The 461,373-nt window shown below is 69.1% G+C and carries 383 protein-coding genes, 2 tRNA genes and 36 pseudogenes (2 of these 421 only partly in view); 212 read left to right on the top strand and 209 right to left on the bottom strand.

What is annotated here, in order from left to right; all coding sequences use genetic code 11:
* Positions 1-96, top strand: a pseudogene (locus OG798_RS04820) (CHAD domain-containing protein) (its annotated part extends 209 nt beyond the left edge of the window); the annotation flags it as partial.
* A 1,281-nt stretch (positions 97-1,377) separates the two neighbouring features.
* Positions 1,378-1,713, top strand: coding sequence for a MerR family transcriptional regulator (locus OG798_RS04815; protein ID WP_328756378.1), 336 nt, complete (start codon positions 1,378-1,380; stop codon positions 1,711-1,713).
* 159 nt (positions 1,714-1,872) lie between these two features.
* Here the strand turns inward: OG798_RS04815 and OG798_RS04810 are convergent, their stop codons facing one another.
* The 3 genes from OG798_RS04810 to OG798_RS04800 all read right to left on the bottom strand — a co-directional run bounded on the left by OG798_RS04810 (position 1,873) and on the right by OG798_RS04800 (position 3,357).
* A complete protein-coding gene (locus OG798_RS04810; RefSeq protein ID WP_121417606.1) occupies positions 1,873-2,307 on the bottom strand; it encodes a DUF2267 domain-containing protein in 435 nt (144 codons plus the stop codon).
* Between the two features lie 112 nt (positions 2,308-2,419).
* Positions 2,420-2,815 carry a DUF2267 domain-containing protein gene (locus tag OG798_RS04805; protein WP_095858369.1) on the bottom strand — a complete coding sequence of 132 codons (396 nt, stop codon included), beginning with the start codon at positions 2,813-2,815 and terminating at the stop codon, positions 2,420-2,422.
* 107 nt (positions 2,816-2,922) lie between these two features.
* Entirely contained in the window at positions 2,923-3,357 is a 435-nt protein-coding gene (locus OG798_RS04800) for an Hsp20/alpha crystallin family protein (RefSeq protein ID WP_095851767.1), read from the bottom strand.
* Between the two features lie 127 nt (positions 3,358-3,484).
* Here OG798_RS04800 and OG798_RS04795 point away from each other — a divergent pair, with 127 nt between their 5' ends.
* The 3 genes from OG798_RS04795 to OG798_RS04785 all read left to right on the top strand — a co-directional run bounded on the left by OG798_RS04795 (position 3,485) and on the right by OG798_RS04785 (position 8,451).
* Complete coding sequence (locus tag OG798_RS04795) at positions 3,485-4,135, top strand: type III effector protein (RefSeq protein WP_328756376.1); 651 nt, start codon at positions 3,485-3,487, stop codon at positions 4,133-4,135.
* A 1,095-nt stretch (positions 4,136-5,230) separates the two neighbouring features.
* Positions 5,231-5,527: a hypothetical protein gene (locus OG798_RS04790; RefSeq protein ID WP_097227036.1), complete on the top strand. Its 297-nt coding sequence runs from the start codon at positions 5,231-5,233 to the stop codon at positions 5,525-5,527.
* Positions 5,528-5,787: 260 nt separating this feature from the next.
* On the top strand, positions 5,788-8,451 hold the full coding sequence (locus OG798_RS04785) for a glycosyl hydrolase (protein WP_267060491.1): 2,664 nt from the start codon (positions 5,788-5,790) through the stop codon (positions 8,449-8,451).
* A 51-nt stretch (positions 8,452-8,502) separates the two neighbouring features.
* On the opposite strand, the gene OG798_RS04780 is transcribed toward OG798_RS04785, so the two are convergent.
* Positions 8,503-8,775, bottom strand: coding sequence for an acetyl-CoA synthetase (locus tag OG798_RS04780; protein ID WP_257039574.1), 273 nt, complete (start codon positions 8,773-8,775; stop codon positions 8,503-8,505).
* Positions 8,776-9,220: 445 nt separating this feature from the next.
* Entirely contained in the window at positions 9,221-9,346 is a 126-nt protein-coding gene (locus OG798_RS04775) for a hypothetical protein (protein ID WP_257017441.1), read from the bottom strand.
* Here OG798_RS04775 and OG798_RS04770 point away from each other — a divergent pair.
* Both OG798_RS04770 and OG798_RS04765 read left to right on the top strand, forming a co-directional pair.
* Positions 9,329-9,901, top strand: a pseudogene (locus OG798_RS04770) (carbohydrate ABC transporter permease); the annotation flags it as partial. The gene OG798_RS04775 and the pseudogene OG798_RS04770 overlap by 18 nt on opposite strands.
* Positions 9,902-10,106: 205 nt before the next feature.
* A pseudogene (locus tag OG798_RS04765) lies at positions 10,107-10,824 on the top strand (glycoside hydrolase family 12 protein).
* A 125-nt stretch (positions 10,825-10,949) separates the two neighbouring features.
* Here the strand turns inward: OG798_RS04765 and OG798_RS04760 are convergent.
* The 5 genes from OG798_RS04760 to OG798_RS04740 all read right to left on the bottom strand — a co-directional run bounded on the left by OG798_RS04760 (position 10,950) and on the right by OG798_RS04740 (position 19,874).
* Positions 10,950-11,918 carry an expansin EXLX1 family cellulose-binding protein gene (locus tag OG798_RS04760; protein ID WP_095856895.1) on the bottom strand — a complete coding sequence of 323 codons (969 nt, stop codon included), beginning with the start codon at positions 11,916-11,918 and terminating at the stop codon, positions 10,950-10,952.
* Positions 11,919-12,101: 183 nt separating this feature from the next.
* Positions 12,102-13,868 (bottom strand): cellulase family glycosylhydrolase, encoded by a 1,767-nt coding sequence (locus OG798_RS04755; RefSeq protein WP_267060489.1) that lies wholly within the window; start codon positions 13,866-13,868, stop codon positions 12,102-12,104.
* A gap of 272 nt (positions 13,869-14,140) precedes the next feature.
* Complete coding sequence (locus tag OG798_RS04750) at positions 14,141-15,652, bottom strand: glycoside hydrolase family 43 protein (protein ID WP_328756374.1); 1,512 nt, start codon at positions 15,650-15,652, stop codon at positions 14,141-14,143.
* A gap of 53 nt (positions 15,653-15,705) precedes the next feature.
* The gene (locus OG798_RS04745; RefSeq protein ID WP_328756373.1) at positions 15,706-17,832 is read right to left on the bottom strand and encodes an alpha-galactosidase; all 2,127 of its coding nucleotides are present in this window, start codon (positions 17,830-17,832) and stop codon (positions 15,706-15,708) included.
* Positions 17,833-17,888: 56 nt separating this feature from the next.
* Positions 17,889-19,874 (bottom strand): beta-galactosidase, encoded by a 1,986-nt coding sequence (locus tag OG798_RS04740; RefSeq protein ID WP_328756372.1) that lies wholly within the window; start codon positions 19,872-19,874, stop codon positions 17,889-17,891.
* Between the two features lie 358 nt (positions 19,875-20,232).
* On the opposite strand from OG798_RS04740, the pseudogene OG798_RS04735 reads away from it, so the two are divergent.
* Positions 20,233-21,297, top strand: a pseudogene (locus tag OG798_RS04735) (non-reducing end alpha-L-arabinofuranosidase family hydrolase); the annotation flags it as partial.
* Positions 21,298-21,553: 256 nt separating this feature from the next.
* Here the strand turns inward: OG798_RS04735 and OG798_RS04730 are convergent.
* Positions 21,554-22,755, bottom strand: a pseudogene (locus OG798_RS04730) (IS110 family transposase).
* A gap of 332 nt (positions 22,756-23,087) precedes the next feature.
* Between OG798_RS04730 and OG798_RS04725 the strand changes: the two are divergent.
* A complete protein-coding gene (locus tag OG798_RS04725; RefSeq protein ID WP_267060484.1) occupies positions 23,088-23,339 on the top strand; it encodes a hypothetical protein in 252 nt (83 codons plus the stop codon).
* A 10-nt stretch (positions 23,340-23,349) separates the two neighbouring features.
* On the opposite strand, the gene OG798_RS04720 is transcribed toward OG798_RS04725, so the two are convergent.
* Together OG798_RS04720 and OG798_RS04715 are read right to left on the bottom strand one after the other, a co-directional pair.
* A complete protein-coding gene (locus OG798_RS04720; protein ID WP_443053708.1) occupies positions 23,350-24,900 on the bottom strand; it encodes an RICIN domain-containing protein in 1,551 nt (516 codons plus the stop codon).
* A 268-nt stretch (positions 24,901-25,168) separates the two neighbouring features.
* Entirely contained in the window at positions 25,169-27,400 is a 2,232-nt protein-coding gene (locus OG798_RS04715; protein ID WP_328756370.1) for an alpha-L-fucosidase, read from the bottom strand.
* Between the two features lie 423 nt (positions 27,401-27,823).
* Between OG798_RS04715 and OG798_RS04710 the strand changes: the two genes are divergently transcribed.
* The 12 genes from OG798_RS04710 to OG798_RS04655 all read left to right on the top strand — a co-directional run bounded on the left by OG798_RS04710 (position 27,824) and on the right by OG798_RS04655 (position 39,585).
* Positions 27,824-28,888: a sugar ABC transporter substrate-binding protein gene (locus OG798_RS04710; protein WP_121417613.1), complete on the top strand. Its 1,065-nt coding sequence runs from the start codon at positions 27,824-27,826 to the stop codon at positions 28,886-28,888.
* Between the two features lie 109 nt (positions 28,889-28,997).
* Positions 28,998-30,560, top strand: coding sequence for a sugar ABC transporter ATP-binding protein (locus OG798_RS04705; RefSeq protein ID WP_328756369.1), 1,563 nt, complete (start codon positions 28,998-29,000; stop codon positions 30,558-30,560).
* Entirely contained in the window at positions 30,553-31,596 is a 1,044-nt protein-coding gene (locus tag OG798_RS04700; protein WP_121417615.1) for an ABC transporter permease, read from the top strand. Before OG798_RS04705 ends, OG798_RS04700 begins: the two co-directional genes overlap by 8 nt.
* A 95-nt stretch (positions 31,597-31,691) precedes the next feature.
* Complete coding sequence (locus OG798_RS04695) at positions 31,692-33,017, top strand: L-fuconate dehydratase (protein WP_328756368.1); 1,326 nt, start codon at positions 31,692-31,694, stop codon at positions 33,015-33,017.
* On the top strand, positions 33,010-33,912 hold the full coding sequence (locus OG798_RS04690; RefSeq protein ID WP_328756367.1) for an amidohydrolase family protein: 903 nt from the start codon (positions 33,010-33,012) through the stop codon (positions 33,910-33,912). Before OG798_RS04695 ends, OG798_RS04690 begins: the two co-directional genes overlap by 8 nt.
* A complete protein-coding gene (locus OG798_RS04685) occupies positions 33,903-34,340 on the top strand; it encodes an RbsD/FucU domain-containing protein (protein WP_121417618.1) in 438 nt (145 codons plus the stop codon). Before OG798_RS04690 ends, OG798_RS04685 begins: the two co-directional genes overlap by 10 nt.
* On the top strand, positions 34,337-35,380 hold the full coding sequence (locus OG798_RS04680) for a zinc-dependent alcohol dehydrogenase (RefSeq protein WP_267060480.1): 1,044 nt from the start codon (positions 34,337-34,339) through the stop codon (positions 35,378-35,380). Before OG798_RS04685 ends, OG798_RS04680 begins: the two co-directional genes overlap by 4 nt.
* Positions 35,377-36,138: an SDR family oxidoreductase gene (locus OG798_RS04675; protein WP_267060479.1), complete on the top strand. Its 762-nt coding sequence runs from the start codon at positions 35,377-35,379 to the stop codon at positions 36,136-36,138. The genes OG798_RS04680 and OG798_RS04675 overlap by 4 nt, the downstream gene beginning before the upstream one ends.
* On the top strand, positions 36,135-36,788 hold the full coding sequence (locus tag OG798_RS04670; protein ID WP_121417621.1) for a bifunctional 4-hydroxy-2-oxoglutarate aldolase/2-dehydro-3-deoxy-phosphogluconate aldolase: 654 nt from the start codon (positions 36,135-36,137) through the stop codon (positions 36,786-36,788). The genes OG798_RS04675 and OG798_RS04670 overlap by 4 nt, the downstream gene beginning before the upstream one ends.
* Positions 36,785-37,822, top strand: coding sequence for a sugar kinase (locus OG798_RS04665; RefSeq protein ID WP_121417622.1), 1,038 nt, complete (start codon positions 36,785-36,787; stop codon positions 37,820-37,822). Before OG798_RS04670 ends, OG798_RS04665 begins: the two co-directional genes overlap by 4 nt.
* Before the next feature lie 36 nt (positions 37,823-37,858).
* Positions 37,859-38,872 (top strand): aldo/keto reductase, encoded by a 1,014-nt coding sequence (locus OG798_RS04660; protein WP_121417623.1) that lies wholly within the window; start codon positions 37,859-37,861, stop codon positions 38,870-38,872.
* Positions 38,863-39,585, top strand: a complete 723-nt coding sequence (locus OG798_RS04655; RefSeq protein ID WP_095856913.1) for a FadR/GntR family transcriptional regulator — start codon at positions 38,863-38,865, stop codon at positions 39,583-39,585. Before OG798_RS04660 ends, OG798_RS04655 begins: the two co-directional genes overlap by 10 nt.
* A gap of 209 nt (positions 39,586-39,794) precedes the next feature.
* Here OG798_RS04655 and OG798_RS56425 read toward each other — a convergent pair whose 3' ends face one another.
* The 8 genes and pseudogenes from OG798_RS56425 to OG798_RS04620 all read right to left on the bottom strand — a co-directional run bounded on the left by OG798_RS56425 (position 39,795) and on the right by OG798_RS04620 (position 46,796).
* Positions 39,795-39,917 carry a hypothetical protein gene (locus tag OG798_RS56425; protein ID WP_443054239.1) on the bottom strand — a complete coding sequence of 41 codons (123 nt, stop codon included), beginning with the start codon at positions 39,915-39,917 and terminating at the stop codon, positions 39,795-39,797.
* Positions 39,918-40,057: 140 nt separating this feature from the next.
* Positions 40,058-40,258 (bottom strand): annotated as a pseudogene (locus tag OG798_RS56420) (alcohol dehydrogenase catalytic domain-containing protein); the annotation flags it as partial.
* Positions 40,255-41,157 (bottom strand): amidohydrolase family protein, encoded by a 903-nt coding sequence (locus tag OG798_RS04645; RefSeq protein WP_095856924.1) that lies wholly within the window; start codon positions 41,155-41,157, stop codon positions 40,255-40,257. The gene OG798_RS04645 and the pseudogene OG798_RS56420, both read right to left, overlap by 4 nt.
* Positions 41,154-41,498 carry an L-rhamnose mutarotase gene (locus OG798_RS04640; RefSeq protein WP_095856925.1) on the bottom strand — a complete coding sequence of 115 codons (345 nt, stop codon included), beginning with the start codon at positions 41,496-41,498 and terminating at the stop codon, positions 41,154-41,156. Before OG798_RS04640 ends, OG798_RS04645 begins: the two co-directional genes overlap by 4 nt.
* Positions 41,498-43,480 carry a hypothetical protein gene (locus tag OG798_RS04635; protein ID WP_267060476.1) on the bottom strand — a complete coding sequence of 661 codons (1,983 nt, stop codon included), beginning with the start codon at positions 43,478-43,480 and terminating at the stop codon, positions 41,498-41,500. Before OG798_RS04635 ends, OG798_RS04640 begins: the two co-directional genes overlap by 1 nt.
* Positions 43,481-43,562: 82 nt before the next feature.
* Positions 43,563-44,465, bottom strand: coding sequence for a carbohydrate ABC transporter permease (locus tag OG798_RS04630; RefSeq protein WP_095856927.1), 903 nt, complete (start codon positions 44,463-44,465; stop codon positions 43,563-43,565).
* A 55-nt stretch (positions 44,466-44,520) separates the two neighbouring features.
* On the bottom strand, positions 44,521-45,435 hold the full coding sequence (locus OG798_RS04625; protein WP_095856928.1) for a carbohydrate ABC transporter permease: 915 nt from the start codon (positions 45,433-45,435) through the stop codon (positions 44,521-44,523).
* A complete protein-coding gene (locus tag OG798_RS04620) occupies positions 45,432-46,796 on the bottom strand; it encodes an ABC transporter substrate-binding protein (protein ID WP_328756363.1) in 1,365 nt (454 codons plus the stop codon). The genes OG798_RS04625 and OG798_RS04620 overlap by 4 nt, the downstream gene beginning before the upstream one ends.
* Before the next feature lie 371 nt (positions 46,797-47,167).
* On the opposite strand from OG798_RS04620, the gene OG798_RS04615 reads away from it, so the two are divergent.
* Positions 47,168-47,965, top strand: a complete 798-nt coding sequence (locus OG798_RS04615; RefSeq protein WP_328756362.1) for a FadR/GntR family transcriptional regulator — start codon at positions 47,168-47,170, stop codon at positions 47,963-47,965.
* Between the two features lie 39 nt (positions 47,966-48,004).
* Here OG798_RS04615 and OG798_RS04610 read toward each other — a convergent pair whose 3' ends face one another.
* The 3 genes from OG798_RS04610 to OG798_RS04600 all read right to left on the bottom strand — a co-directional run bounded on the left by OG798_RS04610 (position 48,005) and on the right by OG798_RS04600 (position 52,792).
* Positions 48,005-48,970: a glycoside hydrolase family 6 protein gene (locus OG798_RS04610; protein ID WP_328756361.1), complete on the bottom strand. Its 966-nt coding sequence runs from the start codon at positions 48,968-48,970 to the stop codon at positions 48,005-48,007.
* Positions 48,971-49,067: 97 nt separating this feature from the next.
* On the bottom strand, positions 49,068-51,125 hold the full coding sequence (locus OG798_RS04605; RefSeq protein WP_121417633.1) for a non-reducing end alpha-L-arabinofuranosidase family hydrolase: 2,058 nt from the start codon (positions 51,123-51,125) through the stop codon (positions 49,068-49,070).
* Positions 51,126-51,178: 53 nt separating this feature from the next.
* Complete coding sequence (locus OG798_RS04600) at positions 51,179-52,792, bottom strand: glycoside hydrolase family 43 protein (protein WP_183127590.1); 1,614 nt, start codon at positions 52,790-52,792, stop codon at positions 51,179-51,181.
* 491 nt (positions 52,793-53,283) lie between these two features.
* Between OG798_RS04600 and OG798_RS04595 the strand changes: the two genes are divergently transcribed.
* A complete protein-coding gene (locus tag OG798_RS04595) occupies positions 53,284-54,930 on the top strand; it encodes a glycoside hydrolase family 27 protein (RefSeq protein WP_328756360.1) in 1,647 nt (548 codons plus the stop codon).
* A gap of 53 nt (positions 54,931-54,983) precedes the next feature.
* Here the strand turns inward: OG798_RS04595 and OG798_RS04590 are convergent, their stop codons facing one another.
* The gene (locus OG798_RS04590) at positions 54,984-56,168 is read right to left on the bottom strand and encodes a PucR family transcriptional regulator (RefSeq protein WP_328756359.1); all 1,185 of its coding nucleotides are present in this window, start codon (positions 56,166-56,168) and stop codon (positions 54,984-54,986) included.
* A gap of 149 nt (positions 56,169-56,317) precedes the next feature.
* Between OG798_RS04590 and OG798_RS04585 the strand changes: the two genes are divergently transcribed.
* Positions 56,318-57,805 (top strand): long-chain-fatty-acid--CoA ligase, encoded by a 1,488-nt coding sequence (locus tag OG798_RS04585; RefSeq protein WP_121417641.1) that lies wholly within the window; start codon positions 56,318-56,320, stop codon positions 57,803-57,805.
* 323 nt (positions 57,806-58,128) lie between these two features.
* Positions 58,129-58,245, top strand: a pseudogene (locus OG798_RS56415) (aldehyde dehydrogenase family protein); the annotation flags it as partial.
* Between the two features lie 401 nt (positions 58,246-58,646).
* Here the strand turns inward: OG798_RS56415 and OG798_RS04575 are convergent.
* Together OG798_RS04575 and OG798_RS04570 are read right to left on the bottom strand one after the other, a co-directional pair.
* A complete protein-coding gene (locus OG798_RS04575; protein ID WP_328756358.1) occupies positions 58,647-60,062 on the bottom strand; it encodes a non-reducing end alpha-L-arabinofuranosidase family hydrolase in 1,416 nt (471 codons plus the stop codon).
* 554 nt (positions 60,063-60,616) lie between these two features.
* Positions 60,617-62,316, bottom strand: a pseudogene (locus OG798_RS04570) (glycoside hydrolase family 6 protein).
* 776 nt (positions 62,317-63,092) lie between these two features.
* Between OG798_RS04570 and OG798_RS04565 the strand changes: the two are divergent.
* The 8 genes from OG798_RS04565 (at position 63,093) to OG798_RS04530 (ending at position 74,189) form a co-directional block, all read left to right on the top strand.
* Positions 63,093-64,217 carry a GH12 family glycosyl hydrolase domain-containing protein gene (locus OG798_RS04565; RefSeq protein WP_121417644.1) on the top strand — a complete coding sequence of 375 codons (1,125 nt, stop codon included), beginning with the start codon at positions 63,093-63,095 and terminating at the stop codon, positions 64,215-64,217.
* 344 nt (positions 64,218-64,561) lie between these two features.
* Positions 64,562-65,584 carry a LacI family DNA-binding transcriptional regulator gene (locus OG798_RS04560; protein WP_328756357.1) on the top strand — a complete coding sequence of 341 codons (1,023 nt, stop codon included), beginning with the start codon at positions 64,562-64,564 and terminating at the stop codon, positions 65,582-65,584.
* A gap of 598 nt (positions 65,585-66,182) precedes the next feature.
* Positions 66,183-67,205, top strand: a complete 1,023-nt coding sequence (locus OG798_RS04555) for a LacI family DNA-binding transcriptional regulator (RefSeq protein ID WP_121417648.1) — start codon at positions 66,183-66,185, stop codon at positions 67,203-67,205.
* Between the two features lie 184 nt (positions 67,206-67,389).
* Positions 67,390-68,637: a sugar ABC transporter substrate-binding protein gene (locus tag OG798_RS04550; RefSeq protein ID WP_267060466.1), complete on the top strand. Its 1,248-nt coding sequence runs from the start codon at positions 67,390-67,392 to the stop codon at positions 68,635-68,637.
* Between the two features lie 10 nt (positions 68,638-68,647).
* A complete protein-coding gene (locus tag OG798_RS04545) occupies positions 68,648-69,631 on the top strand; it encodes a carbohydrate ABC transporter permease (protein WP_328756355.1) in 984 nt (327 codons plus the stop codon).
* Positions 69,628-70,452, top strand: coding sequence for a carbohydrate ABC transporter permease (locus OG798_RS04540; protein ID WP_121417651.1), 825 nt, complete (start codon positions 69,628-69,630; stop codon positions 70,450-70,452). Before OG798_RS04545 ends, OG798_RS04540 begins: the two co-directional genes overlap by 4 nt.
* Positions 70,453-70,530: 78 nt before the next feature.
* Complete coding sequence (locus OG798_RS04535; RefSeq protein ID WP_267060464.1) at positions 70,531-72,267, top strand: amylo-alpha-1,6-glucosidase; 1,737 nt, start codon at positions 70,531-70,533, stop codon at positions 72,265-72,267.
* A gap of 71 nt (positions 72,268-72,338) precedes the next feature.
* Positions 72,339-74,189: an RICIN domain-containing protein gene (locus tag OG798_RS04530; RefSeq protein ID WP_328756354.1), complete on the top strand. Its 1,851-nt coding sequence runs from the start codon at positions 72,339-72,341 to the stop codon at positions 74,187-74,189.
* A gap of 120 nt (positions 74,190-74,309) precedes the next feature.
* Here the strand turns inward: OG798_RS04530 and OG798_RS04525 are convergent, their stop codons facing one another.
* A complete protein-coding gene (locus OG798_RS04525; protein ID WP_121417657.1) occupies positions 74,310-75,353 on the bottom strand; it encodes a LacI family DNA-binding transcriptional regulator in 1,044 nt (347 codons plus the stop codon).
* Between the two features lie 337 nt (positions 75,354-75,690).
* Positions 75,691-75,921: pseudogene (locus OG798_RS56410) on the bottom strand (poly(ethylene terephthalate) hydrolase family protein); the annotation flags it as partial.
* 1,114 nt (positions 75,922-77,035) lie between these two features.
* On the opposite strand from OG798_RS56410, the gene OG798_RS04520 reads away from it, so the two are divergent.
* From OG798_RS04520 to OG798_RS04460, 13 genes and pseudogenes are all read left to right on the top strand, one after another.
* A complete protein-coding gene (locus OG798_RS04520) occupies positions 77,036-78,451 on the top strand; it encodes an arabinofuranosidase catalytic domain-containing protein (RefSeq protein WP_267060462.1) in 1,416 nt (471 codons plus the stop codon).
* Positions 78,452-78,561: 110 nt separating this feature from the next.
* On the top strand, positions 78,562-81,009 hold the full coding sequence (locus OG798_RS04515; protein WP_121417661.1) for an RICIN domain-containing protein: 2,448 nt from the start codon (positions 78,562-78,564) through the stop codon (positions 81,007-81,009).
* 47 nt (positions 81,010-81,056) lie between these two features.
* Positions 81,057-82,191: pseudogene (locus tag OG798_RS04510) on the top strand (ricin-type beta-trefoil lectin domain protein).
* Between the two features lie 75 nt (positions 82,192-82,266).
* Positions 82,267-83,739, top strand: a pseudogene (locus OG798_RS04505) (endo-1,4-beta-xylanase); the annotation flags it as partial.
* Between the two features lie 423 nt (positions 83,740-84,162).
* Entirely contained in the window at positions 84,163-85,590 is a 1,428-nt protein-coding gene (locus OG798_RS04500) for an arabinofuranosidase catalytic domain-containing protein (protein WP_328756351.1), read from the top strand.
* A 42-nt stretch (positions 85,591-85,632) separates the two neighbouring features.
* On the top strand, positions 85,633-87,315 hold the full coding sequence (locus OG798_RS04495; protein WP_328756350.1) for a glycoside hydrolase family 27 protein: 1,683 nt from the start codon (positions 85,633-85,635) through the stop codon (positions 87,313-87,315).
* Between the two features lie 71 nt (positions 87,316-87,386).
* On the top strand, positions 87,387-88,874 hold the full coding sequence (locus OG798_RS04490; protein WP_183127819.1) for a lectin: 1,488 nt from the start codon (positions 87,387-87,389) through the stop codon (positions 88,872-88,874).
* Positions 88,875-88,898: 24 nt separating this feature from the next.
* Positions 88,899-90,731 carry an RICIN domain-containing protein gene (locus OG798_RS04485; protein ID WP_267060457.1) on the top strand — a complete coding sequence of 611 codons (1,833 nt, stop codon included), beginning with the start codon at positions 88,899-88,901 and terminating at the stop codon, positions 90,729-90,731.
* A gap of 33 nt (positions 90,732-90,764) precedes the next feature.
* The gene (locus tag OG798_RS04480; protein WP_328756347.1) at positions 90,765-93,173 is read left to right on the top strand and encodes a ricin-type beta-trefoil lectin domain protein; all 2,409 of its coding nucleotides are present in this window, start codon (positions 90,765-90,767) and stop codon (positions 93,171-93,173) included.
* Between the two features lie 50 nt (positions 93,174-93,223).
* On the top strand, positions 93,224-95,206 hold the full coding sequence (locus OG798_RS04475) for an alpha-L-fucosidase (protein WP_267060455.1): 1,983 nt from the start codon (positions 93,224-93,226) through the stop codon (positions 95,204-95,206).
* 102 nt (positions 95,207-95,308) lie between these two features.
* Positions 95,309-96,642: pseudogene (locus OG798_RS04470) on the top strand (ricin-type beta-trefoil lectin domain protein).
* Positions 96,643-96,962: 320 nt separating this feature from the next.
* Positions 96,963-97,259: a hypothetical protein gene (locus OG798_RS04465; RefSeq protein ID WP_328756345.1), complete on the top strand. Its 297-nt coding sequence runs from the start codon at positions 96,963-96,965 to the stop codon at positions 97,257-97,259.
* Positions 97,260-97,395: 136 nt separating this feature from the next.
* Positions 97,396-97,917, top strand: coding sequence for an MFS transporter (locus OG798_RS04460; protein WP_328756344.1), 522 nt, complete (start codon positions 97,396-97,398; stop codon positions 97,915-97,917).
* A 414-nt stretch (positions 97,918-98,331) separates the two neighbouring features.
* Here the strand turns inward: OG798_RS04460 and OG798_RS04455 are convergent, their stop codons facing one another.
* Positions 98,332-98,643, bottom strand: coding sequence for a hypothetical protein (locus OG798_RS04455; protein WP_328756343.1), 312 nt, complete (start codon positions 98,641-98,643; stop codon positions 98,332-98,334).
* 204 nt (positions 98,644-98,847) lie between these two features.
* Between OG798_RS04455 and OG798_RS04450 the strand changes: the two genes are divergently transcribed.
* The 3 genes from OG798_RS04450 to OG798_RS04440 all read left to right on the top strand — a co-directional run bounded on the left by OG798_RS04450 (position 98,848) and on the right by OG798_RS04440 (position 103,044).
* A complete protein-coding gene (locus OG798_RS04450) occupies positions 98,848-99,303 on the top strand; it encodes a DUF6884 domain-containing protein (protein ID WP_328756342.1) in 456 nt (151 codons plus the stop codon).
* 327 nt (positions 99,304-99,630) lie between these two features.
* Positions 99,631-101,139, top strand: coding sequence for a CoA-acylating methylmalonate-semialdehyde dehydrogenase (locus OG798_RS04445; protein ID WP_328756341.1), 1,509 nt, complete (start codon positions 99,631-99,633; stop codon positions 101,137-101,139).
* 900 nt (positions 101,140-102,039) lie between these two features.
* Complete coding sequence (locus OG798_RS04440) at positions 102,040-103,044, top strand: GlxA family transcriptional regulator (protein ID WP_179436726.1); 1,005 nt, start codon at positions 102,040-102,042, stop codon at positions 103,042-103,044.
* Positions 103,045-103,116: 72 nt separating this feature from the next.
* Here the strand turns inward: OG798_RS04440 and OG798_RS04435 are convergent, their stop codons facing one another.
* Complete coding sequence (locus OG798_RS04435) at positions 103,117-103,425, bottom strand: nuclear transport factor 2 family protein (protein WP_220789029.1); 309 nt, start codon at positions 103,423-103,425, stop codon at positions 103,117-103,119.
* 203 nt (positions 103,426-103,628) lie between these two features.
* Between OG798_RS04435 and OG798_RS04430 the strand changes: the two genes are divergently transcribed.
* Together OG798_RS04430 and OG798_RS04425 are read left to right on the top strand one after the other, a co-directional pair.
* Positions 103,629-104,351, top strand: coding sequence for a DNA-3-methyladenine glycosylase (locus OG798_RS04430; RefSeq protein ID WP_267060451.1), 723 nt, complete (start codon positions 103,629-103,631; stop codon positions 104,349-104,351).
* 289 nt (positions 104,352-104,640) lie between these two features.
* A complete protein-coding gene (locus OG798_RS04425) occupies positions 104,641-106,101 on the top strand; it encodes an MFS transporter (RefSeq protein ID WP_183127595.1) in 1,461 nt (486 codons plus the stop codon).
* A gap of 99 nt (positions 106,102-106,200) precedes the next feature.
* Here OG798_RS04425 and OG798_RS04420 read toward each other — a convergent pair whose 3' ends face one another.
* From OG798_RS04420 to OG798_RS04405, 4 genes are read right to left on the bottom strand one after another with little or no spacing between them, the layout of a single operon-like run.
* A complete protein-coding gene (locus OG798_RS04420; RefSeq protein ID WP_183127852.1) occupies positions 106,201-106,410 on the bottom strand; it encodes a hypothetical protein in 210 nt (69 codons plus the stop codon).
* Positions 106,411-106,420: 10 nt separating this feature from the next.
* Positions 106,421-106,711, bottom strand: coding sequence for a hypothetical protein (locus OG798_RS04415; protein ID WP_328756338.1), 291 nt, complete (start codon positions 106,709-106,711; stop codon positions 106,421-106,423).
* Positions 106,712-106,754: 43 nt separating this feature from the next.
* Positions 106,755-107,672 (bottom strand): IS3 family transposase, encoded by a 918-nt coding sequence (locus OG798_RS04410; RefSeq protein ID WP_328756337.1) that lies wholly within the window; start codon positions 107,670-107,672, stop codon positions 106,755-106,757.
* On the bottom strand, positions 107,669-107,977 hold the full coding sequence (locus OG798_RS04405; RefSeq protein ID WP_328756336.1) for a transposase: 309 nt from the start codon (positions 107,975-107,977) through the stop codon (positions 107,669-107,671). Before OG798_RS04405 ends, OG798_RS04410 begins: the two co-directional genes overlap by 4 nt.
* Positions 107,978-108,348: 371 nt before the next feature.
* Here OG798_RS04405 and OG798_RS04400 point away from each other — a divergent pair, with 371 nt between their 5' ends.
* The gene (locus tag OG798_RS04400) at positions 108,349-109,554 is read left to right on the top strand and encodes an IS110 family transposase (RefSeq protein WP_328759982.1); all 1,206 of its coding nucleotides are present in this window, start codon (positions 108,349-108,351) and stop codon (positions 109,552-109,554) included.
* A gap of 112 nt (positions 109,555-109,666) precedes the next feature.
* Positions 109,667-109,954: a hypothetical protein gene (locus OG798_RS04395; protein ID WP_121417680.1), complete on the top strand. Its 288-nt coding sequence runs from the start codon at positions 109,667-109,669 to the stop codon at positions 109,952-109,954.
* Positions 109,955-110,112: 158 nt separating this feature from the next.
* Here OG798_RS04395 and OG798_RS04390 read toward each other — a convergent pair whose 3' ends face one another.
* Together OG798_RS04390 and OG798_RS04385 are read right to left on the bottom strand one after the other, a co-directional pair.
* Positions 110,113-110,415, bottom strand: a complete 303-nt coding sequence (locus tag OG798_RS04390; protein ID WP_121417681.1) for a muconolactone Delta-isomerase family protein — start codon at positions 110,413-110,415, stop codon at positions 110,113-110,115.
* Positions 110,416-110,455: 40 nt separating this feature from the next.
* Positions 110,456-111,334 (bottom strand): ABC transporter substrate-binding protein, encoded by an 879-nt coding sequence (locus OG798_RS04385; RefSeq protein WP_121417683.1) that lies wholly within the window; start codon positions 111,332-111,334, stop codon positions 110,456-110,458.
* Between the two features lie 641 nt (positions 111,335-111,975).
* On the opposite strand from OG798_RS04385, the gene OG798_RS04380 reads away from it, so the two are divergent.
* The 13 genes from OG798_RS04380 to cofC all read left to right on the top strand — a co-directional run bounded on the left by OG798_RS04380 (position 111,976) and on the right by cofC (position 126,184).
* Positions 111,976-113,214, top strand: coding sequence for a CaiB/BaiF CoA transferase family protein (locus OG798_RS04380; protein WP_121417685.1), 1,239 nt, complete (start codon positions 111,976-111,978; stop codon positions 113,212-113,214).
* 28 nt (positions 113,215-113,242) lie between these two features.
* Positions 113,243-114,130 carry a TIGR03619 family F420-dependent LLM class oxidoreductase gene (locus tag OG798_RS04375; RefSeq protein ID WP_095856956.1) on the top strand — a complete coding sequence of 296 codons (888 nt, stop codon included), beginning with the start codon at positions 113,243-113,245 and terminating at the stop codon, positions 114,128-114,130.
* 24 nt (positions 114,131-114,154) lie between these two features.
* Positions 114,155-115,603, top strand: a complete 1,449-nt coding sequence (locus tag OG798_RS04370) for an aldehyde dehydrogenase family protein (RefSeq protein WP_328756333.1) — start codon at positions 114,155-114,157, stop codon at positions 115,601-115,603.
* Entirely contained in the window at positions 115,585-117,207 is a 1,623-nt protein-coding gene (locus OG798_RS04365) for an AMP-binding protein (RefSeq protein ID WP_328756332.1), read from the top strand. The genes OG798_RS04370 and OG798_RS04365 overlap by 19 nt, the downstream gene beginning before the upstream one ends.
* Positions 117,208-117,304: 97 nt before the next feature.
* The gene (locus OG798_RS04360; protein WP_328756331.1) at positions 117,305-117,775 is read left to right on the top strand and encodes a VOC family protein; all 471 of its coding nucleotides are present in this window, start codon (positions 117,305-117,307) and stop codon (positions 117,773-117,775) included.
* 27 nt (positions 117,776-117,802) lie between these two features.
* On the top strand, positions 117,803-118,609 hold the full coding sequence (locus tag OG798_RS04355; protein ID WP_220788946.1) for an IclR family transcriptional regulator: 807 nt from the start codon (positions 117,803-117,805) through the stop codon (positions 118,607-118,609).
* A gap of 89 nt (positions 118,610-118,698) precedes the next feature.
* Entirely contained in the window at positions 118,699-119,367 is a 669-nt protein-coding gene (npdG, locus tag OG798_RS04350; RefSeq protein WP_328756329.1) for an NADPH-dependent F420 reductase, read from the top strand.
* Positions 119,364-119,687: an NIPSNAP family protein gene (locus OG798_RS04345; protein ID WP_121417694.1), complete on the top strand. Its 324-nt coding sequence runs from the start codon at positions 119,364-119,366 to the stop codon at positions 119,685-119,687. The genes npdG and OG798_RS04345 overlap by 4 nt, the downstream gene beginning before the upstream one ends.
* A gap of 127 nt (positions 119,688-119,814) precedes the next feature.
* Positions 119,815-120,879: an LLM class flavin-dependent oxidoreductase gene (locus tag OG798_RS04340; protein ID WP_220788947.1), complete on the top strand. Its 1,065-nt coding sequence runs from the start codon at positions 119,815-119,817 to the stop codon at positions 120,877-120,879.
* Positions 120,876-121,529: an enoyl-CoA hydratase/isomerase family protein gene (locus OG798_RS04335; protein ID WP_121417695.1), complete on the top strand. Its 654-nt coding sequence runs from the start codon at positions 120,876-120,878 to the stop codon at positions 121,527-121,529. Before OG798_RS04340 ends, OG798_RS04335 begins: the two co-directional genes overlap by 4 nt.
* Before the next feature lie 76 nt (positions 121,530-121,605).
* Complete coding sequence (locus OG798_RS04330) at positions 121,606-122,760, top strand: acyl-CoA dehydrogenase family protein (protein ID WP_121417697.1); 1,155 nt, start codon at positions 121,606-121,608, stop codon at positions 122,758-122,760.
* A gap of 2 nt (positions 122,761-122,762) precedes the next feature.
* Entirely contained in the window at positions 122,763-125,363 is a 2,601-nt protein-coding gene (locus OG798_RS04325) for a bifunctional FO biosynthesis protein CofGH (RefSeq protein ID WP_328756327.1), read from the top strand.
* A complete protein-coding gene (gene cofC, locus OG798_RS04320; RefSeq protein ID WP_328756326.1) occupies positions 125,360-126,184 on the top strand; it encodes a 2-phospho-L-lactate guanylyltransferase in 825 nt (274 codons plus the stop codon). The genes OG798_RS04325 and cofC overlap by 4 nt, the downstream gene beginning before the upstream one ends.
* Before the next feature lie 73 nt (positions 126,185-126,257).
* On the opposite strand, the gene OG798_RS04315 is transcribed toward cofC, so the two are convergent.
* The 3 genes from OG798_RS04315 to OG798_RS04305 all read right to left on the bottom strand — a co-directional run bounded on the left by OG798_RS04315 (position 126,258) and on the right by OG798_RS04305 (position 129,044).
* A complete protein-coding gene (locus OG798_RS04315) occupies positions 126,258-126,716 on the bottom strand; it encodes a MaoC family dehydratase (RefSeq protein ID WP_121417701.1) in 459 nt (152 codons plus the stop codon).
* An 84-nt stretch (positions 126,717-126,800) separates the two neighbouring features.
* Positions 126,801-128,024, bottom strand: a complete 1,224-nt coding sequence (locus OG798_RS04310; protein WP_328756324.1) for an acetyl-CoA C-acetyltransferase — start codon at positions 128,022-128,024, stop codon at positions 126,801-126,803.
* A gap of 117 nt (positions 128,025-128,141) precedes the next feature.
* Positions 128,142-129,044: a LysR family transcriptional regulator gene (locus tag OG798_RS04305; RefSeq protein WP_121418689.1), complete on the bottom strand. Its 903-nt coding sequence runs from the start codon at positions 129,042-129,044 to the stop codon at positions 128,142-128,144.
* A 475-nt stretch (positions 129,045-129,519) separates the two neighbouring features.
* Here OG798_RS04305 and OG798_RS04300 point away from each other — a divergent pair, with 475 nt between their 5' ends.
* From OG798_RS04300 to OG798_RS04265, 9 genes and pseudogenes are all read left to right on the top strand, one after another.
* Entirely contained in the window at positions 129,520-131,061 is a 1,542-nt protein-coding gene (locus tag OG798_RS04300) for a 3-hydroxyacyl-CoA dehydrogenase (protein ID WP_121417705.1), read from the top strand.
* A 101-nt stretch (positions 131,062-131,162) separates the two neighbouring features.
* The gene (locus OG798_RS04295) at positions 131,163-131,948 is read left to right on the top strand and encodes an electron transfer flavoprotein subunit beta/FixA family protein (protein WP_121417707.1); all 786 of its coding nucleotides are present in this window, start codon (positions 131,163-131,165) and stop codon (positions 131,946-131,948) included.
* Between the two features lie 58 nt (positions 131,949-132,006).
* Positions 132,007-132,969 carry an electron transfer flavoprotein subunit alpha/FixB family protein gene (locus tag OG798_RS04290; RefSeq protein ID WP_121417709.1) on the top strand — a complete coding sequence of 321 codons (963 nt, stop codon included), beginning with the start codon at positions 132,007-132,009 and terminating at the stop codon, positions 132,967-132,969.
* Between the two features lie 320 nt (positions 132,970-133,289).
* Positions 133,290-135,917: a hypothetical protein gene (locus OG798_RS04285; RefSeq protein ID WP_328756320.1), complete on the top strand. Its 2,628-nt coding sequence runs from the start codon at positions 133,290-133,292 to the stop codon at positions 135,915-135,917.
* Between the two features lie 228 nt (positions 135,918-136,145).
* Positions 136,146-137,360 carry an IS110 family transposase gene (locus OG798_RS04280; RefSeq protein WP_328756319.1) on the top strand — a complete coding sequence of 405 codons (1,215 nt, stop codon included), beginning with the start codon at positions 136,146-136,148 and terminating at the stop codon, positions 137,358-137,360.
* Between the two features lie 184 nt (positions 137,361-137,544).
* Positions 137,545-138,819, top strand: a complete 1,275-nt coding sequence (locus OG798_RS04275) for an SGNH/GDSL hydrolase family protein (RefSeq protein ID WP_328756317.1) — start codon at positions 137,545-137,547, stop codon at positions 138,817-138,819.
* A 146-nt stretch (positions 138,820-138,965) separates the two neighbouring features.
* Positions 138,966-139,412: pseudogene (locus OG798_RS56405) on the top strand (reverse transcriptase domain-containing protein); the annotation flags it as partial.
* 34 nt (positions 139,413-139,446) lie between these two features.
* Positions 139,447-139,933: pseudogene (locus OG798_RS04270) on the top strand (phytoene desaturase family protein); the annotation flags it as partial.
* A 478-nt stretch (positions 139,934-140,411) separates the two neighbouring features.
* Positions 140,412-141,191, top strand: coding sequence for a PucR family transcriptional regulator (locus OG798_RS04265; protein WP_183127600.1), 780 nt, complete (start codon positions 140,412-140,414; stop codon positions 141,189-141,191).
* Between the two features lie 69 nt (positions 141,192-141,260).
* On the opposite strand, the gene OG798_RS04260 is transcribed toward OG798_RS04265, so the two are convergent.
* The 4 genes from OG798_RS04260 to OG798_RS04245 are packed head-to-tail and all read right to left on the bottom strand — an operon-like array spanning position 141,261 to position 145,193.
* The gene (locus OG798_RS04260) at positions 141,261-142,382 is read right to left on the bottom strand and encodes an ABC transporter ATP-binding protein (RefSeq protein WP_328756315.1); all 1,122 of its coding nucleotides are present in this window, start codon (positions 142,380-142,382) and stop codon (positions 141,261-141,263) included.
* 3 nt (positions 142,383-142,385) lie between these two features.
* Complete coding sequence (locus OG798_RS04255; protein WP_121417722.1) at positions 142,386-143,216, bottom strand: ABC transporter permease; 831 nt, start codon at positions 143,214-143,216, stop codon at positions 142,386-142,388.
* On the bottom strand, positions 143,203-144,084 hold the full coding sequence (locus OG798_RS04250; RefSeq protein ID WP_328756313.1) for an ABC transporter permease: 882 nt from the start codon (positions 144,082-144,084) through the stop codon (positions 143,203-143,205). The genes OG798_RS04255 and OG798_RS04250 overlap by 14 nt, the downstream gene beginning before the upstream one ends.
* On the bottom strand, positions 144,084-145,193 hold the full coding sequence (locus OG798_RS04245; protein WP_183127602.1) for an extracellular solute-binding protein: 1,110 nt from the start codon (positions 145,191-145,193) through the stop codon (positions 144,084-144,086). Before OG798_RS04245 ends, OG798_RS04250 begins: the two co-directional genes overlap by 1 nt.
* A 575-nt stretch (positions 145,194-145,768) precedes the next feature.
* Between OG798_RS04245 and OG798_RS04240 the strand changes: the two genes are divergently transcribed.
* The 3 genes and pseudogenes from OG798_RS04240 to OG798_RS04230 form a co-directional block, all read left to right on the top strand.
* Positions 145,769-147,214 carry a gamma-aminobutyraldehyde dehydrogenase gene (locus tag OG798_RS04240; RefSeq protein WP_413253505.1) on the top strand — a complete coding sequence of 482 codons (1,446 nt, stop codon included), beginning with the start codon at positions 145,769-145,771 and terminating at the stop codon, positions 147,212-147,214.
* Between the two features lie 127 nt (positions 147,215-147,341).
* A complete protein-coding gene (locus tag OG798_RS04235; protein ID WP_328756312.1) occupies positions 147,342-147,653 on the top strand; it encodes a hypothetical protein in 312 nt (103 codons plus the stop codon).
* 210 nt (positions 147,654-147,863) lie between these two features.
* Positions 147,864-149,053, top strand: a pseudogene (locus OG798_RS04230) (ATP-binding SpoIIE family protein phosphatase); the annotation flags it as partial.
* 319 nt (positions 149,054-149,372) lie between these two features.
* On the opposite strand, the gene OG798_RS04225 reads toward OG798_RS04230, so the two are convergent.
* The 9 genes from OG798_RS04225 to OG798_RS04185 all read right to left on the bottom strand — a co-directional run bounded on the left by OG798_RS04225 (position 149,373) and on the right by OG798_RS04185 (position 163,210).
* The gene (locus tag OG798_RS04225) at positions 149,373-150,989 is read right to left on the bottom strand and encodes a sodium/solute symporter (protein ID WP_328756311.1); all 1,617 of its coding nucleotides are present in this window, start codon (positions 150,987-150,989) and stop codon (positions 149,373-149,375) included.
* On the bottom strand, positions 150,986-151,441 hold the full coding sequence (locus tag OG798_RS04220; protein ID WP_121417730.1) for a DUF485 domain-containing protein: 456 nt from the start codon (positions 151,439-151,441) through the stop codon (positions 150,986-150,988). The genes OG798_RS04225 and OG798_RS04220 overlap by 4 nt, the downstream gene beginning before the upstream one ends.
* 910 nt (positions 151,442-152,351) lie before the next feature.
* A complete protein-coding gene (locus OG798_RS04215) occupies positions 152,352-153,413 on the bottom strand; it encodes a threonine aldolase family protein (RefSeq protein ID WP_267060431.1) in 1,062 nt (353 codons plus the stop codon).
* A gap of 17 nt (positions 153,414-153,430) precedes the next feature.
* Positions 153,431-154,006 (bottom strand): helix-turn-helix domain-containing protein, encoded by a 576-nt coding sequence (locus tag OG798_RS04210; RefSeq protein ID WP_121417731.1) that lies wholly within the window; start codon positions 154,004-154,006, stop codon positions 153,431-153,433.
* Between the two features lie 260 nt (positions 154,007-154,266).
* Entirely contained in the window at positions 154,267-157,251 is a 2,985-nt protein-coding gene (locus tag OG798_RS04205) for a glycoside hydrolase family 2 TIM barrel-domain containing protein (protein ID WP_267060429.1), read from the bottom strand.
* 47 nt (positions 157,252-157,298) lie between these two features.
* On the bottom strand, positions 157,299-160,040 hold the full coding sequence (locus tag OG798_RS04200; RefSeq protein ID WP_267063733.1) for a glycoside hydrolase family 38 C-terminal domain-containing protein: 2,742 nt from the start codon (positions 160,038-160,040) through the stop codon (positions 157,299-157,301).
* A gap of 41 nt (positions 160,041-160,081) precedes the next feature.
* A complete protein-coding gene (locus tag OG798_RS04195; RefSeq protein ID WP_328759981.1) occupies positions 160,082-160,888 on the bottom strand; it encodes a carbohydrate ABC transporter permease in 807 nt (268 codons plus the stop codon).
* A gap of 47 nt (positions 160,889-160,935) precedes the next feature.
* The gene (locus tag OG798_RS04190; RefSeq protein ID WP_097227061.1) at positions 160,936-161,868 is read right to left on the bottom strand and encodes a carbohydrate ABC transporter permease; all 933 of its coding nucleotides are present in this window, start codon (positions 161,866-161,868) and stop codon (positions 160,936-160,938) included.
* A gap of 7 nt (positions 161,869-161,875) precedes the next feature.
* The gene (locus OG798_RS04185; RefSeq protein WP_267060428.1) at positions 161,876-163,210 is read right to left on the bottom strand and encodes an ABC transporter substrate-binding protein; all 1,335 of its coding nucleotides are present in this window, start codon (positions 163,208-163,210) and stop codon (positions 161,876-161,878) included.
* Positions 163,211-163,600: 390 nt separating this feature from the next.
* On the opposite strand from OG798_RS04185, the gene OG798_RS04180 reads away from it, so the two are divergent.
* Positions 163,601-164,602: a LacI family DNA-binding transcriptional regulator gene (locus OG798_RS04180; RefSeq protein WP_121417736.1), complete on the top strand. Its 1,002-nt coding sequence runs from the start codon at positions 163,601-163,603 to the stop codon at positions 164,600-164,602.
* A 189-nt stretch (positions 164,603-164,791) separates the two neighbouring features.
* Here OG798_RS04180 and OG798_RS04175 read toward each other — a convergent pair whose 3' ends face one another.
* Positions 164,792-165,250 carry a PPOX class F420-dependent oxidoreductase gene (locus OG798_RS04175; RefSeq protein ID WP_267060427.1) on the bottom strand — a complete coding sequence of 153 codons (459 nt, stop codon included), beginning with the start codon at positions 165,248-165,250 and terminating at the stop codon, positions 164,792-164,794.
* Between the two features lie 457 nt (positions 165,251-165,707).
* Here OG798_RS04175 and OG798_RS04170 point away from each other — a divergent pair, with 457 nt between their 5' ends.
* Together OG798_RS04170 and OG798_RS04165 are read left to right on the top strand one after the other, a co-directional pair.
* The gene (locus tag OG798_RS04170) at positions 165,708-166,955 is read left to right on the top strand and encodes an RNA-guided endonuclease InsQ/TnpB family protein (RefSeq protein ID WP_328756306.1); all 1,248 of its coding nucleotides are present in this window, start codon (positions 165,708-165,710) and stop codon (positions 166,953-166,955) included.
* Positions 166,956-166,997: 42 nt separating this feature from the next.
* Positions 166,998-167,123, top strand: a complete 126-nt coding sequence (locus OG798_RS04165) for a hypothetical protein (RefSeq protein ID WP_267060425.1) — start codon at positions 166,998-167,000, stop codon at positions 167,121-167,123.
* 75 nt (positions 167,124-167,198) lie between these two features.
* Here OG798_RS04165 and OG798_RS04160 read toward each other — a convergent pair whose 3' ends face one another.
* The 4 genes from OG798_RS04160 to OG798_RS04145 all read right to left on the bottom strand — a co-directional run bounded on the left by OG798_RS04160 (position 167,199) and on the right by OG798_RS04145 (position 171,741).
* The gene (locus OG798_RS04160) at positions 167,199-168,056 is read right to left on the bottom strand and encodes an SCO2400 family protein (RefSeq protein ID WP_328756305.1); all 858 of its coding nucleotides are present in this window, start codon (positions 168,054-168,056) and stop codon (positions 167,199-167,201) included.
* Between the two features lie 219 nt (positions 168,057-168,275).
* A complete protein-coding gene (locus OG798_RS04155; RefSeq protein ID WP_328756304.1) occupies positions 168,276-169,715 on the bottom strand; it encodes a gamma-aminobutyraldehyde dehydrogenase in 1,440 nt (479 codons plus the stop codon).
* 15 nt (positions 169,716-169,730) lie between these two features.
* The gene (locus OG798_RS04150; RefSeq protein ID WP_121417744.1) at positions 169,731-170,132 is read right to left on the bottom strand and encodes a nuclear transport factor 2 family protein; all 402 of its coding nucleotides are present in this window, start codon (positions 170,130-170,132) and stop codon (positions 169,731-169,733) included.
* 73 nt (positions 170,133-170,205) lie between these two features.
* The gene (locus OG798_RS04145; protein ID WP_121417746.1) at positions 170,206-171,741 is read right to left on the bottom strand and encodes a purine-cytosine permease family protein; all 1,536 of its coding nucleotides are present in this window, start codon (positions 171,739-171,741) and stop codon (positions 170,206-170,208) included.
* Positions 171,742-171,844: 103 nt separating this feature from the next.
* On the opposite strand from OG798_RS04145, the gene OG798_RS04140 reads away from it, so the two are divergent.
* Complete coding sequence (locus OG798_RS04140; RefSeq protein ID WP_095857002.1) at positions 171,845-173,296, top strand: PucR family transcriptional regulator; 1,452 nt, start codon at positions 171,845-171,847, stop codon at positions 173,294-173,296.
* Here OG798_RS04140 and OG798_RS04135 read toward each other — a convergent pair.
* Positions 173,286-174,641: an MFS transporter gene (locus OG798_RS04135; RefSeq protein WP_121418691.1), complete on the bottom strand. Its 1,356-nt coding sequence runs from the start codon at positions 174,639-174,641 to the stop codon at positions 173,286-173,288. The two genes, OG798_RS04140 and OG798_RS04135, sit on opposite strands and share 11 nt — an antisense overlap.
* Positions 174,642-174,696: 55 nt before the next feature.
* Here OG798_RS04135 and OG798_RS04130 point away from each other — a divergent pair, with 55 nt between their 5' ends.
* A complete protein-coding gene (locus OG798_RS04130) occupies positions 174,697-175,458 on the top strand; it encodes a helix-turn-helix transcriptional regulator (protein WP_121417748.1) in 762 nt (253 codons plus the stop codon).
* Positions 175,459-175,770: 312 nt separating this feature from the next.
* On the opposite strand, the gene OG798_RS04125 is transcribed toward OG798_RS04130, so the two are convergent.
* The 4 genes from OG798_RS04125 to OG798_RS04110 all read right to left on the bottom strand — a co-directional run bounded on the left by OG798_RS04125 (position 175,771) and on the right by OG798_RS04110 (position 177,847).
* Entirely contained in the window at positions 175,771-176,139 is a 369-nt protein-coding gene (locus OG798_RS04125; protein WP_328756298.1) for an HdeD family acid-resistance protein, read from the bottom strand.
* Entirely contained in the window at positions 176,094-176,240 is a 147-nt protein-coding gene (locus OG798_RS04120; protein ID WP_328759980.1) for a hypothetical protein, read from the bottom strand. Before OG798_RS04120 ends, OG798_RS04125 begins: the two co-directional genes overlap by 46 nt.
* Positions 176,241-176,410: 170 nt before the next feature.
* Positions 176,411-176,815 (bottom strand): STAS domain-containing protein, encoded by a 405-nt coding sequence (locus tag OG798_RS04115; protein ID WP_179436731.1) that lies wholly within the window; start codon positions 176,813-176,815, stop codon positions 176,411-176,413.
* Positions 176,816-177,148: 333 nt separating this feature from the next.
* Complete coding sequence (locus OG798_RS04110) at positions 177,149-177,847, bottom strand: 3-hydroxyacyl-CoA dehydrogenase NAD-binding domain-containing protein (RefSeq protein WP_147474260.1); 699 nt, start codon at positions 177,845-177,847, stop codon at positions 177,149-177,151.
* Here OG798_RS04110 and OG798_RS04105 point away from each other — a divergent pair.
* Both OG798_RS04105 and OG798_RS04100 read left to right on the top strand, forming a co-directional pair.
* On the top strand, positions 177,788-178,276 hold the full coding sequence (locus OG798_RS04105) for a helix-turn-helix transcriptional regulator (protein ID WP_267060421.1): 489 nt from the start codon (positions 177,788-177,790) through the stop codon (positions 178,274-178,276). The two genes, OG798_RS04110 and OG798_RS04105, sit on opposite strands and share 60 nt — an antisense overlap.
* A gap of 75 nt (positions 178,277-178,351) precedes the next feature.
* Positions 178,352-179,629 (top strand): IS701 family transposase, encoded by a 1,278-nt coding sequence (locus OG798_RS04100; RefSeq protein WP_328756293.1) that lies wholly within the window; start codon positions 178,352-178,354, stop codon positions 179,627-179,629.
* A 99-nt stretch (positions 179,630-179,728) separates the two neighbouring features.
* Here OG798_RS04100 and OG798_RS04095 read toward each other — a convergent pair whose 3' ends face one another.
* Positions 179,729-180,850, bottom strand: coding sequence for an IS630 family transposase (locus OG798_RS04095; RefSeq protein ID WP_438948367.1), 1,122 nt, complete (start codon positions 180,848-180,850; stop codon positions 179,729-179,731).
* Positions 180,851-181,177: 327 nt separating this feature from the next.
* Here OG798_RS04095 and OG798_RS56400 point away from each other — a divergent pair, with 327 nt between their 5' ends.
* Positions 181,178-182,458 (top strand): PucR family transcriptional regulator, encoded by a 1,281-nt coding sequence (locus tag OG798_RS56400; RefSeq protein WP_443053706.1) that lies wholly within the window; start codon positions 181,178-181,180, stop codon positions 182,456-182,458.
* A 540-nt stretch (positions 182,459-182,998) separates the two neighbouring features.
* Here OG798_RS56400 and OG798_RS04080 read toward each other — a convergent pair.
* Positions 182,999-183,577: a TetR/AcrR family transcriptional regulator gene (locus OG798_RS04080; protein WP_095857021.1), complete on the bottom strand. Its 579-nt coding sequence runs from the start codon at positions 183,575-183,577 to the stop codon at positions 182,999-183,001.
* A gap of 85 nt (positions 183,578-183,662) precedes the next feature.
* Here OG798_RS04080 and OG798_RS04075 point away from each other — a divergent pair, with 85 nt between their 5' ends.
* Positions 183,663-184,544, top strand: a complete 882-nt coding sequence (locus tag OG798_RS04075; RefSeq protein WP_328756291.1) for an SDR family oxidoreductase — start codon at positions 183,663-183,665, stop codon at positions 184,542-184,544.
* A 171-nt stretch (positions 184,545-184,715) separates the two neighbouring features.
* On the opposite strand, the gene OG798_RS04070 is transcribed toward OG798_RS04075, so the two are convergent.
* The 7 genes from OG798_RS04070 to OG798_RS04035 all read right to left on the bottom strand — a co-directional run bounded on the left by OG798_RS04070 (position 184,716) and on the right by OG798_RS04035 (position 191,396).
* The gene (locus OG798_RS04070; protein WP_121417760.1) at positions 184,716-185,714 is read right to left on the bottom strand and encodes an NAD(P)H-dependent flavin oxidoreductase; all 999 of its coding nucleotides are present in this window, start codon (positions 185,712-185,714) and stop codon (positions 184,716-184,718) included.
* A 252-nt stretch (positions 185,715-185,966) separates the two neighbouring features.
* A complete protein-coding gene (locus tag OG798_RS04060) occupies positions 185,967-186,377 on the bottom strand; it encodes a hypothetical protein (RefSeq protein ID WP_328760224.1) in 411 nt (136 codons plus the stop codon).
* A gap of 312 nt (positions 186,378-186,689) precedes the next feature.
* Positions 186,690-187,454 carry a hypothetical protein gene (locus OG798_RS04055; RefSeq protein WP_328756289.1) on the bottom strand — a complete coding sequence of 255 codons (765 nt, stop codon included), beginning with the start codon at positions 187,452-187,454 and terminating at the stop codon, positions 186,690-186,692.
* A gap of 166 nt (positions 187,455-187,620) precedes the next feature.
* Positions 187,621-188,412, bottom strand: a complete 792-nt coding sequence (locus OG798_RS04050) for a MerR family transcriptional regulator (protein WP_328756287.1) — start codon at positions 188,410-188,412, stop codon at positions 187,621-187,623.
* A 15-nt stretch (positions 188,413-188,427) separates the two neighbouring features.
* Positions 188,428-189,189 carry an ABC transporter permease gene (locus tag OG798_RS04045; protein WP_267060416.1) on the bottom strand — a complete coding sequence of 254 codons (762 nt, stop codon included), beginning with the start codon at positions 189,187-189,189 and terminating at the stop codon, positions 188,428-188,430.
* Positions 189,190-189,198: 9 nt separating this feature from the next.
* Positions 189,199-189,996, bottom strand: a complete 798-nt coding sequence (locus OG798_RS04040) for an ABC transporter ATP-binding protein (RefSeq protein ID WP_095857028.1) — start codon at positions 189,994-189,996, stop codon at positions 189,199-189,201.
* Positions 189,997-190,472: 476 nt separating this feature from the next.
* The gene (locus OG798_RS04035) at positions 190,473-191,396 is read right to left on the bottom strand and encodes an SDR family NAD(P)-dependent oxidoreductase (protein WP_328756283.1); all 924 of its coding nucleotides are present in this window, start codon (positions 191,394-191,396) and stop codon (positions 190,473-190,475) included.
* A gap of 133 nt (positions 191,397-191,529) precedes the next feature.
* Between OG798_RS04035 and OG798_RS04030 the strand changes: the two genes are divergently transcribed.
* Positions 191,530-192,417 (top strand): helix-turn-helix transcriptional regulator, encoded by an 888-nt coding sequence (locus OG798_RS04030; protein ID WP_328756281.1) that lies wholly within the window; start codon positions 191,530-191,532, stop codon positions 192,415-192,417.
* A 135-nt stretch (positions 192,418-192,552) separates the two neighbouring features.
* On the opposite strand, the gene msrA is transcribed toward OG798_RS04030, so the two are convergent.
* Entirely contained in the window at positions 192,553-193,065 is a 513-nt protein-coding gene (gene msrA, locus OG798_RS04025) for a peptide-methionine (S)-S-oxide reductase MsrA (protein ID WP_075029982.1), read from the bottom strand.
* A gap of 354 nt (positions 193,066-193,419) precedes the next feature.
* Here msrA and OG798_RS04020 point away from each other — a divergent pair, with 354 nt between their 5' ends.
* The 12 genes from OG798_RS04020 (at position 193,420) to OG798_RS03965 (ending at position 207,077) form a co-directional block, all read left to right on the top strand.
* The gene (locus OG798_RS04020) at positions 193,420-195,531 is read left to right on the top strand and encodes a glycoside hydrolase family 27 protein (RefSeq protein WP_121417768.1); all 2,112 of its coding nucleotides are present in this window, start codon (positions 193,420-193,422) and stop codon (positions 195,529-195,531) included.
* Between the two features lie 186 nt (positions 195,532-195,717).
* Positions 195,718-197,010 (top strand): ABC transporter substrate-binding protein, encoded by a 1,293-nt coding sequence (locus OG798_RS04015; protein ID WP_267060413.1) that lies wholly within the window; start codon positions 195,718-195,720, stop codon positions 197,008-197,010.
* A gap of 2 nt (positions 197,011-197,012) precedes the next feature.
* Positions 197,013-197,912 (top strand): carbohydrate ABC transporter permease, encoded by a 900-nt coding sequence (locus OG798_RS04010; protein ID WP_095857033.1) that lies wholly within the window; start codon positions 197,013-197,015, stop codon positions 197,910-197,912.
* Positions 197,909-198,832 (top strand): carbohydrate ABC transporter permease, encoded by a 924-nt coding sequence (locus OG798_RS04005; RefSeq protein ID WP_261687960.1) that lies wholly within the window; start codon positions 197,909-197,911, stop codon positions 198,830-198,832. Before OG798_RS04010 ends, OG798_RS04005 begins: the two co-directional genes overlap by 4 nt.
* Positions 198,829-200,940, top strand: a complete 2,112-nt coding sequence (locus OG798_RS04000; protein ID WP_328756277.1) for an alpha-galactosidase — start codon at positions 198,829-198,831, stop codon at positions 200,938-200,940. The genes OG798_RS04005 and OG798_RS04000 overlap by 4 nt, the downstream gene beginning before the upstream one ends.
* A gap of 76 nt (positions 200,941-201,016) precedes the next feature.
* A complete protein-coding gene (locus OG798_RS03995) occupies positions 201,017-201,775 on the top strand; it encodes an SDR family NAD(P)-dependent oxidoreductase (protein ID WP_328756275.1) in 759 nt (252 codons plus the stop codon).
* Between the two features lie 49 nt (positions 201,776-201,824).
* Positions 201,825-202,586, top strand: a complete 762-nt coding sequence (locus tag OG798_RS03990; RefSeq protein WP_095857036.1) for a FadR/GntR family transcriptional regulator — start codon at positions 201,825-201,827, stop codon at positions 202,584-202,586.
* The gene (gene dgoD / locus OG798_RS03985) at positions 202,583-203,728 is read left to right on the top strand and encodes a galactonate dehydratase (protein ID WP_267060410.1); all 1,146 of its coding nucleotides are present in this window, start codon (positions 202,583-202,585) and stop codon (positions 203,726-203,728) included. The genes OG798_RS03990 and dgoD overlap by 4 nt, the downstream gene beginning before the upstream one ends.
* Positions 203,722-204,519, top strand: coding sequence for a hypothetical protein (locus OG798_RS03980; protein ID WP_328756274.1), 798 nt, complete (start codon positions 203,722-203,724; stop codon positions 204,517-204,519). The genes dgoD and OG798_RS03980 overlap by 7 nt, the downstream gene beginning before the upstream one ends.
* A gap of 26 nt (positions 204,520-204,545) precedes the next feature.
* Positions 204,546-205,181: a bifunctional 4-hydroxy-2-oxoglutarate aldolase/2-dehydro-3-deoxy-phosphogluconate aldolase gene (locus OG798_RS03975; protein WP_121417778.1), complete on the top strand. Its 636-nt coding sequence runs from the start codon at positions 204,546-204,548 to the stop codon at positions 205,179-205,181.
* Positions 205,178-206,083 carry an SMP-30/gluconolactonase/LRE family protein gene (locus tag OG798_RS03970; protein WP_328756273.1) on the top strand — a complete coding sequence of 302 codons (906 nt, stop codon included), beginning with the start codon at positions 205,178-205,180 and terminating at the stop codon, positions 206,081-206,083. Before OG798_RS03975 ends, OG798_RS03970 begins: the two co-directional genes overlap by 4 nt.
* Positions 206,084-206,093: 10 nt before the next feature.
* The gene (locus OG798_RS03965) at positions 206,094-207,077 is read left to right on the top strand and encodes a sugar kinase (protein ID WP_328756271.1); all 984 of its coding nucleotides are present in this window, start codon (positions 206,094-206,096) and stop codon (positions 207,075-207,077) included.
* A gap of 42 nt (positions 207,078-207,119) precedes the next feature.
* Here the strand turns inward: OG798_RS03965 and OG798_RS03960 are convergent, their stop codons facing one another.
* From OG798_RS03960 to OG798_RS03940, 5 genes are all read right to left on the bottom strand, one after another.
* Positions 207,120-207,530 (bottom strand): hypothetical protein, encoded by a 411-nt coding sequence (locus tag OG798_RS03960; protein ID WP_328756270.1) that lies wholly within the window; start codon positions 207,528-207,530, stop codon positions 207,120-207,122.
* 3 nt (positions 207,531-207,533) lie between these two features.
* A complete protein-coding gene (locus tag OG798_RS03955; protein ID WP_328756269.1) occupies positions 207,534-208,376 on the bottom strand; it encodes a low temperature requirement protein A in 843 nt (280 codons plus the stop codon).
* A 17-nt stretch (positions 208,377-208,393) separates the two neighbouring features.
* On the bottom strand, positions 208,394-209,350 hold the full coding sequence (locus OG798_RS03950; protein ID WP_267060405.1) for an SDR family NAD(P)-dependent oxidoreductase: 957 nt from the start codon (positions 209,348-209,350) through the stop codon (positions 208,394-208,396).
* Between the two features lie 76 nt (positions 209,351-209,426).
* On the bottom strand, positions 209,427-210,320 hold the full coding sequence (locus OG798_RS03945) for an MBL fold metallo-hydrolase (protein WP_267060404.1): 894 nt from the start codon (positions 210,318-210,320) through the stop codon (positions 209,427-209,429).
* Between the two features lie 95 nt (positions 210,321-210,415).
* A complete protein-coding gene (locus tag OG798_RS03940) occupies positions 210,416-211,399 on the bottom strand; it encodes an aldo/keto reductase (RefSeq protein WP_267060403.1) in 984 nt (327 codons plus the stop codon).
* A gap of 99 nt (positions 211,400-211,498) precedes the next feature.
* Between OG798_RS03940 and OG798_RS03935 the strand changes: the two genes are divergently transcribed.
* Complete coding sequence (locus OG798_RS03935) at positions 211,499-212,086, top strand: TetR/AcrR family transcriptional regulator (RefSeq protein WP_261687972.1); 588 nt, start codon at positions 211,499-211,501, stop codon at positions 212,084-212,086.
* Positions 212,087-212,346: 260 nt separating this feature from the next.
* Here the strand turns inward: OG798_RS03935 and OG798_RS03930 are convergent, their stop codons facing one another.
* The 5 genes from OG798_RS03930 to OG798_RS03910 form a co-directional block, all read right to left on the bottom strand.
* The gene (locus OG798_RS03930; RefSeq protein ID WP_328756267.1) at positions 212,347-213,126 is read right to left on the bottom strand and encodes an AMP-binding protein; all 780 of its coding nucleotides are present in this window, start codon (positions 213,124-213,126) and stop codon (positions 212,347-212,349) included.
* Positions 213,123-213,842 (bottom strand): AMP-binding protein, encoded by a 720-nt coding sequence (locus OG798_RS03925; protein ID WP_328756266.1) that lies wholly within the window; start codon positions 213,840-213,842, stop codon positions 213,123-213,125. Before OG798_RS03925 ends, OG798_RS03930 begins: the two co-directional genes overlap by 4 nt.
* Positions 213,843-214,077: 235 nt before the next feature.
* Positions 214,078-214,857 carry a crotonase/enoyl-CoA hydratase family protein gene (locus tag OG798_RS03920; protein WP_267060401.1) on the bottom strand — a complete coding sequence of 260 codons (780 nt, stop codon included), beginning with the start codon at positions 214,855-214,857 and terminating at the stop codon, positions 214,078-214,080.
* Positions 214,858-214,899: 42 nt separating this feature from the next.
* Entirely contained in the window at positions 214,900-216,105 is a 1,206-nt protein-coding gene (locus OG798_RS03915; protein ID WP_328756263.1) for a CaiB/BaiF CoA transferase family protein, read from the bottom strand.
* Between the two features lie 82 nt (positions 216,106-216,187).
* A complete protein-coding gene (locus OG798_RS03910) occupies positions 216,188-217,477 on the bottom strand; it encodes an acyl-CoA dehydrogenase family protein (RefSeq protein ID WP_328756262.1) in 1,290 nt (429 codons plus the stop codon).
* A 561-nt stretch (positions 217,478-218,038) separates the two neighbouring features.
* Between OG798_RS03910 and OG798_RS03905 the strand changes: the two are divergent.
* Positions 218,039-218,305: pseudogene (locus tag OG798_RS03905) on the top strand (aldo/keto reductase); the annotation flags it as partial.
* A 96-nt stretch (positions 218,306-218,401) separates the two neighbouring features.
* Here OG798_RS03905 and OG798_RS03900 read toward each other — a convergent pair.
* Complete coding sequence (locus OG798_RS03900; RefSeq protein WP_261687981.1) at positions 218,402-218,953, bottom strand: TetR/AcrR family transcriptional regulator; 552 nt, start codon at positions 218,951-218,953, stop codon at positions 218,402-218,404.
* 212 nt (positions 218,954-219,165) lie between these two features.
* Positions 219,166-221,964 carry a SpoIIE family protein phosphatase gene (locus tag OG798_RS03895; RefSeq protein WP_328756261.1) on the bottom strand — a complete coding sequence of 933 codons (2,799 nt, stop codon included), beginning with the start codon at positions 221,962-221,964 and terminating at the stop codon, positions 219,166-219,168.
* A gap of 339 nt (positions 221,965-222,303) precedes the next feature.
* On the opposite strand from OG798_RS03895, the gene OG798_RS03890 reads away from it, so the two are divergent.
* Complete coding sequence (locus OG798_RS03890) at positions 222,304-222,702, top strand: winged helix-turn-helix transcriptional regulator (RefSeq protein ID WP_328756260.1); 399 nt, start codon at positions 222,304-222,306, stop codon at positions 222,700-222,702.
* A 483-nt stretch (positions 222,703-223,185) separates the two neighbouring features.
* On the opposite strand, the pseudogene OG798_RS03885 reads toward OG798_RS03890, so the two are convergent.
* A pseudogene (locus tag OG798_RS03885) lies at positions 223,186-223,614 on the bottom strand (nitroreductase family deazaflavin-dependent oxidoreductase); the annotation flags it as partial.
* Between the two features lie 120 nt (positions 223,615-223,734).
* Positions 223,735-224,349 (bottom strand): flavodoxin family protein, encoded by a 615-nt coding sequence (locus tag OG798_RS03880; protein ID WP_267060395.1) that lies wholly within the window; start codon positions 224,347-224,349, stop codon positions 223,735-223,737.
* 283 nt (positions 224,350-224,632) lie between these two features.
* Here OG798_RS03880 and OG798_RS03875 point away from each other — a divergent pair, with 283 nt between their 5' ends.
* The 4 genes from OG798_RS03875 to OG798_RS03860 all read left to right on the top strand — a co-directional run bounded on the left by OG798_RS03875 (position 224,633) and on the right by OG798_RS03860 (position 227,863).
* The gene (locus OG798_RS03875) at positions 224,633-225,256 is read left to right on the top strand and encodes a TetR/AcrR family transcriptional regulator (protein WP_121417803.1); all 624 of its coding nucleotides are present in this window, start codon (positions 224,633-224,635) and stop codon (positions 225,254-225,256) included.
* 538 nt (positions 225,257-225,794) lie between these two features.
* Positions 225,795-226,496, top strand: a complete 702-nt coding sequence (locus OG798_RS03870; protein ID WP_121417805.1) for an SDR family oxidoreductase — start codon at positions 225,795-225,797, stop codon at positions 226,494-226,496.
* Positions 226,497-226,550: 54 nt separating this feature from the next.
* Positions 226,551-226,703, top strand: coding sequence for a hypothetical protein (locus OG798_RS03865; protein WP_267060394.1), 153 nt, complete (start codon positions 226,551-226,553; stop codon positions 226,701-226,703).
* Positions 226,704-226,798: 95 nt separating this feature from the next.
* Positions 226,799-227,863, top strand: a complete 1,065-nt coding sequence (locus OG798_RS03860; RefSeq protein ID WP_328759978.1) for a patatin-like phospholipase family protein — start codon at positions 226,799-226,801, stop codon at positions 227,861-227,863.
* An 84-nt stretch (positions 227,864-227,947) separates the two neighbouring features.
* Here OG798_RS03860 and lpdA read toward each other — a convergent pair whose 3' ends face one another.
* The 8 genes from lpdA to OG798_RS03820 all read right to left on the bottom strand — a co-directional run bounded on the left by lpdA (position 227,948) and on the right by OG798_RS03820 (position 237,129).
* The gene (gene lpdA / locus OG798_RS03855) at positions 227,948-229,345 is read right to left on the bottom strand and encodes a dihydrolipoyl dehydrogenase (protein WP_121417807.1); all 1,398 of its coding nucleotides are present in this window, start codon (positions 229,343-229,345) and stop codon (positions 227,948-227,950) included.
* A 51-nt stretch (positions 229,346-229,396) separates the two neighbouring features.
* Positions 229,397-230,095, bottom strand: coding sequence for an SDR family oxidoreductase (locus tag OG798_RS03850; protein ID WP_121417809.1), 699 nt, complete (start codon positions 230,093-230,095; stop codon positions 229,397-229,399).
* Between the two features lie 535 nt (positions 230,096-230,630).
* Positions 230,631-231,572, bottom strand: a complete 942-nt coding sequence (locus tag OG798_RS03845; RefSeq protein WP_095857058.1) for a D-2-hydroxyacid dehydrogenase family protein — start codon at positions 231,570-231,572, stop codon at positions 230,631-230,633.
* Positions 231,573-231,972: 400 nt separating this feature from the next.
* The gene (locus tag OG798_RS03840) at positions 231,973-233,172 is read right to left on the bottom strand and encodes a hypothetical protein (RefSeq protein ID WP_328756259.1); all 1,200 of its coding nucleotides are present in this window, start codon (positions 233,170-233,172) and stop codon (positions 231,973-231,975) included.
* Positions 233,173-233,433: 261 nt separating this feature from the next.
* Positions 233,434-234,222 carry an enoyl-CoA hydratase/isomerase family protein gene (locus tag OG798_RS03835; protein ID WP_267060390.1) on the bottom strand — a complete coding sequence of 263 codons (789 nt, stop codon included), beginning with the start codon at positions 234,220-234,222 and terminating at the stop codon, positions 233,434-233,436.
* A gap of 32 nt (positions 234,223-234,254) precedes the next feature.
* Positions 234,255-235,148: an alpha/beta hydrolase gene (locus tag OG798_RS03830; protein WP_267060389.1), complete on the bottom strand. Its 894-nt coding sequence runs from the start codon at positions 235,146-235,148 to the stop codon at positions 234,255-234,257.
* A gap of 59 nt (positions 235,149-235,207) precedes the next feature.
* Complete coding sequence (locus OG798_RS03825; RefSeq protein WP_328756258.1) at positions 235,208-236,392, bottom strand: alpha/beta fold hydrolase; 1,185 nt, start codon at positions 236,390-236,392, stop codon at positions 235,208-235,210.
* 8 nt (positions 236,393-236,400) lie between these two features.
* On the bottom strand, positions 236,401-237,129 hold the full coding sequence (locus tag OG798_RS03820; RefSeq protein ID WP_121417817.1) for a flavin reductase family protein: 729 nt from the start codon (positions 237,127-237,129) through the stop codon (positions 236,401-236,403).
* A 432-nt stretch (positions 237,130-237,561) separates the two neighbouring features.
* Between OG798_RS03820 and OG798_RS03815 the strand changes: the two genes are divergently transcribed.
* Complete coding sequence (locus OG798_RS03815; protein ID WP_323138789.1) at positions 237,562-237,960, top strand: maleylpyruvate isomerase N-terminal domain-containing protein; 399 nt, start codon at positions 237,562-237,564, stop codon at positions 237,958-237,960.
* Positions 237,961-238,367: 407 nt separating this feature from the next.
* Here the strand turns inward: OG798_RS03815 and OG798_RS03810 are convergent, their stop codons facing one another.
* Both OG798_RS03810 and OG798_RS03805 read right to left on the bottom strand, forming a co-directional pair.
* Complete coding sequence (locus OG798_RS03810; protein WP_328756257.1) at positions 238,368-238,880, bottom strand: hypothetical protein; 513 nt, start codon at positions 238,878-238,880, stop codon at positions 238,368-238,370.
* A 266-nt stretch (positions 238,881-239,146) separates the two neighbouring features.
* Positions 239,147-240,004 (bottom strand): MBL fold metallo-hydrolase, encoded by an 858-nt coding sequence (locus OG798_RS03805; protein ID WP_328756256.1) that lies wholly within the window; start codon positions 240,002-240,004, stop codon positions 239,147-239,149.
* A gap of 263 nt (positions 240,005-240,267) precedes the next feature.
* Between OG798_RS03805 and OG798_RS03800 the strand changes: the two genes are divergently transcribed.
* Both OG798_RS03800 and OG798_RS03795 read left to right on the top strand, forming a co-directional pair.
* A complete protein-coding gene (locus tag OG798_RS03800) occupies positions 240,268-241,116 on the top strand; it encodes an MBL fold metallo-hydrolase (RefSeq protein ID WP_267060385.1) in 849 nt (282 codons plus the stop codon).
* Between the two features lie 152 nt (positions 241,117-241,268).
* Positions 241,269-241,874, top strand: a complete 606-nt coding sequence (locus OG798_RS03795; RefSeq protein WP_267060384.1) for a CGNR zinc finger domain-containing protein — start codon at positions 241,269-241,271, stop codon at positions 241,872-241,874.
* An 84-nt stretch (positions 241,875-241,958) separates the two neighbouring features.
* On the opposite strand, the gene OG798_RS03790 is transcribed toward OG798_RS03795, so the two are convergent.
* Positions 241,959-242,612 (bottom strand): hypothetical protein, encoded by a 654-nt coding sequence (locus OG798_RS03790; RefSeq protein WP_328756255.1) that lies wholly within the window; start codon positions 242,610-242,612, stop codon positions 241,959-241,961.
* A gap of 479 nt (positions 242,613-243,091) precedes the next feature.
* On the opposite strand from OG798_RS03790, the gene OG798_RS03785 reads away from it, so the two are divergent.
* On the top strand, positions 243,092-244,198 hold the full coding sequence (locus OG798_RS03785) for an alkene reductase (RefSeq protein WP_328756254.1): 1,107 nt from the start codon (positions 243,092-243,094) through the stop codon (positions 244,196-244,198).
* Here the strand turns inward: OG798_RS03785 and OG798_RS03780 are convergent.
* The 7 genes from OG798_RS03780 to OG798_RS03750 all read right to left on the bottom strand — a co-directional run bounded on the left by OG798_RS03780 (position 244,184) and on the right by OG798_RS03750 (position 250,547).
* Positions 244,184-244,405, bottom strand: coding sequence for a hypothetical protein (locus OG798_RS03780; protein WP_328756253.1), 222 nt, complete (start codon positions 244,403-244,405; stop codon positions 244,184-244,186). The two genes, OG798_RS03785 and OG798_RS03780, sit on opposite strands and share 15 nt — an antisense overlap.
* Before the next feature lie 107 nt (positions 244,406-244,512).
* Complete coding sequence (locus OG798_RS03775; protein WP_095858384.1) at positions 244,513-244,920, bottom strand: ester cyclase; 408 nt, start codon at positions 244,918-244,920, stop codon at positions 244,513-244,515.
* Between the two features lie 116 nt (positions 244,921-245,036).
* Complete coding sequence (locus tag OG798_RS03770; protein ID WP_328756252.1) at positions 245,037-245,906, bottom strand: carbohydrate ABC transporter permease; 870 nt, start codon at positions 245,904-245,906, stop codon at positions 245,037-245,039.
* Entirely contained in the window at positions 245,903-246,877 is a 975-nt protein-coding gene (locus OG798_RS03765) for a carbohydrate ABC transporter permease (RefSeq protein ID WP_328756251.1), read from the bottom strand. The genes OG798_RS03770 and OG798_RS03765 overlap by 4 nt, the downstream gene beginning before the upstream one ends.
* Positions 246,871-248,220, bottom strand: a complete 1,350-nt coding sequence (locus OG798_RS03760; protein ID WP_328756250.1) for an ABC transporter substrate-binding protein — start codon at positions 248,218-248,220, stop codon at positions 246,871-246,873. Before OG798_RS03760 ends, OG798_RS03765 begins: the two co-directional genes overlap by 7 nt.
* Complete coding sequence (locus OG798_RS03755) at positions 248,217-249,215, bottom strand: GNAT family N-acetyltransferase (RefSeq protein ID WP_328756249.1); 999 nt, start codon at positions 249,213-249,215, stop codon at positions 248,217-248,219. The genes OG798_RS03760 and OG798_RS03755 overlap by 4 nt, the downstream gene beginning before the upstream one ends.
* A gap of 135 nt (positions 249,216-249,350) precedes the next feature.
* On the bottom strand, positions 249,351-250,547 hold the full coding sequence (locus tag OG798_RS03750) for an exo-beta-N-acetylmuramidase NamZ family protein (RefSeq protein WP_328756248.1): 1,197 nt from the start codon (positions 250,545-250,547) through the stop codon (positions 249,351-249,353).
* A 609-nt stretch (positions 250,548-251,156) separates the two neighbouring features.
* Here OG798_RS03750 and OG798_RS03745 point away from each other — a divergent pair.
* The 4 genes and pseudogenes from OG798_RS03745 to OG798_RS56395 form a co-directional block, all read left to right on the top strand.
* Positions 251,157-252,101, top strand: a complete 945-nt coding sequence (locus OG798_RS03745) for a LysR family transcriptional regulator (protein ID WP_267060379.1) — start codon at positions 251,157-251,159, stop codon at positions 252,099-252,101.
* Between the two features lie 103 nt (positions 252,102-252,204).
* Positions 252,205-252,939, top strand: coding sequence for a YoaK family protein (locus OG798_RS03740; RefSeq protein ID WP_328756246.1), 735 nt, complete (start codon positions 252,205-252,207; stop codon positions 252,937-252,939).
* Between the two features lie 34 nt (positions 252,940-252,973).
* On the top strand, positions 252,974-253,195 hold the full coding sequence (locus OG798_RS03735) for a hypothetical protein (RefSeq protein ID WP_328756245.1): 222 nt from the start codon (positions 252,974-252,976) through the stop codon (positions 253,193-253,195).
* Positions 253,137-253,285 (top strand): annotated as a pseudogene (locus tag OG798_RS56395) (IS630 family transposase); the annotation flags it as partial. The gene OG798_RS03735 and the pseudogene OG798_RS56395, both read left to right, overlap by 59 nt.
* Positions 253,286-253,477: 192 nt before the next feature.
* Here OG798_RS56395 and OG798_RS03730 read toward each other — a convergent pair.
* Positions 253,478-256,852, bottom strand: coding sequence for a GH92 family glycosyl hydrolase (locus OG798_RS03730; RefSeq protein WP_328756244.1), 3,375 nt, complete (start codon positions 256,850-256,852; stop codon positions 253,478-253,480).
* Between the two features lie 1,125 nt (positions 256,853-257,977).
* Between OG798_RS03730 and OG798_RS03725 the strand changes: the two genes are divergently transcribed.
* Positions 257,978-259,087 (top strand): LLM class flavin-dependent oxidoreductase, encoded by a 1,110-nt coding sequence (locus tag OG798_RS03725; protein WP_267060376.1) that lies wholly within the window; start codon positions 257,978-257,980, stop codon positions 259,085-259,087.
* Positions 259,084-260,484, top strand: a complete 1,401-nt coding sequence (locus OG798_RS03720; protein ID WP_267060375.1) for an NtaA/DmoA family FMN-dependent monooxygenase — start codon at positions 259,084-259,086, stop codon at positions 260,482-260,484. Before OG798_RS03725 ends, OG798_RS03720 begins: the two co-directional genes overlap by 4 nt.
* A gap of 127 nt (positions 260,485-260,611) precedes the next feature.
* Here the strand turns inward: OG798_RS03720 and OG798_RS03715 are convergent, their stop codons facing one another.
* Genes OG798_RS03715 through OG798_RS03705 form a run of 3 tightly spaced genes read right to left on the bottom strand, consistent with a single transcriptional unit; the run spans position 260,612 to position 264,247 of the window.
* On the bottom strand, positions 260,612-261,646 hold the full coding sequence (locus OG798_RS03715; protein ID WP_121417832.1) for a DMT family transporter: 1,035 nt from the start codon (positions 261,644-261,646) through the stop codon (positions 260,612-260,614).
* Positions 261,633-263,210, bottom strand: coding sequence for a class I adenylate-forming enzyme family protein (locus OG798_RS03710; protein ID WP_121418697.1), 1,578 nt, complete (start codon positions 263,208-263,210; stop codon positions 261,633-261,635). The genes OG798_RS03715 and OG798_RS03710 overlap by 14 nt, the downstream gene beginning before the upstream one ends.
* Positions 263,207-264,247, bottom strand: coding sequence for an FkbO/Hyg5 family chorismatase (locus tag OG798_RS03705; RefSeq protein ID WP_328756243.1), 1,041 nt, complete (start codon positions 264,245-264,247; stop codon positions 263,207-263,209). Before OG798_RS03705 ends, OG798_RS03710 begins: the two co-directional genes overlap by 4 nt.
* A gap of 207 nt (positions 264,248-264,454) precedes the next feature.
* On the opposite strand from OG798_RS03705, the gene OG798_RS03700 reads away from it, so the two are divergent.
* Positions 264,455-265,483 (top strand): LuxR family transcriptional regulator, encoded by a 1,029-nt coding sequence (locus OG798_RS03700; protein ID WP_179857223.1) that lies wholly within the window; start codon positions 264,455-264,457, stop codon positions 265,481-265,483.
* Between the two features lie 69 nt (positions 265,484-265,552).
* Here OG798_RS03700 and OG798_RS03695 read toward each other — a convergent pair whose 3' ends face one another.
* Positions 265,553-266,377: a DUF1684 domain-containing protein gene (locus OG798_RS03695; RefSeq protein WP_267060373.1), complete on the bottom strand. Its 825-nt coding sequence runs from the start codon at positions 266,375-266,377 to the stop codon at positions 265,553-265,555.
* 293 nt (positions 266,378-266,670) lie between these two features.
* Here OG798_RS03695 and OG798_RS03690 point away from each other — a divergent pair, with 293 nt between their 5' ends.
* Both OG798_RS03690 and OG798_RS03685 read left to right on the top strand, forming a co-directional pair.
* Entirely contained in the window at positions 266,671-266,793 is a 123-nt protein-coding gene (locus OG798_RS03690; protein ID WP_328756242.1) for a hypothetical protein, read from the top strand.
* A gap of 189 nt (positions 266,794-266,982) precedes the next feature.
* On the top strand, positions 266,983-267,342 hold the full coding sequence (locus OG798_RS03685) for a hypothetical protein (protein WP_328756240.1): 360 nt from the start codon (positions 266,983-266,985) through the stop codon (positions 267,340-267,342).
* Here the strand turns inward: OG798_RS03685 and OG798_RS03680 are convergent.
* The 5 genes from OG798_RS03680 to OG798_RS03660 all read right to left on the bottom strand — a co-directional run bounded on the left by OG798_RS03680 (position 267,339) and on the right by OG798_RS03660 (position 272,053).
* The gene (locus OG798_RS03680; protein ID WP_267060371.1) at positions 267,339-268,421 is read right to left on the bottom strand and encodes a phosphotransferase enzyme family protein; all 1,083 of its coding nucleotides are present in this window, start codon (positions 268,419-268,421) and stop codon (positions 267,339-267,341) included. The genes OG798_RS03685 and OG798_RS03680 overlap by 4 nt on opposite strands.
* Entirely contained in the window at positions 268,418-269,188 is a 771-nt protein-coding gene (locus tag OG798_RS03675) for an ABC transporter ATP-binding protein (protein WP_267060370.1), read from the bottom strand. The genes OG798_RS03680 and OG798_RS03675 overlap by 4 nt, the downstream gene beginning before the upstream one ends.
* Positions 269,185-269,958, bottom strand: a complete 774-nt coding sequence (locus OG798_RS03670; RefSeq protein WP_121417840.1) for an ABC transporter permease — start codon at positions 269,956-269,958, stop codon at positions 269,185-269,187. Before OG798_RS03670 ends, OG798_RS03675 begins: the two co-directional genes overlap by 4 nt.
* Positions 269,955-270,992 (bottom strand): ABC transporter substrate-binding protein, encoded by a 1,038-nt coding sequence (locus tag OG798_RS03665; protein ID WP_267060369.1) that lies wholly within the window; start codon positions 270,990-270,992, stop codon positions 269,955-269,957. The genes OG798_RS03670 and OG798_RS03665 overlap by 4 nt, the downstream gene beginning before the upstream one ends.
* A gap of 128 nt (positions 270,993-271,120) precedes the next feature.
* The gene (locus OG798_RS03660) at positions 271,121-272,053 is read right to left on the bottom strand and encodes an ABC transporter substrate-binding protein (RefSeq protein ID WP_328756238.1); all 933 of its coding nucleotides are present in this window, start codon (positions 272,051-272,053) and stop codon (positions 271,121-271,123) included.
* Between the two features lie 450 nt (positions 272,054-272,503).
* Between OG798_RS03660 and OG798_RS03655 the strand changes: the two genes are divergently transcribed.
* A complete protein-coding gene (locus OG798_RS03655) occupies positions 272,504-273,448 on the top strand; it encodes a sulfurtransferase (RefSeq protein ID WP_328756237.1) in 945 nt (314 codons plus the stop codon).
* 35 nt (positions 273,449-273,483) lie between these two features.
* Here the strand turns inward: OG798_RS03655 and metX are convergent, their stop codons facing one another.
* The 6 genes and pseudogenes from metX to OG798_RS03625 form a co-directional block, all read right to left on the bottom strand.
* Positions 273,484-274,635 carry a homoserine O-acetyltransferase MetX gene (metX, locus tag OG798_RS03650; protein ID WP_328759977.1) on the bottom strand — a complete coding sequence of 384 codons (1,152 nt, stop codon included), beginning with the start codon at positions 274,633-274,635 and terminating at the stop codon, positions 273,484-273,486.
* Positions 274,632-275,993, bottom strand: a complete 1,362-nt coding sequence (locus tag OG798_RS03645) for a bifunctional o-acetylhomoserine/o-acetylserine sulfhydrylase (RefSeq protein ID WP_328756236.1) — start codon at positions 275,991-275,993, stop codon at positions 274,632-274,634. The genes metX and OG798_RS03645 overlap by 4 nt, the downstream gene beginning before the upstream one ends.
* Positions 275,994-276,546: 553 nt before the next feature.
* Positions 276,547-278,175: a S53 family peptidase gene (locus OG798_RS03640; RefSeq protein ID WP_328756235.1), complete on the bottom strand. Its 1,629-nt coding sequence runs from the start codon at positions 278,173-278,175 to the stop codon at positions 276,547-276,549.
* Between the two features lie 139 nt (positions 278,176-278,314).
* A complete protein-coding gene (locus tag OG798_RS03635) occupies positions 278,315-281,209 on the bottom strand; it encodes an AAA family ATPase (protein WP_328756234.1) in 2,895 nt (964 codons plus the stop codon).
* A gap of 353 nt (positions 281,210-281,562) precedes the next feature.
* Positions 281,563-282,003: a hypothetical protein gene (locus OG798_RS03630; RefSeq protein WP_097227126.1), complete on the bottom strand. Its 441-nt coding sequence runs from the start codon at positions 282,001-282,003 to the stop codon at positions 281,563-281,565.
* Positions 282,004-282,221: 218 nt separating this feature from the next.
* A pseudogene (locus tag OG798_RS03625) lies at positions 282,222-282,405 on the bottom strand (DNA-binding response regulator); the annotation flags it as partial.
* A gap of 523 nt (positions 282,406-282,928) precedes the next feature.
* Here OG798_RS03625 and OG798_RS03620 point away from each other — a divergent pair.
* The gene (locus tag OG798_RS03620) at positions 282,929-284,053 is read left to right on the top strand and encodes a PP2C family protein-serine/threonine phosphatase (protein ID WP_328756233.1); all 1,125 of its coding nucleotides are present in this window, start codon (positions 282,929-282,931) and stop codon (positions 284,051-284,053) included.
* 446 nt (positions 284,054-284,499) lie between these two features.
* Positions 284,500-285,366, top strand: coding sequence for an NAD-dependent epimerase/dehydratase family protein (locus OG798_RS03615; protein ID WP_267060364.1), 867 nt, complete (start codon positions 284,500-284,502; stop codon positions 285,364-285,366).
* Between the two features lie 515 nt (positions 285,367-285,881).
* Here the strand turns inward: OG798_RS03615 and OG798_RS03610 are convergent.
* The 4 genes from OG798_RS03610 to OG798_RS03595 form a co-directional block, all read right to left on the bottom strand.
* A complete protein-coding gene (locus tag OG798_RS03610) occupies positions 285,882-286,901 on the bottom strand; it encodes an NADPH:quinone reductase (protein WP_121417858.1) in 1,020 nt (339 codons plus the stop codon).
* 114 nt (positions 286,902-287,015) lie between these two features.
* On the bottom strand, positions 287,016-287,909 hold the full coding sequence (locus OG798_RS03605; RefSeq protein ID WP_267060361.1) for an aldo/keto reductase: 894 nt from the start codon (positions 287,907-287,909) through the stop codon (positions 287,016-287,018).
* Positions 287,906-288,463, bottom strand: a complete 558-nt coding sequence (locus tag OG798_RS03600) for a TetR/AcrR family transcriptional regulator (RefSeq protein WP_328756231.1) — start codon at positions 288,461-288,463, stop codon at positions 287,906-287,908. The genes OG798_RS03605 and OG798_RS03600 overlap by 4 nt, the downstream gene beginning before the upstream one ends.
* 176 nt (positions 288,464-288,639) lie before the next feature.
* The gene (locus OG798_RS03595) at positions 288,640-289,188 is read right to left on the bottom strand and encodes an RBBP9/YdeN family alpha/beta hydrolase (protein ID WP_328756229.1); all 549 of its coding nucleotides are present in this window, start codon (positions 289,186-289,188) and stop codon (positions 288,640-288,642) included.
* Between the two features lie 123 nt (positions 289,189-289,311).
* Here OG798_RS03595 and OG798_RS03590 point away from each other — a divergent pair, with 123 nt between their 5' ends.
* Both OG798_RS03590 and OG798_RS03585 read left to right on the top strand, forming a co-directional pair.
* On the top strand, positions 289,312-289,767 hold the full coding sequence (locus tag OG798_RS03590) for an Lrp/AsnC family transcriptional regulator (RefSeq protein ID WP_095858391.1): 456 nt from the start codon (positions 289,312-289,314) through the stop codon (positions 289,765-289,767).
* Between the two features lie 175 nt (positions 289,768-289,942).
* Positions 289,943-290,575: a TetR/AcrR family transcriptional regulator gene (locus OG798_RS03585; protein ID WP_328756228.1), complete on the top strand. Its 633-nt coding sequence runs from the start codon at positions 289,943-289,945 to the stop codon at positions 290,573-290,575.
* Positions 290,576-291,167: 592 nt separating this feature from the next.
* On the opposite strand, the gene OG798_RS03580 is transcribed toward OG798_RS03585, so the two are convergent.
* Positions 291,168-292,451, bottom strand: coding sequence for a phosphatase PAP2 family protein (locus OG798_RS03580; protein WP_328756227.1), 1,284 nt, complete (start codon positions 292,449-292,451; stop codon positions 291,168-291,170).
* Positions 292,452-292,935: 484 nt separating this feature from the next.
* Positions 292,936-293,157, bottom strand: a complete 222-nt coding sequence (locus tag OG798_RS03575) for a hypothetical protein (RefSeq protein ID WP_373559032.1) — start codon at positions 293,155-293,157, stop codon at positions 292,936-292,938.
* Positions 293,158-293,335: 178 nt separating this feature from the next.
* Here OG798_RS03575 and OG798_RS03570 point away from each other — a divergent pair, with 178 nt between their 5' ends.
* The 5 genes from OG798_RS03570 to OG798_RS03550 all read left to right on the top strand — a co-directional run bounded on the left by OG798_RS03570 (position 293,336) and on the right by OG798_RS03550 (position 298,080).
* Positions 293,336-293,584 carry a hypothetical protein gene (locus tag OG798_RS03570; RefSeq protein WP_328756226.1) on the top strand — a complete coding sequence of 83 codons (249 nt, stop codon included), beginning with the start codon at positions 293,336-293,338 and terminating at the stop codon, positions 293,582-293,584.
* Positions 293,584-295,836, top strand: a complete 2,253-nt coding sequence (locus OG798_RS03565; RefSeq protein ID WP_328756225.1) for a heavy metal translocating P-type ATPase — start codon at positions 293,584-293,586, stop codon at positions 295,834-295,836. The genes OG798_RS03570 and OG798_RS03565 overlap by 1 nt, the downstream gene beginning before the upstream one ends.
* Entirely contained in the window at positions 295,836-296,357 is a 522-nt protein-coding gene (locus OG798_RS03560) for a copper chaperone PCu(A)C (RefSeq protein ID WP_095857103.1), read from the top strand. Before OG798_RS03565 ends, OG798_RS03560 begins: the two co-directional genes overlap by 1 nt.
* Before the next feature lie 150 nt (positions 296,358-296,507).
* A complete protein-coding gene (locus OG798_RS03555; RefSeq protein ID WP_328756224.1) occupies positions 296,508-297,209 on the top strand; it encodes a hypothetical protein in 702 nt (233 codons plus the stop codon).
* Positions 297,210-297,426: 217 nt separating this feature from the next.
* Positions 297,427-298,080 carry a sigma-70 family RNA polymerase sigma factor gene (locus OG798_RS03550; protein ID WP_328756223.1) on the top strand — a complete coding sequence of 218 codons (654 nt, stop codon included), beginning with the start codon at positions 297,427-297,429 and terminating at the stop codon, positions 298,078-298,080.
* Between the two features lie 80 nt (positions 298,081-298,160).
* Here the strand turns inward: OG798_RS03550 and OG798_RS03545 are convergent, their stop codons facing one another.
* Positions 298,161-298,682: a copper chaperone PCu(A)C gene (locus OG798_RS03545; protein ID WP_328756222.1), complete on the bottom strand. Its 522-nt coding sequence runs from the start codon at positions 298,680-298,682 to the stop codon at positions 298,161-298,163.
* 152 nt (positions 298,683-298,834) lie between these two features.
* Between OG798_RS03545 and OG798_RS03540 the strand changes: the two genes are divergently transcribed.
* The 13 genes from OG798_RS03540 to OG798_RS03480 all read left to right on the top strand — a co-directional run bounded on the left by OG798_RS03540 (position 298,835) and on the right by OG798_RS03480 (position 314,283).
* Complete coding sequence (locus OG798_RS03540; RefSeq protein WP_328756221.1) at positions 298,835-299,164, top strand: hypothetical protein; 330 nt, start codon at positions 298,835-298,837, stop codon at positions 299,162-299,164.
* 433 nt (positions 299,165-299,597) lie between these two features.
* Positions 299,598-300,350, top strand: coding sequence for an aspartyl/asparaginyl beta-hydroxylase domain-containing protein (locus tag OG798_RS03535; RefSeq protein ID WP_121417875.1), 753 nt, complete (start codon positions 299,598-299,600; stop codon positions 300,348-300,350).
* A 267-nt stretch (positions 300,351-300,617) separates the two neighbouring features.
* Positions 300,618-302,027 carry an MFS transporter gene (locus OG798_RS03530; protein ID WP_220789023.1) on the top strand — a complete coding sequence of 470 codons (1,410 nt, stop codon included), beginning with the start codon at positions 300,618-300,620 and terminating at the stop codon, positions 302,025-302,027.
* 82 nt (positions 302,028-302,109) lie between these two features.
* Positions 302,110-303,258, top strand: coding sequence for a beta-ketoacyl-ACP synthase III (locus OG798_RS03525; protein WP_328756219.1), 1,149 nt, complete (start codon positions 302,110-302,112; stop codon positions 303,256-303,258).
* A complete protein-coding gene (locus tag OG798_RS03520) occupies positions 303,255-303,494 on the top strand; it encodes an acyl carrier protein (RefSeq protein WP_097227141.1) in 240 nt (79 codons plus the stop codon). Before OG798_RS03525 ends, OG798_RS03520 begins: the two co-directional genes overlap by 4 nt.
* A 43-nt stretch (positions 303,495-303,537) precedes the next feature.
* Complete coding sequence (gene scoE / locus OG798_RS03515; protein WP_328756218.1) at positions 303,538-304,428, top strand: (3R)-3-[(carboxymethyl)amino]fatty acid oxygenase/decarboxylase; 891 nt, start codon at positions 303,538-303,540, stop codon at positions 304,426-304,428.
* A complete protein-coding gene (gene scoD, locus OG798_RS03510; protein WP_328756216.1) occupies positions 304,425-304,952 on the top strand; it encodes a (2E)-enoyl-ACP glycyltransferase in 528 nt (175 codons plus the stop codon). The genes scoE and scoD overlap by 4 nt, the downstream gene beginning before the upstream one ends.
* Positions 304,953-305,001: 49 nt before the next feature.
* Complete coding sequence (locus OG798_RS03505; protein WP_267060343.1) at positions 305,002-306,564, top strand: fatty acid--CoA ligase; 1,563 nt, start codon at positions 305,002-305,004, stop codon at positions 306,562-306,564.
* A 32-nt stretch (positions 306,565-306,596) separates the two neighbouring features.
* Positions 306,597-306,854: a phosphopantetheine-binding protein gene (locus OG798_RS03500; protein WP_267060342.1), complete on the top strand. Its 258-nt coding sequence runs from the start codon at positions 306,597-306,599 to the stop codon at positions 306,852-306,854.
* Positions 306,841-311,208 (top strand): amino acid adenylation domain-containing protein, encoded by a 4,368-nt coding sequence (locus OG798_RS03495; RefSeq protein ID WP_443053703.1) that lies wholly within the window; start codon positions 306,841-306,843, stop codon positions 311,206-311,208. The genes OG798_RS03500 and OG798_RS03495 overlap by 14 nt, the downstream gene beginning before the upstream one ends.
* Positions 311,209-311,298: 90 nt before the next feature.
* Positions 311,299-312,342, top strand: a complete 1,044-nt coding sequence (locus tag OG798_RS03490; RefSeq protein ID WP_097227147.1) for an ABC transporter substrate-binding protein — start codon at positions 311,299-311,301, stop codon at positions 312,340-312,342.
* A 98-nt stretch (positions 312,343-312,440) separates the two neighbouring features.
* Positions 312,441-313,415, top strand: coding sequence for a FecCD family ABC transporter permease (locus OG798_RS03485; RefSeq protein WP_121418699.1), 975 nt, complete (start codon positions 312,441-312,443; stop codon positions 313,413-313,415).
* Between the two features lie 55 nt (positions 313,416-313,470).
* Entirely contained in the window at positions 313,471-314,283 is an 813-nt protein-coding gene (locus OG798_RS03480) for an ABC transporter ATP-binding protein (protein WP_095857116.1), read from the top strand.
* Between the two features lie 7 nt (positions 314,284-314,290).
* Here OG798_RS03480 and OG798_RS03475 read toward each other — a convergent pair whose 3' ends face one another.
* Together OG798_RS03475 and OG798_RS03470 are read right to left on the bottom strand one after the other, a co-directional pair.
* Positions 314,291-314,887 carry a DJ-1/PfpI family protein gene (locus OG798_RS03475; protein ID WP_328756215.1) on the bottom strand — a complete coding sequence of 199 codons (597 nt, stop codon included), beginning with the start codon at positions 314,885-314,887 and terminating at the stop codon, positions 314,291-314,293.
* Positions 314,888-314,902: 15 nt separating this feature from the next.
* Positions 314,903-315,121, bottom strand: a complete 219-nt coding sequence (locus OG798_RS03470; protein WP_328756214.1) for a hypothetical protein — start codon at positions 315,119-315,121, stop codon at positions 314,903-314,905.
* Positions 315,122-315,537: 416 nt separating this feature from the next.
* Here OG798_RS03470 and OG798_RS03465 point away from each other — a divergent pair, with 416 nt between their 5' ends.
* Both OG798_RS03465 and OG798_RS03460 read left to right on the top strand, forming a co-directional pair.
* Positions 315,538-316,896, top strand: a complete 1,359-nt coding sequence (locus tag OG798_RS03465) for a lactate racemase domain-containing protein (protein WP_443053702.1) — start codon at positions 315,538-315,540, stop codon at positions 316,894-316,896.
* Positions 316,897-316,988: 92 nt separating this feature from the next.
* Complete coding sequence (locus OG798_RS03460; protein WP_328756212.1) at positions 316,989-317,594, top strand: lysophospholipid acyltransferase family protein; 606 nt, start codon at positions 316,989-316,991, stop codon at positions 317,592-317,594.
* A 274-nt stretch (positions 317,595-317,868) separates the two neighbouring features.
* Here OG798_RS03460 and OG798_RS03455 read toward each other — a convergent pair whose 3' ends face one another.
* The 9 genes and pseudogenes from OG798_RS03455 to OG798_RS03415 all read right to left on the bottom strand — a co-directional run bounded on the left by OG798_RS03455 (position 317,869) and on the right by OG798_RS03415 (position 323,698).
* On the bottom strand, positions 317,869-318,234 hold the full coding sequence (locus OG798_RS03455; protein ID WP_121417892.1) for an STAS domain-containing protein: 366 nt from the start codon (positions 318,232-318,234) through the stop codon (positions 317,869-317,871).
* Complete coding sequence (locus OG798_RS03450) at positions 318,231-319,484, bottom strand: SpoIIE family protein phosphatase (RefSeq protein ID WP_121417894.1); 1,254 nt, start codon at positions 319,482-319,484, stop codon at positions 318,231-318,233. The genes OG798_RS03455 and OG798_RS03450 overlap by 4 nt, the downstream gene beginning before the upstream one ends.
* Positions 319,481-320,290, bottom strand: coding sequence for an alpha/beta fold hydrolase (locus OG798_RS03445; RefSeq protein WP_328756211.1), 810 nt, complete (start codon positions 320,288-320,290; stop codon positions 319,481-319,483). Before OG798_RS03445 ends, OG798_RS03450 begins: the two co-directional genes overlap by 4 nt.
* A 211-nt stretch (positions 320,291-320,501) precedes the next feature.
* A pseudogene (locus tag OG798_RS03440) lies at positions 320,502-321,119 on the bottom strand (thiamine pyrophosphate-dependent enzyme); the annotation flags it as partial.
* 35 nt (positions 321,120-321,154) lie between these two features.
* Positions 321,155-321,772: an alkaline shock response membrane anchor protein AmaP gene (locus OG798_RS03435; protein ID WP_121417898.1), complete on the bottom strand. Its 618-nt coding sequence runs from the start codon at positions 321,770-321,772 to the stop codon at positions 321,155-321,157.
* Positions 321,773-321,799: 27 nt separating this feature from the next.
* Entirely contained in the window at positions 321,800-322,441 is a 642-nt protein-coding gene (locus OG798_RS03430) for a DUF6286 domain-containing protein (RefSeq protein WP_257039591.1), read from the bottom strand.
* 112 nt (positions 322,442-322,553) lie between these two features.
* The gene (locus tag OG798_RS03425; protein ID WP_328756210.1) at positions 322,554-322,967 is read right to left on the bottom strand and encodes an Asp23/Gls24 family envelope stress response protein; all 414 of its coding nucleotides are present in this window, start codon (positions 322,965-322,967) and stop codon (positions 322,554-322,556) included.
* Positions 322,964-323,155 (bottom strand): hypothetical protein, encoded by a 192-nt coding sequence (locus OG798_RS03420; protein ID WP_328756208.1) that lies wholly within the window; start codon positions 323,153-323,155, stop codon positions 322,964-322,966. Before OG798_RS03420 ends, OG798_RS03425 begins: the two co-directional genes overlap by 4 nt.
* Positions 323,156-323,215: 60 nt before the next feature.
* A complete protein-coding gene (locus OG798_RS03415; RefSeq protein ID WP_095851845.1) occupies positions 323,216-323,698 on the bottom strand; it encodes an Asp23/Gls24 family envelope stress response protein in 483 nt (160 codons plus the stop codon).
* Positions 323,699-323,854: 156 nt separating this feature from the next.
* On the opposite strand from OG798_RS03415, the gene OG798_RS03410 reads away from it, so the two are divergent.
* From OG798_RS03410 to OG798_RS03395, 4 genes are all read left to right on the top strand, one after another.
* The gene (locus OG798_RS03410) at positions 323,855-324,451 is read left to right on the top strand and encodes an RNA polymerase sigma factor (protein ID WP_267060333.1); all 597 of its coding nucleotides are present in this window, start codon (positions 323,855-323,857) and stop codon (positions 324,449-324,451) included.
* Positions 324,442-325,113, top strand: a complete 672-nt coding sequence (locus OG798_RS03405) for a hypothetical protein (protein WP_121417902.1) — start codon at positions 324,442-324,444, stop codon at positions 325,111-325,113. Before OG798_RS03410 ends, OG798_RS03405 begins: the two co-directional genes overlap by 10 nt.
* Positions 325,113-325,490, top strand: a complete 378-nt coding sequence (locus OG798_RS03400; protein WP_267060331.1) for a hypothetical protein — start codon at positions 325,113-325,115, stop codon at positions 325,488-325,490. Before OG798_RS03405 ends, OG798_RS03400 begins: the two co-directional genes overlap by 1 nt.
* A gap of 136 nt (positions 325,491-325,626) precedes the next feature.
* On the top strand, positions 325,627-327,165 hold the full coding sequence (locus OG798_RS03395) for a CYTH and CHAD domain-containing protein (protein WP_095857126.1): 1,539 nt from the start codon (positions 325,627-325,629) through the stop codon (positions 327,163-327,165).
* Positions 327,166-327,848: 683 nt separating this feature from the next.
* Here the strand turns inward: OG798_RS03395 and OG798_RS03390 are convergent.
* Positions 327,849-328,460 carry a serine hydrolase gene (locus OG798_RS03390; protein ID WP_095857127.1) on the bottom strand — a complete coding sequence of 204 codons (612 nt, stop codon included), beginning with the start codon at positions 328,458-328,460 and terminating at the stop codon, positions 327,849-327,851.
* A gap of 341 nt (positions 328,461-328,801) precedes the next feature.
* Between OG798_RS03390 and OG798_RS03385 the strand changes: the two genes are divergently transcribed.
* The 3 genes from OG798_RS03385 (at position 328,802) to OG798_RS03375 (ending at position 330,704) form a co-directional block, all read left to right on the top strand.
* Positions 328,802-329,062, top strand: a complete 261-nt coding sequence (locus OG798_RS03385; RefSeq protein ID WP_267060329.1) for a hypothetical protein — start codon at positions 328,802-328,804, stop codon at positions 329,060-329,062.
* A gap of 341 nt (positions 329,063-329,403) precedes the next feature.
* Positions 329,404-329,577, top strand: a complete 174-nt coding sequence (locus OG798_RS03380) for a CsbD family protein (protein WP_095857130.1) — start codon at positions 329,404-329,406, stop codon at positions 329,575-329,577.
* Between the two features lie 323 nt (positions 329,578-329,900).
* On the top strand, positions 329,901-330,704 hold the full coding sequence (locus OG798_RS03375; protein WP_121417907.1) for a VOC family protein: 804 nt from the start codon (positions 329,901-329,903) through the stop codon (positions 330,702-330,704).
* Between the two features lie 260 nt (positions 330,705-330,964).
* On the opposite strand, the gene OG798_RS03370 is transcribed toward OG798_RS03375, so the two are convergent.
* Positions 330,965-331,936, bottom strand: a complete 972-nt coding sequence (locus tag OG798_RS03370; RefSeq protein ID WP_328756205.1) for a ScbA/BarX family gamma-butyrolactone biosynthesis protein — start codon at positions 331,934-331,936, stop codon at positions 330,965-330,967.
* 1,056 nt (positions 331,937-332,992) lie between these two features.
* Between OG798_RS03370 and OG798_RS03365 the strand changes: the two genes are divergently transcribed.
* Positions 332,993-334,321, top strand: a complete 1,329-nt coding sequence (locus OG798_RS03365; protein WP_121418700.1) for a cytochrome P450 family protein — start codon at positions 332,993-332,995, stop codon at positions 334,319-334,321.
* Between the two features lie 229 nt (positions 334,322-334,550).
* Positions 334,551-334,698: pseudogene (locus OG798_RS56390) on the top strand (IS630 family transposase); the annotation flags it as partial.
* Positions 334,699-334,784: 86 nt separating this feature from the next.
* Here OG798_RS56390 and OG798_RS03355 read toward each other — a convergent pair.
* A complete protein-coding gene (locus tag OG798_RS03355; protein WP_121417911.1) occupies positions 334,785-335,522 on the bottom strand; it encodes a MerR family transcriptional regulator in 738 nt (245 codons plus the stop codon).
* A gap of 47 nt (positions 335,523-335,569) precedes the next feature.
* Between OG798_RS03355 and OG798_RS03350 the strand changes: the two genes are divergently transcribed.
* Together OG798_RS03350 and OG798_RS03345 are read left to right on the top strand one after the other, a co-directional pair.
* On the top strand, positions 335,570-336,052 hold the full coding sequence (locus tag OG798_RS03350; RefSeq protein WP_328759974.1) for a DUF6194 family protein: 483 nt from the start codon (positions 335,570-335,572) through the stop codon (positions 336,050-336,052).
* Positions 336,036-336,259, top strand: a pseudogene (locus OG798_RS03345) (transposase); the annotation flags it as partial. The gene OG798_RS03350 and the pseudogene OG798_RS03345, both read left to right, overlap by 17 nt.
* A gap of 13 nt (positions 336,260-336,272) precedes the next feature.
* Here the strand turns inward: OG798_RS03345 and OG798_RS03340 are convergent.
* The 3 genes and pseudogenes from OG798_RS03340 to OG798_RS03330 all read right to left on the bottom strand — a co-directional run.
* Positions 336,273-337,166 (bottom strand): annotated as a pseudogene (locus OG798_RS03340) (alpha/beta fold hydrolase); the annotation flags it as partial.
* Between the two features lie 85 nt (positions 337,167-337,251).
* Positions 337,252-338,023 (bottom strand): annotated as a pseudogene (locus tag OG798_RS03335) (RNA polymerase sigma factor).
* Between the two features lie 125 nt (positions 338,024-338,148).
* On the bottom strand, positions 338,149-338,904 hold the full coding sequence (locus OG798_RS03330; protein WP_328756204.1) for an aldo/keto reductase: 756 nt from the start codon (positions 338,902-338,904) through the stop codon (positions 338,149-338,151).
* A gap of 77 nt (positions 338,905-338,981) precedes the next feature.
* Here OG798_RS03330 and OG798_RS03320 point away from each other — a divergent pair, with 77 nt between their 5' ends.
* The 4 genes from OG798_RS03320 (at position 338,982) to OG798_RS03305 (ending at position 342,206) form a co-directional block, all read left to right on the top strand.
* On the top strand, positions 338,982-339,587 hold the full coding sequence (locus OG798_RS03320; protein WP_443053701.1) for a TetR/AcrR family transcriptional regulator: 606 nt from the start codon (positions 338,982-338,984) through the stop codon (positions 339,585-339,587).
* Positions 339,588-339,611: 24 nt separating this feature from the next.
* On the top strand, positions 339,612-340,238 hold the full coding sequence (locus OG798_RS03315) for an IS607 family transposase (RefSeq protein WP_267059632.1): 627 nt from the start codon (positions 339,612-339,614) through the stop codon (positions 340,236-340,238).
* Between the two features lie 71 nt (positions 340,239-340,309).
* Complete coding sequence (locus OG798_RS03310) at positions 340,310-341,350, top strand: hypothetical protein (protein WP_328756201.1); 1,041 nt, start codon at positions 340,310-340,312, stop codon at positions 341,348-341,350.
* 70 nt (positions 341,351-341,420) lie between these two features.
* The gene (locus OG798_RS03305; protein ID WP_328756200.1) at positions 341,421-342,206 is read left to right on the top strand and encodes a zinc ribbon domain-containing protein; all 786 of its coding nucleotides are present in this window, start codon (positions 341,421-341,423) and stop codon (positions 342,204-342,206) included.
* A gap of 270 nt (positions 342,207-342,476) precedes the next feature.
* Here the strand turns inward: OG798_RS03305 and OG798_RS03300 are convergent, their stop codons facing one another.
* Both OG798_RS03300 and OG798_RS03295 read right to left on the bottom strand, forming a co-directional pair.
* Complete coding sequence (locus OG798_RS03300) at positions 342,477-343,022, bottom strand: AAA family ATPase (RefSeq protein WP_328756199.1); 546 nt, start codon at positions 343,020-343,022, stop codon at positions 342,477-342,479.
* Positions 343,023-343,642: 620 nt separating this feature from the next.
* Positions 343,643-344,578 (bottom strand): LysR family transcriptional regulator, encoded by a 936-nt coding sequence (locus OG798_RS03295; RefSeq protein ID WP_095857142.1) that lies wholly within the window; start codon positions 344,576-344,578, stop codon positions 343,643-343,645.
* A 133-nt stretch (positions 344,579-344,711) separates the two neighbouring features.
* On the opposite strand from OG798_RS03295, the gene OG798_RS03290 reads away from it, so the two are divergent.
* Positions 344,712-345,986, top strand: coding sequence for an MFS transporter (locus OG798_RS03290; RefSeq protein WP_267060321.1), 1,275 nt, complete (start codon positions 344,712-344,714; stop codon positions 345,984-345,986).
* A 104-nt stretch (positions 345,987-346,090) separates the two neighbouring features.
* Here OG798_RS03290 and OG798_RS03285 read toward each other — a convergent pair whose 3' ends face one another.
* The gene (locus OG798_RS03285; RefSeq protein ID WP_328756198.1) at positions 346,091-346,708 is read right to left on the bottom strand and encodes a TetR/AcrR family transcriptional regulator; all 618 of its coding nucleotides are present in this window, start codon (positions 346,706-346,708) and stop codon (positions 346,091-346,093) included.
* A gap of 173 nt (positions 346,709-346,881) precedes the next feature.
* Between OG798_RS03285 and OG798_RS03280 the strand changes: the two genes are divergently transcribed.
* The 3 genes from OG798_RS03280 (at position 346,882) to OG798_RS03270 (ending at position 350,972) form a co-directional block, all read left to right on the top strand.
* Positions 346,882-348,030 carry an FAD-dependent oxidoreductase gene (locus OG798_RS03280; protein WP_097227167.1) on the top strand — a complete coding sequence of 383 codons (1,149 nt, stop codon included), beginning with the start codon at positions 346,882-346,884 and terminating at the stop codon, positions 348,028-348,030.
* A 477-nt stretch (positions 348,031-348,507) separates the two neighbouring features.
* Positions 348,508-349,734: an acyl-CoA dehydrogenase family protein gene (locus tag OG798_RS03275; protein ID WP_095857145.1), complete on the top strand. Its 1,227-nt coding sequence runs from the start codon at positions 348,508-348,510 to the stop codon at positions 349,732-349,734.
* 5 nt (positions 349,735-349,739) lie between these two features.
* Positions 349,740-350,972 carry a CaiB/BaiF CoA transferase family protein gene (locus tag OG798_RS03270; RefSeq protein ID WP_121418701.1) on the top strand — a complete coding sequence of 411 codons (1,233 nt, stop codon included), beginning with the start codon at positions 349,740-349,742 and terminating at the stop codon, positions 350,970-350,972.
* Positions 350,973-350,989: 17 nt separating this feature from the next.
* Here the strand turns inward: OG798_RS03270 and OG798_RS03265 are convergent, their stop codons facing one another.
* The gene (locus tag OG798_RS03265) at positions 350,990-351,127 is read right to left on the bottom strand and encodes a hypothetical protein (protein ID WP_183127619.1); all 138 of its coding nucleotides are present in this window, start codon (positions 351,125-351,127) and stop codon (positions 350,990-350,992) included.
* Between the two features lie 336 nt (positions 351,128-351,463).
* On the opposite strand from OG798_RS03265, the gene OG798_RS03260 reads away from it, so the two are divergent.
* Together OG798_RS03260 and OG798_RS03255 are read left to right on the top strand one after the other, a co-directional pair.
* Entirely contained in the window at positions 351,464-352,453 is a 990-nt protein-coding gene (locus OG798_RS03260; protein ID WP_328756196.1) for a 3-hydroxyacyl-CoA dehydrogenase NAD-binding domain-containing protein, read from the top strand.
* Entirely contained in the window at positions 352,450-353,355 is a 906-nt protein-coding gene (locus OG798_RS03255) for a YncE family protein (RefSeq protein ID WP_328756195.1), read from the top strand. Before OG798_RS03260 ends, OG798_RS03255 begins: the two co-directional genes overlap by 4 nt.
* A 211-nt stretch (positions 353,356-353,566) precedes the next feature.
* Here the strand turns inward: OG798_RS03255 and OG798_RS03250 are convergent, their stop codons facing one another.
* Complete coding sequence (locus tag OG798_RS03250; RefSeq protein WP_097227171.1) at positions 353,567-354,019, bottom strand: iron chaperone; 453 nt, start codon at positions 354,017-354,019, stop codon at positions 353,567-353,569.
* A gap of 180 nt (positions 354,020-354,199) precedes the next feature.
* Here OG798_RS03250 and OG798_RS03245 point away from each other — a divergent pair, with 180 nt between their 5' ends.
* Entirely contained in the window at positions 354,200-354,808 is a 609-nt protein-coding gene (locus tag OG798_RS03245) for a TetR/AcrR family transcriptional regulator (protein ID WP_121417928.1), read from the top strand.
* Positions 354,801-354,931: pseudogene (locus OG798_RS56385) on the top strand (transposase); the annotation flags it as partial. The gene OG798_RS03245 and the pseudogene OG798_RS56385, both read left to right, overlap by 8 nt.
* 163 nt (positions 354,932-355,094) lie before the next feature.
* Here the strand turns inward: OG798_RS56385 and OG798_RS03240 are convergent.
* A complete protein-coding gene (locus OG798_RS03240) occupies positions 355,095-355,877 on the bottom strand; it encodes a class I SAM-dependent methyltransferase (protein ID WP_267060315.1) in 783 nt (260 codons plus the stop codon).
* Between the two features lie 43 nt (positions 355,878-355,920).
* Positions 355,921-357,043 (bottom strand): annotated as a pseudogene (locus OG798_RS03235) (IS630 family transposase).
* 92 nt (positions 357,044-357,135) lie between these two features.
* On the opposite strand from OG798_RS03235, the gene OG798_RS03230 reads away from it, so the two are divergent.
* The 5 genes from OG798_RS03230 to OG798_RS03210 all read left to right on the top strand — a co-directional run bounded on the left by OG798_RS03230 (position 357,136) and on the right by OG798_RS03210 (position 360,662).
* Positions 357,136-357,279 carry a hypothetical protein gene (locus OG798_RS03230; RefSeq protein WP_328756193.1) on the top strand — a complete coding sequence of 48 codons (144 nt, stop codon included), beginning with the start codon at positions 357,136-357,138 and terminating at the stop codon, positions 357,277-357,279.
* 105 nt (positions 357,280-357,384) lie between these two features.
* Complete coding sequence (lexA, locus tag OG798_RS03225; protein ID WP_443053700.1) at positions 357,385-358,095, top strand: transcriptional repressor LexA; 711 nt, start codon at positions 357,385-357,387, stop codon at positions 358,093-358,095.
* Positions 358,096-358,187: 92 nt separating this feature from the next.
* Positions 358,188-358,403: a hypothetical protein gene (locus tag OG798_RS03220; protein ID WP_328756190.1), complete on the top strand. Its 216-nt coding sequence runs from the start codon at positions 358,188-358,190 to the stop codon at positions 358,401-358,403.
* An 8-nt stretch (positions 358,404-358,411) separates the two neighbouring features.
* Complete coding sequence (locus OG798_RS03215; RefSeq protein ID WP_328756188.1) at positions 358,412-358,570, top strand: hypothetical protein; 159 nt, start codon at positions 358,412-358,414, stop codon at positions 358,568-358,570.
* 388 nt (positions 358,571-358,958) lie between these two features.
* Positions 358,959-360,662 carry a 3'-5' exonuclease gene (locus OG798_RS03210; RefSeq protein ID WP_328756187.1) on the top strand — a complete coding sequence of 568 codons (1,704 nt, stop codon included), beginning with the start codon at positions 358,959-358,961 and terminating at the stop codon, positions 360,660-360,662.
* 337 nt (positions 360,663-360,999) lie between these two features.
* Here the strand turns inward: OG798_RS03210 and OG798_RS03205 are convergent, their stop codons facing one another.
* Both OG798_RS03205 and OG798_RS03200 read right to left on the bottom strand, forming a co-directional pair.
* The gene (locus tag OG798_RS03205) at positions 361,000-361,944 is read right to left on the bottom strand and encodes a DNA polymerase Y family protein (RefSeq protein ID WP_328756186.1); all 945 of its coding nucleotides are present in this window, start codon (positions 361,942-361,944) and stop codon (positions 361,000-361,002) included.
* A 523-nt stretch (positions 361,945-362,467) separates the two neighbouring features.
* Positions 362,468-362,905 carry a winged helix-turn-helix transcriptional regulator gene (locus OG798_RS03200; protein ID WP_328756185.1) on the bottom strand — a complete coding sequence of 146 codons (438 nt, stop codon included), beginning with the start codon at positions 362,903-362,905 and terminating at the stop codon, positions 362,468-362,470.
* Between the two features lie 259 nt (positions 362,906-363,164).
* Here OG798_RS03200 and OG798_RS03195 point away from each other — a divergent pair, with 259 nt between their 5' ends.
* Positions 363,165-364,145: a nitrilase-related carbon-nitrogen hydrolase gene (locus OG798_RS03195; RefSeq protein WP_328756184.1), complete on the top strand. Its 981-nt coding sequence runs from the start codon at positions 363,165-363,167 to the stop codon at positions 364,143-364,145.
* Between the two features lie 154 nt (positions 364,146-364,299).
* Here OG798_RS03195 and OG798_RS03190 read toward each other — a convergent pair whose 3' ends face one another.
* Positions 364,300-365,178 (bottom strand): PIG-L deacetylase family protein, encoded by an 879-nt coding sequence (locus OG798_RS03190; RefSeq protein ID WP_328756183.1) that lies wholly within the window; start codon positions 365,176-365,178, stop codon positions 364,300-364,302.
* 317 nt (positions 365,179-365,495) lie between these two features.
* Between OG798_RS03190 and OG798_RS03185 the strand changes: the two genes are divergently transcribed.
* A complete protein-coding gene (locus tag OG798_RS03185) occupies positions 365,496-366,950 on the top strand; it encodes an MFS transporter (protein ID WP_328756181.1) in 1,455 nt (484 codons plus the stop codon).
* Between the two features lie 104 nt (positions 366,951-367,054).
* Here OG798_RS03185 and OG798_RS03180 read toward each other — a convergent pair whose 3' ends face one another.
* Positions 367,055-367,471, bottom strand: a complete 417-nt coding sequence (locus OG798_RS03180; protein WP_328756180.1) for a VOC family protein — start codon at positions 367,469-367,471, stop codon at positions 367,055-367,057.
* A 186-nt stretch (positions 367,472-367,657) separates the two neighbouring features.
* Between OG798_RS03180 and OG798_RS03175 the strand changes: the two genes are divergently transcribed.
* A complete protein-coding gene (locus OG798_RS03175) occupies positions 367,658-368,116 on the top strand; it encodes a winged helix-turn-helix transcriptional regulator (RefSeq protein ID WP_328756179.1) in 459 nt (152 codons plus the stop codon).
* A gap of 110 nt (positions 368,117-368,226) precedes the next feature.
* Here the strand turns inward: OG798_RS03175 and OG798_RS03170 are convergent, their stop codons facing one another.
* The 6 genes from OG798_RS03170 to OG798_RS03145 all read right to left on the bottom strand — a co-directional run bounded on the left by OG798_RS03170 (position 368,227) and on the right by OG798_RS03145 (position 372,857).
* Positions 368,227-368,637, bottom strand: a complete 411-nt coding sequence (locus OG798_RS03170; RefSeq protein ID WP_328756178.1) for a hypothetical protein — start codon at positions 368,635-368,637, stop codon at positions 368,227-368,229.
* Between the two features lie 115 nt (positions 368,638-368,752).
* The gene (locus OG798_RS03165) at positions 368,753-369,574 is read right to left on the bottom strand and encodes an alpha/beta fold hydrolase (protein ID WP_328756176.1); all 822 of its coding nucleotides are present in this window, start codon (positions 369,572-369,574) and stop codon (positions 368,753-368,755) included.
* A gap of 129 nt (positions 369,575-369,703) precedes the next feature.
* Positions 369,704-370,504 carry an alpha/beta hydrolase gene (locus tag OG798_RS03160; RefSeq protein ID WP_328756175.1) on the bottom strand — a complete coding sequence of 267 codons (801 nt, stop codon included), beginning with the start codon at positions 370,502-370,504 and terminating at the stop codon, positions 369,704-369,706.
* A gap of 80 nt (positions 370,505-370,584) precedes the next feature.
* Positions 370,585-371,640, bottom strand: a complete 1,056-nt coding sequence (locus tag OG798_RS03155) for an MBL fold metallo-hydrolase (protein WP_328756174.1) — start codon at positions 371,638-371,640, stop codon at positions 370,585-370,587.
* Positions 371,641-371,709: 69 nt separating this feature from the next.
* Entirely contained in the window at positions 371,710-372,240 is a 531-nt protein-coding gene (locus tag OG798_RS03150; protein ID WP_328756173.1) for a carbonic anhydrase, read from the bottom strand.
* 101 nt (positions 372,241-372,341) lie between these two features.
* Positions 372,342-372,857, bottom strand: a complete 516-nt coding sequence (locus OG798_RS03145) for a carbonic anhydrase (RefSeq protein ID WP_328756171.1) — start codon at positions 372,855-372,857, stop codon at positions 372,342-372,344.
* Positions 372,858-372,917: 60 nt separating this feature from the next.
* On the opposite strand from OG798_RS03145, the gene OG798_RS03140 reads away from it, so the two are divergent.
* Positions 372,918-373,379: a winged helix-turn-helix transcriptional regulator gene (locus OG798_RS03140; RefSeq protein WP_328756170.1), complete on the top strand. Its 462-nt coding sequence runs from the start codon at positions 372,918-372,920 to the stop codon at positions 373,377-373,379.
* 510 nt (positions 373,380-373,889) lie between these two features.
* On the opposite strand, the gene OG798_RS03135 is transcribed toward OG798_RS03140, so the two are convergent.
* The 6 genes from OG798_RS03135 to OG798_RS03110 all read right to left on the bottom strand — a co-directional run bounded on the left by OG798_RS03135 (position 373,890) and on the right by OG798_RS03110 (position 379,599).
* Positions 373,890-374,795 carry an NmrA family NAD(P)-binding protein gene (locus OG798_RS03135; RefSeq protein WP_328756169.1) on the bottom strand — a complete coding sequence of 302 codons (906 nt, stop codon included), beginning with the start codon at positions 374,793-374,795 and terminating at the stop codon, positions 373,890-373,892.
* Positions 374,796-375,026: 231 nt separating this feature from the next.
* Positions 375,027-375,887, bottom strand: a complete 861-nt coding sequence (locus OG798_RS03130) for an alpha/beta fold hydrolase (RefSeq protein WP_328756168.1) — start codon at positions 375,885-375,887, stop codon at positions 375,027-375,029.
* A 419-nt stretch (positions 375,888-376,306) separates the two neighbouring features.
* Complete coding sequence (locus OG798_RS03125; RefSeq protein ID WP_328756167.1) at positions 376,307-377,323, bottom strand: helix-turn-helix domain-containing protein; 1,017 nt, start codon at positions 377,321-377,323, stop codon at positions 376,307-376,309.
* 720 nt (positions 377,324-378,043) lie between these two features.
* Complete coding sequence (locus OG798_RS03120; RefSeq protein WP_121418125.1) at positions 378,044-379,135, bottom strand: integrase core domain-containing protein; 1,092 nt, start codon at positions 379,133-379,135, stop codon at positions 378,044-378,046.
* Positions 379,136-379,167: 32 nt separating this feature from the next.
* The gene (locus tag OG798_RS03115) at positions 379,168-379,329 is read right to left on the bottom strand and encodes a hypothetical protein (RefSeq protein ID WP_328756166.1); all 162 of its coding nucleotides are present in this window, start codon (positions 379,327-379,329) and stop codon (positions 379,168-379,170) included.
* A 45-nt stretch (positions 379,330-379,374) separates the two neighbouring features.
* The gene (locus OG798_RS03110) at positions 379,375-379,599 is read right to left on the bottom strand and encodes a hypothetical protein (protein WP_328756164.1); all 225 of its coding nucleotides are present in this window, start codon (positions 379,597-379,599) and stop codon (positions 379,375-379,377) included.
* Between the two features lie 344 nt (positions 379,600-379,943).
* On the opposite strand from OG798_RS03110, the gene ku reads away from it, so the two are divergent.
* Positions 379,944-380,861 (top strand): non-homologous end joining protein Ku, encoded by a 918-nt coding sequence (gene ku, locus OG798_RS03105; protein ID WP_328756162.1) that lies wholly within the window; start codon positions 379,944-379,946, stop codon positions 380,859-380,861.
* A gap of 9 nt (positions 380,862-380,870) precedes the next feature.
* Here the strand turns inward: ku and OG798_RS03100 are convergent, their stop codons facing one another.
* A complete protein-coding gene (locus OG798_RS03100; RefSeq protein ID WP_266639931.1) occupies positions 380,871-381,089 on the bottom strand; it encodes a hypothetical protein in 219 nt (72 codons plus the stop codon).
* A 759-nt stretch (positions 381,090-381,848) separates the two neighbouring features.
* Between OG798_RS03100 and OG798_RS03090 the strand changes: the two genes are divergently transcribed.
* Positions 381,849-383,810 carry a SpoIIE family protein phosphatase gene (locus OG798_RS03090; RefSeq protein WP_328756161.1) on the top strand — a complete coding sequence of 654 codons (1,962 nt, stop codon included), beginning with the start codon at positions 381,849-381,851 and terminating at the stop codon, positions 383,808-383,810.
* A gap of 216 nt (positions 383,811-384,026) precedes the next feature.
* Here OG798_RS03090 and OG798_RS03085 read toward each other — a convergent pair.
* Positions 384,027-384,456: pseudogene (locus OG798_RS03085) on the bottom strand (hypothetical protein); the annotation flags it as partial.
* On the opposite strand from OG798_RS03085, the gene OG798_RS03080 reads away from it, so the two are divergent.
* Positions 384,362-384,700: a hypothetical protein gene (locus tag OG798_RS03080; protein ID WP_328760223.1), complete on the top strand. Its 339-nt coding sequence runs from the start codon at positions 384,362-384,364 to the stop codon at positions 384,698-384,700. The pseudogene OG798_RS03085 and the gene OG798_RS03080 overlap by 95 nt on opposite strands.
* A 460-nt stretch (positions 384,701-385,160) precedes the next feature.
* Here OG798_RS03080 and OG798_RS03075 read toward each other — a convergent pair whose 3' ends face one another.
* From OG798_RS03075 to OG798_RS03055, 5 genes and pseudogenes are all read right to left on the bottom strand, one after another.
* On the bottom strand, positions 385,161-385,451 hold the full coding sequence (locus tag OG798_RS03075) for a hypothetical protein (RefSeq protein ID WP_328756160.1): 291 nt from the start codon (positions 385,449-385,451) through the stop codon (positions 385,161-385,163).
* 155 nt (positions 385,452-385,606) lie between these two features.
* Complete coding sequence (locus OG798_RS03070) at positions 385,607-385,714, bottom strand: DUF6207 family protein (protein WP_328756159.1); 108 nt, start codon at positions 385,712-385,714, stop codon at positions 385,607-385,609.
* A 50-nt stretch (positions 385,715-385,764) separates the two neighbouring features.
* Positions 385,765-385,824, bottom strand: a pseudogene (locus tag OG798_RS03065) (DUF6207 family protein); the annotation flags it as partial.
* Between the two features lie 70 nt (positions 385,825-385,894).
* Positions 385,895-386,098, bottom strand: coding sequence for a hypothetical protein (locus OG798_RS03060; RefSeq protein ID WP_328756157.1), 204 nt, complete (start codon positions 386,096-386,098; stop codon positions 385,895-385,897).
* A gap of 30 nt (positions 386,099-386,128) precedes the next feature.
* On the bottom strand, positions 386,129-386,467 hold the full coding sequence (locus OG798_RS03055) for a DUF6233 domain-containing protein (protein WP_328756156.1): 339 nt from the start codon (positions 386,465-386,467) through the stop codon (positions 386,129-386,131).
* 91 nt (positions 386,468-386,558) lie between these two features.
* Between OG798_RS03055 and OG798_RS03050 the strand changes: the two genes are divergently transcribed.
* Positions 386,559-387,566 (top strand): DNA polymerase Y family protein, encoded by a 1,008-nt coding sequence (locus OG798_RS03050; protein WP_328756154.1) that lies wholly within the window; start codon positions 386,559-386,561, stop codon positions 387,564-387,566.
* Between the two features lie 65 nt (positions 387,567-387,631).
* Positions 387,632-388,036 carry a hypothetical protein gene (locus tag OG798_RS03045; protein ID WP_328756153.1) on the top strand — a complete coding sequence of 135 codons (405 nt, stop codon included), beginning with the start codon at positions 387,632-387,634 and terminating at the stop codon, positions 388,034-388,036.
* 54 nt (positions 388,037-388,090) lie between these two features.
* On the opposite strand, the gene OG798_RS03040 is transcribed toward OG798_RS03045, so the two are convergent.
* Together OG798_RS03040 and OG798_RS03035 are read right to left on the bottom strand one after the other, a co-directional pair.
* Positions 388,091-388,300, bottom strand: coding sequence for a DUF6207 family protein (locus OG798_RS03040; protein WP_328756152.1), 210 nt, complete (start codon positions 388,298-388,300; stop codon positions 388,091-388,093).
* A 1,233-nt stretch (positions 388,301-389,533) separates the two neighbouring features.
* Positions 389,534-391,258 (bottom strand): hypothetical protein, encoded by a 1,725-nt coding sequence (locus tag OG798_RS03035; RefSeq protein WP_328756151.1) that lies wholly within the window; start codon positions 391,256-391,258, stop codon positions 389,534-389,536.
* 425 nt (positions 391,259-391,683) lie between these two features.
* Here OG798_RS03035 and OG798_RS03030 point away from each other — a divergent pair, with 425 nt between their 5' ends.
* From OG798_RS03030 to OG798_RS03020, 4 genes and pseudogenes are all read left to right on the top strand, one after another.
* Positions 391,684-392,628: a C40 family peptidase gene (locus OG798_RS03030; RefSeq protein ID WP_328756150.1), complete on the top strand. Its 945-nt coding sequence runs from the start codon at positions 391,684-391,686 to the stop codon at positions 392,626-392,628.
* Positions 392,519-392,989 (top strand): annotated as a pseudogene (locus OG798_RS56380) (helix-turn-helix domain-containing protein); the annotation flags it as partial. The gene OG798_RS03030 and the pseudogene OG798_RS56380, both read left to right, overlap by 110 nt.
* 543 nt (positions 392,990-393,532) lie before the next feature.
* Positions 393,533-393,985 carry an RICIN domain-containing protein gene (locus OG798_RS03025; RefSeq protein WP_328756149.1) on the top strand — a complete coding sequence of 151 codons (453 nt, stop codon included), beginning with the start codon at positions 393,533-393,535 and terminating at the stop codon, positions 393,983-393,985.
* Between the two features lie 223 nt (positions 393,986-394,208).
* Positions 394,209-394,553, top strand: coding sequence for a hypothetical protein (locus OG798_RS03020; RefSeq protein WP_328756147.1), 345 nt, complete (start codon positions 394,209-394,211; stop codon positions 394,551-394,553).
* A gap of 9 nt (positions 394,554-394,562) precedes the next feature.
* Here OG798_RS03020 and OG798_RS03015 read toward each other — a convergent pair whose 3' ends face one another.
* Together OG798_RS03015 and pknB are read right to left on the bottom strand one after the other, a co-directional pair.
* Positions 394,563-395,108, bottom strand: a complete 546-nt coding sequence (locus tag OG798_RS03015) for a hypothetical protein (RefSeq protein ID WP_328756146.1) — start codon at positions 395,106-395,108, stop codon at positions 394,563-394,565.
* A gap of 129 nt (positions 395,109-395,237) precedes the next feature.
* A pseudogene (pknB, locus tag OG798_RS03010) lies at positions 395,238-396,314 on the bottom strand (Stk1 family PASTA domain-containing Ser/Thr kinase); the annotation flags it as partial.
* Between the two features lie 352 nt (positions 396,315-396,666).
* On the opposite strand from pknB, the gene OG798_RS03005 reads away from it, so the two are divergent.
* Complete coding sequence (locus OG798_RS03005; protein WP_121413732.1) at positions 396,667-397,002, top strand: hypothetical protein; 336 nt, start codon at positions 396,667-396,669, stop codon at positions 397,000-397,002.
* A 13-nt stretch (positions 397,003-397,015) separates the two neighbouring features.
* On the opposite strand, the pseudogene OG798_RS03000 reads toward OG798_RS03005, so the two are convergent.
* Positions 397,016-397,216: pseudogene (locus OG798_RS03000) on the bottom strand (aminotransferase class III-fold pyridoxal phosphate-dependent enzyme); the annotation flags it as partial.
* Between the two features lie 747 nt (positions 397,217-397,963).
* Here OG798_RS03000 and OG798_RS02995 point away from each other — a divergent pair.
* A complete protein-coding gene (locus OG798_RS02995; protein WP_121413731.1) occupies positions 397,964-399,595 on the top strand; it encodes a peptide ABC transporter substrate-binding protein in 1,632 nt (543 codons plus the stop codon).
* Between the two features lie 150 nt (positions 399,596-399,745).
* Here the strand turns inward: OG798_RS02995 and OG798_RS02990 are convergent, their stop codons facing one another.
* From OG798_RS02990 to OG798_RS02975, 4 genes are all read right to left on the bottom strand, one after another.
* Positions 399,746-400,573 (bottom strand): HARBI1 family protein, encoded by an 828-nt coding sequence (locus OG798_RS02990; RefSeq protein ID WP_328756145.1) that lies wholly within the window; start codon positions 400,571-400,573, stop codon positions 399,746-399,748.
* Between the two features lie 207 nt (positions 400,574-400,780).
* Positions 400,781-401,002 carry a hypothetical protein gene (locus tag OG798_RS02985; protein WP_147474115.1) on the bottom strand — a complete coding sequence of 74 codons (222 nt, stop codon included), beginning with the start codon at positions 401,000-401,002 and terminating at the stop codon, positions 400,781-400,783.
* Positions 401,003-401,474: 472 nt separating this feature from the next.
* A complete protein-coding gene (locus tag OG798_RS02980) occupies positions 401,475-403,178 on the bottom strand; it encodes a serine/threonine-protein kinase (protein WP_328756143.1) in 1,704 nt (567 codons plus the stop codon).
* 13 nt (positions 403,179-403,191) lie between these two features.
* Complete coding sequence (locus tag OG798_RS02975) at positions 403,192-404,889, bottom strand: zinc ribbon domain-containing protein (RefSeq protein WP_328756142.1); 1,698 nt, start codon at positions 404,887-404,889, stop codon at positions 403,192-403,194.
* Between the two features lie 233 nt (positions 404,890-405,122).
* Here OG798_RS02975 and OG798_RS02970 point away from each other — a divergent pair.
* Positions 405,123-405,620 (top strand): annotated as a pseudogene (locus OG798_RS02970) (tyrosine-type recombinase/integrase); the annotation flags it as partial.
* 475 nt (positions 405,621-406,095) lie between these two features.
* Here the strand turns inward: OG798_RS02970 and OG798_RS02965 are convergent.
* On the bottom strand, positions 406,096-406,437 hold the full coding sequence (locus tag OG798_RS02965) for a hypothetical protein (protein ID WP_328756141.1): 342 nt from the start codon (positions 406,435-406,437) through the stop codon (positions 406,096-406,098).
* A gap of 1,851 nt (positions 406,438-408,288) precedes the next feature.
* On the opposite strand from OG798_RS02965, the gene OG798_RS02960 reads away from it, so the two are divergent.
* The 6 genes and pseudogenes from OG798_RS02960 to OG798_RS02935 all read left to right on the top strand — a co-directional run bounded on the left by OG798_RS02960 (position 408,289) and on the right by OG798_RS02935 (position 413,805).
* Positions 408,289-408,630: a YrdB family protein gene (locus OG798_RS02960; RefSeq protein ID WP_328756140.1), complete on the top strand. Its 342-nt coding sequence runs from the start codon at positions 408,289-408,291 to the stop codon at positions 408,628-408,630.
* Between the two features lie 67 nt (positions 408,631-408,697).
* Positions 408,698-408,994, top strand: a pseudogene (locus OG798_RS02955) (IS982 family transposase); the annotation flags it as partial.
* The gene (locus OG798_RS02950) at positions 408,963-410,249 is read left to right on the top strand and encodes a replication-relaxation family protein (RefSeq protein ID WP_328756139.1); all 1,287 of its coding nucleotides are present in this window, start codon (positions 408,963-408,965) and stop codon (positions 410,247-410,249) included. The pseudogene OG798_RS02955 and the gene OG798_RS02950, both read left to right, overlap by 32 nt.
* A 686-nt stretch (positions 410,250-410,935) precedes the next feature.
* Entirely contained in the window at positions 410,936-411,784 is an 849-nt protein-coding gene (locus OG798_RS02945) for a helix-turn-helix domain-containing protein (RefSeq protein ID WP_120986756.1), read from the top strand.
* Between the two features lie 99 nt (positions 411,785-411,883).
* Complete coding sequence (locus OG798_RS02940; RefSeq protein ID WP_183126946.1) at positions 411,884-412,777, top strand: alpha/beta hydrolase; 894 nt, start codon at positions 411,884-411,886, stop codon at positions 412,775-412,777.
* The gene (locus tag OG798_RS02935; RefSeq protein ID WP_328756138.1) at positions 412,777-413,805 is read left to right on the top strand and encodes an aldo/keto reductase; all 1,029 of its coding nucleotides are present in this window, start codon (positions 412,777-412,779) and stop codon (positions 413,803-413,805) included. Before OG798_RS02940 ends, OG798_RS02935 begins: the two co-directional genes overlap by 1 nt.
* 23 nt (positions 413,806-413,828) lie before the next feature.
* Here OG798_RS02935 and OG798_RS02930 read toward each other — a convergent pair whose 3' ends face one another.
* Entirely contained in the window at positions 413,829-414,719 is an 891-nt protein-coding gene (locus OG798_RS02930) for an RNA polymerase sigma-70 factor (RefSeq protein WP_095850778.1), read from the bottom strand.
* A gap of 46 nt (positions 414,720-414,765) precedes the next feature.
* Positions 414,766-415,707, bottom strand: a complete 942-nt coding sequence (locus tag OG798_RS02925; protein WP_095850777.1) for an NAD-dependent epimerase/dehydratase family protein — start codon at positions 415,705-415,707, stop codon at positions 414,766-414,768.
* A 228-nt stretch (positions 415,708-415,935) separates the two neighbouring features.
* On the opposite strand from OG798_RS02925, the gene OG798_RS02920 reads away from it, so the two are divergent.
* Complete coding sequence (locus tag OG798_RS02920) at positions 415,936-416,469, top strand: pentapeptide repeat-containing protein (protein ID WP_120986762.1); 534 nt, start codon at positions 415,936-415,938, stop codon at positions 416,467-416,469.
* Positions 416,470-416,585: 116 nt separating this feature from the next.
* On the opposite strand, the gene OG798_RS02915 is transcribed toward OG798_RS02920, so the two are convergent.
* The 4 genes from OG798_RS02915 to OG798_RS02900 form a co-directional block, all read right to left on the bottom strand.
* Positions 416,586-417,467: an NmrA/HSCARG family protein gene (locus OG798_RS02915; RefSeq protein ID WP_095850775.1), complete on the bottom strand. Its 882-nt coding sequence runs from the start codon at positions 417,465-417,467 to the stop codon at positions 416,586-416,588.
* Positions 417,468-417,684: 217 nt separating this feature from the next.
* On the bottom strand, positions 417,685-419,301 hold the full coding sequence (locus tag OG798_RS02910) for an IS1182 family transposase (RefSeq protein WP_328756136.1): 1,617 nt from the start codon (positions 419,299-419,301) through the stop codon (positions 417,685-417,687).
* Positions 419,302-419,706: 405 nt separating this feature from the next.
* Positions 419,707-420,099: a hypothetical protein gene (locus OG798_RS02905; RefSeq protein ID WP_328756135.1), complete on the bottom strand. Its 393-nt coding sequence runs from the start codon at positions 420,097-420,099 to the stop codon at positions 419,707-419,709.
* Positions 420,100-420,108: 9 nt separating this feature from the next.
* Positions 420,109-421,077, bottom strand: coding sequence for a helix-turn-helix domain-containing protein (locus tag OG798_RS02900; RefSeq protein ID WP_121413721.1), 969 nt, complete (start codon positions 421,075-421,077; stop codon positions 420,109-420,111).
* A gap of 246 nt (positions 421,078-421,323) precedes the next feature.
* Here OG798_RS02900 and OG798_RS02895 point away from each other — a divergent pair, with 246 nt between their 5' ends.
* Entirely contained in the window at positions 421,324-425,073 is a 3,750-nt protein-coding gene (locus OG798_RS02895; RefSeq protein ID WP_328756134.1) for a S8 family serine peptidase, read from the top strand.
* A gap of 259 nt (positions 425,074-425,332) precedes the next feature.
* Here OG798_RS02895 and OG798_RS02890 read toward each other — a convergent pair whose 3' ends face one another.
* Complete coding sequence (locus tag OG798_RS02890) at positions 425,333-425,605, bottom strand: hypothetical protein (RefSeq protein WP_328756132.1); 273 nt, start codon at positions 425,603-425,605, stop codon at positions 425,333-425,335.
* Between the two features lie 126 nt (positions 425,606-425,731).
* Between OG798_RS02890 and OG798_RS02885 the strand changes: the two genes are divergently transcribed.
* Complete coding sequence (locus tag OG798_RS02885) at positions 425,732-426,568, top strand: carbamoyltransferase C-terminal domain-containing protein (RefSeq protein ID WP_328759973.1); 837 nt, start codon at positions 425,732-425,734, stop codon at positions 426,566-426,568.
* Positions 426,569-426,713: 145 nt separating this feature from the next.
* Entirely contained in the window at positions 426,714-427,721 is a 1,008-nt protein-coding gene (locus tag OG798_RS02880) for an ATP-dependent DNA ligase (RefSeq protein WP_328756131.1), read from the top strand.
* A gap of 35 nt (positions 427,722-427,756) precedes the next feature.
* Here the strand turns inward: OG798_RS02880 and OG798_RS02875 are convergent, their stop codons facing one another.
* From OG798_RS02875 to OG798_RS02860, 4 genes are all read right to left on the bottom strand, one after another.
* The gene (locus tag OG798_RS02875; protein WP_328756130.1) at positions 427,757-427,981 is read right to left on the bottom strand and encodes a LexA family protein; all 225 of its coding nucleotides are present in this window, start codon (positions 427,979-427,981) and stop codon (positions 427,757-427,759) included.
* On the bottom strand, positions 427,978-428,208 hold the full coding sequence (locus OG798_RS02870) for a hypothetical protein (RefSeq protein ID WP_121413687.1): 231 nt from the start codon (positions 428,206-428,208) through the stop codon (positions 427,978-427,980). Before OG798_RS02870 ends, OG798_RS02875 begins: the two co-directional genes overlap by 4 nt.
* A gap of 1,140 nt (positions 428,209-429,348) precedes the next feature.
* Entirely contained in the window at positions 429,349-431,136 is a 1,788-nt protein-coding gene (locus OG798_RS02865) for a S8 family serine peptidase (RefSeq protein WP_328756129.1), read from the bottom strand.
* A gap of 66 nt (positions 431,137-431,202) precedes the next feature.
* Positions 431,203-431,685, bottom strand: coding sequence for a hypothetical protein (locus OG798_RS02860; protein WP_121413685.1), 483 nt, complete (start codon positions 431,683-431,685; stop codon positions 431,203-431,205).
* 331 nt (positions 431,686-432,016) lie between these two features.
* Between OG798_RS02860 and OG798_RS02855 the strand changes: the two genes are divergently transcribed.
* Positions 432,017-432,091: transfer RNA gene (locus OG798_RS02855), tRNA-Gln, on the top strand.
* Here OG798_RS02855 and OG798_RS02850 read toward each other — a convergent pair.
* Positions 432,059-432,325, bottom strand: a complete 267-nt coding sequence (locus OG798_RS02850) for a hypothetical protein (RefSeq protein ID WP_267059749.1) — start codon at positions 432,323-432,325, stop codon at positions 432,059-432,061. The genes OG798_RS02855 and OG798_RS02850 overlap by 33 nt on opposite strands.
* A gap of 32 nt (positions 432,326-432,357) precedes the next feature.
* Between OG798_RS02850 and OG798_RS02845 the strand changes: the two genes are divergently transcribed.
* Positions 432,358-433,131: an ATP-dependent DNA ligase gene (locus OG798_RS02845; protein ID WP_328756126.1), complete on the top strand. Its 774-nt coding sequence runs from the start codon at positions 432,358-432,360 to the stop codon at positions 433,129-433,131.
* Between the two features lie 484 nt (positions 433,132-433,615).
* Complete coding sequence (locus OG798_RS02840) at positions 433,616-434,899, top strand: ISL3 family transposase (protein ID WP_443053698.1); 1,284 nt, start codon at positions 433,616-433,618, stop codon at positions 434,897-434,899.
* 131 nt (positions 434,900-435,030) lie between these two features.
* On the opposite strand, the gene ltrA is transcribed toward OG798_RS02840, so the two are convergent.
* Positions 435,031-436,425, bottom strand: a complete 1,395-nt coding sequence (ltrA, locus tag OG798_RS02835; protein ID WP_328756122.1) for a group II intron reverse transcriptase/maturase — start codon at positions 436,423-436,425, stop codon at positions 435,031-435,033.
* A 681-nt stretch (positions 436,426-437,106) separates the two neighbouring features.
* Positions 437,107-437,379: a hypothetical protein gene (locus OG798_RS02830; protein ID WP_328756120.1), complete on the bottom strand. Its 273-nt coding sequence runs from the start codon at positions 437,377-437,379 to the stop codon at positions 437,107-437,109.
* Between the two features lie 93 nt (positions 437,380-437,472).
* Here OG798_RS02830 and OG798_RS02825 point away from each other — a divergent pair, with 93 nt between their 5' ends.
* The 3 genes from OG798_RS02825 (at position 437,473) to OG798_RS02815 (ending at position 442,655) form a co-directional block, all read left to right on the top strand.
* The gene (locus tag OG798_RS02825; RefSeq protein WP_328756118.1) at positions 437,473-437,700 is read left to right on the top strand and encodes a hypothetical protein; all 228 of its coding nucleotides are present in this window, start codon (positions 437,473-437,475) and stop codon (positions 437,698-437,700) included.
* A gap of 439 nt (positions 437,701-438,139) precedes the next feature.
* On the top strand, positions 438,140-438,469 hold the full coding sequence (locus OG798_RS02820; RefSeq protein WP_328756116.1) for a CU044_2847 family protein: 330 nt from the start codon (positions 438,140-438,142) through the stop codon (positions 438,467-438,469).
* Between the two features lie 112 nt (positions 438,470-438,581).
* Positions 438,582-442,655 (top strand): nSTAND1 domain-containing NTPase, encoded by a 4,074-nt coding sequence (locus OG798_RS02815; protein ID WP_328756114.1) that lies wholly within the window; start codon positions 438,582-438,584, stop codon positions 442,653-442,655.
* A 124-nt stretch (positions 442,656-442,779) separates the two neighbouring features.
* Here OG798_RS02815 and OG798_RS02810 read toward each other — a convergent pair.
* From OG798_RS02810 to OG798_RS02800, 3 genes and pseudogenes are all read right to left on the bottom strand, one after another.
* Positions 442,780-442,857, bottom strand: a tRNA-Arg gene (locus tag OG798_RS02810).
* Positions 442,858-442,900: 43 nt separating this feature from the next.
* Positions 442,901-443,366 (bottom strand): annotated as a pseudogene (locus tag OG798_RS02805) (transposase family protein); the annotation flags it as partial.
* A 166-nt stretch (positions 443,367-443,532) separates the two neighbouring features.
* Complete coding sequence (locus tag OG798_RS02800) at positions 443,533-444,429, bottom strand: hypothetical protein (protein ID WP_328756112.1); 897 nt, start codon at positions 444,427-444,429, stop codon at positions 443,533-443,535.
* A 296-nt stretch (positions 444,430-444,725) separates the two neighbouring features.
* Between OG798_RS02800 and OG798_RS02795 the strand changes: the two genes are divergently transcribed.
* Together OG798_RS02795 and OG798_RS02790 are read left to right on the top strand one after the other, a co-directional pair.
* Positions 444,726-444,992, top strand: coding sequence for a hypothetical protein (locus OG798_RS02795; RefSeq protein ID WP_097227174.1), 267 nt, complete (start codon positions 444,726-444,728; stop codon positions 444,990-444,992).
* Positions 444,993-445,554: 562 nt separating this feature from the next.
* Complete coding sequence (locus tag OG798_RS02790) at positions 445,555-447,000, top strand: carboxypeptidase regulatory-like domain-containing protein (RefSeq protein ID WP_328756110.1); 1,446 nt, start codon at positions 445,555-445,557, stop codon at positions 446,998-447,000.
* A gap of 24 nt (positions 447,001-447,024) precedes the next feature.
* Here OG798_RS02790 and OG798_RS02785 read toward each other — a convergent pair whose 3' ends face one another.
* Complete coding sequence (locus tag OG798_RS02785; protein ID WP_121417931.1) at positions 447,025-447,480, bottom strand: DUF6884 domain-containing protein; 456 nt, start codon at positions 447,478-447,480, stop codon at positions 447,025-447,027.
* Positions 447,481-447,888: 408 nt separating this feature from the next.
* Here OG798_RS02785 and OG798_RS02780 point away from each other — a divergent pair, with 408 nt between their 5' ends.
* Complete coding sequence (locus OG798_RS02780; protein ID WP_443053697.1) at positions 447,889-450,660, top strand: multifunctional oxoglutarate decarboxylase/oxoglutarate dehydrogenase thiamine pyrophosphate-binding subunit/dihydrolipoyllysine-residue succinyltransferase subunit; 2,772 nt, start codon at positions 447,889-447,891, stop codon at positions 450,658-450,660.
* A 172-nt stretch (positions 450,661-450,832) separates the two neighbouring features.
* Here the strand turns inward: OG798_RS02780 and OG798_RS02775 are convergent, their stop codons facing one another.
* Positions 450,833-451,627, bottom strand: a complete 795-nt coding sequence (locus tag OG798_RS02775) for an SDR family NAD(P)-dependent oxidoreductase (RefSeq protein WP_121417935.1) — start codon at positions 451,625-451,627, stop codon at positions 450,833-450,835.
* Between the two features lie 455 nt (positions 451,628-452,082).
* On the opposite strand from OG798_RS02775, the gene OG798_RS02770 reads away from it, so the two are divergent.
* Positions 452,083-452,853: an oxidoreductase gene (locus OG798_RS02770; protein WP_267060310.1), complete on the top strand. Its 771-nt coding sequence runs from the start codon at positions 452,083-452,085 to the stop codon at positions 452,851-452,853.
* Between the two features lie 69 nt (positions 452,854-452,922).
* On the opposite strand, the gene OG798_RS02765 is transcribed toward OG798_RS02770, so the two are convergent.
* Entirely contained in the window at positions 452,923-453,819 is an 897-nt protein-coding gene (locus OG798_RS02765; RefSeq protein WP_121417939.1) for a LysR family transcriptional regulator, read from the bottom strand.
* A gap of 158 nt (positions 453,820-453,977) precedes the next feature.
* On the opposite strand from OG798_RS02765, the gene OG798_RS02760 reads away from it, so the two are divergent.
* A complete protein-coding gene (locus OG798_RS02760; protein WP_328756107.1) occupies positions 453,978-454,526 on the top strand; it encodes a hypothetical protein in 549 nt (182 codons plus the stop codon).
* A gap of 504 nt (positions 454,527-455,030) precedes the next feature.
* On the opposite strand, the gene OG798_RS02755 is transcribed toward OG798_RS02760, so the two are convergent.
* The 4 genes and pseudogenes from OG798_RS02755 to OG798_RS02740 all read right to left on the bottom strand — a co-directional run.
* Positions 455,031-456,044 (bottom strand): hypothetical protein, encoded by a 1,014-nt coding sequence (locus OG798_RS02755; protein ID WP_328756105.1) that lies wholly within the window; start codon positions 456,042-456,044, stop codon positions 455,031-455,033.
* Complete coding sequence (locus OG798_RS02750) at positions 456,041-456,475, bottom strand: hypothetical protein (RefSeq protein ID WP_183127625.1); 435 nt, start codon at positions 456,473-456,475, stop codon at positions 456,041-456,043. The genes OG798_RS02755 and OG798_RS02750 overlap by 4 nt, the downstream gene beginning before the upstream one ends.
* A 715-nt stretch (positions 456,476-457,190) precedes the next feature.
* On the bottom strand, positions 457,191-457,349 hold the full coding sequence (locus OG798_RS02745) for a helix-turn-helix domain-containing protein (protein WP_323138787.1): 159 nt from the start codon (positions 457,347-457,349) through the stop codon (positions 457,191-457,193).
* Between the two features lie 2,176 nt (positions 457,350-459,525).
* A pseudogene (locus OG798_RS02740) lies at positions 459,526-459,900 on the bottom strand (ATP-binding protein); the annotation flags it as partial.
* A gap of 204 nt (positions 459,901-460,104) precedes the next feature.
* Between OG798_RS02740 and OG798_RS02735 the strand changes: the two are divergent.
* Positions 460,105-460,973 (top strand): annotated as a pseudogene (locus tag OG798_RS02735) (alpha/beta fold hydrolase).
* Positions 460,970-461,373, top strand: partial view of an SDR family oxidoreductase gene (locus OG798_RS02730; RefSeq protein WP_328756102.1) — the 5' portion only. 316 nt of this gene lie beyond the right edge of the window; the window shows 404 of its 720 coding nt (coding positions 1-404); its start codon is at positions 460,970-460,972; its stop codon lies off the right edge, out of view. Before OG798_RS02735 ends, OG798_RS02730 begins: the two are co-directional and overlap by 4 nt.

Below are 461,373 nucleotides of genomic sequence, written 5' to 3'. Positions count from 1 at the left end.
CAGGAGCAAGCCGTGGCCAAAGTGCGCGAACGGGAACTGTCGGCCGCGTGGGCCGATGCATCGAAACCCGGGCTGCGCAAGGCGCTCGTTCACTGAGAGGTCGTTGACTTCCCGTTTGGCGGGCCGTGAGTGATCGGCGTCGAGGGCTGCGTACCGCCGGCCGCTGCCGTTCACCGGGCGGTCGGCGTAGAGGAGGGGCCCGGCTTTGCCCAACGTGCGCCTCGCCCTGGACAGCGTTGAGGAGATCCCGCCGACCCTCGGCCGCCTCGGCGAAGGTATCGAGCGCAACCTTCGTACGCGTGTTCAGGCGAACCAGTACGCCTCCTGGAACAGCGCAGCGTCCGGTAAGGCGCCGCGGGCTACGTCCGGATGCGCGGGGTGTGGCTGCGGGCGATGCTTGCCGAATGACCGAGCGTTCCGTGATCGTTTGCCTGCCCACCAAGGGGGGCGCCAAGTGCGCGTGGACGGGCAGCCCGTGGGGGCGGCCTGCAGTCTGAGTGGTTTGGCCGAGATCATGCGGCGGGCGGGCGGGCGGGCTGGGCTGGGCTGGTATGGATGAGATCGATGTGGCGGACTCGCCGGTCATCGAGTGGCACGGCGGCGGCCCTGAGGTGTGGTGACGGCGCGCTTGAATCTCCAGCGCCAGTTTGCGCCGAGGGCAGTGTTCCGTGAGATCGCCCCCCGGTCATAGGGGCGTCCGTGAGAGACGCGAAAGCCCCGCCGTCTCACGCCGGCCTCGGGGCAAGCTACGGCCGCCGCTCGTGTCCTGGTGTATCGGTTGTCCTGCTTTGCGGTGCCAGGCGGTATGCCCCCTGCTCCCCGCTCCCATGCGTCCCGGTACACCTTTTCGGCATGCCTGGACGGCAGAAGACCATCATTGCGGCATGCAGAAAATCTGTCATGGCGGGAGTAGACATTCAGGATCACGGAGGTTAATGTCTTGTCCGTAGCCAGGAAGTCAGGAAGGCGCGGCAGACACGAAACTGCGGCGCACCAGCAGGTATTGGCACGGCAGTAGAGCGGCGGGGCCGGCGGATTCTCGGGGTCCTCTCGCTGGCTGCCGGGCTGGGCGGCTCACAGGGGCCGCCAGCAGTACGTAGGTGCAAGGAGATGGATCAGGAAGAGGAGAAGGAGGCAGACGCCATCAGGATCGCCCGGGCAAGGCCGTAGTCGGCCCGGGTACCGCAGGCCCCGGAACGGAAGGTGGTCCCACGGTCACGCATACGCGATCCCCGCACGCATCCCCCTCTCCCGGGAGAGCGAGCGGAAACAGAAGGCCGGCACCGCAGTAGGCCGGCAGATGGTGTTCAAATCCCTCGGGGCCCTGGTGCCGTACGGCACCAGGGCCCCCGATGCGTTCCCACGACAGAGGTGCGAATGACCGCAGAAAACTCTCTGCGTCGTCTCGATGACGACGACTACCCCGCCTACACCATGGGCCGGGCCGCCGAAATGCTCGGCACCACACCCGCCTTCCTGCGGGCGCTCGGTGAAGCCCGCCTGATCACGCCCCTGCGCTCGGAGGGCGGCCACCGCCGCTACTCCCGCTACCAGTTGAAGATCGCCGCTCGCGCTCGCGAACTCGTCGACCAGGGCACTCCGGTCGAGGCTGCCTGCCGCATTGTCATCCTCGAAGACCAGCTCGAAGAGGCCCGGCGCATCAACGAAGAACACCGGGCCGCTGTCGAACCGCGCCGCACGGCGGACGCCTGACCCGCAGGCCATGGCAGCTGGCGGCAGGATTTCCCCATGACTTCACACGGCTGTTGGCGCCCGCACAGGGCTCCGGCGGCGATATCGCCGGAGCCCTTCCGCCGTAAGCCACGTCCTCAGCCACGGCTGCTGTCCTCGCTTGTTTCCCACCCGGAACGGTCAGGCGGCCTGGGTGAGTTCGGCGCGGCCGAACAGGAGCGCGTATCCGGACGGGAGCTGGGCGAGGATGCGATCCAGGAGACCGGGGCCGGCCAGGCGGCCGACGACGGCGAGGACGGCTCCAGTGTCCCAGCGCGCGACCGCGGGGGTGGCACCCATGCGGGTGGCCAGGTCCTTGACGAAGCCCCAGCCGGTGAGCGGTTGAAGGTCGGGGATTTGGCTGGTGAACACGAGGGCGGCCTCGGAGGGGAGGCAGGCGGCGAGGTCGACGCGTTCGTCGCCGGAGAGCTGACGGCCCAGGGCCCCCAGCACGGCACGCGTGACGTCCTCGGCCCGCTCCCGGGTCGGATAAGCGCCTTCGTATCGGACTCTTTCCAGCATCTGCTGAAACGTCATGCCGGGTCGGGCAGTCGCAGGTTCCCGCAGCGGAAGCATCGGGAGTGATTTCCTTTCTCGGGCAAGGGCGTTGTCGCCTGTGGGAAGGGCCGGCCGGGGTGAGTGCCGGCCGGCCCTGCTGAATTGATGAGCGGGTCACGCGTTCCTGGGCTCAGGCGTGCTCGGGACGGCCGAAGAGGAGGTCGTAGCCCGGGGGGAGCTGGAGCAGGATGCGGCGGGTGAGTTCCTCGCCCGCCGCATCGGCGGTCACGCTCAGTACGGCGCTGACGTCCCAGGCCGCGGTCTGTTCGGTGGCTCCCTCGATCCACGCCGCGGTGGCCCGCAGGAACCGCTCCGGCGGGAGGGGCTCGGTGGCCTGCAGCGGGTTGAGAAGAACCAGGGCGAAGGTCTCCGGGAGCCGGGCGGCCAGCTCGGCGCGGACCTCACCCACCAGATGCGCGCCCAGCAGGGCCAGAACGGTACGCGCGGCCCGTTCGGCTTCCTGGGGGGTGGTGTACTCGCCGCGTTCCTGCACGTGGTCGAGGAATGCTTCCCATCGCATGGCCACCACTGCCCCCTTCACGTCGTTGTGTGATGGACGTAGGGCGGAGGACGGGACCAGAGGGGGGATCGATGCCCGTCCTCCGCCGTCGGCGCGGCCGGGGAACTGGCTCCTCAGCCGCCGATCTGCTTGTGCTCGGACTCCCCGCCGATCGCGATCTTGCGGGGCTTGGCGCGCTCGGCGATCGGGATCCGCAGGGTCAGCACCCCCGCTTCGTAGCCGGCCGTGATGCGCTCGGTGTCCAGGGTGTCGGCCAGCACCAGCTGGCGGGAGAAGACACCCAGGGGCCGCTCGGAGAGCTCCATCTGTACGTCGTCGGTCTTCACGACCGGGCGGCGCTCGGCCTTGACGGTGAGCATGTTCCGTTCGACATCGATGTCGATCGCGTCCTTCGCGACACCGGGCAGGTCGAGGGCGATCACGTACTCCTCGCCCTCACGGTAGGCGTCCATCGGCATCGCCGAGGGCCTGGACCAGGTACCGGTCACACCCGTCAGCTGCTGGGCAAGCCGGTCGAGTTCGCGGAACGGGTCGGTGCGCATCAACATCGCGAATACACCTCCACAGGTCTGGCAGGAACTGCCAATGCGCTTCGTCTGACACCGTTGTAACATGTCATCCAAACGATGACAAGTAAGGTGTCGTCCAAAGGGTGACAATGCCGAGAGGATCTCCGTGAACGCCTCCCCCGAGCCCCGCGACCCCACCTCGTTCTTCGCTGCCGCGGCAGCGCTGAACACGATCAACGAAGCCGTCCGCACCGCCCAGACCCCCCAGAGCGGAGCGCACCCACAGGACGGACAAGCCAGTGCGGACCAGGCCCTGGCCGCACTCCTCCTGCTGCGTGAACTGCGCGACCAACTCGCAGGATGGGAACCTGGACTGATCGAGGCAGCCCGGGCAGCAGGCTCCAGCTGGGCGGACCTCGCCCACCCGCTCGGCGTCGCCAGCCGCCAGGCCGCCGAACGCCGCTACCTGCGCGTACGCCCCGGAACACCCGGCACCACCGGCGAACAGCGCGTACAAGCCACCCGCAACCGCCGGGCCGCCGACCGCACCATCACCACCTGGGCCCGGACCAACGCCGCCGAACTACGCCAACTCGCCGGCCAGATCACCGCGCTCACGGACCTCCCCTCCCAGGCCCGCACACCTCTGGCCCGGCTCGCCGACGCCCTCGCCGACAACGACGCCGCCCAGCTCATCGCCCCACTCGCCGACACCCGCACACACCTCAAGGCCACGCACCCCGACCTCGCAGCCCGCATCGCCACCATCACCCACCACACCGACCAACTCCGCCAGACCGGCGACGCCCACCGCTGAACAGCGGACGGTGATTTCGCTGCGCGATCAGCGGCTGCCTCTGATTCGCGGACTGCCGCCAGAAGTCTGTAGCCCCGGAGGGACCAGTATCGGCGGCGGTCAAGGCTTGGGTGGCGCCTCTACTGAGCAACTCCGGCACCCAATCAATCCATAAAGGTTTGAACAACAACTTCCTGGCGTATGGGTGGGCTGCTCGGATGCCCGTGTGTGCGAGCCATGCCGCAACTGGAGAAGCGCGCGAGGCAGGCGCACGCATCCGGAACCGGCGGTCAGACCGAGCCCCAACGGCTGGCATATCGTCATACGTCAGAGGACGGCATACTCGTTGACCGCGCCGGCGGCCAAGGGTCCCGTCCGGCCGGATCGGACTCAAGCGCATGACGTCCGACCACGCGTGCATCACCGGCATCAAGAACCAGGCCCCGCGGATGGGAAACGCTGCGCGGAACACGGAGGCTGCCGTGGCCAGGGGGATGAGCGCGGCTGCCAGCCCGGGGTGACAGGGTGACGGCGGTCGCGAAAGCCGCGACGGCGGCCGCGTGCCCGGTCGGCAACGCCCGGGTGGCGGGTCGGGGTAAAAGCCGTTGCCCGGAGGCCGACTTGGCGGCGATGCCGACGGCGCAGGCCAGGGCGAGTGAGCTGGTGGCGCGCAGGGCGCACGGCGTGCTCCACGGTTGCTGGACAGGCCCATGACGGCCCGCCGGTCAGCCACGGCAGCTGGGTGTGGGAGGAGGCGGCGCGCGAGGGCGGCCGTGCATCGAGTGCGCGGGGGTGTCTCATGCCCGACTGCGTACCCGCGGCGATACCGATCACGCGGCCGCCGGCCTACACGAACTGGTCAACGGCGCCTGCCGTGTTGCCTGTTGGCCATCCCGTTTCAGACGTGACCGCCCAGGGGACGCGCGGGCGGCGAACGTGGAGGTGGGTCCCAGGCAGCCCGCTTTCAAACAAGCTCTGTGCCACACAACCGCGGCTGTCCCGAGGCGTTTCGGACCGGAGGCACACCCGCGGGAGCAGTTGTCGCTGCTCTCTTGTGTGCTGCGGTCTGCCGGCTCCGACGGTGAGTGACGCCACGCACGCGGCGAAGCCCACCGTATGGTGAAGATCTCCGACGCTCGGGTGCGCGAACTGCGCGAGAGGTACTGGAGCATGCCCATGAAGCAGCGGCCGTCCGCCGTGTCGCTAGCCGCACGACTGGGCACCGACTCCAAGACCGTGTGGAACTGGCTGCAACGGAAAGTCGCGGCTTTCGGCGGGTGGCCCCACCAGCGACTCTGTGGAGAACAGGCGGCCGCCCACGACCGCTACCGCAACCACCCCGCCGACGCCCATGTCCGCGAGTTGCACCGATGCGTCGTCCAGCCCCTCGACGGCAGCCCAGGCCCTCGGTAAGCAGGTAACCGACTCCCCGTTGCGCGATCTCCGGCAGCATCGCGCTGGCCCTCGCCGGTGTGCTGCCGGCTGTCGCCCGCTCGCGGACCGCGGCCCTCTGACCCGAAGTTTCCGATGGAGGCGCGATGAGCCGGTCGGCTTTTGGTCATGTGCGGTGACAGGTTCTGGTCAAAGACTTGTCCAAATGCCGGACACCCCCCGCCACCGGTGATCGGGTCGTCCCCGACGGCTGTATCCCGTGCCCGTTTTGGGAGGACCTGGTGTCAGCACCAACCCGTAAGAGACGATGGCTCACGATCTGCGCCATCACCGCATCCGCCGCACTCGTCGCGATACCCGCCGGCGCCGCGTCCGGCCCGGACGGCACGCCCTTCGGTGCCCGCACACTCGCCCAACTCGCCGCCGAACGTGCCCAGTCGGTGGGCGCCATCACTCCAAAGGCCAAGGCGGAGGACGACGGCGGCGGCGGTGACGATGGCAACGAGGCCGATGAGATAGCCGAGGGTGCGGACCAGTACGCCGAAGCCCGCACCTCGCCCGGCATCGTCGCGCCGGGCGCGTACGGCGCCGCCTGGCAGAGTCTGACCGACCTGCGCAGCACCGGCGGCAGTTGGCGGAACGTCACGGACCTGCCGTACAACTCCGACGATGCGCGTTACCGCGACTACGACTCCAACTCCAGCGGCGGCTCGGGCAACGTCACCGGCCGGATGGCGGCGATGGCCGCCGCCGACGACGGATACGTGTACGCGGGCAGTGCGGGCGGCGGGGTGTGGCGCTCGCACACCGGAGGCGGCCGCTGGCAGCCCATCAGCGACAAGCTGTCCTCGCAGTCCACCGGCGCGCTCGCACTCGACGACGGCGGGCGGCTGTGGCTGGGCACCGGTGAGGCGACGACCAACGCGGACGCCTACCTTGGCAGCGGCGTCTACGTGCTGTCCGACCCGCACCACGGCACGTTTTCCGCGCGCAGCCGGGTAGGCGGTGACGAGCTGGAGTCCACCACCATCCACGAGCTGCGCTTCGGTGGCGGCAGGGTGTGGGCGGCGACGAGCGAGGGCGTGTGGAGCCACTCCACCAAGAAGCTCAGCGGCGCCTGGAAGCTGGAGTTCGCGCCCAACCCCGACTACCTGCCAGGCGGTTCACTGGCGAGCGACGCCTCGGCCGCGTACAAGAATATCGCCAACGACATCGCGATCGATCCGAAGGACCCCTCCAAGGTGGTTCTCGCGGTCGGCTGGCGCAGCGGTGACGACTACAACGGCTTCTACACCAAGGTGAACGGCACCTGGACGCGGATCACCAGCGGCCTGGGCGACCTGCCGGCCGACGCGGACAACGTCGGCAACGTCACCTTCGCCCGGTCCGCCGACGGCTCCCGCTACTACGCCATCGACCAGTCCCCGGAGCAGCTGAACACCAACCCGGACAGCGGTCTGGAGGGAATTTACGTCTCCAAGTCCGGTTCCCCGACCGGTCCTTGGACACAGATCGCGGACTACAAGGGACTGGCCGCCGACGGCTCGGCGCTGACCTCCAGCGGTTACATGCCCGGCGTGCAGGCTTGGTACAACCAGTTCCTGACCGTCGACCCGGCGAACGCGGAACACGTCTACGCCGGCCTCGAAGAGGTCTACGAGACCAAGGACGGCGGTAGTAACTGGTCGACCGTCGGCCCGTACTGGAACTTCGGGTTCTCCTGCTGGAGCATCGACCCGGCCAAGCAGACGGGCGACTGCAACCAGACCACCCACTCAGACCAGCACGGCGTCGCGATCGGCAGCTACCACGGCAAGAGCTTCGTGTACGTCGGCAACGACGGCGGCGCCTACAAGCGCCCGGTCAACGGCTCCCAGGACGCCTCCGGCCACGCCACCGACTGGACCTCACTCAACGACGGCACGATCGACACCCTGCAGTACTACTCGGTGGGCGTCGGCAAGGACCTGACCCACGGCGGCGTCTCCGTCACCGGGGGCCTGCAGGACAACGGCCAGTCCGTCCTGCGCAGCAACGACACGGTGATGGGCTCCAACTTCGGCGGCGACGGCGGCGACACCCTCACCGACCCCGCCAACGGCTGCAACATCGCCGAGGAGTACGTCTACCTCGCCATCCAGATCACCCAGAACTGCGCCGTCAACGACGGCTCCTGGACCACCGACTCCAGCAAGATCACCTCGTACAACGTCGCCCCGGCCGACAACGCCACCAGTGAGGCCCGCTTCATCGCCCCGCTCGCCGCCGACGCGAAGAACAGCTCGACCTGGATCGCCGGCGGCCGGCACGTCTGGGTCCAGACCCACGGCTACGCCATCCGCAGCGGCTCCGAGTGGACCAGCGTCTACGACCTCGGCGCCGGCCGTACCGCGACCGCAGTCGCGGCCTCGGGCGGCAAGGTGTACGCGGCCTGGTGCGGACCCTGCAACAACCAGGGCTTCGCCCGCGGCATCTCCGTCGGCAACGCGGACGGCACCGGCTGGCACGACATCACCCTCCCGGCCACCGGCGCGGACGGCGCCGTGCCCAACCGCTACCTCAGCGGCTTCGCCATCGACCCCAAGAACGCCGACCACGTCTTCCTCGCGGTCAACGGCTTCTCCCGGCACTGGACCGAGGGTCCGGGTGCGGGCGTCGGCCACGTCTTCGAGTCCAAGGACGGCGGCACCACCTGGAAGGACGTCTCGAAGAACCTCCCCGACGTACCGACCAACTCCGCGGTCGTCACGCCGAACGGCGGCCTCGCCGTCGCCACCGACCTCGGCGTCGTCTACCGGGCCCCGGGCCGTACGACGTGGCAGCGCGTCGGCAACCTCCCGGCTGTCGCCGTGCTTCAGCTGAAGCTGAGCCCCGACGGCAAGATGCTGTACGCGGCCACCCATGGCCGCGGCATCTACAGCATCAAGGTTCGTGACTGCGGCTGACGCGTATGAATGGCCGACAGTGATGGGAGGGGTGATCCCGGCCTTCGGGGGTCACCCCTCCGTCGTGTACGGCACCACAGTCACGTGGAGCGTGAAGGCGACGCGTGGCGCGCCCGCCACGTCCGGTGCCTTCGCCAGCGCGGTGACGTCGGACGTACCGCTCCGGGTGCCTGCGCACCGCAGCGAGGCGTGGGCGGTGCCGCCCGTGTCCAGCTGCCATCCGGACGCGAGGACGAAGACGGGCGCGGAACTCTGCACGGCCGTCCACCGCTTGTCGTCGGTGCGAGGCCGCAGGATGAGGGACACCACCGTCCCGGGCCGCACGCACAACCCCTGTGTGACCGCGTCACCGGGGCTGACGGTGACCTCCGCGCGCCCGGCGGCGCAGCTGGCCGCCGAAGGGGAGGGCGTGGTGGCCGACGCTGACGGGCTCGGTTCGCTCGGGCTGGCGGGTCTGATTGAGGAGGGCACCGTGGACCGGGGCGCTGAGGGAGGCGTCGGAGTATTGGTCGGCGGCCCTGCCGGACGGCTCCCGGACGGCACTCCCACGGATCGGCCGTCCGCCGAAGAGCTGCAGGCCGCCAGGACGAACACCCCGGCGACCATCCATGCCTTGGCCCACCATCGCATGCCAGAACCTCCCGGGCCTCTCGTATGGATACCAGCATGCCCCGTCGGCGCCGATCGGATCGCCTGCAGGGCTTCGTGGACGAACCGGTGCGCCCTGGGGTGTGCCGAGGCGCTCCATAGGGGGCTGCATCCGCAGAGGTCAGCGGCGGGTCGGCAGCGGCCCGGACCCTACGGACCCGCGAGGTGCGGACACGGTGGCGCCGCCGTGAGTGGTGGAGGCGAGGCTGCCACCGGTGACGGCGACGGTCCGGGGAGTCTGGGTCATCGGGTCTTCCTGATGACGATGATGGCGACCATGTTCTTCGGGGCCGGGCTCATCCCGACGTACCTTCTGGTGCAGTCGCTGGGCCTCACCGACACCTATCTGTCGCTGATCCTGCCGAGCGCGGTCAGCGTCTTCAACATCCTCGTCCTGCGGGCCTTCTTCATGGGCATCTCACCCGAACTCACCGAGTCCGCCCGCATCGACGGTGCCAGCGACCTGCGCATCCTGCTGACCATCATCATGCCGCTCTCGCGCGCGGTGCTGGCCGTCATCTCGCTGTTCTACGCGGTCGGTTACTGGAGTGCCTGGTTCAACGCCTCCATCTACCTCACCGACCAGCAGATGATGCCGCTGCAGAACGTGCTCATCCAGCTTGTGCAGAAGAACACCGAGGCGCCGACCGGCCTCCAGCAGGCGGTCCGCACCGGCCAACTCTCCTCACTGGGGCTGCAGATGGCCGTCATGGTCCTCGCGCTGATCCCCGTCGCGGTCGCCTCCCCCTTCGTCCAGCGGCACTTCAAGAAGGGCATGCTCACCGGGGCCATCAAGGGCTGAAAGCCCTTGGTCCGAGTCCCGCCGCAGTGCCTTCCGCAGTATGTCCGCGGCTCCGCCCGAGTGATGGCGCCCACGTGGCGGAGCCGCAGTCAGGACTTCTTCCGGCGACGCGCAGCCGATCGATTTCGTCGCCGGAGAGGACCACGTCCTCAGTCAGGAGCGTGGTAGCACCCCCACAATTCCCCCCACCCGTGGAAGGGACACCATGGTAAAGAGCGCGATACGCAAGGTCAGCATGGCGGTGCTGGCGCCGGCGATGGCTCTCGGAGCCACCGTCGGCCTCGCCTCCGCCCCTGCCTCCGCCGCCGTCTGGAGCACCTGCGACCAGTACGGCAGCACGAACCTGAACGGCTACACGCTCTACAACAACATCTGGGGCTCCGGCGCCGGCAGCCAGTGCATGTGGGCCAACTCCGGGACCGGCTGGGGTGTCTGGGCCAACCACCCCAACACCGGCGGCATCAAGTCCTACGCCAAATCAACGAAGTCGATCAACAAGTCGATCGACTCCCTCGGCTGGCTCACCAGCAACTACGACGTCAGCGTCCCGTCGTCCGGCGCGTACAACACGTCGTACGACATCTGGGGACAACCACCACCAGTACGAGATCATGCTCTGGGTCAACTACAACGGATCCGTCGGCCCGATCGGCGCCTACCAGGCCAACGTCACGCTCGGCGGCCACAACTGGAACGTCTACAAGGGCACCAACGGGTCGAACCAGGTGTTCTCGTTCCTGCGGACGTCCGACTCCAACTCCGGCACCGTGGACGTCAAGCCGGTCCTCAACTGGATCGCGTACACCAAGGGCTGGATGCCCGGCAGCGAGGTCATCGGTGACGTGCAGTTCGGCTATGAGATCACCTCGTCGTCCGGCGGACTCAACTTCAACACCAACAACCTGACCGTCAGTGGCGGCTGACCCGACATCAGTGACACCGGGCCCGAGGTCGGTCCGCGTCCCTTCTCAGGCGCGGTCGACCTCGGCCCTCAGTGCGTTGCAGTCCGCGAAGTGGCTTCGACGTCGGCCTTGGGCGGACGGTGGGGTCAGTGCCGGGCGAACTGGACCTGGGTGGGTTGCACGACGTTCGGCCGCACCGCGATTCCGTTGATGGTCAACCGTTCGCCGTAGATGTCGGTGAGTCTGATCGCGCTGCCGCACCCGCTGCCGTCCGCGGCGATGAAGTAGTTGTAGGAGGTGCGGGGCAGTTGCCGCCAGCCGCCTGAGGTGCGGACCTCCAGCCTGGCGACTGGGTTGCGGTGGCCGATCGCCTGGATGCCGCACCAGTAGCGGCTGGAGCCGGTCTTGTACCGGATGGAGATCTTGTTGGAGATGCTGGGGCTCACCAGGCTCCAGGTGATGGGGATCCGGCCGACCTTGAGGTCGGCCAGTTTGGCGAATGCCTGTTGGCTGAGGTCGAGTTGCCCGGGTGCGCAGGGCAGGGGGCATTCGTTGGTGATGCGTACCGTGATGGATCTGCCGTTGGCCGCGCGCACGAGCACGTACGCGCCGCACGCCCTGGACGTCTCGTAGTCGGTGGTGTTCATGGCCGCGATCATGAGGTCGGGGCTGGGGCCGAACAGGCAGGCGCCGTTTCCGTCCGCGGCCTCGTAGGCGGTGGCGACGCCCCGGTAGGTGGTGTGCGGCTGAAGCCGTCCTGCCTGCGCAGTTGTGGTAGCGGGCTTTCGCTTGGGCTCCGGGGTGTCAGTGGGTGACGGTCGCGGCGACGTGGTGGTCGCGGCACCCTTCGGGGTGGGGGAGCCTGTCGGGCTGGGCGAGCCGGTGGGGCTCGCCGTCGCGGCCGGGGTGGCCCTCTCGCCGCCGACGGCGGTGGCTTTCACCTGGGTGGTGGCGAGGGGCGTGGCTGCGGCAGGCCCTGCGTCGACGTTGCGATCGGGGAGCAACGCCATGACCAGGTAGGCGACAACGCCCGCGGCGATCAGCGCCGATGTGCCGGCCAGCATGAGCCTGCGTCTTTGTCTGCGCTGCCGCGCGGCCTGCCTCGATGTGTTCATTTCCAGTCCGTTCGCAAGATCGAGCCGATGGTGCACTACTGAGTGACCACCGGAAGCGCAAAGGTTGCCAACGATTTCTCACAGGAAGTGGCCCACGCGCGAGCGGGGATATGCCGCGGCGCCGCAGAGACGTCAGAGCCCCGGTTGCCCGGGAGGTGGGCAACCAGGGCGAGGGCCGGTCGGTCAGGATTCCTTGACAGCCGTACCGGTGACTGAGTCTCCGGTCTTCGTGACCTTGTACTTCACCTTGGCGCCGCTGTGGAAGTGGAAGGTCAGCGTCGCCGGTTCGCCGTCACGCAGTGCCTTCAGGAATTCGGGGGTCAGGATGATCGTGCCGTTCGGGTAGTCCGGCGAGAAGGCCACGTTGAACTCCTGGTACGGAGTCCAGCTGGTCTGGCCGGCGTTGCTGCCGTCGGCGTACGTGGCCTCCATGGTCGCCAGCAGGTCACCCTGGTACTTCGTGGGAATGGTGAACGAATCGGGTGTGCCCGTGGCGTTCGACAGCACCGGAGTGTCGTAGGTGACCACGTCGATCTGCCAGGGCAGGCCGCGGGAGAACCGGGCCTGGAGCGTCGCGTTGACCCCGTAGTCCCGCTCGCCGGTCAGCCGGGTCAGCGCCCGCGCCGTGAGGGTGAGGCGATCGTCGAAGACGGTGTAGTCCTGGCCCTCGACAAGTTTGGTGTCGCCGTGCCACAGACTCTGGAACGTGGTGCCGTTCCGGTTCAGTGTGAGCGACTGGGCTGTGAGCCGGCTCGACTTCGCCACGAAGACCTTGTCGAAGGAGGCGGTTCCCGAGCGGGTGGTCCAGCTCGACTTGATCCAGGCGAAGAGAGCGGGGTCACGCCACTTCAGGGTGTCCCGGTTCAGGTAGGCGAAGCCGGGGTCCCACAGGGCGGTGGTGACACCGGCGACGCGTGCCGCGTGTCCGACGTGCTCGTAGTACTTAAGCGCCTCGCCCCGCTCGATGCGGGAGGGGTGGTTGTCGTCGGGATATGCGAGCAGGCCGTACTCGCCGAGGTAGACGGGGATGCCCCTGTCGACGAAGGTGTCGTGCATGCGGGCGAAGGCGTCGGTCAGGTCGTTCTGGGCGGCGGCGTCGTACCGGGTGCCGCCCGCGACGTTCACGCTGAACGGGTAATAGCTGTAGTAGTGCACGGTGGCGACCAGGTTGCGGTCGTGCAGCGCGCTGATCGTCGTGTACAGGTCGTCCATGAGGTCCTGTGAGGGGGTGCCGCCCTGTGTGGTCAGGACGAGCAGTCGGCCCTTGTTCGCGCCGCCCGAAGAGCGGACGATCTCGTGGAACGAGGTGTTCAGCTCGTTCATGAACTGGGTCTTCTGCGCCGCCGTGGCGTTGTCGAAGCCGGGTTCGTTGATGCTCTCGAAGAGCAGGGTGCGCGGCTCGTCGCGGAACGTCGCGGAGATCTGGGTCCACAGGGCGTCGTAGCGGGCGAGCACGTTGTCGTGGTCGGTGGAGATCTTCGAGACCCACTGCCATGAGTCGTGGTGGACGTTGAGCACGACGTAGAGGTTCTCGGCCTGTGCCCAGTCGACCACCTGCTTGACGCGGCTCAGGTACGCGGCGTCGACGGTGTAGGGCGGGGTGGTGGACTGGTGTGCGCTCCAGGTCACCGGGATGCGGACGCTGCGGAAGCCCTGCGCCCGGAGGGTTTTGAACAGCTCCCTGGTGGCCTTGGGGTTGCCCCAGGACGTCTCGTCCGGAATCGCGTCCAGGGTGTTGCCCAGGTTCCAGCTGGGCTGCATCGCGGCGACGGCGTCCATGGCGCGGGCCGGAACTTTGACCGTGGCGCGTGCCTGCTGTGCCGTGCCGCCGGTCGCGGCGAGCGCGGTGCTGCCGGACAGTCCCAGGATGACGAGCAGCGCCATGAGCAGGCCGGCCAGGCGTCCGGGGCCGCGGCTGTGGTGGTGTGCGGGTTGCCGTATGTCCTTCATGTGCCATGCCTTTCGGTCGGTCGTACGGGTGATCCGATCCGTGGTCGGGCAGCGGCAGGCGCCACCGTCGGCCGCGCCTGCCGCTGCAGGTCCATGGGGTGATGTGTGTCGTGCCGTTCTCGGGGTTCAGGGCCGGACCACCGAGCCGGCCGGGGAGGACGGGTCAGCCGGCCCTCGTCGCCACATGGCGGAGCGGTCCTGTGTCCCTGTCAGCAGAGGGAGGCAGAGGGAGGCAGAGGGAGGCAGAGGGAAGCAGAGGGAGGGGGCCTGGTTCAGCCGTCGAGTGGCTCGTAGGCGAACCAGTCGAAGTGGACGATGCCCGCCGCGGTGTACATGCCGATGACCCGACCGGTGAAGCCGCCGGCGACCTCGGTCGACAGGTAGCGGCCGTCGAGGGTCGCGAGCTCGGTGAACGTGCCGTCGGGCTGCTCGACGCCGAGGGAGACGACGTCGGGTCCCGTGCACGGCCCGTGCGGAGACGGCGGCTGCGTGATCGTGACGGCGAGGACCACTGGCCCGGCGGGCACGGACCGTGCGGCCACGACCGTGCGCAGGGAGCCGATACGCGCGACCACCCGCACCCGCGTGCCGGACACCTCGATTTCGTAGTGGTGCCGCTCGTCGAGCCGCACGGCGAGGCCGCCGCCTCCCTCCGTGGCATCGACCAAAGTGCGTGCCCGGCACGACCTGTGCTGCTGGCGCCGGCCGGTGAACACCACGTCGGGCTCGTCCATGGAGCCGCCCCGCGCGCGGAGCGTCAGCCATCCGGGGCGCTTCTTGGTGGTGCAGTGTTCGGCGGGCCGGTCCCGCAGAGAGATCCAGGACGGCCGCAGTTTGGCGAGCTCGAAGTCGTCCCGGTGCTCCTCGACAGGGCTGGGGGAGAGCGGCCACGGGAGCTCGGGCAGGTCCAAGGCGACCTCGCCGACCACCGGCCAGTCGTCCACCCAGGTCACGGGGGCCAGGAAGGTCTCCCGGCCGAGCACATGCCAGCCCGGTGTGCCGCCGCCCGGTCGGACGCCGAGGAACACCATCCACCAGGAGCCGTCGGGGCCTTGGACCAGGTCGGCGTGCCCGGTGTTCTGGACGGGGTGGTCGGTGCCGCGGTGAGTGAGGATCGGGTTGGCCGGGCACGGCTCGAACGGGCCGGCGGGCGTACGGCCGCGGGCGATCGACACGGCGTGGCCGCGCTCGGTGCCGCCCTCGGCGATGAGCAGGTACCAGTAGTCGCCGATCCGGTACAGGTGCGGCGCCTCCGGGGCCTTGGCGCCGGGCCCGCCGGACCAGAGCCTGTGCGGTGTTCCGTACGTCTGCCCGGTGGACGGGTCGAGACGGACCTGCGAGACCCCGGCGACCGTGCACCAGCAGGTGCCGTCCTCGTCCCAGACCAGGTCGGGATCGATGCCGGGGACACCCGGCGCCCAGATGGGGTCCGACCACGGTCCGGCGGGGTCGGTGGCCGTGACGATCAGGTTGCCGCCGCCCTCGCTGCAGTTGGTGACGATCAGCCAGAAGCGGCCGTCGTGGTGGCGCAGGGTGGGGGCGTAGATCCCGCCGGAGGACCACGCGTCCGACAGACGCAGCTGCGCCGGCCGGTCCAGGGCGTTGCCGATCTGCGTCCAGTGCACCAGGTCACGGCTGTGGAAGAGGGGCACCCCAGGGAAGTACTCGAAGCTGGAGCAGGCCAGGTAGTAGTCGTCGCCGACGCGGCAGACGCTGGGGTCGGGGTGGAAGCCGGGGATCACGGGGTTGGTCAATCGTCCGTCCGGCTGGTGCAGAGGGGGCACCCGATGGGTCCTCTCGTCGATTCGTGATGCGGGCGTGGGGTGGTTCAGGGAGCTCAGGGGGCCGTGGCGGTGATGCGGAGCAGGACGGCGGACGGCGCGGTGGGCAGGGTCAGGCTCAGCTCGGCGGTGTCGGGCGTCCAGGCGGAAACGGCCCGACTGACCGAGGGGTAGAGCAGATCGACACGGGCGGCGGTGTCCCGCAGGTGGCGCAGGTGCAGCGTCGCCGTGATGTCGGTTCCGGGTCGGCGCCAGACGGTGAGGTAGGTGGTGGCCGGGGTGCGCAGGGCAAGGGCGATCCAGGGGTCGTCCCAGGCGGGAAGGCCCAGGGGCCAGGACGGCACGGCCCCCGGCAGGTCGGCGCGGATGGCCTTGTACGCCGCTACCGCCTCGTGGACCAGGGCGCGGGCCTCCGGCTCGAGTTCGGGAATGCGGCCGGAGAGATGGATCCGGCCGAGGAGCGCGTTGGCCATGGTGAAGGCCACCTCGTCGAGGGTGTTTTCGGGCTGGGGGTACGCCCAGACGGCACCCTGTTCGGGGGTGACGGCGGTGGGCGCGGAAGCCGCGATGGGCGCGTAGAGGTGGAGGTTCTGCTGATCGCTCGTGGACTGCAGCTGCATCCGGGACAGCAGGGCGTGGTCCCAGCGCATGCCGCCGGAGGAGCAGTTCTCCACCACCAGGTGCGGATAGCGGTTCAGGATGCCGTCGAGCCAGGCGAGGTGCGCCCGGTTGTGGCCGAGCAGGCCGGCGCCCGGGGTCTCGCCGGGGCGGGCGCTGGTCCCGGAGCCGGGGTCGATGTTGTGGTCGAGTTTGAGGTAGCCGACGCCCCACTCGCCGACCAGGCGGTCCACGACCTGGTCCAGGTGGGTACGGGCGGCCGGGTGGCGCAGGTCCAGGTGGTGCCGGCCGGCCTCCGTGACGCGGGCGCCGTCGCGGCGGAAGAACGCCTCGTCGGGCAGGGACTTGGCCATGGGGCTGCATACGCCGATCACCTCCGGCTCCAGCCACAGGCCGGGAACCATGCCGCGCTGCCGGATACGGTCCAGCACCTCGTGGATCCCGCGCTCCCCGGGAAACCGGGAGGCGGCGGGTTCCCAGGCGCCGACGCTGTCCCACCAGCCGCCGACGTCGCCGTCGTACCAGCCGGCGTCGATCACGAAGTACTCCGCGCCCGCGTCGGCCGCCGCGTCGATGAGCGGCAGCAGCTTCTCGGTCGTGGGGTCGCCCATCAGGCAGTTCATGTAGTCGTTGAAAATGACGGGCAGGCGTTGGTGGTCGGCATGCGGGCGGCGCTGGGCGCGGCGGTAGCGGGTCAGCGCGGCGAACGCCTCGTCCGGGCCGCCGTCGTCGCTGAAGGACAGGGCGGCGGGTACGGTGCCGAAGACGGCGCCGGGTTCAAGGGGGTGCCGCCAGCCGTGGTGAGTGTCGGTGGGTCCGAACAGCGCCGCGTAGGCCGCCTTGTCCCGCTCGCCGCACTCCCAACGCCAGCCCCCGCCGTTGTGCTCGATCTGCCACACCCAGGTGCGGCCGGTACGCCGGTCCGTCAGGCCGCCCATGGGGAGGCGTCCGCAACTGGACCAGGTGCCCTGTCCGTTCACGGCGAAGCCGGCCCGGCCGTTCGCGTGGCTCACGCGTCCGCTGTGGGCCGGTGTGGTCAGGCGCATCGGCTGCCGCTGCCAGCGGCACTCGGCGAGCCAGTCGTTCTCCGCCCACAGCAGATCCGCGGCGTCGATGGCCGCCGGGTCCTTCGGGGTGAGGCAGCCCACCGCGAACGAGCTGACCGACTCCAGGTGCAGCGTGGTCCGCCCAACGTTCCGCAGGGTCACCTCGCTGCGGAGCACGGGGATGCCGTTCGGTGACCGGTAGGTCACCTCCGCGACCAGCCCGGTCTCCGGATCGTGGAGGTGCACGGTCAGCGTGTGCCAGTCGCCGTCGCGGGTCGCGCGGTGGGTCCGGTGGCGCAGCCGTCCGCCGAGATCGGTGCCCACGAGGAGGTCGCCCGACCAGCCGCGGCCGTGACCCGCGGCCGTCACCTCCACCAGGGGCAGGGACGCACCGGGGATTGTCTGCGCTTCGCCGGGCAGTCCGAGGTGCGTGAGGCGCGGGCTGCCGTCGTCATCGAGCACGATCTCGAGGTGAAGGGCCTCGTGCCCCCAGTGGAAGGCCTCTTGTTCCTTGGTCATGTCGGCAGTTCCTTGGTCATGTCGGCAGTTCCTTGGTCATGTCGGCCCTTTCGAGGTCAGTGCCCGCGCAGTACCGCGCAACCGCCGGGCGGCAGTTCGGACACCGTGCCGCCGGTGAGCAGGTCGTGGGCGGGCTCGGGCAGCGACACGGGTTCGGCGCTGTGATTGATCAGGAAGCGCCAGTGGCGGCCGTCAGGGGCGTGCCGGGTGACGGCCTCGACCCGCGGGGGCAGGCCCGGCAGCTCGGGGCCCACTCCGGCCTCGTCGAGCAACCGGGCGACCAGGGCGCCGTAGTCGGCGTCGTCGAGGTAGGTCGAGAGGTACCAGCCCTGCCCGGTGCCGAAGCGGTGACGGGTCAGCGCCGGGCTGCCGGTGAGCATCCCGTGGGTGTAGGTGGCGAGCGTCTCGGCGCCCTCGGTGCGCAGGGACTCGCTCCAGGCGGTGCCCTGTGTGCCGTCCGACAGGGTGATCCGCTCGCTGCGCCGCAGTGGCCGGTACTCCTCGACGCGGATGCCCAGCGCCTCGCGCAGGGGAGCGGCCGGGTAGCCGCCGAGATGGGCGTGGAGGCGCTCGTCGACGTAGCCGCTCGCGTGCTGGACGAGGAGTGTCCCGCCGTCGGCGACGTATCGGCGCAGCTTCTCGGCCACCGCGTCGGAGAGGAGGAAAAGGGCCGGTGCGACGACGAGCGGGTAGTGGCTCAACTCGTGTTCGGGGTGGGCGAAGTCGACCGTGACACCGGCGTCCCACAGTGCGCGGTGCGCCCGGCCGAGTGCCGCGTGGTAGTCGAGTTCCGTGGAGGGCAGGCCGTCCACGCCGAGTGCCCACCAGGCGTCCGGGTCGTGCAGTACGGCCACCTGCGCGGGGACCGTCGAGCCCGCCAGCTCGGCGAGCCGGGCGACGGCCTCCCCGGTCTGCGTGACCTCGCGGAAGATCCGGCTGTCGGGCCCGGCGTGCGGCACCAATGCCGAGTGCCAGGTCTCGGCGCCGGCCCGGGACTGCCGCCACTGGAAGAAGAGGGCCCCTTCTGAACCGCGCGCGATGTGACCCAAGGTGTGGCGCAGGATGTCACCGGGGTCCTTGGCGAGGACCCGGTCGCCGTCGTAGACGGTGTTGGTGCCCTGCTCCATCAGCAGCCAGGGACGGCCGCCGCCCAGCGATCGGGCGCGATCCGCGTGGAAGGCGACGTCGGCGGCGGCGCCCAGGCCGGGCGAGGTGGGGTACTGGTCGGAGGTGACCACGTCGAGTTCCCGGGCGAGGCCCCACAGATCGAGGTTCTGGTACGAGGGCAGCATCAGGTTGGTCGTCACCGGCCGGTCGCTGTGCGCGCGGATCGCGTCGCGCTGCTCGCGGTAGGCGGCGATGACCTCGTCGGCCCAGAAGCGGTGGAAGTCCAGATGCTGGCCGGGGTTCTTGTGCCAGTTCGTCGCACGCGGCGGCAGTACCTGTTCCCAGGAGGTGTAGCGCTGGCTCCAGAAGGCCGTTCCCCAGGCCTCGTTGAGGGCGTCGAGCGAGCCGTGGCGGGCGCGCAGCCACACCCGGAAGGCGGCAGCCGTGTGGTCGCAGTAGCAGAGGGTGGCGTACTCGTTGTGCACGTGCCACAGCGCGAGGGCGGGATGGTCTCCGTAGCGTTCGGCGAGCGCCCCGGCGATCCGACGGGCCGCGCTCCGGTAGGCGGGTGCGGTGAGGCAGTACGTGTCCCGGCTGCCGTGGACGAGTCGGATGTCGTCGGGCCCGACTGTCAATGCGTCCGGGCGAGCCAGGGTGAACCAGGGCGGTGGGGAGGCGGTGGGGGTGGCCAGGTCGACGGCCACACCGTTCGCGTGCAGGCGTTCGATGTGGGCGTCGAGCCAGGCGAAGTCGTAGCGTCCCTCCTCCGGTTCGAGCAGGGCCCACGAGAAGACACCCACCGTGGCCAGGTTGACCCTGGCCGTACGCATCAGCTCGTCGTCCTCCTTCCAGACCGGCTCGTCCCACTGCTCGGGGTTGTAGTCCCCGCCGAAGGCCAGGCCGCCCAGGCGGTCGGTGATGCTGCGAGTCGTCATGACGGTTCCTCGGGTACGGAGAGTCGAGTCGTGCTCTGTCGGGCCGTCAGGGCCGGTGACAGCAGTACTTGTTCGTTCTCGGGCCGCTCGCCTCGCGGGGAGGGGGCGGGGTGGGGGACGGCCGTAAGGTGGGGGGCGTTGTCGAAGCGCTTCACTTCCAGGCGAAGTTAACGGACATGTTTCGTGCGAAACAAGAGTCTCCACCGCAAGACGGTCCTCCTCTCCTGGTCCACTGACAGCCCATCAGGGAGAATGCCATCGTCGAAGCGCTTCGACAACCACGCTTCAGAGTCGATTCCGCATTCGATTCCGAGGGGTGGGCGCGGAGCATCGCCGGCCTGCTCGAACGGCTGATGTGCGACAGTGGCGCGTGAACTCCGACGGCACGATCGTCGGCGTGGAGTCCGGGCTGTGCCTGGACGTTACGGGCGCCGGTACGGCCAACGGCACGGCGGTGGAGATCTGGACCTGCAACGGCGGCAGCAACCAGAAGTGGACCGGTCTGTCCGGGACGCCGGGCGGCTCGTGTGCTCTTCCATCGACGTAGCGGTGATCGTCCACGGGTGTGCTGGCGCAGCCCGCGAACGGGTGGGTCTCGCTAAAGGACTTCTCCACCGTGGTGTACAAGGGCAAGCACCTGGTCTACGCGTCGAACGTGTCGGGATCGGGGTACGGCTCGATGGCGTTCAGTCCCTTCACGAACTGGTCGGACATGGGTTCGGCCGGCCAGACCGGTATGAACCAGGGCACGGTGGCGCCCACGCTGTTCTACTTCGCACCCAAGAACGTCTGGGTGCTGGCGTCCCAGTGGGGTGCGTGGCCCTTCTTCTGCCGCACGTCGAGCGACCCCACCAATCCCAACGGCTGGTCCTCACCGCAGGCGCTGTTCACCGGCAGCATCCCCTCAGGCGGCCCGATCGACCCGACCGTGATCGCCGACGACCAGAACATGTACCTGTTCTTCGCCGGTGACAACGGCAAGATCTACCGTGCGAGCATGCCGATCGGGAACTTCCCGGGCAACTTCGGCTCGTCGTACACGACGATCATGAGCGACTCGACGAACAACCTGTTCGAGGCGCCGCAGGTCTACAAGGTCAAGGACCAGGACCAGTACCTCGTGATCGTTGAGGCGATAGGTGCGAATGGGCGCTGCTTCCGCTCGTTCACGGCCTCCAGCCTGAGCGGTTCGTGGACTCCGCAGGCCGCCAGTGAAAGCAACCCCTTCGCGGGCAAGGCCAACAGCGGTGCCAACTGGACCAACGACATCAGCCACGGTGACTTGGTCCGCAACAACCCCGACCAGACCATGACCATCGACCCCTGCAACCTGCAGTTCCTCTACCAGGGCAAGTCCCCCACCGCGGGCGGACCCTACGACCAACTGCCCTGGCGGCCGGGTGTCCTGACCCTGCAACGCTGACCTGCTCACCGTCTCAAGGAACCCCAGCCGCGCGTCGGCTGGGGTTCCTTCGCTGTTACGGCGAGGCCCGCCGGCGAATGTCGCCGAGTGGCTTTGAACAGGATCGAATTCATGGACGAGGCGGCGTAGCCGTCGCAGGGTTGGCGCGACGACGGCAGGTCGCGCCCCGTCATCGACCAGGTCGTCGACCTCGGCTCGCAGGGGTGGCGGCCGACGGGGGTCGGCCGCGGACTGAAGGAGAATCTCAATGATCGTGTCAAGCCGCCTGCGTGACCGGCGGGGCGGAGGTGAACAGTCTCTTGTCACGCAGCAACGCCCACAGAACGTCGACCCGGCGCCGGGCGAGCGCGAGCAGGGCCTGGATATGCAACAGTCCTTCGGCGCGCTTCTTGAGGTAGTAGTCCCGGGAGGGGCCGGGTCGCATCATGGCGGACTGCGCGGACATGTAGAACAGCCAACGCAGGCGCCGGTTGTAGCGTTTGGGCCGGTGATAGTTGCCGGTGCGGCGGCCGGAGTCGCGGGGCACCGGCGCCAGGCCGGCGTGCGAGGCCAGGCGCCCGGCGTCGCGGTAGCCGGACAGGTCACCGACGATGGCAACGAACTCGGCACCCAGGATCGGGCCCATGCCGGGCATGGACTCGATGATCTCAGCGCGGTCGTCGGCGCGGAAGGTCTCGCGGATCTCCCGGTCGTTGTCCTTGATCCGCTCGTCCAGGGCCAGGAGCTGGTGGGCCAGGTCGCGCACCAGCTTGGCCGCCCGGGCCTCCCCGGGCAGGGCAGTGCTCTGGGACTGGGCAGCCTCGACGGCCTTGACCGCAACGGCGTCGGCGCCGCGGACCTTGCGGCGTTCCAGCCAGGTGGTCAACCGCTTGGCGCCGGTCCGGTGCAGAGCAGCCGGGGTCTGATACTCCGTCAGCATGACCACCGGGCCCTTGGCCGCGGAGTAGTCGAAGGCCCGCTCCAGCGCGGGGCAGATGCCGACCAGCAGGTCACGCAGCCGGTTGATCAGCCGGACCCGGTCGGCGATCAGGTCGCGCCGGTAACCGGTGCGCAACTGGAGCGCGGAGACCAGTTCTGGAGGAGTCTCAATCGGAGCGAAGTCCCGGCGCATGCGGGCCTGGTCGGCGATGACCAGGGCGTCTTTGGCATCAGTCTTGCCCTCACCGCGGTAGGCGCCGGTCATCCGGTTGACGGTGCGGCCGGGCACGTAGACGACCCGCTGCCCGTGCGCGATGAGCAAGGCCAACAGCAGGGCGGAGGCCCGGCCGGAGATGTCCACCGCCCACGCCACCTCGTCGGCCTTCTCCCGGGCCGTGTCGATCAGCGTAAGGATCTGGGCCTCGTCGTTGATCACCTTCGTCGAGAACAGCGTCTCACCGTCGGCGTTCACGCCACCGCCCAGTGATGCCCCTTGCCGGCGTCAATGCCGACCCATATCCGCGCGTGAGGCGTGCTCAAGCCCGTCGCTCCGTTCCACCGTGACCAGCACTTCCGTGGCCCGGGGAACACTCCGCCGACAGGTCCTTAACCAGCGATGACCGCAGTTCTCAATCAGTGGTCGGAGCATCCCGGAGGACCGGGCGGCCATTCTCCTGGAGCCATCAACAGCAAACACATCATCAGCCACACCCGGTCCTCCCGGACCGCCCAACATTCTTAAGGACCATCATGTGCAGGATCACGCGGGGCGCCGCCGCGCTCGCCATCGCCGCGGCTGCTCTGACGGCGGTCGGTACCGGCTCGGCACACGCGAATGACAGGCCCGTGTACGGCTGTCCGGGCGGGGCGGTGTGTATCTACCCCGAGGGTGCGGACATCCGTACGAGCACGCCGAGGGACATCTTCTACAGTACGGTGCCCACAATCTGAGCGACCAGTTCGGCGACCACTATGTGCTCAACAACCAGTACGGCAGCGGCAACGCCACCGCCCCATTGTGCAACGGCTACAACGGCGATGACTGCGTGACCGTCATCGAGCTCAACGAGTTCGGCGTCTTCAACCTGACGCCGATCAACTCGGTCGTAATGAACCGGCCGTAGCCGCCTGCCGTCACCAGCCTGTCGGCAGACCGGCGATGAACGAGGTGAGCCGGTCGGCGATGAGTCGGTCGTCGTGGGCCGAGTAGTGCCAGTCGCAGCCGAGGAAGTCCAGGCCCGAGTCGTCGAGAAACCAGTAGCGGACCCGGCTGTCGCCGCCGTCGTTGCGCGCCTTGACGACCTGCTGGACATGGTCGGCGTACTGGCCGGCGCCTACCGCCACGATGGTCGTGTCGGCCCCGTAGCGCGTGCGCAGCTTCTGGACGAAGTCGCCGTAGGCGCTGCGGTAGGCGGCCGCGAGGCTGTCGGGCGTCCACGGCTCACCGGGGTTGATAGCGGTCGAGAAGTCGTTGGTGCCGAGGTTGACCACCACGACCCGGGGGCGCCAGGTGCCCGGGTTCTGCCAGACGTCGCCGGACACGTTCAGCAGGGCACTGTCGTAGAAGGTCCGGTACGTGACGTCCCGTGAGCCTCCGTTGTAGTTGCGCACCATGCCGAGGCCCGAGTAGCCGTTGATCTGGTAGTCGGCGTTCAGTTGCCGGGCGGTTAGGGCGCCGTAGCTCACATCGGAGTTGGTGTTCCGTTTGACCTGGTCCCAGGTGCAGGTGCGTGAGGTCGAGAGGTTGCCGTAGCCCACCGTGAGGGAGTCGCCGATGAACTCGATCTGGCGGTTGCGGGCGGCCGGTTTGCTCAGTACGGCACCGCCGGGCGCGGCGACGAAGCCTCCGAACGTGCTGGTGTCCCCCGGGGTGTCGTTGCGCTTGACGAGCCGGACGGTGTGCGTGCTGTTCGACAGGCCGTTGATCCAGTGCGTGGTGTCGCCGGGCGTGACGAGTGTGGCGACGGTGGTTCCATCGACCTGGACGTCGTAGTCGGCGGCCGAGTCGTTGAGCACGATGCCCACGCCGGTGCCGCTGACGCGGCCCTCGAAGTACACACCAGGCCAGCTGTACTGCACGGTGTCTCCGGCGTCCTTGACCCGCCCCGCGGTGTGCACCTGCGTCGGCACTCCTGTCGCGCGGACCAGTTGCCACTGCTGGTTGGCGCCGCCCCAGTCGGTGTACTGCACGACCTTGGCGCCGTCCGCGGTGGAGGCGTTCTCGACCTCGACGGCCTTGCCGCTGTTGCGGTTGATCAGCCGGACGTAACCGTCCGGGGAATCGGCCAGCCGGAACTGCTGGTTGGTGCCGCCCGCGTCACTCCACTGCGCGATGTCCGCGTGGTCGGCGGTGGAGTAGTTGAGCACGTCCAGCACCTTGAGGGAGTGCTGCGCCTTGAGCCGGTAGTAGCTGCCGCCCGAGTCGACGAACCGGAACTGCTGGTTGGCGCTGTCGGTACGGGTCCACTGCGTGAGACCCGCCCCGTCGGCGGTGCTTGCGCCGACCACGTCGAGCACCTTGCCGCTGCCCCGGTTGACCAGCACGTATGACGCGCTCGTATCCACGGTGGCCGCCCGCGCAGTCCCGGCGGCGCCAAGCCCGGTCAGCAGCGCCGCCAGTAAGGCGGTCACCGTGGTCAGCACTGCCGTACGCTTCCCACGTCCCCACCACGACCCGTATGTCATATGCGTGTCATCTCGCTGCATTTGTGTCCCTGTCGCTGAGTGTGGCCGTCCGTCCCCCGGGACACGCGCCCAGTCGCGTGGAGGCACGCTTTGGCATCCCGGACGCAACAGGACCGCTCCGCCGCCCTACACGGGAACAGTGCTGCGCCTGCTGAGTCCCCCCAGCCTTCGGAGCTGACGTCGGGGGCGTCGAGGCGGCAGCGACACGGTCGTCCGGCTCGCACGGCACGGATTGCGCTGCCACGTCCGCGGCAGCGCGCTCCGCCGGCTACAGCGCGGTGAAGGTCCACTGCAGGTTGGTGCTGCTGCCGTAGGTCCACTGCTTGGTGATGGAACCCGAGTCGACGTTGCCGCCGCCGTCGAGGGCCAGGCCGGTGGTGCGGTTGGCGATCGAATAGTGGTCGCCACCGCGGTGAGTGATGGTCCACTGCTGGTTGGTGCCACCGTTCCAGGCGGCCTGTCTGGCGGCGGAGCCATCGGTGGTGGCGCCCCAGCCGTCGGCGACCATGCCGTTTGTGCGGTTGACCAGCTTGTAGTAGCCGCCTCCGACCTCCACCGCCTGCCACTGCAGGTTGGAACTGCCGTTCCAGGTCCACTGCTTGAGGTCGGACCCGGAAGCGACGTTGCCGCCACTGTCCAGGGCCAGGCCGTCGGTGACGTTGGTGATCCGGAAGAACGTGGCCGGGTTGAACTGGACCCTCAGCGAGGTGATCTGGTCGTTGTTGCCAGTGACCCGCAGGTCGGGGTTCTCAGCCGTGAACGTCCAGGAAGTGCCGGTGAAGTCGTCCCCGGAGTAGCCGATCACCTGGTAGCCACGGGCCGGCCGGAGGGAGGAGAGGGTGCGCACGCCCAGCCCGGCCGCGGTCAGCTCGGCCGACGTGTAGTCGCCGACGGCGAGGACGGCGGAGTCGCCGGTGTAGTCGACGTCTGCGAAGGCGACGGCGCCGGCGAGTGGCCGCAGGCCCGGGATCGGGCCGGAGAAGTTGAGCTTCAGGACGTAGGCGCCGGCACTGTACGGCGCCGAGGAGGGCAGGGTGACCGTGAGGCCGGAGGAGTTCTGGGCCGGTGTGGGCAGATCGATGTAGGTGCCGGCTGTGTTCCCGAGGAGCTTCACCGAGGTCAGCGAGGAGAGGTTGATCCGGTCCGAGTTGAGGGTCTTGATCGTCAGGGAGCTGCCGGGCCAGCCCAGGACGGCGGCATACAGGACGTTGCCGGCCTTGTTGCGGGTGAAACGGATGTCCTCGGGCGTACCGGCATGCGGAGTGGTGAACGCACCGCCGCCCATCTTCGTCGGGCCCTCGCCGTACGTCGTCCACGCGCGGGTGGAGTACACGGACTCGCCGAAACGCTTCAGATGGTCCCCGATACCGAGCAGGATGTCCTTCTGCGCCTGCGGGATGGTGCCGTCGGCCATCGGGGCGATGTTCAGCAGCACGTTGCCGTTCTTGCTGACCCGGTCGAGGAACGAGTGCAGCATCTGCGGGATGCTGTAGTAGCCGATGCCCTGGGTGTAGCACCAGCTGGAGCTGGAGATGCTGTCGTCGGTCAGCCAGTACGGGGTGGTGAGATCGGCCGGACCACCGCGCTCGTAGTCGAAGACCTCACCCTTGCCGTGCATGCCGTCCTTGTAGGTGGCGACGACCTCACGGCCCCAGCTGTTCGCCTGGTTGTAGTAGTACGCCAGGAAGTTCAGCCGTTGCGTCTCGTCGACGGCGTCAAGCTTGAAGTCCTGCCAGAGGACGTCGGGTTGGGCGCGGTCGACGACCTCCTTGAGCTTGTCGTACCAGAGCTGGTTCTCCGCGGTCGAGCCCAGTTGCCCGTAGAGCTTCTTGAGGCTGGGGTCCGTCTGGGCGGGGACGTATTCGTAGAAGCCGTTGAAGTGGTACGCGTGGTGCATGGCCACCAGCAGCTTGAGGCCCTTGGCGCGGATAGCCGTGGAGAAGAGCCGCAACAGGTCGAGCCCCGGGCCCTTCTTCACCGAGTTCCACTCGTTGACCTGGCTGTCCCACATGGAGAACCCGTCGTGGTGCTCGGCGACCGGGCCGGCGAACCTGGCGCCGGCGTCGACGAACAGCTGCACCCACTCGTCGGGGTCGAACTTCCCGCCCGCCGATTTCAGCTTGGGCGCGAACTTCACGAAGTTGCCCGCCAGGTCCTGCGCCCCGTTGATGAAGTTGTGGTACGGCCATGCCGATGGCTGGCCGTAGGTGGCGATGTGGTGCTGATTGGCGTTGCCGCCCGCCTGGTACATGTTCCGCGGGTACCACTCGCTCTCGTAGGCGGGGACGCTGAAAACGCCCCAGTGGAAGTAGATCCCGAACTTCGCGTCCTGGAACCACTCCGGGGCCGGCGGGTGCTGATCGACCGAGTTCCAGTCGGGCGTGTAGGTGCTGGGCGCCGCCTCGGCGACACCGGCACTGAACGCACCTCCGGCAACGGCCGCCGTGGCCACGCAGGTTGCGGCGGCCAGGAAGTGGCGTCTGTTGATCGAGCTCGACATGGGCACATCCCTGATGCGGAAGGGGACAGAGGGAATGCAGGACCAAGCATGAAGGTCGGCCATTCCGCCATGGGATGTCAACCAGTATGCAGGGATGAAAGTCACCAAGACTTCAGGCGAGTTGCCTGATTTATCTTGATATGAACTGGATTCCACTCACGCAAACATGCCATGTCTTGTGGGTGCTTCACGGTCAGTGCGCGCCGTCGGGTGGCGGCGATTGATGGGATGGATACTCCTGTGCGGGCACGCCTCACCCTCGCAGGTGACTCCGCGAGCTGATATTTCCCCATGACTTCGTACAGAGGACTGGACAGGCTCCCGGGACGCCTCTATAAACATCCCATCTCTACTGCGCGGCGATACACGGATGTCGTCGAGGCGAAACATCTCCCGCTACGGGACCGGCGCGAGGAAGCACCGATGAGACTCAGAACCGCCCTCTGTTCCGCCGTCTCCACCCTGTCCGCACTGGCCTTGCTCAGTGCGTGCGACAGCGGTTCCAGCACGTCGGCGTCGGCGGGTGACACGCCGCTGGTCGGCGTCGACTACCCGCGCTCCGACACCGACTTCTGGAACTCCTACATCAAGTACACGCCGGAATACGGCAAGCAGCTCGGCCTCTCGCTCAAGACCACCAACTCGCAGAACGACGTCGCCAAACTCACCGCCAACGCGCAGACGTTCATCAGCCAGGGCGTCAAGGGCATCGCGATGGCTCCGCAGGACACCGCCGCCATCGCGCCCACCCTGGCGCAGTTGGAGTCGAAGAAGATCCCGGTCGTCACCGTGGACACCCGCCCCGACACCGGCAAGGTGTTCATGGTCGTGCGCGCCGACAACCGCGCCTATGGCGAGAAGGCCTGCCAGTACCTCGGCACCAAGCTCGGCGGCAAGGGCAAGGTCGTGATGCTGGAAGGCGGTCTCGACTCCATCAACGGCCGTGACCGCACGGAGGCGTTCAACGCCTGCATGAAGAAGAACTACCCCGGCATCAAGGTGTTCGGCGAGGCCACCAACTGGGACGGCGCGGTCGCCGCACAGAAGCTGCAGACCGACCTGACCGCCAACCCGGGCATCAAGGGCATCTACATGGAGTCCAGTTTCGCCCTGTCCGGCACGCTCCAAGTCCTCAAGCAGAAGAGCCTGTTGGTCGACCCGAAGGACAAGAAGCACGTCTTCGTCGTCTCCAACGACGGCATCCCCGAAGAGCTGAAGTCCATCGCCGCCGGGAAGATCGACGCCACGGTCTCCCAGCCCGCCGACCTCTACGCCAAGTACGCCCTGTACTACCTCAAGGCCGCGATCGACGGGAAGACCTTCAAGCCCGGCAAGACCGACCACGACAGCACCATCATCCAGGTCCGCGACGGCGTCCTCGAGGACCAGCTCTCCGCCCCGCTCGTCACCGTCGACGGCGCCACCTACGGCGGCGTGCCCAGCGTCAAGAGCGACGACAAGGCGCTGTGGGGCAACAACCTCGGCTGATCCCTCCTCCGCAACGCGACGGCTCACCGGAGCGACGGCTCACGAGAACAACGGCTCAACAGAACAACGGCTTTACAGAGCAACGGCTCACGAGGACAAGGCGGTTGAGATGAGCGACGGGGAGCGAGCAGACACCCCCGCGCCCGCCCCGGCGGACGACGGACGGGTCTCCTCCGACCCGCCCGTCGTCGAGGCGACGGGCATAGTCAAACGATTCGGTCCGACGGTGGCCCTCAACGGCGCCCGGATCACCATCAGGCCCGGCGAGACCCACGCGCTCGTCGGCCGCAACGGAGCCGGCAAGTCGACCCTGGTGTCGGTCCTCACCGGCCTCCAGGCCCCCGACGAGGGGGCGGTCACCTTCGGCGGCGAGCCCGCCCCCCGCCCCGCCGACCGGGACGCCTGGCGGCGGCGCGTGGCCTGTGTCTACCAGAAGTCCACGATCATCCCCACGCTGACCGTCGCCGAGAACCTCTTCCTGCACCGGCACGACCACGGACGCAGTCGGCTCATCAGCTGGCAGGCCACCCGTCGCCGCGCCCGGGAACTGCTGGCGACCTGGTCGGTGGACGTCGACCCCAACGTCCCCGCGAGTGAACTGAACGTCGAACAGCGGCAGTTCGTCGAGATCGCCCGCGCGCTGTCCTTCGGCGCTCGGTTCATCATCCTTGACGAGCCGACGGCCCAGCTCGACGGAGCTGCCATCAACCGGCTCTTCGACCGTATCCGCGACCTGCAACGCCAGGGCGTGACGTTCCTGTTCATCAGTCACCATCTTCAGGAGGTCTACGAGATCTGCGACATGGTGACGGTCTTCCGCGACGCCCGGCACATCATCACGGCGCCGGTGGCGGAACTCCCTCGCGCCGATCTGGTCGCCGCGATGACCGGTGAGGCGGCGGCCGACCGGCAAGGTGAACGGGCGAGCACCTTCACTCCCGGCGCCACGGCCGCACTGAGCGTCCGTGCTCTGCGGGGCGATGCGTACGACGAGGTCAGCTTCCAGGTCGGGGCCGGCGAGATCGTCGGCCTCGCAGGCGCCGCCGGCAGCGGGCGCACCGAGGTCGCCGAGACCGTCGTAGGGCTGCGGGCGGCAGCGGCGGGCGAGGTGGAGATCACCGGGAGGCGGCCCCGGCCGGGCAGTGTGCCTGCGGCGCTCGCGGCCGGCGCCGGGTTCGTCCCGCAGGACCGGCACCACCAGGGCTTCGTTCCCGACATGTCGATCGCGGACAACGCCACACTGTCCGTGCCGAAGCGCCTCGGCTCGAACGGGTTCCTGAGCCACGGCCGCAGGGACCGGCTCGCCGAGGGCATGATCGAGAAACTGGCGATCAAGACTCCCGGGCCCGACCTGCCCGTCTCCGCCCTGTCCGGAGGCAACCAGCAGAAGGTCGTCATGGCCCGCGCCCTGGCCGACGACCCCCGACTGCTCGTGCTCATCAACCCGACCGCGGGCGTGGACGTGCGCTCCAAGGAGTTCCTCCTCGGCAAGGTCGAGGAGACCGCGCAGACCGGCACCGGAGTGCTCATCGCCTCCGACGAACTCGACGACCTGCGCATGTGTGACCGGGTCCTGGTGATGTTCCAGGGCCGTGTGACCTCAGAGATCGCCCGCGGCTGGCACGACCACGACCTCGTGGCCGCGATGGAAGGAGTGGCCCTCAATGCCTGAAACCGTCCTCGCGGACGCCCCCGCCCCAGCGGAACCGGGACCGCAGACGAAGCGGATCGCGCTGCTCGGCGGCCGGATACCCCTGGCCCGGCTGCGCGACCTCGCGCTCGTCCCGGCGATCGTGGTCATCGCGATCGTCGGCCAGATCGTCAACCCGGTCTTCCTGCAGACCGACAACCTCATCAACGTCCTGCAGACGATGTCCGAGATGGCGCTGCTGGTCCTCGCCCAGGCGATGATTCTGATCGTCAAGAAGATGGACCTGTCCCTCGAGTCAACCATGGGCCTCGCGCCCGGTGTCGCGGCCTGGCTGGTGGTGCCGACCGGCGCGGGACACGGCCTCGGGCTGCTGCCCGGCGCCTGGTCGATTCCCGTCACGCTCGCCGTGGGCGCACTGGTCGGCGTGATCAACTCCCTGCTGATCATCCGCTTCGGCCTCAACGGCTTCATCGTCACCCTCGGCATGCTGATCGTGCTGCGCGGCGTCCTCACGGGCATCTCCGGCGGCCAGACCTTCTTCCAGCTGCCCGAGTCGATGCTCTACCTGGGCACCACCGAATGGTTCGGGATGCCGGCCTCCATCTGGATCTGCCTGGTGCTGTTCGCCGTCGCGATCGTCGTGCTCGGCTGGACCAGTTTCGGCCGCTCGCTGTACGCCATCGGCGGCAACGTCGACGCCGCGAAGGCGGCCGGCATCCGCACCGACCGGGTGCTGTGGATCGTCATCGTCGCCGGCAGCGTCCTCGCCGCACTCGCCGGTCTGCTGCTCTCCGGACGCCTGGCCTCCGTCGCCTCCGCGCAGGGCAACGGCTACATCTTCACCGTCTTCGCCGCCGCCGTCATCGGCGGGATCAGCCTCAACGGCGGCAAGGGCACCATGTTCGGGGCGTTCTGCGGCATCCTGCTGCTCTTCATGATCCAGAACGTGCTCACCCTGGGCGGTGTCCCCGCGCAGTGGATCGGCGCCCTCAACGGTCTGATCATCCTGGTCGCCCTCGCCATCTCGCGCATCACCGGCGGCAAGGTCCAGGAGTGACCCGCGCGGCCGTCGCCGCCGGGCCTCCCACAACCGCCTCATTCTTCCGTCGCAGCGCGGCCGTGTGCCCCGCTTGCTCCTCAGGAGTTGCCGCAATGTCCTCCGCCGTGCCCGCATCCGCCCGCATCGCCGCCCTGGACGTCCTCGACGTACGTTTCCCGACGTCCGAGCACCTGGACGGGTCGGACGCGATGAACCCCGAACCCGACTACTCCGCCGCCTATGTCGTCCTGCGCACCGACTCCACCGACGGACTGGAGGGCCACGCCCTCGCCTTCACCACCGGACGCGGCAACGACGTTCAGGCCGCCGCCATCGCGGCCCTCGCCCCGCACGTGGTCGGCCTGTCCGTCGAGGAGGTCTGCTCCGACCTCGGCGCCTTCTCCCGCTCCCTGGTCCACGATCCCCAACTGCGCTGGCTGGGTCCGGAGAAGGGCGCCATCCACATGGCGACCGGCGCGGTCGTCAACGCTGCCTGGGACCTGGCCGCCAAACGCGCGGGCAAGCCTGTGTGGCGGTTCCTCGGCGAGATGTCGCCGGAGGAGCTGGTCGCCCAGGTCGACTTCCGCTGGCTCAGCGACGCCCTCACCCCCGAGGAGGCGCTGGACATCCTGCGCCGCGCCGAACCCGGCCGCGAACAGCGCATCGGCGACCTGCTCGACCGGGGTTACCCCGCCTACACCACCACCCCCGGCTGGCTCGGCTACTCCGACGAGAAACTGGCCCGCCTGGCCCGCGAGGCGGTCGCCGACGGCTTCACCCAGATCAAGCTGAAGGTCGGCGCGGACCTGGAGGACGACGTACGCCGCATGCGCACCGCCCGCGAAACGGTCGGCGCGGACATCCGCATCGCCGTCGACGCGAACCAGAGATGGGACATCCAGCCCGCCATCGACTGGATGCGCGCCCTGGCCCCCTACCAGCCCTACTGGATCGAGGAACCGACCTCACCCGACGACATCCTCGGCCACGCCACCGTGCGCCAGGCCGTCGCCCCCATCAAGGTCGCCACCGGCGAGCACATCGCCAACCGGGTCGTCTTCAAGCAACTCCTCCAGGCCGGCGCGGTGGACATCGTGCAGATCGACTCCGCACGGGTCGGCGGAGTCAACGAGAACATCGCGATCCTGCTGCTCGCCGCCAAGTTCGGCATCCCCGTCTGCCCGCACGCCGGCGGCGTCGGCCTGTGCGAGATGGTCCAGCACCTGTCGATGTTCGACTACGTCGCCGTCTCCGGCACCACCGAGGACCGTGTCATCGAGTACGTCGATCACCTGCACGAGCACTTCATCGACCCGGTGCGCATTGTCGACGGCCACTACCTGGCCCCGACGCTGCCGGGGCTGAGCGCGCAGATGCACTCCGAATCCGTCAAGGAGTACACCTATCCCGACGGCCCCGTCTGGACCGCCCGTGTCTGACGGCCAGGCTCTCGTCGACGCCCACCACCACGTCTGGGACCTGGACGTTCGGCCGCAGCCCTGGCTGGACGAACCCGGCCACGAGCCGATCCGCCGCAGTTTCGGCTCGCACACCCTGCGCTCGGCCGCGACCCTGCCGATCGCCGGACGGCGGCTGACGAGCACGGTGGTCGTCCAGTGCGTCACGTCCGTGCCCGAGACCCGCGACCTCCTCGCCCTGGCCGACAACGACCCGCTGATCGGCGCGGTTGTCGGCTGGGCGGACCTGACATCCCCCGCGATCGGCGACGTCCTCGACGACCTGCGGACAGCGTCCGGCGGCCGGTACCTGAGGACCGTACGCCACATCGTGCAGGGGGAGTCGGAGCCGCAATGGCTCCAACGACCGGACGTCGAGCGTGGGTTGCGAGCGGTCGAAGAACGCGGGCTCGGATACGACGTGCTGATCCGCAGCCACCAGTTCCCGCAGGCGATCTGTCTCGCGGAGCGGTTCCCGGAGCTGCCGCTCGTCCTGGACCATGCGGGCAAGCCGCCCCTCGCACGGCGAGAACTGAGCGACTGGGCACGGCAGATACGGGCCCTGGCCGGGCATGCCCAGGTCCGTTGCAAGGTGTCGGGCCTGGTCACAGAGGCCGACCACGAGAAGTGGACCGTCGACGACATCCGCCCGGTGTGGGACGTCCTGCTCTCCGCCTTCGGCCCCAACCGGCTGATGTTCGGCTCCGACTGGCCGGTCTGCGTCCTCGCCGGCGGCTGGAACCGCTGGGCCGCCGCCGTCGAGGAACTCCTGGACGGCTGCTCCCGCCCCGAGATCCACGCGGTCCTGGCCGGCACCGCCACGTCCTTCTACCACCTGACCCCTGCCCCGACGAAGGAGGGGACACCGTGCTCCTGACGGAACTGCTGCACCCCGGCATCCTCGAAGCCCTGGCCGGAGCAGGCCACGGCGCCCGCGTACTCCTGGCCGACGGCCACTACCCCGCGAGCACGGCCACCGGCGACCGCGCCAGGACCGTGCATCTCAACCTGGCTCCCGGTCTGCTCGACGTCACCACGGTGCTCGACGTCCTGCTGCGCGCCCTGCCCGTCGAGGTAGCCCACGTGATGGTGCCGCCCGAGGGCGAACCGGAGCCGCCGGCCATCGCCGAGTACCGCGCGAAGCTGGCACCGGTCCCGGTCGACACACTCGGCCGCTTCGAGTTCTACGACGCCGCCCGCTCGCCCGACCTGGCGCTGGCGATCGTTACCGCCGACACCCGTACCTACGCCAACCTGCTGCTGACCATTGGTGTCCGCGCTGAAGGGACCCTGACGACACGATGACTCTTGCCGTCCGTTACGTTTCCGCCCGCACGCTGGACACGGCTCCCGCCGAACCCTCCTCTCCCGGTCCGGGTGAGGTGGAGCTGGCTCCCGCCTTTGTCGGTATCTGCGGCACCGATCTGCACATCTTCCACGGCGACATGGACGCCCGGGTCGCCGCGCCCGCCGTCCTGGGGCACGAGATGTCCGGCCGCGTCGTTCGCGTCGGTCCGGGTGTGGAAGGCTGGCAGCCCGGTGACGCGGTCACGGTGATGCCGCTGCGCTGGGACGACACCTGCCCGGCCTGCCGTGCGGGCCATCAGCACATCTGCCAGCACCTGGACTTCATCGGCATCGACTCCCCAGGTGCGATGCAGCAGCGCTGGACGGTGCCCGCCTCGACGTTGATCCGGCTGCCGGAGTCGCTCGCCCTGGACCGGGCCGCGCTCGTCGAGCCGACGGCGGTGGCCGTGCACGATGTGGGCCGGGCGAAGGTCGTCGAGGGCGAGAAGGTCGTGGTGGTCGGTGGCGGGCCGGTCGGCATCCTGATCGCGTTGGTCGCGAGGGCCGCGGGCGCCGAGGTCCGGGTGGTGGAGCTGAGCGCGCACCGTCGGCTGCTGGCCGAGGAGTTGAGGTTGACGGCGTGGAACCCGGCCGACGAGGACGTGCCGGATCTGGTGCGGCAGTGGACCGGCGACGCGGGCGCGGACGTCGCCTTCGAGGTGTCCGGCGCGGCGGCCGGCGTGGACACGGCAGTGGACGTCCTCGGGGTGCGAGGCCGGTTGTGCCTCGTCGCCATCCACCCCCGCCCCCGCGAGGTGAACCTGCACCGCTTCTTCTGGCGCGAACTCAGTCTCATCGGTGCCCGGTTGTACGACCGCGGCGACTTCGAGGAGGCGGTGGCCCTGGTGGCGGACGGCACGATCCCGGCCGAGCGGCTGATCAGCAAGGTCGTCCCGCTCGCGCAGGCGCCCGCCGCGTTCGAGGCCTTGGAGGGCGGCGGTGACGTGATGAAGATCCTCGTGGACTGCACCGACGACGCCCAGGGAGTGGCCGTATGACCTCCTTCGACCTCACCGGCAAGCTCGCCGTCGTCACCGGGGCTCGGCGCGGCATCGGCCGGGCCATGGCCCGGGCGCTGGCCGAGGCCGGCGCCGACATCATCGGCGTCAGTGCCGGTATGGAGGCATCCGGCAGCGCGGTGGAGAAGGACGTCCTCGCTGCCGGGCGCACGTTCGAGGCGATCCGTACCGACTTCGCCGACCCCGAAGCCGTCCGGGCTCTGGGGGTGGACCTGGCCGGACGGGAGCGGCCGGTGGACATCCTGGTCAACAACGCGGGCACCATCCGCCGCGCCCCGGCCGTCGAACACACGGATGCGGACTGGGCGTTGGTGCTCCAGGTCAACCTGAGTGCGCAGTTCGCACTGAGCCGGGCGGTCGGCGGGTCGATGGTGGCCCGCGGCCAGGGGAAGGTCATCTTCACGGCGTCGCTGCTCAGTTTCCAGGGCGGCATCACCGTCCCCGGCTACACCGCCGCCAAGCACGGCATCGCCGGACTGACCAAGGCGCTGGCCAACGAATGGGCCCCGCACGGCGTCAACGTCAACGCCCTCGCGCCCGGCTACATCGCCACCGACAACACCCAGGCCCTCCAGGACGACCCGGCCCGCAGCCAAGCCATCCTGGATCGCATCCCCGCCGGACGCTGGGGCAACCCCGACGACCTCGCCGGCGCCACCGTCTTCCTCGCCTCCGACGCCGCCGCCTACCTCCACGGCATCACCCTGCCCATCGACGGCGGATGGCTCGGCCGATGACCACCGCCACCGACCTGGCCTCCGTGCTGGCGGGGGCCCGTCTCCTGCCCGTGCTGACCGTGCCCTCCACGGGCATGGCCCGCCCCCTGACCGACGCCCTCACCGCGGGTGGTGCCCGGTGCGCCGAGGTCACCTTCCGTACGCCGGGCGCCGAGCGAGTGCTCAAGGAGATGGCCGCCCACGGTGGGCTGGCCGTCGGTGCCGGCACGGTGATCACGCCCAGGCAGGCGGAGCGGGCCGTGGAGGCCGGGGCCCGCTTCGTGGTCTCGCCCGGTTTCGACGAGGAGGTCGTCGCGAAGTGCCGGGAACTCGGGGTGCCCATGGTGCCCGGCGTCGCCACCGCCACCGAGCTGATGCGCGCCCTGCGCGGCGGCCTCGACACCGTCAAGCTCTTCCCCGCCGAGCCGCTCGGCGGCCTACGGATGCTGCGCGCGCTCACGGCCCCCTTCCCCGGGATGCGCTTCGTACCGACCGGCGGGATCGACGCTTCCCGCATGGCCGCCTACCTCGCCGACCCGGCGGTCCTCGCCGTCGGCGGCAGCTGGATGGCCACCGCGATTCACCTGGAGCGCGGCGACTACGAGTCCATCCGCCGACTGACCGCCGAGGCCCTCGAGGCCGTTGAGGCCGTCGAGAGGAGCATGACGTGATCGACGTGGTGGCGCTCGGCGAGGTGATGCTGCGCTTCGATCCGGGCGAGGGCCGGATCCGGACCGCCCGCTCCTTCCAGGTGTGGGAGGGCGGCGGTGAGTACAACGTCGTCCGCGGACTGCGACGCTGCTTCGGCCTGCGGGCGGCGGTCGTGACCGCTTTGGCCGACAACGCGGTGGGCCGGCTCGTCGAGGATCTGATCCTCCAGGGCGGCGTCGGCACCTCGATGATCCGCTGGGTCCCCGACGACGGCATCGGCCGTACCGCCCGCAACGGGCTGAACTTCGTCGAACGCGGCTACGGCATCCGCGGCGCAACGGGCGTCAGCGACCGCGCGCACACTGCCGTGTCCCAGCTGCGCAAGGGGGACGTCGACTGGGACAACGTGTTCTCGGGCGGAGCGCGCTGGTTCCACACCGGCGGCATCTTCGCCGGCCTGTCCGACAGCACGCTGGATGTCGCGGACGAGGCCATGGCCGCGGCGCGCCGCCATGGGGTCACGGTCTCCTACGACCCCAACTACCGTCCCAGCCTCTGGGCCGGCCGGGGCGGCGCCGACGCCGCCCACGAGGCCGACCTGCGGCTCGCTCGGCAGGCCGACGTAGTGGTGGGAGCCCTGGGTCTGGCCGGCACGCATCCGGGGCAGGTGCGCATCGGGGCCGACGAGGCTGCGGACGCGCTCGCCGAGGTGGCCGGCCTGCTGCCCGAGGTGAGAGTACTGGCGACGACGCTGCGCGAGGTCCCCTCGGCCGGGGTCAACGACTGGTCCTCGGCCGGCTGGTCCGCCGAAACAGGCTTCGTCACCGGCCCCCGGATGCCCGGGCTGCAGGTTCTGGACCGCATCGGCTCCGGCGACGCCTTCGCCGCCGGCCTGATCCACGGACTGCTCGGCGACACCGGCCTGGAGCGCGCCCTGGCCTACGGCACCGCCCACGGCGCCCTCGTGATGACCACGCCCGGCGATGTCTCCATGGCCTCGCTCGCCGAGGTCGAGGCGCTCATCGCGGGCGGGTCGGCCCACGTCAGACGCTGACCGGCGTCCTCATCGCACGTAACCCAGGAGCACGACTTGCACCAGCGGAAGATCCAGAACACGTCCGTCTCCCTCACCGGGCTCGGCTTCGGGGCGTCTGTGATCGGCAACCTCTACCGCGTCACCCCCGTCGACGACGCGACAGCCGCTGTCGATGCGGCGTGGGATGCCGGGATTCGGTACTTCGATACCGCCCCGCATTACGGTCTCGGTCTGTCCGAGCGTCGTCTGGGCGTCGCCCTACGAGATCGCCCGCGTGCCGAGTACGTCATCTCCTCCAAGGTGGGCAGGCTGCTGGTGCCCAACGAGGAACCGCGCGGCGTCGACACCGAGGGCTTCGTCGTACGGGACGACCTGCGCCGGCAGTGGGACTTCAGCCGGGACGGCATGCTCCGCTCCATCGAGGACACGCTGAAGCGCACCGGTCTGGACCGGCTGGACATCGTCTACCTGCACGATCCGGACGCCCACTGGCGGCAGGCGGCCGAGGAGGCCATGCCCACGCTCGCGGAGTTGCGCGGCCAGGGTGTGATCGGCGCGATCGGCGCCGGCATGAACCAGTCGGCGATGCTCGCCCGCTTCCTGCGCGAGACCGCCGCCGACGTGGTCATGCTCGCCGGCCGCTACACCCTCCTCGACCAGTCCGCACTGGACGACGTCCTTCCCGCAGCGTACGAACTCGGCAAGAGCGTCGTCGCGGTGGGTGTCTTCAACTCGGGCCTGCTCTCCGGCGACCGGCCCACCGAGGGCATGAGGTACGACTACCAGGACGCCCCGCCGGCCCTGGTGAGCCGGGCTCGGGCGATCGCCGAGGTCTGTGCAGGCCACGGGACCACTCTGCCCGCCGCCGCGATCGCCTTCCCGTACACGCATCCCAGTATCATCAACGTCACCCTCGGCATGCGGACTGCGGAACAGGTCGGACGAAACGTGGAACTCCATGATCAGCAAGTCCCGGACGGCCTCTGGAACGATCTCCGCGCCCAGGGGCTGATCAGGTCGGACGTGCTCACGGGGCACGGTGGGGGGAGGGATGAGCGGTGTCTCTAACGGACAAGGCTATTGAGGAGATCCGTGAGCTGATCCGGTCCGGTGCCCTGCCTCCGGGCTCGAAGCTTCCACCGGAGCCGGACCTGGCCGCCCAGCTGGGACTGTCCCGCAACCTCGCCCGCGAAGCGGTCAAGGCGCTGGCCGTCGCGCGGGTCCTGGAGGTCCGGCGGGGCGACGGCACGTATGTGACCAGCCTCCAGCCGAGCCTGCTGCTGGAGGGGCTCGGCGGCGCGGTGGAACTGCTGCAGGGCGACTCGGTCGCCCTGCAGGACCTCATGGAGGTACGGCGGCTCCTCGAACCGATCGCCACGGCTCTTGCCGCCACCCGGATCTCCGACGCTCAACTGGCCGAAGTGAAGCGGCACTTGGACGCCATGCGCGAGGCCCGCGACGACGTCGGACAGCTCAACGCCCACGACGCCGCCTTCCACCGCGCGGTCGTCTCGGCCACGGGCAACGAGACCCTCCTCACCCTCCTGGAAGGGATCTCCGGCCGCACCCTGCGCGCCCGTATCTGGCGCGGTCTGGTCGACGACAAGGCCGCGGGCCGCACTCTCGCCGAGCACGAGGCGATCTTCAACGCGCTGTCCACCCGTGACTCCGCCCTCAGCCAGGCCGCCGCACTGCTGCACGTGAGCAACACCGAGCAGTGGCTGAGGGAACACCTGCGCTCCGGCGAACCCCTCCCCTTCGGAACGACAGCGCGAAAGTGACGGGCGGGCTGCTCGTCCACGGCGGAGGCGAGCGCCCCGCTTTCCAGGACGCGGCAGGCGTCCGGTGCCGGGTCATGGTCTGCCAGAAGAACCGGGCGGCGTCCCGTAGGCTGTGGTCGCCGCCGACCTCGCCGAGTGCGGAGCATGGCTTCGTGCGTGTCGTCGTCCATCCCCGCCGTCACCTGGTCCCACCAGTCGGCCAGCCGTCGTCAGGCGGTCAGCGCCAGGTCGGAACGGGAGTGCCGGTGGGCGTCCAGCAGGTCGGCGGAGAGCTTGTGCAGGTTGTACCACGGCACCCAGGCACCACCGAGCTCGAGCGCGCCCCGCTCCACCTGGCCCCCCGACGTAGCCTGCGCCCAGTGCGTCCTGGCTCTCGACGACGCCCTGAACCGCATGTTCGACCATGGCTCTTGGCCGAGGGTCGTCCGTCACCGCGCTCATGAGGGCGGCGCCCGACAGTGCGTGCCGACGGAACGCGGCCGGACATCTCGTGGCCCAGAACGGCCGGCGCGGCGACCCGGGCATCCATGTCGCCGTGGAAGATGTGCAGATCGGTACCGCAGATCCCCACGTAGGCGGGCACCAGCAACACCTCCCCGGGACCGGGCTCGGAGAACTCGACCGGAGCCGTCTCCAGCGTTCGGGCGGTCATGCATCGAACAGCAAGCGTCATCGTGATCCCAAGTCCCGTTCAGTACGAGTGAGGCGGTAGAAGGTGGTCGCGGTGCCCGCGAGAATCGCCGAGGTCTCGTCGGCGGAACATCCGTCGAGCAGTTCGTCCACCGTGGCAGCCCAGCGGTTCCAGCCTCCCGCGAGATTCGCCACCGGCCAGTCCGAGCCGAACATCAGGCGGTCGGGGCCGAAGGCGGAGAGCAGGACGTCCCACGCCGGGCGGATGTCGTCGACGGTCCACCTCTCGTGGTCCGCCTCGGTGATCAGCCCCGACACCTTGCACACCACCTGCGGGTGTGCGGCCAGCAGGCGCAACTGGCGTTCCCAGTCGGCGAGTTCGCCGTCGGCGATCGACGGCTTGCCGGCGTGGTCGAGCACCTGGGGCAGGTCCGGGAACCGCTCGGCCAGCCGGGTCGCCTGGTCGAGCTGGTGGCTGCGGACGAGCACGTCGTAGCAGAGCCCGCGGTCCCGGGCTGCCGTTAACCCGCGTTCGACATCTGGGCGTTGCAGCCATTCCGGATCCGTCTCGCCCTGCACGAGGTGACGCAGGGACCGCAGATAGGTACCGCCCGGCCCGGCGAGCAATCGGTCGAGCAGGTCGCCGATCCCCGGGGACGTCAGGTCCGCCCAGCCGACCACGGCCCCGATCAGCGGCTCCCGCTCCGCGAGGGCGAGGAGGTCCTCCGTCTCGGGCACGTCCGGCACGCACTGCACGGCCACCGTGCTGTGCAGACGGCGACCCGCGATGGGCCGGGTGGCGGTGGCACGCAGGTCGTCGGGGGAGAAGGTGCGGCGGATCGTCGCCAGCGCAGGATCGTCGAGCCAGGGTTGCGGACGCTCGGCGAGGTCCCACAGATGGTGGTGGGCGTCGATGAGAACGGGGGCGGTGATGGCGTTCATGACAGGGGCCGAGCGGGCGGGCTCAGGTGCCAGATCTCGGGGAGTTCCGTCCACTGGCGTGAATCGCCCCGGTGGGGCAAGGGCTCCTGGCAGGGATCGGTGAGTTTCCACCAGTCCTGGGTCACGGGGTCGGCTTCGAGTGCCGCCATGTCGGCCTCGAAGTCGTCGCCGTGGTACTCGAAGTAGGCGAACAGGACGTCACCGTGGAGGAAGATGCTGTAGTTGCGGATGTGTGCCCGGTGCAGGGCGGCTTCGACTCCGGGCCAGACGGCGGAGTGGAGTTCGAGGTACTCCGCGCGGCGTTCGGGCCGCAGCCCGATGGTCTGGGCGATGCGCTTCATCACACACGCTCCTGGGAGGTGAAGGGTGTCCGGTAGCTGGGTGTGTTGGCGCGCAGCCGCAGGCGCAGAGTGAGCTTGACGCGGCTGGAGGCCGGCAGCCGGACCGTCAAGAAGGCGCTGTCGCAGACCTGCTCCGACTCGGTGACGACGGGCTCGGTGTGGCCGTAGTCGTACATGTCCCCGATCCACGTGTCGTCCGCGCAGGTCGTGTACCGGACGGCGGTGATGGTGTGCTCGGCGAAGGCGCCGGCCTGCACGGTCACCGTGCGCGTGGACTCGGGGGAGAGGTTGACGAGTTCGACTGTGGTCGCCTCGGGGTCGATGGAGGTAACCAGGGCGGCCACGTCCGGCGGCAGGCCGGCTCGGCGGGCCTCGGCGTCGTGGTAGCGCAGCCGGGCCTGCTGAAGGCCACCGTTGTAGAGCACCTGGGGGCCGCCCCAGGTCAGCTGGACGAGGGCTTCGGTGACGACGGGGTTGGACTGCTGCCACACGTGGATGTCGGCCTCGGGCACGTCCAGGTCGCGGTAGCGCTCGATGCGCCGCAGACGGTGGCGGACCTGGGCCTGGGCGGTGGCGAGGATCCGCTCGGGGTAGTCGGGGTCGTCGCCGGCGAGGAAGGCGAACCATGCCTTCTCGTGCCCGGATTCCTCCTTGGCGCGGAACGGCCGGACGGTGCGCCAGTCGATGCCGTCGGCCTCTCGCAGCCCCTCCAGCCGGGCGCGGTCGGCCTCGGAGGCCGTGTGGTGCCACAGGGCTACCGGGACCGGCGGCGTGGCCGGGTTGTAGTCGAACCAGCCGGCATCCTTGTGCCGGAAGGGGAGGTGAAGAGTGGGTGTGTGGATGTCGGGGCCGAGTTCGACCGCCCACTTGGAGGGGAGACTGGAGTCCGCTTCGGTGTGGGGCATCACCTTGCCGCGGCCGATGAGGGTGTCCAGTGAGGTGGCGACCATGGAGAGGTAATCGTCGTCCCCGGTGACCGTGGCCGCTGCCAGCGCCGCCACACAGGCCGCGTGGCCCACGCTGTGCCAGCCGTGCGGCCAGGACCAGCCGTAGTGGCCGCCGTACCAGCGGCCTTCCAGCAGGCTGCCGACGACGCCGTCCGGGCCGACGTTGTCCGGGATGAGACCGCCGTTCGCCTCGGTGCGCTCCCGCCACGCGCCGACATACTCGACGATCCAGTCGCGGTAGCGGTCCTCGCCGGACAGGATCCAGGCGTTCAGGACCAGCCCGGCCGCGGCGAGGTTGACCGCGGTGTCTCCGACGCCCGTCCGGTCCCGCATCTGTGCGCCGAGGCGCGGGTCCGCGGAGAGCGGGTGGGGGCCGTCGGCGGCCTCGGGGATCCAGTCGAGCGGGAAGCCGTACATCTGCGCTTCCTTCTCCAGCCAGGGATAGACGTCACCGTCGAACAGGCCCGTGCGGTCGGGGTCGCTGCCGTTGTGCGCGCGGTTGATGACGCGATGCTCGGGGTCGTAGTTGCCCTTCGCCGGGTCGACGTACAACTCGGCGAAGCGCAAGGCGCGTTCGGACCAGCGGTCGGGGGCGGCCATGCTGAGGAAGTAGAGCAGGAGCAGGCTCTCGCCCTGGTGGAACCAGTCGTAGCCGCGCTCGAACTCGTCGCGAAGCATGCCCAGTTCGGTGAGCTGCAGGGTCACGCCTTCCCAGTGCTTCTCACTGGCGGGCAGCAGATCGTCGGCACCGCCGAGGAGATACAGCTGGGGCCAGTTGAAGAACACCTCGTAGAAGTCGTCCACACCGTCACGGGTGGTCAGCGGGCCGGAGTAGTTCAGCCGTCCGTCCGGACTGGTGAAGTCGTGGGCGAAGCGCCGCCAGGCGTGGTCGAGGAGGTCGAACAGGGACCGCTGGGTCACGGCCCAGCCGGGCGGTTCGAGCAGCGGCACCCCCGCCTCGATCTGGGGTGGCGCGACCGGGTGGTCGCTGGGGGTGTCCTCGGCCGTGGTGCGGTCGGCAGAGCTGAAGGGCATGGGAGATCTCCGTTCGGGCGGGCGGCGGGACGGCGCGCGCCGGGGACGACGGCCGGGACGGGCCGCTATTCCTTCGTGGCGCCTATTCCTTGGTGGCGCCGGCGAGCATCCCGCTGACCAGGAAGCGCTGGGCGAAGAGGAAGACGATCAGCACGGGCATGATGGCCACGAGCGTCGCCAGAGCCAGCTGCGGCCGTTCGATCGCGAGGTTGCCGACGGCCGGATTGAAGGACGGCACGTTGCTGAGCAGGGATCCGACGCCCACCTGGATGGGCATCTGGTCGCTCTCGGGGAGCATGACGTACGGCAGGAAGTAGTTGGTCCAGTTGGCGACGAAGCTGAAGAAGCCCACGAGCGCGATGACCGGGGTCGCCAGCGGCAGCGCGATGTGCCAGAAGACGCGGACCTCCGAGCAGCCGTCCATCCGTGCCGCCGCCAGCAGGTCCTTCGGTACGGCGGTGGTGAAGTAGATGTACGTCAGGTACACACCGAACGGGTAGAAGGAGTACGGCAGGATGATCGACCACATCGTGCCGATCAGGTGCACGGCGTTGATCTCCAGGAACAACGGCACCACCAGGGTGGCGTTCGGCATGAGCATCACGACCAGCGTCGCGATCAGCAGGGTGTGCCGGCCCCGGAACTCCGTCATGGCCAGGGCGTATCCCGCGGGAATGGCGACGCCGAGAGTGATGACCAGCGAGATCACCGCGTAGAGGGCGGAGTTGCCGAGCCACTGCATGACGGCGTTGTCCTGGAACGCCGTGAGCGCGTCCCAGTTGGCCTTCAGCGCATGGAAGGAGCCGAAGGACAAGGGATTGTCGTGGACCAGTTGCTGGTCGGTCTTGGTCGCCGCGAGGACGAGCCACAGCACCGGCAGCACGAAGAAGGCGAGGAACCCGGCCAGTACGGATCCGGTCAGCAGCCGGGAGGCCAGGCGCCGTACGGGCCGGCGGTGCGACGGCTGGTGGTGAGATCGACTCATGAGGGGTGCTTCCCGTTCCGAGCTCGCCGCGGCGGCGACTCGACTGACAGGGGTACTAGTCGGCATCGAAGAACCCCGACCGTGCGACGAAGACGGCGGCGGCCGACACACTGACGACCAGGAGCTCCACCGAGACCGCGGCGGCGCCGTTGATGTTGTTCATCTGGAAGGCGAAGTCGTAGGTCAACTGGTTGAGCGAGTAGTCGCGTCCGGCCACGCCCACACTGGCGAGGGACAGCAACTGCGGCTCCACGAACAACTGGGCGCCGCCTGCGAAGGCCAGGATCACCATGTACACGATCCACTTGCGGAGCATCGGGATCTGCACGTGCCAGGCGGTCTGCCAGGCGCCGGCGCCATCGATGCGCGCGGCTTCCATCACATCCGTGGGGATGTTGTTGAGCGCGCCGTACATGACGACGATCCAGCCTCCCGCGCCGGTCCAGAACGCGATGATCGTGAACAGCAGGGGCAGGTTGCCGGGCGCGATCACCTCGCCGAAGGTGTGGAACCCCAGCGTGCCCAGCAGCGAACTGACCGGGCTCACCGTCGGGTCGAGCATGAACAGCCACACCAGCACACTGGCGGCGCCGGCGAGCGCCCCCGGGATGTAGTAGAAGAAACGCAGGGCCTTGCTGGCGGAACCCGAGGCCAGGCGGTGCAGCAGCAGCGCCAGGGCCACCACGAATACCACCAGGGACAGAAGCCAGAAAGCGAGGTAGACGGCGACATGGCTCACGGCGTCCATGAAGCGGAAGTCCCGCGCCGTGGTCACGAAGTTGGAGAAGCCGGTGACTTTGCCCCCGGCGTCGGTGAAGGCGAAGTAGATCGCGTAAGCGGTCGGAAGGACGCCGAAGGCGACCAGGAGGACCACGTAGGCGGCGACGAAGGCCATACCGGCCCGGCTCTGCCGGGCGGCGCCGCGACGGCGCCGGTTGGCAGAGCCGGCCGGAGAGTGGGTGAGGGTCACTGGGAGACCTTGTATCCGTTGGACTTGGCGTACTTGACGATGGAGTCCTGCCAGGCCGGCAGCAGCGAGACGACGCTCTTGCCCTGGGTCAGGCCGGGCTTGACGGTGGCGGCCCAGATCGCCTCCTGGCTGAACTGGCCCGAGCCCCAGCCGTTCCAGACCTGGGAGGAGGCATCCTTGAGGGCGCTGAGGTCGCTGGCGAAGTATCCGGAGGCGCCCTGTCCCTTCAGCCACGTCTCGGCCGTCGGCGTGTACGCGGGGAAGCCCGGCGCCTTCTCCCCCTGGTAGGCGTTGTCGGTGGTGACCCACTTCAGGAAGTCAGTGGCTGCCTTGATGTGCGCGGAGTGCTTGGACAGCAGCCAGGTACCGCCGCCGACGTTGCCGGTGGACGGGGAGGTCTCCCCCTGCCACTGAGGGATGGGTGCGACCGCGATCTGCTTGGCCGGCGTCTTGAAGGTGCCCTCGAACAGCGCGCCGCCGTACCAGGCCGGACCCGGCATGAGCAGGACCTTGTCGGCCTTGTTCTTGCCGAAGTCGGTGCTGAAGACCCCGCTGATGGACATGGACTTGTTCTTGATCAGCACGTCCATGAGTTTGGCCATCTTGGTGCAGGCCTCGCTGGTGGTGTTCACCGACACAGCCTTCGGGCCGGTGATGTGGTTGGCGCCGCACTTGCTCGCCCACAGGTAGATCTCGGGGGTGAAGGAGTCGCCGGCGTCACCCACGAGATAGCCCGGGTGCTCCTTGGCCACCTTCTCGCCGAGCTTCTGGTACTCCTCCCACGTCGTCGGTACCGAGTAGCCGAACTTCTTCAGCAGCGGCGCGTTGTACCAGAGCACCGCCTGGGAGAGGTCGTTGCGCAGACAGTAGAGGGTGCCGTTCACGGTGCAGACGTCGTTGGCCCCGCTCGCGAACTTGCCCAGGGAGGCCGAGAGGATCAGGCCCTTGTTGAGCGGAGCGGCGAAGCCCGCGTCGACCGCCCAGGCCGCCTCGTTGTTCTGGGAGCTGAACACGACGTCCGGCCAGCCCTTGCCGGTGCGGTTGAACAGCTGGACCTTGGTCTGGAGGTAGTTCGAGCCGTTGGCGTCGCCGTCGTAGGTGACGATGTCCAGCTTCGCGTCCGGGTGCCGCTTCTGGTACAACTTCGCGGCCTCCACACGGGTCGCGTCCACCCAGACGGTCAACGCACCGTCCTTCTGCGACACCTGGGCGAAGCCGTCCTTGGTCGTCGTACTCGTGGCGCCGCCGCCTCCACAGGCGGTCAGGGCCAGCGCTGCGGTTGCCGCGCAGCCGGCCAGCAACGCCGCGCGCCGCTTGCTGGACGCACTCTCCCGGCCGGACGAAGGCTTGTTGACGGTCATGTGCGACTCCACTGGTTTCACAGGCGCCCCGAGCAGATGGGCAGGTGGCGCGTGGATGGGTCGACGCCGGGCCGAACCGGTCGGGCGCCTGGGACCACGACGGCCGTTCCGCTAGCCGTCGCGGAAGAAATTAGCCGCCCTAACGAGGGATACGTCAAGGGTTTGTGCACGCTTCTTCCTGGCGAATTGCGTGTGATGGGGTGTCGCGGAACAAGGAATGTTCAGTCTGTGATGATTTGCGCCGTTAGGATTCTGCTCCATGATGTGGATCTACTTGCTTGATGAGTACGACTCATTGATGCTTGAGATAAGATGAGCACGGCTCCACAGCGATCAGCCGCTCCAGTTGAGTCAGCCAGGAGGCAGGACAGATGAACGACACGCCCGCGGCCCAGCCGGCCCTGCCGACGCAGGCGCCTCCCGTTGCGGTGGCATCGGTGAACGACGCGGACGAGCGGCGTGACTACCGGCCCGGCTACGAGGTCGTGGCGGAGCGGATTCTCGAGTTCATCGCCGAGGCCCGTCTGGTGGCAGGTGATCGGCTGCCCACGGAGAACGATCTGGCGCAGAGGCTGAACACCAGCAGGGCGGTGGTGCGGGAGGCCGTGAAGATCCTCTCGGCCCTCGGCCGGGTCCGGGCGCACAAGGGGCGCGGACTGTTCGTCGCGGACGACGAGGGCATGCTCATCACCAGCCGCTGGGGCGGCTTCTTCCGCCCCGTCGACCTCGATCACGTGCTCATGCTGTTCGAGTTCCGCAGGGTTCAGGAGACGGCCGCGAGCAGTCTGGCCGCCACCCGTGCCACGCCCGCGGAGCTGCGGACCATCGAGGTGGCCATGCAGCAGTGTCGGCACGGGTTCGTCAATGGTCAGGTCGAAGTGTTCAACGAGGCGGACGAGGACTTCCATATGAGCGTTGCCGGCGCCTCGCACAACAACTTCCTCGTCAGCGCCGTGCGTGACGCGCGCCGACTGCAGCGGCAGTCCAGCGCGATAGGGATCCACGACACGCTCGGTGAAGGAACCGAGGCCGCGGTCGTGGAGCACGAGGCGATCTACCGGGCCATTCGCGACGGCCGGCCCGAAGAGGCGGCCGAGGCCACGGCGGCACACCTCGACCGGACCCTCGAGGACTACCGGCGGGAGATCCAACGACGCCTGTTCGGATAGACGTGGAAGTGCTCCGACCTGACCCGGCGGTGGCTCGGTTCAGTAGCCGTAGATCATCTTGTAGGCGACCTCGGGGAGGAACTGTCCGGCCGAGGAGCCGGTGCCGACGCCGCAGTTGCCGTCGGACTCACCAGGGACCTTGATCCACAGGAGCATCTCGGCGCCACCGCCCAGCCGGGTGGGGGTGCCGATCCGGCGGCCCGAGGGGTTGCACCACTGGCCGTTGGAGCCGTTGCCGTTGCGACTGGTGTCCACCACGAACGGCTTGGTGTAGCCGTACCGGGCCCTGAGTTCACTGTTGATGGCGTTGCCGTACGCGGTGTTCTCGGCCGTGGTCAGATAGTTGGAGACGTTGAGCGAGAAGCCGTGGGCCTGTCGGAGGCCTGCTTCGTGGAGGCGCCGGGCCATGGTCGGCGCGCTCGTCCAGGCAGGGTTGCCGGCGTCGAGATAGACCCAGGTGTTGGGAGCCTGGCGGTTGAACTCGGCGAGCGCGCCGCTGAGCATGCCCTCGCGTTCGTCGATCTGGGCCTGGGTCATGCAGCCGTAGTCCCCGAGGGAGTCCGGTTCGAGGACGACGACGGCCGGGCGGCCCGCGATCCCGCCCGCGAACTGGGCGATCCAGTTCGCGTAGGCGGACGGCGAAGAGGCTCCGCCCGCGGAGTGCCCGCCGCAGTAGTCGCGGTTGTAGATGTTGTAGGCGACGAGGACGGGCAGCTTGTCCCAGTAGTCGGCGGCGCCCACGTACGCGCCGGTGGCGGTGCCGATGGTGCCGCTCCAGGAGCCGAACCAGCGGGCCGTCGGGGTGTTGGCGATGGAGGCGTTGATCGCGGGCGCCCGGCCGTCACCATGGTTGGCGGCGACCCACCGCTTCGCGCTGGAGTCGGGGTCCACGTAGAACCCGTTGGTCATGGTCGTCGGGTCCGCCGCGTGGGCGGACGTTGCGGTGGCGAGCGCCAGCGGCAGCGAGGAGAGCGCTGCTACCAGGGCGAGCAGTCTGCGGCGCATGACGGTACCTCGGCTTTCTGACAGGGATGCGTCCGATGGTCGGCGGCGAGCGCGGGGGAGCGCTCCCACCGGAAGCGCTCCCCCACGGATCGGTCCGTCAGCAGGTCGAGTTGGTCTGGGTCAGGAGGCCGAGCCGCCACGGGAGGAGGTTGTAGTCGCCACCCGCGTTGGGATTCACGCCCTGATAGAGGTACTGGAGCCGGCAGGAGGGGATGGTGAGTGTCTGGTCGTAGCCTGCGCGGATCATCTCGCCGTGGCTGATGTCCCGGGTCCAGGAGCCCGCGGGGAAGCTGACGTTGTTCGCCCGCGAGAAGGGATTGCTCTCGGATGCGGCGAGCTGCGTCCAGGAGCCTGCGAGGCCGGCAGAGGTCCAGGAACGGAAATAGCGCCGCCCGTCGGACCCGATGGCCTCGACGAGGAGCAGGTACTGGTTGCTGCCCTGCACCTTGTACACGTTGCTCGCTTCGAACAACGCGTTCTTGGAGTCCTGCAGTGCGATGACCGTGTTCGTGAACCCGCTCGGGAACTGGCCGACGGTCGTCTGCGAGCGGTACAGGTGCCCGTTGTCGTCGGAGGAGAACAGGTAGCAGTTGGCGCTGTCGCAGATCACCCACATGTCGACCCAGTAGCCGTTTCCGATGTTCCGCCGGATGATGTCGGGCATCGACGAGTAGAAGTTGCGCGGTGCGCTCCACCCGTTGGGGTTGCTGATGTCGGGGTTGGTCGAGTACGAGGCGTTACCGGTCTGGTAGACGAGGTACCACAGGCGTTGCGGCGCGTTGTAGAAGACCTGCGGCGCGGCCCGGTAACCGGATCCGATGGCGGTGCGGTCCAGGTAGTGGTGTGTGGCCGAACCCGCCTGGGACCAGTCGCTGAAGTTCAGGTACACCAGGTTGTAGCCGGAGGAGCTCGCGGTACTGGCGAACACGTGGTACTTGCCGTTGTAGTAGACGACCGTCGGGTCCTTGATGCCGGCGATGTTGTGGGCCGAGTCCGGCTTCGGCGCGATCAGCGGGCCGCTGGAGCTCCACGAGTACCTGCTGGGCAGGGCGGCGGCAGACTGGGCCGAGCGAACTGCCATGGTCTGTACGGTGGTTGATCGGCTCGCGGCGGTGGGGGTGCCGCCCAGCGCGGTCAGCGCCGCGTTGTACGCCGGCTTCTTGTTGCCGTTGCGGTCGAACAACAGCGGGTTCTCGCCGCTGCGCCAGGAGTCGCTGTCGCGGATGCCCCAGACCGTGATGCCGGTGCAGCGCGGGACGTTCATGCACGCCCTGACCGTGTTCGCGTACGTGGTCGGCGACGCCTGCGCGATGTCCAGTTCGGTGATCTGGACGTCCACGCCGAGGGCGGCGAAACTCGAGAGCGTCGTCTGGAAGCTGCCGGGGGGACCACCAGCGCCGAAGTGGGCCTGGAGGCCGACGCAGTCGATGGGCACACCGCGCGCCTTGAAGTCGCGCACCATGCGGTAGACGCCCTGGGTCTTGGCGGCGTTCCAGTCGTCGATGCTGTAGTCGTTGTAGCAGAGCTTGGCCGCCGGGTCGGCCGACCTTGCCGTGCGGAAGGCCTGTTCGATGAAGCCGTCGCCCAGCAGGTTCTGGAACACCGAGGAGCGGTGCTGGCCGCTGCCGCCGTCGGCGAAGGCCTCGTTGACCACGTCCCAGGCGTAGATCTTGCCCTTGTAGTGGTTCGCCACGGTGGTGATGTGGTTGTTCATCACGGATCGCAACGTGTTCGCGTCCCTGATCGAGCTGACCCAGCCGGGCAGTTGGGAGTGCCACACCAGGGTGTGCCCACGCATGCGCTGACCGTGGGACGTCGCGCGGTTGACGATCTGGTCGCCGGGGCCGAAGTTGAACGAGCCGCGGGACGGCTCGGTCGTGTCCCACTTCATCTCGTTCTCGGGTGTGACCATGTTGAACTCGCGGTCCAGGATGCCGGTGTACGTACGGTCGCCGAGCCGGCCCGCGGCCACGGCGGTCCCGAAGTACCGTCCGGACTGGGCCGCCTGGGCGCCCAGGGTGGAGGCCCGAACGGTGTCGGGAGCGCCGGGCGCGTCCGGCGCGCCCGACGCGGTCCCGGGTGTCACCAGGACGGTCGCGGCCAGCAGGCCCAGGACCGAGGCTCGGCGACAGCCGAGCCGTTTCAGCGGGTTCATGGATCTCCTCGTGGGGTGGGTGGGGGGTTGCGTGGTGCGATCGGTGGACCTCTTCAGGGCGTGGTCAGCTCGAACCGTGCGATGCGCACCGAGCCGCCGAACGCCTGCGTGGCGTGGTTGAAGAGGGCGAAGCGGTAGCCCATGAAGAACCGCCAGTCGTTGCCCAGGGAGAAGACGGGCCCGAGGCGGGTGAAAGTGGTGCCGTCGGTGCTGTAGGAGAAGGTGCCGGGGCGTCCGGAGCCGGGGCGGATGTCCGCGCTCGCGCGCAGCCAGATGCGGCTGCCGGAGAGCGGCGCGCTCGCGGCCTCGGTGCCGGCGCCGGTCGTGTTCCAGTTGCCGTCCATGGTCAGCCCGTTGACCATCACCACCCGCGTCGTACCGCCGTCGCGCTTGAGGCCGATCCAGGCGGAGGAATCACGCAGCAGCGCGAGTCCGGCGCGGTCGCCGTCGCGCATGGCGGAGTGGTCGAGCTCGACCGTGGCGGTGGAAGTGGGCCCCTGGATGCGGTGGGTGAGGGTGTTGCGGGCCCAGTAGAGGTCGTTGGTGACGGTCGCGGTCCGGAGGGTCAGGCCGTTGTTCACCGACCACTTGGTGTTGTCCGGGTTGTGGTTCCACTCCCATCTCGGCTTGAGGGCTGTGCCGTCGAAGGTGTCGACGCCGGTCATGGGGGTGACCTGACGGGGTGGAGTGGGCACGACCGGGCTGGGATACGAGGTGCCCCATGCGCCGTTGACGAGTTGCACGACGGGCCAGCCGTCCGGGGTCCAGGTGACCGGTGCGAGGGCGGGCATCCGGCCGCCAGGGTAGGCGTCGACGAAGGCCATGTAGTACCAGGCGCCGCTCTGCGTCTGCACCAGCCCGCCCTGGTGCGGGACGCCACCGCCGGGGATCGGCCCGCGCAGATCGAGGAGGACCTGCCGCATCGTGTACGGGCCGAAGGGGCCGCCCGATGACTTGAGGATGTACTGGCCGTTGGCGGGGCGGGTCAGGAAGATGTAGTACTGCCCGTTGATCTTGTAGAAGCGGGAGCCTTCGAGGGTGCCGACACTCGACGGTGTGGTGAACACCTGCTGCGTGCGCACCTGGTTGCGGCCGTCGGGCGAGAGCTGGGCCACGCTGATGGTGGTGTTGCCGTACGCCACGTACAGGGTGTCGTCGGTGTCGACGAGCAGCCCCGCGTCGTAGTACGGCGTACCGATCGTCGTGAGCCTGCTCCACGGTCCCTCGGCGGCGGTGGCGGTGTAGACGAACGTCCGGGCGAAGTCGATCTGACCGAGCCAGTAGAAGGTCCTGTTGCTCGGGCGGTAGGCCAGCGACGACGCCCAGATGCCCCGGACGTAGCCGCGGGCGCCATTGAGGTCGTACTTGGCGTCGAAGTCGAGGACGGGTACCGAGTGACCGGCGATCTCCCAGTTCACCAGGTCGTACGAGCGCAGGACGGGTGCGCCCGGCGAGTAGTGCATCGTCGAGGCCGAGGCGTAGAAGGTGCTGCCGACGCGGATGACGTCGATGTCCGCGAAGTCCTGCCAGATCACCGGGTTCGTGAAGGCCGCCGCGGTCGCGAGGGCCGACCCTTGGGCGGAGGCGGTGCCGGGGGCCGCTGTCGGAAGAAGCGCGGCGCCGACGGCGAGGCCGGTGGCTGCGGTCAGCGCGCGGCGACGGGACATTGCTTGATGAGTCCATGACATCTGCACGTGTGGCGTTCTCCTTCTGTGGCCCAGCCGTTGACGGTTGGAGTTGTCCGGAGGTGCCCTGCTGGATCGCGCGGAGCGGCTGCTCCGTATACGAGATGTCGAACCTGGATCGACTTGTCGAGCATTCTGGATGATAGGAGGCCGGTGAATCCCGTCAATACCTCGCGCATGAATCGCCGTCAGCTTCGAAACATTCGAAGATGTTTGATCCCATGTCGCCGTAGGTCGGTCGCCCGGATGATGTGGATGCATCACCTTCCATGACCACCGCATGGCCGGATCTTCAAGCCAGTGTGGTGATGGGTGTTGACATGTTCAGTGACCTCCCTAGTATCCCTGAGGTCCTAGTTTCCGAACGGCTCACGAAATTGCGAACAACCCATCTCGCTTCTATCCAGTGTCATGGACGTGACATCGATCTACGTGTCACCCGCCTGTGGCACCCTTCCGCGAAGGAGCCCTTGGTGCCCAGACGATCAGGCGGACGACTGTTCCGCCTCCTCGCGACCATCGTGCTGACGGTCACCGCGTCCGTGACGGCCTCCGCTCACTCCACCGCCTCGGCCGCGCCCGGCAGTCCGGCGCTCACCCCACCGTTGGGCTGGAACAGCTGGAACAGTTTCGGGTGCGGGGTCACCGAGGCTCAGGTTCGCCAAGCCGCCGACGCGATGGTGTCCTCCGGAATGCGGGACGCCGGGTACCGGTATGTGGTGGTGGACGACTGCTGGTTCGACCCGCAGCGCGACGCGGCCGGCAACCTGCGGGCCAATCCGACCAAGTTCCCCGCCGGGATGAAGGCGCTCGGGGATTACATCCACAGCAAGGGCCTGAAGTTCGGCATCTACCAGGTGCCGGGCGAACGCACCTGCGCACAGACCAGCGGCGGCTATCCCGGGTCGACGGGCAGCAGGGGGCACGAGACCCAGGACGCTGCCACGTTCGCCTCGTGGGGCGTCGACTACCTCAAGTACGACTGGTGTTCCTCCAGCGGCACTCGTGACGAGCAGGTCGCGCGGTTCACGCTCATGCGCGACGCTCTGCGTGCCACCGGGCGGCCGATCGTCTACAGCATCAACCCCAACAGCTTCCACGCCATCACAGGTTCCACCTACAACTGGGGCGAGGTCGCCGACCTCTGGCGGACGACCGAGGACCTGCTCGACATCTGGCAGAACGGCAACACCAACAGCTACCCGATGGGCGTGGGCAACGTCCTGGACGTCACCGCGCCGCTGGCAGCGCAGTCGGGCCCGGGACACTGGAACGACCCCGACATGCTGGTGGTCGGCCGTCCCGGTCTGTCACTGACCGAGTCCCGCTCCCACTTCGCGCTGTGGGCGCTGCTGAGCGCACCGCTCATGGCGGGCAACGACATCCGCACCATGTCCCCGGACGTGAGCGCGATCCTGCGCAACCCGCGTCTGCTGGCGGTGAACCAGGACTCGCTGGGCGCGGGCGGGCGCAGGGTGCGCGACGACGGCAGCACCGAGGTGTTCGCCAAGCCCCTGTCCGACGGCTCGGTCGCGGTCGGCCTGTTCAACCGGGGAGGCGATACGGCGACGGTCACTACCACGGCCGCGCAAGTCGGCCTGTCCGGTGGGCCGTTCACCCTCACCGACCTGTGGACCGGCGGCACGTCCAGCACGTCCGGGCAGATCTCGGCGAGCGTCCCCGCGCACGGCGTGGCCGTGTTCCGGGTGAGCGGGGGCAGTCCGCTCACCGCCACCACCTCGCGGCTGCGCGGCACCGGGTCCGGCCGCTGCGTGGACGTGGACAACGCCTCCACCGCGGCCGGGGCGACGGTACTGCTCTGGGACTGCCACACGGCCGCCAATCAGCTGTGGACCACATGGGCCGGCGGCGAGATCCGTGTCTTCGGAGACAAGTGCCTGGACGCCTCCGACCAGGGCACCGCCAACGGCACCCGGGTCATCACCTGGTCCTGCAACGGCCAGGACAACCAGAAGTGGACCGTCGGCTCCGACGGGTCGATCCGCAACGTCCACGCCGGGTTGTGCCTCGACGCCAACGGGGCCGGCACAGCGAACGGAACCCCGCTGGTCCTGTGGACGTGCAACGGCCAGGCCGGCCAGAAGTGGACCCGCGCGTGAGCACGAAGCGGGCACTGTGACACCTCGGACGCCGGCAGAAGTGCGCAGTCGAGTTACTGAATGACGTCACTGGATGAAGGGCCCGCACGGCGGACCGTCAGGAGCGCCGCGCGGATGTCCGCCGCCGCGCGTGGATCGGACAGGGAGCGGTCCGTCAGTTCCTCGACACGACGCAGCCGGTAGCGGACGGTGTTGGGGTGGACGAAGAGGCTCCGCGCCGCGTCCGTGGCGGAGCCCGCGGCGGCGTACCAGTGCTCGAGGGTCTCCAGGAGGCGGGCACGTTCCGCGGCCGGGAGGTCCAGGAGGGGCTGGAGGACGACCTCCACGAGGTGCGCCGCCTCGGCCGGGGCGGCGGCGACGACCATGGCCAGCGGGTTGTCGTCGAACCGCGCGACGCCGGGGCCGGTGCCCTTCAGGCCGGCCAGAGCCAGACGGGCGAAGCGCAGAGCCTGGGGGGTGTCCCGCAGCGAGCGAAAGCACGGGCTGACACCGACGCGGGCGCCCGCGCGGCGCAGGATGCTCAGACAGGTGCTCTCTGCCGTCGCCGTGGGCAGGGCGGCCAGACCGATCTGTTGGTCGGGCAACAGCCGCCAGGCGAAGGGGACCTGGGCCTGACGCAGCGCTGCCTCCGTCCCCGCCAGCGGCTCCTCGCCAGGAGCGTCGGCCGCCGCCGCGGCGACCACATAGGGTCCGCGGTCGGGCAGCCCCAGCTCGCGGGCGGCCTCCCACAGCGTGCGGTCGGCGATGACGCCGGTGAACAGCGCCTCCACCAGCGCCGAGCGGCGCGCCTGACGCCGCGAGGTCAGCTCGGCGGCCGTCTCCCGGTAGGCCGCCGCAACCGCCTCCGCGTAGCGGCCGAACAGGGCCCAGATCTCCGCGGACTGGGACACCAGTTGGGCGTCGGTGACCTCGGGACGATTACGTGCCTCGGCGAGGATGTCCGTCCACAGGAGCTCGAAGCCGATCCGGTACGCGTGCAGGGTGTCCGCCAGCGGCACGCCCTGCTCGGCGCGGAGGCGGCCGGTCTCCCGGGCCGGGCTCGGGTCCTGCGCGCCCGCGCGGCCGAGCTGGACCAGCAGCAGGTCCGCGTTGGCGGTGCACGAACGGCGCAGCGAGTCGAAGGGGATCAGCGACTCGTCCTTGTAGGCATCGACGTCCGAGCGGATGCGCTGCGCCATCCGCTCACCCAGTTCCGGCAGCCTCGCCCGAAGCGCCGAGACCACCCCTGAGAGGTTCATTCCCGCAGCGTAACGCCCCCGTTTTGTCCCCGGGAACAATCCGGGAAGCCAGACGCTGTCGTGGCGCATATAGGCCGTCGCCATCGACGTCTGCACGATGTCGTCAGTGTGAACAGCGGATTTCGACGGCGACATTCGTGGAGGCGGTCATGGCCAATCTGGCTCAGTTCCTGGTGGAGACGGCACGGCGGCAGCCGCAACGCCCCGCGCTGCGACTGGGGGGCCAGGTCGTCAGCTACGCGGAGCTCGACGAGCGCACCGCCCGTGCCGCCGCGCTGCTGCGAGCCGAGGGTGTACGACCGGGGGACCGGGTCGCTCTGATGCTGCCCAACGTTCCCGAGTTCGTCGTCCTGTACTACGGCGTGCTGCGCGCCGGAGCGGTCGTCGTACCGATGAACCCGCTGCTGAAGACCCGGGAGACCGAGTACCACCTGCGCGACTCGGGCGCCAAGACCCTCTTCGAGTGGCACCAGGCGCCGGGCGAGGGCGCGCAGGGCGCGGCCGCCGCCGGAGTGCGGCACACGGCCGTCGAGCCCGCCGCCTTCGCGGGCCTACTGGCCGGTCACGAGCCTCTGCCGGAGGTGAGCGAGCCGGACGGCGAGGACGTGGCCGTGCTGCTGTACACCTCCGGCACCACCGGCCGCCCCAAGGGCGCCACCCTCACCCACACCGGACTGCGGCACAACACGGAGGTCAACGCGGTCCATGTACAGCGGATGACGGCGGACGACGTGGTAGTGGGCTGCCTGCCGCTGTTCCACATCTTCGGCCAGATCTGCACGATGAGCGTGACCGTCCGCGCCGGCGCCTCGCTCACCCTGATCCCGCGCTTCGACCCGCAGACCGTCCTCGACGCCATCGCCCGCGACCGGGCGACGATCTTCGAGGGCGTACCGACCATGTACGCGGCAGTGCTCCAGCACCCCTCGGAGGCCGACGTGTCCACGCTGCGGATGTGCGTCTCCGGCGGAGCCTCGCTGCCGGTGGAGATCCTGCACGGCTTCGAGCGTCGCTTCGGCTGCACGGTGCTGGAGGGCTTCGGCATGTCCGAGACCAGTCCGGTGGTCACCTTCAACCACCCCGACCGGCCGCGCAAGGCCGGGTCCATCGGCACCCCGATCAAGGACGTGGAGGTGCGGCTCCTCGACGACATGGGTCAGGACGTGGCTCCAGGCGAGATCGGCGAACTGGCCGTGCGCGGGCCGAACGTGATGAAGGGGTACTGGAATCGCCCGGAAGAGACGGTGGCCACCATCCCGGACGGCTGGCTGCGCAGCGGCGACCTCGCGCGCCAGGACGAGGACGGCTACCTGTACATCGTCGACCGCAAGAAGGACATGATCATCCGCGGTGGCTACAACGTCTACCCGCGCGAGATCGAGGAGGTGCTCCACGAGCACCCGGCCGTCGCACTGGCCGCGGTGGTGGGCGTGGCCGACGCACACCTGGGCGAGGAGATCGCGGCCGCGGTGGTATTGCGCCCGAAGGCGCAGGCCACGCCCGACGAGCTCCGGCAGTTCGTCAAGGAGCGGGTGGCGGCGTACAAGTACCCGCGCGAGGTGTGGCTCGTGGACACGCTGCCGACTGGCCCCAGCGGCAAGATCCTCAAAAGGGAGATCGGCACTCCGACGAAGTGAGGCCGATGTGGTCGGCTCAGCCGGGAATCGACGAGTAGCAATGCCGACGCGTCCCCGGGTTCTCGACGGCGCCCCGGCCGACGACCGGCGACGACACCAGGCAACTGGGCAGAGCGGCTACGGTTGCTCGGGCGCCACTGCCCTCTCCTGACCCATGCCCGGAACCGTCTGGTGCCGCCCTTCACGCGGCTGCAACGGGCCTGCCAGTCACTCGTGGCCAGGTACCCGTCACCACCGCCCGCACCGAGTTCGACCCCCTGGGTGTCGCCCTGGTCATCTCGGCGTGGAACTACCAGATCAATCGTGCCCGTCGCGGGCGCGCTGGCAACGGCACGGTCGGCCGCATCGTGATGACCGCCGCTGCGAAGAGCCTCACCCCCGTCGTCCTCGAACTCAGCGGCAAGTCACCGGTGTTCGTCGATCGAGACGCCAACATCGAGGGGGACTACGGCGGGCCGGTGCGATCCGGCACGAACGTGGAGGTGGCCGGGCGGGGCCTGGTGCTTGCCCCGACTCTCTTCTCCCGTGCCGCCAATACGCTGATCGAGCCCGGCACTTCCCCGCTGTTGATCCATCCGGCCCGCGGCCGCGCCACCATGGCGGAAAACCTCGACCCGCCACCCGCCACCCGCCACCCCCCCACCCGGCGCTGCGACGTCTGCTCGGCGCCCCCGGATCCGACCGGCAGGGCGGGGTCCCTACCCAGGAACCCCAACCGGCGTGCGGCTGGGGTTCCTTGAGGGGGTGAGTGTCGGTCGGCAGGGGGAGTTGCCGACGCTGTGAACCGCTCGTCTACGCGCCGGTAAAGTGCACCAGAGCGGTATCATCGTGGATCGGCAGGTCAGCGTTGCAGGGTCAGGACACCCGGCCGCCAGGGCAGTTGGTCGTAGGGGCCGCTTGAGCCGGGGGCCAGGCCCTGGTAGAGGAACTGCAGATTGCAGGGGTCGATGGTCATGGTCTGGTCGGGGTTGTTGCGGACCAGGTCGCCGTGGCTGATGTCGTTGGTCCAGGTGGCGCCGCTGTTGGCCTTGCCCGCGAAGGGGTTGCTTTCGCTGGCGGCCTGCGGGGTCCAGGAACCGTTCAGGCTGGTGGCGGTGAACGAGCGGAAGTAGCGCTGCTCATTCGCACCTCGAGCCTCGACGATCATGAGGTACTGGCTCTGGTCCTTGACCTTGTAGACCTGCGGCGCCTCGAACAGGTTTTTCACCGTGTCGCTCATGATCGTCGTGTACGACGAGCCGAAGTTGCCCGGGAAGTTCCCGATCGGCATGCTCGCCCGGTAGATGCTGCCGTTGTCACCGGCGAAGAACAGGTACATGTTCTGGCCGTCGGCGATCAGGGTCTGGTCGATCGGGGCGGCGCCCGGGATGCTGCCGGTGAACAGTGTCTGCGGCGCGGACCAGCCGTTGGGATCGGTGGGGTCGCTCGACGTGCGGTAGCTGAAGGGCGATGCGCCCCATTGGTAGGCCAGTACCCAGATGTTCTTGGGTGCGAAGTAGAACAGCGTGGGCGCCACCGTGCCCTGGCTCATCCCGTTCTGGCCGGCCGACGCCATGTCCGACCAGTTGGTGAATGGGGTGAACGCCATCGAGCCGTACGACGATCCCGACACGTTCGAGGCGTAGACCAGGTGCTTGCCGTTGTACACCACGTTGGTGAAATCCTTCAGCGAGACCCACCCGTTCGCCGGCTGCGCCAGCGCACCCGTCGAGGACCACCGGTACGTCGATGGAAGAGCACACGAGCCGCCCGGCGTCCCGGACAGGCCGGTCCACTTCTGGTTGCTGCCGCCGTTGCAGGTCCAGATCTCCACCGCCGTGCCGTTGGCTGTATTGGCGCCCGTGACATCCAGGCACAGCCCGGACTCCACGCCGACGATCGTGCCGTCGGAGTTCACGCGCCACTGCTGGTTCGCACCGCCGGTACAGGTCCAGATCTGCACCCGGGTACCGGCCGTGGTGGCGTGGCCCGGAACGTCCAGGCACTTGTTGCCGTACACGGTGAGCTGGTTGCTGTCCGTCAGCGTCCACTGCTGGTTGGTCCCGCCCGAGCAGTCCCAGATCTGCAGGTAGGTGCCGTCGGTCTGGCTGGCGTTCGGCACATCGAGGCACCGGCCGGAAGCGACCCCGCGCACGGCGCCGCTGGTGGCCGCCTGAGCCGGGCCCGCGACGAGCATCGCCGCCACCACGACCAGGACCGCGACCGCAGCGGTGAGCACCGCAGACAGATGCCTGGGGCTGAAACGTCGTCTGCGCATGGAGTCCTCGTAATCCTTGAGCAAGCGGTTCCGGTCGGCCCCGTCAGAGGCTGTCCGGACTGACGATGTGGTGCGGTTGGCGGCCGCCGACGCGCGACGGCGGGAGTGGCGCTGATGGGGCCATGACATATGCATCGTGAGGCGTGCTCCTTGCGGCTCGGCCGTAGCGGTGGTGCGGCTCGGGGGTGCTCTGCGGTGCGAGTGGAGCGGCTCTGACGGTTCGTTATGTCGAACAAGGATCGAAGTGTCGAGCAGCCTGGATGATAGGGATCCAGTGGGCAGCGTCAATACTTCTCGCATGATTCGCGAGCGATGCCGAAACATTCGCGGGGATCTCTTGATGAAAGCCGCAGGTCAGGACGGTCAAACAGCCGGGCTGTTCGGATGGCGAGGCCGTGGCGGAGCGGGACGGGCTGGTGGCCCGGTCCCCGCCCCGCGTGAGGATCGAAATGAGAGACCGTCTTCACACCGAAGCCCTCAAGTTCGGTGAAGTGACGGACCGTCCGGGCCGTGACGCTCGGATCGCTGCGATCTGACCACGGTCTCGGCGACGGTTACGGCAGCGGCGGGTAGGCGTTCTGCATGAGCTGCTGGAACTGGGCGGAGAACCAGTGTCCGGCCAGCGGCGCGTTCGGCAGGGCGCCGGTGGGGCTGTTGCCGTTGCGGGGGTTGCCGCCGTAGGTGGGGTCGCACATGCGGTCGAAGCCCTTGCCCTCGTCGTTGGGGACGGCGGAGCTGGAGCCGTCGGACTCGCCCGGAGGCTTGACCCACACGTAGGCGTCGATGCCGGCGGCTGGGGCCGCGGTGGGCCGCTCACCGAGCCCGGCGCCGCTCCGGTTGCACCAGTTGCCGGTGTGGATGCGCCGGTCGACGCGGCTGCCGTTGACGTAGTCGTCGACGGAGGTCATCGGGCCGGGGCCGGTGGGTCGCGCGGAGCCGCCCCAGCCGTTGCGGGAGGTGTCGATCAACATGCCGAGGCCGGAGTCGAACCCGGCCGCGACCAACTTGTCCCGCAGTCCGAGCGCGAACGACTGCTCGTCCACGTACTGGTTCCAGTCCACCCACTTCGACTGCCGGACGGTCTGACCGTTGACGCTGTCGGTGACCTTGAAGGTCGGCTCCTTGGCGGCGCCGTAGTTGGCGGTGTTGACGATGAACCCGGCCACGTCGTTCACGCTCGCGCCGTTGGACGTGGCGACCTTGGCGAACTCCTGCACGGACGCGCCGAGGTTGGTGTCCCAGCCGAGCCAGCCGTGGTGGCCGGCGTCGATGTAGTTGTAGACGTTCGGGACGGCGCCGAGCTTGTCCAGGGCGTAGGAGACGCCCTTCTCGTAGTTGCCGTTGCTCTTCATGGTCACGCAGACGTCGGTGGTGGTGTCGGTGCCACCGCCGTTGGTGACCAGGTTGGGCAGTGAGTCGGGCTCGATGACGGTGGCGATCCGCAGGCCCGCGTACTTCGGGTCGGAGAAGATCGAGGCGATCGGGTCGATGTACTGGGACTTGTACTTGGCGAGGTCGTTCGGGCCGAGTTCGCCGTTGGAGGCGAGGGCGGAGCAGTCGCGGCCGGGCAGGTCGTAGATGACGAACTGCACGACCAGGTCGCCGGAACCCTTCTGCTTCAGTGCCTCGTCCAGGTGGGCGCGCAGGCCCATGCCGCCGTTCACGCCGTTGATCGCGGCGATCCGGTCCAGCCAGATGGCGGTGGACTGGTTGGCGATCCGGCTGCCGCCCGGCTCGGCGGCGGCCAGGGCCGACCACGCGGGGTTCACATACGCCTTGGCCCCGACATGGGGGTTGGCGACACGGCCGTCGGTCCCGCCCCCGCCTCCACCGCCGTCGTCGACGTTGCAGGTGACACCGTCGAGCGTGAAGGTCGCGGGCACGGCGTTGGTGCCGCTGTAGGAGCCGTTGAAGCCGAAGCTGACCGAACCGCCGGTCCCAGAGCGCTGTTGTAGGTCTCGTTGGTGGCGGTGACCGCGGCACCGCCCTGGGTGATCTTCGCGCTCCAGCCGCTGGTGATCTGCTGGTTGCCGGCGTACGACCACTTCAGTGACCAACCGGATTTGGCAGCCGCGTTGTTGGTGATCGTGACGGCGGCGGTGAAGCCGGTGTCCCACTGGTTCTGCACCTTGTAGTCCACGGTGCAGGGGACCGAGGCGGTGGCGGCGCCCGCCGGTGCCGAGAGGAGCGCAGTCCCCGAGGTTCCGGCGACCAGTGCCAGTGCGGCGACAAGTGACGTTCTGGTGCGACTCATGTGTGCGGGTTCCTTCTCCTTTGGGGGTGATCACGGGTTGAGGGCGCGCAAGTGATCGCGCAGGGCGATGCCGTACGCGGTGGGCGTGCCGTCGTGATCGGAGAGCAGGGACAGCCGGATGGGCGGCTCCCGGCCTTCAACGGAACTTGTGCGGTGGCAGGGCGAGGCTTGAGCCTCAACTCCCGTCGGCCATGAGGGCGTTCTTCGCGCCGATGCCCCGAACGGCGTTCACAAGATCCTGTAGGCCGGTGACGGCCAAAAGTGCTGAACACGGGGGGTGTCGCATGAGCGGCTCCTCGCAGTTTGGCGCGCCGTGACGGACGCGTCGACTGATGGAATCGCTCCCACTGGTGCGAGGGAGGCTAGCGCCAACCGGCTTGGTTTCCCAGGGGCGTTGCTCAACTTTCTTCAACTGGTTTAGTTCAAACAATTCAACTTCTCAACGTCTTGACGGCGCCCGTACTCGTCCTCACTATGGGAGCGCTCCCACTGGTTCAAGGCTTGTTGCTCCCCCCGCGTTCTCCGAGCCGCAAAGAGGGACCAGCACGGATTGACTCCCGCTCAGTCAGCGGCAGTTCAGTGCAGCGTCGAAGATCGAGAGCTGTCTCGCGGGCGCCGCCGCGCCCTCGTTCACGCATCCCCGGCTCTGGGCGAGGTCCAGGTCATTGTCAGGGGCATGATCGTAGTTCGGCTCCTGCGCAACATGAAAATTGGGAGCGCTCCCAATGAGTGGGACGCGCTCACCGCTCCCCTCACATCCCTCGCGGAGGATCCGCATGCAGAAGTCAAAGCACAGGCGCAGGGCGCAAGCCCTGTTGGGCACACTGCTCGCCTCACTCGTCACGCTGGCGGCGCTTCTCACCGCCGCGCCGCCGTCGCATGCCGACACGACGATCTGCGAGGAGTTCGGCTCGACCACGATCCAGGGCCGTTACGTCGTCCAGAACAACCGCTGGAACACCAGCGCCACTCAGTGCGTCACGGCCACGAGCTCCGGTTTCAGGATCGCCCAGGCCGACGGCTCGGTCCCGACGAACGGTGCCCCGAAGTCCTACCCGTCCGTGTTCAACGGCTGCCACTACACCAACTGCTCACCCGGCACCAACCTCCCGGCCCGGCTCGGCTCCATCACGAGCGCGCCCACGAGCATCTCCTACAGCTATGTGAGCGGTGCGATCTACGACGCCGCGTACGACATCTGGCTGGACCCGACGCCCCGCACCGACGGCGTGAACCGCACCGAGATCATGATCTGGTTCAACCGGGTGGGGTCCGTGCAGCCGGTGGGCTCGCAGGTCGGCACTGCCACCGTGGCCGGCCGCCAGTGGCAGGTGTGGTCCGGCAACAACGGCACCAACGACGTGCTGTCCTTCGTCGCGCCGTCGGCGATCGACAGCTGGAACCTCGACGTGATGGACTTCGCCCGGCAGGCAATCTCCCGGGGACTGGCGCAGGACAGCTGGTACCTGACGAGTATTCAGGCGGGCTTCGAGCCCTGGCAGAACGGCGCGGGACTGGCGGTCACCTCGTTCTCCTCGACCGTCAACGTCGGCGGCGGCACCCCCGGCGATCCAGGTGGCTCATCGGCGTGCAAGGTGGCCTACGGCACGAATGTGTGGCAGGGGGGCTTCACCGCGAACGTCACCGTGACCAACACGGGTTCGTCCCCCGTCGACGGCTGGAAGCTCGCGTTCACGCTGCCCGCCGGGCAGCGGATCGCGAGTGCGTGGAACGCCGGCATCTCTCCCTCGTCGGGAGCGGTGACGGCCGGCGCCATGGCGTACAACGCGTCCATCGCACCCGGCGGCCAGGTTTCCTTCGGATTCCAAGGCACCTACGACGGCACCTTCACCAAGCCGTCCGGCTTCAGCCTGAACGGCACGTCCTGCACCATCGCGTGAGGGATTCGGCACGGCCTGTCTGACCCGAGCCGCATCCCGGCCGCTCGACCGCCGACCGTGCGCCGGACAGGGACGCATCCGTCGGCCCCGGGCCCACTCGCCTGATTCCCATGCTCAGACGGGTGGGCCCGGCTCTGCTCCACAGCCTGCTCTCCATGGGCCGCCCGAACGAGCTTGCGTCACAGGCGATGTCGAGCCCCGGATTTTCCGCACCGATCATCAGCACGCCGAGGCGCCCGATCTGAACTTCCTTTGCACCGGGCAGAGTTGATCGCGCGCCGAAGTCGTGTGTCCGGTTCCCTGGGCCCATAAGATCGGTGATCTCGTGGGTGGGGGAGGTGGTCATGGGCAGGCGACGCCCCGGTGTGCCGACGCTGGAGGAGGTGGCCGCCCACGCCGGGGTGGGCCGGGGCACGGTCTCCCGAGTCATCAACAACGAAACCGGCGTGAAGGAGTCGACGCGCCAGGCCGTGCGGCGAGCCATCGAGGAACTGGGGTACGTACCCAATCTTGCCGCCCGGTCCCTGGCCGGCAGCAGGGCCGACGCGGTGGCCCTGGTCCTGACGGAGCCGGACTGGAGGCTGTTCGCAGAGCCGTTCTTTTCGGAGATCGTCGGCTGGCTCGGAGACGCGCTGGCGGACACCGGGATGCAACTGCTGCTGACCCTGGTCCGCTCGGAGACCGAACGGCAGCGCTTCCTGGAGTACGCACGCGGCGGCCGGGTCGACGGAGCCCTGCTGATGTCCGTGCACGCGGACGATCCGTTGCCGGACATGCTCGCCGAGGCGCGGTTGCCGACCGTGCTGATGGGGCGCCGCTCGAGTGACGAGTACGTCAGTTACGTGGACGCGGACAACCTTGGCGGAGCCCGCAGCGCCGTGTCCCACCTGCTGAAACAGGGCCGCAGAGCGATCGCCACCATCACCGGGCCGCTCGACATGTACGTCGCCCAGTGCCGGCTGCGCGGCTATCAGGATGCCCTGGCTCTGGCCGGTCTGAAGAGCGGAAGGACGTGGGTCGCCGAGGGGGACTTAACGGAGGAGAGCGGACGCCGTGCCATGGCGGAACTCCTCGAACGGCACCCGGAGATCGACGGCGTCCTCGCCGCGTCGGACACCACGGCGGCGGGGGCTCTGCACACCCTGCGCGCGGCGGGACGGCGGGTGCCCGAGGACGTCGCGGTGATCGGCTTCGACGACTTTCCGCTGGCTCAGCGCACCGAGCCGCGCCTGACCACGGTGCGCCAGCCGCTGGAGGAGATGGGGCGCGCCATGATCAGACTCCTGCTGGAGGAGATGGAGGAGCAGTCCGTGGCCTGGCGCCACGTCATCCTCCGCACGGAACTGGTCGTCCGCGAATCGTCCTGACGGCCGTCCATGCCCACCGGGGGACCCGAGACAACCGTGATCGGGTCCACTCCGTCATCTCGCCGCTGCCTTGTTTGACGAGCCTGAAGGCGCTCAGGTCCGCGGTGAAGGGCCGGTCGTAGACCTCCAGGCTGCGGATGGAGGCCCACACGACGGAGGGCGGCTGGGGAGCGTGACCCGCACATCCCGATCGGCTTGAAGCGTCGCCGAGCTGTCTGTCGCGCCCTGCCGTGCTCCAGTGGAAACGCCCAGCTTCTGACACCTCCCCAGCCTCGGGTGTGCGCTGCCCATCGGACGGGCCGAATCAAGCACGGCGTCGTCTCACGGTTGCCGGAAGGACCACTTCATCGAACCGGTTCGATAAGGTAGCACCGGGCAGGCGAACCGGCAATGCCTCCTGCGCAAGGTTCTCCCGGGTCTTTTTCCGGACGGGAAAAGACGGTCAAAGCCGTTGACAGGCCTGGTGGCAGTCCCTACTTTCACTTCACGCGAACCGGTTCGACAACCGGCCCTCGTTCCTCGTCCGTCTCGCCCCCCGTATGAACGGTGAGTGCTCTCCTCTCGCGGAGAGTCGAATCGGTTCGAGCTAGGAGTTGCTGTGAACATCGGTGAGATCGCCCGCCGGGCCGGTGTCTCGCGCAGCACCGTGTCCTACGCGCTGAGCGGCAAGCGCCCGGTGTCGGACGACACCCGCCGGAAGATCCAGGAGGTCATCGACGAGCTGGGCTACCGGCCCAATGCCAGCGCCCGCGCCCTGGCCAACGGCCGAACCAGCACCATCGGCCTGGTCTTCCCGCCGGCCGGCAACCACTACACCGGGATGCAGCTGGACTTCATCGGCAGCGTGGTGGAGGCCGCGGCGGCCTACGACTACGACGTGCTGCTGTCTCCGAGCGGTGTGGACAGCGACCGTTCGTTCCAGCGGATGCTGGGGGAGCGGCGGGTCGACGGGGCGATCCTCATGGAGATCAGGCTGGAGGACGACCGGGTCGATCACCTGGCCGCCCTGGGCTTTCCCTCGGTCGCCATCGGACGTACCGCTCATCCGGAGGGCGACTGGTGGGTGGGCCTGGACCACACCGCGCTGGCGGCGGCGTGCGTCCACCACCTGGCGGACCTCGGCCACCGCCGGGTCGCCTTCGTCAACCGGCCCGAGCAGCTGCGGCAGGCCGGGTACGAGTCCGCGCACCGGGGTCTGGACGGCTTCACGAAAGCCGCCGCCGAGCGGGGGCTGACGGTGCGGACGTACTGCTGCGGGGACGACGCGGCCTCGGGCGCGGCCTGTCTGCAACAGATCCTGCACGACGACCCGGACACCACCGCCCTCGTCACCCTGAACGAGGCCGCTCTGGGCGGCCTGTACCGCGGCCTCGCCCAGGCCGGCCGCCATGTGCCGCGCGACTTCTCCGTCACCGGGGTCGTCGCCGGCCGCTGGGCCGAGACGGTGACTCCGCAGCTCACCGCGGCCGACGTACCGGCGGAGGAGATGGGCCGGCGCGCCGTCGACCTGCTGGTGGAGCGGCTCGACCATCCCGACGCCCCGCCCCGGCATCATCTGCTCGCGCCGCCGATCTCGCTGCGGGCCAGCACCGGGCCCGCCGGAACCGGTACGTCGCCCTGACCGCACCCGCCCGAACCTCCTCACACCACGTAGACCTCCTCACGTCACGCAAGCCCTCACACCTCACGTGGACGTCCACACTTCACCGGGTACGGGAACGCCCGACCGTGCCGTTCGCCGTGCCGTCTCTCCTCATCACCCCGTGCCTCGGCACCCGCATGCCCAAAACAAAGGAACCCTCGCCATGAACACCTCCTCCAGACAGCGCCGTCTGACCGCCGCGGCCGTGACCGCGCTCGCCGTGGCCGTCACCGCCACCGCCTGCTCCTCCGGTTCGGGCAGTACAGACACCAAGGGCGCCGGCGGCGGCACGTACACGATCTGGGACCCCTACCCGCAGTTCGACAAGACCTCGGACTGGGCGAAGCTGCTGGACCAGTGCGGCACCAAGGCCGGCGTGAAGGTCAAGCGGACCGCCTTCGACACCAGCGACCTGGGCAACAAGACGCTGCTGGCGGCGCAGCAGGGCAACTCGCCGGACGTCCTCATCGTCGACAACCCGGTGGTGTCGACCCTGGCCGAGGCGGGCGTGCTCACCACGACCGACGACAACAAACTGGACACCTCGAAGGCCGACCCCAACCTGCTCGCGGCCGGCCAGTCGGGCGGCAAGACCTACGGCACGCCCATCGGCGCCAACACCCTCGCCCTCTACTACAACAAGAAGGTCCTGAAGCAGGCCGGGGTCGACATCACCTCGGTCAAGGACTGGAAGTCGCTGACGGCGGCACTGGAGAAGGTCAAGAAGGCGGGCAAGAACGGCATCACCTTCTCGGCGATCGGCACGGAGGAGGGCAGCTTCCAGTTCCTGCCCTGGTTCTGGGGATCGGGCGCCAAGCTGACCGAACTGGACTCCGCCCAGGCCGTGTCCGCGCTGACCCTGTGGAAGGACTGGCTGAAGAGCGGCTACGCCCCCAACTCGGTGCTCAACAACACCCAGACCACCAGCTGGCAGGAGTTCGCCACCGGCGACTACGCGTTCAGCGAGAACGGCACCTGGCAGCTGGGCAACGCCAAGAAGGCCGGCCTCGACTACGGGGTGCTGCCCATTCCCGGCGCCGACGGAGGCAACGCCTCGGCCCCGACCGGCGGCGAGTTCATGACCATCCCGGTCCAGCAGGACACCGGCCGCTACGCCACCTCCCAGAAGCTGGCGACCTGTCTGACCAGCACCGACAACCTCAACGACACCGACACCACCCTGTCCTACGTGGCCCCCACCAGTGAGGTCCAGGACAAGCAGGTGGCCGCGAACGCCGAGCTGAAGCCGTGGGTAGCGGCGGTCAAGGCGGCCAAGGGCCGCACCAGTGACGACCTGGGCACCAAGTACCCCAAGATCTCCGAGCAGATGTGGAAGGCCGTCCAGTCCGCCCTGAGCGGTTCCAAGTCGCCCAAGGACGCGCTTTCCTCGGCTCAGACCGCGGCCAAGTGACGTGAGCCCGATGAAGCAGACGACCCATCCGCCGGACCACGGGCCCGCGGACGTCCGGAACGGGGCGGCCACCGCCGCCCCGCCCCCGGCCCGCCGCAGGAAACGCCGTCGGCCCACCTCCACGCAGTGGGCCGCCTGGGGATTCCTCGCCCCGGTGACCCTCTACCTCGCCCTCTTCTACGCCTATCCGCTCTACCGCAACCTCGACCTGAGCCTGCGCAACTACACCGTCCGCTCCTTCGTCCAGGGCAACGCCCCGTTCACCGGCCTGGACAACTACCGGAAGGTCTTCGACGACCCGACCTTCCCCCCGGCCCTGCTGCACACCGCGGTGTTCACCGCCGTATGTCTGGTTTTCCAGTACGCCATCGGGCTGGCCCTCGCGGTCTTCTTCCACCAGCACTTCCGGCTCTCGGCGACCCTGCGAGCCCTGTTCCTCGTACCGTGGCTGCTGCCGCTGATCGTCTCCGCCTCCACCTGGTCGTGGATGCTCAACACCGACTCCGGCGTCGTCAACGCCGCCCTGCACGCCGTCGGCATCGACTCCGTGAACTGGCTGACCTCGCCGACCTGGTCGCTGACCTCGTTGATCATCGCGAACATCTGGATCGGCGTCCCGTTCAACCTGGTCGTGCTCTACAGCGGCCTGCAGTCCATCCCCACCGGCCTGTACGAGGCCGCCGCCCTTGACGGGGCGGGCGCCTGGCGCCGCTTCTGGAGCATCACCTTCCCGCTGCTGCGCCCGGTGTCCGCGATCACCCTGCTCCTGGGGCTGGTCTACACACTCAAGGTCTTCGACATCATCTGGATCATGACCAAGGGCGGCCCGGCCGACTCCTCCACCACCTTCGCCACCTGGTCCTACCAGCTCGGCTTCGGCAACCTCCTGCCGGCCTTCGGCCCCGGCGCCGCCGTCGGCAACCTGCTCGTCGTCGCGGCACTCGTCTTCGGTCTGGTGTACCTGAGAGTCCAGCGAAAGCAGGCGCTGTCATGAACCGACGCATCAGCCGCACATGGTGGAAGACGGCCATCGGTCTGCTGCTGACGGCAGCCATGCTCTTCCCGGTCTACTGGATGATCAACGTGTCCTTCACCCGCGACCAGGACATGCGCAAGAGCCCGCCGGACCTGATTCCCCTGCACGGCACCCTGGAGGGCTACCGTGCAGTGCTGGACCAGCAATTGCCCTACCTCGGCACCAGTCTCGTCATCGGTCTGGGCACGGTCGTACTGACGGTTGCCCTGGCCGCACCAGCGGGCTACGCCCTGGCCAAACTCCGCCCACGCGGCGGCGGAGTGCTCAGCTTCCTCTTCCTGGTCGCCCAGATGATCCCCGGCATCATCATGGCGATGGGCTTCTACGCCATCTACCTCAGCCTCGGCCTGCTCCAGTCGGTGCCCGGCCTGATCGTCGCGGATTCCACGCTGGCCGTGCCGTTCGCCGTGCTGATCTTCACCGCGTTCATGTCCGGAATCCCCGGCGAACTGCTCCAGGCCGCGAAGACGGACGGCGCCGGGCCCGTGCGTACCTTCTGGTCGATCGTGCTGCCGATGAGCCGCAACTCCATCGTCACGGTGTCGCTGTTCGCGTTCCTGTGGTCCTGGTCCGACTTCGTCTTCGCCAGCACCCTCGCCAACGGCGGCGCGCACGAGCCGATCACCCTCGGCATCTACCACTACATCGGCAACAACAACCAACAGTGGAACGCCATCATGGCCACCGCCGTCGTCGCCTCGCTGCCCGCCGCGGTGATCCTCGTCCTCGCCCAGCGCTACGTCGCCGCAGGCGTGACCGCCGGAGCCGTCAAGGACTGAGCCGTCCCAACCCGCCACAACGACCCACCAGTTGTCGGTCGTCTGCTGCCCCCTGCTTCAGAAACGAGTCACGCCACCATGACCGCCGCCCCGTCCGGCCCGGCCTTCTCCGTCCACGACATCCCCTTCAGCACCTACGGGTCCTGGTTCGACATCTCGCCCGTGGTGGCGGAGAAGACGTACGCCGAGGACCTCCACCTCGTCTCGCACCAGAACGGCATGCACGCAGTCCTGAGCCTGATCCCTGTGGACCCGGCCACCGGCGACCGGGCCGCCACCCGTGTGGAGGCGAAACCTGGCCTGCTCAGTTGGATCGGCGAGAGCGGGCACGTCGACCTCGCCTACGAGTCCCCGGACACCGTGCGCCTGCGGGGGAGCAGCCTGGGCGTCGGTGTCCTCGCCGCCGCGCACGCTCTGACCCCGTTCAGCGGCACGTACTTCTTCCACGACCCGGCGGCGGACGCGCACGTGTTCACGTCGTACGAGACCGGACGCCGTTACCGCGTCACCGTGCTGTCCGGCACCATCGCCGACACGGCCGGAGCCCAGGTCCTGGGCAGCGGCGACCGCGGTCTCACCGTGACCGCGCAGGCGGGCGGAGCCTGGGAGATAGCGATCGAGGAACTCGACACCTCCCGCGCGCCGTACGCGTCCTCGGCGACCTTCGACGACGTCGCGAGGTCTGCACAGGGCGCGTTCGCGGACTTCGCCGACGCGGTGGCCCCCTGGCGCTCGTCCGACACCCCTGCCGCCGAACTCGCCGCCTACGTCCTCTGGTCGGCGACCGTACGGCCGACGGGCCTGGTCACCCGGCCCGCCGTGCTGATGTCCAAGCACTGGATGGACAAGGTCTGGAGCTGGGACCACTGCTTCAACGCCCTTGCCCTGGCGCCGGGTTGCCCCGAACTCGCCATGGACCAGTACCATCTGCCCTTCGACCACCAGGACGAAAGCGGCGCCCTGCCCGACTCGGTCACCCACTCCGAGGTCCTCTACAACTTCGTCAAGCCGCCCATCCACGGCTGGGTCCTCGGCCAGCTGCGCCGCCGACTGCCGACATCTCTCGACCAGACCGAACTGGCCGAGGCGTACGACCGTTTGGAGGGTTGGACCACCTTCTGGCTCACTGCTCGACGAGCCCCTGGCTCCGAACTGCCCTACTACCAGCACGGCAACGACAGCGGCTGGGACAACGCCACCACCTTCGACCCCGAGCGGGTGGTCGTCACGGCCGACCTGGCCGCCTTCCTCGTCCTCCAACTGCGCGAACTCGCCGCTCTGGCAGAGGAGTTGGGAAAGACGGACGCGACGCGCCGGTGGGCGGCCGCAGCAGAGGAGACCCAGAGGGCGCTGCTCGACCAGCTCTGGACCGGCGAACGGTTCGTCGCCCGAGGAGCCGCCACCGGGGACACGTGGAGCAGCGCCAGCCTTCTCGACCTGATGCCCATCGTGCTGGGCGAGCACCTGCCCGGTGAGATCAGCAGCGTGCTGGCCGACCACATCAAGGCCCATCTCACCCCGTACGGCCTGGCCACCGAACTGACCACCTCGCCGCACTACCTCGCCGACGGCTACTGGCGCGGCCCGATCTGGGCCCCCGCCACCGTGCTGGTCGAGGACGGCCTGCGCCGCGCCGGCCACCACCGATTGGCCGACGACGTCAGCGCCCGTTTCCGCGCCCTGTGCGAAACCCACGGGTTCGCCGAGAACTTCGACGCCCTCACCGGAACGGGCCTGCGCGACCGCGCCTACACCTGGACCGCCAGCAGCTACCTCCTGCTGGCCGAAGCCCACGCCCACCGAGAGAGCCGCTGAGCGGGACTCCCCCAAGCCCCGGGACCGATCGGGCCCCGGTCACCTTCAGCTCTCCCCCCATAGGAGCGACAATGACGTTACCCACCACATTTCCCAGACCAACAACCCGCACCGGACGACGAGCGGTCTCGACCGTCGCCGTCCTGCTGGCCGCCCTGGCCGCGAACCTGGTGCCCGCCGCCCCGTCCCAGGCCGCCGACACCACCGTCGCCGTCGACTTCTCCGCCGCCGGGGGCGCCCCCACGTACCACGCCTCGGGCACCCTTTACGGGATGACCGAGGACGGCTCGCTGCCCCAGGACCACTTCTACAAGGACATCAAGTGGAAGTTGGAGCGGGCCGGCGGCGCCCAGCTGGACAGCCCGGGAGGCTGGGTCGCCGGCAAGTACGACCGCCGGTGGAACTCCACCCTGGCCCAGTACAAGCGCACCAAGACGCTGGGCGGCACCTTCGTCATCCTGCCGCACGACATCTGGGGCGCCGACGGCACCACCGCCCCTACCTTCCCCGGTGACAACGGCGACTGGTCCCGCTTCGGCGCCTTCTACGACCGTCTGCTCTCCGACGTGAAGGCGGCCGGCATGACCGACATCGAGTGGGACATCTGGAACGAGCCCGACTGCCCCGGGTTCTGGGGTTCTGGCATGCCCCAGTACCTGGAGATGTGGAAGCGCGCTTACCAGAAGATCCGGGCCGCCATCCCCGGCGCCGTCGTCGTCGGTGCGAGCACCTGCGGCCACCCCACGGTGGACAACGGCTGGTGGACCACGTACCTCGACTACGTGAAGGCGAACAACGTCGAGCCGAACATCTACAGCTGGCACGACCTCCCCGGAGACCCGGTCGCCCACAGCAACTCCCTCAAGTCCCTGCTGTCGGCCCGGTCGATGACGACGAGCCGTCCCTTCCAGGTCAACGAGTACGCCGCCAACACCGAGCAGAACCCCGGCCGCGGCGGCTGGTACATCTCCCGTCTGGAGCGCGCCGGAGCGGACGGCCTGCGCGCCAACTGGGCGTGGGGAGCCAACCTGCACGACTTCGAGGCGAACCTGCTCACCAAGACCGGCAGTCAGTATCTGCCGCTGGGCGAGTGGTTCCTGTACCGGTACTACGGCTCTCAGACCGGAAACATCGTGAACCTCACGCCCGGTACAAACACCGACGGGGTGGCGACGAAGGACAACTCCGCGCGCAACGCGAAGATCCTGCTGGGCAGCAACGGCAACACCGGCAACGTCACCGTCAGCCTCAACCGCCTCGACACCACGTCGGTGGTGGAGAACAGCCGGGTGCGCGCGATAGTCCAGCGCATACCGAACAACGGCGGTGGCGCGGTGACGGGTCCGGTGACGGTCTCCGACCAGACCCTGACGGTGAGCAACAACTCGGCTTCGGTGAGCGTGCCGTGGACGGACGCCGCCGACGGCTACACCGTCACGCTGCTGCCACCGTCCAACACGACCGTGTCCACGGTCGCCGTCAGCGGGAACAGCGGCCAGTGCCTGGACGACACCAACCTCAGCAACGCCGACTCCACGCAGTACCAGCAGTACTACTGCGAGGGCGGCTACCAGCAGATGCTGGACTTCAAGCCGGTCGCCGGCCGGGCGAACACCTACAGCGTGGTCAACGAGTACAGCGGTAAGTGCCTGGACATCTCGGGCGCTTCCACGGCCGACGGCGCCGCCGTCATCCAGTACACCTGCAGTGGTGCCACCAACCAGCAGTTCACGCTCAACCCGGTCACGGCACTGGGCAGCAGCAAGGACTACCAGCTGGTCGCCGTCCACAGCGGCAAGTGTGTCGACGTCAGCAACATCTCCACCGCTCCCGGTGCCCGGATCCACCAGTGGACCTGTGACCCCGCGAGCGACCTGAGCACCAAGAAGAACCAGATCTGGCGCCTCCTCGGCAAGGACTGACAGCCGGCACCTCCGGAATGTCCCCTGGGTCGCGCGGCCGTCCGGTAGCACTGCTGGACGGTCGCGTGTCTCGCCGCATGCCGCGGGCGGTCCCTGATGCGGCTGCCGTACCCCCTCGGCTCAGCGCGCCGCGCCGTTGACCCGCGTCTGCCGGCCGGTGGGAGCGGCAGCTGTGCTGGAGCGCAGCGAGATCGAGGGTGCCAGCAGGATGTGCCGAGGCGGGGTGTGCGGCGCGGCGACGCGTTCCACGAGCAGGGAAACGGCCTTCTCGCCCATCTCCAGTGCGGGTACGTCCGCCGCAGTGAGCGGCGGACGGAAGTCCTCGGCCCAGGTCTTGGCCGCCACTCCGGTGATGGAGAAGTCGTACGGCACTTCGAGACCGGAGTCCGCCAGTGCCCGCTGGATGCCGGGCAGGGCGGCCTCGTTGATGGTGGTGACAGCGGTGAGGTCCGGATGACTGTGCAGAAGCTCCGTGATGCACTCCTGGCCGGAACGGGCGTCGTCCCCACACGGCACTTCGATGCCGTCGATGCCGCGTTCCGCCAGGGCCTTCTCGAAACCCTCCCTGGCCCTGCGGGCGGGGCCGTAACCCGCCGCGATGAGGTCCGGGGACCGGGTGACCAGAGCCACCCGGCGGTGCCCCAGATCGGCGAGGTGCCGCACGCTGTGCTGGATCAGGCCGGCGTAGTCGACGTCGATCCAGGACATCTGCTGGTCGCCGGCCGTGTGCCCGATGCCGACGAAGGGCAGCCCGGCGTCCTGCAGGCGACCGACACGAGGGTCGTCCAGACGGATCTCCATGAGAATCACACCGTCCACGCGGCTCTCCGAGACCAACCGCTCGAAGGAACGGTCGTGATCCCCGCCGGAAGGGGACAGCAGCACGTCCAGGTCCACCCGGGCGGCGGCGTCGACCACGCTGGCGACGAAGTCCAGTTGCATGTGCGTGAGCCGGTTGCCGGCGGGCGGGATGACCAGACCGATCGTCCGGGTCCGCCCCTCCTTGAGGGCCCTCGCGGCTGCGTTGGGCCGATAACCCAACTCGTCGATCACGTCCTGGATACGCCTGCGGGTGCCGGCCGCGACGGGTCGCTTGCCGCTGAGCGCGTACGACACCGTGCTCCGTGACACGCCCGCGCGCCGTGCGATCTCCCCGATGTTCATGCAGCTCCCAAGAACTCACCCACAGGCCGCAAGAGTACCTCGCGCGAAATGTTTCGCTCCTGGGGCAGGGGCTGTTCACGGACCCGCCCGGCGGCGCCGAAGTGGGCGGATTCGGGGGAGGGCAGGGCACCGGCGGAAGCGCCCCGGGGCTGCCGTCGGCGGTGGCGGCGCCGGTCACGTCCAGACACTTGCCCGCATCCACCGCACGCAGCGCACCCGCGTCCCCGGGCGGTGTCGTGGTCGGTGGTACGTACGGGAACTTGCCGTGATAGATCGAGATGCCGACGGGATCGGCCAGGGTCGGGCAGAGGAACTGGGTGTAGTAGACCTGGTCGGCTCCGGCGATCTGGAGGAAGGCGCTCTGCGTGGCCGCCGGCATGGAGACGTCCAGGCTGTCGAGGTGGGAGGGTGTGACCACGGTGTCGTTCTGTCCGCCGATGACCATGGTGGGTACCCGGTCGGTCGTCGGGTTCTGTGAGGGGGAGTAGGGCGCGAGGGCGATGGCGGCTTTCAGTGACGGCCGTCGTTCGGAGGCGCTGATGACGCCGCCGCCCATCGAGTGGCCGATGACCGCGAGCGAGCATCGAAGCGATCAGCCCGGCGATGGCCACGATCACGGCGCCGACCGTCCTGCCGGGCCGCGACCGTCCTGCCGGGCTGTGCCCGTAAGCCGGGCCGCGTCCGGCCGGGCGAAGAGCCCTCGGACCCTCGCCGTGGCAGTGCGCCTGCCGGCATCGGTAACCTCCTTGTGGATCTTCATGGTTGTGAGGCTGTCGGGGCTGATGGATCGGGAGTACGACCGATCGCTCCTGGTGGCGGCACTGGCTTCGGCGACCGGGAGGGAGGCGTGCGCGCCGTGGGCGGGCCTCGGGCGGACGCAGGATGCCCGAGTGCCATGAGTCCGCGGGTATCGGCGTCGGGCTGCCGGGAACCGTCACGCGTTCCGCTTCTCACGTACTACCGAGAGGCAAGGAGCGAATCGATTCCGTGCAAGCGCTTCGACGAGAAGGTACGGCTGGCGGAGTGCGGGGTCAATAATGTGCGCTAGGCGAATGCGGTGCCGCCGCCCGGATCGAAGCCGCACAGCTTCGGCCAGTGTCTGCGACCTGGCCGCTCGTCCCCTGGGTTTCGCGGCTACGTACCTGTTCAATGGAAGGATGTGAGGTCATCCCGGTGATCCGGGCTGGACCGTAGGGCACACATGAGCGACGGGCCGCTCTTGCGCATCGGGAGGTCGTGCCGCCACCTGACTGCCACCGTGTCGGACCCGCTCGGGCGCGCCGATCCGTTCCGATCCGTAGGAATCAGCCATCGAATCGATTCCGCGACAAGGTTCGGAGCAGGAGACTCCGCCCCCTTGACAGCCCTGTGGGATCGGGAGCACCGTCTCCCCCCGAAACCTCTCTGCAATCCCACGGCAAAAGCGGCACGCAAGCGCTTCCGGATCACTAGCGCCACCCACACACCCCGACTGGGGTCAGCCGGCACGGTAGGGAGACGAGATGGGAACCACACGTGCGAGACGCCGCTCGCTCTCAAGGCGCGGTGGCGTCCCGTGGTTGCTCGCCGCGGTACGGCGGCGTGGCCGGCCGGAACATGTGCCGGACCGGGAACGCGTCCGACCGACGGCGCACTTGTCCCGTTCCGGGCCGAAAAGGTTCGCCCGGGCAGGGGCCGCGGCCGTGCTCGTCGCCGGTGCGCTGGTCGGCGCCACGGCCACGGCCGGCACAGCGCGGGCCGCCACGTCCGGGCCGTGCGACCTCTACGCGGCAGGCGGTACGCCCTGCGTGGCGGCGCACAGCACGACCCGAGCCCTGTACGCCTCGTACAACGGGCCGCTCTACCAGGTCCGGCGGGCCTCGGACAACGCCACCCGGGACATCGGCCTGCTGGGCGCGGGCGGGTATGCCGACGCCGCCGCGCAGGACTCGTTCTGCTCGGGGACGACCTGCCTGATCACGATCATCTACGACCAGTCGGGCCGCAGCAACAACCTCACCCAGGCGCCCGGGGGCGGTGCCGCGGGAGGCCCCGACAACCTCGCGAACGCGATCGCCGCGCCCACCATGGTGGGTGGTCACAAGGCCTACGGCGTCTTCGTGGCGCCCGGCACGGGGTACCGCAACAACCACACCAACGGCATCGCGACCGGGGACAACCCCGAGGGCATGTACGCGATCTTCGACGGCACGCACTACAACGGCGGCTGCTGCTTCGACTACGGCAACGCCGAGACGGACAGCAACGACGACGGCAACGGCACCATGGAGGCCATCTACTTCGGCAACATCAAGGTCTGGGGCTACGGCAGCGGCAACGGCCCGTGGATCATGGCCGACCTGGAGAACGGTCTGTTCTCCGGCGTGAACCAGCGCTACAACGCGAACGACCCGACCATCAACTACCGGTATACGACCGCCATCATCAAGGGCGGCCCGAACCACTGGGGGATCCGTGGCGGTAACGCGCAGTCCGGCGGACTGTCCACCTTCTACGACGGGCCTCGCCCCAACGTCTCGGGCTACAACCCGATGCGGAAGCAGGGTGCCATCATCCTGGGCATCGGCGGCGACAACAGCAAGGGCGCCCAAGGCACCTTCTACGAAGGCGTGATGACCTCCGGTTACCCCTCGGACGCCACCGAGAACGCGGTCCAGGCCAACATCACGGCGGCCGGATACAGCAACTCCTCCGGCGGGACGAGCACCGGAGCGCTGCACGCGGTGGGCGCGGGCAAGTGCCTGGACGTGCCGAACTCGTCCACCACGGCCGGCACCCAGCTGCAGATCTGGGACTGCAGCGGCGGCGCCAACCAGACCTGGACGCGCACGTCCTCCAACCAGTTGACCGTCTACAGCGGCGGCAGCCACATGTGCCTGGACGCGTACAACAACCAGACCTCCACCGGTACCAAGGTGGTGACCTGGCCGTGCAACGGCGGCGCCAACCAGCAGTGGCAGACGAACTCCGACGGCACCGTCACCGGAACGCAGTCCGGGCTCTGCCTCGATGTCACCGGAGCCTCCACGGCCAACGGCGCCCTTGCCGAACTCTGGCCGTGCAACGGCGGATCGAACCAGCAATGGCGTCTCGGCTGACCTGAACCTCTCCAGCCCGTGGCCGGCGCACCGTCGGCCACGGGCGCACTCGCCACCGTGGACAGCCGCGTGGCATCCCCGGGCACACGCGTCGCCACAGGAGGATGACGATGTCCAGAGCAAGAGCGTTCCGCGGCCTCTGGGCCGTTGCCTTGAGTCTGCTCGCTCTGCTCGCCGGGAGCGTGGCGACGGCCGGGGGAGCGATCGCCGTACCGGCCGATCCTCGAGCGGCGTCGTCCGCCCTGTACGTGGCACCGGGCGCGGCCCCCGGCGGGGACGGCACCGCCCAGCAGCCGTTCGCCACCCTCGACCAGGCGCGGCAGCCCGCGCACCAGCTCTCGGCCGACGGGGACGTCGTGGTCTACCTGGCCGGTGGCACCTACCGGTTGTCCAAGCCGCTGACCTTCGGCTCCGGCGACGGCGGCCAGAACGGTCACACCATCAGCTACCAGGCGATGTCCGGGCAGCAGCCGGTGGTCACCGGCGCCCAGCAGGTGACCGGCTGGCAGGTGCAGGATCAGTCGAACAACATCTGGTCGGCCCACGTCGGCAGCGGCGTGAACACGCGTCAGCTGTACGTGAACGGCAAGGAGGTGCCGCGGGCGGCGATCCAGGTGCCCCGGTCCGGTTTCACCTTCACGCAGACCGGCCTGACCATCACCGACTCCTCTCTCAACTACCTGGCCGGTCTGTCGGACCAGAACCACATGGAAGTCGAGAGCCTCAATTCCTTCACCGACCGCTACGCGCCGGTCCAGTCGATCAGCGGCAGCACCATCACCATGCAGCAGCCCGCGTGGAACAACAACTCCTGGGGCTACGACACCATCAACGCGCCGTTCGCCGACGGGACGATGTACCTGGAGAACAACTACGCGTTCCTGAAGCAGGCAGGACAGTGGTACCTCAACGCGTCCACCGGCGATCTGTACTACCGGGCCCAGCAATGGCAGAACCCGAGCAGCCTCGACATCGAACTACCGCGGCTGCAGAGCCTGTTGGGCATCAGTGGCAGCTACGGCTCACCGGCGACCGGTCTGCGATTCTCCGGGATCCGGTTCACCGGAACCTCCTGGCTCGGCCCGAGCGGATCCGACGGCTACGCGGACCAGCAGAGCGGCGCGTACATCACCGGCGCCTACGCGATGCCCGCCAACTGGCTGAGCACCTGCAAGTCGGGGTGTCCGCAGTTCGAGGCCGCCCGTAACCACTGGGCGCAGATGCCCGCGGCCGTTCAGGTCTCCGCCGCCACCGACATCACGTTCTCCGGCGACACGTTCTCCGAACTCGGCCAGGCCGGACTGGGCGTGGGGAACGACGGCGTCGCCACGGCCTCCGGCACCGGACTAGGCGCCGACGGCGTCACCGTCACCGGCAACACGTTCACCGACATCGCTGGCAGCGGCATCCAGGTCGGCGGGATCCAGCCGGACGCGCACCACCCGAGCAACCCGCAGATGACCAACCAGAACATCCTCATCAGCGACAACCGGGTCAGCGGAGTGGGCACCGACTACAAAGAGACCGCAGCCATCCTGTCCACCTACGTCACCAAGGCGACGATCACCCACAACCAGTGCGACCATCTCCCCTACGACGGGATCGACATCGGCTGGGGCTGGGGCATCAACGACCCGGGCGGCAGCCAGGACTACGTCAACCGGGGAACGTACAACTACCAGCCCGTGTACAGCACTCCCACGACGCTGAAGAACAACACCGTCTCCCACAACCTGGTCTTCGACACCAAGAACGCGATGTTCGACGGCGGCAGCATCTACAACCTGTCCGCCAACCCGGGCTCGGTGATCTCCGAGAACTACATGTACGAAAACAACCGCACCACCGCGCTGTATCTCGACGAGGGCTCCCGCTACCTGACCGTGTCGAACAACGTGGTGCAGGACGCCGGCAACTGGGCGCTCACCAACGCCAACGCGAACAACCACACCGACGACAGCACCTTCTCCGGCAACTGGTACAACGGCGGCAACACGTACGTGGCCACCGGTCCGCCGCACAACAACGTCCTCACCGGCAACGTCCAGGTCAGCGGCACCAACTGGCCGACGGGCGCGAAGCAGGTCATCCAGCAGGCAGGCGTCCAGTCCTCGGGCGGTGGCGGTTTCCCCACCGGCTACCACCGGCTGGTGATCGGCAGCGACAGCCTGTGCCTGGACGTGTACGACAACTCCGGCAGCGCCGGCGCCGTGATCGACCAGTGGACCTGTAACGGGCAGAGCAACCAGCAGTTCCAGTTCGTACCGGCCTCGGGCGGTTACGGACAGCTGCAGGTGCAGAACTCCGGGCAGGTCGTGGCGGTTTTGGGCGGCTCCACGGCCGCCGGCACGCCCGACATAGTGCAGCAGGCCCCCGGCGCGGCGTCCAGCGCTCTGTGGCTGCCGATCCAGCAGTCCGACGGCTCCTACTCGTTCCAGAACCAGAACAGCGGCCTGTGCCTGGACGTCTACGCCGGCGGCAGCAACCTCGGCCAGCAGCTCGACCAGTGGCCCTGCAAGAACAGCCCCGGCACCAACCAGGACTTCACACCCCGCTGACCGGTCCGGTCACCCCACCCACTGTCCCGCACCAGTGAGGAACACTGATGAAGAAGTACTCAGCGGCCCTGGCCGCAGCGCTGACGGCCGCGCTGGGTGTGGCGGCCGCCGCGTTACCCGCGGCGGCCGCCGCCGGCACCGGCACCGAGGCGCCGTCGTCCGCCGCCGCACCCGCCGCATTGCGGGTGATGCCGCTGGGGGACTCGATCACCTGGGGCGTCGGCAGCCCGTCCGGGAACAGCTACCGGGACTTCCTGGGCAGTCAGTTGGCGGCCGAGGGGCATACCGTGGACTTCGTCGGCTCGGGCCGCAACGGCACCATGTCCGACCCGGACAACGAAGGCCACTCCGGCTGGCGGATCGACCAGATAGCGGGCATCGCGGACTCCATGCTGGCCCGCTACCGGCCGAACGTGGTCACCCTGGAGATCGGCACGAACGATCTGAACGGCAACTACCAGATTCCGACCGCTCCCGACCGGCTCCGCGCGCTCGTCGACCAGATCACCCGCGACGCCCCCGACCCGACCGTCCTCGTCGGCACCGTGATCGTCTCGACGAGCGGCACCGAGGAGGCCAACCGGCCCGCGTTCAACGCCAAGCTCCCCGGAATCGTCCAGGACGAGCAGAACGCCGGCAAGCATGTGCGCCTGGTGGACATGAGCGCGCTGACCAGCGCGGACCTGTCCGACTCCTTGCACCCCAACGACAGCGGCTTCCGCAAGATGGCGGACGCCTTCAACGCCGGGGTCCAGGCCGCGGACGCGGCGGGCTGGATCAAGCCGCCGGTCTCCGTGGGCGGAGAGGTGCGCTCGGCAATCGCGGGGAAGTGCCTGGACGTCAACGGCGGCAGCAGCGCCAACGGGACCGCCGTGCAGATCTGGTCCTGCAACGGAGCCGACGCGCAGCAGTGGTCCGCGCTCCGACGGCACCCTGCGGGCGCTCGGCAAGTGCCTCGACGCCACCGGCCGAGGCACCGCCAACGGCACCAAGATCGAGATCTGGGACTGCAACGGCGGCACCAACCAGCAATGGCAGGCGTACAACGGCGGCTACCGCAACCCGGTCTCCGGCCGCTGCCTCGACGACCCGGGCGCGTCCACCGCCGACGGAACCCAACTGGTCCTGTGGGACTGCAGCGGCGGCGTCAACCAGCAGTGGACCGCTCTGCCGGTGTCCTGAGCCGCGTGACCCGGCATCACCGCGGCACCGTCCCGTGACCGGCCCCCCACCCCCATCCGAGGAGAATGATCCTTCATGTCCTGGCTCAACGAGGAGCCCCGTCTCCGCAAGGCCCTGGCCTTGGCCACCGGTCTGACAGCCGGCACGCTACTGGCCCTGATCGGGCCGGCGAGCCCCGCCGCGCACGCGGCTTCCGGCACGCTGGGCGCGGCCGCGGCCGACAGCGGCCGCTATTTCGGCACCGCCGTGGCCGCCGGGAAGCTCGGTGACTCGACGTATTCCACGATTCTCGACCGGGAATTCAACATGATCACCCCGGAGAACGAGATGAAGTGGGACACCACCGAACCGTCCCGCGGCAACTTCAACTTCGGCTCCGGCGACCAGATCGTCAACCACGCCACCGCGCACGGGCAGCGGATGCGCGGCCACACCCTGGTCTGGCACTCCCAACTGCCCGGCTGGGTCGGCTCGATCACCGACGCGAACACCCTGCGATCCGTGATGAATGACCACATCACCACCGAGATGAACCACTTCAAGGGCAAGATCTACGCCTGGGACGTGGTCAACGAGGCCTTCGCCGACGGCGGCAGCGGCCAGCACCGCTCCTCGGTGTTCCAGAACGTGCTCGGCAACGGCTTCATCGAGGAGGCCTTCCGCACCGCCCGGGCCACCGACTCCTCGGCCAAGCTCTGCTACAACGACTACAACATCGAGAACTGGACCGACGCCAAGACGCAGGGTGTCTACAACATGGTGCGCGACTTCAAGGCGCGCGGTGTGCCCATCGACTGCGTCGGTTTCCAGTCCCACTTCGGCACCGGCGGCCCGCCGGCCAGCTTCCAGACCACCCTGTCGAACTTCGCCGCGCTCGGGGTCGACGTACAGATCACCGAGCTGGACATCGCGCAGGCGTCGCCGACCGCGTACGCGAACACGGTGAAGGCGTGCATGGACGTGCCCCGCTGCAACGGCATGACCGTGTGGGGGATCAGGGACACCGACTCGTGGCGGTCGGGCGATAACCCGCTGCTGTTCAGCGGCAACGGCAGCAAGAAGCCGGCCTACGACGCGGTGCTGACCGCGCTCGGTGGCGGAACGGGGAACCCAGGAGGAGGCATCGTCTCGGGCCAGGTGTACGCGCTGAGCGATGTCGCCGCCGGGCGGGTGCTGGACGTACCGAGCGGGCAGACGGCGAACGGCACGCCGTTGCAGGTCTGGGACGCCAACGGTACGGCCGCGAACCAGCAGTGGCGGGCGAATCAGAACAGCGACGGCTCGTACACGCTGACGAACACCGGCAGTGGGCGGGTTCTGGACGAGCCCGGTGGCCAGACCGGCAATGGCACGCGGATGACCATCTGGGATGCCAATGGCGGTGCGAACCAGCACTGGCGGGCGAGCCAGAACGGCGACGGTTCGTACACCCTGATCAACGTCGCCTCCGGCCGGGCGCTGGAGATTCCCGGCGGGCAGACGACCAACGGGACCCCCGTCCAGATCTGGGACTCCACCGGCGGCGCCAACCAGCACTGGAACTTCAGGTGAGGTGATCCGGCGCGAAGCGCGCGCTCCTGCCCGCGATCCGTTTCTGGGTACCGCGAACCCACCCCGCGTCCGGCACGGCGGACGTTGCCGGACGTGGGTTCCGGCATGCCCTCATGGCGATCTGACCAGGCAAAACATGGGATGGATTGAGTTCTGATTCGGTGAGACGCATCCATTGACACTGTGTCAGGGGTGTGGGATCACTATGGAACATGGGATGTCTGAGTGTTCTCTGTGAGTACGTTCGGACCCGCTGACGGGAGCGGTCGACGGACCGCCCCGGCTGGTTCCCTCGGACAGACACGGCGCTCTCTGCCACTTTCCCCCACGTATTCGAGGAACAGAATGCAGCCCTCATCCGCTTCGCCCCGGAGACCCGCTCATGGACCACGCTTATCAGCAACCGCTGCCGCATGCGTGATGGCACTGCTGACCGTCCTGCTGGCGTCCGCGCCGACTTGGTCGGCGCCGGCGTCCGCGACAGCCCTGGTGAGCTCGGCGTCAGGGCGGTGCCTGGACGTCAAGGGCAACGTCGACACATCGGGCACGGTGCTGGAGATCTGGGACTGCAACAACCAGGTCAACCAGGCGTTCGAGTTCACGTCGGCGGGTGAGCTCAGGACGATGAACGGCACCCGGTGCGTGGACGCCTACGACAACCGGACGGCTCCCGGAGCCCCGGTGGTCATCCGACCGTGCGACGGGCGGGCGACCCAGGTGTGGCGGCAGAACTCCGACGGGTCCGTCACCGGTGCCGCCTCCGGGTTCTGCCTGGACGTGAGCGGGGCGGGCACGGCCAACGGCACCGCGGTCATCCTGTGGACCTGCAACGGCCAGAGCAACCAGAAGTGGACCGCGTCGACACCTCCGACCCCGCCCGGCGGGTCGGGCCCGTGCGACATCTACGCCGCGGGCGGTACGCCGTGCGTGGCCGCGCACAGCACCGTGCGGGCGCTCTACGGTTCGTACAACGGCTCCCTCTATCAGGTCAGGCGCGCCTCGGACAACGCCACCAGGGACATCGGCGTCCTGGCGTCGGGCGGTTTCGCCGACGCCGCGGCGCAGGACGAGTTCTGCGCGGGCACCTCGTGCGTGATCACGGTCGTCCGCGACCAGTCCGGACACGGCAACGACCTGTGGTACCAAGGCTCGGCCCAGGTCCCGGGATCGAGTCAGAGCAGTCCCGCGAAGGCGACCTCCGAAGCGCTGACCGCGGGGGGTACCAAGGCCTACTCGCTGTACATCAACCCCGGGAACAGCTACTGGCGCGACGGCCACCTGACCGGCGTGCCGACCGGGGCCGCGCCCGAAGGGGCGTACATGGTGACCAGCGGCACCCACGTCAACGGCGGCTGCTGCTTCGACTACGGCAACAGCGAGACGACCCGGAAGGCCGACGCCGCCGGGGCGATGGACGCGATCAACTTCGGCACCCAGTGCTGGTTCGGTGGCTGCTCGGGCAGCGGCCCCTGGATGCAGGCCGATCTCGAATGGGGCCTGTACCCCGGCGGCAGCCAGTCCTGGAACCCCAACCAGCGGGCGTTCACGAGCAAGTTCGTCACCGCGATGCTGAAGAACGACGGCACGACGAGGTTCGCCCTCAAGGGCGCCAACGCCCAGTCCGGAGGCCTGACCACCCTGTGGGACGGCGGGCTTCCCGGCGGATACAGCCCCATGAAGAAGCAAGGGGCCATCGTCCTGGGCAGCGGCGGCGACTGCTGCAAGCCCGACGGCGGCGCCAACCTGAGCGCCGGCACCTTCTACGAGGGAGCCATGGTCGCCGGCTACCCCTCCGACGCGACCGACAACGCGGTGCAGGCCAACATCACCGCCGCCGGCTACCGCTGAACTCCCCTCAGCTCCCTAACTCAGCCCAGGAGTCGATGACTTATGCCCACGACCACTGCGAGAGCCAGGGGTGTTCGGCCGCTGCCCAAGCTGCTGTCCCTGCGCAGAACCCTGGCGTTCACTTTCTCGGCCGTGTTGCTCGCCGCAGCCGCCTCCCTCCTCTCCCTCGGAACGGCGCAGCCCGCCACCGCACTCTCCGTCCCAAGGGCGCAGCCCGCCGCCGCACTCGGCAACGGGCTCGCGCTGACCCCGCAGATGGGCTTCAACGACTGGAACGCGTACGGCTGCAATGTCTCCGAGTCGCTGATCAAGTCCACCGCGCAGGCGATGCACACCAACGGCATGCAGGCGGCGGGCTATTCGTACGTCAACATCGACGACTGCTGGATGACCCACAACCGCGACTCGGGCGGCCGTCTGGTGCCGGACCCGGCCAAGTTCCCCGACGGCATCAAGGGCACCGCGGACTTCGTGCACTCGCTGGGGCTCAAGCTGGGGATCTACGAGGACGCGGGCACCGCGACCTGCGCCGGGTATCCGGGCAGCCTGGGGCACGAGACCACGGACGCGCAGTCGTTCGCGTCGTGGGGTGTGGACTACCTGAAGTACGACAACTGCAACAACACAGGTGCGCCCGCGCGGTCCCGGTACACCGCCATGCGTGACGCCCTCGCGGCCACCGGCCGGCCGATCCTCTACAGCCTGTGCAACTGGGGCCAGGACAACGTGTGGACCTGGGGCGCGGACGTGGGCAACAGCTGGCGCACCACCGGCGACATCAGCCCGAGCTTCTCCAGCATGCTGTCGATCTTCCACAGCAACGTGGGACTGGCCTCCTACGCCGGCCCCGGCCACTGGAACGACCCGGACATGCTGGAGGTCGGCAACGGCTCCATGACGGCCACGGAGAGCCGCAGCGAGTTCAGTCTCTGGGCGGAGATGGCCGCCCCGCTGATCGCGGGCACCAACATCCCCTCTGTCAGTGCGGACACCCTGTCCACCCTCACCAACTCCCGGGTGATCGCGGTCGACCAGGACCCCCTGGGGAAGCAGGGCACCATGGTCTCGTCCTCGGGCGGCCAAGATGTCCTCGCCAAGCCGCTGGCCAACGGAGACGTGTCGGTGGCTCTGTTCAACGAGACCGGATCGACCGCGACCATCTCCACCACGGCGGCGGCGATCGGCAAGACGGGCGCGTCCTCGTACACCCTGACCGACTTGTGGACCGGGGCGGCTTCGACCACCTCGGGCACGATCAGCGCCTCGGTGCCCGCACACGGCACGGTGATGTACCGGGTCGCGGGCGGCAGTAGCGGCGGAGGCTCCACCGTGACCGGCGCGCTGCACGCGGTCGGTGCGGACAAATGCCTGGACGTACCGAACTCGAGCACGACCGCCGGTACCCAGGTGGAGATCTGGAGTTGCAACGGAGGGGCCAACCAGACCTGGACGCACTCCACTTCCGACCAGCTCACCGTCTACTCCGGCAGCAGCCAGATGTGTCTGGACGCCTACAACAACCAGACCACCGCCGGGACGAAGGTGGTCGTCTGGCCGTGCAACGGCCAGAGCAACCAGCAGTGGGAGCTCAACTCCAACGGAACGGTCACCGGCGTCCAGTCCGGTCTGTGCCTGGACGTCACAGGCGGTGCCACCGCCGACGGAACCCTCGCCGAGCTGTGGACCTGCAACGGCAGCAACAACCAGCAGTGGGCGTTGAGATGAAGCCCTCGCGCTCCGCAGAGGAGGCCACCACCGTGCGCCGACCAACCCGCGGCCGCAGGCAGTTCGCGGCCATGCTCCTGTTCGCCCTGGCGATGGCCCTCGCCGTCTTCGGGGGACCGGCACTCGCCGCCCCCGCACCGGTCGGCCCGACGGCCACGGCCCACGCGGTGCACACCTCGACGGCCGACGCGTCGTCGCTGCCCTGCGACATCTACGCCGCGGGCAGCACACCATGTGTCACGGCACACGCCACCACCAGGGCGCTCTTCGCCTCGTACAACGGGCCGCTCTACCAGATCCAGCGCGCCTCCGACCGCACTTATCGCGACATCGGCGTGCTCAGCGCGGGCGGCTACGCCGACGCCGCGTCCCAGGTGTCGTTCTGCGCGGGCACATCGTGCACGATCACGAAGATCTACGACCAGACCGCGATGCACAACGACCTGCCGATCTCCTGGGGTGGTTACTGGAAGGGCCCGGGACCGAACGGCTCCGACGTCGGCGCGGACGCCATGGCGCTGCCGGTGACCGCGGGCGGTCATCAGGTCTTCGGGGTCAAGGTCAACCAGGGTGTCGGCTACCGGCACGACAACGCGAAAGGCGTCCCCACCGGATCCCAGCCCTCGGGCATCTACATGGTGACGTCGTCGAACTACACGAACCAGTGGTGCTGCTTCGACTACGGCCTCGGTGAGAACACCCACACCGACACCGGTAACGCCACCATGAACGCGATCTACTGGGGCAACGCCTGCTGGTTCGGCGGCTGCACCGGCACCGGCCCATGGGTCGAGGCCGACCTCGAGAACGGCATGTTCCACACCAACACCGGCTCCAACAAAGACCCCAACAACCCTGGAGTGCACTACCCGTTCGTCAGCGCATGGGAGAAGAACGACGGGACCACCAAGTTCGCCCTCAAATACGGCAACGGCGCGAGCGGCGGGTTGACCACGACCTTCTCCGGCCCCTTGCCGAACGGCTACTCACCGATGAAGGTCGACAGCTCGGTCCTGCTCGGCACCGGGGGAGACAACAGTGTCTCGGGCACCGGCGAGTTCTTCGAGGGCGCGATCACAGCGGGCTACCCCTCCGACGCCACCGAGAACGCGGTGCAGGCCGCCATCACCGCCGCGGGCTACGCCACGGGCGGCGGCAGTGGCACGACCGGCGCCCTGCACGCGGTGGGCGCTAGCAAGTGCCTGGACGTGCCGAACTCGTCCACCACGGCCGGCACCCAGCTGCAGATCTGGAGCTGCAGCGGCGGCGCCAACCAGACCTGGACGCATACGTCGTCGGGCGAACTCACCGTCTACAGCGGCGGCAGCCGACTGTGCCTGGACGCCTCCAACCGGGACACAAGCCCCGGCACCAAGGTCATCACCTGGCCCTGCAACGGCCAGACCAACCAGCAGTGGAACGTCAACGCGGGCGGCACCGTCACCAGCGCCCAGTCCGGCCTGTGCCTGGACGTCACGGGCGCCGCAACCGCGGACGGCACCTCCGTGGAGCTGTGGACCTGCAACGGAGGCTCCAACCAGAAGTGGTCGCTGAGCTGACCCCGTGACGCACAGGAGGACCGAATGAGGACGAGAGCGAGGCCCGGCCGTCTGATGGTGGCAGTCGGCATCGTCTTGGTGTTCGTGCTGCACCTGCTCACGACGGCCGAGAGCCGGGCCGCCGCGGGCGTGACACTGAGCGTGCACCTGGCGTCGACGCGGGGCCCGTCGACCGGCGTGGGCGAGGGGTTCCTCTACGGCTTCACGGCGGACGGCAGCCAGCCGGCCGACCAGTTCATCAAGACGCTGGGGATCAACGCGTTCCGCGGCGGCGGCTGGTTCTCCGGCGGCTGGATCAAGGACGGCTACCAGAACGGCTCGGCCACCAAGGCGGACCTCGACTCGATCGTCGCGCAGGCGAAACGGTTGACCCAGGCGCCCTACCACGCGCAGTACCAGGTACTGGTCAGCGACATCTACGGGGCGAACGGCGGCCAGCCGTCGAACACCAAGTACCCCTGCGACAACGGCGACTGCTCCAACTGGATCGCCTTCATCGACGCCACGGTGGGGGCACTGCAGGCCTCGGGGTCGACCTTCGCGTACGACATCTGGAACGAGCCGGACATCTCCTACTTCTGGACCCGCGGGGTGAACAGCGCCCAGTACTTCCAGATGTGGGACACCGCCTACCGGGAGATCCGGCGCCTCGCCCCCTCGGCGCAGATCGTCGGGCCCTCCTTCGCCTTCACCCCGCAGGGCAGAGCGGATCAGTGGAAGACCTGGCTCGCACATGTGAAGGCGGCCGGGACGGTACCGGACATGATCACCAACCACGACGAGGGAGACGGGGACGACCCGGTCACCGTCGCGCAGTCGCTCAACGGCAGCCTGGACGCGGCGGGCATCAGCAGACGACCGCTCTCGGCGAACGAGTACCAGCCCGCCGACCGGCAGACGGCCGGGGTGACCGCCTGGTACCTGGCGCGGTTCGCGCAGTCCGGGTACACCAACGCGATGCGCGGCAACTGGGTGTGCTGCATCACCCCCAATCTGACCGGAGTTCTGACCCAGAGCGGGGGCAGCTGGCAGCCGACCGGCAACTGGTGGGCGCTTCGGGACTACGCCGACATGACCGGAACCCTCGTGGACACCTCCGGCCAGGTCGGCTCGACGGCGATCTCGGCCTCGGAGGACTCCTCCAACAAGCGCGCGGTGGCGATCATCGGCGACTCGAACGGGTACACCGGCGCCGCCTCCGTGACCTTCGACGGGCTGTCGTCAGTGCCCTGGCTGGCGAACGCCGACAGCGCGCACCTCACCGTGCACCGCATCGCCGACCAGGCACCGCTGGGCGCTCCCCAGGTCGTGTACGACCAGAACGTGAGCACCTTGGGCGGCTCGGTCACCGTGCCGTTCACGTTCCAGAGCGCGCACGATGCGTTCGCCGTCTACCTGACACCGGCCGCGTCCAGTGGCGGCGGCTTCCCCGACGGCTACCACCAACTCGTTGCCGCGCACGACAACTTGTGCCTGGACGTGTACGGGAATTCCGGCAGCGCGGGCGCCAAGATCGACCAGTGGAGCTGCAACGGGCAGAGCAACCAGCAGTTCCAGTTCGTACCCGCCTCGGGCGGCTACGGCGAGTTGCGAGCCCAGAGCTCCGGTCAGGACGTGGCGGTTTCGGGCGGCTCCACGGCCGCCGGTACGCCCGACATCGTCCAGCAGGCCGTGGACACAGCGCCCGCCGCTCTGTGGCTGCCGATCCGACAGTCCGACGGCTCCTACGAGTTCCAGAACCAGAACAGCGGTCTGTGCCTGGACGTTTATGGCGCCGGCAGCACTCCGGGTCAGCAACTGGACCAGTGGCCGTGCAAGAACGCGCCCGGCACCAACCAGGACTTCGCCCTGCGCTGACCACAACTCCTCGACCTCTGAAAGGAACCCATCGTGTCAGCATTCAGCCGGTTGTTCCGGCGCCTACGCGCCTCGACGGCCGTGCTCACGGGCCTCGTCCTGGCCGCGGGCGGGATCGTGGGCACGACCGCCGAGCCGGCCCATGCCGCCACCTCGATCACGATCAACGGCACGTCCGGCGGCCGGACCTTCGACGGCGTCGGCGCGATCAGCGGCGGGGGCGGCAACAGCAGACTGCTGATCGACTACCCGGAGCCGCAGCGCGGCCAGGTCCTGGACTACCTGTTCCGGCCCGGCTACGGCGCCTCCCTGCAGATCCTCAAGGCCGAGATCGGCGGTGACACCAACTCCACCTCCGGCGCCGAGCCGAGTCACCAGCACACCCGGTCCGACTTGAACTGCGACCGTGGCTACGAATGGTGGCTGATGGAGCAGGCCAAGGCGCGCAACCCGGACATCAAGCTGTACGGGCTCGCCTGGGGAGCGCCTGGCTGGATCGGCGGAGGCAACTTCTGGTCCACCGACATGATCAACTACCTACTCTCGTGGCTGGGCTGCGCCAAGCAGCACGGGCTGAGCATCGACTACCTCGGCGGGTGGAACGAGCGAGGCTACAACATCGCCTGGTACGAGCAACTGCGCAGCGCGCTCAACGCCAACGGCTACGGCAAGGTCGAGATCGTCGCGGCCGAATCGGACTGGGCCGTGGCGAACGACGTCAACTCCAACTCGGCGTTCGCCGCCTCGGTGAGCGTCATCGGTACGCACTATCCCTGCGGCTACCGGTCCTCCCAGTCCAACTGCGCGGTGCCGTCGGCCGCCACCTCGTCCGGCAAGAGGCTGTGGGCGAGCGAGAACGGCTCGGACGACTACAACGCGGGAGCGCCGGCCGTGGCCCGCGGCATCAACCGCGGATACATCGACGGCCGGATGACCGCGTACCTCAACTGGCCGGTGGTCGCCTCCATCACGCCGAACCTGCCCTACCCCACCATGGGTCTCGCCCTGGCCTCGCAGCCGTGGTCCGGGTCCTACTCGATCGGCAAGAACGCCTGGGTGATGGCGCAGACCAGCCAGTTCACCGCACCGGGGTGGCACTACCTCGACTCCTCCAGCGGCTACATCGGCGGCAACCGCAACAACGGGAGCTACGTCTCGCTGAAGTCCACGAACAACTCCGACTACTCCACGGTCATCGAGACGATGGACGCCGGCAGCGCTCAGACGCTGAACTTCAACATCACCGGAGGGCTGTCCACCGGAGCCGTCCACGTCTGGTCGACCGACGTCAACTCCAACAAGCAGGCCGACTACCTTGTGCACGCCACCGACGTCACCCCCTCCGGCAGCAGCTTCAGCGTGACCGTACAGCCGGGCCGCGTGTACACCCTGACCACCACGACCGGCCAGGGCAACGGAACCGCCACCGGCCCCGCCCCGGGCGCGATGAGCCTGCCGTACAGCGATTCCTTCGACGGCTACGCCACCGGCACCGAGGCGAAGTACCTCATGGACTGGCAGGGCGCCTTCGAGGAGGTGGGCTGCGGCGGCGGCCGTAGCGGCAAGTGCGTGCGCCAGATGAGCCCGCAGAAGCCGATCACCTGGGACGCGCTGTCCGATCCGCACGCCTTGCTCGGTGACGTGAGCTGGAGCAACTACACCGTCTCGTCCGACGTGCTGCTCGAACAGCCGGGATACGCTGAGGTGATCGGCCGCGCGAACGCGCAGGACTACAGCAGCACCGGCGGGCTGAACGCCTACCAGCTGCGAGTGAGCGACACCGGGGCCTGGTCGATCCTGAACTCCAACACCAACGGCAGCGTCTCCACGCTGGCCCATGACACCGTCACGGCGCTGGGCACCAACCGGTGGCACACCCTGGCCCTCACCTTCTCCGGCAACACCGTCACCGCCGTCATCGACGGCTCCACGGTCGGTTCCGTGAACGACTTCAGCTGGGCCGGCGGCCAGGTCGGCTACGCGACCAGCCAGAGCGAGACGGCGCAGTTCGACAACCTGTCCATCACCCCCGGCAGCGGCGGACCCGGTGGCGGCACGACCGCCACGATCGTCGGGGCCGGTTCGGGCCGGTGCGTGGACGTGCCGAACCAGTCGCAGACGGCCGGCACCCAGGTGCAGCTGTGGGACTGCAACGGCGGCGCCAACCAGCAGTGGACGAACACCACGGCCGGTGAGCTGCGCGTCTACGGCGGCGACTGCCTGGACGCCTCGGGCCAGGGCACCAGCCCCGGAACCAAGGTGGACATCTGGACCTGCAACGGCGGCAGCAACCAGAAGTGGACGATCAAGGCCGACGGCACGATCACCGGTGTCCAGTCCGGCCTGTGCCTGGACGCCACCGGCTCGGGAACAGCCAACGGCACCTTGCTGCAGCTGTGGACCTGCAACGGCGGCAGCAACCAGAAGTGGACGCGCAACTGATCCCTCGGACGGCTGAGATCCGCCCCGTCAATGACCTTGAGAGGCTCCGCATGACCTCCTCCCCCTTCCCGCTCAGCCGGCGCCGACTGCTGGCGGCGGCCGGCGCGACGACGGCCGTCGGCCTGCTGCGGTTCGCCCCCGAGGCCGCCGCCACCGGCGGCCCCGGAAGCTACACCGCGAGCTGGTCCTCCGTGGACCAGCACCCCCCGGCCCCGGCCTGGTTCCAGGACGCCAAGTTCGGCATCTACTACCACTGGGGCGTCTTCAGCGTTCCCGCGTTCGGGAACGAGTGGTACCCGCGCAACATGTACATCGGCGGCTCGGCCGAGAACAACCACCACAAGGCCACCTACGGCGACCCCTCGGTGTGGCCGTACAACAACTTCATCGACGGTGCCCGCGACAAGGCCGGCAACTACGTGCAGTTCGCTCCCAAACTGGCCTCCCAGGGCGGCAACTGGGACCCGAACGCCTGGGCGCAGCTGTTCAAGGCCGCAGGCGCCAAGTTCGCCGGGCCGGTCGCCGAGCACCACGACGGCTTCTCCATGTGGAACAGCCGCTCCAGCCCGTGGAACTCGGTCCAGCGCGGCCCCAGACTCGACCTTGTGGGGCTGCACGCGCAGGCCATCCGCGGGCAGGGGCTGAAGTTCATGGCTTCCCTGCACCACGCCTACCACTTCAACGGCTTCTACGACCATGTGCCGAACCAGTCGGACCCGACGCTCCGCGTCCTGTTCGGCCAGCAGGGCGCGGCGGCGGAGAACAAGCTCTGGTACGACAAGCTGGTCGAGGTCATCGCCGGCTACCAGCCCGACCTGGTCTGGCAGGACTTCGACCTGGGCCTGGTGCAGGAGTCCTACCGGCTCGAGTTCCTCGCGCACTACTACAACCAGGCCGTCGCCTGGAACAAGGACGTGGTGGCGACTTACAAGGACGGCCTCAACAACAAGGGGGAGGTCTTCGACTTCGAGCGCGGCGGCCCGGGAGGGCTGCTCACCCCCTACTGGCTGACCGACGACAGTATCTCCTCCTCCAGTTGGTGCTACACGGTGGGCATCGGCTACTACTCGACGCAGGCGCTGGTCCACTCGCTGATCGACCGGGTCAGCAAGGGCGGCAACATGCTGCTGAACATCGCTCCGATGGCCGACGGCACCATCCCCTCCGGGCAGCAGTCCATCCTGCTCGCCATGGGCGACTGGCTCGGCCGCTTCGGAGAGGCGGTCTACGCCACCCGCTCCTGGGCCAGTTACGGCGAGGGCCCCACCAAGATGGGTGGAGGCTCGTTCAGCGGACCGGTGGCCGGCAAACCGCAGGACATCCGGTTCACCCGCAGCCGGGACAACAAGGTCCTCTACGCCACCGCGCTGGGCTGGCAGGGCGGAACCATGACCATCACGACGCTGAACTCGAACCAGATCAACCTCAGCAGCCTGACAGGCGCCAAACTGCTGAACAACACCGCCGGCACCTACATCGACCTGCCCGCACCGACCCAGGACGCTTCCGGCCTGCACCTCACCATGCCCTCGTCCAACCCGCCGTTCAACGCCCTGGCGTACACGGTCAAGCTCACGTTCTCCGGTGAGATCCCCGTCCTGGGCGCGCCGGGCGGCTCCACAACCTGGGTCGAGATCGCCAATGTGACCAGCGGACTGCTGCTCGACAGCGGGGGCAACGTCGCCTCCGGCTCCAACCTCAAGCAGTGGAACTCCGACGGGAGCACCAACCTGCAGTGGCAGCTGATCGACGTCGGCAACGGCTACTACCGCATCATGAACCGCACCAACGGCATGGCCGCCGACAGTTGGGGCAACTCCGCCAACGGCGCTCCCGCCCGCCAGGAGGCGTGGAACGGCGGCAACAACCAGCAGTGGTCGCTCAACAGCCTCGGCGGCAACCGCTACCAGATCGTCAATCGGGGCACCGGCACATCCCTTGACGGCAGCGGCAGCACCACGGTCGGCTCCACCACGGTGATGTGGACACCGAACTCCAGCACCAACAACGAATGGACCATCACTGCCGTCTGAACCACCCCAGCCTCGTTCGTCGCGGTGTCACCGCCGCACGCAGTACCCGTCCCAATCGACCGGCGCTCCCTGCCCATCCCCCGACTACGGAAGAAGGAATGCATGAAACGCAAACCGCTCTTAGTGTCCATCGTGGCCGCGGTACTTCTCGTACTCACAGCTGCGGGCACCTCGTTCAGCAGCGGCCTCGGCCCGCCCACGTCGGCCACGACCACCGGCGCCCTCAGTCCGACCGCCGGCTGCGGCAAGGCGCCCACGCTGACGAGTGGCACACACACGATTCAGAGCGGCGGCCAGACGCGCAGTTACATACTGCGGGTCCCCGCCGGCTACGACAGCAACCACCCCTACCGGCTGATCTTCGGCTTCCATTGGCGAGGCGGCACGGCCAACGACGTCGACTCGGGCGGAACGGACGGGTACAACTGGTCCTACTACGGTCTGCGGCGCCTGGCGGACAATGCGAACAACAGCACGATCTTCGTCGCCCCCCAGGGCAACGGCAACGGCTGGGCCAACCCCGGCGGCCAAGATGTGGCCTTCGTCGACGCCATGGTCAGCCAGCTCGAATCAGGTCTGTGCGTCGACACCACCCAGTTGTTCTCCGCCGGCTTCAGCTACGGCGGCGCGATGTCATACGCCCTCGCCTGCTCACGAGCGACCGTCTTCCGTGCGGTCGCGGTCTACTCCGGCGCGAACCTCAGCGGGTGCAACGGCGGCACACAGCCCATCGCCTACATGGGTCTGCACGGCCTGAGGGACAACGTGCTGCCCATCTCATCGGGACGGGAACTGCGCGACACGTTCGTGCGGGCGAACGGCTGCACCCCGCAGAACCCGCCCGAGCCGGCCAACGGAAGCCTGACACACATCACCACCACCTACTCCGGATGCAGGTCCGGATACCCCGTCGTCTGGGCCGCCTTCGACGGAGCGGGTCACGATCCCGGTCCCATCGACGGCTCCACCGGTGACGGCTGGCGCACCTGGACGTCGGCAGCGGTGTGGCAGTTCTTCACACAGTTCGGCTCGAATTCGCCACCGCCGTCCGGCAACCAGGAGATCGTCGGCCAGCAGGCGGGGCGCTGCCTGGACATCAACAACTTCACCACGGCCAACGGCACGCAAGCACAACTGTGGGACTGCAACGGCGGTTCCAACCAACGTGGACCTACACCGCCGGAAAGCAGCTGGTCGTCTACGGCAACAAGTGCCTGGGCGTCGGCCAGACAGCGGGCAACGGCACCCCGGCGGCGATCTGAGACTACAGCGGGCAGGCAGATCAGCAATGGAACGTCAATCCCGACGGCACGATCAAAGCAGCACAGTCGGGGCTCTGCCTCGACGCCAGCGGCCAGGGGACCGCCAACGGGACGAGAGTTCAGCTATGGAGTTGCACGGGCGGTGCGAACCAGCACTGGAGCCTGCAGAACTGACACACCGGGGCCAGGCCCGCACGGCACCGTGCGGGCCTGACCCCGCAGACCTCGACGCACGCCAACCCGGAACCGCGCAGGCTCCGCTACCCCGAACGCCCGGGCCCGCAGGCGACGTTCGCCGAACAGGTCGACGGACTGACCTTCCGGCACGGGCCGCTACGCGCCGCCCGGGCGCCCAGCGCGGCGTGCGCTTTCCGTACGGCGGACGGGTTCGTGGCCCTTTCTGGGGCGGGCCGCCCGGTCGGCTGCCGGTGACTCACTTCTGGAGGCCGCCCGATCAGCGACGCGGGACTGCCCTTGGTGCGCCGAGAAGTCCGATGGCCCATTCGTGGCTGGCGAGCACCACGCAGGGCACCATGGTCGGCGACTACATCTCTACATCCTTCTCCGGCGGCACGACCCATCCCGTATTCGCAGTGGCCTCGGCCCCCAGCGGGTCGGTCTTCAACGAGGCGATGTATACGTCGACTTCGGGTCTCACCGCAGCCGCCCGTACCGCGGCCGTCACCACCGCCACGGCACGTGACAACGGCTTCTCGGTCCGCCTGGCCGCGATCGCCTACGCGCAGTGGCTGGCCAACGGCGGTGTCGAGGGGGCGAGGGCAGCCTCCTGACCGACAGCCGCTGATCGCAACAGCCGCCCCGGCAGTCGCCGGGGCGGTCACAGCATGGCTCATTCGGGCCGGAGGGCCAAAAGCGGGGCATGGCCAGCGCAACCCACCTCCGGGTCCTGCAGCCCCTCATTCAGGAGTGGGCACCTCGCGCTCGGTGCCGTTCTGTGTGAGCACCGTCGCCGAGCTTCGCGCCGTCCAGGCGACGGTGTCCCTGCCCCAGCCGTATTGGCGCATCCTCGCCGTGCTGATGGTCTTCAACCTGGTCAACTTCCCCGACGCACTGCTCCTGCTGCGCGCCCACGAGCTGGGCTTGTCCACGGCCGGGGTCGTCGGCGTGTATGCGGTCTACAACCTCGCCTACGCCGCCCTGTCCTACCCCGCCGGAGCCCTGTCCGACCGGCTGTCACGTCCGCTCGTATTCGCGGCGGGTCTGGTCTTCTTCGCTGTCGGCTACCTCGGCCTCGGCCTGATTCACGCGCCGTGGCTGGTCTTCCTGGTCCTACCTTTGTACGTTTGGATTCGCCACCTGCACCGAGGGGGTCGGCAAAGCCTGGATCTCCACCCTCGTTCCCGACCGCCAGCAGGGCACGGCCCAGGGCCTCTACCAGGGCGCCACCGGCGCCTGCCTGGGGCGCCGACGGGTACGTACCGCCTATAGTGTCCGGCGCCGCAGCCCTCGCCCTGGCCGCCGCCCTGCCCGTCCTGGGCCGCTTCTGGCAAGCAAACGGATGAACCACAACTAGCAGACGATACTTGACGTGTCCTTGACCGCTTCCCTCAACGTCCCTAATGAGGTGCAGAGTTAGGCTCCCCAGGCGACTCGTGTCCCGGCGACACCGGGACCGTCGATGCGCCAGCACAGCCCAAGGCGGAACGTAGTTTGGGGAGTTGGGGGATCGCTATGCGCACACGCGCCAGAGCGTCTCTCGTGGCCACTGCGGCTGCGTTCCTGCTCGTCGCCACCGTGGGCAGCAGTTCCTCCGCGGCAAGCAGCAGCCAGCCGGTTGGCCTGGTCTCGCCCGGTGACCCGTACGCCCGCCTGTGACATCAGCCGGGACGGGACCGGCACCAACTACTTGTCCGGGGAGGACGAGCCTATGTCACCGCCTCCCCGTGATACCCGCGCGTAGACCGCGCCGTCGGGGCCGGTGCTCACCAACCGTCCGACGTGGGCAGGCAGGTGCTCCTCGTAGTTCTGTCTCTCCGGCTTCTTCACCAAGAACGGCAGCGGGGTCTCGGTGAAGTGCCGCCCGTCGAGGGAGTAGGTGGCGGTCAGGCCCCGGGCGCTGCCGTTGGACCAGCGGTCCTGCTGGAAGATGCCGACCGCGGTGCTCGCACTGCGCGCCTGGCGGGCTGAACTACCAGCGTGCGTCCGCCGCCGCACAGCCAAGGCGCAGGGTCACGTCGTGTCCTGATCCGAGGGCTTCAAGTCCACTCGGCCGAGATCGCTGCTGTGCGAAGCCTCACTCCGCCCCCTCTCATGGGCCGCCCGACAGCCGCCCGTGCGCTGGCACCTTGTACCCGGCCTGGTCGCCGCTGTCACCGCGACCACACGCAACACCACCCACAAACAGTCAGGAGAGCAGCCATGACCGCATACGAGCATGCCGACTGTCTCGGACCGGAACTCGTTGTCATCCCCTGTGGCAGCCGCACACTGGGATGGCCCGCGCGAGCGGCAGACATGTACCTCGGCTCTTACCACCGTGCGTGCCGCAGGGCAGCCGAAACGCTCCAGACCGAGCGTCTGCTCATCCTCTCGACGCGCTACGGCCTCCCGGACCTCGACGACGTCATCGAGCCGTACGACACACCCCATGGCACGGCCGGTTCGACAACAGCCCGGCTTCTCCTGGAACAGGCAACCGAGCGAAACGTCGTACAACTCGACCCCGTCGTCGCCCTCGGTGACGCGCGGCATACGGCCCTGGTCCACACGGTCTGGCCGCACGCCCGCACGCCGCTGGCCGGGACGCGCGGCATGGGCGAGCAAATGGCCTGCCTTGCAGCGATACGCGAAGGGCAAGCTCGGCACCGAGGGTGATGCCCTGTGCGCAGAGGCGGAGGAGATTCGGCCCTGAGCGGCCCTTTGAGTACCGATCAACGGGCACAGCGATGCGCCTCAGCCGTAGAAGCCGGCCCCGCCCCAGGCCATTTTCGAACGCGTGGCGAACACGGGCAGGCGAGTGAACCACGCCACAACTGTACGGGACCTGAGTGAGGCACTTCGGGCCGGGAGGCTCCGCAGCGCCTGCACGTGCAAATCGGCTCGGTAGCTTCGATGTCAGCAGCCCTACTCACACGGGCGTGGTGGGGCGTCCGAACAAGAACCGCGGGGCCCGCCGCCGTCATCCTTAAAGGAGTTCCGCCGATGAAGACCGTCACCCACTGGATCAGTGGCAAGCCGTTCGGAGACGCTTCAGGCGCCTCCGGCACCTGGGGCCCCGTCACCGACCCCGCGACCGGGGAGGTCACCGCGCAGGTTGCGATGGCCGGCGCCGACGAGGTCGACGCTGCGGTCGCCGCGGCGAAGCAGGCGTACGCCACCTGGTCCACGTCCTCGCTCGCGCACCGGATCGCGATCCTCTTCCGCTACCGCGAGCTGCTGAACGCGCGCCGCGACGACTTCGCCGCGCTGATCACCGCCGAGCAGGGCAAGACCCACGCGGACGCGCTGGGCGAGGTGGCCCGGGGCCTAGAGATCGTCGAACTGGCCTGCGGGCTCGGCACGGCACTCAAGGGCGAGACGTCCACGGGGGTGTCGAGCCAGATCGACGTCGCGTCGATCCGCCAACCGCTCGGTGTGATCGTCGGCATCTCGCCGTTCAACTTCCCCGCGATGATCAGCATGTGGATGTTTCCCATGGCGATCGCCTGCGGGAACACCTTCGTCCACAAGCCGAGCAGCAAGGCCCCGTCCGCGTCCATGCTCCTCGCGGAACTCGCGGCCGAAGCCGGCGTGCCCGACGGTGTGCTCAACATCCTGCACGGTGACGAGGTCGCGGTGAACGCGCTCCTCGACCACCCGGACGTGGCGGCCGTTTCGTTCGTGGGCTCCACGCCTGTCGCCCGCCACGTGTACACCAGGGCGTCCGCCAGCGGCAAGCGTGTCCAGGCCCTCGGCGAAGCGAAGAACCACATGCTGGTCCTGCCCGACGCCGACCTCGACGCGGCGGCCGACGCCGCCATGACCGCAGCCTACGGCTCCGCAGGTCAGCGCTGCATGGCAGTCTCCGTGGTAGTCGCGGTCGGCTCGGCGGGCGACGCGCTGGTGTCCCGGATCGCCGAGCGGGCCACAAAAATCAAGATCGGCCCGGGCAACGACCCCACGTCCGACATGGGCCCACTCATCACCAAGGCGCACCGCGACGAGGTCGCGGACTATGTCGCGGGTGCGGCCGCCCAGGGAGCCGACGTGATACTCGACGGCAGGGGCTTCACCGTCGAGGGTCTGGAGAACGGGCACTGGATGGGCATCTCGCTCCTCGACAAGGTCAGCACAGACTCGGACGCCTACCGGAACGAGATCTTCGGTCCCGTCCTGTGCGTGCTGCGTGCAGAAACCTACGAGGAGGCCATGGCCATCATCAACGGCTCCCCCTACGGCAACGCCAGCGCCATCTTCACCCGCGACGGCGGCGCGGCCCGCCGGTTTCAGCTGGAGGTCGAAACCGGCATGGTCGGCGTGAACGTGCCGATGCCCGTGCCGGTGGGCTACCACTCCTTCGGCGGCTGGAAGGACTCGGCCTTCGGCGACCACCGCATGTACGGCAGCGAAGCCACGCACTTCTACACGCGCGGCAAGGTCATCACGAGCCGCTGGCCGGACCCGGCCGAGACGCCGGCTGGCCCGGACCTGGGCTTCCCCGCGTCCCACTGACCGCCGCAGGCCCGCACGCGCTGGTCGCGCCGGGTGGCTGCGCCTTCGGTCCTGCCCGACCATGTAGTCAGCCGGGCTACGACCAAGATTCGGATCATTCCCGGACCACCCGGCGCAACCGGGCATCTCAAAGGCGGAGCCGTGTGCCTGCGTGGAGATCACCGTCGTGGACCCGCTGTGGGTCAAGCCGATCCCCCGTGAATAGTCCGAGCTCTCCGCCGACCACGCCTTGGTCGTCACGGTCCAGGACGCCCTGCGCACCGGAGGAGGGCACCGGGGTGGCCCAGGGCCCTACAGGAGGCCCGCATCGCCACCCCGGGTACGTGCCCTGGGCATGGGTATCGGTCGTCGATGGGCCTGTCGGGCAAGAGCATGCGTCCAGCCTTGATGAACCACAGCGAGCCCGCACTGGTGGATACGCCCACTCGGCGGGCGGCAGCTGTCCCTTTCAGGCCACCTCTACGCAGCTCGAAGTACTCCTTCGGCACCGCCGGCGGCAGTCTGTTGGCTCCACCTCGAGGCATAGGTCCGACTCCTCTCGGGTGTCGCAACCACCGATGGAAACCGCCCTGTGTCGAAGCACCGCTCCTGCCACAGAACAGCATGCGCCATGACGCCCTCGCATCAGGACATCGACCACTGAGCAGACCCGTGAGGCGTGCCGGCCGGATGCTGATGTCCTCATCCGAGCGTGTCATGGCCGCATATGTGGCCATGACGCCACTGCAGGCAACCGCTGAAAGCGGGTGAGGCGCCGAAACTTGACGCCTCGACCCATACAAAGGAACGCAGCATCATCCCGCGGCGACGCGGACGACGCTCAGCACGGGCGCGGGCGGCGTCCCTGGGCGGATGATGGTGTCCTCCACTGTGGGTCCCAGTCCATTCGGGAGGCGCACGATGAAGGACAGCTCGACAGGCAGGAAGCCGCTGGTGGTGACCGTGCTGGTCTTCCCGGCCGTCCGGCTGCTCGACGTCACGGGTCCGATCGAGGTGTTCTCGACGGCCAACGAGTTCGGTGGCCGGTACCGCGTGCACACGGTCTCCCCGGACGGCGCCGACGTGGTCACCGCATCCGGCACCGGACTGCGCGTCGACCTGGCGGCCGCGCAGGTGCGCGGGGCCAGCGATGTGGTCGTCATCCCCGGCGGCCCGGAGTGGCCGTCTCTCATCAAGGACGACGCCCTGCTGGACGCCATAAGGGAGCTCGACGCACGCAGTTGCCGCACCGCGTCCGTCTGCACCGGGGCGTTCCTCCTCGCCGCGGCCGGCCTGCTCGACGGACGCAAGGCGACCACGCACTGGCGCTTCGCCGACCAGCTGGCTCTGCGCTACCCGCGGGTGACCGTGGAGATGGACGCCCTGTTCGTGCGCGACGGCCACATCATGACCTCGGCCGGCGTCAGCTCGGGCATCGACCTCTCGCTCGCCCTGGTCGAAGAGCACCTCGGCGCCGATGTCGCCCGCGCCGTGGCCAAGGACATGGTCGTGTTCATGCAGCGGCCGGGCGGCCAGTCTCAGTTCAGTGTCCGTACTCACACCCCGCACGCGAGACAGGAGATGCTGCGCCGGATCCTGGACGCGGTCGCCGAGGACCCGTCCGCCCCCCACACCCTGGCCGCCATGGCACGCCGTGCGGGTGTGAGCCCCCGCCACATGACGCGCCTGTTCCACGACGAGATGACCATGACCCCGGCCCGCTATGTCGAGCAGGTCCGCATGGAAGCCGCCCAGGCGATGCTGGAGGAAAGCGACAACCCCATGGCCACGGTGGCCCGGCGCACCGGCTTCGGGTCACCGGAGTCGCTGCGCCGCGCCTTCACGCGCAACCTGGGCATCACGCCGGGGGCCTACCGGGCACGCTTCCGTACGACGCACACCGCGGGCGACGGCAAACGCGCCTGATGCCCTGGAGGTGTCCGGCGAACACAGGAAATCGCCGGAATCCGACAGCCCGGCCTTGCCGGACGAGACCGATCAGGCCTCCTCGATGGTCCGCCCCGGCGTCGGCTCCGCGAGCGCGGCCCGCCACGCGGGCGTGCCGAAAAGAGCGGCGAAGTACTGCGTCTCGTGCACGACCTGATGGCCGACGAATCCCATGACAGTCACCGTGTACGAAGGCGCACCGTCGTAGATGGTGACGCATTCGCTCACCCATACATGCGCGTGGCCGGTGATGCGCAGGGTGAAGTGCCGGTCGGCCGGGTGCCCGCCGCGTTGCGCCGCGATCGTCTCGCGGCCCCGGAAACGGTCACCCGACTGCGGATGGTCCAGCATCGCGTCCACAGCGTAGATCGCATGCTCGGCCTCGAAGTCACCTCGCTCCGAGGCCTGTTCCCTCTTCCAACGGCATGGCGGGCATCTGGCTCGAAAGTCCGTATCCGAGCGCTCCACGGCAGCTTCTATGGCCATGGAGTGACGCAAGGAGTGCGCTGGGACTGTGAGGTCGCGGGATCCGGCGACCCAGAATCTCGACAGGAGGCAGCGGCTTGACAGAGAACATGACGGCCCCGGGCGGGACCGATCACGAGCAGTTGCGAGCGTTCGATGGGCCAGGGGCGGCGTCGGCAGGGCGGCCCGCCTTGCGCGAGCACTTCTTCGACCGGCCCGCCCTTGAAGTGGCTCCCGAACTCCTGGGGGCTCTCGTGGTCTCGCGCTCGCAGCGCGGCGTGACGGCGGTGCGTATCACCGAGGTCGAGGCGTACGAGGGGCCGGACGATCCGGCCTCGCACGCGTTCCGGGGCCCGAACCGGACCAATCGAGCGGAGTTCGGTGCCCCGGGGACGTTCTATGTGTACCGGACGCACGCAGTGCATCGGTGCCTGAACGCCGTCTGCGGACCGGGGCGGCGTCCCGCTTCGGTGCTGCTCCGCGCCGGCACCGTCGTGGAGGGAGCAGACGTCGCGCAAGAACGCCGGGGGCCTGGGGTGCGGGCGCGCGATCTGGCGCGCGGCCCGGCCAACCTCGCTCGGGCGTTGGGCATCGCCGATCTGCATCGTGACGGACAGTCAGCATGCGACGCAGCGGCGGAGTTGTTCCTCGCGGAACCCGCCGGGGGCGTCTCGTCCGCGCGGGTCGGTCGAGGGCCGCGGACGGGGGTGGGCGGTCCTGCTGCTTTGTACCCCTGGCGCTTCTGGATGCTGGGCGAGTCGAGCGTCAGCGCCTATCGGGCGCACCCGGGGTCCCGCCAACGGAGTCGGGCGAAGGGCTGACCCTCCCGCCGGCCTGGGACATCACGAGTGCCGGCGCCCCTCCCCGGAGGCGGCGGCACCCGGAGGTGCTTCAGCCTCGCTCCGGTACCGGCGCCGGAGTCTGCGACGAACCCGCAGCGAAGACCGAATGTGCGCCTTCGCTGTCCTTATCCGCGGCCACGCATACCTGGCGCCTGCGAGTTGAAAACCTCAGGAAATGTCCGTGGGGCCGGGCCCGCTTGCTGCCTCTCCTCCTGAGACGGCGTCCGCGGGGACGGCGGCGGCCCGACCGTATAGAAGGCGATCAGTGATGACTCCGATCAGTCCCACTCCCGAACCGGATCCGCGCAGGTGGCGCGCGCTCGGGATCATCTGCCTCGTGCAGGTGATGCTGCTCCTCGATGTGACCGTGGTCAATGTCGCGCTTCCCCCCATCCAGCACGATCTCGGCTTCACGACCACGGGCCTGGCATGGGTCGTCAACGGCTACACCGTCACCTACGGTGGGCTGCTGATGCTTGGCGGACGCCTGGGTGATCTGCTCGGCCGCAGACGCCTCTTTCTGACCGGCTTGGCGATCTTCGCGCTGGCGTCGGCGAGCGCGGGAGTGGCCCAGCAAGCCGGTGTATTGATCGCCGGCCGCTTCGTACAGGGCGTCGGTGCGGCACTCGTCAGCCCGGCAGCCCTGTCCCTGGTGACGCTGCTGTTCACACAGCGGCAGGAAAGGGCACGGGCCATGGCCATCTGGAGCGGCCTGGCCGGAGTTGGGGTAGCCCTGGGAGTCGTGCTCTCGGGCATCCTGACCACCATCGCCTCCTGGCGTTGGATATTCTTCATCAATCTGCCCATCGCCGCGTTCGCGTTTTTCGCCACTTTCAAGCTCGTCTCCGAAAGCCGGGCCACCAAGCGCGGTCGGCCTGACGTCCTCGGCGCCGTCATGGTCACCCTCGGTCTGCTCCTGGTCGTGTTCGGCCTCCTGGAGAAGGACAGTCACGTATGGTTCTCGTTCCCCGTCCTGGGTTGCGTCGTGATCGGTGTGCTCTGCCTGATCGGCTTCGTGCTGGTGGAGGCTCACGTAGCCCAGCCCCTGGTACCCCTCGCATTCCTGCGCTCACGTAACCGGAGCATCGCCAACATCGTGCGCATCTGCTACTACGTCGGGTTCGCCACCCTTTTCTTCTCACTGAGCCTGTATGTCCAGCACATACTGCACTTCTCCGCGCTGGCGACCGGATTCGCCTTCGTACCGTTCGGGTTGGTCATTCTCTTCAGCGCCACCGTGATGGCACCACGCCTCCTTCCCCGGTTCGGCCTGCGGGCCCTGAACGGAGGAGGGCTTGCAGTCACCACGGTCGGCTACGTCCTCCTTGCCGGCCTCAGCAGCCACGGCACCTATGTGGCCGACGTACTGCCCGGACTGATCCTCGTGCCGCTGGGAGGCGGCCTCGTCCTCGTCGGATCCACTGTCGCCGGAGTGGACGGCGCCACCGGTGAGGACGCGGGCATCGCCACCAGCATGAACAATGCGTCCATGCAGATCGGCAGCGCCATCGGCCTGGCAGCCCTGGTCTCACTGGGCACCGGCCACGCCGCCGCGCTGCGGCGTGCGGGCGCCGACCAGGTGACCGCCGCCGCGCACGGTTACGCCTTCAGCTTCACCATCGCCGCCAGCCTGACGGCCTTCGGTGCGTTCCTCGGCTTCGCCGGAATCCACCCGACTCCGGCCGAGACTCCGACGGCGAGGACCAACGCCAAGGAGCGCGTGGTCTGATGTGCCGCCGACGGCGAAAGCGAGCGTCTGCGGCCGCGGCGGGCCTGGCGCCAATGGTGCTGCCGCTGCGTGTCAATCCCTTCGCAGCGTGGAGACGGTCTATGCGGCCAGTCCCTCGGCGAGGGTGGCTCGGTAGTCACGTTCGTAGTCGATCGGGCTCTTGATCCCGCACACGCTGTGTAGCCGTCTGGCGTTGTAGAAGTCGGTGATCCAAGTGGCGATCTTGATGCGGGCCTCGGTGCGGGTCCGGAAGGCATGCCGGTGGGCGTACTCCACCGGTCGATGACCGTCGCTATAAGTACAGCTCAACACCGTTGCGTTAGCGCCTTGAGCGGTTACTGAGGCCGTGTTCGAAGAACGTGGTGGTGGTGCTGACGGTGTAGTTCTGGCTGGTCGCGGGGTGCTGTCCGGCGTTCGGACCGTATTTGCTGGGGGGGGGCTTGCGTGTGCGGACCTTGACACGGTGCCGCCTGCGGGCCGGGTGCAGGGCGTCGAGGACAGCCCGGCCGATGACGCCGACGAGGTCGGCGGGCCCGGACGGGGGCAGGGTGCCGGTCGCCGTGATGATGCTGTCGGTGGCAGTGGTGTGCTCGTCCAGATGCGGCAACAACACCTGGAATTTTGAGGTTCCCCCGGTGTGCGGGAGGTGCTGATCAGCTGGTCAGGGCGGGTTGACGGGGTTTCAGGCTCGTTCGTTCGGCCGTTGCCTGGTCGGCGTAGTGCTTCTCCTCGAACTCGATCGGGCTGAGGTAGCCGAGCCGCTTCTGGATGCGCCGGGAGTTATAGAAGCCGTCGATGTACTCGAACAGAGCGAGATTCGCCTCGGCGCGGGTGGCGAAGACGCGGCCGCGGATGCACTCCGTCTTGATGATCATCCACAGGTTCTCCGCGAGAGCGTTGTCGTAGCTGTCCCCGACCGAGCCCATGGATGCTTCAACTCCCGCTCGTAGCAGTCGGGTTGTGAGCTTCACGGATGTGTATTGACAGCCGTGATCCGCATGGTGGATCAGCTTGCCCGGTTCGACTTCCCGGCTCGCGAGAGCGTACTCGAGGGTGGTCAGGACCAGGTCGGCGTCCGCGCGGGCGGAGGTCTCCCAGGCGACCACCCGGCGGGAGAACGCGTCCCGGATCGCCGAGAGCCACAAGGGCCCCTCACTGGTGGTGATCATGGTGAGGTCGGTGACCCCCAGCCGGTTCGGCGCGGGTGCAGTGAAGTCCCGCTCGACCAGGTCCGGGGCGAGTGTGGCCTTGGGATCGCGGCGCGTGAAGCCGCCCCGGCGTGGGCTGATCCCCGCGATCTCGGCCTCGCGCATCAACCGCTCGACCCGCTTGCGGCCCACGTGGACGCCCTCGCGCTTGAGCAGGGCGTGCACGCGCGGCGAGCCGTAGATCCCGCCCGAGTCGGCGTGGATCTCCTTGATCTGCTCGGTGAGTTCCACGTCGCGGCGCCGGCGTTCGCACGGCTCGCGCTCGGCACGACGCCAGCGGTAGTACGTCGAGGAGGCGATGGAGAGTTCCCGGAGTACGCACTCGACTCCCAGGTGCGGGTGCTCGTCAACGAGCGCCGTCACCTGGGCCGGGTCGGGTCGAGCTGCGCCGCGAAAAAAGCCGAGGCCGTCCGCAGGACCTCGTTGGCCCGCTTGAGCTGGACGTTCTCCTTGCGCAGCGCGGCGAGCTCGGCGCGCTCGTCGGTGGTCAGCCGGTCGTCGCGCTCGTCGGAGTCCGCCTCGGCCTGGCGGATCCAGCCGCGCAGAGCCTCCGGATGCACGCCGAGGTCGACCGCGAGCTTCTTGATCTGCGGCTTTGGATCGGCGGTGCGGTACATCCGTACCGCACGCTCACGCAACTCCAGCGAGTACTTTCTGGGGGCAGCCATGGTCGATGTTCCTCTCATGAGTCCCATCTGACCCCCTGTCAACTCACTCCGCATCTCGGGGGAAGCTCATTTCGCAGCCAGGACGGCCTCCATCCCCTCCGGTCTCCCCATACCAGAACCTTAAGAATCAGCAGTGGTTCGGGAGGACCAGGCACGGCTGATACCAGACTGCTGGACAATGGCGACGGTCCGGGAGGACTGGGCATGGCTGATGCCAGGCTGTCGTTGTTATGGCTTTCGTTGAATGGCCACCTGGTCCTCCGGGACGCTCTGTGTTGCTGATTGAGATCTGCGGTCATCGCTGGTTAAGGGCCTGCTGCGGAGTGTTCTACGGACCAAAAGGCTGGTCGGCAAGGAACGGAGCCGTAGCAATGAACACCCGGCACGAACACTTATGGGTCGGCATCGACGTCGGCAAGGGGCACCACTGGGCCGTAGCGATCAACTCTGCCGGTGAGGCCGTCTTCTCCCGGAAGATCCCCAACGACGAGACAGAGATTCTCAAACTCATCGCCACCGCCTGCGAAGTCGCAGACCAGGTGAAGTGGGCCGTTGACCTGCGGGGAAAGACCGCGACGCTGCTGCTGGTTCTGCTTGCCGCACACGGCCAGCACATCACCTACGTCCCGGGCCGGAGTGTGAGCCGGGGCGCTGAGGGCTACCGCGGCGAGGGCAAGACCGACGCGAAGGACGCCCTGATCATCGCGGACATGGCCCGCGTCCGCTGGGACTTCACCGCCATCAGGATCCCGCCCGAACAGATTTGCACCCTCCGCCTGTTGACCGCCCACCGGCGCGACCTGATCGCGGACCGCGTGCGGCTGGTCAACCGGATGCGTGACCTGCTGTGCGGCATCAGTCCCGCCCTGGAGAAAGCCTTTGACTACGCCCGTTCCAGGGGCGCAGTCATCTTGCTGACGCACTACCAGACACCGGCTGCTCTCCGCCGCACCGGCCTCAAGCGCCTGGCCAGCTGGCTTCAGCGACGGAAGGTCCGCAGTGCCCAGCGGCTGGCGGAGAAGGCCGTGGAGGCAGCTGAACAGCAGCACACCGCCCTGCCGGGTGAGGCCCGCGCCGCAGTCCTCCTGGGAGAACTGGCCCACCAGCTGCTCGCACTCGACGAGCGGATCGCGGCCAATGACAAAGAGATTCGGGACTTGTTCCGCACAGACGACCGCGCGGAGATCATCGAGTCGCTACCCGGCATGGGCCCCATCCTCGGCGCCGAGTTCGTTGCCATCACCGGAGACCTCTCGTCCTATCGTGACGCCGGCCGCCTGGCCGCGCACGCTGGCCTGGCCCCGGTCCCACGCGACTCAGGCCGCCGGACCGGCAACCTGCACAGGCCCAAACGCTACGACCGCCGCCTGCGCTGGGTCTTCTACCTCTCCGCTCAGAGCGCCATGATGTATCCCGGCTCGTCCAGGGACTTCTACCTGCGCAAACGGGCCGAGGGCCTGCGCCACGTCCAAGCTGTCCTCGCTCTCGCCCGACGCCGCGTCGACGTGCTCTGGGCGATGCTCCGCGACCACCGCCCCTACGTACCCGCCTTACCGTCCGCCTCAGCAAGCGGCTGACTCCACCGCGTCCTACGGGGCTTGACAGGTCATTGAGATTCAACGAGTCCCGCAGCTGGAAGCCACGACTTGTTCTCCGGCAAGCCCTAAGCAGGCAGACTTCGAAACGCTCATGGCGTCGGCAGCCGATGCGCTGGCGGTGCGTGGCGCTCAGGTCGTCGTGCAGATGGTCCAACGACGAGGTGTCTCGGACGGCGGGGTCCGGAGGATGGGGCTGCCTTACTCCTCGCGGACGCTGCTGAGCCATGGAAAGGTCCGCGAGGTGGCTCAGGCCTGCGACCAGGCCGACGCTGACACGGTGGTCTTCGTACCCACCTTGACCGAGCGACAACAGCGCACGCTGACAACCATGCTTGGCCGCCCGGCTGTGAGTCTTTCCGACATCCTCGCTGCCGACTGACCCCTGCTCTGAATGGGCTTGTGAAGCAGGCCAGCCGCTGACCGTACCTGGCGGCAGGCGGCACTGGGAACCCCGGCCTCCCTCCGTGGGCACGCACTGCCCCGCACACCCGCCGACCGCTCCGACCGCAGTCGGGCAGGTGCACGGAGGAAGAAGAGTCAGACGGTGGTGTCCGCCTTGCCGGGGTCGCTCGGGTGCGACTCAAGAGGGGTGACGACGGACGTCATCCAGGACCACAGCGGCAAGGTGCTCAGGATCCTGTCACGCAACTCGGCCACGTCGTTGGCCCGCCACAGGGCGATGCTGCGCATCTCACCCACCGGACGCCAGATCCGGACCAGGTGGCCGGAGGCGATCAACTCGACGGCCCGGGCGGCCTCCGCAGCGCGACGGCGGTCGACTTCGGCCGCCTCGGTTCCGTCGGGAATGTTGGTGGTGACCTCGATCAAAAACTCTTTCACAAGCCAGCCTTTCTCTGATGCTGCGAAAAGACACCGCGGCCTAAGCCGTGGTGGGTCGGGTGCGATAGAAATCGGCCGCGGTGAACGTGGCGGGCACGCCCAGTTCGGCGGCGACCGCTTTGACGGCCGTCTCGGCGGTGGCGAGGTCCGTCTGACCGTCGATGCCGAACGACGGGGCGATGAACCTCTCGTAGTGCGCCCGGACTTCCTCTTCCGTGTGTCCGTTGAGGAAGGCCTGGAGATACCTGACCGTGGTGTCGGGCTCGTCCCGGATCACCCGTAGCGCGCGCCGGTGGGCCAGCACGACGGCCTGGACCGCGGGGTCCTCCGGATCGGTGTAGGTCGGGTCGACGGCCACACCGACGGTCGGGATCTGGAAGAGGTCACCGGCGAAGGCCAGCACCCGCCAGCCGTTCTCGGCGGCCACGGCTTCGGGCACCAGGGTGTCGCCCACCACCGCGGCGTCGATCGTGCCCTCGCGAAGCCTGCGCAGGTCCATGCCGTAGTCGCCGGGTGCACGGACGATGGTCTCGACATCGCGGTCCGGGTCCAGTCCGGCCTGGCGCAGCATGATGCGGGTGAAGCAGCCGGGCCCGGTGTGGTGCGGATGCACGGCCAGACGCTTCCCGGCCAGGTCGGCCAGCGAGTCCAGGCCGGGCCGGGCGAGGAACCAGAACTGGGGCTGCTGGGTGTTCACATTGAGCGCGACCCATGGGATGCCGCCGACCAGCCGGGACAGCAGTGTCCGGCCCAGGCCGATGACGGCCCCGCGGCGCAGCCGCTCCGGATCCCAGATCGAGCCGTCCCGCAGGGCGACGTGGACACCGGCGTCGGCGTAGAAGTCCTGCTGGTCCGCGATGTAGGTGACTAGCTCCTCGTGGGGACCGCGCCCCACGTAGGCGAGATCGATCGTGTGCATGAACGCCTTCCTCAAAGGTGGCTGTGTCCTGTAGGCGGTCCGCCCGCCGGTCGCATCCGGGCGGGCCCGGCGGAGGTGTGTCCAGGACGGGGGTGTCGTTGCAAGGACGTCCTGTCGCGACCCGGCCGGAATGATGCTGCTGGTGTGGAATGCGCCACATGTCCGCTGTGCGGAAGTGGGTGGCCCGGCGGGCCAGCCGCCGACCGTGCGGGGCGCTGGAAACCCGGGAGCTTCGGGGTGCCGAAGGATCTCCCGCACGGTAGAGCAAAGGCGGCAGAACGGGCCAATTCCCGAGGGTGTGGGTGATCGGCAGCACTGTACACGCCGTCGCCGCTGCGGCTGGACGTGCGAGCGAAACTCCCGGTGAGCGGCGGATTCGTTGATCGACTCCCGTTGGCCGAGGTCTCTTCGCGGCTCCTCCGGGCTCGGCCGGGGTCTCGCCACTCTCCGGTGATGCGCCATCAGTTCGACTCCAAGTTGCCGTCAGGTGAAGCGATTTGGCGACGTGTCATGCCTGCGCGCCGGCCCTTCGGTCCGGTCGTCGGCGCCCCGGCGCCAGGGCCCCGGGACGAAAGGGCCTTCTCAGGAAGTCCCCAGGCGAGTCTTGACGCCGGTGAACACCCTACCTATGGTCGTTCCAAATGCTGGCGCGAGTTCGAGATAGTGAACACGGGTGGTCAAGGATGACTCAGCAGGTGCGGGCTCTGGCAGGAACGCGGGTGATCGACGCCGCAACGATGGTTGCGGGCCCGCTGGGCGCGTCGATCCTGGCTGACTTCGGTGCCGACGTGGTCAAGGTGGAGCCCATCGCAGGGGACGAGTCCCGTACGTTCGGCCCCGGCCGGGACGGTATGAGCGGTGTCTACGCCGGGGTCAACCGGAACAAGCGGGCGATCGCACTCGATCTGCGCACGGAGGAGGGCCGGGAACTCTTCCACGAGCTGTGCGCCGGCGCCGACGTGCTGATCGAGAACATGCTGCCCACGGTGCGTGCCAAGTTCGGCCTGACCGCCGAGGAGCTCCGCGAGCGCCACCCCCACCTGATCTGCCTGAACGTGAGCGGCTACGGTGACAGCGGCCCGTCGGCCGGCCGGCCCGCGCTGGATCCCGTCGCCCAGGCCCTCACCGGCATGATCCAGGGCACCGGGGACCCCGACGGCCGCGGCATCAAGGCCGGCCCGCCGGTCGCCGACAGCTCGGCCGGATACCTTGTCGCCATCGCGGCCCTGGTCTCACTCTTCGCCAGGCAGAAGACCGGAGCCGGCCAGAACGGCTCGGTGTCGCTGGTGGCCTCGCTGTTCCACCTTCAGTCACCGTGGCTGGGCCAGTACATGCTGGCCGACTACGTGGCACCGCGCGTCGGCAACGCGAGCAACTTCTACGCGCCGTACAACGCGTACGCGACACGCGACGGCGGGGCCGTCCACATCGTCGCCTTCAACGACCGGCACTTCGAGCGGTTCGTGAAGGCGGCCGGCGCCGAGCACCTGCTCGACGACGAGCGGTTCACGAACGCGGCGAGCCGGCTGGCCCACCGCGAGGAACTCGACGTGGTGCTCGCTCCCTGGTTCGCCGAGCGCGACCGGGACGACATCGTCACCCTGCTCACCGACCAGAACATCATCTGCGCCCCGGTCCTCGCGTATGACGAGGCCGTGGATCACCCCCAGATCCGCGCGCTCGAGATGGTCGTCGGCCTGGAGAGCGAGGCACTCGGCGAGGTCCGGGTACCGGGCCTGCCGATCAAGCTGTCGGACACTCCGGGCCGTGTGGAGCGTCCGCCGACCGCCCTGGGCGAGCACACCGCCGAGCTTCTCCAGGAGCTCGGACACAACGACCAAGACATCGCACGGCTGCTGGCCGCGCGCGTCGTCCGCTGAACACACAACGTCCTGACAGGAGCATCACATGAAGGTTGGTATCAGGATCCCCGGCGCCGGTCCCTGGGCCGGACCGGACGCGATCAGCGAGGTCTCCCGCTACGCGGAGAAGATCGGCTTCGACTCGCTGTGGATGACTGACCACGTGGCCCTGCCCACGAAGGTGGAGACGGCCTACCCGTACACCGCCGACGGCAAGTTCCTCTGGGCGCCCGAAACCCCCTACCTGGACTGCCTCACCGCGCTGACCTGGGCCGCGGCCGCGACGGAGACCGTCGAGCTGGGCACGTCCTGCCTGATCCTGCCCTGGCGCCCGCTGGTGCAGACGTCGAAGACGCTCGTGAGCATCGACGTCCTGTCCAAGGGCCGGCTGTCCGTCGCCATCGGCGTCGGCTGGATGAAGGAGCAGTTCGAGGCGCTGGGCGCGCCCTTCAAGGACCGCGGCCGCCGGGTGACCGAGATGGTCAAGGCCATGCGCCAGATGTGGACCGAGGACGAGGTCTCCTGGGACGGCGACTTCTACAACCTGCACGACTTCATGATGTTCCCCAAGCCCGTGCGGGGCACGATCCCGGTCTGGTTCGCCGGCTACAGCGAGGCGTCGCTGCGCCGTATCGCCGCGATCGGTGACGGCTGGCACCCGCTGGCCGTGGGCCCGGAGGACTACGCCGGCTACCTCGCCACGCTGAAGTCGTACGTGGCGGAGGCCGGCCGTGACATGAGCGAGATCACGCTCACCGCGCGCCCGCTGCGCAAGGCGCCCTACAACGCCGAGACGATCGAGGCGTACGGCGACCTCGGCGTCACGCACTTCATCTGCGACACCTCGTTCGAGCACGCCACGCTCGACTCCGCGATGGAGGAGCTGCAGGCCCTCGCCGAGGCGGTCCTGCCGACCGCGCACCGCCTCCCCTGAGGCCCGAACGAAAGAGAGCCGATCATGCGTGCACTGACCTCCAGTGTTCCGCTGGTCCTCGGCGACCAGCTCACGGACGCCTCGAACGGAGCCACGTTCGAGACCGTCAACCCCGCCGACGGCAGCGTCATAGCGAAGGTCGCCGAGGCGACCGTGGACGACGTCGCCCGCGCCGTCGAGGCCGCGCGAGCCGGCGCCAAGGCCTGGCAGCGGATGCGCCCCTCGCAGCGCACCCGCCTGATGCTGCGCTACGCGGCGCTCATCGAAGCGAACAAGGAGCGGCTCGCCGAGCTGCAGACCCGCGACATGGGAAAGCCGATCCGCGAGTCCGCGAAGATCGACCTGCCGGTCATGGTCGAGACCGTCGAGTACTTCGCCGGCCTGGTGACCAAGATCGAGGGACGGACGACCCCCGCCCCCGGCCGCTTCCTGAACTACACGGTGCGCGAGCCGATCGGTGTGGTCGGTGCGATCACCCCGTGGAACTTCCCCGCCGTGCAGTCGATCTGGAAGATCGCGCCGGCGCTGGCCATGGGCAACTCCATCGTCCTGAAGCCGGCGCAGCTCGCGCCCCTCGTGCCGGTGGCGCTGGGTGAGCTGGCCCTGGAGGCCGGCATCCCCCCCGGTGTCGTGAACGTCCTGCCGGGCCGCGGCTCGGTGGCGGGCAACGCGCTGGTCCAGCACCCGGGCGTCGGCAAGATCACCTTCACCGGTTCGACCGAGATCGGCCAGGAGATCGGCCGGATGGCGGCGGACCGGCTGATCACCACCTCCCTGGAGCTGGGCGGCAAGTCGGCACTGGTCGCCTTCGCGGACGCGTCCCCGAAGGCGGTCGCCGACGTGGTCTTCACGGCCATGTACGGCAACCAGGGCGAGACCTGCACCGCGCCCAGCCGGCTCCTGGTCGAGCGCCCGATCTACGACGAGGTCGTGGAGCTGGTCAGGGCGCGGGTCGACGCGGCCAGGGTCGGAGACCCGCTCGACCCCGAGACGGAGATCGGCCCGCTGGTCAACGCGGCACAGCGGGACTCGGTTCACTCCTACGTGGTGTCGGGTGCCGAGGAGGGTGCCCGTCTGCTGGCGGGCAGCACCGAGGCTCCGGCAGACGGTCCGGGCTTCTTCTACCAGCCGACGCTGTTCGCGGACGTGGCCCCGGACATGCGGATCGCTCGCGAGGAGATCTTCGGCCCCGTCCTCGGCGTACTGCCGTTCGAGGGCGAGGAGCAGGCGATCGGGCTGGCGAACGACACGATCTACGGCCTCGCGGCCGGCGTGTTCACCCGCGACGTCGGCCGGGCCCTGCGCTTCGCGGGGACGCTGGACGCCGGGAACGTGTGGATCAACAGCTGGGGCGTGCTCAACCCGGCCTCGCCGTACCGCGGGTTCCGCCACAGCGGCTACGGCAGTGATCTCGGGCGCAGCGCGATCGAGAGCTTCACGAAGGAGAAGAGCGTATGGGCACGTCTGGACTAGCGCCGCAGGGCGCCGACGTCCCGGTCGTCGCCCGCCTGCGGGACCTCCGGGGTGTCTCCCGGTGGTCGCCGGCCGCGGACTACTCGATCGCCCAGGACGCGCTCTTCGCGCAGGATCCGGACGCGGTGGCCGTACTCACGGCCGGACCGCAGGAAGTCGGCGAGATCACGTTCGGCGAGGTCCAGGAGGCCGCGCTGCGGGTCGGCGATGTACTGCGGGCGCAAGGAGTCGCTCCGGGCGACCGGGTCGCGCTCTACCTCGACCCCTCGCCGGCCGCGGCGGAGGCCGTCTTCGGAGTGCTGGCCGCCGGGGCGGTGCTCCTTCCGATCCCGCGTCTCATGGCCGGCGGCTCGGTCGCCCACCGCCTGAGCGACTCGGGGGCGAAGGTGCTCGTCACCGACGGGCTGGGTCTTGACCGGCTGCGGTCGACGGGCTGCGACGTCGAGGGCCTCGCCGTGCTGACGGTCGACGGGACCGAGGAGAAGGGGATCGCCGGCCGTAAGGTCGACGACCACTCCGACTCCCCCTGGCCGGCCGGTCCGACGACCCCCGCGCTGCTGATGTACACCTCGGGCACCAGCGGTACGCCCAAGGGCATCCTGCACGGCCACCAGGTGCTGCTCGGCCACGCCGGAGTGGACTACGCCTTCGAGCTGTTCCAGCCCGGGGACGTCTACTACGGGACGGCCGACTGGGGGTGGATCGGCGGCCTCATGCTGGGGCTCCTCGTCCCGTGGTCGTTCGGCGTCCCGGTCGTCGCGCAGCGGCAGACGCGTTTCGATGCGAACGCCACGCTGGAGCTGTTCGCGCGGTGCGGCGTCACGACCGCCTTCCTGCCGCCTTCCGTCCTGCGCCTGTTGCAGGCGAACGGCCGGGCGCCGGAGCGCAGGCTGCGTGCCGTCGTCACCGGCGGCGAACCGGCGGGGCGCTCGGAGATGGCGTGGTCCCGGCTGCACCTGTCGCAGGCCGTGAACAAGGCGTACGGCCAGACCGAGGCCAACGCTCTCATCGGTGACTCGGCGGCGCTGGGCTCCGTCGACGACGACACGATGGGCGCCCCGTATCCGGGTCACACCATCGCCCTGCTCGGCGAGGACGGCCGGGAGGTCGCCCACGGTGAGGTCGGCGAGATCGCCCTGCGGCTTCCCGACCCGGTCGCGCTGCTGGGGATCTGGGATGCGAGGACCGAGGGCCCGGTACCCCCGGCCGGCGAGTGGCACCGGACGAACGACCTGGCCAGGCGTGCTCATGGACGGCGCCTGGAGTACCTGGGCCGCGCGGACGACGTCATCAAGAGCCGCGGCTACCGGATCGGCCCCTCGGAGATCGAGGACGCCCTGCTGAACCACCCGCTGGTGGCCGAGGCCGCCGCGGTCGGCATCCCGGACGACAGCATCGGCCAGCGGGTGAAGGTCTTCCTGCGGTTCACCGGCGGCGAGACCGGCGGTGAGGTCGGGGAGGCGCTCCGCGCGGAGCTGTGCGACCTGGTGGCCGCCACGGTCGGGCCGCACGCCAGACCCCGGGAGTTCGAAGTGGTCTCGTCCCTGCCGAGGACGGAGACCGGGAAGCTCCTGCGTCGCGAACTCGCTCCGGCCCCGCACTGACCGGGCCCCTTCCGAGGCACCACCGCCCGAGACGGCGTCCCGGCGGCGTCCGTGCCCGGATGTCACACCCAGACACACATCACGAGAGGGACCACCTATGCGTAGATTCTGGCATGTCGGTCTCAACGTCACCGACATGGACCGCACCATCGAGTTCTACCGACTCGTCGGCTTCGAGGTCGTGCAGGACAAGGAGGTCGACGACGCCAACCTCGCGCGGGCGTTCATGATCGACCAGGGCAGCAGGCTGCGCTTCGCGCACATGCGCCTGAACAACTCGCCCGACGAGGCGCTGCTCGACATCATCGAGTGGCACGACGTGCCGGCGACCCGCGAACGGGCCATCGCCGACACCGTCAACCCGGGCCTGTGCCGCTTCTCGATCCTCACGGACGACATCCAGGGCGAGTACGACCGCCTGAGCGCCGCGGGCGTCAAGTTCCTGCACACCCCGCAGACCGTGATGGCTCCCGACGGGGTGAACGGATGGAAGATCCTCTTCGCGGCGGACCCCGACGGTACGCTGTTCCACTTTGTCGAGTTGGTAGGGGACTCAGCCAAGCACTGAGGTTTCCCTGACCGGAAAGTAGGAGACGTGGCGAAGGGGCCTTCCGAATCCAGCGACGTGGTCGCCGACGACGATGCCGAGCAGGGAGCCGGGGTTCTCGTACCGGCGGTGTCACGCACGGTACGGGTACTCGACCACCTGGTCCGGCATGTCGACGGGGCGACGGTCACCGAACTCGCCAAATCATGTGGGCTGGCCAAGAGCACGGCATCGAACCTGATCCGGACGATGGTCAGCGAGGGTCTCATCGAGTACGACTCCGACACCCGGCGTTACAACCTGGGACCGCTGCTCGTGGAGTACGGCGTGGCGGCGGTCACCAGGACCACCCCGGTCGCGGAGGCGCGGCCGTTCATGGAGCGGCTGGCCGAGCGGACCGAGCTGGCGTGCCTCGCGATCTCGCCGATGCCCGACGGGCACTTCACCGCGATCGCGAAGATCGAGAGCCGCAAGGACATCAAGATCACCATCGAGATCGGCTCCCGGTTCGACCGGGACGCGCCGCTGCTCAGCCGGCTGACGGACGCGTGGCGTGACGTCGTGCCGGCTGCGGACGACGATGCGCGCCGCGAGGAAGTGCGCTCCCGCGGTTTCGGAGTCGTCTTCGGGGAGTACGCCCCCGAGCTGAACGTCATGGGTTTCCCCGTCTTCGACCGTGACGGGCAGCCCTGCCTCGTGATCAGCCTGCTCGGCATGGGAACGGATCTCACGCCGCAGGACATCGACGAGTTGGCCCCCTACCTGGTCACCGCCGCGCGTGCCATCACGGTGCGCAGCGGCGGCCGGGTACCGGCCGACTACCCGGAGGCCGGACCGGAGGGATCCGCCGGCTGACCCCATCAGACCCACAGGACCGGCGCCCGCACGCCGGTCCTGTGAACCCGCACCGCCGGTCGCGGGCACTTCCTTGAGGAGCACGAACCATGGACAGCCACACCATCGCCGTTGTGGGAGGTACCGGACCACAGGGCAAGGGCCTGGCCCTGCACTTCGCCCGCGCCGGCCACAAGGTCGTCATCGGATCCCGCTCGGCCGGGCGCGCCGAGGAGGCCGCGGCCGAGATCCGCGCGCGTGCCGGCTCGGCCGTCGACGTGCTCGGCCTCGACAACAAGGCTGCCGTCGAGGCGGCCGACGCGGTCCTGATCGTCGTGCCGTGGGACGGCCACGAGGAACTGGTCGCGGCGCTCGCGCCGGTGCTGGCGGGGAAGCTGGTCATCAGCTGCGTCAACCCGCTCGGCTTCGACAAGCGCGGCGCGTACGGCCTGGACGTCGAGGAAGGCAGCGCCGCCGAGCAGACGCAGAGGCTCGTGCCCGATGCCGTGGTCGTCGGCGCCTTCCATCACCTGTCCGCCGTCTCCCTGTGGGAGGCCGAGGGTCCCCTCGGGCACGAGGACGTCCTGGTGGTGGGTGACGACAGGGACGCCAAGGAGAAGGTCGCCGCCCTCGCCGCGACGATCACCGGCCGGCCCGGCATCGACGGCGGGGTCCTGCGGCTGGCCCGTCAGCTGGAGCCGCTCACCGCCGTCCTCATCAACATCAACCGGCGCTACAAGACCCGTTCGGGCGTCTCGGTCTCCGGGATCCCGGCATGATCCTCGAACTGCGCGAGTACACCGCGCTGCCGGACCGGACCGAGGACCTGCACAGGCGCTTCGCCGACGAGACCCTCGGCCTCTTCAGGGATTTCGGTCTCGACCTCAGGGGTTTCTGGCACGTCGTCGACGACCGACGGCGGATCTACTACCTGTGTGCGTTCGAGGATGTGAACGCGGCGATCGAGTTCTGGGATGCCTTCAGGGCGGATCCGCGGTGGATCGAGCTGAAGGAACGCAGTGAGGCCGATGGCCCGCTGATCGAGGAAATCGTGAGCACGTACCTCACCGAACCCGAGTACGTGGCGGCTCATCGCTGATTTTCCGGCGGGGCCGGATGCGGTCGCGCATGCGGCCCCGCCGTGACCGGCCGGCGGGCGTTCAAGCCTCGGCCGGAATGGATTCGCAATTCCCTTTTATCCATTGCCGTGGACACTGTTCACCATCGTGAATCGAGAGTCGATGATCAAGGGCATTCAGCTACACGCCTGGGCAGGTGGACCGAGCCTGGTCGAGGTCGCCGAGGTCGCCGCTCGGACCTTCGAGACGATCTGGGTCACCGACCAGATGCAGTCGCGAGGAGTGGGCGCCGTCCTGGGGGCGATCGCGGCCAGGACCGGTGCGGGTGTCGGCACGGCGGTGACGTTCCCGTTCGGGCGCAACCCCCTGGAACAGGCTTCCACGATGGCCACGTTGGCCGAGTTCATGCCGGCCGGCCGCCAGGTGAGCATGGGGATCGGAACCGGCGGTGGCCTGGTGAGCGCCCTGATGGAGCGGCAGCAGCCCGTCGGCCGCGTCGCCGAACTCATCAGGTTCTGCCGCGCGCTCTGGCGGGGTGAGAGCGTCCGCATGGGCGACTACCCCCTCACCTGCGCGGACCTGGGTCTGCGTGCGGAGGGCCGGGCGTCCCTCGACTGGGTGGACGACCCCGCGGTCCGGGTGATCGTGGCCGGCACGGGTCCCAAGATCCTTGAGATGACGGGCGAGTTGGCCGACGGTGTGATCTGCGCCAGCAACTTCCCGGCACACAGCCTCGCGGCCTTCCGCAGCGGCCAGTTCGACGCGGTCAGCAACCTCGACCGCCTCGACGCAGGCCGGGAGCGCAGCGACCGCCCGGAGCTGACCCGTATCTACGGGGTGAACGTGTCCGTCTCGGCGGACCGCGACCGCGCCAACGCCGCCGCCCGCCGGCAGGCCGCCCTGATCGTCTCCCAGCAGCCGCACGAGAGTCTGCAGCAGGTCGGCTTCGAACAGGCCGACTACGCGGCGACCCGTGAGGCCGTCCACACGGGCCGGGGCATCGCCGCCGCGGCCGAACTCCTGCCCCAGCACGTGGCCGACCAGCTCGTCATCTCGGGAACTCCCGGCGACTGCATCGCGTCGCTCGCCGAACTCCTCGAGTACGCCCGCGGGGCCGGCTTCACCGAGGCATACGTCGGAGCCCCCGTCGGTCCCGACCCGGCGGAAGCCGTGGACCTGCTCACCACCGAAGTTCTCCCGGAGCTCATATGAACGCCGTCGCGGACGAGACACCGCTGTGCCTGTCGGAGACCGGGGGCGGCGTCGCGACGGTGACGCTGAACCGCCCCGACGCGCGCAACGCCATGAACATCCCGCTGCTCCAGCAACTGGTCGCGGCGCTCAAGGGCGCCCGCGAACAGGGTGTCGGCGTCCTGCTGCTGAAGGCCGAGGGCCCGGCCTTCTGCGCGGGTGCCGACGTGCGGTCGGACGACGGCACCGCGATGGGCCGGCCGGGCCTGCGCCGGCAACTGATCGAGGAGGCGTGCGACCTCGTCGAGGCGTTCCCCGCCTCGGTCGCCGCCGTGCAGGGCCCGGCCGTGGGCGGCGGATGGGCCCTGGCCGCCGCCGCCGTGGTCACCCTGGCGGCTCCGGGCGCGATGTTCCGCTTCCCGGAGCTCCGGCTGGGCTTCCTGCCCCCGGACCAGACGGTCCGCCGCCTGCGGGCCGCTGTCGGTCCCGCCGCGGCGTTCCGGCTGCTGGTGGCAGATGAACGTTTCACCGGGGACGACCTGGCCCGGCTGGGCCTGGTCGATGTGGTCGGGGCCGCGGACCTCGGCCACCGGGCCCGGCACCTCGCCGAGCAGTTCGCGGCCGCGCCGTCGGATCTTGTCCAGACCCTTCGGACGGCTCTCACCACCTGATTTCCCCCGCGGCGACCGCACCGTTCGGACCACCCGATCCACCGGCCGCCCGATGCCCTCCGGAAAGGCGACAACCATGAGTGCGAACCCCTTCATCGAGTCCGAGGACCAGGAGCAGTTGCGGGCCACGGCCCGTGCGGTGATCGCACGGCACGCTCCGCAGCGTGACGTGCGGATCTGGGACGAGGAGGGCTCCTACCCCGAGCACCTCTACCGCGAGATCGCGAAGCTGGGCTGGTACGACATCGTCGCGGACGACGAGCCCCTCGAGGGCATGGCTGGCCTGCTGATCGCGCTGTGCGAGGAGGTCGGGCGGGCCAGTTCGGACCTGGTCGCGCTGCTGAACCTGAACATCAGCGGGATCCGCGACCTGATCCGCTGGGGCACCCTCGAACAGCAGGAGAAGTACGCCGAGCCCGTGCTGCGGGGCGACGGCCGGTTCTCCATCGCGGTCTCGGAGCCGGACGTCGGCTCGGACGCGGCGAGCGTGGCGACGACCGCGGAGCGCGTCGAGGGCGGCTGGCTGCTGAACGGGCAGAAGACGTACTGCGAGGGCGCGGGGATCCCGGGCACGGTGATGGAGCTGTTCGCGAAGACCGGCGACAGCGGCCGCAAGCGGGACGACCTCGCCGTGTTCCTGGTCCCCTCCGACCACCCGGGTGTCGAGATCCGCCGGATGCCGGCCCTGGGCCGCAACATCAGCGGGATCTACGAGGTGTTCCTCCACGACGTCCTGGTCCCCGACGAGGCCCTGCTGGGCGAGCCGGGCCAGGGCTGGCAGATCCTCAAGGAGCGGCTGGTCCTGGAGCGGATCATGATCAGCTCGGGGTTCCTGGGCAGTGTCGGACAGGTCCTGGACATGACGGTCGAGTACGCCAACGAGCGCGAGCAGTTCGGGAAGACGATCTCCTCGTACCAGGGTGTGACGCTGCCGCTCGCGGAGATGTTCGTCCGCAAGGACGCGGCGCGCTGCGCGGTGCAGCGGTCGGCGGCGTTCTTCGACGCGGGCCTGCCGTGCGAGACGGAGAGCACGATGGCGAAGTTCCTGTGCGGCCAGATATACGCCGAGGCGTCGGCGCTGGCGGTCCAGCTGCAGGGCGCGTACGGCTATGTCCGCGACCACACCCTGCCGATGCACCACTCGGACGGAATCATCGCGCGGGTCGTGGCCGGCCCGCCGTCGGTGCAGCTGAACTTCATCGCGCGGTCCATGGGCCTGCGCGGCAACTGACCATGCCTGAGCGTCCATGTGAGGAGACCGCGGTGACTTCCGCACCCGTACGCCGTGCGCTGGCCAGGGCCAGGGCGGGCAAGAACATCGACCGCCGGGAGGCGGCGGCCCTGCTCGGGGCGCGCGGCGACGACCTGGCCTCGCTGTGCGAGGTCGCGGGGTCCGTGCGCTCCGCGGGTCTCCTCGACGCGGGGCGGCCCGGCATCGTCACCTACAGCAAGAAGGTGTTCGTACCGCTCACCCGGCTGTGCCGGGACCGGTGCCACTACTGCACCTTCGCGACCACCCCGGGCCGGGTCGAGGAGGCCTACCTCACGCCCGGGCAGGTCCTGGACATCGCCCGCGAGGGTGCCCGACTGGGCTGCAAGGAGGCCCTGTTCACGCTCGGGGACCGGCCGGAGGATCGCTGGAAGGCCGCCCGGGAGTGGCTGGGCGCGCACGGCTACGAGGACACCCTCGCGTACGTGCGGGCGATGGCGATCCTGGTGCTGGAGGAGACCGGCCTGATCCCGCACCTGAACCCCGGGGTGATGAGCTGGACGGAACTGCAGCGACTGAAGCCCGTCGCGGGGTCGATGGGCCTGATGCTGGAGTCGACGGCACGGTCGCTGTGGTCGGAGCCGGGGGGCTGCCACTACGGGTCCCCGGACAAGGACCCCGCGGTGCGGCTGCGGACCATCGAGGACGCCTCCCGCAGCAGTATCCCCTTCACGACGGGGATCCTGATCGGTATCGGCGAGAGCGCCGAGGACCGGGTCGAGTCGATCCTGGAGATCCGCCGCATCGCCCGGCAGTACGGGGCGGTCCAGGAAGTGATCGTGCAGAACTTCCGGGCCAAGCCCGACACGGCCATGCGGGCGGTGCCGGACGCGGACCTGGAGGAGTACCTCGCGGCGATCGCGGTCGCGCGCATCCTGCTGGGCCCGAAGACGCGGATCCAGGCCCCGCCGAACCTGTCCGACCCGGACGAGCTGCGGCTCCTGCTCGCGGCCGGCGTCGACGACTGGGGCGGTGTGTCGCCCCTGACGCCCGACCACGTCAACCCCGAACGGCCCTGGCCGCACCTGGAACGCCTCGCGGAACTGACCGCCGGGGCCGGATTCGAACTGCGTGAACGCCTCGCGGCACAGCCGGAGTACATCCGCGCGGGCAGCCCCTGGGCGGACGCCCGCGTCCAGCCGCACCTGCGGGCACTCGCCGACCCGGACACCGGCCTCGCCGCCGACGTGCTGCCGGTGGGGATGCCGTGGCAGGAAGCAGCCGAGGCCGTCTCGTCCGGGCGTACCGACCTGCACACCGCGATCGACAGGGAAGGCCGGCTCACCACCGCGCGCGGTGACTTCGACAACGCGTTCGGCGACTGGCAGGTCCTGGCCGACCAGGTGCACGACCTCCCCACCGGAGCCGGCGCGGGTGCACCGGAGCGCCTCGACAGTGACGTCGCCGACGCCCTGCGGGCGGCCGAGCGGGACCCGGCGGGCCTCACGGACGGACAGGCGTTGGCGCTGGCCTACGCGGACGGTCCGGGGCTCGACGCGATGTGCAGGCTCGCGGACCAGGTCCGCCGGTCCGCGGTCGGAGACACCGTGACCTACGTGGTGAACCGGAATGTCAACTTCAGCAACGTCTGCTACGTCGGCTGCCGGTTCTGCGCGTTCGCGCAACGGGAGACCGACGCGGACGCCTACCGGCTGTCGCTGGGCGAGGTCGGCGACCGGGTCGAACAGGCCTGGGCCGTGGGCGCGACGGAGGTGTGCATGCAGGGCGGTATCGACCCGGCCCTGCCCAGCAGCGTCCACCACGACCTGGCCCGCGCGGTCAAGGAACGCTGCCCCGACATGCACCTGCACGCCTTCTCCCCGATGGAGATCATCAGCGGCGCGTCCCGGATGGGGATCTCCGTCGCCGAGTGGCTCGCCGGGGCGCGCGAGGCGGGGCTGGACTCCGTCCCGGGCACCGCCGCGGAGATCCTCGACGACGAGATCCGCTGGATCCTGACCAAGGGCAAACTCCCCGCCGCGGAATGGATCCGGGTGGTGAAGACCGCGCACGGACTGGGGATCCCCACGACCGCGACCATGATGTACGGGCACGTCGACGAGCCCCGGCACTGGGTGGGGCACCTGCGCACCCTGGTCGGCATCCAGCGGGAGACGGGCGGGTTCACCGAGTTCGTACCGCTGCCGTTCGTGCACCACTCCTCCCCGATCTACCTCGCCGGGATCGCCCGGCCGGGCCCCACCCACCGGGACAACAGAGCCGTCCACGCCCTCGCGCGCCTGCTGATGCACGGGCACATCGACAACATCGAGTGCTCGTGGGTCAAACTGTCGCCCGAGCAGTGCGTGCAGATGCTGCGCGGGGGCGCCAACGACCTGGGCGGGACACTGATGGAGGAGACCATCAGCCGGATGGCGGGCTCGACGAACGGGTCGATGAAGACCATCGCGGACATCGAGGCCCTCGCCGCGGCCGCCGGCCGGCCGGCCCGGCAGCGCTCGACGACCTACGGCCAGGTCAGCGCGGAACGCGCCGAAGCGGCCCGCCGGTTCGACACGGAGGTCCACCGGGTCGTGCCGCTGAGTGTCGGATTCGTACGATGACCACCGGCCGGCCCGGCCGCGGCCGCGCGGACGGGGGTACGCACGGCCGGGCCCACCATCCCGCCGACAGGGGCGGACACCGCGACAACCGTGCGCGCGGTGAGGTGCGTTGGGCCGTTGTCGTCCCGCAGAAGGACCTCCGCCTGGCGAAGAGCCGCCTCGCACTCGACTCGCCCGACCGGCAGCGGGTCGCGAGCGCCCTGTTCCGCGACACCGTGGCCGCCGCGCAGCACACGCCTGGCGTGGCCACGGTGATCGTCGTCGTCGACCGGATCCAGGACCTCGAACCCGTCGCCGGTCTCGGTGTCGGACATGTCCTCGGGACCGGCCCGGGTCTCAACGAGGCCCTGCACCAGGGCGAACGGGCCGCCCGTGCCGGCCACCCCGGGTGCGGTGTCGCCGCGCTCCCCGCCGACCTGCCGCTGATCGAACCCGCGCTCCTCGGCCGGGCCCTGGCCGAGGCCGGGGCCCACGACCGGGCGTTCCTCCCCGACGCGGACGACGAGGGCACCACGCTCCTCACCGCCCGTCCCGGACACGCGCTCGGTCCCGTCTACGGAATCGGCTCCCGCGAGGCCCACCGCCGTTCCGGCGCCGTCGAACTGACCGGACCCGGCCTCGCCGCGCTGCGTTACGACCTCGACTGCCTCGCCCACCTCGCTCACCTCGCCCTCGTGCCACCCCCGGCACGACACACCCACCTCTCCGACGTCCTCGCCCGTCTGCGGCCCGTACCGTCCCTCGTGGACGCTTCGTACCTCCCCGGCCTCCCCGGCCGTACCGCGTCGCCGGGCGTCGTACGTCACCCGCCGCGGGCATGAGAACGACCTTGGCGGCCGGAGAGATCGAGGGTGCCCGGCCGCCAAGGCCGCTGTTCTTCGGGGATGGCTCTCTTTACGGGTAGTAGTGCGTGAGGGACTCCGCGACGCAGGCGGGCTTGTCGGATCCTTCGAGTTCGAAGGTGAAGGCGCGGTGCACCTGGATGCCGCCCCGGCTCACCTCGCGCACCTCGGTGATCCCGGCGTGCAGGCGGATCTTGCTGCCGACCGGCACGGGCGCGGGGAAACGCACCTTGTTCACACCGTAGTTGAGGGCCATGCCCACGCCGGTGACCTGGAGGAGTTCCGCCACCATGGGGATGCCCCAGCTGAGCACCATGTAGCCGTGCGCGATCGTGCGCCCGAACGGGCCCGCGGCCGCGCGCTCGACGTCGGTGTGGATCCACTGGCCGTCGCCGGAGACCGCCGCGAAGGCGTCGATGAGCTCCTGAGTGACTTCCCTCCACTCGGAGTGTCCGAGATCGCGGCCGGCCAGCTTCGCGATCTCCGGTATGCCGTTGGCGGTCAGTGTCACGATGGACTCCGATTTCCTTGGTTCAGTTCCTGGTTGGATGACGGCCGGTCATCGGCCGATCGGTGCCTGCGGTCCGGCGGGACGTCAGCCGGTGATGCGTTCGAACACCGCGGCCAGGCCCTGGCCTCCGCCGATGCACATCGTCTCCAGGCCGTAGCGGGTCCCCCTGCGGTGCATCTCGCGCACCAGGGTGGCCAGGATCCGGGCGCCGGTCGCCCCGACGGGGTGGCCGAGGGAGATGCCGGAGCCGTTGACGTTGATCCGCTCGTGGTCGGCGTCGGTCAGACCCAGCACCCGTGTGCAGGCCAGTACCTGGGCGGCGAAGGCCTCGTTGAGCTCGATCAGGCCCATGTCGGTGAGCGTGAGCCCGGCCCTGTCCAGGGCTTTCCGGGTGGCCGGCACCGGGCCGATCCCCATGGTCTCGGCGGGCACCCCGGCGCGGGCGAAGGACACCAGCCGCACCAGCGGGGTCAGGCCCAGGCGCTCGGCCGTGGCACGGGTGGTCACCAGGCAGGCGGCCGCCGCGTCGTTCTGACCGCTGGCGTTGCCCGCGGTGACGGTCGCCTCCGGGTCGGACCTGCCCATGATCGGCCGGAGTGCGGCCAGTTGCTCCGCCGTCGTGCCGGGGCGGGGGTGTTCGTCCTCCGCCACGGTGACCTCGCCCTTGCGGGTGCGCACCGTGACGGGGACGATCTCGTCCTTGAACAGCCCGGCCGCCATGGCGGCAGCGGTGCGCTGCTGGGAGCGCACCGCGAGGGTGTCCTGGTCCTCGCGGGAGATGGAGTAGGCGCGGCGGAGGTTCTCCGCGGTCTCGATCATGCCCCCGGGAACGGGGTGGTTGACGCCGCCGGCGGTGGCCCGGCCACGCGCCAGGGAGTCGTGGAGTTCGAGACTCGGCGTCCTGATACCCCACCGGCCGTCGTGGGTGTAGAAGGGGGCCGCGCTCATGACGTCCACCCCGCCCGCGACGACGACATCGCTGAAGCCGCTGCGGATCTGCATGGCGGCGTCGAGGACGGCCTGGAGGCCCGATCCGCAACGGCGGTCGACCTGGACGCCGGTGACCGAGTCGGGCAGCCCCGCGTCGAGGGCGGCGACCCGGCCGATCGCGGGGGCGTCGGAGGTCGGGTAGGCGTGGCCCAGGATCACCTCGTCGATCCGCTCGGGATCGATCCCGGTGCGGCCGACGATCTCGGCGATGACGAGCGCCGCGAGACCGGCCGGACGCTGGTCCGCGAGCGCGCCGCCGAAGCGCCCGATCGGTGTGCGCAGCGGCTCGCAGATGACGACATCGGCTTGTTCGGACATGCAACTGCCTTTCCCTGGTGGGGGAAGCTCTACGGCGGAACCGTTCCCACCGAGCCTCGCACTCCGGCACCAAGAAGATCCAATACCTGATTCACGCCGGACTCGGACGGAAATCGTCTAGGTGCTCAGGGTGGGGGTCGGCAGCGCCTCCTCGGCCACGGTGAGGACCGAGTGCAGCGCGGCCGAGGGATTGTCCGTACGCCAGGCCAGCGCCGCCTGGAGCCGGATGGGCGGCCCGGCCAGCGGGCGGTACACCAGGCCGGTCTGCTGGACGTGCAGGCAGGACGTCAGGGTCAGCGTCACCCCGACTCCGGCGGCCACCAGCGCCAGGATGGTGTGGGAGTCCGGAGCCTCCTGGACCACCCGCGGCGTGAACCCGGCCGTGTCGCAGACCTGGAACGTGGCGTCGCGCAGGCTGGAGCCGGCGTTGGCGGGGAAACTCACGAAGGGCTCCTCGCCCAGGGCGGCGATCGGGATGCGATCGCGCTGGGCCAGGGGGTGGTAGGAGGGCAGCGCGCAGATCATCTCCTCCTCCCCGATGACCCGCAGTGTCACACCCGGGGGAGTTGCCGAGAGCCGGACGAAACCGAGGTCCAGCGAGCCCTCCGCGACGCCCGCCAGGGCCGCGTTGGCGTAGGTCTGGCCCTTCAGGACCAGCTCGATGCCGGGGTGGACGGCTCTGACGGCCCGGGTCAGCCGGGGCAGGCTCTCATGGCTGGAGGCGCCGGCGAAGCCCACGGTCACGCGCCCGTACTGGCCCAGCCCGGCGGCCCTGGCGGCCCGGGTGGCCAGGTCGAGGTCCTTGAGCACGGTACGCACCGGCTCCAGGTAGGACTGGCCGGCGCTGGTGAGCCTGACCGAGCGGGTGTTGCGCTCGAAGAGCTGGACCCCCAGCTCCTTCTCCAACTGCCGGATCTGCTGGCTCAGCGGTGGCTGGGCCATCTGGAGCCGTTTGGCGGCACGGCCGAAGTGCAGTTCCTCGGCGACGGCTACGAAGGCGACCAGGCGGCGCAGTTCCATGGTGGTTCCCACTGTTCCGACTCCGGGAGGAATCCCGGTCATTCATCGAATGAACGTCTTAAAGCGTGTGCCATTTAGTATTGGACATTAATGGATTGCGGCTGGCAGCGTAAGACCGTCCGCCGAACCGGTCCGCGCAGCTCCGGCCTGGCGTCTGGGGGCGGGCGTTCCCGCGTGGCACACCGGCGGACACGTCCGTCCACCTCGGACGGCGGCCGTTCGTGCGGACTTCGGTCTCCCCAGAGTCGGGAGGTCAGGGCGACAGGGCCCCGCGGGGTGCGTCGGCGGTGGGTGGTCACCGCACCCGGGCCGCGATACGCCGGGTGTCAACGGGGCCCGGGCACGGCAGGCACGGAGTGCCGGCGATCCGCCGGCGGCCGCGGACCGAAGCAGCCGGGTCAGCAGAACGGATCCGGCTCCCGCACCACCGGAGCGGGAGCGGAAATCCGAGAACCGAGAGGGAGGCGAGATCCACATGCGCATCAGGATTGTCGGCGCCGGCGCCATGGGCCGCGGCATCGCCCAGTGGGCGGCGGTCGCCGGCCACACCGTCGAACTCGCCGATGTGCGGCAGGAGGCCGTCGGCGAGGCCGTCGTCTTCGTCCAGCACATGCTCGAACGCGCCGCCCAGAAGCAGCGGATGACCGAAGAGGCCGCCGGAGCCGCTTCGGCACGGCTGCTGCCGGTGGACTCGCCGGCCGCGCCGGGCGACGACGTGGGGCTGGTCATCGAGGCGGTCCGCGAGGACCTGGCCACCAAGACGGAGCTGTTCCGGCAGCTGGAGGACATCCTGCCCGCGGGCACGGTCTTCGCGACCAACACGTCCTCGCTGCCTGTGACACAGATCGCGTCGGGACTCCTTGATCCGTCCCGCCTCTGCGGCCTGCACTTCTTCAATCCCGTGCCGCTGATGAGGATCGTCGAGGTAGTTCCGGGCGCGCTGACCCGCCCCGAGATCCCCCGGACCCTCGTCGAACTGGTCCGGGCCACCGGACACGCCGCGGTAGTCGCCTCGGACACCCCCGGCTTCCTGATCAACCACGTCGGCCGCGGCCTGATCACCGAGGCGTTCGCCCTGCTGGAGGAGTCCGTCAGCGACACGACGGGCATCGACCGCATCGCCCGCGACGTACTCGGACTGCGCATGGGCCCCTTCGAGCTGATGGACCTCACCGGCCTGGACGTGACCGCCGCGGTGACCGACTCCATCTGGCAGGGCTTCCGGCACTCCGACCGGCTGCGCCCCTCCTACCTCGCTCCCAACCGGGTGGCGGCGGGCCTGCACGGCCGCAAGACCGGGCGCGGCTTCTACGCGTACGGCCCCGGCATCCCGGCCCCCGCCGACCTGCCGGAACAACCCGTCACCGGCGATCCGGGCCGGCCGGTGTGGGTCGCCGGCGAGGGCCGGGACGGCGACACGCTGCGCACGGTGCTCAGCGAGTCGGGGGCGGCCCTCGAAAAGGCGTCCGCGCCCTCGGAGCAGGCTCTCGTGCTGTGCCCGGTCTGGGGAACGACCGTCGCCTCCGCGATCGCCGAGGGCGGCCTGCCGGCCGAGCGCACCCTGGGCGTCGACCCCCTGTCCCTCACCGCCCGTCGCCGGGTGCTGGCCATGACCCCGGCGTCCGACGGGACCGCGGTGCGCGACGCGCGCGCGGTGCTGGCACGGGCGGCCGGCGGTGCAGAGGCCGTCCCGGTGTCCGTCGTGCGCGACACGGCGGGCTCGGTCGCCCAGCGGGTGCTGGCGTCGATCATCTCGGTGGCGGCCTCCGTCGCGGAGCGTTCCCTCGCGGCCCCCGGCGACATCGACCTCGCCGTCACGGCGGGACTCGGCTACCCGGTCGGTCCGTTGGCCTGGGGCGACCGGATCGGGGCCCGGCGCCTGCTCGCCCTGCAGGAAGGGCTCCACCGCAGCACCGGTGACCCCCGCTACCGGCCGACCCGCTGGGTCACCGAGCGCGCGCATCTCGGCCTGCCGCTCACCGAACCGGGCGCCGTCCCGCCGGTCGCCGACGCCTGAGGCACGCGCCCCCTCTCGCTTCCGGGAACGCATCGCCGGGGCGAGCGCCCCGGCACGACGAACGAATCGCACGACAACGCACGAGCGAAGGAAGAACAGTCATGACCCTGAGGATCACCGTCTGCGTGAAATACGTGCCCGACGCGACAGGCGACCGGCACTTCGCCGACGATTCGACGGTCGCCCGCGAAGACGTCGACGGACTTCTCTCGGAACTCGACGAGTACGCGGTCGAGCAGGCCCTCCGGATCGCCGACGAGTCGGACGACGCGGAGATCACCGTACTGACGGTGGGTCCCGAGGACGCCAGGGAGGCGCTGCGCAAGGCACTGTCCATGGGCGCCGACCGCGCCGTCCACGTGGAGGACGACGGCCTGCACGGCACGGACGTGCTGGGCACCTCGCTCGTGCTCGCCAAGGCCATCGAGCACATCGGCTACGACCTCGTCGTCTGCGGTATGGCCTCCACGGACGGCGCCATGGGGGTCCTGCCCGCGCTGCTGGCCGAGCGCCTGGCCGTCCCGCAGGCCACCCTGCTGTCCGAGGTCTCGGTGGCCGGCGGTCAGATCACGGGCCGCCGGGACAGCGACGCGGCGTCCGAGCGGCTTCAGGCGTCCCTGCCGGCGGTCGTGTCGGTGACCGACCAGTCCGGTGAGGCCCGTTACCCGTCGTTCAAGGGCATCATGGCGGCCAAGAAGAAGCCGGTGGACTCCCTGGACCTGTCGGACCTCGGCATCGACCCCGACGAGGTGGGACTCAAGGGCGCCTGGACCGCGGTGGAGGCGGTGGCCGAGCGCCCGGCCCGCACCGCGGGCACGATCGTCCAGGACGAGGGCGAGGGCGGCAAGCAGCTCGCGGAGTTCCTGGCGGCCCGGAAGTACATCTGAGCCCGGGCCGACGCCCACCCGTCCACGTCCTTCTTCTTCATCCGCAGGAGACACGTCCATGACCCACATCCTCGTGTACGTCGACCACGTCGACGGAGCGGTGCGCAAACCCACCCTCGAACTGCTCACACTCGCCCGCCGCCTGGGCGAGCCGGTCGCCGTGCATCTCGGCGCCGGCGCGCAGGCCGCCGCCGAGATCCTGGGCGACCACGGCGCGGTCAGGATCCTCGCGCACGACGCCCCCGAGTACTCCGACTACCTGGTGGCCCCCAAGGCCGACGCGTTGCAGGCCGCCTGCGCCGCCGTCTCCCCGGCCGTGGTCCTCCTGCCGTCCTCGGCCGAGTCCAAGGAGATCGCCGCCCGCCTGGCGCTGCGCGTCGGCGCCGGCCTGGTCACCGACGCCGTCGACGTCGAGGCGGGCCCCGACGGCCCGGTCACCACGCAGTCGGCGTTCGCCGCGGCCTTCACCACCCGCTCGCGCGTGACCCGGGACGTCGCGGTCATCACCGTCAAGCCCAACTCGGCCCCGGTGGAGGCCGCCCCGGCCGCCGGCACGGTCGAGGAGCTGGCAGTGGTCTTCGCGGACCGGGCGACGGGCACCAGGATCACCTCGCGGACCCGGCGCGAGTCGACGGGACGCCCGGAGCTGACGGAGGCGGAGACCGTCGTCGCCGGTGGCCGCGGTGTCAACGGCGCGGAGAACTTCCGGATCATCGAAGCCCTGGCCGATTCGCTCGGCGCGGCGGTGGGCGCGTCCCGCGCGGCCGTCGACTCCGGCTGGTATCCGCACGCGCACCAGATCGGCCAGACGGGCAAGAGCGTGTCGCCGCAGCTGTACGTCGCGGCGGGTATCTCGGGCGCGATCCAGCACCGGGCCGGCATGCAGACCTCGAAGACGATCGTGGCGATCAACAAGGACGCCGAGGCACCGATCTTCGACCTGGCCGACTACGGCGTGGTCGGCGACCTGTTCGAGGTCGTGCCCCGTCTCACCGAGGAGATCCGGGCCCGCAAGGCCTGATCGCGTCGAGACCCGCGCACCGCGCGCGGGCCTACGACACCAAGGGGAGCCCCTCCCGTTCGCCCCAGCCCCCTGAACCCCCGAAGGCACTGACAGCGACACCGCACATCGATGTCAGTGCCTTCGGGCTGCCCTCAAGCGCACGGACGCCCGGAGCGGAGAAGTCGTCGAAGCCGGTGAACACTGCCGCGTTTCCGGACTCGCTCCGAGACAGGTCGGATGTCGTCATACAAATTCCGTCCCAGGTCTAGGACTTGGCGACATGGTTCCGTACATTCATCGGATGTCTGAGCCTTCGCTCGTCCTGTGGGAGATCGACTATGCGCACCATTGTCGCCGCGTGCCTTGCTGCCGCCGTGGCCTGTCTGGGTTTCACCGGCGGCCCGCCCGAAGCCGTCGCCGCCGACGCGTCCGCCCACGCGGCGGACACTCTGCATGTCGCGCCAGACGGGCGCGGTTCGGCGTGCAGTGACCGGAATCCGTGCAGTCTCGAGACCGCTCGCGACCGTGCGAGATCTCTCGTCCCGCAGGCCCCGGGCGATGTCGTGGTCGAACTGGACGGCGGGACCTACCGGCTCACCGCTCCCTTCCGGCTGGGCGTCCAGAACTCCGGCCGGCCCGGCCACCCGGTGGTGTACCGGGCGGCCGCGGGGCAGACGCCGGTGCTCAGCGGCGCGACCCGGATCACCGGCTTCGCGCGCGTCGACGTGGCGAAGAACATCTACCGGGCCAAGGTTCCCGCAGGCATCACCAGTCGGGAGTTGTTCGTCGACGGGAAGCGCGCCGACCGCGCCCGCGGGACGCGCAACCCGTCGGGGTTCTCCGTGACCGCCACCGGCTTCACCACCGCTGACGCCTCGTACACCGCGTGGACGAACCCCGCGCAGGTCGAGGTCGTGCACAACAGCGGCTGGAAGCAGATGCGTTGCCCGCTGGCGTCCATCACCCGCTCCGCGCACGGCGGCTCGGACCTCACCGTCGATCCCGGTTGCTGGAACAACAACCACAACGCGGTGCCCAACCCGAGCTTTCCCTTCAACGGCGCCGGACTGCCGTCGATGGACGGCATCACCTGGCTGGAGAACGCCTACCAACTCCTTGGCACACCAGGCCAGTTCTATCTCGACGAGAACGCCGGGTACCTCTACTACGTGCCACGCGCGGGCGAGAACCTGGCGACGGCGGACGTCGAACTGCCGGTGGCGCCCGAACTCGTCGACGCCTCGGGCACCCCGGGACACCTGGCCCCGGTCAACGACACCGACTGGCGGGCGACCTACACCGGCAACTGGGGCTACTCCGACGGCCGGCACCTCGGCGACCTGAACGCGGACGTGCACTACACCTCCGGCAACGGCGACGCGGTCAGCTACACCTTCACCGGCACCGGGATCCAGGTGCTGTCGGAGACCAACTCCGACGAGGGCACCGCGGACGTGTACATCGACGGGAAGAAGGTCTCGACGGTCTCCGGCGACGGCCCGGAGCGGCTGGCCCAGCAGGCCATGGTCTCCGTCACCGGACTCCCGAAGGGCAAGCACACCCTGCGTCTGGTCAAGACCGGCGGCACCTACCTGCTCGTCGACGGATTCACCGTGATCCCCGACGTCGTGGCACCCGTGCACGACATCGTCTTCTCCGGGCTGACCTTCGCCTGCACCACATGGAACGCCCCGTCCGCCGAGGGCTACGTGGACAACCAGGCCGGGGTGCTCTGGGACCCGGCGACCCGCACCCCGATCCGTATCCCTGCGGCGGTCCAGGTGCACCGGGGCAAACGGATCTCCTTCTCCGGCGACGTGGTCCAGCACACCGGGACCAGCGGCATCGACCTGGCCGACCAGACACAGGACTCCACGATCGAGGACAGCTCCGTCACCGACACTTCCGGCAGCGGTGTCTCGGTCGGCGAGGTGGACGACTACTACCAGACCGACCCCGCCCTGATGACGAGCGGCAACACCGTCTCGGGCAACACCGTGCAGTTCCCCGGCCAGGAGTACCAGGACGCGGTCGGCGTCTGGGTCGGCCACAGCAGGGCGACGACCGTCTCCCACAACGACGTCGGCTACACCCCGTACTCCGGCATGTCCATCGGCTGGGGCTGGGGATGGGCGTCGAACTGCACCCTGCAGGCCAAGCAAGGTCTGCCCGACCCCTGCCTGCACGGCACCACGTACGCCGGCGGCAACAAGATCCTCGGCAACCACGTGCACAGCGTGATGGGCGCGCTCTTCGACGGCGGTCCGATCTACACCCTCGGCGGCCAGTCCGCACCCTCGGAATTCGCCGGGAACGTGCTGTCGGAGTGCATCGACGGCTGCAACATGATCTACCACGACGAGGGCAGCTCGATGTGGAACACCCACGACAACGTCGTGCGTTTCGCCAACGGGTCGCTCTGGACGAACCTGTGGACGCCGAGCATCCACGACGACTCGATCCACGACAACTACAGCGACACCGCCTCCTACAACAACAGCGGCACCGACATCACGTTCGAGCAGGCCACCGTGGTGACGGACGGGAACTGGCCGCCGGCGGCCAGGGCCATCATCGACGCCGCCGGCCCCGGCACCCTCCCCGGCCGCACCGTCGACGACGACGACCTGCGGATCTCGTACACCGGCAGCTGGTCCTCCAGCGGTTCCCGCGGCTACGGCGACCTCGACAACGGCGTGCACTACGCACAGCACGACGGCGCCGCCGCCACGATCACCTTCCCCGGCACCGGGATCAGCTTCCTCACCGAGACGAACCCCGACGAAGGCGACATCGCCGTCACGCTGGACGGCCACTCCAAGGAGACCGTCAGCGCGAACACCCCGCAACGGCACGCCCAGCAGAGCGTGTACACGGTCTCGAACCTGCCGGCCGGCACGCACACCCTGACTCTCACCAAGGCCGGCGGCGACTACCTCCTGGTGGACGGCTTCACCCTCGACTGACAGTGAGGATGTGACGTGGTGACGCTGCGGGTGGGTCTGACCCTCCGACTGACTGACGTCTCGACTGTCCTGTTTGGGATTTGTCGGCCCGCCGGACGTCACCACGCACGCGGCCGGACGGGCGTTTGTGACCTTATAGGAGCTTGGTCCAGAAGCCCCGTCACTGTCTTGTCCACCCGCCCGACCGGCGCGTGCCGCCCTCGGAACGGACACGCCACAAGGACGGACATGACCAGCATGACGCACGACGGCCCGCAGATCACCGGCGGTGTCGACACCCACGGCCTGACTCACCACGCGGCCGTGATCGACCCGATCGGCCGGCACTTGGCCGACCGGGAGTTCCCCGCCACCATCCGGGGTTACCGGGACCTGCTGGACTGGATGCGCACGCACGGCACGCTGGTCGCGGTGGGGGTGGAGGGCACCGGTGCCTACGGCGCCGAGCTCGCCCGGGTGCTGACCGCCGCGGGGGTCACCGTCGCCGATGTGGACCGCCCGGACCGCAAGACGCGGCGGATGAAGGGCAAGTCCGATCCGATCGACGCCTACGCCGCCGCGACGGCTGTGCTGTCCGGCCGGGCCACCGGTATCCCCAAGAGCCGGGACGGCGTGGTCGAGGCGGTGCGGGTGCTGCGGATCGCCCGCCGCAGCGCCGTCAAGGCCCGCACGCAGGCGATGAACCAGATCCGCGGCCTGCTCGAACAGCACTGGCCTGGGCCCAGGAACCTGTTCTGCTCGCTCGTCTCCGACATCGCCCTGAACTTCCTGACCGACTACCCCACCCCGCAGGCGGCCGCCCGACTCGGCGAAGCCCGCATGGCCGCCTTCTGCAAGCGCCATGCCTACCGCGGCGGCAAACCGGCATCCGCACTGCTGGCCCGGCTCCGCTCCGCTCCCGTCGCCCCGGTCAGCCTCCCCACGCCCGTCCTCACCGCGCTCATCACGGCACAAGTCCAGCTCCTGCGCAGTCTGCAGGCCACCATCACCCAGCTCGAGACGACCATCAAGAAGTGTCTCGCCAGGCACCCGCGCGCCGTCCTCCTCGCCCGGTTGCCTGGCGTGGGCACCATCAACCTCGCGCAGCTGCTTGCCGAGGTCGGCCCGATCCTCGACCGCGTCGAGTCCGCCGAACAGGCCGCCGCCGAGTGCGGAGCCGCACCGGTGACCAAGGCATCCGGGAAGGCACATGGCGTCTACTTCCGATGGGCCGCCAACACACGTGCCCGCAAGGCCGTCACCGCCTTCGCTCACAACTCCCGCATGCAATCACCCTGGGCCGCCGCCCTCTACGCAAACGCCCGCGCACGCGGGAAACACAACCCCCACGCCACCCGCATCGTCGCCCGCGCGTGGCTCCGCGTCATATGGGCCTGCTGGCACAACGCCACCCCCTACGACCCTGACAACCACCCCGCCACCCAACGCCTCAAAGCCAGCTGACTTGACTCAGAGGACTCAAACGCTACGCGGCCCGCGAGGTCTACCGCGCACTGACCAGCACACCAACCGAACGAATCACCCAAACCGACCTGACTCCAGCGGCTTGACAGCCATAGGAGCATCCGCGGTCACAGGCAACTCACCGCCACCGGGCCGGCCATGCGCCGGGAGAAAGGAAACACCCATGCTTGCCGCACCCAGACGTAAACTGCTCACCGTGCTGACGGCACCCGCCGCGGTCGTCGCACTGCTCGCCGGCGCGCAACTCGCCGTAGGCCGCACGGCCGACTCCCCGGCAACCGCGTCCACCGCCTCGCACGCCCAGGCGCCTCAGGACCGGCGGGTCGCGGCCTGGTCGCCGAGCATGACGGTCGGCGGACCGAACTTCAACGACCAGACCATACGGATGGTCGCCCACTCCACCGTCGACGGCGACGCACTGCGCATCCACCTGTCCAACCTGCGCGGCACGATCCCGCTGTCGGTGGCACACGTCACCATCGGCGCGCAGGCCGACCGGGCTACGGCGGTCGCCCGGTCACTGCTCCCGGTCACCTTCGATCACCGGCGGTCCGTGACCGTCCCCACCGGCGGGGAAGTGGTCAGCGACCCGGTGGCCATGCACGTCAAGGCCGACCAGAGCGTCCTGATCAGCATCTACCTGCCCCATGCGACCAGTTCCGCCACCTGGCACTCCGACGCCTTCGACACCAGCTACCTGTCGACGCCGGGTGACCACACCACCGAGACCTCCGACGCGTCCTACGTCGCGGCGAGAACCTCCTGGTACTACCTGTCCGGGATCGACGTCGTCCCGACGCACGCCCGCGGCACCGTGGTGGCCTTCGGCGACTCGATAACCGACGGTTACAACACCCCGGCGGGGGCCTACCGCCGCTGGCCAGACGACCTGGCCCGGCGGTTGGCCGCCACCAGCCCGATGGGCGTCGTGGACGCCGGTATCGGCGGCAACCGCGTCCTGACGGACGTCCCCAACATCTGGCAGGGCGTCAGCGCCAGCAAGCGCTTCGCCCATGACGCGCTCGGCCAGCCAGGAGTCAGGGACGTGATCCTCTTCGAGGGCATCAACGACATCGGCAACAACGCCGGTCCCGGCGGCGCGCCACTGACCGCGCAGGACCTGATCGACGGCTACCGCGACCTGATCCGGCAGGCGCACGCCGCGGGAGTCCGGATCATCGGCGGCACCATGCTGCCCGACAAGGGCAACGGCTATTACAGCGACTCCGCGGAGGCGATCCGCCAGGCGGCCAACCAGTGGATCCGCACCAGCGGGGCCTTCGACGGCGTGGTGGACTTCGCCAAGGCCGCCGCCGACCCGGCCGACCCCGCCGCCCTCAACCCGGCCTACGACTCCGGCGACCACATCCACCCCAACGAGGCCGGCATGCAGGCGCTGGCCAACGCGGTCAACCTCTCCCTGCTGACGGGGACGTGACGGCGGTAGAGGCGGCAGGTCGGGTGCCGGCCAGTCCGAAGGGGTGCGGCCCGGCGTCCCGCGGCGCCGGTCCGACGGCTGCGAAAATGGTCCTTGAACCAGTATTCGGGGCCCAGTTCACCGAGGCGAGCTAGGGATTCCGGCCGAAGCGGTCCGCGATCGACGCATGCGAAGCCGTGCGCGTCGCCGCGAACCAGCGGCGGGAGTGGGTGTTCGAGGCCGATATCCGCGACTGCTTCGGCACGATCGACCATGAGGCGCTGATGGCCCAGGTGGCACGGCGTGTGGTGGACCGGTTGATGCTGAAGCTGATCCGGGCCTGGCTGCGGATGGGAGTCCTGGAGGGCGGGGTGACCTCGCCTACCGGGGCGGGAACCCCTCGGGGCTCGCCGATTTCCCCGTTGCTGGCGAATATCGCGCTGCACGTTCTCGACGAGGCGTGGCAGAACGAAGGACGCCGACTGGGGACGCTGGTGAGATACTGCGATGATTTCGTAGTCCTGTCGCCGACGGAGCAACGGGCCCAACAGGCCCGTGAATTGGCGGCGCGAGTGCTGGAACGGCTCGGGATGCGATTGCATCCCGAGAAGACCGGCATCGTCTGCCTCACCCGAGGTGAGCAGGGACCTGGGCGGCACCCTGGAGGAGGTCGTTCGTACGGAAGCGCAAGACCGCCGCCGGGCGGATGCCCGAGCGCCCGTTCGTCCTGGTCGGCCAGCAGTACCTCGCCGACCCCGACCGCTCCTGCGGCGACATTCACCCCATCCGGGCGTACGCCCACGTCCCGCACGGCCACCCCGGTGACGCCACCGAGGCGGTGCTGCGTCAGATCGAGCGGTTCGCGCCGGGGGTCCGGGAGCGGATCGTGGGACTCTCGGCGCGCTCGTCCACCGAACTGGCCCGCTACAACGCGAACTTCGTCGGTGGCGACATCGTCGCCGGTGCCAACACCGCACGACAGGTCGCGCTGCGTCCCCGGATGTCCCTCGACCCCTACAGCACCGGCATCCCCGGCGTGTACCTGTGCTCGGCGGCCACCCCACCCGGTGCGGGGGTGCACGGCATGTGCGGTGCGAACGCCGCCCGCTCCGCACTGCGGTACCTGGACCGGTGAGCGGTCCTGTACGGCGGCCGGACGGGGCACCGGATCCGGTCGTTCTCGCGGCCCAGGTGATACAGGCCAACCGGGACGAGGTCATCGCCGGGCTGGTCGCCACGACCGAGGCGGAGATCGCCCAGCTGGAACACGACGAATCGCTGCACGGGCTTCTGAAAGCCAGCATCACCGAGAACATCGTCACCGTCCTGCACGTCATCATCAACCGCATCGACCCGCAGACCGTCGACGCGCTGGCCTCGGCCGTCTCCTACGCACGCGGGCTCGCCCAGCGCGACGTTCCGCTCTCGGCCTTGCCGCGCGCCTACCGGATCGGCCATGCGCAGAGCCTGGACCTGGTCCTCGGCGAGGCGGTCCGACTGGGCTGCCGGACCCGGCCGGCACTGTCATCACCCTGGTCAGCCTCACCTCGGCTTTTCTGGACCGGGTCTGCGACCAGATCGGCCGTGTCTACGAGGAGGAGCGCGAACGCTGGGTGGGCGGCCGAAGCGTGCTGCGCCAGTACTGGGTCAACCAGCTCCTCGACAACCCCCGGGTCGATCTGCGGCAGGCCGAGGCCGCCCTTGACCACCGGTTGTCCGGCACCCATCTGGCCGTCGAGGGCTGGCTCCACGGCACGACCGCGACCGTCGACCCCGCCGCCGTCTTCGACCGGCTGACCTCGCTGCTGTACACCGTCCTGCATGCACGGGGCCGGCCCCTGCTGGTCCACACGGACGAGGCGGACGCCCGGATCTGGCTTGCCGTCAGGCCTGGCTGCCCGGTAGACCCCGACACCGTCGCCGCCGAACTGGGCGACGCCGCGCTACCGGTACGCGTCGCCCTCGACATCGTCCGTCCGGGCCTCGACGGCTTCCGCCGCAGCACCCGCGCCGCCGCCCGCGCCAAGACCCTCGCCCTCTCCGCGGGGGCCGGCACACCCAAAGTGGTGGCCTTCACCCGCGTCGCCCCCGTAGCTCTCCTGGCCGACGAGCCCCGCGAACTGGCCGACTTCGTGTTCGACACTCTCGGCGACCTCGCCGTGAACGACCGCCGCCGCGAACTCCTCCGCGAGACGCTCCGGGTCTTCCTCGCCACCAACCGCAGCTACGCCGCCACCGCGGACCGGCTGGTGGTCCACCGCAACACCGTCCACTACCGCGTCCAGCGCGCCGTCGACCACTACCACCTCGACCTCGACGCCAACGCCTTCGACCTCCACTTCGCTCTCACGATCTGCCGCTGGCACGGGTCGAAGGTCCTGCGCCGCAAGTGAAGACGGCGCGCAGGGGCCGCCTCGACGATGGTCCACCCGTACACCTGGCCGGCGGTCCAGCGCCGCCCCTCACTGCTCCAGTACGAGCAGCTGTGCCTCCTCCGGTGACCAACCGACCGTCACCTCGGTGTCGAGGTCGCCGGTCGCGCGCGAGCCCGTGCCGAGTTCGCGCATGACCACGTCCCGGCCGCCTACGTGCAGTCGGTGACGGACCGTGGCGCCGAGGCTGGTGGACGACAGCAACCGGCCGGAGCCGCGGTTCTCGGTGCGGTCGACGTCGACGAAACGCAGATGCTCGGGGCGGACGGAGACCGCGTACGCGTCGCCCTTCGCCCCGCGGTCCCTTACCCGGCCGACTCCCCAGGCGCCGAGGTCGACGACGGCCTCGCCGTCCCCCCGCTCCAGCACCGTGCAGGGCAGCAGGTTGGTGTCGCCGAGGAAGTTGGCCACCCAGTCGGTACTCGGATGCGCGTACACGTCCTCGGGGGCGCCTTCCTGCACGATCCTGCCGTCGCGCATGACCACGATCCGGTCGGACATGGACATCGCCTCATCCTGGTCATGGGTTACGAACAGGACGGAGATGCCGAGCGACTGCTGCAGTGTCTTCACCTCGCCCTGCATCTGCTCACGCAGACGCTTGTCCAGAGCGGCCATCGGTTCGTCCAGCAGCAGGGCAGCCGGGTTGAACACCAGGGCGCGGGCGAGTGCGACACGCTGCTGCTGGCCGCCGGACATCTGACGCGGACGACGGTCGCCGAGCCCGGCCAGTCCGACGCGGGTGAGTGCCTCTTCCGCTCGCCTGCGCCGCTCGCTCCGCTGGACCCCTCGCATGCGCAACGGGAAATCGACGTTCTCGGCGGCGCTCATGTGCGGGAACAGGGCGTAACTCTGGAAGACGACGCCGAGGTTGCGGTCTTTCGGGGGAAGCCGGTCCACGGGTTCGCCGTCGATCAGCACAGTACCGGAGGTGAGTTCCTCGAAACCGGCGACCATCATCATCGTCGTGGTCTTGCCGGAGCCGCTTGGCCCGAGCAGCGTCACGAACTCGCCGGGCTCGACCGACAGATCGAGATGGTCGACGGCGGCGACGTCGCCGTACGTCTTACGGACGCTCCGCAACTCGATGGCGCCACGGCGCTCTTCACTGGGCGCCGAGGCGGATGCCTGCTGTGTGGTCGTGGTCGTCATGGTTCACCCTGTCTGTTCGGGGGCGGTCAAGGGGAGCAGCCGTGCGACGGAGCGGCGGCGGATGGTGAGGCAGACCTGGACGAGCAGACCGAGTGTGGCGACGGTGACGAGCATCGCCGATGACACGGCGATCTTCGGGGTCAGGTTGTACTGAATGTCGGTGAACATCTTCACCGGCAGTGTCGTCGCGTCCGGGGACTGCAGGAACAGCGCGATCACCGTCTCGTCGATGGACACGGAGAAGGCGAACAGGGCCCCCGCGACGAGCCCCGGGCGGACGACCGGGAGATAGACGAACCGCATGACGGAGAAGGCTCCCGCGCCCAGGCTGCTCGCCGAGCGGACGAGCGCCGGATTCAGCCCGGCGAGGCTGGCCCGCACGGTGAGGAAGGCGTACGGCACCGCGATCACGGCATGGGCGAGGCCGATCGGCAGGACCGTCCCCACCATGCCCAGGGAGATGAAGAACTGGTAGAACGCCAGTGCCATCACCACCGCAGGCACGATCATGGGCGCGAGCAGCAGGCCCGTCACCGCCGCCTTCCCGGGAAACGTACGCCCGTGCAGCGCCACGGCTGCCGTCCCCCCGATCGCCACGGCGATCGCCACGGCGACGCCGGCCGCCTGGAGACTCGCGGAGAGGGCAGCCATCCACGCCTGGTCGCGGAAGAAGCCGGTGACCGCGTCCGTGGACAACTGCCCGGGCGGGAAGGTGATGTAGCGGCTGCCCGTGAACGCCACCGGCAGCACGATCAGCGTCGGCACCACAAGGAACACGAAGACCGGCACCAAGGCGATCAGCGAGGACACATGCCGAGGTTTAGTGAGCCTCATATTCGCCTCCTGCGCGAAGGATCCGCTGGTACACGGCGACGAGTACGCTGACGACGGCGGTCAGCAGCAGCGCGAGCGCCGACGCTCCGGCGAAGTCGGTCAACTGGCGTGCGTAGAAGTCGATCTGATTGGCGATCATCATGTCGCCGGGGCCGCCGAGCACGACGGGCGTGATGAAGAACCCCGTACTGATGATGAACACCAGCAGACCCGCGGCGGAGACCCCTGGCACTGTCAGGGGCAGGGTGATCCGCCGGAAGACCGATGCCTCGCCCGCCCCCAGTGACCGGGCCGCGAGTTCGAGCCGGTCGTCGATCGCGGCCAGGGCCGCGAAGATCGGGAAGACGGCGTACGGCAGCAGATAGTGCACCATGCCGACCACGACGGCGAAGCGGTTGTGGAGCAGGGCCAGCGGGGCGTCGGTGAGGCCGAGCCTCTGCAGTGCGGTGTTCACCAGGCCGTTGTCCTGCAGGAGCACCGCCCACGCGAAGTTCTTCACCAGGACGCCCGTCCAGAAGGGCAGCAGCACCAGGGCGAAGAGGACGACCCGCGCCAGCGGGCCGCGCCGCCAGATCACCATGGCCAGCAGGTAGCCGAGTATGACCGTGGCGAGCGTGGACAGCGCGCTGATCTCGAAGGTGTTGAGCAGCGAGCGGGACACCAGCGGGTCCTTCAGCACGCGCTGGTAGGCGTGGTCGTGGGTGCTCGCCGCGACGAGTCTGCCGAGAGGCGTCAGGAAGAGTACGGCGTCGAAGGCGAGTGCGGGCGCCAGAAGCAGCAACCAGGTGCCGCGCATACGCCTGCGCCGCCGCGGCGTGTCGGTGCCTGTGGACGCGGAGGCCGCGGCAGGCGTCACGGTGGACGGCATCAACTGCCCGCCTGCCACAGCTTGAAGCGCTGCTCGGTCGCCTTGAGATTCTTGGCCCACCAGGCGTCGTCGCGGACCAGGATGGAGTCTGCCAGCTTGGGGCTGGTGGGCAGGGAGTCGGCGACCGAAGCAGGCAGCTTGGCGAGGGCCGGGGTGTTGGCCAGGGTGAGGTTCGTGGTCTGGACGAAGTCGGCGCCGGCTGCGGCGTCGTTGCTCATGAAGTCCAGAAGCCGGAAGGCCGCCTCCTTGTTCCTGGCGCCCTTGGGGACCACGAAGTAGTCGCCCGCGACGACACTGTTCCTGGCGGTGAAGTTCAGCCTTGCCCCGTCCTTGCGGGCGGCGCTGATCCGGTTGTTGAAGCTGGTCGAGAGCGCGACCTCACCCGAGGTCAGCTGCTGGATCGGCTCCTGGTTGGCGGTGTGGTAGATCAGTTTGTCGCGCCCGGGTTGCTGTGCCAGGTATTTCAGGGCGGCATCGACGTCGAGTGGGTAGATCTTGTCGAAGGCGACGCCCGCGGCGAGCCGTGCAGCCTCCAGGATCGAGCTGTCGGACAACTGCGCGTAGACGGAACGCTTGCCCTTGTAGCGCCCCGGGTCGAGGAACTGTTCCCAGTTCTTGGGCGCCTGCGCGTCGGGAATGTGCTTCTGGTCCCAGGCCATCACGAACAGGAAACTCAGGTACTTGATGCCGTAGTCGGCCTTCGCATAGGACGGCAGCCCCTTGTCGCTGATGACGCCGTAGTCGAGCTTCTCCAGCAGCCCCTCGTCGACAGCCTGGAGGTACTCCGGTGCGGTCAACTCCACGATGTCCCACTGGACATCGCCGGACTGCACCTGGGCCTTGAGGCCGGCGAGGCTGGTGTTGGCCAGCAGCGACGGTCGCACACCCGTCTTCTTCTCGAAAGGCTTGAGCAGGGTCTTCGTCAGCTGGTCGTTGTACGAGCCGCCGTAGGAGGTGACGGTCACGGTGGTGTTCGGCTTGGCCGAAGGGGTGGACTTGGTGCTGCACGCGGTGAGCAGACTCCCCGCGAGGGGTGCCGCAAGCGCGGAGGCTCCGGCCGCCCGGAGGATCGACCGGCGGCTCGTGCTTCTGTGTGACTGCTCGTTCATGGTGGGCATGCCTTTCCAGCAATGAAGGGGCACGGCAGGGATCAACCCCAGAGGGGAAAGAGGGAATTCAGCGAACTGCGATGTGTGCCGAGAGTGGACAGACCGGAGTGTGGCCCGCGGCTTACAGCCGTCGCTCTTGGCACATGACTTCCGGAATGCGTTGACATCCGCCGCCACGATCAGGCGACCTGCGGAAGGGGAACGAGCCGGTACACGCGGTCTGTGCCAGCCCGGCGACCGCGTGGCGCAACAGTAGGGACATGTCCTCCGCGCGTCAACGCTCAAAGGCAGTGTGCAAACCATACTTTGAGGCGGCGGGGCATGGATGAATCCGCCACTTCTTGGCTGGTTGCGTGATGGATAGCGTCGTCGTTGCCCCTTCCGCATCGTCCGGGTCGACCCCTCGTTCCCGGCATGACCGGAACGCGGTCGCACGGAGCCCCCCACCCCCCGGGGCGCCGCTTCACCGCCATCGTCTAGCCAGCCCGAGCACACAGATCTGCCGACAGCAGCTTTCCGTCAGATCGCCGATCGCCCCTGCCATGATTCCCGAGCTACGAGGAGCACAGAACGTCGTGAGCGAAATCCAGGTGCTGCGCAATTACATCGACGGTGCATTTGTCGACGCGAAGGACGGCCGTACGCTGCCGGTACTCGACCCCACCACCGGTGAGGTCTACGCGAACTCACCGCTCTCGGGGCCGGCGGACGTGGACGCGGCGATGGCGGCCGCGGCGGCGGCCTTTGTCGTGTGGCGCGACTCAACCCCCGGTATCCGGCAGCGGCTGCTCCTGAAAATCGCGGACGCCGTCGAGGCACGTGCTGAGGAACTGGTCGAGACGGAGTGCCGGGACACCGGCAAGCCCCGCGCCGTGACCAGGAGCGAAGAGATCGTTCCCATGGTCGACCAGTTGCGCTTCTTCGCGGGCGCGGCGCGCCTGTTGGAGGGCAAGGCGGCAGGGGAGTACGCGGAGGGCCTCACCTCTGTCATCCGGCGCGAGCCGATCGGTGTGTGCGCGCAGGTCGCGCCCTGGAACTACCCCATGATGACGGCGGTGTGGAAGTTCGCACCGGCCATCGCCGCGGGGAACACCGTGGTCCTCAAGCCGTCGGACACCACCCCCGCGTCCACGGTGCTGCTCGCATCGATCGTGGGCGAGGTACTGACGAAGCTGGATCTTCCCGCCGGTGTGCTCAATGTCGTGTGCGGCGATCGGAACACCGGGCAGCTGATGGTCGAGCACGCGGTTCCAGCCCTGGCCGCGATAACCGGCTCGGTCCGTGCCGGCATCCAGGTCGCCCAGAGCGCCGCCAAGGACGTCAAACGGGTCCACCTGGAGCTCGGCGGCAAGGCACCCGTGGTCGTCTTCGAGGACGCGGACATCGTGCAGGCCGTCGAGGGCATCACGACCGCGGGCTTCTTCAACGCGGGGCAGGACTGCACGGCCGCCGCCCGCGTGCTCGTGCACGAGGACGTCCACGACGAGTTCGTCGCCGAGCTGGCCAAGGCCGCCACCGGCGTCAAGACCGGTGGCGTCGACGAGGAGGGCGTGCTCTTCGGCCCGCTCAACAATGCCACCCAACTCGCGCAGGTGGGCGGATTCGTCGACCGGCTCCCCTCGCACGCCACTGTCGAGGCGGGCGGTCACCGTGTCGGTGGCAGGGGCTACTTCTACGCTCCCACTGTCGTCTCCGGCCTCAGGCAGGACGACGAGATCATCCAGAACGAGGTCTTCGGGCCGGTCGTCACCGTCCAGTCCTTCGCCGACGAGGATCAGGCCGTGGAGTGGGCCAACGGCGTCGACTACGCTCTCGCCTCCTCGGTCTGGACAAAGGACCACGCTCGCGCGATGCGCATGTCGAAGCGCCTGGACTTCGGCTGCGTATGGATCAACACCCACATGGTCCTCGTCGCCGAGATGCCCCACGGCGGGTACAAGAAGTCCGGCTACGGCAAGGACCTTTCGGCCTACGGCTTCGAGGACTACACCCGCATCAAGCACGTCATGACATCGCTGTGATGTGGGCTGAACGCGGTGCCCCACGACGGATGCGACACATCGTCGGTCAACGCGCGCCCATGAGGCTCGGTCCTCAAGACGTTCAACGGTTCTGCCGGGCCTCGGCGTTGCCTTCGCGCAGATCCAGATGGGCGACGTGCACATCCGCGTCTCAAAGCTTGATCAGGTCTCGGAGGTGTTGTTGTCGGCACGCCTGTCCAGCGCGCGGGTCAGCCGCTCAGCCCGGATCAGCGCATTGCACGTCGACGGCGATGCCAAGGTGGACAGCGAGGCGAGGATTCCCTGCCCGGAGCGGCAGCACCCCGAGCAGCAGGAAGGTAGTCCGCCCGACCACAGCGAGACGCTGAGCAGATGTACCAGGTCGGCGAAGGGCGCCGCCCCACAGCAACAGCGTGCGTACGGCCGCGTCGCTCTCGATGGTGCCCGGTCCCTCAGGTGAGCGAAGCCGTGAGAACCGTCCAGGAGGACCGAATGCGCGCATTGCTCCTCGCGAAGAGGAGCCATGTCCTTCTTCGCCAGGGCGGCATGTGTTCGGCGAAGAACGGCACCCGTCACGAAGCGGCCGGTCCATATCACGGGGCCGAGCCGGAATGGGTGGGTGGCCGCGGAGTTGTCCAGCCGCAGCGCGTCGACGATCGTGATCACCCCGACCCTCGCCCAGGAACTCGCCTCGCGTGCCGCCGTCGCCGTCGACAACGCCCGGCGCTTCACCCAGCAGCAGACCGCGTTCACCTTGCAGAGCAGCCTTCTGCCCCGGGCGGTTCCGGACCAGTCGGCGGTCGAGGTGGCCCTGCGCTACCTGCCGACCAGTGGGGCTCCCGGCCTGGGCGGCGACTGGTTCGACGTCATTCCCCTGTCCGGGGCCCGAGTCGCCCTCGTCGTCGGTGACGTGGTGGGACGCGGCATCCATGCCGCCGCCACCATGGGCCGGCTGCGTACCGCCGTACATACGCTCGCCAGCCTCGACCTGGAACCGGACGAGGTCCTCTCCCGCCTGGACGACCTGGTCAGCATGCTGGCGGCCGAACAGGAGGCAGCCGGCGAACGGCCCGTGGGCGAGCAGGTCGTCGGCGCCACCTGCCTGTACGCCGGGTACGACCCTGTCTCCCGGCGCTGCTCCGTGGCCCGCGCAGGTCACCCACCGCCGGTGGTGACGACTCCGGACGGAGAGGCGGCTCCGCTCGACCTGTCCGCCGGCCCACCGCTCGGCCTGGGCGGCCTGCCGTTCGAGGCCCGGGAGATCGAACTGGCCGAGGGATGTCTGTTGTGCCTGTCCACCAACGGAGTCATCGGCGAGCGTCACATCGATGCCGACGTCGGCCTGACGAAGCTGTGCGCGGCGCTCACCCGCCCCGCGGACGCGCTGGAGCGGACATGCCAAGCGGTGGTCGACTCGCTCGTGCCGTCGCGCCCCAGCGACGACGTCGCTCTGCTGGTCGCCCGCACCCGCCTGCTGCCACCGGACGATGTCGCCTTCTGGAGTCTGCCGCTGGAGCCTGCCAGCGCCGCCCGGGCCCGGGAATTGGCCTCGGCCAAGCTGACCGAATGGGGTCTGGAGCACTTGGCGTTCACCACCGAGTTGATCGCCAGCGAACTGATCACCAATGTCTACCGGTACGCCAACGGGCCCGCGACTCTGCGGCTGATGCGTGAACGGTGCCTGGTGAGGTCAGCGACACCAGCCACACCGCACCACACCTGCGCCGCGCCCGTACCACCGACGAGGGCGGGCGCGGCCTGTTCCTGGTGGCCCAGATGGCCGAACGCTGGGGTGCCCGCTACACCCGTGAGGGCAAGACCGTGTGGACCGAACAACCACTGACCGGCCCACCCACCTGACCGCCTCAGGCCGTGCCGGGCTCTGGCGGGGGCAGGACGCGGAGCGCCGATGTGGGCGTACGGCGGCAGGGTGGCCGGAGCGAGCTGCGCTTCCGGGGGTCGGGCCGAGGACCACGAGAACATCGGGCAGGCCGCGGCCGACACGGGCCGCCTCCGGGGAACTGTCCGAGAGCCGCGATCCATCCCGCGGCGATGTCGTGAGCACGGGTGGCCGCGACGTGCGGCTGGCATGAAGGGGCCGCGCGACGGGACTTGCCCCCTGGGCGGACCACGGCGGCGGCACCGAGGCCGCTCGCGTAGCCCGCCCCCGCCGGCGTGGTCATTCGGCTGCGGCGAGCAGCCGTGCCTCGCTCTCGTCGTACAGCCGTCGGTTCTCGTGACTGTCGGCGGTGTGGCGCCGGTGGTCAAGACGGCTGCCCAGCCAGCCCGCCAGGTAGCCGAACGGGATGGAGACCAGTCCGGTGGACTGCATGGGGAACAGGTCGAAGTCGGCGTTCGGGAAGACGGCGGACGGGGTGCCCGAGACGGCCTTGGAGAAGACCATCAGCAGCAGTGCGCAGGCCGCGCCGCCGTAGAGGGTGGCGAGCAGGCCGGTTCGAGTGAATCCTCGCCAGAACAGGGAGTAGGTGAGCGCGGGTGCCACAGCCGATGCCCCTATGCAGATGGCCAGAGTGGTCAGTACGCCGACGTCCCAGTTCTGGACCAGGGCGGAGAGCGCGATGGCAACGGTTCCCACGGCCACACTCGTCCACGCCGCCACCGTCATCTCCGTGCGCGGCTCCGCCCGTCCCCGTAGCACCGCATGGGCGAACAGGTCGTGGGCGAGCGACGAGGCCGCGGCCAGGGTCATCCCAGCGACCGACGACAGCAGCGTGATGAACACCATGCCCGCCACGGCCGCGTAGAGAATCGTCGCGCCTGCGGAGGCAGGGGCCCCGCCGAGTACCTGCGACAGCATGAGGACCGATGTTCTGCCTTGCGGGTCGGCCGCGGTGATATACCGCGATCCCACCAGCGCCGCCGCGCCCGTACCGATGATGATCACGAGCAGGCAGAACGCGGTGACCGTGCCGACTGCCCACGACATGGAGCGACGCACGGCCGGCACGTCCTGCGCGGAGTACAGACGCATCGTGATGTGGGGCAGACAGGCCACGCCGAGGACCACGGTGATCTGGAGACTGACGAAGTCCAGCCGGTCAACGGCCGAGGTGCCCAACTGAAGGCCCTGCCGGAGGAAGGCGGGGCCCGCGCCGCTGCCGTGCTGGGCGGCGCTGAGGACGTCGCCGGGGCTCCAGTCGAAGCGGTTCAGGACGAGAGCGGCGACGACGACGCTGGTGCCGAGCAGGAGCACAATCTTGATCATCTGAATGAGCGCGGTTCCTCTCATGCCGCCGAGCGCCGCGTAAATGATCATCAGGCTGCCGACGATGACGATGCACGCCGTCCTGGCGCCCGCCACGTGCGGGATGTTCAGGATGAAGGTGAGCAGCGACCCGGCCCCGGAGAGCTGGACGACCAGGAAGGGCAGGGTCGCAGAGAGCGTCACCAGGCAGGCGGCGATACGCACGGCCCGCCCCGGCATGTTGCGGGCCAGGACGTCGCCCATGGTGAACCTGCCGGCGTTGCGCAGGGGTTCGGCCAGCAGGAACATCAGCAGCACCAGTGACAGGGCAGTGCTGACCGCGAGGACATAGCCGTCGTAACCGGCGAGCGCGATGATGCCCGTGGTGCTCAGCACCGTGGCCGCCGAGATGTAGTCGCCCGCGATCGCCAGGCCGTTCTTGAGCGGGGTGAGCGAGAGGTAGCCGGTGTAGAAGTTCGTCAGGTCGTCGCGGTCCGGTCCCGCCATGATGCACATCAGCAGCGTGACGGTGACCAGCGTGGTGAACAGAATCAGGACGGTGGCCTGCGTCCCGGGGTTGAAATGGTTCATCTCGCCGCCTCCGGGTTCCGGCCGGTGGGGACCGTCCGCTCCCTGACGGCGCGGGCCAACGGATCCACCGAGCGTTGTGCGCTGCGTCCGTACCAGAAGACCGCCGCAAAGGTGACGACGAGCTGGAAGACCCCCAGAGCCATTCCCAGGCTCAGCTCTCCGGCGATCTTGGCCCCCATCAGGCCAGGCGCATAGCAGGACAGTGCGACGTACACCACGAAGGAGCCGAGCGCGGCGAGTGTGGAGATCCGTCGGAGCAGGCGGTAGGCCGAGCGGAGGGCGTCGAGGTCGGCACTGCGCCGATGCGTCTCGTGCGCGTACGGCTCATCCCAAGGAGCTTGCCCGTACGACCCGTACCGAGGGGCGTCGTGCCCGTACGACTGGGGCGCGGTGTGGGGCAGCGGCCATCTCGTCGCTGATTGCGGGTACTTGTTCTCATCGGGGTATGTCATCGCCTGGCCTTCCGCTTCGGCTCGGATCCGTGGAGGTGAACCGGGGGGAATGGGTTGGGCGGCGCACGATACCGACTGGTTGGAATGTCTGTAAGTCCACCAGGGGTCACGTTTCAGGGTCGGTGCGGTTCCCCGGCAAAGATCGGCCGACCGCGTACGGATCAGGCCGGCGGCCCTGCAGGACGGCTGGTGAACTCCGAACGAACCCTCGTGCAGCTCCCAACGTGGGCCCAGGCCCTGGTCGGTGGCACGCGCGTGGTCGACATAGGGCTGGCGCCAGGTCGTCGCACTGACGCGGCCAGGAGGAACTCGCGCGCGCCGGATCGCGTCCGCGGGACCGCCTGCGCCAACTCGATCACCGGCACCGGACCGCTCGGACCCGGAGCCTGTCCAGCCAGACCCGTCGCTCCACTCCACTCCTCACCGTGCCCGCGTCGCGGAACTTGAGCCAGAACCGATTCCCGCGAACAAACCCGGCAGCGGAAGGTTCCGCAGTTCGTCGTCGGTGATGGGGATGACCTGCGTCTTGGTCAGCTCGTAGCCCTTGTCTTCGACTTGGGCGAGTACGGCATTCGAGGTGCTGGGGGCTCAAGATTCACTTGGCAGAGGGGCGCCCGTTTGTCCGTGGGCGCCGGGAAAGTGGTGGAAGACGAGTGGCCCGTCCTGTCCGCCCTCCGGTGAGCTGAGGATGCAATCAGGCGTCACGGCCCGGTCCACCTGACCGGGACTTCTTCTCCTGGCCGATCGTCGGGCCTGTCCGGGCTGTCCTCTGGGGTGAGGTATCGAGGGCTCCCTGGAGGCGGCTACGAGTCGCGGCCGGGACCGTCTTGTCCGAAGGCCGGCCCTGTGGCTCGCGGTTCCCCCTTGCCTGGGGCGTCGGTGTGACCGAGCCGTTGCCCCCGGCCGTCGGTCAGCGGATGTGGCGGCGGACCGCGTCGAGCAGCTGGTCGATGTCGTCGGCGCTGTGGGAGAAGGCGGTGACGAGCCGGACGATCCCCGGTTCCCAGCGGTCGTGGTAGAACACGTAGCCCTCGGCGAGAAGTCCTTCGGTGACCTGCTGGGGCAGGCGGCAGAAGAGGATGTTGGCCTGTGGGGTGGCCAGAAGGCCGGTGCCGGGGATGGACTTGAGGCCGTCGCCGAGGCGGGTGGCCATCGCGTTCGCCTGGCGGGCGTTGCGCAGCCACAGGCCGTCGGTGAGGTACGCGTCGATCTGGGCCGCCTGAAAGCGCATCTTGGAGGTGAGCTGGCCGGCACGCTTGACGCGGAAGGCGAGTTCGGCGGCGAGTGCGGGGTCGAAGGAGACAATGGCGTCGGCGGTCATCGCGCCGTTCTTGGTGGCGCCGAAGGACAGGACGTCGACGCCGGCCTTCCAGGTCATCTCGGCCGGGGTGGCGCCGAGATGGTCGAGGGCGTTGGCGAAGCGCGCGCCGTCCATGTGGACGCGCAGTCCCGCGTCCTTGGCGATGGCGGACAGGCCGCGGATCTCCTCCAGGGTGTAGACGCTGCCGCTCTCGGTGGCCTGGCTGATGCTCACCACGGACGGCTGCACGCTGTGCACGTCACCGGCCCGGCGGCGCACCGCCACCCGCAGTGCCTCGGGGTCGATCTTGCTGTCGGAGCCTGGCACACCGACGAGCTTGGCGCCGTGGGTGAAGAACTCCGGAGCGCCGCATTCGTCGGTGTTGATGTGGCTGCCGGGGTGGGAGAGCACGCTGCCCCACGGCGGGGTGAGGGCCGCCAGACTCAGGCCGTTGGCGGCGGACCCGGTGGACACCGGGAAGACATCGACGTCCCGCTCGAAGATCTCGCTGAGCCTGCGGCGAGCACTGTCGGTGAAGGGGTCGTTGCCGTACGGCAGGACCTGCCCGGCGGCCGCGTCGGCGACGGCCTGGGCTATCTGCGGGGACGCCCCGGCCATGTTGTCGCTGATGAAGGCACGGCTGGAGGGGGTGATGGCGATGGTGGTGCTCATGAGCGTCTCCCTTGGTCTCAGGTGCTGAGGGGGGAGGCGAAGACGACGGTGATGTCCACTTCCTCAGCGCCGGTGCGGTAGAAGTGCGGGGCGTCCCCTGCGAAGGCGAGCATGTCGCCGGGGCCCAGATCCTGCGGGGCGTCGACGGGGCCGGCGGTGACGTGCCCGGTGGCGATGAGCAGGTGCTCGATCGTGCCCGTGGCGTGCGGAACACCGGGCAGCTCCGTCTCGGGCGGAATGCGCAGCCGCCAGATCTCCAGGCTGTTGCCGCTGCTGATACGGCGCAGCAGTTCCCGGGAGACCTCGCCGGGCTCGATGTCCGTACCCGGTCGGAAGACCGGCCCGGTGTCGGCGTCACGCGCCAGCAGGTCGGCGATCGGAATGCGCAGGGCGATGGCGATCGCATCCAGGGTGTCGATCGTCGGATTGCCGTTGCCGGCCTCCAGCTGCGACAAGGTGGCCTTGCTCAGCCCGGCGCGCCGGGCCATCTCGGCGGCGCTCATCCCGCGCTGCTGGCGGCGCAGGCGGATCTTCGCGCCGACCGCGGCTGCGGTACTGCTCACCGGCCGGCGGCCGGACGGAGGGGGCGTCATCAGCGGCTCCTGTGGGTTGCGGTGCGGGAGACGCGGATGCGGACCCAAGGAGCCCCGATTGAATGAACGATGTGTTCACTATACCGAACCATCGCAGAGAGTGAACACTGCGTTCGATTTATTGAACGCCCTTGGACGAGGGGAGGCGCGCCATCGGTGGCTCATACGCAAGACCCGTGTCGGCCGGCCGCTGTGCTGCGGTCGGCCGACACGGGTGCCCCTCGCGGCGCGGTGCTACGTCGGTCCGGGAGCCGGGGAGGTCAGCCCGCCGTGATGCGCAGCCTGATCGTGCGGGCCTCGGGACGCAGGGCGAACTCGGGCCACACGTCCGGGCCGCACGACCGCGAACCGAGTCCGTGCTGCGCCGCGTCGATGGTCAGACGGCTCGTCGTCGAAGCGGGGAGTTCGTACGGGTGTCCGGCCCGTGCGAGTTCCTGGGGCGTGTGGCGGCTGAGCGTGAAGCCGGGCCGCCGTCCGTGTGTGTCGGGCAGGGCCTCGACATGGAGCACCTTCGCGCCCGTGCTCGTGAGGGTCAGCCGGCGCAGGCCGGACCGGTGTCCGGTCTCCTGGGGACGTGCGTAGTCGACCGAGAGGTCGTCGATGCCGGAGGAGAAACGGCCGGTGCGCGCCGCCCGCAGGCTGTCGGGATACGACTCCGACGGGCCGAGCCCGAACCAGTCGGCGCCGTCGACGGGTGCCCCGCCGTCGAGCAGGTCGATGCGGATCCCGATCCGCGGCCACACCGTGCTCCAGCCCCTCGACGGCTCGATCTCCACCCGGAGTTCGAGCTCGCCGGCTTCGAGCGACCAGACGGACTCCACCATCACGAACAGGGCGGAGTCCGCCGCGGAGACCTTGTCGAGCGTGCGCAGCGCGTCCGTCTTGTCGTGGGGTCGCTCGACCGACACACGACGTGTGGTCAGCCGGTCGAGACCGTCGCGACGCCACAGCTCGGCGTTGGACACCCCCGGGACACTCGCGTCGCTCTCCTCCACACCATCCGACGGGCTCTCGTCGTTGTCGGTCGGGGCACGGAACAGCTCCAGCCGCGGCCCCGTCACGGCGCGGCCGGCCAGGTTCACGAGGCGGCCGTCCACGAACTCGGCGACCCCGAGCGTCAGCGTTCCGGGGTCCGGTCGCCAGCCCGTGCGGTGCCGGACGGCGGGCACGGGGATGTGCGGCGAACGGTCCGACTGGACGGTGGCCACCACATGGCCCTGGGGGGCCCAGGGGGCGGGGGTCGCCAGGACCGCGTCGATCGTCAGCCACGTCTCGCCCTCGGGCGCCACCGGGACCGGCGGGAGGGACACCCACCCCGACTCGCCCGCCGCGACCACCGGGACCTCCAGGTCCCCGGCGTCCACAGGCGTTCCGTCGTGCTCGACGCGCCAGCGAAAGCGCAGGTCGGACGTGTCGGCCGAGTGCCGCAGGTTCGTCACCGCGACCTTGTCGCCGTCGAAGACGAAACGGACCGGCTGGACGACCGCCTTGTACTCGTACAGGCTGGGCGTCGGGCCGTCGTCGCTCAGCAGCATGCCGTCCATCACGAAGTTGCCGTCGTGCACGACCTCCCCGAAGTCACCTCCGTAGGCGTGGTACGGAGTGCCGTCCGGCGCCGTGGCCAGGATGCCGTGGTCGCGCCACTCCCAGACGAACCCGCCGTGCAGCCGCGGATGTTCGTGCACCAGCGCCTCGTACTGATCGAGCGCCCCCGGCCCGTTGCCCATGGCGTGGGCGTACTCGCACAGCAGGAACGGCTTGGTCCGCTGCCGGGCGCTCTGCGCGGGGGTGCAGTTCAGCAGCGGCGTGTCCGTGCCGTCCGTGCCGATGCGCTCGGTCTCCGGCACCGACGCGTACATGCGGGAGTACACGTCGGTGTACTCACCGGTGTAGTCGCCCTCGTAGTGCACGGGGCGTTCGGCGTCCCGGGCGTGCACCCAGGCCGACATGGCGGCGAGGTTGCTACCGGTACCCGACTCGTTGCCGAGCGACCAGATCACGATGCTCGGGTGGTTCTTGTCCCGTTCGACCGTGCGTCGGATGCGGTCGAGGTACGCCTCCCGCCACGCCGGGTCGTCGCTCGGGTTGCCCACCCAGCCGAGCTTCTCGAAGCCGTGGGTCTCCAGGTCGCACTCGAGCACGACCCAGAAGCCGAGTTCGTCGGCGAGGTCGAGCAGGCGCGGATGCGGCGGGTAGTGGCTGGTGCGGATGGCGTTCACGTTGAACCGCTTCATCCGGGCCAGGTCCTCGCGGGCGTGCTCCTCGTCGAAGACCCGGCCGCGCACGGGATGCGCCTCGTGGCGATTGACCCCGTGGAACACGACACGACGGCCGTTGACCAGGAACCGGTCGCCGCGGATCTCGACCGTACGGAAGCCCACGCGCAGCGCGATGCTCTCCGCCGCCGTCGACACGGTGGCGTCGTACAGGCGTGGCCGCTCGGCAGACCAGGGCTCCACCTCGCCGACGTTGACCGGCGTCACGTCGGCCGCGGTCGCCCAGACCTGCTCGACGCCGAGTTCGGGGATGCGCAGGGTGACCGGGAACGCGGACGCCTCGGCGGTGACCTCCGCCTCGACGCGCCCGCGACCGTCGCGGAACCCGGTCCGCAGCCAGACGTCCTCGATGCCGCCGGCCGGCCGGGCGGTCAGCGTGACGTCGCGGAAGATGCCCGGCAGCCACCACTGATCCTGGTCCTCGACGTAACTGGCCGCCGACCACTGATGCACTCGTACGGCGACGACGTTGTCGCCCGGACGCACCGCCCGCGTGACGTCGAACTCGTGGGCGAGTCGGCTGCCGGCGGCGCTGCCGATGTCGACACCGTTGACCCAGACCCGGAAGAGCGACTCGACACCGTCGAACCGCAGCACGATCCGCTCGGCGTCGGACCAGTCGGCGGGTAGGGCGAAGTGACGCCGGTAGTCGCCGGTGGGGTTCTCGTCCGGGACGTGCGGTGGATCGATCGGGAACGGGAACTGGATGTTGGTGTAGATCGGCCGGCCGTGGGCTCCGTCGCCCTCCAGCACCCAGTGGGACGGCACCGGGATGCTCTCCCAGCCGTGGTCGTCGAATTCTTCGGCCGCGAAGTCCTGTGCCACCGACGCCGTGGGCGACAGCCGGAAACGCCAGGCTCCGTTCAGCGAGAGCGAGGGAGCGTCGGAGTGCAGCCACGAGCGCGCCGGGCGTAGCGCACCGCGCCAGGGTGTGGGGTCCGAAACGTACGCGGAAAGCTCGGAGGGCAAGAGGTCACAACTTTCTTGGTGGCAGCGGGGAGATTCGTTGGGTGGGGTTATCGGAGGACCACGGTGCGGATCTCCCAGGGGCCGAGGGCGAGTTCGAGGCCGTCGCCGGACGATTCCGCTTCCGCCTCCGCGGAGAGGGGTCTGCCGAGCAGGTCGACCGTCGTCGCCTCGGTGAACGAGCCCGTCACCCGGACGACCGAGCCGGTGTCGCTCATCGCGGCCAACCGCACCTCGGTTCCGGACCCGCGCTCGTCGTCGATGACGCGGCGGACGCTGGAGACGAGGACGTCCCTGCCGTCGACCCGGAGTCCGGTCGCGTCGTCCGGCAGGTCGCCTCCGCCGGGTGCGGTGCCGCGGGTGACGAGCACGTCGCCCCGGAACTCCTCGGCGAGGGCGACCGCGTCGGCCCCCTGCCAGCCGGTCGAGGAGGGCAGCACGGCGAAGCGGTTCGCGATCCGCATGCCGAGGTCCTGCGCACCCGGCGCGGGGATCTCGCTCGCCGCGGGCTCGTCACGCAGGGGGTGGATGTTGACGCTGATCGAGCCGATCGCGCGCAGTAGGGTGACGGCCAACTCTGTACCGCCGTCGACGAGTTCGTACTCGCTGGAGTGGTCGAGCAGCACGGTCGCCGCTCCGGCCGACACGAACGAGCTCGCCGGGAAGGTCGGGAGCGGGTACTCGCCCCAGCCGCCCTCGGCGGTGAGCCCGCGCTCGGTCACGGCGAACTGCCCGGCGGACGCGGAGACGGTCACCGGCTCGGGCAGCGGCACGTGGAAACGCAGCCGGTGGTCGGCGGACTGGTTCAGGAACGACGTGGAGACCCGGACGAACGGCTCGCCCGCGCGCACCTCCACGAGCGTTTCCACCGGAGTCGCCACGGTCCGCTCGGCGCGCAGATCGCGGTCGTCGCAGAGCGCGGCGGGCCACGCGTAGACGCGGGTGATCCGCAGCCGGGAGCGCAGCGGACCCTCTTCGAGAACGTCGACGGTCGTCTCCACCGGCTCCGACACGAGTACGTCCCGGGCAGGGGGCGCGTAGTTGTAGCTGTCGCCGCGGTCACCGCCGTCGACGAGGCGGCCGACGCCGCTCAGGACGGTGCCGTCGGCACCGGTCACGGTCAGGGTGCCGTCGGCGGCGACCTCGACGTCGACCAGGCCGTTGGACACTCCGCGAGGCGTCGCCGTGGCGTCCGCGAGGGTGGTGGACGGGGCGGCGGGCCGCTCGCTCGGCGTGACCCGGAAGCTCGCCAGCCCGGAGGCCGGCACGTGCACGGGCACCAGCGCGGTCGCCCGCGCCTCCTCCAGCGTCAGCACCCGCCACTCGCCCGGGTGCGCGGCGGCGGCCTCGGCGACCTCGCGGCGCAGGATCAGCAGGTCGAACGGTCCGCTGGTGGGCACCTCGGCGAGGTGGAAGACGAGCGAGTTCGGGGTGAGTTCGTAGTGGTCGATCAGTCGGCCGAACAGCTCGCGGCGGTGGATGCGGCGCAGGACGCGTTCGAGCTGGGAGGCGTCCATGCGCTCGTCGCTCAGCACGGTCGGGGCCTGCGAGATCAGCTGCACGGAGTGCGTGGAGCCGTCGGCGGCGGTCGCGACGAGACCGGCTCCCGCCGATGGCGCCACGACGTCCACCTCGACCAGCGCCGTACGGGCGAACGGCAGCGGGTTGGCGACGAGATGAGCGTCGCTCGGCACCCGGGCGGCGGGTTCGGCGAGCGCGGCGTCCCGCACGGCACGCGCGGTCTGCGCGGCCTCGGCCAGGCGGGCGTCGACCTGGTCGCAGGTCTCGTCGGTGCCCGAGCCGACGACCGAGTCGTGCGCCGTCGACTCGATGATCTTGTGCCAGGCGAGTGACAGGAACGGTGCGTCGTCCCGCCGGGACCACAGGGCGTTCACACGCTCGGCGTGGTCGATGGTGCGTTCGGCGACGGCCATCCGCTGCTTGAGCCCGAGCCGCACGGAGAGCACGCCGGGCAGGATGTTGCCGCGGACATGGCTGCGCAGCTCGCCGGTGACGACGGCGGACACCTCGTCCCGCACATGCTCGCGGATGTACTCGTCGAGGGTCGCGATCGTGATGGCGCGCTCCTCGCCGGAAGCGCGCCGCAGCCAGTCCGCGAGCCGCGGGTCGGGGGCGTTGTGGTCGGTGCCGGCCATGGCCAGCACCGGGTCACCGCCCCATCGCTCGGCCGTCATCCGCGCGTAGTCGCCGAGCGCGCGGCCGATCCGGTCGGGCACCAGCAGGACGTCGAGACCGTTGTCGTAGCCGTCGAAGAGGAACTCGGTGCGCACCTCGGAGCCGTCCGGCGCGCGCCAGCGGAAGGCATGGCCGTCGACGGATCCGGGCACACCGCGCCACAGCGCCGCGTGCTCGATCCCGGCGCGGGCGAGGATCTGCGGCATCTGCGCGATGTGGCCGAACATGTCCGGCAGATACCCGACGGGCATCGCACCGCCCAGTCGCTCCGCCGCCTCCCAGCCCATTCGGAGGTTGCGCACGATCGTCTCGCCCGAGCAGAGGAACTCGTCGAGCAGGATCAGCCACGGTCCGATGGCGAGCCGGCCCTCGCGCACCAGCGCCACGAGGCGGTCGCGGTTCTCCGGCCGCATCTCCAGGTAGTCCTCGACCGCGGCCATCTGCCCGTCGACGGTGAACCGGAAGTCCGGGTTCGCCTCGGCCGTCTCCAGCACGGTGTCCAGGGCGGTGACGAGCCGGTGCCGGAACACCTGGAACGGCTCGTACCACTCCCGGTCCCAGTGGAAATGGGGCACGAAGACGGCGGAGTTCTGCATGGCGAGGGGGACCTTCTGTGCGGACGTGCGGGGGAGAGCGGTCACTTGAGGGAACCGGCGGCGAGCCCGGTGCGCCAGAACCGCTGGAGGAGGATGAACACGATGATCACGGGCACGATCGACACCAGCGAGCCGGTGATCACGGACTCCTGGAGCAGCGGGGCCCGGGCGGTCTGGCCGTTCCACTCGTACAGGCCGAGCGTGATCGGGAACAGTGACTCCTTCTGGAGCATCACCATCGGCAGGAAGAAGTTGTTCCAGATGGCCACGAACTGGAACAGGAAGATGGTCACCAGGGCCGGCGTCATCAGCCTGGACGACACAGAGAAGAACGTGCGGAACTCGCCCGCGCCGTCCAGCCGCGCCGACTCGATCAGCTCCTGCGGGACGGCGGCGTTGGCGAAGATGCGGGCCAGGTAGACACCGAACGGGCTGACGATGCTGGGCAGGAACACCGCGAGGTAGGTGTTGACGATCCCGGTCGCCGAGAAGAGCAGGAACAGCGGCAGGGCCAGTGCGGTGGTCGGGACGAGGACACCGCCGAGCACGACGGAGAAGAGGAATTCCCTGCCGCGGAAGCGGAACTTGGCCAGCGCGTAGCCGCACAGGGCCGAGATCAGGGTGCCTACGGCCGCGCCCAGCACCGCGTAGACGACGGTGTTGAGGGCCCACCGCCCGAAGATGCCGTCGCTGCGGGTGAACAGGATGCGCAGGTTCTCGAACAGGTTGAAGTGCGAGAACGCCAGCCCGTTGGTGGTGGCGAGCTCACCCTGTGGCTTCGTCGCCGCGACGATCAGGAAGTAGACCGGCAGCAGGAAGTAGACGGCCAGGAGGAACATCAGGGCCATGACGGCCGTACGGCTGCCCCGGCTCTCGCGGATCGTGGATGGGTTGCTCACAGTCCCGCCTTCTTCGAGGTGAGTCGCATGAACCCGAAGCTCAAGACGAAGGTGATGACGGCGATGACCACCGAAATGGCCGCGGCCTGCTGGTAGTTGTTCCCGGAGGCCACCGCGTACGCCAGCATGTTCGGGGTGAACGTGCTGGAGATGTTCGAGGAGATCTGGCGCAGCACGGCCGGCTCGGCGTAGAGCTGGAGTGTGCCGATGATCGAGAACACCGTCGTCAGGACGATCGACGGGGCGATGATCGGGACCTTGATCCGCCACGCGATCGTCCAGTTGGACGCGCCGTCGATCTTGGCGGCCTCGTAGAGCTCCTGCGGGATCGACTGGAGCGCCGAGTACATGATCAGCATGTTGTAGCCGGTCCAGAGCCAGGTGGAGACGTTCGCCGCCGACCACAGCACGGCGCCCGGACCGAGGAAGTCGGGGTGCAGGCCGATGCGCTGGAACAGGTCGACAACGGGGCTGAGTTGCGGCGAGTACAGGTACGACCACATGATCGCGGCGATGACGCCGGGCACGGCGTACGGCATGAACGCGGTGATGCGGAAGAACGCCTTGAGCTTCAGCAGGGGTGTGTCGAGCAGTAGCGCCATGATCAGCGCCACGAACAGCATGACGGGCACCTGCACGATGCCGAACAGCCCGATGCGGCCGATGCTGTTCCAGAACTCGCTGTTCTGGAACACCTGTGTGTACTGGTCGAATCCGCCGAAAGTCGTGTACGAGGTCCCGTACTGGCCTCCGGTGCGGCGCACGACACGGAAGCTCTGCCAGAGCGCGTAGCCGACGGGCACCAGGTAGAACAGCACGAACGGCAGGAAGAACGGGGTGAGGAACGCGATGACGGTGCCCGCCCGGGGGCCGCCGCCTGGACGGCGGCGGCCACCTGACGTCACCGCGCGGGGTGCGATGTCGGTCATTCCTGGGTCACTTGCCCGCCGTGGCCGGGATCGCCTGGGCCTTCATCGACTTCAGGGCGGCGGCCTGGGCGGCCGAGAGCGCGTCGGTCAGCGTGCCGTCACCGGCCGCGGCCTTGGCCATGGCGTCCTGGAGGGCCAGGTTCACCGTCTTCTGGGTGGGGCCCCAGGCGAAGTTGGTGTTGATCTTCCTGGACGAGTCGGCGAAGACGTCGAAGACCTTCTCGTTGTTGTAGTACGGCACCCCCTTCGACAGCGCGGGCAGCTTGAGCCCCGCGTCGGCCGCCGGGTAGAGGCCGCCCAACTGGTTCTCCAGTGCCAGGGCCTCCGGGTCGGAGTTCAGCCAGGTGTTGAACTTGACCGACTCGTAGAGGTGCTGGCTGCCCTTCATGAACGCGACGGTCGAGCCGCCCCAGTCACCGGAGGAGCCGTTCGCGCCCCATGTCGGAATCGGTACGATCGACCACTTGCCGGACTGCTTGGGCAGGTTGTCGCGGAACATGCTGTAGCCCCAGGCGGCACCGACGTAGCTGGCGATCTGGTCCTTCTGGTACGCGGCGTACATCTGCGTCGAACCGTTGGCGAGGTCGGTGCGCACGAGCTTGCCGGCGATCAGCTTCTGCCAGTAGTCGGCGACCTGCTTGCTCTGGTCCGACGTGACGGTGACGTGCCACTTGTCGCCGGAGTAGCTGTACATCTGGGCGCTGTTCTGCCAGAGGAGCCCGTTGAACCACTCGGCGTTGTTCGGGTCGAAGAACGTGATGTCGAGGCTGGGGTCCGCCTTGTGCAGCTTCTGCGCGGCCGCCGCGTACTCGTCCCAGGTCGTGGGGATCGCGATGTCGTACTTCTTGAAGATGTCACTGCGCACGTACAGGGCCATCGGACCGGTGTCCTGCGGGAGCGCGAAGACACCTGTGCCGCCGAAGCTGGTCTGCGACCAGGTCCACGGCACGAACTTCGACTTGGCCGCCGTGGCCGCCGAGCACGCCGAGGCGTCCACGAAGGCGTTCTGGGTGCGCAGGGCGGGGAGCTCGTCGTAGCCCACCTGAGCCAGGTCCGGCGCCTTCCCCGCCTTGAGGGCGTTGCCGAGGGTGCCGTACTGGTCGTTGGAGATGTTCTTCGTCTGGACCTGGATGTCCGGGTTCTTCTTGTTCCACAGGTCCACGACCTTGTCCATGCCCGGAACGGTGTTCCAGTACTGGAGGGTGACCTTCCCCTTGGCGGGGGTGCAGGAGGCCGCGGACGCCTTGTCCGACGGAGCGGACGACGAGCAACCGGCGAGGGCGACGAGAGTGGCTGCCGCGGCGACTGCGGCGAGACGGGTGCGCGTGACTGTCTTGCTCATGTTTTCCGTTCCAGAGAACGACTAGCGGCGGCGCTAGGCGGGTCGACGTTGACAGCTCAGGCGGGGATGCCTTCTGGTTGGGATAAGGTCCGTGAGCGATCACGTGAACGTTCACGGGAGCGCTCACGGGGACGTGTTATGAAGTGATTCGGAGTTTGCGCCGCGGCACGGCCGAGTGTCAAGACTCTCGAGTCGTCCATGGGTCCGGCAGGTAAAGGAGAGCTCACATGGAGCCGCTGACCACCGGTGATGGCCTGACGCCACCCGCGAAGGGCTCACCACGGCCATGATCGTCGAGCGCCCGCGCACAAGGTCGCACCATGGCTTCGGCCCGGTGCATACTCAGTGTCCCTACGGCGCGCCTGCGTCGACACAGGTACGGAGGTAGTGATGGCGTCGTCGGGGACCGGACCCCGCAGAGTGACGATCAACGATGTGGCCCGGACCGCAGGAGTGTCCCGGCAGACGGTGTCACGGGCGCTCAACGACAAGGGCGAGATCGACGTCACCACCAAGCAGCGCGTCCTCGACGCGGCGCTCGCGCTGGGGTACCGCCCCAGCAGGTTCGCCAGAGGGCTCGTGCGACAGGACACCATCAGCGTCGGGCTGGTGATCCCCGACCTGCTCAACCCGTTCTTCACCGAGGTCGCCGCGGCCGCTCTGGACGCGGCGCGGTCCCGTGGCTGGCATGTCGTCGTGTACGACACGGGTGACCGCATCGAGGAGGAGCGCGGCACACTCCAGGTGATCGTCTCCCAGGTGGACGCCGTGGTCGGCTATCTGAGCCAGCCCGAGGACGAGATCGACAAACTGGCACGCGGACTGCCCGTGGTGCTCATCGACCGGGAGCACCGTACCGAACGGTTCAGTTCCATCCGGATCGACGGCGAGAAGGGCGTCCGCGCGGCCATCGCGCACCTCGTCGAGTCCGGACACCGGCACATCGGCATGCTCGACCACGCCGGCCGGTCCGAGCCCAGCATCCGCCACGCCTGGTTCGCCGACGCGATGGCTGCCTGCGGGCTCGAGGCCGGCCCCGTGAGCCGCGCAGACCAGAGCGTGGAGGGCGGGGAGAGCGCGCTGAAGGACCTGCTCGCCGAACACCCGGACGTGACAGCCGTGTTCGCCTTCAACGACATCGTCGCCATAGGTGCGCTGCGCGGAGCGCGCAGGCTCGGACGCGAGGTTCCTCGCGACCTCGCGGTGATCGGCTTCGACGGCCTCCAGCTGGGGGCGCTCGTTGAGCCGCCGCTGTCCACCGTGGCCCTGGACACGCGGGCGCTCGGCGCTCTCGTCGTGGAACAGACGGCCCGGCTGCTGACCGGCGAGGATCCGCTCGGCCGTGACGAACTGGTGGTGGGGGCGGAGCTCAGGCTGCGTGAGTCCGCGTAGCCGGTGTTCGGAGAGCCGTTCGCGCGGTTTGCCCCGTGTCGGGATGCTCTCGCAGTGGGGCGGGGCGGTGTGGACGGCCGGGGCAGGGACTGGCCTGTCCGGCCGAGGGAGGGACTGGCCGCCCGTCCGGCCGACGGTGGCCGTCCGTGGTCGGCTCCGTGGCGGTGACCAGCGCCCTCCCGGCGGACCCTAGTCCTTGATGTCGAGCGCCGTGCCGTACAACCGGTCCACCTTCAACCGGATGACCAGCCGACGCTCGTCGACCAACTGCCGCAGGAACGCGGCTTCGTCCGCCGGCTTCGAGTCCTTCGGGACCATCCCGAGGAGTTCCCGCCCGATCGCGTCACCGGGAACCGTCGTGATCTCGGAGACGGAGGCCGTGCCCTCGGCGACGGCGAACGACCACACATCGCCGCCGTGCACATGCAGCGCGGCATGCGGGTCGCGCCGCAGGTGCTTGACCTTGACGCGGTCGGCCGTCGTCGAGAACCGCAGGATGCGGGCCTCGGCGTCCCAGCTGTAGAGCATGGTGGTCAGGTGGGGATGGCCGGTGCGCTTGACCGTGGCGAGGGTGCCGAACTGCTGCTTGCCGAGCAGGTGGGAGAGGGCTTCGTCGGACAGGGGGCGCGGTGCGGGACCTTGAGTCATGACGTGAGCAACATCCGCTGCAGGCCCGGCATTTCCTGCGTTCCGTCAGTCCGAAGTCGCCACCGGTACGGCGACGGTGCCGCTGACCGACCGCACCGACCCGCCGGTGCTTGCGCGGAAGCTCTCAGGGCGCATGGCTCCATTCGGCGTAACCCCTCTTTCTGGCTGGCCTGGGGCGTGGGCCCGGCCCCCCGAGCCCAGGCAACCGGACTTCTTGCGTAGTGCTCCAGGATTCAGCCTGGGGTGAAGCGCATCCTGTGGCTGCGATGCGGAGTGTTGCGGTGCCGGGTGGGGTGGGCGTGGAGCGCCCGCAGGGCTGCCCGACGGAGCCGGGGAATGCTTCGTCCGGGCCGGTGTTGCCCGTATGACAGCAGTGCAGCAGTGCGGAAGTGTTCCGGTGAGGCTGGGTTGGGCTGATCGGGTCGGGTTGTCGGTGGTGGGTGTTAGCGTCTGGATCATGCAGCTTCGGTATGCCTTCCGCCTCGACCCGGGGCCCGGTCAGCGCGTTGCGCTGGCGCGGGCGTTCGGGTGTGCGCGGGTGGTGTACAACGACGCGGTCGCCGCCCGGGAGCGGGCCCGGCGGGAGGGTGCTGCGTTTCCGAGTGCGGGCGTGCTGTCGAAGACGCTGATCACCGAGGCGAAGCGGAGCCCCGGGCGGCAGTGGCTGTCCGAGGTGTCGGCAGTCATCCTGCAGCAGGCGCTGCGGGACGTGGAGCGCGCCTACACCAACTACTTCTCGTCTTTGAAAGGAGCCCGCCGGGGGGCACGGGTGGGGGCGCCGCGCTTCAAGTCGAAGAGGGATGCCCGCCAGGCGATCCGGTTCACCGCGAACGCCCGATGGAAGATCACCGAGGCGGGGCGGCTGCTCCTGCCGAAGATCGGCGAGGTGAAAGTGTGCTGGTCGCGCACCCTGCCCTCGGTGCCGTCCAGCGTGACGGTGATCCGGGATGCGGCCGGCCGGTACTTCGCCTCCTTCGTTGTGGAGAGCGACCCGGACACCGACCTGGCGCGGATGCCGGATGCCGACGGTCTGCCGTCTGTGGGGATCGACTTGGGCCTGACTCATTTCGCGGTCCTGTCGGACGGGACGAAGATCGACAGCCCGCGGTTTCTGCGCCGGGCGGAGAAGAAGCTGAAGAAGGCTCAGCGGGAGTTGTCCCGCAAGCAGAAGCGGTCGAAGAACCGGGAGAAGGCCCGCTTGAAGGTGGCCCGCGCGCATGCGCAGGTCGCCGATGCCCGCCGCGAGTTCCACCACCAGCTTTCCACCCGCCTGATCCGCGAAAGCCAAGCGGTCGCGGTGGAGGACTTGGCGGTGAAAGCCCTCGCGCGCACCCGGCTCGGCAAGTCCGTGCACGACGCCGGCTGGGCGCGGTTCCTCGCGATGCTGGAGTACAAGGCGCAGCGGTACGGGCGCGTCTTTGTGAAGGTCGGCCGGTTCGAGCCCACCAGTCAGGTGTGCTCGGTCTGTGGAGTCAAGGACGGGCCCAAACCCCTGCACGTGCGTACCTGGACGTGCACGCCCTGCGGCACGGTCCATGACCGGGACCACAACGCCGCCAAGAACGTCAAACAGGCCGCCGGACTGGCGGTGACAGCCTGTCGAGCGCAGGTAAGACCGGAACTCGTTCCGGCACAACGCGAAGAAGCAGGAAGCCACGGAATCCACACCGGAACTCGTGCCGCGCAGCGGCACAGCACCCGGTGAGGAAGGCCAGAATCTCCCTGCTTCGCAGGGAGAGCAAGTCAAGTGGGTGAGTACTGCACCCTCGCGTCGCTCGACATGGCCGACGTCTCCGTCACACTGGTCCGGCTGGACGACGAGTTCTCCGAGCTGCTCGCCGCCCCCGCCGAGATCCCGATCCGCGTGTTCTGAGGGAACGACGACATTCCTCGCCCGGAGGATCGGGGGCCGACCTCCCGCCTCAGCAGGTCGAGACGTTCGGCCCGGTCAGCCGAGGCACACCAGGAGCAGGCAGATGTGTGAAGGCGAAGTCGTTGTGTGCGCGGGGCTCGTCTGCGGTGTGCCCGAGGCCGGGCTGGCGGCGCCGGCAGGCGCGGACGTCTCCTGCGCCGACGTACTGGTGTGGTCGGGCACCGTTCCGATGGAGGAGGGGGAGGCGGCCAGAGGCTGCGGGGTCGCCGACGCCGCCGTCGGCTGAGGAGAGGCAGCGGCGAACGGCTGAGCGCTCGTCGGCGTGACGTGGGACGGGGCGGCGGCGGACTGCCGGCGTGCAGGGTCGGTCCTGGGCGACTGCGCGGCGGGAGTGTGCGAAGACACGTGGGTTTCAGGTTGTGTCGACGACGGGCGGGGCTGCTCGGCCGCCTGTTCGTCCGCGGTGCCCATCGTCTCGACGTCCGGCGCTGTCGCCGCCTGTGCTCGGTCGCCGGACTGCCGGTCCATCGAGGCGACGGTCAGACCGCCTCCGACGAGTGCGACGGCAGTCGCGACCACGGCCCGGCGCTGGTTCTTCTTCCAGCGGGCCAGCTGGCGCCGCCGCGCCGCCCGCCCCTGCGGTGCGGGCGGCGCGCCCTCGAGGTCGCCGTACGGGTCGGTCTGCGAGGCCTCCTCCAGACCGGCCTCGACCGCTGCCCCATCATCAAGAGGGTGGTCGTGCCACGCCTCCGAGGCCGTGTACTCCCACGGCACCGATGCGCTCACCGCCGTGCCCGTCGGCGCCATGCCGACCCAGGTCGGGACGATGCCACGGTCGGCGCCGGCCGGTGCGATGTCCGGAGCGTAGGCGCCGCACCCGGGACATACCAGGGCGCCATTGAGATGCCGCCGACACGAGGAGCAGTAGTCCATTTGCGGTCTTCCTGAGTTGACATGCCGTCGCCCCGCCGGGCCTGGTCGCGCTCGCACGTGGGATCGAGCAGCCAGCAACGCTAACGAGGCTTTCGAAAGCCTGTGTGCAGTCCGTGTGGCGCTGTTGTGCGGATTCTCCGGGCCCGGCCCACGAGAACGCGTCGGCCGCCCCGGGGCAGGCCCGGGGCGGCCGACGCGTTCCTGGATGTCAGCTGGAAGTCAGAGCGACGTCATGACGTGCTTGATCCGGGTGTAGTCCTCGAAGCCGTACGCGGAGAGGTCCTTGCCGTAGCCGGACTTCTTGAAGCCGCCGTGCGGCATCTCGGCGACGAGGGCCATGTGGGTGTTGATCCACACACATCCGAAGTCGAGGTTCTTCGACATCCGCATCGCCCGCGCGTGGTCCTTGGTCCACACGGAAGAGGCCAGTGCGTAGTCGACGCCGTTGGCGTACCGCACGGCCTGGGCCTCGTCCGTGAAGGACTGGACGGTGATGACCGGGCCGAAGACCTCGTTCTGGATGATCTCGTCGTCCTGCTTGAGGCCGGAGACCACGGTCGGGGCGTAGAAGTAGCCCTTCTCGCCGACCCGGTGGCCGCCCGCCTCGATCGTGGCGTGCTCGGGGAGGCGTTCGATGAAGCCGCTGACCTGGGCGAGCTGGTTCGCGTTGTTGAGCGGTCCGTACAGCACGTCCTCGTCGTCCGGCTGCCCGGTCCTGGTGTCGGCCGCGGCCTTGGCGAGGGCGGCGACGAACTCGTCGTGGACCGACTCGTGGACCAGGACGCGGGTCGCGGCCGTGCAGTCCTGACCGGCGTTGAAGAAGCCGCCGACCACCAGGTCCTCGACCGCCTTCGTCAGGTCGGCGTCCTCGAAGATCACAGCGGGGGCCTTGCCGCCGAGCTCCAGGTGGACCCGCTTGACGTCCTTGGCCGCGCTCTGGGCGACCTGGATGCCGGCGCGTACCGAACCTGTGATGGAGGCCATCGCGGGGGTCGGGTGCTCCACCATCAGGCGGCCGGTCTCACGGTCGCCGCAGATCACGTTGAAGATTCCGCGGGGCAGCGCCAGCTCCTCCAGGACACCGCCGATGATCTCGGCGATCAGCACCGTGGAGGCCGGGGTGGTGTCCGAGGGCTTGAGGACCACCGCGTTGCCTGCCGCGAGCGCCGGGGCGAACTTCCACACCGCCATCAGCAGGGGGTAGTTCCACGGCGCCACCTGCGCGCACACACCGACCGGCTCGCGGCGGATGATGGAGGTCATCCCCTCCATGTACTCGCCGGCCGAGCGGCCCTCCAGCATGCGGGCCGCGCCCGCGAAGAAGCGGACCTGGTCGATGGCGGGGGCGAGTTCCTCGCTGCGGGTGAGGTGGAGCGGCTTGCCGGTGTCCCGGCTCTCCGCGGCGACCAGTTCGTCGGCCCGTGCCTCCATCGCGTCGGCGATCTTCAACAGCGCGCGCTGCCGCACGGACGGCGTGGTGTCGCGCCAGACGGGGAACGCCGCGGCCGCGGCGGCCATCGCCGCGTCGACGTCCGCCGCCCCCGAGAGCGGGGAGGTCGCGTAGACGTCACCAGTGGTGGGGTCCACCACATCGAGCGTGCGGCCGTCCGAGGCGTCCGCGAACGCACCGTCGATGTAGTTGCGGAAGGTGGTGCTCATGAACGTCTCTCCTGGTCAGGCGGCGGTACGGGCGGACAGGTGCTCGTGGACGGCGACCCAGCCGCCGTCGTCGGCGTGGGTGAAGACGATGGTCTCCCGCTCGTGGACCGTTTCCTCGCCGGCGTTGGTGGCGACCCGGGTTTCGACGTCGTGACTGAATACGGCGGTGTCGCCGAAGTGCTGGATCAGCTGTGCCGACGAGGTGCAGCCGAGGATGCGGAAGCCGTCCTGTTCCACCCACTGCTGCCAGAGCGCGCGGTACTCGGCCGTGGAGCCGAGCCGCTGCGGGGTGGTGTGGAAGATGAAGGTCGCGTCGGGGGCGAAGGCGCCGAAGTAGTCGTCGAGGCGGCCCTCGGCGAAGGCGGCGACAAGCGCGTCCGCGGCGGTCCGGACTTCCTGGACGGTGGTGGTGCTCATGCACGGCTCCTGGTCACGGGCGTTCGGCGGAGGGGCCGGAACGGCTGGCGTTCGGTTACGGGGGAGTGAGGCCTCAGCGGGCCGCGGCGGGTTCGGGGACGATCTCCTCGGTATCGCCGGTGATCGGCGGCACCGGGGTGTCCGACGCCCGGACGAAGCGGGGTCCGGCCGGTCCGTACACGGCGCGCGGCTCGGGGAACAGAGTGAGCAGGGCGAGGTAGAGCACGACCGCGAGGGCGAGGCCGACCGGCAGCGAGATGTCCGTACCGCCCGCGAGGTTGCCCAGCGGGCCGACGAACTGGCCGGGCAGGTTGGTGAAGAGGAGCGCCACGACGGCGGAGACGAGCCAGGTGGACATGCCGCGCCAGTTCCAGCCGTGCGTGAACCAGTAGCGGCCCCCACGCTGGCGGCGGTTGAAGACCTGCAGCGCGTCCGCGTCGTACCAGCCGCGCCGGGTGACATAGCCGAGCGTCATGACGATCATCCACGGTGCCGTGCAGGTGATGATCAGCGTGGCGAAGGTGGAGATGGACTGCGCGAGGTTGAGCGCGAAGCGGCCGGCGAAGATGAACGCGATGGACAGGGCGCCGATGAAGAAGGTGGCCTGGACGCGGCTGAAGCGTGTGAAGACGCTGGAGAAGTCGAGCCCCGTGCCGTACAGGGACGTCGTGCCGGTGGAGAGGCCGCCGATCAGGGCGATCAGGCAGAGCGGCAGGAAGTACCAGCCGGGCGAGATCGCGAGCAGTCCGCCCACGTAGTTCGGGGCGGCCGGGTCGACGTACTTCGCGGCCTTCGACGCGATGATCGACGCGGTGGCCAGGCCGAAGAGGAACGGCAGCAGGGTCGCGATCTGGGCGAGGAACGCGGCCCCCATCACCCGGCGGCGCGGAGTCCCGGCCGGGATGTAGCGGGACCAGTCACCGAGGAATGCGCCGAAGGAGACCGGGTTGGAGAGCACGATCAGCGCGGCGCCGATGAAAGACGGCCAGAACAGCGGGTCGGCGGTGGAGGCGAAGGTTCCCGCGTAACCGGGGTCGAAGTCGCCCGCGAAGGCGAAGGCACCGAGCACGAAGAGGGCCGATGCCGCCAGCACCGCGATCTTGTTGACCAGCAGCATGAACCGGAAGCCGTAGACGCAGACGACGAGCACGAGCCCGGCGAAGATCGCGTACGCGATGCCGTAGGTGACGTCCGACTCGGGGACGTGGACGAGCCGGTGCGCGCCGCCGACGAGCGCGTCCCCCGAGGACCACACAGAGATCGAGAAGAACGCGACGGCGGTGAGTAGGGACAGGAACGAGCCGACGACCCGGCCGTGCACGCCCAGGTGCGCGGAGGAGGAGACGGCGTTGTTCGTGCCGTTGGCAGGGCCGAACAGTGCCATCGGGGCCAGCAGCAGCGCACCCGCCACGAGGCCGAGGACGGTCGCCGCGAGCCCCTGCCAGAAGGAGAGTCCGAAGAGGATCGGGAAGGCGCCCAGCACACAGGTCGCGAAGGTGTTGGCACCGCCGAAGGCGAGCCGGAACAGATCGAGCGGGCGGGCCGTGCGGTCCTCGTCCGGGATCCGCTCGACACCATAGGTCTCGATTTCGGTGATCGAGCTCGTCACGGGCGCTCCACCTTCCGTTCATGCAGGGGGACGGTTTCACAGTGTGTGGCCCATGGCTGACCAGCGACAATTGTGTCCATCACAGAGACGTACGCTGTTTTGTGTGGCCAGCAACAAACTCACCGTCGGGGACCTGCTCTCCTTCCCGGCACTCCAGCTCTCCGTGAAGGCCGGCAGCGGCGGTCTGCACCGGTCCGTGTCCTGGGCGCACGCCAGCGAGCTCGCCGATCCGACGCCCTGGCTCCTGGGCGCCGAGGTGATCATGACGGCGGGCCTGGCGGTCCCCCGTACCGCGGCCGGACAGCGTGCCTATCTGGAGCGGCTGGACGACGCCGGGGTATCCGCTCTCGCGCTCTCCGCGCAGCTGCACATGCCCCCGCTGCACGACGCGTTCTTCCAGGCGGCGGAGGAGCGGGGCTTCCCGGTCCTCGAAGTGCCGCTCGCCGTCCCCTTCATCGCCGTCGCCCAGGAGATCGCCGCCGCGGCCCAGGAGGACGCCCGGCACCGGCTGGGCGCGCAGCTCCAGGTCTTCGGCGCGCTGCGCTGGCTGGTCGCCGAGGACCTCGACACACCGACACTTCTGCGCCGTCTCGAAGGCCTGTCGGGATACGACGTCCACCTCTGCACGCCGCAGGGCCGCCCCCTCCTGCCCGGCGTTCCCGTACCGGATCCCGCTGTCCTGCCCGCTTCCGTCGACGCTCCACCGACGATCCCCGGCGGATTCGTCCTCCCGGTGCCCGCGCCCGGGGGCCCGGCGGGCTTTCTCGTCGCATACGAGCGTCAGGGCGCCCAGCCCGCGGGACTCGCCGTCGTCCAGCACATCGCCACCGTGGCGGCGCTGCGGCTGGCGATGGTACGCAACGAACGCGAGACGCTGCGCCGCGAGGGCGCGGAGACGCTGGCCGAACTGCTGCAGGAGGTGCTCGACCCGGAGGCGGCGCGCCGCCGGCTCGCCCGGCACGCGATCGAGGGCGACACCGTACTCCTCGTAGTGCGCCACACCACCGACGAGGCGCTGCTGCGCTGTCTGGAGGACCGACCCCATCTACTGCTCACCCGGGGCGAGGACCGCTACGTCCTGGGGGCACCGGAACTGGCGGCGGCCGTCGGTGAGCTCCCGGCCGTCGCGGCCGGGATCAGCCGCCCCTTCCTGCCGGGCGCCGCACTGAAGGTCGCCCAGCGCGAAGCGCTCTGGGCGGTCTCCAAGGCCGTGGAGTCGGGCCGCCCCGTCGTCCGATACGGCGACGACTCGACGGGCCGGTGGCTGCCCGACGACCCCGCTGTCCTGACCGCGCTGGTCGAGCACGTGCTCGGCGAGGTCCTGCGCTACGACGAGGCCCATGACTCGCATCTGCTGGTCTCCGCCCGCACCTGGATGGAGCGCGACCGCCGTACCGAGACGGCTGCGGCCGCGCTCCACATCCACCCCAACACCCTCGCCTACCGGCTGCGCCGCTTCGGCGCACTCGCCGATCGTGACCTGACGTCGACGGGAGCCCTGGCCGAGGTCTGGCTGGCGATCCAGGCAGCGGGGGCGCTGGGCCTCACCGACTGAGCGGGTCAACGGCGGGCGGGGAGGGCTGCGTCGGTGGGGACGGAGGCTGTACCGAGGTGACGGCATAGCGCCAGAACGGTCGCACGAGCAGTGTGCCGACGATGACGACGATCATGCAGAGCAGCGAGCTGCCTGTCCATGCGAGCCCGAGACCGGTGGCGGAGGCCATGGCGCCGGCGCGCAGGTCTCCGAGGCGGGGACCGCCGGCGACGACGACGGTGAAGACGCCTTGCAGACGGCCGCGCATGGCGTCGGGTGCGTAGGTTTGCAGAATCGTCTCGCGGTAGACCGCGCTGACGAGGTCCGCCGCTCCGGCAGCGGCCAGTAGGGCCGCGGCGGCGAGGAGGTGGTGGACGGTGCCCGCGAGGGCGATGGCCGCCGCCCAGGCCGTGACGGCGACGGCCAGTGCCCGGCCTTGGCGGCGCACGCGTCCGATCCATCCGCTGAAGAGCCCCGCTACGACCGACCCGACGGCGATGGCCGAGTACAGCAGCCCCACTCCTCCGCCGAAGCGCACCTGTGCCGCTTCCGGGAACAGGGCGGTCGGCATGGCCAACGTCATCGCGGCGATGTCGACCGCGAAGGACATCCACAGCACGGGGGCGGCAGCGATGAACCGCAGCCCGTCGAAGACCGAGCGCAGCCCACCGGTCCGGGCCCCCGATCCGGTCGGCATGATCGGGGGCAGGTGAACGGCCGAGTACAGCAGGAGAGAGAACAGCAGGGCGTCGGCGCCGTAGGCCCAGCAGTAGCCGTTCGGCAGTGAGATCAGGATGCCCGCCACAAGCGGCCCGGCGACCTGCCCGACGTTGCCAGCGGTGAAGTACAGCGTGTTCGCGGCGGGTACCAGGGGTGTCGGAACGATGCGGGGAATGATCGCGCCCCGGGCGGCGGACGACACGGCGAAGGCGCCGGCCTGGACGGCGACGAGGGCGAGAATGAGGGGAACCGAGCGCAGATCGGTGACTGCCTGAAGCAGCAGGGCGAGCGTGGTCACCCAGGTGAGGCATGCCGACGCCAGGTACAGCACACGGCGGTCGAACCGGTCGGCGATGGCACCGCCGTACAGGCCGAAGACCACGAGCGGCACGAGGCCGGCCAGTCCCGTCAGCCCCACGGACAGCGACGACCGCGACAGCGCGTAGATCTGTACCGGGATGGTGACGCCGGTGACCATGGTCCCGACGTAGGCCGCGCTCTGCCCGATCAACAGGCGCCGGAAGACGGGGTGCGCCAGCGGGCGCGTGTCGAGGGTGACGCCGCGCAGCCCGGAGGCCAGCCGGGCCTTCAGCGCGGGCGGGGCGGCGGGGGGAAAATCACGCGGAGTGTCGGATGTCGTGGGCATGGTCATCACGCTGGCAGGACCGCACGGTGCGCCGCTTCCGATATTCTGCCGTCGTATGTCGGAAAACGGTCAGGCGCAGAAGGCGGCGGCGGAACCCAGGGACAGCACCCATGCCCACCTCGCGGGTGAGGTCATCGGCCGCCACCAGCATGGCTATCACCAGCTTCTCTACGTCAGCGCCGGTGTGGTGGCCGTGCAGACGGGCGAGGCGTCCTGGGTGGCGTCCAGCGCACGCGCCGTGTGGATTCCGGCGGGCACCTGGCATCAGCACCGGGTACACGGGCACAGCTCTGTGCACACGCTCGGCTTCGCCGCCCACGACATCCTGCTGAGGTCCGAGGCGCCGGTCGTCGTGGTCGTGGACGCCCTGGTGCGTGAACTGATCATCGCGTGCAGTGAACCGTCCCTCCCGCAGCAGGAGGCACGCCGCCTGCGCGCCGTCCTGCGGGACCGGCTGCGGCGAGCCCTCGTAGAGCCATTGACGCTGCCCACCCCCAACAACCCCCTGCTGCGGCAGGCGTGCGCGCTGGTGACCGACGATCTGCGGCAACCGCGGACCGCCGCCTGGCTCGCACGGCGCATCGGCGTGAGCGAGCGCACCCTGGCCCGGCTGTTCAGGACCGAGTTCGGCATGACGTATCCGCAATGGCGGACCAACATCCGGGTCTTTCACGCCATGGTGCTGCTGGCGGAAGGAGCAAGCGTCAGCGAAACGGGACGACAGTGCGGATGGGCCACGACCAGTGCGTTCATCGACACGTTCGGCCGCACCATGGGCCAGACACCGGGAACCTATCGCATCGGATCCGGTGGGTAGATCCACAGGCCGACCACAAGAGATGGATACGACCGAAGTGGCAGCCGGCACGAGCGCGTCGCTGCCGTCACCGGCCAAGGGATCCGCCGCGGACGGCGGTCCCCGCCACCCGCACTGGTTCAGCCGTCCGTCTCCCCGGCCGCAGGCTCCGGCCCCATCACCGACTACTCCGTCTACGCAGCCCCCGGAACCGTCACTCGCCGGGCGACCTTCAACACCTCGCAGAGCTGCTACCACGCGTTCATCAACACCGACGGCGACACCGCGACCGCTGCCGCTGAGCGAGATCTGCTCACCGACCGGCACCGCGGCTCAGGCGCTGACCGGATCGGACCGCCTCGAGTCGGTACGGTGGCGCCGCTCCTCGAACGAGGCGAAGACCGCCGAAACGCCGTAGACGATGCTGAACAGCCCGAAGACGGTGGCGAGTGAGACCGCGCCGCTGTCCGGACGGACGAACAGCACGAACGCAGACGCGATCGACACCAGGCCGGTCAGCAGGAACAAGGCCCGCTCGCCCGCCTTCTCGCCGCGTCGGAACGCCAGGACGATCTCCATGACACCGGTCGTCAGTGCCCACGCGGCGATCCAGATCGTGAGCGCGAGAGCCGTGATGCCGGGCCACGCCAGCGCGATCACGCCGGCCGCCAACGAGAGTAGGGCGAGCAGCAGCCAGCCCAATACGGGCCCACCCTGTCGCCCGCGAAAGCACGGGCAGCGTCCGTCGCCGCACTCATGAACGCGTAGACGGCGAAGAGGATGACGAAGGCGCCGACGGTGATGCCGGGCCATGAGACGGAGACGATGCCGATGACGACGGCGAGCAGGCCGCGCCAGAGGAGTGCGTTGGGCGTGCGACTGCTTCCGCTCCTTCACCCTTGGCCTGCTCACGATCGGCGAGGGTGTGTCGGAGGCGAGGACGCCGCCCGTACCCCGGCGAAATGACGGGTCGCTACAGCGTTACGCCGATGCAGTGCATCAGGCCGGGGGTCGTCTCCCAACCCATGAGGCGGATCACTCGGTGTGCGCCGGGCGGCGTGGCGTGTAGCAGCAGACGGCGGCCGTCGCGGCTGAGCGTCCTCGCAACGGTCGTCATCATGCGGATTCCGGTGACGTCGATGAATGTGATGTCTGTGAGATCAACGTGCAGATCACCACTGCCGAACCGGACCGCCTCATCCAGAGCTGCGGCCAGCAGCTCCCGGGAGGAAAGGTCTATTTCTCCTTCGAACCGCAGCCCTGACGGGCAGATCGTCGAGATGACACGTAGGAGTGGGGCATCCCGTAGCAGGCGTTCGAGGGTCGGAGCAGCCACAAGGGCGACGGACGACGGACGGAGCGGTCGACGATCGGTCATGGAAGGCCCGTTCATGCTTGTTGGGAGTGCACCACCGTGGCTGCCTCAGGAGAGCCGCCAACGGGGAAGGCGCGGAACGATGAGAGCACCATGTCGAACAGCAGCCAGCCCTTCGGGCCGTCCGGGCGCCGGACAGCGGATTGGTTCCTTGGTGCGGAGGAACACCACCGTACCCAGCGCAGTGTGTCGCGCGGACGGGGACGATCATCAGTGGGCGTATGCCGTGCTCACGGATCGTCCGCGCCCGCGCGGGGTCATCGGCGGGTCACGTGCCCGGAGCGGCGTCAACCGTCAGGGAGTTCCCGCGGGGAAGGCTGCTCGGTCGTCTCGAGCTCACTGCTTTCGTGCGGGCTCGATGGCGAGGCCGGACGGTGCGGACACCGCCTGCAGCACCTTGATCTGAGCCTCGTCGCGTGCGCCCTCCAGTTCCTCGATGCTCGCGCCGAAACTGGCTTGTCCGGAGAGGAGTTGGACCGTTGACTCATCGAGTACCGGGGTACCGAGATCCCGCCAGAGGCTCTCGAGGCCGGGGCCGAGGTGTTCGAGGAAGTGGGGCAGGCCGCCGGAGCCGCCACCGAGGTGGAAGCTGCGGAAGGGACCGGCGACAGCCCAGCGTAGGCCGACGGAGGAGGTCACGATGGTGTCGAGTTCCGCCTCGGTCACCACGCCCTGTACGACAAGGTTCACGGCCTCGCGAAACAGCGCTGCCTGCAGCCGGTTGGCGACGAAACCCGGCACCTCCTTGCGCAGGACCTGCGGCTTCTTGCCGAGCGCCGTGTAGAAGGCGACAGCGCGCTCGACCACCTCCTGACTGGTCTTCTCGCCCGGGACGATCTCTACCAGCGGGATGAGGTGCGGCGGATTGAACGGGTGCCCGATGACGAGTCGTTCGGGCTGCCGCAGCGTTTGTGCGATGTCGGTGGCGCGAATGCCCGAGGTGGAGCTGAGCAGCAGGGCGTCGGGACGTGCGGCGTGCTCGATCCGGGCGAAGAGGTCCTGCCCCTGTTCGAGGCTGCCCTGTCCCTGCCCCAAGCGGCCCGGTGGCCGTGGGAGCACGCGCGCATCCAGCTCGCCTACGGGCAGTGGCTGCGCCGCACCCGCGACCCCCGCGCCCGCCTGTACCTGAGCGCCGCCCTCGAAACCTTCGACCGGATCGGCGCGAAAGCCATGGCCCAGCGGGCCCGCAACGAGCTACGCGCCACTGGCGTCGCCACCACGACCGGGTCGGACGCACCGACAGTCGCGTTGACCGTGCAGGAACGCCAGATCGCCGAGCTGGCGGCCATCGGCCTGACCAACAAGCAGATCGGCGAGCGGCTGTTCCTGTCCCACCGCACGGTCGGCTCCCATCTGCACCGGCTGTATCCCAAACTCGGTATCACCTCACGCGCCGCGCTTCGCGCCGCCCTGGAGGTGATGGCACCCGGCGAGGACCAACCCCGTTCGGCCACGCATGACTGAACATTGCCGAACCGCATGACTAGTAGGACTCCGTTAGGTCTGTCTCGCGGTCCTGTTTGAGGGCATGGTGGGGGTGTGGACGCACATGAAGTGAACCGTGCTCGGGCGAAGTTGGCGTTATTCGTGGCTGATGTGTTCGCGTCGGTGCCGCGCAAGGATCAGCGGGCGAAGGGTGACTGCTATCTGCGCGGACTGATGCTGGACGGGCGGCGCAAGTCCATCCAGGCCATGGCGGAGCGGCTGCCGGACGGCAACGAGCAGAACCTGCAGCAGTTCGTGAACCAGTCGACCTGGGATCCGGTGCCTGTGCGGCGGCGGATCGCTGAGCGGATGGTGCCGCAGATCGGCCCGGACGCGTGGGCGGTCGACGACGTGTCGTTTCCCAAGGACGGGAAGATGTCGGTGGCGGTCGCGCCCCAGTACTGCGGCGCTTTGGGCAAGCAGGCCAACTGCCAGGTCGCGGTGAGCGTGCACGCGGTCTCCGACACCGCGTCCTGTCCGCTGCAGTGGCGGTTGTTCGTGCCCGAGGAGTGGGCGCACGATGCCGCACGGCGGAAGAAGACCGGGATGCCGCAGGGGGTCGGGCACCGGGAGAAGTGGCGCCTGGCCCTGGACACCATCGACGAGCTGGCCGGGTGGGGTCTGGTGCCGCCGGTGGTGGTGGCCGATGCCGGTTACGGGCAGAACGCCGACTTCCGGGCCGGCCTGAGCGAGCGGGGCATCGGCTATGTCGTGGCGGTCCGTTCGGACGTGACCGTCCACCCGCACGGCACCGAGCCCCTCACGCCGCCGTGGTCGGGCCACGGCCGCAAGCCGCAGCCCCGCTACCGGGACAAGCCGTCCCCGGTGGTCGCGCTCGCGGCCGGCCAGGGGCGGCAGGCGTTCACCGAGGTCACCTGGCGTGACGGTTCCCGCGGGCCGATGCGCTCGCACTTCCTGGCAGTGCGGGTGCGGCCGGCTGGGGTCAGGGCCCGCCGTCTGGCCCGGGCCGCCGCCACCGCGCAGGCGGGCTGCTGGAACGGTGTCCTGCCCGAAGTGACGCTCCTGGCCGAATGGCCCGAAGGTGCCGAAGCACCCACCGGCTACTGGCTGTCCAACCTGCCCGCCGGCACCCCAGTGGCAGAACTGGTCCGTCTGGCCAAGATCCGCTGGCGCATCGAACACGACTACCGGGAACTCAAGCACGGCCTCGGCCTGGACCACTTCGAGGGCCGTTCCTGGGCGGGGTGGCATCACCATGTCACCCTGGTCACCGCCGCCCACGCGTTCCTCACCGAACAGCGCCTGGCCCCAAAAGCCGATACAGCGGACTCACCCTCTACCAGATCCTCGACGCCATCCAAGACCTGCTGAACTGCTGGACCGGCACCTGCCCCACCTGCCACCGCCCCCTGCCCAGAACAGCCACCACCAGCCCAAACCCAAGAACCAGAGCAACCTAACGGAGTCCTACTAGTGTCCTGCGCCAGAGATCCGTCGGCAGAAGCGGGCGAGGGAGTCGAGGATTTCTTCGGCCGTCTTGGTCCAGACGAACGGCTTGGGGGCTTCGTTCCAGTCCTTGACCCATGCCCGGATGTCGGCTTCCAGGGCCTGGATGTTTTTGTGTGCGCCGCGGCGGATCATCTGGTGGGCGAGGTAGCCGAACCACCGCTCGACCTGGTTGATCCAGGACGAGCCGGTCGGGGTGAAGTGCAGCTCGAACCGCGGGTGTTTGGCCAGCCAAGCCTTGATCGCGGGTGTCTTGTGGGTGCCGTAATTGTCCACGATCAGGTGGACCTGCAAGTGCGCGGGCACCTCCTTGTCGATCCGGATCAGGAACTTCTTGAACTCCACGGCCCGGTGCCGGCGGTGCAGGGCAGTGATGACTTCACCCGTGGCGACATCGAACGCGGCGAACAACGTGGTCAGGCCGTTGCGCACATAGTCGTGCGTACGCCGCTCGGGCATGCCCGGCATTATCGGCAGCACCGGCTGGGACCGGTCCAGTGCCTGGATCTGCGACTTCTCGTCCACCGACAGCACCACCGCACCCTCGGGCGGGTTGAAGTACAAGCCCACGACGTCGTAGACCTTCTCCACGAACAACGGGTCCGTCGACAGCTTGAAGGTGTCCGCCAGATGCGGCTTGAGCTGGAACTGCCGCCAGATCCGGCCCACGGTCGACTTCGACAGACCACTGTGCTGCGCCATCGATGTCCGCGACCAGTGGGTGGCGTTCTTCGGGAGCTGTTCCAGCGTGGTGACCACCACCGCTTCCACCTGATCGACGCTGATGGTGGGCGGCCGGCCCGGCCGGGGCTCGTCCGCCAGCCCGTCCAGCCGCTCGGCGAGGAAGCGTCGGCGCCACTTGCGGACGGTGTCCGCGGTCACCCGCAGTTCCCGGGCGACCGCGACGATCGGCGGCACCTCCGGGCCCGCGCACGCCAGCACGATCCGCGCGCGCAGGGCCAGCGCCTGGGCCGATGTAGCCCGACGCGTCCACCGCTCCAACACCGCCCGCTCGTCATCAGACAGCAGCAACGGTTCCAGCTTCGGGCCCCGACGAGGAGCTGACGCACCAGCAGTAGAAGTCACGCAACTTCTAACGATCAACTACTGGCGCAGGACACTAGTTGGTCCGCATGCTCATCGTTACGGCACGCCGAGTTGGTCCGTGTACTCGCCGTTCTGACGTGCCGTCATTCCACCGCTGGCCATCACCGTGTTGACTTGGGTCCCTGCTGGTTCTGGCGTCTGGCCTTCGACCTGGCCTGGGCCATGCGTCGAAGCCCCGCCGACTGGTCCAACGGCTTCCGGTCGTCGTCGGCCCGCGGCGGTGTCAGGTGACTCGGGCACGGTGCGAACCGACGCTCCGGCGGTACTGTAGAGGGAAGACTCCTGATCGGTGAGCCGGAGAAGACCTTGGTCGAGAAGGAGATCAACGCCCTGGCGACCGTGTTGCTCGAACGCGTCGGGCAGCTGGCGAAGGAGATGGCGGCGCGGATCCGCGCCGGCTCGCGCGACTACCACTACGACGTGGTGCCCGCGGAAGAGCTGGAGGCGGCTTGCCGGACCCACCTTGGCAACGCGCTCCGGACGCTGACCGGACAGGTACCCGTGGACACCGAGGCCGCGGCCCGTATCGGCCGCCGCCGCGCTCTGCAGAATGTGCCGCTTCCCGCCGTGATGACGGCCTACCGCATCGGTGTGAAGTACTTCTGGGAGGCAGTACTCGCCGAAGCCACCACGAACCCCGAGGTGGGGAGCGACATGCTGGTCGCGGCGGCCTCGGCGATGTGGGTGCTCCAGGACGGCATCACCGAGGCCATGGTCTCTGGCTACCACGACGCGGTGGCCGAGCGGCTCGTCGCCCATGAGCATGAGCGTTCGGCGCTGGTGGAGGCGCTACTGGAAGGCAGGAGCATGGACGCCGACGCCGCGTGGTCCGCGGCGGAGGTTCTGGGCGTGCCGCGCAAGGGCCCGTTCACCGTGGTCGCCGCAGAGGTACCGCACATCGGTCGACAGGCCCTGCCGGAGGCTGCGGCCCTCCTGAGTCGGCAGGGAATTCGGTCCGCCTGGCGGCTGCGCCCCGATATGCAGCTGGGCATCGTGTACCTGCGTACCCCGCGGGACCTGAACGACCTCGCCGAGGTGCTGCGCCAGCACACGAAGCAGCGGGTTGGGGTGAGCCCCTCCTACGACGACCTGTGCCGCACGGGGGAAGCCCTGCGCTTCGCCAAGGTCGCCATGCGCGGCGGCGACGCGGAGAGCGGCGCCGTGACCGTCTTCGACGACTCCCCGGTTGCGGTCGCGTCAGCCGGCGCCCCCGACGTCATGGCCCGCGTCGCCACCACCGTCCTCGGCCCGATCGAGGCCCTGCCGGCCGGCGATTGTGAGTTGCTGTTGGACACGCTGGACGCCTGGTTCGACCCGGTGGATCGGCCGAGGAGGCCGCCAAGCGTCTGTACGTTCATCCCAACACGGTGCGCCTGCGCCTGCGCCGCATCGCCGAGCGTACGGGCCGCTCCCTCACCGATCCGCGCGGCATCACCGAACTCTCCCTCGCGCTGCGCGCCGTGCGGCAGACGCCCAAGCCCCCGTTCTCGACCGGCACCGCGGATACGGCGGACAACTGAGCCGAACGGTGCCACGGGCGAGTTGCCCCCGCATCCTTGCCGCGTTCGTGAACTGCTCGTCCGTTGACGCCGTCCAGGGCCGCTCGACGAGACGCAGGGGAGCCGGTGGGCCCGCTGAGTCCCTCGGGAGGGGCACAGCCACCGCGCCGGGCCGCGGTAGAGCCGGCCTGAAAGCGCGGCGACGCCCCGAGGCATGCCATTGATGAGCTTGCCGCCGTCGAAGCCGTGGCTGTCGGGTCCAACGGTCCAGCCGTGAGGCGGCCTCGGCCGTGCCCTACCGCGAACCGACCTCACCCGCTGGATCGTCCTCGCCCCTGAGGCACGCGAGCTGTATGTGGACCGGGAGAAGATCGCAGCGGAGATGAGCACGTCCTGCGTCTGGACGTCGGCCGTCATCCCGATCAACCATGCAGCGACAGACGCCGCCACTCGCCGCACGGCCCTCGAGAACCGCTTCCTGCCGGAAACCTGAAGACCGCACAGCATGCCCGAAAGGCCAAGCCCGGGTCCTGAATCCGCGACGAGACCACCCGGCTCCGGAAACTGATGAGGACTCTGGAAAACGGCTGTGACCGCAGTTCTGTGAACGACGGTGAGGTTTGTCCGGTCAGCCCAGCGATGCGCTCGCCGCACGCAACTCGTCCAGGGCCGCCAGGGTGTACTCGGCGAGCCCGTCCTTGGCGTCGCGGTCGCCCTCGGACCATTCGGCGTACCCCCGTTTGAACGCGAGGACGCCCAGCTCGCCCGCGAGAGCCGCGGTCGGATCGGGTACGCCGCGGGCGACCAGAGCGACTGTCATCGCGGCCGCGAGGCTGACGCTCTTGAGGGCGTCACGTTCTTGAAGCTCGGCGCTGGCGGCGACGGCCGCCTTCAGGCGCGGGGCGAGCTCGCGATTCATGGGGCCCATCGCGCTCGAGGCGCGCTCAAGACCGGCGGCGACCGCCTCGAGCGGGCTGGCATCACCGGGCGCCTCGGCGATCCCCTCGGCCAGTAGTCGGCTCAGCGTCTCCTGTCCGGCCACCAGCAGCTCGCGCTTGTCGGGGAAGTGCCGGAAGAAGGTGCTTTTGGTGACTCCTGCGCGCTCGGCGATCTGCGCGACCGTCGTGGCGTCGTACCCCTGCTCGGTGAACAGGTCGACGGCGGCCATGACGAGGCGTTCGCGTGCGCCTGGTTCCCATCGACCCATGGGGCCATCGTACGTGATGGGACTCTTGTCCCATCACCCTGCTATGGTGATGGGACAAGAGTCCCATCACTTGGGGGAGAGTTTCATGCGCGTCTTTGTCACCGGCGGCACCGGTCTGATCGGTTCCGCCGTCGTCGCCGAACTGCTCGGCAACGGCCACACCGTCCTCGCGCTCGCCCGTTCCGACGCGTCCGCGCTGGTCGCCGAGGCGACCGGCGCCGAACCGCTCCGGGGAGGTCTCGCCGATCTGGACATCCTTCGCGCCGGCGTCGCTCAGGCCGACGGGGTGATCCACCTGGCATTCGCCAACGACTTCAGCAGCCCCGACGCCCTCGCGAAGGCGGTCGCCGAGGAAAGTGCCGCCCTCGCGACCCTCGGCGAGGAACTCGTCGGCAGCGACCGCCCCTTCGTCACCGTCTCGGGTACGCCCTATGTGCCGGGCCGCGTCTCCACCGAGGCCGACCCGCTGCCGACCGACGGGCCGGTGGGTGGTCGCGGTCGCGCGGTCACGGCGGTTCTGGGCTTGGCCTCGCGCGGAGTCCGGAGCACGGCCGTACGCATGCCACGCACGGTTCACTACCAGGGCACGGGAGGGTTCGCCGGTCTGCTGACCGGCATCGCACGCCAGACCGGAGTGTCCGGCTACCCGGGCGACGGCGCACAGCGTTGGCCGGCCGTGCACGCGCTCGACGCGGCAGTCCTCTTCCGCCTCGCCCTGGAGCAGGCGCCGGCCGGTACCTCCTGGCATGCCGTGGCCGACGAGGGAGACAAGGTGCGGGACATCGCCGCGGTCATCGGCCGACGGCTGGGCCTGCCGGTCGAGTCGGTCCCGTCGGAGACCTACGGTCCTCTCGGCCCGATCTTCGCGACCGACCAGCCCTCCTCCAGCACCCACACCCGCCAGGCACTCGGCTGGGAGCCGAAGCACCCACGCCTCCTGGAGGACCTGGAGAACATCCAGCCCTGACCGGCGACAGGGGGATCGTTTCGCAGATGATCGCGGTCCTGGAACGCGTTCGCGTGGCCACGCGCTCTGGCAGGCGGGCCTGTGTCTGCCACGGCACCGTGACCCTTGGTGTCAGTGCCACACGGCACGGGCGTGTGCGGCCGTTTCCGTCGGGGCCGGCTGCCACGCCGATCAGGTTGTCGGTCGGCCGAGTAGCGAGCGAGGCCGCGAAACCAGGATCGCTTCGGCCTCGTCGCTGATCGCGCGGACCACGTCGGCGGCCGGGCGTACGCCATCGACGAAGGACGCCGACTGGCCGTAGATGATCTCACCCGTGTCGGGGTCGGGCGGGGCCCCGAAGGGGTTGGCGGCTTCCTCAGGCCTCAATTCCTCCGCGCGGTCCCGCAGGGTTGATTCGCGCTCCGCCCACTCGTCGGTGAACCGGTTGCGGCGGACGCGTTCACCGATACCGGTCGGCCACGGCAGTCCTGACACGATGTCGTAGGCCCGTGTCCATACGGTGTCGCCGCCGTCGCTCTCGACGATCAGGCGCTTGTGGATGTCGTGCACCTCGACCGCCTCGGGTGTGGCAAGGAACGCCGTGCCCAGCCAGGCACCGTCCGCGCCGGCGGTGAGGACGGCCGCGAGCGTTCGGCCGTCGCCAATGCCGCCTGCGGCCAGCACCGGGACATCGGGGTACCTGCGCACGATCCCGGTCAGGAACGGCAGCAGACCCATCGTCCCGGTGTGACCGCCGGCCTCGTTGCCCTGCGCCACGAGGACATCGGCCCCCGCGGCAACCGCCGCCTCGGCGTCCTCGTAGTTCTGGACCTGGCACATCACCCGGGCTCCCGCGTCCTTGGCCCGGGCAAGCCACGGCTGGGGATCGGCGAACGACAATGCGACGACTGCCGGCCGCTCCTCCAGCGTGGCGTCGAACAGCGCCTCGGTGAAAGGGAGGAACGGCGTGATGAACCCGACTGCGAACGGCCGGTCCGTCGTGGCACGGATGGTCGCGATCTCCGCACGGATCCAGTCGGGTCCCTTCCAGGGATGCGTACCCCCGAAACAGCCGAGGCCGCCGGCGGCGGAGACCGCGGCAGCGAGTGTTCCGCCGCTGTGCAGAGCCATGGGGGCCGACATCACCGGATGAGCAAGCCCAAACATATCGGTGAATCTCGTCTGCAACATGGCCGCACACTAGCGGACTGACGAAGCGCCAATGGGCGGCATGCCAAGACGGCCGTTGGATGTCTGAATCGAATGCGACCCATCGGACACGCCCTGGCGCCGCCTGGGAACACCCAGGTCGTCGTCTCCCTGATGACGCAGGTCGGCGCGGGCACGCGGACGGTGGACTGGACCAGGAACTGTGTGCCCCGCGCTCCTGGACCTCCGGCCCAGACCGCTGCCGGGATGCCGGAGTTGGCGAGGAAATCGTCTTCACGACCGAACCGGCTGCAGCGCTTGTGCGTTGATGTCGTTGCGGGACACGGTGCACCAGCGGTCGCAGCGGTGCGCGTCAGTTGGGGTGCGTCGCGGTGGTCGTACCAAGGGCCGGAGAGGGGTTGTTCCCTGAGCCGTCGACGGCTTCCTGCCGCACGCTCTGCGTGAGCGCACTGCCTTGACGTGAGCCAGGCCGGCGCGTACCAGAGATGAGACCGGGTCGACTGTGAGGCGGCCGTGGGAGGAGACATCGGTGTCGGCCTGGGCGTTGACGCCGGTTCCCGCGGTCGCGGGGGTGCCCGTGGGGTGGCCGGTGAGGAAGATCTTGCCCACCTCACCCTGCGTGCGGTCGAGATGGCCGAGTCTGCCCGAGGCGATGGCCGTCGGCTTGCCGCTGCCGGTGAACAACTTGGCGTTGACCGTGGCGTCGTTCTTGCAGTTGGGCGCGCATGCGAGGGCGACTTATGTGCGTCGTCAATCGTCGATCAGCCGGAGGGAGACGGACCTCAACGGTGCCTTGATCAGCCGGTGTTCAGGCGCGAGCGCGGGGCAGCGCACCCCTATACGTCCACTGGGCGCGTTCTATGGCGGAGCAGCCTCTGATTGCCTCTCAAAGGCCCCACTGAAAGGCGAAGAGCTCAACTGAGACCAGGAGTGCGCCCGGGATTCCATTCCGTGAGACAGCATGGAGCCCCGGGCTTGCGGCTCGTGCGGCGCTGCCTAGTTGCAGTTCGTCGAGTCTCGAACGGCGTTGACGAGGTATGTGCTTGAGCTTGAGGTGTTCTTCATCAGTGCGGTGACCGTGCCGCAACCGCCGTGGGCGCGGTAGACAGGTCCTGCGTACTGGCTGAAGTTGCCCTCGTCACTCGCACAGCCCTCTGCCGTGCAGTTCGAGCAGAGCTTGAGCTTCATCCACTTCGCGCCACTCGTGTTGTTATCGAAGATGGCGCACGTAGGAGCGTCATTACTCGCGGGGTTGGATCCCTTGACGTAGACGAAGAGGGTCCCCAGGCGCGAGGCGTCGGGCAACTGCTCGGCCTTGTAGAGATTGTATCCCGTACCGCAGACAGTTGCGGCTGCTACGACTGCAGCGGGATTCTCCGCTGCAATTGCCCTGGCGTTCTTGTCGGCCTTGGCCGAAATGCTGGGAATCGGCCGGTCGGCCGCTGCGACCTGCGGAGCAGTCAGGCCGAGTATGCCCAGGGTGGCTGCGGCCGCTGAAAAGAAGATTCTTGCTGAATGGGCGAAGCGATAACAGCGGTGAGAGCCAATCAGATCGCCCCTCGTGCTGGCTACGTGGATTTCTGAGGGGAAACGGATGCTGTTGCTCCGCTGTGACCCTATGCGCGTGGACCTTCCTCTCCCGAGGGGAAGAATCAGGCAATCGTCCGACCGGCTAGTTACCCGTAGTCCCGACCCCGAGGTGAGTTGAGTGGTGCGCGTCACGCCACGGGAGAAACTGCCGGCCTGCCTGTTTCTGGCCATTGGCCGAAGGTCGCCGGGAGTCCGCCACCACTGATGCCAGGCGTGGATGCCAGGGCAGGGGCAGGGGCCTCGGACAGCGCCCTGCCAGGCGATCTGCACGGCAGACTGCCGCCCCGGCCGGCACGAGCACCCCCGAACAGCGTCACACCAGGTCACTGACCTGCCTTCAAGGTGGCGGCAGCTCAGTGTTGAGCCTGTCGGCAGGCACCCGCTCGATGCGGGTCCAGCCCCTCCAGCCACGCTCCTCCAGGATCGCCAACACCCGCTCGGCACCCGGTGAGGACTCGACCATGGTTGAGTCCAGCAGGTCGACGAACTGGTCGTCGAAGCCGTCGGCACCCACCTCGCCGGCCTCCACGGCGCGAATCCTGAGGCGCTCCAGGATGTCGGCGACCTCGACGACCCGCGGATCGTCGGCCGGCCAGTCGAGCGCTCCTCTGAGAAAGCTGTAGAGCCTCACCATGTCGGGGTCGTCCAACTGCTCGTGCTTCTTGGCGATCACGGCGTCGATCAGGTGTGGCACCTGGGCGGCGATCATGATCCAGGCATCCCGCTCCAGTTCGATGTACCGCTCCTCGACACCGAGACCGCGCAGCCGGTCAAGGTAGTCCACGACGCTCGGGGGGAGCGCCAGGTGCTCTCCGGCCGCGAGCCGGGCGAGCCGTCTGCGCGTGCCCTGCAGCCGCCGGATCTCGGCACGCAGGTCCTTGTCGATCTCCTGGACGCCATCGGCGAACTCCTCCGGGCCGGCGTCGAGGAGTGCCTGCACCCTGGCCAGCGGCACGCCGGCGTCTGCCAGGCTGCGGATCCGGATCAGTCGCACGACCGCGGCAGCGTCGTAGGTCCGGTACCCGGACCGGTCGCGTGCGGGCTCCGGCAGCAGGCCGATCTGGTGGTAGTGGCGTACCGCCCGCACCGTCACCCCGGCGTACGCGGCAAGCTGGCTGATGGTGAGCATGGGTCTCAGCCTGCCTCAGGCGATCTTCCGGCGATAGGTGACCATCGCGAAGACGTACGCGACGACGAGGATGCCGACGCACCACGCGAGTGCGCTCCAGATGTCGTCGCCGACCGGCTGCCGGGCGAACAGGTCGCGGATCGTGTTGACGATCGACGTCACCGGCTGATGCTCGGCGAACCAGCGCACCGGGCCAGGCATGGTCTCCGTGGGCACGAACGCCGAGCTGATGAACGGCAGGAAGATGAGCGGGTAGGCGAACGCGCCCGCGCCTTCGACCGACGCCGCGGAGAGCCCGGGGATCACGGCGATCCAGGTCAGCGCCAGGGTGAACAGGAGCAGGATGCCGGCGACCGCGAGCCATGCCAGCACTCCTGCCCCTGAGCGGAAGCCCATGAGCAGAGCGACGCCCACGACGATCACGAGCGAGATCAGGTTGGCGGCCAGAGAGGTGAAGACATGTGCCCACAGCACACCCGACCGTGCGATCGGCATGGACTGGAATCGCTCGAAGATCCCACTCTTCATGTCGGTGAACAGCCGGTACGCGGTGTAGGAGATGCCCGACGCGATCGTGATGAGCAGGATGCCGGGCAGCATGTAGTTCACGTACGCAACCGACCCTGTGTCGATCGCGCCGCCGAACACGTAGACGAACATCAGCATCATGGCGACCGGCGTGATGACGGTCGTGATGATGGTGTCCATGCTGCGTGTGACATGGCGCAGGGTCCGCCCCGTGAGAACAGCGGTGTCGCCGAAGAAGTACGCGGTCATCCTTGCCCCCTAGTTGTTCGTGCCGGTGGCGTCGCTCTTGCCGTCGCCGCCGATGATCGCGAGGAAGATCTCCTCGAGGGTCGGCTGCTTCTCGACGTACTCGACCGTGGCGGGCGGGAAGAGCCGCTTGAGCTCGGCGAGGGTGCCGTTCACGATGATCCGACCCTGGTGGAGGATCGCGATCCGGTCGGCCAACTGCTCGGCCTCGTCCAGGTACTGCGTGGTGAGCAGCACCGTCGTTCCGTAGCCGGCGAGCTCCTTGACCGCATGCCACACCTCGATGCGCGCCTCGGGGTCGAGCCCGGCCGTCGGCTCGTCCAGGAAGATCACCGGCGAATTCCCGATGAGGCTCATCGCGATATCCAGCCGGCGGCGCATCCCACCCGAATACGTCGACACTCTGCGCGCGCCCGCCTCGGTCAGCGAGAAACGCCTCAGCAGGTCATCCGCGATCGCGCCCGGGTCCTTGAGGTGGCGCAGCCTGGCGACGAGTACGAGGTTCTCCCGACCGCTGAGGATCTCGTCGACGGCCGCGAACTGCCCGGTGAGGCTGATGGACTCCCGCGCGTTCGCCGGTTGGGTGGCGATGTCGAAGCCATTGACGCTCGCCGTCCCCGCGTCGGCCTTGAGGAGCGTGGCGAGGATCCTCACGGTCGTGGTCTTGCCCGACCCGTTGGAGCCGAGCAGGGCGAAGATGTTGCCCCGCGCCACGTCGAAGTCCACGCCGCGCAGCACTTCGAGCTTCCCGTACGACTTCTCGAGACCCTGCACGCGAATCGCCGGACCGGCGATCGATGGGGCTGTCATGGTCACCTGCCTCCTTTGCGGAGCTGTTCCAGGCGACTGCGAGGAAGCTCCTGCCGGAAGGATGGAGGGTTGACCCAGCGTCAGGGTCAAGCCCGCTCCGCCCACGGCATCCAGACCGCCGGCGCTGATGCGGGTCGTCCCGTGATTCGTTCCCATCGGGCAATGGCTGGGCGCAGCTTCTCCAGCGTCGAAGAAGTCCGCGATCAGTGCGAACATCGCCTCGGGCGAGGGGCGGCGGCGGATCACGAGGTCGATCACCTGCTGGCTCAGCGCGATCGTGCCACGCCTGGCTCGCATATGGTCCAGCGTCTTTCAGAGTCAGGGTCCGTCATGAGCCGGATCGCAAGAGCGGCACCGGCGACGATGAGCGGAAGACCCCGAAACCGCCCTGCCAGACGATCTGCACAGCAGACTGCCGCCCCCGACCGGCACGAGCACCCCCGACAGCGTCACACCAGGCCCCTGACCTGCGAAGGTCAGCGGACGATGTCGCTCGCCAGTTCCCACAGGCGCTCGGCGTTCGCAGGGTCCAGTGCGTAGGGGGCCACGCCGGGGACGCCCAGCTGGGTGGGGCGTGCGTGGACGAGAGGGGCCTCGTTGACGTCCTCGAAGTAGCGGCCGCCGACGCCTTCGACCAGCGGGGAAGCGGCGAGGAACACGGTGGTCGCGGCGCCCTGCTCGATCGTCTTGCGGTAGGGCTCCGGGGTCCGCAGGCCTCCGGTGTGCCGCTGGAGGTTGGTGGCGATCGCACCCGGGTGCAGGGAGTTGGCCGTGATGCCGTCGCCGGACCAGCGGCGCTGCGCCTCGACGGCCAGGAGGACGGCGGCGGTCTTGGACTGGCCGTAGGCGATGAGCGCGTCGTACGGGCGGAAGCGGAAGTCGATGTCGTCGAAGACGACGGGAGAGAAGAGATGGCCGCTGGAGGAGACCGAGACCAGGCGCGCTCCGTCGCCGTCGGCGAGGGCGCGGTGCAGCCCCAGGGTCAGGGCGAAGTGCCCCAGGTAGTTGGTGGCGAACTGCTGCTCGTGGCCGCCGATGCCCCGCCCGAGCTCCGGCGGCATCATGATGCCGGCGTTGTTGATCAGGATGTGCAGCGGACCCTGCCAGCCGGCGGTGAACGCTCGCACCGATTCCAGGTCGGCCACGTCCAGGCGGGCGACGTGGATCGCGTCGTTCCCGGTGGCCTTGCGCAGGTCGGCAGCGACCTGCTCGCCGGCTTCCGGACGGCGGACGGCGAGCGTGACCTCGGCACCGTTGGCCGCCAGAGCGCGGGCGGTCTCGACTCCGAGGCCCGAGCCCGCGCCCGTGACGATCGCCCGCCTGCCTGACAGGTCGACGCCCTCGATCACCTCCGAGGCGGTGCTGTCGCGGCCGAGCGGGGTCGTGAAGAGCTGGGACATGTGATGCGTTCCTCCGGTCGTTCGAAACTGCGCCGTCATACTGCGCCGAAGGCTGTGGGGCGAACCAGGACGGGGTGAGACTGGGACTGACAGGGCCACCCATGAACCGGGAACGCATTCGTACGCTGGAAACATGACAGCCGCCGGAGACGCCAACGCACTGGGCCGGTATCTGCGTGCCCGCAGGGAACTGGTCCAGCCCGACGAGGCCTGGGATCAGGGGAACCGGCGTGTCCCGGGGCTGCGCCGCGAGGAGGTCGCGTTCCTCGCGGGCATCAGCTCCGACTACTACAACCGCTTGGAGCAGGGCCGCGACAGGAACCCCTCGGAGCAGGTACTGCGCAGCATCGCCCGCGCCCTGCGACTGGACGAGGAGGCGACGACGTACCTGCTGGAGATCGCCACACGCAAGAGTCCGCGGCGCAAGCGGCCCCGCAGGCCGGAGCAGGTCGGTGACGGTCTGCGCACGCTCATCGACTCCTGGCCATTGACCCCGGCGTACATCCACGGCACGTACATGGACGTCCTGGCCGCCAACAGCCTCGCCGTCGCGCTCTCACCGTTCAACGCGCCGGGGCGCAACGGCATCCTGGCCGCGTTCCTGGAACCGGAGATGCGGGAACTCCATCAGGACTGGGAAGACATGACCGCCCGGGTCGTCCCGTATCTGCGCTCGGTCGTCGGCGCGGGCATCGAAGACCCGCGCCTCGTCGAGATCGTCGGAGAGCTCTCCCTGCGCAGCGAGCGCTTCCGTACGCTCTGGGCCCGGCAGGACGTCAAGCACAAGACCACCGGCATCAGCCTGCTTCATCACCCCGAGGCCGGCCCTCTGGAACTGCACTACGAAAAGCTGCTGGTCCCGGGCACTGGCGAGCAGACACTGGTCACCTACCACGCACAGCCGGGCAGCGACTCCGAAGAACGCCTGCGTCTGCTCGCCAGCATGCACGCCCCTGACCAGGTCGGCGGTACGCGGCCGGCCGGCGACCAGACCCGAACGCCCGGACGCGCCATGCCTTGACGTGCTCCCCGGACATCGGCGACCGGTCCGGTCGCCGATGCACTCGTCGTTCTTGCTCACGCTGGATGAGCCGGTTGCCGCCTCGCGCGGTCAACCCTCCGCGTCAGCCCTCCACACGGTCAGTCCGCCGAGCCGTCAGCCCTCCGCGCGGGCGGGCAGCCGCCATCCCGGGCGCGGGAAGTGGCAGGTGTAGCCATCGGGGTAACGCTCCAGGTAGTCCTGGTGCTCGGGCTCGGCCTCCCAGAAGGGGCCGACCGGCTCGACCTCGGTGACGACCTTGCCCGGCCACAGTCCGGAGGCGTCGACGTCCGCGATGGTGTCCTCGGCGATCCGCTTCTGCTCGTCGTCCACGTAGTAGATCGCCGAGCGGTAGCTGAGACCGATGTCGTTGCCTTGGCGGTTCTTGGTGCTCGGGTCGTGGATCTGGAAGAAGAACTCCAAGATCGCGCGGAAGTCGGTCTTCTCGGGGTCGAAAAGGATCTCAATGGCCTCCGCGTGGGTGCCGTGGTTACGGTACGTCGCGTTCGGCACGTCACCCCCGGTGTATCCGACCCGGGTCGCTGTCACGCCCGGGAGCCGGCGGATCAGGTCCTCCATCCCCCAGAAGCATCCGCCCGCCAGTACGGCCCTCTGCGTCTGCGCTGCCATGTCGGCCCCTCCAATGTCTGTCGCCTCGGTCACTCGGGCTGCTCGGCTCGCACACCGGCGGCATCCCATGCCCTCTGGCTTCATCAGCGCGTGAGGGTTCCAAACAATTCCACGCCCGCCCCGCCGGCCAGCAGTCGGGGGGTGGGGCACCGCCGCAGCCTGGGGAAACCGTCCCGGGGCGGTGCCTACGTCACCGCGGGATCCCGTTTTTAAGTTAATTAGCAATTAATATTGACAGGCCTGAGGGGCCTGGGCACAGTTTCCGCCGTGGCACCGACGCCCAGGCAGGACCGGAGCGGGGTGCCTCGTACCCCCAACTCTCGGGAGAACTCAGTGGCTTCGCATCGTGCAGGGATGGCGCGACCGCGGCGGACAGCGGTGGTGCTCGGTGCCGTGGTGCTGGTCGGGTCGGCGGTGCCGGCGGCACACGCCGCGGACGACCAGGGCGCGCCGCAGTACTACGACAGCGGTCTCGCCTCCACGCCGTACATGGGATGGAACACCTACTACGGGCTCGGCGCCCCGACGGAGGACCAGGTCAAGAAGGTCGCCGACCACCTCGTCAGCAGCGGGCTGCGCGACAGCGGTTACAACATCGTCTGGCTGGACGGCGGTTGGCAGGCGGACCAGCCGCGCGATCCGCAGACGGGCCAACTCGTGGCCAACGCCACCCGCTTTCCCTCCGGTATCCCCGCGCTGGTGACGTACCTTCACAAGCGGGGCCTCAAGGTCGGCATCTACACCGACGCGGGTGAGTACGACGGCGGGAAGTGGTGTGGCCTGGGCAGCCGCGGCCACTATGAGCAGGACGCCCGCCAGTTCGCCGGGTGGAAGGTCGACGCCATCAAGGTGGACTTCCTCTGCGGCATCGGCGCGGGGCTCGATCCGGGCCCGGCCTTCAAGGAGTTCAGCGACGCCGTCGCCAAGTCCGGGCGGAAGATGCTGCTCAATCTGTGCAACCCGCTCACCGACGACTGGGGCATGCCGCACACCCCGGAACAGGACGCGCACAACACCTTCGTCTACGGTCCGACGGCGGCCGACTCCTGGCGCACCGGCACCGACATCGCCTGGGGCACCCCGACCGCGGGGGAGTGGCCGAACATCCTGCGCAACATGGATGCCAACGCCTGGCACCCCGAGGCGCAGGGGCCCGGGCACTGGAACGACCCCGACTACCTGATCCCGATGCGCAAGCTCGCCGAGGGTGGCTACGAGCTGACGGAGGAGGAGTCCACCACTCAGTTCGTGATGTGGGCCGAGATGGCCTCGCCGCTCATGCTCGGCAGTGACCCGCGCACCCTGGCGCAGTCCATGATCGACACCCTGCGCAACCCCGAGATCATCGCCGTCGACCAGGACCCTCTGGGCATCCAGGGCGCCCGCGTGGCGACCGACTCGGTCGGCGACGTCTACAGCAAGGTGCTGCAGGGCGCGGGCAAGCGGGCGGTCGTCCTGCTCAACCGTTCCGACCAGGCGCAGGACCGCACGGTGACCTTCGCGGACGCCGGCCTCGCGGGCAAGGTCGCGGTGCGTGACCTGCGGGCCCGTGCCTCGCGCGGCACCTTCACCGGCTCGTACACGGTGCGCGTCCCCGCGCACGGCACGGCCTTCCTCAAGCTGACCGGCACCGACGAGGCCCCCGGCACGCAGCTTCCCGGCCGCTCGTCGGCGAGCCCGGCCCTGGTGCGCGACGGTGACACGCTCACCGTCTTCACCCGCGGCACGGACGGCGCGCTGCGCGCGCAGAGCGCGCGCGGTGGTGACTGGGCCACGTCCCGGACCACCGATCTGGGTGGCCCGACGCGCGGCCGCATCCTGGGTCAGCCCGCGGCGTACGCCTCGGCCGGGGGGCGGATCGACGTCTTCGTGCGCGGCACCGACGACACCGCCTACCAGCGCGTGTACGCGAACGGGCACTGGGGGCGCTGGCAGAACCTCGGCGGGACGCTGACGGACGCGCCGACCGCGGCCTTCGCGGGACCGGACGACTGGACCCTGTTCGTGCGCGGTGCGGACGGCAGTGTGTGGTCGCGCGGCCCGGCCTCCGGCTGGACCTCGCTCGGCGCCCCGCAGGGCCGGCCGTTCTACGGACGTCCGTCGGCCGTCGTCGACGACGCCGGGCGGCTGCACGTGGCCGTGCGCACCCCCGACGACTCGGTGTGGTCGCGGACCCGCGACACCTCCGGCACCTGGTCGGACTGGACCGCCCTCGGCGGCACGACCAGTGGCAGCCCGACCTTGGTGGCCTCGGGCGGAACCGTCCACCTGTACGCGCGGGCCGGGGACTACACGCTCTGGACGCGCAGGTGGACCGCCGACGGCGGCTGGGCCGGCTGGAGCAAGGAGACCGACTTCGTCAGCGGTGCCTTCGACGGCGCGCTCGGTGCCGTCGCCGGGCCGGACGGCGGCGTACTGGCCGCCTACCGCGGGGTGGACGGCCGCGTCCACCAGACCGGGCTCTGAGCTCCGCGCGCTCGCTTTGATGTGCCTCCGGGCCTTGTTCGGCCCGGAGGCACATCCTCCGAGAAATAAATTAGTAATTAATCTTGACGGTGTCCGTACCCCTGCGACAGGCTGTGCCTGCCGCAGGCGGAGCCGGGCCGTCAGGGGGCCTCAACTCTGTTCCGCAGGCACTTAGGGAGTGCACAGATGACCGTTTTCAACGCCACCCGCCGCAGATTCCTCGTAGGAACGGGCGCAGTCGGCGCCGGCGCGCTGCTCAGCGGCTGCGTCACCCAGACCCCGTCCACCTCCGGAGGAAAGTCCGGCGGCCCGGTGACCCTGCAGTCCAACCTCTCCTCTCCGCAGGCCAAGACCGCGATGCAGGCGGTCGTGGCCGCCTACGACAAGCGCGGCGACGCCAGGGCCCAGCTCAACACGGTCGCGTCGGAGACGTTCCGCACGCAGCTGCCGACCTACCTCACCTCGGCCAACCCGCCGGACGCCTACACCTGGTACCCCGGCTCCGTCGCCGAGTCGTACGCCAAGAAGGACCTGCTCCTCGGCCTCGACGACATCTGGGAGAAGCCCGAGCTCGCCGGCTACTCCGACGCGCTGAAGAAGCTGTGCACCTCGGCCTCCAGCGGCAAGAAGGTCTTCGTGCCCACCAGCTACTACTGGTGGGGCGTGTTCTACCGGAAGTCGAACTTCGCCAAGTGGGGTGTCAAGGAGCCCAAGACGTGGGACGAGTTCCTCGACCTGTGCGACAAGCTCAAGAGCAAGGGCGTCGCCCCGATCGGCCTCGGCGCCGGCGGTGACACCCCCTGGGTCGCCTCCACCTGGTTCGACTACCTCAACATCCGCGTCAACGGCGCCAAGTACCACCGCGAACTCCTCGCGGGCAAGCACCGCTTCGACGACCCCGAGGTCCGCAAGGTCTTCGACAAGTGGGACGAGGCCCGCCCGTTCTTCGACCCCAACGGCACGGCCATCCCCTTCCAGGACGCCACCACCGCCCTCCTCCAGGGCCGCACCGGCATGATGCTCATCGGCACCTTCTTCGCCGACGCCGCCCCCAAGGACGCCCTGGGCGACCTGGACTTCTTCCAGTTCCCCATCATCGACCCGAAGGTGCCGGTCGCCGAAGAGGCGCCCACGGACGGCTACTTCGCCAGCGCCCGCACCAAGCGCGTCGACGGCGTCAAGGAGCTGCTGCGCTACCTGGCCTCCGCCGAGGCGCAGGAGCTGTACCTCAGGAACTCCTCCGGCACCGCGCTGCCCACGCACCCGGACGCCAAGGACGCCGGCACCCCGCTCGTCCTCAAGGGCCGCAAACTCATCGAGAGCGCCACCGACGTGACGCAGTTCTTCAACCGGGACTCCAGCGACGCGCTCCAGCCGACCGCCGACACGGCGCTCGTGCACTACCTGGCCAAGCCCAAGGAGATCGGCTCCATCCTCACCACGTGGCAGCGCAGCGCACAGAAGATCTGGAGCCAGTGACAATGGCTTTGCTCGGCTCCACACGACGGTCCAGGGCCACGCGGGTGCCCCCGGTGGTCCTGGCCTTCGTCCTCGTCCCGCTGCTCGCCGAGGCGTTCTGGGTCTTCTGGCCGGCCCTCCAGGGCTTCTACCTCTCCCTGACCTCTTGGGACGGTCTGTCGGCCCCGAAGTTCGTCGGCCTCGGCAACTTCAGCGAGATGGTGCACGACGAGGTCTTCCGCACCGCCGCGATCAACACGGTGCTGTGGCTGCTGCTCTTCGGCGGGCTGTCCGCCGCCCTCGGACTCGGTGCCGCACTGCTGCTCCAGCAGGAGCGGCGCGGCATCGGGTTCTACCGGGCGGCGCTCTTCCTGCCCGTGGTCTTCTCACTGGTCGCGACCGCGCTGGTGTGGCAGGCCATGTACCAGCCGGACGGCCTGATCAACAACGTGCTGCAAGCCATCGGTCTGGGTGGCTGGAAGCACGCCTGGCTCGCCGACCAGGACACCGCCTTCTACGCGGTGATCGTGCCCGCGCTGTGGCGCCAGGTCGGCTACGTGATGGTGCTGTACCTGGCCGGCCTCAAGGGCATCGACCCCGTGCTGTACGAGGCGGCGAAGGTCGACGGCGCCACCCGCCTGCAGCAGTTCCGGCACATCACCCTCCCGCAGCTGCGCAGCGTCAACGCGGTCGTCCTTTCGGTGATCGTCATCGACTCGCTGCGCTCGTTCGACGTGGTGTGGGCGCTCACCCGCGGCGGCCCGTACCACTCCTCCGAACTGCTGAGCACGTACATGTACTCCACCGCGTTCCAGTCGCTGCGCCTGGGATACGGCTCCGCACTCGCCGTCGTCATCTTCGTGCTGGCCTTCGGCGTCATCGCGAGCTACCTCGTGCGCGCCTTCCGGGAGGCCGACTCATGACCGCCACCCACGCCACCACGGACCTCAAGGACGCCGAGGGCCCGGCGGGCCGGACCGGGCCCGCCAAGGTCGCGGCACCCCGCCGCCCCGCCCCGAGCGGCCGCGCCCTGCGCACCGCCGGCTTCCACCTCTCCGCGGGCCTGCTGTCCGCGCTGTGGCTGCTGCCGATCGCCCTCGTCCTGGTCACCAGCACCCGGACGTTCGACGACATCGCAGCGCACGGCGTCGGCAGCTGGCCGCACTCGTTCACCTTCGACAGCTTCCGGCAGGCGTGGGTGGACGGCGGCCAGCAGCGCGCCCTCATCAACAGCATGCTGGTCACCATCCCCACCGTGCTGCTCTCGCTCGGCCTCGCCTCCATGGCGGCCTTCGCGCTCAGCCGCTACGACCTGCCCTTCCGGCGCGTCCTGCTGCTGCTCATGCTCGGCGGCAACCTGCTGCCCCCGCAGATCCTGCTGATCCCGGTCTCCAAGCTCAGCGAAATGCTCGGCATCTACGACCAGCTGTACGCCCTGATCGGCGTGCAGGTCGGCTTCGGCGTCGGCTTCTACGTCTTCGTCCTGCACGGCTTCATGCGGGCGATCCCCGGCGAGATCCAGCAGGCCGCCGTCATCGACGGCGCGAACCCGTGGCAGATCTACTGGCGGATCATCCTGCCGCTGGCCCGCCCGGCGCTGGCCGCGCTGACCGCCCTGTCGTTCACCTGGATCTTCAACGACCTGCTGTGGGCCATCACCGTGCTGCGCACCGACACCCAGATGCCCATCACCGCCTCCCTCATCGGACTGCAGGGCCAGTACGTGTCCATGTGGAACGTGATCGCGGCCGGCTCGGTGATCGCCGCCGCCCCGACGGTGGCCGTCTTTCTCCGCTTCCAGCGCTACTTCGTGGCCGGACTGAACCTCGGAGCCGTCAAGTGACCCCGCACGACCGGTGGCTGCTGCGCACCGACACCACCACCTACGCGGTCACCCTCGGCGGCGACGACCACTGGGCCGAACTCGCCGCCTGGGGTCCGCACGGCGTCGAGGACGGGCCGTCGCCCATGGACTGGTCGCGGCGCACCCACTTCATCGTCCCCGCCGACGCCGCCCCGGCCGAGTACATCCCGTACGGGCTGCGGCCGTTCACCGGCGCCGACCTGGTCGCCTCCCGCCCCGGCGGCGACCGCGGCAGCTGGTGGCGGTTCACCGGCGCCACGCAGGACGGCGACCGGGCACTGCGCCTGGAGTTCGCCGACGACGTCCTCGGACTGCGCACGACGCTCCGCTACGAGACGGTGCCCGGCACCGACGTCGTGCTGCGCTGGACGGAGCTGACCTGCACCGGCGAGACCGAGGTACGCCTGGAGCGCTTCGACTCCGCCGCCGTCAACGTGCCCGTCCAGGGCGGTGCGCGGCTGACGTACCTGGCCGGACAGTGGTCGCAGGAGTTCCAGCTGCAGCACGTCGAGCTGGAGCGCGGCCGCTTCGAGATGGAGAGCACCCAGGGCTCGGCAGGGCATGCGTACCACCCCTGGCTCGCGGTCCAGGACGCCGCCGCCCCCGCCGAAGGCGCCACCCCCACGTACGGCATCGCCCTGGAGTGGTCCGGCAACTGGCGGATCACCGCCGACGCCGAGCCCGGCGGCGCCGTACGCGTACGAGCCGGCCGCGTGCCCCATGAGGGTGCGGTCCGCCTCGCCCCCGGGGCCACCCTCGTCACACCCCGGCTGGCCTGCGCCTTCAGCCCGGACGGGCTCGACGGGCTGGCCCGTGTGTGGCACCGCTACGAGCGGCACCTCACCGGCGAGCGCATCCACCGGCCGCGCAAGGTCCTCTACAACTCGTGGGAGGCGACCGGCTTCGACGTCGACGCCGCCGGGCAGCTGGAGCTCGCCAAGACGGCCGCGGAGCTGGGCGCCGAACTCTTCGTCGTCGACGACGGCTGGTTCACCGGACGCCCCGACGACACCGGCGGCCTCGGCGACTGGGACCCGGACCCGGCCGAATTCCCCGGCGGGTTCGAGCGGTTCGTCGAGGACGTCCGCGCCCTCGGCATGGACTTCGGCCTGTGGGTGGAGCCCGAGGGCATCAGCCCCCGCTCCAGGCTCTACGCCGAACATCCCGAGTGGGTGTACCGGATCGAGGGGCGGCCCGCGACGCTCGTACGCAACCAGCTCCTGCTCGACCTCGGCCGCGAGGACGTCCAGGACTTCGTCATCGGCACGCTCGACCGGCTGCTCGGCTCGTACGCCATCAGCTACCTCAAGTGGGACATGAACCGGCCGCCCACCGAGCGCGGCCGCCCCGGCCACCCGGCCGGTCCCGACCCCGAGCTCCAGGACCTCGACGCCGCCCACGTCGCCGGCTACCAGCGCGTCCTGGACCACCTGCGCACCGCCCACCCACACGTCACCGTCGAGGGCTGCGCAGGCGGCGGCGCCCGCGTCGAGCACGCCACCCTCGCCCGCACCGACGTGATGTGGCCCAGCGACAACACCGCGCCCATGGACCGGCTGCGCATCCAGTACGGCTACCTCCACGCGCACGCCCCGCACACCATGAGCTCCTGGGTCACCGACGCCCCCGGCGTCTTCGACCCGCGCCGCCGCTCCCTCGCCTTCCGGTTCGTCAACTCCATCGCCGGAGTCCTGGGCATCGGCGCCGACATACGCCACTGGACGCCACAGCAGCGGGCCGAGGCCACCGAGTGGATCGCCCGCTACAAGGAGATCCGCGACATCGTCCACCACGGCGAGGTGAGCCTGCTCGGCAGCCCCGCCGACCCGACCTGCGGCATCCAGTACGAGGAACCGGGCGGCGCCCGCCTGGTGGTGACGGCCTGGAACACCGGCCCGCTCGACGGCGCGCCCCTGGTGCCCGGCCGGGCCGCCCGGCTCCGACTGCGCGGCCTGAGGCCGGACGCCGGCTACACCGACACCGCGACCGGCACCCGCTACAGCGGCGCGTACCTGCTCCACTCGGGGCTGCCGTTCGCCTGGACCGCCGGACACGACGCGGGGCTGACCGTGCTGGCCCGGCAGTGACGACAACGGAAGAATTCGCCCCCTCTCTCGCACATCTGCACCCCACCTCCCTCTCGAACAGGAGACGACCCACCTCATGAACCCAGCCGCCCGCTTCACCAACCGCGTCGCCGTCGTCACCGGCGCCGCGTCGGGCATCGGCGCGGCCACCGCGGCACGCCTCGCCGCGGAGGGCGCGGCCGTCGTCCTGGTCGACATCGCCGCCGAACGCGGCGAGGAAGCCGCCGAGCGGCTGCGCAAGGACGGTGCCCGGACCCTGTTCGTCGCCGCCGACGTCGCGAGCGAGGACGACTGGCAGCGGGTGATCACCGCTGCCCACAGCTTCGGGCCCGTGGGCGTCCTGGTCAGCAACGCGTACACAGTGGCGGTCGCGCCGGCCCACGAGACCAGCCTCGCCTCCTGGGAACGGCAGCTCTCGGTCAACCTCACCGGCGCCTTCCTAGGAGTCAGGGCGGCGCTGCCCGACCTGCGCGAGCACCAGGGGGCCGTGGTGCTCGTCTCCTCCGTCCACGCCCACCGGGGGATCCCCGGCCACCCGGCGTACGCGGCGAGCAAGGGAGCGCTGCTGTCGCTGTGCGGTCAGCTCGCCGTCGAGTACGGCCCCGGGGTCCGCTTCAACGCCGTACTGCCGGGTCCGATCCTGACCGCCGCCTGGGACCGGGTCCCGCAGGCCGAGCGCGAGCTCAGCGTCGCCGAGACCGCGGCCCGCCGCTTCGGCACCCCCGAGGAGGTCGCCGCCGCCGTCGCCTTCCTCGCCGCCGACGAAGCCTCCTACATCACCGGATCGAGCCTGCTCGTGGACGGCGGCTGGAGCGTCAGTAAGGCCTCCGCGTGACGGGACCGACCGCTTCAGCCACCGACCGACCAGCAAGAAAGGCAAACACATGACGCCATACGCGCGCCGCGGAGTGCACGGCCAGACCGTGGAGACCCTTGCCCGCCGGGTGCTCAGCGGCGAGATCGCCGAGGGAGCGACGCTCGACATGGCGGCCCTGCAGAGCGAACTGGACGTCAGCCTGACCGCCCTGCGTGAATCGCTCAAGGTGCTCGCGGCCAAGGGCATGGTCGACGCCCGGCAGAAGCGCGGCACGTTCGTCCGGCCCCGCTCCGACTGGAACCTGCTCGACGCCGACGTGCTGCGCTGGCAGTTCTCCGAGAGCGACGGCACCGGCGCCGACCCCGCGCTGCTCCGCAACCTCGGCGAGGTCCGCGGCATCATCGAACCCGCCGCCGTGCGGCTGGCCGCGGCCCGCCGCACCGACGCCGACCTCGAGGCGTTGGAGGCGGCACTGACCGCGATGGGCCAGGAGGGCGGCGCGAGCGACGCCGTCGAGGCCGACCTCGCCTTCCACCGGGCGCTGCTCGCGGCCACCCACAACGAACTGCTGGAACGCATGGAGATGGTCATCGAGTCCGGCCTGGCCCAGCGTGATCGGCTCGTGCACAGCGCCCCCCACAGCGAGGACCCGGTCCCCAGCCACCGAGCCGTCCTCGACGCCGTGCGCGAGCGGGACCCCGACGGCGCGGAACACGCCATGCGCGCCCTGCTCGACCAGGCGACGCGCGACCTCGACAAACTCAGCGGTCCGTCCGCGCCCGAGGGCGCGGACGGCTCCACCGACGAGAAGGACGGCCAGGCACAGTGAAGATCGCGCGCGTCGAGACCTTTCTCGTCCCGCCCCGGTGGCTGTTCTGCCGCATCGAGACCGACGACGGCGTCGTCGGCTGGGGCGAGCCGGTGGTGGAGGGCCGGGCCGAGGTCGTCCGGTCGGCCGTCGAGGTGCTGGCGGAGTACCTGGTGGGCCAGGACCCGCTGCGCATCCAGGACCACTGGCAGGTGCTGAGCAAGGGCGGCTTCTACCGGGGCGGCCCGGTCCTCTCCAGCGCCGTCGCCGGCATCGACCAGGCCCTGTGGGACATCGCGGGCCGCGCCCTCGGGGTGCCGGTGCACACCCTGCTCGGCGGCCCGGTCCGCGACACCGTCCGGGTGTACGCCTGGGTCGGCGGCGACGAACCCGCGCGGCTCAAGGAGGAGGTCACCGCCCAGGTGGAGGCCGGGTTCACCGCCGTCAAGATGAACGCCGCCGGGCGCACCCCGCCGATCGGCAGCCCCGCCGAGACGGCTGCCGTCGTCGAGCGCGTGGCGGCCGCCCGCGAGGCCCTTGGCCCGCACCGCGACGTCGCCGTCGACTTCCACGGCCGCTTCAGCGCCGCCAACGCGCGCCGCGTACTCCACGAGATGGCCCCGCTGCACCCGCTGTTCGTCGAGGAACCCGTCCTGCCCGAGCAGGCCCACCTGCTGCCCGGCCTGGTCGCCGCCTCGTCCGTGCCGCTGGCCACCGGCGAACGGCTCTACGGACGGGCCGACTTCCTCCCGGTGCTGACCGCGGGCGTCGCCGTGGCCCAGCCGGACCTGTCGCACGCCGGCGGGATATCGGAGGTCACCCGGATCGCCTCGCTCGCCGAGACCTTCGGAGCCCACCTGGCGCCGCACTGCCCGCTCGGTCCCATCGCGCTGGCCGCCAGCCTCCAGGTCGCCTTCGCCACGCCCAACTTCCTGATCCAGGAGCAGAGCCGGGGCATCCACTACAACAAGGACGCCGACCTGCTGTCCTACCTGGTCGACACCGAGCCCTTCCGCTTCGTCGACGGCCAGGCGCACCGCACCGGACTGCCCGGACTCGGCATCGCCGTCGACGAGGTCGCGGTCCGCGCCGCCGACCGGTCCGGCCACGCCTGGCGCAACCCCGTCTGGCGGCACGCCGACGGTTCCTTCGCCGAATGGTGAGCGCCACGCGGCTGCCCGTGCGCGTCGCCACCGACCCGGACCACGGCGGACGCTGGACGTCGCTGACCGCCGGTGGCCGCGAGTGGCTGCGGCACCGCGACGAGCCTCGACGCCGTACGGTCCGGCCTGGTGACTCCTTCGCTGACGCGGGCGGCCTGGAGGAGTGCGTGCCCACCGTGCGCGGGCTGCCCGACCACGGGGACACCTGGTCGCGGCCCTGGCGGAGGGCGGGGGAGGAGGACGTCGTGGAGTGTCCCGACTTCCGCCTGACCCGGCGCATCGGTGAGCGAGGGGACGCGGTCGTCGCCGACTACACGCTCGCCGCCGAGCCCGGCTACCGCTTCGTGTGGGCCGCCCACGCCCTGCTGGACCTCTCTCCGGCCGCCCGGATCGGCGTCGCCGGACCGGCGGTGACCCGGCTCTACCCGGACGAGGGCGACCGCTGGGTCGCCGGCGACTGGCCCAGCGTCGACGGCGTACCGCTGGACCGGCTCGGCCCGGACGACGGGAGCGCCGTCGGAGCGGTCGTCCTCACCCCCCGGGTGTCCGTGCACGACGGCGCCGACACGCTGCACCTGTCCGTCGAGGCCGACGGGCAGCCCGTCGCGGTCGCCCTCTGGCGCAACCTCGGCGGCTTCCCCCAGGGCGCGCCGTACCGCTCGATCGGCGTCGAGCCGATGCTCGGCCGCGTCTTCGACCGCGCCGCGGCGGACGACGGCGACACCGCCGTGGTGCCGCCGACCGGCGAGGTCACCTGGCGGCTCACCGTCACCGCGACCCGCCGCACCTGAACCACCGTCACCAGAAGGGATGTCGGATGAACCTGCTCGCCGCGCTGCGCGCCCACCGGCTGCTCGCCATCGTCCGGGGCAGCGACCCGGACGCCGCGCTGACCACCGTGCTCACCCTCGCCGAGGAGGGCGTCACCCTCATCGAGGTCTCCCTCTCCGGGCGCGACGCGCTCGACGTCATCGCGCGGGCTCGCACCGCGCTCGGCCCCGACGCGACGCTCGGCGCCGGAACCGTGCTCAGCTCCGACGACGCCCGTGCCGCCCAGAAGGCCGGCGCCGCCTTCCTCGTCACCCCGGGGGTCAGCGACGGCATCGCCACCGGGCGGGAACTCGAACTCCCCGTGCTCGCGGGCGTGATGACGCCCACCGACATCCTCCAGGCACAGCGGCTCGGCGCCGACGCCCTCAAGCTCTTCCCGGCAGGCAGCGCCGGGGGCCCCGGCTATCTCCGGGACCTGCGCGGGCCCTTCCCGGACCTGCCCTTCGTACCCGTCGGGGGAGTGGACGCGCCGGCAGCCGCCGACTACCTGCGCGAGGGAGCCATAGCCGTCGGCGTCGGATCGCCCCTGATCGGCGACGCCGCCGAGGGCGGCGACCTCACCGCCCTGCGCGAGCGCGCCCGCGCCTTCCTGGACGTCGTCCGCGCGGACGCCCGCCCGTGACCGCCCCCGCGGTCCTGGGGGCCGACCGCCTCGAACTGGGCGAGGGCATCCGCTGGACGGACGGCCGCGCCGTGCTGACCGACATCCTCACCGGCCGGCTGCTCGCCCTGCCCGACGGACCCGACGCGCCGCTCGCCCCGATCACCCGACTGCCCTGCCCGCTGGGCGCCGTGGCACCGGTGGAGGGGCACCCCGGCCACTGGATCGCGGCGGCGGGCACCGGCATCTGCCGCATCGACCCCGAGGGCCGCGTCGACTGGATCGCACGCCCCGAGGAGGGCGCACCCGTGCCGATGCGGATGAACGACGGCGTCGCCGACCCGCACGGCCGCTTCTGGGCGGGCAGCATGGCGTACGAGGCCACCCAGGACGCGGGCTCCCTCTACCGCCTGGACCGCGACGGCCGCGTCACCCGCGTCCTGCGGGACGTCACGATCCCCAACGGCCCGGCCTTCAGCGCCGACGGCACCGTCATGTATCTCGCCGACAGCGCCCGGGGCATCATCCGGCGCTACCCGGTCGACCCCGTGAGCGGCGACCCGGGCACCCCCGAACCCTTCGTCACCCTCGGCTCCGGCAGCCCCGACGGCATGACCACCGACATCGAGGGCTGCCTGTGGACCGCCGTCTGGGGCGCCGGGCAGGTCCACCGCTACCGCCCCGACGGGGGCCTCGACCGGATCGTCGACCTGCCCGCCGGGCAGCCCGCGGGACTCTGCCTAGGCGGCCCCGACGGCCGTACGCTCCTGGTCACCAGCGCGCACATCGGCCTGCCCGTCCCAGGACCCCTCGACGGCGCCGTCTTCGCGCTCCGGGTCGACGTTCCCGGCGCCCCGGCCGCCCCGTACCGCCCGGCGGTCCCGTCCGCCCCGGCTCCGGCGGACCGCGCCGGCACTCTCTAGGAAGCCCACCATGAGTACCCACCGGCCACTGCGCCCCGGCCCCGTGGTCTGCGTCGGCGAGACCATGGCCGCCCTCGCCCCCGACCCCCTCGGGCCGCTGGACGGCGCCGACCTGCTGCGCGTCGACATCGCGGGCGCCGAGTCGAACGTCGCCCTCTACCTCGCCGACCACGGCATTCCCGCCCGCTGGGTCTCCGCGGTCGGCGACGACCCCTTCGGCCGCCGCGTCCGCGCCCGGATCGCCGCGGGCGGCGTCGACGTGAGCGGCGTCCGCACCGACCCGCAGCGGCCCACCGGACTGCTGCTCAAGGACCCGGGCCCGCGCGGGCACGGCACCCGTGTCCACTACCACCGCGCCGGATCTGCGGCCTCGGCCCTCACCCCCGACGTGCTCGACGATCCGGCGGTGGCGGGCGCCGCGCTCGTCCACCTCAGCGGCATCACCCCCGCCCTGTCGCCCGGCTGCCGCGCCCTCGTCGAACGCGCGCTGCGCCCCGACCGCCCGTGGCCCGTCAGCTTCGACGTCAACCACCGCCCCGCGCTGTGGGACGGCCGCTCCGCCGCCGACGTGCTGCGGCGGCTCGCGGACCGGGCCGACATCGTGTTCGTCGGCCTCGACGAGGCCCAGGCCCTGTGGGGGGACGGGATCACCGACGCCGAACGGGTCCGCGATCTCCTGTCCGGCCCGCGCGTGGTCGTCGTGAAGGACGGGGACCGCGCCGCCACCGCCTTCGTGGGGGCCGCTGCCCACAGCGTGCCCGCCCTGACCGTGCGCGTCGCCGAGCCGGTCGGCGCCGGCGACGCCTTCGCCGCCGGGTTCCTCAGCGGCGTGCTGCGGCAGCTGCCCGTGGACCGCGCCCTGCGGCTGGGTCATCTGACCGCGGCCTCGGCGCTGAGGGTCGCCGCCGACCACGGCCCGCTGCCGGACCCCGCCCTCGTCGCGGCGCTCCTGGACGCCGACGAGGAGACCTGGCGGGCCGCCGTCATCGACTGATCCCTCCGGACAGGACCGTCCGGGGTGCTTCGAGCGCAGGGCTCAGCGCCGCTTGTCGTCCTGATGCTCCGCCACCGTAGACACTTCCTCGGCGGCGGACTCCTCTTCGTGGGACAGGCGGTATGCCACGGCGAGTCCCCAGGGGACTCCGAGGAGGAGGACGAGGGCGAGGCCCAGAACGAGGGGAGCCGGGCGTGCCGCACCGACTCCCACACACATGACGGCTACGACGACGCAGGTGCGGGCCAGCGGCCGGTGGAGCCCGCGGTCCAGGTCCCAGACACGCAGAGAGGTCGCGAGCACCATCGTCGCGCAGAGCACCACGGCCGCGCCCCCGCAGAGCACCCAGGCCGTGGCGGCGGGGGTCCGGCTGTCGTGGGCGTGCTCGACGAGGCCGACCATCGCGGCGCCCATGGCGGCCACCGCGGCCGTGAGCGGCATGTGCACCAGCATCCACTACACGGTGCTCGCACGTGGGGGCCTCGGCCGCCGGTGCCCGGCGAAGTCGAAGTACGTCCACCAGGCACCGAAGCCGATGACGACGGCGACGAGCCCGACGGCGAGGGTGAGCGCGTTGGTCGGCTCGTGGGCCAGTCCGTCGACGACGCCGGTCACGGTCTCGCCGAGCACGATGATGATGAACAGCCCGAACCGTTCGGTGAGTGCGTCGGTCACGCTGAGCGCGACCGCCTGTACCGGGGTGGCCGTACCGATCACGACCGCGAACCCCGCCAGGTAGGCGACGGCCAAAAGGCCCCACGTCAGCACACGGACGTCCGCGGGCAGAGCGGCGCTCGCGGCCAGGACGACCGCGCAGGCTGCCGTCCCCGTCACGAACAACCTGCTGGGGCGGCGGAATTCGGGGCTGTCACCGCGTGCGGCGAGCAGCCACAACACCGCCAGCACCGCGAACAGCACCCCCGCGGTCACGGCGAACGCGACTCCGCGTGCGCCGCCCGCCTCGGGGATGAACGCGCCCAGCGGGACGAGCACGAGGATCTGCAGCAGGAACATGCTCCGGCCGCGTGCATCCTCGTGCCCGTGCAGTTCGTGGTGGAGGGTGCCGTTGAACCAGGCGATCCACACCAGTGCGAACACCGCGGCGAACAGACCCAGACCGTGCCAGTCGAGGTCCCCGGCCAAGTGGTGGGCGGCCTGGGCGACCAGCACGACCACGACCAGGTCGTAGAACAGTTCGAGCGGGCCGACCACGCGCTCGATAGGCTGCTCGCCATGGGCGCGCGGAGGCTGCCACAGCTGACGGCGCAGCCGGGTCCACTGCTCATGTCGTGAGGTCATGTCGGCAGCGTAGAGCTCTAGCCGACGAGAGCTTCGGACACGGTCCACAGGCGGGCGGCGTTCTCCGGGTCCAGGGCGTACGGCGCGACGCCGGCGACGGCACCGGCTCGCTCGGCGACCGGCTCGGACGGCGCACAGTCCTCGAAATAGCGGCCGGTGATGCCCTCCACCGACGGCGAGGCGGCCAACAGCACCGAGGTCGCTGCGCCCTGCTCCACGGTCTTCTGCGGTGGCAGCGCGAGTTCGCCCGAGGCGATGAAGTCGGCCACCTGCTGCATGTCCATGTGCCGGGCCAGGGACGTGTCCGCGATGTTGCCCGGCATCAGTGCGTTGGCGGTGATGCCGTCGTCGGCCCATCGCTCGGCGGCACCGACGGCGAACAGGACGTTGGCGGTCTTCGACTGCCCGTAGGAGGTCCAGGGGTCGTAGGGGCGGTACCGGTAGTCGAGGTCGTCGAAGACGACGGGGGAGAAGAGGTGGCCGATCGAGGCGACCGAGACGATCCGGGCGCCGTCCGCCGCCGCGAGTGCCGGGTGGAGGCCGAGGGCGAGGGCGAAGTGGCCCAGGTGGTTGACGGCGAACTGCGTCTCCCGACCGTCAGGTGTGCGGATGAGTTTCGGCGGAGCCATCACTCCGGCGTTGTTGACCAGGATGTCCAACGGGCCGTGCCAGGCCGCCACGAACGCGGCGACCGTCGACCGGTCGGCCAGGTCGAGCCGTCCTACCGTCAACTGTCCCGACTTGGGCGGCAGTTCAGCTTCCAGGCGTGCCACTACGCGGGCACCCGCGTCGGTGTCCCGCACGGCCAGGGTGACATCGGCGCCCGCCGCGGCGAGTGCCCGGGCCGTCTCCACCCCGATTCCGGAACTGGCTCCGGTCACCACGGCCCGGCGGCCGTGCAGGTCGACGCCGTTGATCACCTCGGCGGCGGTGGTGCTTGCCCCGAACAGGTGGGGCGTCTGAGGCACGGACATGAGGTGGGTCTCCTGATGTGAGTGAGTTGGATTACTTGAGTGACTTGAGAAAACCGAGGGCCGCGATGTGTGTGGCTCAGTCGCCGATCGCGTTCGGCGCCTCGCCGACGGGAGCCCAGGCGTGCGCGTCGCCCACCGACGTGACACGGCCGAACACGTCGTCCGTGAAGTGCCCGGCGGCGATCACGGTGTCCGGCCGCTGGAGCACGCGGTCGCGCACCGCTCGGGCCTGGTCCGGAGCGACGTCGGAGGAGAACACCAGATCGGGGTCGCCGACTTGAGCGGGGGAGTGAAGGATGTCTCCCACGATGTAGGCGGATTCAGTGCTGCCACCCGACGGATCCCGTACGACGATCGCCAGATGTCCGGGGGTGTGCCCAGGTGTCGCTTCGACGGTCACCCCGGGCGCGATGCTGTCACCGCTCCTGACGAACTCGACGACGCCGTCGAGCGGCTTGAGCACTGCCTCGGCGTCCGGTCCGCCCATGGCCGCCGCCCTCGTCGACCAGTACTGCCACTCGGCTTCCGACATGAGATGGCGTGCGCGGGCGAAGGTGAGGCCCGTGGGCGAGTCCGTCGTGGGCGCGTTCGGGAGCGGCGCGACATCGCTGGTCCAGCCGACGTGATCGAGGTGCAGATGGGTGAACACCACCGCGTCGATGTCGTCGGCGGACAGTCCTTCCTCTGCGAGGTTCCGCAGAAGCGAACCGCCCTTGAGCTGAGCGACGCCGGGCACGTCCACGTCGATCTTCCCTACGGCCAGATCCACGAGAATCCTCTGGTCCCCGGCGTGTATCAGGAAGGAGCCGAACGAGAGGATGAGCTGCCCGTCTTCGAGAAACCCGGGGCGCGTCGTCCAGTCCACGCCCGGAAACAGGACGTCTGGATTGTGTGCGCCGAAACCGTCGGGGAGATAGGTGATCGTCGTTTCGCCGATAGTGATCCGGGACCGTATGGCCGGCTGGGGCATGGGGGCCTTTCGAGACGCGAGGGCTTGGGAGTGCGTGTGGGGGGGCAGGGGTCTTCTGGACCAGCGGTGGGACCTTGTGAGGCGCAGGTCGGCTCTCAGCCGTTGAGCGTCCCCATGTACTCGGGCGCGTAGCGGTCGCCGGTGACCACGCCGTGCGGGGCGACCGCCTCGATCGCGGCGATGTCGTCGGTGGTGAGAGTCACCTCGGTCGCGGCGACGTTCTCCTCCAGGTAGGGGCGGCGCTTGGTGCCGGGAATGGCGATCGCGCCCTGGTGCTGGACCCAGGCCAGGGCCAGCTGGGAGGGTGTGACGTTCTTGTCGGACGCGATGCGGCGGACCTCGCGGACGACGTCCAGGTTGCGGTCGAAGTTATCGCCCTGGAACCGGGGGTCGGTCCGGCGCCAGTCGTCCGCGGCGAAGTCGTCAGGGCTGGTGATCGCGCCGGACAGGAAACCGCGGCCCAGCGGGGAGTAGGCGACCAGGCCGATTCCCAGCTCCTGCAGCGCGTCGCGCACCCCGTCCTGTTCGATGCCGCGCTCGAAGAGTGAGTACTCGGTCTGGACGGCGGTGAGTGGGTGGACGGCGTGGGCACGCCGGATGGTCTTCGCGGAGGCCTCGCTCAGGCCGATGTGGCCGACCTTGCCCTCGGCGACCAGCTCGGCCAGCGCCCCGACGGTCTCCTCGATGGGCACGTTGGGGTCGATGCGGTGCAGGTAGTACAGGTCGACGTGGTCGGTGTCCAGGTGCCGCAGTGAGCGTTCGAGGGCCCGGCGGACGTACTCGGGCCGGCCGTTGAGGCCGAGCGCGCGGCCGTCGTCGGTGATCTCGACGCCGGTCTTGGTGGCGACCACGGCGACATCCCGGCGCCCTGCCAGCGCCTTGCCGAGGAGCTGCTCGTTGACGAAGGGGCCGTAGCTCTCGGCGGTGTCCAGCAGGGTGACGCCGAGCTCCAGCGCGCGGTCGATGGTGGCCAGCGACTCGGCCTCGTCGGTGGCGCCGTAGAACGCGCTCATACCCATGCAGCCGAGGCCTTGGGCTCCGACAATCAGGCCCTGGCTGCCCAGTGCGCGGTGTTCCATGAGGGGGGTCCTTCCATAACTAACTGGATAGATACATCACCGTAGACCCGCGGGTTGCCAGTGTCAATAACTAGATAGTTACTTGCTAGGGTGGCACGTATGCCACGGGACTCCAGCGCCACCAAGGCCCGGCTGCTCGACGCCGCCTTCACCGAATTCGCCACCTACGGCATCGCCGGTGCGCGAGTGGACCGCATCGCGGAGGCCGCGGGGGCGAACAAGCGGCTGATCTACGCCTACTTCGGCAACAAGGAGCAGTTGTTCGACGAGGTGTTGCGACGGGCGATGACGGCGGGAGCCGAGTCGGTGCCGTTCGACGTCGAGGACCTGCCCGGATACGCCGCCGCGATCTTCGACCACCTCGTCGCCCGGCCGGACCTGATGCGCCTACGCCTGTGGAAACTGCTGGAGCGCCCCTCCGCCACCGGACTCGAACCGGACGCCTTCCGGCGCAAGGCCACCGAAGTGGCCGACGCGCAGCAGCGTGGCGAGCTCGCCCAGGGGATGGAGCCCGCCGATCTCCTGACCATGGTTCTCGCCGCGGCCCAGGCATGGTTCTGGGCCGCCGAGGACGTCGGCCCCGAGGAGGTCATCCAGTCCTGGTCGCCACAGCGGCTGGCCCTGCACCGCTCGGCAGTCGTCGAGGCCGCGCGCCGGATGAGCGAGCCGAAGGCCGCCGGGGAGTAGCGGTCCCTGTGGGCACGCTCGCCTGGCGTATGGCGGGGGGTGTGTTCCTCAGGTCGGGAAGCGCTACGGCGGTCGCGGGCAGTCGCGGGCGGCTTCGGGCGACTGCACGACATCGACGACGGCGTCAGCATCGACCGCCGCACTGCCGCACTGCCGCACTGCCGCACACTCGCACCGCCCCACCGCCCCACCGCCCCACCGCGGCCTCGCGGTCCCGCGCGGGCGGCCTGCGTCGGGAGATCCGCCCCCGCCCAGTCGCCTCATCGCCTGCCCAGCTCGGGCGGCGGGACGATCTGCCGCTTGAGGATCTTGCCGGTCGGTCCCTTCGGCAGCGCGTCCGTGATCCACACCTTCCGCGGGTACTTGTAAGCGGCGACCTGATGCTTGACGTATTCACGCAGTTCCTCGGCCGTCGTTCGGGCGCCCGGCTTGAGGACGACCGCCGCACCGACCTCCTCACCGAGATCGGAGCTGGGGAGGCCGATGACCGCGGCGTCGGCGACCGCCGGATGCTCGTAGAACACGTCTTCGACTTCGCGGGGATACACGTTGTAGCCGCCCCGAATGATCACGTCCTTCGTCCGTCCGATGATCCAGAAGGACCCGTCCTCGTCGACCCGGCCGATGTCGCCGGTGTACAACCAACCGTCCCGGATCGCGGCGGCGGTCTCCTCGGGGCGGTGCCAATACCGCTTCATCACGTTGTGCCCGCGAATCGCGATCTCGCCGCTTTCCCCGTGCGGTACCTCCCTGCCGTTGGCGACCACCCGCATCTCGACGCCCCGGATCGGGGTGCCGACCGAACCGGGCTTGGGTCCGGCCTGCAAGGTGTTGAACGAGACGATGGGCGAGGTCTCCGACAGCCCGTACCCTTCGAGCACGACGCAGTCGAACGCGGTCTGGAAGTCGTGCAGCACCTGGGCCGGCATCGCCGCGCCGCCGGTGAGGGACACACGTAGCCGGGAGACGGGGTACGCGTCCCGGTCGGGCTCCTGCACCAGCCTGCTGAACACGGTCGGCACCCCGGCGAAGACGGTCACCCCGTGCTCGCCGAGGATCCCAGTGCCTTCCCGGCGTCGAAGCGCGGCAGCAGGGTGAGGCACGCGCCGGAGCCGACGGCGGCGTTGAGGGTGCAGGTCTGTCCGAACGCGTGGAACAGGGGCAGCCCACCGAAGATCACGTCGTCGGCGGTGAGCTGGACCAGTTCGCCGGCGATGTCGCAGTTGCGGCTGAGGTTGGCGTGGGTCAGTTCGGCGCCCTTCGGCTGACCGGTCGTTCCCGAGGTGTAGAGAATCACCGCGGTGTCGTCCTCGTCCAGGTCGGCCACGTCCTCGACGGATGGGGCGGACGCGAGCAGAGAATCGAATGCGCCGGGACTGACGACGACCACCTCGGCCTCGGCCTGCTGCGCACCGGCCCGTGCCTCGTCGGCGAAGGCGTGCCAGGCGAACAGGAGCCGGGCACCTGAGTCGCCGAGGTAGTAGGCGACCTCGCGGGACTTGAGCAGGGGGTTCATCGGGACGACGATGCCGCCGGCCCGGAGTACGCCGAAGTACGCGAGGGCGAACTCCGGGACGTTGGGCAGCATGATCGCCACTCGGTCCCCGGGCTTCACACCATGGTTGTCGAGCAGTCCGGACATGTGGGCGCTGCCCTGGTCGAGCGCGCGATAGGCCACGACGGCGTCCTCGAGACGGAGCGCCGAGCGATCCGGATGAGTCCAGGCGCTGCTCACCAAGTGGGATGCGAGGTTCATGTCAGCTCCAACTCCTCGACTTTCTGGGTCTTTCGGCCGCGCAGCCCCTTGAGTACCTCGGTTCGAACCCTCCTTCGTGTCAGCCCCCCCATGAAACGCACCGTTGATCCCGTCACTGGCGACGGAAGCGCGCAACTTCTCCGTCAGCGGGGGCGCGGGCCGGCTCGTAGGACCGGGCGACGCGTCACCTGCGCGAAGGTGTTCGGCCATCGCGATGACGGAGCCGGGGCTGGTGTCAGCGGCCCTGCCAGTGCGGTGAGCGCCTCTCGGCGAAGGCATGGGCGCCCTCCTGTGCGTCGTGGGACGCCAGGACCGGTGCGACGATCCGGTCCTGCTCGACAAACGCGTCCTCGTCGCTGAACGCTCGCCGCTCGTTGACGACGCGTTTGATGGCTGCCACGGCCAGGGGCGCGTTGTGCGCGATGCTGGTGGCCAGTTCCTGGGCCCGCTGCAGGGCCTGGCCCGGTTCGGTGAGGTGGTTGACCAGGCCCAACCGCTCGGCGCGTTCGGCGGGCAGAGGCTCGCCGGTCAGCAGTAGCTCCAGGGCGATGTTGCGCGGGATGCGCTCGGGCAGGCGAACCATGCCCCCTTCGGGTGGCACGATGCCGTAGTGGACCTCGGTCTGACCGAAAGTGGCGTTCCGCGCGGCCACGATCATGTCGCAGGCGAGCGCCATCTCGGTCCCGCCACCCAGCGCGTAGCCCTCGACGGCGGCGATGAGCGGGGTCTTGATCCGGGCGCGGGTGATGCCGGCGAAGCCACGTCCTTCGACGATGGGCTGGTCTCCGGACGCGAAGGCCTTGAGGTCCATACCGGCGCTGAAGACACCGTCGGCACCGGTGAGGATGCCGACCAGGAGGTCGTCACGGGACTCCAAGTGATCGACGGCAGCTGCGAGCGCCCTGGCGGTGGCCCCGTCGATGGCGTTGCGAGCCTGCGGCCGGTCGATCGTGATCACGAAGATGCCGTCGTTTTCCTCGGTTCGTACGGTCGGCGTGTCGTTGGCCGTAGTCATGATGATGTTTCCCTTCTTCCGTCGCGTTGCTGAGTCGTGGCTTCAGACGACTGCTTCGGCCTTGCGCAGCTCCTCGATTCCGGAGGCGTCGAAGCCGAGGTCGCGGAGCACGGACTCGGTGTGTTCGCCAAGGTCGGGGGCCGGGCCCGGACGGACCTTCTGTTCCTGGTCCAGTCGGACGGGGCTGTCGACGGTCAGGTGCGGGTCGTCGCTGCCGTCGTCGATCGGCACGAACACCCGGTTGGCGAGGAGTTGGGGGTCCTGGGCGCACTCTTCGAGCGTCTGGGCGACCCCGTACGTGAGGCCCGCGGCGTCGAGCACCTCGCGCCACTCGGCCAGGGAGCGAGTCGCGAAGGTCTTGTCCAGCACGGCGACGATCTCGGCGGCGTGGGCGCGGCGGCTCGGGGTGTCGGCGTAGTGCGGGTTCTCCGCCGCCTCGGGATGACCGATGGCCTTGAGGAAGAGCGGGACCTGCTTGTTCTCGTTGGCGAAGCCGAGGACGATCCAGCGGTCGTCCGCCGTGCGGTACATGTTCACGAGTGCGTTGGGCGGGTCGGACCGGTCGATGGGGCGGGGGGGCTTCGCCCCGACCAGTACGGCTTGCAGCCACATGCTCGCCGCCCAGGCGCCTTCGGCGAGCAGCGAGGCCGTGACGCGCGCGCCCTGGCCGGTCTTCTCCCTCCGGTACAGCGCGGTCATGATCCCGGCGAACAGGGTGATCGCCGTGGAGTGATCACCCGATCCGAACCCGTTCGTGGCCGGCGCAACGTCCCTTTGGCGTGTGAGGTCCATCAGGCCGCTGCGCGCCCAGTACGCCGTCACGTCGAAGCCGGGCAGATGCGCGTCGGGACCTTCCTCGCCGAAGCCGGTGACATCGGCGTAGATCAGCCGGGGATTGAGGGGGGCCAGTGCGTCGTATTCCAGGCCCAGCTTCTCGCGCGTCCGCGGCGGGAAGTTCGTCACCAGCACATCGGCCCACCGCACCAGACTCTCGAGTACGGGCCGGGCGCTGGGCGACTTGAGGTTGAGCGCGATGCTGCGCTTGTTGCGGTTGTCCAAGTTGACCCCTTCGACCTGGGGGTTGGGAGGGATGCGGCTGAGCGAACGGTATGCGTCGCCCGTGTGTGGTGGTTCCACCTTGACGACGTCGGCGCCGAAGCCACCGAGGACGGTGGCCGCGGCGGGCCCGGCAATGAAGCTGGCGAGATCGACGACGTGCAGTCCCTCCAGGAGGGGTGTGCTGCTCATGACTACTCCTTGTCCTCAGTGGGGTCGCACGCGGTGCCCGGGGGTGACCCGCTGTCACGGGGCGCCGCGATACACACCGGGGTCAGTGGCTCGGCACCATGGGCACGAAGGCGTTGTAGCCGGTGATGTCGCGGCCGACGATCAGCGCCTGCACGGTGTCGGTGCCCTCGTACGTGTCGATCGCCTCGATGTCGCACAAATGCCGGGCGACGTGGTAGTCGAGCAGGATGCCGTTGCCGCCGAGCATGTCGCGGGCGTCGGCGAGGATGGCCCGGGCTCGTTCGGTGTAGTGCATCTTGGCCAGCGCGACCCGGGGCATCGAGTACTCGCCCTCGTCCAGGAGTTGGCTGAGCCGGAACTGCATGCACAGCATGTCGGTGATGTCCGCCAGCATCCGGGAGAGCCGGTACTGGACGAGTTGGAAGGCGGCCAGCGGCATCCCGAACTGCTTGCGCTGCTTGGCGTAGGCCAGAGCCGTCTCGTAGCCCGCGACGGCGGCGCCGATCGACTCCCAGGCCACGCAGAAGCGCGAGGCCAGCAGGACCTTTTCGGTGTCGCGGAAGGTCTTCACGTTCGCCAGCCGGTTCTCGGCGGGCACCCGGACGTCGGTGAGGGAGATCTGCGCGTTCTGGACACAGCGCAGAGCCGTCTTGCCCTTGATGACCTGGGCGTCGAAGCCGGTCGTGCCCTTTTCGACCACGTAGCCGCCCACGTGCCCGTCGTCGCCGCGGGCCCAGATGATCACGTAGTCGGCGAAGGATGCATTGCCGATCCACCTCTTGTAGCCGTTGAGGACGTAGGAATCACCGTCCCGGCGCGCGGTCGCCTCCAGCTTGACCACGTCCGTGCCGTGCGCGGGCTCGGTCAGGCCGAAGGCGCCGATCTTCTCCAGACGTGCCATCGGCGGCAGGAAGCGCTCCTTCTGCTCCTCGGAGCCGAGCAGTCCGATCGACGTCATGGCCAGGGCCGAGTGGACCCCCATGAACGTCGACATGCTCAGATCGCCCCGGGCCAGTTCGAGGATCACCAGGCCGGCCGTCAGGTTGCTCATCCCGGGGCAGCCGTGGCCGGCGATCTGAAAGCCCGCGATGTTCAGCTGCGCCAGCTTGGGCACCAGCTCGAAGGGGAACTCCGCCCGCTCCCAATACGGGTTGATGATCGGGGTGACCTCCTGGTCCATGAACTCGCGGACCTTTTTCCGAAGGGCCCGTTGCTCGTCGGTGATCAGGTTGTCCAGAAGGTAGTAGTCGGAGTGCTCCGGTCCGCCCAGTACCGGCGGCTCCACCCCGGACAACTTTCCGTTGCCGCTCGGGGAAGCGCCGTTCGGCACGGTCTGGCCCGGGTCCACCGCTGAGCTCTGTGTCGGCTTCATGTTCCGCTCCTTCAGATCGATCTCGATCGAGGATCCGGATGGCGTCAGTACGTACGACGCTAGGCCGGAGCAGAGGCGTAGCCACTGGAAGCGGAATACCACGTTTCTGACCGATTTGGTGTTCTCGTGACAGTTTGTCTTGCTATCACCTCGCCCGCGGCTCGGTCGCGAGGGCGTCGTCTTCGAGTGCCCACCCCGCTCGACCGCTACGTGACGGTGGGGCCGCGCGATGTTCGGCGTAAGTGGTCTCGCACACGCACTCCGTAGGCGGGGCATGGAGCGGTCCACCCGGCGTCCGGCATCCCCGGAACCTCCCGATCGGGCTCCCCGCCATCTCAACCGATCGGCCTGTCTGAGCCCCACCAGGTGCTGCTGGCGGACGACGTGCTGGCGTCGATCAGGGCAGACCGGGCCGGGGCGAGCGATTTGTTGACCGATTGGACCACATCGTGGTCGATAGTGGTCCAATCGGTCAACAAACCTAGTGGAGGATTTCGGACTCGGACTCGGACTCAGACGGAGCGGAACAAGGCCGTCATCCTCGAGATCCTGACAACCGGGTACGCCGAGTGGGAGAACCTGGGCTTCATCCCGTGGTTCCCGATCGCCACCGGCCAACTGGCGTGACCGGGTGGCCCGCTGGACACTCTCGCCAAGGAGCTGGGCGCGAGCCCCTCTCGGATGGCTCTGGCCTGGCTGCTGCGGCGCTCCCCGGTGATGCTGTCCATTCCTGGTACCTCCCGCGTGGCTCACCTGGAGGAGAACACCCAGGCCGCGCAGGTCGCTTTGTCCGACGCCCAGTTCAGGGCACTTGGCCAGGCCGTCTGATTACCTGATCTGTGCGCCGCACTCATCGGGCTCCCAAGAGGGTGGACCCGAGCGGGCGAAGACGGCGACCGGTGTCGCCGGTTCGCGTGATGGGGATCAGGTGGAGCGGTCGCAGAGTTCGTCGACGTACGTGCGCGCATCCGCCTCGGGCAGTGTCCAGGGCAGGAAGATGGCTCTGTAGATGATGGGGGCCACCAGCAGGTCGATGACCTGGTCGCCGGTGAAGGTGCTGCCGGGGCGTGCGGCGAAGCCGGCTGCTTCTGTCCGGCGGTCGCGCAGGCAGTCCGATTCGTCCTCACCGGCCGCGGCGGCCCCGCCGCGCAGGAGGGCGGCGTTCACCGGGACGCTGTAGTGGCTGATCAGCTCCTGTGCCCAGGTGGTCAGATCGGCGCGCAGGTCCCCGGTGTCGGGAAGGCCGCGGTCCGGGTCGAGCCGGTAGGTCGCCAGGTCGTTGATCATGGTCCGGGCGTCGCCCCACCGTCGGTAGATGCTGGAGTGATTCACTCCCGCACGCTCCGCGACCATCGGGATGGTGATGGCGTCACTGCCCCGTTCGGCGATCAGTTCCTCGACGGCCTTCCTGATGGACGTCAGCACCAGGGCGCTGCGGCCGCCGGTACGCCGCCGCGGGGACGATTCTGCAACCATCAACCCACTATAACGCACACCGCTTGGCGTTAAGTCTCCTCCAGGTTTGCAGTGATGCTAATGCACAAGATTTGGCCTTAGGAGGCTCTGGGGTGTCCCTCACCGAATCAATGCATGCAGCTGACCCGGCAAGCGCGCAGGTTGATGGGAGCGGCACGTCCGGCGGCAGGCATGCGGCTTGTCGACGTCTTGCATCGGGATGGGGAGCCCGCTCACACGGACTCGTACGAGATTCGCTCACCAAGCGGGTCGGTGGACAGGAGCTGCTCGGTCCAGATGCACTTGCCGGAGCCTGTGTAGCGGGCGCCCCACCGGCTGGTCACAGCGGAGATCAGCTGGAGCCCGCGGCCGTTCTCGTCGGTGTCAGCCGCTCGACGGATTCTGGGCATCGCGGGGCTGGCGTCTGCGACTTCGCAGATGAGGGTGCGGCCGCGCAGCAGCCGCAGGGTGATCGGTCCTCTTGCATGGCGGACGACATTGCCGACGAGCTCGCTGGCGACGAGTTCGGTGGTCATGATCAGCTCATCCAGGTTCCAGGCGGCCAGCTGGGCTCGGACATGCGCGCGGGCCTGGCCTGCGGCTGTGGGTTCGTCGTGCAGCTGCAGGCAGGAGATGTTCTCGGGAGCCAGCGCCTTGGTGCGGGCCACGAGCAGTGCGCTGTCATCGCGGCTGCGCGGGTCGGGCAGCAGGGTGGCGATCAGACGGTCGCACAGGTCGTCGAGGGTCTCTGTCACCTGAACGTGTGCGGGGCGAAGTTGGCAGGCGAGGCGCCCCATGCCTTCGGCGATGTCCAGTCCGCCGGATTCGACGAGGCCGTCGGTGTAGAGCGCGAGGATCGCGCCGTCGGGCAGGCTGAACTCGGCTGTGTCGAAGGGCGGGGTGGCGGCGCCGAGCGGGGGGTTGACAGGCAGGTCCGGAAAGTAGCAGGTTCCGTCGGGCCGGAGGATGACGGGCGGAGGATGGCCGGCGGTGATGGCCTGGCACATGCGGCTGACCGGGTCGTAGACGATGCAGAGGCAGGTGGCGTAAAAGCCGTCGCCGAGGCCGCTGACGATTTCGTTGAGGTGGAAGAAGAGCTCGTCCAGAGGCTGCTCGAGATCAGCGAGCGTACGGCCCGCGGTGCGCAGTCGGCCCATGGTGACGGCCTCGGACACGCCGTGCCCCATGACGTCTCCAATGACCAGAGCAACCTGCTCGGCCGACAGTGGGATGACGTCATACCAGTCGCCGCCGGCCTTCGTGCCGTCACCGGCGGGCTGGTAGCGGGCGGAGGCGGTCACAGCGGGCAGGACCGGCAGACGCCGCGGGAGCAAACCGCGCTGGAGTTCCTGGGCCCGGCGGTGCTCGGCGTCGTACAGCCGGGCACGCTCCATGGCCTGGGCGACCATGCCACTCATAGCGGTGAACAGGGTGCGTTCCTCGTGGCTGAAGGCGTGCGGATGCTCATAGCTGACACAGGAAGCGCCCACGGTGCGCCCGGAGGCGATCAGCGGCAGGATCGCCCATGCCTGGGTCCCGCTCGCAGCGGGCAGGTCGGCAAGCGCTGGGAAGCGGCTGATGAACTCCTCCGCGGAGCAGATGAAGTCCAAGGTGCCCTCGATGAAGGCTTGGGCAGACGGCGGAAGCTCTGCGACGCGGGCGCCTTCGAAGCGGCGGAGGCTCTCCTTGGGGCCGGCACTGCCCATCAGAAACGCTCGGCCGTTTTCGTGAGTCCAGACACCGACGCCTTTGGCGCCGAACAGGGGAACCATGTGGGTGGCCATCACGTCGGCCACGTCATGTCCGGTGACCGCACCGGCAAGGGCTCGGGTCAGCTCCACGATGCGCATGGTGCGTTCGACGGCAGCGCCCTCGGCGGAGGCCTCGTCGGCTTGCGGGTGCCGGATGCTGCTGATGTCGGTGATGCACAGGGTCAGGCCGTCCGACAACGGGGCCAGTCGCACATGCAGCCGTCGGCCGGTGTGCTTACGTGTGTCCAGTTCGGTCGGTCTGCCCTCGGCCGCTGCTTGCCTGCCGACTTCCTCCATGCCGGGTGAACACAGCGCCGGAACCGCATCCCACAGCACCTGCCCGAGCCACTGCCGCGACGGGGCAAGCAGGCGCTCGGCCTCCGGATTGGCAAAGATGATCCGCCAGGAGCGGTCGACGGCCAGGAATCCGTAGCGCACAGGCCGCTGGGCGTGCTCCGCCGGTCCCTTGGCCGGGTGGCCCGAGGTGATGTCACGCACGATCCCGGCCAGGCGCGGGCCGGAGCCGTCGTCGGCACTCGATGCCTGGCCCTGGACCTCCACCCGGCGCATGTCGGCATCCGGCCGGCGGACCCGAAATTCCGCCTGGTAGGGCGTGCGGGCGCGGATGGCCTCGTCGGCCCGGGCCAGCAACTGCGGGAGATCCTGCGGGTGGACCAGTCGCCGCCAGGTACGGATCTGCCCGTCGAACCCCTTCGCGTCGATCCCCAGGATGCCGAGCGCGGCATCGTCCCAGATCACCGTGCCGGTACCGAAATCCCAGCCCCAGAATCCGACGGGGAGTTCCGTGGTGTCGCAGTCGGCCGGGCGTCCCTCATCCTCAGGTTGACGAGGGCCCGGACTGTTGCCCAGGCAGTCGGCGATCCAGCCGGCCACGGCTGTCAGTTGCTGGTGCAGGGCCGGCTTCTCCGGCGTACGGGTGAAGACGGACAGTACGCCGAGCGGCTCGTCCGAGCCCGCTACCGGTATCGGTACCGAGAGCAGTCCGGCTCCTGAGGGCACGCCAGGCAAGCACGTGGCGAATTCGGGGCTCGTCGGCGCCGCCCATGCCGGGGCGTTGGTGCGTACCGCGTATGCGGGAGCCTGCGGCGAGCGGCGGTCGACTTCTTCCCAGCGTTGTGTTGCCGGCCCCTCGACGTTGCTCTCCACCGCCAAGTACAGGCCGCTGCTCCCCAGGGGCCCGAGGTGCACCATGCCGCCCATGGCCTCAGTCACTGCCACCGCGCGGTTCAGCCCGAGCCGTAGCGTGTCGTAAGTGTTCACATCCGCACTCTGTGCGGGCGGCAAGGGGGAGTGAAGGGCCTGCGCCGGGGCGCCGGAGGAGGATCCTTCCGCCGCCTGTGGCTGCTGGGTACACCTGCTCTTGCCTGACATCGTCTCCCACCTGTAATCCGGCAAGGAAAGTTATAAACAAACCTATCCGAATGGGTGGAATGCCGAAGATCCCAGCTTTCGTGAGGGTTGGTCTGCTCCGACGCCAGAACAACCGCGAGAAGGTCGCTACCCGGCGAGAGCTCACTGGAGACATTGACTCCAGAAGAGTCTATGGGGATCCTTGGTTTCCTGGTATAGAATGCGGTCATGGTAGAGCAGGAGCGGTCAGTGACCATCGACTCGGACCGGCCGATGGACATCCTCGACGCGGCCTGTCCCAGTCGTGATGTCTTTGTGGACTTGGCCGACAAGTGGGCCCTGCTCATGCTGGCGAGCTTGCGAGAGCGTGGTGCCCAGCGGTATTCGGAACTGCACCGGTCTCTGGGTGGGATCAGCCGGAAGATGCTGTCGCAGACCTTGCGGACGCTGGAACGTGACGGCCTGGTCCTGCGCAGCGTCGACCCTGAGGTCCTGCCGCCTTTGGTGCTCTACGGGCTGACCGACCTCGGCGGTGAGATCGCCGAGGAGACCCGGGCCCTGTGTTCCTGGACCGAGAAGCGGGCTTCGCGCGTGCACGCGGCCCGCGTCGCCTACGACCAGCGCCACGCCTCCGACCAGGGCGTATGAGCCGAATCCGGCGGTGAGTGGCCGGGACCGGACCGCGCGGGCTGTTCCGCCGTGTGGTCAGGTGCCGAGCAAGGTAGTGATGCGGTCCAGGCACGCCTGGTAGAAGCCGCCCACCACCGGAACCGGGCCGGGGTCATCGAAGCGGTAGTTGTGGAATCACTTCTCCTCGTCGGTCAGTTGCTCGACGAGACGTCCGGGTGGTGCGGGGCCGGGCTGGTGGCGAAGCCGCGATTCACCGTCGTAACGCGGCGCGTGTTGCCTTACACGTGGGTGGTGTGCAGGCATGCATGCGCTGTGCAGCGGCCGTTGACCACCGAGGTGAGGCTGGCCACCAGGCCTCCACGCGCTGAGCGTTCAGTTCCTGCGCGGTGTCGGCGAGGCTGTCGTCGAGGACCGTGCATCGCTGTCGATGCCCTCGACCTGAGGGGCTGTCAGCCGGACTGACACCGTCGTGTCGCCGTCGCGGGTACGTGGGTGTCCGGGTGGAGCGGTGCCGAAGAGCGGGATGTCGCGGGCGGTTCCGGCCCGGTAGTCGACGAAGGGTGGGTAGGCGGCGTCCGCGCGCTTCCACCATTCGGCCTTCTCCTCGCCATGGAGCTCGCGGGCGATCATGTCCTGCTGGACCGCTCGGTCCTGCACCTCGACAAGGGGATGGGCGACGACGTTCTGGTACCAGGAAGGGTGTGTGTCGGCGCCTCCGTTGGAGGCGGCCACCGCGTAGGAGCCGTTGTGCTCGACGCGCATCAGGGGCATCTTGCGGATCTTTCCGGACTTCACGCCCTTGGTGGTCAGGATGATGACCGGCAGGTCCAGGAAGGTCCCGCCTTCCGCGCCGTCGTTGGCCTCGTACTGGGCGACCTGGTCGCGCACCCACGAGGTGGCGCTCGGCTTGTACTCACCGTGCAGAGGCATTGCTCGTGCTCCTAGTCGTTCTTCATGGCACGGACCGTGAGGATCCTCGTGGTCCTGGTAAGGGAGAGGCTTTTCACCAGAAGGCCTCTGGAATGCCGGGAATTGGGGTACCGGGATGGGTCAGACAGTGACTTCGGCCAGGGCGGCCCGGCCGACGGTGAGGGCTGCGGCCTGTGCGGTGACCCGCGCCCCGAGATGCTCTGCGGTGGCGATGTCGGCTTCGTGCACCGTCTCGATGCCACCGTCCTGAGGAGTCTGGGCGCCCGCACCGACCCAGAAGCCGAGCCGGTTGAGGTCGTTTTCGCTGGCCTGGAGGGCGTTCCAGCCCGGGGCCAGTCCCAGGCCCACCCAGATCATGTGGTGCTGGGCGGCGAAGGCGGCCAGGAAGTTCAGGGTGTTGAGCTTGTCCCCACTCTTGGAGGCGGAGTTGGTGAAGCCGGCAGCGATCTTGTCCGCCCAGGTGCCGTTGAGGTACCTGCCGCTACTGGCCTCGGCGAACGCGTGGAAACCCGCGGATGCGCCGCCCATGTAGGTCGGCGCCCCGAAGATCACTGCGTCAGCCGTGTCCAGCTCGTGCCACTGCTCGTCGGTGATGGCGTCCACCGCCACGAACGTCACGTGTGCGCCGGCCTTCTCGGCACCGTGTTGGACGGCCTCGGCGAGGACGGCGGTGTGTCCGTATCCGGAGTGGAAGGCAACAACTACGCGCGGCTGGGGGGCGACAACATGGGGCATCTGTGACTCCTTGGTAAGTCGAACGAAGCGGTCTCCTAGTGGTCTCTAAAGTAGACCACACCTCTATTAGTGTTCAAATGAAAAATTGAGTCTAGGTATCCAGTGAAGTTCATTGAGGTGGCGTCGGGTGTGTCGAGGCGGGAGCAGTCGTGTGCCGGGCCGCGGCGGAGCCGGTCGCCGAGGGCCTGATGGGGTCGGTCCGAGCCGAGAGGTGTTCCGTGTGTCGTGAGCGGGTCAGCAGCCGTTGTGGTCCAGGTGGACCACAACGGCGTACCCTGACGGCATGGGAAGAAGGCGAGGCTTCGACGAGGACGCTGTACTGAATGTCGTGCGCGACCAGTTCTGGACGACTGGATTTGTAGGCACGTCCACCTATGACCTCATGGAAGCAACTGGGCTGGGCAAGGGCAGCATCTACAAGGCGTTCGGCAACAAGCACGACCTGTACGTGCGTGTCTTCTCCGACTACTGCCGGGACCTCGTCGCCCAAGCCCGTGAGCAGCTGCAGGGCGGCCCGAAAGCGGTGCTTCCCTCGCCGATGGCGCGACTCGAGCACTACCTCGTCTCCCTCGCTGGCGCCTTCGCCGGCGAGTCGCCCCACCGTGGGTGCTTCCTCACCAAGGTCACCGCGGACCGTGCCGGTGAGGACGAGGAGGTGGCGCAGACGGCCCGCCGCGCGTTCGACGATCTCGCCGGCGCCCTCGCGGGCGCGATCCGCGACGCCCAGGACGCAGGGGAAGTGGCCGACCATGTCGACTCCTCGGCTCTGGGGTATCTGCTGCTGAGCGTCATCAGGGGCATCGATTCCATTGCCAAGGCGGATGTCGACGCCACTAGGCTCGAGCAGGCGGCGCGATCCGGCGTGGCCCTGATCCCGAGGGCAGAGTCGCCTCGTGCGGACGTCTGACCTCCGTCGAAGCGCCCGGCCCGCCGCCGACTGCGTCCGCGCACCTCGATGGTCGACCGCGTGAACCAGGCCCCGTGACCGCGACCGCCGCATTGTCTGCACGGCACACGTGATCGAGTCGGTCAACGCGCGCATCCGCCGGGAGGTCTGACCTCCGTCGACAAGGCACGCGGGCCGTTCCCCAACGAGCAGGCCGGGTTGAAGCGCAGCTACAGGCGGTCATGCCCTGAATCCCAGTGGCAAGTGCCAGGCCCGCTGACCAGCGGCTGGATCAGCCCGCGGGAAGGCCGCGCCTAACGCCTTCGACAGCGCGGCCGCCTCAGTGCGACGTCGGCCATCAAGGACGGATGGGCCGGCACCGCGTCACAAGTGCCGGGTCAAACGCATGCCTTGTGGGTCGTGGGGCGTGGGTCGTGGGGCGTCAGTGGGGGACCTCACGTACATGCCGGCCAGGGAACGTCGTCGACTTGCCCGTGGAAACCGATCAGTTTACGGTGATCTGGAACCGATCGGTTTCCATTGTTTGGGGAGAAGGCGCATGACCGCAATCGCGGGCTCGACCGTCCTGGTCACCGGGGGCAGCAGGGGCATCGGCAAGGCCCTGGTCGAAGACTTGTACACGCGGGGCGCCAAGAAGGTGTACGCCACCGCCCGCGACCCCAGGACCGTCACCCACCCCGATGCCGTCGCGCTGGCCCTCGAGGTCACCGACCCGGCCTCGGTGGCCGCCGCCGCGGCGGCCGCGCCGGACGTCACGATCCTGATCAACAACGCGGGTGCGGCCGTCGCCGCCTCCTACTTGACGTCGCCGATCGAGGACGTACGCCGCGAGTTCGAGACCAACTTCTACGGACCGCTGCTCACCACCAGGGCCTTTGTCCCGATCATCGAGGCCAACGGCGGCGGCCACCTGCTCAATGTGCACTCGGTTGTGTCCTGGATCGCCCTCGGCGGCTCCTACAGCGCGTCCAAGGCCGCGTTCTGGTCCCAGACCAACTCCCTGCGCCTGGACCTCAAGCCCCGCGGCATCAACGTCACCGGACTGCACGTCGGCTACGTCGACACCGACCTGGCCGCACGCGTCGATGCCCCCAAGTCGTCCCCCGCAAGCGTCGCCGCGCTGGCCCTGGACGGCGTCGAAGCCGACGCTTATGAGGTGCTGGCCGACGAGGTGACCCGCCAGGTCAAGGCCGGCTTGTCCGGCGACCTCGGTGCGCTCTACCCGCAGCTTGCGCACTGATCACTCTGAGCCCAAGTCGGGCCTCGAAAGCCACTGCGGAGAAGGACGCAAGCCATGAACTCCGCAACCAGCACACAGACGTTCGCCGAGGAAACCACCACCGCCGACATCGTCGCTCGGATGGTCCATCTCTACCCCGGCTGGGAGAACCGCCGCACGCTGTGGCACTTGGCCACGGCCGTCATCACCCCCAAGATCGGCCAGTAGCAGCCGCGCAACACCGTGGCGGCGCGCACGCCGCGCCGTTCCCGATCCTGTGCGCAGATCCCGACCCCGAGCCGTCCCCTGGAGCCGTGACCACGATGACGACGACTGCCACACCTGCTGTGGAGACAGAGCCCGAGGGGCCGCACCCGGTCTGGCGCGTGCTCACCGAGCGCGCACAGGCCGACAGCCGGCCCGGGGCACGCGCCGACGGGTACCGCGTCGCACTGGCCATCGAGGGCGGCGGGATGCGCGGCATCATCGCCGGCGGGATGGCCCTGGCGCTGCACGAACTCGGGCTGACCAATGGCTTCGACGCCGTCTACGGCGCCTCCGCCGGCGCCGCGTCCGGAGCGTGGCTGCTGAGCAGCAGCCCGCAGTCGCTGCGCTTCTGGGCGCATCCCCGCTACGCCAGAACGGCGATCCGGCACTCGAACCCTCTGCGCGGGCGGCCACTCGTAGACCTCCACGCCTTCTACGAGGTGCTCTACCGCTACGGCGACCAGGACTTCGCGCCGATGGACTTCGCCTCGATCCTGGCCGGCGATATCGAGTACCACCCGCTGGCCACCGACGCCGCCACCGGGCAGTCCACCGACCTGCGGCCCTTCATCGGCGACGCCGCGGAGTTGCGCCTCGCATTGCGGGCCAGCGCCGCCCTGCCGCTCCTGGCGGGCGACCCCGTGATGCTGCGCGGGCGCCGGTTCTACGACGCGGGCATCTCCGAATCCGTGCCCTACCGAACCGCACTGGCCCAGGGCGCGACCCATGTCATGGTGCTGCGATCCCGGCGTGCGATCGACGCGGCGCGCCCCTCGCGCTCCGCCCCGGTCATCGCCAGGACTTTGCTGCGCCGTGAGCCCGCGGCCTTGCGCAGGGTGTTCCTCGACCGCGAGGCACGCCTGGCCGAAGACGACGCCTCCCTGGCCCGCCACCCGACGATCGTCTCGATCCGCCCCGCCCCGGGCACACCGCCGGTCGGCCGCCTGGCTCGCCAGGGCGACCTCCTCGAAACCGCACTGGAAGCCGGGCGCGCCGCCGTCCACGAGGCTCACAGCCACCTGAACCGCCTTCAGCCCCACGAAGGCACTGCCGGTGGTCAACAGCGTGAGTTCGACGTCGTCGGTGAAGGCGGATGCGAAGTCGTCCCGGGAAGCGGGTGAGGATCGCCCTTCACTGCTCGCCGGGCTGAGCCGCGTGGCGAAGCGCCGGCGGTCTCCAGCTGAGACCAGGCAAGTACCGTAAGTTCACAGGTTGATCATGTGGCCGGCGAGGCCGTGGAGGGCGTCCTGGACCGCCTCACTCAGAGTCGGATGTGCGTGGACGTTCCTGATGAGCTCGGTCACCGTGAGGTCCCATTTCTGAGCGAGGGTCAGCTCCGGGAGCAGCTCGGTCACGTCCGGGCCGATCAGATGGGCGCCGAGCAGTTCCCCGTAGCGCGCGTCACTCACCAGTTTCACGAAACCGACCGTGTCGCCGAACCCGTGTGCCTTGGCGTTGGCCGTGAACGGGAACTTCGCCACCCGGACGTCGAATCCCTCGTCACGGGCCTCGCTCTCCGTCCAACCGAAGCTGGCGATCTGGGGCTGACAGAAGGTCGCGCGGGGAACCATCCGGTAGTCGAGCTCCATCGTCTCCACACCGGCGATGCTCTCCGCGGCGATGACACCCATCGCCTCGGCGGCGTGGGCGAGCATCAACTTCGCGGTGACATCGCCGATGGCGTAGATGTGCGGTCGGCTGGTGCGGCAATGGCCGTCCACGTCGATCGCACCGCGGTCGGTCAGCCGTACCCCCGCGGAGGCCAGCCCATAACCGGCCGTACGCGGCTGGAATCCCGTGGCTTGCAGGACCCTCTCGGCCTCCAGGACCTGTTGTTCGTCGCCCTGCCGGACCACTACACGGACACGCTCCGCGGCCTCTTCGATGGACTCAACGCGGGCGGAGGTCAAGACGCGGATTCCCTGTCGCTTGAACCGCTTGGTGAGCTCAGCCGACACCTCCTCGTCCTCCAGCGGTGCGATCCGACTGAGGTATTCGACCAGCGTCACCTCGACACCGTAGGACCGCAGCAGGTAAGCGAACTCGACGCCGATGGCGCCTGCTCCGGCGATGATCAGGCTCGATGGAAGGCTGTCGGAGAGGATCTGCTCTTCGAACGTCACGACGCGCTTGCCCAATGTCGTGCCGGGAAGCAGCTTCACGGTCGCGCCGGTGGCGATGACGCAGGAGCCGAAGGAGAGCGTCGCCTCGCCGTCGCGCAGGCGCACTTGCATCGTGTGCGGGTCGATGAAGGTGCCTTTGCCCTCGAACTGGGCGATCTTGTTCTTGCGCATGAGATAGCCGACGCCCTTGGCGCGGCCGTCGGCCACCACCCGGCTCCGCTCGTAGGCGCTGTGATAGTCCAGGCTCACGTCCCCGTTGATCCTTACGCCGAACTTCTCCGCGTCGTGCAGGATCAACTGTGCGACCTCGGCGTTGCGCAGCAGCGCCTTGGCGGGAATGCAGCCGATGTTCAGGCACACCCCGCCCCAGAAGCGGCCCTCCACGATGGCCGTACGAAGCCCCAGCTGCGCGGCGCGGATGGCAGCCACATATCCGCCGGGGCCCGCACCCAGGACGACGACATCGAAGTCAGTGTCCATTCCACCTCTCCATTGGCGTCGGATGGCCTTGGGCAATCCCGCCGTCGCTGTTCACGGCTCTGGATCCAGGAGCTCCACTGGGCCGGACAACGCCGCGCGCACCCGGCGGGAGACCTCGTCGACCAACACCTCGGGCACATCGCGGCTGATCGCGTCCATGGTCTGCGACGCCACCTCCGCAGCCGGCACCTTCGGCACGTCGAGACCCACGGTGGCGTCGGTGTCCACAAAGCCCACATGCACCCCGACGACCAGCGTCCCCTGCTGTCGCAGACCAACGCGCAATGCATTGGTCAGCGACCACTCGGCAGCCTTCGACGCCGCATAGCTGGGCCACCGCTTGTTCACCCGCCACGACGCCACCGACAGCATGTTCACCAGAGCTCCGCCGCCGTTGGCCGCGAGCACCGGAGCGAAGGCCCGCGAGACCGCCCAGGTGCCCAGGTAGTTCACCTCCAGCTCGCGCCGCGCGCCCTCCAGAGATCCCTCCAGCAGGCTAGGCCCGGCCTGGATGCCGGCGTTGTTGATCACGATGGTCGCGTCGGACGCCGCCACCGCCGCAGCCGCGATCTGGTCCTCGTCGGTGACATCGAGACGCAGTGCCTCGACCCCCGGCTCCCGGACGCTCTCGGGGTCGCGGACGCCCGCATACACCTTGGCTGCGCCCTCGGCGAGCAGAGCACGGGTGAACGCCAGTCCGATCCCCCTGTTCGCGCCGGTCACCAGCGCGACCGATCCTTTGACCTCCATGGCCGGACACCTCGCTTTCGTAAGTTTCCGCCGTGCCGAAGGAACCGCGGGCCCCGTATCTGGAGACCTCCAGCCAGTAGAGGGAGAGGCGGTCTGCAGCTTGACTCCGAACTCTGCAAGCCCATGGCGCCCCTTCCCAGGAAGCAGCCGCGCGACCGACACAGCCCGAACACCGGCGCCGCTCGCCGTCTGACGAGCAACCGGGGACTCAACCCAGGGTTTCGCATCAGAAACGGCACCGCATCATGTGGGGCACGTGGTTCCGGCGCCTTGGTGACCACGAGTAACCGGACTGGCCAGGCGAGCAGTACGCGGGGGCGGCCACCTATGCCGGCTGGCTTGCGTGGTGCGTCCTCATGAGCCGATGCACGCCATCCGTCTGCGGATCACGTCGCTTGCAAGGTGGGGCGCAGGCCAGCCCAACGGAGGAAATGAAAACTGCCATGACTTGCGGGGTGGCCGGCCCAGGACGTCGTCGGTACCAACCGGGCCCGCCGGTAGTGCTGCAACACTCCAGCTGCGGCCATGCGCACCGTCAAGACAGCGTGCGAACAGGCGTCCCGGCATTCCATGCGGCGATGTCCTCGACCGCGTCCCGATAGAAGACCTCGTACAGATCCCGACTTACGTAGCCGATATGAGGTGTCACCACAGCATTGCTCAGTGAACGCAGAGGATGATCGGCCGGAAGGGGTTCGCGATCGAAGACATCCAGCGCCGCTGACCCGATCCTCTTCTCGACCAACGCCCTGAGCAGCGCCGCCTCGTCCACCACGGGCCCGCGCGAGGTGTTCACCAAGATCGCCGTCGACTTCATGAGGCCCAGTTCGCGCTCACCGACGAGGCCTCGAGTGCGCTCACTGAGTACTACGTGAATACTCAATACATCGGAGCGTGTGAACAATTCGTCTCGCGATACGTATGTCGTTCCTTTCGCCTGCGCGTCCGCGGGTGTCAGGTTCTTGCTCCAGGCAATGGTCCGCATGCCGAAAGCGCGCCCAATCTCCGCTACCGCAGTCCCCAATCGTCCGAGGCCCAGAACTCCCAGAGTGGCTCCCCTGAGGCTCGACCCCAGCCCCTCTTGCCATCCACCTCGACGAACGGAGTCCACCTGTTGTGGGATCAAGCGTGCCGCGGAAAGAATGAGCCCCCAGGTGAGCTCAACCGTCGGGTACGAGAAATACCCCGTACCGCACACGGTGATACCCAAACGGTGTGCGGCATCCAGATCGATTGCCGCGTTGACCGGCCCGGTGGTGACGAGCAACTTCAGACTTGGCAACCTATTCAGGGTTGAGGGCGGAAAGGGGGTCCGCTCTCGCATGGCTACGACTACCTCATACTCGGCGAGCGCCGTCACAACCGCCTCCTCGTTTTCGAAGGCTTCAGTGAAGACGCGCACCTCGGCGTGGAGCGAATCCCAGTCGGCCAGGCGCAGCGCAACGCCTTGATAGTCGTCCAGAATCGCGATTCTCATGCGGAATCCTCCCATTTTTTGCCACGCGGCCGTGTCCAGCCGCCCGCGGGGGAAGGAGGCGAACGGGCGTCCGGAGAAGACCGATCCGGTAGCAAGAGTGTGTTGTGACGGCACAGGGGTCAGACGTTTCGACGCATTCCAGGTTCGCACGCTACGGACCATCGCGGCCGGAGCGTGAGCGGCAGTCAGCCGCGCTGACGTCATCCGTAGTTCCGTCCGGGTCGTGGCAGTTACCAAGGGCGAACGAGAACGGTGCGTGCTCCACGGCGCAGCGTCAGCGACTTGTGCGCAACGTCGACGCGTGCACCGAGATCGGCTCCTCGGCAGATGTCCGCACCTGACCGGGGCGGGTGGGCGTGCTGGTGGTGCCGTGGCGTACTCCTCGTTGTCGTCACATCGGTCAGACGCAATCGGACGAAGCTTTCAGCATCGTGTCGGGCTCTTTCGGCGGCACGGTGAACGCCGGGTGCCGTGTGGTGCTGATGCCTGGTGCGGAGTGTCTTTCGTCGGTGTCGGCCCAGTGGGTTGTGGGGGTGTGGTCGGTGGTGGCCCGGTGTGGTGTGGGGCGGTCTTCTCCGGACCGGTGCGGGGTCGGAGCGGTCTGGGGCTGGGGCGATGCGGGGGCCGCCGGGCGTTGTTTGGTGGTGCGGAAGGCCAGCAGGACTGCGGAACCCGCGGCCCACAGGATGAGTGTCGCGAGCGGGGCGAGGAGGTGGGAGCTCTGGAAATAGCTGAGGTCGGCGATGGCGCGGACGGCGGCGCCGGGGGGCAGCAGTGCCGACACGGTCCGGGCTCCGCTGGGCATCAGGTCGGTGCCGATGGTCGCGCCGCTGGTGGAGTTGCCGACGGTCAGCAGCAGCAGGGTGGCGAGGGGGATACCGAGGGGGCCGACGTAGGTGGCCAGCATTTTCGTGGTGAAAGCTGCGGCGGCGGCCAGCAGGGCGAGGACGAAGGCGAGGGGGAGATACGGTGCGGGGATGGCGCCGAGGACGGGGCCGGCGATGGCGGCCGCGACAAGGCCCGACGCTGCGGCGAACACGGCCATCAGGGTGAAACGGTGCCGCAGGTGGAGCAGGCTGCTGAGTCCCACGACGTTCTGGGCGAGGGCGAAGCCGGAGAGGGTCACCCCGAAGGACACATAGAACCCGGCCAGGCCGCGGGCGTCATACCGGTCGAGCGGCACGATGTCGGAGACGCTGAGGTGCTGGTCGGCACCGTGTGCGTAGGCGGTGACGAGTTTGGTGACCGCGGTGGTCGTGGAGAGGCCGTTCGCGCTTGCGACGTCGAGTTTCAGGTCCTTGCCGTGGGGGCTGGTGCCGAGCACGGCCACGATGTCGCGGTGGCGCAGCGCATCGAGTGCCTCGGTGGTGGAGTCGGCGCGCCGGACGTCGATCGAGTCGCCCAGAGCCTGCTGGACCTTGTTCGCCAGCTGCGGTCCCGTGACCGCCACCGGGATCCGGTGGGGCTGGGGGTCGCGCATGAGTCCGACGTAGCAGCTGACGAACGCCGAGACGATGACCAGGCCGATCACGAACGGCTGCAGCCAGATACGGATGGGCTGGCGGCGCCTGTGATGCGGGGGGTGGGGCTGGGGATGCACTCCGGGTTTCTCCATGACTGGTGGTGGCTCGCGGCCGGCTGGCCGGGACGGGCAGGCGCTCAGGGCGGCGTGTCGGCGCCGTGCACTGTCGTACCGGTGCCGTGCTGACGTGCTGCCGGGGGCCTTGCGGCCGGTCCGGCCCATGCCGTGGCGCGGTCGCCCTGCCGGGCCTCGGTGCCGGGGCTGTCGGCGGCAGGCGGCGCGGTGCCTGGGGGAGGGGGCCTGCGATCTTCTGTGGTGGTGAGGGTGGGCCGGGGCCGGTCAGCGGCCCTGGAAGTCGACGGCGGGCCGGGGCTGCTTTGCCTTGAAGGCCTTGACGGCGGAGGCGAGGCCCTTGTTGACGTCGTCGGTTTCGAACAGCGGCATGGCGATGTCGAACATCGCCTCGTCCGCGGCGGAGACGCCTCCGACGGCCCAGGCGCGCAGCAGGGCCTTGTGTGCGGCGTAGGCGCGTGTGGGTCCCTTGGCCGTCTTGCGAGCGAAGGCGGTGGCCTCGGCCAGCAGGGTGTCGTCGGCGACGACCCGGTTGACGACACCCGCGTCGGCCATGACCCTGGCGGGCACCTGCTCTGAGGTGAGCGCCCACTCCGCGGCGCGTGCCCGGCCCGCACGCTCGGCGACCCGGTAGATCCCGCCGAGCAGGGTGACGATGCCCAGGGTCTGTTCGGGGTGGCCGAAGCGGGCCGTCTCGCCGGCGAAGATCACGTCGGCGCGGAGCGCGAGTTCCAGACCGCCGCCGAAGCACAGCCCGTGGACGGCGGCGATCACCGGCAGCGGGAGCCGCTCGAGCTGGTTGAAGACCTGCATGTAGCGCTCGAAGAGCGTCCGCAGTTCGCGTATGTCCGTATCCGGCCATTCGACGATGTCGCCGCCGAAGCTGAAGTCCGGGCCCTCGGCGCGCACCAGGACCGCGCGGGCGTCGCTGTGGCCGATCGCCTCCAGCGCTTCGGCGAGGTCGGTGGCCATCTGCGGGTCGATGCGGTTCTGCGGCGGGTTGGTCAGGACCAGCGTGGCGAGGCCGTCGTCGATGGAGTAGGTCAGATGGGGCATGGTTCGTCCTTGCACTCTGTCGGGGGCGCTCGTCAGGAGAGGTGCCGGCGGAACCAGTCGAGGGCGCCGGTGCTCGCCTGGTCGAACTCGGTGGTGTACGGGTCGAAGTGGCCGCCGGGGATCAACTGCAGTCGCTTGGGCTCCAGGGCCTGCTCGAAGGCCGCGAGCCCCGTGTCGGTGAGGGTCACGGTGTCGTTCGCGGCGATCACCATGAGCAGCGGCGTGGGGGAGACCCGGGTGACCCAGGTCCCGGGCTCGTACATGCGGGCCAGCCGGTTGGAGCGGACCGTGACCTCGTTGCTCCACACACCCTCCGGTACGGGCTGGAGGTAGAAGTCGATGGCTTCCTGCGTGCGGTAGGAGGCGGGCACGGCCGGGTCGTCGCCGACGACGGCCTGGGTCCGGGGAGCCTCGCCGCGGGCCTGGGCGCGCTCGTCCTCGTCGAAGGCCGCCTCCAGCTTCGTGACCGCTTCCGGCGCGATGCGGCGCCGCCCCTGCTCGAAGCCGCTGATGGTGGGCACCTGGGAGACCACGGCGCGCAGCCGGCGGTCGGTGGCGCCCAGCACGATCGCGTGGCCGCCGGCGTAGCTGGTACCCCACAGGCCGATCCGGCCGGCGTCGACCTCGGGCCGGCTCTCCAGGTAGGAGATGGCGCGGCGCCAGTCGGCGATCTGCCGCCAGGGGTCGATGTCCTGCCGGGGAAGGCCGTCGCTGGCGCCGAAGTTGCGGTGGTCGTGCAGCAGGACGACGAAGCCCGCCTCGGCGAAGGCCCGCGCGAAGGGCTCCAGGCCGTGGTCCCTGACCCCGGCGTAGCCGTGGGCCATGGTGATCGCCGGGTGGGGGCCGGGACCGTCCGGCAGGAAGAGCCAGCCGCGTAGCGTGACCCCGCCGTCGGCGTCGAATGCGACATCCTCGCGCTGGACCATTGAACAACCTCCTCGGTGGACCAGGGCCGGGCCCTGGCCGGAATGGTGGAAACGGGGGCTCAGCCCCGGTGGAAGTACTCGGCGTCGAGCACGCCGTTCAGCCTGCGGCCCAGTTCGGCGGAGAACCGGTGGACGGCACCGAGCGGCCGGTGGTGGATGGCGGCCCGGACGATCTGCCCGTCCGCGTTCTTCGTCAGGATCGTCACGCCGTCGATCTGCGTGCCGCCGAACGCGGTGGCCTGCCACTCCAGGTAGCTGCGCTCCCCGTTGACGGTCTCCTGGGTGAAGACGAGCGAGTCGTAGATCGTGCTCGCCGCCGCCATCACTTTCTTGACCTGGTCGCGGCCCTCGACCGTGCGGGTGAGGGCGCTCGCCTCCAGCGTCACGTCGGCGGCGAACGCGTCGCCGAACACGTCGGCCGACTTCTCCTCGAAGGCGTTGGTCCAGCCAGACGCCTGCCCAGCGGGCAGCGCGCGGGCCAGGAAGCGATCGAGGTGGTCCGCGACGCGGGTCGGCTGCTCCAGGTGGGCCCAGTGCCCGGCCTGGCCGACCGCCACGGTCTCGGACGCGGCGAACCGCGGCGCGACTCCCCGGGCGACCGACTCGTCGGTGACGAAGCCGTCGGCCTCGCCGCGCACGATGAGCACGGGCCCCGAGTACTGGCTGGGCTGCTCGCCCGCCGGGTGCCCGTTGTTCCAGCAGTCGGCGGCTTCCCGCACGGTCTCGGGACGCATCCGCGTGCCGCTCACCACCAGCCGGTCGAGGTCCGCCTCCGCCAGCGCGGCCGACAGCTGCGTCCTGACCGCGCGCTGCGCGTCGCCGTCACCGCCCAGGGAACGGAAGGTGTCCATCACCTCGTCGGGCTGCCGGGTGCCGGCCAGCGGGACCGGGGTCACCAGGACCAGACCGAGAGCCCGGTCGGGGCGCTGTGCGGCCACCAGCTCGGCCACCCCCGATCCCAGGCTCTGCCCGACGATCACGAAGGGCTTGCCGAGGGCGTCGGCCACGGCGCCCACCTCGGCGGCGAACCGGTCGTAGGTGAACGGCCCGCTCGCCTGCGTGCGGTCCCCGCTCCCGGCCAGGTCGAGGGTGACGCATTCGATGCCGGGGGTGGTGAGTTCGCCGATCAGGTCGTCCCAGACGTACTGGTCGTCCAGGAAGCCGTGGACGAACACCACAGCGAAGTCTCCCTCGCCCTGCCGCCGGAACCGCACATCGCTCGTTCCGACCCGCTCTGTCCTCATTGCCGCGCTCACTTTCCGGGAGCGACCCTGACCTCGCCCGAGGGCGACCATTCCGCAGTGTTGATCGGGGACCAGCCGGCGGGCCGTCCGTCCAGGCGCTGCATCCGCTGGTCGTGACGGGCTTCGAGCAGTTCCTTGTCCAGGGGGGTGGTGAAGACGTTCTCGACCAGCGTGTACTCGGCGGCCAGGCGTCCCACGGCCGGGAGGGCGGCGGTGTCGATCCGGCCCCGCTCCAGGTAGAGGTCGTCCCGGACGTGGAAGCGCACCACCCGGCCCCACACCACGTGGTCGACCATGTCGTCCCCGACGGGGATGATCCGGTCGACGACGCACTCGAAGGAGATCGGCGCGTCCTTGACCCGGGGTGCACGCACGACCTCGGACGGCTCCTTGCCCAGGTCGAGCGCCTCGAACTCGTCCACGTGCGGCTCGAACCCGTACGCCGAACCGTGCATGGCGTCCGCCTGCGGGAGCGTCACCAGGTTGGTGACGAACTCGCCGGTGTCACGGATGTTGATGAAGGTGTCCTTCAGTGTGACGCCGTCCGCCTGTGGCTGCAGGGTGATCGAGACCATGGGCGGCTTCCTGCCGACGGCGGTGAAGAAGGAGATGGGCGCGAGATTGGCCACGCCCTCGGTCGACACCGTGCTGACCCAGGCCACGGCGCGCGGAATGATGCTTCCGATCAGCAGTTTGTACGCGTGGGTGGCGTCGAGTTCCGCAGCGTCAATGATCATCGTCAGACCTCCATCGGTGGGAGCGCGGCAGGGGGACAGCGCTGCACGCCGTACGACCACTGCCGGGAGAGCGGCTCATGGGTGGCGCCGGAGAGAGGGGGCGCTGCACCTCGAGCTCCCGTTGGAAACAAGCGTATGCCTTTTGACTATGTCGCGCAAGTCGGACATTACGGTACCTGGTTGCCGCAATGGGAGAGCGTACGAACATAGCTGTGTCGCAGTTGCCTCTGGCGATAGCGCGGCAGCGCCCGCTGTGGCGACGCCCAGAGCGGGGTTGGCTGATGAGGACCCTGGTGGTGGGTGCAGGCGCGAAGGGCGGATGCTTCGGGGCCCGTCTCGCGCGGGCCGGGTGACCTTCCTGGTGCGGGCCGGGCGCGCGCAGCTACGGCCGGAATCCGACGTATCCACTCTGGCCAGTGAAGTTCATCCGACCTGCGCTGGCTGGTAGTTGAAGCGTTTCGGCTTGAGGCGGGGCAGCTCGCCCAGGCGATGACTGAGGTTTCGGCGGCCGAGTGGGGTCTGCCGACTCGGTGTGCACCGTGGAAGGTGAGCGACTTGCTGGCTCATGTTCGGGTGGTGATTGCCTGGCTGCCGGGCATGCAGGCCGCGCCGGCGCCGACCTGTGCCGAGGTCTCGGCAGCGGAGTACTACCGGCCCGACGACCGTTTCGCTCCGGGCATCAACGCGGCTGATCGCTGGGCAGCGGCACTGGAGAAGCTGGGCTGGGGTCAGCTTCGCTTTCTGCGCAAGGCGACGGGGCGCGAGCCGATCACCAGGGAGGAAGCATCGGACGTCAGCCGCCTGGGCATCCGATGGCTCACGCTGGGTTGAGAACGTCGCCAACTGACGCCACCCGAAAGACGGTTCTCAATCGCGTTCTCATGGCCCGGGACGAGGCCGGGGAATGAGGCCGGGGAATACGGAATCGCTTCTCCGTCCCCCTGGCCGGCGAAGTTGTCCCTGCTTGAGCAGGCGTTGACTGAGGCCGGCGCGCGACCGTGAACCCGAGCGCGCGCCGGCATCATTTCTGACCATCTACGGAACGGTTCTCCTGCCACCGCTGCACTGCCGTTTGTACGGCCTCTTCGTCTTCGAGAGCATGGGCACCGGATGCGCCTGCGGCACCGAGGATCAACTGTCCACACCCACGGTGGCCAACCCTGACGCGCGTCGGACACCGCTCCGGCCGTACCGAGGACGGCCTCAGTCAGCCCTTTGAGCAGGACCGTCCGGAACAGTCACAGGGTCAGTTGTGGGGGCACCTCGCCGCCGAGCAGGGTGACCAGCCGGGCGAGGAGGGCGTCGAGTTCACGGCCGACGTCGGTGATGCTCGGGTCTCCGTAGCTGGCGAACAGCAGGCTCGGCTGGTCGATGGCCAGTTTCGTGTTGACGTCGAGGTCGCTGTACAGGAGGGTCCGCAGGGGGGCGTGGAGCATGACCGATGGGTCGTGGCTGTACATGCGTTCGGCGATGGTGTGGTTGCCCATGAGGTACTGGGTGGCCTTCCAACAGGACGCCGATCCGTTCATCACAGCGGTGATGTCGCTGCGGTAATAGCGCATGAAGCCGTGCGGAGCGTTGATCTCGGCCAGTTCGAGCGTGGCCTGCCAGGAGGTCATGTCGGAGAAGCGGCCGAGATCGGCCTCCGGGACGAGGGTTTCGTAGTGCTCGCGGGCCGCGTCGTAGGGAGTGGCGAGCCCCACGACAAGCCGCCGGGCGGCGTGGTCGATGACGTCGGTACGCGTGGTCATCTGAAATTCCTCCGGGAAAAGGCAATCGGGCTCCTGCAGAGCGGGGCGGGGAAAATTCGAACGCCGCCTTCCATGTCTCGAGGTTCGCAGCCCGCCGCGTGGCCTGGCGCGGCCACGAAGCTGCGGTGACGTGTTCTCGACCTTCGACTTCCTGGCCTGGTGGGCCACCCGGATTGCGTAGCGTGAAGTTACTCAGGTGACCGGCGATGTCCTGCCGGCACCGTTCGTGTCAGCCGCTGCGCTGGCGCCACGACGGCTCTTCCTAGTCACTTTCCCAGTAGCCCGACCGCTCCGTACCACACCGGACCGGGGTTGAGCCGATCCGGGTAGAGCCCTGTCATCCGGTCGAAGAACTCGCGGGCCGTCGGGTTTTCGTCGAGCAGCCGAATGGCGTCCAGCAGGTACTGCCGGGTTCTGTCGAGAATGGCGGGATCGTCCGGTAGATCTTTGTTCTTGTGGCCGGCCACAACCGTGCGCGGCTCGAGCGTGGCGACGCGATCGATGGCCGCAAGCCATTCCTGCAGGCCGCCATTGCCGCCTTCGAGGATGTACTGGTGCACCCCGTTGTAGGCGACATCGCCGGCCACTATGAGGCCGATGGACGGCACGTGCAGGACGGACGTCTCGTCGGTGTCCGTGTGTCCGACCTCGACGGCTTGGATGAGGTTGCGCTCCAGCTGGAAGCCGTCGGCGGGAATGGGCTGGGCCAGAACCGGGCTGTCGGGGATCAGGCCGGGGAAGCGCTTGTCCCACATCTGTTCGCGCCCGTCGGTGGCCTGCTGGTGCATGACCTCGATGGTGCCGCGGGTCGCGTAGGCAGTGACGCCGGGGAATCGCTTCACGAGTTCCGCGGTACCGAACCAGTGATCGCCGTGCCCGTGGGTGGAGTAGATGTGGGTCAGGCGCCTGCCGGACCGCTCGACCCAGTCACCGACCTGTTCGGTCTGTTCACGGGTGAAAGGCGGATCGACCAGGACGGCGTCCTCTTCCCCGAAGATCAGCGTCGAGGTCAGGGGTGAGGAAACGAGCCGGTCGCCGTTCGGCAGACGTTCCTCGCCGGCCCGGGGTGTGCCGTCCGAAACGAAGGTCTCGTACTCCAGAGAGCTGGGCGCGGATGCGGTCATGATGACTCCTCTCTGAGGGGCAACGTGCGGCCCGCGCGGTCGTCTGGCCACGTACCTGCCGCGGCGGACTGCTTGCGCAGCGAAACTCAATGCCCCACACGATGACGACCATTCGACATAATCATACACGCATTGCATCTGTCGTTTAGTCGAGTTAGTTTCGGCTGAAGAAGTACGACAAGCCAGGCAGTATGTACGGGTATCGACATGGCTGATCGGTTACAGCTCTCTCGTGGCTGCCTCTGAGTCCCAAGGAAGCGATCATGCCCGGAGCGCAACTGAGCTGGAGTGTCCACGTGGCGCCGTCGATCCCCACCGAGATCGCGGACCTGCCGCCCGACACACCCCGGCGCATGTGGTCGCCCATCACGGCCACACTGATCAAGGGCGAGCGCGACGCGGTGCTGGTTGACGCGCTGATGACCGCCGAGCAGGCCGACCGGCTGGCCGAGTGGGTTGCGGCGAGCGGCATGAACCTCACCACGGTCTTCGTGACCCACGGGCACGGTGACCACTGGTTCGGGCTGGGCACCCTTCTTGAACGCTTCCCGGGAGCGCGTGCGGTGGCGACGCCGGCGGTGGTGGAGCAGATGAAGAAGCAGATGGCGCCGGAGTTCGTCGCGTCGTTCTGGGACAAGCGCTTCCCCGGCCAGATCCCGGACAGGCTCGTGGCCGCGGAGCCGCTGGCCGGCGATCGGCTGGAGCTGGAGGGCCACGATCTCGTCGTCGTGGGACTCGGGCACACGGACACCGATGACACCACCTGTCTGCACGTGCCGTCGATCGGCCTGGTCGTGGCCGGAGACGCCGTCTACAACGATGTTCACCTCTACCTCGCGGAATCGCCCGCCGAGGGCCGCCGAGCCTGGTTGGACGCGCTCGACACCATCGCCGCATTGGAGCCGGAAGCGGTGGTCGCGGGACACAAGAACCCCGATCGTCCGGACGACCCGAGGGCAATCGCCGAGACCCGGCGCTACATCCACGACTTCGAGGCGGTCGCAGAGCGCACCACGACCACTCTCGACCTTTATCGCGGCATGTTGGAACTGCATCCTGGCCGAGTCAACCAGGGCGCACTGTGGGGCTCGGCGAGGTCCGCCAAGGGCTGAGCGGCACAGCCTGCATGGGCGAACCCATCGGGCCCTGCGCGGGACTTCGGGAAGCCGACACTCGTCATTCGGAGAGTTACACTTTCAGACGTAATAAGTAAATAGGCTATGGACATGTTGCTGTAGCTGCCGTCACCGAAAGAGATCCGCGAATGTCCTGGACTGCGACAGCCCGATACGGCCTGGAGCCCGCCACGGGCGGGCTGGCCTTCGTGCAGGACCTGCTCAACACGCTGTCCGCCGGCAAGCCCCGGGAGCCCGACCTTCTGCAGACCGTTGAGGGCGCCCGTGCTTGGCTCGACCAGGCATTGAAGAGCTGGAGTGGCGTGTCCCACCGGCCCGCACCCGGCATCGAACTGACAGCCGAGGACGTGCAGGGCCTGCGCGACTTCCGTCATGACCTGGGTCAGAGCCTCCACGCGCAGCTCGGTGACTCGGCGACGGAACCCGGCCCAGCGGCTTCACTGATGACCTTGCCCACCGCACTGCGGCTCGATGAGCACGGAGCCATCCATGCCGAGCCCCGCGGTACGGGATGGCGGCAGGTGGCGTCACTCGCCCTCATCGAGGTCTACCAGGCGCAGTGCACCGACACCCTGCGCCGCCTGAAGTCGTGCCGAAACACGCGCTGCCTGGTTGCCTTCTACGACCGCTCCCGCAACAACAGCGGCGTCTGGCACGACGTCCACGTCTGCGGCAACGCGGCCAACCTGCGCAACTATCGTGCGCGCAAGCGGGCCGGAGCCGATCAGGTCTGACAGCCGGCCCTCCGGTGAGCAGGGCTTGCCGTCACTCGGATGCGCTCCTCGGCGAGGAGCCAGGGCTCCGCTTGGCTGGTGCTGTCAGGAGTAGTGGACGTCGCGCAGGTCGATACTGACCATGAGGTGATCGTGGTCGGGACGCCCGTCGGACCGGCGGAGGTACGCGCGACGCTTGGTCGGGAACTTGATTCCGTCTGCTTCATCGATGTCGTAGACGTACTGCGCGGCCGCGAAGCCGCCGGCGATGTCAACGTGGTAGTCGTGGCGCCTGAGCAGATAGTCGTCCCCGAAGTAGAAGTCCTGCACGGTGCTGTGGCTTGCGATGTCGTCCGGGAAGGTGACCCGCAGATGACGCCATCGCTCAGTCGACGACTCGTTCCACGGTTCCGCCTCCTCTACGCCCATGCCGTTCATGGTCGCGAAGAACGGCGTGGTGAGGTACGTCCATAGGGCGTAGCCGTTGAAGTAGGCGCGGTCCAGCGGATCCCAGGGCGTTTCCAGGGTGTGTCCACGGAATGACGCTCGTGGAGTGAAACGTTCGGCTACGACGGTGCCGTCGGCGCGTTCGATCGCGATGCGGTCGGGTGTGAAGTTTGAGCGCTGTTCGGGAGCCCCGAAGGGGCGCACTGAAGCGTGTTCCTTGTGCATGTCGACAGTCATCCGGCGTGGCTGGAGGTCCTGGGACAGGCCCTTGGCCGCGAAGAGCTCTCCGTCACTGACGATGGTGGCAGTCACGGTTGCGAGCTGGTTCCATCGCTCCGTGCCGCCATGAGCCTTGAGAACTGCTGAGAGCAGGTTGGTCACATCTCCTCCAACGGCCGGCGAGCCGGGTGCTCGGCTCGCGCCTCACGGAGCCTTGAAGGGCCGGAGTTCTTGGAAGGGCCCGAAGTTCTTTGATGCCGAAGGCTCTGCGACTCAGCCGACCGGCTTGTGGCGGAGCCGGGACCGCCCGGACGAGTCCTGCCTGTCAGGTGAAGTATGCGTCTTCGATGTCGATCGCGAGACTCGGCCTCGGAGTCCACGGCGTCGAAGCGTATGTTCCCGTCGACGGCGGGGGTCGTCTTGGAGCACAGATATTGGCTTTAGTGTGGATGAGTGCTACGGTCGAGATAAAGCACAATCCCGTGCCTTAAGGGGCGGTGCGGTGCCGCACGAGATGCCGCCCATCGCCTCCCGGGATCTTCCTGGCCCCGTTCTCACATCAGGAGTCACATATGAGCTCGACACAGTCCTTGCTTCTGCCGTACCAGATGCGCGACGTCTCTCTGACGAACCGCGTGGTCATGGCCCCGTTGACGCGGAGTCGTGCACGCAATCACGATCTCCTGCCCACTGATCTCCACGTCGAGTACTACGCTCAGCGGGCATCAGCCGGCCTGATCATCTCCGAGGGCGTGTGGATCAGCCGTGACGCGGTCGGATGGCATGACGTTCCGGGGCTGTTCACCGATGAGCAAGTCGCCCACTGGAAGCGGGTGACAGATGCGGTCCACCTCGCAGGTGGTGTCATCTTCGCTCAGCTGTGGCACACCGGGTCCGCTTCTCACCCCGACTTCTTCGACGGCCGCCCGCCTCTTGCGCCGTCGGCCGTCAACCCGGGGCTACTGTCCCCGACATCGGCTGGCCGCCAGCCCACCGTGGAGCCCCGGGCCATCTCGGCGTACGACCTCCGGCAGACGATCGCCGACTATGCGGTGGCGGCTCGCAACGCCATGGCGGCGGGATTCGACGGGGTGCAGCTGCAGGCAGGCTTCAACTACCTGATCAGTCAGTTCCTGAACCCCCGCACCAATCTGCGCACGGACCACTACGGCGGCTCGATCGAGAACCGCGCCCGCTTCCTCTTCGAGATCATCGAGGCCGTCGGTGAGTTCGTCGACCTGCGGCGTGTCGGTGTGAAAGCCGGACCCGCCTGGTCCGAGACAGGAGAATTCGTCTCCGGGGACGAGGCGCTGGCCGACAGCGAGTACGTGCTCGGACGGCTCAACGACTATGGACTGTCCCATCTCCTGCTCATGGGGATGATGGTCGACCCCACCGGAGGACCGTTGGAGGAACTGGCCGGCGATGGCATGTTCCGGCACTTCCGGAAGGTCTATCAAGGCACCATCATGGCGAACGTCGGGTTCGACCAGCACCGAGGGAACGCGATTTTGAGCGACGGCCTGGCGGATCTGGTCGCCTACGGGCAGCCGTTCGTCGCCAATCCGGATCTGCCGGCTCGGATCGCCTCCCACGCCCCGCTCGCCGAACCGAAGAAGGACCTCTTCTACGGCCCGGATGCCGCCGGATACACCGATTACCCACTACTGGAAGGGTGAAGCGGGACCGAACCACTCCTCGGGGAAGTCGTCGCCGTACATCGGCAGGCCGCTCAGGGATTCCTTCCGCGAGGCTTCCGCCTCGATCACGTCCCAGTGCTCCACCAGGATGCCGCCCTCGATGCGGACGAAGTCGACGGCGATCCACGGCGCGGGCTGCCCGGTCCTCCGCGCCTGGACCCACAACTGCGCCGCGCAGGTCCACACCGCACGCGCCGCCTATGACCAACGCACCGCCACGACGGCAAGGGCCCCTCGGAAGGGACCCCCTCCGCGATGCGCCCCCACCCCGGGAGCTGTCGACCGGTACTTGATCAGGCGAGACCGAGCTGACGGAGCATGCCGAGCTCATCGCTGCTACCCCAGCGCTCGACCATCTTCCCGTCGGCGAAGCGGCTGATCTGCATGCCTCGGTAACTCACCGTCTTTCCCGTCGGACTGTGCCCCATCAGTTCACCGAGATGTGTGCCCGTGATGGTGTAGGCGAACGCGACTTCGTCGTCGGTGGCCATGACGTGCTCGACCTCGATGTGCAGATCGGGGAAGGCCCGCCTCATCGTGCCGAACATCTCCTCATAACCCTCCGGTCCCGGAACCTGTCCTGGGGCCGGGTCATGGTCCACAGAGTCGGGCGCCACGTATTCCTCGAGCTCGCCGAGGTGGTCAGTGTTCACCGCTGATCCGAAGGCCTCCAGGACGGCGGCGTTGCTGCTGCGCGACATGACGCGCTCCTTGACGTTGCAGCCCTGGGCGTACACATCGACGATGTGCAGTCGCCCCTTCCTCCCATCCACGATAGGTGTGGCGGTCTGAGGCGGCCTGCTGGCGGCTGCGTTCTTCACTTCAGGCCGCTGAGCATGACGCCTCGGATGTAGTACTTCTGGAGCAGCAGGAAGAGGATCAGGACCGGCAGGATGCTCAGGACGAGGCCGGCCATGACGATGGGCATCGTGCGGGTCGGGTCGACGTAGTCCTGCAGGAGCTGGATGCCGACGGGCAGGGTCATCACGTCCGGGTTGGCGGTCGAGACGAGCAGCGCCCAGATGTACTCGTTCCAGGCGTCGACGAACGTCAGCAGCCCGAGCGTCACCATGACCGGCTTGGTCTGCGGCACCACGATCCGCCACCACACGGCGAACTCGCCTGCCCCGTCGATGCGCGCGGCCTCGAGGACCTCGTCCGGGATCGAGACCATGAACTGACGCATCAGGAAGATTCCGAAGCCGTTGACGAGGAACGGCATGGCGAGCGCCGTGATGCTGACGGTCAGGCCGGCGCCGCCACGCCCGAACAGGTCGTTGCCGCCCACGAGCGGCCAGTGCACCAGGATCAGGAAGTGCGGGATGAAGAAGAGGAACGGGGGGAACATCATCGTCGACAGCACAAGGCGGAAGATGAAGTTCCGGCCGGGGAAGCGGAGTTTGGCGAGCGCGTAGCCGGCGAGCGACGACGTGAGCAGCACCGATCCGGTGATCAAGGCGGTGGCGATGACACTGTTGCGGAAGAGCACCGGCAGATCGAGCTGGTCGATCGCCGCCCGGTAGTTGGACAGGTCGAACGCCTCGGGCAGGAACCGGTACGGCAGCGTGCCGGACTCGCCGGGCCCCTTGAACGACGTCATCACCATGTCGAGGAACGGCACCACCGTGAGCACGGCGCCGGTCACGACCACCAGATACGAGAACCACGGGAAGCGGCGGCGGATCATGTGTCCTCTCCCTTGAGTCGGAAGATCCACAACTGCACGAGGGTGACCACGAGGACCACCGCGAACAGCACGAAGGCGGCGGCGCTCGCAGTGCCCCAGTCGCCGTACGAGAAGGCCTGGCGGTACATCTCCAACGCGGCGACATTGGTCGCGTCACCCGGTCCGCCCTTGGTCATCACGATGATCAGCGCGAACGACTGCAGGCCGGTGATGAACTGCGTGATGCACACGAACAGCAGGGACGGCCGCAGCAGCGGCAGTGTGATCTTCCAGAAGACGGTGACGGGCCCGGCACCGTCCAGCGCGGCGGCCTCGTAGTACGAGTCCGGAATGGACTTCAGCCCGGCGGTCAGGATGAGGATCGCTGTGCCGACCGAAGCCCATGCCTGTACGACCACGACCGCGGGCAGCGCGGTGTCCGGGTCCTGGAGGAACGCCACCGAGCCGAGCCCGAGTGCGTTGAGGACGCCATTGACGAGGCCGCCCGGCTCGTACATGTACTTCCATACGTTGCCGATGGCTACGACGGTCGTGACGATCGGCAGGAAGTACAGGGTGCGCCACAGCCCTTGGAGCCGCAGCTTGTCGATGCAGTTGGCGACGAGCACGGAGCCGGCGAGCGCGAGGGCCACGGTGCCCAGGGCGAACAGAAGCGTATTGGTGAGGATCGGCGCCAGGAACGTCGATCCGTCCACGAAGAGGTCGGCGAAGTTGTCCAGGCCGACCGGATCGATGTCGCCTAGGTCGAACCCGGCCCAGCGAGACATCGACAGCAGCAGCGCGAAGCCGAGCGGCAGGATCAGGAAGACCGCGAAGAACAGCAACGTCGGGGCCAGGAAGAGATAGCCGACGACAGCCTGGCGGCGTCGGAGCCGGGTCCGGCGGCGGCCGTCGACGGCGGACCCGGTGGACCCGGCGTCCCGCGGGCTGTGCACCCGCTCGGTCGTCTCCGGTGCCAAGGCGTTCACCATGAGCGCGACACCTCCTCATCGACCTGACGGCGGATGGTGCGCAGTGACTCGTCGACCGACTGCTGACCGGTCCACAACGCCTCGATGTTCTTGCGCAGCAGCGACTTGGCCTGCTGCGCGCCCACTACGTTCGGCTCCGGCACCGCGTACGCCAGCGCGTCCAGGAACGGGCGCAGGTTCGGATCGCTGCCTTCGCTCAGGAGTGTCCGCATGTCCTCGGCGCGGCCGGTCAGGGAGCCGACCGACACCTGCAGGGAGCTCATCCGGGTCGCTGTCGCACCCTTCTTGGCGCTCTTGACGCTCACCTTCTCGGTGTTGAGCCAGCGCAGGAACTCCCAGGCCTCGCGCGGGTGTTCACTGGCCGTGTTGACCCCCAGCATGAAGCCGGTGGAGAGCGTGGCGCGTCTGTCGTCCGCCTCAGGGACGGGCAGCGGCGCGACGCCGACATCGCGGTAGTCCTTGCCCATCTCGGTCTTCAGGCTTCCGGTCCACCAGCCGGCGCTGACCACCATGGCCACCTGTCCGGACTGGAACGCCTTGTAGACGTTGACGCCGGGGGCGCTCGCACCTTTGACGACGAGGCGGTGCTCCAGATCGAACACGGCCCGGCCGGCCGGCGAGTCGATGGCGGTGCTCCTGCCGTCCGCGGAGACGAACGTTCCGCCGGCGGCGTTGAGCAGGGCGAGCGTCTGGCCGACGGTGGTGGAGTCGTCGTAGGTCGACAGCCCGAACCCCTGGACCAGCGTGTTGCCGTACCCGTCCCGCCTGGCGGTGCGGTAGGCCGCGTCCTCCAACTCACGCCAGGTGCGCGGAGGGCGCGCGATACCGGCCTCGCGCAGCAGCCGTTTGTTGTAGTAGAGGGCGTACGTCTGCACCTCGGTGGGGTAGCCGTAGATCTTGCCCCCCACCGACGAGGCGCCGACCGCGGCCCCGCCGTAGCCGCGCCTGATCTCCTCGGTGTGCTCGGACGGAGCGGGCCGCAGGACGCCGGCCTGGACGAGCTGGCCGTTCCACAGACAGTACGGATGGAGGATGTCGGCGCCCTGGCCCGCGGCCTGCCGGACCATGAACGTGGTCAGGAGGTCCGTGAACTCGACGGCCTTCGTCCGCACCTTGACCCGGTCATGAGTGGCGTTCCACTCGTCGACCGGGCGCTGCAGGGCCTCCTTGAGCGTACCGCTCGCGTAGTGGGAGAGCAGGGTGAGGACGATCGGATCCCCGGGCCGCCCGGTGCCCTGGTGCGGCGCGGCGCATCCAGAAGCTCCGGAGACGAGCAGCGCCGAGGGGAGCACAAGCGCGAAGTGACGGCGGCTCAGGCCGCCGGTGCGGTGTGACGGCGTCATCGGGCGGCCTCCCGGCGCATCACGCGAAACACCCGGGTCGTGGTGAAACCGCTCTTGCGGTACAGGTGGCCCGCCGGGGACTGCTCGCCGGTCCACAGGAACCACGCGGAGTGCGCGCGGCGCGCCCGCATCCGCTCCAGGACCAGGTGGAGCAGGACCTTGCCGATTCCGGTGCCGCGCATCTCCTCCAGCACGCCGAACGGCCCGAACCGCTCGTCCACCGAATCGAACGTGCCGTGCATCGCCCAGCCGACCAGGCGGCCCGAAGGGTCCCGGGCGACGACGATCCGGTCGAGCGGTGTGCCCGCGGCCAGACACTGCCGGATCGTGCACGCCCAGTCCGGGCCGAAGTGGTTCCCGGCGAGTGCGAACAGGTCCACCAGGTCGTCGTCGCACGGCGTGGCGAACCGGTAGCCCTGCGCCGTCAGTTCGTCCAGGCGGCACGCGACATCCTCCGGGATGCGATAGCCGACCAGGCCGCGGTCCATCGCCGCCGCCTCGTACAGCGTGCGAAAGCCCAGGGACTCAAGCAGCCCGGCCGCTTCCGGGTACGCCTCGGCGTCCAGGCCGGGGAGGACGTAGTCCGGGGTGTACGAGGAGAAGTCCACCCGTGTGCGGCCGTGGCTCTCCAGCCAGTCGAGGGCGTCGGTCAGCAGTCGACGGCCAAGGCCGCGCCCCCGGGTGGCCGGGTCGACGAAGAAGAACGGGATCCAGCCCTGCTCCGGCTCCAGGTTGGTGCCGGTCATCGGCGTCAGCCGGCGCACCGCGTAGGCCGCGCCGACGACACGGTCGCCGTCGACGGCGACCCGAAGTCCCTCCGGATCGAAGTTGGCGTCGAGCAGCACCAGGGAGCGGAAGCGGTCCGGGGTGATGGAGTCGGCCGGCGCACTCCGGCGCCACGCCTCCACCAACCCCGGGCCGTCGCCCGCGCCGAAGCCACGAATCTCGACCCGGGATGTCGTCGTGCGATCGGTCGTCGACGGGGTTGTCATCATCAATGGGGTTGTCCTTCCATACGCGGATCACGGACGGCGTCGAACGACGCCCGCAGCGACGGCGTCGGCGACGGGGCTGGGCGTGGCGTTGGTGATGACAGCGGGCAACGCGTCGCGGCGGCGGGCCAGGAGGTCTCAGGAGTAGAGCAGCACGTCGTCGCCGGCCCACCGGCCGGGCGGCGCCGGTGGATCGCACAGCGGCAGCGGGTCGTCGCCCGCGTCGACGGCGCGCCGCAACCGGTCGGACCCCCACAGCAGATCGATGAAGTGACGGTGGCCGGTCCCCTCCACGCCGCCGTCCGAGGTGCGCCAGCCGAAGTCGTCCGGGTACAGCCGCCGTAGCGTGGCGAGCATCGCGACGGCCGTACGCACGGGCGCGAACACCTCGCGATCGGTGATGTGGAGCTGGACCCCGCGCAGCGGCCGTCCGGCGTGTTTGTGGAAGGTCGGTACGTACCGCAGATCACGGAAGTGCACTCCAGGCAGGGCGAGCTCGGCGAGCGAGGGCGCGAACCGCGCGTCGATGTACGGGGCCCCGACGATCTCGAAGGGCTGCGTGGTACCACGGCCCTCCGAGAGATTCGTCCCCTCGAACAGACAGGTGCCGGGGTAGAACGTGGCAGTGGCCGGCGTCGGGACGTTCGGCGAGGGCGCGACCCACGGCAGGCCGGTGGCCTGCGCGTCCATGGCGCGCTGCCAGCCGGCCGCTTCGATCACCGTCAAGTCAGCGGCATTGCCCGCCACTTGGGGCACGGCCGAGGCGTTGAGATATCGGGCGAGTTCGCCGCAGGTGAGGCCGTGGCGGACGGGTACCGCCGCGCGCCCGACGAAGCTGGCCCACGCCGGGTCGAGCAGCGGGCCCTCGCTGACGAGCCCGCCGAGGGGATTCGGCCGGTCGGCGACCACGAACCGTACGCCCGTACGAGCCGCCGAGACCATCAGGTCGAACATGGTCCACACGTAGGTGTAGAACCTGGCCCCGATGTCCTGCAGGTCGTACACGAGGGCGTCGACGCCGCTGTCGACCAGCAGTTTGTCGAGGCGCTCGCCGCCGCACCGGTATGTGTCGTGGACCGGCAGGCCGGTGATGGGGTCCGCCTGCGCGGCCTCGCTCTCGCCGGCCTGTCCGGTCCCGTGCAGCCCGTGCTCGGGACCGAACAGGGCGACCAGTCGCGCGCCGGCCTGGAGCAGCGCGGGCGCGGCCGGGCGCAGGTCGGGGAGGACACCGGTGTGGTTGGTCACCAGCCCGAGCCGTCCGGGCCCGGCCAGTCCGGGCGACGCGTGCAGTCGTGCGATTCCGGGCGTCACCGCGACGCGGTCGGCCGTGCTCATCCGTTGGCCTGTCTGCCGGTGCCCTCGCGAAGCAGTGCTCGGAAATGTACTTGCATGTCCCGGAATGTTGCCATGATTTAGCGCCAGTTCGCGCCAAGAGCGGCCGCGGGAATCTCTTGCGGCGGCCGGGGCGGGGCGGCGGCGCGAGGAGTGTCGGAACGCCTCTGGGAAGCCGCGAGCGGCGCCCCTCACCTCGGTCCCGTACCGAGGGGCGCACGTCGAGCCGGAGGCGCCCTGACAGAACGTCAGATATCTGGCGTCGTCACCCACGTGTGACGAGACTCTGGACACCGCGTTGCGACCGGCCAACTTGCCCCCGCTCCAACTTGGTTGAACTGACCGAGGGATTGACCGTCCGCTACGGACGGCGAACGCCGCCCCGGACTCGCCCGTTGGAGAGGAGCACCACCAGTTCCGCCTCGGCCCGAAGCTGACGGAATCGCGCATCGCGGCGCGGGTGCCGGGGAGGAGCAGTGCCCGGGCGTGCTCCTCGAAATGACGGGGCTCCTTGGGGGGCGTCCAACGGCAGTACGACGCCTGGTCTGGAACAATCAAGCGGCCCCATGCATGGTTCTTCATGTATCGATCGATGTAGGAGATGGGCGTGGGATGGATCTGAGGCATCTGAAGTACTTCCTCGCCGTTGCCGAGACGCGCAACTTCACCCAGGCCGCGGCGAACTCCTACGTCGCGCAGTCCGCGCTGAGCCAGCAGATCGCCCGACTGGAGAAGGAGGTCGGCGCCCAACTGTTCAGCCGTACCAGCCGTTCGGTACGGCTGACCGCCGCCGGTGAACTGCTCGAACCATTGGCCCGGCGCATCCTGGCCGACGTGGACAACGCCCAGGCGGCACTCGACGCGCTGGCGGGTCTGCGACGCGGGCGGCTGCGCCTGGGACTCATGCAGACGCGCGCCTCCTCGTTCGACCTGGTCGAGGTGATGGCCGAGTACCACTCCCGGCACCCGGGAATTGACTTCCACGTGGTCAACGCGCCGAGTTCCGAGATGGCCGCCGCAGTCCTGTCCGGCGCACTCGACCTCGCCGTGGTGGGCCTCGGCCCCCAGCAGGTACCGGAAGGGCTCGACCGTCGAATCCTGGCCGACGACCCGCTCGTCCTGATCGTTCCAGCCGACCATGCCCTGGCCGACCGTGACGTGGTGCACCTGGCCGACCTGCCGGAGAGTCACCAGCTCATCCAGTTCACGACGGGCACCGGGTTGCGCCGCCAGGTCGAGGCCGCCTTCGCGCGCGCCGGGGTGGAACCCGGCCAGCACTTCCAGGTCGGCCAGATCCACGACATGATCCGGCTGGCAGCGCGAGGCATCGGTGTGACGGTCGTACCCCGCTCGACGGTCTTCGGGGTCGGCTCGCTTCTGGGCTCCAACCCCGACGACGTACTGCCGTACGGCGCCCGCGCGCTCCGTCTCGCGGACGACGCGGCGGTGCACCACGTCTGCGCGGTCTACGACAGCAAGCGGCTGGCACCGGCTGCCGCCGCGTTCCTCGACGTGATGGAACGGCACGCCGCAAAGGGCCAGGGGGAGGTCTATTGATCGGCGTGACCGATTGCTGCGCCCGCATCCATATGTTGGACGAAACGCTCGTCGCGCCAGAGGCTGAACGGGAACCGCCCGCCTCACGAATCGGAGCGTTGTCATGCTGGTCGTACTGCGCGACGCATGGGCCACCGTCGTCCCCGACGGAAAAGACCGGCACGGCCCACTCCCGCCGCTGATGCTCGCGCTGACGGTGGTGACCGGCCTCGTGGATGCCTTCAGCTACCTCGGCCTGGGGCATGTCTTCGTCGCCAACATGACCGGCAACGTGGTCTTCTCCGGCTTCGCGATCGCCGGTGCCGCGGGCTTCTCCCTGGCCGCGTCGCTCGCCGCGCTCGCCGCGTTCGCGGTGGGCGCCCTGCTGGGCGGCCGCGTGGCCCATGGGGCGCGTGCGCACCGCGGACGTGTACTGCACCTGGCCCTTGTCGTGGAGACGGTTCTGGTCCTGGCGGCGTACGTCGTCGCCCGGGCCGCCGCCACCCCCTACGCGGGCACCAGCCAGTACGCGCTGATCGCGCTGCTCGGCCTCGCCATGGGCGTGCAGAACGCCGCCGCACGCGCGCTGGCCGTACCCGATCTGACCACGACCGTCCTGACGCTCACCATCACCGGCATCGCCTCCGACAGTCGTGCCGCCGGAGGCCGAGGCAGCAAGGCCGGCCGACGTCTGCTCTCAGCGGCGGCGATGTTCTCCGGCGGCCTCGTCGGCGCCGTCACCATCCTGCACGGGGGCCCGGCCCAGCCCCTGCTGTTCGCCGCGATACTCCTCGCGGCCACAACCATCGCCGCGTTCACGCTGACCCGCTCCGACGCCGCCTGGACCGACCCGCTGTGACCGACCTCGAGCGCCAGGACACCGCGTGTGTCCGGTGCCCGCGTCCTTCGCATGGCGGCGCACCTTCCGGGCAGCCGTACTCGAACTCACCATGACCACAGTCATGTCGTTCGTCGTGGTCACCACGACCCGTCGGCTGATGGGAACCACCGGCGACACCGCGGGCGACTGGTGGAACACACCGCAGGGCAGACTGCTCGCTATTACGGCGTGGCCCGTCGGCCAACACCGCCTTTACCGACGACGAGCATCTTGAACGCACCCTTCGACGGAGACTGCGCCCATTCGGGTCCACCCTGATCCGATCGACGGCTGCCTTGTCGACACCGGACTCACGCTGCGCCACCAGGCTGCGTTCCCCTGGAGTTGGGACTTCGCCGATGTCGAGGTGGACGCTTCCGCGGCCTGCCCGGTAGCAGGAACGCGGCCACGAACGGTTCCAGGTAGGGGATGGCCGGGCGGCCCTGCGCCCGCGTGGGGCCGGTTCCTGGGCTTGTGCCTGGGAACCGGCCCGCATTCGTCGGCGCGTGCCGGGCTCTTACTGGCCGAAGCCGTAGGCGAACAGGTGGTCGGTGCCCGTCGAGCCCGTCACCGGCAGCGTGATCGACGCCACCTGCTTGGACGCGTCGAGCGGGACCTTCGTGGCGAAGACGTAGGTCTTCACGTTGTCCCGACCTCCGCTTCCGGTGTTGCGGTAGGCCGTCGTGACGGCCGTCGTGTCACTCGCGAGCGGCTTGCTCGACCCGCCGTTGAGTGTCCAGTCCGAGAAGCCGACGGTCGCCTGGGAGGTGGTGCCGTCGGTGTAGGTGACGGTCACCGTGCCCGAGACCCCGCTGCCGTCGGTCGGCGCGTTGGCCGCCGAGCCCAGCAGGCCCAGCGACGCACCCGACGTACCGGCCGGCATCGGGATGGTCTGACCGGCCATCTCCAGGTTGTCGAGCTGACCGGATGTCACCGTCGGCCAGGTGTAGGAGATGCCGTCGACCGTGAGGGTGGAGCCGCTGGTGACTCCCGCCGCCGACAGCGCGTTGTGCGAGAACGCCCAACCGCCGCCGTCGAAGCCGCCCGAGTAGCCGGTGCCGTCGGGGTAGATGCCCTCGTTGGTGTCGTACGGCCACAGCGCACCGGCCTTGGCCACGGCCACGCGGAGGGTGGCCCCGCTGAGCGCCGCGCCGGTGCTGTGGTCGGTCAGCGCGAAGGTGACAGGGAAGGTTCCCTCGCTCGTGCCCGCCGTCACATGGACCTTCGCCTCGGCGCTGCCCGAGGCGGGCACCGCCACCGAGCCGGATGTCGTGTCCAGCGTGATGCCGGAGGGCGCCGTCGCCTTCCAGTCGACCGTGACGGCCTTGCCGCCGAGGTTGGTCAGGTCGAGCGTGCCGTCATCGGACGCGCCCGGCTGGAGCACCAGGCCGTCGCTGGAGGGGCCGGTCGCCGCCAGGACCCGGTCGCCGCCCGTGGCGTCGGACGGCGGTGCCGCCGATGGGTCGGACGCCCAGGACTTGTCGGGTTCGGTGCCGAGGGTGAAGTCGACCGTGCCCGCACCCGCGAATTGCTGGTACGTCAGCCAGGAGGTGTTCCACTCCTTGCCCTTGACGTCGAGCGACTGCACGTACGGCGCGTCGGGCGCGGCCTGCGGAGCGTTGATCCGCACCGTCTTGCCGTTGCCGAAGGTCACCTTGGCCACCGGGAACGCCGGGCTGCCGAGCGCCAGGGTGTCCGTGCCCGGGGTCTCCGGGTACATGCCGAGCTCGGACCAGACGTACCAGGAGCTCATCGCGCCGAGGTCGTCGTTGCCGAACGAGCCGACCGGAGCGTTGAAGTACAGGTTCTGCTGGGCCTTGCGGACGGCCGCCTGGGTCTTCCACGGCTGGCCGGTGTAGTCGTACTCCCAGGGGATCTCCACGCTGGGCTCGTTGCTCAGGTCGGCGTCGGTGTTGCCGGGGTGCGTGATGTTGTCGAGCAGGCCGTCCAGGAAGGACGAGTACGCCTTGGCACCGCCCTGCGCCTGGATGAGCTGCCGCAGGTTGAACGGGACCATCGGCGTGTACTGGGCCGAGGTGCCCTCCACGAAGCCGTTGGAGGTGCCGGGGGTGAAACCGGTCGCGAACTGGCCGTCCTTGTTCTTGCCCTGGATGTAGCCGGTCTGCGGGTTGAAGACGTTCATCCAGTCCTGGGCGCGAGTGGCGAACTTGTCGTAGACGGCCGTCTTGCCCAGCGACTTCGCGAAGGCGGCGATGGCGTAGTCGGCGGAGTCGTACTCCAGCTGCGTGGAGACCGGGCCGTAGAAGTTGCAGCAGCCGTAGTCGTTCTCGTCCAGTGGGAGGTAGCCCTTCGCGTCCCGCACCGACTCGCCGGGGCGGTCGTTGTTCGGGGCGGTGGCCTCGTGCTGCAGGGCGGCGAGCGCCTTGTCGGCGTCGAAGCTCCGGGCGCCGAAGGCGTATGCGTCGGCGATGATTCCGGCGGCGGGGTCGCCGACCATCACATAGCTCTCGCCGTTGTTCGAGGCCCACTTGGGCAGCAGGCCCGTCTGGTCGTAGCCGTTGAGCATCGAGGTGACGACGTCGCTGGTGACCTTGGGCTCGACCATCGCCATCAGCTGGGTCTGGGAGCGGTAGGTGTCCCAGCCCGAGTAGTTGGCGTACTGGGCCTGCTGGCCCTTGGCCAGCTTGTGGACCTGGTTGTCCATGCCCATGTACTGGCCGTTGTCGTCGGAGAAGACGTTGGGGTGCAGCAGCGCGTGGTAGAGCGCGGTGTAGAACTGCACCTGCTGATCCGAGGATCCGCCGCCGGTCTGGATCTTGTTCAGCACCGCGTTCCAGGCGTCGTGGTTCGCCTGTTCGACGGCGCCGAGGTTCCAATTCTTGATCTCGGTGGTGAGGTTGTCCGCGGCGTTGGCGTCATTCGTGTACGAGATACCGACCTTCGCGCTCACCGTCGGGGTCGAGGAGGTGTCGAAGGTCAGGTACATGCCGTTCGCACCCGTGGTGGGGGGCTGGACGGACTTGCTCGTGGCGGACGTCCGGGGCGCGGCGTCGGCGCTGGGCGCCGGGGACGGGGTGCTCGTGGACGTGGGGCCGTTCCCGTGCACGGTCGGGGAGGGCGCCGCAGGAACGGTGAAGTGCTTCTCCTTGAGCGGTTTCGACGGGTGCGCCCGCAGGGTCTGCTGGGCCTTGCCCGCCTTCAGCGACGTCGCGCCGGAGTTGATGGTGCTGCCGACCCAGGTGCCGCTCGCGGTGAACGGCTGGTCGAACTTGATGTCGAAGTGCAGCGTGTACCTGTTGCTCGCGCCGCAGAAGTGACCGCTGTCGATCGAGCCGCGGATCTCCTTGTCGTTCACCACCTGGACGCGGGTCCCGTCCACCTGTGTGGCGCCCCCGCTGAGCTTGAACAGCAGGTTCGCCTGCCGGCCCGTGGGGAAGGTGAAGGTGCCCAGGCCGGCGCGGGTGGTGTCGCTCAGCTGGGTCTTGACGCCGTTCGCGTCCGTGACTTTGTAGTACCCGATGCCCGCCTGTTCGTCGTCGTGGCTGAAGCCGACGGACGCATCGCCGAGGTTGCCCGACAGCGCGCCGGTCACCGGCAGGATGGGCAGGTCGCCCGCGACGCCGCAGCCGGGTCCCGAGACATGGGTGAGGCTGAAGCCGGAGATCTTGTTGTCGTTGTACTCGTAGCCGCCGCCCGAGGGGCGGTCGGGCGTCGTGTCGGGACCCCACTGCACCATGCCGGCCGGCATGTCGGGGCCGGGAAAGGTGTCCACCGCGCCGGAGGTGCCGATGAGGGGGTTGACGAGGGACGCGGGGTCCTTCACCAAGGCAGGCGTCGCGGCGCCCGCGGCATGGGCGCTCCCGATCGCCGGGAGTGGGAGTACGGCGATGCCCAGGACGGACACCACCGCCAGGCGTTGGCGGAATCTCATTCGGTCACGTGGCGCCGTAGAACGTCGAGGTCTGACCATCGGTTGCCTCCGCAGCGGTTCACGATTCGCACATCGGTGCTGACGTCCTCGGGGAACGGGGAACGTCAGCGGCGGGCAACGGTGCCGGGTCGCTCCGACAGCCTGACAACGTTGCCATGCACGAGTGTTGAGTGAAACGCGAGTGCTTGCGGCATGTCAACGAGGCCAACAGAACTTTCTGAGCGCGAAGTTCACAGCCGGGTGCTCTGAGTGTCGTGATCCCGAGGCCGGCGAGTGGTCACGCCTCCCTGGACCGGCGAGCGGCCCCGGACCCCCGGCGGGTCTGGCATGTCTGGCGGTCAGTCACAACAGGCCCTCACGCGCGGGTCCGCGCAGTCGAGGATGCAGACCTGCTCCCTTCGCCCGACCAGCCGGGAGCCGGGCCGAACCTTGGGGGAGTTGACGTCTCTCGGTGAAGACTCCTTGCGCCCGCAGCCACGAGCGCCCGCCACCAAAGACATGGGCGAGGCAGGGCTGTTCCCGTTGCGACGGGCATCATCCACAGCCCGTCCCGGCCTGCCCTACTCGGCGTACGTCCGCCCTCCCGCGCTTCACTCCTTCGCAAACGCGTCGGGTGGACGGCGCCTTGCTCCGGACGGTCGCAAGAGGAGCGTGGAAGAACAAACGGCACAAACGTGGCCGTCGGTGCTCCGCACTGCTCCTCCGCGCCGCTTCCGTACCCCCAGCCGTCCAGTGCGCCCAGCCGTGTGCCGGAGAGGAGCGTCCACGCCGCACGCATGCATCGTCCAAAGCGCTGGGGACAGTTCGGCATGCTGGATGGTGTCCAGGGCGAGGAGCCGGCGAGCCGGTCTGCCGACCGTGGTGCTGCTGTATGCGCGTACATCTAATGTTCTTGACACCTTCCGGGGGCGACGACGTAGGTTGAAGCGATCGCTCCCGGACGGGTGGAGGCCCCGATGCGCGTACGTGGCGCCGCACCACACGGTGCCGGCACGGGGACGCGGCTGATCATCCGGCGGCACGTCGACTACTGCCGCACCGCCTCCGCCGTCTGTCCTTCCGCACGCCCTTGACCCCGTCGGCCCGTCGGGCCGGCCGTCTTGTCGTGCCCTCGGAAGGAACCCCATGTCCGGCCCTGCCCTGCGGCTCGCCGTCGAACTCGACGGTGACGGCGCTCACCCCGCGGCCTGGCGCCGCGCCGCCCACTCACCCGACCACCTGCTGACCCCACGCCGCGTGGCGCGCGTCGCCGCCGCCGCGGAGAACGCCGGGTTCACCCTGCTCACCCTGGAGGACGGCGCACTCCCGCCCGGCGCCACGCCCGACGCGGTCGGCCGCATCGGTGCGGTGGAGCGGGCCGCGTTCCTCGCCGCGTCGACGAGTGTCATCGGCATCGCGCCGGTCGTTCCGGTCACCTATGCCGAACCGTTCCACGTCTCCAGCCAGTTGGCGTCCCTGGACCACATCTCGATCGGGCGTGCCGGGTGGGTGGTGAGCGAGGAGGCACGTCCTGAGGCGGCCCGCGCCTGGGACCGCCCCCTCGTCGACGGCGCCGCCGCCCGCGCCCGCGAGTCCCGCGACGGCATCGAGGTCGTCCGCGCCCTGTGGGACTCCTGGGAGGACGACGCGGTCATCCGCTCCGTGGCCACCAGCCGCTACCTCGACCGCGACCGGCTCCACTACGTCGACTTCACCGGCGACACCTACGCCGTGAAGGGCCCGGCGATCGTCCCTCGTCCGCCCCAGGGCCAACTCGTCGTCCTCGGCCGGCCCGATCTCGTGCCCGCCGAACAACTCGACGTCGCCCTCGTCGAGGGCCGCGACATCGCCGCGGTGACCGCGGCCGCGGCTGCCGCCGGAACACCGCGCACCTTCGCCGAGGTCGAGGTCGCCCTCGACAGCGTGGACGCCACGGCCGAGGAGCGCGTCGCCGACCTCGAGCGGCATGCGCCCTGGACCACCGGCGGACGGCTGCGCCACATCGGATCCGCCGCCGGACTCGCCACCCTGCTGGAGCAGTTGAGAGGCATCGTGGACGGCGTACGCCTGCACCCGCTGGTGCTGGACGAGGACCTGCCGGAGCTGTCCCGGCTCGTCCTGCCCCACCTCTTCGAGCGGCGGCACGCCGTCCGCCCGCTGCCCGGCGCGTCCCTACGCATCCACTTGGGCCTCGAACGGCCCGCCAACCGCTACGCCGCCGGTGCGGCGTTCGAGGCCCTTGAGGAGACCCGATGACCCGCACCGACCCCCTCGACGTACCCCGCCCGGACGCACAGCTCCACTTCGGTGTCTTCTTCCAGGGCGTCAACCACTGGACCATCTGGTCCGACCCGGCCAGCGGCTCCCAGATCGACCCTGCCAACTTTCGGCGCGTCGCCCAGACCGCCGAACGGGGCCTGTTCGACGCGTTCTTCCTGGGGGAGGGGCTGCGGCTGCGCGAGGTCGACGGACAGATCCACGACCTCGACATCACCGGACGGCCGGACGCCATCACCCAGCTCGCCGCACTGGCCGCCGTCACCGACCGGATCGGCCTGGTCAGCACCTCCAACACCACCTTCAACGAGCCTGCCGACCTCGCCCGCCGCCTGTCCGGCCTCGACCTGCTCTCGGAGGGCCGCGCCGGCTGGAACGTGGTGACGACCGACAACGCCTGGACCGGCGCCAACTTCCGCCGCGGCGGCTACCTCGACCACGCCGACCGCTACCGGCGCGCCGAGGAGTTCCTCACCGTCGCCCGCGCGCTCTGGGACGGCTGGGAGAACGGGGCCGTCTCCGGCTCCCCGGGCGCCCCCGCCTGGGCGGCACCCGGCGCCGTACATCAAGTCCGCCACAGGGGGCCGCAGTTCGACGTCGACCTCGCGCCCACGCTGCCGCGCAGCGCCCAGGGGCACCCCGTGATCTTCCAGGCCGGCGACTCCGGTGAGGGCCGGGACTTCGCCGCCCGCAACGCCGACGTCATCTTCTCCGCGCACGGCAACGACTTCGACGACGCGCTCGCCTTCGCCGACGACCTCCGGCGCCGCCTGCGGGCCGTGGGCCGGCCTGACGACGACCTGCGCATCCTCCCGGGCACGGAGATCATCATCGGGGCCACGGAGGAGGAGGCCCTGGAGAAGAAGCGCTGGATCCGCCTCCAACAGGTCACTCCGGCCACCGCGTTGGGCATCGCCGGACTCCTGTGGGGCCTGGACCTCTCCGATCGTGACGCCGACGGTCCGCTGCCCAAGGAGGACCCGGTCGTCGCCGAGAACGACGGTTCCTTCGGCGCCCGGCGTATCACCGACCCGCGCAAGGTGGTCGCCGAGTGGCGGGAGAAGGCCGAGGCACACCGGTGGTCGCTGCGCGAGACCGTCATCGCGCTCGGTCCCCAGCGCGGCCACGTGGGCACTCCGGCGGGGCTGGCGGACAAGTTCGCCCACTTCGTCCGGCACGGCGCCGTCGACGGCTTCAACGTCACGCCGTATCTGATCCCCGACGGCCTCGACGACATCGTCGACCTGCTCGTCCCCGCACTGCAGGAACGCGGCGTCTATCGCACCGAGTACACGGGTACGACGCTGCGCGAGCACCTGGGCCTGCGGGAACCACTCACCCACCGCTCCACGACTGACCGGCGGCAGGCCGGCTGACCCGCTCCGCCTCGGCGGCGGTGGTCCACCTCATCAGGACGAGGTCCCTCGGGCGCCGCGAGCACGTCCTCGCGGCGCCCGACTCAGTCAACCTCTCTCTTCCTGCGACCTCTCTTCTTGAGGGCGGTCAGTCCTGTGCCCGCGCCGGTCCTGAGACGTCGGCCGTCTCCCCCCGCACATCGCCCACCGATCCGGACTCGGCAAAGGCCGGCTCAGGGGCCGGTGTTGCGGTAGGTGATGTGGTCGGCGATGGGGCAGGTCCGGGCGCGGTCCGCGGCGTACGGCGCGAGATCCCTACGCCGAGGAGGCACAGCGCACCCCCGGCGAGCGCCAGGCCCGACGGGAACTCTCCCAGCGTGGGCCAGGCCAGCACCACGGTGATGGCAGGCACGATGTACGTCACTGCTCCCAGGCGACCCGCGGGCATGTGCGCCAGAGCGTACGACCAGGTCCAGAAGGCCAGTGCCGTCGGAAGCAGTCCCAGGTACACCACTCCCGCCCAGCTCCCGGCCGACGCGTTGCCCAGATCCGTGACGAGCTGTCCCGCGAAGGGCAGGCAGGCGATGGCACCGATCGTGCTGGCGTAGGCGGTGACCTGCAACGGCGACGCGTGGGAGAGCGCGGGCTTCTGGAAGATGACGCCGACGGCGTGACCGGCCGCCGCTGCCAGGCAGAGCAGCACGCCGACCACAGCGGTGTCGCCACCACCGCTGGACGCCCCTGCCAGCGCCGCACCCGCGAACGCCACCGCGAGACCCACGAGCAGGGGGCGCGGGAAGCCCTCGTGCAGCAGGAACCCGGCGAGCAGCGCCACCAGGAGCGGGCCGGCGCCGACGAGGAGGGCCGCAGTCCCCGCCTCCGTGTGCCGCTCGCCCCAGTTCAGTGCCACCATGTACAGCCCGAACCAGAAGACGCCCATGCCGGCGATCCCGGGCCAGGCCGCGCGCGGTGGCAGCCCTTCGCGTCGGATCGTCACGACGGCGAGGAGCGCGAGAGCTCCGACGAGAAGGCGGCCCAACGCCAGGGAGCCGGGGCGCACGCTTTCGCCGATGTGCCGGATCGCCACGAACGCCGAGGCCCACAACACCATGGTGAGCAGTGCGGCTGCCAACGCGGTGACCGGGGTCTTCGCGGCGACGGGGGACGTCTCATGCTGTGCCATCGGGCAACTCCCTGTTCGCTCCGCGCAGGACGCGGCGGAGAATCTTTCCTGTGCTGTTGCGGGGCAGCGCGTCGATGAACTCGACGTCCTCGGGGACCTTGTACGAGGTCAACTTGGCCCCGGTGGTCGAGCGGATCGTGGTCGCCAACGTGGCGAGCCGGTCCACTCCGGGCTCGGCGACGACGTAGGCGCGCAGGCTCGTCACACCGTCGGCCCGCCGCACCGAGCACACAGCGGCCTCACGTACTCCGGCGATCCCGGTGATCAGGTCCTCCACCTCGGTGGGATGGACGTTGGCTCCGGCGACGATCTCGATGTCGTCCACGCGCCCGAGCAACCACACCAGACCCTTGTCGTCCACGCGTGCGGCGTCTCCGGTCGTGAACCACTCGTCCGGGCCGAGCCGGTGCGGCGGCAGGCCGCCCCGCGTCACACCGGGGCCGATGGTGGGGCCGGAGATCTGCAGCCGTCCGACCTCGCCGTCCGGGACGGGTTCGCCCGCGTCGTCGACCACCCGCACCTGGTACGGAGGAAGGATGCGGCCGAGGCTGTACGGGTGGGTCTCGTCAGGGCCGTTGGCCAGGACGGCGTGACCGATCTCGCTGGTGCCGCAGATGTTCAGCAGACGTGGTCCAAGGACGCGGCGCAGCCTGTCCTCCAGGGGCCGGGGCAGCGTCTCGCCGGCCACGAGCGCCAGACGCAGTCGGCCCAGCAGGTCGACGGCCTCGGGGCGGGCGAGCAGCCTGGCGTAGAAGCTGGGTTGGGCGTAGAAGACGCTCACCCCGTGGCGTCGCAGGACCAGCGGGACGCTCGTCTCGTCCGCCCGCTGCGGCGTCAGTACGACCACGGCACCGCGCTGCAGAGGCAGGAGGACCGAGTTGCCCAGCCCGTAGGCGAAGTACATCCGCGACACGGAATAGCAGACCTCGCCCTGGCGGAGCGCGAGGACATCGCCGATCGCCCGGTCGAAGTGGAGGGCGTCGCCGTGGTCGTGGAAGCACAGGCGAGGTGCCCCCGTGGTGCCGGACGTGAACACGGCGAAGGCGGGAGCGTCGGACGTCAGCGGCTCCGGGGCGCCGCCGGTGTCGACGTCGTCGTCCGAGGGACCGTAGCTCTCCGTCAGTTCCCTCGGCGTCACGCTGCGGCCGCGGAACTCCTTTTGGAGCGACGCGTCGGAGACGATCAGCGAGGCCTCGGCGATCTCCTCGCTGGAGCGCAGTTCGTCGGCGTGGAAGAACGTGTTCACCGGCACGGCCACCGCGCCGATCCGCAGAACGGCCAGAAACGTCACCACGAAGGCGACGCTGTCGGGAAGCGCCAGCAGCACCCGGTCCTCGCGCCGAACACCCAGCCGCCGCAGGGCCCCCGCGGTCCGGCGCACCCGGTCGTAGACCTCGCCGTAGGAGTAGCGGTGCGTTCCCTGGAGGTACGCGGTGCGGTCGAGCCAGCCTTTGTGCCGCGCGAGCTGTTCCAGTCGTACGGACAGGTTGCCGTCGGCCGGGACGGACTCGGTCGGAACGGACTCGGTCGGAACGGCGGGTATGTCCGTGAGGATGTCCGTCACCTGCACACTCCCTCGATCTCCACCAGCAGGTCGGGCCGGCAGACCGCGACGTTGAAGTACGAGATGTCCGTGTCGCCGGGGAGCGTCGACGCGCAGATGCTCCGTACGACGGGAAGGTGCTCGGCGTCGCGTACGTAGACCTTGACCTGGTCGAGGTCCTTGACGTCGTACCCGGCACCCGCCACGCCGTGCCGCCGGAGGTTGCCGCCGCCGACGAGCGCCTCGATGTTGCGGAGTGTCTCCTCGGTCTGCCGCGCGACGTCGTCCACGTGCACCGTGTCGTCGCCCAGGATGCTGGCCGTGCCCGAGACGAAGAGGCTCCCCGCCTCCCGGCCCGGCGCGTCGACGTCCCTCAGGAACGTCGCCCGGGCGAAGCTCGGAGACTTCGGCCCGTAGCTGGACGGGTACTTGTAGGCGGGCGTCTGCCGGGGATTCTCCAGGTGTACGGCGCGACCCGGCTTCGCCGCGAGGAAGCAGACGTCGACGCCCGGGCTGAGCGTGCCGATCCCGGTGGCGGCCGACAGTTGGGGAAAGCGGTCGGCGAAGGCGGCGAACGCCTCCGCCCGGCCTATGCAGAAGTCGCGGTAGGTCTCCAGGCCGTCCGCGTTCGGGCTGGTGATTCCGCCGATGAGGTTCCACATGCGGACCAGGTCGGTGTAGCCGCGCTCCCAGGTGAAGCGCAGGGCGTTCTCGTACAGTTCGCGTACCGGTCGGCGGTACACGGGCTGGGGGCCGAGGCGCACCGCGTAGAAGAGGTGCTCGCCGTCCTCGGCGAAGACGGCGTCTCCGGCGACGCCGGCCCGTACGGGCCGGCCGGTTCGCCAGATCTCCTCGACCGGAGTGACGTGATCGTTCGTCATGTGGGTGGTCAGAAGGGGAGTGGCGTCGACGAGATCGGGCTCGGTGGGGGCGTCCGTGAAACGGATCCGCCCCAGCACGTTGCCCTGCGGGGCCGAGGGCGCTTCCGACGGAACGGCGACCGGAACCAGGTCGGACCAGAGGCCCTGTAAGCGCGCCTCGGGCTGACGGTTACTCATGAATCTCCTTGTCTCTGCCGCAGTTGTCCGCAGCGTGATGGACGCGGTCGGCCGACATGCGCTGCCCGGGGGGGGTGTTGCGGGAGCGTGAACAAAGCGCCCCGGGGTCGGGTCCGTGGCCTGTCTCCGTTGAAGAATCACTGGCAGGCGCCCTCGCCGGGCACCCGCCGACTTGCGTCAGGCACGATTACGAGGGGGAGACGAACCGTGAACATCGACGGCATAGCGGATCTGCCGGACATCCCGCAGGCGGGCACCGCGGCAAGCGAGGTGTACACGCTCGCCTTACGCAGCGAGTACGTCGACATCCAGCGGTGTGTACGAGATCTCGGCATCTCCGAGGCGGAAGCCGCCGCGGCCATCGAGGATCTCGTCCGGCTGCGGCTCCTGCACCTGGTGCACGGCTGCACCTACGCCTACGTTGCCGTCAGCCCGATGTCCGCCTCCCTGCAACTGCTGGCGGTGCAGGACGAGGCTCTTCGCCGACGTCAGAACGAACTGGAGCGGCTGAGGCAGCAGATGCACAGCCTGCTGCCGCTGTACCGGGCCAATTTCGCGGGTGAGCCACAACATCCGCACGTGCAACGCGTCGAGGACCCCCGAGCGGCCCGGGGGATCCTCACCACGATCACCGTCGAGGCGGAGCGAGAGATCCTGCTGTCGCTGCCGACCCAGGATCCGTGGGAGGAACTCGCGGACCTGGGCGGCGGGGCGTGGCCGGGGTACGCGGGGACGCGTTCTGATCTCCTTCGGGTGCTGCTGCCGGAGGCCGCCAGGTTCGACGTGCGGGTGCGGGAGCAGGCGGAGGCACTGTTGCGCGACGGAGGGCAGGTGCGCACGGCCGTCTCCCCTCCGGCATGGCTGTTGGTCGTCGACGCCGAAGTCGCCGTGGTCCCCGTCGGGGAGGGGCAGGGGCTCAGCCTCGTACGCGAAGAGTCCGTGGTCGCAGCGCTGTGGCGCACGCTCAGCGGTGCGTGGGACGAGGCGCGGCCCTTCGACGGCAGCTACGACCACGACAGCGCGCGCTCCACCTCCGCCCTGATCGACGAGGCCATTCTGCGCCTGCTGCTGAACGGCCTCGAAGACAAGGTGATCGCCCGGCGGCTCGACATCTCGCTACGCACCTGCCAGCGGCGCATCGCGGATCTCATGGACGCCCTGGGAGCCAGGACACGCCTCCAGGCCGGCTACGTGCTCGGACAACGTGTGCGAACCGGCGAGCGGAGGGCGGCGTAGTGCAGGGTGAGTGGCTGCACAGCCGCAGCTGGGCTCATGCCCCAACCCGACCGGAGATGGTTCCGCCGATCAGGCTCGGCCACGCTCAAGGGGCGTCTTCTGCCCGGCCTCGATGGCCACCGGCAGTCGGTTCTCCACCGGGGGCAGTGGGCAGGTGGCCAGGTCGGTGTAGGCGCACGGCAGGTTCGACGCGCGATTGAAATCGAGCACGACCGTGCCGTCGGCGGCCGGGGGGTCGAGAGACAGGGCCCGGTTGGCGGCATAGGTGGTCACCCCGGAGGTGGCGTCGGTGAACAGCACCAGCAGTCGGCCCGGGCCGTGTCCGGGGAACGCGGTCAGGGCCAGGGGGCGTCCGTCCAGTTCGAACTCGACCCGGCCCGGGGCGTCGTACACGTGCTCCAGCCCCTCGACCGCGGCGCCCACGGTCGTCGGACGCGGCTCGTCGAACGCGCGGTAACGACCGGTCACCACCCAGCGCGGATCCGGGGCGTAGGCGGGTGTACCGGAGAAGGCGGTGCGCAACGGTGCGTCCGGGTGCCGGGGCCGGACGATGTCGTGCCCGCCACGCTTGGCCACCTCGATCACGGCATCGCCCCAGACCGCGTCGACGCCACCACGTTCGGGCAGCACTCCGAAGCGGTGTTCACCCCTCACCGGCGTTCCCTCCACGATGAGTTCCTCACCGTCGTCGAGGACGACGGTGACCCCGGCGGCGTCGGTCCACCAGGCGCCCGGTGCGTCAGGGAATCGCTGCGGCCGGTCGTCCAGCCAGTGCAGGCCGGTGAGCGCCAGGAATCCGTGCGGAGCGGCGAGCCGTTCCTCCTGCCCGCGATACCACTCAAGCCAGTCCTGGGTGAACGCCTGAAGGTCCGTTGTAGGGAGCTGAACGGTCATGGGCACTCCTTCGTCTCGCGAGGCTCGGCCTCGGAATGGTGTGAGGGTCTTCGGCTGAGGTCGAGGGCCGGCCCGAGGTGGCAGCGGCCGCCTTGGACGCGTGGAGCGCCACTCCTCCAGTCATGCCAGTGCCAACCCCCTCCGCCCGACCAGGCATTCCGGTCCGCGTGTGACAGCTTCTTGTCAGGTATGTGTACAGGGCCACCGCTCGCTGTCACTCAAATTCGTCGAGTTCCTCGGTCGCCAGTCGGTCGCCGCCGGTTGTTGCGCTCGAACTGTTCGAGATTCAGGCGGTGTTGGACGCCGCGGCCGCCGCGTCGGCGGCGCTGCGCCGCGGCCCGGTCGACCTGGCCCGGCTGGACGCCCTGCTCGACCACGCCCAGTCGTTGGACGATCCCGCGCAGTCACCGAGGTGATCCGGGCCCAGGACGCCGAGGCGGCCCGGATCGCCATGCTCACGCACCACGGACACGACCGGGACCGGCGCATACGGCAACGCGTGCGCGTGGACGGGACACGGCGTCCCCGACGGCACCTGCGGGCCCCGCAAGACGTGACAGCGCCGGGAACGCTCTGCCGTGATCCCGTACGCCCACGGTCTCGTGATGTGGCGGGCCGGCGTGAACCGCGCTCAGCGCACGGGCCTGGCTGCCTACCTCGTTGCCGAGGCAGTCGCCGACGGTGTGCTGGCGCTGGCCGACCGCCACCGGGTGTCAGTGGCGTTCATCGAAGTGGTGTGTTCGGACTGGCGGGTGCATCGCCGGCGATTGGAGCACCGGTCGCGGGGCATCGTGGGTTTCGAGGAGCCGACCTGGGAAGCGGTTCAGCAGCGACGGTTCGAGTACGAGCCTTGGACGGATCACCGGCTCGTGCTCGATTCGACCGCAGACCTGGCCTCGAACGTGACGAAGGCCCAGGAGTATCTGGCCGCAGGAGCACCGCCCTCACAGCCCGTGCGGTACTAGGAACGACGTGTCCGCAGCCGTACTCGATCGAGGAGCCGGAGCCCGTCGTCGGTGGTGAACCACCGGGTGTGGTCCACCAGATATCGGTACGCCAGATCGGCGTTGGCCCGCGATCCGGTGACGCTGTGGAAGTAGCCCAGCTCGGACAGGGCGAACTCCGCGTGCACGAGCGGCAGCAGCTCGGGCAGGGCGGCCGACTCGGCGGGGCTCAGCGGGCGCACCGAGGTGTACCCGTCGAGGAGCGCGTCCACGTCGTCCGGGCGGACGGGGCGGGACGGGTCGAGCCACTGGACGGTGTTGCGCTCGATGGCGGTCGCGAGGTCGTGGACGGCGGTCGTGCGGTCGCTCAGGCCGAAGTCCAGGACGGTCGAGACCGTGCCGGTCGCCGGGTCCCACAGCAGGTTCGAGGCATGCCAGTCGTTGTGCGTCCACAGCGGTGCCAGGCGGCCGAGGTGGGGCAGCAGACTCCGGTGGAAGGGAAGATGGACCGCGCGCAGGTCCTCCCGCCAGGGACGGCCCGCCAACGCCGCTACCACTGCCGGCCGCTCGGCCACATACGCCTCCAGCGCGGCCTCGGGGTCGACCGCCGCGAAGATGCTGAAGGAGGAGACGAGGGGCTGCGGGCGCCGGCGCGGGGCGCCGAACCCCTCCGCCGCCAGATGGAGTTGGGCCAGTGCGGCACCGGCGGCCCGGGCATGGGCCACGGACACGAACGGCGACCACGACAGCGCGTCCCGGTAGAGATCCGTTCCCGTTCCGGCCGTATGGACCTCGTACACCCACTCCCCGCGCGCCTCGGCCCCCAGCACCTCCACGACCGGCGCACCCCGCTCTCGCAGATACCGCAGGAAGGAGTGCTCCTCGGCGAGACCTTCCAAGGTGCGTACGTCGCTGTGGTGCCGCTTCACGAAGAGCCGCCGCCCGCCCCGCTCGACCAGGGCGGCCGCCGACAGCGGGCGCGGGCTGCGCCACAGCACACGTACGGGACCGAGGACGGCCTCGACCTCTGCCTCGGTGAGCGGCGGCCAGTCGGGGGCCACCGGTTCCGTACCCATGCCGTGGGCCAGGAGCCCGCTCATCCGGCCGTCACCTCGTTCACCCGGCTCGCCCGGCCGCTGAGGGAGTCCAGCAGCCGGCGCTCGGTCGCCGCGAACTCCGGCTCGGAGAGGGCGTCGAGACCGCGCGGGCCCGAACGCGGCACCTCGATGCGCTCCACGACCGTGGCGGGGCGGGGCGAAAGGACATGCACGGTGTCGGCGAGCAGGACGGCCTCACGAATGTCGTGCGTGACCAGGACGACGGTCCAGCGGTAGCGCTGCCACATGTCGGCCAGCCACAGTTGCATCTCCGTCCGGGTGAGCGAGTCGAGCGCGCCGAACGGCTCGTCGAGCAGCAGCACGGGGCGCTCCAGAACGACGGTGCGCAGCAGGGCAGCGCGCTGCCGCATGCCGCCGCTGAGCTGGAAGGGATAGCGGGACTGGAAGCCGTCGAGTCCGAAGGCCTCGAAGAGTTCCCCGGCCCTGCGCCGCGCCTCCTTCTTCCGCACTCCCTGGGCCTCAAGTCCCAGCGCCGTGTTGTCGAGCACCGTGCGCCACGGGAACAGCAGATCCTTCTGGGGCATGTAGGCGACCTTGCCCGAGGCCGCGGACGCAGGGGCTCCCTGGACCAGGATCTCGCCCGAAGTAGGCCTGTCCAGACCGGAGATCAGGTTGAACAGTGTGCTCTTGCCGCTGCCGCTCGGACCGATGACGGCCGCGAACTCACCCGGTTCTACGCTGAGGTTGAGGTCGCGCAGCACTGCCAGCGACCCGAACGCCTTTGTCGCGCCCCGCACTTCGAGACTCATGACCGGCCCTCCTTCACCAGCGCCTGCTCCCACGGCAGGACGAGTCGTTGCAGCAGACAGGTCGCCCCGAACAGGGCGATGCTCAGCGCGGCGGTCACCGCGACCGCCGCCAACACCAGGTCTGTGCGGAACGCGCTCTTCTGCGCCTGCATATAGATCCCGAGGCCCTTCTCGGCGCCGGCGTACTCCGCGAAGACCGCGCCCACCACGGCGTACGTGATGCTCACCCGCAGCCCGGTGAAGAAGTGGGGGAGTGCGCTCGGCACCCGGACCAGCCGGAAGGCGCGTATCCGGCCCGTGCCCAGGGAGCGCAGCAGCCGCATCGCGTCGCGGTCGGTGGCCGCGAAGCCCGCCGCCAGGTTCGCCGCGAGCGGGAAGAACGTCGTCAGGGTCACCACCAGCATCTTCGGCAGCAGACCGAAGCCGAACCAGATGATCAGCAGTGGTGCGACGGCCACGATCGGGATGGTCTGCGAGGCCACCAGGAGCGGGTACAGCCCCCGGCGGGCCGCAGCCGAGAAGTCCAGCACCACGGCAACCAGCCAGGCGGCGGTGAAGGACAGCGCGAAGCCGAGCAGGGTCTCCTGGAGGGTGGGCAGCGTCTGGTCCCACAGGTCGCCACGGTTCGCCCAGCCCTGCGACAGGACGCGGCCGGGGCTGGGCAGCACCGTCGGGTCGACGCCGGCGGCAGTCACGTACGCCTGCCAGCCGGTCACCAGCACGGCGAGGACGAGCAGTGGCGGCCAGACCGCCCGCAGGGCCGTCCTCACTTGGTGTCCGGGAGGTAGGCGTCGGTGAAGAACGTCGAGGCGTCCGGCGCCTTGGTGAGCTTCTTGCCGTTCTTGTCCACCAGCAGGCCGGACCTGTACTCGAAGTCGGCGAAGTCCTGCCAGCGCTTCGCCGTCTGGGTGCCGAGCGTGCCGTCGGTGGTGCGGTAGTACTCCTTGGCGAGCAACGCCTCGCTCTTCTTGACCAGTTCCGTGTTGGTGAGCGTGCTCTTGTTGGCCGCGATGAGGAGATCGGCGGCCTGGTCGGGGTGGTCGGCGGCGTAGGCGTAACCCTTGTCGACCACGGTCAGGAACTTCTTGGCGACCTCGGGGTTCTGCTTGAGGTACTGACCGGAGGAGGCGATGAGGGTCGAGTAGATGGCCGGGAAGCCGTAGTCGGCGAGCTGGAAGTCCTTGAGGGGCTTGCTCGTGAGTTTCGCCTCCAGGCCCTCCCAGGTGGGCATGGGCATCGCGAAGTCCGCCTTGCCCGCGTAAAGGGCCGCGTAGGCCGAGGTGTTGAGCGTGATCTGCTTGAACGTGCCCTTCCCGCCGTCCTCCTGGATGACCTTCTGGAGCAGGGCCTTCTCATACGGGGCGCCGAAGCCCGCGTACGTCTTGCCGGCCAGGTCCTTGGGGGAAGTGATGTCGTCGCGGTCGGCGCGCACGGAGACCGTGACGTTCGTCTTCTGCGTCACGGCGTACACGGAGGTGATGTCCTGGCCCGCGGCGCGCGCCGTGGTGACGCCCTCCTGGTACGAGATCCCGAAGTCCGCCTTGTGGCCGGCGATCAGGGTCTCGGGCGCGGTCGAGCCGTACGGCACGATCTTCAGGTCGATTCCGGCGTCCTTGAACCAGCCCTTCTGCTGGGCGACGTAGATGCCGGTGTGGTTGGTGTTGGGCGTCCAGTCCAGGGCGAGGGTGACCTGGGTGGTGCCGTTCTTCGCGGCGGCGGACGTGGAGTCCTGCGCGGCACAGCCCGTCGCGGCGAGGACGGCGGCGGTGGTCACGGCGAACAGGGCGGTCGTACGGGATCTCATGGGGTTTCCTCGGATGGGCGCGGCGGTGCTGGGGGCGTGGAGAAGTGCTCTTCACGCCCGACACAGCGCGCTGTCGACCCGCATGAGGTCGATGGCCATACGTCTCGTCAGTTCCCTTGCCTGGCAGGTCATTCGGCGCCTGCCGCGGCGGTGGCCAGCAGGTCGTTCGTGTACGAGGACCGCCAGTCGCGGGCGTGCGGGACGGCCTTGTGCCGCGCGAGCCAGTCGGCGTAGGGGCCCATGCGGGTCTCGTCGATGACACCCCAGTTTCCGTTCGCGTCGGTCCAGGTCGGGGCGACCAGGCTGAGGGAACGGGCGATCAGGGGGCGCGAGAAGTAGGGGATCACCCGTTCCAACAGGGCGCGGGCGCCTACCTGGTCGGCCGCCGCGGAGGCGTAGCCACGGGCGGTGGCGGCCAGGAAGGCGCGTACCAGGTCGGGGCGGGCGTCGGCGAGGCTCTCGCTCGTACCGAGGAGGTAGCTGTGGTAGTGGGGGGCGCCGATCTCGTCGACCGGCCAGGTCAGGCGCTGCTCTTCGGGAAGGTCGCCGCGCAGGGCGTCCCAGGACCAGTAGGTGCCGAAGGTGGCATCCGCCTCCCCGGCCGCTATGTCGTCCACGGTCAGCTCGCGGTAGCCCGCGTCGACGGTGATCACGGCGTCCGGATCGCCGCCGTCGGCCGCGACCAGGTGCCGGACCATGGCGCGTCCACGCGGGGTGGGGTTGTAGGCGAGGCGGCGTCCGGCCAGGTCGCGGGGGCGGGTGATGCCGGTGGGGCGGGCGGTCTGGATCGCCTCCAGGGCGCGGTGGTTGACGGCGGCCACGGCGAGCAGCCGCCGGCCGGGGGCGGCGCGGCGGGCGAGCAGCCGGTTGGGCGGGAAGAGGCCGAAGTCCACCTCGCCCCGGGCCAGGTACTCCAGAGTGTCGCCGCGTCCCGGATCCTGGACGGTGAGTTCCACGTCCAGACCCGCTTCGCGGTACCAGCCGCGCTCCCGGGCCACGTACAAACCGGCGGAATTCGGCCAGGGGTGGAAGTAGTCGAGCATGACTCGGACGTGCGACATGGGCAGACGGCTCCGTGGACGGCAGACGGCAGAATGCGGACCGCACTCAGGTGTGCGGGCCCGTGGCCTGGCTGCCTGGTGCGAAAAGGAAGGAGAAAGGGGAGGGGGGAGACCGGGCGGGTCAACAACAGGAGCGGGCCGCCGCGGCGGACGCCGGGGGACACTGCTGCTCGACTGCTGAAGACATGCGGTACTCCTACGCGGGCACTGAGGCTCAAGTGATGCGGTCGGCGTTCCCATGGGGACCGGGCCGACAGATGCCGACACCGCTCCCAGACGCCCTCTCAGCCCAACCGGGTAGGGGCTCCCGCGTAGATGGCCGAAACCATAACCCCGGGCAGCCGATGCTGTGCAAGCGAGTTCCACGATATGGGACGATCTTGCCCAGCCAACGAGAACGCGCAGATCAGGCTCGCTCCCGGCGGGCACCGCTGGGTTAGCATCCCCGCCATGACCGACCCCCTGCGCCCCGACCCCTTGCTCTCCGAAGCCCTGCTTCCCGGACCGCTGGTCGACGACGTGTGGCTCGCCGCCCGCCTCGGCGACCCCCGGCTGATCGTCCTCGATGCCACCGCGCTGCTGCCGTCACCCCGCCACGACGGCGAATACCGGTCCGGCAGCGGTCGCGTCGAGTGGGCCGAGCGCCACATCCCCGGCTCTCGCCACGCGGACCTCACGGGCGAACTGTCGGACCAGGGGGCGCCGTACCACTTCGCGGTCCCGGCACCGGAGGCGCTGGCCGCCGCATTGCAGCGGCTCGGTGTCCGCGACGGTTCGGAGGTCGTCGCCTACGACAGCGGCGGTGGCATCTGGGCGGCCCGGCTGTGGTGGATGCTGCGGTCGATCTCCGTGCCGGTGGCGGTACTGGACGGTGGATGGCAGGCATGGGAGACGGGCGGACATCCGATTGCCCGCGGTGACGAGACGGGTGGCGAGGAGACGGGTGGTGGCGAGGCGAGTGCCACTCCGGTCATCGGCCCCCTCACCCCCGTACCCCGTCCCGGCATGTGGACCGGCATGGAGACGGTGGGGGCCGTCAGCCGCGGCGAGCGTCCCGGCACGCTGGTGTGTGCGCTGCCGCCCGGCGGCTTCGACGGCTCCGCCTTCACCCGTTACAGCCGACGCGGCCACATCCCCGGCAGTCTCAGCCTGCCTGGGCGCGGCCTCCTCGACGGCACGGGCCGGTTCCTGCCTGCCGCCGAACTCGCCGAACGCGTGTGTGCGGTCCTCACGGGCGAGGAGTCGCCGGTGATCCTCTACTGCGGCGGCGGCATCTCCGCCGCCGGCATCGCGCTCGCCCTCACGCTGCTGGGCCGTGAGGACATCGCCCTGTACGACGGTTCGCTGGAGGAATGGTCCCAGGATCCGTCCAGGCCGCTCACGACGGGCACCTGAGTCCGGGGCCCACGAGCACCTCTCCGGTCGGGCGGCTAGCCGACGAGTTCACGGACGAGCGCGGCGACCTGCTCCGTCTCGATCAGGAATCCGTCGTGGCCGTAGGGGGATTCGATCAGGCGGAGGTGGTCCGCGGCAGGGATCGCGGCGGCCAGCTCCGCCTGCTGGGACGGCGGGTAGAGGCGGTCGGAGTCGACTCCGGCGACGAGGGTCCTCGCGGTCACCCGGCGCAGGGCGGCGCGCGTGTCACCGCGGTCACGGCCGATGTCGTGGCTGTTCATGGCCTCCGCCAGCGTCACGTAGCTGCTCGCGTCGAAACGGTGCACCAACTTGGCGGCGTGGTGGTCGAGGTACGACTCGACCTGGTAGCGGCCGCCGTTCCAAGGGTCCTCCGCGCCCTGGGGCGCCCGGCCGAAGCGGACCGTCAGTTCCGGCTCGCTGCGGTAGGTCACGTGGGCGAGGCGACGGGCCAGGCCGAGTCCGGTGTGCGGTCCGCGGCCGGGACCGGCGTCGTGGTAATCGCCGCCGCGCCAGTGCGGGTCGGCGCGGATCGCGTGGAGCTGGATGTTCGCCCAGGCGATCTGCTCGGCGCTCGCCGCCGCGGTGGTGGCGAGCAGCAGGAGCGCGTCCGTGCGTTCCGGATATGTCACGGCCCACTCCAGGGCGCGCATCCCGCCCATGGAGCCGCCGACCACCAACGCCCAGCGCTCGATGCCCAGTTCATCCGTCAGGTCGGCCTCCACGGCGACCTGGTCGCGCTGGGTCAGGAACGGGAAGTCCCCGCCCCAGCGCCGCCCGTCGGGGCGGAGCGAGGACGGCCCGGTGCTGCCCTGGCAACCACCGAGCACGTTCGGTGCGACGACGAACCACCGGTCCGTGTCCAGGGCCTGTCCGGCGCCGATGAGGGCGTCCCACCAGCCGGGGGTGGGGTGACCGGGTCCGGCGGGTCCTGCGGCATGGCTGTCGCCGGTGAGCGCGTGCAGTACCAGTACGGCGTTGGAGCGGTCCGGTGCGAGCCGTCCCCAGGTCTCGAACGCCAGCCGCACGCCGGGCAGTTCACCGCCCGCCTCCAGCGCAAGAGGCTTCTCCCGGGAGTGCCACTGGCGGCGCCCGGGCGGGTCCCCCTCCCGCCAGGCCCCGGAGGCCGGCGGAAGGGGAACCGTGGACGGCGTCGGTACGCTGTTCAGGACGCGCCCTTCGCCGCGCGGAACCCGGCCTCCAGGTCGGCCTTGAGGTCGGCGAGGTTCTCGATCCCGACCGACAGGCGTACCAGTCCGGGTGAGGTGCCGGTCGCCGCCAACTGCGCCTCGTCCAGCTGGCTGTGGGTGGTGGACGCCGGATGGATGATGAGGCTGCGTACGTCCCCGATGTTGGCGAGGTGGCTGAAGAGTTCGACCGCGTCCACGAATCGCTTTCCGGCCTCGACCCCGTCCCGCAGCTCGAAGGCCAGCACCGCCCCAGCGCCGCGCGGCAGGTAGCGTTGCCCCGCCGCGTACCACCGGTTGGATTCGAGTCCCGGATAATGGACGGCGGCGACCTCGTCGCGCTGCTCCAGCCACTCGGCCAGCGCCTGGGCGTTGGCCGAGTGCCGCTCGATGCGCAGACTGAGCGTCTCGACGCCCTGCAGGAGCAGGAAGGCGGAGTGCGGCGAGATGGCCGGACCGATGTCGCGCAACAGCTGCACCCGCAGCTTGATCGCGAAGGCGCCCGGGCCGAGCGCGGGCCAGTACCGCAGCCCGTGGTAGCTGGGGTCCGGTTCGCTGAAGTCGGGGAAGCGCTCGGCGTGCGCGCCGAAGTCGAAGGTGCCGCCGTCGACCACGACGCCGGCGATGGTGGTGCCATGGCCGCCGAGGAACTTCGTCGCGGAGTGGACGACGATGTCGGCACCGTGCTCGATGGGCCGCAGCAGAAACGGGGTCGGCACGGTGTTGTCCACGATCAGCGGAACGCCCGCCTCGTGCGCGACGTCCGCCACCGCCCGTACGTCGAGTACGTTGCCGCGCGGATTGCCGAGTGTCTCGGCGAACAGGGCCTTCGTGTTCGGTCGGATCGCGGCACGCCACGCCTCGAGGTCGTCCGGGTCGTCGACGAACGACACCTCGATGCCGAACTTGGGAAGGGTGTGGCGGAAGAGGTTGTACGTGCCGCCGTACAGGGAGGTGCTGGACACGAGGTGGTCGCCGGCGGATGCCAGCGTCAGGATGGCGAGCGTTTCCGCGGCCTGACCGGAGGCGAGTGCCACCGCGGCCACTCCGCCTTCCAGCGCGGCGACGCGCTGCTCGAAGACGTCCTGGGTGGGGTTGTGGATGCGCGTGTAGATGTTGCCGGGCTCGGCCAGCGCGAACAGGTCGGCGGCGTGCTGGGTGTCGCGGAAGACGAACGAGCTGGTCTGGTAGATCGGTACCGCCCGTGCCCCGGTCGTCGGGTCCGGCACGGCACCGGCATGGATCTGCTTGGTCTCGAACGACCAGGCCGAGGTGTCGGGGCCGACGTGCTCGTCCTCAGGGGTGTGACCCGCGGTGACGGAGTCGATGGGCTGGCTCATGTTTCTCCCTTGTGCGGCGTGCGAAGTGCGGAGGCGCGCGGGGGTTGGTGAAGACACCGCAGGGCTGTGCGGCGCGCCCGGCAGGGCAGCGGACAGCACGTTGCGGAGAGGGGGGAAAGTGATCAGGTGCCGGAGCGGGGCGTCAGCTCTCGGCGGAACAACCCGTGGTGGTGACACGCACGTAGTCGACGTGGCGGCGAGTCACGAGCACGGTCATACAGCCAGGTAACCACAGATGGTCATGAAGCACCAGCGTGACGTGGGGAGTTGACGGGCGACCGTGCGCCCTCACCCGCCGGGACACATGGCGGGCGCACCTGCACGCGTGTGCACTGATCCGGCCGGAAGCCATCGGACAGACACACATGATTGCCGCTCGCATCGGTGCGGCGGCTGGTGGCGAGATGGTCCAGCAGTCCACTCCGCGAGCCGAACCCACCAGCAGACTCATGTGCGACGCATTCGGGACGCGGGGACGGGAACAGACCCGAAGCGCGGGCCGGGAGTGATCCCGACCCGCGCTCTATTGGTTGGCACTCACAGCCGCTGGGGATCAGCCGAGCAGCTTGCTCGCCAGGGTCGCGGCGTTGTACGAGCCCCATCCGGTGGTGAAGTCCCAGCCGGTGGCGGCGGAGTAGTCGCCGTTGCTGCCGCTGGTGATGTCGTGGAAGCCGGTGCCGCTCGCCGTGTAGAGGGCGGGGTTGGCGAAGCCGAGGTTGGCCTTGCCGGCGGCCGCGGCCTGCTGGTTGTACAGCGCGGCGAACGCCGCCCACTCGGGCGCGGCGGCGCTGGTGCCGCCGACCGAGCTCCAGCTGCCCTGGGAGTAGATCGAGACGCCGGGGCTGGGGTTGGCGTGGGCCGAGACGTCCGGTACCTGGCGGTAGCCGCCGCCGGCGCTCTTCTGCACCGCGGTCTGCCAGCTGGGGATCTTGAAGACGGAGGACTTGCCGCCGCCGCCCCCGGACCAGGCCACCTCCTTGCTCCAGGCGTTGGACGAGGTGACGGTCAGCCTGGTGCCGCCGACACCGGTGACGTACGGGTCGCTGGCCGGGTAGTCGACGGAGGTGCCGCCGTCGCCCGCGTCGTCGGAGCCGTCGTCCCCTGAGGCCGCGTAGAAGCCGAGGCCCTCGGCGGCGCCCGCCTTGAAGACGGCGTCCACGGCGTTGATGTTGGAGGTGGTGCGCGCGCTCTCGGCGGCGCCCCAGCTGATCGACGTGGTCGGAATGCCGCTGTCGACGATGGCCTGGTAGGTGTCGACCTCACCGGCGTCGGAGTTGGGACCCTCGAAGACGGTGACGTTCGCCTTGGGGGCGATCGCGTGCAGGACCTCGATGTCCAGCTCGACCTCGACCTGGCCGTCGCCGAGCGACCCGGAACCGCCGTCCACCTTCTGCACGGTCGGAGTGGGCGAGCCCAGGCTGTAGTTGGTGTCGTACTTGGTGATGTTCGACTGCTGGAAGCCGTCGAACTCCAGCAGCGCGATCTTCTGGCCGCTGCCGGTGTACGTACCGGAGACGTTGTAGCCGCCCTTGAGCTGAGCCGGGGTGTAGCCGCCGCCCGGGCCGTTGTGCGGGGTGACGGTGGAGGGCGCCTGGTGGTGCAGCTGGGCGCGGTTGTTGAGACCGGCCACGTCGCTGACGAGGGAGGCGATGGCGGACGGCAGGGTCGGCGCGGTGTCGTTGGCGTAGAACGCACGGCCCGTCGCGGCGTCCTTCCAGGTCGACAGCTTGGTGCCGAAGGCCTTCTCCAGCTGGGCGGCGGTGCCGCTGGCGTCGACCAGCAGGTTCCCCGAGTGGACGGTGCCGACGGTGAGCCCCTGCGCGCGCAGGTAGTCCTTGAGCTGCTTGATCTCGGCATCGGTCCGCCCGAAGCGGGCCGCGAACTGACGCTTCGTCAAGTAATGCCCGTAGGAACTCGACCGCGGGTTGCTGACCTTGGCGACGAAGGTGTCGAGCGCCTTGTCGTTTCTGGGAGCCAGGCTGATCGCCACCGATATCCGCTTCCCGGCGGCGACGTTGCCGGTGTGGGTCGCGTTCTGGTTCAGGCCCTTCAGGACATCTCCGGTGATGGCCGCGCGGGTTGAGTGCGGCTGAGGGGTGCCGGCGGCGTAGGCGGTGGGGACGGCGGCGGCGAGCAGGGCCGGCACGGCGACCAGGCCGAGCAGTTTCAGGCGTGACTTCACTGAAGTCCTCCGGAGAGTGGGGGTGGTGTCCCGGAAGCGGAACGGCTTCACCGTAGGAACATCAGCCCCACCCGCATAAGCGGGGGAACCCTTGCGTTACGTGTTAACTGCGGATGTCACGTGAACTGCGGATGTCACGTCAACGACCTGTGCCGCGCGCACGGGGAATCCGGACGCGGCCGGGCTGACTTGTCATCACCGCCTGGGCCGGGGGCCTGGCTTGGTCGTCGTCGCCGGAATCCACGGCAGCCCCGGACGCGATGACGGCGACCGCCATGGCATGGGCCAGCGCGGTGCGCGAGCGGACCCCGACCTTGCGGTAGACCCGCGACAGGGCACCTTCCACCGTCTTGACGCTGATGAACAGCTCCGCGGCGACTTCCCGGTTGGTGGCCCCGCCGCCGACCAGTCCGGCGATCCTGGCTTCCGTGGGGGTGAGTTCGGGCCCGCCCACGCCTGCCTCACCGCTCCGCTCCCCGGCTTCCAGCCGCGCCAGTTCGTCCCTGGCCCGCGCCGCCAGCGGAGCGGCGCCGATCAGCGTCGCGGTCTCCAGGGCCTCGCCGAGGGCCGCTCGCGCCGCGTTCCTGTGGCGGGCGCGGCGCTCGACCGCGCCGAGCGCGATCAGGGTGCGTACCAGCTCCACGGGCAACGGAAGTTGACGCAGGCGGTCCACGGCCGCATGCAGTCGTACCGCCCCCTCCTTCGCCCGGCCGAGCCCCGCCTCACGCAGCCCCTCCGCCCGCTCCAGAGCTGCCAATACGCTCCCGGGCGTATCGCCGGACGCACGCGTGCGGGCCTCGTGGAGCACGGCCCCGGCCGCGTCCGTCTCACCCAGGACGACCAGCGCCTCGGCCAAGTCGCTGTACCAGTGCAGCACGGGCGGGTCGGCGGCGGACATGGCTTCGCCGAGTTCCTTGACGCGTTGCAGCGCCTCGACCGCGGCCGCAGCCCCCCGTGGGTCACCGACGAGCAGCTCGGCCTGCCCGAGCACCGCCAGCGCGCGCAGCAGGAACAACCGGTCGCCGTCCACCTCCGAGGCCCGTACCGCCTGCTCGGCGAGGTGCCGGGCCTCGTCGGCGGTGCCGCCCGCGGTCGCCGCGAGCGCCGCCGCATACAGCGCCGGAGCCGCTTGTACGCCCGTCTCGGCCATGGCACGCGAGCAGCGGGCTGCGGTGCGCAGCGCCTCCCGGCAGTCCCCGGAGCGCACCTGAATACGCGTCAGCGACACCAGGGTCGCCAAGACCTCCTCGACCCCGGCGAACTCGCCGATTTCCGCGAGGAGTCCGGCGACCTGGTCCCGGGCCTCGGTCACCTTGTCGGAGTCCAGGGCGAGGATCGCCCGCATCCGGATCAGTCCCCAGCTCTCCGGGCCGGCGTCGGCGCCGCCGACCAGAGTGAGTGCCTCCTCGAGCGCGGCGTCGGCGGCGACCGGTTCCCCGGCCAGGGACCGCACCCGGGCGAGGGTGGCGAGCGCCCCGATCCGGGTGCCGATGTCGCCCGCCCGGGCCGCATGCCGGGCAGCGCGCCGTGCATGCCGGGCGGCCTCCTCCAACTCCCCGCACAGCAGGCCGCGTACCGCCGCCCAGTGGTGCAGCCATGCCTCGGCCTCCGGGTCGCCGTCGGCGTCCCTGAGGCCCTCCTCGATCAGGTCATGGGCGCCCTCCAGCGCCTGCCCGGCGTTGCGCAGCAGGATCAGCCGGGCCCGCACCCGCTGCCGAGCGGAGCCCGACTCGGCGAGGACGGTCTCGGCCGCCTGGCCCGCCTCCTCCAGCTGCCCGGCGTCGCATGCGTACTCGGCCGCGGCCAGCAGCCGGTCGGCGCGATCCGCGGAGCGGTCGCCTGGGGTGCGTCGGACAGCGAGTTCAGCCAGTTCGAAGGCGGCGTCGGGTGCGCCGTGGCGGCGGGCGGACTCGGCCGCGGACATCAGCGTGCGGGCGGTGGTCTCGTCCTCGTGCGGGTGGGCGAGAGCGAGGTGGCGGGCCTGCTCCACGGGCTCGGTGACCGAACGAGCCAGCAGGGCGTGTGCCTGCCGGCGGCTGTACTCCGGGGCGTCGGCATAGACAGCGGCCCGGATCAGCGGATGGCGGAAACGTATGGTTCCGTCGGCGTCGGCCGTCGCGACACCGAGTCGTTCGGCCTCCGCGAGGTCCGCGGCGGGGTCAAGGAGCCCGGCGGCACGCAGCAGAGTGAGGCTGGGGCGGGCGGCGGCGCTCGTGACGAGGAGGGTGCGCCGCGCTGTTTCCGGCAGCGTACGCGCCTGGTTCAGCAGGAGGGTACGAAGCCTGCGAGGTACGGGCAGCGTCCGGCCGACGCCGGCGGGCCCTCGCTCGCGCGTGGCCGCCCGCCCCAACTCCAGTGCGTACCAAGGGTTCCCGGCAGCGGCGTCCTGGATGGCCCGCAGCACCGCCGGTGGCAGGTCGGCACCGATGCCGGTGCGCACGAGGTGTGCCACCTCGCCGTCCGTCAGCGGGGGCACGGCAAGTTCGACGGTGCCCGGCGGGCAGCAACGCAGCCGTTCGGGCTGCTCGCCCTCGGCCACCCGCTCGGCGGCCACCACGCGTAGGTCGAGGCCCTCGACGCGGCGTACGGCGAAGGCGAGCACCTCGGCGCTGGGCCCGTCGAGCCACTGAAGGTCGTCGATGACCAGCAGAACGGGGCCGGTGGCGGCGAGGTTTCGCAGCACGTCGAGGACGGCGACGCGCACCGCGAGACGGCTCTGGTCGTCGAGTGGTTCCCGGCCGCGCAGCAGGGCCGCCCGCAGAGCTGCCCGGGGCGCGGGCGCCAGGGCCTCCAGGCAACTCTCCGGCACGCGCGCGAACAGGTCGATGAGTCCGACGAACGGGAGCCGGGTGTCCTCCTCCGCGGGCGAGCAGCGCAGCACCGTGCCGGCCGACCCGTCGTGCGCGGCCAAGGACGCCAACAGCGCGGCCACGAGCACGGACTTGCCGATCCCCGCGGGACCGTGGAAGAACACTCCGGGACAGGCCGTCAACTCGGTCCGGGCGGTGTCGAGCAGCTCGCGGCGCCCGCTCAATGACCGTACTCCCATGGCAGTCGCCCGCCCTTTACCCTGGAGGTGGCACTCCCGGTCGTCGCGCACGCTGCGCCCGGTGACGGGCTACGACCGGCGCCGAGGGCGGAGCCGTCGGCTCGGCGAGTGGAGCGGGTCCCAAGGCATCGCAGCATGTGGTCATGACAACCTTGGCGGATTCGGCTTGTCAATGACGTCTGTCACGAGGCGAGTTGACCGCCAAGACCCACCTCGCCGCCGAACAGGGCAGAAACCACTGTCGGTGCTGATCAAGGCCAGGCAGGGAGGCGACGTCACCGGGCCGGGCGCTCACTTGGTTGTCCGGGCATCGCGGGTACAAGCGAGGCGACGAGGCCTCAGCGGTCCGGGACGGGCGGGTCGATGGTGTCCGGGTCTGCCTGCCACCACGGCGCCGATGTGATGGCCTCGATGATCTGCCGCCAGCCTTTCGTGTGGTGGCCCCCCGTAGGGGCTGCGTCGTCAAGCCAGATCTCCGTACCCACGGGGAGATCTGCGGGCTCGCGGTTGCCGCCTATGGTGAGGGTGAATTCCGGGTCCGACGGGCTGCTGCGGCTGTAGTAAACGCCGCCCCGGCTCCATGCCTCGATGCCGAACCCGGCCAGCGGTGCCTGCCATGTCCCTTCGCCCGGGAAGAGAAGCAGAAGCTTGTCGCCCGGCATTGGTACGTCCAGGTCCTTCACCCGTGACGCCAACTCCTTGATCCGCACGGTGGGTTTGACCTGGAGGCCGAAACCGGTGCGATGTGAGCTCTCCACGGTGAGCAGGTAGTAGGGCACGACGGATCTCCCGGGGCGACAGGTTCGCGCGTACGACGGGCGTATCCGACCACGTTGCGGTACTCGCGTTCAACGTCGCCAGAGCCACTCGTTGAGGCCGGTGATGGTGTCTGTGGTTTCATGGCGGACGGCGAGTTTGCCGCACCTCGTGGCCACTGCCCTGCGTGACGTTCCTTGTAGTCGCTCTTGTCGAAGTGCGCGTGATGAGGGAGCGCGTCGCCGCGGGGGAGCGTCCGAGCGACGTGCTCGTCGGTCTGGAACGTGGTGAGGATGAGGACCCGGGTGCCCTGAAGACCTGGCGTTGGCGCAGAGGGCATCGGTCGCGGCGAGGCCGGCGGTGGCCTCCGCGACCACCTCGATGTCCTCGCAGGAGTCGATCAGGGTCCGGAAGGTGGCCCGCAGAGGTGAACGCGGAGGCCGTCGATCATGTAAGGGGTGTCACCTCGCTGGCCGGGGTAATGACGAATGCGAGCGGCCCAGGACCTCATCGCCCCGATGCGTGGCAGGGCGAGTGCGGGCACCCGGGCCGCGGGGGGTGGACGCAAGATCCATCTCCGCTCCGCCGTCCGATGACCGGGCCCGCCCGCTGCCCCGGAAGACCTCGCCCAGAGCACCCGGCAGCTTGCGGATCCAGCGGCGCGGACCCGGCCGACCGCGCCGCCGCCAGGATCGTGTCCGCGCCGCGACAACCGCGCCTGTCTGCGGCGTGGGGAGGGGATCAAGCGAGTGGGGAATTCCGGCGAGCGTTGCGCCGGAGTCCGCCCGCTCGTTCAGCGTCCGGGCCGTGCCGACCAGGGCAAGAGCGCCTTCGGAGGCACGGGCAGACCTGGTGATCGGCGCGCCCGGTAGTGGGGTGCCGTAGGCGCGGTGGGAGTGCCGCCTGTCGGCGCGGGCGCCGGGGCGCGATGCGGTGTATCCAGGACATATGGCTTCTCGGCGACTCGGTAAAGAACACGGCTTGTCAGGGGAGCCACGTCGTGCCCTGCTGGCGGTACCGATCGCGTTGATCGCGGCTGTCACGGTGGTCGACATACTCGCTCCACCCAGCGTCCACCTCGGGCCCTTCCTGGTCGCCGCACCCGCTCTCACCGCGTCGTTCGCCGGGCCCTGGGAGACCGGCCTGGTCGGCGCGCTCGCCGTCCTGGCCCAGAGTGTGGTCGCGGTGCTGCGCACCAGCCTCATTGATCTGAACCACATCTTCCAGCTCATCGTCTTGATCCTGATGTCAGCGCTCGTGACCTTCTTCGCCCACCTGCGAGGACGCCATGAAAGGGAACTGAGCCAGCTGCGCTCGGTGGCGATGGCCGCACAAGAAGTGGTGCTCAAGCCGATTCCCCACCGGATCGGCCCGTTGCGCATCGCCTCCGTCTACCTGGCCGCGGAGACCGAGGCACAGATCGGCGGCGACCTGTATGCCGCCGCCCGCACGGCCAAAGGGACCCGGATCGTCATCGGCGATGTCAGGGGCAAGGGCCTCGAGGCGGTCGGGGATGCCGCCCTCCTTCTCGGCGCGTTCCGGGCCGCGGCCCACAGGCAGGCCGACCTGTCCGTGCTGGTCGCCTTCCTGGAGGGAACCGTCTCCTCGGACCTGGACGACCCCGCGGCCCCCGAAGGCGAGGCCGAGGATCGTGGCGAGGCATTCATCACCGCCGCCGTGCTGGACGTTCCGGACCACGAGTCGGCCCTTCACATGATCAACTGCGGGCACCCACCGCCCCTGCTGCTGCGCGGCGACCAGGTCGGCCTGCTCGAGGTGCGCCACCCGGCACCTCCTCTGGGGCTCACCGAATTCGTGGAATCCCAACTCTTCCCGGAGACGTTTGCCTTCGAGCCCGGCGACATCGTCCTTCTCTACACGGACGGCGTCATCGAGGCCCGCGACCGGAACGGCACGTTCTACCCGCTTGAGGAACGGGTGGTCGGCAAGTTTGGCAAGGGTCCCGACGTCCTCCTGGCCCACCTGTGCGCGGACCTGTTGCACCATGCCGGCGGACATCTGGACGACGACGCCGCCATGGTGGCGATCGAGCGCATGGCGGGGTCATGGTGAGCAGCGGCAGCAGCAGCTCGCCCCCGGCTCACTGGATGTCGCTGCCGATCTCGTCCGTCGCCGGCGCGGCGACCCGGCTGCTGGAGTGGATCCGCCAGGCGGAACAGGATGCCCCAAAGCCGATGCGGGGCTTCGCCGGTTCTCTCCGCCAGGACCACGGCGCCGTCCCCGAGTGGCGTGACCTCCCTGGGCGGAGGGCGGGAGGGCGGGAGGGCGGGGGGCGGGGGTGGCGAGGGGCCGAGCCGTGGCCCTCGGTCGCCGGTGTCGGGGGAGAAGCTGGAACACGTCGTGACGTCCGGAGACTTCCTCGTCCTTCCACTGTCCAGCGCTGATGCCCTGGGGGTATCGCCGCTGACGGAAGAGGTCTTGGACGTCGGCCGCGGCACGGAGACAGGGTGGAGGAGCGGCGGAATCCCCCGCCGCCGACCACAAGGACCGTGAGAGCGATGCAGATCTTCATCACAGGCGGCTCCGGCTACATCGGCCGCTCCACCATTCAGGCACTGACCCGGCACGGCATCGGCGTGACGGCGCTGGCGCGGAGCGAGCACGCGGCGCGCGCCGTGTCGGACCTCGGTGCCACCCCGGTCGCGGGGGCGCTCAGCGACATCGATGTCCTCCATGAGGCTGCCCGCAGGGCCGACGGGGTCATCCACCTCGGGGTGGACTACGCCGAGGGCACCGCGGACGTCGACCGCGCGGCGGCTGAGGCACTGCAGGACGGCGTGGGAAGCGGACCCTATGTGCACACGGGCGGGGTGTGGGTGTACGGCGACACCGACGGGGTCGTCGACGAGGACGCTCCGCTGAGCCCGCCGCGCATCACCGCCTGGCGACTGGAGAACGAGAAGCGTGTGCTCGCCCGGGCCGCCACCGGCGCGCACCCGGTGGTGGTGATGCCAGGGCTGGTCTACGGCCGCTCCGGCGGACTGGCGCAGTCGTTCTTCGTCGAGCCGGGGCGCACCGCGGGTGCCGTGCCCTGCATCGGGGACGGCTCCAACCACTGGGCGCTGGTCCACGTCGACGACATCGCCGAGCTGTACGTCCTGGCCCTGAACGCCCCGGCCGGCTCCGTCTACGCCGGGGTCGGCGGCGAAAACCTTCCGCTGTCGGATGTCACCCGGGCCCTCAGCCACGCCGCCGGATGCCCGGACCGGATCGAGTCGCTGACCGTCGAGGAGGCCGTACGGCGGATGGGCCCGATCGCCGAGGCGTTCGCCCTCGACCAGCAGTTCAGCGGCGCCCGGGCGCGCCGCGAGCTCGGCTGGACGCCCACCCGTCTCGACGCCCTGGCGGAACTCGCCCAGGGCTGAACGACCAGGCAAGGGGGTGCCTGACCCATCGGGAAGGCGGTGCCGCCGAATGCGGGGCCCGGAAGTCATCACGGCAATTCTCGCGACCGTGCTGGCCATGACATGGCTGGCTCGCCGCCGTGGAGACCACCGACGCCATCCGCGGCGAACTGCGCCAGTACGCCGCCGAGGACGCAGGACCGCCTGACACGGGGCCCGGCGTGCGCACCGGGTGAACTGCGCCGCGCCCTGATCGGCGTCAAACGCAGTGCCCTGATCCGCCTGCGTGACCAGCGCATCATCGACGACATCGTCCTGTGTCGGCCGCAGGCGGTCCTGGACAGCGAGGAGATCAGGATCGAGCTGGCCCTGCGTGCTTTCACCGGCCCAGCGCCCTCACCGCCGGCCGGCGACACGGCCGATACGCGGCGCAGGGTGGCAGGGGAGTGAGCGACCACGTCCGCTCCACGACATACCTGCGGCCGCGCCGTGCCGCTGGCGACCGGCGCCTTGTTCGCACGGCGGCCGACTGGACGTCACGATGTGACGTCCACCAGGACCTTGCCGACCGCGCCGCTCTCCAGCGCACGGTGTGCGTCGGCGGTGTGCTCGAGCGGAAAGCGGACCAGCGGCAGTCCGTGCTCCTCACCGACAGGCAGGGCGCCGTCCCGGACTGCGGCGGCGACGTCCTCGGCGGCCGCGGCGCGCGCCTCCGGACCGGCCGTGTAGAGCACCAGGAACTGGAAGTGTGTGTTCAGCACCATGTTCTGCAACACGTCCAGTTCGACCGGCTTGCCACCGTCGTTGGCGTAGGTCGAGATCGTGCCGCGCGTCCGCAGCACGGCCAGGTCCAGTGCGAGGTTCGCGCCCAGCGCCACCTCGGCGACGATGTCGACGCCGTCCGGGGCGAGCTCGCGGATCTCGGCGGCCGGGTCGCCCTCGCGATAGTTGATCACGTGGTGGGCCCCGGCGGCGGTGGCCAGCCGGGCCTTCTCCGGGCCGCTGATCGTGCTGATCACGGTGGCGCCGGCCCATCGGGCGAGCTGGATCACCGCGTGCCCGACCGCCCCGGCCCCGCCCGCGGCGAGCACCACCCTGCCGCCGAGCGCCCCGGGCCGCAGACGGCGCGGCCCGTCCTCGGCGACGGTGAGCGCGCGGTGCGCGGTGAGCGCGGGGACGCCGAGTGAGGCGCCGACGTCGAAACCGGCCTCGTCGGGCAGCGGCACGGCCCGCTCGGCGGGCACGACGGTGAACTCGGCGGCGGTACCGGTGGGCCGCCCGGCAGCGGCCATGAACACCCAGACCCGCTGACCGACCCGGCTCTGGTCGATCCCCTCACCGACGGCGTCGATCGTGCCGGCGCCGTCGAGGTGCGGGGTGACCTCCAGGAAGTGCTTGGGGTGGCCGGCGCCGGAGCGCGCCTGCCAGTCGGTCGGGTTGACCCCGGACACGGCAACCCGGACGCGAACCTCGCCGGGGCCGGGCGTGGGTAGGTCACGGTCCACGAGTTGAAGCACGTCGGGGCCGCCGTTGTGGCGGTAGATGATGGCCTTCATGATCCGTCCTCAGAGCCTGGCAAGGAAGGTTTTCCCGGTGCGGCCGGGGTTGCGTCAGGGAGTTGCGTCAGGGTGTCCGGCGTGTGGTCGCGACCCGGGGCCCGTTGGTTCCGGTCAGCCGATGGGGAGCTCGTTGGAACGAGACTCGATGGCATCGAGGGTGGCGAGGGTCGCGGCGTCGAAGGTGATCTTGCCGGCCGCCAGGTTGGCCTCGAGGTGGGCGGCGTCGGCGGTGCCGGGGATGAGCAGCACGTTCGGGGCGTGGTGCAGTAGCCAGGCGAGGCCGACCTGGGAGGGTGCGACGCCCAGGGACTCGGCCACGGCGTGCACCACCGGCTCCTCGGTGACCTTGGGCAGACCCGGGAAGGCCCCGCCGAGTGGGAAGAACGGCACCCAGGCGATGCCCTCGGTCGCACACAGCTGCAGCATGTCCTCGTCCTCGCGGGAGACGAGACTGTACGCGTTCTGTACGCAGGCGATGCCCGCCGGCAGGGCGCGGCGCAGGCCGTCGAGGGTGATGCTGCTCAGGCCGATCGCACCGATCTTGCCCTCGTCGCGCAGAGCGGTCATCACCGCGAGCTGGTCGTCGAGTTCGACCACTTGGTCACCCTCGGGACGCAGCCCGGGGCCGGTGTCCAGGCGGCGGAGGTTGACCACCGGGAGCCGGTCGACGCCGAGGCTGCGCAGGTTGTCCTCGACGCTGGCGCGCAGCTGCTCGGGCCGCTGCGCCAGACGCAGGGGCAACCGCCCGCCCGGGTTGGGGTCGGCGCCGACCTTCGTGACCACCAGGACGCCGTCCTCGGGGCGCAGCGTCTCGCGGATCACGTCGTTGGCGAAACCGAAGCCGTAGAACTCGGCGGTGTCCACATGGTCGACGCCCAACTCGACCGCGCGGCGCAGCAGTTCGACCGCCTCGTCGCGGCGAGCATGCAGGCGTTCGAGCTGTAGTGCGCCGTAGCCGACCCGTAATACGGTGCGGCCGGCGAACGAAGCGGTCAGGGTGGTCATGAAGTTGTCTCCTCGGTCGGCGATCGCAAGGCGGCGTACAGCAGTTCGGCCAGGTAGAGCGCCGAGATCCGATGGGCGATCGGGGTGGCACGCTCGCGGGCCTCGGTCGGCTCGTGGCGCTCGACCTTGACCAGCCAGGCCGTGACGCAGTCGTGCAGCAGTGCGCGCATCCGGTCCGTCATGTCGACGACGATGTCGCGGATGGCCGGGTCGGTGGTCGCCTCACCCCAGGTCTGCACACCGACCCGGGCGTCGACGGCGTCGATGGCGGCGATCAGGCGGGCCAGTAGTTCCTCGGGGTCGGGCGGGGTGTCGCTGGCGGCGTACTCGCCGAGGACCGCGGCGCGCTGGGTGAGCACCTCGCGGGCGGCGGCTTGGACCAGGCCGGCCTTGTTGTTGTAGTGGGCGTAGATCGAGCCGGTCGAGAGGCCGGACTCGGCGGTGATGTCGGCGATCGAGGTCCGCTCGAGGCCGTTGCGGTCGAAGCAGCGTACGGCGGCCTCGGTGATCTGGGCGCGCCGGAGCTCCTTGCGCGCGTCGGTGAGTCGCGGCATCACACCCCCCACAAAAAGAATCCTGATTCTGCTTGTGGTGCACGCTAACAGATCAGCCATTCTGTTTGCGGTGCAAGCTCGGTGATCTCGTGGGGGGCAACAGAAGCCTCCTGAACCGGATGTGACGCCGGATCAGTTGCAACCTGGTGGTGGGCAACGTTCCCTGCGGTGGTTGATCACCGCCGGGTCAGTGAGTCCAGGAGTTCACGGCCTTGCGGCCACGGGCCCAGGCCACCGGCGGAGTTGATGTGTCCGCACGCGCCCGCTGGATACCATCGCGCCGCCCATCGGTCCGCGAAGTCCACGGCTGCCTCGGGGGTGCAGTACGGGTCGTTGGTGCTGCCCACCACCAGGGCCGGGCACGGCAGTGGTTGTGCGGACAGTTCGATGAACGTCGGGGCCGTCTGCCGTGGGAACGCCGGCCCCTGTGGGTCGGGTGGCGCGACCAGGAACGCGCCGCGTACCGGGCTCGACGGGTGCTTGTGCAGCCAGGTGGACGCCGCCCAACAGCCCAGGCTGTGGGCTACCAGCACAACGAGGCCGTCCCGGCGGCAAGCATCGTCGTACGCCGTCTGGACAGCGTTGACCCAGTCATCCAGGTCGGGGGCGGACCACGAGGCAGGGGAGATCCTCACCGCTGAGGTTCCCCATTGCTGCTCCCACAAGGTCTGCCAGTGCTGCCCGTCGGAGCCGTCGATGCCGGGGATGATGACGTACGCAACCACTGCTTGCCACCGTTTCACTCGTCGCCCCTCGCGATCCTGGGGGCGTGTGGCGCTGATTCTGTTGGAAGCAACAGAACAGCGACAGCCACGCAAGCGATCTCAAAGAAGATGGTGCGGACAACGATGGAATCACTTGACCGGATCGACCGGGACATCCTCGCCCTGCTCCAGACCGAAGGCCGGTTGACCGGAGCGGAGGTAGGACGCCGCGTCGGACTGTCGCAGCCCGCGGCCAGTGCGCGCATCCAGCGGCTGGAGAAGAACGGCGTCATCACCGGCTACCGGGCCGATGTTGACCCAGCGGCACTCGGTCTGAACATTCACGCGATCATTCGCTTGCGCACTACACATGCCCAGCTGCCTCGCGCCCTGGACTTGGCTTCCCGGATTCCCGAGGTCGTGTCCATCTTGAGAGTCACCGGGGAGGACTGCCTCATCTTCGACGTCCATTGCCCGCAAGCAGGACGACTCGAAGAAGTCGTCGACGCACTTGCCCGCTACGGGCCCGCCACCACGTCACTCGTGCTCCGCGCCTACCCCTCGAAGCCGCTGACCGACACCACGTCAACAACGTCGTGACCCGATCCAACCGGCCGTTCGAGGGCCGACGTCTTCGCCAGGGGAGCAGTGGCGCGAGTGCTCCCGCCGACCCGCGGCCCACCACACCCTTTCTTCAGGAAGGTGCCGACTGCGTCGAACTCGAGCAGGCCGCCGACAACGGTCTCGGCTGTTGTGCGCGGCGTACAGTTGCCCCATGGCTCGGCCTCGACAGTTTGACGAAGAAGAGGTTGTGCGGGCTGCCCGCGAGCAGTTCTGGTCCGTGGGCTACAACGGCACCTCCATCGACGACCTGAGCGCTGTGACAGGCTTGGGCCGGGGAAGTCTGTATGGAGCGTTCGGGGACAAGCACGCGTTGTTCCTGCGGGCTCTCGACAGCTACAACAGTGACGCGCTGGAGGCCTGGCGCTCAGCTCTGGGCGGCCCCGGACCGGCCCTGCCCATGCTGGAGCGGCATGTACGTGATGTCGCGGAAGGCATCACCGGGGACGTGGAACGGCGCGGCTGCATGATGGCCAAGATCGCAGCGGAACTGTCGGCCGTTGATGAGGGCGTTGCCGAGCGAATCGCCGAGGTTGTCCGCGGACTGCATGACGCGCTGCGGGGCTGCATCGCGCGGGCCCAAGCGGAAGGCTCTCTGGACGCTGACGCGGATGCGGGCAGCCTGGCCGGCCTCCTGCTTGCCGTGCTCCGGGGGCTTGAGGCCCTGGGCAAGGCGGGAGCCACTCCCGAGGTCGTCAACGGGGCCGCAGAGCAGGCCTTGGCGCTCCTTCCCCGCGTTTCGACGGACGAACATGCGCCGGATGCCAGGTCCTCGACCGGTGACTGATCGTCGCTACGGTCCCATAAGGCGGCCGGCGTCGGGGCATCAACGCCCAGCTCCTGCCGACGGCTTGCCGACCGTCACCAGGACTCCTGCACGGGCGGTGGCTACCAGGGGCGGACGAGGACGGTGCCGATCTTGCCGGGCCGTGCCGCATGCTCCAGGGCGTTGCTCAGCTCGTCAAGGCTGTACGTTGCGGCCACGTCGAACTGGTCCTTGAGCGCGAGCGCGATCAGCTTCGCGGTGGCGATGAACGTGAAGGAGGCACTGCACTACGACCCCTCGAACCGTTACCTCCCCATAGGCGGCGCCAAGGGCGGGACCGACTGCGACCCGCTCAGCAGCGAGGCACGCGGGTGGACGGCTGCATCGCCCCGGTCGTGCGCACACTCGATGACCCCGCGGCGGTGGGGAACTCTTCCCGGGTGGTTCCCCCGGCACCGGTCCACCCGCAGGGCGGAGGCCGTCGTCCGTCTCACGGTGGCAGGGAGGTCTTGGCCGCGATTGTGTGCGTTGCCACGTCCGGCTGCACATGGAACCAACTCTCGCGGCCAACTCATCCGCTACCGCACACTCCCCAAATGAAATGGTCCACAACTCACACTAGTTCGGGTTGCGGTTCCGGTTGCCGCGCTGGTAGGGCCTTCGGATCCCACAGCTTGGCGGTCTGCACGTAGCCGCGGACAACTGAGGCCATCGCCAGAATGAGAAGTGGACCGAACACCCACGGATGTTCGGCCATCTCCAGCGGCAGATAGCGATATGACACCAAGAGCGCGGCGAAGACCGTGGCACTGTAGGTGACCAACTGGATTCCTGGCCGGTCCCAGCCACGGTCGAGCGAGCGCAGCGCCGCCTCGATCGTGAGTGCAAACACCACACCGGCAACGAGATCCACGCCGTAGTGGTAGCCGAATCCCAGGGTTGCGGTGAGCGTGGCAATCAGCCAGAACGTGCCGGCGAATCGCAGAATCCGTGGGCCCCTACGGGAATGAATGAAAATCGTGGTAGCCCACGCCGTGTGCAGACTCGGCATGCAGTTGCGTGGGGTGATCTCGTCGAATCGCATCTGGTGCGGGGTATTGATCGGCGGCGGCGTGTTCGGCCACAGGTTGGCCACCGCCCAGTGCCCGCCGTCCGCGCCGTAGGCGAAGACCGGTCCGACCACCGGGAAGATCATGTAGATGGCCGGCCCGAGGAGGCCGATGACCAGAAACGTGCGCACCAGATGATGGCGCGGGAAGCGGCGCTCGTCCGCCACGTTACGCAGCTGGTACAGCGCCACGATGACCGCGGCCACCGCAAGCTGAACGTAGACGGCGCCGAGAACATGGGCGCCGATCGGGCCGGTGGCTGTGACCATCCGGCCCACCAGCCACGACGGGTTGCCCAGGGCATGATCGGCGGTTGCCACGTACTGGTCGAGCGTCGTCGGGCGGGTCTTCGACGTGATGAGGAGCCAGGTATCGCCGGTCTTGCGGCCGGTCACCAGCAACAGGCCAAGGCCGACGCCCTTCAGCAGCAGGACACGTTCCTGGCCGGTGCGGCGCGTGATGGCGATCACCGCATAGCCCAAAATGACCCACAACGCGCCATTGCCGAAGGGGTGGCCGTCGGTCACCTTGGCGTCGACCGCCCATCGCACCAGCAAGATGGCGACGTCGATACCGACCGCGGCACCAACCGCGATGAGCCGTTGTCGCCAGGTGAGCACCACCATCATCAACGCCATACCGGCGTACAACAGGAAACCCGACTTGGGGGCGAATATCGCCTCTCGCGCCTGGTTGGTGATCGGCCCCGGCAGGCCGTAACGACGCGCGGCGATCTCCAGGGTGATGAGGAACCCGAGGGTCGTCACACCCGCCATGGCCCACAGCATCGCCCGCGGTTGACGCCACGCAGCGAACGCAATTCTGCAGTTTATTCGCGAAAACACCCGCGATGATCTCGATATCAACTGTTTTGGCCGATTTGTTAGATGTTGGCTAAGTAGATCGATCATGCTATCGGAGTGATGCGGGTGGGTTCCGCTGGTTAACAGAAGGCGCGAGGTTCAGTCGAACCTGCGCTCGACGGTCCAGCGTCTCGGGAACGACCATGAAGGTCTCGACGCCCGGCGGACATCGAGGGCGTCACGGGTCGCCCAGCGGCTCCGCAGCCGTGAGGCCCGTTCACTTCCAACGGCAGGGAGTGGCTGACCGACTTCCTCGACGACACCCCAAGTACTGCCGTCACCTTTGCGCTGCTGGAAAGGGGGGCCTCGCAACTTTCCCGGGAAGAGCCACGCGCCGGTGCCCGTGAAGCCGTAGTGCACCCAGACATCATCCAGACTCTGTCCCCGACAATGATCCGCTCTGCAGAACCTAGTCGTCCGAGCCGGTAGCCGACGGCGGTACGTCGACGACGAAGATCAGGAAGCAGGTTTTGGTCGAAAGGCCATGGAAGTCGTCGGGGAACAGCCCACGGGCGGCCGGGTCGGGCCGCGGCTCGCTGATGACGGCAAGGCGGAAACCGGCGGTGGTGAAGGCACCGGTCATCGCGTGCCCGTGCAGGGCTACGTCGTCACCGAGCCGCCGCCTTGCCATCGCCGGCATCCCGGCGCCGGCATCGATGCCGGTGACAACCGCACCGCGGTCGCCGTCGGTCCTCGCGTGATGCGCGCCACATATCTCCTCCGGAACCCGGCCGGTGGCCGATCCGACTACTGAACCGGTACGGCGCGATCCGACCGACGCCGTCCGACGTGACCTGGAGACGCGGTTGATGGACGAGTCCCGGCAATCCTCCTTGACCGGCGCGGGTGCGGCCCTGCGGAGGGCGGCGTCCCCGCCCGCGCTCTGCGGCTTCCTCCTGCTGCTGGCCCTGATCTTCACGGTGTCCTACGCGGTGGGTGCCGGCGCCGGTCCTGTCGCACCCGGCATGCACGGCAGCGGCACGAGCCGCGACGGCGGCAATGGTGGCGAAGGCGGAGGCATGGACGACATGGGCAACATGCGAGGGGGACACGGCTGATGCGCGCCGAATCGGTGACCACTGTGGTGACGACCGATCTGACCGTCGGTGGCATGACCTGCGCCGCGTGCGTGACCCGTGTCGAGAAGAAGCTCGGCAAGCTCGACGGAGTGACGGCGACCGTGAACCTGGCCACCGGGCGGGCTCGCGTGAGCCATCCGACGGAGGTCGACGTCGGACAACTCGTGGCGGCGATCGAGAAGGCCGGCTACACGGCCGCGCTCCCCGAGCCGCCCAAGAAGCAGCCGCGTGCGGAAGGGCGGGAGACCGAGGAAGCGCGGCAGGAGCGCGACCGACTGCTGGTCACCGCGTTGCTCGCGGTGCCGGTACTCGTGCTGTCGATGGTGCCCGCCCTGCAGTTCCGCAACTGGCAGTGGCTGTGTTTCATGCTGGCGGCGCCGGTCGCGGTATGGGGCGCCTGGCCGTTCCACGTACGGGCGGTACGAGGGCTGCGGCACTCGGCGGTCACCATGGACACGCTGGTGTCCCTGGGTGTGGTGGCGTCCTTCTCGTGGTCGGCGTACGCGCTCTTCCTCGGGGGCGCCGGTGATCCCGGCATGCGGATGCCGTTCAGTCTCGTTCCCGCCGCCTCGGACGGCGTCGCGCACATCTATCTCGAAGCGGCCGTCGGCGTACCGCTGTTCGTACTGGCCGGGCGGTTCCTGGAGGCGCGGGCCCGACGCGGCACCGGGGCGGCGCTGCGATCACTCGCCGAACTCGCCGCCAAGGAGGTGTCGGTACGAGACGGTGATTCCGAACGGCTCGTTCCCATTGAAGAGTTGGAACGCGGCCAGGTCTTCGTCGTACGGCCGGGCGAGCGGGTCGCCACCGACGGACAGGTGGTGGAGGGCAGCTCGGCCGTGGACCTCTCCCTGGTCACCGGGGAGAGCGAGCCGGTCGAGGTCGGGCCGGGCTCGGCCGTGGTCGGCGGGGCCGTCAACGCCGGTGGGCTGCTGCTCGTACGGGCCACGGCCGTCGGTGTCGACACGCAGCTCGCCCGCATCACCCGTCTGGTCACCGATGCGCAGGCCGGCAAGGCGCGCGCCCAGCGGCTGGCCGACTCGGTGGCCGGTGTCTTCGTGCCGGTCGTGCTGGCGCTGGCCGTCACCGCGCTCGGGTTCTGGCTGGGCGCCGGGGCCGATCCACAGGCGGCGATCACCGCGTGCGTGGCCGTCCTGGTCGTGGCCTGCCCCTGCGCGTTGGGCCTCGCGACCCCGACCGCGCTGATGGCCGCCACCGGCCGCGGTGCCCAGCTCGGCGTCCTTGTCACCGGGCCGCAGGCGCTGGAGGGGCTTCAGCACCTGGACGCCGTCGTCCTCGACAAGACCGGCACGCTCACCACGGGCCACATGAGCGTCGCCCGGGTCACCGCCGTACCGGACGGGATCGGCCGTGACGCGGCACTGCGGTTGGCGGGGGGCGTCGAGCAGGGCTCGGAACACCCACTCGGCCGGGCCGTCTCCGCCTACGCCCGGCGGGAGCTGCGCGAGCAGCGGCTGCCGGACGTGAGTGAGTTCAGTGCCCTTCCGGGGCGGGGAGCGCGCGGCCGGGTCGAGGGGCGGCTGGTCGAAGTCCTCGCCCCGGACGGCGAGTTGCCCGCCGTGCTCGCCGCTGCCCTGCCGGTGGCGGAGGCCGCCGCGCACACGCCCGTACTGGTCCGCGTGGACGGGGTGGCCGAGGCGCTGATCGAGGTCGGGGACGTCGTACGCCCCGGAAGCTACCGGGCCGTCGACCGGCTGCGGCGGCTCGGTGTGCGGCCGGTGCTCGCCACCGGCGACCGCGAGGCGCCCGCCCAGGCCGTAGCCGCGGCCCTGGGCATCGACGAGGTGCACGCCCGTTGCACGCCCGAGGACAAGGCCGAACTCGTGCGGGAGTTGCAGGAGCAGGGCCACCGGGTCGCGGTGATCGGCGACGGCGTGAACGACGCCGCCGCGCTGGCCGGCGCCGACCTCGGGATCGCCATGGGCACCGGCACCGACGTGGCCATCGGGGCCGCCGACGTCACCCTCGTACGCGGTGACATCGAAGCCCTCGCGGACGCTGTCCTGCTGGCCCGGCGCACCCTGGGCACCATCCGCGTCAACCTCGTCTGGGCCTTCGGCTACAACGTCGTGACCGTGCCGCTCGCCCTGGTCGGCCTGCTCAACCCCATGCTTGCCGCGGCGGCCATGTCCGCCAGTTCGGTACTGGTGGTCGGCAACAGCCTGCGGTTGCGCGGCTGGCAGCCCTCTCCCGCCCGGAGGCGTACCTGATGACCGGACAACAGGTTTGGCGTCCGACACGCCGTCGGCTCACCGACGCCCTGCTCGCCGCGCTCGCGCCCGTCGCCGTGTGCGGCCTGGCGCTCGGCGGTCTGAGCACGTGGACCGCGTACGGCAACGCGGGCAGCCCGGCCCGCATCGCGGTCACCGAAGGCCGGGTGTATCTGCCCTACGGCGACGCCCCGGACACGGCGGCCTTCTTCAGGATCACCAATGACGGTGGTTCGGCGGACCGGCTGCTGAAGGTGACGTCCCGCGCGGTCGACGGTGTCGGTACCCTCAGCCGGCATCGCATGTCCGGCACTCGGTCGGCCTCCGCACAGACGGTGGCGTCGGTCGCCGTCCCGGCCGGTGGCAGCCTCGCCATGTCCCCGTACGGCCTTGATGTGACGGTCCCGGCCAAAGCGGGCTGGCAAGCCGGTGATCTGGTCTCGTTCACCTTGCATTTCGAACGCGGCGGTGCCGTGAAGACCCTGGCTGTGGTGGTCCGTCCGGGCGAGGACGGCACATGATTCCTCACCCTTAGAAGTCGGCCCGACCGCCCGTCGAGTTCCGGCGGGGCGCTGTGTCCTGTATCACTCTCTTCAGGGTGAGTTGCGGGTCCGGGTGCTGTGCGTACCCACCCGTGACGAGCGAAGCCCGGATGCGAGGATGAGGCCGTCATGACTGCTGGGTGGGGTGTGCGCACGATGCGGGCCGCGGTGTTCGCGGCCGTCTGCGTGCTGCTCGCCGCCCTCGGTCACGTGCTGATGTCGGGCTCCACCGTGCCCTGGTGGACGATGACCGCCGGGTTCGCCGCCACGACCGGCGTCGGCTGGTGTCTGGCGGGCCGTGAGCGCGGGCTCGCGCTGGTGGTGCCCGCCGCGGTCGTCGCGCAGGGGGCGCTCCACTCGGCCTTCTCGCTGGCCCAGTCGGCGGCATCGGGCGTCGGCACGGGCTCCGTGGCGCACGCGACGAGCGGCATGTCCATGGGCTCCATGTCCATGGGCTCCATGTCCATGGACGCGATGGACATGGGCTCCATGGGGTCCATGTCCACGGGGCGTTCGGAGCACGCCGGGCACCTTGGTCAGCTGGCTCATGGCATGGGCGGCACGTCGTCGTTCGGCATGCTCGCCGCCCACGCCCTGGCGGCTGTGCTGAGTGGGCTGTGGCTGGCCTACGGCGAGAGGGCCGCGTTCCGCGTGCTGCGGGCCGTCGCGGGATGGCTGGCGGCTCCGCTGCGGCTGTCGCTCGCTCTGCCCGCCCCGCCTCGCCGACCGAGCCTGCGGCCGACGCGCGAACGTTCGGAGCGGGTGCCGCGGCTGCCGCTCGCGCACACGATCATTTCTCGGGGGCCTCCGGCCGGGATCGCTGTCGCCTGAGACAGCTGGTTTCCCGAAGCCGTCCCCATGGGCGCCGCGTGGTCGGTGCCAGGGCTTCGGGCACGGGCCGTTCACGTCCAACGGCCCCATCCCACCTCCCGTCCCGGGATGTTTCCGCAGCGGCGAACTCACGCCCGGCGTACGAGCGCGCGCTCGTACGTGCCGCCGTGCTGCCGTGCCGCTGTGCCGGATCCCGGACAACCGAGAAGGACATCAGGTGATCACTCCTGTCTGCGCCGCGTCGCGCCCGAAGCGCGCCGCGGGGCACAAGGCGGCGGATCAGCCCGGCGCGCCGGCATCGCCCGACGATCCGGCCACCGCCTGGGCCCTCGCCGCCCGCTCCGGTGACCCCGACGCCGTCGACCGATTCGTGCGGGCCCTGCACCCCGACGTCGTCCGCTACATCACGTACCTCTCCTCCGACCGCCAGCTCGCCGACGATCTGACCCAGGACACGTTCCTGCGGGCGCTCGGCAGCCTGCACCGGTTCGAGGGGCGTTCGTCGGCGCGTACGTGGCTGCTGGCCATCGCGCGTCGCACGGTGGTCGACAGTTGGCGATACGCCGCCACGCGGCCCCGGGTGGCCGACACGGACGACTGGACGATGTGGGCCGAGCGGGCCCAGCCGAGCGGTCTGCCCGGCTTCGACGACGGTGTGGCGCTGCTCGACCTGCTGGACGCGCTGCCCCCCGAGCGCCGTGAGGCGTTCGTCCTCACCCAGCTGACGGGGCTTCCCTACGAGGAGGCCGCCGAGGCCAGTGGTTGTCCCATCGGGACGATCCGCTCGCGGGTGGCACGAGCTCGAGCGACCCTCGTCGAACTCCTTGTCGAGGCCGAGGAGCCGCGCGCTCCTGTCGTCGTCGCCGCGTGAGGAAAGGGGTGCCGGTGTCCAGCGTGAGCGGGGGACACCGGCACCCTTCCCGGCATCAGGCCGCCCCTGACCGCCGAGGCTCACCTCACGCCTTCGGTCACGCTCGCCCGGACGGCGACCTTCCCGCTCTGACGGAACCACAAGAGGTAGGTCACCTTCTGACCGGCTCTCAGTGCGGGGGGATCGAGGATGACGACCCCGAGTCCTCCCGGCGCCATACGTACCGTGCCGCCCGCCGGGACGTCGACGGCCCACACGGGATCCGTACGCCCTGTCCCGGTGCGGCGCGCCGTACGGCGCAGGATGCTGACGCCCAGTTCGGGTGAGTCCGCGAACAGCAGGGTGTCCTTCGACCGGCCCGTGTTGCGGATCTCGAAGTACGCGGCGGTGGAGCCCGAGCCCGCGGGTGCCGCCATGATGCGCGCGTCGGCGACCGTGATTCTGGGCGGCGGATCGCCTGCCGCGCCGGTCGCGGTGTACGCCACCAGGAGGGCCAGCGCACCGCAGGAGGCGCCCAACGGCGGCGCGACGGCCCGTAAGAAGTTGGCGAACGGCGTGTTGCGCGTCGGGCGCATCACACGCATCAGGCTTCTGGGGTCCATACGTCAGAGGTCGGGCCGCGCTTCCTGCTGGTTCCCGGCTCCTGCCGAGCTGACCGGTTCCGCCCCGTGGCGGCGGGGAAGGACCCCTCCGGAGCCCGGATCGAACGTGGTTGCGGAACTGCGCGAACCCGCGGCGGGGGAGAGGTGATCACGTGCGGGGTGTCGCGCGAGAGCCGAGGAAAGGGGTGCCGCGGGGCTGGCCGTGGGAGCAGGAGGCCGCCCGCCCCGAACACCGCTGGCCGAGGATCGGCGGGGCCTGGCCCCTGGGTGTCGCCACCCTGACCGTGCTGGGGGCCGGTTACGCCTGGCTGGGTTTCGTTGTGGCGGGTGTCCCCGGAGCCCTGGTGGGCTGTGCCGCGGGGCTGGTGCTGAGCGGGTTGCTCCACCTGTTGGTGGAGTCGGCGGTCTCGGGGCCACGGGCGGCGCACCGCGGAGGCCGCGGCACGGCGGAGGTCCGTGGGCGCCTTCGCGGCCGCGGGTGATCACAACATCGCACGAACGCGGGAACTCCGCGGTCCGTCGGAGCGACTACCTGTTCGTCAGGCCGCCCGGGGATCGGACACGGCGGAACGTGACCACCCCAGAGGCCGACTGAGACCGCGGTGGCGTGTCCGCAAGTGTCATCCAGTGTCGCCGAGCATCCTCAAGTGCCGCCGCAGCAAGGGAAATTGGCCCGAAGGTTGCGGGAACTCGAGCCCACTCGCGACCGACTACTAGTTCGACAGCGCAGCTCAACACCCGCTGACCACCGTGCGAGGTCGGCGGGTCGAAGCGCGGAACTTCGGGCGAAGGTGGTTCGGCACACGTGGAACGCAGACGTCTGCTGCAGCGATCGTGGATTTCGAGTGTCGGGGAACGGTGCTCCGGACGTCGACCCCTTCCGTGTGACGGGGCCGCCGAACTCCGGAGAACCGCATGACACCAGAGATAGAGAACGCCTTCGCCGCGATCAGAGCCGAGTTCGGTACGGAATCGATCGCTCGGGTCGAGCAGATGCTGGAGCCGAGCGGGGGCGAACGGCATCCGCTGCAGAAGGCAGCCAAGTGGATCATGCCGGGGCTCTCTCCCACTCCCTGGCACGACCCGTACGCCTACCCCGAACTGGCCCCGGTCGTCCATGCACTGGAGGCCAGTCATCAGGCGATCAAGAAGGAGCTGAATGCCGCATGGGCGGCGCGACGGGAGGTGTTCTCGGACTACGAGCACTATCTGAAACGCCAGGAGGACTGGCAGGCTCTTTACCTCTTCCGCAACGGACGTCTCGCGGAGGAATCGGCCGCCGCAGCTCCCACCGCTTATCAGGTGCTGAAAGACGTCGCCGTCGACACGGGCAAGATATGCCCTCTCCTGGAATGTCATTTCTCCACCCTGTTGCCGGGTGCCGTCATCGAACCCCATTGCGACCTGTGGAACTTCAGCATCAACCTGCATCTCGCGGTGGACATCCCCGACGGGTGCAGCCTCACGGTCGCCGGGGAGAGGCGTTCCTGGGAAGAGGGCAAGTGCCTGCTCTTCGACTACTCCTTCGAGCACGAGGCACGCAACGCGGGCACCCGCCCACGGACCTGCCTGCTCATCGACCTCTGGCATCCGGAAACCACCGTTCCGGAGCGCCGGGCGCTGATCGCCCTCATCACCGAGATCCGTCGGCTTATGGAGGGGGAGTGATGCGGGGTAAAGGCTGACGCGGGGGTAAAGACTGGCGCGGGGGTAAAAACTTCGTTTGGGGAATTCTCTGTTCTCGCCGATCCGGCAGTTTTCGACTGTCGGTTTCCCGTGCTGCCCTGATATTCATTGAATACGCAATGAGTGTCGAAAAGTTGCCCATTCCCAAGTCTGAATCGGGCTGCTACGGTGACGAAAAACCGTCGGTCTGCCGGAAATTCATTCCGTAGGAATTCCGAATACTGTGATCCCGAGGGGGGGTGATCGATGATGTTCACGACAGAGTCGGCCAAGGATCCGCTCCGAAAGTCAGTCGGACTTCCACTGCTTGTTCTGGCGTTGGGGCAGCTCGTCATCTCGCTCGACTACAACATCGTGTACGTCGCCCTGCCCGACATCGGCGCCGGGCTGGGATTCTCCGACCACGACCTGCAGTGGGTGGTGAGCGCCTACGTCGTGGCCACCGGAGGCTTTCTGCTGCTGGGCGGCCGGGCCGCCGACCTGCTCGGCCGGCGTCGGATGTTCGTCGTCGCGGCGCTGCTGTACGCGGGGTCGTCCCTCGTGGGCGGCCTGGCTCAGACGCCCGGCGTCCTGGTCGCCGTCAGGGCGGTCCAGGGCATCGGCGGCTCCCTGCTGTTCCCGGCGACACTTTCCCTGATCACCACCCTGTACGAGGAAGGGCCCGACCGGAACCGGGCCTTGGCGGTGTGGGGTGCCGCGGGAGCCGGCGGGCTCTGCTTCGGGTCCCTTCTCGGCGGGGTCCTGGTGGAGGCGTACGGCTGGCCGGCGGTGTTCTTCGTCAACGTGCCCGTGGCGGGAGCCCTCGCGGTGGCAGGGTGGTTGCTCTTCCCCGCGGACGGTCCGTGGGACCGCTCACGGCACTTCGACGTGGCGGGTGCGCTGACCGCGACGGGCGGGATCACGCTCCTGGTGTTCCTGCTGGTGCAGGCCCCCGCGGAGGGCTGGGACACGCCCGCGGCCCTCGTGAGCGCGGTGCTGTCGGTCTGCCTGCTGACGCTCTTCGCCGTGGTGGAGAGGCGGTCCCGTGATCCGCTCGTACCTGCAAGGCTGTTCGCCCACCGCGGCCTGCTCGCGGCGATGGGGGTGACCGCTCTGTTCAGCGCGACGTTCAGTTCGGTGCCGTACTTCCTGACGCTCTACTTCCAGACGGTCCACGGGTACCGCGCGGTCGCGACCGGGCTCGCGTTCCTCGTGCCCGCCGTGGTGGTGGCCGTCGGTACGCAGGCCGGCGAACGGGCCGTGTCCGCCTTCGGCATGCGCCGCATGCTGGTGGGCGGCATGACGCTGGGCGCCGCCGGAGCCGCGGCACTCGGCCTGGCCCTCACCTCGGACGGCTCGTATCCCAGCCTCCTGCCGGGAATCGTGCTGCTGGGCCTCGGCCAGGGAGCCGCATGGACGGGGATGTGGATCGCCGCGTCCGCCGGGGTGGCCCCCGGTGACCAGGGCGTCGCCTCGGGACTGGCGTCGACCACCCTGCAGGTGGGCGGCGCGGTGGGCCTCGCCGTACTGGTCGCGCTCGCCGGTGGCGTCGGGCAGAACGCCTCCGGGCCAGGGCTCCTCGACGGCATCCGCACCGCCGTGTTCGCGATAGCGGGGGGCATCGGCTGCGGCGCGCTCGCACTTCTCGCACTTCGCAGGGCCACCAGTACCAGTCCTTAGACACTCCTTGCACACCCCCTTCGTCTCTCCATTCCGTGTCAGGGCCGTCCGGCCCGTCCTCCGTCATGCCAGGAGAATCCCCATGTCCCCTACCGCCGCGGGTTCTTACGCTCCTCCAGCCGCCGTCCTGTGCGGGCTGGCCGGATGGGTGCCGTCCCGTGTGGTGACCAACGAGCACCTCGCGCGCCGGCTCGACACCGACGACGCATGGATCCGCACCCGGACCGGGATCCGCCGACGCCACGTCGTCGACCCCGGAGAGTCGACGTCGGACCTGGCCGTAGAAGCAGGCCGCCGGGCACTCGCCGGCGCCGCGACGGACAGGGTCGACGCCGTCGTCGTCGCCACGACGACCCCGGACCACAGCTGCCCGGCCACCGCGCCCGCGGTCGCCGCACGGCTTGGTCTGCCGGGGGCGGCCGCCTTCGACGTCAGCGCCGTGTGCACCGGGTTCGTCTACGGCCTCGCCTCGGCCGCCGGGCTCATCGCGGCCGGCGTGGCCGAACGGGTCCTGCTCATCGGGGCGGACACCTACTCCACGATCGTGGATCCCCTCGACCGGGCCAACGCGATCATCTTCGGCGACGGGGCGGGAGCCGTCGTCCTGCGCGCCGGACACCTCGATGAGCCCGGCGCGGTCGGCCACTTCGACCTCGGCAGCGACGGCGCCCACGAGGACCTGATCACGGTCGCGGCCGGTGGTTCCCGACAGCGCTCCCGACCGGGCGAACCCAGCCGCCAGGACCGGCACTTCGCCATGCGGGGCAAGGAGGTCTACCGGCACGCCGTGACGCGCATGGCCGAGTCGGCGCGCGTCACGCTGTCCCGGGCCGGCTGGAAGATCGACGACGTCGACCACTTCGTACCCCACCAGGCCAATCTGAGGATCCTGCACTCGGTGGCCGACGACCTTGGTCTCCCTCGCGAGCGGTGCGTGACCCATGTCGAGTCCGTCGGCAACACGGGCGCCGCGTCCATCCCGCTCGCCCTCGCCGACGCGGCTGCCCGCCAGGCGCTCCGGCCCGGCGACCGGCTTCTGCTCACCGCCTTCGGAGGCGGCCTCACCTGGGGCTCCTGCCTCCTGACCTGGCCCACGCTCCCCGCGCCGGCCCATCTGTACGACCAACGGCCCCATCCGTACGACCAACAGTCCCATCCGTACGACCGACAGTCCCATCCGAACGACGAACCGCCCCGCCCGTACGACCAAGGAGAACGGACGACGTCATGAGCACCACCTACGACCAGCTGGTCGACATCCTCGCGAGGCTGCACGGCGCCCCGGCCGACCGGATCAGCCCCGAGGCGACCTTCGCCGAACTGGACGTCGACTCGCTGACGATGGTCGAGATCAGCATCCGCATCGAGCGCGACCTCGGTGTGGCCGTCGGCGACGACGAGCTCCGGTCCGACCTCACCCTCGGCGACCTCGCCGGACTCGTCGACGCCCGTCAAGCGGCGCTCTGACCTCCTCCGCTCTCCCCTCCCCACCCCACGAAAGGCAGCACCCATGCGGATCAATGAGCAGCCCGGCACCGCGATTGGCGCGACGGTCGAGGGCTTCGACCACGCCACCGCCTCGGCCGCCGACATCGACGCGCTCAAAAGCACCGTCTACACCAAGAAGATCGCCGTGCTGAAGGACCAGGACCTCTCTCCACAGGAGTTCCTCGAACTCGGCAAGCGGCTGGGCCGCCCGGAGACCTACTACGAGCCGATGTACCACCACCCGGAGGTCACGGAGATATTCGTCTCGTCCAACGTGCCGGAGAACGGAAAGCAGATAGGCGTACCGATGACGGGCAAGTTCTGGCACGCCGACTACCAGTTCATGCCGGACCCCTTCGGAATCACCCTGATCTACCCTCAGGTCATTCCCGAGAAGAACCGCGGCACGTATTTCATCGACATGGGGCGGGCGTACGGCAGGCTGCCCGAGGAACTCAAGAAAGAGATCGGCGAAACGTACTGCCGGCACTCGGTGCGCAAGTACTTCAAGATCCGGCCCCACGACGTCTACCGGCCGATCTCCGAGATCATCGAAGAGGTCGAGCGGAAGACCCCGGCCGTCCTCCAACCGACCACGTTCACCCACCCCATGACCGGGGAGACGGTGCTCTACATCAGCGAGGGCTTCACCGTCGGCATCGAGGACCAGAACGGCAAGCCGCTCGACGACGAGCTGCTGGGGCGCCTGTTCGAAGCCACCGGCCAGCTCGACGAGACCTGCGAGCACGACAACATCCACCTGCAGGGCTTCGAACAGGGCGACCTGCTGGTCTGGGACAACCGCAGCCTCATCCACCGCGCCCGGCACACGACCACCCCCGAGCCGACCGTCTCCTACCGCGTCACCGTGCACGACGAGCGCAAGCTCCACGACGGGATCAAGGCAGCATGACGGCTCCCTCCGTGGCCCAGCACCCCACGGACGAGGACCTGTTGGCGCAGGTTCTGGTGCCCTACAAGGACCACTGCAAATACCTGCGCTCGGCCGTCGTGACCGAGAGCGACGCCGGACGAGCCGTCGTCCGCTGCGATTTCGCGATTCCGGAGTCGTGCTACATCGACGACACCGGGCACCTGAATTCCGTCGAGGTGAACATCTGCTACAACCAGATGATGTATTACCTCGTCGCCAAGTCCGTGAAGGAAGGGCTGGGCACAGTGTTCGAATCCTGGACACTGGACGACTTCTGGAAGCACCAGCTCCCGGACATCCTGATCGCCCGCTTCGCCTCCACTTTCCGGCGACCCGTCAACCCCCGTGCATTCTCCGGGGAGATGGAAATCCAGTCCGTCACCCGGCGCGCCCCGGCAGGCGGCAGCCCGTTCCTCCACGTCGAGACCGCCTTCCGCTACTGGGACGCCGACTCGGGCCGGTGCGACGGCGAGGCGATCCTGGCGTTCGTCAACGTCCCCTGACGCGCCCTCCGCAACCCCACCCAGCGGCAAGAGAGGACGGAGACCCTCCATGGCCATGGACAGGCTCCACCACCCGGAGCTCCAGACGCTCGTCCAGACCGCGAGCTTCCACGCACAGCAACAACCCACGACGCCCGCGATTCTCTTCGAGGGCCGCACGGTGACGTACGACCAACTGCATCGCGAGAGCAACCGCATCGCCCACGCCATCCAGGCCGCCGGACGCACGCCGGGCGACCGGGTCGCGTACCTCGGCAAGGAGTCCGAGCACTACTACGAGATCCTCTTCGGCTGCGCCAAGAGCGGCACCGTGCTCGTCCCCGTCAACTGGCGGCTGACCGCGCCCGAGGTCAGCCACATCCTGAGGGACTCCGGGACCCGACTGCTCTTCCTGGAGGAGGAGTTCGGGCCGATCGTCGAGAGGATGCCGACCGCGCCCCCCGACACGGTCGTCGAGCTCGGAGAGCCCTTCGCCGTCTGGAAGGCATCCCATCCCGACACCGACCCGACAGTGCACATCACCCCCGACACCCCCGTCGCCCAGCTCTACACCAGCGGCACCACCGGACTGCCCAAGGGCGTCGTGCTCGCCCACCGCAGCTTCTTCGCGATCCGCGACGCGCTGGCGAGCGAGGGGCTGGACTGGATCGACTGGCGCCCCGGCGACATCGCGCTGATCGGCATCCCCGGATTCCACGTCGGCGGCCTGTGGTGGGCCACGCAGAACTTCAACGCCGGAACCACGATCGTCGCGATGCGGGCCTTCGCCGCACGCCAGGCCGTCGATCTCATCCGCGACCTCGGCATCACCACCGCCTGCGTCGTCCCGGCCATGCTCCGCATGATGCTGACCGAACCCGATGTCGGCGCCAAGGACTTCACCACCCTGCGCAAGACCGTCTACGGCGGTTCCCCCATCTCCGAGGCACTGCTGGAGGAGAGCCTCGCCGTCCTCGACTGCGAGTTCGCCCAGATCTACGGCCTCACCGAGACCGGCAACACCGCGGTCTGCCTGCCACCGACCGCCCATGTCCCCGGCGGTTCCCTCATGCAGGCGGCCGGGCGGCCGTATCCGGGAGTGGGCAGCAAGGTGATCGACGGCGAGGGGCGCGAACTGCCGCCGGGCGCGGTCGGGGAGGTCTGCCTGGCCACGCCGGCCCACATGGTCGAGTACTGGGGACTGCCCGACAAGACCGCCGAGACCCTCGTCGACGGCTGGATCCACACCGGGGACGCCGGATACATCGACGAGGACGGCTACATCTTCATCCGCGACCGCATCAAGGACGCCATCCTCGTCGCCGGCGAGAACGTCTACCCCGCGGAGATCGAGAACGTACTGGAGCACCACCCAGGCGTGGCGGAGGCCGTCGTCGTCGGCGCCCCCGACGAACGCTGGGGCGAGTACGTGCACGCCTTCGTCGTCCCCGCGCCCGGGCAACAGCCCAGCCCCCGGGACCTGCACACCTTCCTCGTCCCGCGGCTCGCGAGCTTCAAGCTGCCCGCCCGCTACGAGTTCATCGACAGCGTCCCGCGCAACCCCAGCGGAAAGATCCTGCGCCGAGAGCTGCGCGACCGCTTCTGGGGCGACTCCGCACGCAAGGTCAACTGACCTTCCACCAGGCTGGATTGAGAGAGAACGACATGCCTGCTCCCCTCACGCTGGAGGGCTTCCGCGCGGACCTGGCGGAGTTTCTGTACCAGCAGCCCGACGAAGTCGACCTCGAAGAGAACCCCATAGACGCCGGACTGGACTCCCTGCGGATCGTCACCCTCCTCGAACGGTGGCGGGAGACCGGCGCGCAGGTGACCTTCGTCGAACTCGCCGAGTGCACCTCGTTCGCCCAGTGGTGGCACCTGCTCTCCGCACAGCCGAGGGGAGCCGACCATGCAGACGCATGACAGCGACATGGATGACACAGCGCGGCGTCATCCGTATCCGTTGCTGGCCGCCCAGGAAGGGATCTGGACCGGCCAGCAGCTCGACCCGGACAGTCCCGCGTACAACACGGCCGAGTACGTGCTCATCGACGGACCGGTGGACACGGCCGTCTTCGACGAGGCCCTGCACCACGTCGTCGCGGAGACGGAGGCCCTGAATGTCGCCTTCGTCGTCGACGACCAGGGCCGCCCCTGGCAGACCGCCGCCCCGGCCGGCGACTGGCGCCTGCACACGGCCGACCTCACCACCGAGCTGAACCCGCACGCGGCGGCCCTGGCCTGGATGGGCGAGGACATGGCCCGCCCCGTCGACCTCGCGCGCGGCCCCGTCTTCGGCCACGCCCTGCTGCGCACCGCACCGGAGCAGTACCTCTGGTACCACCGCGTGCACCACATCGCCCTCGACGGCTTCGGCCTGTCGCTGGTCGCCCGCCGGGTCGCCCAGGTCTACACGGCCCTGACGGCGGGCGAGCCGGTGGAGGACAGCGGTTTCGGCACCCTGGCCGCGGTGCGGGACGAGGAACGGGCCTACCGGGAGTCGCCCCGCTTCGCCAAGGCCCGCGCCTACTGGGCGGACCGGTTCGCGGACCGGCCGCCCGTGGCGACGCCCGCCGGCCGTACGGCCCTGCCCGCACACACGTTCCACCGGCGGGTGGCGGACCTCGACGCGACGGATACGCAGGCCCTGCGTGCCGTCGCCCAGGACCTGAAACTCACCTGGTCCGAGGTGCTGTTGGCCGTGACCACGGCCCAACTGCACCATGCGACCGGTGCACCGGAGATCGTCCTCAGCCTGCCGGCGATGGGACGCCTGGGCTCCGTATCGCTGCGCGTTCCCTGCATGGTGCGCAACATCCTGCCCCTGCGCGTCGCGGTCACCGCATCGGACAGCCTGCGCGACCTCGCGGCCCGGATCTCCCGCGAGCTCCGCGCCGGACTGCCGCACCAGCGCTACCGCTACGAACAACTGCGGCGCGACCTCAAGCTCGTCGGCGGACAGCGCCGACTGTCCGGTCCCGGCGTCAACATCATGCCCTTCGCGTACGACCTGCGGTTCGCCGGACACCGCAGCACGGTGCACAACGTCTCCGCGGGCCCCGTCGACGACCTGTCGGTCAACGTCTACGACCGTTCCGAGGGCGGGGGACTGCGCATCGCCGTGGACGCCAACCCCGACCTCTACGACGAGGCGGACGTCGCCGCACTCCAGGAGGGACTGCTCTCCCTGCTCAGGGAGGCCGTCGCCGCCCCCGACCGGGCGCTCGGCGACCTGCGTGCGCGCGAACCCGTGCCGGTTCTGGACGGTGGGCCGCTGCCCGGCCCCGTCCGCCCGGTCCTCGGCCTGATCGCTGACCACGCCGCCCGGCGAGGCGGCTTTGTCGCCGTCGAGCACGACGGCGACAGCATCACGTATGCCCAACTCTTCGGGTCGGCACGTGCACTCGCCCGGCGACTGGCTGCCCGCCGGGTCGGCCGCGGCGACCTGGTGGCCGTCGCCCTGCCGCGCGGCATCGACGCGATCACCGCCGTCCTCGGCGTCCTGCTCTCCGGTGCCGCCTACTGTCCGCTCGATCCGACGGCGCCCCACGCTCGCAGGGCGGAACTGCTGGACGGCGCCCGACCGGTCCTGGTCCTCACCACAAGCGCCTACGCCGACGACTTCGGGGACCGGGTCGTCCTGCGATACGAGGAGCCGGAACCCGAGTCCGGAGCGGCCCAGCCGACGACACCGACGACGACGCAGGAGGACCTCGCCTACGTCCTCCACACCTCGGGCTCCACGGGGCGCCCCAAGGGGGTCGAGATCGGCCACCGCGCCCTCGCGCACTTCGTCGCGGGCGCCACGCACCGCTACGGCCTTCACCACCGGGACCGCGTCCTGCAGTTCGCCCCTCTGCACTTCGACACCAGTGTCGAGGAAATCTTCCTCACGCTGTGCGCGGGCGCCACGCTCGTCGTCCGCAGCGACGACATGACCGAGTCGGTCCCCGGGTTCCTGGAGGCCTGTGCCCGGCTGCGGATCAGCTTCCTCGACCTGCCCACGGCGTACTGGCACGAACTGGCCTACGCCGTCTCGACAGGCGCCGTCAGTCTGCCCGCCGAGGTCCGCACCGTCGTCATCGGCGGCGAGGCGGCCCACCCCGAACGGGTCGACCGCTGGCGCAAGGCCGTCGGCACAACGGTTCGGCTGCTGAACACCTACGGCCCGACCGAGGCCACCGTGGTCGCCACCGTCGCCGACCTCCACGACCCCTCGCTCGCCCCGGGCGACGTCCCCATCGGGCTGCCGCTACCCGGCACCCGAGCCGCGGTGGTCGACGGCGAACTCCACCTCCTGGGCGACAACCTGGCCCTCGGCTACCGCGGAGACCGACCACCGGGCATCTCCCGTTTCACCCCTCTCGACCAGCTCCCCGGAGCGCCCCGCGCCTACCGCACAGGCGACCTCGTACGGATCGGCGACGACGGGCAACTGCGCTACCTGGGCCGGTCGGACACCGAGTTCAAGATCAGCGGGCACCGTGTGCACCCGGCCGAGATCGAGGGCGCCCTCCTCGGTCACCCGGGAGTCCGTGGCGCGGCTGTCGTGGGGCAGGTGCTGGGGGACGGGACGCGGCGCCTGGTCGCGTACGTCGTCCCGGACGGGACCGCCCCGGCCGTGGCGGGGATCCGCGACCACCTTCGGGAGACGCTGCCCGCGGCGATGATCCCGTCGGCCGTCGAGTTCCGTGACCACCTGCCCCGGACGAGCTCAGGGAAGATCGACAGGAACGCGCTCGCCACGACGGCCACCGGCCTCGATGTGTGGGCGGCCTCTTCCGACAGCACACTCGAGCGCACCATCGTCGCCATGTGGCAGCAGGTGCTCGGCGTGGCCGCCGTGTCCGCGCGGGACGATGTGTTCGACCTGGGCGCCCACTCGCTCCAGGCCATCCAGGTCGCCAATCGTCTCGGCGTCGAACTGCGCCGTGACGTGAAGGTCGCCTGGCTCTTCCAACACCCGACCCCCGCCGAGTTGGCGAGGTTCCTGGAGCAACGGGAGCGGCCTCGACCGGCCGCTGACGGCCTTCCGGCGGCCCTGCTCGCCGACACCGTCCTCGATCAGGACATCCGCCCCGGCGACGGTCGCCGGGCGAGCGGCACACCGGACAGAATCCTGCTCACCGGCGCCACCGGCTTCGTCGGCGTACATCTGCTGGCCGAACTCCTGACGAGCACCTGCGCGGAGGTCGTCTGCACCGTCCGCGCCGCGAGCCCCGCCGAGGCCACCGCCCGTATCCACCAGGCCCTGGAAACCCACCTGATCCCCCTCCCGGACGCGGCGCGCCGACGCATCACGGCGATCCCCGCGGACCTCGCTCACCCCCGCATCGGCCTGGACGAGGGCCTCTTCACCGAACTCGCCCGCACCTGCGGCGCGATCTTCCACAACGCGGCGACCGTCAGCATCATGCGCGAGTACGCCACCCTCCGCGCCGCCAACACCGAGTCCACCCGGGACCTGCTGCGCATGGCGGCCGCGCGCTCGACCCCCCTGCACTTCGTGTCGACCCTCTCCGTCGCCCCGCCCCTCGCCCTCGCCCCGGAGGTACCGGAGGCGTTCCTCCCGGCCCATCCCGGACTGCGCTACGGCTACCAGCAGTCGAAGTGGGCGGCCGAGCGCCTGCTGGAACAGGCCGCGGAGAGAGGCCTGCCGGTCACCGTGCACCGGCTCGGCCGGATCGTCGGCCCGTACGCCACCGGATACGTGAACGAGCGGGACTTCCTCTGGAGCGTGCTGCGCGCGGGGGTTCCCGCCGGCATCGTTCCCGACCTGTTCGAGGAGGAGATCTGGACAACGGTCGACCACGCCGCCCAAGCCCTCGTCCACCTCTGCCTCGGACAGCCCGAGCCGGGCGCGACCGTCTTCAACCACGGCACCGGCGAGCTGTTGAGGCTGAGTGACGTGTACGCCTGGCTGGAGGAGTACGGCTACCCGCTGCGGCGTATGCCGCTGGCCCGGTGGCGTGCCGAACTGCCCCGCTCGTCCGGCGACTCCGGTGACTCTGGTGGGTTCGGTGGGTCCGGCGTGGCGGCGACCACGCTCGCCTTCTTCGACTCCTGGGACGCGGACACCGGCGACGCGACCGGGCCCGACCTGCGCCTGGGCCGTGTCCGCGCCGACAACGTCGTGAACGGTCTGCGCGACAGCGGCATCACCTGCCCGCCCGTCGACCGCGACCTCGTCTTCCGCTACCTCGACCACTGCGTCACCACCGGAACCCTGCCCGCCCCAGCCGGGAAACAGTTCCATCCCGCCACGCCCGCAAGGTAGTTGGGAATGTCCGGGAACTCAGGGGCTCCACCCCCCGACTACTGCAACAGAACCCGACGCCTCACGAGCACCCCGCAACAAGGAGCCAGCATGTCGAATAAACGGCCGGTCGCCGTCGCCCTGGCCGGCGCCCTCTGTCTGGTCACGACGGCATGCGCCGACTCGTCGACCGACAAGGGCGCCGCCACCGGCGGCAAGGCATCCGCGGCGGCTGCGAAGTCCGGCTACCCGGTGACCCTCGAGAACTGTGGGGTGTCCGAGAAGTTCACCAAGGAGCCCAGCCGGGTGGTCGTGATGAACGGCGCCTCGGTGGCCGAGGTCTCCACGCTGCTCTCCCTCGGCGTCGGCGATCGCATCGTCGCCAACCAGCAGAGCTACGGGATGTCCGAGGTGGCGGGTCGCGCCAAGGCCATCAAGGCCCTGCCGACCGGCGACGTCAAGCTCAACGACGCGTACGACGTCCCGCGCGAGGCGATGATCGGGCTGCGGCCCGACCTGGTGCTGTCCACGACTTCGTACGGCTTCGACGAGAAGAACGGCTTCGCCACCCGCGACCAGCTCAAGCAGGTGGGCGCGGGCACCTACGTCTCCCCACAGGGCTGCGACCAGGACACCTCCAAGATGACCATCGCCGACAGCTACACGCTGCTGCGCGACATGGGCAAGATCTTCAACGTCGGCGACCGCGCAGAGAAGCTGATCGCCGCGTCGGAGAAGAACATCGCCGACGTCTCCGCGAAGGTGCAGGGCGAGAAGCAGCCCAAGGTCATGATCCTGTTCTCCAACATGGCCATGGGCGGCAACGACTTCAGCTCGGTCGTCGCCAAGGGCATCTACAACGACATCCTCGCCAAGGCCGGCGGCAGCAACGCCTTCGCGTCGGCATCCAAGACCTCCTTCGCCGACCTGAGCAAGGAGAAGGTGGCCGCCACCGACGTCGACGCGCTCGTCGTCATCGGCTACAACGACCCGAACCCGGCGGCCTACGCCAAGAAACTGCTGAAGGAGTTCCCCCAGTGGCCGGCCGCGAAGAACAACAAGTACGTGGCTCTGTCCGACTCGATGTACCTCGGCCCCAGCAACGACCTGGCCGTCGAGAAGGTCGCCAAGATGCTGCACCCCGACAAGTTCTGAGCCCGAGCCCGAGCCCGAGCCCGAGCCCGAGTCCGATTCCGAGCCGCCTGCGGCTGCCGCTCATGGTCGCCGGCCTGCTGGTCGTCCTCGTGGCCGTGATGGTGGTGGCGGTGAGCATCGGTGCCGTGAACATCCCGGTGACGGATGTGTGGGGGATCCTCCTGCACCATGTCACCGGCCGGGGAGCCACCGGTGACCCGGCGCTGGACCAGATCGTGTGGACCTTCCGGGCACCCCGCGTCGCCCTGGCCGCTCTGGTCGGCGCGGGCCTCGCCGTCGCCGGGGCGGTGCTCCAGACCCTGGTCTCCAACCCGCTCGCCGATCCCGTCGTCCTGGGCTTCTCCTACGGTGCCTCCCTGGGCGCCGTACTGGTCATCACCCTGGGCGGTGTCGCGCTCGGCGGGCTGGGCGGTCTCGGCGTGTCCGGCGCGGCGTTCGTCGGCGCCCTCGCGGCCGGGGCCCTGGTCTTCGCCCTGGGACAACGTCAGGGCCGACTGGCCCCGACCCGGCTGGTGCTGGCGGGGGTCGCGGTCGGCTATGTCCTGCTGTCGATCACGAGCTTCGTCCAGTTGCTGGCGACGCCCACCGAACTGCGGACCGTGATGTTCTGGATGCTCGGCAGCGTCGCCGGCGCCCAGTGGAGCCAACTGCCCACGGTCGCGGTGGTGGTCCTGACGAGCACCGTCGTGCTGACCCTGTTCGGCCGTCGCCTCAACGCCCTGCTGGCCGGCGACGAGTCCGCGACCGCGCTCGGCGTGGACGTCAACCGGCTGCGCGCCGTCCTGCTGGTGATCAGCGCGCTGCTCACCGGCACCGTCATCGCCGTTGCGGGCGGCGTCGGCTTCGTCGGCCTGATGATCCCCCACCTGGTCCGCCTCACCACCGGCGCGGACCACCGCAGACTACTGCCCCTGACCGCACTCCTGGGCGCCATCTACCTGGTCCTCGTCGACCTGCTCTCCCGCACCGTCAACCGCCCCAACGAACTGCCGCTGGGCATCCTCACCGCGCTGCTCGGCGCCCCCTTCTTCCTGTGGCTGCTGCGCCGCAACAAGGGCCTGGAAACCGTATGACGGGCTGGACACCGCATGGAGGGCCTGGACACCGTATGAAGAGCCTGGACGGCATATGAAACTGACCGTGGACCAGCTCCACATCACCCTGGACCGCAAGCAGATCCTCCGCGATGTGCACCTGGAGGCCGCCAAGGGCGACATCGTCGGGCTCGTGGGCCCCAACGGCAGCGGCAAGTCCACCCTGCTCCGCACGGTCTACCGCTCGCTGCGGCCGGTCGACGGCGTGGTCAGGGTGGGCGGCGACGACGTATGGGAACTGTCCGCGCGCACCGCCGCCCGCCGCACGGCGGCCGTCCTCCAGGATGCCGGCACCACGACCGGCCTGACCGTGACCGAGATCGTAGCCCTGGGGCGCACGCCTCACCACGGTCTGATGGGCCGGGACGGCGCCGAGGACCGCGAGGCCGTGACCGAGGCGGTCGAGCGCTGCGGTGTCGGCCCCTTCGCGGGCCGCGACTACGCCACCCTCTCCGGCGGCGAACGCCAGCGCGTCCTGCTGGCTCGCGCCCTCGCCCAACGACCCCGGCTCCTGGTCCTGGACGAACTCACCAACCACCTCGACATCCGCGCCCGCTTCGAGCTCCTGGACCTGATCCGCAGCACCGGGATCACCACCCTGGCGGTCCTGCACGATCTCGACCTGGCCGCCCGGCTCTGCGACCACCTCGTCGTGCTCCACGAAGGCGCGGTGGTGGCGGCGGGACCCGTGCTGGAGGTCCTGACACCGGACCTCCTGTGCGACGTCTTCGGCGTACGGGGCGCTACGGAACGACACCCCGACGGCGTCGTCCGTATCACGTATGCCGCCCAGCCACTCGCCTTCGCCCAGGAGCCCGCGCCCGAGCCCGAGCCTGCGGAGCGGTGACGCCCCGTCACGCGCGGGGCGGCTCGTACTGGATTCCGTTCCGGGTCAGCTCGCTCTCGTCGGCCCCGCCGAAACGGCCGACGAGATGCAGCGCCATGTCGATCCCGGCCGACACGCCGGCGGAGGTGACGATGTCGCCGTCATCGACGAACCGCTGCCCGGCGCGTAGGTCGACCGAACTGTCGATCTTCGCGAGCTTGTCGAGGTAGTCCCGGTGGGTGGTGGCCGGCCGGTCCGCCAGCAGACCGGCGGCCGCGAGGACGAGCGAGCCGGTGCACACGCTCGCCAGGACCGTTCCCTGCCGGTGCAGTTCGCTCAGCCAGGCCAGGTGCGGCTCGCTCTTCACCAGGGAGCGGGTGCCGTCACCTCCGGGATGGACCAGCAGATCGAGCGGCGGTGCCGTGGTGAGGTCGTGATCCGCGACGAGGCCGAGCCCCTTGGCACACCGCACCACACCCGCCCGGGGCCCAAGGGTCAGGACCCGCACCGGAGACGACGCGATGTGGGCGGCCCAGAACCCCAGTACCTCCCAAGGACCGGCGACGTCGAGTTCCTCGGCGCCCTCGAAGAGGAGGACGCCGATGGTCAGGGTGTCGTCGTTCACGGAGCAGTGCCGGCGTCAGGCCGACGTCACCGTGAGCCGGTCCAGGGCGCCGGCCTTGGCCTGGGCGACGAGGTCGGCGAACTGCTCCTCACTCATCTGCACCTGCTGTCCGAAGTCGTCGGTGATGCCGACCCGCTTGTCCTCGGGAGCATCCGGGTCCAGGAAGAGCTGGGGGCAACCGCAGTTGCAGTCGCCGCAGAAGGTCGCGATCGGTTCCGGGTTCACGTCAGCCATCTGTGCCACCTCGTCGCTTCCGCCGCGCCGGACGGTCCGGCACGTCAACGATGCCCAGCGCGCGGCTGACGACAAACGGGCTCAACACATGAGAAGAACCACGCCAGTTGGCGGGAACTGGCCGCGACTGCCGAACGACTCACGCAGTGGGCGGGTTCTGCGACAGGGCACTCGTGCGGGCCGGGAGATCACGACCGTACGGCGGAAAGTATCTCCCTGCACACGTCGGCGGCCCGCCCGGTCGCGTCGACGTTCCTCCCGTGGATCCGATGCTCACCGATGTGTGCCCTCCGCCCGGTTGGACCCCTTGAGCAAGCACCCAGCCCCTGTGCCGTCAACCCGGAAAGGCGGCACCTTCATGTGCGCTGCTCCATCCCCACGGTATCGAGCCTTTGCCGGAACTCCTCGTGCCAGGCATGCGACTGAGCATCGTCTTCGACGACGTATCGCTCCCACTGCCGTCCATGTGCCGCCCCGATGTTCGTGGGCGCGTCATCGAGCAGGTCCTGGAACTCGCTGCCCAGCGGGGAGTGGAGGACATCGAGCTGATCGCGGCCAATGCACTGCATCGCAGGATGACCCCCGCCGAGCTCAAGCACGTGGTGGGCGAGCGGGTCTTCCGAGCATTCTTCCCGGACCGTCTGCGCAACCACGACGCCGAAGATCACGACAACCTGACCCACTTGGGGCTGACAGGGGCAGAAGAGGACGTCGAGATCAACCGAAGGGCCGCCGAGAGCGACCTTCTGGTGTACGTCAACGTCAATCTGATCGCGTTGAACGGTGGCCCCAACTCAGTCGCCGTAGGACTGGCCAGCTACCGCAGCCTGCGTCACCACCACAACACCCACACTCTTCGACACTCCCGCTCGTTCAACGACCCCGCCAACTCTGCGCTGCACCACTCCTTCCACCGCATGCACGACGTGATCGGCGGACACCTCAAGATCTTCACGGTCGAAACCACTGTCAACGGCGACTCCTTCCCCTCGGCCATGGGCTTCCTCAGCAAGCACGAATGGGAGTGGAACCTCGCCGACAAGGTTGGCTTCCTCGGAGTCCGCCACGGCATCCGCGCCATGCCGCCCACTGTCCGGCGGCACGTACTCAACGCCATCAAGGCACCGTACGGTGTGACGGGGGTCAACGCGGGCACACCGAGTGCAGTGCATCCAGTCACCCTGGAGAACGTGCACCGTCAGCAGGTCACCCAGATCAATGGCCAAGCGGACATCGGCGTGTTCGGGGTTCCCTACGTGGGTCCCTACAACGTCAACTCGATCATGAATCCGGTGTTGGCGATGTGCATGGCGCTGGGGTACCTCTTCAACTTCTATCTCAACAAGCCCATCGTGCGGCAGGGCGGCGTCGGGATCTTCTACCACCCGCTGCCGAACGCCTTCCATCCGGTGCACCACCCGAGCTATATCGACTTCTTCGAAGAGGTGCTCTCCGTCACCACGGACCCCGCCCAGATGGAGGCCAAGTTCGAGGCGGAGTTCGCCCACGACCCCTGGTACATCCACCTCTACCGCACCAGCCATGCCTTTCACGGCGTGCACCCGTTCTACATGTGGTACTGGGGAGCGCACGCGATGCAGCACCTGGGAGATGTCACCTTCGTCGGAGCCGACAAGAAGACCGCGGACCGCCTGGGGTTCCGCGCGGCTCCTGACCTGTCGTCCGCGCTGGAGATCGCCTCGCACACCGTGGGTTCCAGTCCGAGCATCACCTGTCTCCACACCCCGCCCATCACCATGGCGGACGTGCGGTGAACGTCTCGGCCACGGATGGTGCGCCGCTGTTTCCCACGGCGTGGGCCCGAACAGCACCGGCCAGGCTCCTGCGTGGGACGATGCACCAAACTGTGCTCAAGCCCTACGTGTGGGCGTGCGCCCGCCCCCGCGTCGAAGGCAGGGAAAACCTGGAGTCGCTGAGCGGCCCCGCGGTGTTCGTGGCGAACCACGCCAGCCATCTCGACACCCCACTGATCTTTGGCGCTTTGCCTCGACCCGTCGCATCGCGGCTGGCGGTCGGTGCCGCCGCCGATTACTTCTTCACGTCGACCATGACCGGAATGAGCACGGCTCTGTTGTTCAACGCGTTCCCCGTGCAACGGAGTGGGACCCGCCGACGCGGGCGCAGCGTCGCCTTGAGCCTCCTCGACGAGGGCTGGAACGTGCTGCTGTATCCCGAGGGCACCCGATCTTTGGACGGGAGTCTCGGTGCGTTCAAGAGCGGCGCTGCCAGGCTGTGCTTGGAAGCGGGGGTTCCGGCCTTGCCCGTCGGGCTGTACGGCACGCACGCCGTGATACCCCGTGGCAGAAGGCTTCCTGTTCGAAGCAGAACGAGGGTCTGCGTCCGATTCGGGCAGCCGATCGCCCCCGAAGCCGGCGAGACGAGCCACGGGTTGCGTGACCGTATGAGGCGACGCGTCAACGAGCTGGCGGCCGACTGGATCCTGGCCCGCTGAGTGCGAGGACAGCATGGCGCAGGCCGAGTTCATCCGTGTTCCACGAGATGCCTTGCCGCTGCTTCAGGCGGTTGACGCATCGACCCGCGAAGGGATAGCTGTGCCCTTCTGGTTCGGATCGAAAGCCACGGTGTGGCCACCGGATCCGGGATCCCTGGGCTGCACCGTCACAGTCGCCGGCCCCTGGCTGGTGTAGGCGGGTTGGCCGCTCGTCGCGGTCGTGCTCGTGGTGGCCGTTGTGCTGCGCCGCGACGTATGAAGCCGCGGCATGCGCTCATTCAGGGGTGGGAGTGGGTGGTGTCCAGGCTGCTGCGGCTGCTTGCGCGGTGGGGTGGGTGGGGAAGACCTGGTCCAGCCCGACGATGTGGAGCATTCGGCTGACGCGGTCGGGGACCGCTGCCAGAGCGATGTCTGCCTGGGCGGCGAGAGCGTGATTGCGGGCAGCGATCAGGACGGTCATGCCGCTGGAGTCGCAGAAGGTGATGCCCGTCAGGTCGATGACTAGCTGCTGGCCTGGCTGGAGTGTCAGGCGGGGCAGGAGCGTACGTACGTCGGGGGCGCTGTCGTTGTCGAGTTCTCCGGACAGTTCGATGACGGGCCCGGAGGGGGTGGCGCGGGTGTGGACGGTCAGCTGGGTCACGGCTGCTCTTCACTGGTGGGCCGGGGCACGCTGATGGCGAGCACGGCGGTGTCGTCGTCCACTCCGGTGCCGAGTGTGTCGAGCAGGTCACGGACCGCGGCGACGGCGTCGGAGGCGGTCGTCGGTGCCAGGGCTTGGGCGAAGTCGAGGAGAGCGTCGTCACCGTAGCGGTCGCCGTCGGTGATCTGAGCGGTGTGTGCTTCGGTGAGGCCGTCCGTGTGGAGCAGCAGGGTGTCGCCGAGGTCCAGGCGGACGGTGGTGGTGGCGATGTGGGCGTCCGGCAGGGCACCGATGAGCTGCCCGCCGGGGGTGGGCAGGTAGTCGGCACTGCCGTCGGCCCGCATGAGCAGGGCAGGGGGGTGGCCGCCGCTGGCCAGGGTGACACGGAAGCCGCCTCGGTCGGTGTCGGGGACGAGCAGTCCGAAGACAACCGTGCAGAACCGCGGGTCCTGGCCGTTGTATTCGTGGTTGAGAACCGTGTTGAGGTTGCTCAGGACGGCGACCGGGTCGGGGTCGTAGACGGCGGCGGCGCGCAGCGTGTAACGGGCCAGGGAGGTGACGGCCGCTGCGGCCGCGCCCTTGCCGCACACGTCGCCCAGGAACAGTCCCCACGTTCCGGAGGCGAGAGGGAACAGGTCGTAGAAATCGCCGCCGACCTTGTCGGTTGAGGCGATGTGGTAGTGCGCGGCCACATCCAAGCCGGGCACATTCACCAGGGTCGGAGGCAGGAGGGTCCGTTGCAGGGTGGCGTTGAGGCGTTTGAGTTCCTCGCGTTCGCGTTCTGCTTCCTGACGGGCGCGCAGCAGCTCCGTTTCGTAGGCGCGGCGGTCGCGGGCGTCGAAGACGGTGGTACGGATCAGGAGTGGCTGCCCGTCGCTGCCGGTCTTGACCGTGGAGGTCACCAGTACCGGCAGACGGCTGCCGTCGGCCGTCTTGAGTTCCAGAGCGATTCCGCTGACCTCTCCCTGCATGCGCAGCAGCGGAGCGAAGTGCGTCTCGTGGTAGAGCCGGCCTCCGACGGTGAGCAGGTCGGAGAACGTCTTGCGGCCCACCAGGTCGCCGCGTTGGTGGCCCAGCCAGTTGAGCAGCGTCGTGTTGATCTTCGCGATCGTGCCGTCCAGCAGGGTGGAGAGGTAGCCGCACGGCGCACTCTCGTACAGGTCTTCCGCGCTGTCTTCCAACAGTGCGGAGAACGCCGCGTGGTCGTCACGGTTCTCGCTGCCCCCGCCGTCAGTGGCCTTGCGCATCATCGGCCCGCTCCCACGAAGGCGATGATCGCGGCAGCCGTCTCCTCCGGGGCGGCGAGCTGGGGGCAGTGCCCGGTCGCGTTCAGCGTGACCAGGCGGCTGCCGGGGATCTGTGACTGCACGAAGGTGCCGACCTCCGGGGGCGCGATCGCGTCGCTGGAACACTGCGCGACCAAGGTGGGCACGGTGACCTTGGCGAGGTCGTCGCGGTTGTCGGACAGGAAGGTCACCCGGGCGAAGGTCCGGGCGATGTCCGGATCGGTCCGGCAGAAGCTGTTGGTGAGCTCCTCGCCCAGTTCGGGGCGCTCGGGATTACCCATGATCACCGGCGCCATGGCACCTGACCAGCCCAGATAGTTGGCATCCAGCGATTCCAGGAGCTCATCGATGTCCTCGGCACTGAACCCGCCCCGATAGCCGGCGGCCGGATCGTCGATGAAACACGGCGACGGGGCGAGCAGGACCAGACCGGCGAAGGCCTCCGGCTCCCGCGCCGCAGCCAGAACACCCATCATCGCGCTCACCGAATGCCCCACAAAGGTCACCGGCCCGAGCGACAGCTCACGGCAGATCTCCAGCACGTCATCGGCATATCCCTCCAGCGAGGAATAATGTTCCACGCTCCACGCCGAAAGATCGGAACGTCCCGCTCCCACGTGGTCGAAGAGCACCACGGTGAAGTCGCGCTCCAGAAGCGGTATCACCAGCCGCCACATGTTCTGGTCGCACCCGAACCCGTGCGCCAGCATCAGCACGGGGCGACCGGACTGGCCGGTCACCGTCACATGATTCCTGCTCCGCACCGTCATACGCCCATCCTCGCAGACGCCTCTACGGCCCCCCGTGACCGAGTGGCTTCAGCGGTGACGGGGCGCCGGATCAGGGCGCCGACGGTGCGCACGCCGTCGCGCCAGTTCTCAGCAGCACTCGACCGTCAACTCACCCGCACAGACGGTGAGTCACACCGTCACCCTTGACCAGGCGCGGACACGGGACGGTGCTCCCGGTCAGCCTTCGCGGCTCCTCGGGGTTGGTCAGCACATCCAGCAGGACCGGCCCAGGGGTGTCGAGGGCCCGGCGCACGCTGTCGTGGAGATCGGCCGGGTAGGTGACACGGATGCCGGTGAGGCCGAGCGCGGTGGCGACTGCGGCGAAATCGGGGTTGTCGAGTTCCGTGCCGAATCCAGGCAGGCCGCCCTGCTCCTGTTCGAGTGTGACCATCCCCAGTCGGCCGTTGTCGAAGACCACGAGCTTCATCGGAAGTTGGTATGTCTTGACCGTCATGAGCCGCCGAGCAGCATGCTCAGCCCGCCGTTGCCGCAGAAGGCGACGGTCCGGCGATCGGGCGCCCAGAGCTGGGCCCCGAGGGCCTGGGGCATGGCATTGGCCACCGAGCCGGGAACGGTTCGCCCACTGGCAGGCAGGACAGCGACGCCTGTCCGACCCGCGTCACGAGCGTCGTCCAGGTGGCCGTGGTCCGGGGCCGCCTTCAGCAGCGGGAGCAAGGCTCGTAGTGTCGCGCCGACATCGCCTGTCAGACCCACGTCCACGGGAACCCGGCGGCAAGTGCTCCTCGAGGGTGTCGATCTGGACGACCTTGCACCCCTTCGGGTACCAGTCCCGGCACGGGAAGTCGGTACCGGTCTGCCACACCTGGAAGTCGTTGTCCTGCCTTACTGTGCGCGGTGCGGTTTGTGGTGGGCGACGTGTAGGCGGACGTCGGTATGCATGGGGGCGGTGCTGGGGGAGCCGGTCGACCGATGAGCGGTGCGGAGCGGCCCTTCGTACAGGTTGTCGAGGGTGGCGCCAGGTGCAGCCTGGGGGGTGAGAGCAAGCGTGATGTGGGTGCGGGGGTGGGCGGGTCGGCCGGTGATGTGCACGGTTGCACGCTCGACCCCCGGCAGAGCACCGGCTTCGGCGGCGATCGCGTCGCTGAGCGCGTGGTCGCGCAGTTCGACGCCTTCCTGCGGGGGTGTGCCGCCGACGGGCAGTGCTCCGGGGTGGCGTCGGTGCAGTTGGGCGAGCAGCCACCACAGGGCGAGCAGGGCGACGACCGTGAGGGCGGCGATGACGGCGGGCCACCACCACCAGCCCTGACTGCTCCAGCGGGCCCGGTCGGCGGACCCGAGCAGGACGTCGTGCGGGGTGGTCAGGGGCCAGCCGACGGGCGGGACCAGATCGTGTCGCCGGTAGACGTCGAGCCCGGCGAAGAGGATCAGCAGACCGCCGCCGAGCAGTACCAGTCCGGCGAGGGTCAGCAGACTGCGGTTGAGTACGGTGCGCGGCGTCATGGTGTGGGCTCCGGTGTGTATGGGTGCTCAGTCGGTGCGTTGCCGCACTCGTACGACGATGTGGGGAGGGCGGGCGAGGGCGAGCTGATCGCGCTCCTCGTCGAGGACGGTGGTGAGGTCGTCCTTCACCTGCTGGGGGTCGCGGAAGCGGACGTCCGCGCGGGCCTTGACGCGGTGACGGCGCACCCGGACGCGCGCCGCGCTGACTCCCGGGACCCGCATGGCGGCGTCGCGCAGCAGATCGGCGGCGCCGTCGCGGTCCAGGGAGGCCCGCAGCCCGGGTGCGGGGGAGCGCAGGGGCAGCCGGTGGCGTAGGCCGGGGGTGAGGGCCAGGACGATCAGCCAGATGCCAAGCGCGGCGGCTATGGCGGCCCCCGTGAGCAGCCACACGTCGTCCAGGGGGCGGGTGGCCAATTCGTCGGCCAGGTGCCGTCGCCAGGCTGCCGCGGGGCGTCCGGCCCGTACGGCGACGACGTCGAACAGCGCCGCGGCCGCCGCCACGAGAGTCACCGAGGCGACCAGCGCGGCCGGAATGCGGCGCGCGGACCACGGGCGGTGGGTCCGGTGCCCTGTGTCGTGCTCGCCCGCCGCCGAGTCCGGCGGGAGGGGTGTCTCGTGGTCGGGCGGACCGGGCTCTGCCGGCTCCTGCGGCTCCTTTGTCATCGGCATGGTGGCGCGGTGTGCGGATGGCGTGGAGGGGTGTGCGGGAGGGTCCGGGTCGGGTGTCATTGCGGTCCTTCTTTCTGCGCGGCGTGCCCGGCGGCCCGGGCCGCCGGGCACCTCATCGGACCCGTCCCCGGTTCGCGTCGGCGGCGGTGACCAGCCGCCGGACGGTGAGGGTGACCTCTCCCACCTCCAAACCGGTCAGCTGAGTCACCCGTTCGGCGACGTCGTGCTGGATCCGCTGGCAGGCGTGGGGGATGTCGGTGGGGTAGGGCAGGTCCATGGCCAGGTGCAGGCGCACCGTTCCGCTGCGGACGGCTGCGGAGGCGCTGGGTGCCGCGGGACCGCTCCGGTCGGGCGGTACGGCGGCGCGCCGGGACTGGGCCGTGCGTGCGGCCCTGGCGGCGATACGGGCGACCACCCTGTCCGGGATGACGGTGGCGCCCCGTTCGGCCGGAGGCGGCAGGCCGGCGGATCGCCCCGGCGGGCCGGCCTCTTCGCCCGGGGGCTGGGAACCGGGCCGGGTACTCACCGCTGCCTCCGCATGTGGAGGTCGAGGTCGCCCTGCGCGATGAGGCCGACGAACAGCCCCGCCGCTCCCAGAACCAGAACGAGCAGGAATGCCCAGAAGCCTCCGAAGTATCCGGCGAAGCCCAGGGCCATGCCGGCCGCGAGGCCTGTCGTCGCTGCGTTCATCATCCACTCACCCGTCTCGCGCACGTGATCGTCCGTGTGAGCACCCGCTCATGCTCGGGGCATGGCCGTGGCCACGGCGGTCGGTCACCGCACGCGGCCCTCGTCCTGTTCGGCCTCTTCCTCCTCGTCGGGGAGGTGGACGTCGTCGACGGCGATGTTCACCTCGACGACCTCCAGTCCCGTCATCCGTTCCAGGGCGCCGATCACGTTGGTGCGTACGGCGCCGGCGACGTCGACGATGGAGACGCCGTACTCGACGACGACGTCCAGGTCCACCGCGGCCTGGCGCTCGCCAACCTCGACCTTCACTCCGCGTGTGACGCCTCCGCCTCCGCCGGGGACGCGTTCCCGCATGGCGCCGAAGGCGCGGGCCATCCCCGCTCCCATGCTGTGGATGCCCGGTACCTCGCGTGTGGCCATCCCCGCGATCTTGGCCACCACACCGTCCGCGATGGTGGTCTTGCCCCGTGTCTCGGCCGGTGCTCCGGCCCCGGTACGGCCCTTCAGCGCGCTCACGCCTGTGGCGGGCCGGCTGCCCCCGCCGACGCTGGTGATGTTGTCCGTCATGGCGGTCGCCTCGAGTGGCTCGGTGTGACACCTGCGTGGTGTCTCTCAAGAGGTTGGACACCCGGGGCGGCACACCTCTCACAGATGTGACGTGTGATGTGCGTCACATGGGGGTGGTGAGGGTACACGCTCTTCCGAGCCCCCTGCGAGAGCGTCATGATTCAACGTATTGCTTCCCCACGGCGTATTGCTTCCCCACGGCTGGGATGCGACCTGCCGGACGGAGTGCTTGCCGTGCGGGCGGCCGAGGGAGACGAAGACTCCTTCGCCGTTCTCGTCCAGCGGCACAGCCGGTCCCTCCTGGCCCTGGCCCATGGCATGCTCGGCAACCCCCAGGACGCCGAAGAGGCCGTTCAGGACGCCTTCGTCAGCGCCTGGCGGCGTCTACCGGAGTACCGTCACAGTGCGGAGTTCAGCACCTGGATGTACCGGATCACCATCAACCGCTGCTTGACCATGCGACGGCGCCGCCGACTGCCGCCCCTCCCTCTGGACACCGTCGCCGAACCCGCGACGGGCGACGCGAGGAGCCAGCCCGCCCGGTCCGCCGAGCAGGACGCGGCCACCGAGGCCCTGTCCCGCGCGCTCGCCGAGCTGGACGCCGGCCAGCGGATCTGCTGGATCCTGCGTGAACTGCAGGGCCTGCCCTACAACGAGATCGCCCACGTGACACGGACCAGCGAGCAGACGGTGCGCGGCAGACTGTTCAGAGCACGCCGATCCCTGCAGGAGGCGATGGGCCCATGGCGCTAGACGACCCGCAGGCCCGGCCTTCCGAGCCGCCCCGCGCCGACGGGCCCCGCCCCAGCCCAACCGCCGCCGGCCTGCCCCCGTTCGCCGGCGATGAGGTACTGCCCTGCGGCCGCCTGCTCAGCCGGGTCTGGGAACAGGCGCAGGACGCTGCGCCGGTCGCGGACCCGCACACGGAGTCCTGTCCGCACTGCCGCGAGGCGGTCGAGGGACTGGCCACGGTGAACGCGGCCGCCCAGGCGCTGCGTGCGGAAGACCCTCCCGGCCTGCAGGCGCTCGCCGACCGTGTCATGAACGTCGTCAGGGCAGAGATCCGGCTCGGACGGCTGCTCCCCCTGGCCGACCCGGACCGGGATCTGCGGATCGCCGAGAGCGCTGCCGCGAAACTACTGCGGCAGGCCGCGGACACGGTCCCCGGTGCGAGGGCCGCGACCTGCCGGCTCGTACCCGCGGACGAGGGCACCGACGTGCGGGTGACCATGGAACTGGCCGCTGCCCTCGACCGCCCGCTGCCCGACCGGGTTGATCAGGTACGCCAATCGGTCCTCCACTCGGCAGAATGGGACCTGGGTCTGGCAGTGACGACCGTCGACATCGTCGTGATCGACGTACTGGAGCCGTGGCCACCCCTGAGTCCCGGCGACCCTACGGGCAGGGGCACGTGATGACCGCCTCCGGTACGACCATGCTCCTCGGCGTCGCGGCCGAGGCAGCCCTCGCGGTTCCCGGCGTGGCCGGCCTGCAGCCCCGCCTGGCCCACTGCCTCGCGGCAGTCGCCGCGCCTACCCGGACGGACACCGCACCACACCGCATGCCGCCCGAGGCGGGCATCCGTGCCGACCGGGCGCCGGACGGTTCGGGATGGCGCATCGAGGTGCGCTGCGTCCTGACCGAGGGCCACCGAACCCTGGACACCGCAAGGAACGTCCACGACCAGGTTCGGACCGCCGTCAGCTCCCACCTCGCCACCCACGGCGTCGCGGAACCGGTCACCATCGCGGTCACGGTGACGCGTATCGCCGCCCGACCCACCACGGCATGAGCGCCGGTCGCGAGCACCGGCGAACGCCCTTCACGACCATGTCCTTCGGCGCGGTCCTCGGCCGGGCCTCCTGTCGGAGACTGCATATGTTGCCTCACGAGTGTTTAAGCGGCGCTGAGGCGTGCACGCGCCCGGTATGACCCATACGAAGCGAGAGACAGAGCGAAAGTACGAAGCCCCGTCGGCCAATGACACCTCGTGGCTGCCGGACCTCACCAGCGTGGACGGCATCGCATCGGTCGTGGGAAAGGGTCTCGACGAACTGGACGCCGTGTACTACGACACCGACGACCTGCGCCTGGTCGGAGCGTCGGCAACGCTCCGGCGAAGGACCGGTGGGGCTGATGCGGGCTGGCACCTCAAACTGCCCATGTCCGGAGACAGCCGGGAGGAGGTCCAGGTCCCGTTGTCCGACACGGTTCCGGACGCCCTGCGGGACCTGGCCCTCTCTCGCACGCGAGGGGCAGAGCTGAGGCCGGTCGTCCGTATCCGGTCCACACGCAGCACGCGACACCTCGTCGATTCCGCAGGCGCGGTCCTCGCCGAGCTGAGCCTCGACAAGGTCCGCGCGGAGTCCCTTCTGGCCACGGCCAAACGGGCCTCATGGACGGAGATGGAAGTCGAACTCGCCGAGGAAACCGATCCCTTGCTGCTCGACCTCGTGGACGACGCGCTGCGCAGGAAGGGCATCGACCGTGCGAGTAGTCCGTCCAAGCTGAGCCGGGCCCTGGAGGAAACAGGAACGGGAGCGTCGCGTCTGCCGGACGCACGTGCCGAGACCGTCGTACCCGGCTCGGCAGCCGACGAGGTCCTCCGGTATGTGGACGGACAGGTGCACGCCCTGGTGGACCTCGATCCCGCGGTACGCCGCGGCCTGCCGGACTCGGTGCACAGGATGCGCGTCGCCTGCCGCCGACTGCGCAGCACCCTGCGTTCTTACCGGGCGGTACTGGAGCGTGAGGTCACCGATCCGATCCGGGAGGAGCTCAAGTGGCTGGGCGGCGAGCTGGGCGCCGAACGCGACCAGGAGGTCCTCATGGAAGGGCTCGGCGTGCGCATCGGGGCCTCGCCCCCGGAGCTGGTCCTGGGACCCGTCGAAGCCAGGCTGCAGGTGTGGCATGTTTCCCGTAGCTCCGAGGCGCGGCAGCGCACTCTCGACGCCCTGGTCTCACCCCGCTACCTGGCCCTGCTGAACTCCTTGGCCACGCTCACGCAACAGCCCCCGCTGCGCCGCAAAGCCGCTCGCAAGCCGGAGAAGGTCATGGTCAAGGCAATCCTCAAGGAGTACGCCCGCTTGGCGGGTCGCGTGGCACACGCGCTGGAGCTCTCCCCGGGGACGGAACGCGACGCGGCCCTCCATCAGGCCCGCAAGGCGGCGAAAAAGACGCGGTACGCCACCGAACCGGCGCGCGCCTCGCTCGGCAAACCCGTCAAGCGGCTCGGCAAGCGCGTCAAGGCCGTACAGAAGGTGCTCGGGGACCATCAGGACACGGTCGTTGCGCGGGACGCCCTGCGGCACCTGGCTCTGGCGGCGCACGCGGCGGGCGAGCCCGGCTTCACCTGGGGCTTGTTGTACGGCCAGGAGCAGGCCGTGGCCGAAGGCCGCGAACGGGAACTGCCGACTGCGTGGGCCGATGCATCGAAGCCCGGGCTGCGCAAGGCGCTCGTTCACTGAGAAGTCGCCCTCTCCCAGCGTTTTGTCCCGGAGCACTGCGCAGCACCGTGATCGGCGCCCTCCTGAAAGCACCGCGGCGTCCGGCACAGCTCCGCGTCCTACGTCCGGATGCGCGGCGTGTGGTTGCGGGCGATGCTTGCCGAATGACCGAGCGTTCCGTGACCGTTTGCCCGCCCGTCAAGGGGGAGGGACGCCAAGTACGCGTGGACGGGGAGCCTGTGGGGGCGGCGTCCAGCCTGCGTGGCTTGGCCGAGATCATGCGGCGGGCGGGCTGGGTGGGCTTGGATGAGATCGATGTGGCGGACTCACCGGTCATCGAGTGGTACGGGGGCGGGCCTGAGGTGTGGTGACGGTGCTGCTTCGAATGGGGCCACGCAAAGATCAGTTCGCATGTGCGCGCAGGTACGGCTTGCACATGCGCCTGCCTCCCCTCCTGGCGGAGGCGGTGCGGCCGGTGAAGCTCTTGGCCGCTCGAGCGGCTGGCTGACCACGAAGTCCATATGGCGGCAGACGGCAGGTGCCGCTTGCCGCGGCGTAGCCCGGCAGCCGTCCGTTGAGATACATCTGGCCTGAAGGGCCGAGTGCCCATCCGAGACCGTGGACCAGGGGATCGTCCGGCGTGGTGCGGGGCCGGCGGATGTCGTCCAGAAGGGCTCGATCGGCGAGCAGCCCTTTGCCTACGGTCAGGAGGTCGGGGACGGACGACCACAAGCCTCCGCTGGGGCGGCGCGAACGCGGATAGCCGAGTAACTGAGGGCGGCGAGGACCGCACCGGCCAGGATGTGGTTGCCGTTGTAGTAGGACCAGTGGGTCCCGGGTTCGTGTTCGTTCCCTGTGCCCATGACGAGCCGGGCCGCCTCTTGGAGCGCATGCGGTCCGTCGCCCAGAGGGGCCAGGGCCGTCGAGTCCACAGACTCGTGCAACCCCGAGACCTGCCCGAGGATCTGCTCGACGGTGAGGCGCACATCGGCTCGCCAGTCAGGTGCGAGGTCAGGAAGCAACTCGATGACAGACGTGCCCAGAGGGATGGAGTTGTCTCGCATGGTCTTCACGAGCGCAATGCAGGTGAAGACCTTTGTCAACGACGCGATGCGCAAGCACGAGTCCGGGCTCAGCCGAACTGCCCTACGAGCAGCCACACTTCGTACCCTGATTGCGGAGAGTCCTGTTACCACAGCCGGGGCATCATAGAAGTCCTGCTTGTCGAGCAACTCCTGGAGATTCACCGGGGACACCTTACGATTCCGACGAGCTGTGACACCTCGACGATGCCGATCGACGCCCCATCGCGGCATCGTCGCTCGGGACGTTGGCGATTGCTGTGCCCCCTTCCGCGATCGGAGAGACACCGCCCAACTCGACCGGCGCGGAGTGCTTCGCCGACGGCGACTACCCACTCGGTCCGCCCTTGTCGGTACCCGGCCGGTTCGCTCTGGGAGCGCACCCAGGCCGACCTCCCCGTAGAGGCGCAAGAACGCCGGGATCGAGAGGCGGTCGCGCACGACCGAGGGGAACTCGTCAACGCTCTGCGCAGCCGCCGACCAGCCTCGGAGCGGGGTCTCGATCATCGGCATCATCGTCGGCCCCCGGGGTACCAGCGACTCACGCCCCCCCTGCGCGAGGAAGCGAGAACGCCGTGAGCGAGCGCCGCCCGCAAGCCCCTGGGACCAGCGGGAAGCCGGTACCGAAGCCGGTACCCAGGGATCCACCCGATCAGCAGGCCACCGCCGACGAGGACCCCTGGGACGTCGTCGGCGTCTCGACACAGTCCGTCACCGAGGAGGAGCCAGACCTGGAGATCCCCGATACGGACGAGGCCGGCACCGGCCGGAGGGGCGCCCCGCACTCCGGCAGCCGACGTCCGGAGCATCCCGTGCCCGACGAACCGCCCGCCTGACGCTCCGCGTGCCGCGGGAGCCCCGGCAGGTGACGCTGGGAGAGATGCCCGCGACGGGTGGCAGGAGTCCGGCGGCCCGAGAGGACATGTCGGCACACACAAGGCAGCTCAGTCCGCGCACCGCATGAGGCTCACCGCTCCATGGCACTCGACCTGCTGACCAAGGCCCGCCTCCACTCCAGCGGACGTGCCCCATCTCCGCCGTTTCGTCCCGGCACTTCTTGGTGCTGCCACATTTCGCGGACACGGCTGCGCGACAGCCTTTTGGCTCGGTTGCGGAGCCGCCGTGCTCAACGCATGGTTTAAGCAGCAATTCGAGCCTCATTGGAGGGCAAAGAGTCATGAGCAAGGCGAAGTCAAAGGCCAAGCAGGTCAAAGGAAAGATGAAAGAAACCACTGGCAAGGCCATGGACGACCAGGGCATGCAGGCCGAGGGCCGTGGTGAGCAGATCGTCGGTAAGACGCAGGAGACCGCGGAAAAGGCGGCAGGCCGTGTGAAGAGGACCGGCCGATAGGACTGCTCGCTCCGGCGACACATTCGACGGGACGCACCGAGCCGAGCCAATGCCGAGTCCGAAGATCTTGTCGGTCGGCACCACCTGCGGTTTGGCTGCGTGAGTCGAATCGAGGCGGTCGGGACAGCCCCGACCGCCTCGGTGCACTGCGCGCCACGGCAGGCAGTTCGACTCGTCTGGCGTCGGTCGCTGTGCGCGGTGCTCGCCGGACAGCGGTTGTCGCGCGTTGGAAGGGGCACCCGGCCCTTTGGGCGACCACCGAGTTCGGGGTTGAGCCACGCCCCATGAAGACAGTGGTGTCAGGCAGGTCAGGCGGTACGACGATGAAGAGCGACGCAGCACTGCACGGTGAGGTCACCGCCAGTCACTCGGTGTTCGGAGCACCCTGCTGGGCGAGTCTGACCACGCGAGATCTGCAGACGGTGGAGGACTTCTACCGCGCCGTGCTGGGCTGGGAGTGGCGCACGAGCAGCACGATGGGCGACCAGTACCGGGTCGCGAGCGTGCAGCAGGTCCCGGTCGCAGGGATCTCGGAGGTGCACTTCGGGGTGAACACGGCCGTCGCGTGGACGCCGTATTTCGCGGTGGCGAGTGCGGACGAGACGGTGTCCCGTAGTCAGGAGCGCGGGGGGACGACCGCGGTGGGGCCGCTGTCGTTCCCGCCGGGCCGGGCGGCCCTGCTGGCCGACCGGGACGGAGCGGTGTTCGGCATCTGGGAGGGCGAGCTGGTGGCCGGCTGGGAGGAGTGGCGGCGGGCGGCACCGGTTTTCGTACGTTTGCACACCCGCGATGCCTTCGACGCCGCGATCTTCTACGCGGAGGTCCTGGAGTGGGCGTCCTCGGCCCCCGGGTCCTGCGAGGTGCGCTACGAGGACAACGAGGTCGTCCTGCGCAGCCGGGGCGATGTGGTGGCCCGGATCCACTCCGGCGCGGTCGAGGCGGCGCCCGACCCGACGATCCGGCCGCACTGGCAGATCCACTTCACCGTCGACGACGTCGAGGCCGCCGCCCGCGCCGCACGCGCCCACGGCGGCACGGCCCATCAGCAGGGCCTCGGCTCGACCGAGGCCATCCTGACCGACCCCGACGGAGCCCGCTTCTTTGTGACCGCGCGCAGGACGGACTGAGGGCCACAGTGTCAGTGCTGCCCGGCCCAGGATGTGCCGGGCGGGCTCCACCCTGTGGGTCGGGACGGTGACATGCCGTTCGGTGATCTCGGAGAGCCGGGTCACGGGCGCGGCCAGCTCGCGGTCGCAGGGGGATTCCGGTCTGCGGCACGAACTGGTTGCCCTGGAACACCAGCCGGCCCGGATGCCGCGTCCGACGCTCGGCCTTGGATATCAGTGGCGCGCCACACCGCCGACGAAGGTCATCACGTTAGAAGTTCTCAGGTGGTGTCGGTGGGTGTGTGGGTGGTGAGTTGTGCGGTGAAGACGGTGGTGTTGTTTTGGTGTGCGGTGATGTGGGTGGTGGGGGCGGGGTCGCTGTTGTTGCTCCGGGTGGTGTGGGTGGTGATGTAGGTGGGGGTGTGGTGTTCGGTGTAGTGATGGAAGGTGGCGTGGAGGGTGGTGGGGTGGTTGGGGTGGGTGGTGGGGGTGGGGTGGGTGTGGGCGGTGGCGGCTTGGTGGGCGGCTTCGAGGAGGACCATGCCGGGGATGTGGTCGGTGGTGTGGTCGAAGAGGATGGGGTGGTGGGGGTTGGGGGTGAGTTGCCAGGTGTGGGGGTGGGGGGTGGGGGTGAGGACGATGTCGTGGGGGAGGGTGCGTCCGTAGTGGGTGGGTGGGGGGTTGGGTGGTTGGTGTTGGGTGGCGGGGCTGCTGGTGCTGGTGCTGGTGCTGGTGGTGGTGTCTGTTGTGGTGGTGTCTGCTGTGGTGGTGTGGGGGTGGCGGAGGCGTTGGTAGGTGGTGGGGGTGAGGCAGGTGAAGCGGCCGGTGCCGGTGGCGGTGGGGTGGCCGTTGCGGGTGATGGTGATGTGCATGGTGAAGTCGGTGGGGCGTTTGGTGTGGGGGTGGTGGGGGGTGTAGGTGGCGGTGAGGGTGAGGTCGGTGGGGGTGGGGCCGATGGTGAGGTGTTGGGGGTGGGTGGTGAGGTGGAGGTTGCGCATGAGGAAGTGGTGGCCGAGGGGGATGCCGAGTTCGGCGTGGGCGAGGTAGAGGCCGGTTTGGCGGATGGTTTCTGCGGCTTGGAGGGGGTGGTGGTGGGTGCCGTCGGGGGTGGTGAAGAAGGTGTGGGCGCGGGGCCATTGGGCGGTGAGGGTGTAGTGGGTGTCGCCGGTTTGTTCGCAGCCGGTGAGGAAGACCTCGGCGAGGGTGGAGCGGTGGACGTATTCGCGGGGGACGGTGGTGGTGAGGCGGGGCATGGTGGGGTCTGTTTGTGCTGCTGGGTGGGGGCCTGTTGCCGTTCCCGTTGCCGTGGTCGTTGCTGTGGTGGCGGGGGGGGGGTGGTTGTCCTGGTGGACGGTGAGCAGGGTCATGTGGGTCTCCGTGGTGCTGTGGGAGGTGCCGGGATGGACCGTGCAGGGTCATAAGATACGAACCTACCGGTTTTCTTTTCAAGGGCGGGCGGGGAATTTCGCGGGGGCGGGCCGGGGGTTGGGGCGGGGAGTTCGGCGGGGGTGTGCGGGGTGCATATTCACTGTTCCGCTGTGGGGATCTTCGCTGGACAAGCGGGGGTTTTGATTCCGTTCTGTGGGTGTCTTCCGGGGGTTGGGGGTGGTGTGCGAGGCTCGGGGTCGGGTGGTTGTGGGGGTGTGCTGGGGTCTCTTGTGTGGGTCTCGGGTGAGGCTATAGTGAAACCGGCCGAGCGGTTTTGTTTTGCGAGTGGTTCTCTGGCGGGTATCGGTGTTGCCGGGGATGGCTTCCGGGATGCGCATGGCCCGGGCCGGCACCCGGATATACACGGCCTGTGACCGACACCCAGGGTGCGTGCCCGGGTGTGCCGGTGTGGGGCTGGGCGTTCTGCTGGTGTTGAGGTCCGGGTGTGCACCGCCGGGTCCCGGGCGTGTGCCCAGGGGTTGGGTTCCGGTGGGCCGCGGGGGATCAGGTGTCGGGGGTCCGTGGCTGGTGGCGGGTTTCTCGGTTGGTTTTGCGGGGCGCGGCCTGGCGCGTGTGTGGGGTTGTGTTCCTGGTGGGCGTCCCGGTGGTGGTGCGGGCGTAGGCCCGGGTGTGTTTGTGGTGCATGTCGGTAGTTTTCGCGGTCTAAGTCGTGGAGGTGTCCGGTGGCGCGTCAGCAGGAGCAGCAGGGTCGGCGGGATGAGCGGGGCCGACAGGAGCACCAGGAGCAGCGGGAGTTGCGGGGCGGCGGCGGGGGCGTGGCGGACCTGCGTACCGTGCCGAACGGGCCGGACCAGCACGATGTGCCGGATGCGCAGGGCGTCCCGGATCTGCGTGCTGGGCGGGGTGGGTGTCCGTATGTGATGGACGGGTTGGGGCGGGACGTGCAGGGGGAGGGCGCGTTGTTGCGGGGGCAGGGTGAGGCGGCGCGGGTGGTGTTGCCGGGTGGGGTGGGAGCGTGGGCGGTGACGGATCCGGCGGTGATCCGTGGGTTGTTGACGGATGGGCGGGTCTCGAAGGATGCCTATCGGCATTGGCCGGCGTGGCAGCGGGGTGAGGTGGGGGCCGAGTGGCCCTTGGCGGTGTGGGTGTCGGTGCAGAATCTGGTGACGTCGTACGGGGCGGAGCACCGCCGGCTGCGGGGGTTGATGGGGTCGGCTTTCACGGCGCGGCGGGTGGGGTTGTTGGGTCCGCGAGTGGGGGAGATCGCGGCAGGGCTGCTGGAAGGGATGGAGGCGGCGGCGCGGGAGGCTCGGGGCGGCGTGGTGGATGTGCGGGCGTTGTATGCGCAGCCGTTGCCGAGCCGGGTGATGCTGGAGTTGTTCGGGATTCCGGAGGAATTCCGGGGGGCGTTGCGGGAGATCATTGAGGGGTTTTTCGCCACGGGGGTGTCGTTGGAGGATGCGCGGCGTAACTACGCGGCGCTGTACCGGACGATGGGGGAGTTGGTGGCGTTCAAGCGGCGTTGTCCAGGTGAGGACCTGACGAGTGCGCTGATCGCTGCGGGGAGCGGAGCGGATCCCGCGGATCCGGCCGCCCTTTCGGACCTCACAGACCTCACAGACCTCGCAGACGGTGCTGGGGGTACGGGCGTGGGTGGCCCGGAGGCTGCGGGGGGTGGGGGGTTGAGCGAGAAGGAGCTGGTGGACAACCTGATCATGTTGTTGAGCGCGGGGTGTGAGCCGACGGTGAATCTGCTGGCGAACGCGGTGGTGTTGTTGCTGCGGGAGCCGGGGCAGTTGGAGTTGGTGCGGTCGGGGCGGGCGTCGTGGGGGGACGTGGTGGAGGAGGCGTTGCGGGTGGAGGCGCCGGGGGCGAATGCGATCTTGCGGTATGCGGTGGAGGATGTGCGGGTGGGGGAGACGGTGATCCCGCGCGGGGATGCGCTGGTGATCGGGTTCGCGGCGGCGGGGCGGGATCCGGGGGTCCACGGGGAGGATGCGGAGCGGTTCGATGTGACGCGGGCGACGCGGCGGGAGCATTTGTCGTTCGGTCATGGGGTGCACTACTGCCTGGGCGCGCCGTTGGCGCGGCTGGAGGCCGAGATTGCCCTTCAGGCGTTGTTCGCCCGCTTTCCCGGGATGCGGCTGGCGGTGGAGCCGGGTGCGCTGCGTCCGACGGAGTCGTTCATTTCGAACGGGCCGCGGGAGGTGCCGGTGTTGTTGGGCCCGCCTGCTGACGGGATGAGGTGACGAGCCGGCCCGCACCCTGCTCGGGCAGGCTCGGGACGATGATCGCTGGGGAGACGTGCCCGCGTTCCCGGCGACGAGCGACTCTGCCTCGCACGGCATCTGCCGGTTTCTCGGCACGACCAGGCGATACATGCAGCCCGCATGAACTGCCGACACCTTGCCGACCAAATCGACACTTTGCCCACAACTGCCCCGCCGGGACCACACCGGCGGGGCCTTCTCGTCTGCCGTGGACGAGTTCGGCCCGCTCAACCTTCAGTCGCATCCTGGCCGGCAGTGGGCCGCGCGCGGCGGCATGGGCAAGGATTCCGACCGCGACCCAGTCCCGGCGGCGCGCGACCTACACCCACCCGCACGGGGTCCGGCACCTGTTCGCCTTACCGACTACGCCAGCCACCCAGGGCAAGGCAGCATGATCCGCCGCTCCATTATCTGGGGAAGTGGCCACGCTGACCACCAGCGCCTACGAGCCGTGGTCGCCAACGACGACTGCCAGGTCTGCACCCGCTCGGAGTAGGGCCACGGTCCGTGTGGCGATCTGGTCAAGGCGTTGTTGCAGGATGCGTTGGGTTTTGCCCAGGCTGTCGAGTTGGTGCAGGGAGCCCATGACCTCGCGCACTGCGGGAATGCTGTAACCGGTGGCGCGCAGGGCCGCGACGATTCGGGCCGCTCTGATGGCTGAGAGACCGTAGCGGCGTGCTTGCAGTGACGTCACTCGCTCGGGCGTGACAAGCCCTTCCTGCTCCCAGAACCGCAGAGTGGAGGGTCGTACATTGAGCGCTCCAGCGAGCTGTGTGATCGTCATGGCGTCACTCTCCTGCTCGAACTCGGTTGTGTGCGCTTCGGCTTGGATCGCCCGCAACGCTTGTTGAGCGCGAAGAGCCTCCTCTCGTTCCCGCGCGAGCCGAACATGGACCGCGTTGATCGCCGAGGCCGCCTCCGCGAGCGTCTCCGATCGCAGGTCCGCGAGCATGTGCCGGGCTGCGACAGGTCCAACAGCACCTGCGAGCCCTCGATAGGCGCGTAGGGCATGCACGTGCAGCGCAGTGTAGGAACGGTATCCGTTGCTCGATCGAGCGGCTGGGGGAATGACTCCCAGACGCTCCAGGTCGCGAACCTGTTGCACCGAGTACCCCGACTCTCCGGCGACATCGACGGTTCGGAGCGGTACCCGTCGTGAACCGCTCACCAGCTCGCCCATCGGCCAACCCCACATAAGCACTTGAAGGTGATGCTTGAACCATGAGTATGGAACAGATCATCGCGACCGTGCGAGGCTTCGTCGGCGCGCTCGTGGTTGTCCCGGAGCGGGGCGGCGACTTCCCCGAGCTCGTGTGGGGAGACGCGTTCTTCTACTACGCCCCCGACGGTCGGGTGCCTCAGAACGTCCAGCCCTACGGGACCATCGTCACCAAGAACTACCCTGACGACGCCGCTTCCGACCTTGACTCTCCGGGCCGCCGGCGCCTGAACATCCACGTCGACCGTGCGACGTTCCGAGAGCTCACTGGGGAGGAGCCGCGCAGCCTCACCCGACCCCGCGACTACGCGGCGGCCGACACCGTGATGCCGCACCCGGTCTATGGGGCACTCGGCTGGATCTCTGTCATCAATCCTGGTGAGAGGACGACGGACACGGCCGTGCGGCTTTTGCGCAGCGCCCACGACGCCGCTCGTGCCCGGTGCGCGCGGCGACACGCAACGCGACGGTCGCAGGAGAATGACAGGTAACCGTGTCGACTGCAAGGCCTGGGAGGAGTCTGGGGCCAAGGCCGCCGTCGGCGACACCACTACGATCGCCGACGGCGGCTACCCGGGCACCGGCCTCCTGATGCCCACCGGCGCCGCAAGGGAGAAGGACTACCTGAACGGAGCCAGGCACACAACAAGTTCCACAAACAGCGCCGCGCCCGTGTCGAGCACGACTTCGCTCAAATGACTTGACGTCAGGGGAGTTCACGGACGTCACGAAACGCGTCACCGCCTGCGAGAAGGCCTCCGGCTCCTCGAGGTGACCGAAGTGCCCGCTGTTCTCCAGGATCAGCAGCTCCGATCCGGGGATCAGCAGGTGCAGTTCCTCGGCCCATCGCACCCCGCAGATGACGTCGTGGCGGCCGACGACGACGAGGGTCGGTACGGTGAGTGAGCCGAGGTCCGCACGGTCGTCGATGACGTGCGGGGAGAGGTTCTCGTCCAGCCCGGAGATGTGCGCGGCCCGCACCGAGGCACGCATGGAAGCGAACTCCTCCTCGCGCCCCCAGTAGTCGGCGAAGTACGCGGGAAGCAGCCCCCTGGCGACGGCTGTCATCTGTGCGTCGTCGGAGATGGTGGGGATCGCCTGGAACGCGGCCAGGACCTCGGGGAGTTCGGGGTGGTCGGCGTGGAGCGTGGCGAACGACTGCACCAGGCGCATGGCCTCGGCGCCGTGTTCGGAACCGGTCAGCGGCGCGCTCTCGTAGAGGATCACCCCGGCGATGCGCTCGGGGTGGTGCAGGGCGTGGTACTGGGCGACGAAGCCGCCGTGCGAGTGGCCCAGCAGGAACACCTCGGGGACGCCGAGGTGTTCGACCAGCGCCCCGAGGAACCGGCTGTACCGGGCCCGGGAGTAGCCGTGAGGGTGGGAGGGCAGGATGCCGGAGCCGCCGGTGCCGATCGGCTCCGGGTAGACGATCGTCAGATGCCGCTCCAGCGCGGGCATGCGCAGGTACTCCCAGACGATGCCAGGTCCACCGGAGTGCGCGACGCACACCGGACCCGTGCCGTGGACGTGATAGCGCTGCACGACTCCGTCGATCTCGACGGTGTGCGTTCCGGCGGCCAGAGGTTCGGTCGCAGAGGTGGTCATGGGGTCTCCGTATCCGGCAGGTGTCGATGACACCGGCATGACGCTGGAGAGAGGACGAAGTTCGACCCGGACCGCGTGACGCCCGTCACATCGGAGTGAGTGACTGGAGGGCCTGCACCGGCCGAGGATGCAGGAGACGGAGCCGGTGCGGACGACCGGCGTCGTCGAGGGTCATCAGCCAGGCCACCGAGGGCGGGCAGTGGTCGGGGTTGTCGGCGGGGCTGAGGAGGTCCATCTCCCAGACGGCAAGGGACCGGCCGGCCACGGCATGGACCAGGCGCTGCCGTACACCGGCCTCGAGGTCACCGTCCATGCCGCGCGCGAGGACGCTCCTGTCACCCACGGGGTCGTTCCCCCTGAGCAGGGCGATCTCGGGCGACCAGCGCTCCGTCATCAGCGCGCCGAATCGTCCGCTCTCGGCGGCGGCCAGTGTCTCGTGTGCCTCGGCACGGCTGGCCCGGAGGCGCTGCGCGGTGTTTCCAGTCCCGCATCGCGTGCTGCTCCAGCCACCGCTCCGGACCGGCGTCCGTGGCGGGCAGGTGCAGATCGTCGATCGGCTGGGCGGGAACGGAGGACCGCAACAGGGAACGGCTGGCGTTGCGCACGATCATCCGCAGCCATGCGCCCACGGCCGCCGGGTCGCGGACGTCGCCCACGCGACGGAGCGCCGTCACAGCCGCGTCCTGGACCACGTCGTCGACATCGGGCCCCGGCCCCAGAATGCTCAGCGCCACCGCGCGCATACCTGCCCGGTGCCGTTCCAGCAGTAGGCCGAGGGCGGTGACCTCACCCGCCTGCGCGGCACGGGTGAGCGCCGCGTCCTCGACGCACGCGGCTTCGTCCGACGTCTGGTTCACGTGGCCCCCCTTCCAGCGTCCGCCGTCGTGCGTGACCGTACTACGTGATCGCCATGCCTCCCCCACGGTGGGCCGGTGCGGGGGCCGTTGTGCCACGCCGGAGCGCCACGGCCTCCCCGCATCGCTCAGTAACGCCCGCCCACCGCCTGCGCGGCCAGCCCGCCGAGCGCTGCGACCTCGCCGGCCGTCAGCTCGATGTCAGCGGCGGCCACGTTCTGCTCCAGCCATTTCACGCGCTTGGTTCCCGGGATGGGCACCACGGGAATGCCGAGGTGCTCACTGCGCGCCTGCACCCAGGCGAGCGCCAGCTGGGCCGGAGCCACATCCTTCTCCTCCGCCAGCGCGCGGACGGCGTCCGCGATGACCTGGTTGGCCGTCGTCCGGAAGCGGGGAAGCCGATTGCGGGCATCGCCGGGCGGCAGGGATGTCACATCGACCGTGCCCGTCAGGAAGCCCCGGCCGAGTGGCGAGTACGCGACCAGGGCCACGCCCAGCTCACGCAGACAGTCCGCGACCGCCGTCTCGGGATCGCGGGACCAGATCGAGTAATCGCTCTGCACCGCAGCGATCGGATGAACGGCGTGGGCACGCCGCAGGAGTGCGGCATCGACCTCGGAAAGGCCGATGTGCCGGATCTTTCCCGCCTTCACCAGCTCCGCCATGGCCCCGACGGACTCCTCGATCTCAGCTGTCTGCGGCGGCCGGTGCAGGTAGTAGAGATCGATGTGGTCGACACACAGACGCATGAGGGAGGCGTCACACGCGCCCTTGATGTAGTTCGCCTCCCCGCGCAGCACCCAAGTGTCGCTGCCCATGCGGTCGATACCCGTCTTCGTCGCGAGTTGCGCCTCGTCCCGACGGCCGCTGATGGCCCGGCCCACCAACACCTCATCGAACGGAGACAGTCCGTGATCAAGACTTCACTCGGTGGCCTCACCACGTCGTCCCAGGGGCTCGGATGCATGGGAATGAGCGAGGGGTACGGCCCGACCAGTTGGGACGACGCGATCGACACCATCCGTCGCGCCCTGGACCTGGGGTGTCACACTCATCGACACGGCCGACGCCTACGCCTTCGGCCACAACGACGAGTAAGGACGCACCGCTGGACAGCATCGCCAGAGCTGCCGCGGTGGGCATCGGTACTCTCTACCGGCACTTTCCGACGCGGGAGGCCCTCGTCCTGGCCACCTACCAGCACGAGGTGGAGCAGCTGTGCTCCACCGCCGACGATCTCCTCAGGACGCTGCCGCCGAACCAGGCACTGTGCGAGTGGATGGCCCGATTGGCCAGTCTGCTGGTCGCGAAGCAGCACATGTCCGAAGCGTTGCGGAGCGTGGGGCCTTCCAGCGGAGCATGGGCGTCAGAGTCGTACGCGCAGGTCTTCGACACGATCGACACCCTTGTCGCCGCGGGCGTCGCCGCTGGAACGATTCGGTCCGACCTCGAGACAGCCGATGTGGTGCTGGCCATGAGTGGGCTTCTACGCCTGGACGTGGCCGGAGACTGGAAAGGCCAGGCCGACCGACAGATCAGGCTCACCAACTTCATTAGTTATCCCTAGTGTTGTGTATGTATGGTTGGGCATATGGAGTTGCTGCGTATGTCCAAGGCTGCGAAGCGTCTGGGGATTCACCCGATGACGCTTCGCCAGTGGGCTGTCGATGGCAAGATCCCGTTCATGTGGGTCGGCCGTGAGCGCCGGTTCTCCTCGGTCGATGTGGAGAACATGAAGCGTGGTAGCGCCTCTTCAATCTCCCGTCCGAGGCGGGAGATTTTGTATGTGCGTGTCTCGGGTTCGTCCGGGCAGGAGTCCTCGCTGGCCGCGCAGGAGGAGGAGTTGCGGGCCACGTCCACGGGCGAGGTCGTGAAGGTCGTCAAGGACCGTGGCTCTGGTCTGCGGGAGAACCGGCCCGGCCTGAACCGGGTGCTGGCGATGGTGTCCGACGGCTCGGTGAGCGTGGTGCGGGTGACGCATGAGGATCGTCTCGCGCGGTTCGGTGTGGGGTGGCTCAAGCAGCTGTTCGCCGTGCACGGCGTCACGCTCGAAGTGCTGCACCCGAAGAAGTCCGGCGGGCGGGATGAACTCCTCGAGGACTTTGTCTCGTTGGTCACCACGTTCGCGGGGCGGCTGTACGGGATGCGCAGTGCGCAGGCGCGGAAGCGGTTGCTGGCGGAGAGCGGCCAGTGCGCGGGCGGCGGTGATGCCGGGTGAGTCGGAAGCTGCCGCTCGCCGAGGGCGAGACCTCCCGCACCGCGTGCGCGCGTGGCTTGTTACGCACGGGCGTGGATGAGAGGACCGGCGAACTTCTGTCCGCTGCTGCGCTGGCGGAGCGCGTGGTCTGGTGCGTGAGCCTGGTGTCGGGCATGGTCAGTGCGCTGACCGTCGAGCGCTGGAACACCGCCGACGTGGACACTCTGGCAGCCGGCGAGGACGCCGGGGGCAGGAAACTGCCGTCGAACGCGTGGATGGCGCTGCGCCGCCTCGGCTGGACCGTCGCGCCGCCCGAGGGTGTCAAGGTCAACGATCGGATCGTCCGCATGGCGCAGGAGCAGGCCGGGCGTGCTCTGCGGTCGGCGAAGTGGCGCGCCGACCTGACGGCCGGTGTCCTCACGACGTGGCCGGGTGATCCGGCCAGGCGCACGGCGGACGAGTGGGACGCGGTGCGCGAGGCGGTGCCCGGCGGCCAGTTCCTGCCGTCCAGCGTGATCAAGTCCCGCACCCGGCAGACGGCTTCCTTCAACGCCAAGAACGGCCGGATGCCGGTCGATGTGTTCGAACTGGAACCCGCGCCTCGCACCGCACGCATGCTGCTGCTCTCGGCGTGCGACGGGCAGCAGGCCACCATCGAACGTGCCGACGAACCCGGCCGCGCCCTGCTGAGGCTCCAGCTCCCCACCCGCCCCGATCCGGCCTCGTACAAAGACTGGACCTGGGTTGCCTGCCCCATCTCGCTGCCGCCGACGATCCCGGCCGGTGCGGTGCTGCACCTGCCCACCCTGCGTATCCACCGGGACCGGGTCCGGGCGGATCTCGCCTACACCCACGCCGTTCCCAAGACTTCCCGCACCGGTCACACGATCGCGCTGGGCGTGGACTGGGGCCTGAACACCCTGCTGTCCGCCGGAGCCGCACGCCTGCACGACGACGGCCAGATCACCGCCCTCGGCTCCGGCGGACAGTTCCGGGCCGCCGGGGTCCTCGCCAAACAGCACCGGCTCCGGCGGCTGTCCGAGCACCTGCACGCCAAGACCGACCGCTACCAGCCTCACGGGCGGGGACAAGCAGCATTCGCTGACCGCCAAGCACACGGTCCTGTCCGATGAGATCCGGCACGTCTGCGACCGGCGTTCGCACCTCAACGACGCCCTCGCGTGGGCTGCCGCACGCTGGACAGTGGATCAGGCCATCACCGCCTCGGCCACGGTGATCCACGTCGAAGACCTGCGGTCGATGGAAGCCAGAGGCATGGGCCGCACCGTGAACACCCGCCTCTCCCAGCAGGTGCGCGGACAGATCGTGGACCACATGCGCCACCTCGCCGCCGAAGCGGGGATCGCTGTCGTCACCGTCCCGGCGCGCAACACCTCCAAGCACTGCCCCCAGTGCCTCACCCCGCTGCGGCACCGCAAAGCCCCCGACCGGCCCACCGCACCCGGATGGAAATGGGCCCTCTGCCCCAGCTGCCGGTGGCAGGGCGACCGCGACCAAGGCGCCTGGCGGCGTATCGCCGCACGCGGCCTCACCCACCAGACCAAGACCGTCACTGACCGCGCCAGCGGCGCGATGGTGATCCGCACGGTGGTGGACAAGCTCGAAACCCGCGCAGTCATCACAGCGACTGCCGACAAGACCAGCCGGAACGACCGGTCCAAGACCGGCCCCACCCGGCCTCGAACCACACGTCCGACGCCCAGGCGACGCCGGACACCCTCCCCCACCAGACCCACAGGTCCGGCAGGCAAGCGTCCGGAGGGACACACTCACACGGACCGGACCCGGCTGCCCCGCGCAGCCCACCGGCACCAGGGCGTGACAACGATCAGCACACCCACCGCGAGCCGACACAGGCCGCGAGGAGCAGCACTGGGCGCGGGCTTCCACCTGCACGCCCACGCCACCCCTCAACGGTGGGCAATCCCGTCGCCAGACACCACGTCTGACACGGGATCGCTTAGCTGATTAGCGACGCTCCTCATGGACGGCCTGCAGGCCGGGACGCATCCGCATCCCCTGAACAGCGGTACGGCCGAGTGAACACCGGTACGGCCGAGGCGTGATCCTGGAGACCTTCCGGCCCTGTTCAGTGCGCCCCTGTGACCCGCGAAAGGAGATAGGGGCACACGAATCGGGCTGTACGCAGGGCTCGACCTGATCCAGGCGTTCGCTCCGGAAGTTGTCTACCCGCTGGACTGGCTGTACCCCGGGCGCCTTTCACGACGCCCGGGTGCCCTACCTGTCCGAACCCACCCCGATACGGGCCAACACCTGGTCGGCCAACTCCGGCGGTGTCAGCTCTCCGTCCAGGAACACCGTGTCGCCGGGCAGGGTGTCGACCGCGGCCATGCACGGTTCGATCTTGTCCTTGGCCCAGCGTCGGACCTGCTCCTCCCGCTCGGGATCATCAGGGAAGAAGATCCGTCCGTCGATCCGCTTCTCCAAGACCTCTCGAGAGACCTTGAGGAAGAAGTGGTGAAGGTCGATGCCTGTGTTCTTCAACACGCCGAAAATCTCGCCGACATAGCCGGGGTCGACCACGGTCATGGGGACCAGGACCGGGCGGCGGTACTCCTCGATCAGCCCTACCGCCAGGTCGGCAACCTGCCGCCGCCACAGCCGAAGATCCTGGAAGTCGCCAGTCGGCACCTCCACGATCTCCCGCAGTATGAAACCGACCATCTCCGGGTCATAGACCAGTGCCTCGGGCCAACGAGGACGCAACTCGTCCACCAACGTGGTCTTACCGCTGCCGAACGCACCGTTCACCCAGACGATCAACGCGATCCTTCCCACCCCGTCGCCAGGCCCGCGCGTCGAACCCGGCGTGTCGGACCAGCATGCCGCTCGACCTGAGTGAGGCCAAATTCCATGGCCAGATCATGCCCGGAAGATCGATGAGTGGCGCCGAAGCCAAGCTGCCAAGCGGAGCCGGTTCGCGTTGCCGCAGACAACGGGCCACCAGGGCAAGCTCCGACCCGCCCCTGGCTGCCAACTCGCCTCCCCGAGTTGTCGGTGAGTAGTGATGAGGCAGGGACCTGGTCTCGGAAGACGTCGTGGTCGTAGCCGTGGTCGGCGAAGACCAGGTGATGTCTCAAGCCGCCCTGGCCCCGATCGACCGGCGGCGGGCCCGTCTGGGGCCCGCCTCTCTTGGGGTTCGGGCGTGGGAGGAGTCGACCATCCGCCGGACAGGGCCGAGTCCAGCCGATAGTGGGGATTCTTGAGAACGGCCCGGACCACCCCTTGCCTCACCCGGTCCCCTTCTCGACGAAGTGGCCTTGATCACCGGGAAGGCACATGAGGCATACGGAGGGGGAGAGCAGGAGTGTGCCGATGGGCGCGACGGCCCGCGAGCCGCCGTCCGTCGATCCGGCAACGATGTTCGCGGACGCGGCGTTCGTTCAGCGCGGAATCACCCAGTCCGGCGCCCAGGTCCCCGTGGCGTCGTGGTCGGCCGCTGTGGCGGCGAGGTGGGCGCGGAGGGTGGCCAGTGCCGGGTGGGGGTTGTCGCGGTGCCAGAGGAGCGAGTGCGGGTAGACAGGCGTCGGGTCGGTCACCGGGATGCGGCGCAGGCCGTGGCCGGAGGGCCAGACGAGGCGGGTGTGCCCGCCCATGAAGGTGGCCAGGGCCGGGGTGTCGGCGACGGTGTCGAGGAGCGCGTCGGAACCGAAGTTGGGGCCCGTCGCCTCGATGGTGAGGCCGAACTCGGCGACGAGGTCGTCGTAGTAGGCGGCCCACTCGGTACCGGGGACGATGCCGGGCATCCAGATCCGGTGCCCGGCGAGCTGAGCGACAGTCACCGACCGGGCGCCCGCCAGCGCGTGCGCGGGGCCGGTGAGGAGCTGGAGCGGCTCGTCGAGCACCCGGACGGACTCGATGTCCTCGGGAAGGGGCCGGCCGGGCGCGGCGACGGCACGGAAGGACGCGTCGATTGCACCGGAACGGATGGCGGCGACGGCCGTCTCGATGTCGAACAGCATCACCACGTCGAGGTCGATCTCGGGATGCGCACGGTAGAAGCCGCGCATCAGGCCCGCCGCCGCGCCGCGCGAGGCGATCACGTCGACGCGCAGCGGACGGCGGCCGGGGCGCACGGACGCGACCGCGCGCTCCGCGACGCGCAGCAGCTCGCGCGCGTGGGGCAGGAACGCCTGCCCGTCGATGGTGAGCTCGGCGCCGCGCGCGGTGCGAGTGAACAGCCGCACGCCGAGGTTGCGCTCCAGCGCGGCGATGCGCTTGGAGACAGCCTGCTGGGTGACCGCCAGTTCGGCGGCGGCCTCCTGGAACTGCCCTGCGTCGGCGGCGACGACGAAGGTCCGGACGGTATCGAGGTCCATGCCGATACCCTACGAGCACAACCAATGGTTGTGACCGACGGCCCTACGGTTGTTTGATCCCAGGGTATGACGCTCGCTTTGATGCTTCCGAACGCGGATCGGTTGTGCGGGTGAGGGGCGAGGGGCGTCGGGTATGAGGAGCGGGCACCGGCTGGGACATCTGCTCGGACGTCGGCTGGGGTGGCGGTTCGGGTGGCTGTGGGGCGCGTACGGGACCAGCGCGCTCGGTACGTGGCTCGCCTTCGGCGCGTTCCCGCTGATCGCCATCCGGGTGCTGCACGCCGGACCGGCCGAGGTCGCCGCGCTCTCCTCCGTAGGGGCTGCGGTGGGCGCGGCCGTGGCCGTGCCGCTCGGCCCGTGGGTGGAGTTCCGCCGCAAGCGGCCGGTGCTGATCGCGATGGACCTGGTGCGGTTCGCGGCGCTGCTGACGATCCCCGCCGCGTTCGCGCTCGGCGTGCTCACCTTCCTTCAGCTCCTGCTGGTCTCGGTCGTCGTCGCGGCGGCCGACATCACCTTCCGCGCCGCCTCCGGCGCGTACCTGAAGACCCTGCTGCGGGCCGAGGACCTGCTCGTCGCCAACGCCCGATTCGAGTCCACGGCCTGGACGACCACGATCATCGGACCGCCGCTGGGCGGCGCGGCGATCGCGCTCCTCGGTCCGGTGGCGACGGTGGTGGCCGACGCGGTCAGCTATCTGCTCTCGGCCCTGGGCATCCGCGCGACGGGCGGCCACGAGCCGCGGCCCGAGCGCCGGGAGGCCGCGCACCTGCGGGCCCGGGACCTGCTCGCCGGCTGGCGGTACATCCTCGCCGACGCGACGCTGCGCCCGCTGTTCTTCAACACCGCCTTGTTCAACGGCCTGGTGATGGCCGCCCAGCCGCTGCTTGCCGTCCTGATGCTCGGCCCACTCGGGTTCACACCGTGGCAGTACGGCCTCGCCTTCGCCGCGCCCTCGATCGGCGGGCTGCTCGGCTCGCGGCTGGCCCTACCGCTCGTCACCCGGTTCGGGCAGCACCAGGTCCTGGTCGTGACCGGGGCGCTGCGTGCCCTCTGGCCCGTCGGCCTGGCCTTCGTGGGGCCGGGTACCGGAGGGCTGCTGCTCGTGATGGGCGTCGAACTCGGGCTCATCTTCTGCTGCGGGGTCTTCAACCCCGTCTACGCCACCTATCGCCTCGAGCGCACCGCGACCGACCGGATCACCCGCACACTGTCCGCCTGGACGGTGACGACCAAGGCCTCGACCGCGCTCCTGACGGCCGTCTGGGGTGTGCTGGGCGGCCTGCTCGGCCCGCGTACGGCCATCGGCCTGGCCGGCGTGCTCCTGCTGGCCACCCCGCTGCTGCTTCCCCGCCGCACGGCAGCGCCTCTCGCCGAGCCGAAGCCGGAGCCGGCACCGGACCGCGCCTGACGGACCGCCACCGCCGTCACCGCGATCGGGCTGCGCCGCCCTTCTTCGCAGCGGCGGTTCACCCCTCCGTTCCAGGAGCTTTCAGGGTCGCCCATCCCGATGTGTCAGCTCTCGCAAGAGCCTGTGATTGCATCCCCGGAATCGTGCTGTGACTGCCAACCGTGGATCAGCAGGTCGAACACTGTCTCCACCGTCGCGCGTGGATCGTGCCGGCCCTTGGCCAAGGTCGGGACTTCCAGGACGAACCGTGCGAGTGCTGAGCATGCGAGATCATCCGCTTCGCGGCCGAGTTCCTCCGCGATGACGGCGCTGAGGGTGCCCGCGTGCCGCATCCACATACGCTCCGCGTACTCGCGGAGCGCGGGCGTTTGGTCCACCAGCGCGGTGAGCTGATGCAGACGTGGATCCGACGCGATCGGCACCCAGGACTTCAGCGCGTGGGCGCGGAGCGCCTCGACCACGCTCTGGTCCTTGGGTCGTTCACGGACGGCGGCGGTCAGTTCTGCCTCGACTTGCTCCTCGCGGTCGAAGACCAGTGCTTCCTTGCTCGGGAAGTGCGCGAAGAGGGTCGTCGTCGATACGTCGGCTCGTTCGGCGATGTCGCGGACACTCGCTTGTTCGAAGCCGTGTTCCAGGAAGAGGTCCAGCGCAGCGTCGGCGATGGCCTGCCTCGTCGCCGCCTTCTTGCGTTCGCGACGGCCAACGGTCGGAGAGTCGGGCATGGCGTCACTGTACCCCATAACTGGAATGAGGCCGAAACTGAAACGGTTGCACTTATGGACTCGTTTCTGCTTTCGTGGTCTCCGTAGGGGTTGCCGCATCCCGGTGGGGTCGCGGCACCGGTCATCGCCGCGCCGTGGCGTCACCGGAACCCCACCGACGAAAGGAATCCACCGTGGACTCTCCGATGCCCGCAAACGCGCGGATCAGCATCATCGGTGCCGGCCCGGGAGGCCTCACCTGCGCGCGCATCCTGCAGCAGCACGGCATTCCGGTGACGGTGTACGACCGCGACTCAGAGGTGAGCTCCCGCAATCAGGGAGGCTCGCTCGACCTGCACAAGGAAGACGGCCAGCTCGCGCTCCGTGAAGCGGGCCTACTGGAGGAGTTCTTCGCGCTCGCCAGGCTCGAGAGCCAGGAAATGCGCCGCATGGACCCTGCAGGGCGCGTCCTTGCCCACCATCTGCCGGGCGAGGGCGAAACGGTCAGCCCCGAGATCGACCGCGGACAGCTTCGCGATCTCCTGCTGGGCTCGCTCGCTGCCGGGACGGTTCAGTGGGGACGCACTCTCGAATCAGTGAGCGGACCGGCCGACGGGCCGCGAACGCTGACGTTCGCCGACGGGACGGCCGTTGAAGCGGATCTCGTCATCGGTGCGGACGGTGCTTCCTCCCGAGTCCGCACTGCCGTGTCGCCCGCGACACCGCGCTACACCGGGGTCAGCTTCCTCGAGGCATGGTTCGACGACATGGAGACCGCACACCCCGAGCTTTCCGAACTGGTCGGCAAGGGCAGCGCTCACGTCGCCGACGGCGAGCGCGGCCTCTTCGCACAGCGCAACAGCGGTAGTCACATGCGCGTCTACATCATGCAGCGTGTCCCGGTGGACTGGATCACCACGAACGGGCTTCGCCCCGAGGACACAGAGGGCATCCGCGCGCACCTGTTGAGCGAGTACGCGGCCTGGTCACCGCAGACACTCCGGATGATCACCGACAACGACGGCCCCTACGTCGATCGTCCGCTGTTCGCCCTGCCGGTGCCGCACACATGGGAGCACTCGCCCAGCGTGACACTCCTGGGAGACGCCGCACACCTCATGCCACCGCTCGGCGTCGGCGTCAACCTGGCCATGCTCGACGCCAGCGAACTCGCGCTCGCACTCGTCCACTCCTCCACCATCGAGGACGCTGTACGCAGCTACGAGAAGTCGATGCTCCCGCGCTCGGCCGACATAGCCCAGATGCTCGAAGGCGGCGCTGAGCATCTTCTGTCCGTGCCCGACCCCGACGAGATCGCGCCGTTCGGTCCGTCCCAGCCCTGACAACGCGGGCGCGGCTTGGAGGCCATCATCCGGTCCGCGGAGGCGATGCGGCGGCCCCTCAAGCCGTCGGGCGTCCGCGGGTCTGTAGTGGCGGCCGGCCGCCGCAGCGGCGAGTTCGTCCATCTCCGCCCTTGCCCGGGTCAGACGCTTGTAGCGGCCCTGCGTCGACCCGCCGCGACGACGGTGGGGTGGACCAGGGGTGGCCCAGGACCCAGCGCACTCGATGCGCTGGATCCCGTATGCGGCGCCCGGTCAGGGTGTGGATGTCCTCCAGTACCCGGTAGACCTCCCGCACCGGGCGGGGACGGGCCACTGGAGTGGTCCGCGGCGACAACGGCACTCCTGCGCGGCGCGGGTCCGGGGGACCGGCCCGGGATCCGCGTTTAATCGCGCCGGAGAACCGATACGCCAGGGGCGGAGAGCGCTGACGGGCGTGGATCTCCGGGCCACGTCCCACAGCGCTTGAGGGAGATTGCAATGAGCGGCACAACGACCTTGCCGACACCGTCCGGTCCCTACCTGGACGAGGGGCTGCTGCCCGCCGACTTCTACGCCTACGAGGACCTGCTGTCGGACACGGAGCGGGAGAAGCTCGAGTCCGTGCGCGAGTTCCTCCGCAAGCGGGTCGCACCGATCGTCGACGACCACTGGGCCCGGGCTGAGTTCCCCTTCCAGCTGATCGAGGGCTTCGGGGGGCTCGGTCTGATGGACTGGGCCGACCCGGACTCGCCGGAATCCAAGCCGAGCAACCTCTTCGCGGGCTTCCTCGCGCTGGAGTTGGCGCATGTCGACGCGTCCGTGGCCACGTTCGCGGGCGTGCACACGGGTCTGGCCATGGGCACCATCCTGACCTGCGGCTCCGACGAACAGAAGCGTCAGTGGCTGCCGAAGATGAGCCGCTTCGAGAAGATCGGCGCCTTCGGGCTGACCGAGCCGCACGGCGGCTCCGACGTGGCCGGCGGCCTGCAGACGACCGCGCGCCGTGACGGCGACGAATGGATCCTCGACGGCGCGAAGCGATGGATCGGAAACGCGACGTTCGCCGACCTGGTGGTCGTCTGGGCCCGCGATGTCGAGACCCGTCATGTGCTGGGCTTCGTCGTGGAGAAGGACACCCCCGGGTTCACCGCGACGAAGATCGAGAACAAGATGGCGCTGCGGATCGTGCAGAACGCCGACATCGTGCTCGACGGCTGCCGTGTTCCGGAGGCCAACCGGCTGCAGAACGCGAACTCGTTCAAGGACACCGCCAAGATCCTGCGCCAGACGCGCAGCGGGGTGGCGTGGCAGTCGGTGGGAGTGATGTTCGCCGCCTACGAGATCGCCCTGCAGTACGCGAAGGAGCGCGAGCAGTTCGGACGTCCGATCGGGGGCTTCCAGCTCGTGCAGGACCTGCTCGTGAAGATGCTCGGCAACGCCACGGCCTCGTGCGGGATGATGGTGCGCCTGGCCCAGTTGCAGGACGCCGGGGTGTTCCGGGACGAACAGTCCGCCCTGGCGAAGGCCTACTGCACCGTGCGGATGCGCGAGAACGTGGGGTGGGCGCGGGAACTGCTGGCAGGCAACGGCATTCTCCTCGACTACAAGGTCGGCCGCTTCGTCGCCGACGCCGAGGCCATCTACTCGTACGAGGGCACGCGGGAGATCCAGACCCTCATCGTCGGACGCGCCGTCACCGACGGCCTGAGCGCCTTCGTGAGGTGACGACGATGACCACCGAATCCGTCTTCACCGGTCTGAAGGTCCTCGACGCGTCGACCTTCATTGCGGGACCGGCCGCAGCCACTGTGCTCTCCGACTTCGGAGCGGACGTCATCAAGATCGAGCCACCGGGAAAGGGCGACCCCCAGCGAAAGCTGAGCTCCGTGCCGCCCAGCCCCCGGGCACAAGCCAACTACAGCTGGCACCTCACCAACCGCAACAAGCGCGGCATGGCCATCGACCTGAAGTCCCCGGCGGCCACCAAGATCCTCAAACGCCTCGTCGAGTGGGCCGACGTGGTGATCACCAACTTCCCGCACGGCACCCGCGAGAAGCTGCACCTCGGCTACGACGAGGTCGCGGGCTGGAACCCGCGGGTCGTCTACGCCGACATCACGGGCTTCGGGGATGCCGGCCCCGACGCCGGGCAGCCGGGCTTCGACCTGACCGCATACTGGGCGCGCAGCGGGCTGCTGGCCTCCACCCGGGACGCGGGGGCCCCGCCGACGGCCCCGGTCTGGGGCAGCGGCGACTACATGTCGGCGATCGGGATCTACGCGGCGATCGTGACCGCCCTCTACCGCCGCGAGCGGACCGGACAAGGAGCCAGCGTCGGGACGTCACTGCTCGCCGAGGGCGTTTGGGCCACGGGAACGCTCGTGGCCGGCGCGCTCGCCGACGGTACGCCGTTCGAGTTGCACGACCGGAAGAAGCCGGCGAACCCGCTGATCAACCCTTACCAGACCGCCGACGGTGAATGGTTCATGCTCGTCACCTCAGCCCCGCACTGGCCGGGACTGACCCGGGCCATCGGGCACCCGGAGCTGCTCGAGGATCCCCGTTTCGCGGACATCGATGGCTTCGTCAAGAACTCCACCGCGCTGGCCGAGCTGCTCGACGCCGAGTTCCGTTCGCGGCCCTTCGCCCACTGGAAGGACGCCCTGACGCGGGAACGCGTCACCTACAGCCTCATTCAGACACCGGAGGAGACCGCGCGGGATCCGCAGCTGCGCGCGAACGACATCGTCGTACCGCTGGAAGGAGTCAGTGGGCTGGAGTACACCATCAACAGCCCGGTCAACCTGCGAGGCGTCGCGAAGGTCCCGGCGAAGCGGGCACCGGACCTGGGCGAGCACAACGACGAGGTCCTCGCCGAGCTGGGATTCAGCCCCGTCGAGATCACCGAGCTGCGCGCCGAGGGAGCGGTTCCCGGCCCGGCGGAAGCGGAGGGGGCGCGATGAGCATTGCGCCCGACGCGTCAGGCGTAGTGCTCCACGAGCGCTGCGGCAGCGTGACGACCATCGACGTCACCATCGCCATCAACCGCCCGGCGCAGAAGAACGCCGTCGACCACGAGGGCGCGGTGCAGCTCGCGGCGGTCGTGGGCCGAGGTCATACGTGGTCCCGTGACGGCAGAGGACGAACAGGTCAGGCTGCCGCGCCTACTTGCGCTCCACGTCGCCGCGCGCACTGCCCACGCGTGAGCTGCTGAACGCCGGCGAAGGCAGCCGTCAAGGAGGTCCTGCGCGACATGCATGGCCTGAAGGAGAGCGTCGTGTTCAGACACCAGGGCGAGCTCACGAGCGGGCCGGCTGCGGGCCAGGACGCGCAGGAAGGCGCACGGGCGTTCGCCGACAAACGTGCCCCCATCCGGCGCGGCCGCTGATGCCGGCCATCTCAGCCGCCTTTCCCCCGCAGCCCGTGTCCGACTTTCAGGAGCAGTGAACCAGTCATGAGCGCACACAAGCCCGTCCACCGTGTAGCGATCGTCGGCACCGGCACGATCGGTGCGAGCTGGGCGACGCACTACCTCGTCCGAGGCTTCGACGTCACGGCGACGGACCCCGCCCCCACCGCGGAGACGGCCCTGCGGTCGTATGTGGAGGCGGCATGGGACACGGCGGCTTCGATCGGGCTCGCGCCCGAAGCGTCGCCCGATCGCCTGAGATTCACCTCGGACATGCGGCAGGCCGTCGCGGACGCCGATTTCGTACAGGAGAACGCGCCGGAGCGTCCGGAACTCAAGGTCAAGCTGTTCGCCGACATCGACGACGCCACGCCGCCGGACGCGATCATCGCGTCGAGTTCCTCGGGCATCACGATGAGCGTCATCCAGGCCGAATGCCGACGTCCGGAACGGACCGTCATCGGCCACCCCTTCAACCCGCCGCATGTCGTCCCGCTGGTCGAGGTCGTGGGCGGGACGAAGACCGCCCCGGAGACGATCCGGGACGTCATGTCGTTCTACGCCGCGATCGGCAAGAAACCGATTCACCTCAAGAAGGAGCTTCCCGGGCACGTCGCCAACCGTATCCAGGCCGCGCTGTACCGAGAGGTCGTGTACCTGGTCCAAGAGGGAGTGCTCGACGTGGCGGACTCCGACGACGCGGTGTCCTGGGGGCCGGGGCTCAGATGGGGTGTCATGGGTCCCCATCTGCTGTGGCATCTCGGTGGAGGGGAGGGCGGCATTGAGCACTTCATGGACACTCTGATGCCGCGGATGGTGGCGTCCTGGCAGGACCTGGGCACCCCCGAGTTCACGCCCGAGCTCAAGGAGCAGATCGTGGCCGGCGTCCTGCAGGAGGCGCACGGCGACTCGGTCGATGAGCTGGCCGCCCGGCGCGACGCGATGCTGTCCGCCCTACTGGCCGTGCGGGCCGAGCACGACCCGTCCGGCCCGCGGAGCGCCGCAGTGGGTCGCCAGGCGAAGGAGGAATCGTGACGCGGCCCCAGGAAAGACTGTTCGTGCTCGAGGCCAGCAGCGGCGGTCGCCTGTTCTCCGCGAACCCCGACGGCTCCGACAAGAAGGTCATCGTCACCGGGTGCAGGATCCCCGACGGGGTCGCCGTCGATGTCCAGGCCGGGCACATCTACTGGACGAACATGGGCCGTCCGCCGGAGAACGACGGCTCGATCGAACGCGTGGACCTGGACGGAGGCAACCGGACGACGATCGTCCCGAGCGGTGGCACGCATACGCCGAAGCAACTCCACTTCGAGGCGGCCGGCCGGAAGCTGTACTGGGGTGATCGCGAAGGCATGCGCGTGATGCGCTGCGACCTCGACGGCCACAACGTCGAGACCCTCGTACAGACGGGACAGGGAGAGGACGACCGCCGCGAGGAGACCAAGTGGTGCGTGGGAGTCGCCGTCGACCCGGTCGGCGGACACCTCTACTGGACACAGAAGGGCCCGAGCGACGCGGGACTCGGGAAGATCCTGCGAGCCGGAATCGACCTGCCCGCTGGGGAAGCTGCGGCCGAACGCGGCGATATCGAGGTGCTGTTCGAGGGGCTGCCCGAGCCGATCGACCTGGAGCTCGACCTCACGCGGCGCATGCTGTACTGGACGGATCGCGGCGACCCGCCGCGGGGCAACAGTGTGAACCGCTCGCCGTTGGACGCGCCGGAAGGGCAGCGGACACCCGAGATCCTGCTGACCCACCTCATGGAAGGCATCGGCCTCGCCCTCGATCCGGACGACGGCCGCATGTACGTGACCGACCTCGCCGGGAACGTGTACGCGGCCGACCTCGACGGATCGAACCGGAGCGAGATCCTCATCCTGCAGGGCAACCTCACCGGCATCGCCCGTGCCGTGTTGCCGACCGGAACGAAGGGATAGGCCGTGTCCGACAAATCCCGCCCGAATCCCGCTCGGCGTGCTCCGGGCGGACGGCGCTCCTTGCCGGACACGGCCGAGCCAGTAGGCGGAACTCGACACCTGCTGTGCTCAGCCTCGTGCTTCGACGCCGTCAGTGAGGAGGCGCAGCAGATGCCGTATCAGTAGCGCCAGACCGCCGAGCGCGCGAGAGGCCGCAGGCCCCGGGCGCGGCTCAGCTCACCGCCTGCTTCACGAGCGCACTGATCCGCACCTCCACCTCGGGCGTCACCTCGGTCAGGGCGAAACCTGCCGCCCACATCGTGCCCTCGTCCAACTTCGCCTGGTCGCTGAACCCGAGCGTCGCGTAGCGCGCCTTGAACTTCGCCGCGCTCTGGAAGAAGCAGACGACCTTGCCGTCCAGCGCGTAGGCGGGCATGCCGTACCAGAGCTTCGGCGCGAGGACCGGGGCGCCGGCTGTGATGACGGCATGGACGCGTTCGGCCATGATCCGGTCCGAGTCCTGCATCTCGGCGATCTTCGCGAGCACGTCCCGCTCCGCCTCCGCCGCCTTGTCCGCGCGCGTGCCGCGGCGCGCCGCGGCCTTCAGCTCTTGGGCGTGGTCCTTCATCGCGGCCCGTTCCTCGGCCGTGAATCCCTGGTGTGTGCTGCTGTCGGTGCTGGTCATGGCAGATCTTCCTTCGTTGATCCGATGTGGCGGGTGTTGATCTGATCCGGCGGCATCTCGGGCGTCTGTGGCGACACGCCGTCACTCCAGCATCGGCACGCAACGTGCCGATCGATACCGAATGCTGCGCCCAGTGCTCGGCCTTGTCAACGGCACGCCACGTGCCGATAGGATGGGAACATGAGCGACACGCCCGCTACCCCACGCCGTCGAGGTGCCGCGCGCACCGAAGAGCTGCTGCGGGTAACCCTCGACCTGGCTGCGGAGGTCGGGTATGCGGGCCTGAGCATCGAGGCGGTCGGCCGGCGGGCCGGGGTCGGAAAACACACGATCTACCGGCGCTGGCCCTCCAAGGCGGCGCTGCTGCTCGACGCGCTCAGTCGCGTGTGGACCAGGGACCTGGACTACCGCGACACCGGGGACGTCCGAAGGGATCTGCGCGAACAGTTCCTACGTTCCGGCTTCGCGCTCTCCAGCCCGCCGATCGGCCCCATCTACCGCGCAGTTATCGCGGAAGCGCAGGCTGATTCCGCGCTGCGGGCGACCCTGCACGAACGATTCCTGGCCACCGTCGAGCAGAGCACCCTCGATCGGATCACCCGCGCCCAGCACACCGGTGAGCTGACCGCGGCAGCGAACCTGGAATTCGCCGCCGAGGTGCTGTGCGGCACTCTCTACTACCGCAGCCTGCTGTCGACCCGCCCCATTGACGAGGCCGCGATCGACGGACTGCTGGACATGTTCATGGCCGCCTACGCAACCACCGACCAAAGCCTGTCTGATCAATGAACTCGTCGTACGTCGTGGAGAGTCGACGGATGTGGCGTGGGAGCGGACAGCGCCGCTGCTGCCGGGTGTTGACCGGCTGGGTGTCCGTGATGGGACCACCGACAGGTGATCGACGGTGTGCTGAGTTGGTCGACGGGGGGGAACGTCCCCGCGGGTGCGGGGAGCAGCGGCATATGCCAGTGCGTCGCAGGGCGTGCACGGGAACATCCCCGTGCTGTGACCGGCAACGTTCACCGGTTTGCCATGGATGAACGGAAAGTTAGGCAGGGCGGAGCCGATGTCTGGGCTACTGCGCTGAGGGAGCGCGCTGTGCGGTGAGCACGGGCTGGTAGTACCCGCTGGAGGCCGGGCTGTGCCAGGCGATTTTGGTGAAGCCGGCTTCAGTCACGAACTCTGTCAGCTGCGGGGGCGTCAGCGCCCAGTGGGTGGTCCGGCGGACTCGGACCTGCCAGGTGTTCTTCGCGGGGATGAGCTGGAAGTGCTCCAGGTCGTAGCGTTCGCCGTCTTCGTGCCAGTGCCACAGCTGGAAGGTGATCGCTTGGCCGTCGCGTGTTTGGGAGACCTGGGGAGGTGTCGACGTGGTTCTGGTCTGGCGCGTCTCGTCATAGGCCCGGACAGTGATCGTCAACAGTCCGTCGTCTCGGAGTACCCGTCTCATGCCGAGGAGTGCCGCCCGGAGATCTTGCCCGGAGAGCAGGTGCGTGAGCGAGTTGTCCGCGCAGAGGACGACGTCGAATGATGTTTCTTTGAAAGGCAGTTGGCGCATGTCGGCCGCAGCGGCCGGAAGTCGGCTGCCCCGGGCCGCCGCCTCGGCGGCGGCGCGCGCGGCGGCGACCGGGCTCAGGTCGCTGCCGATTACTTGGTGCCCGGCCAGGGCCAGGCCGATGGCCTGGGTGCCGATCCCGCACGAGCAGTCCAGAACGGTGTGTGGTCCCGCGCCGAGAGATTGGCGCAGGAGCCCGCCCAATACTCCGGCCTGGTAGGCCATGCTCGCGTCCCAGTCCCGGAACATCAGGTGGTAGTCGTGGGCCAGATCGTCGTAGAAATCCCGCACGGAGGGCTCGGACATGTATCCCACCGTAGTGCGTGGCCGCCGGGGGGTGCGGGCAGTTTTAGGCAGCGGCTGCCTGTCTTCGGCCGCCCCAGCGGATGCCCTTCTCGCTGCGGATACGGGCGCGTTCGCGGCGTTGGGCGGCCAGCACGTTGGGGTGGCGGGCGTTCGCGTTGCGCCAGCGGAGGTAGGCGTGCAGGGCTCGGGTCTGCGCGGTGTGGTTGCGGTGGTTGGAGTTGGCGATGGCGAACTGCCGCAGCGGTCCGAAGTGGGCCTCGATCGGGTTGGCCCAGGACGCGTAGGTCGGGGTGAAGCACAGCTCGACCCGGTTCTTCTTTGCCCAGCGCCGGATGGTCTCGCCCTTGTGGGCGGACAGATTGTCCAGGATGACGTAGATCGGGGCCCCGTCCGGCCGGACCGCCCGGATTGACCTCAGCGCAGCCAGGGTGTTCGCGGCGCCCTTCTTGCGCCGGTTGACGCCCCAGAGCGTGTCGTCGCCGACCGAGTAGCAACCGTGAAAGTAGCGCACCCCGTGAGTACGGTGATAGGTCGCGGGATGCCGCTCGGGCCGAACCCTGTTCGGCCCAGCACGACCCGGAGGTGGGCCTGATGCCGAGCGGGCCGAACTCGTCGAACGCGAAGACGCGGTCCGGGAAGTGCTCCAGCACGTACTCGATCCGGTCGAGCTTGGCGTCACGCTCGGGGTCGGGGGATTCCTTCCAGGTGTTGGTGCGCTGGAAGGTGACGCCGCGGCGGGCGAGCAGGCACCGTAACGCCTCGCGGCCGATCCGGATCACACGGCCGTGTACGCGGCGCAGGTAGGCGGCGAGTTTGCGGAGTGACCAGCGGGTGAAGGGCTGCCCGAGCTTGGTCGGTCGGGTGGTGGCCGTCTGGACGACGAAGTCCTCGTCCTCAGGACTGAGCAGGCGGGGACGGCCTCCCGCCCTCCGAGGGTCCAAGCAGGCCGGACCGATCTCGTTGAACCGGTGGATCACGTCCAGGACCGTGTCCTCGTCGGCCTGCACCAACTTCGCGATCACCGGCACCCGGTTCCCGCCAGCCGAGGCAAGCAACATCATCGCGCGCCGGTAACGCACCGCACTGGTGCTGCCCCGGCGCACGATCTGCTGCAGCTTCTGCCCCTCCTGATCAGTCAACCTGCGCACACGGACAGGCTCAGCCACCACACCCCCAGCGGTCAGATCGGACGTCACCGCTCATCCCACCGCTCGCACACCCAACCCGGCGAACCTACGTGGTCAGAGCACTAGGTGACATGGAGTTCCGGCACATCCAGGTCCTGGCAGGCTTCAAGGAAGTCGGCAGCCTGCGGGCCACGCGCGGCCTGTACTGGAAGGCGGACAACCTGCGCGAGCGGATGGCCGACGAGCAGTCCTTCCTGGCCCTGGTGGCGCACTGACACGCCTATGGAAGGACCTTCGACCCACCCCGAGATCAAGCGGACCGCACCTTCTTCGTTCCCCGGGATCCGAAAGGGTGTTCCATTTGGGGGAGATCGCGGGTTATGGTCGCGACCTGCGAGATCTTGTACGGAGGTGCCGGGATGGAGAACAGCGCGCCCGCACGCCCGGGCCGTCCCCCGGGCCCTCGGACCGCCGAGGGAGAGCTGACGAGCCGCCAGTCGGCCATCGTCCGTTACATCACGGAGTCGGTCGCCCGGCAGGGCTACCCGCCGTCGATGCGGGAGATCGGCAAGGCCGTGGAGCTCGCCAGTACGTCCTCGGTCGCCCACCAGCTGATGGCCCTCGAGCGCAAAGGCGTTCTCTACCGTGACCCGCACCGTCCCCGCGCCTACCGGGTGCGGCCTTCCTGGGCACCCGACCTGGGAGGCAGGAGCGAGGCGCCGGTCCACGTGCCGCTCGTCGGACGGATCGCCGCCGGCGCACCCCTGCTCGCCGAGGAGATGGTCGAGGACGTCTACTCCATGCCCCGCCAGGTCGTGGGCGACGGTGACTTGTTCGCCCTGACCGTGGTTGGCGACTCCATGATCGACGCGGCAATCTGCGACGGCGACATCGTCACCGTGCGGAAGATGGACAGCGCCGACCACGGCGACATCGTCGCTGCCTTGCTGGACGACGAGGCCACGATCAAGGTGCTGCGCCGGCAGGACGGCCAGGTGTGGCTGATGCCCCGCAACCCAGCCTACGAGCCCATTCCCGGTGACCAGGCGCAGATTCTCGGCAAGGTCGTCGGCGTCCTGCGCCTGCTCTGAGAAGTCCAGCGCTGCCTGTGTGACAACGGGTACGCGGCGCGAGGCCGATAGCGTGGGTCAGGGGCAGTCGGGCATCTGCGAAGGGAAAGACCGTGACCATGGTGGGGAGCCGCTGGCCGAGGGTTCTCGAACGGCTCGCGCATCAACTCGACGAAGCCCAGGCGGCCCACCGGCCCGTGCACGAGGCAAAGGCAACCGCGAGCCGTCAGGGGCCGAGCAGGACCGACCTTGAACCCGCCGAGTACCAGCGCCTGCGGCGCGCGTACGTACGGACCCCCGATTACAAGGCGGCGAGCCGCGTGGTCTGAGCCCGGAGTTGAGCCGCCGCGCCAACCTCGCCCTCGGACGCGGCAGCGGCATCCAGCCCTCCCGGATGGAGGAGGCCGACCAGCTGCACACCGACTACTTTGCCGTCTGGGACCGATCCCGCGCATACACGGCCGCCGTCCTCGCCGTGCTGCGTGCCCACGTGTAACGCCTGCTCGATCAAAGTCACAGCATCCCGCGACGACTTCACCCGCAGATCGGGCGTGGGGGCAACTGGTGTGGCACCGTGGATGCAGACGTGGTCCGTCACTCCCCCCGTGGTGGCGGACCACGCCTGTCTAGGTGGCCGACGGGTCGGCTCCGGCGAAGGGGCCTCCTCGCGGACCTGCCGCAGATCGGTATACATCCGCAGCCGCACGCCGGGCTGGCCGGCATCGCGCGCTCCTCTACCCATCCGCCGGACACGACGGCGGCTGCTATGGCCCGTGAGTGAGTCGCTGCGTCGGCCCCGTCTCCGCGCTCGCAGGGAGACTCTGACCAGTGCCGTCTGTTGTTCGGGACTATGAGCAGCCTGTGACTTCCGGCATCATCACCGGATGAGCGACGGCCTCGTGCCCGCCGCCGTCCCTGCTGCTCGGAAGGCGCCACCCTTGTTCGTCCCGACCTACCTGACCCGTCGTTCCGACGGGCTCGATCCCCGCGCGCTCCAGTACACCGTTTTGGACTTGGAGACGACCGGCACGCGGACCGCTCACGGGGACCGGGTGTGCGAGGTCGCGGCAATCCGGATGAGCGCCGACGGCACGGTGCTGGAGGAGATGTCGACCCTGGTGCACCCCGAGCGGCCGATCCCCTCCGGCAGCAGGCAGATCCACGGCATCGACGACGACATGGTGGCTGAAGCCCCACGGTTCGCCGAGATCGCTGGCACGCTCCTCAGCATGATGCGGGACACGGTCGTTGTGACCCACAACCGCTCCTTCGAAGAGGAGTTCCTGGACAGCGAATTCGCCCGCGTTGGCCTCGCAGGGCTGCGGATCCCTGGCCTGTGCACCCTCACAACCGTCCGCAGCCACACGGACATGCCCGCATACAGGCTTGCCGGAGTCGTCAAGTCTCTGTCCGGCACATGGCCGGTGCGGGAGCACAGCGCCCTGGACGACTGCCGCAACACCGCTCGCGTGCTCTCGACGCTGCTGGCCGCCAGTCCGACCCGCCTCACCTGCACCCCAACGGCCGGCGTGAGGCCGCTCCCCGAGCTGCCGCCCGCTCAGCGGCTGCTCCCACGCATGGAACCAGTCCGCTCCGGCCCCTACACCGGGGTGGGGAACCTCGCGCAGTTCCTCCCCACACACCCCGCCCCCTCCGGAACCGGGGAGGAGTACACCGCCCTCGCGTTGGCGATGGCACGCAGCAAGTCGCTGAGCCAGCGCGACGCCCAGCGGCTGGCGTCCGCAGCGAAGGCGGCTGGACTGACCCGGGACACGCTCGTAGATGCCCACCTCGCGCTGTGGCAGGCCCGCCACGATGCTGTCCCCGCTCCGGTCAGTGCGACGGACGCACGGGACCTGCACCATCTCGCGGCGGCGCTCGGCGTGACGGAACAGGCCGCAGCCCAGCTTCCACCCGTCACCTCGGAACTGAAGGGCTGGCGGATCGTGCCGCTCGGCACTGCCGGCGACGTCCGCGAGGCGGCCTCGTGGGCGGCCTGGCACGGAGCCACGATCGGCGTACGCCCGTCCAAGACCACCCGGCTCCTGATCGCGGAGCCGGACACCGAGGTCGCGCGGCTTCCGCTGGCCGGCAGCAGCCCGATACCCGTTTTGGCTCCCGCGGCGGCGAAGGCGTTCCTGGGTGCCCGGATCGCCGACGCACGAGCCGAGGCACAGGCCAAGCCCGCCAAGCGCGAGGACCTGCCGACCGACCGCCTGGTCTTCGCGACCTCACTGCTCAGCGAGGTCTGGCGCCTGCACGAACTGCCGTGGCAGGCGACCCAGGGGACGTTCATCGACTCGGTCCGGTGGCTCGTGGAACAGGCATCGGACCCCGCGGCACGCTTCGCGTCCTGGGAGCACAGTGGCGGCAAAGTGCGCCTGCGGGTCAAGCAGGCGCGCGTTCCCGCGCACCGCCGCCACCTCGTCGCCGAGGCGCTGCCTGTGATCCAGAATCAACTGCGGCAGGCAACCGTCGTGCGCAGCAGCCCAGCCCTGCGCGAGCTGGTGAACCCGGCGGGCGACCGCGCAGGGCTGGTGCCGCGGCTCGTGGCATGGCTCAAGGACTACGCCCGACAGGGACTGTGATCTCACAGCCCGGCCCCGGCCAGAACGCCGCACGACGAGCCGGATGTCCCGGTACGCAGTGTGACGCTGTCTGCTCTCGCCTCAGCCACCGAGGTGGGACAAGGCTTTGCGTCGGCTGCCTGCCGGTGCCCACCGGTCACAGGCGCTGGTCTGCCCAGGTGGCGGGTGTTCGGGCCGGAGCGGCCTGACCTGGACCGACCACGACGGCACGCGCCAGGCGTCCGCCGTCAGCTATGACAAGACCAGTGCGGAGCACCGCAAAGAGCACCTGGAGGCGCCGGCCGTACGAACGTGCGGTGCCATCCCCAGACCATCTGAGGGGAAGCTCGAAGGCTCGCTACTGCGGTGGCCTCGCCCTGCCAGGACGCTCTGAGGGCGGCGCGGTGATGGCGAGGACGGCGGGGTAGATCACCTGGTGCCCGTAGCGGGCGCGGGCACGATCGGCGACAGCTTCGATCGCGAGGGGTTTGTCGTCGCTCGCGTCAAGGGTGAGCTGCCGGGTGGCCCGATCGGCGGGCTGAAGGGCGTCGGCACGCAGCGCGATGCTGCGGACCCGGGCGCGCTGGAGACCGAGGGAGTCGTACAGCGTGTACGCGGTCCGTGCCAAAAGCATGGTGTGCTGGGTGGCTTCGGGCAGGGTCCGGCTGCGGCGGGTGGACGTCAGATCGGCGTAGCGGATCGTGCAGGACACGCCGGTGGCGATCTGGTCGGTGGCGCGGAGGCGGGCGCCGAGGTCGTCGGCGAGGGCGTGCAGGATGCGCCGGTGGGCGGCCGGGTCGAGTTCGTCCCGGGGGAAGCGGTGCTCGGTGCTGAGGCTCGCTGGGGCCGGGGTGGGGTCGACGGCCGTGGTGTCGTGGCCGCGGGCGTGCTCGTAGAGGGCGCGGCCGGCGCGGGCGCCGAGGAGGCGCTGCAGTGTGTGCTGCGGGACGTCGGCGACGTCGCCGACGGTGTGCAGTCCGTACTCGCCCAGCAGTGCGGCGGTCTTCCCGCCTACGCCGGGAAGTTCCCGCACGGGCCGGGGCCGAAGGAAAGCCGCGATCGCCTCGGGGGAGTCGTCGATGACGGTGCGCCGCCCGAGCGGCGTGAGGGCGCAGGCCATGGCGGCGAGCATCGGGGTGCCGGCCACGGCCGCCGCGCTGCGCACCCCGAAGTAGGCGAGCACGCGGAGCTGGACGAGTTCGGTGATGCCGCGGGCATCGCGCTGCCACCATCGGGTTGCTCCGGTGAGGTCGAGGAGGGCACCGTCCTCGAGCAGTTGCACGCGCGGCGTGAAGTCTTCCATCAAGCGGCGCAGCCGTTCCGGGAGGTCGGCGTCGCGTCGGGCGGCAGGTCGAAGGAGAGGCGGAGAATGCTGCGGCCGCTCATCATGATCACCCTGCACTTCCCGGGTTCACCAGACGCTTCAGTGTGTCTCGGATGATGGCCGCGCGCGGGCAGGAGACGTGCAGGTATGTCATGGGTGATTGCTCCCTTGCCGTCCCTCTCCTCCGGTGCCTGCTCTTCACCGTAGACCGTGTTCGAATATTTGTGCGAATACGTGAGGCGCTTTTGGGTGCGGCTGTCTCTTACGGGTGAGTTCGCAACGTTGCCGTGGTCGCTTCCGTACTGGTCGGACAGGGTGGCTGTCGGGTTTCTCGATCTGCCTAGTCGCCCGGGGGCGGAGTGCAGCTGTTCTTCACGGATCGGCGAACGGCCTGGAGGGCGGGGACCGTCGCTCGGCGTGGGCCATGCGGGGCCACGGCAGTCGGGCGGTGACCCACCGGTCGGGGCGCCAGTCGCAGGGATCGCGATTCGGCTCCGGGGCGTCAGCAGTCCTGGGACGCGCGGTGGACGGAGAACTCGCCAGACCGGATCGGTTTCCCGCAGGCCCGGCAGTGGACCTCGGCGACGAACACCTCGCCGCAGACGTCGTGGATGAAGTCGACCGGAGGCAGGTCATCCCCGCCGTGGGCGTCGCCCCACCGTTTGAGCACCAGGACGACCTGCCCGAGGTCGCGACCCTTCTGGGTCAGCTCGTACCCGGCCAGCCGGCCCTTCTCCGGTGAGCGGGGCCGCAGGATCCCGGACGCGGTGAGTTTTCGAAGCCGGGAGGACAGGACGTCTCTCGGTGCTCCCACTGCTCGCAGGATGTCCGTGTAGCGCGACGCTCCGAAGGCCACGGCACGCACGATGTGCAGGGACCACCGGTCGCTGACCGCGTCGAGCGCGGCTGCCAACGAATCCCGCTTCGGTTTGTTTTCCAAACCAGGATGTGTATGCTGCGATTGGTTTGACATTCAAACCATATTAGTCGGAGGGGTCGTCGAATCACCACCGGCCGTTCCGGGAACCCCCGCTCAGCGCAGTGCAGGACCTGTTCGTCGGGGCCGTGATCGCCGCCATGCCGGCTCACGACATGTCCCCGCGATCGACCAGGTCCCGGCGCTGTGCGGGTTCGTCTACCTGAGCGGGCCCACTCAGAGCCTCAAGTGATGACCCCCCATACCGAGAAGGAACCGCACCATGACCGTTGTGAAGGCTGCCGCAGTCCAGATCAGCCCCGTGCTCTACAGCCGCGCGGGTACCGTCGAAAAGGTCGTTGAGAAGATCCGCGAGCTGGGCACGAAGGGGGTTCAGTACGCGGTCTTCCCCGAGACCGTCATCCCCTACTACCCGTACTTCTCCTTCGTGCAGGCGCCCTACGCCATGGCCAAGGAGCCGCTGCGCCTGCTCGAGGAGTCGGTGACCGTGCCGTCCGCCGAGACCGATGCCATCGCCCAGGCCGCGCGAGAGGCGCACATGGTCGTATCGATCGGCGTCAACGAGCGTGACGGCGGGACCATCTACAACACGCAGCTCCTGTTCGACGCGGACGGCACGCTGATCCAGCGCCGCCGCAAGATCACGCCGACCTATCACGAGAGGCTCGTCTGGGGGCAGGGCGACGCCTCCGGCCTGCGCGCGGTGGACAGCGCCGTGGGCCGCGTCGGCCAGCTTGCCTGCTGGGAGCACTACCAGCCCCTGGCCCGCTATGCCCTGATCGCCGACGGCGAGCAGATCCACGCCGCGATGTACCCCGGTTCCTTCGGCGGCGCGCTGTTTGCGGAGCAGATCGAGGTCAATATTCGTCAGCATGCCCTGGAAGCTGCCTGCTTCGTCGTCTGCGCAACCGCATGGCTCGACAAGGACCAGGTGGGGCGCATCGCCGAGGACACCGGTGGTCCCGCGCTGTCCGGGGGGTTCTTCACCGCGATCGTCGATCCCGAAGGACGCGTTCTCGGAGAACCGCTCACCTCCGGCGAGGGCGAGGTCATCGCCGACCTGGACTTCGGACTGATCGACCAGCGCAAGCGCCTGATGGACTCGCGCGGCCACTACAGCCGCCCTGAACTCCTCAGCCTGCAGATCGACCGCACACCGACAGCCCATATCCACGAGCGCGGTGCTCAGGCTCTGGTCCGCAGCGCTCGTGCGGTGGAAGAGGGCTCTTCCACCGCGGAGTGAGCCGCTCCTGGCCGTGCTGCTCCCGCGCCCGCCGCGGGAGCAGCACGGCCGGCCGCCGCGGGAGGGGTCGGCCGTGGTGAGGTCGGCCGTGAATACCCATCCGCACGGGTGCCCCCGGCATCCGCGGCAGGCCCGGGACGGCGGGAGGCGGAGATCAACCGCCCTCGACGCCCTGGAAGAGGTCGTTCTCCTGCTCTCCGCCAGTCCACGGTGGGTCGGCTCGTACGTACTCCTCGACAGGGTTCTCACGACCGGTCAGGCTCAACATCCCCAGCAGGGCCTGAGCGTCCGACTGGCTGGCGTGTGCCGCCAGCGCCCGAAGCTTCTGGTCCCAGAACCCGGAGATGTCCACGACGGTGGTGACGTCGTCATCGTCAACGCCCATGTCCAGCGGGGGAGTCCAGGCGTCAGGACCGAGGGAAGCCTGCGCCAGGGTTCGTACCGCCGCGAGGCGGGAGACGGAGAGGGCGATGTGGTACAGCTTCGGCAGGCGCCGGCCGGTACGCGTGCCGGCACCTCCCTGGACAGGGAAGCCGCCGGCCGTCCGAATGCGCTCGAACGCGGCGGTCGTGAGGTCGTGCGTACGGACATGATCCGGGTGGTTCGAAAGCCCGTTGGGGGGATAGGTCACCAGGACATCCGGCCGGTACTCGTGCATGAGGGCTTCGAGCTGCCGGACGACCGGCTCGCCGTCGAGCCTGCTGAACGCACGAGGGTCGATGTCGTCGGGGGAGTCGGGCAGCCCGGAGTCCGGATGGTCCAGCCGAATCAGGTGACTCACACCCAGTGCGGCACCGGATATGGCGAGCTCGTGGGCGCGCCGTGCGGCGACCTCCTCGGGCCGGTGGTCGTGGTGGCCGGGTTTGCGGCCGTCGACTCCGTCACCCTGTCCGCCATCGGTGCAAGTGACAAGGACTGTCCGGACGCCCGCAGCCGCGTATCGCGCGAGTGTGCCGCCTGTCTGGCTGGCCTCGTCGTCCGGGTGCGCGTGCACGACCATCAGCGTCGGCCGGCGGGTCTCCGATGTATTCAATGTGAGCGCTTCTCTCTGGTGCGACGGAACTGGATCGATACGTGTCGTATCGATGTGTGTCGCCGCTTCGCTTGACAGCCGTTACTGGACCTGTGTGTGACGTACCGACAGATTCGGCGGGAACCGGAGCGCGGGCAGATGCCACGTCGGCCGATTCCGGGCGGTGAAATGGGCTGCCCGGCCGGTCGCTTCCAGTCGATCATTCACCGCCTCCTCATACGGCACTGCGAGATTGAATGGTTTGAGTTTCAAACCGTGCACTGTTACCGTACCCGAGCAAGTTGCAGCTCACAACAAGACATGAGGAGTTGTGTACGGTGAACAATGCGCAGCCCGCCCCCGCGGGGGAGAACCAGAACACTGTCGACGACAGCCCCCGGGATGAGGGGCCCGCGAACAATCGACGGGCTGGTTGGGTGTTGGCCCTGGGCAGCCTCGGCGCTTTCGTGGTTTTTCTCGACACCACGATTGTGAACATCGCCTTCCAGACCATCAGCCACAGTTTCAACACCACAGCCGGGCATTTGGCGTGGGTTCTCAATGCATACAGCCTGGTGTTCGCGGCGATGCTCATCCCGGCAGGCCGGGTAGCCGACCGCTACGGGCGCAAGAACATATTCATCGTGGGCATCACCGGATTCGCGCTCATGAGTGCGCTGTGCGGGCTGGCGCCGAGTGCGGGAGTACTGATCACCGCCCGCGCGCTGCAAGCGGTCTTCGCCGCCCTTGTCGTGCCGTCCTCGCTGGCGCTCGTCCTTCACGAGTTCCACGCCGCCCGCCGACATGTCGCAATCGGCGTCTGGGGTGCGATGGCCGCCGCGGCGGCAGCGGTCGGTCCCACGCTCGGAGCGCTGCTCACCGAGTACGCGTCATGGCGATGGATCTTCCTGGTCAACGTGCCGATCGCGGCAGTGATCGTGGCGCTCGGCAGACGTCTGCTCCACGAGTCCCGTGACCCGCAGGCCTCCGGCCTTCCCGATCCTCTCGGGGCGCTCCTCGTGGCAGCGATTCCTGCGCTTCTCAGCTTCTCCATCATCGAGGGACCTTCTCGTGGATGGTCCGATTCGTGGGTGGTGATCGGATTCGTTGCGGCGGCCCTGGCTCTTCCCGTCTTCCTGTGGCGTACATCGAAGGCCGCACGGCCGGTGATGGATCTCGCGCTCTTCAAGGAGCGTCAGTTCTCGGAGATCAACACCGCGACGCTCCTGTTCTCGACAGCGTTCTTCGGCCTTCTGCTGGCCAATCTGATCTTCCTTCAGGTGGAATGGCACTACTCGGTACTGCGCGCAGCGCTCGCCAGTTCCGCCGGGCCGATCGTCGTCACCATCATCGCGCGCTCCACGACCAAGCTGGCCACCGTTGTCGGACATCGACGCGTACTTTTCGCAGGCGCCGTCGCCTGGACACTCGGCTGCCTCGGCTTCGCTCTTTTCGTCGACTCCTCGCCGCACTGGGTGGCCCACTGGCTTCCGTGGACTCTGCTCACCGGACTGGGTATCGGTCTCACCCTGCCTGTGCAGTCCGGCGCTGCTGTCGCGAAACTTCCCCCGGCGCAGTTCGCCGTCGGATCCGCGATCAACTCCAGTTTCAGGCAGCTCGGGGCAGTTCTGGGAGTCAGCATCTTCGTCGCTCTCCTGGGAACTTCGAAAATGGGCCCCGGAGTGGACAATTTCCAGCACATCTGGTGGGTCTTCGCGGCTCTCGGCCTCGCCGCGGGCGTTGTCCAGGCCCTGCCGCGTCTGAGGTCGGTTTCCGCGCCCTCCGCGCGCTGAGGATCCCGCCGTTCGCGGCAGAAGAAACTCCTGCCCGAGACCTCGAATTCCGATCTCGGGCAGGAGGGCCGATGACGCCATGGTGAGCGTGAGGTGACGAACCCTCAGGAAGGTGAGCTCGCCGTCACGTTCACCAGCCAGGAGGTCCCGAACCTGTCGACGCACTGTCCGTGCAGCGCGCCCCACGCGGACTTGGCGAAGGGCACCGTCACGGTTCCGCCGTCGGAGAGCCGGTGCCAGTAGGCGGTGAGGTGCGTCTCGTCGCCTCCGAGGGCCACGGAGAAGGAGCCGCCGGGTCCATGTGCTTCCGGGGTCGTGGTGTCCGATCCCATGAGGGCGACGCCGACGGCGCCTTTCAGCATCGAGTGCGCGACCAGGTTCTCCTGGCCGGCGTCCTCCGCGCGGTGCAGATCCGCGTACGTGGTGATGTCCAGGGTGCCGCCGAAGACCGAGTGGTAGAACTCCATCGCTTCCCGCGCGTTGCCGCCGAAGTTGAGGTAGGGAGTGACTCGAGCAGTCATGGACCGTCCTCCAGTTTAGTTTGGTTTTCAAACCATAATAGCGCGGGCAGACCGCCTCCGAGGTGGCCCGCGGGGCACTCCGCCCAAGTTCGCCGTGGCGCGAAGGCGAGATCATCCCGGCTTGCGCAGAATCGCGGTCCGCAATGAACGGTTTGATACACAAACCGTAAGTTGATACGCTGAAACATGCCCGATTTTCCCGAAGTCCCCGGAAGGCCCTGCGCGGTCGCGGCCACGCTGGAGCTCGTCGGCGACCGTTGGTCGTTGCTGATCGCCCGCGAGATCATGTTCGGCAACCGGCGCTTCAGCCAGATCGCCCGCAACACCGGAGCACCGCGCGACCGTCTCGCCGCGCGACTCAAATCTCTCGTGGCCGAAGGCATTCTCGAAAAGCACGAGTATCAGGCCACCCGATTCGAGTACCACCTCACCGAGTCGGGCAGAGAACTCCTACCCCTGCTCGTCAGCCTCCTGGCCTGGGGCGACCGATGGGCCGTCGCCGAGCCGCCCATGATCCTGGAACACCATGGCCACCGGGTCCGGCCGAGCACTGTGTGCGGCGAGTGCGGAGAAGCGATCGGCAGCGGAGGGCTTCACTGGACGCCCAACACGCCGGGATGGTCGATGGCGGGACCCGAGGCCTGACGGGCCGGACGCCGCGGGGAATTCCTCTCGTCACCGGTTGCATCACACATAAGGCAGTGGTCGCACGGCCGAGACCCCTCGTGATCGGCACCCAGCAGAGCGCCGGCGGGTCACCCTCCGCGTTGCCGACGGCTCGGCTTCTTCGCGGCCATGGTCTTCTTCGGATTCGACTCGGGCATCTCATGGACCTCGTCACGGCTGTCCTCACCGCGTGCGGCCTGCGCCTTGCGGACGCTCTCCTGCAGGGCGACCATCAGGTCGACGACCCTGCCCGTTTCCGTCGGCTCCGCGGGAGCCCTGGGCGGTTCGCGGTGCTCACGCTTCGCGTCGAGCATCTGCTCCGCGGCCTCCGTGTAGCGGTCGGTGAACTCGTCTCCGACGAGGTCGTCGCGGGTCATCCCGGCGATGAGCTGTTCAGCTTCCGAGATCTCCGCATTGGTCACCGTCACCGCCTCCGGGGCCGGCTCGGCAGGTGAGGCGAACTTCGCCACAGCCACCTTGCTGCTCCGCTCCAGCGCCATGCGCAGCAGCTTGTAGGACTCGGCCGGGCCCGGGCGGAGAGGCCGCGGCTGCGCTGTGGAGGGGTGGCGAGGCGCACCGCCGGGGGAGGTTCGGTGCGCCTCGCCGGCTTGTGGGTCAGTGCCGTGCAGCGTCCGTGATCAGGTCGGTCACGACGTCCGGCTTAGCGACCATGGACAGGTGCGGGGCGTTGACCTTGACGGTGTGCGCGTGTGCGCGGTTGGTCAGGTACGTCTGTTCGGCAGGCGGCAGCACCTTGTCGGCGGTGCCGATCAGGGCCCAGGAGGGGATGCTCTTCCAGGCGGGTGTGCCCGAGGGCTCCTCGAGAGCGCTGGCGGCCAGCGGGCGCTGGGAGGCAGCGAGGACGGCTGCCTTGTCCGGGTCGATGCCTGCGGCGAAGATCTGCGGGAAGAGTTCGGGCTTGACATAGAGGTCGACGTTGCCGCCGCCGTTGGGGATGGGCACGAAGTTGAACACTGTGCTGGGATCGGGCACGTTCAGTGCCGATCCTTCTTCGGCGCCCGTGAGCTGTCCGAGCGTCTCACCGGCGTCGGGAATGTAGGCGTCGACGTAGACCAGGGACTTGACGTTCTTGTTGCCCGTGGCGGCGTTGGAGATGACCATGCCGCCGTAGGAGTGACCGACCAGGACGATGGGGCCGTTGATGGTGCTCAGGTAGGCCTTGAGGTTCTCGGAGTCCGTCGCGACTCCTCTGAGGGTGTTGGGCGGAACCTTGACGGTGTAGCCCTGGTGCTGCAGCCGCTTGGTGACGGCGTTCCAACTGGAGCCGTCCGCCCAGGCCCCGTGGACCAGGACGATGGTCGGCCGGACGTAGTGCGTAGGGTCCGAGGCCTGGGCGGCGCCTGCGGGGTCGGCTATCAGGACCAGGGCGCCGGCGGCTGCGGCAACCGCGGCAACGACACTGCGAGTGCGGTTCATGATGTCCGTTCTGTTGCTTATCGGAGCGTTGGCTCCTCCAGGTGGCGTCGGTACCGGCACCTGGAAGTCTTCCTCGGCGAACGTTCTGCAGGTCGCCGTCCTGCCTTCGCGGCCCAAAGTGCGAGGCGGTCAGTAGCCCTTTCGCTGCAGCCACTTGAGAGAGAACTCGGCCACCTCACGCCATCCGTGGTCGATGGTGAGGGAGTGGCCGCGGTCGGAGAATTCCTTGAGTTCGGTGACGGCCTTCGAATGCCGGTACTGCTTGAAGGTCGCCCTCGAAATGGCAGGGGGAACGGTGTGGTCCTTCCCTCCCGTGATCAGCAGCAGCGGGCCGCGGTCGTCGTTGCGTGTGTCGACCTTGAGGGGCGAGTTGGGCGAGAAGTTCATCACTGACGCCTCGAACAGTGGCTTGGCCGGGCCGGGGATACTCCACCGCTGGTGGAGTGCATCGGACTCCAGTGCGCTGACGGCGTTTCCGAAGCCGTAACGGAACTGCTCGCGCGTCAGAGAAACGGCACGCTTGCTGTTGGCTGGGTTCTTCAGACCGGGAAATGCGCTGCGCAGCATCGCGAGCGGCACCGGCCTGACGCCCTTGATCTGCGCGGCGTCCACGGCGACGGCCGCGGCGGCCCGGTTGAGACCGAGGAGCTTTTCGGTGACGGCTCCGCCGAAGGAGTGCCCGATGATGATGGGCCGCGCCTCCAGGCCGTCGATCAACTGCTCGTAGTGGGCGACAATCGCGCCGAAGCTGTGGCCGGCGAGGGCTTCGGGGTGACGTCGGGTCTCTTCGACCGTCGCGGCCTGGCCCGGCCACCCCGGCGCTATCGGGTCGTAGCCGGCGTCCCTGAAGAATTCCATCCAGGGTGCCCACGACATGCTGTGGACCCAGAGGCCGGGGATGAAGACGACGGGCGTACGCAAAGAGGGCATGACGTGTTCCTTCGGGTGGGATGTGCGAAGTACGGCGGGCGCGGTGTGCCCTGCGGGTGCTCTCTTGCGGCGTAAAGGTGTCAGGTCCGGGTGAGGCGGTACGTGGTACCGCTGCTGCTGGCGATCCACGCATCGGGCAGGGCTGCGGCCAGGGCGTGCTGGGCCCGCCAACCGGTGCAGTGCCCCGGTGCGATGAGATGCGGGGCGATGTCGCTCAGCGCGGCGATCGTGGGCGCGATGACGGGTTCGAAGGCGGGCCCGCTCAGGTGAAAGCCGCCGAGCAGAGCGTGGAGTGTTGCGACGCCGGTCAGCCGCTGGGCGTGGCGCACGATGTTGATGACCCCCGCGTGGCCGCATCCGGTCAGGACGACCAGGCCGCGGTCTTTGAGATGGACGACAAGAGCCTGATCGTCGATGACGCGCGGGTCGTGCTGCCAGCCGTCGCCGTGCCACGCCTGGTGCGGCGCCGGCATGCCGTGCTCGAAGTCCGTGGTGCGGTCCACCTCGCCGGTGATGAGAACGCTGCCGTCAACCAGCAGCGAGGGCTGTGTGCGTTCGATGACCTCGAAGCCCTCGCCGGTGAGAGCCTTCTTGCTGAGAGTGGGCATGTCGAAGGTGCTGCGCGCATCCTGGATGCGGCGCCGGGTCCAGGCATAGGGGTGGACAATCATCGGCATCCTGCTGCTGCCGAGCCTGCTGGCAAGGCCGCCGAGGCCTCCTGCGTGGTCGAAGTGGCCGTGGCTGAGGACCACGCCCTGCAGACCGTCGAGGCGGATGCCGAGGCGGTCGGCGTTGGTGATGATGCCCGAGGGCGACAGGCCCGCATCGAACATCAGCGTCGTCTCCTGGTCGCCGCGCCGGACGGCGACCAGGGCGGAGAACCCGTGCTCGGCCAGTAGACCCACCGCGGTCTGTCCCGTTTCGAACTGACCGGCCGGGGTGGCCGCCGGTCCGAAGCCGGTCCTGGTGGTGTGGCCGTCGCCGACGAGCAGGGCGTCGAAGGTGTTGTCCATCAAGACCGTGACACGGACCTCGTCAACGGGCTGGAGGGTGATCGGGTCCACGGCGCTGCCGAGTACGGGACGCGGGGCGGAGAGCGCCGCGTCGTGCACGGATGCGTGGGTGGTGTCGCACATGACTGTCCGATCGTGTCGATGCCGGCCCGGAGTGCCGGTTCGCCTCGTCTGTCCTTGTCCTTGTGTGGTTCAGGCGGTGGGCGGGATGACGACCTCGACGGATCCGGTGGCCACGTCATACACGAGTCCTGAGACGAGGAAGTCGGGCCTGCGGACTTCCTGCCGGATGATGCCGACGTCTACATGCACCGAGCCGTAGGGGTCGCTGACGGACTTGGCGGCGAGTTCGCCCTGGGGAATCTCGAAGTACTCGGCGAGGAGGTCCTCGAAGGGCGCCAGATCGGTCATGCCGCAGTCGGTGTGGTGGAGGATGACCAGGTTCCAGAGCCCGCTCGCCTTGCCGTCCGGGTTGGCCTCGCCGACCTTGCGGAGCATCTTCATGCTGCGCAAGGTCGCGGGGGTGATGCGGCCGCCCACGTTGCGGATCACGGCCGCTTCACCGTGCCTGACACCCAGGACGTGTGAGGGGTCCACACGCGGGTCGACGCACCCGATGACCATCATGTTGCCGGTCGGGTTGATGGTCAGGCTCGGCCCGGTCAGATACGTCCCAGTGACGAAGTCGGTGTTGCGCCTGACCAGTTCCGCAATGTCGGTCATGCCGTCTCCAGATGATTCGCAGGGCTGACGTGCCCGGCCCGGAAAGGTCGGGGACTGGGACGGCCGGGCCGGCAGGTCGCCCTCCCCTGGTCCTGGCGGAGCTACGGCGCGACGACGGTCTCGACCTGGCCCGTGGCCACGTCGTAGAGGAGCCCGGAGACACGTACCCCTTCCAACCGGGTCTCGGCGCGCAGAGCGGCGACGTCGTGGGCAATGGCGGCGCGCGGGTCGCTGACCGCCTGCTCGGCCAGGCCCTGCTCGTCGGTCTCGAAGTAGGGGGTGAGCAGGTCGGGTTGGTCCTCCAGGAGAGTGATGCCGCAGTGCGTGTGCTGCAGGACGATCACCTCCCATCCGAGACCGAGATCGCCACCTGCTGCCTGCGTCACCTTGCGGAGCATCATCATCTCCTCCAGCGTGCGCGGGGTGACGCGGCCGCCGACGTTGCGGATGGTTGCGATCTCGCCCGGCTCCGCACCGAGGACCGCCTCGGGATCGACGCGCGGGTCCACGCAGCCGATGACGATCGTCTTCAGGGCCGGCATCATGCGCAGGCCCTCGGTGAACTGCGTCTTCGCGAAGTCGGCGTTGCGGCCGGTGAGAGTTTCGACGACACCCATGGTGTGCCCCTCCAGCTAGTGAGTCCACTTTCTGGACTCAGTCAGGTGTACCGTAACAGCGTGAGTCCAGAATCGATACCAACCCCGCGGGAATGCTCGCTGACCGACGCACTCGAGGTTCTCGGCGACCGTTACTCGCTGCCCGTACTGCGAGAACTGCTGTACGGCTTCCACCGCTTCTCCGACCTGGCCAAGCTCACCGGCGCGCCTCGCACCTTGCTGACCGGCCGCCTGCGGCGGCTCGAAGAGGCGGGCGTCATCGTGCGGCGGCAGTACTCGCAACACCCAGTCCGTTTCGAGTACCACCTCACGCAGGCCGGGGTAGATCTCGTCCCCGTGATCCTCACGCTCACGGAGTGGGGAGAGCGGCACACCGGCCACGACAAGCCCAAGACGGTCTTCCAGCACAGCTGCGGAGCCGAGCTGCATCCGCTGGTGACGTGCAACTGCTGCCGCCAGGAGATCCGCCCCGGCGAGTTCGAGGTCGTGGGTGACACACATACCCCGGTGGCGGGCACCTAGCAGGCCTGTGCACGCGGGGCATCGGCACAGTCCGCAGGTACGACCGTCCGGATGGACGGATGCTGCGGACGCAGACGCAAGCCGGGCCGACGAACTTTTCGCAGGCCGCGCCTCGCCGACGACGGGAGCCGCGGTGACCATTCATGTATTTGCCTCCGGACTCGCGTTCCGGCCGGGAGGCAGTCTCGATGGGTTCCAGAGGTCTCGGATGGTCCACGGCTGAGACATTCACCTGCGAGAGGCAGAGGCCTGGGCACCCGTCCACGAAAGTTGGCACAAGATCAACGATGCAACGGGTGCTGGTGCGCCGCCAGTGAGCGTGTGTTGTCGTGCACACCCTGCATAGAGGTGTGCACGATTCCAAGAACGACGGGGCCAGGACGCGCCCCGCACACCACCCGCGCTGAAAGAGGTCGGCTCGGCTCTCGCCGCCTTGCCGAGCGTCGGCGCAGAGGGCTGCGGCGCACAGACAGGTGAACCGTGTCAGGCCCCGCCCCTGGCTGGCGCAGCTCAGCCCAGGTAGAAATCCCGGCGCGCGGCGACGAACTCCTCGATCGTCTGGGCGGGTACGCCCGTCACACGCATGACGTCGTCGGACGCGCGGTCGTAGCGGTTTTCCTGGTGCAGCCGTGCCATGGTGACGATGTGCTGCTCGATGTGCGGCGGCAGACCGAGCTTCCCGAGCACCTCGGCCCGCCACCACTCCAGCGGCACCTCTACGTAGGAGACCGGTTGCCCCAGCGCCCGTGAGAACTCCTCGGCCATCTCCGTCATGGTGACCGAGCGGGGCCCGGTGAGCTCGTAGATGTTGCCGATGTGGGCTGCCGGGTCGCGAAGCACGGTGGCCACCACCCGCACGACGTCAGCGACGGCAACCGGCGACGTGCGCCCGGTTCCAAACGGCAGCGGGATCGTGCCATTCTCCCGGATCGAGCGCGCCAGTAGAGCGGTGAACAGCGGACTGTCCAGAAATGATGTCGGCCTGATGTGTACCACCGGCAGGCCAGACCAGTTCAATACCTGCTCCGCCAACCAGTGCAGCCGCTGCTGGTGCGACTCCGCCGTACTGATGGCGGTCATCTGCGACACCGTCATCTGCGACATGCCCACCAGGGCGTTCAGTTTGCCGTGCTCCCGCGCGACGGTGGCCACCACGGTCGCTGCCAGCAGGTGGTCCGGAGACACGGGCATCGCAAAGTACATCTGGCCGACGCCCGCCAGCGCGGCCGCGACGCTCTCGGGACGGGTGAGATCGCCGATGACGACCTCTGCGCCGAACGTGCGCAGCTCGGCCGCACGTTCGTCGTCGCGGCGGACCATCACCCGCACCGGCACGTCCTGCGTGCGCAATTGCTCGATAACGGCGCGGCCCACGCCCCCGGCGCCGGTGATGAGAACAAGGTTGCTGGCAGCCATCTGTCGATCTCCTGATGAGCATCTGATTGACGCGTGATCACACATATGATTGTGGAGAAGGTGTGGGATGTGCAGCGCCGAGGGTGCGCGCGTCGGCCGAGAGCAAGCGTCGGCCGCGCGGCTGGAATCGGCCGGTCTTTGCGGGCAACATGCCGCGGACCGTGAAGTCGCCCAGGGAGCAGCTGTCGCCATGCTGCCTGAAGTAGTGCTGAATTCTATGCTTGAGAAATCTCAGTTATCTCGCAGGAGTACCTGTGCCACGGCCTTGGGATCGTCCCATTGCACCCAGTGCCGGGCGTCGATCGGATGCATTTGCGAGTCCGGAAACAGCCCGGCCAGGTGTTCTGCGACCCCCGTGTTGAGGTAGGGGTCGTTCACTCCGAAGGCAATGTCGACTGGGAATTGCAGGGACGCCAGCTGACCTGATGCGATCACGTCGTTGGTGATGGCTACGTCGTCGAAGAGCCGGCCTGTCCAAGCTCGGATTGCGTCAAGAGCGTCTGGCTGTGAGTCACTTCCGAAGAACTGGGGGATGATCGCCTTCTGCCGGATGTCCGCTGTGGGCCCATAGCCGAACTGCTGGGCGGTGTACTCAAGCAGCCACTGCCTCTGGGCAGGGTCCTGCATGAGGGCGTCCGCGAGGAGGACGAGATGGGGATCGCCCAGCAGGCGAATCATCTCCGGGAAGCGCAAAGTCGGGGAGTCGCCGAAAAAGCAGTTCAGGAGCACCATGCGCGCGACACGGTCAGGATGCGCAAGGGCGTACTCGACTGCGACGGGGCCGCCGGCGTCGTGACCCACGATGATGACCTGGTCGAGGTTCAGCTGGTCGATGACGGCCGCGGTTTCGCTGAGGCGCTGGCCGTCGGCGACAGGGGAAGTCTGTGATCGCTCAGACTGCCCGTAGCCGAGGAAGTCGAAGGTGATCACCCTGCGGGGCTGGAGTTCCGATGCGAGCTTGTTGTAGATGGTCGAGTCGTCCGGGTATCCGTGGAGGAGGAGGAAGGGAATTCCCAGACCTGGGTAATCCTTCACTGCCAGGAAACCCCAAGGTGTTGAGACCTTGTGCCGGACTGGTGCAGGTACTGTCATGACCGCTCCTTGTTCAGATTCCCACATCGACTTGATCGGGGCATTTTCCGAATAAACCATTAGGGCTTGGGGTTCACGGCGACTCGACCCTGGATGCATGTCAGGCAAACGTATGGCAACTCGAGTTGCCGCCCTTGTCAACCTTAATCCCATTTTTTGCGTTGCGCAGCGCGAAGGAAGGGTATGCAGCGGTTATTCGGTATGTAGATGGGATCAGGGGTGCCCTGATCGCACCACCGGAGTCCTGTTGCCGTGACCCTCGTAGACAGGTCGATCCGACCTTATTTCTCTTCACCCGACGGCAATGCACGGCATTACGAAATCAACCCCTCAATCATTTTCGGGTACGAAAAGCGGATACGTGCTCATTGTGTCCATCGGCATGGCTGGCCGACCAGAGGCGCAGGCGATTCGTGCAGCTACTGCAGGGGAGCGTGCACGATTTGAGCATCGACGTCGGTTACCGTCTCTGATTTCTTCTGTGCAGGTTGCAGGTCGCGCCATTCACGAGGAGACATTCCGTAAGCCGCGCGAAAGATCCTGCCGAAGTTGGACATGTCGGTGAAGCCCCAGCGACGCGCAACGGTCTCAATGGTGGTAAGGCGAGCAGCTGGCCGCCTGAATTCGTTGCGGCATTCTTCAAGGCGATGCGTTCGTATCCAGTCCGCCAGGGAGATACCCCCTTCCGCCATCACTTTGTAGAGGCGACGGACGGACATGTGGTGCGCGGCTGCGACCTGGACGGCGTTCAGGCCCGGCTCCGCCAGGTGAGCGCGGGCGTACTCAAGGATGCGCAGCAGCAACGTGGACTGCAGGGACTCCTTCGCGAGGTGTACGGCATCGAGATGAGTGGTGATCACAGCTCTGAGGAGGTCGATGGTGGGCTGGCCTAGCGCCTCGGCACCCGGGCCGGCGAAGTGACTGTGCCTAGTGGCCAGTTGCCGCAGGTGGCTCGCGGTCAACTCCGCAATCGGATCACCAGGGCTGAGGGTGACCGCGGAGATCTGGCTGAGCAGCGCGTGGGGCAAGGCCAGCCGGTTGACCGGAATGCGGAAGAAGTGCTGCCCTATGCCGTTCCGGTCCGCGATGATGTAAGGGAGTGTCGACTGGTAGAGGACGAGGTCGCCGGGCAGCAGCGGTGTCTCACGGTCAGCCTGACTTACGGTGCTGGAGCCCGACATCTGAAGGCCGACGAAGACGCTGGGTTCCAGGTCATCCCTGACAGATCGCGTGGTGCGCCGCACCTGGGTTGCGTTCGACCGGACCGTGCACACGGTCAGCGGTCCTAGATCAGATGTGACGCCGCTCGCCTGCACTTGCCGGCCCCGGGTGGGGAAGTCGATGTCGACGCGGCCGGTGATGTTGGCGATGACCTCGCGCACGGCTTCGGCCCGGTTCTCAGGCGTGAACTCTTGAATGTCCCAGTACCGCACCATTAGGTCAGCCACCTTTGTTCATGACGGAAGTGCTTTTGGTGTCGGGGCGCACGGGCTTCTGCGACATGTTCACCACCGCGTGCCCACGTGCTTCATGGGCAGGCTGCGCGAACAGTGCCGTCGCCTGGATCAGGCCCAGCTCGACCGGATGCGCGAAATGCGCCGATTCGAGCCCCGTCAGCGCAGAGCTGCAGTTTCCAGCTCAAGCAGATCCCGACGACCATCTCCGCCCTGGCGGCCCGCAAGCGCCGTGACCATGTGCCGTCGGAGTGCGCGAGCGCAGGCCCCCGCTGCAGCAATGGCTCGGCGCGTGTGTATCGACCTTGCCCGCAGCGCCGGCAACAGCGACGACGCCGCTGAGTGACATGGAATGCCCCCTGTGCCGGTGGCCTAGGCCGTGCCGAGGGATGACCTCAAATGGTTTGATTTTTGAACTGCTACTCACGCTAGCGCTGACTGGTTTGGTATGCAAACCGTGACTCGATATGCTGAAAAACACCTGAATATCAGGTAGACGGGTACGTCGATCGGCAGGGACAAGCTGGGGCACAGTCGTGGGGCGGGACCGTTGCGGCCGGTGCTCACCCGCAAGCCCAGGCCTGGATCGCCGAGTTCAGCCAAGCCATGCGGCCCTACGTACACGGCGCCTACGTGAACGCCCCCAACATCGGCATGCAGGACTGGGAAACCTGCGGGTGCCGATTATTACGTCCGAGCTGGTCAGGCCGCGTGTGCGTACTCGTGGAAGAGGCCGCCGAGTCGGTCGCGTCGACGGATGTCGAGGTGGTCGAGTCGGTCCGGTTCGGTGATCGGTTCGCGGAGCGGCCGAAGGGGAGCTGCGCTGTGCAGGGTGCGGTGAGGCCGATGCTGGTTGTAGATCGACTCGAACTCGCCGAGCGCGTGGAGCAGGTGGGCCTGGTTCAAGATCAAGGTGCGGTCGAGGAGCTCGTGCCGGCAGGTCTGTACCCAGCGCTCCATGATCGAGTTCATGCGGGGAACGCGGATGCCGGTGGTGACGATCTCGATGCCCTCGGCCTCAAAGACGGCATCGAACGCGCCAGTGAACTTGCTGTCGCGGTCCCTGATCAGGTATCGGACGGTGGCGCCGGCATCCTGGAGGTCCATGACCGCGTTCCTTGCGGTCTGGGTGACCCAGTCCGCAGTAGGGTGGGCGGTCGCGCCGAGGATGCGGATGCGGCGGTTTGCGTGCTCGATGACGGCGAAGACGTACAGCGTCGCACCGTTGAGGGTGGTGGCGGTGAAGAAGTCGCAGGCCAGGATCGCGTGGGCCTGGCCGCGCAGGAATGCGGCCCAGGTCTGACGGTTGCGTTCGGGCGCTGGCTCGATCCCGTGCGCCCGCAGGATCTCCCAGACCGTGGATGGTGCGACCTTGATGCCGAGCACGGCGAGTTCGCCGTGGATGCGCCGATACCCCCAGGAGCTGTTCTCGCGGGCCAAGCGCAGGACAAGGGCCTGGATGGAGCGACGGGCTGGCGGCCTGCCGGACCGCTTGCGACGAGAGGCTTCGGCGTGACGACGGCGCATGAGGTCACGGTGCCACCGCAGGACCGTGTCCGGGGAGACGATCAGGTGCAGCTGCCGCAGTTTGGGTCTGGGGAGCTGGTGGAGAAGCGCGGCCAGGAAAGCGCGGTCCGCCGGGGTGACGCGCGGCCTGTTGATCTGCCTCTGTAGGACAGCCAACTGGTGGCGCAGCGTCAATATCTCGATGTCCCTGTCCACAGCGCTCATCGGCAGCAGCCGTATGAAGGCGAACACGCTTGACACGGTGAGGTAGGGCAGTCGCAACAGCACGATCCACCAGCCTGACACGACCCATCCGACGATCACTGACCGTTCGTGAGGATCTGCAGGTCACAGATCATGGATGGGGTTTTCGGCACCCGCAGGATGTTGGCCAGCATCGTCTGCAGGTTCTCCTTGGCCTCCAGCAGCTGACCCCTGCTGGAGCCCTTGGGGGTGTAGAAGTCGCAGCGTGCGCAGGCCATGCGGTGCTGGCTCTGCTCGAAGACCGGGCGTCATGGCGGGTCTCGTCACCTCGGTGGCGACTGTGCTTCGGGGCCGCCGCCGTGCCACTCGATCAGGTGCGAGTCGGCTACATCGATCTCGTCGACACCTTCCAGCCCCGCGTACCGGAGGAAGACGGTCAGCTCGCCGAGCGAGTGTGCGGTGCCGATGAGCTCTCCGTTGACGCGCACCCGTCGGCTGCCGTCTGTCCGGGATGGCGGGTACACGATGACGTCGAGCTCTCCGGGCATGGTTTCAGGCTCGCTCGGGCTGCCCGGATGCGCATCCGGACTGCGGGCTCAGAGCCCCCGAGCAGCGCGCGCCGGACGGTGTGACGCTCGTAGGCTGGCTTTTGTAGGGTCTCGCCGCCCGTGGCCAACGGCGACCTGTGACCTGGTGTTTGTCGCGCTGTCTCACGGCTTGGTCAACCGGTCCAGTCTCACGGCCGTGTCCGAATCCTCGGAGCGGCCACCGATGGGCAAGAATCCGACCTGCGGAGTCTCGCGAGTGGCCGCCGCTTGGCCACCGTTCGTGAGATTCGGCCACGGAATCTGAGATCCCACAGCTTTCTCGCGGTACGTCGCGGAGGTCTGCCATGCCCCGAACCATCTGGTCAGGCGCCATCTCGTTCGGCCTGGTCACGGTGCCCATCCACGTCGTGAGCGCCACCGAGGATCACAGCGTCCGCTTCCACCAGGTTCACCTCGAGGACATGGCCCGCGTCCGCGTCCGGAAATACTGCTCGCTGGAGGACCGCGAGGTCACACAGAGCGAAATCGGGAAGGGCTACGAGCTGTCCAAGGACACGATCGTCCCGGTGCTCGACGAAGAACTGCAACAGATGCCGCTGCCGACGGCGAAGGCCATCGAGCTGGTGGCGTTCATGCCGGCGGAGAGCATCGACCCCATCCGGGTGGGGGACGGCTACTACCTGCAGCCGGACGGGAAGGTCGCGGCGAAGCCGTACAAGCTCTTGGCCCAGGCGCTCGAGCGGTCGTCGAAGGTGGCGGTCGCCAAGTTCGCCTGGAGCGGACGCGAACGCCTGGGCCTGCTTCGGGTCCGTGACGGCGTGATCGTGCTGCATTCGATGCGGTGGGACGACGAGATCCGCGACCCGTCCGAGCTGGCGCCCGGCGCGGTGGAGCTCACCGACGAGGAGATCGCCGAAGCGGAGCTGCTGATCGACGGCCTGACCCGCGACGACCTCGAAGGCGAAGAGTTCACCGACCAGTACACCGAGGCCGTGGAACAGCTCATCGAGGCGAAGCGCGAAGGCCACGAACCTCCGCAGACGCCCGGGCGAGAGGCGCCGACCGGGGAGGTCGTGGACCTGATGGCCGCCCTCCAGGAGTCCGTCACCAAGGCCCGGACCGCACGCGGCGAGGACGCCACCGTCCACGACATGCCGAAAAAGCCCGCGGCCAAGAAGACGGCGAAGAAGCAGCCCGCCAAGAAGACCGCCGCGAAGAAGACGACCAAGAAGGCGACGGCCCGGAAACCGCGCGGCGCCTAGGGCGACAGATCACCCTGGCGCCGTCCATACCTCGGGTCCGCCACCGCGCCAGTCGATGAGTTCGGGGTCGTCGATCGTCGTGTCCGCCTCAGGTAGGCCTGCGAGGCGCATGAGCTCGACCAGGTCCAGCAGGTGATAAGCCGTGCCGACTGGCTCGCCGCGGATCGTCACCTGCCGGCCGCCGTCCGGCTGCGGCGGGTGCACCACCACCGACACACTCCCGGGCACAGTCCCAGCCTCTCACTCGGACAGTCTGGATACACGTCTGCGCAGGTCATTCCAGGTAGCCGAGTTCCGATTCCGGCCGGCAGTGCGTGCGGCCGGCAGTACGTGCGGCGATGCCGTCGGCGAGTGCCCGGAGCGCCGGTCCCGCTGTACACCGCGGCTGCGCTTCCCCGCCATGTGGCAGCCGCCGACGTGGAATACACAGCTTGCCGTCCGTCGAGGCCCTGCTCGATGAGTCAGTCTGGGTCGGGCGGCCGGGCCTGTTCGCTGTGTCGGCGCTTGGCCTGCCGTCGCTCTTCGCGAACGCCTCGCTGACGGCGTTGAGTCGAAACACGACCCGACACGGCCCATGGACCGAGTCACGCCCAAGCGACGACAGGCCCGGCGAAAGCGCCGGAGCCGTATTCGCTGCCGCGGTCGCTGTGGCGCCCTTCACGTCACCGCCGCGGGTGACCGCGGTCACTACCACGCGCCGGGCTCCCGACGCCGCGGCGAACCGCTCGTAGTAGCGGCCGACCCGTGTGACGTCCACGGCTGTCTCCATACCGTGATGCCATATATATGGCTTTGCTCCTATTACGCGCTATAGCCTAATTTCCACTTATTTATTTGATGTTGCAATCGGCAGCAGCGCCTGTGCGGCGTTCTCTGCGATCGTCAGGAATTGGTATGGCCGTCACAGGACAATCGGACTCGGACGGCGCTCCGGTCGTGGGTCAGCCGACAGTCGGGCATCCCAGTGTGTTCCGGGATCTGCTTCCCATGGCGGTCTGGGCCGTCGACCACGACGGGCGTGTCTGGCAGTGGGCGCTGGCGGCTGAACAGCTGCTGGGCTGGCGGCCCGAGGAGATCCTGGGCCAGGACGGCCTCCCACTGCTGGTCCCGGAGTGCAACCATGAATTGGCAGCCGACCTCATGGACGGGGCTCAGGCCGGTGAGAGCGTAGTCGGGGCGTACCCGGTGCGGCATCGGGACGGGCATCTGGTCGACATGGAGATGTGGATCTGCCCGATCGCCGACCCTCGGGGACGGCCCGGCATGACGGTCATCGCCGCCGAGACCTCATCCGTGCGGCGAATGCGGGACTCGCTGGCCGCTTTGGAAGGACTGTTCGGCCAGTCACCGATCGGCCTGGCACTCCTCGACCAGGAGCTGCGCTACGTGCGGGTCAACGGCGCACTCGCCGACATGAACGGCCTGCCTGCAGCCGACCATGTCGGTAAGCGCATCCATCACGTGGTTCCCGGCATTGATCACGCGGCGGTGGAAGCGTCCATGCGGCGCGTACTCCAAACCGGCCGCGCCGTGACTGATGTCCGCACCGGCCGCACCGCCGCCGCCCCCGAACAGGACCGCGTCTGGTCATGCTCCTACGCCCCGTTGACCGACGGCGACGGTGAGCGGCTCGGCGTGATTGCCTCAGTCATCGACATCACCGAGAACCAAGCCGACCATCTGAGAGCCGAGCGGGCCCGCCAGCGGTTCGCGCTGCTGGCCGAGGCCGGCGAGCGCATCGGCACCACCTTGGACCTGCGGCAAGCGGCCCGAGGGCTGGCCCAGATACTGGTGCCGCAGCTCGCCGACACCGCCGAGGTGCTCGTGTGGGAAGACGTCGTCGCCCCCGACGACGTGTGCGTCTCCGCCCAGGGCCTGCTGCATCGCCTGGCCGTGGCGGGGCCCGGGCCGGCACGGCCCGCCGGTGGGCCTGCACCAGAGATGACCTGCCGCATCCCGCCCGGATCGGTGTACACAACCGTTCTTGCCGAAGCCCGCCCCCGCACTGTGCCCCTGCCGCTACCCACAATGAACACCGTGCCCGCCGACCCCATGGCCGGCCTCTTTGCCTGCAGCGCGCCAGGAACGGCCCGCCTGATCCCCCTCGATGCCCGGGGCAAAGTGCTCGGCTTGGTCATCGCCACCCGTACCCGCAGCGAACCATTCGACGAACAAGACACGGTGCTGATCAATGAACTCGTGGCCCGGGCCGCGCTGAACATCGACAACGCCCGCCTGTACGCCAGCCGCCGCGAAGCGGCCCTCACCCTGCAGCGCAGCCTCCTCAAGCCACTGCCCACCGTGCCCGGACTCGAACTCGCCAGTGGCTACCTCCCGGCCAGCAGCGACAACGAAGTGGGGGGCGACTGGCTCGATGTCCTCACCCTCTCTGACAACAAGACCGGCCTGATCATCGGAGACGTCATGGGACACGGCATCCGTGCCGCGGCGTTCATGGGCCAGCTGCGGACCATGGCCCGCGCCCTGGCCTCCCAGAGCGTGCCCCCCATCGACCTGCTGCAGCAGCTGGACGCCACTGTGGCCGACTTCGGCGACAGTGAGCTGGCCACCTGCGCCTACGCGGTCTACGACCCCGCCACCGCCAGCTGCCTGATCACCCGCGCCGGCCATCCTCCGCCACTCCTCGTCGACCCCCACGGCGCCGTGCGGTTCCTCGACGGGACCTGTGGTCCACCTCTGGGCGCCCCTTTTAGTGACGCCTTCGAGTCCGAACGCGTCCCCCTGCCGCCGGGCAGCTTTCTCGCCCTGTACACCGATGGGCTCATCGAAAGCCACGACCACGATCTGGACCACGGCCTGGGCCGACTGGCCCACGCACTAGGACAATCTCGCCCGACACTCTGCGAGACCCGTGACCATGTCTTCAGCCAACTCCTGCCCGCACCACTGCACGATGACGTCGCCATCCTCCTGGCCCGGCCACGATGATCAACCGGTGCCGAGCCGAGACGACGCTCCGGCCGGCTGGCGCCCAACGGCTCTACGCCGAGCGGCAGAAGACCATCCAGCAGACCGCCGACATGTTCGGCGAGCCCCCGGCGATGGTGTACGGACACTTACGGCTGCGGGGCAGTAAGAAAGACCAAACGGCGCGGAACCAGGCCGTCGCACGACGACCCGGCTCTTCGCCCCCCTGGGCCTGGACCACCCATGCCCCCGTGTCTGGTGACCAGAACGACAAGTGAACCGGCCCGGCGCGGGCTCGGCCGGCCAGCCGCGCGCGACCAGACGTTTCGACCGCAGCGCCTCCACCCGCGCCGGCACTACGTCCATGCCGAAGCCCGCGGCCATCTCCTGGCAGGTCAGCGGTCCCTGACCAAGCCGGGCCCGGTCCGCGAGCGCCTTGAGAATGCGCTGGTAGTCCAACGACAGCACCCCAGGCCAGCCCCTCACACCACACCGGCACCTGCGACCTCGGCTTCACCGCATCCCGGGGCGCCGACTGCGCGTCCGCATCCCGCACATCCGGGGTGACCTCCGTGCCAGCGGTGTCGCCGCCGTCCGGAGCCAGCACCGCATTGACCCGCCTGCGGGCGATCATCCACTCCTGCCATTCCAGCTCGGCCACGGCCAACTCGGCGACCGAGGAGGCCGAGGAGCCGGGCGGCCAGGTCGTCGACCTGATGGCCGCCCTGCAGGAGAGCGTCCGCAAGGCGCAGGCCGCACGCGGCGAGGACGCCGGCGATGCCGAGGTCCACGAGATGCCGACGGCCAAGAAGAAGACGGCCGGGAAGACGGCGAGGAAGGCGCCTGCCAAGAAGACCGCGAAGAAGTCCGCGGCGGCGAAGAAGCCGGCCCGGCGGCAGCGGGGCGCCTAGGGCGACGTTCCGTACTGCTCGCCCGACGTCGATGAGCGCCTCGGGCGAGGTCACAGAGCGGGCCATATCGACGCGGACACCGGAACCGGCGCCTGGCCCCACGCTCCCGACCTCACCATGGTCGCCCTCGCCCTGATCGGCGCCGTGCTTCGCCATGGCGTACCCGAGCCTGAGGCAGTGTCATGGCAGATGGGGGCTCCCCGGGGTCCCCGGGGCATGCGCCAGACTCCCGCCATGAGCACCACGCGACGCCGACTCGGCACGGGCCCGACCGTCACCAGGAGCACGCCGTCCACGGAGGAATCCCCACGGCTTCTGCCCGTCGAACGAGTTGACCTCGGGGGACTTCCGGAGGCTCCTGAGCCGGGCAATCCGGAGCTGACGCGGTCGCACCGAAGGCCGCTTCGCTCTCCTGCAGTGGGGGACTGACTAACAACTGCCTCGGACTCCGCCTAGCGAACTACTGCTGAGCGGGTGGCTCAGGCCGGTTCAGCACCATTCGCAGGAGGTGGAAGGCTCGCTCACCGGCCGATTCCCGCGCGTACAGCGCCGTGAGCAAGATCGCTACTGGCACGGCAAGTTCAACACTTGCCGCGACGAGCGCAAAGGTCGGAAAAGCGACGGCGACCACTGCTTGCGGCGCCAGGAGTCCCGCTCCGACAGCCAACTGACGGACACGAGTGCCCAGGGGTGATGCGGCGTCATCCTGTATGACCTGTGACTGAACGCTGCGGGACTTCTTCTTCGCCACGGGAGGCCCTTCGGGGGACAGAAAAACGTCCCGCGTGCTGCAGGCGGGCTGTCCCGGGCAAGTTCCTCACTCCCGGCCGTCCTCCGGATGCTTTCCAGTGCCTCCGGCCACCACGCCTCGTACTCCCACGTGAGGGGAACGAAGGGCCAGCAGCTCTACGTGTCGGCGTCCTGGTGAAGGTCCAGGAAGAACCGCAGAAGCACGCCGGGCTCGCCGGGCTCCCGGGTCGTACGGTCCGATGGCGCGATGGCGCGATGGCGCACCGCGCGGCGAGCAGTTCCTGGACCGCGAAGGCGGTCCCGCCATCTGCGGCCGCGACCTCCACCACGGCCAGGCCCGGCACGGCCACATGCGCGTCATTGATCTGCCTCATGCCTGGCATGACGTGCCGGCGCCCCCGGAGGTTCTCCCGTCCGAACAGCTTCACCCGACCGGGTATGCAGCTACGCGCGCGTGCTGACGTAGCGCAGGGTCGGACCCCACTGCTCCATCACGGGCGCCATGCACCACTGGCACAGCGGACAGCCGCCACTGCCGTACTTGTGTGTCTTGCGCTGGCACCCGGCGCAGAGGCCGACCCGGTCACCGGGGCAGGTCAGCGCGGACGGGTCGGGCTCCGTGATCGGAGGTGCGGGAGTTGTCATCATGGATCCTGTTCCGGGTGCCGACCCTTGCTGTCAGTCGAGGATGCGGAGCTGGGCGTCGGGCTTGCAGTGGGTGCAGGCGCGCACGCCCGAGGTGAGGAGCTGGCGGGCTTCGTCGCGCGGGACGGAGCGTCGTCGTTTGCCCGCGGCGTAACAGCCGCCGACGTGCACCTCGATGGGCGGGCGTCCGTTGCCGATACCGAGTTCGACAATCCAGTCCGGCTCCTGTGGCCGGTTGTTCCGGCCCTGTTCCTGTTCGGCTTCCCGCTCCTGAAGGGCGGCGATCTTGGTGTCGATGCGCTGCAGCCACATGGCGTGCCACACCCGCAGGGTGAGCAGTCGTGCCAGGTCAGGCGGCAGGTCATCGAACATGTTTCCGATTCTAGATCTGAGAGCGATAGGGTTCGCCGTCTCGCGTGTTCGAAGTCTAGTTCGATAACGTGGGGTGGAGGAGGTGGGTGTCATGGAGGCAGGGACTGAGGCATGGCGGGTGGCGAGTGTGATGCATGTGCGCTGCCCGGACCGGCTCCCGGAGGACGTCTACCGGCAGGTCCTCGAGCAGTTGGCGGAGCTGTCCCCGGTCGTCCAGGCGCTGCCCCCGTCGGCGGCCCTGGTGGAGCTGAAGGGCGCGCTGCGCTACCACGGCGTGGACGGGCGTCGGCTGGGGGAGGTGCTGCGGGTGCGGACCATCTCCCGGCTGGGCGTCGACGTGAGGGTCGGGATCGGGCCCACCGTCACGGTCGCGGCCACGGCCTCCGGTCAGATCACGGAGCCGGGCGGCGTCCTCGCCATCGACTCCCGCCAGGCGGCCGACTGGCTCGGACCGCTGCCCGTGGAAGCCCTCCACGGCATCGGCCCCCGCCAGGCCCAGGCCCTGCGCGACTACGGCGTGCACTGCGTCGGCCTGCTCGCCGCCGTTCCGCCGGCGACGGTGCAGCGCCTTCTGGGCGGCCGGGCCGGACGCCAGGCGGCCGACCGGGCCCGCGGCATCGACCCCCGCCCCGTCACTCCGCGTGCCCTGCCCGCTTCCGCGAGCGTGAGCCGCACCTTCCCCCGGCACACCCTGGACGGCGCCGCTGTCAGAGCGGCCCTGCTCGACCTGGTCGTCACCCTCGCCCACCAGCTCCGTGGTCGGGGCCAGGCGGCCCGCGGTCTGACCCTGACCCTGCGCTTCGCCGGAGGCACCACGTGGGAGAAGACCCGCCGGCTCCCGGAGGCCTCCGCTCACGACGACGATCTGCGCACGCCGGCGTACCGGTTGATCGATGCGGCAGGACTTCAGCGAGGCCGCCTCACCGGGATCACGATGAAGGGCGAGGACCTGGTCGCCGCCGGCCAGGTGGCCGAACAGATCAGCTTCGACGGCGCGCGCGAAGCCCGGCTGGTCGCCGAAGAAGTCAGCGACCGCATCCGCGCCAAGTTCGGGACCGGCGCGATCCGCCCCGCCACCACACTCCTGCGCGTCTCCTGACCCCTCCGACCCCACCCGTGGAGGCGAGAGCCGTGCTGCTCCAACCGCCAGGACTTCCAGGCCTGTTGCCCCGCACTTTGCCGCACTGGCCGTACGCCACCGCGGTGGACCAGGCGCTGGTCGACCGCGGTGTCCCGCCGGGCACCGTCCGCCTCAACCTGGGCGCCCGCCCGGACGAGCGGATGCGTATCCGGCTGAGCTGGGATGTGAGCCGCTGCGTCGGTCCGGGCGGAATCCGTCTCCTGTGGCACGAGGAGACGGGCTGGGCGTACGCCTACGTCGGCCCCGGATACTCCATCCCCCGCGGGCCGGTCACCTCACTCCGGCGCGTCTACGCGACACCCAAGGCGGTCGCCGCCGCGGCCGACTCCCTCGTACACACCGGACGTCCGCCCGCCGAAGCCCACGAACAGGAGTGGCTGCAGGCGGACGCGGTACGCGCCGCGATTGACGCGTGCCGTTCGCGCTGAGCAGGCGAAGAGGCCTGCGACGCCGCGGTATTGGCCCCTTCGGGGCGGGTACCTCTACGTGCCGAGCTCCTGTCGCAGGTCCAGGTAGCAGCGCAGCTGTACGCCGGGCTCGCCGGGCACGCGTGTCGTACGGTCCGCCGTCGCGGTCACCCACCGCGTGGCGAGTACTTCCTGCAGGGCGAAGGCCGTCTGGTCGTCGGCGGCCGCGACTTCCACGACGGCCAGCCCCGGCTCCGCCACATGCGCGTCATTGATCTGCCTCATGCCTGGCACGACGTGCCGACGCCTCCGGAGGTTTTCCCGTCCGAACGGCTTCACCCGACCGGTACGCAGCTACGCGCGTGTGCTGATGTAGCGCGCGGTCGGACCCCACCGCTCCATCACGGGCGCCATGCACCACTGGCACAGCGGACAGCCGCCACCAGCAACCGGACCTGGCTGCGCACCACAGGGCGTACGCAACAACGGCCGGAGCCGAAAGGCTCCGGCCGTTGGGCGACAGGCATGCCAATGTCCACGGGCTGGGAACAGCCGTTGGTCTTACCGGTCGGCCCACGCGGACAGGCGGGCGGCGTCAGCAGGCGGGGCGCTGCCGTGGACACCGCTCAGACCCTGTCATCTAGGGGTAGATGTATACGTCAACAGGCGTTCCGTAATACACGTCGCTGCCGGTCGCACCGTTACGGAGGACAACCTGAAGGGGATAGTTGCCGTTGAACACGATTCGGGATGACGCCGTGTTGCACGACCCGGAACCGCCCGCCGCGTGCACCTCACCGCTGGAGCCAAGGTAGGCGACAGCACGAAGTCCGTCCGCAGCACCGTTGTCGCACACGGTTACGGTTGCAGTGGTGCCGCTGGTGCCGCTTTGGACAACCACACGGGCTGTGCCATAGCCGCCCTTCGACGAGGTGGCTGAGCGGGCAGTGTAGGTTGCTGCGCTGGCTGTTGATGCATTCAGTGCAGCTAAAGCCGTTAGGCAAACCACGGCTCCTGCGGTTATTGCGGTTCGTCGCATACGTGTACTTCCTTCACTCTATCGTGAGATGTCATACCGTTCTCACTAGCGCCAGGGCATAACGGGTGAGACGCAGTCAGGTAAGCGCGTGGCCGGTTGGCTCACAAGAGTGGTGGCTGTCCGGGACACGTCCCGGACAGCCACTGGCGCACCCGTCGCTCACGCAGCCACCCGGCCGCCGTGTCGAACAGCGCTTCCGCCCCGACCCTCCTCCACGAGATCGGTGTCCCATTGGCTGCCGCCCGCGGGGCCGCCACCTGATGCCAACTCCTCGAGCTGCCCGCGCCCGTCGTCGCACAGGCGCTCGGCTACCACGACAAGACCACTACACGCACGAGCCCACGACGAGGGCTGCCGGGTCAGGTCCGGCGGCCCTCGTCGGGTCTGGTGGTGGGTCAGGAAGCGGCGCTGACCGAGGGCGGGGCGGCGGCCTTTGGACCGGCCGACGGACCGCCCTGTTGGGGCGGAGGCATAGGCCGTCAGGCCTTCATCGTGGCTACTTTGTTATCGCGTGCCTTCTTCAGGGCGGCGTCGGCGGCCGAGACCTTGTCGTTCGGCTTGCCGCTGTCCGCCTTCTTCTTCGGCGTGCTCGATTGCTTGATGTCGGCGATCTGGGCGTCCCGGTTCTTCGCCTGCCGGTCCTGCTCGGCTTTGGACTCGTGCTTCTTCTGAGTGTCCGTCGCGTGTGATTGCTTGATGTCGGCGATTTGCGCGTCCCGGTTCTTCGCCTGCCGGTCCTGCTCGGCAGCTCGCAGTTTCTTCACGCGGTCGGTGACGCAGGTGTCGTACCCGCCGCACTCGATTCGTGCCTGCTGGTACAGCGGGTCGGAGTTGGACTCCTGTGCGGCCTTCGTCGAATCGTCGACGGCCTGGGCGTTCTGATCGCGCAGTTTCTTTACGCGGTCGGTGACGCAGGTGTCGTACCCGCCGCACTCGATTCGTGCCTGCTGGTACAGCGGGTCGGAGTTGGACTTGTCCGCCAAGGTCTTCGTGGTGTCGAGCATGTTCTGGTGCTCGACCAGCTTGGGGCCCACTTCCCTCAGGCTGCCGGCCGTGAACTCCGGTCCGGTGAAGGGGCGTACGAACTCCTCGAATCCGTTGTTGTCCATGACGTCGTTGTATTCGTTGATGATGCGTTGGCGCAGCGCAGGGTCCTCAAGCGCCTGCTGGTGAAGCTTCTGATCCCGTTCGGACACGTATTCCATCCAAGCCTGGCTCGCCAGGTCGGCGTAGATCTGGGTTACGACGCCTCCGGTGCCACGGCCACCGCGGGGGACCCCGACCCGAAGGCCGGACGGTGTCAGGCCCGGCGTCTTCGGGCCGGTGACCCTCGCGTTCTTCGGCGATGTCTTTACTACGCTGCCGGTTGTCGCGTTCTTCGGCGATGTCTTTACTACGCTGCCGGTTGTCGCATCCTTCGGCGATGTCTTCACTACGCCGCCGGTCGGCGGGTTCTTCGGGTCAGGGGTCGTCGTGCGCGTACCGCCAGTCTCATCGCCGCCCTCCGGCGGCCCCTGGAGCCGGGCCCGTTTGGCCTTCGCCTGCGACAGTTCCTTGTGGAGGTCGTCGATCTGCTTCTGGACCAGTTCGCGGCCGGCGGGCAGCAGCCTCTTCTTCTTCTGTTCGAGAGCGCGGACCTTGTTCTCCAGCCTCCCGACGCGCTGGTCGAGCTCCTTGAGCTGAGTCTTGACGTCTTGCGGCTGCGTGGCCTTGGCATTCCGGAGCTTATTGGCCACGTCCTGGTATTGCCTGCGTGCCTGCGCCAGCTTCTTCTCGGCCCGGTCCCGTTGGGCGGGCGTCTTGGCCTGGGCCGCCTTCTTCTTGAGCTTCGCTATCCTGTCCCCGGCCTGCGTGACCTGCTTCGTGAGGCCGGGCACCGTCTGCTGCCACTGCCGGCTGGTCTCGATGTAGTCCTGCACGAAGGCCGGCACGTCACTCTTCGGCGAAAAGCCGGTGCCGCCGCTTTCCATCCGCTTGAAGAACCGCTTGACGGCGGCCTGCGCTATGAGCCTGGCCTTGTACTGCGGGTCGTGGGGATCCAGTGCCTCATTGACCCAGGACTGGTACATCTGCCACTGGAACTTGTTCCAGCGGGTGGGCTCGCCGGCACCGGAATCCGCTGTCGGGCTCGGGGGCGGTGAGGCGGCCAAGGCATCTGCCGCGGGGCCGATGAGAACGAAGCCCACCGCGGCTACCAGGGCCACGAAGGTCGTCCGTAAGAGTGTGGGCCAGTGGTGAAGGACGCGGGTCAGCCACCGGTCGTCCGTCTTGTCCCGGCTGCGATGGGCGTCATACGAGTCGTGGTTCACGACGTTTCTCCTCACGCATGCTGTGGCGCCGCCGAAGATCCGCGGGACGGTTTACGTCACCGGGCGGCGGGGGGCGGTGAGAGCAGCGTTGCCGACCGTCACGGCGATGGGCAACGGGTGAGGGTGTCCGGGACAGTCCGGTCCTGTCTGTGCTGGTCAGGGGTGTTATCGAGGACGTGTGGCCGCCGGGTTGGAGGGGGGTTCCTGAGCGTGGACGGACCCGGACTGTCCGGGACGTCTGAAGTTCTGGCGAGACACCCTTGAGGCGGAACAGCCTCCTTTCGGGCCCCGGAATCCCGGGGCCGTAGAAGGAGGTTGTGATGGCACAGCAGACGTTGCTCAGGCCTTCCAGTCAGGCGCGGGAGCAGGCGCCGGCGTTGCAGCACTGCAAGCCGCAGGCCCGCAGGGCGGGCGCGAGCCGCAAAGCCAGCGGGGAGTGGCGATGGGCGGTGGGATTGCTGCTCGTGACGTTCGTGCTGTCATGGCTGGCGGGGGCACTCCTGGCCGTGCAGGGTTCCTCGGGGTCCTCGTCGCCGGTGGCCCGGCCGCCGCTCACGCTCGCGCCGCAGGCGCCGACCGCGACCGCGCCGGTGCAGGCGAAGCCGGCACGGCCCGCGAAGAGGCCGGCCATACCCGTGAAGCCAGCGAAGCCCGGCTCGGCGGTGGCCAAGCCCGCGGGCGTCAAAAGGGTCATCCTGCGGTCCGGTGACACGCTCTACGAGCTGGCCGGCCGTCACGGCACGAGTGTCAAGGTCCTGCAGCGGCTCAACTCCTTGGGTACCTCGACGCTGATCTATGCCGGAGATACGTTCCGGGTCCCCGCCGGGCCGGGCTCCGTGCAGGGGGCGAAGGTGGCACCGCCGGCGTCCGCGGCGGCGTCAGGCGGGGAATCGACTTCGAAGTCTCCCGCGAAGTCCGCCCCGCAGCGCGTCATCGCCTTCGCCCGGGCCCAGCTGGGCAAGCCCTATATCTGGGGCGGGACGGGCCCACGCGGCTACGACTGCTCAGGCCTGGTGATGCGGGCTTGGAAGACGGCCGGGGTGACGCTTCCCCGCACGACTTGGGGCCAGGTCCGGGCGGGCGAGGCCACGACCCGCGCGAGGCTCGTCCCCGGCGACCTGGTAATCACTTACGGCGGCGGGCACGTCCAGCTCTATGTCGGGGACGGCAAGGTCATCCATGCCCCGCGCCCCGGTCGTACGGTCACCGTCGCACGGCTCGACGATCCGTCCGATGTCGTCAGCTACCGTCACATCACACCCTGACGGAAGCGGGAGTTTCCCTCATGGACGGCGCTCGTTCCATCTCTGCCCCAGCTCCCCTTTCGTTCGTGAACTCTCTCTGGCAACTCGCTTTCGCACTAGTCTTTTTGAGACAGGTGAGCGACCAGGGGGATATATGGGGACGGGGCCCGATCCGAAGGCTGCGCGTACACCGGCGGAATTCGTCGCCACGATGCGGCAGTTACGCAGCTGGGCCGACCTCAGCTACCGGCAGTTGGAACGCAAGGCGAACGACACGGGTGACGCATTGCCGCGTGCCACGATCTCCGGAGTGCTGGCACGCCAAGACCTTCCCCGGGAAGAGGTTCTGATCGCCTTTGTCCGGGCCTGCGGCGGCGACGCCGCCACCGTCAACACCTGGCTGGACGCCCGCCGCCAACTGGCGATGAGCCTGGTGCCCGCCGCGCCGGACGGGGCCGGTGAAGGCGCAGAAGCCTTGCCGGCCCCGGGGCCCGGCACCGTCCCCGCGACGGAGACGAGCACCAGCCGCTCCACTGGCGCTGGCGCCGAGGGAAGCGCGGGCGAGGCCCCGGGAGGTGCAGCGCCGTCTCCGGCGCCGACGGCGCCGGGCGACCGTAGGTCCCGCAGGCGCCATCTGCCGATCGCGCTCACCGGTGCCTTCGCCGGCGCGGGAGTGCTCCTGTTCGTGCTGTGGCCCAGTGGGAACACATCCGACACCACGCAGCCCGGCGACGGCCCCCGCACGACCGCCGGCCCTATCGACACCAGGCCGACACCCACGCCATCCGCTCCTTCGCCCTCACCATCCGTGAGTTCATCGGGGAAGGCCTCCGAATCCGGTACCGAAGAGACCGCCGTGCCTCCAAACCCGCAGTCCACGTCCCAAGCCAGCCCGACCCCGGCCAAGGCCCCCGCCCCTGCTGGTATGCCCAAGGCCGGTTGGGTGAGGATGCACCCGGCGAGTTCATCGAGCCTGTGCATCACCGAAGGCCGCGAGCGCAACGGCCGTACCGATCGCGAGATCGCCGTGCAGCGTCCCTGCGCCGAGGCCCCGCTGCCACGGGTCTACCTGGAATCCATCGGCAATCAGGTCTACCGCATCCAGTGGCACCACCCGGACCCAGCAAAGGGCAAGGGCTGCCTGGGCGTCGATGAATCCCTGACCGCCGAGGGCTCCCAGCTGCTGTCCCCGGGCGACTGCACTGACGCCCTCGCTCTGCGATACCGCCTTGAGCCTTCCGGCAGCGGTTACCGCCTTCGCCCCATGGACAGCGGCATGTGCATCGGCATCCTGCCTCCCCGCTCGGACGGCGCCGAAGCCATCCAGGCGCAATGCACCGGAGCCGACGACCAGTCATTCCGCTTCAGCGCCGCCTGAAGCCCTTTGTCCACGCGTGGCCAACCGGTTCACGGATTGCCCCCGTAGCAGTAAAACCCGCCTGACGCCGAGTTCGCACCGCCAGCGCCGAAGCGATGATCTACTGGTCGATGACCCTGCTCATGACCCGCCGCCTTGCCCGGCCATGCCCCTCGCGGGTGTGAACCGGTCCGGCGCCGGGGCTTTTGGCACAGGCCAGGCGGGCACCTGAGATCATTCGCACATGAGCTACGACCTGGCCGTGTGGGATGGAGAGTTGCCGCGCGGCGACGAAGCCGGCGCTGTCTTCGACGCGCTTTACGAGCGCTACCTCGATTCTGAAGACGTGATCGCCGAGCTCTCGCCGCGCATCGAGACCTATGTCGAGGCACTCGTCGAGCGGTATCCAGACGATGTCGTCGGCAGCCCCTGGGCGTCACCGCCCGTCATGGGCGAGGCATCGGGCCCGATCGTCTATCTGCTCATGTCCTACAGCAGAGCGGAGGAAGTCTCCGAGTATGCGGCTGCCCTGGCACGCGAGCACAGGCTCGTCTGCTACGACCCCCAGGGAGAAACCCTGCGGGTCTGAGGCCGCCGTTCACAGTCCCTCGCCTTGTCCGGCCACGGCCTGCGAGAGCGTGAACCGACCCGGCACCGGCTCGACCAGCCACCCCCGGGCCACCATCCGCTTCGCCTTCGACCGCAACGCTTCCACCTTTGCCGGCACGACCTCCAGGCCGAAGCAGACGGCCATCTCCTGGCAGGAAAGCGGACCTTGACCAAGTCGGTCGCGGTCGGCAAGGACTCGCAGGATGCGTTGGTAGTCCACCGACAGCGCCGACCAGGTCAGCCCCGCACGCCACATCGGCACCATCGACTTCGACTTCGCCGGTTCCAAAGCCCCGGCGGGCAACGGCTGTTCACCGCCATTCGGCAGGTCCACAGCGACATCAGGACCGGCGACGTCACCTTCGCCTGGGACCAGTACCTCGCGGACACGCAAGCGAGCGATGACCCACTCGTTCCAATCGTGCTCGGCCACGGACAACTCGGCCTGGATCCGGTCGGCCTCCTCCCGCAGTTCGTCCACACGACGGCGAGCGGCGCACTCGCGCTGTTCCAGCAGTCCCACGACCGACGGCATTCCTGACCTCCACTGGAGCGACGACACAACAGGTCACCACTGCAACGGAACCGCCGCCTCTATGCCTGACCAGCGGAAATGCAGTCCTCAAGCTCGGAAAGACAACGGCTTCTAAAACTGCTTGCCCAACCACTTGCCGATGAGGATCGCGCTGACCAGCAGCAGCACACCGGCCACGACCAGCAGGATCGTCGACGTGTTGTTCTTCTTCTGCCGGCGACGGTCCGGGCGCTCGTTGTAGCGGTTCATCGGCGGCAGCATCGTGGTCGGGCCGGCGCTGGAGTCCGTGCGCAGAGCCGTCGTCGGCTGATCGTCGGGGTAGCCGCCGTAGCCGACGGAGCCCATGGCCGCTGCGGCGGCGACCGGCTGGCCGTCGAGGCAGGCCTCGATGTCGGAACGCATCTCGTCGGCGGACTGGTAGCGGTAGTTCGGGTCCTTGACCAGCGCCCGCATCACGATCGCGTCCATCTCGGGCGTGATCTCGGGGTTGAAGACGCTCGGCGGCTGCGGCTCCTCGCGGACGTGCTGGTAGGCCACCGCGACCGGGGAGTCGCCCACGAAGGGCGGGCGGACTGTCAGCAGCTCGTAGAGGAGGCAGCCGGTCGAGTAGAGGTCCGAGCGCGCGTCGACCTGCTCGCCCTTCGCCTGCTCCGGGGAGAGGTACTGGGCGGTGCCGATGACTGCGGCCGTCTGCGTCATCGTCATGCCGGAGTCGCCCATGGCGCGGGCGATGCCGAAGTCCATGACCTTGACCTGGCCGTTGCGCGTCAGCATGACGTTCGCGGGCTTGATGTCGCGGTGGACGATGCCGGCGCGGTGGGAGTACTCCAGGCCCTGGAGGATGCCGATGGTCATCTCCATAGACCGCTCCGGCAGCAGCTTGCGGCCGCTGTGAAGAAGCGTGCGGAACGTCGACCCGTCGACGTACTCCATCACGATGTACGGGATCGAGACCCCGTCGATGTGGTCCTCGCCCGTGTCGTGCACCGCGACGATCGTGGGATGGTTGAGCGAGGCGGCCGACTGGGCCTCCCGGCGAAACCGGGCCTGGAAGGACGGATCGCGTGCGAGGTCCGCGCGCAGCGTCTTCACCGCCACGGAGCGGCCGAGCCTGGTGTCGTGCGCCAGGTAGACCTCGGCCATGCCGCCACGGCCGAGCACATGGCCCAGCTCGTACCGGCCGCCGAGGCGACGCGGCTCTTCCATAGCTTTCCTACCAGCCCTCTCCGTCGGTCCCGACCACACCCGCGTGTGGTCCGGCGGTGTGCTGTTCGGGCATACGGTACCCGGCTCGCTGTGCGGGGTCGCTGCGATGGCGTTTGATGCCGAGGTATTTGGATCTAGACCGGCACTCAGTCGTACACCCTCGTTTGACACGCCGCCAGATCTCCACACACCCAACAACGTGACAGTGCCGTCTCTGCCGTTGCGCGGGCGGCGGCAGGGCGCACACCATTCCAAGGAGCGCAAAGCGAACTGTAGTGGGAGCCCCGGAACCGGACAGCGGCGGCCGGGCGTCAGGACACACGGCACACAACGACAAGGGGAGTGGACGAACATGGCGGACATACGTCGGCGGCTGCGTACGGGCACGGTTGTCCTCAGCGGCATGGCGTTGCTCGCCGCGGCCCTCACGGGCTGCTCCTCCTCGGGATCGTCCAAACGCTGCGTCGACCGCGGCAGCTACAGCACCGGCAAGGGCTACAAGGTCGTCGAGAACAAGAACTGCTCGTCCGTGAAGGCCGCCGTCGACGGCGCCTGGTACTACGGCGGCACGGAGAAGAAGCACTGGGTCAGCGGCGGCTCCTTCACCAAGCCCGTCAAGACGTCCGGCACTTCGCACAGCAGCAAGAAGTCCAAGAAGAGCAGGAGCAAGGCCAAGACCAGGCACTGACCCGGCGCCCGGACTACCGGACGCCGGGTACGGCCCGCAGTTGGTCCAGCCCCCAGTCCAGGTCCTCCTTGCTGATCACCAGCGGCGGCGCGATCCGGATCGTCGACCCGTGGGTGTCCTTCACCAACACGCCCCGGTCCATCAGCTTCTCGGAGATCTCCCGCCCAGTGCCGTACGAGGGGGAGTCGTCGATCCCGGCCCACAGCCCGCGCCCCGCACCGCCGTCATCTGCCCCTGCCCGGCGTCATAGAGGCCCACCGGGAATGACCTGCCCGAGCCGCCATGCATAGCTGACGGAGTGGTGGGATCCGAAACCGGGTGCAGGCAGTCATGGGGCCTGGAACCCTGGAGATCACTTCAACACGGGGACGGGAGCCGGACGTTGTGAGAGCAGTCCGGCGACGGCTTGGACGATGTCACTCACGTGCCTTCACGCTCTACGCCTACCGCTGCTGCTGCCGAACGTCGCCGCTCGCGTCCGTACCGTCTTCCCCGTCCTGGGCAGCCCGGTCGGCCTCGCTGCTCTTGGAAGCCGTGCCTGTTGCACTGCCCCGCCGCTGAGCTGGCAGATCGTCACGAACTTGACGCCACAAGACTGCGCCGGAGCCCTGCGCCCCTGCTGCGTGTGCAGGCTGTCGTTGGGGAGGAGAAGGTACAGCTGATGATTGGCCTGAACAACCAGAGCGCGGAGCCTGTAAGCGTCCGATCGGCCGCGGCATGTTTCGGACTCCCCGGATTCTCGTGCTTGCGGTGCCGTCAGTCGTGCTGGCTTCGTTGAAACTCCAGCAATGCATGTATCCGGATGACCCTCGGCCGTCATGGGCGGGGTGAGTGTGTGATTCATGGCGTATGGGGCGATATTGGTCCGTACGTAACCCAGGGCTGAGACAGAGCAGTGGGACCGGGCGGGGTGCCGAGCAGGGGACCGGGCATGGGGCCGAGCACTCCGAGGAGGAAGTCCATGAGGGGAACCACGTACGCCCGATGGGTCGTGAACGCGGTGGCGGTCGCTCTCGCGGCGACAGCCTGCGGAGGCGGGAGCGACGGCGGCACCAGCGGCAGCCACGGCTCCGGAATCCTCAGCGCTTCCTGGGGCGACCCGCAGAAGCCGCTCGAGCCGGCGAACACAAACGAGTCGCTGGGTACCACGGTCCTGGACATGATCTTCCGCAACCTGAAGCGGTACGACGCGAAGACCGGCAAGGCCGAGAACATGCTCGCCGAGAAGATCGAGACCTCCGACTCGCAGAACTTCACGATCACCATCAAGAACGGCTGGACCTTCAGCAACGGCGAGAAGGTCACCGCGAAATCCTTCGTGGACGCCTGGAACTACGGCGCAAGCCTGAAGAACAACCAGCGGAACGCCTATTTCTTCGGCTACATCGACGGATACGACAAGGTCCATCCGGCATCCGGCAGCCAGACCGCCGATACGCTGTCGGGCCTCGTGATCGTTGACGGCCACACCTTCACCGTCCGGCTCAACCAGAAGTTCTCGACTTTCCCCGAGACCCTCGGCTATGCGACCTTCGCCCCGCTTCCCCGTGCGTTCTTCGACGACCACGACACCTGGCTGAAGAAGCCGATCGGCAACGGCCCGTACGCCGTCGAGTCGTACACCCGCGCCTCGGGGATGTCCCTGCGCAGATGGGACGGCTATTCGGGAGACGACAAGGCGCAGAACGGCGGAGTTGACCTGAAGGTCTACACCGACAGCATCACCGCCTACACCGATCTGTTGGCGGGAAATCTCGGCCTCGTCACCGGGGTGCCGTTGTCACAGCTCAGAAATGTGCAGGCCGACCTCGATGGTCGGTTCATCAACATCCCGGCTGGCGGCATCGAGACCCTGGCCTTCCCGTTCTATGACAAGGCGTGGTCCAAGCCGGGGACGGAGAAGGTCCGCAAGGGCCTGTCCATGGCCATCGACCGGAACCAGATCATCGACACGATCTTCCAGAAGAGTCGTACCCCTGCGAGTGACTGGACCTCGCCGGTCCTCGGTGAGGGCGGTGGCTTCAAGGCGGGCCTGTGCGGTGAAGCCTGCGAGTACCACCCGGAGGAGGCGAAGAAGCTGGTCCAGGAGGGCGGCGGCCTCCCCGGCGGTCAGGTGAAGATCTCGTACAACGCGGACGCCTCTATCAAGGAGTGGGTGGACGCGGCCTGCAACTCCATCAACAACGCGCTCGGCAACGACAGAGCCTGTGTCGGAAACCCGATCGGCACGTTCGCCGACTTCCGCAACCAGATCACCCAGTACAAGATGACAGGGCCTTTCCGCGGCGGCTGGCAGATGGACTATCCGCTGATCCAGAACTTCCTGCAGCCGCTCTACTACACCGGCGCGTCATCGAACGACGGAAAATGGTCGAACAAGGAATTCGACAACCTGGTAGGCAGGGCCAACACCGAGACCGACAGAGCAAAGGCTGTGGGTATCTTCCAGCAGGCCGAGGAGGTGGTCCGGGATGACATGGCCAGCATTCCCCTCTGGTACGGGCACGGCACGGCCGGCTATTCGCAGAAGCTCTCCAATGTGGCGCTGAACCAGTTCGGCGTTCCGGTGTACGAAGAAATCAAGGTCGGCTGACCGTGCCCCGTCACGGCCGGCCGTCTGCGTGAAACCAGCTGCCCGCGGCAGCCTGGCCGGGCGTTGTGGCCACAGGCCTTGGCACCCAGCCAGACTCCGAAGTCACTGAACTCTTCTCGGTAACGTCTCGTGACGTTTTGTGATCTTCGTTCAGGCGGTGCGGCCGTGCTCGAGCTGGAGCAGGACGAGGGCGGCTCGGGCGATGCGGGTGATGGCCGAGGGGTCGAGGCTGACCCTGCGCAGGGCCTTGAAAGTGACCTTCAGCAGGGCGTTGGCACGTTCGGCGACAGCGTGGACGCCTCGGATCACGGCGTTGAACGCCAGGTCGGGGTCGGCGAGTTCACCGCCCTTGGGCTTCTTGACCGGGTGGCGGAAGCCGGGCCCGGCGTTCTCGTAGCCGAGGTCGGTCAGGGTAGGGACGCCCAGGATGGCGGCGAGCCGGTTCAGGGCGTCGACCAGCCCGTGGGCCCGTGCGCAGGTGGTGTCGTGCTCGCGGCCCGGGCGGACCGGGGAGACCCAGAGGGGCCAGCCGTCCGGGGTGGCGATGACCTGCACGTTTCCTCCGTGGTGCTTGTGCTTCCCCGACCACCACAGGTCCGCGCCGTTGGGGCCGGCGGCGGCCACACGGTCGGTGCGGATGACCGTGCCGTCCAGGTTGAGGTGGGTGTACCCGGCCGCCGCCGCCCTCTCCAGCGCGGTGGACAGATCGGGAGCGTGGTTGGCGAGCACCGTCAGCCCTTCGTGCAGGTAGCGGTAGGCGGTCGGTACCGAGATGCCGTTGTCCCGGGCGAGTTGGGCCAGCCGGGTACCGTCGACGAACCAGCGCAGCACGAACACCGCCTGTTTGAAGACGCCCAGCGCGCGAGTGCCCTTGCGGGTCCCGAGCTGCTCGCGGTGCCCGCGCAGCAGCTTCGCGAGATGCTCGGCGGTCGCCCTGCGGACATCGAGCACGGCGGTGTAGGTGATACTGGACGCCACGTGGAGCCTCTGGTTGTACGGAACGTGATCTTCGCAGACTCGTTCCTACCAGGGGCTTCACTCATGTCTGACGCCGAGTCACCATCCCGCCGTCCGGCATCATCACACACCGCAACCGTCACGTTGCCGAGAAGACTTCACTCGATACTGTCCGCGACAGTCACCTCCTAGCTGGCGTCGCTGCTCGCGCCGTGTCCGTCTTGGGTATTACCTGCGACGTATTTCCGGGAAGGTGTCGGGATAGCTGTGCTTGCCGTGGCTGTCGACATGGCTCACGACCGGCGAGGCGGGCATCGGGGCCGCCACCGCGGCAGAAGCCGGAACGATGACGCCCCCGGCCACCACAGCAGCCGAGGCGGCAACCGTCGCAAGGCGAAGGCTCCGTCGCTTGGGGCGGGTGCCGTCGCGGGTGCGCTTATTACGAATCATGAATTTTCTCCTTATTGATACTGAAGGTTTCTTTGATGTGTCGCGAGCATTCGGCGTATTGGCCCGTGCATCAGTTAGAACTGTGGCTCAGGTGCCGGGATGACCCGCGGATTAGTGAGAGGGAGCGTCCTTGCAGGAGTTCCGTCTCGCCGTGCTGTCTCATTTGCTTGTTGGTGAGACTGCACTCCAAGTAGGCATGACCGGCACAGTGTGGTCATGTTCCGAAAACTCGGTACTCGACAGATCCGGGTACATCGGGTAAAAGCACGTGGAGACGCGGCCGGGAAACCCCTGCCGTTTCGGGACCCCGGCGCGGCCGCCCAGGGGCCGTCTTGAGGGAGGGGCATCAGTGGCGGTGATCGAGCGCGCCGATGCCGGACCTGGGTGTCATGCCACAGGCACTGCCCTGGCTGGGATGGGATGTGCCGGTTCCGCACGCCGCATTGCCGGAAGGCATACGTAAGGGCCTGGGTCAGTCCTTGGGCAGCTGGATGGTGTCGCGTACCCGGGCGAAGGTGTGGTCTTGATCGGCCATTCGGTCGGGCAGTGCGAAGAAGACGAGATGTGCTGTGCCGTTGGGGATGTTGAGGACGTAGTAGCTGTAGGCGATCTTGTCGGGTGTGCCGCCGCTGTTCGGATTGGTGAGTGTTCCGTTCAGGCGCCAGCCCTTGACGCCGTCCACGCGCGCAGGCACCGGCTTACCGAGGGCGTCGTGACGGAAAGCGGGGCTGGCGCGGATCACGTCGGCTGCCTCGGCGGAGGTGTTGAGCTTCTGCGTTTCCCCGGTATGGCGGAGCATGATGCCGGTGAGGTTGGCCGGATCGGCGTCCACGATCTTCCCGGCGCGCTGCCATGCCTCCGTGTCACCGTCGGTGAAGAGGCCAATGAGATGGCTGGACGTGTCGGCGTACATCACCGCGTCGGTGGCCGGGTGGAACTGCCAGTTCGGTGGGTGCTCGAGCCGGAAGGGAGCCGCCTGCGTCCCCGTGTCCACCCAGGAGTTGTCGGGCCGTGAGGTGAACACCGCGGTGAGCACACCGGCCACAACGACGGCCAGGGCGGCCAGCAGCCCGAGTATCCGGCGTCTGGTTCGGGTGCGGGGGGCGTGCGGTGGGGCTGGTCCCCGGGGCCGCCGTTGCCGTACCGCAGCCTTCGGGGCCGGCCCCGGCCGTTTCGGAGCGTGGCGGCGTAGGGGTGGGGAGTTGGGCGGTGCGGGGGTATGCGATGTGGCGCTGACCGGTCGGCCTTGCGCCGCTTCCGCTTCCGGTACTGGTACTGGTACTGGTACTGGTGCGGCGCGGAACGTCCGTCGTAGCTCCTCGATGACTGCCCGGCAGGATTGCTGCCGGTCTTCCGGCGCGCGTGCCATGGCACGCTTGAGCACCGCATCGACGGCCGGTGGAAGGTCGTTGCGGTAGTCGGACACGTTCGGTCTGGGCTCGGACATGTGGGCCCACAGGACGGCGGCGTCGTCGTCGCAGGGGAAGGGCACCTGGCCGGTGAGCGCCTGGAACATGCCGCAGCCCAGCGAGTAGATGTCCGTTCGCCCGTCGAGAGGGCGGCCGGCTATTTGTTCCGGGGCGACGTAGGCGAGTGTGCCGAGGAAGTGGCCGGTGGTGGTCAGGCCGTTCAGGCTGGCCGAGCGCTTGGTCAGTCCGAAGTCGGTGAGGTAGACGTGGCGCTGCGAGAGCGGCAGGGTGGCGTCGGAGAGAAGGATGTTGCCGGGTTTGACGTCCCTGTGCACCAGCCCTACGTCGTGGGCGGCGTCCAGCGCACCGGCGACCTGGGTGAACAGGGACATGGCCTCGGCCACCGTCAGCTGGCCGTGTCCTTCCGGCGCGTGGGCGCGGCTGTCGAGAAGTGCGGCCAGGTCCTCACCGTCGACGTACCGCATGGCGATGTAGAGCACGTTGTCCACCTCGCCTGCCTGGTAGATCGGCAGGATGTTGGGATGGTCGACCGAAGCGGCCAGCTCCGATTCCCGTATGAAGCGGGCACGAAAGTTCGCATTGGAGCTGAGTTCGGGGGCGAGGAGTTTCAGGGCGACCGGCCGTCCCAGGGAGATGTCCCTGGCCAGGTACACGACGGCCATGCCGCCGCGGGCGATGTAGGACTCGATGCGGTAGCCGGCCAGTTCCTCGCCGGGTTCCAGCGTGATACGCGGTTGGGTGGGCATCGCGATCGGGTCCTCAGCGTCTGGGGGAGGCGGCGCCGCAGGCGAAACAGAAACGGTCGCCGGGCGAGAGGAAGGCGCCGCACCGTGCGCAGTAGGTGCCCTGGGTCTTCGACGGCGTTGCGGCGTCCTCTTCCTGGTACGGCTCCGGTTGGTCGGGCGCCGAACGCTCGCGATCCTCCCCGGCGGAGGGTGGGGAGCCGATTGGAGCCGTGGCCGGCTCGTTTTTTGCCGCTCTGAATCCCCGGAACAATGTGGAAACCAACGTGGCCCTGGCGTCGGCGAGCGACGGACCAGCCGCAGCCGTCTCCTCGGCCAGACGCAGTCGACGGTGCCTCAGGGCGAACACCAGCGCGCCGACCGCCAGGATGATAAGTCCGATGATCGGCCCGATCACGGTCCAGTTGGTGCCGGAGGCGGCGGGGTTGTGGCCGGTGTGCGCGTCGACTTCGTCGCTCTTGTCGGCGGGCGTGCCGGAGTTGGCATGCGCGGCCTCGTGATAGCGGACGGCCACTGCGCCTTGTCCCGTGTCGTCCGCAGCGCTGTGGAGCCACGTCGCGGCGTGGCGGTACTCGTGCTTGGCGTACAGCCTCAGTCCGTTGGCCATGCTGGAGTCGCCAGGGCCGCGTGCGGACTGTACGCCGCCTTTGTCCAGCGCCTCGGTGATCCGGTCGGGGGGCACCACATCCACCGAGTGGCCGGTGGGGCTCAGCATGCCGGTCACCGCACCGCGAGCGTTCACGAGAACCGCTCCGGACATCCCGGTTCCCAGGCGCGTGCGCAGTGTGGCGATATCCTGGGCCGATACCGATCTGTTCGCGGCGTACCGTCCTTGCACGGTGGCCGGTTTGGCTCTCGCGGTGGGTGTGGTCGGCCAGCTGATCGCCGTCCAGGGTTTGCCGGCCTGGGGGGCCGGTCCGAGCGCGACGGTGGCCGTCTTGCCGGGGATGGCGGCAGAGAGGACCGCCACCGAGCCCGAGGTCGACAGAAGGGCCGCCGTCAGTGTCGGCGGCTTGTCGGCCGCGGTGTAGGGGTGGACTTTGATCTCGGGTGTGATGGTGACGGCACAGTGCTTCCCTGGCTTGTCCAGCCGGTAACAGGCGTTGACGGCCGCTTCGAGCTTGGGTCTGCCGGGCACGTGCATGTGCTCGTAGGGGTCCGCGGGCAGTGGGACCCCCAGGGCCTGGTGCCATGCCTGGTTGACCGCGTAGACGGTGATGCGTTCACGGTCCAGTCGGACGGCTTCGGGGGAGGTGACCAGGGTGCCGCTCGGGTTGATGAAGGCGCCCGTGCCGCCGGCCGTCGTGTCGACGATCGATGGGAAGTGGTACTGGTTCATCGCGACCCAGTGAACGGCGACATCCACGTTGGCCGCGACCTCGACACGAGCGATGCCGTCGACAGCGTAATCCTCCGGCGGGATGGTATCGGGCTGCATGGTGGCATGCCCGCCGTGCGAATGGGGGGTCGGCGGCGGAGTCTCGTCGCCGGGCAATCCCTGTCGCAAGGGTGCTGCGCGGCCGCTGGGATCCAGCGAGCCGGGAGAGACCTCATGATCCTGTGACGTGGGCGCAGGCTGCGGATCATTAGCGAGGTTCGCTGTCGGCGCCGCGCCTCCGCAGGCGCTTGCCCAGACGAACAGCGATACGGTGACGCATGCACGAACCACCGGATGGCAGCGACTGTGGCGGCGGTGGGTGGATGCGGTGGTCATTGGCGACTCCGCTCGTGAACTTCCCCCGGCGTCCCGACGTGAAGGCCCTCCATCTCCACGCTGGACCTGAATGCCTCCAGGGTCAAGGCGAGGCCGGCGCAGTGGTCGAGGGCGCATGACCTCCGTTTCATGCCGCCTGAGCAGCCATGACGGTGAGATGGCAAGCGGTCGCGATCAGCATCAGCATCGCGGCATCGGACCACCATGGGGTGGCCGTCTGCCACCACCAGGGGTCGGACCTGGACCTGGACAACCGGGTACTGCACGTCCGTCAGCAGACCCAGCGGCGCAGGGGCATGCTCTACGACGACGATCCCAAGAGCCGTCGCAGTCGCGTGGTCCCGATGCCCGCCCTGTGCCTCGCGCCGCTCCGGTGGCACCGGCTCCGGCAGCGGGAGGCGTTCGCGCGCACCGGTGTCGCCTGGTCTGAGAACGGCCACGTCTTCGCGACGAGGAACGGCCGACCGGTGGAGCCGCGGAACGACTACCGGTCCTTCACGCGGGTCGCTGCCGACGCCGTGCTGCGGGTGGTTCGGCTGCACGATGCGCGGCACGGCTGCGCGACGCTGCTGACTGCGGCCTGCGGCGCTCCGCGGGTCATCATGGAGATCCTTGGACACAGCCAGATCAGCATCACGATGGACGTCTACACGCACGTCGTGCACGACACGCAGCGGGAGGCGATCAGCCACATGGACCGCCTACTCAAGCGTCGTCTGCCTGCTGCCTGAGAGGCGACTGCCATCAAAGGCCCCGGACCATGATCAGTCCGGGGCCTTTGCGCTGGTGCCCCGGCAGGATTCGAACCTGCGACACCCGCTTTAGGAGGGCAACTGGATCTGTAGCCCGTGGCTCCTACCTGCTTCTTTCGTCTTCAGGATGGCATCCGGAGTGCCTGAGAGTGCAGGGTTTGCCTGTTGTTCACGGCTAGACACACGGCTACTCCGCTTACTACCGAGAGCATGAGAGTCGGCGGTCTCGTGCCGCACACCTCGTTCGCCCGCTGCTCCAGCTCTACTCCCACCGCACACCACCCGTAATCGGCAGGAGGAGCACGGTACGGCAAACACGAAAAGCCTGTGCGGGCCTATGCGCAACCGACGGTCCGTCGGAGTGCGTCGGCCAGGTGTTCTGGAAAAACCGGTGTTGCTTCGTTACTTCGGATGGGGCGCGGGGGCCAGGCAATCCGTCGCCCCGCGCTGAAGCTCATCCTTCCGTATCCAGTCCTGTACCCGTGTTTGGATTCAGTCCGTTCGGATCCACCACCGTGGCGGTGTCGTCCCCCGGGTTACAGGTCCAACCCATCAAACCATTTTTGAGGAGCCCGTCCTGTACGCATTCGCTGTTGTCCGAAGGCAGGTTGGGCGCGTGCATGCTGTGGCTGTCGAACAGGTTCACGGCCGATGAGTCGGGCATGGGGGCGGCCACCGCAGCGGAAGCCGGAACGACGATGCCCCCGGCCACCACGGCCAAGGCGGCAACCTTCGCAAGGCGAAGGCCCCGTCGCTTGTGGCGGGTGTCATCGGGGGTGTGCATATTGCGAATCATGAGTTTTCTCCTTATTGATACTGAGGGATTCTTTGATGTTCCGCAGGAATTCGGCGTGATGGTCGGTAGATCGGTTGCGACCGCTGAGCGCCAAGCCGGATAACCGCGGTTTGGTGAAATGGGGAATCCTTGGGGAATTCTTCCTCGCCGTGCTGCCTCATTTGCATTTCCGGTGAGACTGCACTTCAAGTAAGCCTGAGCGGCACAGTATGGTCATGTTCCGAGGATTCGGGACTTGACGGAGCCGGAGGCGTCGGGTAGGAGCTCCGCGGAAGCCGTCAGGCAGCCTCTGGCCGTTCGGGGGCCCGGCTTGGCCCCCCTGGCGGCCGGGCCGTGATAGTCGCGTAGCGGTGATCGAGTACGTCGACCGCTGGACCCGGGTGCGGCACACCACCGCTCACCCGACCTCCTGGTCGTCAGCACACGCCGAAGGCCTCCTCCGCCCAGCGAAGGGGCCCGACATCTCCGCGTGAACTAGCCGGTCCAACCGCATTCGTGCGGACATTGGGCAGTCTGGCTGGGTGGCGTGGCCGCTGGCTTTGCCGTCCAGGCCTGGTAGGAACGCCGAGGGGGCAGACCGCCAGGTGGAGAGGGTTTCTGGCCCGTGTCACCGAAACCTGCACCGCCGACAGTGTCAACGTGATCACGGATGTGGCGACTGCCCCGGCCACCGCCGCCGACTCCCGGTCCCTGCCCGGCATCCATGAGCTGTACTGAGATTTGTGGAGTCCCGGGCCTGTCCCGAGTTGCGTGGAGTCGGCGGACTGTCCCGAGCCCGGCGGTCGACGTACTCGGTCACCGGTATGCGACTGTCGCGGTCCGGCCGCCCAGGGGCGGCTATAAGCCGGGCTTCGGAACGGTCAGAGGCTGACTGGCGGCTTCCGCAGGGCCTATACCTTATGCCTTTCGCTTCCGTCAAGTCCCGAATCCTCGGAACATGACCATACTGCGCCGGTCAGGCTTACTTGAAGTGCAGCCTCACTGGAAATGCAAATGAGGCAGCACGGTGAGGAAGAATTCCCCCCAAGGATTCTCCATTTCACCAAACCGCGGCGATCTGGCTTGGTACTCAGTGATCCGCTGGCCATCGGGCCGATTCCTGAAGCACATCAAAAAATCCCCTCAGTGTCAATAAGGAGAAAATCCATGATTCGCAATAAGCGCACCGGCCCCAAGGGTCGGGGCCTTTGCCTCGCAATGCTTGCCGCCTCGGCTGCCGTGACGGTCGGCGTCATCGTCCCGGCTTCCGCCGCGGTGGCGGCCGTTCCGGATTCCTCAGCGGCGGGCATCCGGGAGGGTGCCATCAGCTGTGGAGGGCTGGAAGGGTGGTGGGGGCCCCGTTTCAAGAGTTACCCGATGTTGGCGGCCCCGGCGCACGACAAGGCCAGTCATTTTGGCACCCTCCCGGATGGCTGCCGCCTATCCTAGCCTCGAGCTTTCGTGACGGTCCGCCGGTTTCTCCGGCGGGCCGTTTCGGCTTGTTGGGATGGTGATGGGCAGGGCGAGGGCCCGGCTTTCGCGTCGGGTGCGCGCCGGGTTCCACGGCTCCGGTGGGCTGGTTCAGGTCGTCGGGACATGCCGTTACCGCTGGGCAGCCAGGGTTTGGGAGGGCGTCGAGTCGATGGATCGCGCCTGTGATCACGTCGGTCCAGGGCCAGTGGCGGGTGAATCTGTCAATCCCCGGTTTCATGGAGACCTTCCTATGCAGCCAGCTCCTAGACGAATAAGTCCGATGTCTGATCTGGTGGTTCTTGAACTTCCCGTGCGGCGGTCTGTGATCCTGGAGGGACTACGACGGAGGGAACTGCGCGTATGTCGTCCGGGTATGGCTTTCACCCGTTGTCTCTCGGTGTGAGGTTCGTGTTGGAGCTGGTGGCTCTGGTGTGCTTCGGGCTCTGGGCATGGGCTGTCGTGCCTGGTTTCCTGCGGTATGTCTGCGTGGTTGCCGTTCCCCTGATCGTGGCCGTGCTGTGGGGAGTCTTCGCCACCCCAGACGATGCATCCCGGTCCGGGGGGACGGTGATTGCGACACCTGGTCCGCTGCGGTTCCTGCTGGAGCTGGCTGTGTTCTTCGGCGGTGCGGCGGCGTTGTACGCGGCGGGATCCCGCACTCTCGCCGTGATGCTCGCCGGTGTGCTGGTCGTGTACCACCTGCTGTCGTGGGACCGGGTCTTGTGGCTGGTCAGGCATTGAGTCCGCCCCAGCCGTATCAGGTTCGCGGTGCGTTCGGGAACACACAGAGGGTGTCCAAGATCGTTGCGTGACGAATGACCTGGACACTCTGCTGACCGTGCTGTACGTGAAGGTCGATGATGAGCTGGAAGCCAGCCGTTGGATGGGTAGGCCGCCGCAGCTGGCCGATGCCGAGCTGGTCACCCTCGCGGTCGCGCAGGCGCTGCTCGGCTTCCATTCCGAGACGCGCTGGTTGCGGTACGCGCACACGCACTTGGCCGCGATGCTCCCGTACCTGCCGCAGCAGTCCGGGTACAACAAGCGCCTCAAGGCGGCATTGCCACTGGTGAAGAATGCGATACGGATGCTCGCCGTGGACACGGACTGAGGCTGGCCCTGGATCTGGCCCGGCACGGTCTCGCGGTCTCGGAGGGCAGCGCCCGGGACGGCAACAAGCTCTGGAACCTGACGCCGCTCGGGCTGGACGCGGCAGCGGAGGTCCTGGACCGGCCGGTCGGGGAGATGGGCGGGACGGCGTGTGTGGTGCGGCCCGTTCGGGTGCCCCGCACGCGATGGCGGTCAACGAGACGGTCATCGCCATCACCCGCACCCCTGCCACGGCGACCCGGCCCGTGCCGCGCCAGCAGCCTGCTCCGACGCCGACGGCCACGGAGCAGGCGTCGGCTCCCCGGGGCTCGGAGCCGCAGGGGATGGGCTGGATCGGTTCCTGGTCGACCGAGGTTCCCCTCAGCCTCACCACCAGTAGGGGCAACCGGGCCGGGGTCCGCGCGGACGCGGTGCTCGAGGCGCCGGAGGCGGGGTTGCCGGTGTTGTTCGTGGAGGTCGACAACTGCACCGAGTCCGCCGACACCCTCGCGGCCAAGTTCGAGAAGTACCTGCGCTACTTCCGGCTGAAGTCCAAGAACACGCTCGGCAGCGAGAGTCCGGTGTGGCGCACCCAGTACCCGTCGACCGGGCGGGAGGGACACCCGCCGGTCGTGGTCGTCTTCAACCCCGGTACCCGGACCGGCCGGCAGGCCCTGAAGAACCGCATGAACACCGTCATGGAGCTCACCCGGCTCGTCTGGTCCGGCAGCTACCACGGCGCCGGCGGCGGGTACGGCGCCGAAGAACGGGACGGCTACTACGGCTACGCCGACATCCCCCTCCTCTTCACCACCCTCGACCGCCTCCAGACCAGCGGCCCCCGGACTGCGGTGTGGTGGCGGTGCGGGCACGGCCAGTGGGAAACCCTCCCCGACGCCCTCGCCAACCCCGACGACCATGACGCCTGGTACGCCCGCGACGAGCAACGCCGCCGCCGGCGTGAGGAAGCAGAGCAGCGACGGCAACAGGAGTGGGCAGTGGAGAGGGAACGCTGGACTCAGGAACCTGACCGGAACCCGAGCCCGCCCTCGAGGCCGCGCCGTGCCAGCGGTGCAAAGGGCCGATCACCGGCCCGCTCGGCTACGACCTCGAGTTCGCCCCGCCTGAGGACGGACGGCACTGCCCCTCCTGCCGCACCGACCTGCGCCAGCAGTATCCGACGCTGCGCCAAGCGGTCTTCGGACGGCGCTCGCGCAGCAAGTAGCCCGGCCCCGCCAGAGCGTGACGGCTCCAAAGGAACTGCCCAGGCATAAATCAGGGGTTCCAGAAGATGTCGGTGAACGCACGGTCGAAGGTGACAGCTCGAACACGGCGGGGAGAGGCGGTCTGCTGTCGTCTACCCCGCCCGGAGCGGAGGGATCCGGCACCGCGTCGTTTGTGCGGCCAGCGCCGAGGGTTCGGCGGGGGCTCAGTGGTGCTGTGGGGTGGGCTCCGAGGACTCCGCGGGCTCGCAACTCGCCGAGGTCTGGCAGATGGACGCCGGGCAGTGCGTCGAGAAGGTCGGCCTGGGCGGCGCGGATGTTCTGCGCGGGAGCCTCGGGGCCGGCGCCAAGAGTGCGGCGGGTGGTCACGGCGATCATCGTAAGGGCGCCCTTGGCCGGAGGATAACGGGAAGCCTGGCGCCGTACGGCGGGCACGTCGCCAGGCTCACTTGAGCAACGAGCCGTCCGGCAGGCGGTTACGGCCCCCTCCACCCAGCCGGGCATCGGCAAGGACGAGACCGGCCGGGGTGATCGGCGCTGTAGGCCCGCATTCGGAATGTCCCGTTCCCCCCGTGGCGAACTGCGCTTTTCTCGGTTGTCTCATTCAGGGGCCACGGCATTCTGTCTCACGATCTTGTCCTTGAACTGCGGTCGCTGGTGGAGTGGTGGAGCAGCATGACGGTGGGGGTCCGCTCGCGGGCCAGCGCGATCGCGTTCAGGGTCCTAGGGTTGCGAGCATGCCCGGAGTGGATGAGCAAGCGGCTCCCCGAGTGCCGGACGACGTCTCGGACGTCGTCGTGGTGGAGGGGCATGCCCAGTCCTACCAAGGCAATGTGCATGAGGAGCTCAAGGTCGTCCTTGTGCTCGACTCCGGATTCACCGTGCGGCGGCGTGGCACGACGTTCCGGGCGGCCCCGGGCCAGTTGGTCGTTCTGCACGCCGATGACGCTCATTCCGGAGGCCCGGACGGCTCCGGGCCTGCGCGCTGGCTCATCATGTGCGTGGCGCCGTCGTTGATCGCCGAGGTCGCGGCGCCCGACATGGTGCGATTCGGTGATCCGGTGATCCGGGACGATGGGGGCCTCGCTGACCGGTTCCGGGCCGCGCATGGGTCCCTGTACGGGCCAGCAGGACGACCCGGTTCGGCGCTGACACGGGAGACGGGGGTTCTGGACTTCGTCGCGGCACTGGCCCGGCGCGCGCCCGATGTGGCGGGCGAAGTCAGGGGGACGGGGGCGGCGCGGCGGGCCCCCGAGGTCGTACGCGAGTATCTACGGGCGCACCTCACCCGCAATGTGACGCTCGACGAACTGAGTGTGGTGGCGGGCGTGAGCAAGTACCGGCTCGTGCGCGTCTGCACGGCGTGGTTCGGACTGCCGCCGCACAAGCTGCATCTACGGCTCCGGCTCGACCGGGCACGGGAGTTGTTGCGGCGTGGCAGCGCGATCGCCGAGGCTGCGTACGCGACGGGTTTCCACGATCAGTCGCACCTGACGCGGGTGTTCGCGGGGGCTTACGGCGTCACCCCGGCCGTGTACCAGGCGACGTTCCGTGGGATGGCGTGGACGGGCCGGGCCCCGCGCTGACGCGGGCGGGGCAAGAACGTGCAATACGGCGGGTGACCGCCGCTCCTAGTTTTCTTCCTGGGCCGAGGAGATGCCTCGGCACGATGGAAGGGACTGCACGTGCCGATCGAGAAGATCGAATTCGACAGCGACGGTTACCGGCTCGTGGGTGACCTGCATCTGCCCGTGCCGGGCACCGCGCCGCGCGGCGCGGTCGTGCTGACGGGCCCGTTCTCCGGAGTGAAGGACCAGGTGGTCGGGTACTACGCGGCGCGGTTCGCCGAGCGCGGATATGTGGCCCTGGCCTTCGACCACCGCAGCTGGGGCGACAGCGAGGGCACGCCGCGCCAGCAGGAGGATGCCACGGCCAAGGTCGCGGACCTGCGGAGCGCCGTGGGATTCCTGGCGGGGCGGCCCGAGGTCGATGCCGAGAGGATCGCGGTGGCGGGGGTGTGCCTGGGCGGGATCTATGCCGCACAACTCGCCGCGTTCGACCCCCGGGTCAAGGCGGTGGCGCTCATCGCGGCGGCGTACAACAACCCCACACTGATCCGCGAGCGGTTGGGGGCGGACAACTTCGCCGCTCTGATGGGGCAGTTCGCGCAGATCGCGCAGCAGCAGGCGGACACCGGAGAGGTCGCGTACTGGCCCGCGGTCAACCCGGAGGGCATGCCCGCAGGCAACCCCGGCCCGGAACCGTTCGCCTACTACGGCACCGAGCGCGGCGCCCGCCCCGGCTGGGAGAACCGCTGCACCGCGCTGTCGGTGCTGCAGGAGCTGACGCTCGACGTGGACGCGTACCTGCCGCTGGTCACGGCGCCGTTGCTGATCGTGCACGGCCGCGGTGACCAGGCCGTCCCGGTGGCCGACGCGGAGGCCGCGTTCGCCAAGGTGGCCGGCCCGAAGGAGCTTCTCGTGCTGGACGTGAGCAACCACATCGACCTGTACGACGACGATACGTATGTCCTGCCGGCCGTCGACCGCGCCGTTTCCTTCTTCGACGCGAGCCTGTGATGCGGTACCGACTGCTGGGCCGGACCGGGCTGCGGGTCTCCGAAGCGTTCCTGGGCACGATGACGTTCGGCGAGGACTGGGGATGGGGTGCCGGCAAGGAGGAGTGCCGGGCGATGTTCGCCGCGTACGCGGAGGCCGGCGGGAACGTCATCGACACGGCCAACCGGTACACGGAGGGCAGCAGCGAACGCATCGTCGGCGAACTGCTGGGATCCGAACGCGACCGCTTCGTGCTCGCCACGAAGTACACGCTGACCATGGACGGCACCGACCCCAACGCGAGCGGCAACCACCGCAAGAACCTGGCCCGTTCGGTGGAGGGAAGCCTGCGGCGCCTGGGCACCGATTACATCGACCTGCTGTGGGTGCACATCTGGGACCCCAACACGCCCATCGAGGAGACGATGCGGGCCCTCGACGACCTCGTACGGGCGGGCAAGGTGCTGTACATCGGTATCTCGGACGCTCCCGCCTGGCTGATCTCCCGCGCCCAGACCATGGCCAAACTGCGCGGCTGGACACCGTTCGCCGGGCTGCAGCTCCCCTACAGCCTGGTCAAGCGCGACATCGAGCGGGAACTCCTTCCCATGGCCGCGAACCTGGACCTGTCGGTGGCCGCATGGTCGCCGCTGGCAGCCGGCGTACTGTCCGGCAAGTTCACCCGGCCCGGCAACGACGGTCCGTCACGGGTGGACCGCGCCGCCGTCTCCGAACGCGACCTGACGATCGCGCGGGCCGTGGACGCGGTCGCCGACGAACTCGGGGTGTCCTCCTCGCAGGTCGCCCTCGCGTGGACCAGGGCACACCGGCCGTGGATCCACCCCATCCTCGGCGCTCGCGCCCCGGCCCAACTGGCCGACAACCTCGCCGCGATCGACCTGGCGCTGCCGGACGAGGCCGTCGCCCGGCTCGACAAGGCGAGCGCGATCGACCTCGGTTTCCCGATGGACTTCATCCTCGACACGACCAGCGACTTCGTGTACGGAGCCAGCGGGCAGCGGACCGACGGCCGCCGCGGACAGTACTGACATGGCGCGGTGTTCGCCCTCGGTCACGACCGGGGGGCCACGTGCGTGAGCTTGTCGGGGTTGAGGACGGCGAAGATCCCGTGGATCAGGCCGTCCCCGCGTACGTCGAACGCGACGAGCTGGCGGCCGCCGTCGATCTCGGTCCACACCGCCGGCGAGCCGTCGTTCACCCCGACCAGCCGCGTGGCGCCCAGGCTGTAGCGGGAGAGAAGGCCCATCAGGAACGCCAGGGCGTTCGCGCGCCCCTCGATCGGCCGCAGCGCGGCGCGGACCTTGCCGCCCCCGTCGTTCCAGACCACCACGTCCTCGCTCAACAGGTCGGTCAGGGCGGTCAGATGGCCGTGCTGCGCCGCATCGAGGAAGCGCCGCAGCAGCTCACCGTGCGCGTCCGCGTCGGGGTGGAACCGTTCGCGGCCGGCGGCGAGGTGACGTGCCGCACGGCTGTACAGCTGACGGCAGTTTGCCGACGTGACGCCGACGATCGCGGCGATCTCGTCGTAGGGCAGCTCGAAAGCCTCCCGCAGCACGAACACCGCCCGCTCCGGCGGGGTCAGACGCTCCATCAGATGCAGCGTCGCGTAGGCGAGCGAGTCCCGCAGCTCGGCGGTCTGCGCCGGCCCGAACGCGTCGGAGGCGACCGGTTCGGGCAGCCACGGCCCGGTGTACGCCTCGCGCGTCACGCGTGCCGACCGCAATTGGTCCAGGGCCAGGCGCGTGACGACGGTGACGAGGAAGGCGCGTGGGACGCGGATCTCGGCGCGGTCCGCCGCGGACCAGCGTAGATACGCCTCCTGCACCAGGTCCTCGGCGTCCCACATGCTGCCCAGAAGCCGGTATCCGAGGCCCAGGAGCAGCGGCCGGTACTCCTCGAAGACGGTGTCGGGTTCTGGTGCCGCCGGTGGTGTGGTGGTCATCGGTGGACCCTTCGTCGTTGTTCCATGCAGCGGATGCTCCGCCGCATCATGCCGCCCCGGCGGCATCGGTGGCGGTCAGGCCCTCGCGCCAGGAGGCGTACCGGGGACGCCAGTTGAGGGCGAGTCGGGCCCGGGCGTTGTCGGCGCCGCGCAGTCGGTCCATGAACGCGACACCCCAGCCGCCGACCGCGAGCCGGGCCAGGGCGGCCGGAGCGTTCTTGGGCGCGGGTGCGCCGAGCCCGGCGGCGAACACCGGCAGCCATGTGTGCAGCGGGGCCGGGTCGTCGTCGACGACGTTGAGGACGCCACGGGTGTCGCGGTCGAGTGCGGCGACGATCGCGGTGGCCGCGTCGTCGGCGTGCGTGAACGAGAACACCGCATGGCCGCCACCGACCAGCGGAACCTTGCCCGCCCGTACCTGGGCGGTGAAGGTCCCGTCGCCTGCGTACGCGGATCCGGGGCCGTACAGGTGCCCGAACCGCAGGACGGTGCCACCCGCCGTTACCGTCTGCTCCTCCAGCGACTCCAACGCCGCGAGCACCGGCATGAACTGGCGGGGGGTCGCGTCTCGCCACAGCGGGGCGTCCTCGTTCGCGAGTCCGGCGCCCGGCTGATAGCCGTACGCCAGCCCCTGGGCAACGATCCGCCGCACACCCGCCGCACGCGCGGCCTCCATCAGGTTGCGGGTGCCCTCCGTACGCAGCCGGTTGGTGAGCGCGAAGTCCCGGGCGAGGTGACGCGGGTTGACGTCGGCGGGGATGGCGGTGAGCAGGTTGACGACCGCGTCGGGCGCGGCCTGCCGTACCGCGGCGAGCAGTTGGTCGCGGTCGAGCGCGTCGGCGGTGACGATGTCCGCGCCGACCGCTTCGAGTGCGGCGGTGCGGCGGGGGCCGCGGGACAGAGCGGCCACGTCGTGGCCGACGGCGGTGAGCAGGGGGACGAGACGGCTACCGATGACGCCGCTCGCTCCGGCAACGAGAACACGCATGATGACGGACTCCTGAGTTCGTGGTCCGGCGGCCCGGCATGGCGTCGGCCGCGCGCTTGCACCGTCAGGACGGGCGACCCCACGATCCCGTGACGGATAGCTGCTGTGATCCAGATCACGGCGCCAGGGAGCGGTGTCGAGCCCGGTTGACCGGGTACGCGCTGCGCGATCCGGGCCGCGGCAGGAAGCGGATCGCCAGGATTGGGCCGACACTCCGTCCTCCCAGGGGTGGTGGAGGTGGTCGGCTCAAGGGCCTGTCCGGCGGATCTTGTACCGGCTGCCTCCGACACGGTCAACTTTCGCAGCGCGGTGTTCCACGACAGGGTCCGCTTCCGGGGCAGGCAACTTGACGTTGACCTGATCGACTTCGGCAACGCGGTTTTCTCTGGCGGCACGGTCGACTTTCGCAACGCGGTGTTCTCCGACGGCACGCTGGTCGATTTCTCCGGCGCGGTGTTCTCCGGCGCCACGGTCAACTTCTCCCGTGCGGTGTTCTCCGACGCCAGGGTCGACTTCTCCGGCAGGGAGCTCTCCGGCCGCTGCAGCGCAGCGGTGTTCTCTGGCGGCAGGGTCGACTTCTCAGGCGTGGTGTTCTCCGACGGCACGGTCAACTTCAACAGCGTGGTGTTCTCTGGCGGCATAGTCGACTTCGCTGGCGCCAGCGGCTCCGCACCAGCTGGCCTGGTTTCGTTGGGCACGTCTTCCACAGCCTTGCCGAACGGACTCCTTCTCCCGTCAGCCTGGCGTCAGGAAGGGACATAGTGATGACGTTCAGCGTGTTTCATAGGTGGTCGCTCGTGAAACTGTGACTGAGCGCTTCAGTTGGCCCGATCGGCCAATTGAAGCGCTCAGTCTGTACAACCTCGGTTACGCGTGTCTCAGGCCACGAAGGCCGGTGCTGCAGGCGCTGACCAGTACTCGCCCACCCACGCTTCCAGGGACGTCAGCCCGGGGTGCTGTGCACGCAGCGTCGCCAGGTCGGCCTTGAAGCCGACCGTGTTGAACCAGTCGAACATGGCGGCCAGCTCCTCGCTGTGCGCGCGTACCTGCTCGATCGGCTGGGAGGTGAAGCGCACCGGACGGGCGGCGGCGCGAGCGAAGGCTTCGGCCAGCTGCGGGCCGGTCAGCTCGTCTGCGGCGATCTCGACGGTGCGCCCCATGTAGTCGGCCGGGGTGTCGAATGCGTCGGCGGCGATGCCTCCAATGTCTCCCGGGGTGATCATCTGGAGCTTCGTGTCCGGGGCCAGCGCCATCGTCAGCGTGAGCTCGCCGTCCACCCACTGGGGGCCCAGGTGCTCGAAGTTGGTGATGAAGAAGGTTGGCCGCAGGATCGTCGCGGGCAGACCGAGCGCCGTGATGTGCCGCTCGACTTCGCCCTTACTGGCGAAGTGCTGCACCTGGCCGGGGCGGTCGGCGCCATCGACCGAGCTGTAGACGAAGTGCGCGACACCCGCGCGAGCGGCCGCCTCCGCGACGGCCTCACCCTGCCGGATCTCGCCGGCGAAGCCGTCCGGTCCAGCAAAGGTCTGCACGCTGAACACGCCGTACGCGCCGCGCAGGGCCGCATCCAGCGATGCCACATCGTCCAGGTCACCGCGGACCAGGACGGCGCCGGCCTCCTTCAGCGCCAGTGCCTCGGGCTTGTTCGGGTCACGGACCAGTGCGTGCACCGTCCAGCCGCGAGACAGCAGTGCGCGCGCGGTGGCGCCACCCTGCCGCCCTGTCGCACCAGTCACCACAATGACGCGGTTGTCAGACATCTAAGGCTCCTCGACAGCGCAGGTCCTGGGTGCCTCAAGTGGCATCCCTCGGTGCCCAGAACCCTGCTCCCTCAACCAAGGTTGAGGTCCACCCCCCGTGATCTAAATCATGGCCGCCAGACTGCTCGTTGCCCCGCTCCACGGGCCAACCATCACGCTCAGCGGGCCAACTCGGGCGCTAAGCTTGACTCTGTCGGGGATCTTGGTGCCGCCGAGGTCAGCTGCCCAGGGTTCGCCAGGACTTCGGCCGGGGTATCTCGCGCTGGTCGAGGTAGTTCTGGAAGGCAGTCGGTCGGCGGGGCGTGGGGGCTTCTTCGGTTGGTGGCAGTCCGCTGAGGCGCTCGATGTTGACGGCGATGGCCGTCAGGACGTGCTGGATGTGGGCCTTTCCCTGTCCTCGGTAGCGGCAGCGTCGCATGCCGTGTCCGTGGGCGAACTCGTTGACCGTGCCCTCCACTCCGGAGCGGACCGCGTAGCGGGTCTTCCACTCGGGTGTCTGTTGCTCGGTGCGGACGCGGAGTTGCAGGTCGCGGAGTTCTCGTGGGGGAAAGCCCACGGTGCGGGTGCTTTCGCGGGAGGTGGTGCACTGGGTGCGGGCCGGGCAGGGCTGGCACTGGCTTTTGGTGAACCTGGCCACGATCAGCGGGGCCGCGGTGGGTGAGGAGGTCGGGTAGGGGCCGTGCCAGCCCTGGCTGACCTGGCCCTGGGGGCAGGTGACCTGCCGATGGTCGTAGTCGATGTGGAAGTCGTCCCGGGCGAAGCCCTCGTCCCGGCGGTGCTGACGGGTGGGGTTGCTCCGCAGTGGCCCGGAGACGGTGACCTGGTGTTCACGGGTGGCTTGTTCCAGGTGGGGCAGGGAGGTGTAGCCGGCGTCGACCAGGTGCTCGGCGGGCAGGAGTCCGCGGCGGGAGAGGCGGGTGTGGATGCCGGGCAGGACTTTGCTGTCGTGGGTGGTGGCCGCGGTGGTGGCCACGTCCGTGATCACGTTGGGGCCGTCGGGAGCGCAGGTCTCGGTCAGGTGAGCGGAGAACCCCTTCCAGCCGATGATGTGTCCGTGCCGTGCGTAGCGGGCCGAGGTGTCGTAGGGAGAGACGACCGCCCGGGACGAGGGCGGCAGCCCGGGTCCGCCTTCCTTCTCGGCGGTGCGCCAGCGCAGGTGTCCTGCGGCGTCACGGTGGTAGTTCTGCACCATGATCTGGCGCAGGGCCTGGAGACGAGGGCCGGACGTGCGGCCTCCTGCTCCGTGCCGGTAGAGGTGTTCCAGGAGTCGGACGGCGTCGTTTCCGGTGGCAAGGATCCTGGTCTTGGGCTTGGTGGGGTTCTTGCCCAGGCGGACCGGTCGGCCGTAGCGGCGCCCCCAGTCCTCGTCGACCAGCTCGTCCAGCAGGTGAGGGGAGGTGCCGGCGACTTCTTCGAGTGCGGCGCGGACCGCCTCGGTGATCAGCTCCAGGCGGGTCAGGTCGCGCGCCGCGGCCAGGACGTGGGTGGAGTCGGTGCGCTGAGTGGTGCGCTCGTGCACCAGGCCGGCTTCCTTGAGGCGAGCTAGCGCGAGGTCGAGGAGGCGGTCGGCGCGGTCGTCTTCGGCGAGACGGTCTCGGAAGTCGGCCAGCACGCTGTGGTGGAAGCCGGGGTCGTCCAGCTCCATGGCCATGGCGTACTTGAAGTCGATGCGGCAGCGGACCGCCTCGGCGGCCTGCCGGTCGGACAGGCCGAGCAGGAACTGCAGCACACAGACGGTGGCCAGTTGAGCAGGCGAGAGACCCGGACGCCCGTCTCGCGGGTACCAGTCGGCGAAGTCCTCGTCATGCCACAGCCCGTCCAGCCGGTCTCTCACCCATATCGCCGTCGTGCCGCCCGGGTTGCTCGCCCGCGCGACCTGCGCAGTCAGAGACGGGACCTGCTCACCGGAACGTGGACGAAGGGACAACGAGCACCTCGACATCGGTCATCGGAACTACCCGAGCATGCCCGTTGACAATGCTGCCGCACCGAGAAACTCCAAGATCCCCGACAGAGTCAATCTTGGAGTGGTGATGGGGCGACCGGCGACGGGGCGGACACGGGTGATGGGCTTCCGCCCCCCAAGCCACTCCGTGACGAGTTCGAGGCGCTAGCCAAGGCCGAAGTCCGCACCCCGTCGGACGCGCTTGTCGAAGCGATGCACGACTGGATCAAGAAGAAGCAGCGCGAACGCCAGACTGACGCGAGCGCGCCACCAACCTCATGAGCCTGATGGAGGTCATGCGGGTCCGTCCGTGGTGAGCTCGCCCGCGTGCTTGCCCGCGGTCAGGCGGCTGAGCACGGCTGGACACTGGACACGGAGCTCCTTCCGCCGCACCAGCAGCAGGTGAACGCCCTGGAGAACCAGGGCCTGGTGGAGCTCGCCTGCCCGGAGGACCGCGCGGAGCTGTCGGCTCTGGAGGGCCGGCCCGTGCGGTGGGCGGCCCGCCTGACGCCGTACGGCCACGACACCCTCACCTACGGCTGCTCCCGGCCCCGGGCCGAGCCCCCGCCCGTCGAGGCAGCCCCGGACCGGGAGTTGGTGGAGCTGATCCCGTCGCAGATGGCGGCGCTGCGCGTGTTCGTCGGCCTCGCTGATCAGCTCCGGGTGCCGCCGGCCGACGGTGACCAACGCCGGGGCTCAGATCCAGCCCCTCTTGGCGGCCTCGACTCCCATCTGAAAGCGGGTGTCGAGGCCGAGCCCGGACGCGATCGCCGCGATCCGGCGGGTCACGGTGCGCGCGCTCGTCCCCAACTGCCGGGCGATTGCCTGGTCCTTGTATCCCGCCTGCATCATCTTCAGCAGCAGGAGGTCCTGCGCGCTCGGCCCGTCGGGCGTCGCCGGATCGGTCGCGACGAGGGACTGCGCACGCTGCCAGTAGGAGTCGAACAACTCGAGGAGTGCGTCGAGCAGGCCCGACTGGTGGACGACGGCGATCCTGTCGTAGCGGCCCGGGACCAGCGCGACCAGCGCGACGCGTCGGTCCATGATGCGCAGTCTGAACGGCAGGGCCGGCAGGATGCGGGCCTGCTCGCCGATCCGGGCGAGGTGGGTGATCAGCTCGAAACGGGCCGGCAGCGCCAGTGCCTCCGGGGTGTAGACCGACCGTATGTCGACGCCACGGCCCAGCAGGTCCATCGTCAGGGCCTCCTCCAACTCGGTGCTGTAGGGGCCCAGATAGGGGGGTCGATCGAGAACCCAGAAATGGGTGCGGACCGACTGCATCAGTTCGGCGACGCGCAGCGTGATCTCCGTCTCGCCGGTGATCACTTCCACCAGTCCGGTCGGATCTTCCTGCAGCCGACGGGCGCGGTATTCGTCCGCCAGGTCGTCGACGGTGCCCCACACCGCGGTGAACGCCGCCTCGGTCTCGGCTCGGCGTCTGGCCAGCAGTGCCCTCAGCGCGGTGTGCGGGCTGACCGGCCGGTACTGGCCGTGTCCTTCCTTTCTCAGCATGCCCAGTTCCACCAACCGGGAGACGGTGCGCCTGATCCGGCTGGGCGTGGTGCCAAGGGTCTCGGCGATCTCCGCGGTCGTGCGGTCGGACTTGGTCAGATAGGCGCGGTAGACCCGTTCGTCGAACTCGCTGATCCCCAGGGTGCTCAGCACCGGCCGCCCTCCCAGTGATCACCGCCCGGCGAGCAGTCGGGACGGTCGTGACGCAAATCGCCAACTGGCGATGTGCGACACGAGTTTGATCTAGACATTCGTCGTTCACAAGCTTTCACTCTGAACGTTCACGTCACCTGTGGAAGGGCTCGGAGCACCCTCGGTGCCTACGACCGGTCAGGCGGCGCCACTTGAACGGCAGAGGACGACCGTGCTCTGCCCGACTGCAGAGCCGGGAGAGACCTTGTGAAAGCACACCACCGCAGACGCTGGAGTGTGCCGGTTGCCGCCGGCGCTCTGGTACTCGCGCTGGCCGGCCCCTACGACGCGCTGGCCGTTGCGTCCTCAGCAGCCCGTTCCGACGCCGTCGGCTCCCCGTCCACTGCATCCACGTCCGACCGGGTGCCCGCCGGCGCCCACTCCGTCACGCTGATCACCGGTGACGTGGTCACCACCCGGCGGAGTCCCGGCACCGACAACGGGACCGGAGGGATCGTCAGCGTCCGCGGTGCCGACGGGCGCCCGGTGGAGACCCACATCCTGACGTCCGGCGACGACCTCTACGTGTTCCCCCGGTCCGTGCTGCCCTTCGTGGCCAAGGGCATCCTGGACCGGCAGCTGTTCAACATCACGGCCATGATCGCCGACAGGTACGACGACGCGCACCGTGACCGGCTGCCGCTCATCGTCTCGTACACGCACTCCGCCGACACGCGCCGCGAGGCCGCCGCTCTGCCCGACGGGGCGACCCGGGTCCGTACCCTCGACGGCATCAACGGCGCCGCCCTCACCGCGGACCGCTCGCACGCCGCGGACTTCTGGAAGTCCGTGGCCGGGACGGCGACGACCGACGGAGCCCGCAAGCAGTCCGCCGCACCGGCCTTCGCCGACAGGATCGCGCACATCTGGCTGGACGGCCTAGTCCATGCCGACCTCGCCGACAGCACGGCGCAGATCGGTGCCCCCCAGGTCTGGGCGGACGGCAACACCGGACAGGGCGTGGACGTGGCTGTCCTCGACACCGGCGTCGACGCGGGACACCCCGACCTCGCGGACCGCATCGCGGGCCGGCAGAGCTTCGTACCGGACGAGAACACGGACGACCACGTCGGTCACGGCACGCATGTCGCGTCCATCATCGCCGGTAGCGGCGCGGCCTCCGACGGCAGGGAGAAGGGTGTCGCCCCCGGCGCCCGCCTCGACATCGGCAAGGTGCTGGACGACACCGGGTCCGGTCAGACCTCCTGGGTCCTGGCCGGCATGGAATGGGCCGCGGTCGACCAGCACGCCAAGGTCATCAACATGAGCCTCGGTGACGGTCAGGCGTCCGACGGGAGCGACCCCCTCAGCCAGGCCGTCGACAGGCTCAGCGCCGAGACCGGCGCGCTGTTCGTCGTCGCCGCCGGCAACGCGGGGGCACCCGGCACCATCGGCGCACCAGGCGCGGCGAGCGACGCGCTGACCGTGGGTGCCGTCGACTCCGACGACTCCCTGGCCGAGTTCTCCAGCCAGGGTCCCCGCGTGGACGGCGCGCTGAAACCGGAGATTACCGCCCCCGGCGTCGACATCCTCGCGGCCAACTCCCAGTTCGACGGCAACGGCGGGGGCGCTTACCAGACCATGAGCGGCACCTCCATGGCCACGCCCCACGTGACGGGCGCGGCCGCGCTGATGGCCGCCGCTCATCCGGACCTCACCGGAAGCCAGCTGAAGGATCTGCTGACCAGCAGTTCCCGGCAGACCCCGCAGTACGACGCCTTCCAGGCAGGCAGCGGCCGCCTGGACGTCGCCGCGGCCTCGCAGGCCGGAGTCTTCGCCACGGCGACCGCGTACGCCGCGCAGGTTCCGCAGAATCCCGCCGACGGCGTGCGGCGCCCGGTGACCTACACCAACACCACGGACACGCCCGTGACCCTCGCGCTGAGCGTCGAGGCGGCACACGCCCCCGCCGGGGTGTTCCGGCTCTCCGCCTCCCAGGTGGCCGTGCCCGCGCACGGCAGCGCCGGTGTCACCGTGACGATCGACGGTTCGGGCGTCACCACCGGCGGCCGGTACACCGGCCAGGTCGTCGCGAAGACCGCGGCCGGCCAGGTCGCGGCGCACACCGCCGTCTCCCTCGGGGACGTCGAGCACAAGCTGACCATGGAGTTCAAGGACGCCCAGGGACGTCCCATGTCCGGCGTGGTCGAACTGCTCAGGTCCGGTGACGACTCCCCGGAATTCCTCATCATCGACGACTCCGGTACGGCGCAGATGTACCTGCCCGACGACGTGTACTCGGTGCTGTCCTTCAAGACGGTGCAGGGCGTCCACGGTCCCCACTCGTGGGGCATGGCGCTGCTGGGCGACCCGGACGTCCGAATGGACCGCGACACCACCGTCACGCTCGACGCGTCCAAGATCGACCGGATCGACATGACGACCCCTCAGCGGACCGCCACGACCTACCAGCGACTGGACTACACCCGCCTGATGGGCGGCCAGATCTGGCGGGACTACATGGAGACCCAGACCAACTACGACAGCCTGTGGGCTCAGCCGACCACCCACAAGGTCACCCACGGCGACTTCTACCTGGCGGCCCGGTGGCGCAAGGAGCAGCCCGCACTGTCCGTCGCCGCCCGGACGACCGACTTCACCGACGTGCTGCGCCAGGACGGCGTCACCCCCCTGCCCGAGGGCAGCGTCAAGCTCCCGCTGGTCTTCGCCGGTCAGGGCGCGAGCACCGACTACGTCGGCCTCGACGTGCGCGGCAAGGCCGTGGTGGTACGCCGTAACGACGACGTGTCCGACCGGGCCCAGGCGGCCGCCGCGATGGCCGCGGGCGCAAAGCTCATGCTGGTCGTGAACAACGTGGACGGCCGCGGCTTCCGCGCCTACAACGCCCCGTTCAGTTCATCGCCCATCCCGCTCGACGTGGGCCTGCTCAGCACCGACGAGGGCGAGAAGCTCGTCCGGCAGGCCCAGGTCCGAGGCGCTTCGGTCACGGTCGGCTCCGCGCCCGTGAGCCCGTACGTTTACGACCTCGACCAGACCTGGCACAACGAGATCCCCGCCCGCATGGTGGTGCAGGGCAGTTCCAAGAACCTCGCCCGGGTCGACGAGACCTTCGACAGCCCGGCCCCGGGAAGCACTGGCGGCGAGTTCCGGTTCGACTGGCCCACGTACAACAACTGGGCCATCGGCCAGATGATGCCGGAGCCGGTGCGGGGGAAGCGCACCGACTGGGTCTCCACCGGGGGCTTCAACAGCTGGAGCCAGAGCGCGTATGCGGACGGCATGGTCTTCGAAGCCGGGGCCAAGACTTCCTACCGGGCGGGCAGCACGCAGTCCGAGGAGTGGTTCAAGCCGATCGAACGGCCCTACCTGAACGACGTCTACAGTCTGCCCACGCGCACGGGTGACCACTTGTACATCGACACCCCCGCCTGGGGCAGCCGCAACCACGTCGGCATGAACCAGATCGACGGCGCGGCACAGCAGCGGCAGACCCTCTACCAGGGCACCACGGAGTTGGGCACGGGAACCTTCACGAACGTCTCGGGCGACGCACCCGGCGGCGGCAAGCTGCCGTACCGGCTGATCGTCACCGGCACGCGCGACGTGACGTTCACCCCGTACTCCTCCAGCACGCGCACCGAGTGGGACTTCACCTCGAAGGCGACGGCGGACGGCTCCGACGCGGTGCTGCCGCTGGTGCAGATCGACTACGAGGTCGGCACCGACCCGGCCGGGCGGGCCGGACGGCACGACACCCTGTCCGCCACCGCCGCCCAGCTGCCGGGTGCCGTCGGCGCCGGCCGGGTCGGCGCGGTCACCCTGGAGCTGTCCTACGACGACGGCACGACGTGGCACAGGGCCACCTGTGATCACGACGGGCGGTACCGCCTGGACGCGCCGAAGAAGGCGTCGTATGTGTCGCTCAGGGCGAGCGCCGAGGACTCGGCGGGCAACGCGGTGCACCAGACGGTGATTCGGGCGTTCGGCCTGCGCTGACGCACAGCCGCGGATCGCGCGCAAGTGAAGGTCGGTCCGTTCGTGGTCGCACGACCACGGACGGACCGTTCGCCGCTCCGGCGGTCCCGGGCGGCGTGGCGCGTCGGCGGGGGTGCTCAGGGACATGGCGCTTCAGAATCGTCGGGCGGTCGTAGACCGCCGCCTCCACGGGCCGAGGCGTTCAGCGGGTCCCGTCAGGCCGACGTTGTCACGTTACGCGCTGGCTGAGTCCTGCCCGGAGACTTCGGGCGGGGCAACGTCACGCGCTTCGGCTACGCATCCCTGCAGACGCGAGCGCTACCGTCGGCACCGACACCAGCACCGCCCAGCCCAGGCGGCGCGACTGGAAGGAGGCACACGTCGCCTCCACTCCTTCCTCCATCGACCCGTATGCAGGGGTCCATTCGGTGCCGAGGACGGAGTGGCACTTGGAGCGAGGGTAAGCCGAGCTGATGTCCGGCGCGCTGGTCAGCAACCACAGGATCGCGCTGGCCCCGACGCATGCCAGAAGCCACATGACTGTTCTGCTCATGCCGTGACTATATGAATACTCACTTTGTCTCTTGATGGCGGTACGAAGCTTGCCGTCCGCTACGGGCGAGGGTTCTCGGAGACGGCCAGCAACGAGTGGCTGTGATCAGCACATTCGGAACACGCCCTGGTTCAACTGGTAGCGGCTGTCCTCACCGACCGCGCTTCCACCTGGTTCGACCTCAACGTGCCCAGCCCTTTCATGCTGTCGGCCCGGCCCATCGGACCCGACTACGTCGACAAGATCGCCGGAGTCCTGCACGTCGACGGCACCGCCCGTGTCCAGACCGTCGACCCCGCCACCGCACCCGCCTACGGAGTACTGATCGAGCACTTCCACCAGTTCACCGGCCTCCCTCTCGTCCTGAACACCAGCTATACCAACCGCGAGCCCCTCGTCCAAACACCCGCCCATACCCTCGCCACGGTCCAGGCCTGCGACCTGGACGCGGCGTGCATCGGGCCACCCAGGCCTGCAACACTGAACGGGATGACGACCTCCACCCGGCCCTTGAGGGAAGCCGCCCGCGCCGTCGTCCTCGACGCCGACCTGCGCGTTCTCCTCCTCCGCTATGACGAGAACGGCGGCTTCTGGGCCACGCCTGGCGGCTCCCTCGAGGAGGGTGAACACCCACGCGCCGCGACGCGCCGCGAGCTGCACGAGGAACTCGGCATCGATGAGAAGACGGTCGAACTGGGCGTGCAGCTCGCGGAGCGCAGCAAGGACCACCTGGTCGGCGGGCGTGAAGTCCGCCAGATCGAGGGGTACTTCCTCGCTTACGTCGACCCAGCCGACGTCGACCCGGCCCGTGCCACGCAGCCCGACAACATTCGGGAGTACCGGTGGTGGACCCGGGACCAACTCCGTTCCACCACCGAAGCGGTGTACCCGCTGGGACTCGCCGACCTGGTTGCTGCTGTCGCTGAAGGCTGCACGCCCGAACAGCCCATCGTTTTGACTTGAGGACGAGGCGCCCAAGGGACGGCCTGCACCAGCAGGATGCAGGAAGTGAGCAGTCCTGTCCGCCGGCTGCCCGGGTCTGAGCGTTGCCGACCACCTGATCCCTGCTGATGTAGCGGCTCGGCACCGGCTGCCGTTGTGACGGGGTATGCAGGTGAAACCTGGCCGCCTGCCCCGGCAACGGGCGCGCGGCGGGTACCGATGGGGCGTGCCGCCTTTCGATCTTCCCGTGTCCCTGGCTCTGTGCCGATCCGTCGATCAAGTCCGTGGCGGCCCCGGTATTGCTGCTCTCGAGCCGAAGTTCGACGGATGGCGCTGCCAGGTCAGGGCAAGCGCGGGCCGGCTGTGGAGCAGGCACGGTACCGACTTGAGCGCCGCGTTCGCGGACATCGCCCAGGCGTCACGTGCGCTGCCGGACTGCGTGCTGGACGGCGAGCTGGTGGCGGTCCTCGACAGCGGGGAGCTGGCGTTCGGGAAGCTGCAGTCCCGCTCCGGGCGCGGCCCCCGGCCGGGCGAGGGCTTCACGGTCCACCTGGCCGCCTTCGATGTCCTGGCCGTCGGTGACACGGACTGGCGGCCGAAGCCGTACGCGGAGCGCCGCAGGCGGCTGCTGGACCTGCTGGAGGGCGGACCGCCCGCGATCCGCCCGGTCCCGGTCACCGGCAGCGTCGCGACGGCCCTGGCCTGGGCGGGCGCCCTGGGCGGCGTGGAGGGCATCGTGATGAAACCCAACCGGCCCTACGTCGCAGGTCACGGCTCGGGGTGGCTGAAGTGGAGGCAGATGCACACCAGCGAGGCCGCGGTCCTCGGGGTGAGCGGCCGTACTCCCGCAACGCAGTGCCTCATCCTCGGCCTGCCGCACCGCGGAGGCCAGATGCGGGCCGTGGGAGTGAGCCTCCCCCTCGGCCAGGCGGTACGCCACGAGCTGCTCCCGCTGCTGCGGCCGGCCGGGGACACGGAGGCGGAGCTGCCCGGGACCGTGGGCGGACTGCCCGGCGCCGATCCGGTGCACTACCGGCCCGTGATCCCCGACGTGGTCGTGGAGATCGAGGCCGACCAGACCGGCCCCCGCGAGTTGGGGCGGTTCCGGCACCGCCCCCGCGTGCTGCGCGTCCGAGGCGACCTCACGGCCGACAACCTGCCCTGCGCTCCCTGAGCCGCAGGCCAGCGGCTTCGTCCGTGAGTGCGCGGTCACCGCACCAGGCGGCAGGTGCGCCAGCCTCGCCCGTCGCGTACCAGGGCGCCGCGTTCTTCAAGATTGCCGAGGTGGTAGGCGACCGACGCCGTGCCGCTGAGCCCGATGTCGTCGGCAAGCTGCCGGACCGACGGGCCCTCACCGCGTTCCTCGATCCACCGCCGTATGCACCGCAGGATCTGCTCCTCCCGTGCCGTGAGGTGCTCCGGGCGCCGGTTCACGGCCGCCACCCCACGGCGCGGGCTTGGCGGCGCAGCTCCACGCGCGCCGCCGGCGTCCGTCCCGGGCCGGACCAGTACGGGTGAAACAGCAGCCGGCCGGACAGGGTCTGCAGGCGGCGGCGCAGCGCGGTGTTGTGCACCGGGTGCGGCACGGCCAGCACCGCATACGTGAGCTGCCACTCCGCCTGGAGCTCGATCAGGTCAGGGGGGAAGGGTGCGTGCTCCATGCCAACAATTAGGCCACATGTTCGATTTTCTGGTGGCCAAGTCGATGCGCTGGCTTGTCATCGGCGCCCGTGTCCTGTGCGATCGGATCTTGAGCGCGTGCCATCGATTCCCTACGGAGCGATCATTCGCAATTCCTAATTGGCAGCCGAGTCGTCGTGGGACGTCGGGCGGCCAATCGATGGAAGCCACAAGCGGCAGAACTTTGAAAGCCACACCCGACGCCCCTGGGTGGGCCAACCATACGAAGGGCTCGCCCGGTCCCGAAGAAGAAGGTAGGGAAGAACGTAGGGAATCTTGACGGCCGCGAGTCCGTGTCACCGAAGAATGAGCAGTGGGGGCCAGGCGCCCTCCGGCGAGCCGCGGGTGTAGTCAGGCGTGGCGGCCGGGTCTACCTGACCGGGCCTTCATCTTCTCCTGGCTGCGCGTCAGGCATGTCCAGGATGGCCTCTCGGGTGTACTGAGGGCTCTCTGGGGGTGGGGCCACGCTAGGGGCCATGAGTACGGTGAGGAGCCTGCTCAGGTCATCCGTGGAGAGCGCCAGGCCCAGGCTCTGCACGATGCGCAGAGCACAGTCCCGGATGGACTGAGCGTCCTTCTCGGGCGCCGCCGTGCTCCCAATCTCGTCACACACTCGGCTGAACTGTTCAGCGCTGATCGTTGGCCGACCTATCGGCTGCGCCATGGTGCGCTCCTCCTGGAAGAGCGGGCGGTTCCACCCGCTCTTCCAGAAAGCGCTGAGCACACCGCAACGGCAACTGGAGAGAGCCAGCGCGCAGGCGCTGGACCAGAGCCGCTCAGACTTCGTTGGCACGCGCTCAACGTGCACTGTCACAGGACAGCCCGCCGTGGCTCGTTGGACCGCGTGTGACGACCGCTGAGATGACCGACGTCCTCGAGTGGGACGCCCGCACGCTCCTCGAGGAGTACGACGGCGGGGGGGTCCCCGAGTACGAGGAGTTGCAGGCAGTGGCATAGGCAGAACCCTCAACACCGCTGTCCGAGCAGCGCAGGGCCCCTCATGGCTGGGTGCCATGGCCTGGGAGTAGCCGGCTTCGAGACTGCCTGGTCTGAATCGCCGTACGGCACCCGCCGGCGTTTAGGGGGCGGGTGCGGTACGCGTGCGGACCGTGGGTGGGGGCCTATCCGGTCATGGTGGGGGTGTAGGGGGTGAGGGCTGGGGCGAGCTGTGTTCCGGGGGTGAGGCCGAGGGCGGTGAGGGCGTCGGGCAGCCCGCGTCCGGTGCGGGCGGCTTCTGCTGTTCCGGGAGCGGCGAGGGGGCGGCAGCTGGTAGTCATGATGTCGAACAGGTGTTGCACTCGGCCGGGGCCGCGGGGCAGTAGCTGGCCGTGGAAGACCTCGTGGTGGGCGAGGACGAGGGCGGCCAGGCCGGCGATGTGGGCCGAGGCCGCTGCGGTGCCGTCGGCGGCGCTGTAACCGCCCTCGGGGGCGCAGGACAGGACCGCGACGCCGGGGGCGGCCGCGTCGATGCCGGGGCCGTGACTGCTGAACGGGGCGGCGAAGAGTCCTTCCGGTGTCAGCTGAGCTCCGGTGTGGGTGGCGTGGGAGGTGTTGGGTGGACAGGTGCCGTAGGCGCCCAGGGCGCCTACGGCGAACACGGTAGGCAGGCAGGCGGGGAAGGCAACCGGCCCGCCGGTGTCGCCCGTGGGGGCGATGCAGGCGATACCCGCCGTGGTGGCATCCGCGAGTTTGCGGGAAACCAGCGCCGACGGATACGGGGACGCGACCGCGATGTGGGCGATGTCCACCTCGTGTTCGATGCAGTGATCGAGAGCGGCGATCAGGTCACTGAAGTGGCCGTCGGGCAGCACCTGGCAGACGTCGAGCTCGGCGTCGACCGCGATGCCGACGACCCCCTTGCCGGTGTCCGCGCCGGCGATGATCCCGGCCGTGTGGGTACCGCTGCCGACCGGGTCGTGCGCCCAGCCTTCCTTGGTGCGGTGTACGAGGTCGGTGCCGGAGCGGACCCGCTGCTTCAGGTCGGGGTGGTCGGCGCTCACCCCCGTACCGATGACCGCGATCTTGATGCCGAAGCCGCGGAAGGTAGGAGGCAGCCGGTCCAGCCGCATGGCCTGCTGGCCCCAGCCGTAACTCTGGCGTTCGTCCAGGTCCGGGTACACGGTGGCGAGCGGGGTGAGAGTGACGACATTCTCCCGTGCCGCGGACAGATCGGGGCGGTTGATCCAGCGGTCGGTGTAGCCGGCCCTGGGGCGGACGTACAGGGACTGGACCGACTGCTCGGTGTCGGTGGCCAGGGTGATGGTGACCGTTCCGTCGGCGGCGGTGATGCCCTGGCCCGGCCATGACGCCCCGATCAGGAACACCCCGGCGCCGGCAAGGGGTTCGCCGTCCGGGCCGCACACACGCACCGCGATCTCCACCGGCTCTTGCAGCGGCATGACCAGCCCCGGATCGGGCAGCGGCAGCGTCCCCGGGGTCAACATGGTGGCGGGTCCCGCGCCTGCCAGTGGCAGGTCGGGTTCGATGTGCACGTGCAGGGTCCGCATCGCCGGCAGCTGCATCTCGGCAGCCTCGACGACCGCGATCTCGGGACAGGACGGCTGCACGCCGGCCGACTGCAGCTTCTCGGACGGCTCCAGGCGGCGGATCACGGTGACGTCCGGCATGCTCTCGAGCCGGTCGCACACCGTGTCCATGCCAAGTTCGGCAACTCCCGGCGCAAGTAGTTGCTGCGGCAGCGGGGTCACCATGTACCGCTGCCGGCGCTGGTGCACCCCGACCGGTGACAGTGCGCCCTTCTTGCGCGGCGCCGCTTCTTTGTCCCCGGGTACCGGCCCGCCGCCGGCCCCCGCACTCTCGGAATCGCTCTGGCGGCTGTTCCGGGGCTTGTTCCCGGGCCTGTCCTTGACCATCATCACGCCTGCCTTCACCACGCCTGTACCGGTCACTTCCACAATGACGCGGTGTGCCCGGGAACAACTCCTGGACACACCGCCTCGCGCACCGCCAGGGCGTCAGCCGATGCCGAAGGGCTGACCCATCTGGCCGAAGCCGGAGCCGGGCTGCTGCTGGCCGAACTGCTGCGGGCCGTACCCGCCGCCCCACTGCTGCTGACCCTGCTGACCCTGCTGACCCTGCTGACCCTGCTGACCCTGCTGGCTGTGCTGGACCAGGGCCAGGATCGCGGCCGGCAGTGCCTGCTGCACGGACTGCTCTACCGCGCTGCGCACGCCCTGGATCAGCGTGGTGTGCAGCGCGACGGCCAGGTAGGGGTGTGCCTGGTGGGCCAGGCCCTGCTGCTGCAGCTGCTGCTGGACCTGCTGGATCTGCTGCAGCGTCTGCTGCATCCGCTGCGCGACCTGCTGGCTCGCCTGCTGGCAGGCCTGCTGGATCGTCTGCTGGACCACCTGCGCGAACTGCTGCGGACCGCCGAACTGCTGGCCGCCGGTCTGCTGGCCGAACTGCTGCAGCGGCTGGGCACCGGTCATCACCGACATGAAAGCTCCATTTCAACGCCAAGGGAGAGCCGACATAAGAGACTATGTTGGCTTTTTCGGATTATTCCGACGGGTCGACGCTAAGGTGCCCTTCTCATGACCGCAATCGGGCGAGCCGTCTTGGAAGAGGAGTCCTCCCGATCGGCCCCGGCGACGGTGAGCCGCCGATAGGGGCGGCAGGCCCCCGCAGCCCGCTGACCGACACGCCCGACAGCATCACCGACCGTCACACTGCAAATGCGTAGATTGGGCCCGTGGCCGTACCGCGCTGTGAGGACGTGGCAGGGCACGCCCCCGGCTGACCTTTAGCGCCCAAGGTCGTCGAGGCGGATGGGATATGGGGTAATTGGCAGCCCGACGGTTTCTGGTTCCGTTAGTTCAGGTTCGAGTCCTGGTATCCCAGCCAACGCAGATGCCGCCCATCACGGCAGACATTGAGCCAAACGAGGCTGCTGCGGTTGTCCGGCCAGGTGGTGTCCCGCCGAGTGAACACTTCGCGGGACACCATCTCGGCCATGACGGCGAGGCATGCCCGACTCAGCCGTGCTCGACCGCGAATACCGTCGGCACTGAGTGCCAGCAGGTGATACGGCGGTGCGGCGGGCATGAGGCGACGGCCTTTGCCGCGTACTTTGATCATGGTCTCGTCGTGTTCCTCGAAGCCCGCTGCTGTTGCTGACCGGGATGGAAACGACTGGGCGAGTGGCCGGAGCTGGCTGCCGGGCGCAGGCTGGGAGTGTGCTTGTTGCGCTGGCGCCGATGTTCGCGGTGATCGGTCCGGCTCCGGGGCTGGAGAGTGAGGCGGAGTACGCGTACGAGACGCTCTGGAACGGGGTACGGGTCATCGCCCACCTGCCCGGCAACGGGAGCATGCGGCTGCTGTCCCAGACCGGGGTGGACGTCACCGACCAGTACCCTGAACTGAAGGCGCTGCCTGTTCTGTTGCCCGGGCCCCAGGCTGTGCTCGACGGGGAGATCATCACCCTGGACGGTGAGGGCCGGCCGTCGGTGGAACGCCTGCAGCAGCGCATGAGCTTGCATCATCCTCAGGCGATCGGCCACGCCGTCGAGGATCTACCTGTCCAGCTGATGCTGTACGACATCCTTTACCTCGGCGAGCCGAACGTGCAGTTGCCGTACACCTCCCGCCGCGACCTCCTCGACGACCTCGCCCTGGCCAGTCCCGGTATCAGTGTGCCCGCGGCCTGGCCGGCACCTGGCGAGCAGGCCCTTGAGCAGACCCGTCTCGAGGGATACGACGGCGTCGTCGCCAAGCGCCTCACCTGGTTCCTCCGAGGATGCCCCGGCCTTCAGGCCGGGAAGGAATCGGACTCCTGCGGAGCAGGGCAGGGAACGGGGTTTCGCCTCCAGGGCGAAAGACCGTCCACGCGATCGGGTAGCGTGGTCGATGTGCGTTGCGAGAACCAAGCGCGCACACCGTGCTGAGCGAGAGCCAAGCCAGCACAGCAACTCCTTTGCTGTAGTGCCAAACCGGGCAGGTTCCGACCCGGCTGGTGTTGAGGGTGTAAGACCCGTAGGTCCGCTGGACCCGCAGGCAGCCTGAGCCAGGAATCCCCCTGCTTCAGCGGGGGGAGGGTTCAACAGTCCATACTTGCCCGGACGTCGTACCCGCGGCTGGATCAAAATCAAGCACCTGGTGTGAAGTCGACCCGCCACATGATCGGTCCCGGCTCCCGCTGGGCCGTGTCCGGCAACTGCCGTCCGGCCACAGTCCGGGGGCTCTGAGGGTGGCGGGCCGCTTCGGTGTCGCCTGCTTGACCTGTGTCGTCATCCATCTCAGGGCCCCAGGATCCCCGCTTCTGGTCGCATGCGTCGTCCAGGGCAAGGGAGCCGTTCGCCGGAGCGTGACGGAGACGGTCAAGTGAACGGCTTCCCTACACCACGGTGTCGACCATCCGCACCGTGAACTGTGGATTCGAGGTTCAGAAACCCGGGAGGCGCGGTGCTGACGCGGATCGGACTGGCCCTGGCCGGCCGGGCAGGAGCCCGCCTGGCCTCCGCGGTCGGCATCACCGTGGGCAAGGACACGCTGCTGCGGCTGGTCAGAGCCCTGCCCGAACCGGAGGTCGGCGAGGTGGAGGTCCTCGGCGTTGACGACTTCGCCTTCCGCAAGGGCCGTCACTACGGCACGGTGCTGATCGACATGGCCACCCACCGTCCACTGCATCTCTACGAGGGGCGCGAGGGCGAAGACCTCGCCGCATGGCTCCGCGACCACCCCGAGGTGAAGGTGATCTGCCGGGACCGGTCCAGTGGTTACGCGGAGGGCGCACGCATCGGAGCGCCGCAGGCCGAGCAGGTCGCTGATCGCTATCATCTGTGGGCCAATCTCGGCCAGGCGGTCGAGAAGACAGTGAACGGTCATCGCTCCCGTCTGGCCGAACCGCCTTCGGAACCCGCAGACACCCCCGACGAACCGCAGGTAGTCCGGCTGCCGCCAGAGCTGAAGATCGTGACTCGGCTCCGTGAACAACATGCTGCCGCCCACGAGTTGTGGCAGCAGGGGATGTCGAAGGCGGGGATCGGCCGGAAACTCGGACTGCACCAGGCCACCGTCCGCAAACTGGTTGACGCCCCCTCCGCGGACGACGTCGTCGCCAAAAGCCTGCAGCGGGCTCACGTCGTCGACCCGTATGTCGGCTACCTGCACCGGCGCTGGAACGATGGCGTCAGAAACGCCACCCAGCTCTACCGCGAGATTCAGGAACAGGGCTACCCCGGAGGCGAGTTGGCCGTCCAACGTCATCTGCGGCAGTACCGCACCGGGCGTGGACACGCACCCGATCCGGGGCCGAAGCCTCCGTCGGTCCGCGAGGTCACCTCATGGATCATGACTCACCCCGAACACCTGCGGGACGAGGTCGCCGGCAAGCTTCACCGGCTGCGTGAACGCGATCCCGAGCTGGACCGGCTCACTCTTCACGTCAGGAAGTTCGCCGTCATGATGACCGCACGCCACGGCGACCGCCTCGAGGACTGGATCACCGAGGTCGAACGAGACTCCCTCGCCCCACTCGCGGGCTTCGCCCGCAACCTCCGCCGCGACTTCGACGCCGTCCGCAACGGACTGTCCCTTCCCCACAGTTCCGGCGCCGTCGAAGGCAACATCAACCGGCTGAAGATGCTGAAACGGCAGATGTTCGGCCGGGCCAGCCTCGATCTCCTTCGCAAACGCGTCCTGCTCGCGCGATGAGTCCAGCCCATCCGGATCGCTGAGTAGGCCCGGAGCGCGGTGCCGGGATTACTCCCGGTCCGTTTCTCCGGACCTCTCGCCGAACCCGGCGTGCGCCTCTCAGCGCAACGGGCTCTCCACGGTCTCTGCCGTCAGGCGTGGTTGATAGCGGCCCAGGGATTGGGGATCCTCGACGCCCGGTAGCGGTAACGGGTGACCGTTACCGTCTGGAGGTCGAACAGTTCGATCCCGTCCGCGTGCGGGCGGCGCCAGCCCCCGTGGGGGTTGGTGAGCCACCGGCGGACGTCCTTCCACCTCCAGCGATGCAGAGCCCTCAGCCACCGGACCACCCGCCACCAGACGAAGTGTTCCAACATGCTGAAGGTGTGTTTCGCCACTGCGTGCTTGAAGTAGTTGGCCCAGCCGCGCATGATCTGATTGAGACGGATCAGCGCGTCCCTGGGAGGGTGTTGCGACGTCCTGTGGGTCAGGGCACGGATCTTCGCCTTCAACGACCGGAGGGGCCGGTCGGCGATGAAGGTGTAGACGTACCACTTGTCGTTGGTTCCCTGCTTGCGGCGCCACTGGATGCGGAACCCCAAGAAGTCGAAACCATCGGTCATGTGCACGATTCGGGTCTTGGTCGGTGACAGCCGAAGACCCAGAGGCTCCAGCACATGAGCGATGTCTTCATGCAGCGTTTCGACGTCGTCGCGGGTGCCGTGCACGAGGACGACGAAGTCGTCCGCGTAACGGACGACCCGCCACCTGGGCAGGCCCAGGTAACGACGTCGGTCCCGCCGGGAGCCGGTGCTCATCTGCCCGCCGTTCTTCCACGGCCCGTGCAGGTGCTCGTCGAGCGCCGACAGGACGATGTTGAAGATCAGCGGTGAAAGGATCCCGCCTTGCGGGGTGCCGGTGTGAGTGTCCTGGTACTGACCGTCCTCAGTGAGGACACCAGCCTTCAAGAACGCCTTGACCAGCTCCAGTACGCGCTTGTCCTTGACTCTGACCCGCACCGCGTCCATAGCGGCGCGGTGCGAGACGTTGTCGAAGGCCGCCTCGATATCCGCATCCAGCACCCACCGATAGCCGCGGGTGCCGAAGTAATGGATCTCGGCGATCGCGTCCTGAGCCCGCCGCGCGGGCCGGAACCCGTAGGAAACCGGCTCGAAGTCGGCCTCGAAAATGGGCTCCAGCACCAGTTTCAGTGCCGCCTGGACCAAGCGGTCCTCCACCGGGGGAATCCCGAGCTTGCGGACCTTCCCCGAGCCACCGGGCTTGGGAATCGCGCGTTCGCGTGCCGGCATCGGGCTCCAGGCCCGTGCCTTGAGCCGCTCACGCACCTCGGCCAGGAAGGCCGGGACGCCGATCTCGGACTCGATCCAGCCGGTGCGGCCGTCCACGCCGGGAGTCCGCGCCCCCTGATTGCCCGCAACCCGGTCCCACGCGATTCGCAGCGTGGCCGGATCGTGCACGAAGTTGAACAGGTCGTCGAACCTGCGGCCGGGGTCGGCCGCCGCCCAACGGTGAAGCTTGGCCTGCATCTCCGATACCCGCTGACGGGGCCCCATTTCGGGGCCCGTTGGCGGAGCGTCGCCGTTCGGCGGCGCATCTTCCGGCATTGCAGCATCCTTCCCTTCTCGATACCGCTGCCGCCCTTCCCCGTGTGACCGGCTTTCCCGGCCTCGGAGTACTACGGCGGCTCCGCCCCCTCCCGGACCGATCAGTCGTCGGTGGACTCAGCCCCGCCACCGCCGCCGGACGCGGCGTGAAGGGCAAGGACCGGGACGGTTCCCGTGTTCACTGTGGTTCGCTCGATGAAGGAGGAGCCCGACTGTGTCCCTGTGGCATCGCCGCGAGTACGCCGCAGACCTTCCCCACGGCCTCCCGAGCAGCTCTTGTATACCGCTTCAGGAGTTCTCCAGATCACCCGAAGGAATGACCCGGATACGCGCCACATCCGGCCCAGATCCACCAGATTCGAGCCGGTGTCGCTTTAAGAGACATAACACGCCGGTTCCTTGCGTACTCCTCTCCATCACGCTCGCCGGACCCGCACCATCTGGCAGTACTGGCACGTCCCGGCTTTGTCAGGGCCGCTCTCGCCCTCCCCGGCACCACCCGGATCAGGCTGCCCTCAGCTTCAACAACCCTGCTGCGACAGGGCGTTGGTGCAGGTCTTTCACCTCCACTCGAACCAACAGCGCCTCACGGCGCAAACAAGATCAGCGCCAGAGCCGAATTACGTGACCGTCGACACTGGAGCATGCGGCAAAGCGTCCGGCTTTGTTCTTGGGGTCGTTCATGGCAGCAAGCTGATGGCCCTCCAGCTTCTCCAGAAGACCGCATATGTCCCAGATCGCGATGAAGTTCGGCTCGCCCGCCATGTACTGGGCGGCGCGCATCTCCAGGTAGAAGGAGGAGACCGGCACGTTGTTGTAGTACTTCCAGGTGAGTCCGAAGCTCTCGCGGGGCCGTACGCCGACAAAAGCCTTCACGTTTGCTGGGCCAGCGTCCAGACTGTGGACGTGGAAGATCGACCAACTCCCGGCGCCCTCGCCCCCAATCGTCACTCTGTCCTAGAGGACGCCTTGGAGCTGTTCGAGGCGGATCTCAACGCGGACGATCCAGTCCACCGTCAAGCAGCACAGCTCGCCAACCTCTGCCTGCAAGCCTTCCGCGAGTACGCCACGCTGATGGAAGAGGCGCATCAACACTTCCCTAAGGAAGCACGAGACCGGATCATCCCGGTACACGTTGAGCGATCCCTCGAAGGGTTGTCTCGCCTCGCCGAGATATTGGATCTCGATGATGAATGAACAAGGCGCACCCCTGTCTTGGCCGCTCCATGCTGCCAACCCCGTTTGAGCGTCTGTTGTGTGGCGGTCGCGGTTACTGTGCCTGCTGTACGCACACGACTCCGGAGGGCATGCCGGGATGATCTGCCAAAGCGCTCCTGAACTGCGAGTACGCGGTACGACGGCGCTGCGGTGCGGGCTCTCTATCGCATATCGTGCGTGGCCGCTCCCGGGCCTCTAAACCGGTCCGGGGTGTGAGCCAAGCACATTACGAGACCCTGTCGGCCGCCGAGTCCGACGTGGATGACCAGGCGCGACGTGCGCTGGCCTTCGACGGCCTGCTCGCCCGCAGCCAAGTCCGTAGTCGTCCAATGACGGGACGTGGATGGCCTGGTCCGCTACTTTGACGGCACGGGCCTTGGACGCTCGGGTACGGCCTGATTCTGAGGGGGAGGGGCCGATGCGTAGTCTTGCGCGTCTTCCGCTGGAGGGTGGGGGTTCGATCCTGTTCGAGGCTCCGGAGATATCCGATGGGCCGGTGAAGGCCGGACGGGTCAGCGAGGCGATCCACGAGCTGCCGCAGACTCTGCAGGAGGCGCTCAGTCCGGTCACCGCCATGGCCCGGGCCGCGCTGGAACAGCTGCGCAAGGTTGGCCCGGACGAGGTCGCAATCGAGTTCGGGGTCGACATGGCGGCTCAGGCCGGCGCGGTGATCGCCAAGAGCGAGGCCGGCTGTCACCTGAGGGTGACCGTGACCTGGCATGGCGCCTCCGGCGCAGACGCTCCCTGACCCCACGGGGGCCTCGGTGACATCGACGAACGCTGTTGCTTCGGCCCCCGGCGGCGGGCCTGGGCTCAGAATCCAGGCGGCGGTTGTCCAGATCCTGTCTGCCGAAGGCGGCGTGGCCGGGGCGGGGTTCCTGATCGGTGAGGACGTGGTGGTCACCTGCGCGCACGTGGTGCGTGCCGGCGGCCATGGCCCCGGCGAGAGGGTGCAGCTGGTCTTCCCTCGCGCGGAAGGGGCTCCGCAGGCCGAGGGGCAGGTGCTGATCGGGCCGTGGCGGGCCTCGGACGCCGACGACGTGGCCATCATCCGCCTGAGCGACATACCGGCGACGGTGGAGCCCTTGCCGGTGGGGTCGGCGGCCGGGTGCCGCGGGCATCGGGTGCGCTCCTTCGGGTTTCCCGCCCAGGCCCCGTCGGCTGGGCACTTCGGCTACGGGACGGCGGGTGACCTGCTGCCTCCCACCGATGTGGAGGGTGGGGGCGGGCTACTGCAGTTGACCGGAGCCAACGACCTGACCCAGGGGTTCAGCGGCGGCCCCGTCGTCGATGAGGTGACCGGCCTGGTGATCGGCATGGTCACCGCGATCACCGCACCCGATGGGCACCTGCGAGGCCAGGGCATCGCCTACGCCACACCCGCCCAGGTCCTGCGGGAGGTCTGGCCCGCTCTGATGGAGCGTGAGGTGCGCCCCTACCGGGGCCTGGAGCCCTTCACAGCCGAGCACACGGCCTTCTTCCACGGCCGTGACACCGCGGTGGAGACGGTGCTGTCGGCTCTGGCCGAGAACCGGCGGGTCCTGCTGCTGCTCGGCCCCTCCGGGTCGGGCAAGTCCTCGCTAGTCCTGGCGGGCGTGCTGCCCGCCCTCCAGGACGGCCGGCTGCCCGGCAGCGACCGGTGGCTGCCCGTGCTCGTCCCGCGCCCCGGGCCAGATCTGGCGGCCGAACTGGCCCGCCATGGTCTTCCCGGTGCCGATGCCGACCCACTCGCGGCCGCGGTGCGGCACCGTCTGGAGGCCGAACCCAGCTGCGAACGGATCGTGCTGGTCATCGACCAGTTCGAGGAGGTCTTCACCCCGCCCGCCCCCTCGGCAGCAGCCGCGCGGCCAGAAGCGAACGACGCCCCACCCGGTACATCCCTGGATGTGCTGGAGCAGATCACGGCAGCGATCGGTTCAAGTGCGGCGGTCAGCGTGGTCCTGGTCATGCGGGACGACTTCTACCCGCAGCTGGCTGCCCGGGCCCCCGCCCTGCTGGAGGTTGCTGCCCCAGGCCTGGTCAACGTGCCCGCCACGCTGAGCCGGCAGGACCTGCACGCCATCGTCACCCGCCCCGCCCGCCAGGCCGGCGCCACTTTCGAGGACGGCCTGAGCGAGCGCATCATCGCCGATGTCCTGGCCGCTGCCCCTCACGGCGCCCCTGCACGAAGAGCCCCGGTCACCCTGCTCGCGCCGCTGGAACTGGCCCTGAACCGGCTGTGGGAGCGCCGCGTGGACGGACGCCTGACCCATACCGCCTACGAGCGCATCGGCCAGATCACTGGCAACCTTGCCACGTGGTGCAACGCTGCCATTGACCAGCTGCCCGAGAGCCATCACGCCACCGCCCGGCGGATCCTCACAGCCCTGGTACGGCCCGCCGACGAAACCCACCACATCCCCGCCACCCGTCAGCAGGTTCCCCTCGAGGTCCTGCGTGACCTCGCAGCCGACACCGCAGCAGATGACGCACCCGCCCAGGAGATGACCGACGCGGTCTTGGCCACCCTCACCCGCCACCGCATCATCACCACCGCCGCCCGCGACCCCGGCCCTCCACCCAGTGACCTGGTCGCCGAACTCATCCACGACACCCTCACCCGCGACTGGGCCGAACTACGCGACTGGGTCGACCAGGACCACCGCTTCCACGCCTGGCTGCACCGCGCCGAGGACCAGCGGGCCCGCTGGATCGACCGCCACGACCCCGCAGACCTGCTCCATGGGACCGACCTGGCCGAGGGCCTGGACTGGTCCCGGCAGCGCGGGCTGCCCAGCAGCACCGCCGCGTTCGTCACCGCCAGCCACCGCAACCAGCAAGCCGCCCTTCGGCGCACCCGACGCGTCAACACCTTCCTGGCCGGGCTACTCGTCCTGGCCGTAGTCGCCGCGGGACTGGCCTTCTGGCAACGCCAAACCGCCGTCACCGCCCAGCAGCAGGCACTGTCCCGGCAACTCGCCGCCCAGTCCGACGCACTCATCGACACCGACCCGGACCTGGCCTCCCTGCTCGCTATCCAGGCCTACCGCACCAGCCCCACCACCGAAGCCACCAACAGCCTCCTTGCGGCAGCAGGCCTCCCCCTACAACGCCGCCTCACCTCCCATGATGGCCCCGTGGAGTCGGCGGCGTTCAGAAACGGGCCCACCCTGGTCACCGTCAGCAAGGGTGGCACGGTGCGGTTGTGGGACACCTCAACCGGCCGCTTCCGCACCACCCTCACCGGCCACCTGGACCCCGAGGCCCCGCTGGTCTTGAGCCCGGACGGGCGCACCGTAGCCATCGGCAGTGAGGGTGGCACGGTGCGGTTGTGGGACACCTCAACCGGCCGCCTCCGCACCACCCTCACCGGCCTCACCAACCTCGGGTGGGGGGCGTTCAGCCCGGACGGGCACACTCTGGCCTCTAGTGAGGACGGCACCGACCAGGTGCGGTTGTGGGACACCTCAACCGGCCGCCTCCGCACCACCCTCACCGGCTTCGGGTCCTGGGCGGCTTTCAGCCCGGACGGGCACACCTTGGCCTCCAGCGGTGACGACGGCACGGTGCGGTTGTGGGACACCTCAACCGGCCGCACCCGCACCACCCGCACCACGCTCACCGGAGGAGTGATCTCGGTGGCATTCAGTCGGGACGGGCACACCCTGGCCTCCATCAGCGACGACACGGTGCGGTTGTGGGACACCTCAACCGGTCGCCTTCGCACCACCCTCACCGACCCCTCCGGCCTCGTGCACGACGTGGTTTTCAGCCCGGACGGGCGCACCCTGGCCGCCAGCAGTGAGGACGGCACGGTGCGGTTGTGGGACACCTCAACCGGCCGCACCCGCACCACCCTCACCGGCCACACCGGAGTGGTGACCTCGGTGGTATTCAGTCAGGACGGGCGCACCCTGGCCTCCAGCAGTGAGGACGGCACGGTGCGGTTGTGGAACACCTCAACCGGCCGCAGTCGCACCACCCTCACCAGCCGCATCGAATCCGAGTCCTCGCTGGTCTTGAGCCCGGACGGGCGGACCCTAGCCATCGGCAGTAAGGACGGCAGGATGCGGTTGTGGGACACCTCAACCGGTCGCCTTCGCACCACCCTCACCGACCCCTCCGGCCTCGTGCACGACGTGGTTTTCAGCCCGGACGGGCGCACCCTGACCGCCAGGACTGACGGCGGCACGGTGCGGTTGTGGGACACCTCAACCGGCCGCACCCGCACCACCCGCATCACCCTCACCAGCGAGATGCCGGTGGCGTTGAGCCCGGACGGGCGTACCCTGGTCACCAGTGACTTCTCCAGGGTGCGGTTGTGGGACACCTCAACCGGCCGCATCCGGGCCACCCTCACCGGCCTCAAAGGCATGGTGTACGGCGTGGCGTTGAGCCTGGACGGGCGCATCCTGGCCGCCAGCAGTGAGGGCGGCACGGTGCGGTTGTGGGACACCTCAACCGGCCGCACCCGCACCACCCTCACTGGCCATAAAGACACCGCGGCCCCGGTAGCGTTCAGCCCCGACGGGCGCACCCTGGCCACCATCAGCTCGACCAACACGGTGCGGTTGTGGGACACCTCAACCGGCCACATCCGCACCACCCTCACTGGCCATAAAGACACCGCGGCCCCGGTGGCGTTCAGCCCGGACGCGCGCATCGTAGCCATCGGCGGTTCGGATGGCACGGTGCGGTTGTGGAACACCTCAACCGGCCACATCCGCACCACCCTCACTGGCCACGATGATCCTGCGTCCTGGGTGGCGTTCAGGGACGGGCGCACCCTGACCACCGTCGGCGAGGATGCCACGACGCGGTTGTGGGACGTGGAGCTGCCAGACCAGGCCACAGCGATCAAAAAGATCTGTCAGGCCGTTGGCCGAGACCTCACACCGGAAGAACGCGGACTGTACCTCGCAGGCCATACGCCCAGCCCGGTGTGCCCCACCTGATGCGGCGGCCGGTGCATCGTGGGACCTGCCCTGCTGTTCGGAGACAATTCGTATAGGTCGTCAGCCAGGGCGGGCCGATCTGGCGCCTGGGTCTTTCATGCTGGCATTCGCCTTGAGCAGCGCATACCCCCGGCAGGATTCAAACCTGCGCATACGGCTCCGGAGGGCCCGTGCGTCTTACGCGTTTGAGCAGGTCAGGGGCCCCAGGTGCCGCCTTTATAGCCCGGCCAGTCCACAGACGATCACCGCGGGACCGCCTGCTGCGGCAGCGGCAGGCGCCGTAGATGGCGCAACGCAGTGCTGCGGGACACGGGCACGGCGAGGAGGCCGGCGAGGCGTGCGGCCGCTCTGCCGCATAACTCCCGTGCCACCTGGGATATCTGCCAGGCAAGCCGCACCGTGCGGCGCTGGTGGCGCTCCAGCAGTCCGGCAATCTGTTCCCGGAAGGTCTGCCGCCAGCAACCCAGGGCCGGACAGACCAGCCGCCGTACACGCAGGCGGACGACGACCTGTCGGCCGTCGACCGGCACGTCCGTCACTGTCCGGTGGTGATACCCGTGCACTTTCGCCGTCGGAGTCCCGCACACCGGACACAGCACGGCAGCATCCCGAGCGCGGGCCGTGACTGCCGCCGCCTTCCGCCACGTCCTCAACGACCAGCGCTGACAGTCCGGAAAACACCGTGCCTATAAGGGAGTTGATATCCATCACAAGATCATGATCACGGACGGCTACTCGACGTCACCACTGACTACGGACCAGAGCCGGTGAGCGTACAGACCTCGCCAGGCAGGCGGCTACCAGCAGCCGATCAGGGTTTCGGTAATTACGCATCCTGTGGGGCAGCTGATGAGCAAGGCGCGCGCCGAGTGGGGTATCAGCTCTGGGCCTCGGCTCGGTGTCGGGCGAGGGCTTTCCAGCGGCGCTCGAAGCCGGGGGCCTGTTTCGTGATGTCGGTGGGGGTGATGGGGTTGTTGTACTGGGCGGTGATGCCGCGCGTTGCGCAGTCCTGCGCAACGGCGTCGGCCTGAGGGGTCTCATTGCGCATCCGGTGCTTGGCCCAGACACTGTAGGCGCGGAAGGACAGGAGGTATCTGCGGAGCGTGGACGGGCTTATCGGCTTTCCACTGCGGCCCTGTATGCCCTGTTCGGCGAGGTAGGCAGACAGTTGCTTGTCCGTGGGTTCGGTGCCGCGCTGTTTCTGGTGCTCCACCCACGCGAGGTAGTAGCGATCGACGGTGGTGAGGTCGTTTTCCTCGGCCGCCTCCGCGGGCGTGGTCTCCTCATGGGCAATAGCAGCGTTCACCCGGAGGGCTTGCTTCCCCTCCGCGGCCTGTGCTCCCACCTTGGCGGATGTCAGCTGGGTTTCAGTCTCGGCCGAGGCGGGTGCTGGAGCCGCCTGTTCGCCGGCTTCATGGTGCGTTTCTTCCGCCTGCGATTCAGCGTTCCCAAACTCGCGTTCCTGGAAGACCGTGACGAAGCCCCCCAGGTCCTCGCCGGTGAGGGGCTGGCCGCCGGCTCCGGTGATGCCGTCCCGCTGGAACACATAGGCCGCGAGGACGGCTGCATCGGGGTACTCGCCGTACTGATGCGCGTACGTGAGCCAGGCACTGTAGAAGAACCCGTCCCACGACTCGTCTGCTGCGGTCGGTTCCGTGTCGCCCGGAGCAGGATGGGCTTTGGCCGGTGAGGTGTAGTGCTGCTGGAAGACCCGCTGCCACGTCTCGGGGGCGGTGCCGCAGCAGCCGCGCCGCTCCCTGTCGATCACTTGCATCCGGCTCAGAAGACGTCGGTGTCGGCGAACGGGCGCCGGGATCCGTCGTTCCGGGAGTGCGGGCGCGTACGGAGTGCTCTAGCGTCGAATGAGCGAGGGTGGCCGATACCGGGCCGATCGGGTCTCGGAGGAAGCGCACACCACCCGCACGACAGGCACGACACACCCCCTGCTCCACCCCTGTGGTGCTCGATCCCCGGGGGATTCCGTCTCTCGCGTTCGCTCGCCGCCGCCCCCGCCCGCGGTCCGGCGCGCCCAGGACCGCGTGATCCGACCCAGAGAGCAGGTGCATCCTCATGCGTCGTTCGGCTTGTATTCCCAGTGTTCTCGCCGGCCTGGCCCTCGCCCTGGGCGGCACCGTCATCGCCGCACCAGCCGCCCACGCGGACATCGGGGCCTGCGAGAACTATGTCCAGGACCAGGGCACCGAGGTCACGGACGCCGTCCGGATGGGGTGTTACGTCGGCCTGGTGGGCGACCAGAACGGCTGTGCCGGCGATCTGGCCCGGGCCGGGGTGGCGGACGCCGTCGCAATCGAGGCGTGCCGCCAGGCCCCGCAGTAGTCGGCGGTCCCGTACGCGCCCTTCTGGCGCGCGGCCATGTCGAGTCCGCCCCAAGGGGTGCGAGAGAGTGCGTCATGTCCGGCGTCCAGCACGACCAGGACCTCGGGGTCGCCCAGCTGCCACCGGCCGGTGGCGACGAGCCGTTCGACGACCTCGCGGCCTTCTAGGTCGAGGTCGAGTGCTCCGGCGACCTCCTCGGGCCCCAGGACGGACGGCGTTCGGCAGCCGGGTTCAAAGAACCGCCGCCCGTCTGCGCAACAGGCTCCGTTCGGCAGCCGCCGCACTGTCGGCCCTCGCCGCCGCTGATGGCAACAGCTGCTCAGCACCAGAACACGACCCGCACGGTGAGCCATCATTGCGGCAGGCGCTGAACAATGACGAGTTGTCAGGGGAGGGTGATCTTTACGGGCCACGCGTGGTCTCGGGAATCACGGTCGGCAGTCGGGCGACCGGGGTGCCGCCATTCCGGCCGGTACACGGTCGCGGCCGGCTGAGGCGCCCTGAGGGACTGCCGCGCTGTGGCGGTCGCTCGATATGTGCTCCATGCCCCTCGCATCTGGACATGACCGGCGGTGCCGCCCCAGCCCCGCCATACGTTTGGGCCATGAATTCCTCCTCGTCCGCCCGTCCTTTGCCGCCCGCCGCAGACACAACCACGCGTGGGGTATTCGGCCCCAGTTGGTTCGCGGCGGTCATGGGCACGGGCATCGTCGCCAACGCGGCGGTCACGCTGCCCGGGAGCCTTCCCGGGCTGCGGACTTTCGCCACGGTGGTGTGGCTGGGTGCCGCGCTGCTGCTGATCCTGCTGGCCGTCGGCTATCTCAGGCAGCGGGCGCTGCGGGTACACGCGGCTGATCCGGTGGCGGCCCAGTTCTTCGGCGCGCCGCCGGTGGCGCTGCTCACGGTGGGCGCCGGGGCGCTGGTGTTGGGCCGGCGGCTGATCGGGCTCGAGGCAGCGCTGCGTCTGGACTGGGCGCTGTGGTCACTCGGTACCGTGCTCGGTCTCGTCACAGCGTGCACGGTGCCGTACCTGATGGTCACCCGGCACCGCTTCGCGCCGGACGCGGCGTTCGGCGGCTGGCTGATGCCGGTGGTGCCGCCGATGGTCTCCGCCGCGACGGGCGCGCTGCTGGTGCCCCACGCACCGGCCGGGCAACTGCGGCTCGCCCTGCTGCTCGGGTGTTACGCGATGCTGGGGCTCGGCTTCGTCGCGGCGCTGCTGGTGCTGGCCATGATCTACGGGCGACTGGTGCACCACGACGTACCTGCCGCAACAGTGGTGCCCACGGTGTGGATCGGCCTGGGGGCGTTGGGCCAGTCGGTGACGGCGGTTGGCGCGCTGGCCGCGGTGGCGCCGAGCGCGTTGCCCGCGCCCTACGCGCGAGGCGCCGCGGTCGCCGCGTTGCTGGGGGGAGTGTCGGTATGGGGCTTCGCCATGTTGTGGCTGGCGCTCGCCGCGGGGCTGACCGCACGGACGGTCCGGGGCGGGCTGCCCTTCGCCCCCACATGGTGGTCCTTCATCTTCCCGGTGGGCGCCTGCGTGACCGCCACGAGCGCTCTCGCGGCGCGGACCGGATCGCAGCTGTTCACATGGGCGGCTGTCGTGCTCTACGTGCTGGTGGTCATCGCCTGGATGGTGGTGGTGAGCCGCTCCCTGCGCTACGCCGCCGGACACATGCGCCGCCGACCCGTCATCAAGCACGCACGCCGCCGGCCCGCCGAGCCTGACGCGCGCCGCGGCGTGGCGCCCGTGCTCAGGGGCACCGTCCGCAGCAGCACCACGGACGGCCGCCCGGTGTCCGAGGCCCGCGTCACCCTCCTGGACCCGGCGGGCGACGTCGTAGGCATCGCGCTCACCGCCGAGGACGGCTCGTACGCCTTCACCGGTCTCGAAGCCGACCAGTACACCGTCGTCGTTGCGGGATACCCGGCCCGGGAGGCATCCCTCACCCTGGATGCGGCCGGCCAGGACGCCTTTGATCTGACAATGGCACACGACGAGGGATGAACGGCTCTGTCGCAGCCTGCGGTGTCACATCAGCCGCTGTTCGTGTCCCTTGCGCAGCATGGCGAGCCGGGCCATTTGCTCACCCATGCCGCGTGTCCCGGCCAGTGGTGTGCGGGCGTGGGGCCAGATGGTGCGGACGAGGCCGGCATGCCGGGCGCCGCCGAGGGCCACAACGGGGTCGAGGAGCACGATGTCGCGCACCGTGGCCTGCTTCAGGAGGGCTTCGGCCGTGATGGCGTCGGCAGCGCCATGGGGTGTGTCGTACGGGTCGATGACGTCGTCGAGGTCGAGCAGGCCGTAGCGCGCGGAGAGGATGAGCAGCCGGTCGGGCCGCAGCGCGTCAGCCGCCCTGCGGCAGGCACGGTGATAGGAGCCGACATACAGGTCTGCCGCTCGTGCGCGCCGGCCCAGTTTGCGGCTGCCGCACGGGATGACGACGAGTTCGGGTTGGTAGCAGTCGAGGTAGTCGTTCGCTGTCATGCCTGTTGTCCTGCCTGTCCATGTGTGACGTCAGCGGTGTCGGCGCTGTACGCGCCTGGTATGGGTCTCATCCGGGGGTTGGTGTCGCCGCCGGAGCGTGCCGCAACCGCTGTTCACCTCAGGGCGCGCGGCGGCCGATGATCAGGATTCGGCTGTGCGTGGAAGCATTCCACGCGGAGGCCGCCGCACTGCTGCGATGTCCTGATGTGACGGCGTTATGGCATTCCTGGGTGTCTTGCTCGGCTCCCGCTATGCCATAGCGTCGGTGGTGCGAAACGGTCGGACGGTTTCGCCCCACGACGGATACCCAGCGGAAGTGAAGCCCGCAGGCACGATGAATGACGACCGGGCGGTCCGGACGTGTCCGTCATCGGTCACTCCGAATGAGGAAAGAAGGCGATCCACCCAGTGGCATCGCAATCACGCGCCGGACAGCCGGCACTCCACGGGCTGGAATTCGGCATCAACGAATGGCTCGTGGACGAACAGTACGAGCGATACCTGCACGACCCCGGCTCGGTCGACCGCACCTGGAGGGAGTTGTTCGCCTCCCCGATCCCCGCGGCCCGCCGAGAGGCGCGCGACGGCGCGACGACCGCCCGGGAGAGTACGGACGACGCGGCCGTCAAAGCAGTCCGCGTCGCCGCGCTCATCGAGGCGTATCGAGTCCGCGGACATCTGGTGGCCGATACCGACCCGCTCACGGCAGGACGGGTGGCCGCGCATCCGGAACTCGAGCTCACGGCATTCGGGCTCCGGGACGATGACCTGCAAAGAGAGTTCGTCGTCGACGGGTTCTCGGGGCAGGCCATCATGACGCTTCACGATGTGCTGAATGCGCTGCAGGAGTCGTACTGCCGTACCGTCGGCACCGAGTACATGCACATCCAGAGCTCTCAAGAACGCCGCTGGATCCAGCAGCGGATCGAATCGCCTCAGCCCCCGCCGGACGTCGCCGAACAATTGCAGATTCTCTACCGGTTGGGTGCGGCAGAGGCTTTCGAGACATTCCTGCAGACCAAGTACGTGGGACAGAAGCGGTATTCGCTCGAAGGCGGCGAGTCGGCGATCGTGCTGCTCGACGCTCTTCTGCTCCGCTGCATCGGGCAAGGGGTGGGGGAAGCCGTCATCGGTATGGCACACCGGGGTCGGCTCAATGTGCTGGCCAACATCATCGGCAAGTCCTACGCGGAGATCTTCGATGAGTTCGAGGATGCGGTGGACATCCGGTCGGTCCAGGGATCAGGCGACGTGAAGTACCACCTCGGTGCGGAAGGGACCTACCGTGCGTTGGACGGCGGAGTGATCGCCGTCTGCGTGGTGGCGAACCCCTCGCATCTGGAGCTCGTGGGGCCGGTGGCCCAGGGGGTGGTGCGCGCCAAGCAGGACAGGGCAGCAGACGGTGGGGAAGCCCCCGTCCTGCCGATCGCCGTCCATGGCGATGCCGCGTTCGCCGGTCAGGGCGTGGTCTTCGAGACGCTGAACATGTCCCAGCTGCCCGGCTACCGCACCGGCGGGACGGTTCACATCGTCATCAACAACCAGCTCGGCTTCACCACCTCGCCCGCCAACGGCCGCTCGAGCGCATACGCCACCGACGTGGCACGGACGGTCCAGGCCCCTATCTTCCATGTCAACGCAGACGACCCCGAGGCCGTGGTCCGGGTCGCGCGCCTGGCCTTCGACTATCGTCAGGCGTTCCACAAGGACGTCGTCGTCGATCTGATCTGCTATCGGCGCCACGGGCACAGCGAGGTCGATGATCCCTCCATCACGCAGCCGGCGATGTACGACCGCATCGACGCCAGGGCTTCGGTGCGCAAGCTGTACGCCGAGGCGCTTGTCCGCCGGGGAGACATCACCGAGCGGCAGGTGGAAGGTGCCCTGCGGGACTATCAGGGGCATCTCGAACGGGCCTTCACCCAGACCCGGGCGCGTCCGGTGCCCCTCTCCCCGAAGCCTGTGAACTCCGTGAACCACCTGAACGCCATTAACCCCGTGAACGCTCAGCATGCGGCCGCCTCCGTGGCGGCGACCGCGATCACGGAGGCCGCCGCCCGCCAGGTGATCGCTTCCCAGACCGCTGTGCCGGGAGGTTTCACCGTGCACGCGCGCGTTCTTCCGCAGCTCCAGAGGCGGACCACGACGCTGGATGCGGGAACGATCGACTGGGCCACCGCGGAAACACTGGCCATCGGCTCCCTGTTGCTGGACGGGGTTGCGGTGCGGCTGGCCGGGCAGGACTCCCGCCGTGGCACGTTCGGCCAACGGCACGCCGTGCTCACCGACCGGCGCACCGGCGCGGAGCACACGCCACTGAGCTCCCTCGGCTCGCGGGCCGCCGACTTCGCACCCTACGACTCGATGTTGTCGGAACTGGGCGCGTTGGCCTTCGAGTACGGCTACTCACTGGCGCGGCCCGACGCTCTGGTGCTGTGGGAGGCCCAGTTCGGCGACTTCGCCAACGGAGCGCAGGCCGTGATCGACGAGTACATCGCGTCATCCGAACAGAAATGGGGCCAACGCTCCGGGGTGACGCTGTTGCTGCCGCACGGCCTGGAAGGGCAGGGGCCCGACCACTCCTCCGGCAGGATCGAGCGGTTCCTCCAGCTCTGCGCGCAGGGGAACATGACCGTCGCCATGCCCTCCCTGCCGGGCAACTACTTCCATCTGCTCAGGCAGCAAGCGCTCGGCGAGCGCAGAAGGCCACTGGTCGTCTTCACGCCGAAGTCGATGCTGCGGTCGAAGGTGGCTGCCTCCGGGCTGACGGAGTTCACGATGGGCGCGTTCCGTGCGGTCATACCGGATGAGACGGCGGACACCGCCCGGATCAGGCGCGTGCTGGTGTGCTCGGGCAAGGTCTTCTACGACCTGGACGCCCATCGGCGAAGCGGCGGTCTGTCGGACACCGCGATCGTCCGCCTGGAGCGTCTCTACCCGTTCCCCACGGAGGAACTAGGCGCGGAACTCGCCCGTTTCCCCGCCGGGGCCGAGGTGCGGTGGGTGCAGGAGGAGCCGGAGAACCAAGGTGCATGGTCCTTCGTGGGGCCCCATGTGCACCGGGCGGCGGGCCGTCCCGTCGTATGCGTCAGCCGCCCGCAGGCGCCGGCCCCAGCCGTGGGTTCTGCCCGCCGGCATGCCGGCGAACAGCAGGACCTCGTGAGGTCGGCCTTCCACTGACCGTGCCGCCCCCAACGGTTCGGATGACGGGCCCCCGGCCGTGCCCGGTACCCCGCCATCACAGGGGCACCAACGGCCGGTACACGGAACGGGGGTGCTGTCTGGTGCAGGTGGCGGTCGGAGCGTTTGAGTACGAGCTGTTCAACGCTGTCCCGCGCCGTTTGAGCAGGGCCTAGGGGAGGATGGAATCGACGTACCCTCCGTCGACCCGCAGTGCGCCGCCTGTGGTGGCGGACGCCAGGTCGGAGCTCAGGTAGACCACCATGTTGGCGATCTCCTCGGGTTCGATCAGGCGCTGCAGCAGCGACTGCGGGCGGTGTTCGCGCATGAAGGCTCGCTGTGCCTCGTCCCAAGGGAGGTCACGGTCGACGAGTTGGTACACGAAATCCTCCACACCAGCGGTGTGGGTAGGGCCGGCGATGACGGAATTCACGGTGACGCGGGTCCCTGACGCATGCTTGGCGAAGCCACGGCTGACCGCGAGCAGGGCGGTCTTCGACATGCCGTAGTGGATCATCTCGGCGGGGATCACCACTGCAGAGTCGCTGGCGATGTATTGGACGCGGCCCCACCCCCGTTGGATCATCTGCGGCAGGTAGGTACGGGTGAGACGGACGGCGGCCAGCACGTTCACTTCGAAGTAGCGACGCCATTCGTCGTCCGTGATCTCCAACGGGTCCTTGGCACCGAAGATGCCCAGATTGTTGATGAGGATGTCGACGTCCGATAGGGCTTCCCGGGCGGCGACGACGCCCTCCTCGGACGTGACATCGGCGGTGACCGGAAGGAAGTCGCCGTCCGGCACGTCGGCTTTGAGCTGTTTGATGGACTCCTCGACCCTGCCCCGGTCGCGTCCGTTGACTCCAACCCGGGCGCCGGCCCGGGCGAGTCCGGCCGCGATCGCGGCTCCGATGCCTTGGGTGGATCCCGTCACCAACGCGGTCCGTCCCGTGAGGTCCAGGCGCATGTCTTTTCCTTCCCGACGCAGGTTCGGCGGCTGTCAGCCGTCATGGCACTTCTTCTCCTCGAAGTACCCGATCATGTTCGGAAACCCTGGGATGGGGCAGTACGGGTGACAGCTTCTGGATGGACGGCGTCCTCTGTCCGCTCCAAGAAAATGCATGCCGAAGACTGAATCCTGGCCCCCCGGCACGGTGGCGCGGAGTGTGCAGGGCGGGCGCGGATTCGCTCCGCATTCATGGGACCTGGACACTCGCATGATCACCGGCTCGGGGCCGGGGCGCCATAGGAATTCCCTATAGCAGCTGCTGATATTTCGTCTTTGCCTGTCGTTCCATTCCGGACCTACCGTGAAACCGCTCGACGAGGTGCTGGCCGCGAATTCTCCGAACATTCGCGCTCAGCGCACGGCGATCCTTCTTCCGTCGAGCGGACGAACACATGATTGAGAGGACCGGTGGCATGACCACGATCGAGAACGGGTCGGGAACGCGAGAACTCGCGGGAAAGCGGGCCCTGGTCACGGGTGGTTCTCGCGGAATCGGAGCGGCCGTCGTGCGCCAACTCGTGGACGCGGGCGCCGAGGTGCTCACGACCGCCAGGTCGGCGACGAGCACAGTTCCGGAGGGGGCCACTTTCGTGGAGGCCGACGTGCGGACACGGGCTGGAGCGGAGGCGCTCGCCGCGGCCGCGCAGGAGGTGCTCGGCGGGGTGGACATCCTGGTCCACAACGCGGGTGGGGCGGGACCGCACGCCGGCGCCGTGGCCATCCCCGACGAGGAGTGGCAGGACGCGCTGGACCTGAACTTCCTGGCGTCGGTGCGGCTGGACTCGCTGCTGGCACCGGGGATGCGGGAACGGCGTTCGGGGGTGATCGTGCACGTCTCCTCCGCTGCGGTCACCCTCACGCCACCACCGTTCCTGCACTACGTGGCGGCGAAGGTGGCGCTGGAGGCCTACAGCCGGGGACTGGCCTCGGAGCTGGCCCCGTTCGGAATCCGGGTCAACACCGTGTCTCCCGGCAGAACCGCCACCCCCGGCGGTGAAGCAACGCGGGAGCAGTGGGCGCGTCTGGACGCGGGGCCGGCCCAGGACAACACCACCCCGCCGCTCGGGCGCGATGGTCAGCCCGACGACATCGCCCACGCGATGCTGTTCCTCATGTCCGACCGGGCGGGCTGGCTGACCGGGAGTAATCTCGTCGTGGACGGCGGTGAATTCCCCAGGGGTTGACGCCGACGGCATTCGGGAACGCCAGTTTCGACACGAAGAATTCAGCGGCGCCCGCCTCCTTCTCGGCCGTCACGACACCGGTGAGAAGGAAGCCGATTCGGACCAGGTCTCCTGACGCAGGAGTTCGAGCAGGGCCGTCTCCGCCGGGCCCGCGCTCTGCCGGACCACGGCGATGACGGGCTGGGACACGACGGGGAACACCGGGCGAGCGAGGTGCTCGTGACCGTGGGGCACTGTGGAGGCTGGGACGAGCGTCACCCCCAGCCCGTGGGCGGCCCAGCGCACGGCCGTCGCTGTCTGGGACACGCGGGCGGCCGTGGTCGGGGTCAGGCCGTTGTCCCGCAGCACGTTCAGCAGCACGCCGTCGAGCGCGCTGTCGCGGTCGAATCTCACCCACGGCTCGCCCTCCAGCTCGCGCAGCTCGACCCGGTCCGCGGCGAGCTGCCGGTGTCCGGCGCCCAGCACCACGACGAACTCCTCGTCGCCGAGGTGGTGGGCGTCGGCGGGGCTCTGCTCGCACGCCGCCATCAGGGCGAGGTCCAACACGCCCCGGCGCCCCAGTTGTTCCAGTTCGGCGGAACTCGGCTCCTCGAAGACGGTGACCTCCAGCCGCGGGAAGCGGCGGCGGAGCGCGTTCAGCGCGCCCGGCAGTTGTCGCGTGCCAAAGCCCATCTGCACCGCGACCACCAGCTCGCCCGCCAGCTCATCGGCACCGGCCCGCGCCGTCGCCCTCGCCCGCCGCGACGCCTTCACCGCGCCCTCCGCCTCCCGCAGGAACGCGCGGCCGACCACGGTGGGTACCAGTCCGGTCGGCGTGCGGGCGAACAGCTTCACACCGAGTTCCCGTTCCAGGCCGCGGATCTGCTGGGACACCGACGGTTGAGCGACGTGCAGCAGCTCTGCCGCCGCCGTCACCGAGCCCTCTTCGGCAACGGCCAGGGCGTACTCGAACTGACGAAGGCTCATCGGCTCCCGTCCCCTCCCTGCGGCGGCCCGCGGACCACCTCGCTGCAATCGTCGTAATAGGTGTGACAACACGGGAGGCGGCGTGTTTACTCCATGTCCGTCACCGACCCTACGGAGATGGCGTCGCGCTGTCAGTGGCGCAGGGCATGATCTGATGGATGCGCTACACAAGTTGGACTTCAGATCGCATGTTCGTCTCGTACCGGCAGTACTACTTGCAGGGCGACGAATTCCTCACCGAATACGACGACACCGACACGGTCGAGCGGATCTACACGGGAAACAGCTTGGCGGCCGGAGGCCCAGAACACCTCACGGTGCTCGCGGGCACGCACACCGGCTGGATACGCCTGACCACCCAGCAGTGTGCGGGTGAACCACCTCTGCCGGCGCAGGAGTGGGAGACCGTGGTGGACGTGAGTATCTGCAGCACGAGCGGCGTTCTGCGGCTGTTCCGGTGGGGCGGAGACGTCGTGGAGGACGCCGGGAACTTCGCTACGGCCGGGGCAGGCTGGTACCGCGTCCGCGTACAGGCACGCGGGCGAGATGAAGGCGATGCGCACGAAGGCGACGCCCCCATCGAGGAACACTCCATGACCGTCTGGCCGGCACCGCCGCAATCCGACGCAGTCCACACCGCGAACGACGCCTTCGCCCGCGCGCATTACGACCCCAGCCGACCTCCCGGCCAGCCCATCCAACCCTGAGCACCTTCACCTGTATTCCGTGGCGCATCCAAGGCGGATCATCCAAAGGCGTACGCCGGCAGGTGGCTTCATCGGGCTCGGTGCCTGGTTCAAAGCGCGTTCGATGGCGCTGCTCACGCCGACGACGCGATACCGGGTGGGGGCCGCTGTGGGCAGGACACCGAGGCTCGTGACCGGGGTTACCGCGCTCATAGGGCCGAGACCGGTCTTGGAACGTAGCCTGGGCGCCGTTCAGCGCATGCAACGCCGCGAAACGGCAACCCTGCTCCTTGGCGAGCCGCTTGGCCTTGCGCCGCACCCGCTCGCCGACGTGGTGCCCTCGCCCGCCGGGTACGCGAACTTCGACGCGGGTCAGGGCCTACCGAATCGGAGGATCCGTCCGCTGACCTGCTGAAGTGTCAATGGTTGGCAACGGCCGGGCTGTCCACGTACCCATTCTTGCCGCAGCCGCCCCGCGGCTCATGATCTGCTGTGTGATCGGCACCCCCTGGGCAGATACGGGGATCAACAGGTGGAGCGACCGAGGGTGCCGCGCGCGGCATACGGCACGAACTCCAGGCGGACCGTGTCGGTACGCGGGATGACCAGAGCCACTCCCGTGTCCGGCGTCCAGCTCTGCGGCAACAACACGTATTGGTCGGCGGACTGGATGACCAGAACCATGCCTTCATAGCGGTATGGGTATGCCGACTTGGTGTCGCGGCAGCGGAGTTCGCGGCTGCCGGGGGCGTCGATGCCGAGGCTGCGCTCACTGCGCAGCACGACCGCAGTGGAGGTGGCCAGCTGGGATGCCAACTGCTGGGCGCGGCCTCGGCCGACGGCGGCGGCGTAGTCGCTCGCGGCCCAGATCAGACTCAGGCCGACGAGCACGAAGACGACCGCCCATTCGGCGACGGACGCCCACTCCGGGCGGTCGGGGCGAGGCTCTGGAGGACGAGGTTGGGGGCGTACGTCGTCGGGCCGGTCGGCTTCGGAAGGGTCAGCGTCGTCATCCGCAGGGGTCGGCCGGGTGAGCCGGAACGCGCCAACTGGCAGGGGGCGACGCAGTTGCAGCGTGTACGCCAGCAGGACGACTCCGGCGGCAAGGCTCAGCGGCGCCGCCGTGAGGTGGGCGCGCAGGAAGAACCGGTCGTCGAGCACGCTCCATAGGCCGCCGAGGACGAGGAGAGCCCCGATGCCGGCGAGGGTGGGGACCAGGACGACCAGCACCCGCACACGGCCGCCCGCGGCGAGGCGGGTGCGCAGCAGGTCATGGCCCCAGAAGGCGACGAGACCCGCGGCGGCCGTCACCACCATGGGTACGAACAGGGAGTCCACGCTGATGACCAGGTAGTCGGTCGTGCCGAGGCCGAGCATCGTCGCGTCAACACCGAAGTAGGCGTAGAACCAGTAGGCCTGGTTGAGGCCGAAGTAGTAGAGCAGCCCGGTGATGAAGCTGGTGGGCGCGATGACCGCCCCGAACAGCGCGCTGAAGCGACGCATGCCGGGGAGCGCCTCGACGCTCCCCGCGTCCGTCATGAGGGAGTGGTGGCCGGCGACGAGGCACCCTGATCGGTCCCGATCCCGGCGTCCGTGCCAGCGTCTTGACCGCCGTTGTCCTGCCCGGCGTCCGTTCCGGCGTCCTGACCGCCGTTGTCCTGCCCGGCGTTGTCTCCGCCCTGGGATGTCGTTCCCGCGGAGTCGTCGGGGGACGAGGTGGGTGGGCAGGGTGCCTTCACATGGATGTAGACGGGGTCGCCCCGGTAGTACGGCGTCCTGCTGGGAACGGCTTCGACGAAGCCGCAGTCCTGTCCGAATTCGTGGGACACCGGCTGGCGTATGAGGTTGACGCAGACCGTGCCGCCGCACTGCGGTTTGAAGTAGCCCTCAAGAACTACCCAGTTTGCCCGACCCTGCTGGTCGTCTCCCAGGGGGACGCCCTCAAATTGATGGATCTTGGGCAGGTTCATGGGCGACCCTTTCCCGGCAGGGCCGCCGTTATTGCCGCCACCGCCGTTGCCGCCACCTCCGTTCGAGCTGCCCCCGCCGCCCACGACTCCCCCTCCGCCGCCGGTGCTCGCACCGCCGCCGGACGAGAGCGCCACCCCACCCGAGCTGGTTCCCGATCCGTCGCCGTTCCCGCCCCCGTTGTTGCATGCGAGCAGTGGGGCACACAGCAGAAGCGTCACACTCCAACGGGACACACGCCGCCAATTCGCCATTTCTCCCCCGTGACCGCGAAATCTGGCTGTATCGGGAGAATGGCACTTGATCCGCTCAGGGTCCATCCCCTTTTCCGAGCGGTCGCGAAGCCGTGTCGCATGAGAATCGAGGGTGTCAATGGGCCACCTCAGCCACAAACACGGACGACGAACCCGTGCCGTGGAGGCCAGCGGCCTTGCCCTCGGGAGTCAGGACCTTGCGGGGGAGATTGCGCGGTGGTTCATCCCGTGTTTCGTGTGTTTGCTGCTGGAGAAGGAGCACCTTCCGCCACCATCACCGTGACCTGATCGAAGGCGCCCACGCCGCCGTCATCGCCCCCGTAGGGAAGGGGGCGATGACGGCAGTCAGCCGGGCCTCGCTGCAGACCGATCCGGCCTCGCTGCCGCCGACCGACACGATGACAAGAACTTCTCGCCTCCGCCGGGCGCATTTCTTCACTCACGAAGTCTCTAGAACGTCCCCTCATGCGCCGCCAGGGCCGCTCGGCAGGACCCGGTCGAGCTGGCTGCGTGAGGTGATGCCGAGCTTGGTGAAGACCTTGCGCAAGTGGTACTGGACGGTGCGTGCGCTGATGAACAGGCGGGTGCCGATCTCCGGGTTCGACAGGCCGTCTCGGGCCATCCGGGCGATCTGGCCTTCCTGGGCGGTCAGTTCCTCGTGCCGGGCCGGGGCGGTGCGCTTGTGGGCGGTTCCGCCGGCGGCCCGCAGTTCGCGGCTGGCACGCTCGGCGAACGCTGTCATGCCCATCATCTCCAGCATGCCGTGTGCCGTGCGCAGTTGTTCGCGTGCGTCGTTGCGGCGGCGTTCGCGGCGCAGCCATTCCCCGTACAGCAGATGCGCGCGGGCGAGATCGACCCGGAGTCGGGTCTTGGTGAAGTGGGTGATCGCCTCGCGGTACAGGCGCTCGGCTGCGTCGTCCTCGCTCAGCAGCGCGCGCGACCGCGCCCGGGCCCCCAGGACCCAGTCGGTGCCGCTGGCATCGGCCATCTCCGAGAGCCGGCGGCAGGCGCCGGCCGCGGTCTCGGGCGTCCCGCAGCGTGCGGCGGCCTCGATCAGCTCGGCCAAGGGCCAGCACATCCCGGCAGGATCGTTGCCGTAGGCGGGTGGCACGCACGCCCGCGGCCATGGCCTTGTCGTAGTGGCCGAGGCCGTTGTTGAGGGCGGCGTTCGCCCATTCGGCGTAGGTGATGCCGATTCCCTCGCCGCGCGTGGTCACGTCCTCCAGGGTGGCGTCGATCACGGCACAGGCCCCGGTCTCGTCACCGCGCAGTGCGGCCAGGCCCATGGCGCTGTAGGACGCCAGGCCGCTCCCGGTCGCTTCTTTGACCGCCTGCAGTTCGTCGGACAGCGACGCCGCGCCGGGCAGATCACCGGCGAACAGCAGCACGTAGGCACGTGCGGTGAGGGCCAGCGGCAGCTCACTGAGCGTGCCGGTCTCCCGCGCCAGTCGGAGGTACCGGGCCGAGAGCGTCTCCCAACTGTCGTCGTCCCAGAGCCGGATGGCCGTGATGCACGCCAGATACATGCGTCGCAGTTCCTCCTCGGCGGACATGCCGGCTCCGAAGTCGGCCAGGGCCCTGCGCAGGACCGGGACTCCTGCGGCATACCCGACATCAACCGTCGCTGCCGTGCCGTCGAGAAGGAGATCGGAAGCGCGCGGGGCGTGACGCGGCGGAGGTGCCGCGCCCGCTGCCCGGGCCACCTCAAGCACGTCACCGCCGGGACCGGCCAGGCGTCCGGCGAAGATCGCGCCGAGCAGCGCATCCAGGTAGGCCGCACGGGAGAGATCCGCGTCGATGGGCCGGAGCCGCTCGGCCGCCCTCAGCAGCAGCGCGGGGGCATCACCACCCCGGCTGGTGATGAACGCGAGCTGGGCCCGCATCATGTCGACACTTGCCTGCTGGAAGTCGCTGAGCTGCCCGGATTCGGCCATGGCCAGCAGCTCCCACGCCACGTCGAAAGCACCTGCCTGGATCGTGGCCCGCGCGGCGTCCAGGGCCCGGCCGGCCCGCCCTGCCGGGTCGAGCGTGAGCAGCGCCGCCTGCTTCAGGAACGCGGCTGCCGCGGCCGTGCCGCCGCGTGCCCGGGCCCGCCCAGCCGAGTGTTCGAGTTCGGCGGCGACGTCCTCGTCCGGTCCCGGGGCGGCCTGCGCGCGGTGCCAGGCACGCCGGTCGGGATCGAGCCGCGGATCGGTGGCCTCGGCCAGGGCGCGGTGCGCGGCCTGTCTGTCCTGAGCCGCCGCCGAGCGGTACGCCGCCGAGCGGGCCAGCGGATGGCGGAACCGTACCCGGGTGCCGAACTCGACCAGGCCGGCCTCGGTGGCGGGTGCCGCCGCGTCGGTGCCGGTCCCGAGTCGGCCGGCTGCCCGCCACACCAGGGCCGGGTCGCCGGAAGGGTCGGCCGCCGCGATCAGCAGCAGCCTCCGGGACTGTTGCGGAAGGGCGCCGACCCGCCGTAGGAAATTCTCCTCGACACTGCCCGAGAGCGGCATCAGCCCGGGGAGCCCGAATCCGCCGGCCAGCACCGCGGGCGCCAGTCCGCGCGTCAGCTCCAGCAGGGCCAGCGGGTTGCCCCGTGCCTCGAACACGATCTGATCGCGTACCCGGGCGTCGATCGGCCCGGTCAGTACCGCGTCCAGCAGCGCCCGCGCGTCGGCCTCCCGCAGCCCTTCGACCAGCAGTTCCGGCACTCCGCCCAGGTCCCTGTGCACGGTACGGGCCGCGAAGACCAGGCTCATCGACTCCGCCCCCAATCGGCGCGCGACGAAGGCGAGGACCTGCGCCGAGGCGCGGTCGAGCCACTGCTCGTCGTCGATCAGGCAGATCAGCGGCCGCTGCTCCGCGACCTCGGACAGCAGCCCGAGCACGGCCAGACCGACCAGGAACCGGTCCGGCGCCGGCCCCTCACTCATCCCGAATGCGGTGCGGAGCGCGTCACGCTGCGGCCCCGGCAGATGCTCGAGCCGGTCCAGCAGCGGCGCGCACAGCTGGTGCAGCCCGGCGAACGCGAGTTCCATCTCCGACTGGACACCCGCGGCGCGTACGACACGGCAGCCGAGCGCCTGCACGGCCAGGTACTCGAGCAGCGCCGTCTTGCCCACGCCCGCCTCGCCGGTCAGCACCAGCGCACGGCTCTCACCGCCGCGAACGGCCCCGATCAGCCGGTCGAGCACCCCGCACTCACCGCGGCGGCCCGTCAGCTCCGCCGCGCGCCTCCATCTCGGCAGGTCCGCGGCCTCACGCACGACACAACGTTATCCCCCTCCGGCCGGCATACCGGCGACGGTGGCCAGCCAGTGGCGGATGCGACCGCCGCCCCGCCGGTCGCACGCTTGAACCAGGACACCAGTGGGGGACGGACCGTGAACGGAGCAGCCATGACGACCATCCACCACCGCTACGCCACCGGCCGTGGACAGCGACTGTTCTACCGGGAGGGCCGGGCCGCCGGACGCGCCCGCCGTGGTACTGCTGCACGGCTTTCCCACCAGCTCGTTCATGTTCCGGAACCTGATCCTGCTGCTGGCCGACCGGTATCACGTGATCGCCCCCGACCACCTGGGCTTTGGGCTCTCCGACGCGCCACCGGTGGATGAGTTCGACTACACCTTCGACGCTCTGGTCGAACCTGACCGCGGAGCTGCTGGGACAGCTCGGGGTCACCCGGTTCGCGTTGTACGTCCACGACTACGGCGCACCCCTGGGCTGGCGGCTCGCCCTGGCGGACCCCGCCGCGGTCACGGCGATCATCAGCCAGAACGGCAACGGCTACGAATCGGGGTTCACGGAGGACTTCTGGAAACCGGCGCGCGCGTACTGGCAGGACCAGACACCGCAGACCGAGGCGGCGATACGTCAGGCGCTGACTCTGGAGGTCACGCGGTGGCAGTACCTGCACGGCGTGTCGGACGAGAGCCTGGTCGACCCCGACACCTGGTACCACGATTTCGCCCTGTTGTCCCGACCCGGGAACGACCTGGTCCAGCTGCGGCTGTTCGCCGACTACGCGGGCAACCTCCCGCTGTATCCGAAGCTGCACACCTACCTTCGCGACAGCGGGGTACCGCTGCTGGCCGTGTGGGGCCGCAACGACGAGATCTTCCGCCCCGAGGGCGCGCTCGCCTTCTCCGAGGACGCACCTCGGGCCGAGATCTGCCTGCTCGACGGCGGGCATTTCCTGCTCGAAAGCCATCTCGACGCCGCTGCGGGCGCCGTCCGCAGCTTCCTGGAAAGGACACTGACATGACTGGCCTCCTGGAGGACGCGACCGTTCTTGTCGTCGGGCGGGGCGGCGGGATCGCCCGCGCCATCGCCTTCGCCGCCCGGGACGCGGGAGCCCGCGTCATCGCCGCGGGCCGCGACCGGCAGGCCCTCGCCGACGCCTACGCGGGCGAGCCCGACATCACCACCGACACCGTCGACCTCACCGACGAAGCCGCCATCGCCGCTCTCGGCGAACGGCTCGGCACCGTCGACCATGTGGTGTCCACGGCCTCGGCCCGTGCTCGCGGGCGCCTCGCCGGCCTGGACCGGGATGCGGTTCGCCGCTCGTTCGACACCAAGGTGATCGGCCCGCTCATGCTGGCCAAGCACCTTGGTCCCCGCATCGGTGAGGGCGGGTCGTTCACCCTCTTCTCCGGCGTGGC

Origin of the sequence: Streptomyces sp. NBC_00271, assembly GCF_036178845.1 — a bacterium.
Taxonomy (GTDB): Bacteria; Actinomycetota; Actinomycetes; order Streptomycetales; family Streptomycetaceae; genus Streptomyces.
Note: the sequence above shows the minus strand (reverse complement) of the source record. Positions and strands in the feature narration are given on the sequence as shown.

Excerpts from the sequence above, each read along its gene's own strand:
- OG798_RS04815 (WP_328756378.1), top strand. The coding sequence starts at position 1,378 with ATGACCGCAGAAAACTCTCTGCGTCGTCTCGATGACGACGACTACCCC.
- OG798_RS04810 (WP_121417606.1), bottom strand. The coding sequence starts at position 2,307 with ATGCTTCCGCTGCGGGAACCTGCGACTGCCCGACCCGGCATGACGTTT.
- OG798_RS04800 (WP_095851767.1), bottom strand. The coding sequence starts at position 3,357 with ATGTTGATGCGCACCGACCCGTTCCGCGAACTCGACCGGCTTGCCCAG.
- OG798_RS04790 (WP_097227036.1), top strand. The coding sequence starts at position 5,231 with ATGGTGAAGATCTCCGACGCTCGGGTGCGCGAACTGCGCGAGAGGTAC.
- OG798_RS04775 (WP_257017441.1), bottom strand. The coding sequence starts at position 9,346 with ATGACCCAGACTCCCCGGACCGTCGCCGTCACCGGTGGCAGCCTCGCC.
- OG798_RS04760 (WP_095856895.1), bottom strand. The coding sequence starts at position 11,918 with ATGAACACATCGAGGCAGGCCGCGCGGCAGCGCAGACAAAGACGCAGG.
- OG798_RS04755 (WP_267060489.1), bottom strand. The coding sequence starts at position 13,868 with ATGAAGGACATACGGCAACCCGCACACCACCACAGCCGCGGCCCCGGA.
- OG798_RS04745 (WP_328756373.1), bottom strand. The coding sequence starts at position 17,832 with ATGACCAAGGAACAAGAGGCCTTCCACTGGGGGCACGAGGCCCTTCAC.
- OG798_RS04740 (WP_328756372.1), bottom strand. The coding sequence starts at position 19,874 with ATGACGACTCGCAGCATCACCGACCGCCTGGGCGGCCTGGCCTTCGGC.
- OG798_RS04720 (WP_443053708.1), bottom strand. The coding sequence starts at position 24,900 with ATGACATACGGGTCGTGGTGGGGACGTGGGAAGCGTACGGCAGTGCTG.
- OG798_RS04715 (WP_328756370.1), bottom strand. The coding sequence starts at position 27,400 with ATGTCGAGCTCGATCAACAGACGCCACTTCCTGGCCGCCGCAACCTGC.
- OG798_RS04710 (WP_121417613.1), top strand. The coding sequence starts at position 27,824 with ATGAGACTCAGAACCGCCCTCTGTTCCGCCGTCTCCACCCTGTCCGCA.
- OG798_RS04705 (WP_328756369.1), top strand. The coding sequence starts at position 28,998 with ATGAGCGACGGGGAGCGAGCAGACACCCCCGCGCCCGCCCCGGCGGAC.
- OG798_RS04700 (WP_121417615.1), top strand. The coding sequence starts at position 30,553 with ATGCCTGAAACCGTCCTCGCGGACGCCCCCGCCCCAGCGGAACCGGGA.
- OG798_RS04695 (WP_328756368.1), top strand. The coding sequence starts at position 31,692 with ATGTCCTCCGCCGTGCCCGCATCCGCCCGCATCGCCGCCCTGGACGTC.
- OG798_RS04680 (WP_267060480.1), top strand. The coding sequence starts at position 34,337 with ATGACTCTTGCCGTCCGTTACGTTTCCGCCCGCACGCTGGACACGGCT.
- OG798_RS04675 (WP_267060479.1), top strand. The coding sequence starts at position 35,377 with ATGACCTCCTTCGACCTCACCGGCAAGCTCGCCGTCGTCACCGGGGCT.
- OG798_RS04670 (WP_121417621.1), top strand. The coding sequence starts at position 36,135 with ATGACCACCGCCACCGACCTGGCCTCCGTGCTGGCGGGGGCCCGTCTC.
- OG798_RS04645 (WP_095856924.1), bottom strand. The coding sequence starts at position 41,157 with ATGAACGCCATCACCGCCCCCGTTCTCATCGACGCCCACCACCATCTG.
- OG798_RS04640 (WP_095856925.1), bottom strand. The coding sequence starts at position 41,498 with ATGAAGCGCATCGCCCAGACCATCGGGCTGCGGCCCGAACGCCGCGCG.
- OG798_RS04635 (WP_267060476.1), bottom strand. The coding sequence starts at position 43,480 with ATGCCCTTCAGCTCTGCCGACCGCACCACGGCCGAGGACACCCCCAGC.
- OG798_RS04630 (WP_095856927.1), bottom strand. The coding sequence starts at position 44,465 with ATGAGTCGATCTCACCACCAGCCGTCGCACCGCCGGCCCGTACGGCGC.
- OG798_RS04620 (WP_328756363.1), bottom strand. The coding sequence starts at position 46,796 with ATGACCGTCAACAAGCCTTCGTCCGGCCGGGAGAGTGCGTCCAGCAAG.
- OG798_RS04615 (WP_328756362.1), top strand. The coding sequence starts at position 47,168 with ATGAACGACACGCCCGCGGCCCAGCCGGCCCTGCCGACGCAGGCGCCT.
- OG798_RS04610 (WP_328756361.1), bottom strand. The coding sequence starts at position 48,970 with ATGCGCCGCAGACTGCTCGCCCTGGTAGCAGCGCTCTCCTCGCTGCCG.
- OG798_RS04605 (WP_121417633.1), bottom strand. The coding sequence starts at position 51,125 with ATGAACCCGCTGAAACGGCTCGGCTGTCGCCGAGCCTCGGTCCTGGGC.
- OG798_RS04600 (WP_183127590.1), bottom strand. The coding sequence starts at position 52,792 with ATGTCCCGTCGCCGCGCGCTGACCGCAGCCACCGGCCTCGCCGTCGGC.
- OG798_RS04590 (WP_328756359.1), bottom strand. The coding sequence starts at position 56,168 with ATGAACCTCTCAGGGGTGGTCTCGGCGCTTCGGGCGAGGCTGCCGGAA.
- OG798_RS04585 (WP_121417641.1), top strand. The coding sequence starts at position 56,318 with ATGGCCAATCTGGCTCAGTTCCTGGTGGAGACGGCACGGCGGCAGCCG.
- OG798_RS04575 (WP_328756358.1), bottom strand. The coding sequence starts at position 60,062 with ATGCGCAGACGACGTTTCAGCCCCAGGCATCTGTCTGCGGTGCTCACC.
- OG798_RS04565 (WP_121417644.1), top strand. The coding sequence starts at position 63,093 with ATGCAGAAGTCAAAGCACAGGCGCAGGGCGCAAGCCCTGTTGGGCACA.
- OG798_RS04560 (WP_328756357.1), top strand. The coding sequence starts at position 64,562 with ATGGGCAGGCGACGCCCCGGTGTGCCGACGCTGGAGGAGGTGGCCGCC.
- OG798_RS04550 (WP_267060466.1), top strand. The coding sequence starts at position 67,390 with ATGAACACCTCCTCCAGACAGCGCCGTCTGACCGCCGCGGCCGTGACC.
- OG798_RS04545 (WP_328756355.1), top strand. The coding sequence starts at position 68,648 with ATGAAGCAGACGACCCATCCGCCGGACCACGGGCCCGCGGACGTCCGG.
- OG798_RS04540 (WP_121417651.1), top strand. The coding sequence starts at position 69,628 with ATGAACCGACGCATCAGCCGCACATGGTGGAAGACGGCCATCGGTCTG.
- OG798_RS04535 (WP_267060464.1), top strand. The coding sequence starts at position 70,531 with ATGACCGCCGCCCCGTCCGGCCCGGCCTTCTCCGTCCACGACATCCCC.
- OG798_RS04530 (WP_328756354.1), top strand. The coding sequence starts at position 72,339 with ATGACGTTACCCACCACATTTCCCAGACCAACAACCCGCACCGGACGA.
- OG798_RS04525 (WP_121417657.1), bottom strand. The coding sequence starts at position 75,353 with ATGAACATCGGGGAGATCGCACGGCGCGCGGGCGTGTCACGGAGCACG.
- OG798_RS04515 (WP_121417661.1), top strand. The coding sequence starts at position 78,562 with ATGTCCAGAGCAAGAGCGTTCCGCGGCCTCTGGGCCGTTGCCTTGAGT.
- OG798_RS04500 (WP_328756351.1), top strand. The coding sequence starts at position 84,163 with ATGGCACTGCTGACCGTCCTGCTGGCGTCCGCGCCGACTTGGTCGGCG.
- OG798_RS04495 (WP_328756350.1), top strand. The coding sequence starts at position 85,633 with ATGCCCACGACCACTGCGAGAGCCAGGGGTGTTCGGCCGCTGCCCAAG.
- OG798_RS04490 (WP_183127819.1), top strand. The coding sequence starts at position 87,387 with ATGCTCCTGTTCGCCCTGGCGATGGCCCTCGCCGTCTTCGGGGGACCG.
- OG798_RS04485 (WP_267060457.1), top strand. The coding sequence starts at position 88,899 with ATGAGGACGAGAGCGAGGCCCGGCCGTCTGATGGTGGCAGTCGGCATC.
- OG798_RS04475 (WP_267060455.1), top strand. The coding sequence starts at position 93,224 with ATGACCTCCTCCCCCTTCCCGCTCAGCCGGCGCCGACTGCTGGCGGCG.
- OG798_RS04465 (WP_328756345.1), top strand. The coding sequence starts at position 96,963 with ATGGCCCATTCGTGGCTGGCGAGCACCACGCAGGGCACCATGGTCGGC.
- OG798_RS04450 (WP_328756342.1), top strand. The coding sequence starts at position 98,848 with ATGACCGCATACGAGCATGCCGACTGTCTCGGACCGGAACTCGTTGTC.
- OG798_RS04445 (WP_328756341.1), top strand. The coding sequence starts at position 99,631 with ATGAAGACCGTCACCCACTGGATCAGTGGCAAGCCGTTCGGAGACGCT.
- OG798_RS04440 (WP_179436726.1), top strand. The coding sequence starts at position 102,040 with ATGAAGGACAGCTCGACAGGCAGGAAGCCGCTGGTGGTGACCGTGCTG.
- OG798_RS04425 (WP_183127595.1), top strand. The coding sequence starts at position 104,641 with ATGACTCCGATCAGTCCCACTCCCGAACCGGATCCGCGCAGGTGGCGC.
- OG798_RS04405 (WP_328756336.1), bottom strand. The coding sequence starts at position 107,977 with ATGGCTGCCCCCAGAAAGTACTCGCTGGAGTTGCGTGAGCGTGCGGTA.
- OG798_RS04400 (WP_328759982.1), top strand. The coding sequence starts at position 108,349 with ATGAACACCCGGCACGAACACTTATGGGTCGGCATCGACGTCGGCAAG.
- OG798_RS04395 (WP_121417680.1), top strand. The coding sequence starts at position 109,667 with ATGGCGTCGGCAGCCGATGCGCTGGCGGTGCGTGGCGCTCAGGTCGTC.
- OG798_RS04385 (WP_121417683.1), bottom strand. The coding sequence starts at position 111,334 with ATGCACACGATCGATCTCGCCTACGTGGGGCGCGGTCCCCACGAGGAG.
- OG798_RS04380 (WP_121417685.1), top strand. The coding sequence starts at position 111,976 with ATGCTGGCGCGAGTTCGAGATAGTGAACACGGGTGGTCAAGGATGACT.
- OG798_RS04375 (WP_095856956.1), top strand. The coding sequence starts at position 113,243 with ATGAAGGTTGGTATCAGGATCCCCGGCGCCGGTCCCTGGGCCGGACCG.
- OG798_RS04370 (WP_328756333.1), top strand. The coding sequence starts at position 114,155 with ATGCGTGCACTGACCTCCAGTGTTCCGCTGGTCCTCGGCGACCAGCTC.
- OG798_RS04365 (WP_328756332.1), top strand. The coding sequence starts at position 115,585 with ATGGGCACGTCTGGACTAGCGCCGCAGGGCGCCGACGTCCCGGTCGTC.
- OG798_RS04360 (WP_328756331.1), top strand. The coding sequence starts at position 117,305 with ATGCGTAGATTCTGGCATGTCGGTCTCAACGTCACCGACATGGACCGC.
- npdG (WP_328756329.1), top strand. The coding sequence starts at position 118,699 with ATGGACAGCCACACCATCGCCGTTGTGGGAGGTACCGGACCACAGGGC.
- OG798_RS04345 (WP_121417694.1), top strand. The coding sequence starts at position 119,364 with ATGATCCTCGAACTGCGCGAGTACACCGCGCTGCCGGACCGGACCGAG.
- OG798_RS04335 (WP_121417695.1), top strand. The coding sequence starts at position 120,876 with ATGAACGCCGTCGCGGACGAGACACCGCTGTGCCTGTCGGAGACCGGG.
- OG798_RS04330 (WP_121417697.1), top strand. The coding sequence starts at position 121,606 with ATGAGTGCGAACCCCTTCATCGAGTCCGAGGACCAGGAGCAGTTGCGG.
- OG798_RS04325 (WP_328756327.1), top strand. The coding sequence starts at position 122,763 with ATGCCTGAGCGTCCATGTGAGGAGACCGCGGTGACTTCCGCACCCGTA.
- cofC (WP_328756326.1), top strand. The coding sequence starts at position 125,360 with ATGACCACCGGCCGGCCCGGCCGCGGCCGCGCGGACGGGGGTACGCAC.
- OG798_RS04310 (WP_328756324.1), bottom strand. The coding sequence starts at position 128,024 with ATGTCCGAACAAGCCGATGTCGTCATCTGCGAGCCGCTGCGCACACCG.
- OG798_RS04305 (WP_121418689.1), bottom strand. The coding sequence starts at position 129,044 with ATGGAACTGCGCCGCCTGGTCGCCTTCGTAGCCGTCGCCGAGGAACTG.
- OG798_RS04300 (WP_121417705.1), top strand. The coding sequence starts at position 129,520 with ATGCGCATCAGGATTGTCGGCGCCGGCGCCATGGGCCGCGGCATCGCC.
- OG798_RS04295 (WP_121417707.1), top strand. The coding sequence starts at position 131,163 with ATGACCCTGAGGATCACCGTCTGCGTGAAATACGTGCCCGACGCGACA.
- OG798_RS04290 (WP_121417709.1), top strand. The coding sequence starts at position 132,007 with ATGACCCACATCCTCGTGTACGTCGACCACGTCGACGGAGCGGTGCGC.
- OG798_RS04285 (WP_328756320.1), top strand. The coding sequence starts at position 133,290 with ATGCGCACCATTGTCGCCGCGTGCCTTGCTGCCGCCGTGGCCTGTCTG.
- OG798_RS04280 (WP_328756319.1), top strand. The coding sequence starts at position 136,146 with ATGACCAGCATGACGCACGACGGCCCGCAGATCACCGGCGGTGTCGAC.
- OG798_RS04275 (WP_328756317.1), top strand. The coding sequence starts at position 137,545 with ATGCTTGCCGCACCCAGACGTAAACTGCTCACCGTGCTGACGGCACCC.
- OG798_RS04260 (WP_328756315.1), bottom strand. The coding sequence starts at position 142,382 with ATGACGACCACGACCACACAGCAGGCATCCGCCTCGGCGCCCAGTGAA.
- OG798_RS04255 (WP_121417722.1), bottom strand. The coding sequence starts at position 143,216 with ATGAGGCTCACTAAACCTCGGCATGTGTCCTCGCTGATCGCCTTGGTG.
- OG798_RS04250 (WP_328756313.1), bottom strand. The coding sequence starts at position 144,084 with ATGCCGTCCACCGTGACGCCTGCCGCGGCCTCCGCGTCCACAGGCACC.
- OG798_RS04245 (WP_183127602.1), bottom strand. The coding sequence starts at position 145,193 with ATGAACGAGCAGTCACACAGAAGCACGAGCCGCCGGTCGATCCTCCGG.
- OG798_RS04235 (WP_328756312.1), top strand. The coding sequence starts at position 147,342 with ATGGGCGACGTGCACATCCGCGTCTCAAAGCTTGATCAGGTCTCGGAG.
- OG798_RS04225 (WP_328756311.1), bottom strand. The coding sequence starts at position 150,989 with ATGAACCATTTCAACCCCGGGACGCAGGCCACCGTCCTGATTCTGTTC.
- OG798_RS04220 (WP_121417730.1), bottom strand. The coding sequence starts at position 151,441 with ATGACATACCCCGATGAGAACAAGTACCCGCAATCAGCGACGAGATGG.
- OG798_RS04215 (WP_267060431.1), bottom strand. The coding sequence starts at position 153,413 with ATGAGCACCACCATCGCCATCACCCCCTCCAGCCGTGCCTTCATCAGC.
- OG798_RS04210 (WP_121417731.1), bottom strand. The coding sequence starts at position 154,006 with ATGACGCCCCCTCCGTCCGGCCGCCGGCCGGTGAGCAGTACCGCAGCC.
- OG798_RS04200 (WP_267063733.1), bottom strand. The coding sequence starts at position 160,040 with ATGCAGAACTCCGCCGTCTTCGTGCCCCATTTCCACTGGGACCGGGAG.
- OG798_RS04195 (WP_328759981.1), bottom strand. The coding sequence starts at position 160,888 with ATGGCCCTGATGTTCCTCCTGGCCGTCTACTTCCTGCTGCCGGTCTAC.
- OG798_RS04190 (WP_097227061.1), bottom strand. The coding sequence starts at position 161,868 with ATGACCGACATCGCACCCCGCGCGGTGACGTCAGGTGGCCGCCGCCGT.
- OG798_RS04185 (WP_267060428.1), bottom strand. The coding sequence starts at position 163,210 with ATGAGCAAGACAGTCACGCGCACCCGTCTCGCCGCAGTCGCCGCGGCA.
- OG798_RS04180 (WP_121417736.1), top strand. The coding sequence starts at position 163,601 with ATGGCGTCGTCGGGGACCGGACCCCGCAGAGTGACGATCAACGATGTG.
- OG798_RS04175 (WP_267060427.1), bottom strand. The coding sequence starts at position 165,250 with ATGACTCAAGGTCCCGCACCGCGCCCCCTGTCCGACGAAGCCCTCTCC.
- OG798_RS04170 (WP_328756306.1), top strand. The coding sequence starts at position 165,708 with ATGCAGCTTCGGTATGCCTTCCGCCTCGACCCGGGGCCCGGTCAGCGC.
- OG798_RS04160 (WP_328756305.1), bottom strand. The coding sequence starts at position 168,056 with ATGGACTACTGCTCCTCGTGTCGGCGGCATCTCAATGGCGCCCTGGTA.
- OG798_RS04155 (WP_328756304.1), bottom strand. The coding sequence starts at position 169,715 with ATGAGCACCACCTTCCGCAACTACATCGACGGTGCGTTCGCGGACGCC.
- OG798_RS04150 (WP_121417744.1), bottom strand. The coding sequence starts at position 170,132 with ATGAGCACCACCACCGTCCAGGAAGTCCGGACCGCCGCGGACGCGCTT.
- OG798_RS04135 (WP_121418691.1), bottom strand. The coding sequence starts at position 174,641 with ATGCCCACGACATCCGACACTCCGCGTGATTTTCCCCCCGCCGCCCCG.
- OG798_RS04130 (WP_121417748.1), top strand. The coding sequence starts at position 174,697 with ATGTCGGAAAACGGTCAGGCGCAGAAGGCGGCGGCGGAACCCAGGGAC.
- OG798_RS04115 (WP_179436731.1), bottom strand. The coding sequence starts at position 176,815 with ATGACCGATCGTCGACCGCTCCGTCCGTCGTCCGTCGCCCTTGTGGCT.
- OG798_RS04080 (WP_095857021.1), bottom strand. The coding sequence starts at position 183,577 with ATGGGTCGATGGGAACCAGGCGCACGCGAACGCCTCGTCATGGCCGCC.
- OG798_RS04075 (WP_328756291.1), top strand. The coding sequence starts at position 183,663 with ATGCGCGTCTTTGTCACCGGCGGCACCGGTCTGATCGGTTCCGCCGTC.
- OG798_RS04070 (WP_121417760.1), bottom strand. The coding sequence starts at position 185,714 with ATGTTGCAGACGAGATTCACCGATATGTTTGGGCTTGCTCATCCGGTG.
- OG798_RS04055 (WP_328756289.1), bottom strand. The coding sequence starts at position 187,454 with ATGGCCAGAAACAGGCAGGCCGGCAGTTTCTCCCGTGGCGTGACGCGC.
- OG798_RS04050 (WP_328756287.1), bottom strand. The coding sequence starts at position 188,412 with ATGCTCACCATCAGCCAGCTTGCCGCGTACGCCGGGGTGACGGTGCGG.
- OG798_RS04045 (WP_267060416.1), bottom strand. The coding sequence starts at position 189,189 with ATGACCGCGTACTTCTTCGGCGACACCGCTGTTCTCACGGGGCGGACC.
- OG798_RS04040 (WP_095857028.1), bottom strand. The coding sequence starts at position 189,996 with ATGACAGCCCCATCGATCGCCGGTCCGGCGATTCGCGTGCAGGGTCTC.
- OG798_RS04035 (WP_328756283.1), bottom strand. The coding sequence starts at position 191,396 with ATGTCCCAGCTCTTCACGACCCCGCTCGGCCGCGACAGCACCGCCTCG.
- OG798_RS04030 (WP_328756281.1), top strand. The coding sequence starts at position 191,530 with ATGACAGCCGCCGGAGACGCCAACGCACTGGGCCGGTATCTGCGTGCC.
- msrA (WP_075029982.1), bottom strand. The coding sequence starts at position 193,065 with ATGGCAGCGCAGACGCAGAGGGCCGTACTGGCGGGCGGATGCTTCTGG.
- OG798_RS04020 (WP_121417768.1), top strand. The coding sequence starts at position 193,420 with ATGGCGCGACCGCGGCGGACAGCGGTGGTGCTCGGTGCCGTGGTGCTG.
- OG798_RS04015 (WP_267060413.1), top strand. The coding sequence starts at position 195,718 with ATGACCGTTTTCAACGCCACCCGCCGCAGATTCCTCGTAGGAACGGGC.
- OG798_RS04010 (WP_095857033.1), top strand. The coding sequence starts at position 197,013 with ATGGCTTTGCTCGGCTCCACACGACGGTCCAGGGCCACGCGGGTGCCC.
- OG798_RS04005 (WP_261687960.1), top strand. The coding sequence starts at position 197,909 with ATGACCGCCACCCACGCCACCACGGACCTCAAGGACGCCGAGGGCCCG.
- OG798_RS03995 (WP_328756275.1), top strand. The coding sequence starts at position 201,017 with ATGAACCCAGCCGCCCGCTTCACCAACCGCGTCGCCGTCGTCACCGGC.
- OG798_RS03990 (WP_095857036.1), top strand. The coding sequence starts at position 201,825 with ATGACGCCATACGCGCGCCGCGGAGTGCACGGCCAGACCGTGGAGACC.
- OG798_RS03980 (WP_328756274.1), top strand. The coding sequence starts at position 203,722 with ATGGTGAGCGCCACGCGGCTGCCCGTGCGCGTCGCCACCGACCCGGAC.
- OG798_RS03975 (WP_121417778.1), top strand. The coding sequence starts at position 204,546 with ATGAACCTGCTCGCCGCGCTGCGCGCCCACCGGCTGCTCGCCATCGTC.
- OG798_RS03965 (WP_328756271.1), top strand. The coding sequence starts at position 206,094 with ATGAGTACCCACCGGCCACTGCGCCCCGGCCCCGTGGTCTGCGTCGGC.
- OG798_RS03960 (WP_328756270.1), bottom strand. The coding sequence starts at position 207,530 with ATGCTGGTGCACATGCCGCTCACGGCCGCGGTGGCCGCCATGGGCGCC.
- OG798_RS03955 (WP_328756269.1), bottom strand. The coding sequence starts at position 208,376 with ATGACCTCACGACATGAGCAGTGGACCCGGCTGCGCCGTCAGCTGTGG.
- OG798_RS03950 (WP_267060405.1), bottom strand. The coding sequence starts at position 209,350 with ATGTCCGTGCCTCAGACGCCCCACCTGTTCGGGGCAAGCACCACCGCC.
- OG798_RS03945 (WP_267060404.1), bottom strand. The coding sequence starts at position 210,320 with ATGCCCCAGCCGGCCATACGGTCCCGGATCACTATCGGCGAAACGACG.
- OG798_RS03940 (WP_267060403.1), bottom strand. The coding sequence starts at position 211,399 with ATGGAACACCGCGCACTGGGCAGCCAGGGCCTGATTGTCGGAGCCCAA.
- OG798_RS03935 (WP_261687972.1), top strand. The coding sequence starts at position 211,499 with ATGCCACGGGACTCCAGCGCCACCAAGGCCCGGCTGCTCGACGCCGCC.
- OG798_RS03925 (WP_328756266.1), bottom strand. The coding sequence starts at position 213,842 with ATGAACCTCGCATCCCACTTGGTGAGCAGCGCCTGGACTCATCCGGAT.
- OG798_RS03920 (WP_267060401.1), bottom strand. The coding sequence starts at position 214,857 with ATGACTACGGCCAACGACACGCCGACCGTACGAACCGAGGAAAACGAC.
- OG798_RS03915 (WP_328756263.1), bottom strand. The coding sequence starts at position 216,105 with ATGAGCAGCACACCCCTCCTGGAGGGACTGCACGTCGTCGATCTCGCC.
- OG798_RS03910 (WP_328756262.1), bottom strand. The coding sequence starts at position 217,477 with ATGAAGCCGACACAGAGCTCAGCGGTGGACCCGGGCCAGACCGTGCCG.
- OG798_RS03900 (WP_261687981.1), bottom strand. The coding sequence starts at position 218,953 with ATGGTTGCAGAATCGTCCCCGCGGCGGCGTACCGGCGGCCGCAGCGCC.
- OG798_RS03880 (WP_267060395.1), bottom strand. The coding sequence starts at position 224,349 with ATGCCCCATGTTGTCGCCCCCCAGCCGCGCGTAGTTGTTGCCTTCCAC.
- OG798_RS03875 (WP_121417803.1), top strand. The coding sequence starts at position 224,633 with ATGGGAAGAAGGCGAGGCTTCGACGAGGACGCTGTACTGAATGTCGTG.
- OG798_RS03870 (WP_121417805.1), top strand. The coding sequence starts at position 225,795 with ATGACCGCAATCGCGGGCTCGACCGTCCTGGTCACCGGGGGCAGCAGG.
- OG798_RS03865 (WP_267060394.1), top strand. The coding sequence starts at position 226,551 with ATGAACTCCGCAACCAGCACACAGACGTTCGCCGAGGAAACCACCACC.
- OG798_RS03860 (WP_328759978.1), top strand. The coding sequence starts at position 226,799 with ATGACGACGACTGCCACACCTGCTGTGGAGACAGAGCCCGAGGGGCCG.
- lpdA (WP_121417807.1), bottom strand. The coding sequence starts at position 229,345 with ATGGACACTGACTTCGATGTCGTCGTCCTGGGTGCGGGCCCCGGCGGA.
- OG798_RS03850 (WP_121417809.1), bottom strand. The coding sequence starts at position 230,095 with ATGGAGGTCAAAGGATCGGTCGCGCTGGTGACCGGCGCGAACAGGGGG.
- OG798_RS03845 (WP_095857058.1), bottom strand. The coding sequence starts at position 231,572 with ATGAGAATCGCGATTCTGGACGACTATCAAGGCGTTGCGCTGCGCCTG.
- OG798_RS03835 (WP_267060390.1), bottom strand. The coding sequence starts at position 234,222 with ATGCCCCATCTGACCTACTCCATCGACGACGGCCTCGCCACGCTGGTC.
- OG798_RS03830 (WP_267060389.1), bottom strand. The coding sequence starts at position 235,148 with ATGGTCCAGCGCGAGGATGTCGCATTCGACGCCGACGGCGGGGTCACG.
- OG798_RS03825 (WP_328756258.1), bottom strand. The coding sequence starts at position 236,392 with ATGAGGACAGAGCGGGTCGGAACGAGCGATGTGCGGTTCCGGCGGCAG.
- OG798_RS03820 (WP_121417817.1), bottom strand. The coding sequence starts at position 237,129 with ATGATCATTGACGCTGCGGAACTCGACGCCACCCACGCGTACAAACTG.
- OG798_RS03810 (WP_328756257.1), bottom strand. The coding sequence starts at position 238,880 with ATGACCACGCGTACCGACGTCATCGACCACGCCGCCCGGCGGCTTGTC.
- OG798_RS03805 (WP_328756256.1), bottom strand. The coding sequence starts at position 240,004 with ATGACCGCATCCGCGCCCAGCTCTCTGGAGTACGAGACCTTCGTTTCG.
- OG798_RS03800 (WP_267060385.1), top strand. The coding sequence starts at position 240,268 with ATGCCCGGAGCGCAACTGAGCTGGAGTGTCCACGTGGCGCCGTCGATC.
- OG798_RS03795 (WP_267060384.1), top strand. The coding sequence starts at position 241,269 with ATGTCCTGGACTGCGACAGCCCGATACGGCCTGGAGCCCGCCACGGGC.
- OG798_RS03785 (WP_328756254.1), top strand. The coding sequence starts at position 243,092 with ATGAGCTCGACACAGTCCTTGCTTCTGCCGTACCAGATGCGCGACGTC.
- OG798_RS03775 (WP_095858384.1), bottom strand. The coding sequence starts at position 244,920 with ATGTCGCGCAGCAGCAACGCCGCCGTCCTGGAGGCCTTCGGATCAGCG.
- OG798_RS03770 (WP_328756252.1), bottom strand. The coding sequence starts at position 245,906 with ATGATCCGCCGCCGCTTCCCGTGGTTCTCGTATCTGGTGGTCGTGACC.
- OG798_RS03765 (WP_328756251.1), bottom strand. The coding sequence starts at position 246,877 with ATGGTGAACGCCTTGGCACCGGAGACGACCGAGCGGGTGCACAGCCCG.
- OG798_RS03760 (WP_328756250.1), bottom strand. The coding sequence starts at position 248,220 with ATGACGCCGTCACACCGCACCGGCGGCCTGAGCCGCCGTCACTTCGCG.
- OG798_RS03755 (WP_328756249.1), bottom strand. The coding sequence starts at position 249,215 with ATGATGACAACCCCGTCGACGACCGATCGCACGACGACATCCCGGGTC.
- OG798_RS03750 (WP_328756248.1), bottom strand. The coding sequence starts at position 250,547 with ATGAGCACGGCCGACCGCGTCGCGGTGACGCCCGGAATCGCACGACTG.
- OG798_RS03745 (WP_267060379.1), top strand. The coding sequence starts at position 251,157 with ATGGATCTGAGGCATCTGAAGTACTTCCTCGCCGTTGCCGAGACGCGC.
- OG798_RS03740 (WP_328756246.1), top strand. The coding sequence starts at position 252,205 with ATGCTGGTCGTACTGCGCGACGCATGGGCCACCGTCGTCCCCGACGGA.
- OG798_RS03730 (WP_328756244.1), bottom strand. The coding sequence starts at position 256,852 with ATGAGATTCCGCCAACGCCTGGCGGTGGTGTCCGTCCTGGGCATCGCC.
- OG798_RS03725 (WP_267060376.1), top strand. The coding sequence starts at position 257,978 with ATGTCCGGCCCTGCCCTGCGGCTCGCCGTCGAACTCGACGGTGACGGC.
- OG798_RS03720 (WP_267060375.1), top strand. The coding sequence starts at position 259,084 with ATGACCCGCACCGACCCCCTCGACGTACCCCGCCCGGACGCACAGCTC.
- OG798_RS03715 (WP_121417832.1), bottom strand. The coding sequence starts at position 261,646 with ATGGCACAGCATGAGACGTCCCCCGTCGCCGCGAAGACCCCGGTCACC.
- OG798_RS03705 (WP_328756243.1), bottom strand. The coding sequence starts at position 264,247 with ATGAGTAACCGTCAGCCCGAGGCGCGCTTACAGGGCCTCTGGTCCGAC.
- OG798_RS03695 (WP_267060373.1), bottom strand. The coding sequence starts at position 266,377 with ATGACCGTTCAGCTCCCTACAACGGACCTTCAGGCGTTCACCCAGGAC.
- OG798_RS03685 (WP_328756240.1), top strand. The coding sequence starts at position 266,983 with ATGTGGCGGGCCGGCGTGAACCGCGCTCAGCGCACGGGCCTGGCTGCC.
- OG798_RS03680 (WP_267060371.1), bottom strand. The coding sequence starts at position 268,421 with ATGAGCGGGCTCCTGGCCCACGGCATGGGTACGGAACCGGTGGCCCCC.
- OG798_RS03675 (WP_267060370.1), bottom strand. The coding sequence starts at position 269,188 with ATGAGTCTCGAAGTGCGGGGCGCGACAAAGGCGTTCGGGTCGCTGGCA.
- OG798_RS03665 (WP_267060369.1), bottom strand. The coding sequence starts at position 270,992 with ATGAGATCCCGTACGACCGCCCTGTTCGCCGTGACCACCGCCGCCGTC.
- OG798_RS03660 (WP_328756238.1), bottom strand. The coding sequence starts at position 272,053 with ATGTCGCACGTCCGAGTCATGCTCGACTACTTCCACCCCTGGCCGAAT.
- OG798_RS03655 (WP_328756237.1), top strand. The coding sequence starts at position 272,504 with ATGACCGACCCCCTGCGCCCCGACCCCTTGCTCTCCGAAGCCCTGCTT.
- OG798_RS03645 (WP_328756236.1), bottom strand. The coding sequence starts at position 275,993 with ATGAGCCAGCCCATCGACTCCGTCACCGCGGGTCACACCCCTGAGGAC.
- OG798_RS03620 (WP_328756233.1), top strand. The coding sequence starts at position 282,929 with ATGGCTTCTCGGCGACTCGGTAAAGAACACGGCTTGTCAGGGGAGCCA.
- OG798_RS03615 (WP_267060364.1), top strand. The coding sequence starts at position 284,500 with ATGCAGATCTTCATCACAGGCGGCTCCGGCTACATCGGCCGCTCCACC.
- OG798_RS03610 (WP_121417858.1), bottom strand. The coding sequence starts at position 286,901 with ATGAAGGCCATCATCTACCGCCACAACGGCGGCCCCGACGTGCTTCAA.
- OG798_RS03605 (WP_267060361.1), bottom strand. The coding sequence starts at position 287,909 with ATGACCACCCTGACCGCTTCGTTCGCCGGCCGCACCGTATTACGGGTC.
- OG798_RS03600 (WP_328756231.1), bottom strand. The coding sequence starts at position 288,463 with ATGCCGCGACTCACCGACGCGCGCAAGGAGCTCCGGCGCGCCCAGATC.
- OG798_RS03590 (WP_095858391.1), top strand. The coding sequence starts at position 289,312 with ATGGAATCACTTGACCGGATCGACCGGGACATCCTCGCCCTGCTCCAG.
- OG798_RS03585 (WP_328756228.1), top strand. The coding sequence starts at position 289,943 with ATGGCTCGGCCTCGACAGTTTGACGAAGAAGAGGTTGTGCGGGCTGCC.
- OG798_RS03580 (WP_328756227.1), bottom strand. The coding sequence starts at position 292,451 with ATGCTGTGGGCCATGGCGGGTGTGACGACCCTCGGGTTCCTCATCACC.
- OG798_RS03575 (WP_373559032.1), bottom strand. The coding sequence starts at position 293,157 with ATGGCAAGGCGGCGGCTCGGTGACGACGTAGCCCTGCACGGGCACGCG.
- OG798_RS03570 (WP_328756226.1), top strand. The coding sequence starts at position 293,336 with ATGGACGAGTCCCGGCAATCCTCCTTGACCGGCGCGGGTGCGGCCCTG.
- OG798_RS03565 (WP_328756225.1), top strand. The coding sequence starts at position 293,584 with ATGCGCGCCGAATCGGTGACCACTGTGGTGACGACCGATCTGACCGTC.
- OG798_RS03560 (WP_095857103.1), top strand. The coding sequence starts at position 295,836 with ATGACCGGACAACAGGTTTGGCGTCCGACACGCCGTCGGCTCACCGAC.
- OG798_RS03555 (WP_328756224.1), top strand. The coding sequence starts at position 296,508 with ATGACTGCTGGGTGGGGTGTGCGCACGATGCGGGCCGCGGTGTTCGCG.
- OG798_RS03545 (WP_328756222.1), bottom strand. The coding sequence starts at position 298,682 with ATGGACCCCAGAAGCCTGATGCGTGTGATGCGCCCGACGCGCAACACG.
- OG798_RS03535 (WP_121417875.1), top strand. The coding sequence starts at position 299,598 with ATGACACCAGAGATAGAGAACGCCTTCGCCGCGATCAGAGCCGAGTTC.
- OG798_RS03530 (WP_220789023.1), top strand. The coding sequence starts at position 300,618 with ATGTTCACGACAGAGTCGGCCAAGGATCCGCTCCGAAAGTCAGTCGGA.
- OG798_RS03525 (WP_328756219.1), top strand. The coding sequence starts at position 302,110 with ATGTCCCCTACCGCCGCGGGTTCTTACGCTCCTCCAGCCGCCGTCCTG.
- OG798_RS03520 (WP_097227141.1), top strand. The coding sequence starts at position 303,255 with ATGAGCACCACCTACGACCAGCTGGTCGACATCCTCGCGAGGCTGCAC.
- scoE (WP_328756218.1), top strand. The coding sequence starts at position 303,538 with ATGCGGATCAATGAGCAGCCCGGCACCGCGATTGGCGCGACGGTCGAG.
- scoD (WP_328756216.1), top strand. The coding sequence starts at position 304,425 with ATGACGGCTCCCTCCGTGGCCCAGCACCCCACGGACGAGGACCTGTTG.
- OG798_RS03505 (WP_267060343.1), top strand. The coding sequence starts at position 305,002 with ATGGCCATGGACAGGCTCCACCACCCGGAGCTCCAGACGCTCGTCCAG.
- OG798_RS03500 (WP_267060342.1), top strand. The coding sequence starts at position 306,597 with ATGCCTGCTCCCCTCACGCTGGAGGGCTTCCGCGCGGACCTGGCGGAG.
- OG798_RS03495 (WP_443053703.1), top strand. The coding sequence starts at position 306,841 with ATGCAGACGCATGACAGCGACATGGATGACACAGCGCGGCGTCATCCG.
- OG798_RS03490 (WP_097227147.1), top strand. The coding sequence starts at position 311,299 with ATGTCGAATAAACGGCCGGTCGCCGTCGCCCTGGCCGGCGCCCTCTGT.
- OG798_RS03485 (WP_121418699.1), top strand. The coding sequence starts at position 312,441 with ATGGTGGTGGCGGTGAGCATCGGTGCCGTGAACATCCCGGTGACGGAT.
- OG798_RS03480 (WP_095857116.1), top strand. The coding sequence starts at position 313,471 with ATGAAACTGACCGTGGACCAGCTCCACATCACCCTGGACCGCAAGCAG.
- OG798_RS03470 (WP_328756214.1), bottom strand. The coding sequence starts at position 315,121 with ATGGCTGACGTGAACCCGGAACCGATCGCGACCTTCTGCGGCGACTGC.
- OG798_RS03465 (WP_443053702.1), top strand. The coding sequence starts at position 315,538 with ATGCGACTGAGCATCGTCTTCGACGACGTATCGCTCCCACTGCCGTCC.
- OG798_RS03450 (WP_121417894.1), bottom strand. The coding sequence starts at position 319,484 with ATGATGCGCAAGGCCACTGACGGCGGGGGCAGCGAGAACCGTGACGAC.
- OG798_RS03445 (WP_328756211.1), bottom strand. The coding sequence starts at position 320,290 with ATGACGGTGCGGAGCAGGAATCATGTGACGGTGACCGGCCAGTCCGGT.
- OG798_RS03435 (WP_121417898.1), bottom strand. The coding sequence starts at position 321,772 with ATGACGCCGCGCACCGTACTCAACCGCAGTCTGCTGACCCTCGCCGGA.
- OG798_RS03430 (WP_257039591.1), bottom strand. The coding sequence starts at position 322,441 with ATGCCGATGACAAAGGAGCCGCAGGAGCCGGCAGAGCCCGGTCCGCCC.
- OG798_RS03415 (WP_095851845.1), bottom strand. The coding sequence starts at position 323,698 with ATGACGGACAACATCACCAGCGTCGGCGGGGGCAGCCGGCCCGCCACA.
- OG798_RS03410 (WP_267060333.1), top strand. The coding sequence starts at position 323,855 with ATGATTCAACGTATTGCTTCCCCACGGCGTATTGCTTCCCCACGGCTG.
- OG798_RS03405 (WP_121417902.1), top strand. The coding sequence starts at position 324,442 with ATGGCGCTAGACGACCCGCAGGCCCGGCCTTCCGAGCCGCCCCGCGCC.
- OG798_RS03400 (WP_267060331.1), top strand. The coding sequence starts at position 325,113 with ATGACCGCCTCCGGTACGACCATGCTCCTCGGCGTCGCGGCCGAGGCA.
- OG798_RS03395 (WP_095857126.1), top strand. The coding sequence starts at position 325,627 with ATGACCCATACGAAGCGAGAGACAGAGCGAAAGTACGAAGCCCCGTCG.
- OG798_RS03390 (WP_095857127.1), bottom strand. The coding sequence starts at position 328,460 with ATGCCGCGATGGGGCGTCGATCGGCATCGTCGAGGTGTCACAGCTCGT.
- OG798_RS03380 (WP_095857130.1), top strand. The coding sequence starts at position 329,404 with ATGAGCAAGGCGAAGTCAAAGGCCAAGCAGGTCAAAGGAAAGATGAAA.
- OG798_RS03375 (WP_121417907.1), top strand. The coding sequence starts at position 329,901 with ATGAAGAGCGACGCAGCACTGCACGGTGAGGTCACCGCCAGTCACTCG.
- OG798_RS03370 (WP_328756205.1), bottom strand. The coding sequence starts at position 331,936 with ATGCCCCGCCTCACCACCACCGTCCCCCGCGAATACGTCCACCGCTCC.
- OG798_RS03365 (WP_121418700.1), top strand. The coding sequence starts at position 332,993 with ATGGACGGGTTGGGGCGGGACGTGCAGGGGGAGGGCGCGTTGTTGCGG.
- OG798_RS03355 (WP_121417911.1), bottom strand. The coding sequence starts at position 335,522 with ATGGGCGAGCTGGTGAGCGGTTCACGACGGGTACCGCTCCGAACCGTC.
- OG798_RS03350 (WP_328759974.1), top strand. The coding sequence starts at position 335,570 with ATGGAACAGATCATCGCGACCGTGCGAGGCTTCGTCGGCGCGCTCGTG.
- OG798_RS03320 (WP_443053701.1), top strand. The coding sequence starts at position 338,982 with ATGCATGGGAATGAGCGAGGGGTACGGCCCGACCAGTTGGGACGACGC.
- OG798_RS03315 (WP_267059632.1), top strand. The coding sequence starts at position 339,612 with ATGGAGTTGCTGCGTATGTCCAAGGCTGCGAAGCGTCTGGGGATTCAC.
- OG798_RS03295 (WP_095857142.1), bottom strand. The coding sequence starts at position 344,578 with ATGGACCTCGATACCGTCCGGACCTTCGTCGTCGCCGCCGACGCAGGG.
- OG798_RS03290 (WP_267060321.1), top strand. The coding sequence starts at position 344,712 with ATGAGGAGCGGGCACCGGCTGGGACATCTGCTCGGACGTCGGCTGGGG.
- OG798_RS03285 (WP_328756198.1), bottom strand. The coding sequence starts at position 346,708 with ATGCCCGACTCTCCGACCGTTGGCCGTCGCGAACGCAAGAAGGCGGCG.
- OG798_RS03275 (WP_095857145.1), top strand. The coding sequence starts at position 348,508 with ATGAGCGGCACAACGACCTTGCCGACACCGTCCGGTCCCTACCTGGAC.
- OG798_RS03270 (WP_121418701.1), top strand. The coding sequence starts at position 349,740 with ATGACCACCGAATCCGTCTTCACCGGTCTGAAGGTCCTCGACGCGTCG.
- OG798_RS03265 (WP_183127619.1), bottom strand. The coding sequence starts at position 351,127 with ATGACCTCGGCCCACGACCGCCGCGAGCTGCACCGCGCCCTCGTGGTC.
- OG798_RS03260 (WP_328756196.1), top strand. The coding sequence starts at position 351,464 with ATGAGCGCACACAAGCCCGTCCACCGTGTAGCGATCGTCGGCACCGGC.
- OG798_RS03250 (WP_097227171.1), bottom strand. The coding sequence starts at position 354,019 with ATGACCAGCACCGACAGCAGCACACACCAGGGATTCACGGCCGAGGAA.
- OG798_RS03245 (WP_121417928.1), top strand. The coding sequence starts at position 354,200 with ATGAGCGACACGCCCGCTACCCCACGCCGTCGAGGTGCCGCGCGCACC.
- OG798_RS03240 (WP_267060315.1), bottom strand. The coding sequence starts at position 355,877 with ATGTCCGAGCCCTCCGTGCGGGATTTCTACGACGATCTGGCCCACGAC.
- OG798_RS03230 (WP_328756193.1), top strand. The coding sequence starts at position 357,136 with ATGGAGTTCCGGCACATCCAGGTCCTGGCAGGCTTCAAGGAAGTCGGC.
- lexA (WP_443053700.1), top strand. The coding sequence starts at position 357,385 with ATGGTCGCGACCTGCGAGATCTTGTACGGAGGTGCCGGGATGGAGAAC.
- OG798_RS03210 (WP_328756187.1), top strand. The coding sequence starts at position 358,959 with ATGAGCGACGGCCTCGTGCCCGCCGCCGTCCCTGCTGCTCGGAAGGCG.
- OG798_RS03205 (WP_328756186.1), bottom strand. The coding sequence starts at position 361,944 with ATGGAAGACTTCACGCCGCGCGTGCAACTGCTCGAGGACGGTGCCCTC.
- OG798_RS03195 (WP_328756184.1), top strand. The coding sequence starts at position 363,165 with ATGACCGTTGTGAAGGCTGCCGCAGTCCAGATCAGCCCCGTGCTCTAC.
- OG798_RS03180 (WP_328756180.1), bottom strand. The coding sequence starts at position 367,471 with ATGACTGCTCGAGTCACTCCCTACCTCAACTTCGGCGGCAACGCGCGG.
- OG798_RS03175 (WP_328756179.1), top strand. The coding sequence starts at position 367,658 with ATGCCCGATTTTCCCGAAGTCCCCGGAAGGCCCTGCGCGGTCGCGGCC.
- OG798_RS03170 (WP_328756178.1), bottom strand. The coding sequence starts at position 368,637 with ATGGCGCTGGAGCGGAGCAGCAAGGTGGCTGTGGCGAAGTTCGCCTCA.
- OG798_RS03165 (WP_328756176.1), bottom strand. The coding sequence starts at position 369,574 with ATGAACCGCACTCGCAGTGTCGTTGCCGCGGTTGCCGCAGCCGCCGGC.
- OG798_RS03160 (WP_328756175.1), bottom strand. The coding sequence starts at position 370,504 with ATGCCCTCTTTGCGTACGCCCGTCGTCTTCATCCCCGGCCTCTGGGTC.
- OG798_RS03155 (WP_328756174.1), bottom strand. The coding sequence starts at position 371,640 with ATGTGCGACACCACCCACGCATCCGTGCACGACGCGGCGCTCTCCGCC.
- OG798_RS03150 (WP_328756173.1), bottom strand. The coding sequence starts at position 372,240 with ATGACCGACATTGCGGAACTGGTCAGGCGCAACACCGACTTCGTCACT.
- OG798_RS03145 (WP_328756171.1), bottom strand. The coding sequence starts at position 372,857 with ATGGGTGTCGTCGAAACTCTCACCGGCCGCAACGCCGACTTCGCGAAG.
- OG798_RS03135 (WP_328756169.1), bottom strand. The coding sequence starts at position 374,795 with ATGGCTGCCAGCAACCTTGTTCTCATCACCGGCGCCGGGGGCGTGGGC.
- OG798_RS03130 (WP_328756168.1), bottom strand. The coding sequence starts at position 375,887 with ATGACAGTACCTGCACCAGTCCGGCACAAGGTCTCAACACCTTGGGGT.
- OG798_RS03125 (WP_328756167.1), bottom strand. The coding sequence starts at position 377,323 with ATGGTGCGGTACTGGGACATTCAAGAGTTCACGCCTGAGAACCGGGCC.
- OG798_RS03115 (WP_328756166.1), bottom strand. The coding sequence starts at position 379,329 with ATGGCCTGCGCACGCTGCGACTTCTACACCCCCAAGGGCTCCAGCAGG.
- OG798_RS03110 (WP_328756164.1), bottom strand. The coding sequence starts at position 379,599 with ATGCCCGGAGAGCTCGACGTCATCGTGTACCCGCCATCCCGGACAGAC.
- ku (WP_328756162.1), top strand. The coding sequence starts at position 379,944 with ATGCCCCGAACCATCTGGTCAGGCGCCATCTCGTTCGGCCTGGTCACG.
- OG798_RS03090 (WP_328756161.1), top strand. The coding sequence starts at position 381,849 with ATGGCGGTCTGGGCCGTCGACCACGACGGGCGTGTCTGGCAGTGGGCG.
- OG798_RS03060 (WP_328756157.1), bottom strand. The coding sequence starts at position 386,098 with ATGATGACAACTCCCGCACCTCCGATCACGGAGCCCGACCCGTCCGCG.
- OG798_RS03055 (WP_328756156.1), bottom strand. The coding sequence starts at position 386,467 with ATGTTCGATGACCTGCCGCCTGACCTGGCACGACTGCTCACCCTGCGG.
- OG798_RS03050 (WP_328756154.1), top strand. The coding sequence starts at position 386,559 with ATGGAGGCAGGGACTGAGGCATGGCGGGTGGCGAGTGTGATGCATGTG.
- OG798_RS03040 (WP_328756152.1), bottom strand. The coding sequence starts at position 388,300 with ATGAGGCAGATCAATGACGCGCATGTGGCGGAGCCGGGGCTGGCCGTC.
- OG798_RS03030 (WP_328756150.1), top strand. The coding sequence starts at position 391,684 with ATGGCACAGCAGACGTTGCTCAGGCCTTCCAGTCAGGCGCGGGAGCAG.
- OG798_RS03025 (WP_328756149.1), top strand. The coding sequence starts at position 393,533 with ATGCCCAAGGCCGGTTGGGTGAGGATGCACCCGGCGAGTTCATCGAGC.
- OG798_RS03020 (WP_328756147.1), top strand. The coding sequence starts at position 394,209 with ATGAGCTACGACCTGGCCGTGTGGGATGGAGAGTTGCCGCGCGGCGAC.
- OG798_RS03015 (WP_328756146.1), bottom strand. The coding sequence starts at position 395,108 with ATGCCGTCGGTCGTGGGACTGCTGGAACAGCGCGAGTGCGCCGCTCGC.
- OG798_RS03005 (WP_121413732.1), top strand. The coding sequence starts at position 396,667 with ATGGCGGACATACGTCGGCGGCTGCGTACGGGCACGGTTGTCCTCAGC.
- OG798_RS02995 (WP_121413731.1), top strand. The coding sequence starts at position 397,964 with ATGAGGGGAACCACGTACGCCCGATGGGTCGTGAACGCGGTGGCGGTC.
- OG798_RS02985 (WP_147474115.1), bottom strand. The coding sequence starts at position 401,002 with ATGATTCGTAATAAGCGCACCCGCGACGGCACCCGCCCCAAGCGACGG.
- OG798_RS02980 (WP_328756143.1), bottom strand. The coding sequence starts at position 403,178 with ATGCCCACCCAACCGCGTATCACGCTGGAACCCGGCGAGGAACTGGCC.
- OG798_RS02975 (WP_328756142.1), bottom strand. The coding sequence starts at position 404,889 with ATGACCACCGCATCCACCCACCGCCGCCACAGTCGCTGCCATCCGGTG.
- OG798_RS02965 (WP_328756141.1), bottom strand. The coding sequence starts at position 406,437 with ATGATTCGCAATATGCACACCCCCGATGACACCCGCCACAAGCGACGG.
- OG798_RS02950 (WP_328756139.1), top strand. The coding sequence starts at position 408,963 with ATGCGATACGGATGCTCGCCGTGGACACGGACTGAGGCTGGCCCTGGA.
- OG798_RS02945 (WP_120986756.1), top strand. The coding sequence starts at position 410,936 with ATGCCCGGAGTGGATGAGCAAGCGGCTCCCCGAGTGCCGGACGACGTC.
- OG798_RS02935 (WP_328756138.1), top strand. The coding sequence starts at position 412,777 with ATGCGGTACCGACTGCTGGGCCGGACCGGGCTGCGGGTCTCCGAAGCG.
- OG798_RS02930 (WP_095850778.1), bottom strand. The coding sequence starts at position 414,719 with ATGACCACCACACCACCGGCGGCACCAGAACCCGACACCGTCTTCGAG.
- OG798_RS02925 (WP_095850777.1), bottom strand. The coding sequence starts at position 415,707 with ATGCGTGTTCTCGTTGCCGGAGCGAGCGGCGTCATCGGTAGCCGTCTC.
- OG798_RS02915 (WP_095850775.1), bottom strand. The coding sequence starts at position 417,467 with ATGTCTGACAACCGCGTCATTGTGGTGACTGGTGCGACAGGGCGGCAG.
- OG798_RS02890 (WP_328756132.1), bottom strand. The coding sequence starts at position 425,605 with ATGAGCAGAACAGTCATGTGGCTTCTGGCATGCGTCGGGGCCAGCGCG.
- OG798_RS02880 (WP_328756131.1), top strand. The coding sequence starts at position 426,714 with ATGCAGGTGAAACCTGGCCGCCTGCCCCGGCAACGGGCGCGCGGCGGG.
- OG798_RS02870 (WP_121413687.1), bottom strand. The coding sequence starts at position 428,208 with ATGGAGCACGCACCCTTCCCCCCTGACCTGATCGAGCTCCAGGCGGAG.
- OG798_RS02860 (WP_121413685.1), bottom strand. The coding sequence starts at position 431,685 with ATGTCGGTGATGACCGGTGCCCAGCCGCTGCAGCAGTTCGGCCAGCAG.
- OG798_RS02850 (WP_267059749.1), bottom strand. The coding sequence starts at position 432,325 with ATGATCAAAGTACGCGGCAAAGGCCGTCGCCTCATGCCCGCCGCACCG.
- ltrA (WP_328756122.1), bottom strand. The coding sequence starts at position 436,425 with ATGCAGGCCAAGCTTCACCGTTGGGCGGCGGCCGACCCCGGCCGCAGG.
- OG798_RS02820 (WP_328756116.1), top strand. The coding sequence starts at position 438,140 with ATGCGTAGTCTTGCGCGTCTTCCGCTGGAGGGTGGGGGTTCGATCCTG.
- OG798_RS02800 (WP_328756112.1), bottom strand. The coding sequence starts at position 444,429 with ATGCAAGTGATCGACAGGGAGCGGCGCGGCTGCTGCGGCACCGCCCCC.
- OG798_RS02795 (WP_097227174.1), top strand. The coding sequence starts at position 444,726 with ATGCGTCGTTCGGCTTGTATTCCCAGTGTTCTCGCCGGCCTGGCCCTC.
- OG798_RS02790 (WP_328756110.1), top strand. The coding sequence starts at position 445,555 with ATGACCGGCGGTGCCGCCCCAGCCCCGCCATACGTTTGGGCCATGAAT.
- OG798_RS02785 (WP_121417931.1), bottom strand. The coding sequence starts at position 447,480 with ATGACAGCGAACGACTACCTCGACTGCTACCAACCCGAACTCGTCGTC.
- OG798_RS02775 (WP_121417935.1), bottom strand. The coding sequence starts at position 451,627 with ATGCGCCTGGACCTCACGGGACGGACCGCGTTGGTGACGGGATCCACC.
- OG798_RS02770 (WP_267060310.1), top strand. The coding sequence starts at position 452,083 with ATGACCACGATCGAGAACGGGTCGGGAACGCGAGAACTCGCGGGAAAG.
- OG798_RS02765 (WP_121417939.1), bottom strand. The coding sequence starts at position 453,819 with ATGAGCCTTCGTCAGTTCGAGTACGCCCTGGCCGTTGCCGAAGAGGGC.
- OG798_RS02760 (WP_328756107.1), top strand. The coding sequence starts at position 453,978 with ATGCGCTACACAAGTTGGACTTCAGATCGCATGTTCGTCTCGTACCGG.
- OG798_RS02755 (WP_328756105.1), bottom strand. The coding sequence starts at position 456,044 with ATGACGGACGCGGGGAGCGTCGAGGCGCTCCCCGGCATGCGTCGCTTC.
- OG798_RS02750 (WP_183127625.1), bottom strand. The coding sequence starts at position 456,475 with ATGAACCTGCCCAAGATCCATCAATTTGAGGGCGTCCCCCTGGGAGAC.
- OG798_RS02745 (WP_323138787.1), bottom strand. The coding sequence starts at position 457,349 with ATGGCCCGAGACGGCCTGTCGAACCCGGAGATCGGCACCCGCCTGTTC.